Source organism: Roseomonas sp. TF40, assembly GCF_057219975.1.
Genome location: NZ_JBXVVR010000002.1, coordinates 387,254 through 809,574, shown reverse-complemented (window position 1 = coordinate 809,574; position 422,321 = coordinate 387,254). Strand labels below are relative to the sequence as shown.

Sequence of the window (422,321 nt, the reverse complement as noted above, 5' to 3'; positions counted from 1 at the left end):
ATCAACCCTTCGGGCCAATAACCAAAAGATCAGAAGAACAACCTTCTTCCCTCAATCAGATGCACAGCTTGAATGAACAAGACCGCCCTTGACCGGCTACCCGATCAAGGCACCACCTTTGGGGTGATGAGGTCATCCGCCGTTTCAGCGGGGCTGCTGGTGTAGCGACTTTCGCCGCCGCCTGCAACCCCCACCGTTTCCGGCGGCCCGTCAGGACCGTGGGGTCCGTCGTGGGAGGCGCCTTCTACGTCCCACCCCCAGGGGTGTCAACGCGGAAGCACCCCGTTTCGCGCATGGCTGCCATGCTCGACCGCGCCCTGCCCAGCACCGACGATCAATCCGCCCCTGCGAGGCTCTCCGCCAACGACAACTCGGGCGAGAGGCGGCTCGCGAGCAATTCACCGCGCCGTTCCAGCAGCGGATGCGCCACCATGGCGAAATGCGCTCCGATCCGGCGCAGATCCCGCACCGCATCCAGCAGGAGACCCGCCGCGGCGCCGCCCTCCTCCGCGCTTTGCCCGGCCGTTTCGGCCATGCGCACCAGGGCGCGGCGCTCGGCCTCGCGCAGCGCCTCCTTCTCCCGCACCAGGCGGCGGGCGGCCTCGGCGTCCTCATGCAGGAAGACCGCGATGGCGAGGCGCAGCTGCGCCTGCAGCCGGCCATGCAGCGCGGTCAGTTCCGCGGTGACATCGCCCGGCAGGGCCAGGCCCCGCCGCGCCCATTTCGCGGCGAGCCCCAGCAGGTCGCGTTCCACCACATCGCCGGCATGTTCGAGCGCGACGGCGAAGGCGCGGATCTCGCCCAGCCGCCGCGCCTCATCCTCGCCCAGGTTCTCCTGCGGCAGCCGGGCGAGGTAGGCCTGCACCTGGCGGTGCAGCCGGTCCACCTGGTCATCCATCCGCCGCGCTGCCTTGGGCAGGTCCCGGTCCCCGGCCTCGAAAGCGGTGGCGGAGGCGCCGAGCATGGTCTCCACCGCATCCGCGATGCGCATGACCTCGCGCGCCGCATTCGCCAGCGCCACGGGCGGCGTCTCCAGCGCATCGGGGTCGAGGTAGCGCGCAGCGCCGGATTCCGCGCTCGGCGCGCGATCGGGCAGCAGGCGTTCGAGCAGCCTCGCCTGCGCGCCCAGCAGCGGCCAGGCGAGCAGCGCGGTGGCGAGGTTGAAGCCCAGATGCGCGGCCGCGATGCCAAGCGGCGTGGCCATGCCCTGCCCGGTCAGCGGCCAGCCCAGCGCGAGCAGGCCGAGAAAGGCCCCGGCGGCGCGGTTCATCAGGTTGCCCACGGCGATCCGCAGCCTTGCCCGCTCTGGCCCCGTATCGCCGAGCGCGCCGAGCAGCGGGTTGAAGGCGCTGCCGAGATTGGCGCCGATCACCATGGCGAGCCCGGCCTCCAACCCCAGCACCCCCGCCGCGGCCAGGGTGCCGATGAACAGCAGCGCCGCCACCGAGGAATGCGCCGCCCAGGCCAGCACCGCCGCCACCACCAGGTTCGGCAGCGGCACGGCGGCGATGGCAATCAGCGTGTCGCGGAAGGCGGGCGAGGCCTCGACCGGACCCAGCCCCTCACCCAGCAGATGCAGCGCGGTGAGCATCAGGCCGAGCCCGATCGCCACCCGCCCCAGGTCGCGCCCCTGCCCGCCGGGGCTGCGGCGGAAGGCGATGACGCCGCCCAGCACCAGCGCGGGGGCGAGCACCGAGGCATCGAAGGCCAGCGCCATGACAATCAGCGCCGAGCCGATATTGGCCCCGAGCATGGCGGCCAGCGAGGGCGCCAGCGCCAGCCCTGCCCCGGCGGCGAAGCTGCCCAGCATCAGCGCCGTCGCGGTGGAGGATTGCAGCGCGGCGGTGATGCCCAACCCTGCCAGGATCGCCCGCCCGCGGCCGTTCAGCGCCCGGCCGAGCCGGCTGCGCAGCCGCATGCCATAGGCCCGCTGCATCCCGGACTGCACCATGTGCAGCCCCCAGAGCAGCAGCGCCGCATGCCCGGCCAACTCCACCAGCAGCAACACCTGCCCCATCGTGCTTCCCCCCATGACAGGCGTGCCTGTCATAAAAGTGAAACATAGAGGCTAGGCGCCTGATCCCCCGCTGTCGAGCGGCGCGCTCAGCGCAGCAGGTCGGCCTGGGTCAGTTCGAGCGAATCGCCCACCGCCACGCGCCCGCCCTCCAGCACCTCGGCATAGATGCCCAGATCGGCATGGCCGTAATGCTCGCGCAGCGCGCGCGGCGGCCTGGCGTCGCGCTCGGCCGTCTCGGGGTTCACCTCGGTCGCGGCACAGCGCTGGGTGCGCTTGAAGACGCGCAGCCGCGCGCCGCCGAGCAGGATCTCCTGCCCCACCCAGTCGAGCTCGGCGAAGGGCAGCCCACCGGAGACGTAGATGTTGGCGCGGAAGCGCAGCGGGTCGAGGGCGACGCCCATCTTCGCCCCGAGGGCGGCCACCGAGGCCAGCCCGATGATCGAGACCGCCTTGGGCGCGATGTCGGTGAAGGCATGGCCCGGCACCTCCGCGAAGCGCAGCGCCCCGCGCGCCTCCTCGCCCAGGAAGTCGGTCATCCATGCGGCGAGGGCGGCGCGCCCGGCCTCGGTATCCACCGGCGCGCGCAAGGGCGCGGCGCCAGGGCCGCGCAGCGCGATGGTGTTGCTCACCGGGTCGAAGGCGGCCTGCACCTTCGCCACCACGGCGTTCATCATCAGGCAGGCGAAGTTGCGCTTGGGCAGCCATTTCGGATCGGCCGGGTCGAAGACGCTGTCGCCCTGCGCGAAGGCGAAGCGGCGGTCATGTTCCACGCCCTCGCCGGGGCCGAGCGTCACCGCCTCCATCGCCTCGGCGGAGAGACCCTTCATCGGGTAGCGGTAGATGTGCTCAACGCGCATGTCGAAATCCCTTGAACCTCGCCCCGCGCAGATACCACATTCGGGGAAGAGGCGAGGCCTCCCTGCCCGATCGGGGGGGAGGCCGGACCGTCCGCTCACATGAGGGACAGACAGATGGATATCGAGAAGTTCACCGACCGCGCGCGCGGCTTCCTGCAGGCTGCGCAAACCATCGCGATCCGCGATTACCACCAGCGCATCACGCCCGAGCATCTGCTCAAGGCGCTGCTCGATGATGAGCAGGGCGCGGCGGCGGGGCTGATCCGCGCGGCGGGCGGCGACCCCGCCAAGGCCAAGGCCAGTGTCGAGGCCGAGCTGGCGCGCCAGCCCAAGGTTTCCGGCGGTGGTGCGGGTCAGCCGCAATTCACGCCCGAGATCGTCCGCGTGCTCGACGCCGCGCAGCAGGCCGCCGCCAAGGCGGGCGACGAATTCACCGCGCAGGACCGGCTGCTTTCAGCGCTCGCCGCCTCCGACACGCCGTCGGCCCGTGCGCTGAAGGCCGCGGGTGTGGAGGCGCGCAAGCTCGACGCCGCCATCGCCACGCTGCGGCGCGGCCGCACCGTGGACAGCCAGAACGCCGAGGAGCAGTTCGACGCGCTGAAGAAATACGCCCGCGACCTCACGGAACTGGCGCGCGAGGGCAAGCTCGACCCCGTGATCGGCCGCGACGAGGAAATCCGCCGCACCATCCAGGTGCTCGCGCGGCGCACCAAGAACAACCCGGTGCTGATCGGCGAGCCCGGCGTGGGCAAGACCGCGATCGTCGAGGGTCTCGCGCTGCGCATCATCAAGGGCGACGTGCCGGAGGCGCTGAAGGAGAAGCGCGTCATGGCGCTCGACCTCGGCGCGATGGTGGCCGGCGCCAAGTATCGCGGCGAGTTCGAGGAACGCCTCAAGGGCGTGCTGAAGGAGGTCACCGAGGCCGAGGGTGACGTCATCCTGTTCATCGACGAGATGCACACGCTGGTCGGTGCGGGCAAGGCGGATGGCGCGATGGACGCCTCCAACCTGATCAAGCCGGCTCTCGCGCGCGGCGAGCTGCATTGCGTGGGGGCGACCACGCTCAACGAATACCGCAAGCATGTGGAAAAGGATGCGGCCCTCGCGCGGCGCTTCCAGCCGGTCTTCGTGGGCGAGCCCTCGATCGAGGACACGGTCAGCATCCTGCGCGGCATCAAGGAGAAATACGAGCTGCACCACGGCGTGCGCATCACCGATGGCGCGCTGGTGGCCGCGGCCACGCTGTCTTCCCGCTACATCACGGATCGCTTCCTGCCCGACAAGGCCATCGACCTGGTGGATGAGGCGGCATCCCGGCTGCGCATGCAGGTGGACAGCAAGCCCGAGGAGCTGGACGCGATCGACCGCGACCTGATGCGCCTGAGGATCGAGCGCGAGGCGCTGAAGCGCGAGGAAGACACCGCGAGCCGCGAGCGGCTGGTGAAGCTCGAGCGCGAACTGGCCGATCTCGAGGAACGCTCGCGCGAGATGACCGCGCGCTGGGACGCCGAGAAGGGCAAGGTGGTCGAGGCGCAGAAGCTGAAGGAACAGCTCGACAAGGCGCGCACCGATGTCGAGCTCGCCCAGCGCGCCGGCGATCTCGCCCGCGCGTCCGAGCTGCTCTACGCGACCATCCCGCAGCTGGAGAAGAAGCTCGCCACCGCCGGCGATGGCGATGCGCGCCTGGTGAACGAGGCCGTGACCGAGGAAGGCATCGCCGGCGTCGTCTCGCGCTGGACCGGCATCCCGGTCGAGAAGATGCTGGAAGGCGAGCGCGCGAAGCTGCTCAGGATGGAAGAGAAGCTGCGCCAGCGGGTCGTGGGCCAGGAAGAAGCACTGGAGGCCGTCTCCAAGGCGGTGCGTCGCGCGCGTGCGGGCCTGCAGGACCCGAACCGGCCGATCGGCAGCTTCCTCTTCCTCGGCCCGACCGGCGTGGGCAAGACCGAGCTGGTGAAGACCCTCGCGGCCTTCCTCTTCGACGACGACCGCGCGATGACGCGCATCGACATGTCGGAGTTCATGGAGAAGCACGCGGTCGCACGCCTGATCGGCGCCCCGCCCGGCTATGTCGGTTATGAAGAGGGCGGCACGCTCACCGAGGCCGTGCGCCGCCGCCCCTATCAGGTGCTGCTCTTCGACGAGGTCGAGAAGGCCCATGACGACGTCTTCAACGTGCTGCTGCAGGTGCTCGACGATGGGCGGCTGACCGATGGGCAGGGCCGCACGGTGGATTTCCGCAACACCATCATCGTGCTCACCTCCAACCTCGGCAGCCAGGCCATCGCCGAACTGCCCGAGAGCAGCGACATCGAGGCCGCGCGCCCGGCCGTGATGCGCGCGGTGCGGGAGCGCTTCCGGCCGGAATTCCTGAACCGGCTGGATGAGGTGGTGCTGTTCCGGCGCCTCGCCCGCGGCGACATGGCGGCGATCGTGGACATCCAGCTCGAACGCCTGCTGAAGCTGCTGGCTGAGCGCCACATCACGCTGACGCTGGACGACAGCGCGCGGGACTGGCTGGCCGAGGCCGGCTACGACCCGACCTATGGCGCGCGGCCGCTCAAGCGCGTCATCCAGCGCGCCCTGCAGGACAAGCTCGCGGGGCTGCTGCTGGAGGGCAATGTGAAGGAAGGCACGGCGCTGCGCGTCACCGCCGGCGCCGAGGGGCTGGAGATCAGCGCAGGCTGAACAGGCGCCCGAGGCCGGCGGCCGGGGTGGGATCGAGGCCCAGCGCCTCGAGCCCGCCCCACACGCCTGCCGACGCCGAATCGATCACCGGGATGCCGGTCTCGGCCTCGACCGGCGCCATGACGGGCAGGCCGAAAAGGTTGGTGCTCCAGAGCAGGATCGCTTCGGGTTGCACTTCAGCCGCGACGTCACGCGCCAGGGCGGCGATCCCGTCCGGCGGCACGGCGGCGGCGGCGGCGTTGTCGGTCAGCGCCATCGCCCGCAGCCCGACCAGCTCCCGCCCGAGACCCGCCGCGGTGGCATGCGCCCCGTCCGCATCGCCCGGTGTCACGATGGCGATGCGCCGCGCGCCGAGCCGATCCAGCAGGCGCAGCGTGGCCAGCGCCGCCGTGGTCGCGGGGCAGCCGGCGGCCTCGGCCAGTTCGGCGCAGAGGGCGCGGTCATGCGCCAGCCCCAGCGCCGCGCCGCGCGTGCCGTTCCAGCACACCACCCCCGGCCCGGCATGGCCGAGCAGCGTCGCCGCCGTGCGGAAGGTGTCGAGCCCATAGCCGTCGCGCGGCTGGCCCAGCCCCGCGCCATGAAAGGGGATGCGCGCGACGCAGGAATCGAGCCCGGGGAAAAGCGGCAGCAGCGCCGCCAGCGTGCGCTCCACCACCGCATTGGAGGAAGGCACGATGCTGCCCATCACGGGGCGCGTCATGGCGCGGCGCTGGCACGTTGCGGTTCGGGAGGATGGCGCGGGTTCACGCGGCTCTCCCAGGGGCCGGGCACATAGTCGGGCAGGATGCGGCACTCGCCGGGGAAGCGCCGGCGCAGTGCCTCGCAGCGGCCCAGCACTTCCGCCGCGGCGGGGCGTCGGCGGGTTTCCACCCAATCGGCGAGCGCGCCGAGTGCGGCGGCATAGATCGGCGGGGAGAGCTTCTGGTGCTCGCTCTCATCCACGAAGACCTGCTGCAGCAGATGCGCGGTGCCGGCGCGCGTCAGCGTGGCGCGATAGGCCGCCTGGTGCTCGACATAGACGACATGGTCGTGGATGCCGTGCACGGTCATCACCGGCACGGCGATGGCCCCGGTCGGGTCGCCATCTGCGGCAAGGATCGCGGCCGCCGCCGGGTCGGGCGTGTAGCGCGGCACGCGGGCGTTGAAGGCCGCGTCGTCATGCGTGCCGCTGTAGCGCACGCCCGCATTGCCGAAGGCGCTGCGGCCCTGGAGCAGGTTCCAGGTGATGTCGGCGAAGATGGTGGTGGCCCACATCAAATGGCCGGGAATGGCCCAGGGCGGGATGCGGCTGGCGGCGGAGAGGTCGGCCAGCGCCTCGATCTGCGCCGGGGTGCGCGCGGCAGGGGCAAGGTCGGCGCCGGTGCAGGCGTTGAGCCGCAGCATCAGCTCCTCGCGCGTCATGCGCTCCCCCTGGGGCAGGCCGAAGACGACCGGGTATTGCGTCTCCTGCGGCCGGGGATGGGTGCCGCAGATCGCCTGGAAGGCGGCGCGCAGATCGACGCGCATGTCATAGGCGCGTGAGGGCCCGGCGAGCACGGCGGAGGTCAGCAGCGCCCCATCCCAGGGTCGGCGACCATCGGCGCGCGGCGCGTTCAGCGCCTCGATCGCGCGGGCGGCCACCGCCCCGCCCCAGCTCTGCCCATGCAGCACCGACAGGCGCGGCTCGCCGAGCAGCGCGGCGGCGGCGTCACGCGCCGAAAGCGCATCGGCCGCGCCGCGCAGGATGGCGAAGCCGGCCTTGCGCCGGCTGGTGGAGACCCAGGCCCAGCCCTGCCGGAGAAACTCCGCATAGGCCAGCAGGTCCTCATCGGTGGTGGTAGCACTGGGCGGCGCCATGCGTGGCCCGCCGAAGACATGCGTCACAAGCCGGCCATTCCAATTGGCCGGTCGCGCGACGAGGATATATGCACCTTCCTGGTCCTGGCCACGCCAGCAGGTGAGGCTCGCGGGCGCGCCGGTCGGGCAGAAGGCCGGAATCAGGGTCGTGCCCGCCCGGGCGGGTGCCGGCGCCGTGGCGGTGAGAATGCCCGCCAGCAGCGCGGCGAGGGTCAGACGCGCTCGGGCACGCGCTCCCGCTCGCGCTCCGGGGCGCGGGCGCGGTCCTGCTGCAGGGGCACGCCGGGCTTCTCCTTCGCGGTGCGGATGGTCTGCAGCGTCTGCACCCGCAGCACATGCGCGGCCGCGGTCAGGCGCGCCGTCAGCGCATTCTCGTGCGCCGTGTCCCGCGCCACCAGGCGCAGCAGGAAATCCCCGCCACCACGGATCATGTGGCACTCACGCACCTCCGGCCATTCGGAGACCATCGCCTCGAAGGCCGTCAGCACGGCCTCCTTCTGCGTCTCCAGCCCCACCAGGGCGAAGAAGGTAATCTCCCACCCCAGCACCTGCGGGTCGAGATCCGCATGATAGCCGCGGATGATACCCTGCTCTTCCAGCCGGCGCACGCGGCGCAGGCAGGGCGGCGCGGAGAGGCCGACCCGGCGCGCCAGCTCCACATTGGTCATGCGGCCATCGTCCTGCAGCTCGGACAGGATCTGACGGTCCAGGGAGTCGAGGTCCGGCAGGCGCGGTTCGGTCATGGGTAGCTTTCTTCCTCTGGCGCCGGGGGCCGGCGCTATCTGGCCTAGTAGATTAAAGTTATGCAATCAAATGCAAGAGGGATCGGCGACATAATCGGTTGAGTCCGTCCGCAAGGCGACCGATATGCGCTTTCCCGACCTCAATTTTCGTCATGGATGCCTGACACCGTGTCCCAGCCCATCGCCTGCCACCTGTTGATCCTCGGCGCCGGCCCCGCCGGCTACACGGCGGCGATCTATGCCGCCCGCGCCGGGCTCAAGCCGCGGATCGTGGCCGGGATGCAGCCCGGCGGGCAGCTGACCATCACCACCGAGGTCGAGAACTTCCCCGGCTTCGCGGAGCCGATCCAGGGCCCCTGGCTGATGGATCAGATGCGGGCGCAGGCCGAGCATGTCGGCGCCGTGATTGACCAGGATGTGATCACCGCGGTGGACCTCTCCGCCCGGCCCTTCCGCTGCACCGGCGATTCCGGGGCGGTCTACCTGGCCGATGCGCTGGTCATCGCCACCGGCGCGCAGGCGCGCTGGCTCGGCATCCCCGGGGAGGCGGCACTCTCGGGCTTCGGCGTCTCGGCCTGTGCCACCTGTGACGGCTTCTTTTACCGCGGCAAGGATGTGGCGGTGGTGGGCGGCGGCAATTCCGCGACCGAGGAGGCCCTCTACCTCGCCAATCTCGCCCGCCACGTCACCCTGATCCACCGCCGCGACAGCCTGCGGAGCGAGAAGATTCTCCAGGCGCGGCTCTTCGCCAAGCCTAACGTTTCCGTGATCTGGGACACGGCGGTGGAGGCGGTGCTGGCCGACGACTCGGGCCGCGTGCCGGTGGCGCGCGCGCTGGCGCTGCGCAACCTCAAGACCGGGGCAGCCAGCGAATTGCCGGTGCATGGCCTGTTCGTGGCGATCGGGCACGACCCGGCCACGGCGCTGTTCAAGGGCCAGATTGCGATGGATGCGGAGGGCTACATCGTCACCACGCCGGGGACGACCCGCACCTCGGTGCCCGGCGTCTTTGCCGCCGGCGATGTGCAGGACAAGGTCTATCGTCAGGCTGTGACCGCGGCCGGAACGGGTTGCATGGCCGCACTCGAGGCGGAGAAATTCCTCGCAGCCCTTGGCATGGAAGACGCAATCGCCGCCGAATAGGGCTTGATGCAAAAAAAACACGTGCCGATGGCGGCCATGCGTCCTACTCATGGCGGACGCGGTGGTGTCATAGTGCCGCGACTCGACAACAGGGATTCGCCGCGGTCATGCCGCTCGACTGGGACAAGCTGCGGGTTTTTCATGCGGTGGCGGAGGCGGGCTCCTTCACCCATGCCGGGGAGACGCTGAACCTCAGCCAATCTGCCGTCTCGCGCCAGATCCAGGCGCTGGAGGAGGCGCTGCAGGTCGCCCTTTTCCACCGTCACGCCCGCGGCCTGATCCTGACCGAACAGGGCGAGACCCTGAACCGCGCGGTGCGCGAGGTCTTCGCCAAGCTTGCCATGACGGAAGCCCTGCTGACCGAGAGCCGGGAACGCCCGACCGGGCGGCTCAAGGTCACGACCACCACCGGCTTCGGCAGCATCTGGCTGGCCCCAAGGCTGCGACGCTTCATGCAGATGCACCCCGACGTGACGCTGACCGTGCTGCTGGACGACAGCGACCTCGACCTCGCGATGCGCGAGGCCGATGTGGCGATCCGCATGCACCCGCCGCGCCAGCCCGACCTCATCCAGCGCAACCTCGGCAGCTTCGCCTGGCGGGTCTGCGGTGCGCCCGAATACCTGAAATCGGCCGGCATCCCGACGCGGGCGGAGGAGCTCGATGCCCACCGCATGATCGTCTATGGCGACTACCGCCCGCCGGTGGAGAGCGTGAACTGGCTGAGCGAGGCCGGCCGCCGGCCTGGCTCGCCCCGTCGCGCGGTGCTGGAGATGAACTCCCTGCCCGGCATCCTGGCCGCCGTGCGCTCCGGCCTGGGGCTGGCGGCCCTGCCCGACTACATGGGCGAGGAGCTGGAAGGGCTGGTGCAGGTGCTGCCCGACCTCAAGGCGCCGCGGATCGAGGCCTATTTCGTCTATCCGGAGGAGCTGCGGCACTCCAAGCGCGTCGCCGTCTTCCGCGACTTCCTGGTGGCGGAGCTGGCGGCCCCGGCCCGCGCCGGCGCGGGATGAGCGGGACCCCCGGCGCCGCGGCGGCGGCCGAGATCGTTCGTCAGGCCATGGCGGATCGCAGCGTCTATGACGCGATGGCCCGGCGCGAGAACGAAGTCTGGAGCAGCATGCTGGGCACGCGGGAGCGCAGCCTGGCCCGGGCCGAGGATCAGGCGGCGGCCCAGGCGCTGCGCATCGGGCGCAACCTGCTGAGCCTGCCCGCCTGGATGCGCCAATCCGGCCGGCGCTTCACGGATTGCCTGTCGATCGGTTGCGGCGAAGGCCGGCTCGAGCGCCAGTTGATGGCGACGGGCCTGTGCGAGCGGTTCCTGGGTCTGGACGTGGCGGAGGGCGCGCTGGCCGATGCGCGCGCGGCGGCCGCCGCCGAGGGGCTCGCGATCGACTACAGCACCGCCGACATCAACTTCGCGGCGCTGCCAGAGGCAGGCTTCGACCTGATCGTGGCGCAGACCAGCCTGCATCACGTGTTGCATCTCGAACATGTTGCCGAGCAGGTGGCACGCGCGCTGCGGCCCGACGGCGTGCTGTGGATCCATGACTACATCGGCGAATCGCAGTTCCAGTACACGGAGGCGCGCCTGGCGATCGTCAACCGCCTCGCGGCCGGATTGCCTTCCGACTTCCGGTACGACCGGGTGCACGGGCGGCAACTTGGCCCGCTGCGGCGCCGGGCGCCAGGCACACTGGTGAGCCCCTTCGAGAGCATCCGCTCGGCGGAAATCCCCGGGGTTTTCCTGGCACGATTCGACGTGCTGGAGCGGCGCGAAACCACGACGCTGCTGCATCTTCTGGTGCCGGTGGGAACCCGCGCGGCCTATGCCGCCAGCGCGGAGGGGCGTGCCTTGTTCGAGACCTTGTTCACGGTCGACTCGCTCATGGCGGAAACTGGCGTGCTCACGCCGGTGACCGGGCAGTATCTCCTCACCCCTCGGCGCGCTTGAGGGGTATTCTTATCCACCCATGCAGCAGACGCATGGCGGGCACCGAGATTTCACCCGACGCATGACCGCCGGGACATACTAAGTTCACGTCGTTCCGGCGGCGACGCCGGTTCAGGGTCCCTCGGGCCACTTCCCGAACCCCTCGTCTCCCAGACGTGAAGCCTCCCTGTTTGACTCGCCCGACGCCGCAAGGCGCCGGGCTTTCTTTTTGGGCGCTCGGCACCCGCCTACTCCGCCTCGAAGCGATAGCCCAGCAACTCGATGTCGCGCGCAAAATGTCGCGCGAAGAGACGGCGGGATTCGGCGCAGAAATAACGGCCATAGGGCATGTGCGACGTGGTGTTGATGTGCGGCAGGCGCCGGTGCCGGTGGCCCACGCGCCGGCACACCTCCTCGAAGCCATCCTGCAGCGCCTCGAAGCGGATCATGTAGTGGGTGACGAAGCGGTCCCGCGCGTCGCAGATCAGGTCGGTCTGCTGGCGCGTGAGGTGGCGGTGGTCATGGCCCTGCGCGGGCATGGCGCGCAGCACCTCCAACACGCTGCGCTCGCGCGTCGAGTCGCAGTAGCGCCAGCCGGAGATGAAGCGCTCCCACGGGTTCCGCACCACGGTGAAGACCAGGTAGTAGGGATGGAGCCGGGCGCGCTCAGCCCAGCGCGGCTTTTCCGAGAGGACGCCATCATTGAAGGCGTGCCGGTCCGGATCACCCTTGGCGAAGCCGAAGGCGCGGATGATGGAGGCGCCAGCCGCCTTGCGTTGGTGGATGAAGATGCAGCGGCGGCTGTGGGAGATCATCGGGCTGCCCAGCGCGACGCAGCCTCAGCCGGCGCCCTCGATCCGCGGGCGGTCGAGTCGCCCCGCCCGCAGCACCAACCGTGGCAGGGTGAAGGGATCGGCCTGTCCCGTCATCAGCGCCCAACTTGCCAGGGCTCGTGCCGTATTGCCGTAGCCGAGTCCCTTTTCCGGGCGCAGACGGCCCTCCGCACTGGCCGGGCCGGTACGCGTGTTGGCGCTGCCATCGAGCCGCCCCGTCGTGTCGATCCGCCCGCGCTGCCACGCGATGGAACGGCCGATCGAATCGCGCACCGCGAGGGCCCGGGAATCGCCGGGGCAGCGCATCAGCCAGCGCTGCGCCCAGAACAGCGAACCGGCATTGTAGTTCGTGTCGGGTCCGCCACGCTCAGGGTAGTAGCCTTCGGCCGCCTGGGTCTGGAGCGCATAGTCGACCAGCTCGTGCGAGCGCGCCATCGCCACCGGGTTGGCGCGCAAGTGATGGAGATTGGCGAAGCCGGCGGCCAGCAGCCAGGCCTGATGCAGCACGCCGCGATTCTGCTGCCAGTAGTCCGCCCATTCCGGCCCCGTGAACCAGGCTGCCGCCGCCTCCAGCCCGGCCAGGATGCGCCCGCGCGCCTCAAGCTCCTCGCCGGCGTAGGGCGAGGCGCGGAGCAGGCACTCGCTATGTGAGGCCGCGGCCACCAGGAACGCCGTGCTGTGGCCGCCGCGGGCTGTTTCTGGGAAGCCTCCATCGGCCGCCTGCTGGGCGAAGGCCCAGGCCAGGGCGCGAATGCCTGAGGCGAGTACCGCGCGTTCGCCCCGCAGGATGCCGGCCCGAATCAGCTTCTCGGCGCGATGCTGGTGGGAAATCCGCATCCGCCCGCGACCGGTCCTCTCCCAGGTGATGTTCACGCCCATCGCGCCCGAGTCGGCGACCTCCGGCAGGCTGCGCCCACCCAGATGGCGCGCGACCTCGAGATCCAGCGCCTCGGCCGAGAATCCAGGCCTTTGCCAGGGCTGCGACGGCAAGGGATCCGCCATGTTCATGCCCGCACGCGACTGGCGCTCAGAATTTTGCATGAGCAACGAATACCCCGCCGCCTCGAACCACGGCAAGGCGGCGGGCCGATCCCGGGAGGCCGCGGCGACAGGCCCGCCGGGCACGCGAGCACGCTTCTGGCGCCGCAGCCGCCACTTTCCCGCAGACCACCCGTGCGCCGCCCCGACATCACGTTCACGCGCGGAACGGGGAAGGGAGGCTCAACCCGCCGCGGCAGGCGATGTGGCGAAAATCGCCGAGGCGCGACCTTGCCCATTTCGGTACCTCCGCCTATTTCAGAAATTCCTGAAACGACGGATACGTCATGAACCTCCCTCCCCTGGTCCAGGCCTTCGTGCTGCATTTCGGTGAGATGGGCAGCCGCTGGGGCATCAACCGCACCGTGGGGCAGATCTATGCCCTGCTCTATGTCTCGCCCGAGCCGCTGAACGCCGAGCAGATCGTCGAGGCGCTGGGCGTGTCGCGCTCCAACGTCTCGATGGGCCTGAAGGAGCTGCAGGCCTGGAACCTCGTGCTGCCCAAGCACATCCCCGATGACCGGCGCGACCACTTCACCACGCCCGACGATGTCTGGCAGATCCTGCGCACCCTGGCCGAGGAGCGGAAGAAGCGCGAGGTGGACCCCACGCTCTCCGTGCTGCGCGAATTGCTGATGCAGACCCCGCACAGCGAGGCCGAGCGCCACGCCCAGGCCCGCATGGCCGAGATGCATGGCCTGATCGAGCGCGTGACGACCTGGTACGAGGATGTGAAGCGCCTGGAGACCGAGAACCTCGTCACGCTGCTCGCCCTTGGGGCGAAGGTCACGCGCCTGCTGGAAGCGAAGGACAAGGTCGTGGGCCTGGTCCGCGGGCGGAAGGAGGCCTCCTGAGTCATGGACGCCACCATCCTCGCCCGCATCCAGTTCGCGGCGAATATCAGCTTCCACATCCTCTTCCCCACCATCACCATCGCGCTCGGCTGGGTGCTGCTGTTCTTCAAGCTGCGCTTCAACGCCACCCGCAACGAGGCCTGGATGGAGGCCTATCGCTTCTGGGTGAAGGTCTTCGCGCTGTCCTTCGCGCTGGGCGTGGTCTCGGGCATCACCATGTCCTTCCAGTTCGGCACCAATTGGCCGGGCTTCATGGAGCGCGTGGGCAACATCGCCGGCCCGCTGCTGGCCTATGAGGTGCTGACCGCCTTCTTCCTCGAGGCCACCTTCCTCGGCATCATGCTGTTCGGCGCCAAGCGCGTACCCGGCTGGGTGCATACCGGGGCGACCTTCCTGGTCGCCTTCGGCACGACCATGTCCGCCTTCTGGATCATCGTGCTGAACAGCTGGATGCACACGCCGCAGGGCTTCGAGATGCGCGAGGGCGTGGCGCATGCGACCGATTGGTTCGCGATCGTGTTCAACCCCTCCATGCCCTATCGCTTCACGCACATGATGATCGCCTCGGCGCTGACGGTGGCCTTCCTGATGGCCGGCCTCTCCGCCTGGCGCTGGCTGCGCGGCGACCGTTCGGGCGGCGTGCGCGCCGCACTTCGCACGGGCATCGTCATGGCCGCGGTGCTGGCGCCGACGCAGCTGGTGGTGGGCGATCTCCACGGGCTCAACACGCTGGAACACCAGCCCGCCAAGGTCGCGGCGATGGAAGGCAATTGGGAGACGCGCGGGCATGTGCCCCTGGTGCTCTTCGCCATCCCCGACGAGGAAAACCGCACCAACCGCTTCGAGATCGCCATCCCCTCGGGGGCCAGCCTGATCCTGACGCACAAGCCCGATGGGGTGGTGCCCGGCCTGAACGACTTCATGGGCAAGCACCCGCCCGTGGCACCGGTCTTCTACGCCTTCCGCATCATGGTCGGCATCGGCATGGCGATGATCTTCATGGGGCTGCTCGGTGCGTGGTTGCTCTGGCGGCGCGGCGAATTGCCGAAGCTGATGCTGCGCGGCCTGGTGGTGATGACCTTCGCCGGCTGGGGGGCGACGCTCGCCGGCTGGTATGTCACCGAGATCGGCCGCCAGCCCTGGCTCGTCAGCGGCGTGCTGACCACCGCCGATGCGGTGGGCCCGGTGGCGGCGACGGCGGTGGCCGGCACGCTCGCCATGTATCTCGTGATCTATGCCGGGCTGCTGCTGGCCTATGTCGCCACGCTCTATCGCCTCGCCGCCAAGGGCGCGGTGCTGGAGCATGTGGACGGCAAGGCGCCCGCGCTGGACCAGGCGGTGCGCGCGTGACGCCCTTCCTGCCCCCGGACTTGCTGCCGGTCGTCTTCGCCGCGCTGATGGCGGCCTCGATCCTGGCCTATGTCGTGCTGGACGGCTTCGACCTCGGCGTGGGCGTGCTGCTGCCCTTCGCCACCACCGAGGCCGAGGGCGACCGCATGGTGGCCTCGATCGGGCCCTTCTGGGATGCGAACGAGACCTGGCTGGTGCTGGGCGTGGGGCTGCTGCTGGTCGCCTTCCCCACCGCGCATGGCATGGTGCTGACCGCGCTCTATCTGCCGGTGGCGGTGATGCTGGCCGGGCTCACGCTGCGCGGCGTGGCCTTCGAGTTCCGCGCCAAGGCGGCGAACGCCACCGATAAGCGCCGCTGGGACCGCGCCTTCATCGGCGGCTCGGCGCTGGCCGCGCTGTCGCAAGGCTGGATGCTCGGCCTCTATGTGCTGGGCTTCCCCGAGGGCTGGCTGCCGTTGATCTTTGCCGCCCTCTCGGCGCTGGGCGTGACGGTGGCCTATGCCTTCATCGGCGCCTGCTGGCTGATCTGGCGCACCGAGGGCGCGTTGCAGCGCCACGCCGTGCGCTGGGCGCGGCTGACGCTCTGGGGCATCGCGGCGGGGATCCTGGCGGTCTCGGTCGCCACCCCCTTCGCCAGCCCGCGCATCTTCCAGCGCTGGTTCGAATTCCCCAACGTGCTGCTGCTGGCGCCGCTGCCGCTGATGACCTTCGGCATCCTGGCGGGGCTGGCCGCGCTGCTGCGGCACATGCCCCTGCCCAAGGACGCGCTGCGCCGCCTGCCCTTCCTGGGGGCGACGGCGCTGTTCTGCCTCGCCTTCGCCGGCCTCGCCTGGAGCTTCTTCCCGTATATCGTGCCGGAGAAGCTGACGGTCTGGCAGGCGGCGAGTTCGCCGGAGAGTCTGTCGCTCATCCTGGCCGGGGCGCTGTTCGTGCTGCCGGTGATCCTGCTCTATACGGTGGTGGCGTGGCGGATCTTTGGGGGGAAGGCGCGGGATTTGACTTATTATTGACCTAAGCCATGCGGCGGCCTCTGGTGACCAAATATGAAGACAAGACCAACCATACAATAGGAAAATTTTAAATATTTCTCAGAAATAATGTGATTTTTATTGCGGTCGTTAAAGTAAGTTACGCTGCTGAAAGGTTGGGCGCATTCTTGGTAGAGAAATACTTGCAATAACATCTAAATTGTTTGAGATTCCGTTAGTGTACTCCTCAAGGCGCAGCAAAGAGACTGCCTTCCTCGCGGCTTCACCTTCCGCGGAGGGAACTTTCGAGCCGCCATCGTCGAATGTCAGGAACTCCAAGTCAGCAACGCCGGTAGCCTCCTTAACCCAGAGCGCCGAGGAAATATGGATTGCATCACCCAACGTCATGCACCTAGGCTTCTCGTTGGCCTGCAGTTCCCCTTCCTGCCGAAGCCAAAGAATATCTCGAAGGCGCGCCGCTCTGAGGCTAGATGTTGGATCAGCAGAAACCACCGTAGCGATCGATCGGATATAATTCGACAAATCCCCTATATTTCTAAACCTACTGTTTGATGAGAGAAGGCTCGGGCGCAGTTCAGCGAACAGGATACTCGAAACCCAAAGCGCTCTTGTGCCTTTTGCTCCTTCTTCAAGGATACGCTCAAGGTCGGCCTCACAGTCTCCTGAGTCATTATTTGCGTGTCTCAAGAGCACGTTCGTGTCTAGAAAATGGTTGCTGCTAGTTGAGGTTTTCAAGGTCACCCCACTCTGATACAGGCGCTACGCCACGAAGCGCGCCCCGAAGATCAACAGTTTTTTCTGGCATTGGATGAGCCTCAATCGACACTACCTCAATACGTTCTGGAAGCTGCTTCTCGCCTGTGTAAATTGCTCGCCCCGTGATCGATACGCGCTTGTTCCCAAAGCGATTATACTCATCTTCGCCTTTACTTTTGTCAAATACGCATTCGATCTGGAGTGCACTACGGGGAAGCAATAATGAACCTGTCCAAGCAGCGCCACGATAGTCAATTTGACCAAGGCGCCCATCGAAGGACCCATACGCACTACCAACGAAAAATGCAGACTTTTGCTGCGGCAACCTCATCGCGTTATCGAGTCGATCAACCTGCTGGAGGAAAAAATGATCCAATGGTAGCTCTTCGCCATCGGGAAAAACGGCAAAAGTGACAAAATTGCTGTCGCCTGCCCTACCTAGAGCAATGATTTTTTTGGCAATCCGAGGATACTTAATTGGTCGATCAAATTTACTACGAAAAACATCTAGGGCAATCTTTTGAAACAATTCAATAGATGGTGCCGTTACGGAGCGAACCGGAGAGCGCTCCAATATACCGGCTTCATTGGAGCCCATCTTCAAATGTGAGATAAGAAAAGTAGAGGAGGAAGCGCGGCGTCCATTCAGCTCCGTGTTCGCAGCTATCAGCCCGGCATGCAGTGATGAAAACGTACGCTGGAAAAGCGAAGCTGGCACGAGATCATCGGAAGCAACCGATCGACTATCCGATCGGATCACCAGCCGAACCTCATCTCGTCGCTGCGTGCTTTCCAAGGTATCCATCCAACTCTGAGTGCAGCATCACCCGAGATCGAGCAAACGCGCAACAGATAAGGGCCGGGATCGGCCTTGCCAGAGCAGTCCACCATGCCTGATTAGGCGAGACGCTTGATCAAACACAGGCGCGCGGTATCCCGTTGGGGCGCAGTGGCAGCGCCACATGAGCATTAGCCCGGCGCCAACCCCTGCCGCGCACTCGTCGCCAGCACATCCGCCCGCTCATTCATCGGGTTTCCCGAATGGCCGCGCACCCAGCGCCATTCCACGTCATGCGGCTTCGCCGCCGCCAGCAGGCGCTGCCACAGCTCGTAATTCGCCACAGGGTCGCGCGCGGCGTTGCGCCAGTTGTTGCGGACCCAGCCCTTCACCCAGCGCTCCATGCCGTTGCGCACATATTCGCTGTCGGTGTGCACCACCACGCGGCAGGGGCGCTTCAGGGCCTCCAGCGCCTCGCAGGCCGCGGTCAATTCCATGCGGTTGTTCGTCGTCGCGGGATCGGCGCCGGAAAGCTCCTTCTCCGTCGTGCCGAAACGCAGGATCGCCCCCCAGCCGCCGGGGCCGGGATTGGGCTTGCAGCCGCCATCGGTCCAGATCTCGACCAGCGGCGCATCGCGCAGCGCCGCCTCAGACACCGATGGCCCCGGGGCTCTCGACGCGGGCGAAGAAGCGCAGCTTGCGCAGGTATTCCATCGGGTCCTTGCGGGTCACCAGCGCGCCTTCGGGCGTGTGGGTCCAGTCATAGAGGCGGGTGAGCAGGAAGCGGATCGCCGCCCCCCGGCAGAGCACCGGCAGCGCCGCCACCTCCGCGGCCCCCAGCGGGCGCCGCGCCTGGTAGGCGCGCAGCAGGGCGCGCGCCTTGGTCAGGTTGAAGGCGCCATCGGCCTCGAAGCACCAGGCGTTGAGGCAGACGGCGATGTCATAGGCGAGCAGATCGGTGCAGGCGAAGTAGAAGTCGATCAGGCCCGAGACATGCGGCCGCCCGGCCGCGTCGGGCAGGAAGAAGACGTTGTCGGGGAAGAGATCGGCATGGATCTGCCCCACCGGCAGCGTCCCCGGCGCCGGCCACGCGACGAGGATTTCTTCGAGATGCCCGTCGAGCTCGGCGATCAGCCCGGGCTGCACCTCGTCGCCCCGCGCGCGGCAGCCGTCCAGCAGCGGCGCCCAGCCGGAAGGGCCGAGCGCATTGGCGCGCACGCCGGCGAAATCGCTGCCCGACTCATGCAGCCGCGCCAGCGCCTCACCCAGCGGGGCCAGGTGCTCGGGCCGCACGCGGCGCGGCCACACGCCCTCGAGGAAGGTGCAGATCGCGGCCGGCCGGCCGCACAGCGCGCGCAGGGCGGCGCCGTCGCGCCCATGCACCGGCGTCGGGCAGGCGAGGCCGCGCGCCGCCAGATGCGCCATCAGGTCGAGGAAATAGGGCAGCTCGGTGGGATCGACGCGCTTCTCGTACAGCGTCAGCACATAATCCCCGGCCTCGGTGCGCAGCGCGTAGTTGGAGTTCTCCACCCCCTCCGCGATGCCGCGGAAGGCGAGCAGCCCGCCCAGATCGTAATCGCCCAGGAAGGCGCGCAGCGCCTCGTCCGAGACCTCGGTATAGACCGCCATGATGCCTGCGCTATTCCGCCGCGAGGCCGGCCGGCAGGCGGAAGGTGATGCGCTCTTCCGCCACCACCACCTCCTCCACGTCGAGGTCGAAGCGGGTGCGCAGCTTGGCCAGAACCTCTTCCACCAGCACCTCGGGCGCGCTCGCCCCGGCGGTGAGGCCGAGCACCCTGCAGCCATCGGCGATGGCGGGGTCGAGGTCGGCACCGCGCTGCACCAGCAGGGCCCGCGCCGCGCCGGCGCGCTTCGCGACCTCCGCGAGGCGCACGGAATTGGAGCTGTTCGGCGCCCCGACCACGATCACCAGCTCCGCCCCGCGCGCCGCGATGGCCTTCACGGCGGCCTGACGGTTGGTGGTGGCGTAGCAGATGTCCTCCTTCGCCGGGCCAGCGATGTCGGGGAAGCGCGCCTGCAGGATCGCCACGATCTCCGCCGTGTCGTCCACCGAGAGCGTCGTCTGGGTGGTGAAGGCGAGGCCCTGGCCGCTGGGCGGCATGATGGTGCGCGCCTGCTCGGCATCCTCGACCAGCGTCACGGCGCCGGGCGGCAGCTGGCCCATGGTGCCGATCACCTCCGGATGGCCGGCATGGCCGATCAGCAGCGTGTGCAGCCCCTTGCCGAAATGGCGCTCGGCCTCGCGGTGCACCTTGCTGACCAGCGGGCAGGTGGCGTCGAGGGCGAACATCCTGCGCTCGGCGGCCTCGGCGGGGACGGATTTCGGCACGCCATGGGCGCTGAACACCACGGGCTGGCCGTCATCGGGAATCTCGGACAATTCCTCGACGAAGATCGCACCCTGGCGTTCCAGGCTCTCCACCACGAAGCGGTTGTGGACGATCTCGTGGCGGACATAGACCGGCTTGCCGTGGCGCTTCAGCGCCTCCTCCACGATCTTGATGGCGCGGTCCACGCCGGCGCAGAAGCCGCGCGGGCCGGCGAGCAGCACGGTAAGCCGGGGTTTGTCGGCAGGCGCGGCGGTCATGGAAGCGATCCGGTTCTCTGGTCGGCGCCCAGGGGTGGCCCTGCGCCTGTGGCAATGCGATAGACCACGGATAGGGTGGCCCTGGGGCCATCCTACCGGCCAGGGCCGCAGCTTCAAAGGGGACAGGTGGGCGCCATGACGATCCCGCAACGCCACATGGCCATTCTCGGCGCAGTGCTGGCGCTGGGCGCCTGTTCCTCGGCGCCCTCCGGCCCGCTGGGCTCCACCCAGGCGCCCTGCCCGCGAATCGCCATCCTGGCCGATGGCGCGGACATGACCGTCTTCCGCACGGGCGGCGTGCGGGACCTGACGGCAATGGTGCTGGATGCGCGGCTCACCGGCTTCGACGCCACCTGCGACTATACGGGCCGGGACCGCACCGCGCTCTCCGTGCGCATCACCCCCCGCTTCGAGGCCGAGCGCGGCCCCGCCGCGGAGAGCCGCGCCGCGGAGCTGCCCTGGTTCGTCGCGCTGAGCGATGTGGGGGACACCACGCTGCTCGACCGGCAGGCCTTCACCACGCGCCTGACCTTCCCCACCAACGTGCCGCGACTCGTCGGCCCCGGCGCAACGGCGCGGGTGAACGTGCCGCTGGGCGAGGGCGTGCGGGCGGTGGACTACGCCATCCGCATCTCTTTCCAGCTCACGCCCGAGCAATTGGCGCATAATCGGGCGCGCGGGCCGCGCTGAAGGGGATTTTCCAACCCTGCCACGGTTGCGCGGCGCGGGGGGCTGGGTCATATCCCGGGTCCCGCTGACACCGCGCGGGAGAGAGCGGGTGGTCCCCTCGGGGATGCATCCGCCGCCGAAGGCGCAACCGGCCCCCGGAAACGCTCAGGCAGAAGGGCCGCGCGGAGAGGGACCTCTGGAAAGCCCGCACCCCGAACGGGGCGTGGCACCGAAGGAGAAAGGCGCCAGCGCAGGAACCACGGTTCCGCCGCGTTTCGGCCGCTGAATCTCTCAGGTTCCGGGACAGAGGGGGGCCACGGAGACGTCCCGCGCCATTGTGGCGTGGGCGAGCCTTTGGGGGCACCGTGGCCGGACCTGTCAGCGACGAGCACCTGCTCGAAACCCCGCTTGCCGCGCTGCATCGCAGCCTGGGCGCCCGCATGGTGCCCTTCGCGGGCTATGCAATGCCGGTGCAATACGCGCCCGGCATCATGGCCGAGCACCTGCACACCCGCGCCGCGGCCGGGCTGTTCGACGTCTCCCATATGGGCCAAGCCGAGCTGGTCGGCACGGGCGCGGCCGCGGCGCTCGAGGCGCTGACGCCGGCCGATGTGCAGGCGCTCAAGCCCGGGCGGCAGCGCTACGGGCTGCTGATGACCGAATCGGGCGGCATCCTGGACGATTTCATGGTCGCCAACATGGGCGACCGGCTGTTCCTGGTGCTCAACGCCTCCCGCAAGCACCTGGACATCCCCGCCATCGAATCCGTGCTGCCCGCCGGGGTCACGCTGCGACCGCTGCCCGACCGCGCGCTGATCGCCCTCCAGGGCCCGGGCGCGGTGCCGGCCATCGCCACGCTGGCGCCGGGCATCGCCGCGCTGAGCTTCATGGGGGTGGGTGAGTTCGACATCGCCGGCGTGCCGGCCCTCGTCTCGCGCAGCGGCTACACGGGCGAGGATGGCGTGGAGATCTCCGTGCCCGCCGAGCAGGCCGAGATGCTGGCCAAGGCGCTGCTCGCCCTGCCGGGCGTGCTGCCGGCAGGGCTCGGCGCGCGCGATTCGCTGCGGCTGGAGGCGGGGCTGTGCCTCTACGGCAATGACCTCGATGAGGGCACGAGCCCGGTCGAGGCGAACCTGGTGTGGACCATCGGCAAGCGGCGCCGCATGGCCTGGGATTTCCGCGGCGCCGAGCGCGTGCGCAGCGAACTCGACAACGGCCCGAAGCGGCTGCGCGTGGGCATCCAGCCCGAGGGGCGCCAGCCGGCGCGCGGGCATACGCCGATCGAGGTCGATGGCGCCGCGGTGGGGGAGATCACCTCCGGCGGCTTCGGCCCCTCCGCCAATGCACCCGTCGCCATGGGCTATGTCGCGCGCAGCAGCGCCGCCGATGGCACCGTTTTGTCACTGATGGTGCGCGGCAAGGCCCTGCCGGGCCGTGTCGCCCCGCTTCCCTTCATCCCCCACCGCTACGCCCGCTGAGGAGTGACCCCGATGGCCGAACTGCGCTTCACCAAGGACCATGAATGGGTGCGCCTCGAGGGCGGCACCGCCACCATCGGCATCACCGACCATGCGCAGAACGCGCTGGGCGACGTGGTCTTCGTCGACCTGCCGGAAGTGGGCCGCGAGGTGGCGGAGGCCGAGGCCTGCGCCGTGGTCGAGAGCGTGAAAGCGGCCTCCGACGTCTATGCGCCGGTGGCGGGGAAGATCTCCGCGGTGAACGGCGCGCTGGCCGATGATCCGTCGCTGATCAACTCGGCCCCGACCGGCGAGGGCTGGTTCTTCAAGATGGAGGGCGTCGATCCCGCCGCCGTTGCCGCGCTGATGAGCGAATCCGACTACGCGGCCTTCGTGGAGACGCTGGCATGAGCGCGCTGCGTGAACTGACGGCGCTCGAGGACAAGGGCGAATTCGCGCGCCGCCATATCGGGCCTTCGGAAGCCGAGATCGCGGCGATGCTGAAGGTGGTCGGCGCCGAGAGCCTCGATGCGCTGACCGCGCGCACCGTGCCCGCCGCCATCCGCAGCGCGCAGGCCCTGCCGCTGCCGCCCGCGGTGACGGAGGCCGAGGTGATCGCGGAGCTGCGCGGCCTCGCCGCGAAGAACCGCGCCGACATCAAGTCGCTGATCGGCATGGGCTATCACGGCACGCTGACGCCGCCGGTGATCCTGCGCAACATCCTCGAGAATCCCGGCTGGTACACGGCCTATACGCCCTATCAGGCGGAACTCGCGCAGGGGCGCCTCGAGGCCCTGCTGAACTTCCAGACGCTGGTCACGGACCTCACCGGCCTGCCGGTGGCCAATGCCTCGCTGCTCGATGAGGCGACGGCGGCGGCGGAAGCCGTGACGCTCGCCCATGCCGCGACGCGCGGGAAGTCGGACACGCTGCTGCTCGCATCGGACCTGCACCCGCAGACCCGCGCGGTGGTGGTGGCGCGGGCCGAGCCGCTGGGCATCGAAGTCGTTGTCGCGCCGCCTGCGGAAATCGTTGCGGCGGCCGCCGCGAAGAAGCCCTTCGCGCTGCTGCTGCAATATCCGGGCAGCACCGGCCAGGTGCGCGACCTGACGCGCGAGATCGCGGCCGTGCATGGCGTGGGTGGCCTCGCCATCGTCGCCGCCGATCCGCTCTCCCTCGTGTTGCTGACGCCGCCGGGCGAGATGGGCGCGGATGTGGTCGTGGGCTCGACCCAGCGCTTCGGCGTGCCGATGGGCTATGGCGGGCCGCACGCCGCCTATATGGCGGTGAAGGACGCCTATAAGCGCCTGATGCCGGGCCGCCTGGTGGGTGTTTCCATCGACGCCGCCGGCCAGCCCGCGATGCGCCTCGCGCTGCAGACGCGCGAGCAGCATATCCGGCGCGAGAAGGCGACCTCCAACATCTGCACTGCGCAGGTGCTGCTTGCCGTGATGGCGAGCATGTATGCCGTGTGGCATGGCCCCGAGGGATTGTCCCGAATTGCGCGGCGCGTGGCGCTGCAGGCCCGCCTTCTCGCCGGGGCGGCGATGCGCGCCGGCTTCACGCTGGCGCATCGCGACTTCTTCGACACCATCGCGATCGAGGCGGGGGCGAAGGCCGAGGCGCTGATCGCCAGCGCGCTGAAGCGCGGCTTCAACCTCGCGCGGCGCGAGGATGGCATCGTCGGCATCGCGCTGGATGAGACGGTGACGCGCGAGGATCTGCTCGCGCTCTGCGCCGCCATCGCGGAAGCCGCCGGCACGGTGGCGCTGCCGCTCGACCGGCTGGAGACCGAGGGCGGCATCCCGAATTCGCTCGCGCGGGCGAGCGCGATCCTGACCGCCGAGGTCTTCAACGCGCATCACGCGGAACACGCGATGCTGCGCTACATGAAGAAGCTGGAGGAGAAGGACGTCGCGCTGAACCGCAGCATGATCCCGCTGGGGTCCTGCACGATGAAGCTGAACGCGACGGCGGAGATGATCCCGGTCACCTTCCCCGGCTTCGGCGCGATCCATCCCTTCGCGCCGATCGAGCAGGCCACGGGCTATCTGGAGATGATCCGCCGGCTCGAATCCTGGCTCTGCGCCTGCACCGGCTTCGCCGCCGTCTCGCTGCAGCCCAATGCCGGCAGCGCGGGCGAATATGCGGGGCTGCTCGCCATCCGCAGCTATCACCGCGCGCGCGGCGATACGGGACGCGACATCTGCCTCATTCCCTCCTCGGCGCATGGCACCAACCCGGCCAGCGCGGTGATGGCGGGGATGAAGGTCGTCGTCGTCGGCTGCGACAAGGACGGCAACGTCGATCTGGATGATCTGCGCGCCAAGGCCGAGCAGCACGCCGAAAAGCTCGCCGCGCTGATGGTGACCTACCCCTCCACGCATGGCGTCTTCGAGGAGTCCATCCGGGAAATCTGCGCGCTGATCCATGCGAAGGGCGGGCAGGTCTACATGGATGGCGCCAACATGAACGCGCAGGTGGGGCTCACCTCACCGGCCGCGATCGGCGCCGATGTCTGCCATCTCAACCTGCACAAGACCTTCTGCATCCCGCATGGCGGCGGCGGGCCGGGCGTGGGGCCGATCGGCGTGGCCGCCCACCTCGCCCCCTACCTGCCCTCCCACCCCATGCTGGCCGAGGCCGGCCCGGCCGCGACCTCGCATGGGCCGGTGAGCGCGGCGCCCTTCGGCAGCGCCTCCATCCTGCCGATCAGCTACGCCTATATCCGCATGATGGGCCCGGATGGGCTGAAGCGCGCGACCGAGGTCGCGATCCTCAACGCCAACTACATGGCCGCCCGCCTCGCCGAGCACTACCCGGTGCTCTATCGCGGCGCGCAGGGCATGGTGGCGCATGAGTGCATCCTCGATTGCCGCGGCTTCCAGCAGAATGGCGGCGCGAGCGTGGAAGACATCGCCAAGCGCCTGCAGGATTACGGCTTCCACGCGCCGACCATGTCCTGGCCGGTCACCGGCACGCTGATGGTCGAGCCGACGGAGAGCGAGACGAAGGGCGAGCTTGATCGCTTCATCGACGCGATGATCAGCATCCGCGCCGAGATCCGGGCGATCGAGCAGGGCCGTTCGGACCCGCGCGACAACCCGCTGAAGAACGCCCCGCACACCGCCGCCGAGGTGATGGCGAGCGAGTGGACGCATGGCTACACGCGCGAGCAGGCCGCCTTCCCGCTGCCCTATGTCGCGCGCCAGAAATACTGGCCGCCGGTGAAGCGCGTGGACAATGTGCATGGCGACCGCAACCTCGTCTGCACCTGCGCGCCGCTCGAGGCCTACGCGCAGGCGGCCGAGTAACGCCGGCCGCGCCCGGCGTCTGCGGGCGCGCTACATCATTCGGCGCGCAGCCCCGCGCGCCGGATCACCTCGGCCCATGTCGTGGATTCGCTGGCGATATGGGCCCGGAATGCCTCCGGCCCGGCCACGGCGCGCTGCACGCTGAGCGTGGTGAGCCGCGCCTGCACCTCGGGCGCGTTCATCGCCATGGTCGCGGCCTGCAGCAGGCGCTCCTGCACCGGGCGCGGCAGGTTGGCCGGCGCCAGCAGGCCCCACCAGAAGCTCGCCACGATGTCCATGCCCTGCTCGCGCAGGGTCGGGACCTCCGGCAGGTCCGGCAGGCGCTGCGCCGCCGCGATGCCGAGCGGACGCACAAGTCCCGATTGCACCAGCGCCGCGCCCGAGGCCCAGGCGAGGAAGGTGGCCTGCACCGTGCCCGCCGCCACATCCTGCAGCGCCGGCCCGCCGCCGCGATAGGGCACATGCGCCATGCGCGCGCCGGATTTGCCGATCAGCAACTCGGCCATGAGATGGGTGGTGGATCCCACGCCGGAGGAGGCGATGGAGACCGTGTCCGGCCGCGCCGTTGCCATGGCGAGGAATTCCGGCAGGCTGCGCGCCGGCAGGGCGGCGGTGGCGAAGAGCACCGCGGGCGCGATGCCCAGCTGCGTGATCGGCGTGAAATCCCGCGCCGGCTCATAGGGCGTGGGCCGCCCGGCCGCCACCTGCATCGTCGGCACGGTGGTCAGCGGCGTGTCGGCGAGCAGCAGCGTATAGCCATCGGCCGGGGCACGGAGGACCATCTCCGTCCCGAGCAGGCTGCCCGCGCCGGGCCGGTTCTCGACGATCACCGATTGCCCGAGCGCCGCCTGCAACGGTCCCGCCACGAGCCGCGCCATGATGTCGGAGGTGCCCCCCGGCGCGTAGGGCACGATCAGCCGCAGCGGCCGGCTGGGGAAGGCCTCCTGCGCCAGGCCCGGTGAAATGCCCGCGATGCCGCCGGCGGCACCGGCCAGCAGCGCACGTCGTGCGAATCCTGCCATCGCTTCTCTCCCTCACGGGTCATTGCCTGGCCCGGTGGGGAGAGCCTGCGGCGTAACGCGATCGAGGGCCAGGACAATATGCGATCCGACCCGCCATCGGCCTGCCAGCACGATTCCCCGCGCGCGACCGCGACTGCGGGGACGGATGCTCAATCACGGCCTGCGCCCGGCAATCGCATGGGTCACGGCATCGGCGGCCGCTCGCACCAGCGGGCCGAAGGTGTCGAGCTTCCCGGGCGTGATCCGCACCGTCGGCCCGCTCACCGAGACCCCCGCGATCGCCTCCCCGAACTCATTGAAGATCGCCGCCCCGACGCAGCGCATGCCCGGGTTCCGTTCCTCGTCATCGATGGCGTAGCCGCGTGCGCGCACCGCGCCGAGATCGGCGAGCAGCGCGGGCAGGGTGGTGAGGGTGCGCTCGGTGAAGCGCGGCAGGCCGGTGCGCTTCAGGCTCGCCGCCACCTGCGCCGCGCTGCGATGGGCCAGGATCGCCTTGCCGATGCCCGAGGCGTGGAACAGCGCGCGCGTGCCGGGCCGGAAGAAGGCGCGAATCGCCTCATGCGTCTCGACCTGGCCGATGAAGACCACGCCATCCTCCTCCGCCACGGCCAGGTTCGCGGTCTCGCCGCAGGCAGCCATCAATTCCTGCATCGCCCCCAGCGCGCGGTCCACCAGCTTGCGGCGGCGGAGGAAGGCGCTGCCGATGCGGAAGGTCTCGACGCCGACGAACCAGAGTTGCGTCGCCGATTCGAATTCGGCGAGGCCCCGGCGCTGCAGCGTGCCCAGCATGCGATAGGCGGTGGAGAGCGGCAGGCCGGCGCGGGCGGCAATCTCGGTGAGCGTCTGGCCATCGCCCTCGGCGAGGGCGGCGAGCAGCGCCATGGCGCGGTCGAGCGACTGGACGGGGGCATCATCGCCCGCGGCCTCGGCGCTGCGGGGGCGGCCACGGCGGCGATTGGCGGGTTCGGACATGACGATTTCCTCTGAAATCTTTTTCCGTTCTACCGCGCGCGAGACCCGTGGAAATAGGAAATCCGCGTCGATTCAGCGGTTTGGAATTTTTATGCCGCATTGCGGAAAAATATTTCGGAAAAATTGAAATAATCGGTCGCAGGGCGCATTCCCCCTCCCGTTCAGGAACGGGAGATTTGGCGATGGCGCGGATGCGGGCAGTGGATGCGGCGGTGCTGGTGCTGGAACGCGAGGGCGTGAACTGCGCCTTCGGCGTCCCCGGGGCGGCGATCAACCCCTTCTACTCGGCGATGCGCCAGCGCGGCTCGATCCGCCACATCCTCGCCCGCCATGTCGAGGGCGCCTCGCACATGGCCGATGGCTACACCCGTGCCAAGGCCGGCAACATCGGCGTGTGCATCGGCACCTCGGGCCCCGCCGGGACCGATATGATCACCGGGCTCTACACCGCGCAGGCGGACAGCCTGCCGATCCTGTGCATCACCGGCCAGGCGCCGCGCGCGAAGCTCTACAAGGAGGATTTCCAGGCCGTCGACATCGAGAGCATCGCCAAGCCCGTGACGAAATGGGCCGTGACGGTGCGCGAGCCCGCGCTGGTGCCGCAGGTCTTCCAGCAGGCCTTCCATGTGATGCGCTCCGGCCGCCCGGGCCCCGTGCTGATCGACCTGCCGGTGGATGTGCAGCTCGGCGAGATCGAGTTCGACATCGACACCTATGAGCCGCTGAAGCCCTACAAGCCCGCCGCCTCGCGCAAGCAGATCGAGCGCGCCATCGCCATGATGCAGCGCGCCGAGCGGCCGCTGATCGTGGCCGGCGGCGGCGTGATCAACGCCGATGCCTCCGACCTGCTGGTGCGCTTCGCGGAGATCACCGGCGTGCCGGTGATCCCGACCCTGATGGGCTGGGGCTGCATCCCCGATGACCACCCGCTGATGGCCGGCATGGTGGGGCTGCAGACCTCGCACCGTTACGGCAACGCCACCTTCCTGAAGTCCGACTTCGTCTTCGGCATCGGCAATCGCTGGGCGAACCGCCACACCGGCAGCATCGAGAAATACACCGCCGGGCGGAAATTCGTGCATGTCGATATCGAACCGACCCAGATCGGCCGCGTCTTCGGCCCCGATCTCGGCATCGTCTCGGATGCGCGCGCGGCGCTGGAGCTGATGGTCGAGGTGGCGGAGGACATGCGCGTGGCGGGCAGCCTGCGCGATCGCGGCGTGTGGGCGGCGGAATGCCTGCATCGCAAGAAGACGATGCTGCGCCAGACGCATTTCGACCAGGTGCCGCTAAAGCCCCAGCGCGTCTTCGAGGAGATGCTGGACCATGCCGGGCGAGACACCTGCTACGTCACCACCATCGGCAATTCGCAGATCATGGGCGCGCAGATGCTGCGCGTCTACGAACCCCGCAACTGGATCAATTGCGGCCAGGCCGGCCCGCTCGGCTGGACGCTGCCCGCGGCACTCGGCGTGCGCGCCGCCGACCCGACGCGCAAGATCGTGGCCCTCTCCGGCGATTACGACTTCCAGTTCCTCATCGAGGAACTCGCGGTCGGCGCGCAGCACAAGCTGCCCTACCTGCATGTGGTGGTGAACAACTCCTATCTCGGCCTCATCCGCCAGGCGCAGCGCGGCTTCCAGATGGATTTCGAGGTGTCGCTCGCCTTCGAGAACATCAACAGCACCGATGACCCCGACGCCGTGCCCGGCTATGGCGTGGACCATGTGGCGGTGGCGGAGGGCCTCGGCTGCAAGGCGATCCGCGTGAAGTCGCCCAACGAGTTCAAGGACGCCTTCGCCCGCGCCGAGGCGCTGATGGCCGAGCACCAGGTGCCGGTGGTGCTGGAATGCATCCTGGAGAAGGTGACGAACATCGCCATGGGCACGGAGATCGACGCGGTGAACGAGTTCGAGGACATCCTCTGCCTCGATCCGTCGTTGACGAAGGAGAATGGCTGGACGCCCGCCGGCGCGCGGTCGTTGCAGGAGCACCTGTCGGAGGAGAAGGAGCCGGCCTGATCCCGGCGACCGCTTCGTGCTGCGGTTGCGAAGGCTTCATGCGGGGGCCACGCCGCGGAGAGGCGTCGGGTGCAACATTCTGGACCGTCAAGGCAATGCCTCGACGTTTTCTCCCGGCGGTTTCGCGCGTTCCGCGCGACAACCTCGACTTGCTCCCCCGGCGCCTCGCGGCGCCGGGGGTTTTTTTGTGCGGTGCTTTCTTGTGCCCTCAGACGCGTCGTGCCGAAGGCACGCCTTCGGCGTGACGCGCGGGCATCCGCCCGCTTGGCTTCGCCGCACTGGCGGCGGGCCGCGTTCGCGGCCTCGGACCGCTTCGCGGTCCGCAGGTTACGCCGGCATGCCCAGCCTATGCCCGGCCAGCGGCCTTGTCGGCCTCGTAGCGGGCCTTGGTCTCGGCATTGGCGGGGTAGAGGCCCGGCAGGGCCACGCCGCGGCCGACCTCCTTCATGATCCAGGCCTCGAGCCGCTCCTGCTCCACCGCCATCTCGGTCACGGCCGCGACCATCGCGGCGGGGATCACCACCGCGCCATCCTGGTCGGCCACCACGATGTCGCCCGGCACCACGGTGACGCCGCCGCAGCCGATCGTCTCCTGCCAGCCGACGAAGTTCAGCGCGCTCACCGAGGCGGGCGCCACATAGCCCTGGCAGAAGACCGGCAGGCCGGTGCCGATCACACCCGCGCCGTCGCGCACCATGCCGTCCGTCACCAGCCCGGCCACGCCCTTCACCGCCATGCGCGCGCAGAGGATGTCGCCGAAGATGCCGGCCTGGGTGTTGCCCATGGCGTCCGCCACGGCGACACAGCCCGCCGGCATCGCCTCGATCGCCGCACGGGTCGAGGTGGGGGACGCCCAGCTATCCACCGTGGCCAGATCCTCGCGCGTCGGGGTGAAACGCAGCGTGAAGGCCGGGCCGACGATGCGCTTCGTCGGGCCCGCGACCAGCGGGCGGGAGCCCGCGATGTAGCAGAAGCGCACGCCCTTCTTGAGCAGCACGGTGGTCAGCGTGGCGGTGCACACGCCCATCAGGGCGTTATGGATCTCGGGGGTCATGGCGCGTCTTCCTTTGGGGAGACGCGCTTACAGCGCAGCCATGGCCCTTCGTAAAGTCACCCGGCGCGCGGATAGCCTTCCTCTGCCAGCAGCGCCGCCACCGCCTCCGGGCTGAGCTTCGTCTCGGCGCGCACCAGCCCGGTGTCGAGCGCGACCTGCACGCTGGCCCCGGGATCCGCCGCCTGGATCGCCGCGGTCACCGCCTTCACGCAATGGCCGCAGCTCATGCCCGAGACCTTCAGCTCCACCATCATCCGCCCTTCCCGCGCTCCAGCTCCGCCAGGATGGGACAATCCGGGCGGTCATCGCCCTGGCAATGTGCCGCAAGGTGCCGCAGGCTGTCAGCCACTGCCCTCAGCGAGGCCGCCTTGGCGTCGAGCGCGGCCACATGCTCCAGCGCCATGCGCTTCACATCCGCACTCGCCCGCCCCCGGTCCCGCCAGAGCGCCAGCAGCAGGCGGATATCCTCGAGCGGGAAAGCCAGGTCGCGCGCATGGCGGATGAAGCGCAGCACCGCCACGTCCTGCGGGCCGTAGCTGCGGTAGCCATTCGGCCGCCGCTCCGCACTCACCAGGCCGATCGCCTCATAGTGGCGGATCATCTTGGCCGAGACGCCCGAGCGCGCGGCGGCCTCGCCGATATTCATGCCGCTGCGCCGCGCCGGGGTGCCGGGCGCCACCGCGCGAGCAGCAGGGCGTTCCCCAGCACCGAGATGGAGGACAGGGCCATCGCCGCCCCGGCCAGCGGCGGAGAGAGCAGGCCGGCTGCCGCCAGCGGCAGGCCAATCAGGTTGTATGCGAAGGCCCATGCCAGATTCTCCTTCAGTTTCCGGCCAGTCCGCCGGGTGATGTCGAGTGCGTCCGCCACCAGCGCAGGGTCGCTGCGCATCAGGGTGAGTCCGGCGGCGGCGATGGCGATGTCGGTGCCGCCGCCCATCGCGATGCCCAGGTCGGCGGCGGCGAGGGCCGGCGCGTCGTTCACGCCGTCCCCCACCATCGCCACGCGCTGCCCGCCAGCCTGCCAGCCGGCGATGGCGGCGGCCTTGTCGGCCGGCAGGGTCTCGGCCGCGACCTGGGTGATGCCGAGCGGCCCGGCGAGGGCCGCGCAGGCGGCGGCGCTGTCACCGGACAGCATCGCGACCTCCAGCCCCAGGCCGCGCAGCGCGGCCACGCCCGCGGCGGCACCGGGCCGGGGCGCATCCTCGAAGGCGAGCAGCGCCAGCACGGCGGGCGGCTCGCTCGCCAGCAGCCAGGCGAGGCCCCGCCCTTGCGCCGATTCCGCCGCGGCCAGGGCGGCGAGCGGGCCGGCATCGGCGCCGCTCTCCGCCAGCAGGCGCGGGCTGCCCAGGGCCAGGGCGCGCCCGGCCACCACCCCCTGCACGCCCCGGCCCGGCAGGGCACGGAAGGCGGCGGCGGGGGTCACCGTTCCGCTCCCTGCGGCACCCTGGGCGGCCAGCACGGCGCGCGCCAGCGGGTGCTCGCTGCCGGCCTGGAGCGCGGCGGCCATGGCCAGCGCCTCCTCCCGGTTCACGCCCGGCGCGGGGTGCAGCGCGGCGAGGCGCGGCTTGCCCTCGGTCAGCGTGCCGGTCTTGTCGAAGGCGACCAGGGTGATGGATTGCCCGCGCTCGATCGCCTCGGCGTCGCGGATCAGGATGCCCGCGCGCGCCGCCGCCCCGGTGCCGGCCATGATGGCGGCGGGCGTGGCGAGGCCGAGCGCGCAGGGGCAGGCGATCACCAGCACCGCGACCGCGTGCAGGATGGCCTCCTCGAAGGGTGCGCCGGAGATCAGCCAGGCGATCAACGTCACCGCCGCGATCCCCACCACCACCGGCACGAAGATGGCGCTGATCCGGTCCACCAGCTTCTGCACCGGCGCGCGGCTGGCCTGGGCGGCGGCGACCAGCGCCGCGACGCGGGCGAGCGTCGTGTCGGTGCCGACCGCGGTGGCGCGCAGCACGAGGCGGCCATCCAGCACCACCGTCCCGGTGGCAAGCCGCTCGCCCGGCGCCTTCTCCACCGGGCGGCTCTCGCCGGTCAGCGCGCTTTCATCGAGGGCGGCCTCGCCCTCGGTCACCACGCCATCCACCGGCACGCGCCCGCCGGGGCGCAGCGCGACCAGGTCGCCCACCACCAGGGCCGCGACCGGCACCTCGGTCTCGGTCCCATCGGGGCCGAGGCGCAGCGCGGTGCGGGGGCGCAGGTCGAGCAGCGCGCGGATCGCCGCCCCGGTGCCGCGCTTGGCGCGGGCCTCGAGCTGCTTGCCGACCATGACGAAGAAGATGACGACGACCGCGGCCTCGAAATACAGCCCATGCGCATGTGCCGCGCCGTGCCGCAGCAGCAGGAAGAGCGAGAGGAAGAAGGCCGCGAGCGTGCCGATCGAGACCAGCAGGTCCATGTTACCGCTGCCCGCGCGCAGCGCCGCGAGGCCGGCGCGGTGGAAGCGCAGGCCGAAGCCGAAGACCACCGGGAGCGCCAAAGCGAGCTGCACCCAGCCGCCGGGCATCCAATCCTGGCCGAAGGGCATGCCCGCCATGCCGGCCAGGAAGGGCGCGGCGAACAGCCCGGCCAGCGCGATCTCCCGCTGCCCGCGGGCGGCCTTCGCAGCGTCCGCCGCCTCGGCCTCGGCGGCGCTGTCGGGAATGGCGGCCAGGCCATAGCCGGCGCGGGTCAGCGCCGCGGCCAGGGCGGAGTCCGGCACCTGGCCCAGCAGCGTCAGATGCGCGGTCTCGCTGGCGAGGTTTACGCGGGCGGCCTGCACGCCGGGCACGCGGGCCAGGGCACGCTCGACCCGCGCGACGCAGCTCGCGCAGGTCATGCCGCTGATGCCGATCTCCAGCACGCGCTCGGGCACGCCATAGCCGGCGGCCCGGATGGCGCTGGCCACGGCGGGCAGGGGGGCGGTGCCGGTGACGGCAACCGTCTCCGCGGCGAGGTTGACCCGCGCCGAGACCACCCCCGGCAGGCGGGCCAGCGCGCGCTCCACCCGACCGGCGCAGGTGGCGCAGGTCATGCCCGTGATGGGCAGGGACAGGGTGGGCAGGGCGGCCAGCGGGGCCTCGGGCATCGGCGCGGCGTGTTCCATGCCAAGCAGATGGCGTCTCCCCCTATGGGAGGGTCAAGGGCCCGGCTTGCATGCAGTGAAGCGCATATTCGACGCGCCGACATTGATCCAGCGCAGGTTCTGGAAATGTCAGGGCGAATGTCCGGCCGGGGCGGACACATTGAAGCGCCGGGGGGGCATCCCGACATCGCGGCCATGCGCAAGACCCTGCTCCGCCTCGCCCTGCTCGCCACCGCCGCCCTGCACGCCCCGGCCTTCGCCCAGACGCCCGAGCCGGGGGCGGAACCGCTGCGCATCGTCAACCGCACCGGCCAGGAGGCCGCCGCGCTGCACGCCGTGCGCAGCGGTCGGCCGGATTGGGGCAACAACCTGCTCAACCGCGGCCCGCTGCCCGCCAATGCCGCCTTTCCCCTGCGGCTGAACCCCGAGGCCGGCTGCCGCTTCGACATCCGCCTGGTGCTGGCCGATGGGCGGGAGAGCGTGCTGCGCGACCAGGAGGTCTGCGAGAACCGACGCGTCGAACTCGCCACCGCCGCCGCGCCGGCGCCAGCCGTGGCGCAGGCGCGGCCGAACCAGCAGGCGCGGCGCGTCTCCTCCGGCACCGGCTTCGTCGTGGCGCCTGATCGGGTGCTGACCAACCAGCATGTGGTCGATGGCTGCGACCGGGTGCTGGCGCGCACCGCCGATGGGCGCTGGCTGGCGGCCACACCGCCGGCGCAGGTGGACCGCGCGCTCGACCTCGCCGTGCTGACCATCCCCGGCAATCCGGGGCCGGTGCTCTCCTTCCGCACCGCCCCCACCATCCGGCGCGGCGAGGGCGTGGTGGTCTATGGCTTTCCCCTCGCCGGGCTGCTCTCCGCCGATCCGAAGCTGACGCGCGGCGAGATCAACGCCCTGGCGGGCATCCGCAACGACCCCAACAATTTCCAGATCAGCGCCGAGGTGCAGCCGGGCAATTCCGGCGGGCCGATGCTGGACATGCAGGGCAATGTGGTGGGCGTGGTGGTCTCCAAGCTCGACAGCCGGCGGGTGGAGAATGTGGACAATGTGAACTTCGCGGTGAAGGGCGAGGCCGCACAGGCCTTCCTCCGCCGCGCCAATATCCCCTTCCGCACGGCGGAGAGCCGGGGTGCTGATCGTTCCGCCGCCGATGTCGGCGACATCGCCCACCGCAGCACGGTTTTCCTGCGCTGCGAGAAGTGACATTCCCGCCACAACTGCGGGTTTGACAAAGCGCCAAGGGCGTTGTCGGCTGGTCATCATACAAGTGACCAGCGCAGGGAAGCGTCCGCGTGACAAAACCATTCGAGGGAATCGCGGAAGCGAAGGAGGCCGGCTATGCCGATGACCTCAGCGGCTTCCGCCTCTCCGGCCATGGGCCGGAGGATTGGGTCGGGCTGATCCTGCTCTGGGTGCTGGCCGGGCTGGTCTTCACGCAGTTCTTCTCCCGCTACGTCCTGAACGATTCGGTCGCCTGGACCGAGGAGGTCGCGCGCTACCTGCTGATCGTGCTGACCTTCATCGGCGCCGCGATGGCCGTGCGGCGCGGCACGCATATCCGCGTCGAGGCGCTGGAATTGGCGCTGCCGCTGTTCCTGCGCCGCGGGCTCTGGGCGCTGCAGGATGCGCTGCGGCTGGGCTTCTGGGGCTTCGGCGCCTGGATCAGCGTCGATCTCGCGGACCGCATGGGCGTGATGCCGATGGACAGCCTGCAGGCCTCCCTCGCCTGGGTCTATTGGCCGGTCGCGGCCGGCTTCGCCATGATGACGCTGCGCGAGGCGCAATGGGTCTGGCGCCGCTGGCGGCATGGCGATGCGCCGAACACGCAGCAGGTGGTGGCATGACCGCCGCGATCCTGCTGCTGGGCTTCTTCGGGCTGCTCGCGCTGGGCCTGCCCGTGGCGGTGGCGCTGGCCGGGGCCTCGATCATCTTCGCCCTGGTCGATGGCTCCATCCCGCTGCTGGCGATCGTGCACCGCATGGTCGGCGGCGTGGACAGCTTCCCGTTGCTCTGCGTGCCCTTCTTCATCTTCGCCGGCATGCTGATGAACACCTCCGGCATCACCGAGCGCATCTATGACTTCGCCGTCTCCGCCGTGGGCTGGATGCGCGGCGGCCTCGCGCAGGTGAATGTGGTGGGCTCGGTCGTCTTCGCGGGCATGAGCGGCACGGCGGTTGGCGACGCCGCGGGGCTCGGCACCATCGAGGTCCGGGCGATGCGCGCGCATGGCTATGACCCGAAATTCGCCGTCGGCATCACGGCGGCGAGTTCCATGCTCGGTCCGCTGCTGCCGCCCTCGCTGCCTCTGGTGATCTATGGCGTCTCGGCCAATGCGAGCATCGGGCAGCTCTTCGCGGCCGGCATCATCCCGGGCCTGCTGCTCGCCTTCTGCCTGATGACGATGGTCTATTACTATGCGCGGGTGCGCGGCTACGGCGCGGATGCGAAGTTCCGGCTCTATGAGCTCGGCCGGTCGTTGATGCGCGGCATCCTGCCGCTGCTGACCCCGGTGCTGATCATCGGCGGCATGCGCGCAGGCGCCTTCACCCCCACCGAGGGGGCGATCTGCGCGGTAGCCTATGCGCTGTTCCTGGGCGTGATCGTCTACCGCACGCTCGGGCTGCGGGCGATCGTGAAGGTGAGCTTCGAGACGGTGGAGATCACCGCCGCCATCCTCATCATCGTCGCGGGCTCCGAGATCTTCGGCTGGCTGCTGACCACCACGCGCGTGTCGGAACAGGTGGTGGGCTGGGTGCTGGCGATCACCGAGCAGAAATGGCTGATCCTGCTGATCGCCAACATCTTCCTGCTGCTCGTGGGCCTCGCCATCGAACCCCTGCCGGCGATCCTGATCCTGGTGCCGATCATGCTGCCGATCATGGAATCGATCGGCGTCGATCCCATCCATTTCGGCCTGATCATGGTGCTCAATCTGTGCATCGGGCTGCTGACGCCGCCCGTGGGCATCGTGCTGTTCATCCTGGCCCGGGTAGGCGGGATCAGCTTCGAGGATGCGGCGAAGGGCGTCATGCCCTTCATGGTGCCGCTGATCGGCGTGCTGCTGCTGTGCACCTATGTGCCGGAGGTCGTCATGTGGCTGCCGACCATGTGGTACCGGTAGGGGGTCTTTTCCCCCTCCCCCTGCCCTCTCCCCCCGTCACGCTGCGGGCATGCCTGCGACATGACGGGGGGAGAGGGTTCCGAGGTGGCCTCAGGCCGGGCGGCTCTCCAGCGCCTGCAGGCGGTCATACATCTGCCGGGTCCAGCCGACATTGTCGTTGTGCAGCGGCACGCAGGCGGCGCGGAAGGCGGCGCGGTCGGGGTCCTGCACCGTCTTGCCCTGGGTGCGGAACCAGCCGACCAGCTCCTGCTCCTGCGTGCGGATCGCCGCGCCGCAGCGATCGGCCGCCTGGCGCAAGACCTCGGTGAAGACCTGCTTGTCGGCCGCCGAGAGCCGCCGCCAGGTGCCCGCACCCACGATGGTCAGCAGGCTGTCCGTGATGTGGTGCGTCAGCGAGATGTGGCTCTGCACCTCATAGAACTTCTTGGCCTGGATGGTCGGCAGCGGGTTCTCCTGCGCGTCCACCGTGCCGTTCTGCAGCGCAAGATAGACCTCGGCGAAGGCGATCGGCGTGGCGTTCGCCCCCACCGCGCGGGTGAACATCAGCCAGGACGGCGCTTGCGGCACGCGCAGCTTCAGCCCGCGCATGTCGCCGGGCTGCAGGATGGAGCGGTTCGCCGTCACCATCCGGTCGCCGTAATAGGTCAGCGCCAAAGCGTGGTGGCCGGTCTGGCGGTCGTAATTGGCGGCGAGCTCGGCGTGCAGCTCGCTGGCGCGATAGGCCTGGAAATGCGCGTAGTCGCGCAGGATGTAGGGCGCGTGGCTGAGTGCCATCGGCCGGTAGCTCGCGCCCGCGAAGGCCACGCCGGTGTAGATCATGTCCACCGTGCCGAGTGTCAGACCCTGGTTGATCTGCGGCTCATTGCCGAGTGCCGAGGCGGCGAAGACCTCGATGTTCCAGCGGCCGGAGGTACGGCTGGCGATCTCGCGCGCCGCCCAGAGGGCCTCGGTGTGGTAGGGCTCGGCGACTTCATAGACATGCGCCCAGCGCAGCCGCGTGCCCTGGGCGACGGCCGGGTTGCGGATGGCGGGCGCGGCGAGCAGCGCGGCGGCCCCCGCGGCGAGGCTGCGACGACGAATCATGGACGTGTTCCCCTGTGCTTGTTCGGCAGTCCGCGATGCTGCCGAAATCCGGCACGGATGCGCAAGGGGGTAAGCATCCGGCGGGGTGGCCCGGCGCGCAGGTGGCGCCGGGCCGGAAGGCGGATCAGCCGGTCTGCTGGATCGCCGAGAGCAGCCAGGGCGAACCCGGGCGGCGCACGAAGGTCCAGAGTTCGGTGGTCATCTGGCGCTCGGTCGGGCTGCCCTCGGTCACCGTGCCGTCGGCGGCGCGGGTGACGTCGATCAGCGAGAAGCGCATCGCCACCGTGGCGTAGTCCTCGCCGTCCTCATGCCAGGCCTCGGACAGGTCGCCCTGCTCCAGGCGCACGTCGCTGGTCGTGTTGGTCCAGCCCCGCGCGCGCAGCGCGTTCAGGTCGTCGGCGAAGTAGTTGGTCATCTCCGGGGTGGAGAGCCGGCGCAGCGCGGTCAGGTCCTGACGCGACCAGGCGGCGTTCACGGCGACCAGGGCTTCGGCGAAGGCGTTGAAATCGGCCTCCTCCACCTGCACGGGGCGCGTGGCGACAGGGGCGGCGCCGCCCCCCATCGGGCGCACCGGCGCGGCTTGCTGCATGTCGCGCGCATAGGCGTTGGGCGCACCCGCCAGGGCCGGCTGGCGACGGCCGCGGATCAGGCGCAGCGCCAGGTAGACCAGGCCGCCGATCAGCGCGATCTGCAGCATCAGGCCCAGGAAGCCCATGAAGCCGGCCATGCCGCCGAACAGGCCCGAGCCCGAGAGCAGGCCGAACAGGCCGGCGCCGAGCAGGCCGCCCATCAGGCCGGCCATCATCGGGTTGCGGCTGAAGAAGCTGCCCTGCGCCGCGGCGGCGCCGGCCGGACGCGCGGCGGCGGGGGCGCCGGCGGTCTGGGCGGGCGTGCTCGGCGGGGTCTGGGTGCGCTGCATCTGCTGCGCGCCACCTGGGGCGGTCTGGGTCGAGGGCGGCGCGGTATAGGTGCGGCTGCCACGGCTGCCCGAGGAGGAAGACCCGCCGGGGCGGGCCTCGGACAGCGCGGGTGCCAGGGCCAGCGCGACCACGGCAAAGGCGGCGAAGAAGGCGGCGGGACGGCGACGCATGGTGTTTGGGGCTCCGGCGTTTTCTCTCAGATTGGTAATATGGTGTGGAAGAGGCCCATTGCGAAGTGTCCATCCCTGCGTCCAGGCTGTGCCCGTCCGATTTTGTTGGAGGGTGCGATGCGGCGAGCGGGATGGATGGCGGCGGCAGCGGCGGCGGGGCTGCTCACCGCCGGTGTGGCGGAAGCCCAGGGCCAGGGGCAGACCCCGCCGCGGGTCTTCCGCATGGCGACCAGCGTGGACGCCGCGACGCTCGACCCGCACGCCACCAATGCGCTGTTCACCTTCCTGGTGGTGCAGCAACTCTATGAGGGCCTGACCAACCGCGCCGACGACCTGAAGGTGGAACCCGCCCTGGCCACGCGCTGGGAACAGGTGGAGCCCACCCGCTGGCGCTTCCACCTGCGCCCCGGCGTGCGCTTCGCCGGCGGCGAGGCCTTCGAGGCCGATGACGTGGTGTTCAGCATCACCCGCGCCCTGACGCCGACCTCCAACTACGGCATCTTCGTCGACACGGTAGTCGAGGCCGTGGCGGTCGATGCGCTGACGGTGGACATCGTCACCCGCGTCCCGGACCCGGTGATCCCGGACAAGATGACCCGCGTGATGATGATGGACCGCGGCTGGTCCGAGGCGAACCGCGCCACCATCCCGCAGAACTTCGCCCAGCGCGAGGAAACCCACACCGTCCGCAACGCCAACGGCACCGGACCCTTCATCATCCGCACGCGGGAGGTGGACCAGCGCACGATCATGGTCCGCAACCCGAACTGGTGGGGCGCGAACGGCGCCTCCCCGGCGCGCGGCAACGTGACCGAATATCACCACATCACGCTCACCTCCGACGCCACGCGCGTCGCCGCCCTGCTCTCGGGCGAGGTGGACATGGTGCATGTGGTGCCGGTGCAGGACGTGGCCCGCATCCAGCGTGATGCGCGGCTGCGCATCCTCGAGGGGCAGGAGAACCGCACCGTCTGGATCGGCATGCGCCAGGATGTGGAGGAACTGACCGGCAGCGACGTGCGCGGGCGCAACCCCTTCAAGGACCTGCGCGTGCGCCAGGCGATGGCCCATGCGCTCGACCTCGACGCGCTGCGCCGCACGACGCTGCGCGGGCAGGGCGTGCCGACGGGCAGCATGTGGACGCAATTCGTCAATGGCTGGTCGCAGGAGACCGACCGCCGCACCCCCTATGACCCCGCCCGCGCCCGCGCCCTGCTGGCCGAGGCCGGCTACCCGAACGGCTTCTCCGTGCCGATGGACTGCCCCGTGGGCACCTATGACGAGGCCTGCCAGGCGGTGGCGGCGATGCTGGCGCGCGTGGGCATCCGCGCGCAGCTCACCATCCACCCCAACGCCGTGTTCAGCCAGCGCGTCCGGCGGCAGGAGCCGATGCTCTACATGCTCTCCTGGGGTGTCCCGACCTTCGATGCCAGCTACACGATCCGCGCCATCATGGCCTCGCGCGCCATCGGGGGCGCGGCCACCTGGAATGCCGGCGGCTGGTCGAATGCCGCTTTCGACGCGCTGATCCCGCGCATCGACCAGGAGCAGAACCCCGAGGTCCGGCGCGGCCTGATCCGCCAGGCCCATGCCCTGCACAATGCGGAGCTCGGCCATATCCCGATGTACCACATGATGATCCCCTGGGCGCATCGCGCGGGGGTCACCATCACGCATCGCGCGGATAACCAGTTCCAGGTGCGTGAGGTCAGGGTCGAATAGGTCTATACTGCGCTGCACCATCATGGAGCGGCGCGCATGACCGACCGTCGGATCTGGATCCTCTGGGGCGGTGTCTTCACCGACACCAGCTTCACCACCCTCGAGCCGGGCACGGAGGAGCTGCACGGCCCCTACCCGGACGAGGCGACCGCGAACCGCGCCTGGAAGGATGAGATGCGCCGCAAGGTGGACATCGCCACCCACCGGCTCTTCGTCATGGTCGCCCAACCCACGGGATAGGGCGGCTCAGCCGCGCAGCAGCGCACCCTGCCCGCGCAGCGCCGCCTGCAGCGCCGGGATCGGCACGGCGCGCGGCGCCACACCCGCATCGGCGGCGAGCGCGGCGGCCACCCCCGCCGCCTGCCCCGTCAGCCAGCATTGCGGGATCTCGCGCAGGAAGGAGTGGCTGGTCGCGTCGCAGGCCAGGTGCCGCCCCGGCGCCAGCAGCCCCTCCAGCTGCGCCGGCACCAGCGCGCCATAGGGTACCGAGACCGGCTGGAATTGCGGCGCGAGGCTGGGCGAGACGCCGATCTCATCCGGCGTCACGCGCCCGTCCCACATCGCCCGCGTCACGCTGCCCACGCCGCCCAGCCGCCGCGCATGGCGCACGCCGAGTTGCGGCGCGCTCAGCATCGGGAAGGCGCCCGCGAAGCCTGGCGCCTCGGCCCGGTAGACCTCCAGGTGCCGCAGCATCAGGCGGTGGGAGAGGATCTCGACCTCGCTCAGATCATCGACCATCACGGCGGAATAGCCGGCGAGGCGCGGGCCCATGAACAGCGCCACATCGTCGCGCCAGCTCGCGAAGGCCTTGTCGAAGAAGCCGACGCTCTCCTTGCCGCGCCGCATGAACTCGGCGAATTCCTCCGGCTTCTCCGCCCGCCAGCGCAGATAGGCAGGCATGTCCACCCCGGCGAAGGTCCAGGAGGTGTTCATGCAATGGTGGATGTCGCGCGTATCGACATCATCGGCGAAGGCCGCACCGGCGCGGGCGTAAAGGTCACCATCGCCCGTCGCGTCGATCGTCACCTTGGCGAGGATGGCGCGCCGCCCCTGCTTCGATTCGAAGATCACGCCGCGCACGGTGTTGTCCTCAAGGATGGGCTCGGCGCCCCAGGCGTGGAACAGCAGCTCCACCCCGGCCTCGCGCGCCATCTCCAGCGAGGCCGCCTTGAGGAATTCGGGGCACACCGTGGGCGAGTGGGTGACGATGCCGTGGAAGGCCGCGGTGCGCAGCGCCCACCAGGCGGCGGTGGCGGCGTCCCGCACCCCCCAGGCCTCGCGCGGCGGGCCGGCGATGGCCTCTGCCGGCAGGCGGTCCAACAGCTCCTCCGCCAGGCCGCGGATCAGCAACTGCCCGTCCCAGCCCGTCATCCGGTCGATCCAGACCACCAGCCCGCCGGTGGACAGCCCGCCGAGATGGTTGTGCCGCTCGAGCAGGATCACCCGCGCCCCACGCCGCGCAGCGGCGATCGCCGCCATGGTCCCGGCCGGCCCGCCGCCCGCCACCAGCACGTCGCAGGTGGCGTGCACGGGGATGTCGCGCGCGGCCTCCCGCACCACCTGCCCGGTCGGCGGGCGGGGCGTGCGCGGGGCGGGGGCGAAGACCTCCGAACGGAAGATCAGGCGTCCGCCCTCGGCGGCGCCGGGCGGCGTGTCGCTCATGGCGGGGAGTGTAGGCGCCTTCCCCACCCCTGTCGCCTCGCCCTACAATCGGGCCTCCCGGACATGTCGAGGCGCCATGCGGAACCTGTTGAGCCCGACGGATCGCGAACGCCTGCTGGCCTTGCTGCAGCGGCGCCTTGCGCGTGCCGTGACGCTGGACGGCGCGGCGCTGACGGCGCTCGCGGAATCCGAGGAAGCGCCTTTCTGCGATGCCCGCGCCAATGCGCGCGCCGCCGCATTCCTGGCCCAGCCCGAGATCCGCGACGCCGACCCCGCTTTGGCCGATGCCGTGCTCGATTTCGTCATCGGCATGGCCGCCGCACCGCTGCCCTGCCGGCGCCTCGCCCTCGGCGGGCTTGAGGTGCGGCGCGACGATCCGCGCGGCTTCGAGATCCTGACCCCCTTCCACCGCTTCGCCGGCGATCTCGGCGCGGGGCTGGTGCTGCAATGGCTGCGCGGGCCGGTAGGGGGGCAGGGGGGCGGGCTGCCGGGCACCGCCCTGCCGCCGGTGGTGCACAGCGGCAACCTCGTGCAGTTCCATATCGGCCGCCACCGCAGCGGCGTGGATGCCGAGGACGGGATCGACGCCTTCGGCCTGGAACACCAGGGCGAGGAGGTGCTGCTCTGGCATGAGACGCCGGCTGGCGGGAAGGCCGGGTGGCTGCGCGGTCGCCCCGTCGCCGCCGGTCGGCTGCGCTACGAATATCGCCTGCGCGGCGATTCCCCCCTGCTGCGCCTCACCGTGCGCTTCACCGCCAGCCATGCGCTGACCCAGCTTCGGCTGACCACCGCGCTGGATGCGCTGGGCGTGACGGGTCCCGGCTTCGCCGAGGCCATGGTGCAGGACGCCCAGGGCTGGCACCCCTTCGCCCCACCTGGCGAACCGATGCTGCGCGTGCTGGCCGAGGAGCCACCCGTGGCCCATGTCACCCTGGGCCAGCCCGGCTGGCCGGAAGGCGGGCCGACGCTGCATCTGCGCCCGGTCGCGCCGATGGGGGTGAAGGACGTGAAGGTGGTCTGCGAGGATCCCGGCGCGCTGCACTGGCTGGTGCTGCGCCACGGCCCGACCGACCTGCCGGACGGCGGCAGCGCTGAGGTGCAGGAGGTTCGGCTGCTCGCCGCCGGCATCGGCCCCGCCGCAGCGGCCCTTGCCATGCTGTCGCCGGGATTGGCGGGGATGGACCTCGAACCCTTCGCACCCTCCGGCGCGGCGCTGCTGGCAGTGGCCGACCAGCTTCTGCTCGACAGCGCCGGCGCCTATCGCGCCCCGCTCGGCCCGGCGCGGCGCGCCGTGCTGGCCGGCTTCTTCGACCGGCACCTGGCCGCGCTTCGGGACGGGACGCCGGAGGTGGAGGACCTCGCTTTGGCGCTGGCGGCGGTGGAGGCGCGGGCGCGCGATGGCGCGGCGCTGCAGCCGGTGCTCGAGGATCTCGCGGCGCGGCTGCTGGCGATGCAGGGGGATCTGGGCGGTTTCGGACAGGCCGGCCTGCCCGGCCATGCGGCGGCGCTGCTGGCGCTGGCGCGCGTCGCGGGGCGCCTGCCCGGCGGCCCGCCCCTGCACGCCATCGCGCGCGGGCTGCGCGCCCTGCAGCCGGGCGAGGCCGACATCACCGTCGCCGGCGCCGGCCCGACCGAGGCCAGCCGCCATGCCGAGGGGATCGGCCTTGCCGCCCGGGCGCTGGGCGCGCTGCTGCTGGCAGTGGAGGAGGCCGCCCTGCCCTTCACCCCCGCAGAGACCGAGGCGCTGACCACGCTGCACCGCCAGGCGCTGGCGCTGCTGCGTCCGCTGGTGCAGCCCTATGAGGGGATGCTGGAGGTCCGCGCGGCGGCGCGCGGCGGCGGCGCCACCCCGGCCGCCCAGGCCGCGGTCGCCCTGGCGCTGATGGCGCCGGAGGCGCTGATCCTGCGGCTGCCGATACCGGCATGAGGCTGCCGGCGTTGCTCGCGGTTCTGCTGCTGGCCGGCTGCGCCGGCCTGCCAGCCGCGCCACCGCCGCCCGGCCCGCCGCTCGCCTACCCGCCCAGCGTGGCCGAGCGCGTGCAGCGCATCGCCCGTGCCGAATGGCAGGAATGGGGTGGTCTGGTCCGCGACGCCTGGGAACCGCCGCCGCCAGAGATGCCCGAAAGCGCGCTGGTGAACTTCCCCCGCGTGCTCGCCTATTGGCGCGCCGTGCCGGAGGATCACGGCGCCATCCCCGACAACCGCACCCGCTACGCCACGCTGCTGGCCGGCGGCGCGCCCGACGCGCCGCTCTGGAGCAGCCCGGCCTGGTCGGCGGCCTTCATCTCCTGGGTCTTCGGCGCTGCCGGGGTGGATCGCCGGGAGTTCCGCCCCAGCGCCACCCATGCCTTCTACCTCGACGCGCTGATGGCCGATGCCGCCGCCTGGCCGGCACAGGCGCCCTTCATCCCGCTCGACCCGGCGACGGCGGAGCCTGCCCTGGGTGACCTCGTCTGCATCGACCGTTCCCCCGCGCCGCTGCCGCATTGGACGGCGCGGCTCGCCGAGACCGGCATCGCCCGGCCGATGCATTGCGACATCGTGGTCGGCCTCGCGCCGGGGGTGGTGGAGACGATCGGCGGCAACGTCACCGATGCGGTGGCGCTGACGCGCTTTCCCGCTGATGCGCGCGGCGTGCTGCGCCCCGCGCCCCCCGGCCGCGCCCCCCTGCTGGTGGTGATGCGCAGCCGGTTGGGGAAGCTCCCGCCCTGGGGTGGGTAGCGAGAAGCCCTCTCCCCCTCAAGGGGGGAGAGGGTTGGGTGAGGGGGGCTACCTACCCTCGCGGCAGTTCCTGCTCGACCAGCGTGGCGAAGAAGCTCGCCCCCACGGGCAGCAGATCGTCGTTGAAGTCGTACTGCACCGTGTGCACCGGGTGCGCGCCCTTCGCCCCCGCCGCCTGGCCGAGCTTGATGTAGGCGCCCGGCCGCTCGAGCAGCATGAAGGAGAAATCCTCGCCGCCCATCACCGGCGGCATGTCGCGCCGCACCTTGCCCTCGCCGAGGATCGCGGTGGCGACGCGCGCCGCCTTGCGGGCGTTCTCGGCGTGGTTGACCGTGGGCGGGTAGCCGCGGATGTAGGTGAACTCGGCGGTCGCGCCATGCGCCGCGGCGGTCATCTCCACCACCTTGCGCATCGCGGCCTCGACCATGTCCTGCACGCCGGGGGTCAGCGTGCGCACCGTGCCGGAGAGCTTCGCCACATCGGGGATCACGTTGTCGGCGGTGCCGGCATGGAACTGCGTGGTGGAGATCACCGCGCTCTCCAGCGGATCGACGCGCCTTGCGACGATGGATTGCAGCGCGGTGAGCATCTGCGCGCCGATCATCACCGGGTCGATGCCCATATGCGGCTGCGCGGCATGGCCGCCCTGGCCGTGGATGGTGACGGCGAAGCGGTCGGAGGCCGCCATCATCACGTCGTCGCGGATGTCGGCCTCGCCCAGCGGGAGCGAGGGATCATTGTGCATCCCGTAGACCTGGTCGCAGGGGAAACGGGTGAAGAGCCCTTCCTCGACCATGATCCGTCCGCCCGCCCCACCTTCCTCGCCGGGCTGGAAGATGAACACCACCGTGCCGTCGAAGTTCCGGGTCTCGGCCAGATACTTCGCCGCGCCGAGCAGCATGGTGGTGTGCCCGTCATGGCCGCAGGCATGCATCACGCCGGGGTTCACCGAGGCGTAGGGCAGGCCCGTGGCCTCGGGCATCGGCAGCGCGTCCATGTCGGCGCGCAGCCCGATGGAGCGGCCGGAAGTGCCGTTGCGCAGCACGCCGACGACGCCGGTGGTGGCGATGCCGGTATGCACCTCGATCCCCCATTCGCCGAGCAGCTTCGCCACCTGTTGCGCCGTGCGCACCTCCTCGAAGCGCAGTTCGGGATGGGTGTGCAGGTCGCGGCGCCAGACCTCCATCTCGGGCTGCATGGCGGCGATGCGGTTGTTGATCGGCATGGGGCAACAAATCCGTTCTTCAGCGGGTCAGGATACGGCCGCGCAGCGGCCGCGCGCGCAGGGCAACTGCTTCAACAGCGGGCCAGCGCGTGAGGGCGAAGCCAAGCGCGCGGAGCGCGCGCCCGGCGTCTGAGGGCACTATAGCACAATCGCCTCGTCGGGCGTCAGGACGCGGACCACATAGGCGTCCACCAGCGGCGCGTACTCTTCCCACAGCGCGCGCAAAGCCGGGATCGGCGTGGCGTGTCCATCCACGCGCAGATCGACCAGCGCGAAATCGTGATCGCCGAAGACGAGCAGGCTGGCCGAGCGGACATCGCCATGCTCGCCGCCCGCAGCCTCCCCGGCCTCGAGCCCGCGCAGCAGGCGCTCGGCCAGCGGCAGGTCAGGCGTTGCGGCGAAGGCGGCGGCCATGGCGTCCGGCACGCGGGCGCTGGAGAGGATGTTGCCGATCGCCACCACATCCGGGCCATGCGCCGCGCCGTGCTCGGGCTTCACCCGCGCGCCGTGGAAATGCGCGGTGCGCCCGGCGGCGTCGATCGCCGCCAATTGCCGCCAGCCATGATCCGGCGTGGAGGCGACCAGCGCCGCCACCGTCTGCGCCGCGTCGCAGCCCGAGCGCAGCAGTGCGAGCCCGCGCGGGCCGAGCCTGGGGTCCGTGCGATGCTGCGTCAGCACCGCCCCCACCCCCGGCGCGACGAATTGCACCCGCGCGCCGACGGCGAGCGAGGAGGTGGTCGCCGCCGCCCCGAACTGCCCGGTCCGCGCGCAGCGCCCAATCAGCGAGAACGTCATCTTCTTGAGCCCTCAAGCGCCGGGCGCGGCCATCCGGCCGCTTGGCTCGCCGCACTGGCGGCGGGCCGCATTCGCGGCCTCGGCGGCTGCGCCGCCGCCTTTACCACTCTGCCTCTCATCATGGAGAGGCTACCGCCGCGCCTGGGCGTGGTCCCAATAGGTGAAGTTGAAGTCCTGCTGCGCGCGGGCCTGCAGATGGCAGGTGAAGCAGGAATTGAGCGGGATGTTGCGGCGTTCGCCCGTGCCGGTGAAGGCGGCGTACTCCCAGTTCGCGTTGCGCAGATCCGGCCCGTAGCCCTCGCCCCAGCCCTCGCCCTTCTGCTGCACGCCGATCGCGATCCAGCCCGGCTCGGGGATGAAGCGGCCCGAGGTGTCCAGCAGCGGGTTGCCCGCCGCATCCAGCCGCGCGCGCGTATCCGCCATGATGATCAGCGTGCCCACGGGGGCGAGCTGCCCGGCGCGGGTCGCGGCATAGGCCTCGGGGTTCACATACATGTGGCGGATGATCTTGCGGTCTTCCTTGTCCACCGTGGCGTAGCGGATGAAGCGCGCCTGCCAGTCCGCCGGCAACTCGATGTTCTGCGGGCCCGGCGTGTAGGCCGCGCGCGGCTGGGCCAGGGCAGCGCCCACGGCCAGGACCGCCACCGCGGCGCCGGACAGCATGATCTTGCGCATGGAGCACTCTCCCCGAAACGGTTGCGCCGTCATCAGGCCATGGCGCCGCGCGGCTGCCAAATGAAAATCCTCACTCGCCCAATTCGCGCAGCCGGGAGGCGATCTCGCGCCGGTCCTCGGGCGAGGTATCGGGCAGGGCGGCGCGGGCGCGCAGCGCGGCCACCAGCTCGGCCTGCCGGCCGGCACGCGCCAGCGCGGCCTCATAGCCCCGCCGCCAGCCGGGGCCGAGCATCGCCTCCGCGATCCCGCTCACCATGCCGCGCGCCTCGGCGGGGCCGGCGGCGAGCAGCAGGAACAGCGCCTGCTCTTGCGCCGCGCGCGGCAGGCGGGGCAGCAGCGCGCGCAGGCTCGCCTCGCCCGCCGCCACGCCCTCCCCGCGCAGCCGCGCCAGCACCAAAGCGGGGCCGAAGCGCGCGGGGCTTTCCTCGGCGCGGCGCGTGAGCAGCGGCACGGCCTGTCGCGGCGCAAGCACGGCCAGCAGGGCGAGCCGCGCCGTGGCGGCCTCCCCGCTGCCCGATTCCGCCTCCTGCCGCAGCCGGGGCAGGGCGGGGTGGGCGGAAATCAGCGGTTCCGCCGCCGCCGCGCCGCCGATCTCGGGCGCGGCCGCCAGCGCCTGCACCAGCCGGTTGCGCGCCTCGGCCTCCCGCGCCTGGGCCAGCAGGTCGAGCGTGGCGACCAGCGCCGCCGGGGTCAGCGGCCGGGCCAGGGCCGCCATGGCCTCGACCTCGGCCAGGGTCCAGCCCGGCGGCAGGACCGCCCGCTGGCCGAGGGCGAAGGCCGCCGCCTCGGCCAGGGGGGCGTTGCGCGTGCGGGTGCCGAATTGCAGCGCCTCGGCCAGCACGGCGGCGGTCAGCGGGCCGCCGGCGCGCAGGAACTGCGCCACCGCCGCGCCCTGCTCCTGCGCCAGGGCCAGGCGGATCCAGGCCTCGGCGGCAAGCGGCCCCTGCAGGCGCAGCCGCTCCAGCACCGGCAGGGCGGCCGGCGCGCGGGCGGGCAGGGCGGAGAGCTCGGCGAAGAGGCGGATCGCCGGGGCGGGCGGGCCCGGCTGGTCCATCTCGCGCCGCAGCCGATCCCACGCCGCCTGGTCCTGGCCGAGTTCGCGCAGTACCGCCGCGACGCCACGCGCGCCTTCGGCCGAGGCCGGCGGCCGCTCGAGCGCCGCCTGGGCATAGCGCCGCGCCGCGGTGCGGTCCCCCCGCGCCAGGGCGATCACCGCGGCCGCATCGGGCCGGGCCGCCAGGCGCTGCGGGTCCAGCGCGCGCAGCAGATCCGGCCGGGCGCGGGCGGCCTCATGCAGGCGCATCGGCAGGGCGCCGGGCCAGCTCTCGGCCGGCAGCTGCGCGGCGGTGTCGAAGGCCTCTGCCAGCCTGCCCTCCTGCAGGGCGAGGTCGATCAGCAGCGCGCCGGCGCCGGGCGGCAGGCCCTCGGTCGCGCGCAGGGCCAGCAGCCGGGCGAGGCCGGCGCCGGGATGGCCGGCCCGCGCCTCGGCCTCGGCCATGCGGAAGGTGGTGATGGGCTCGGCCTGCGCCGCGGCGGGCATGCCCTCCATCAGCGCCAGCGCCATGTCCGGTCGGGCGGCGTCCATCAGCGCCAGCCGCACGGGCTCCAGCGCCGCCGGGTTCAGCTCGGAAAGCCGCGCGCCGAGATGGCGCAGCGCCGGGGCCGGGTCGTCCAGGCGCTGCGCGGCACCCGCCGTGGCCAGGGCGACCAGCTCGGTGGGCTGTTGCGGCAGGTGGCGGAGCAGGAAGGCGGTGGCATTGCCCGGATCGCCCTGGGCGAGCCGCGCCTCGGCCAGGGCCAGCAGCTCGCCCTCCCCGGCGGCGCCGAGCAGGGCCAGGCGCTCGGCCGCGGCGCGGGCGGCGGCGAGGTCGCCGAGCTGGCCGCGCAGCAGCATGGATTCGCGCAGCGGCGCGGGGTCGAGCGTCGCGGCGTGCAGCCGCTCCAGCGCCTGGGCGAGTTGCAGGGGCCGGCCCGAATCGCGCAGCTGCGCGGTGAGGCGGCGCAGCGCCTCGACATCCGGGGGGCGGCGCTCGGCACGTTCCAGGCTGGACAGGCTTGGTTCGCTCGCCCGCGGCAATTCGGCCAGCCGCACCCCGCGCGGGGGTGTGGGCAGGGGCAGCGCGGCACCGACCAGGACCGCCAGTGCGGCGCAGCCGGCGAAGACAGCGCCAAAGGCCAGCGTATCGGCGGCGGGGAGAGGCTTTCGCACGCGCCAGACGTAGCCGCGCAAGGCCCCTGGCGCCAAGGCCCATAGCCCGATATCACCCAGGCCCGAGGCCGGAGGCAGGAAGCCGGGCAGGAACCATGCGGGCATGAGATTGCCGAAATCGCCAGAGGGGCGGCCAGAGGGGCGTCTGGAGGGCCGGCCGGGCGCGGGACCGCGCGGGGCGACGCCGCCGCAGCGCCCCCGCCCGGTGGCGCGGCCCGAACCGCTCCCGCGGCCCGAACCGCCGCCGGCGGTGGACCCGCCCCCCGCCCCCCGGCCGGCCGCGCCGGCCCGGCGGCGCTGGCGGCGGCAGCGCCCGGCGGAGGCCGCCGCGGCCCGGCTGCGCGCCCTCGATCTGCCGCCCGAGACCGAATCGCAGCCCGAGCCCGGGGCGCCGGCCGAGCGCCCGCCCGAGGCCCCACCCGCGCCCACGGAAACCGCCACCGGCCAGACCGGCAGCCTTCGCCCGCTGCTCGAAGGGCTGGGGCTGCTGGTGCTGCTGCTGCTGATCGACCTGCCTTTGACCGGCGGCAGCTTCTACGCGCATTGGCCGGTGCATCCGGCGGCGCTGCCGGTGCTCTACGTCGCCGCGCGCTACGGGCTGGCGGCGGGCGCCGCCATCGCCGCGATGGCCGGCGTGGTAAGGCTCGGCCTTGCGCTCGCCACCGATGCGCTCAGCGCCGGCGCCTGGGTGGAACCGCTGGCCTGGCCGCTGGCGGCGGTGCTGGTCGGCGGCTTCGCCGATGCCGCGCGCCGACGCAACCAGGCCGCCGAGGCCGCCGCCGCGGCCGCCCGGGCCGACCGCGAGGCCATCGCGGAATCGAATGAGCGCCTGGCCATGCGCGCCGTGGAGCTGGAACACCGCCTCGCCGCGCGGCTGCAGGCAGCGACCGCCCTGTTCGAGGCCACGCGCGCGCTCGGCCAGGGCAGTGAGGGCGTGGTGCGCGGCGCCACCGGGCTGATCCATGCCGCCACGGGCTGCACCGCCTGTTCCTTCTGGCTGGCGGAGGGCCGCACGCTGCACCTCGTCGCCGCCAGCGGCTGGCCGGAGGGGGTGGGCCTGGCCCAGACCTTCCTGCGCGGCCGCCTGCCGGAGGTGATGGAGGAAGGCCACACCCTGCTCGCGACCCGCCCCGGCGACCGGCTGGTGCTGGGGGATGAGGGCATCCTGGCCGCGCCGCTGCGCTCGCCCTGGGATGGCGCGCTGCTGGGCATGGTGAAGATCGAGGATATCGGCTTCGCCGAGCTTGCGCTCGACACGGTGGCGACGGTGGAGGCCGTGGCCACCTGGCTCGCCCAGGCGCTGGTCGAGGCCCGGACGCGGGAGGCCTCGGTCGCGCCGGATCGCAGCGGCGTGCCCGGGATCCTGGCGGGGGAGGAGGCCTCCCAGGCGATCGCCGCCATGGCCGGGCTGGCGCGCCGCGTGGGCTTCGACCTCGCGCTGCTCTCGGCCGAGATCCCGCCCGGCCCCCGCGCCGCGGGGGCGCTGGAGGCCACGCGCGCGGCGATGCAGGAATGTTTCCGCGGCTCGGACCTGCTGCTGGAGGCGCGGCTGGAACAGCGGCGGCTGTCGGTGCTGCTGCCGGGCTCGGCGGTGCTGGGGGCGGAAACGGCGGCGGCGCGGCTGCGCGCCCTGCTGGCGGCGCGTGCCCCGGCCGCGACGGCGCAGGTGGTGGTGAGCCTCGCCGCGCTGCATCGGGCCACGCCCCGGCATGGCTAGGCGCGCGCCGAACCCCGCCTTGCCCGTGCTGCTCGGGATCGGCGCGGCGCAGGCGCTGGTAGGGGCGGCGCTGCTGCAGGGCTGGCTGCCGGCGGCGGGGTTGCTGCATCTGGCCATCTGCCTGCTGCTGCCGCTGCTGCTGCACCAGCTCGACCCGCCGCCCGCCGGCTGGCCCGGCGCGGTGCTGCGCATGAGCGCGGCGGCCCTGCCCGCGCTGGGGCCGCTGGCCGCCCTGGCCGGGCTCCTCGCGCTTGCCGCCGGCCCGCCGCGCGGCTGGAGGGACCGGCGCCCCGCTTCCCTGCCGGAAGACCCGATGGAAGCGCGCCTGACGGCCATCGCCACGCCCCTGGCGCCGGGCGGCGCCCCCCTGCCGGCGGGGCTGCTGCTGGAGGCGCTGGGTGACGTGCTGCGCTGGGGCAGCGCGGCCCAGAAGGCAAGGGCGCTGGACCTTGTGGCGCAGGGCGGGCGGCCGGGGGCGGATGCGCTGCTGCGCCTCGCGCTGCTGGATCCCGACCCGAAGCTGCGCGCCCGTGCCGAGGCCGCCCGCCCCGCCGCCGCGCGCCGGCTGGTGGACCGGGCGGCCGCGCTGCAGGCCGCGGCGCGCGGCAGCACGCCCGAGGCGGTGCGCAGCCTGGCCCGGCACCTGGATGCCGCGGCGCATTCCGGCCTGCTCGACCCCGCCCGCGCCGGGCAGTTCCGCGCCGAGGCCGCCGGGCTGTGGCAGAGCCTGGTGGAACAGACCCCCGACGATGCCGAGGCACAGGCCGCGCTCGGGCGCGACCTGCTGGTGCTGGGCAACCTGCCCGCCGCGCGCGGCGCGCTGGAGGCCGCGCTGGCGCGCGGCGTGGCGACGCCCGGCGTGCTCGGCTGGCTGGCGGAATGCCTGTTCCGCCTGCGCGACTTCGCGGCGCTCGAGGCGCTGATCGCCGGCTGGCGCCCGGTGCTGGAGGCCGAGCAGGCCGAGCCCGGCGTGCTGGCGCTCGCCTGGCGGCTCTGGCTGGCCACGCCGCGATGATGCGTCTTGTCGCCGGGGCCTGGCTCGGGCCGGGGCTCGCCGCGCTGGGGCTGCTGGCGCTGGGCCTCATCGCCGGGGCGCCCCTGGCGCCCACCCTGATCGCGCTGGTCGTGGCGGCGTCCCTGCTCGCGGGGGCGCCGGGGGCGGTGGTGGTGGCTCAGCAGGGCGTGGTGCCGGGGCCGGTCGGCCTCATCCTGCTGGCCGCCGCCGCCCTGGCCGCCGGCGGGTCCTGGCTGATCGAGGACATGACGGCGATGGAGATCCTCGCCGCCGGGCTCGCCTCCGCCGGCCTGGCCGCGCTGTGGCTCGCAGGTGGTGTCGCACCGGCGCGGCTCGCCTGGCCGATTCCCCTGGCGGCGCTGGCCGCCGGCGCGCTGCTGCTGGCGCTGCGGCGGGAGGAGGCGATGGTGCTGCTCGCGGCCGGCTGCGGCGCGGCGGTGATCGGGCTGGCCGTGCTGATGCCCAGCGCCGGCGCCCCGGCCCGGCGCTGGGGGGGGCTTCGCCCGGCGCTGCTCGGGCTGCTGCTGGCGCTGGCCGCCCTGGCCGGGCCGGCGAGCGGCGTGGCGGCGCGCGAGCAGGTGCTGGCGCTGCTGGTCGCCCTTCCCGGTCTTGGCGTGCTGATGGCGGCGCCGGCGCTGCCGCCCTTCCGGCTGGGGCTCGCGCTGCTGGCCGTGCAGGGGCTGGCGGGGTTCGCGGCGCTGCTGATGCAAGGCGCCGTGGTGGCGCTGGGCCTGCTGCCGGCCGAGGCGCTGGGGGATTTCCGCTGGGCGCTGCTCGGCGCGGCCTTCCTGCCGGTGTTCTGCGCCCTGGCCGGGGCGCTGCTGCCCAGGCCAGCGGGGCTGGCCGCGCTGGCGGGCTTCGCGCTGCTCGCGGCGGGGATGCCGCTGCTGCTGGGCGCGGCCGGGCTGCTCGCCGCGCCGATCCTGGCTATTCTCCTCGCCACGATCCTGTTGCTCTGGGGAGGAAACCGGGATGCTGCTGGCGCTTGACCAGGGAACCACCTCGACGCGCGCCATCCTGCACGCGCCGGACCTGACGCCGCGCGCCACCGCGCAGCTTGCCCTCACGCAGCACTACCCCGCCCCCGGCTGGGTCGAGCACGAGCCCGAGGAGATCTTTTCGAGTTCCCTGGCCGTGCTGCGCGAAGCCATGGCGAAGGCCGGCACGGCGCCGGGCGCCGTCGCGGGCATCGGGATCACCAACCAGCGCGAGACGACGCTGCTGTGGGACCGCAGCACCGGTCGCGCGCTGCACCGCGCCATCGTCTGGCAGGACCGGCGCACGGCGGCGCAATGCGCGAAGCTGGTGGCAGAGGGCGCGGGGCCACTGATCACCGCGCGCAGCGGGCTGCTGCCGGACCCCTATTTCTCCGCCACCAAGCTCGCCTGGCTGCTGGACAACGTGCCCGGCGCGCGGGCGGCGGCGGGGCGCGGCGAACTCGCCTTCGGCACGGTGGATTGCTTCCTGCTCTGGCGTCTCACCGGCGGGCGGGTGCATGCGACGGATGCGACCAATGCCGCGCGCACCATGCTCTTCGACATCCGCCGAGGCGACTGGGATGACGACCTGCTGCGCCTGTTCGACATCCCGCGCAGCGTCCTGCCCGAAGTGCGCGACTGCGCGGCCGAATTCGGCACGAGCGAACCCGCGCTGCTGGGCGCCGCCGTGCCGATCCGCGGCATGGCGGGCGACCAGCATGCAGCCACCCTCGGCCAGGCCTGTTTCGCGCCGGGGATGGTGAAATCCACCTATGGCACGGGCTGCTTCCTGCTGCTGAACACCGGCGATGTGGCGGTGGACTCGAAGAACCGGCTGCTGACCACGCTGGCCTGGCAGCTCGGCGGCAAGCGGACCTATGCGCTGGAGGGCGCCATCTTCATCGCGGGCGCGGCGGTGCAATGGCTGCGCGACGGGCTGCGCCTGTTTGCCGACAGTGCCGAGAGCGGGGCGCTGGCCGCCCAGGCCAACCCGGCCGAGCGCGTCTATTTCGTGCCGGCCTTCGTGGGCCTCGGCGCGCCGCATTGGGATGCCGAGGCACGGGGCGCCATCTTCGGCCTGACGCGCGGCACCGGCCCGGCCGAGATCGCCCGCGCGGCGCTGGAGGCCGTGGCCTTCCAGACCCGCGACCTGGTGGAGGCGATGCGCGCCGATTGGGGCGCACAGGGCGAGACGGTGCTGCGCGTCGATGGCGGCATGACGGCCTCGGACTGGACCATGCAGGCGCTGGCCGATGTGCTCGGCGCGCCGGTGGACCGGCCCGTGGTGCAGGAAACCACGGCGCTGGGCGCGGCCTATCTCGCGGGGTTGCAGGCCGGGCTGCTGCCCGCGCCGGGCGAGGGCGCTGGTTTCTGGAAGCTTGAGCGCCGCTTCACGCCGCAGATGGACAAGGCCGAGGCCGATCGCCGCCATGCCGGCTGGCAGGACGCCGTGCGCCGCGTGCTCACCACGCCATGATCTACGAAACCCTCGGCGTTCCCACCATAATCAACGCCGCCGGCACCAATACGCGCCTCTCCGGCGGCATGATGCACCCTGATGTCACCGCCGCCATGGCAGAGGCCGCGCGGGCCTGCGTCGAGATGCCGGACCTCCAGGCCGCGGCCTCGCGCGCCATCAGCGCGGCGACGGGGGCGGAGGCCGGGATCGTCACCAGCGGGGCGGAGGCCGCGCTGCTGCTTGGTGCTGCGGCCTGCCTGGCGGGGCTCGACCCGGCGGCGATGGACCGGCTGCCGGAACGCGCGCCGCGCGACGAATTCCTCGTCAGCCGCAGCCAGCGCAACATGTATGACCGCGCGCTGCGCGTCGCCGGGGCGAAGCTGGTCGAGGTCGGCATCCCGGACCGTTTCTCGGGCGCGGGGGTGCGCGACGCCTCGGCGGCGGAATTCGCCGCCGCCATCACGCCGCGCACGGCGGGCGTGCTCTGGGTGGCGCAGCCCTGGGCCGAGCCGCCGCTGGCCGAACTCGCCGCCGTGGCGCATGCGCATGACCTGCCCGTGCTGGTGGACGCCGCCGCGCAGCTGCCGCCGCAGGGCAATCTGCGCGCCTTCCTCGAGGCGGGTGCGGACCTCGTGTGCTTCTCCGGCGGCAAGGCGATCGGCGGGCCACAGGCGAGCGGCATCCTGGCCGGGCGGCGGGCCCTGGTGGCCTCGGCGCTGCTGCAGATGCTCGACCTCGACCTGCCGGCGGCGCAGTTCCGCCTGCCGCCTGAATTCGCCGGCAATGCCAGCCTGCCCTATCTGCCCCATCACGGCATCGGCCGCGCCTGCAAGGCGGGGAAGGAGGAGATCGTCGGGCTGATCGTGGCCCTTCGCCGCTTCGTCGCCGAGGGCGATGGCCCCCGCGCCGCCCGGCTGCGCGCGATGCTTGAGCGGGTGCGGGCCGATCTGGGCACTCTGCCCGTCGAGATCACCGAAGGCCCGCTGCCCCTGCTGCTGCTCCGCCCGCGCGATGCGCGCACCGCCGAGGCCGCCTTGCGAGACCGGGGCGTGCATGTCGGCGCCGGACGGCTGCGGGAGGGCGTGCTGGTGGTGAACCCGCTGGCGCTGGATGAGCGCGACCTTCCTCGGCTCGCTGAGGCGCTACACGCGGTGTGCGCCTAACGCGAGCAGGCCGCGCCGCCGAGCACGCAGAACTTGGCGCAATGCGGGTGGTTCAGCATCACCGCGCGCGACGCCTCGGCCAGGGTCGCGCCCAGCTCGAATTGCCGGTCATGCGGCAGCAGCGTGCAGGCCACCACGACGGGCGCGGCCGCGCCCTTGCGCTTCACCACCATGCGCGAAGTCGCGCACATCACGCTCTCGGGCGCCTTGTGCAGGATGTCCCAGCAGGCGGTGGTGATCTCGGGCACATCGACCGTCGCATCCATCTCGGGGAAGAGCATCAGCGCCGCCGGATCGGCCGCATCGATGGGGATGGCGTGCGCGGCGAAAAGCCGGGCAAAGCCCTGGCGCATCGCCGCCTCGTCGCGGCTGTCGAAGCCGGCGCGGCCGGCGACATGCACCCGATAACCCTCGCGCGCCAGCCAGACCAGGCCGTCCAGCGCCTGCGCGAAGCTGCCCGCGCCGCGTTCCATGTCGTGCGGGCCGGGTTCGTGATGGTCGAGGCTGACGCGCAGCACCAGGCGATCCGCCCCGAAGCGCGCCTTGAGGTCGCGCAGCGCCGCGGCATGGCGGCGCATCGGCTTCATCGCATTGGTCAGCACCAGGGCACGCAGGCCCACCGGCCGGGCGAGCACGTCTTCGAGCATCGCCGGCAGGGCAGCGTTCAGGAAGGGCTCGCCCCCGGTGAAGCCGACCTCACGCAGTGGCAGGGCGCGGGCCTCGGCCTCATCGAGGAAGGCGGCGACCTCGGCGGCGCCGAGATAGACCAGCGAATCATTGCGCGGGCTGCTCTCGATGTAGCAGGTGGCGCAGGTGATGTTGCAGAGCGTGCCGGTGTTGAACCAGAGCGTCTCGAGCCCGGCCAGCGCCACGCTGGCGCGGGGCTCGCCCTTCGCCGTCAGGCGCGGATCGCGGAACTTCGCCGCATCGAGGGTCCGGGTGGCGGCGATGGTGCGGACGGACAAGCGGGTCTTCCTTGCGGTGGGCGTGGCTCTGCCGAGATGGCTTCGCCACGCGCCGATCCAAGGTTACGCGCTTACAGGATGAAATCCGCCGCCGTCAGCGTCCCGCCCGTGATGACGTTGAAGGTGATGCTCACCCCCGTGCCGCCGCTGGTCGTGACCACCGCATAGGCCGGGCTCGCGCCCGTGCCCTCGCCGCCATAGCTGATGTCCAGCGCGTCGAAATCGGCATAGCCGAAGGCCGAGAGGTCGATGCGGTCCTGGCCCTGGGTGAAGTCCTGGATGCTGTCCTGGCCGTGGCCGACGGCGAAGATGTAGAGGTCGTTGCCGCTGCCGCCGGTATAGACATGCTCGCCCACGCCATCGCGGAAGGTGTCGGCGTTCTCGGTGCCGAAGAAGCCCTCGAACTCGGACATGGCATTCAGATCCGTGCCGGCGAAGGAGAGCTGGTTGGCCGCCACGTTCACCACGGCGCCGAAGCCATAGACGCTGGACAGGTCGAGCGTGTCCACGCCCGCCCCGCCGATCCAGTTGTTGTTGGTGAATTCCAGCGTCTGCGTCGCGCCGTCGAAATAGAAGGCGAGTTGCAGGATGTCGTCACCGACGCCGAGCGCGATGAAGGTGTTGCGAAGGGTGATGGTGGCGTCGCCGCGCAGCCCATCCGCGCCGTCCAGGCCGGCGATGCCGGCGAAGGATTCGGTCACGTCGGCGCCGGCCTCCGCCACCTCGGTGACGCCGATATCGATGCTGCCCGCGCCGCCCGCCCCGCCGGCACCGCCCGTCGCCGAGAGTTCGATCCGCACCCGGTCGTCGGAGTCCAGGCCCGACCACGGATCGTAATTGAACCCGTCCAGCACCGCCTGGGCATCGCCGCCATCGCCCCCCGCCCCGCCGGCCCCGCCGATGTCGCGGCCGGTCTGCGTCTGGGTGCTGCTGGTGACGTCACCCTCGTCATCGACATGCTCGGTGACGGCGCTCTGATTGGTGCCGGGCGCCCCCCCCGCGCCGCCCGCCCCGCCGGCGCCGCCGATGGCATTGATCGTGAGCACGACATCCATCCGCGGCGAGAAGCCGAAGCGGATGATGCCGAGCGAGGCCAGCGCATCGCCGCCATTGCCGCCGGCGCCGCCCGCCCCGCCTTCACCGCCATCCGGCGCGTCCGCGAGATCGGCATCGAAGCGGCCATCGCCGCCAGCACCCCCCACCCCACCGGCGCCGCCTGCCCCACCGCGCGCGGTGGCGTTGATCACGGCCTCGGTATTGGCGGTGAAGCGGCCATGGAATTCGGTCACGATGACCTGGCCGAGCCCGCCATCGCCGCCGGCGCCGCCGGCACCCCCGGCGCCGCCCGCGCCGGTCGTGTCGGCCAGCCCATCGATCACATTGCCGGTAACCCCGTCGATCACGTTCACATCGTGCTCGAAGTCGCTGTCACCGCCGGCCCCGCCGGCGCCGCCCAGGCCGCCCGCGCCGGCCACGGCCGTGAGGTCCAGCAGGCTGCGATCCCGCGCTGCCGCCTCCACATGGCCCAGCGCGATCCCGTAGAAATCGGTGCGCGCCGTGGCGTTGCCGCCCGCCGCACCGGCCACGCCGGCCTCGCCATCCCCGCCATCGGTCACCGAGCGCGTGTCGAGCGGCGTGGCGAAGAGGTAGGTTTCCTGGCCCGCCGTACCGGCGGCGCCATCCTCGCCGGCCGCACCCGACCCGGCGGTGACGGTGCCGGTGCGCAGCACCTCGTCATAGAGCGGCGTGCCGTTCGTGTAGTCGGCGCCGTCATAGAGCGTGCGGCCGATCGATTCGCCAGGATCGGCGGTGAAGCTGCGATCCTGGTTGATCGTCACCGGGCTGTCGGCGCGATCGTCGACGGTGATGGTGATGGTCTCTTCCACCACGCGGCCGGTGCCGGCATCGGTGACGCGGATGGTGACCGGCCAGCTGGGCGTCGTCTCGAAATCCAGCGTCTCGGTGGTGACGAGGCGCATGAACTCGGGAAAGGCCACGAAGGCGAAGGGCGCGTCCTCGGTCGCCACCTCCCAGGTCAGGGGACCGACGGGCACCCAGCCATCAAGGCCCCAATCGCCGACCCGCGCGCCGGCGCCGAGATTCTCCTCCACCGTCAGGTCGTCGGTGGCGAGGCCCGGCTCGCTCACCGGGATGACCAGCGTCTCGGTATAGGACAGGCCATGCTGGTCGGTCGCGGTGATGGTGACGCTGACCGTGGTCTCGTTCGCGTAGTCGAAGGGCACGCCATTCGCGATGCTCAGAAAGGCGCCAAAGCCGATGGTGAAGCGGGGATCCTCGGTGCTGAAGACCACCTGATCCAGGGGGTCCGGATCGGTCGCCCCCAGGATGCCGATGCCGAAGATCGCGGTGCCGCCCGTAGGAGAGCCGGTGATGATGGTGCCGCCAGCCGAGAAGAAGATGTCGGTCGGCGCCGAGTAGGGCGTGAAGATGAAATCCGCGGCGTCGAGCTCGGCCAGCGTCGCGCCCAGGATCAGCGTGCGCGACCCGCCGCCGAGATCGAGCCGCACGCCGTTCGCGACCTCGGTCGCGATGGCCAGCACCGCGTCGAGATCCTGGAGCGCGAAGTCGCTGACGTCGAGGATGTCGAGGCCGTTCTGGAAATCCATCACGCGGTCGAGGCCGGTGCTCAGCACGAAGGTGTCGGCGCCGGAATCGCCCTGCAGGCGGTCATTGCCCGCGCCGCCATCGAGCGTGTCGTCGCTGGAGCCGCCGAAGAGCAGGTCGTTGCCGGCGCCGCCATCCAGGCTGTCGCCGCCGCTATGCCCCTGCAGCCGGTCCTCGCCCTCGCCGCCCAGCAGCGTGTCGCTGCCGCTGCCGCCCAGCAGGTCGTCATCGCCGAGCCCGCCCACCAGGCTGTCGCGGCCGCTGTCGCCGCGCAGCATGTCGTCGCCCGCGCCGCCCTCGAAACGGTCATTGCCGGTGCCGCCACGCAGCGTGTCGGCGCCGGCGCCGCCGGTCACGGTGTCACTCGCCTGGCCCGCGAGCAGGTTCAGCGTGGTCCCCGCGCCCAGCGCAGAGGCGTCGACAAGGCCCGGCGCGCCGACCAGGCGCAGGTCGATCGCGTTGCCGAAGGCGGCGGCGGCGTCGGCACCGAGGGTGAGGTCGAAATCGGCGGCGAAGCTGGGGGCGTTCAGGCGCAGCGCCTCGAAATTGATCAGCCCGGCAAATGCGGCGTCGGTGATCGGCGCCAGCGTCGCCTTCTGGATCACCAGCGTGTCCCAACCGCCCGAACCATCCTGCGCCAGGCCCGGCTTCAGCAGCCCATCCACGCCGGTGGTGATGAAGCTGTCGTCCCCGGCCGTGCCGGTCTGCACAAGCGGCGCCCCCGTGGTGCGGCGGATGGTGAAAACAGCCAAGGGAGCCTCCACGAACGCAACTATACCCTGTGTCAGGGTATGGCCGAAAATGAGACAGGTCCAGCCGCAACCTTGCCGCAGCGGGCAGACCGGGCGGCGAAAACGGTTTCACGCCGTTTCACGCGACAGGCCGATTCACGGGGGGCCACCGCGGCATGCCTGCGGATGGCGGGATTCGAACCCGCACTCCCCGGGGGGAAGCAGATTTTAAGTCTGCTGCGGCTACCCTTTCGCCACATCCGCGCCCCCCGAAGCTGCCACAGGCACTGGCCTGCCGCTACAGGTTGACCACCGCGACCGGCAGCGAGGGCACCACATGGATCGCCACCGGGTCGTAGATCCAATCCGCCTCGAACCCGCCATCGCCACCCGAGGGGTTGAAGGCGCGCGAGGCGACGTCGAGCGAGAAGGCATAGGCGCCCTGCAGCGCGCTGCCGGGCAGGGCGAAGACCGCCGTGCGCGCCACCGCATTGTCGCCGGGGCCGGTGTGCCAATGCTCCGCGCTCGCCTCGGAGGAGGCCAGGACCGGCGCGCCGCCGCCGCAGCCGCCGCCGCGCAGGAAGGCCGAGCGCAGATGCCGCGCCGAGGCCAGCCAGCGCAGCTCGATCTCGATATCCGCCCCGGCCGGGCGGCGGATCACCGGGCAGACGAGTTCCAGCGGCGCGCTCCAGGCCCCGCCGGCGACGCGCCAGCGCAGCTGCAGGAACTGCGCGGTGGGCGCGCTGTTGTCGAGCCGGAAGCTCACAGGCGGCGCGCTGGCCAGCACCGCCTTGGCGGCGTTGCCGGTCTGCAGCGTGACCTCGTAGAGCCCGTTGGCGAAGCTGCCGGTCGGCCAGTTGAGCAGCAGATTGGCCGGGTGCCAGCCCTCCGCGCCGGGGCGCACCGGATACCAGCCCTGCCCGTCCGCGGCCTCCCACACCGTCTGCAGCGCCCCGCCCACCACCCGGTGGCGCGGCCAGCTCAGGCCGGTGAAGGGCACCTGCGGCCCGCCATCCTGCCGGAAGAGCAGCCGGTAATGCGCCGCGCCGCCGATCTCGACGCAGCCATAGAGCTGCAGCGTGCCGCAATAGGGCGCCTCGGCCGGGGCCAGCGGCAGGTCACTGAGCCGCGCGGGGTCGAGCCCCGAGGCGCGCGGCCGGTTCGGACGGCGCGCATAGCCCGTGCCCGCATCGTGATAGGGCGCGGCCGGGGCGGGCGGGGCGACCAGGGGCATCAGCCCGGCGAAGGTCACCGCCGGCACCGTGCCGCAGATCACCGGCGGCGCGTCGCAGGAAATGCCCGCCAGCGCGATGGAGGAGGCCTCGAGCGTCACCTCCGGGATGGCGCCGGCATTCCAGCGCACGTCGAAGAAGCCCTCGCTGTAGATGGTCTCGGCCTCGCCATCGCCGTTCACGTCCTGGGTGACACGGAAGGTGATGTCCGGCACGTCGATCAGCGGCACCCATTCGGGCAGCAGCACGGTGGTGCAGCGGCGGAAGGGGCCGATCCAGCGATCGGGGCGGAACTGCTTGAGGATGGCGGGCGGGATGCGCTGGCCGATGTCGCGCGCGCCCTCCCCGAATCCCTTCGGCAAGGCGGGCGGGGCGGCCATGACCGGGGTGGCGGCGAGCCGCGCCGACAGCGCCTCGCTCGGCGCGCCGAAGGCCCGCGCGCTCTCGGCCCGGGCGAGCAGCGTGGCGGTCTCACGCCCCACCAGCTCGGCGGCGCGGCGCAGCGCGAAGCCGCCATCGCGCAGCAGGGGCGGCGGGTCCGGGCGCGGGATGGGCGGATCCGGCCAGCGATCCCAGACGGGCGGGTCGATCCCCTCCAGCCGGTCGAGCAGGTCGGCGAGCGAGGGGCGTTCGAAGATCGTGCCGAAGCAGATCCGCTGGGCGCGCCAGCGCAGCACCCAATCCACGTCGAAGCGCGGCACCCAGACGCAGAAGCGCCCGCAGGCATCGGTGGTGGTGGTGCCGATCACCTCGCGCCGGCTGTGCAGCGGGAAGTGCCAGCCCCAGGGGAAGCCGGCCGGGAACCAGCCGAGGAAATTCGCATCCGTGTCCTCGACATGGACGGTGGCGAAGGGCACGGGCAGCAGCGCGCCGGTGGCGGGGTCGCGCTTCACGACGCGGCCGCAGATGCGGCGGAACAGGAAGAGCTGCGGGTCGATGCGGAAGCGATGGATCTCCGCCAGCTCGGCCAGCGGGCGCTTCACCACCTCCTTCACCGACAGGCCGGCGAGCTTCGCGAGGCGCCCGGCGGCGATCTCGCCGAGCGGCTGGCGGTCCGGATCCAGGCGTGAGTCGTCCTTCGCGGCCTTGGCCGCGCCACGGGTCGTGCCCGACATGCTGCTACCCTCCCCAGGTGCCGCGCGGTTGTTCGCCCGCGCCGGTTTGCCCGGATAGGTTGCATGAGGCTGTTACAGGGTGGGATCGCGTTCCCGTGCGCGGCGCGCACGTTTCTGTGTGCGCCGGGGGAATCTCAGGACGGGAAGCGGCCCGTCACACCCGCATCGGCATCAGCACATACAGCGCCTCGGGCTTGGCGCTGTCGGTGACGATGGTGGGGGCGGAACCGTCGGAGAAGCGGAACTCCACCTGCTCGACGATCTGGTCGGTGATGTCGTTCAGGTAGCGCGCCTGGAAGCCGATCTCGAGCGGGCCGGCCTCATAGCTCACCACATCGCCATCCAGCTCCTCCTGCGCCTGGCCGAGCTCGGCACTGGCGGCGGAGAGCAGCAGGTGGTTGCGATCGACGGAAAGCTTCACCGGGCGCGACCGCTCGGAGCTGATGCCCGCCACGCGGCCCACGGCCTCGGCGAAATCCTTCTTCTGGACCCGGAGAACCTTGTCGTTGCCGCGCGGGATCACGCGCTCATATTCCGGGAAGGTGCCGTCGATCAGCTTGGAGGTGAGCTGAACGGGGCCCAGCGTGAAGCGGATCTTGGTGTCGGAGAGCGCGACGGCGATCTCGTCCTGCACCTCCTCGGCCAGCTTGCGCAGCTCGTTCACCGTCTTGCGGGGAATGATCACGCCCGGCATGCCGGATGCGCCCTCGGGCAGCGGTTCCTCGACACGGGCGAGGCGATGGCCGTCGGTCGCCACCGCGCGCAGCACCTTCGCCCCGCCGGCCTCGGTCGCGTGCAGGTAGATGCCGTTGAGGTAGTAGCGGGTTTCCTCGGTGGAGATGGCGAAGCGCGTGCGGTCGATCAGGTCGCGCATCTGCCCGGCCGGCAGCGCGAAGCGGTGCGGCAGCTTGCCCTCGGTCATGGAGGGGAAGTCCTCGACCGGCAGGACCGAGAGCTTGGCGTCGAAGCGGCCCGCGCGCAGGGTGAGCTGGCTGTCGCCGCCCGGATGGTCGAGCTCGATCTTCGCCGTCTCGGGCAGCTTGCGGACCAGTTCGAAGAGCGTCGCGGCCGGGGCGGTGGTGCGGCCGGTGCGGGTGACGGTGACGCCGGGGACTTCCTCCACCACGGCGATCTCCATGTCGGTCGCGGTCAGGCGCAGGCCGGACTCACGCGCCTCGAGCAGGACATTGGCGAGGATGGGGATGGTGTTGCGCCGCTCCACCACGCTCTGCACATGCGCGAGCGCCTTGAGCAGAACCGCCCTGTCCACCGTGAACTTCATGGCACCCGACTTCCCAGCGTCTTGTGGCGGTGCCGCGGCACGGGGGGTGCCGCGACGGCCCGCCAGGCCCCCGATTCCCGCCGCAGGCGGTTGGCCAACATAACAGGGCGGAATCGCTTGTTGAAGGGCGCCCGTGCCGCCTTTCGAACCCCCAAGGGCCGCGAATAGCGGCCCCGCGCACAGACGACCCGTTTGCCCCGACTCAACAGCGCGTCACGCCTTGGGCGTGCCTTCGGCACGACGGCGCGTAGCCAAGCGGCCGGAGGCCGCGCCCGGCGCCTGAGGGCACCGCTAGGTCTCCAGCATCCGCCGCAGCAGCTCGACATCCTCGGCGAAGGCGGCGTCGGATTGCATCAGCTCGGCCACGCGGCTGACGGCGTGCATCACCGTGGTGTGGTCGCGCCCGCCGAAGCGCCGCCCGATCTCAGGAAGCGACCGGCTGGTGAGCTGCTTGGCCAGGTACATCGCGATCTGGCGCGGCCGGGCCACGTTGCGCGCCCGGCGCGGCGAGGACATGTCGGTGAGGCGGATGTTGTAGTGCTCCGCCACGCGCTTCTGGATCTCCTCGATCGTCACGCGGCGATCATGGGCGCGCAGCACGTCGTGCAGCACCTCCTGCGCGCCTTCCATGGTGACGGCGCGGCCGAAGAGGTTGGCGTGCGCGATCAGGCGGTTCAGCGCGCCTTCCAGCTCGCGGACATTGGTCGTGATCTTGTGGGCGAGGAATTCCAGCACCTTGGGCGGCACCGGCACGCCCTGGCCCTGCGCCTTCGCCTGCAGGATCGACAGGCGGAGTTCGTAGGTCGTGGCATGGAGGTCCGCGACCATGCCGCAGCCCAGCCGCGTGCGCAGCCGGTCCTCGATGCCCGAGAGGTCGGAGGGCGACTTGTCGGCGCTGACCACGATCTGCTTGCCGGCGTCGATCAGCGCGTTGAAGGTGTGGAAGAATTCCTCCTGCGTGTTGTCCTTGCCGATCAGGAACTGCAGGTCGTCGATCAGCAGCAGGTCCACGCTGCGCAGCGATTCCTTGAACTCCATCGTGGACTGGCTGCGCAGCGCGGCGATGAAGCGGTACATGAACTTCTCGGCCGACATGTAGGCGACCTGCTGCGGCACCTGGCCGGGCTGGCCGCCGCGCTCGCGGATCGCCCAGGCGATGGCGTGCATCAGGTGCGTCTTGCCCAGCCCGACGCCGCCATAGAGGAACAGCGGGTTGAAGCCCGGGCTGGCCGGGCGCTCGGCAACGCGGCGCGCGCAGGCATGGGCGAATTCATTCGGCTTGCCGACGACGAAGGTGTCGAAGGTGAAGCGCGGGTCGAGCGGCACGGACCAGTCGCCGCGCGGATCGGCCGGGCGGGTCTCAGCCGGCTTGCCCAGCGGCTCGGCGAGGCCGGCGGCAAGGTCGGCAGGCGGGGCGGGCGGCGGCTCGGCCACGCCGCGGCCCGGCGCGCCGATGCGCGGGCCCACGGGCGGCGGCTCGCTGCGGCGCAGCTCGGCCGCAGGCACGCCGTCGGCGGGGCGGGGCTCGGGGGTGACGCGGAATTCCACCATGCGCACGGCGGGCAATTCGGCCTGCCACATGCTGCGCAGGCGATCCCCGTAATGGCTGCGCACCCAGTCGCGCAGGAAGCGCGTGGGCAGCTGGATCACGACCTCCTCGCCCTGGACGGCGGCGAGCGTCATCTGGCGCAGCCAGGTCCGGTACTCGACTTCACCGACCTCGTCGCGCAGCCGGCCGCGGATACGCGCCCACAGCTCCGCCGTCTGACCGGAGGTCGAAGGCTGGGACGAGGGCATCGGCCCGCCAGCTTGCTCCATGGGACGCACCTGCCACCCTCAAACGCCTGTTTCTCGCCAAAGCCGCGGCCGCAAGGACCCCGACACGATCAGGGATGGATCAGACCGCCCCTGCCCGCTTCGCCAGGCGGTAGGCCGCCTGCCGCTTTTCCCTGGTTTCGAAACCGAGGCCCCCGCCTCTCCCAGGGATGAAGCTACCGCCTCCGCTCCGCCGCCGGCAAATGATTACTTTGCATCCGCAAGTCAAAACCATGCTTGACACGGAATTGCGGGGTGGCCAGCAACAATCTGACACGGACACAAAAAGAGCAGCGCTGCCGCTTCCGGCCTCGCCACTCTGTTCGGTCTCTCGTGGAACTTGGCGGCAGGCGGGGCTAGGCCCCGCCCCGGGACTCAAGCCTGCGGGGCAGCGCCCAGCGACTTGATGCGCGCGGAAAGGCGCGAGAGCTTCCGCGACACGGTGTTGGCATGGAACACGCCCTTGCCGACCGCGCGCTGCATCTCCGGCTGGGCCGCCTGCAGGGCGGACTGCGCAGCACCCTTGTCGCCACCCGCGATGGCCAGTTCGACCTTGCGGATGAAGGTGCGGACGCGAGAGCGGCGGGCGCGGTTGCGCTCGGTGCGCTTCTCGGTCTGGCGGATGCGCTTACGCGCGGAAGCATTGTTCGCCATGGGCTGTGATATCTGACCAGTCGGATGTTTCGGAACGCCGCACGACCGGGGCCGTGCACGAAGGCGCGGTTCATACCGCCCGCCCCTTCGCGGAGTCAATGGAGCACGCGGCTATCGGTTGCGGAAGGCCGGCTTCCGCTTCTCGGCGAAGGCGGCCATGCCTTCCTTCTGGTCCTCGGTCGAGAAGAGCGAGAGGAACAGCCGGCGCTCGAAGCGCACGCCCTCACGCAGCGTGCCCTCGAAGGCCATGTTCACCGCCTCCTTCGCCATGGCGACGGAAGGGGCCGAGAGGCTGGCGATCTTCTCGCCCATCTTCAGCGCCTCTTCCCGCAATTCGGCCAGGGGCACGACGCGGCAGACGAGGTTGGCGCGCTCGGCCTCGGCGGCGTCCATCATGCGGCCGGTGAGGATCATCTCCATCGCCTTCGACTTGCCCACGGCGCGCGTCAGGCGCTGCGATCCGCCGGCGCCGGGGATGATGCCGAGATTGATCTCCGGCTGGCCGAACTTCGCGTTGTCGGCGGCGAGGATCAGGTCGCACATCATCGCGAGCTCACACCCGCCGCCGAGCGCGAAGCCCGCCACGGCGGCGATCACCGGCTTCTGGATGGTCAGCACGTCTTCCCAGCGCTTGCCGATGAAATCGTCGAAATAGACCGCCGGATAGGCGCGGTCCTTCATCTCCTTGATGTCGGCGCCGGCGGCGAAGGCCTTCTCGCTGCCCGTCAGCACGATGGCGCCGATCGCCGCATCGGCGTCGAAGCCGCGCAGCGCCTGGCCGAGCTCGGTCATCAGCTGGTCGCAGAGCGCGTTCAGCGCCTTGGGCCGGTTCAGGGTGATGACGCCCACGCGCCCCACCGTCTCGACCAGGATCATCTCATAGGCCATGCGCGTGCTCCCTCATGCTCTGACAAGGCGTAGCGCGGCACGCGGGCAGGCTCAACGTCGCCGCGTGCAGCGCGGCCCAATGTCGCCGTATGCGGCGCGGCTCAACGCTGCTTCAGGCGGCAATAGAAGGTGCTGCGCCCGGATTGCACGAAGCGCGCCACACCCGTGCAGCCCGCCTCGGGCCCCGGGCAGTCGGGGCAGGGCTGGCCCTCCCGGTCATAGACGGAAAAACGGTCCTGGAAGCGCCCCAGCTCGCCATCGGCGCGGACATAGTCGCGCAGGGAGGACCCGCCCGCGCCGATCGCCTCTTCCAGCACCGCCTTGATGGCGGGCACCAGCCGCGCGGCGCGCGCGCCCACCACCGAGGCGGCGAGGCGCCGGGGCGAGATCCCGGCGCGGAACAGCGCCTCCGCCACATAGATGTTGCCCAGCCCCGCGACCACGCGCTGGTCGAGCAGGGCGGCCTTGATGGGCGTGCGCCGCCCGGCCAGCGCGGCATCGAGCACGGAAGGCGTGAAGCCTGCCTCCAGCGGCTCGGGCCCCATGCCGGCCAGGTGCTTGTGCGTCTCCTCGGCCGCGGTCGCCACCAGGTCGACGCTGCCGAAGCGGCGCGGATCGACGAAGCCCACGCGCATGCCCGAGGCCGTTTCCAGGATCAGGTGCTCATGCGCCTCGGGCGGGCCGTTATGGCCCCGCGCGTCGGAGAAACGCCCCGTTGGCCCCATCCAGGGCACGGGTGGCCCCGCCAGCGGGCGAGCCACCATCCGCCCGGACATGCCGAGATGGATCAAGAGGCTCTCCCCGGTATCGAGGCGCATCAACATGAACTTGCCGCGCCGGCGGAAGCCCGTGACGGTCGCCCCGCTCACTCGCCCGGCCAGGTTGGGCGGGAAGGGCCAGCGCAGATCGGGGCGCGTGGTGGCCGCGCGGGTGATGCGCTGGCCCTCCAGCACCGCGGCCAGGCCGCGCATCACGGTTTCGACTTCGGGGAGTTCCGGCATTTTTGCTCCAGGCTGCCGCAGTCTGGCGGCCATGTGCCGCTTCCTTGCCGGCCGTCGCGCGGCACGGCAAGGTGGCGCCATGAGCGACACCACAGATTTTGGCTACCGCGACGTGCCCCGGGAAGAGAAGGCGGGCCTCGTCAAACGCGTCTTCGAGAGCGTCGCACCCAGCTACGACGTGATGAACGACCTGATGTCGCTGGGCATCCATCGCGTCTGGAAGCGGATCTTCGTGCGCGCCATCGGCTGCTCCCCGCGGGAGACGCTGCTGGATCTGGCGGGCGGGACCGGCGACATCGCCTTCGGCGCGCTGGAGGCCGGCGCGGGCCGGGTGATCCTGACCGATGTGAACCCCGCCATGCTGGAAGTGGCGCAGAAGCGCGCGCTGGACCGCGGCATCGTGCAGGGGCTCGAGGTCGCGGTGGTGGATGCCGAGCACATCCCGCTGCCCGATCGCAGCGTGGAGAAGATCTCCATCGCCTTCGGCCTGCGCAACTGCACCGACAAGCCGGCCGTGCTGCGCGAGGCGCGGCGCGTGCTGCGCCCCGGCGGGCGCTTCCACTGCCTGGAATTCTCCCGCGTCGCGATCGAGCCCCTCGCCAAGGTCTATGACCTCTGGTCCTTCAAGGTGCTGCCCGAGATCGGCGCGCGCGTGGCCAAGGATCGCGAGAGCTACGAATACCTCGCCGAGAGCATCCGCATGTTCCCCGACCAGGAGACGCTGGCCGGCATGATGCGCGACGCCGGGCTGGAGCGCGTGGCGCATCGCAACCTCTCCGGCGGGATCGTGGCCATCCATACGGGTTGGAGACTTTGATGCGCCCTCAAGCGCCGGGCGCCCGCTCCGCGGGCTTGGCTGCGCGCCGACGCGCTGTGGTGCCGGTGCCGGCGTCCGGTCTGCGCGCGGGGCCGCATTCGCGGCCCATTCTTCCGCCCACACGCGCATGACACCTCGCGACCCGGCCTTCGCCGAGGTCGTCGCGCGCGCCTTCGCTGCCCAGGGGCTGATGCGGAATTTCGGCGCGCGGCTGGTCGAGGTCACGCCCGGCCATTGCATCCTCGCCTGCCCCTTCCGCGCGGACCTCACCCAGCATCACGGCCTGTTCCATGCCGGCGTGCTGACCACGCTCGCCGACAATGCCTGCGGCTTCGCTGCCCTGTCCTTGATGCCGCCCGGCGAGGAGGTGCTGAGCGTGGAGTTCAAGATGAGCTTCCTCCGCCCCGGCGCCGGGGTGGAAGCCATCGCGCGCGGCGCGGTGCTCAAGCCCGGCCGCACGCTCAGCTTCTGCCGCGCCGATGTGTGGATGCGCGATGCCGAGGGGGCGGAGGTGCTGGCGGCGACCATGCTCGCCACCATGATGGCGGCGCGGCCGCGGCAGACGGATTCAGCCGGCTAGCCAGCGCTCGAAGCGCGCATTCAGCGCGTCGATCCGCGCGATCCAGAAGCGGTCATCGATGGGCAGCGCCGTGCGCGCATTCACCGCGGCGGTCGGCAGGGTGGCGAGCAGCGCGCCCGGCAGGCCTTCTTCCGCCCCGCGGGCGGTCAGCCCATAGGGGATGCGCGGCGGCAGCCCCGCCTGCACCCGCGCCTGACCGGCGAAGCGCAGGAAATCGAGCGCCGCCGCGCGGTTCGGGCTGCCGCGCATGATCACCCAGGAATCCTGCGCCCGCAAATTCTGCGCCCAGACCATGCCGAGGTCGCGCCCGTCATCGAGATTGGCGGCGGCGACGCGGCCATTATAGGCCACGCTCAGCGCCAACTCCCCGCTCACGAGCCATTGGATGGGCTGGGAGCCGCGCTCCCACCAGGCGAGGCTCTCGCGGATCGTGTCCAGCTTGGCGAAGGCGCGGGCCACGCCCGCCTCGGTGGCCAGCACCGGATAGATTTGCGCCGGCGCCACGCCATCGGCCAGCAGCGCGATCTCCAGCGTCGTCTTGGGTCCGCGGCGGAAGCCGCGGCGGCCGGGGAAGCGGGCGAGGTCGAAGAGATCCGCCCAGCCGCTCGGCGCGCCCTGGGTGCGGGCGCGGTCCCAGGCCAGGACGAAGCTGTAGATCACGGCGCCGACGCCGCATTCCTGCACCGCTTCCGGCAGATAGGCGTCACGCCCGCCGATGGCGTCCCAATCCAGCCGCTCGAACAGCCCCTCGGCGCAGCCGAGCAGCAATTCCTCGCCCTCGACCTGCACGATATCCCAGGCATTGGTGCCGGCGGCGATGCGCGCGCGCAGCACCTCGATGCCGCCATCCCAGGTCTCTTCCAGCAGGCGCCGGCCGCGCGCCTGGGCCCAGGGGCGGAAGAGGATCTCGCGCTGGACTTCCTGATAGGCGCCGCCCCAGGAGACCACCGTCAGGTCCCGCAGCCCGGCCTGGGCCCGCGCGCGCGCCAGGGGCGCGCCCGCGAGTCCAGCGGCGAGAACATGACGACGTCCGAACATCCGGCGGGCTCCCTGACCCGCCCGACCTTACCCCTGGACGCGATTCTCCACCAGTTCCTGCACCACCGCCGGATCCGCCAGCGTCGAGGTGTCGCCCAGCCCGTCCGTCTCATTGGCCGCGATCTTGCGCAGGATGCGGCGCATGATCTTGCCCGAGCGCGTCTTGGGCAGGCCCGGCGCCCATTGGATCGCATCCGGGGAGGCGATGGGCCCGATCTCCTTGCGGACCCAGGCCACCAGCTCCTTCTTCAGCGCGTCGGTCGGCTCCTCGCCGGTCTTGAGCGTGACGTAGCAGTAGATGCCCTGGCCCTTGAGGTCATGCGGCATGCCCACCACGGCGGCCTCGGCCACCTTGGGGTGGGCCACCAGCGCGCTCTCGATCTCCGCCGTGCCCATGCGGTGGCCGGAGACGTTGATCACGTCATCGACGCGGCCGGTGATCCAGTAATAGCCATCGGCGTCGCGCCGCGCGCCGTCGCCGGTGAAATACATGCCCTTGAAGGTCGAGAAATAGGTCTGGCCGAAGCGCTCATGGTCGCCATAGATCGTGCGCATCTGGCCGGGCCAGCTGTCGAGCAGCACGAGGTTGCCCTCGGTCGCCCCTTCCAGGATCCGGCCCTCGCCATCGACCAGCGCGGGCATGACGGAGGGCAGCGGCAGGGTGGCCGAGCCCGGCTTCTGGGCGATGGCGCCGGGCAGCGGGGAGATGAGGATGCCGCCCGTCTCGGTCTGCCACCAGGTGTCCACGATCGGGCAGCGCTGGTCGCCCACCACGCGGTAGTACCAGAGCCAGGCCTCGGGGTTGATCGGCTCACCCACCGAGCCGAGGATGCGCAGGCTGGCGCGGGAGGTCTTCTTCACCGGCGCCTCGCCATCGCGCATCAGCGCGCGGATCGCGGTCGGCGCCGTGTAGAAGATGTTGACCTTGTGCTTGTCGATCACCTCCCAGAAGCGGGAGACGGAAGGGTAGTTCGGCACGCCCTCGAACATCAGCGTGGTCGCGCCATTCGCGAGCGGGCCGTAGACGATGTAGGTGTGGCCCGTCACCCAGCCGACATCGGCGGTGCACCAGTAGATCTCGCCATCCTTGTAGTCGAACACGTTCTGATGCGTGAAGGATGCCCAGACGAGGTAGCCGCCCGTGGTGTGCAGCACGCCCTTCGGCTTGCCGGTGGAGCCCGAGGTGTAGAGGATGAACAGCGGGTCCTCCGCGCCCATCGGCTCGGGCTCGCAGGTCTCGGGCAGGCCGGCGCAGGCCTCGTCCCACATCAGGTCGCGCCCGGCCTGCATCGGCACGGCGCTGCCGGTGTTCTTGGCCACGATGACGTGGCGGATCGAGGGGCAGGATTTCAGCGCCTCATCGGCATTGGTCTTGAGCGCCACCTTGCGCCCGCCGCGGCGGCCCTCATCGGCCGTGATCAGGATGGAGCATTCGCTGTCCTGGATGCGGCTCGAGAGGCTGTCGGGCGAGAAGCCGCCGAAGACGATGGAGTGGATGGCCCCCACCCGTGCGCAGGCCAGCATGGCGACCGCGGCCTCGACGATCATGGGCAGGTAGATGCAGACCCGATCGCCCTTCTTCACGCCGAGCTTGCGCAGCGCATTGGCCAGCTTGCAGACGCGGGCATGCAGTTCGCGATAGGTGACCTTGGCGTCGGCGTTGGGGTCGTCGCCCTCCCAGATGATCGCCACCTGGTCGCCGCGCGTCGCCAGATGCCGGTCGAGGCAGGAGACGGAGACGTTGAGCACGCCATCCTCGAACCACTTGATCGAGACCTTGCCCGAGGTGCCGCCGAAATCGACATCCTTGATCTTCGTCGGCGGCTTCATCCAGGCGACGCGCTTCGCCTCCTTCGCCCAGAAGGCGACCGGGTCGGCCGCGGCGGCGGCGTAGGCGGCGCGGTAGCCCGCCTCATCGACATGCGCCTTGGCGGCGATCTCGGGCTTCACGGCGATCAAGCTGTCAGACATGCGCAACCTCTACCCTGCTGGTTTCTTGTGGCCTCGATGGGCCTTGCTAGAGGGGGAAACTCCCCCTGACCTTGATGTGCGTCAAGCGGGCCGGGCGGCGTCAGGCGCCCTCCCGCGCCTGGGCCCGCAGCACATGCTTCTGGATCTTGCCCGTGCTGGTCTTGGGCAGCTCGGCGAAGACCACATGGCGCGGCACCTTGTAGCCGGCCAGGTTCTGCTTGCACCAGGCGATCAGCTCCTCGACCGTGGCCTGCATCCCCGGGCGCAGCTCGACGAAGGCGCATGGCGTCTCGCCCCATTTCTCGTCCGGCCGCGCCACCACCCCGGCCACCGCGACGGCGGGGTGCTTGTAGAGCACGTCCTCGATCTCGATGGAGCTGATGTTCTCGCCGCCCGAGATGATGATGTCCTTCGAGCGATCCTTGAGCTGGATGTAACCATCCGGATAGGTCACGGCGAGGTCGCCGGTGTGGAACCAGCCGCCTTCGAAGGCTTTCCGGGTCGCCTCGGGGTCCTTCAGGTAGCCCTTCATCACGACGTTGCCGCGCATCATCACCTCGCCCATCGTCGTGCCATCCGCGGGCAGCGGCGCCATGGTCTCGGGGTCCATGACGGTGAGGTTCTCGAGTGCCAGGTAGCGCACGCCCTGGCGCGCCATCAGCACGGCCTGCTGGGCGGGCGTCTGGGCATCCCAATCGCTGTTCCACTCATTCACCACCGAGGGGCCGTAGCATTCGGTCAGGCCATAGACGTGGCAGACGGCGAAGCCGGCCTCGCGCATCGCGCCCAGCACGGCGGCGGGCGGCGGGGCGCCGGCGACGACGAACTGCACCTGGCGCGTCAGATGCTTCTTCTCATGCTCGGGCGTGGCGAGTAGCGTGGACATGACGATGGGCGCGCCGCACATATGGGTCACATGCTCGCCCGCCATCAGCGCCCACATGGCCGGCCCGCGCACGGCGCGCAGGCAGACATGCGTGCCCGCCTGCGCCGTGACGGTCCAGGGGAAGCACCAGCCATTGCAGTGGAACATCGGCAGCGTCCAGAGATAGACCGGATGCTTGCCCAGCCCGGCCGAGAGCACGTTGCCGACCGCGAGCAGATGCGCGCCGCGATGATGATAGACCACGCCCTTCGGCCGGCCGGTGGTGCCGGAGGTGTAGTTCAGCGTGATCGCATCCCACTCGTCGCCCGGCAGCGTCCAGGCGAAATGCGGATCGCCGGCCGCGACGAAGGCGTCGTAGTCGGTCGCGCCGTCGAGGTGGCTGTCGCGCACCGAGGGCGGCGCCTCGGGATCGTCCACCTCGATCAGATAGGGGGTCGCGTTGCACTGCGTGAGGGCGAGCCGCGCGAGGGGCACGAATTCGCGATCGACGATCAGCACCTTCGTCTCGGCATGGTCGAGGCAATAGGCGATGGTCGCGGCGTCGAGGCGCGTGTTCAGCGTGTTCAGCACCGCGCCCGTCATCGGCACGCCGTAATGGCAGGCGAGCATGGCGGGAATGTTGGGCAGCAGGGTCGAGACGGTATCGCCACGCCCGATGCCGAGCCGCGACAATTCATGCGCCAGCTTCACGCAATGCGCGTGCAGCTCCGCATAGGTCTTGCGGATGGCGCCGTGCACCACGGCGGTGTGCTGCGGGAAGACGCGCGCGGCACGCTCGAGGAAGAGCAGCGGCGTCAGCGGCTGGTGGTTCGCGGCATTGCGCGGCAGGGCATCGTAGTCGGAAGCGGCCATTGGTCAGGTATTCCCTAGCGATCTTGCCAGATTGGTTTGCGCTTGCCGAGGAAGGCGCCGATGCCCTCGACCGCATCCTCGGCCATGAGGTTCTCCGTCATCACCGCGGCGCAATGCGCATAGGCCTCGGCGAGCGGCAGGCCGCGCTGGCAATGGAAGGCCGCCTTGCCGAGCCGCACGGTATGCGCGCTGCGCGAGGCGATCTGCGCGGCCAGCGCCATGGTCTCGCCCTGCAGGGCATCGGCCGCGACCACGCGATTGAGGAGGCCGATGCGATGCGCCTCGATGGCGGAGATCATCGCCCCGGTCAGCAGCATCTCCATCGCCGGCTTGGCCGCGACGGCGCGGGAGAGGGCCACGGCGGGGGTCGAGCAGAACAGGCCGATATCGACGCCTGGCGTGCAGAATTTCGCGCCCTCCGCCGCGACGGCCAGGTCGCAGGTCGCGACCAATTGGCAGCCCGCCGCGGTGGCGATGCCCTGCACCTCCGCGATCACGGGTTGCGGCAGGGCGACGATGGCCTGCATCACCGCGGCGCAGCGGCGCATCGCGCTGTCGAAGAAACCCCTGCCGCCATCGGCATCGGCGCGATGCGCCACGATCTCGCGCAGATCATGCCCGGCGCTGAACACCGGCCCGGCGGCGGCCAGCACCACCACGCGCACCCGCGCATCGGCGGCGATCTCGGCCAGCGTGGCCTGCAGCGCGCCGAGCAGCGCGAAATCCAGGCTGTTGCGCGCGGCGGGGCGATTGAGCGTGAGCCGCGTGACGCCCGCCGCGCTGTCCTCGCGCAGCAGCAGGGCCGCGTTTCCTCCATCGGGCATGTCAGCTCTCCGCCTCGCGCATCACGGTGGCAATCTCCTCCAGGATCATCGGGTCATCGATGGTCGGCGGCACGACATAGCTGTCGCCATCGGCGATCTTGCGGATGGTGGCGCGCAGGATCTTGCCCGAGCGCGTCTTGGGCAGCCTTGCGACGACGCGCGCCTCCTTGAAGGCGGCGACGGGACCGATACGATCCCGCACCATCGCGACAAGCTCCTTGCACACCTCCGCCTCGGCCTTGTCCACGCCGGACTTGAGCACAACCAAGCCGAGCGGCACCTGGCCCTTCAGCGTATCCTTCATGCCCACCACGGCGCATTCCGCGACATCCGGATGCGCGCTGAGCACCTCTTCCATCGCGCCGGTCGAGAGGCGATGGCCGGCGACGTTGATGATGTCGTCCGTGCGGCTCATCACCCAGACATAGCCTTCGTCATCCACCATCCCGGCGTCGGAGGTGTTGTAGTAGCCGGGGAAGGCCTCGAGATAGGCCTCGCGGAAGCGCGCCTCGGCGTTCCACAGCGTGGGCAGGCAGGAGGGCGGCAGGGGCAGCTTCACCGCGAGCGTGCCGATCTGCCCGCGCGGCACTTCCTGCCCGGCCTCATCCAGCACGCGCAGGTCGAAGCCCGGCGAGGGCTTGCCGCCCGAACCGGGGCGCGGCGGGAACAGCCCGAGCCCGCGGAAGCCGCCGCTGATCGCCCAGCCCGTCTCGGTCTGCCACCAATGGTCCACCACCGGCCGGCCCAGAAGGTCGGCGGCCCACATGGCCGTATCGGGATCGCAACGCTCCCCCGCCAGATACAGCGCGGCCAGGTTGGTGAGGTCGTAGCGCGCGAGCATCGCGCCCTTCGGATCCTCCTTCTTGATCGCGCGCATCGCGGTCGGCGCGGTGAAGAGGATCTTCACGCCGTATTGCGCGCAGACCCGCCAGAAGGCGCCGGCATCGGGCGTGCCCACGGGCTTGCCCTCATACATCACCGTCGTGCAGCCCGCGAGCAGCGGCGCGTAGACGATGTAGGAATGCCCCACCACCCAGCCGACATCGGAGGCCGCCCAGAACACGTCGCCCGCGCCGCAGCCATAGACCATCGACATCGAGTTCATCAGCGCGACGGCATGCCCGCCATTGTCGCGCACGATGCCCTTGGGGCTGCCGGTCGTGCCGGAGGTGTAGAGGATGTAGAGCGGGTCCGTCGCCGCCACGCTCACGCAGGGATGCGGCGCGGCATTGGCCTCGGCCGCCAGCAGATCATGGTCGCGCCCGGGGGTGAGGTCGCAGACATGCTCGGGGCGCTGCAGGATGAACAGCGCCTCGGGCTTGTGCGGCGAAAGCGCGATGGCGGCATCGAGCAGCGGCTTGTACTTGATCAGCCGCCCCGGCTCGAGCCCGCAACTGGCGGAGACGATGGCGCGCGGCTTGGCGTCCGCGATTCGCGCCGCCAGTTCCGCCGCCGCGAAGCCGCCGAAGACCACCGAATGCACCGCGCCCAGCCGCGCGCAGGCGAGCATGGCGATCGCGGCCTCGGGCACCATCGGCATGTAGATGATCACGCGGTCGCCCGCGCGCACGCCGCTGGCCGCCAGCGCGCCGGCCATGCGCGCCGTGCGGTCGAGCAGTTCGGCATAGGTGAAGCGCGCGCTGCGCCCGGTGATCGGGCTGTCCCAGACCAGGGCGTCCTGTGCGCCGCGCCCGGCCAGCACATGGCGATCCAGCGCGTTGTGGCAGGTGTTGAGCCGGCCTTCGGGGAACCAGCGGCCATAGGCGCCCTGCGTGGCGTCGAAGGCGCGCGCGGGCGCGACATCCCAGTCGATCGCCCCGGCCGCGCGCAGCCAATAGCCCGCGGGGTCCGCCCGCCAGCCTGCCACGACCTCCTCATAGCGGCTGCCGCCGATGCTGCCTTCCATGCCCCAACCCCGTCTGATGCGGTTTGCCTCGGGCCTAGGTTGCGCCCCTCGCGGGGGGCCGCGCAACCGTGCCAGGATGGCAGCCATGGCCAGCCGCTTCCTCGATGCCTGCCGCCACTTCGCCCAGCGCTGGGCGCTGCCTGCGAGCCTGCCCGATCGCTGGGTGACGCCCCCGCCCGGGCCGCTGCTGGCGCATCCCTATGTGGTCTTCGACCTCGAGACCACCGGCCTCGCGCCGCGCCGCGGCGACCAGCCGGTGCAGATCGGCGCCGTGCGGATGGAGCAGGGGCAGGAGGTCGCGCATTTCGCCACACTGGTGAATCCCGGCCGGCCCATCCCGCCCCTTTCCACGCGCTTCCACGGCGTGACCGATGCGATGGTCGTCGGCGCCCCCGGTATCGCCGCCGCCTTCACCGATTTCGCCCGCTTCGCCGAGGGCGCCGTGCTGGTCGCGCACAACGCGGCCTTCGACCGCACGGTGCTCGGCATGACGGAGCGCGCCGGCGCCCCGCCCCTCACCCGGCCGATGCTGTGTTCCATGCTGCTCGCGCGCTGGCTCGACCCGCAGGAGGAGGACGCCTCGCTGGATGGGCTCTGCGGGCGGATGGGGCTGGTGATCGAGGGCCGGCACCAGGCGCTGGGCGATGCGCGCGCCACCGCCATGCTCTGGCTGCATCTGCTGGCCCGCGCCAGCGCGCGCGGCATCGCGGATTTGCCGGGGCTGGTGCAGGCCACGCGCATGCGCCTCGCCCTGGATGAACGGGCGGAGGCTTTCTGACCGCTACCAGAGCTGCCCGGTGAGCCCCGCGAAGCTCGATTTCGCGAAGCCGCGCACCGCGCGCAGCGCCGCGCGCAATTCCTGCCGGCGCGGCGTGGGCAGCGCGGCCGTGTCCACCAGATTGCCCGGCCGCAGCCCGGCGGCGTGATCGGCCAGTTGCTGGCGCAGCACGGCATCGAGCAGCGTGGCGAAGGCGGACTCGAGCCGCGCGGCCTCCGCCGCGCCAAGCTGGCCGCGCGCCGCGAGGCCTTGCAGCCGCGCGGGGGTGGCGCTTGCGGTGATGCCCGCCGCCAGGGCGGAGAGCCGCGCGGCGGCGACCAGCGGCATCAGCCCATGCAGCTTGAGATCCGTGCGCGTGCCCGGCCCCGGTTCGTCATCCGCGAAGCCGCCCCAGAAGGTCAGGCCGACGCCGAAGCGGCTGTCCTGCGCGGCGAGCGCGGCCAGCAGCGCGGGCTGCGCCGCCAGCACGCCCGCCACATGGCGCGACAGCGCCGCGCCCCAGCCTTCCTCCCCGGCGACGACGCGCATGTCGAAGAAGATGTCGGCGAAGAGCAGCGCCGCGCCGGAGCGCCGCTGCGCCCAGATCTCGAACTGCCTTGCCCATTGGCTGCGCGTCTTCCGCCAGAGCGGGTTCATCGCCATCACCCCGCCGGGGCAGAGCACGAAGCCGGCCTCGGCCAGGGCCGCGCAGAATTGCGTCGCGAAGGGCCGGAACCAGGCATCCACCGCGCCATGCGCCTCGTCCGGGTAGTCCTCCAGGATGAAGCCATTATCCTGGTCCGGGGCGAGCAGCGATTCGCCGCGCCCGAGGCTGCCCATGGCGAGCAGCGCGAAGGGCACGGGCGGCGGCGTGGGCTGGCGGGCGAGCACCGCCGCCAGGACCGCCCGATGCAGGTCGAGATTGGTGGCGTTGATCGCCGCCACCACCGCACCCGCCGTAGCGCCATCGCGCAGCAGGGCGGCGGCCCGGGCGGGCTGGGCGCGCTTCAGCGCCGCGAGGTCTTCGGTCATCTCCCTCCTCCCGCCACCCCCTGGACCCGCCCCCCTGGACCCGGCCGCGTGGCGCCTTTAGACGCTCAGCATCGGAGGACAAGGCCCGCATGATCAACAAGATCGTCCAGAGCATCGCCGATGCCCTCACCGGCGTGCCGGATGGCGCCACCGTGCTGATCGGTGGCTTCGGCTCGGTCGGCCAGCCGCTGGAACTGATCGAGGGGCTGATCGAGCAGGGGGCGCGCGACCTCACCGTCGTGGCCAACAATGCCGGCTCGGGGCAGATCGGCCTGGCGAAGCTGATGGCCGCCGGGCGGGTGCGGAAGATCATCTGCTCCTACCCGCGCTCGGCCGGCTCGGTGGTGTTCGAGGAGCTCTATCGCGCCGGCAGGCTGGAGCTTGAGATCGTGCCCCAGGGCACGCTGGCCGAGCGGCTGCGCGCGGCGGGGGCGGGCATCCCGGCCTTCTTCACGCCCACCAGCGCGGGCACGAAGCTGGCGCAGGGCAAGGAGGTGCGCGAGTTCAACGGCCGCCCCCATGTCATGGAACTCGCCCTGCATGGCGATGTCGCGCTGGTCGAGGCCTGGGAGGCCGATCGCTGGGGCAACCTCACCTTCCGCGAGGCCGGGCGGAACTTCAACCCGGTGATGGCGACCGCCGCCGCGCTGACCCTCGCGCAGGTGCATCATCTGCGCGAGCTCGGCGAGATCGACCCGAACAAGGTGCATACCCCCGGCATCTTCGTGAACCGCGTCGTGCATGTGCGCCGCGGCCCGCCCTGGAGCTAAGCGCATGTGGAACCGAACGCAGATGGCCGCCCGCGTGGCGCAGGACATCCCCGAGGGCTGGTTCGTCAACCTCGGCATCGGCATCCCGACCATGGTCGCCGACCATGTGCCGCTGGAGCGCGAGGTGATCCTGCATTCCGAGAACGGCATCCTCGGCATGGGCCCCGCGCCCGCGCCGGACAAGGTGAATGCCTGGCTGGAGAATGCCGGCAAGCAGCATGTGACGCTGCGCCCGGGCGGCAGCTTCTTCCACCACGCCGACAGCTTCGCGATGATCCGCGGCGGGCATATCGACCTGTGCGTGCTCGGCGCCTTCGAGGTCTCGGAGGCAGGCGACCTCGCCAATTGGGCGACCAGCGACAATGACAGCGCACCCGCCGTCGGCGGCGCGATGGACCTCGCCGCCGGGGCCAAGCGGGTCTGGGTGGTCTCCGACCACACCACGAAGGACGGCACGCCGAAGCTGGTCGAGCGCTGCGCCTATCCGCTGACCGCGGCCGGGGTGGTGGCGCGGGTGTACACCAACCTCGCGGTGATCGACGTGGTGCCCGGCCTGGGCTTCCGGCTGTTGGACCTCGCGCCGGGCCTCACCGCCGAGCAGGTGCAGGCCAAGACGGGTGCGAAGCTGCACCTGCCCGCATGAGGGTCCTGGCCGAGCGCGCGGGCGCGGTGCTGACGCTCACCCTCGACTATCCCGCGCGCCGCAACGCGCTGGCCGTGCCGATCCGCGAGCAGCTGTTCGAGGCGCTGGAAGCCGCGCAGGGCGATGAGGGGCTGCGCGCCCTCATCGTCACCGGCGCGGGCGGCACCTTCTGCTCGGGCGGCGACATCTCGGGCATGGATGTGCGCGACGCCGAGCAGGGGCGCGAGCGCATGCGCCGCACGCATCGCCTGATCCGCCTCATGGTCGGCGGGCGGCTGCCCATCGTCGCGGCGGTGGAGGGCTGGTGCGTCGGCGCGGGGCTCTCGCTGGCCTGTGCAGCGGACACCATCGTGGCGGGTGCGGGTTCGCGCTTCATGGCGGGGTTCAACAAGGTCGGGCTGATGGCCGATCTCGGCCTGCCCTTCACCCTGCCGGCCCGCATCGGCCTGGCCCGCGCGCGACAGGTTTTTTTCTACCCCACGCCGATCGAAGCCGAGGAAGCGCAGCGCATCGGCCTGGTGGATCGGCTTGCCCCGGCGGGCGAGGCGCTCGCGCTGGCCACGACCCTCGCCCAGGACCTCGCCGCCCAGGCGCCGCTGCCGCTCGCGCTGACCAAGCGGATGCTGGCCGAGGGGCTGGACGCCGCGCTGGAACGCGAGCGCGACTGGCAGACGATGTGCTTCCTCAGCGCCGACCATGCCGAGGGGCGCGCCGCTTTCCTCGAGAAGCGCCAACCCGATTTCACGCGGAGATCCCCCGAATGACCGAGTTCTGGCGCCTGCCCGCGACCGAGATCGCGGGCCTGGTCCGCACCCGCCGCGCGAGTGCGACGGAGGTGGCGAAGGATGCGCTGGGGCGGCTGGACGCCGCGAACCCCGCGATCAACGCCGTGGTGGAACACCGCCCCGAAGAGGTGCTGGCCCAGGCGGCGGCGCTGGATGCGGCGATCGCGCGCGGGGAGGATCCCGGCCCGCTCGCCGGCGTGCCGACGACCATCAAGGTCAATGTGGACCAGCAGGGCTACGCCACCACCAACGGGCTGCGGCTCCAGAAGGATCTGGTCGCCACACAGGACAACCCCGTCGTCGCCAACCTCCGCAAGGCGGGCGCGCTGCTGCTCGGCCGCACCAACACGCCCGCCTTCTCGCTGCGCTGGTTCACGCGCAACAGCCTGCATGGCCACACCAGGAACCCGCGCGACCCGGCGATCACGCCCGGGGGCTCCTCGGGTGGTGCCGGGGCGGCGGTGGCGGCGGGGATCGGCGCCATCGGCCATGGCACGGATATCGGCGGCTCGGTGCGCTACCCGGCCTATGCCTGCGGCGTGCATGGGCTGCGGCCCACGCTGGGGCGGATCCCGGTGTGGAACGCCTCGGGCGCCGAGCGCCATATCGGCGGGCAGATCATGGCCGTCAGCGGCCCCCTCGCGCGCAGCATCGGCGATGTCGAACTCGCCTTCCACGCCATGGCCGCGCGCGATGAGCGCGACCCCTGGTGGGTCGATGTGCCGCATGCCGGCCCCGCCGCGCCGAAGCGCGCGGCGCTCTGCCTCAACCCCGACGGCATGGCCGTGACGCCCCCGGTCGAGGCCGCGCTGCGCGAGGCCGCGAAGCGCCTGCAGGCCGCCGGCTGGACGGTGGAGGAGGCCGAGACACCGCCGCTGCGCGAGCCCGCCGCGCTGCAGGCGATGCTCTGGCTGGCCGAGAGCCGGCGCGGCCTGAACGCGGCCCTGCACCAGGAAGCCGACCCGGATGCGAGCTTCATCTTCTCCGAGATGGAGGCGCTGTGCCCCATGCCGGACCTCAACGCCTTCATGGACGGGTTGCAGAAGCGCAGCCATTTCGTGCGGGTCTGGATGGCGTTCTTCGCGCGCTACCCGGTGGCGATCACGCCCGTTTCCGGTGAATTGCCCTTCCGGGACCAGGAGGACGTCGAGAGCCAGGCGGCCTTCCGCCGCATCATGGAGGCGCAGCTGACGCAGGTGGGGCTGCCGCTGATGGGCCTGCCGGGGCTGACGGTCACCACGGGCCGCGTCGGGCGCGTGCCGGTCGGCGTGCAGCTGCTCGCCGGGCGCTACCGGGAGGACCTGCTGTTTGCCGCCGGGCGCGACCTCGAAGCAAGCGGCCTGCCGACAGCGCCGGAAGACCCCGTCACGGCCTAGCGAGCGGCCAGCGCAGGACCAGCGCGGCACCAACCGGCGGGGTCGCGACCAGCACGGTTGCCTCGCCCTCCCGCGTCACCTCCAGGCGCAGCGCCGCGCCCGTCTCGCCCTGCCCGGCCGCCGCCAGGGCGAGGCGCAGCAGCGCCGCCTCCAGCGCCGCGCGATCCAGCGCCACGGCGGGCGCCTCCCCCGCAAGTTCCACTGGGGTGCGCGCGCCGAGCACAGCGCGGAGCACGGGAAGCGCGTCGCGCACCACCAGATGCGGCGCCAGCACCTCCGTGCCCGGCGTACGGCCGAGCATGCCGAGCATGGCCCGCAGCAGCGCGTCGAGCCGCTGGGCGGCTTCCTCGGCGCGCGCCACCTGCCGGCGCGCCGCCTCCGTGGCGGCAGTGCGGGCCAGCAATTCGAGATTCGAGGCCAGCACCATCATCGCGTTGTTCGCATCATGCCGCAGTTTCCCGGCTGCCTGATGCAAGGGCTCCAACGGATCCAAGCCTTCCCCCTTCATGGCGTGGCCATGCCCTCGACGATCTCCCGGAACAGCCGCGCGGGCAACGTGCCGCCGCGCACCTCGGCCATCGGTGCGCCGGAGTCATTGCCGAGCCAGACGCCGATGACCAGCCCGCCCCCAGGCCCCCCCGTCAGGCCAAGGAACCAGGCGTCGCGGAAGTCCTGCGTCGTGCCGGTCTTGCCCGCCACCGGCCGCCCGCCCGGCGGCTGCGCGGCCCGGCCGGTGCCGCGCGCCACCGCGGCCTCGAGCATCCGCCGCATGTCGCGCGCCACCTCGGCCGGGATGGCGCGCGTCAGCACCGGCGCGGGCAGCGCCAGCGCCTGGCCATCCGCGCGCGCAGAGGCGATGCCGCGCGGCTCGGGCCGCAGCCCGCCATTCGCAAACGCGGCATAGGCGGCGGTGAGGTCCAGCAGCGTCACCTCCCCCGTGCCGAGGGCGAGCGTGGCATCGTTCGGGAAGGGGCCGGCCAGGCCGAAGCGCCCGGCCGCCGCCGCCGCCGCGCGCGCCCCGCCCGCGCGCTGCAGGACGCGCACGGCCGCGGTGTTCACGCTCTGCGCGAGCGCTTCCTCGATCGTGATCTCGCCCCGGCTCTGCCAGGTGCCATTGCCGGGCGACCAGCCGCCCAGCGTGATCGGCCCATCCGCCACCATCTCGCCGGGCGTGGCCCCGCGTTCCAGGGCGGCGGCGAAGACGAAGGGCTTGAACACCGAGCCCGGCTGGCGCCGCGCCTGGGTGGCGCGGTTGAACTGGCTCGCGCGGTAGTCCCGCCCGCCGGCCATGGCGCGGACCTGGCCGGTGGCGGCTTCCAGCACCACCACCGCCCCCTGGCCCACCCGCGCCCGCGCGCCCTGCGTGGCCAGCAACGCCTCCAGCCGCGCCTCCACCACCGCCTGCAGGCGCAGATCGAGCGTGGTGCGCAGCTGGAGGTCCGCATTGCCAGGGAAGCGCGCGGCCAGATCCTCGAGCACCCAATCCGCGAACCAGCCCGAATCGCGCGACGGCCGCGGCGGGATGCGGATGTTCTCGGCCGCCTGCGCCGCCGCGCCGCTGGTGATGAAGCCGGCCTCCGCCATGGCAAACAGCACCTCCGCCGCCCGCGCCGCCGCGGCATCGGGGGCGGAGCGCGGGTTGAGCCGCGAGGGCGCCTTGGGCAGCCCCGCCAGCACCGCCGATTGCCACAGGTTCAGCCGCGTGGCCGGCACGCCGAAATAGAGCCGCGCGGCGGCATCCACGCCATAGGCGCCGCCACCGAGATAGACGCGGTTGAGGTAGATCTCGAGCAGCTCATCCTTGGTGAAGCGCTGTTCCAACCACAGCGCCATCACCGCCTCCTGCGCCTTGCGCCAGAAGCTGCGCTCCGGCGTCAGGAACAGGTTCTTCGCCAGCTGCTGCGTCAGCGTCGATCCGCCCTGGGCGACACGGCCGGTGGTGAAATTGACGTAGGCGGCGCGCAGGATGCCGATGGGATCGAGGCCGAAATGGCTGCGGAAGCGCCGGTCCTCGATCGCCAGCAGCGCCTGGGGCAGATGCGCCGGCAGGTCGCGCAGGCGCACGATCTCCCCATGCACATCGCCCGAGGTCGCGATCACGCGCCCATCCGCGGCCTCGAGCGTCACGCCCGCGCGGCGCGTGGCGGACAGCGCGAGATCGCTGCGCGGCAGGTCCCAGGTCAGCGCCAGCAGCAGCGCCCCGAGCGCCAACCCGCCCCAGATGGTGAGCAGCACCAGCCAGCGCAGCCAGCGCCAACCGCGTCGGGGCTTGGCGGCGCGCGGGGTCGGCGCGGCGGCAGGTTTCGGGGCGGCACGGGGCATCGCAGCTGCCATAGCATGGCGACTCGCAAAGTCGCTTGTCTCACCCCGGCAGCCTCCCCATCATTGCGCGGCCGGCCCGCAGAAGACCGGCGCCAACAGGCTTCACCCACCGGGACACAAGAACATGCACACCCTCTCGCGGCGCGATGCGCTGCGCCTCGCCGCCATGGGCGGACTGGCCACCGCGCTGCCGGGCGCGACCCGCGCGCAAGCCCAGGGACAAGACTGGACGCCGCCGGGCCCGGTCCGGCTCATCAACCCCTTCGCCCCCGGCGGCAGCCCCGACATCCTCGCGCGCGTCATGGCGCCGCACATGCAGGGCTTCCTTGGCCAGCCCATGGTGGTGGAGAATCGCCCCGGCGCTGGCGCGGCGGTGGGCACGCGCTCGGTCGCACGCTCGGCGCCGGATGGCACGACGGTGCTGCTCGCCCCCATCTCCTCGGTCATCGCGCCCTTCATGATGCGCGAGCCGGGCTATGATCTGGCCGATTTCCGCCCGCTGGCCTGGCTGGCGACGACGCCCTTCGTGCTGGTCGTGCGGCCCGGGCGCTTCGCCAATGTCCAGGAATTCGACCGCTTCGTGAAAGCCAATCCCGGCCGCCTCTCGGGCGCCACGGGGGGCTCCGGCACGCCGCACCAGCTCGCCGCCGAGCTGTACCGCCAGGCGAGCGGGGGCGACTTCACCCTGGTCGGCTATCGCGGCACGGCGCCGGCGCTGACCGACCTGCGCGCTGGCGTGGTGGACTTCATGTTCGCGGACATGCCGGCCGCGCTGGGCCAGATCCGCCAGGGCGGGCTGCAGGCGCTGGCGGTGAACACCACCGCGCGCGTGCCCGCCCTGCCCGACGTGCCGACCATGGCCGAGAGCGTGGCACCGGGCTTCGACGCGAATAGCTGGGTCATGTGGTGGGTGCCCGCCGCCACGCCCGACCCCATCGCGCGCCGCCTTTCCGCCGCCGCGCTGCATGGCCTCGCACAGCCCGATGTGCGCGCCCGCGCCGCCGAGGTCGGCTTCATCCTGGCCGAGGCCGGGATGGATGGCGCGGCCGCGCACATGCAGTCGGAGACGGCGAAGTGGAGCGCGCTGATTCGCGCCCGCGGCCTGCGCTTTGATGAAGGCTGAGCCTTAACGGCAGCCAGGTTTGAGGGCCGCGAAGGCAACGCCTTCGCGGCACACGCCTCACACGTCGAGGTTGGCGACCTTCAGCGCGTTGCCGACGATGAAGTCGCGGCGGGGTTCCACCACGTCGCCCATCAGGGTCGAGAAGACCTGCTCCGCATCCTCCAGATCCTCCACGCGCACGCGCAGCAGCGTGCGCACGGCGGGGTCGAGCGTGGTCTTCCAGAGCTGGTCGGGATTCATCTCGCCCAGGCCCTTGAAGCGCTGGATCGTCAGGCCGCGCCGTCCCTGCGCGATGACGCGGTCGAAGGCCAGCAGCGGGCCGTGCTGCGCGTGCTCCGGCCCGTCGAAGGAGAGCATCGCGGGGCCGCCGGCATAGTCACGCGCGAAGACCTCGCGCCGCTCATCCAGCCAGCGTGCCTCGGCGCTGCGCAGCGCGGCGGGGTCGAGCAGATGGCGCTCGGTCACGCCGCGCACCACGCGGAACAGCGACAGGCCGGCGGCATCCGCCGTGGCCTTCCAGCCGCGCTCCGAAGGCGGGGCCAGCGCATCGAGCCGCGTGGCGAGCAGCGCCGCACCGGCCAGCGCGCGCTCGGGGTCCAGCGTCAGCGCGCCGGCCACCGCCGCCTGCTCCACCACGCCCACCGGCACCTGCGTCGCGAGGCGGCGGATGCGGGCTGCGACCTGGCGCAGGCGCTCGACCTCCTCGGCAAGCTCCGGCCCGGCGACGACACGCTCATCCGCGAAGCGCAGCCGTGCGCCGGACAGCGCCTTCTCCAGCAGGAAGTCCTCGAGCGCGCGGTCGTCCTTGAGGTAGCGCTCGTCATTGCCGCGCTTGGCGCGATAGAGCGGCGGCTGCGCGATGAAGAGATGCCCGCGCTCGATCAGCGAGGGCATCTGGCGGAAGAAGAAGGTCAGCAGCAGCGTGCGGATATGGCTGCCGTCCACATCGGCGTCGGTCATGATGACGATGCGGTGGTAGCGCAGCCGGTCGGCGTCGAAGCCGCCCTTCTCCGCCGGGCCGGGGCCGATGCCCGTGCCCAGCGCGGTGATCAGCGTGCCGATCTCCGCGCTGGACAGCATCTTGTCCATGCGCGCGCGTTCGACATTCAGGATCTTGCCCTTGAGCGGCAGGATCGCCTGGAAACGCCGGTCGCGGCCCTGCTTGGCGGAACCGCCCGCGCTGTCGCCCTCGACGATGAAGATCTCGGACTTGGCCGGGTCCTTCTCCTGGCAGTCGGCGAGCTTGCCGGGCAGCGTGGAGATATCCAGCGCGTTCTTGCGGCCCACCTTCTCGCGCGCCAGCTGTGCCGCCTTGCGCGCCGCGGCCGAGAGCACGACCTGCTCGATGACCTGCTTGGCTTCCTTCGGATGCGTCTCGAACCAATGGCTCAGCGCATCCGCCACCGCCACCTGCACCACCGGCTGCACTTCCGAGGACACCAGCTTGTCCTTGGTCTGGGAGGAGAATTTCGGGTCCGGCACCTTCACCGACAGCACGGCGGTCAGGCCCTCGCGCATGTCGTCGCCGATGAGCTCGACCTTCTCCTTCTTCGCCATCTCCTCGGCGTATTTCATCACCACGCGCGTCAGCGCCTGGCGGAAGCCGGCCTGGTGGGTGCCGCCGTCGCGCTGCGGGATGTTGTTGGTGTAGCAGAGCGCCAATTCATGCGGCGAGGTGTTCCACCACATCGCCAGCTCGACGCGGATGCCGTCCGTCTCCTTGGTGACGAGGCTGATCGGCGGCTTGAACAGCGATTCCTTGCTGCGGTCGAGCCACTCGACGAAGGCGACCAGCCCGCCATGGAACTGGAAGGCGGTCTCGACGGCCGGCACATGCCGGTCATCCTTGAGCGTGATGGCGAGGCCCGAATTCAGGAAGGCCAGCTCGCGCAGCCGGCGCTCCAGCACGGCGTAGTCGTATTCGGTCCTGGTGAAGGTGCCGCTGCTCGGCTTGAAGGTGACCTCGGTGCCGTTCTTGTGGTCCGAGGGGCCGATGATCTTCAGCGGCACCACCGTCTCGCCATGCTCGAAGCGGATGAAGTGCTCGCGCCCGTCGCGCCAGATGCGCACTTCCATCCATTCGGAGAGCGCGTTCACCACCGCCGCGCCGACGCCGTGCAGCCCGCCCGAAACCTTGTAGGAATTCTGGTTGAACTTGCCGCCCGCATGCAGGCGGGTCAGCACCACCTCGGCGGCCGAGACCCCTTCCTCGGCGTGGATGTCCACGGGGATGCCGCGTCCATCATCGGTGACGGTGACGGAGCCATCGCCGTTCAGCACCAGGTCGCAGCGCGTGGCGTAGCCGGCCTGCGCCTCGTCCACCGCATTGTCGATGATCTCGAAGGCCATGTGATGCAGGCCGGAGCCATCATCGGTGTCGCCGATATACATGCCCGGGCGTTTCCGCACGGCTTCGAGGCCGCGCAGCACGGTGATCGAGGCGCTGTCATAGGCCTCCGCCCCCTCAGTCTGCGGGGTCGGCGGGGTGGCGTCGGACATGCCGGAGGATGCTCCTGGTCGAAGGGGGGCCAAACCCCGCGGTTATAAAGGTTTAGCTCAGATTCGGCACGCGGTAATCGTGCAGCGGAGTCAGCCCCTCGGGCGTGGCGCGGAAACCCTCCGCCAGGCCCTGGAGCGGGGCGAAAATATCCGGCTCCGTGCCCGTCAGGAAGACCTGCGCGGGCAGCTCCGCCAGGGCGGCGTAGAGTGCCTCGCGCCGCCGCTGGTCCAGATGCGCGGCCACCTCATCCAGCAGCAGCAGGGGCGCGAAGCCCCGCGCGCCGCCGATCAGCGCGGCATGGGCCAGCACCACCGAGACCAGCAGCGCCTTCTGCTCCCCGGTCGAGCACAGCTCGGCCGGCAGGGCCTTCGGCAGATGGGCGAGGCCGAGATCGGTGCGGTGCGCCCCCGCCTGGGCGCCGCCCGCCGCGGCATCCCGGCCGCGGCCGCGGGCGAGGTCCTCCCGCAGCCGCTCCTCCACCGCCAGCGCCGGGGCTTCGTCCAGCGCCGTGGCGATGGGGCAGGCCAGGCTCAGCCGGGCGGCGGGGAAGGCGCCGGTGGCCGTGCCGGCCTCGAGCAGCGCGTTGAGCCGCGCCACCAGCGCCCGGCGCGCGGCGACGGCGGCCACGGAATGGCGCGCCATCGCATCCTCCAGCGCCGCCAGCCAGCGCGCATCGCGCCGCCCCTCCGCCAGCAGGCGGTTGCGCCCGGCCATGGCCGTGTCATGCGCCGCGACCTCCCGCGCATGGCCGGGCTCCAGCGCCCAGACGAGCCGATCGAGGAAGCGGCGCCGGCCCGAGGCGCCTTCCTGGAACAGCCGGTCCATCTGCGGCGTCAGCCAGACGGCGGCGGCGATCTCGGCCAGCTCGGCCTGGGAGGAAACGGGCTCGCCATCCAGCCGGTAGCGCCGGCGCGCCTCCGCGCCCGCTTCGCCCCCCCCTGCTGTACTCAGCGTGCCGGTGCCGATCTCATGCGTCATCCCGCCGCGCGTGAAGCGGCCCCAGGCGGCCCAGGGGGCGGCACCCTCTGCTCCCCGGCGGCCGATCTCCGCCCCGCGCGCGCCGCGCAGGCCGCGGCCAGGGCCGAGCAGGCTGATGGCTTCCAGCAGATTGGTCTTGCCCACGCCGTTCTCGCCCGCGATCAGCACGATGCGGCCGTCGAACCGGGCATCGAAGGCGGCGTAGCTGCGGAAATCGGTGAGGCGAAGCCGGGCGAGGCGCAGCGGCGCCAGGCTCATGCCCCTACCCTCGGAAACGCCCACATGCCCGATCCTGCCCACACAGGGCGCAGATGCGGGATGGCAGGCGGAGCGTCAACCGGCGGCGAGCTGCCCGGCCAGGGCAGGCGGTGCCGCCAGCGCCACGGGGGGGGCCTCACGCAGGGCCGGGCCGGGGCGATCGAGCCCCCACCATTCGCAGGATTCGTGCCGGTCGCGCGCATCGCACCAGATGCGGCCGAGCTCGATCAGCCGCATGCCCAGCGCCCTCAGCACGGCGCGGGATTGCGCATTGTCGCTCTGCACCGCGGCATGGACATGGTCCACGCCGAGGCAGGTGAAGCCCTGCTCGAGCGCGGCGGGCGCGGCCTCGCGCATCAGGCCCTGGCCGCGATGCGCCTCGCCGACCCAATAGGTCAGCACGGCAAGGCGGCGCGCCTGGTCGTGCCGGCGCGCGCCGATCCAGCCGAGCACGGCCTGATCCTCCCGCCGGCAGATGACCAGCGGCATGGCCTGGCCGGCCTGGAAATCGACCAGCGCCCGGGCGATCCGCTGCGCGGCAGCGGCCTCATCCAGCCGGGCGGGCCAGGAGGCGAGGCGGGCGCTGATTCCGGGGGTCATCAGGGCGGCGAGCGGCGCCGCATCGGCCAGGGTCGGCAGGCGAAGATGCAGCCGGCGCGTGTGGAGTTCCGGCATTCACTCGCCTCCTGCGTTCACACGCGGAGGATGCCAGCGCTATCGAGGATTGACCAGCTTTGCGATCAACCGTTCGGCGAAGGATTTTCTAGGCAGATCAAAGAGTCGGGAAAGACTCCACCGCCCATGCCGCACCCGCGCACGGAAATGTGAGAAGGTCCGGAAACCCTGCAACCCGTGGTAGCGGCCCTGGCCCGAGGCCCCCACGCCCCCGAAGCCGAGATCGCTGAAGGCGGCGTATTCCACCGCCCGGTCGCAGACGAGGGCGCCCGAGCGCGTGGCGGCGGCCACCGCCGCCTCCTCCGCCCGGCTGGCGCCGAACAGGTAGATGGCGAGCGGCGGCGGCTGCCGCGCCATCCAGCCCAATGCCGCGGACAGATCCGGCAGCGCCACCACGCCGAGCACGGGGCCGAAGATCTCCTCCCGCTCCAGGGCCGAGCCCGGGGCGGCGGGGGCCAGCGCCAGGGCGCGCCGCCGGCCGGGCCCGTCCGGGCCGAGCCTGGTCAGCGCCACGCCCGCCAGCAGCCGGTCGAGCCGCGCCGCCTGCGCGTCGCTCGCGATGCCGCCCTCGGGCAGGGCGATGCCGGTGGCGCGGCAGGCGGCCGCGAAGGCGGCTTCGCTGTGGCCGACCAGCAGGACCGTGTCGGGGGCGATGCAGGTCTGGCCGGCATTCACCGCCTTGCCCACCAGGATGTCGCGCGCAGCCCGCGCCAGATCCGCGCCGGGCAGCACCACGGCCGGGCATTTCCCGCCCAGTTCGAGGGTGACCGGCACGAGATTCGCCGCCGCCGCCAGCGCCACCTTCCGCCCGGTCTCGGTGCCGCCGGTGAAGAACAGGTGGTCCCAGGGCTGGGCGGCGAAATCGGCGGCGACATCCGCCCCGCCCTGCACCGTGGCGGCGATGGACGGCCCGAGGGCGGCGGCCAGGATCTCGCCGATCAGGGCGGCGGTGCGCGGCGTGGCCTCGGAGGGCTTCACCGCCACGCGGTTGCCCGCCGCCAGCGCATCCACCACGGGAATGAGCGCAAGCTGCACCGGGTAGTTCCAGGGCGCCATGATGCCGACCACGCCCTTGGGCACGGGCTCCTCCCTGGCGCTCGCCGGCCAGAAGGGGAAGGGGGGGCGCACCCAGCGCGGGCGCGCCCAGCCGCGCAGCTTGCGCCGGGCGAAGCGCGCGGCATCCATCACGCAGACCACATCCGCGAGCAGCGTATCGAGCCGCGACCGCCCGCCGTAATCGGCATCCAGGGCCTGGGCGATATCCTCGGCACGGGTCAGCAGGGCCGTGACGAGCGCGGCGAGCAGCGCGCGGCGCTGGTCGAGACCGATGAGGCCGTCGCGCGCCTCGGCTGCGCGCAGGCTGGCGAGGGCTTCAGAAGGGGTCATGCCGGAGTCCTTGGCCCGGAGCCCGCGGCCGGCAAGGCCGGCCGAGCGGCCGAATGGCCGCCGCCGCCAGTGCGGCGAGCCCAGCGAAGCGCCGGCGCCTGAGGGCAGATCGCTTGCGATCTGCGCGATCTCGCGTCATGCGCGCCGCCGCAGCAGGGTGCGCGCGGCGGCCTCGCCGGAGCGGATGGCGGCCTCGATGGTCGCGGGCAGGCTCGGCACGGTCCAGTCGCCGGCCAAGGCGAGGTTGCTCAGCACCAGGCGCGGCGGCGTAGGGCGCGGGCCGACCCCGTGGCGCGGCGTGGCACGGCGTTCGCGCACCGCACGGGCGGGCGGGCTCGCCAGCGGCCATTCGCCCGGCAGGCCGAAGCGCTGCGCGGCCTCCCGCACCTCGGGCCAGATCAGGGCGGCGGCTTCGGCCTCGCTGAGGCCGACCGAGGCATCGGCGGCGCTGACGGTGACGGAGACCCCGCCCGGCCGCACCAGCACCCACTGCGCGAGGCCGCCGAGCAGCCCGATGAAGCGCACCGGGCCCTCATTCTCCAGGGTGAAATGCAGGTTGAGGATCGGCGCATGGTGCAGCGGCGTCGGCACCTCCGGCAGCAGCTTCGCGACCTCCCAGGGGGGCAGCGCCAGCACCGCGGAATCCCCGGGCTCGAGGGTGATGACATGGTCGCCGAAATCCAGCGCGGCGAGCCGCCCGCCCGCCACCACCAGGGCGCGCAGCCGGGCCCCGGTGCGTACGGTGGCGCCGTAGCAGGCGAGGGTGGCCAGTGCGGGGGCGATCATGTCCGGTCCCAGCCCCCGCGCCGCGACATAGAGCCGCGCCGCACCCGGCCGGCCCAGCCGCAGCAGCACGCTGCCGAGCAGGCGCGACGACGCCTCGGCGGTGGGGGTGTTGAGCGCGGCGACGGTCAGCGGCTCGACCAGCGAGCGGTGCAGCGCCGGGTGGCGCGCGAAGGCCGCGGCGACGCTGCGGTCGCCGCCGGGAAAAGCCAGGCGCAGCAGGGCGAAGAGGCCGCCGAAGGTCAGCCCCACTGGCCGCCGCGCCGGGCGCGTCCAGCCCAGCGGCGACAGCGCAACCTGCCGCGCAGAGTGGTCGCCGAGGTCGAGCACGGGCAGGCCCTCGGGCTCCGGTTCCACCCAGCCCTCGCGCCCGCCGATGGAAGCCAGGAAGCGCAGCGCGGCGCGGTTGGCGCCGAGCAGCGCATGGGTGCCGTTGTCGGTGCCGTCGGGCAAAGCGCGGGCGCGGCCGCCGGCGCCGGGCGAGGCCTCATGCGCCACCACGCGCTGGCCAGACCGGGCCAGGTGCAGCCCGGCCGCGAGGCCCGCGAGACCAGCGCCCACCACATGAATAGTCATAGCGACAGCAGCGCCATGCGCAGCTTCTCGGCCCGCGTCAGGCGCGGACGGGGGCGGGGCAGCGCGTAGCCGCGCGCCTGCATGCGCTCGAAGAGCCGGCGATAGCCCCACATCATCACCCGCGCCGGCTTCAGCGCGCGCGCATCGTGCTGCGCGATCTCCCGCTCGGCCTCGGCGAAACCCTCCGCGGCGCGGGCGGCCAGGGCCGCGCAGCAAGCGGGGAAGCCGGGATGGGCGACGATGCGCGCGGCCTCATTCTCCTGCACCCCATGCGCCGCCAGCAGACTCGCCGGCACATAGACGCGATCGAGCCCCGCATCCTCATCCACGTCGCGGAGAATGTTCACGAGCTGGAAGGTGCGGCCGAGCGCGAGACCGAAGCTCTCCGCCCCCGGCGCGCCGAAGATCCGCACCGCCATCGCGCCGACGCTGCCGGCCACACGGCGCGTGTAGAGCTCGAGCGAATCCTCGTCCGGCAGGCGGAGCGCGGGCGTGGCGTCGGTCTCCATGCCGGCGATCATCGCCTCGCATTCCGCCAGCGGCAACGCGAAGGCCAGGCGCGCCTGCGCCAGTTCGCGCGACAGCGCGCAATCGGGCGCGGCGAGCTTGCGGCGCCAGGCCGCCAGCGCGCGGCGCTTCTCGGCCTCGGGCATCGCGCCATCGGCGATGTCGTCCACCGCGCGGCAGAAGCCATAGACGGCAAACAGCGCGCGCCTCCGCGCGCCGGTCAGCACGCGCATGCCACGCGCGAAGGAGGATTTCGCACGCGTCACCCGCGCCAGCACCACGGCGGCGTCGGAAGGCGGGGCGAGCGCAAGCCCGGCGAAAGCGGCGGCGAAGTCGAGCTTGCCGAGCGCGACCCGCCCCGCCACCGGATCCGCCGCGCGCAGCTTCGCCAGCAGCCGCCAGGCCAGCGCCAGCGTCACCTGCGCCTGGCGCCGCAGCCGCGAGCGCAGCAGCCGCGGCAGCGCCGCCGCGACCTCGAGCTGGGCCTCCACCCGGTCGAGCGCGGCATCGAGCACGGCGCGGCGCCGCGCATTCGCCGGCGCGAAGAAAGTGGCCTCACCACCGGCGAGGTCCATCCAGGGCGTGGGCAGGTAGATGCGGTCCATCGCATCGCGATCCGGCACCAGATCCTGCAGATGGTTGAGGATCTGCAGCGCGGTGCAGAGCGCATCCGAGGCCGCCGCCGCGCCTTGCGCATCCTCGCCATGCAGGCGCAGCAGCATCCGCCCCACCGGCTCGGCGCTGCGGGCGCAATAGTCTTCCAGCGCCGCCCAGTCGGCATACCGGTTCTGCACCGAATCCTGGCGGAAGGCGTCGAGCAGCAGCGCGGCCTCCGCCGTGCCGACTTCCGCCAGCGGGCCGGCAGGATCCTCGAGCTGGCGCTGCATCGCGCCCAGCCGCGCGAGCTTCTCCGCCGGGCTCAGCGTGGCGGAATCGGCGATGTCGTCGGCGGTGCGGACGAAGCGGTAGAAGGCCAGGACCTTCGGCCGCAATTCGGGCGGCAGCAGGCGCGAGGCGACCGGGAAATTCTCGCTGTTCTCGTCGCGCGTCGGCGGTACCGGCGCGACGCCAATGGCCGCTTGCAGCGGTCCATTGGCGCTTTCTTGCGCCCTCAAGCGCCGGGCGCGGCCATCCGGCCGCTTGGCTCGCCGCATTGGCGGCGGGCGCCATTCGGCGCCTCGGACCGCGCTGCGGTCCGCCGGTGGCTCGATTGCGCGCGTGGCGAAGTGCCCTTCATCTCGTCAGGCCGCGTTGCCGGAATAGGCGCGGCCCTTCCAGCCGGCCGGCTTGCCCATCAGCCCGCGCACCAGCGCCGTCCACTGGATCGCCAGCGCCACCGCCACCGTCACCGGATGCAGCGGGATGGTCCACCAGGGTTCGCGCACGCGCAGGGTCACCGCGGCGCGCAGGGCGAAGCCGATGGCCAGCGCGAGGATCGCCGCCGTGCTGCCCGGCAGGAAGACGAAGGGCCAGAGATGCGCGCCGGCCAGCATCACCGTCCAGATCGGCAGGCCGACCGGCGTGGCCATGCCCTCCCGCGCATTCTTGATGAAGCCGCGCCAGGATTCCGCGAAGCCGGTATACATGCGGCAGGTGGCCAGCCCCGCGCCCTCGACGATCTCGGTGGCGAGGTCGCGCTCACGCATCCGGCGCGCGAGCGCCAGCCCGTCATGCAGCAGGCCCTTGATGGCGGTGTGCCCGCCGGTGGCGAGATAGGCCTCGCGCTCCACCAGCAGAAGCTGGCCGCAGGCCGCCGCCATGCCCGGGCGCTTCGTGAACGCACGGCCGCCGCCGGGCAGGTAGCAGAACAGCAGGAAATTGATGAAGGGCACCGTCGCCGCCTCACCGAAGCTGCCGATCAACTGGCGCGGCACGCCCGTGACCATGGCCGCGCCGGTGCGCGCGGCATGGCCGGCCATGTCGGCGGCGGCATTCGGCGCCAGGCGCACATCGGCGTCGATGTAGAGGAAATGCGTGCCCCGCGCGGCCTCCGCCAGGCGGGCGCAGGCATGCACCTTGCCGGTCCAGCCGGGCGGCAGGGTGGGTGCCACCTGCAGCCGCACGCGCGGATCGCGCGCCGCGATGGCCTGCACGATCGCCGGCGTGCGGTCGGTGGAGCCGTCATCCATCACGACCACCTCGATCGCCACGCCCTGAGAGGCGAGGGCAGCGTCGAGGCAGGCGGCGATGTTGGCTTCCTCGTTGCGCGCGGGAATCAGGATGGAGACGAGCGTGCCGGTGGCGGGCTTGCCCTCGGGCGGGCGCACGAGGAAGAGGTTGATCACGCCCATCGTCGCCGGGAAGGTGGCCAGGAACAGGGCGATCCACGCCCAGGTGAAGTCCATCGTCATCCTCTAGATCCGCTCCCGCCCCGGTTGTTGCGGGGATTCGTGCTGCGGGTCGTGCCGCGCGTCAAATGTTTTGCCGCGCAGGGCCGCGCGCAAGCGGCGCCAGCCATCATAGATTCCGCCCATGCCCTCCTTCCCGCGGAGCAGCGCGTGGAAACGCGCCGGGTCGCGCGCGATGGCATCCTCCGTGAGGCGATCCATGGTCGCGCCCAGCGCGGCCGAGAGCGCGCCCAGCCGCGCCTCCCGGTCCAGCGCCAGCAGCTCGGCGGCGGGGATAGCGGGGCCGAAGGCGGCCAGCATCTCGGCCTTGCGCTCGGTCCAGAAGGGATAGTCGAGCGCGAGCGGAATGAAGAGCGCCTCGGGCGCGATCTCGGGCAGGCGCGACATGCCGATGGCGATGGGCACGGGGCGCTCGCGCACATCCGAGAAACGGCCGGGCGCATTCATCCAGAGCATGTGCCCGGGCGCGGCCAGCACCTGCTTCGCGTTGCGCAGGAACAGGGCCGCGCCGCGCGGCGTGCCGGTCTCGATGCCGAAGACGCCCAGGCGCCGCATGAAGCCGTAGCGGTTCAGCGCGGCCGCATCCATCGGGATGAACATGCGCCGCGGCCTGAACAGCGCCTGGGAGAGCAGCATGAAGGCCACGCCGTCCCACCAGCCCGGATGGTTCGCGAAGACCACCAGCGGGCGCTCGCCATACTCAACCGGCATGCCCCATTGCGCGACGCGCGCCGCACGCATGTGCTTGCCGAAGAAGCGGGAAAACATGAAGTGGAAGAACGCCATGCGCCGCGGGTCGTAGAGCGCGACGGGATCCGCCGCGTTCTCCTTCCTGCCTGGCGCCACGGCGTTCATGTCTATTGCGCCCTCAAACGTCGTGCCGCAGGCACGCCTGCGGCGTGACAGGCGCCGGCATCCGCCGGCTTGCCTTCGCGCCACTTGGCGCGGCGGCCATTCGGCCGCTCGGCCCGCATCGCGGGCCGCCGTAAGTCTGTTCCTGCAATGTCGTCACTCCGCCGCGGCCAGTTCAGCCTCGCGCCGGCCTGCCTCGCGCGCCGCGTCGCTCATGCCGCGCCCGCCGCGGTCGCGGTCCAGCGCGTCGGCGGCGATCCAGCCGGACATCATCACCATCGGCATGCCCGGACCCGGATGCGCGGCCCCGCCGCACAGATAGAGCCCCTTCACATGCTTGGAGCGATTGCCCGGCTTGAAGGCGCCGGTGAAGCTGCCGTGGCTCGCCAGCCCGTAGATCGCACCATCCAGCACCTTGTAGCGGTTGTGGATATCGACGGGCGTGAGATGCCCCTCCACCACGATCCGCTCCTCGATATCCTCCATCCCCGCCGTGCGCTTCAGCTTGTCGAGGATGGTCTGGCGATAGGCCGGCAGCATCTTCGACCAGTCATGATGCGGGCGCAGATGCGGCGTGTGCACCAGCACATAGAGCGCCTCGCCCCCCGCCGGCGCCGTGGTGTCGTCGCTGCAGGAGGTGGCGGCGAGATAGGCGGTGGGGTCGGGCGCGGGCTCGCCCTTCTTGTAGATCGCGTCGAACTCCTCCTCCGCATCGCGGGAGAAGACGAAGCAGTGATGCGCGAGGTGATCGTAGCGCTTGTTGAGGCCGAGATAGAGCACCACGCCGCTGCACGCCGGCTCGAAGCCCTTCTTCTCATACTTGCGGCCCACATCGCCGCCGACCAGCTCCTTGTAGGTGCGGATCGCATCCATGTTGGAGATCACGGCATCGCAGGCGATGCGCTCAGAGCCGACATAGACGCCCTTCACCGCGCCATCCTGCACGTCGAAGCCCGTGACCTCACTGTTCGGGCGCAGATCGGCGCCCAATTCGGCGGCGAGCTTCGCCAGCCCCTCGGCCACCGCGCGCGTGCCACCCACCGGATACCACACGCCCTCGCTGGCCTGCATGTCGCCGATCGAACACACCACCGCCGGCGCCAGATAGGGCGAGGAGCCGATATACTGGCAGTAATGGTCGAGCATCTGCGCGAGGCGCGCATCCGGCACATGGCCGCGAATCACCTTCGCCGCGGTGGAGCCCATGCGCAGGCTCAACACATCGCGAATGGTGGACGGGTTGAGGTTGGCCTTCATGTCGATTGTGTCGGTCACACCCTCGACCGGACGCCAAAAGAAGAATTTCTCCGACACCCCATGCAGGTGCCGGCTCTCCTCCTGGAACTTCCGGTAGCCCTCGCCCAGGCCACGGCCCGGCGCGAACTTCTCGATCTCGGCCTGCATCGTCGCGACATCGGCCATGAGGTCGATCTGCGTGCCGTCCTCGAAGAAACAACGCCACTGCGGATCGAGCCGGATCAACGGCAACTCCCGCGCCTGGTCACGCCCGGCCTCGGCATAGATCCGGCGCAACACGCGCGGCACGGTCAGGATGGTCGGCCCCATGTCGAAACGGAACTGCCCCGAGCCATCCGGCGCATCGAGATGCAACACCGCGGCCTTGCCACCAAGCCAGGGATTCTTGTCGAGCAGCGTCACCTTGTGCCCGCGCGCCGCCGCCACCGCCGCCGCCGCGAGACCACCCAGACCACCACCGACCACCACCACACGATCCGCCATGCGCGCATCCCTCCGTAGGCTCGAACCTTAGCATGTTGGGGCGGTTCGCCAGGGGGCGCTGCCCCCTGGACCCCCGGCCGGGGAGCCTGAGGCTCCCCGGACCCCACCGTTAGTCTTAAGCGGGGAGAGGGAGGGGGGCCAAAGTGCCCCCCTCCCTCTCCCCGCTGAACTGACCGAGGTCCAGGAGGCTAAGCCTCCTGGTGGGGGTTCCAAGGGGGCAAGGCCCCCTTGGCCAGCGCCCCCAACCTGCTCAGCGTTCAGGCCTCCGCGGGGGTCGCCGTGGCGAGCGGGCTGCCGGGGACGGGCAGGCTCGAGGCGCCGGACAGGCCGAGGTCCTGGGCCAGCAGGCTTGTCGTGATGCGGGCCCCTTCGTAGATCACGGGCAGGCCGCTGCCCGGGTGTGTGCCGCCGCCGACCAGGTAGACGCCCTCGACGTCGCGGAAGCGGTTGCCCGGGCGGAACAGCAGCATCTGCGGCAATTCGTGGCTGAGGTTGAAGGTGGCGCCATAGCCCACCGCGAAGTCGCTTTCCCAATCCTGGGGGGCGACGATGCGTTCGTACTTGATGTGCTGGCGGATGTTGCCGAGGCCGAGCACCTTCAGCCGGTCAAGCGCCACTTCGCGGAAGCGGGCCGACTGGGCGGGCCAATCGGGCTGCTTGATCAGGTTCGGCACGGGCACGAGGACGTAGAGCGCGGAGTGGCCCGGGGGTGCCATCGTCGGGTCCGTCGCGCCGGCGTGCTGCACGTAGAGCGAGGGGATCTCGGGGATCGTGCCGTTCTCGATCTGGCCGATATTCTCGCGGTACTGCTCGGAGAGGATGACATTGTGGTGTGCGACATCCGGCAGCGGGATGTCGAGGCCGAGATAGAGCATGAAGGTCGAGCAGGAATAGCGCGCCTTGCCGATCTTCCTGTCCTTCCAGCCGCGGCGCAGATGGTCGGGGATGAGCTTCGGTATGGCGTGCGCGAAATCCGCGTTCACCACCACCGCGTCGTAGTCATGCCGCGCCCCGCCGATCTCGACACCCTTGGCGCGCTTGCCCTCGAAGGCGATGCGATCGACCGGGGTGTTGAGCCGGAATTCCGCGCCCATCCGTTCCGCCACGCGCGCCATGGCGTTGGAGACGGCGCCGCAGCCGCCGATCGGGTGGAAGACCCCGTGCTCGTATTCCAGGAAGGAGAGGATGGTGAAGAGTGCGGGGCATTTGAACGGGCTCATGCCCAGGTATTTGGTCTGGAAGCTGAAGGCGAGGCGCACGCGCGGGTCGCGGAAGTGCCGGCCGAGGTCGCGGTCCACGGTGGACCAGGGCTTCATCAGCGGCAGCGCCTTCAGCATGTCCGGCCGCACCATGTCGGCGGCGGTGGTGAAGGCGCGTTCCAGCACCGGCTTGAAGGCAGCGAGCTTGGCGCGGTTCTCTTCCATGAAGGGGCGCAGCCCCTTCGCATCCTCGGGCGAGAAGCGCGCGATCTGCTCTTCCATCCGCGCGAAATCGGCGCAGGCGTCGAGCATCTGGGCTTGTCCGCCCTGTTCGAAGATCAGGCGGTATTGCGGGTCGAGCCGCCGCAGATCGACTTCCTGCTCCAGATCCGCCCCGCAGCGGGAGAAGATCTCCTTCAGCACGCGCGGGTAGAGGAAGAAGGTGGGCCCCAGGTCGAAGCTGTAGCCGCCGGGAGAGGTCAGGGTGCGGGTGCGCCCGCCCACCACCCCATCCTTCTCATAGACCGTGACCCGGGCGCCGGAGGCGGCCAGCATCATGGCGGCGGCGAGGCCCCCCGGTCCGGCGCCGATGATGGCGACCTTCCGACGGGGGCGGTGCAGGGCGGGGGTGGAGAGGGCGGCTGTCATGACGGTCAAGACCAGATGCGGGCGAGCCGCTCGGCTGCAAGAGGCATGGATCGCGGGTTAGCGCAGCCCGGGCGGCGGCGCCAGCGACCCCTGGCCAATTTCCGTGCATCGCGCCTCCGCACGCGGCATCAGGCGCGCGAGGTAGAAGCTTGCGATTGCGGCATGGTCAGGCTCGGCCGCGGCGGCGCGCACCAGCATCCACCCGCCCAGCAGCCAGCCGCAGGCCTCCAGATAGGGCACGGCGAGGGAGTTCGCGGCTTCCGCGTCGCTCGCCACCAGGGCGATGAGGCTGGACGTGGCCTCGCCGACCCGCGCGGCCGTGCCGGCCAGGCGCGGATCGGCCGCGGCGACCTCGGCCAGCAGGGCGCGCATCGCCGCCCCGCCATCCTTGGCCACCTTGCGCAGCATCAAATCCAGCGCCTGGATGCCGTTCGTGCCCTCATAGATCGGCGCGATGCGGGCGTCGCGCAGCACCTGGGCGGCGCCGCTATCCTCCACGAAGCCCATGCCGCCATGCACCTGGATGCCCAGGGAGGCGACCTCCACCCCGCGATCGGTGCACCAGGATTTCACGATCGGGATCAGCAGCGCGAGTCGCGTGGCCGCCGCCTCATCGTGCAGGAGGTGATGGCGGTCGAGCGCGGCGGCGGCTTCCAGCGTCAGCAGCCGCCCGGCCAGGGTGATGGCGCGCATCTCGGCCAGCATGCGGGCGACATCGGCGTGCTGGGCGATGACCCGGCCAGATTGGCTGCGCTGCGCCGCATAGGCCTGCGCGAGTTCCAGCGCCCGCGCCCCCTGCCCCACGCCCTGCACCCCCACGCCGAGCCGCGCGGCGTTCATCATGGCGAACATGGCGTTGAGCCCGCGATGCGGCTCGCCCACCAGCTCGGCCTCGGCCCCATCGAACAGCATGATGCAGGTGGGCGAGGCGTGGATGCCCATCTTGTGCTCGATGCCGCCGCAGCGCAGCGCGTTGCGCGTCCCGTCCGGCAGGATCTTCGGCGCGGCGAAGAGCGAGATGCCGCGCGAGCCCTCCGGCGCGCCGGGCAGGCGGGCGAGGACCAGGTGCAGGATGTTGGGCGTGGTCTCGTGCTCGCCCCAGGTGATGTAGATCTTCTGCCCATGCAGCGCGTAGCGGCCATTCGGCAGCGGTTCGGCGCGGGTGCGCAGCGCGGCGAGGTCGCTGCCCGCCTGGGGTTCGGTCAGGCACATGGTGCCGTTCCAGGCCCCGGTGACGAGGTGCGGCAGGAAGCGCGCCTGCTGGTCCGCCGTGCCGTACTGCACCAGCAGGTCGATCGCCCCCGCGGTCAACACCGGCGCCAGGAAGAAGGCCATGTCGGCGGCGGAGGCGAGCTCCGTCACCGCCGTCCAGATGCTGTGCGGCAGCCCCTGCCCGCCATGCGCCTCGGGGGCGGAGACACCCTGCCAGCCGCTGTCGATCCAGGCCTGCATCAGGGGCGTGTAGTGCGGCGGCGTGGTGACGGTGCCGTTCGCGTAGCGCGCGCCGTGGCGGTCCGCCTGCTGCCAGCCCGGCGCCATCTGCTCGCGCGTGAAGCGCGACGCCTCCTCGATCAGCGCGGCGATGTCCTCGGCGCCGAGCGGCGCGCCGGCGGCCTCGGTCAGGCCGGGCAGGTCGATGACCTTGGTCAGGCCGAGGATGAGGTCCTGGGTCGCGGTGGTCATGCGGCGATATCCTCGGGGAGCAGGCCGGGGGGTGGCGGGGTGCGCCCGGCCGCCCAGCCGGGCAGGACAGCGGCCAGCGCGGGGTCGGCCGCGGCGCGCGCGACCGCGAGGCCGAGCAGCGCGCCGAACTTGAAGCCATGGCCGGAGAAGCCCGACATCACGAAGCCGCGCGCGCCGAGGGGCTCGACCACGAAATGCTCCTCCGGCTCCACATCGTACCAGCAGGCGCCGGCCGAGAGCACGCGATAGGCGCCGAGGTCGCGGATCCGACCCCGGGCGAGGCCGAGGATGGCCTCGATCTCCGCCGGGGTGACCTCGCGCGGCCCGTCCGGGTCGTGGGTGGCGGCGAATTTGTGATCGCCGATCTTGAGCGGCGTGCCCGCCACGGGCGGGACGGCGTAGAAGCCATCGGTGGTGCCGATGTCGAGCAGCATGGGCGCCCGCGCCCAGGCCTCGGCAAGGCCGGGCGGCGGGGCGAGTCGCACCACTACCTGACGCGTGGGGCGCACCCGCGCCGCAAGCCCCGGGATCAGCCTTGGCCCCCAGGGCCCGGCCGCGACCACCACCAGCTCGGCGCCCAGAACCCGCCCATCGGTGAGGCTGAGCCGCCCGGCCGCGCCATCCACCTCGCGCACCGTCGCGGTCTCGAAGGCAACGCCGCGGCGCGCGAGCAGCGCGGCCAGGATCTCGATGATGCGCCGCGCCAGCAGCACGCCGCCGCGCGGGGTATGGAAGGCGCGGGCGATGCCCTCGGGCGCGAGGAAAGGGTAGCGCGCGGCGACCGCCGCGGGGGTCAGGTCCGTGACGGCATGCCCATCCCCGGCCAGCGCCGCGTGGCTGTCGGCGATCCATCCCCCGGTGCCGCCGGCGAGCGCCAGCACGCCGGTCTCGACAAGCGGGCTCTCTCCGGCCTCGGCGAAGAGGCGCGCCCAGGCGCGATAGGCCGGGTCGATCATCCGCATGTAGCCGGTCTCGGCGCCATAGGCGTGGCGGATCAGCCGGTGGTCATCCACCGAGGAGCCGCGCGGGTTCGGCACCGGATCCTGCTCCACCACCCGCACCGCCCAGCCGGCGCGCGACAGCGCCCAGGCGGTGGAGAGGCCCATGATGCCGGCGCCGAGGATGAGTGCGGTTCGCATGGCGCGAGTGTCGCGCGTCGGGCGCCGCTTGGGGAGGGGGGCGCCCTCAGCCCAATTCGAGCCGCGCCGAAAGCGTGGCGCCGGGAGCGAGCACATGCATCGGCCCGTGCCGCGCCGCCTCCGGCCGGTTCGGCGCATCGGGGGCGTGGCTCACCGGCTCGACGCAAAGGATGCCCGCGCCCTGAGGCGCGAAGACCTGCAGGTTGCGCGCCCAGGCGCCCTCGGCGCGCAGCGTCAGGTTGAGCCCATCCGGGCGGCGGATCTCCGCCACGCCCGACCAGCCGGCGAAATGCGTGTCCAGCCCATCGAGTGCGGCATCGGCGCCGACCAGCCCGGCGCAGGGGCGTGGGTCGATCGGCAGGGTGCGGTGGTCGCGGTCGAACACCGTGGTGGCGACGAAGCGCAGCGCCGTGCCGGGCGGGCGGGCGAAGAAGGGATGCCAGCCGAAGCCCATCGGCGTCGGCACGTCGCCGGTATTGCGCAGGCCCATCCGCAGCACCAGGCCCGCGGGGCCAAGGCGGACCAGCAGCTTCGCCTCGCCATGGAAGGGCGGGCTGTCGAGCGTGACCGCGAGTTCCGCGCTGTCGGCGTCGCTGGCCAGCACGCGCCAGGGCAGGTCGCGCATGAAGCCGTGCAGCGCGGTGTTCTCATGGGGGCGGTTGATCGGCATCTGCCACAACCTGCCCGCCACGGTGATCCGCCCGGCATCGAGCCGGTTGGTCCAGGGGCCCATCCAGAAGGCGCCGTGGAAGCCCTTGTTCGGATCCGCGCCGGCCGGCACGGGCAGGATCACGTCGCGCCCCTGATGGGTCAGGGAGGTGAAGGCCGCGCCGCGCGCAGGGTCGAGGACGGCCTTCCAGCCTGCGGAGTCGAGGCGAATCATTCGAGCGAGAACTGGTCCTTCGGCGAGAAGCCGCCCTGGCGGGTGTATTCGATCGAGCAGTAGCCGCCGCCCTGGTAGCGTTCCTCGACCGGATCGTCGCTGAGGATGTGCCCGACCTCGGCACGGAAGGCCTCGGCGGAATCCTCGGGCTGCCAGCCGATGCGGTCGCGGTGGTCCTTGCCCCAGAAGCTCGCCGGATTCTTCGAAGCACCCCAGATCACGCAATGACCCGTGCGCGGGGCCTCGATGCAGCGGATCATCATGCGCGCGAGGTCGGCATAGCTCAGCCAGGTCGCCATCATCCGCGCGTTGATCGGCTTGGGGAAGCAACTGCCGATGCGGACATTGACGTTCTCCACGCCATGCTTGTCCCAGTACATCCGGCCCATCAGCTCGCCATAGACCTTCGACAGCCCGTAATAGCCATCGGGACGGAAAGCGCAGTCGGCATCGAGCAGCTCGGCATTGCCCGAGGGCCGCGCATGGAAGCCGATGGAGTGGTTGGAAGAGGCGAAGACGACGCGTGCCCCCTCGCGCCGCGCGGCCTCGTAGATGTGGTAGAGGCCGCGCAGGTTCGGGCCGATGATCTCCTCATAGGGCCGTTCCACGGCGACGCCGCCGAAATGCAGGATGGTGCCGCAGCCCTCCGCCTGGCGGACGATGGCGAGCGATTCGTTCAGGTCCGCCTTCACGAAGCGCGCGCCCGCGGGCAGCGGATCGGGGAAGGGCGCGATGTCGGTAAGCCGCAGCGTATAGCCCGCCGCCGAGAGCTCGCGCGTCAGCATCCGGCCGAGATTGCCCGAGGCGCCGGTGAGAAGGATCGGTTTGGTCATGGGTGGTGTTCCTGGTCAGCCGCCATAGCCCAGCAGAAGGCGCGGCAGGGTGAGCGAGACTTCGGGGACATAGGTGGTCAGCAGCAGCGCCACGAGGATGGCACCCCAGAAGGGCCAGATGGTGCGCATCACCTCCTCCATCCGGATGCGCCCGATGGCACAGCCGACGAAGAGCACGGCGCCGACCGGTGGCGTGGTCAGGCCCAGGCCGAGATTCATCATCATCACCATGCCGAACTGCACGGGATCGACGCCGATGGCCGTGACCACGGGCAGGAAGATCGGCGTGGTGATCAGGATCAACGCCGCCATGTCCATCACGCAGCCCAGCAGCAGCAGGCAGAGATTGATCATCAGCAGGATGACCAGCGGGTTGTCGCTGATCGCCAGCATCGCATCCGTCAGATGGTCCGGCAGGCGATACAGCGCGAGCAGATAGGCGAAGGCCGTCGCCGTGCCGACCAGCAGGAACACCACCGCCGAGGTCCGCACCGAGGCCGCGACCGCGACCTTGAAGCTTTCCCAGCTCAGCGCGCGATAGACCAGGATGGTGACCGCCAGCGCCCAGATCGTGCCGAAGGCGGCACTCTCCGTCACGGTGAACACGCCCGAGAGCACGCCGCCCAGGATGATCACGGCCGTCATCAGCCCCGGCAGCGCATCGACGAAGCGCCAGGCCAGGGCGCGGAAACCGGCCCAGCCCTCGGCCGGGTAGCCGCGGCGCACCGCCATGATGTAGGCGGCGAGCGCGAGGAAGGCGCACATCATCACGCCCGGCACGATGCCGGCGATGAACAGCGCCGTCACCGAAACCCCGCCGCCTGCCGCCAAGGAGTAGAGAATCATGTTGTGGCTGGGCGGGATCAGGATGCCGGCGATGGAGCTGGTGACCGTCAGCGCCACGGCATAGTCCACGCCATAGCCCTTGGCCTTCATGGCCGGGATCAGGATGGTGCCGGTGGCGGAGGTATCGGCCACCGCGCTGCCCGAGATGCCGCCGAAGAGCATGGAGGTCGAGACATCGACCATGCCCAGGCCGCCGCGCATCCAGCCCACGCAGGCCGAGGCCAGCGCCACCAGCCGCCGCGCGATGCCGCCATGCAGCATCAGCTCGCCCGCGAAGATGAAGAAGGGGATGGCGAGCAGCGAGAAGATGCTCATCCCGCTTGCCATCTGCTGGAAGGCGACCGCCGGGTTCAGGCCTTCCCACAGGAAGCCGGCCAGGGCGGCGATGCCGAGCGTGAAGGCCACGGGTACGCCGGCCACGATGCCGAGGACGAAGACGGCGATGATCAGCAGCAGGCCGAATTCCACGCGACTACTCCAGGAAAGCGGCGGCGATGCCGCGCTGCTCGGGGGCGCCCTTGCGCTTGATGTCGAGCAACACCTGCTCGAGCGAGAACAGCGCGATCAGCCCGCCGCAGACCATCAGCGGCACATAGGTCCAGCCCTGCGAGATGCCGAGCAGCGGAATCCGGAAGTTCCAGACCATGTCCACGAGTTCGCGCGAGTGGATCATCATCATCAGCCCGAAGACGCCGACCAGGGCATCGCAGCCCACCGCGATCCAGCGCTGCGCCTGGGCGGGCAGGCTCTCGCGGAAGCCCAGGACGGAGAGGTGGAAGCGCTCGCGCACCCCCACCGCCGCCACGGGCAGCGCGATGGAGAGGATGGCGAGCGTCGCCGCGCGCTCGATCCAGGTCGGCGTGTCGTTCAGCACGTAGCGGCCGAAGACCAGCCAGCCCATCATCGCCACCAGCCCGACCAGCGCGACGCCGGCAACGACGATGACGATGTGGCAGAACCAGTCGAGCAGGCGCGAGAATCCGGCCAGCATCGCGGTGTCCCCTCAGGATGAAGGCGGGGCGGCGGGAATGCCGCCCCGCCCGGGTGGTCTCAGGGCAGGGCGCGGATCTGCTGCACCAGGCCCGACAGGCGCGGATTGCTGCCGGTGTACTTCTCATAGACCGGCGCCATCAGCGCGGCCCAGGGCGCACGGTCGGCGATCTCGATCACCGTCACACCGGCCGCCACCACGCGCTGGCGGGACACGGTCTCACGCTCCGCCCAGAGCTGGCGCTGGAAGGTCGCACTCTCGCGCGCCGCATCGCGCAGGATGTTGCGCTCGGCGTCGTTCAGCCGCTGCCAGCGCTGGCGGGAGACGGCCAGCACCTCCGGCACGTTGGAATGCTCGGTCGTGGTGTAGAAGCGCGCGACCTCGAAATGGCGCGTGCTCTCATAGCTCGGCCAGTTGTTCTCCGCGCCGTCGATCACGCCCGACTGGAGCGAGGTGAAGACCTCGCCGAAGGGCAGCGGCGTCGGGTTCGCACCCAGCGCGCGCATCAGGTCGATCCAGAGGTCGGAGGTCTGGACGCGGATCTTCATGCCGCGCAGGTCGGCGGGCGTGCGCACCGGGCGGGTGGTGTAGAGGCTGCGCGCGCCGGCGTCGTACCAGGCCAGCGCGATGATGCCGATGGCCTCGAGATCGCGCGCGATCTCCGCCCCCGCCACGCCGTCGATCGCCGCATGGCTGTGTGCCACGTTGCGGAACAGGAAGGGCAGCGTGACCACGTTGGTCGAAGGTGCCAGGTTGTTGAAGGGCGAGAGGTTGAAATTGGCGAAGTCGATGCTGCCGAGGCGCATCTGCTGGATCGCCTCATCCTGCTGGCCGAGCTGCGCCGAGTGGTAGGTGCGCATGCGGATGCGGTTGTTGGTCCGCTGCATCACCAGCTCGCCGAACCGGTCCATGCCGCGGCCATTCGGATAGTCGGCGGCGTGGATGTTCCAGCCGCGCCATTCCTGTGCCTGGGCCTGCCCCCCCGCGAAGGGAAGCAGGGCAGCGGCGGCCAGGGCGGCCGCACGCACGAATCCAAGGGCCTTCATGGTGTTTTCCTCCTCGCGCCCACGGCCGGTTCGCCGCAGCGTCATATGACATCATACAAGTAGGTCGGGCCCGCCTGTCAAATGCCGGCCCCATCCGCGCCGGAAGGGTTGCCCCCCGCCGCGCTTGACCGCAGCATTGCGCCCTCAAGCCGGGATGGAAATCAACATGTCACACGGAACCATCGCCGAGGCCGCCGCGGATCTCGCCGCCGGACGCACCTCCGCCCTGGCGCTGGTCGAGGACGCCCTGGCGCGGATCGCCGATCCGGCCGGCGAGGGTTCCCACGCCTTCCTCGCCGTGCATGCCGATACGGCCCGCGCCACCGCCGCTGCCATGGACGCGCTCCGCGCCGCGGGCCGCGCGCCCAGCCCCTATGCCGGCATCCCGATCAGCGTGAAGGACCTCTATGACGAGGCCGGCCACGTCACGCGCGGCGGCTCCAGGGCGCTGGAGGATGCGCCCCCCGCCACCGCCACCGCCCCTGCCGTGGCAAGGCTGGAGCGTGCGGGCTTCGTCGTGCTCGGGCGCACCAACATGGTGGAATTCGCCTTCTCCGGCCTGGGCGTGAACCCGCATTACGGCACGCCGAAAAGCCCCTGGGACCGGGAGACGGGCCGCCTGCCGGGCGGGTCATCCTCCGGTGCCGCGGTGGCGACGGCCGATGGCATGGGCTTCGCGGGGCTCGGTTCGGACACCGGCGGGTCCTGCCGCATCCCGGCTGCCATGTGTGGGATCGTCGGCTGGAAGCCCACCGCCGCGCGCGTGCCGCTGACCGGCACGCTGCCGCTCTCCACCACGCTCGACAGCCTCGGCCCGATCGCGCGCTCGGTCGGCTGCTGCGCGCTGCTCGACAGCTACATGGCCGGCGAGGAGGCCTTCCGCCCGGCGCCGCCGATCCCGGTGGCGGGGCTGCGGCTGGCCGTGCTGCAGGGCTATGTGACCGAGGGCTGGGACGACACCGTCAGCGCCACCTTCGAGGCCGCGCTCTCCCGCCTCGCTGGCGCGGGCGCGCGCATCGACCTGCTGAACGTGCCCGAACTGGCCGATATCCCCAAGGTGAATTCGGCGGGCGGCTTCGCGGCGGCCGAGGCCTTCGCCTGGCACCGCAAGCTGATCGGCATGAAGCGCAGCGCCTATGACCCGCGCGTGCTCTCGCGCATCGAGCGCGGCTGGCTGATGTCCTCGGCCGACTACATCGCGCTGGGTGCGGAGCGCGCGCGAATCATCGCGGCCTTCGCGCGCGCCACCGCGCCCTTCGACGCGGTGGTGATGCCGACCTGCCCGGTGATCCCGCCCGCCATCGCCGAGGTCGCGGCCGATGCCGACTACACGCGGCTCAACATGGCGCTGCTGCGCAACCCGACGGTGGGCAATTTCCTCGACCGCTGCGCCATCAGCCTGCCCTGCCACGCCCCGGGCGAGGCGCCGGTCGGCTTCATGCTGATGGGCGAGCACCGCGGCGATGCCCGCCTGTTTGCCGTGGCGGAGGCGGTGGAAGCCGCGCTGCGTTAGTTTTTTCGCCCTCAGACGCCGGGCGCAGCCTCCGGCTGCTTGGCTTCGCCGCATAGGCGGCCTCGGACCGCTGCGCGGTCCGCCGGGCGCTCAATGCAGCGGCGGGATCACTTCCCACCCGGCAGCGTGATGCCGGTGAGCGCGGCGAAGACGCGGATGACGAAGCCATCATCGGCGCGGCCATGGCCCATGGCACTCGCCGCCGTGAACAATTGCCGCGCCTGGGCGGCCAGCGGCACGGGGTGATCGAGCGCGCGCGCCATGTCGGCCACGAGCCCGAGATCCTTCACGAAGATGTCCACCGCCGAGCGCGGCGCGTCGTCGCCGGTCAGCACGCGGGCCATGCGGTTCTCGAACATCCAGGAATTGCCCGCGGCACTCGTCACCACGTCGTAGAGCGCCTGCGGATCGGCCCCGGCGCGGATGCCCAGCGCCATCGCCTCCGCCGCGACGGCGATATGCACGCCGGCGAGGAGCTGGTGCACCACCTTCACCGTGGCGCCGATGCCGACCTCGCTGCCGAGTTCCCACACCTTGCTCGCCACCGCATCCAGCACCGGGCGCGCCGCCGCGAAGGCGGCCGCGCTGCCCGAGGCCATCACCGTCATCGCGCCCTCGGCCGCCTTGGCCGCCCCGCCCGAGACCGGCGCATCCAGCCAGAGCAGGCCCAGCGCCTCCGCCCGCGCGGCGAGCCGCTTGGCTTCCTCGGGCGACATGGTGGCAGAGGAGATCACCACCGCGCCCGGGGCGAGGCGCGGCGCGGCGCCTTCCGGCCCGAACAGCGCGGCCTCGGTCTGCGCGGCGTTGACCACCAGCACGACCACGGCCGCGAGCCCCTGCGGCAGGTCGCAGGCGCGGCCCACCGCGGCGCCACCGGCGGCGATGAAGGCATCGCGCGCGGTGGCGGAGAAATCGCAGCCCGTGGTGGCCAGCCCGGCGCGGTGGCAGGACAGCGCCGCCCCCAGGCCCATCGCGCCCAACCCGATCACACCAACCTGCATCGCGGGGTTTGCCTTCTCGTTCATCGGAAAATCAGCACCAGGATCTGCGTGATCGCGACGACCACGACGAGCACCATGACGATGCGGTTCAACGTGGACATCGGCGGCATCAGGCGGACCCCTCGATCGACACGCGCCAGCTGAAGCGGCGGCTCTCGCCCGGTGCCAGCAGCATCATGCCGGGCTTGTTCCAGAAATCCGTCTCATGCCCGGCGATGTCGGCATAGCCGGCCCAGGGCTCGATGCACAGGAATTCGGCGCCCGGCTTCATCCAGATGCCGAGCTGCTCATAGCCCTGCCAAGCCACTTCCAGCGCGGGCGCGCCCGGCGCGGTGTAGGTGACGCGACGCGAGGCCGGGTTGAGCATCACGAAGGCGCCGGCCTCGAACAGATCCTCCCGCAGGCCGAGGCTGCGCCCGTTCAGCGGCAGCGCCTGCGGCGTGGGGTCGAGCAGCCCCTCCGCGCCAGGGCGGTAGCAGGGGGCGGGCTCATCCTGTTCGAAATCCAGCCGGTGCGCGGGCTTGCTGCCGCCGCCGGGCAGCGGCCAGCGGAAGGCCGGGTGCGCGCCGATGTTGCAGGGCAGAACCCCCTCACCGGTATTCGTCACGATGGCGGTGTTGCTGTAGCTCGACCCATGCACGGCGTGGATCACCTCCAGCCGGAAGGGGAAGGGGAAGCGCGCATGCGTCGCCTCGCCATCGGTCAGCTGCAGGCGGCAGGCGGTGGCGGTCTGCTCCACCAGGGTGAAATCCAGATCGCGGGCGAAGCCGTGCTGGCCCATCGGATAGGGCGCGTCACCGAACCAGGCCGTGTCCTGGCGCAGCCGGCCGACGATGGGAAACAGCAGCGGCGCGTGGCGCGGCCAGGCCGGCCCGGCCTGCCAGAGGAATTCCCGCCCCGCCGCATCCTTCAGGCTGGCGAGTTCCGCCCCGTGCTTTTTCACCGTGACGGACAGCGCAGTGGTGGCAAGGGTGATCATGGGAGTCGTCCGGCCTCGCGGCGCTGGTCGAAGGCGCGGGCGTGCAGATGGGCGAGGTCGTGCAGGGTCGGGTCCACCCCGGCGGTGCGGGCGGCGGCGGCCAGCCAGCCCAGGATATGGTCGGCCTCCGTCCGGCCGCCGGCTTCGAGGTCACGCAGCATGGAGGCGGTGTAGAGGCTGGCCCGGTCGGTGAAAAGCGCGCGGTAGCCGGCCAGGAATCCCTCCTCCATCACATGCCCATGGGCGGCGGCGATGGCGGCGTTGCGGGCCAGCAGGGTGAGCAGGAAGTCCTCGCCGCCAGCCCGGCAGATCTCGCCCACATTGGCGCGCATCAGCACCGTGGCGGCGGCCACCGTGCCCAGATGCACCAGCTTCTGCCACATCCGGTATTCGATGTCGGGCACGGCCTCCGCCACCAGGGCCGGGCCCTGGCCGAGCGCTTCGGCCAGCGCGGCGGCCCGCCCATCCTCGTGGCCGGCCTGCGCGCCGAAGGTCAGCCAGCGCCAATCGCCCAGGTGCCGCACCTCGCCCTCCGGCGTCAGCGTCGCCTGGCATTTGGCGAGGCCCCCCCAGACGCGCTGCGCCCCGAAGGCGGCGTTGAGTGCTTCCATATGCGCGAGCCCGTTGAGCACCGGCAGCACCCGCGCCCCGGCCTCGACCGCCGGGCGGATGGCGGCGATGGCGGGCTCGAGATCATAGGCCTTGCAGCTCAGCAGCACGGCGTCATAGCCCGGCCCGGCCTGCGCCACCGTGGTCACGGGCCGGGCGATGTCGCCCAGCGGGCTTCGCACCACGAGACCCCGCTCGGCGAGTTGCGCGGCGCGGCGCGGCCGCACCAGGAAGGCGACGTCGAGGCCGCGTTCCAGCGCCCGTCCGCCGAAATACCCGCCCAGCGCGCCCGCCCCCAGCACCAGCAACCGCATCCTGCTTCCCCCGATTCGTCGCGGCCTTGATAGGCGCCCCCGCCCGCGGACGGAAATCCCCGGATGCACAGCCGACACATCGGCGTTACACCAGGGCCGCAGGATCAGGCCATGCGACGCGCGATATTCGGCATTCTCCTTCTCGGCGGGTTTGGCGGCGCGGCCTATTGGGCCAGCAGCGAGGCCGCGCCTGCATGGACCCAGGGCTGGGTTCCCGCCTTCCTCAAGGGCGGCGGCGCGGAAGGCCCGCGCCTGCGCAGCGCCGAGGTGGATCGTGGGCCGATCAGCGCCGTGGTCGCCGCCACGGGCACGGTGAACCCGGTGCTGAGCGTGCAGGTCGGCAGCCAGCTCTCGGGCCAGATCCGCGAGCTGAATGCCGATTTCAACACCCGTGTGACGGCCGGCCAGCAGGTGGCGAAGCTCGACACGCGCACCATCGAGGCCCGCGTCGCCGCCGCCCAGGCCGATCTGCAATCCGCCGCCGCCGCCGTGCTGGTGGCCCAGGCCCAGGCCGAGCGCGCGGTGGCGGACCTCGCCTCCGCCCGCGCGCAATCCATCTCCGCGGCCGCCCGCGCCGACAGCGCCGATTCGCAATTGCGCGACGCCGAGCAGGAACTCCGCCGCGCCACCGAATTGCGCAGCCGCGGGGTGAATGCCGAGCGCGACCTGTCGCGGGCGCAATTCCTGGCCGAACGCCTGCGCGCGGAGCTGGCCTCCGCCCGCGGCGCGGTGGCGCAGCAGGAGGCGATGATCCTCGCCGCCGAGGCCGCGAGCCGCACCGCCGCGGCGCAGGTCACCGCCGCCGAGGCCGCCCGCGCCCAGCGCGCGGCGCTGCTGCAGCAGGTGGAGGTCGATCTCGCCAACGCCACCATCCGCGCGCCCATCGATGGCGTGGTGATCTCGCGCAATGTCGATCTCGGCCAGACGGTCGCGGCCAGCCTGCAGGCGCCGATCCTGTTCATGGTCGCCGCCAGCCTCGATGAGATGGAGGTCTGGGCGACGGTGGATGAAAGCGACATCGGCCGCATCCGCCCCGGGCAGGAGGTGAGCTTCACCGTCGCCGCGCATCCGGGCGTGAACCTGCGGGGTACGGTGAAGGAGATCCGGCTCTCCCCCACCACGGTGCAGAATGTGGTGACCTACACCGTCGTCGTCACCGCGCCCAATGCCGGGGGCCGGCTGCTGCCGGGCATGACGGCGACGCTGCGCATCATCACCGACCAGCGCGCCAATGTGCTGCGCATCCCCAACGCCGCGCTGCGCTGGCGGCCCGCCGGCACGGCGACCGAGGGCACCGCGCCGCCGGCGGGCGGCGGCGGGCCGATCGAGCAGGCGCTGCGCGAGCTCACCGACCTCACCCCCCAGCAGCGCGCCGAGATCACCGCCGCCCAGGCCGAGCTGCGCGAGCGCCTGGCCAGCCTGCCCCAGGATGCCGAGGCACGGCGCCAGCAGGCCCAGGCGGCGCGGCAGCGCCTGATCGCGCGCTTCAACGCGACGCTGACCCAGGAACAGCGCACGCGGCTGGCGGAGCTGCGCGGCAGCGCCGGCCGGGCCGGCGCGCCAGGCACGGCCTATGTGCTGGACAGCGAGGGCGCCACCCCTCGCGCCGCCACGCTGCGCCTGGGGCTGACGGATGGCACGCTGACCGAGGTGATCAGCGGGCTGGAAGAGGGCGCGCGCATCGTCGTCGGCACCGAGCGCAGCACGGCGCCGCGCCCCACCGCCACCGCCGCGCGGCCCTTCTGAATGACCGCGCTGATCGAAACCCAGGGCCTGACGCGGCATTACGGCAGCGGCGAGAACCGCGTGGTGGCGCTGCAGGAGGTGAGCCTCGCCATCCCGCCGGGCGCCTTCGTGGCCGCGATGGGGCCGTCGGGGTCGGGCAAATCCACCTTCCTCAATCTGATCGGCTGCCTCGATCGCCCGACCAGCGGCAGCTATCGCCTGGCGGGCGAGGACACGGCCGCGCTCTCCCCCGACCGGCTGGCGGAATTGCGCTCGCGCCGGCTCGGCTTCGTCTTCCAGAGCTTCAACCTGCTGCCGCGCATCGATGCGCTGGCCAATGTCGAGTTGCCGATGGTCTATCGCGGCGTGGCGCGGCGCGTTCGGCGCGACCGGGCGGCGGAGGCGCTGGCGCTGGTGGGGCTCGGCGACCGCATGGGGCACCGCCCCACCCAGCTCTCCGGCGGGCAGCAGCAGCGCGTGGCCATCGCGCGCGCCCTGGTGAACGGCCCCGATCTGCTGCTGGCGGATGAACCCACCGGCGCGCTCGATTCCTGGACGGGGCTCGAGATCATGGCGCTGTTCCAAGGCTTGAACCGGGCCGGCGTCGCCGTGCTGATGGTGACCCACGACCCCGACGTGGCCGCCTTCGCCGGGCGCTCCCTGCGTTTCCGCGACGGGCGGCTCGTCTCGCATGTCGAGCAGGCGCCACGCGACGCCGCCGCCGCGCTGCTGGACCTCAAGGCCGATGCGCCAAGGGAACCGGCATGAACCAGACGCTCAAGCCGCAGCCCGTCGCCGCCCCCGCCTCGACCCGCCCGCGCGCGCTCGCGCCGCTGGGGCCGACGCGCGCGGGGATGGACCCGTGGGAGGCGCTGCGCAGCGCGCTCGCCGCGCTGGCCGCCAACAAGCTGCGCGCGATGCTCACTGCGCTCGGCATCTTCATCGGCGTCGCCGCGGTGATCGCGACCGTCGCGGTCGGCGCGGGGGCGCGCGAGCAGGTGCTCGCGCAGATCCGCTCGCTGGGGTCGAACCTGCTGCTGGTCGTGCCCGGCAGCGTCAATGTCGGCGGCGTGCGGCTGGGGGCGGGCGGGCGGCAGAACATGACCTGGGACGATGCCCGCGCGATCGAGCGCGACATCCCCGCGGTGGAGGTCGCCGCCGGGTCCATCCGCTCGACCCAGCAGGTGGTGGCGGGCAACCAGAACTGGTCCACCGTCGTCTTCGGCATCGATCCCGAATACCTGGTCGCGCATGACTGGGTGATCGCCGAGGGCCGCGCCTTCCTCCCCGAGGAGGCGGCGGGCGGGCGCAAGGTGATCCTGCTCGGCGCCACCGTCGCCGAATCCCTCTTCGGCGACGAGAACCCGGTGGGCCGCGAGATCCGCGTGCGCTCCACCCCCTTCGAGGTGATCGGCGTGCTGGGCCGCAAGGGGCAGAGCCCGATGGGCTCGGACCAGGATGATGTGGTGATGATGCCCTTCTGGACCGCGCGGCGCAGCGTGATGGGCGCCTCCCGCGCCTGGTTCCGCGCCGTCAACGTCATCAGCGTGAAGGTGCATGAGGGCGAGGATCTGAAGGCGACGGAGGAAGCGATCCGCGCCCTGTTCCGCCAGCGCCACCGCGTGGCGGCGAATGAGGCCGACAGCGTGCAGATCCGCAACCTCGCCGAGATCGCCGCGACGCGCGACGCCTCGGCGCGCACGCTCTCCACCCTGCTGGCGGCGGTCGCCGCCGTCTCCCTGCTCGTGGGCGGGATCGGGGTGATGAACATCATGCTGGTGAGCGTGACCGAGCGCACGCGCGAGATCGGGCTGCGATTGGCGATCGGGGCGAAGCGGCGCGACATCCTCGCGCAGTTCCTGCTGGAAGCCGTGCTGCTGGCCCTGCTGGGCGGTGCGGCCGGCGTGGCGGCGGGCATCGGGGTCAGCCATCTGATGGCCGAGGCGGCGGGCTGGCCGGTGCTGGTGCAATGGGATGCGGTGGCGCTTGCCGTGGGGGTGTCGGGGCTGACGGGGCTGTTCTTCGGCTATTGGCCGGCGCGCCGGGCCGCGCGGCTCGACCCCATCCAGGCGCTGCGCAGCGAGTAGCGTGGAGCTTCCCGTCTCGCCGCTTCGCTACGCGGCCTTCCTGCGCGCCATGCTGGCCGACCTGGCCGCCGCGCCCTGCCGGCCCGGGCGCTTCGGCGTGCTCGAGGCCGGGCTGGAGGCCGCGCCGGAAGGGATCGGCATCGAGCTTGGCGTCTATCGCGGCGCGAGCCTGACCCATGCGGCGCGCCGCCAGCCCTGGCGCCGCTTCCACGGCTTCGACAGCCTCACCGGCTTCCCCGAGGATGGGCGGCCCGATTGGCGGCATGATTTCGCGCTGCGCCGCGCCCCGCGCCTGCCGGCCAATTGCACGCTGCATGTCGGCTATTTCGAGCAGACGCTGCCGCCCTTTCTCGCCGCGCTCGACCAGCCGGTCGGCGTGGTGAACCTCGATTGCGACATCCACTCCTCGGCCCGCTTCGCGCTGCTGGCGCTGGCGCCGCATCTGCGCCCCGGCGTGGTGCTGCATGTGGATGAGGCGGTGAACTACGACACATGGCTGTGGAATGAGAGCCTGGCGCTGTTCGAATTGCTGGAGACGCGCGGCCTCGGCATCGCCTGGCTGGCCCGGCAGGGCGCGGTGCGCGGGCTGGAGACGACGCTCACGATGCTGGAAGCCGGGCGCTACCCGGCCTGGGCGGATGATGTGGCGGCGGGCTTCGCGCGTGGCGCGGTGGGGGTGCTGACGGCCGCGCCCGTGGTGCTGGACCTGGCCGGCGCGGTGCCCCTGGTGCCGCGGCTGCTGGCGCGCACGGCGGCGCATCGGACGGGCACGCAAAGGCGGCGGGATTGCCACCCGCTGGCCGCGGACCAGCCACCGCCGCCCCGCCCGAAGGCCTGGCAGCGGTGGCTTCGCCCGCGATGGGGGGTGTGAGGGCTGGGGACCCCCATCGCCCCGGAGGGTGGAGAGTTACCTCCAGGCGGCGATGTCGATGACCTCGGCCGTGGGCAGGCCGGCCACGGCGCCCAGCGCGGTCGGCGCGCCGGTCTCGAGATTCACCGTGTGCAGCGTCGCGCCGACCAGCACGAAGCCGCGGTTCATGCCCTGCGCGTCGGTCAGGATGTCGAAGGCGATGCCGGCGGGCAGGCTCATGCCGAGGCTGCCGCGCACCTGCTGCACGCCGTCATTCGGCGGCGCCTGCAGGTTGAAGACGCCGAGCAGCGTGTCGATGGTGTAGAGCGCGGTGGTCGGGGCCGGCGTCGCGCCAGCCACGGGGGCGACGCTGTTGGAATAGGCGCCGGCCGTGATGCGCGGGCGCGTCTCGGCATTCGGGCTGCCCACCGCGTATTTCAGCTCGCCATCGCGCACCGCCTCGCCGGTCTCGACATTCACGCGCAGATTGACGCCGCTCATGCCCATGAGGCGCAGGCGGTTGGCGACCGGGTTGAAATCCACCACCGCGCGCCCGCCGCTCTCGAAGGCCGTGTTGAGGCGGGAGACCTGGGTGGCGCGGCCGCTCATCGGGTCGATGGTCACGATCTGCCCGCGCTCGGTCACGCCCCAGAGCTTGCCGTCCTGCGGGCGCTGGTCGATGCCCAGCAGGCGGCCCTCGGCGCCGGTGATGCGGATGGGGGCGCCGGCGCGGCGCGTCTCGCTGTCGATGCGCACCAGCGCGTTGTCGGCGGTCAGGCCGATCAGCGTGGCGGCCGCGGCGGGCGCGGCCTGGGCGGCGGCGATCATCGCGCTGGCGGCGATGGCAAGTCGAAGGGTCGGGCGCATGCTCTGTCTCTCCGTGACATGGCGCGGGGCCCTGTGGCCTCGCTGCTGGCGTTACGGAGGAAGGGCGCGGGCTGGATGCAGCCCGGGCGAAAAAAACAATCAGGTACCCGATGCGGGTGTCAGGCGGCCGATGAACTGGATCGGCCCGGTGGGCCGGCCGGTGGGCGAGCCGCCCGGCGGTTCCAGCGTGATCTCGATCAGCATGCCCGGGCTGGGGCGGATGGTGGTGGGCCGCACGGTGACGCGCCCATCCGCCGGGATCAGGCCGAGCGAGGTCGGCACCGTCTCGCCCTGCGGCAGCGCCCAGAGTTGCAGCACGCGGTCCGGGGGCGCGGGGCGGGTGTTGAGCGAAGCCAGCCGGATGCCCTGCGTATCCGCCTGCACCAGCCAGGCCGGCTGCTCGCGATCGGTCAGCAGCACGGTCATGTAGGCCGGCTCGGGCGCCGGGCGCAGCACCAGGAAGGCGGCGAGCCCGGCCGCCACGGCGCTCGCCCCGAAGGTGCCGAGCCGCCAGGGGCCGAGGCGCTGCCACCAGGGCAGGCGCGGCGCCGGCGGCGCCAGCGCCGCCTCGATCCGCGCCCAGAGGCCGGGCGGCGGTGCCTCGGGCGGGGCGAGGTCCAGCAGGGGGGCGAGCCGCGCCTCCCATTGCGCCACCAGATCGGCCAGCGCGGCATCGCTGGCCAGGGCGCGCGCCACGGCAGCGGCTTCCCGCGCATCGAGCGTGCCGAGGACGTATTCGGCGGCCAGCGCCTCCTTCTCCTCGGGCGTCATGCCAGGCACTCCCGCAGCCGCAGCAGCCCGCGCCGGATCCAGGCCTTCACCGTGCCGAGCGGCAAATCGAGCTTCGCGGCCACCTGCGCATGGCTCAGCCCATGCACGAAGGCGAGCAGGATGCCCTGGCGGTTCTTGGCCTCCAGCGCGGCGAGGCAGGCGCGCAGCCGCGCGCCCTCGGCGGAGGCCGCCACGGCCTCCAGCGCCTCGGCCTCCACGGGCTGGTCGCCGAGCGCCGGGTCGTCGGTGGGAATTTCCCGCCCCCGCGCGCGGGCGAGATCGAGCGCGGCGTAGCGGACGATGCCGGCAAGCCAGGCCGTGGCCGGGCCACGCGACGGGTCGAACTGGTGGGCGCGCTGGGCGACGCGCAGGAAGGCGTCCTGCAGCGCATCGGCGGCCGCGTCGCGGTCGCGCAAGATGGCGTTGGCGACGCCGAAGAGCCGCACGGATTGTCGCTCATAGACCCGGCGCAGCGCCGCGCGGTCACCCGTGGCGACGGCGGCGAGCAGCTTGGCGAGGTCGGTCTCGTCGGTCATGCGCGCCAGACTTGTCCTGCCGGCGGGCGGCGCACAAGCGGCGAAAAAATAAAGTCGCGCGGCTGCATCCGGCGGCGGCGCCGGCGCGTAGCTCTGCCCTCAATTCCCCATCAGGCGCTGGAAGCGCTGGAACATCTCGGGCAGGTTGCCGCCGGTGGCCGGCGGCGGCGGGGCGGCCGCGCCTTCGGGGATCCGCGCCCGGTAGCGGGCCAGCACCTCGCGCGTGCCTTCCAGGCGCAGTTCCACCGGCTCGGCCGCGCCGCTGCCGACGCCCACGCCGACCATCCGCACCAGCACATTCGGCGCGGCGGCGAGTTCGCTGGCGGCGCGCTCGGCATCCTCGGCGCGGGGGGCGCAGACCAGGGCGCGGCCTTCCAGCGTGCAGGGCATCTCGAACAGGCGGTTGGGCGGGAAGCGCAGCTGCGCCGTGCCGGTCAGCGCCAGCATCCCGCGCGAGACCTGCTCGATGGTCAGGTCGCGCGCCACGACCATCGGCACCAGCCGGCCCCCGCGATCGGCCACTTCCAGCACCAGAGAGGAGCCGCCGGCGCTGGCCGCGCGCTCGATCGGCTCGCGGTGGCGCAGCAGGCAATCGGCGCGGTCGGTCATGCGGTCCGTCACGCAGGCAAGGCGCCAGGACCCGACCTCCTCCGGCACGGCGGCGCTGGGCGGGGTCTGGGCAAGCGCCGGCAGGGCAGCGAGCGCGAGCGGAAGCAGCATGGCGGAGAGCGTCTTCATGCCCTTAGATATAGCGCGTGACGGGGGTGATTCCATGACCACGCTATGTCTCGCGGATGGCACGGTGGTGCCGCGCCTGGGCCAGGGCACCTGGCGGATGGGCGAGCGCGGCGGGCACCACGCGGCCGAAATCGCGGCGCTGAAGCTCGGCCTCGACCTCGGCCTGACGCTGATCGACACGGCCGAGATGTATGCCGATGGCGGGGCGGAGGAGATCGTGGGCGAGGCCATCGCCGGGCGGCGGGCGGAGGTCTTCCTCGTCTCCAAGGCCTATCCGCACAATGCCGGGGCGAAGCGCCTGCCGCGCGCGCTGGAGGCCAGCCTGAAGCGGCTGAAGGTGGAACGGATCGATCTCTATCTGCTGCATTGGCGTGGCTCGGTGCCGCTGGCCGAGACGGTGGCGGCGATGGAGGCGGCGCGCACGGCGGGCAAGATCGCGCGCTGGGGGGTGTCGAACCTCGACGTGTCGGATCTGCAGGAGTTGGGCCCGGCGCTGGCCGATTGCGCAACCGACCAGGTGTTGTGGAACCTGCAGGCGCGCGGCGTGGAGTTCGACCTGCTGCCCTTCTGCGCGGCGCGGGGCATGCCGGTGATGGCCTATTCGCCGATCGGCCAGGGGGGGTCGCTGCTGCGCCATGGCGCGCTGCGCGCGGTGGCGGCGCGGCGCGGCGCGACACCGGCGCAGGTGGCGCTGGCCTTCGTGCTGGCGCGGCCGGGGGTGATCGCGATCCCCAAGGCGGCGGACCCGATGCATGTGCGCCAGAATGCGAAGGCGCTGGAGGTGGTGCTCACCCCCGAGGATCTGGCCGAGCTGGACACGGCCTTCCCGCCGCCCACGCGCAAGCGGCCGCTGGAGATGATCTGAGGAAGGTCAGGCCGGACGGCGCGCGAAGGCCAGCGCAGCGCCGAGCATACAGAGCAGGGCGCCGGAGCCCTGCCGCAGCCGACGCATCAGCAACGGCCGCGTGAGGAAACCCTGGCGCGCCCGGCTGGCCGCGAAGGCAACCACCACATCAACACCGGTGTTGAGCAGCACGGAGACGAGGCCAAGCAGCACGAACTGCGCCGCCACAGGCATCGCCAGGGCAGGATCGACGAATTGCGGAATGAAGGCCAGGAAAAAGGCCGCCGTCTTTGGGTTCAGCGCCTCCACCACCACGCCTTCGCGGAAGGCGCGCCGCGTGCCGAGGCGCGGGACCGCCTGCGCCAGAGGCAACGCGGAACCAGCTTCGCGCCCAGCCTCACGCAGCGTGCGCCAGCCGAGCCAGAGCAGATAGGCGGCCCCCGCCAGCTTGAGCAGGGTGAAGGCCTCCGCGCTCGCCAGCACCAGCGCCGAGACGCCGACAGCGCCCGCTACGACATGCACCAACCCACCGAACCCGGTGCCCACGCTGGAGGCGATACCCTCACCCCGCCCGGCCGCGAGCGTGCGGGCCGCGACGTAGAAGATACCCGGCCCCGGCGTCACCGCGATCAGCAGCGCAACGGCCAGGAACAGCAGGACCTGCTCCACCCCCATCATGTCACTGGAAGCTCGGCATGATCGGCACGTCGGGGATCTGCGGCGGTGGCAGGTCGATGACGACCGTGGAGGGATCCACCTTCGGGCCGCGATCTAGCCAATAGGTCACACTCTCCGGCCAGAAGATGACGATGGCCACCAGAATCAGCTGCAGGCCGAGCCAGGGAATCGCGCCGAGATAAATGTCGCGCGTCAGCACCGTCTTGGGCGCGATGCCGCGCAGGTAGAACAGCGCGAAGCCGAAGGGCGGATGCATGAAGCTGGTCTGCAGGTTGATGCAGATGAGCACCCCGAACCACACGAGGTCGATGCCGAGGTTCTTCGCCACCGGTGCGAGCAGCGGGATGACGATGAAGGCGATCTCGAAGAAGTCGAGGAAGAAGGCCAGGAAGAAGATGAAGACGTTGACGAAGATCAGGAAGCCGGTCTGACCGCCCGGCAGCATGGCCAGCAGATGCTCGATCCAGATGCCGCCATCCACGCCCTGGAAGACCAGCGAGAAGACCGTCGCGCCGATCAGGATGAAGATGACCATCGCGGTCAGGCGCATGGTCGTGCCCATCGCCTCGCGCACCAGCTTCCAGCTCAGCCGCCGGTTGATCGCCGCCAGGACGACGGCGCCGACCACGCCCATGGCGCCCGCTTCCGTCGGCGTGGCGAGGCCCATGAAGATCGTGCCCAGCACCATGAAGATCAGCACGATGGAAGGCACCATGCCGCGCAGCACGCGCCACCACAGCCGCCAGGTGCGGGGTTCCAGCAGGTCGTCCGGCAGGGGGGGGACCTTGTGGGGGGCGAAGATGCTGACCAGCGCGATGAAGGCGATGAACAGCGCCAATTGCAGGAAGGAGGGCCCGATGGCGCCGGCATACATGTCGCCCACCGACTGGCCGAGCTGGTCGCCCAGCACGATCAGGACCAAGGAGGGCGGGATCACCTGCGTGATGGTGCCGGAGGCCGCGATCACGCCGGTGGCGATGCGCATGTCGTAGCCCGTGCGCATCATGATGGGCAGGGAGATCATGCCCATGGCGATCACGCTGGCCGCCACCGTGCCGGTGATGGCGCCGAGGATCGCGCCGACGATGATCACCGCATAAGCGAGCCCGCCCGGCACCTTGCCGAAGATCTGGCCGGTGCCCTCCAGCAGGTCCTCCGCCAGGCCGCAGCGTTCCAGGATGGCGCCCATCAGCGTGAAGAAGGGGATCGCCAGCAGCAGGTCGTTGGAGAGGATGTTGAAGACCCGCAACGGCAGGTTGAACATCCAGGCTTCCGGGAAGAAGCCCAGCTCGATCGAGATGAAGCCGAAGAACAGCCCCACCGCCGCCAGCGAGAAGGCGGCCGGGAAGCCGATCAGGAGGAAGACGATCAGCCCGCCGAACATCAGCGGCGGCATGATGTCCTCATGCGGGATGCCGAAGAGCATTAGTTTGCCCTCAAGCGGCGGGCGCCCGCTCCGCGGGCTTGCCTTGCGCGCCGACGCGCTGTGGCGACGGGCCATGCGGGTGCGCTGTGCGCGGGCCGCCCTTGGCGGCCGGATAGGGGAGCCCTCAAACGGCGGGCGCCGGCATCCGCCGGCTTGCCTTCGCGCCTACGCGCTGTGGCGGCGGGGCAGGAAGCTGCGCTGTGCGCGGGCCGCCCTTGGCGGCCGGGAGCAGGTTGGGGTGGCTGCACTGCCTTCACTGATCCGGCCTCGCATAGCTGGCGTGCAGGCGCCCCGGCGGCAATTCGATGCCGCGCAGCATGGCGATGCGCTTGATCAGCTCGGACAGGCCCTGCACCGTCATCAGCAGGAAGCCCAGCGGCAGCAGGAACTTCACCGGCCAGCGCAGCAGCCCGCCGGGCGAGGAGGACGTCTCGTCGCGGATGAAGCTTTCGACAAAGAAGGGCCAGGTCATCCAGGCCAGCAGCGCCATGGCCGGCAGCAGGAACAGCGCGATGCCGACCACATCCACCCAGATGCGCGTGCGCTCGCCGATCCAGCCATAGATCAGGTCCACCCGCACATGTTCGTTGCGGCACAGCGTGTAGCTCGCCCCCAGCATGACGATGCCGGCGAAGAGATACCATTGCGCCTCCAGCCAGGCATTCGAGCCCTGGGAGAAACCGTAGCGCAGGAAGGCGTTGCCCGCGCTGACGATGCAGGCGAGCAGCACCATCCAGTCCGCGATGCGGCCGAAGGCGGCGTTCATGGCGTCCACGCCACGGCTGAAGGCGAGCAAGGGGGCCATCGGGCCTCGGCGCTTCCCCGGAAAAGCTGAAGCCGGCGCGGACCCGCGCCGGAGGCCGCTCGTCTAGCCGCGCGCGCGAAGGTTGGGAAGCGTCCATGATTGGCCGAAGCCCCTTCTACGCGGGGCCTGGGCTGCTAGACTCGCCGCCGTGTTGACCCTGCTCGCCCTGACCCTGCTCGGCCTGCTGGCGCTGGCGGCCGTGCCGCTGGCGGGGCTGCGGCTGGGCGGGGCCGTGGTGCATGGCGGGTCGCTGCTTGCCTGCCTGGTCTTCGCGGGCGCGGGGCTGGTGGGGCTGGTCGCGGGCGGGGCGGGACCGCAGGCGCTGCCGGTGGGGCCGGCCTTCGCGCCGATGCTGCTCGCGCTCGATGGGCTCTCGGCCTGGTTCCTCCTGCTGCTGGGCCTTGCCGGCGCCTGTTCGGCGCTTTTCGCGCTGGGGCACTACAACGCCTCGCCGGCGCGGGTGCTGGCGGCCTACCCCCTCTTCCTGGCCGGCATGGCGCTGACCCTGCTGGCGGCGGATGGCTTCACCCTGATCTTCGGCTTCGAGCTGATGTCGCTCGCCTCCTGGGCCCTGGTGGCGGCGGAGCACGACAAGGCCGAGAACCGCCGCGCCGCGCGGCTCTATCTGGTCTTCGCGGCCCTGGCCGGGGCCTGCCTCGTTCCGGCCATCGGGCTGCTGGCCGGCGGCGCGGGCGACCTCGCCTTCGCTGCCATGCGGCAAAACCCGCCCGAGGGGCTGCGCGCGGGGCTGATCCTGGCGCTGGTGGTGGCCGGCGCGGGCTCCAAGGCGGGGCTGGTGCCGCTCCATGCCTGGCTGCCGCTGGCCCATCCGGCCGCGCCCAGCCATGTCTCGGCGCTGATGTCGGGGGCGATGACCAAGGTCGCGCTCTATGTGCTGGCGCGGCTGCTGCTGGACCTCGCCGGGCCGGCGCAGCCGCTGTGGTGGGGCGTGCCGCTGCTGGTGCTGGGCGCGGCTTCCGCCGTGCTGGGTGCGCTGCGCGCGAATCTGGAGGAGGACGGCAAGACCCTGCTGGCCTGCTCGACCATCGAGAATATCGGGCTGATCGCCATCGGCCTGGGGCTGGCCGCCTGTTTCCGTGCCGCCGATCTCGGCGCGCTGGCCGCCCTCGCCGCGGGGGCGGCGCTGCTGCACGCCCTGGCGCATGGGCTGTTCAAGACCGGCCTGTTCCTCGGCATGGGGGAGGTGCTGCACGGCGCGGGCGCGCGGCGCCTGGACAGCCTGGGCGGGCTGATCGGGCCGATGCCCTGGACGGCCGGCGCCGTGCTGCTGGCGGCCGCGGCGGCGGCGAGCCTGCCGCCGCTCTCGGGCTTCGCGGGCGAGTGGCTGCTGCTGCAGGCGCTGCTCGCGGCGTGGCGGATCGGCGACCTGACCTTCCAATTGTTGGCCGTGGCGGTCGCGGCGCTGGCCGCACTCGCCGCGGCGCTGGGCGCGGCGGCGATGGTGCGACTCTACGGCATGATCTTCCTCGGCCGGCCGCGCACGCCGCGCACCGCGGGCGCGCAGGAGACCCCGGGCGCGGCGCGGCTCGCCTTGCTGCTGCCGGCGGGGCTGACGCTGCTGCTCGGCCTGCTGCCGGGCGTGATGCTGGGGCTCGCGGGCGAGGCGCTGCGCCTGCTGAGCGGCAACGACATGGACAGCCGCGCCGGGCTGCTGGGGCTTGGCGTGGGCGATGGCGCGGCGAGCTATGCGCCGCTCGGCATCGCCGCCCTGCTGGCGCTGGCGGGGCTGGCGACCTGGCGGGTGGTGCGCGCCCGCGCGCCGTCCGGCATCGCCCGCGGGCCGGCCTGGGATTGCGGCTTCGCCGCGGCGCCGCCACACCTGCCCTTCGGCGACCCGCTGACCCAGCCCTCGGCGGCGGGTCTCGGCCAGCCGCTGCGGCGCATGCTCGGCAGTTCGATCCTCGGCGCGCAGGAATCGGCGGTGATGCCGCCGCCGGGCGATCCCGGCCCGGCCTCGCTCAGCGCCAGCTTCCGCGACCCGAGCCTGCCCTGGCTGATCACGCCGCTGGGGCGCGCACGCGATGCGGTGGCGGCCTTCGCGGACCGGCTGCGCGACCTCTCCATCCGCCAGGCGCTGATGCTGCCCTTCGGCGCGCTGGTCGGGCTGCTGGCGCTGGTCGCCTGGCTGGAGGGCGGGCGTTGACCTTCATCGCTGGCCTGCTGACGCAGGCGCTTCATGTGGCGCTGATGCTGCTGGCCGCGCCGCTGGTGGTGGGGGGTATCCGCTGGTTCAAGGCGCGGCTGATGGGCCGGCGCGGGGCCTCGCCCCTGCAGCCGCTGCGGGACCTGCTGAAGCTGCTGAAGAAGCGCCCGGTGCTGGCGGAGAACGCCTCGGCGATCAGCCGCGTCGCGCCCTATCTGGGCTTCGCCGCCGCGCTGGCGGCCATCGCGCTGGTGCCGAGCTTCACGCGCGGCATGGCCTTCGCCCCGCTCGCCGACCTGATTCTGCTGGCGGGGCTGCTCGCCCTGGGCCGGGTGGCGCTGGCGCTGGCCGGCCTCGATGTCGGCACGGCCTTCGGCGGGCTGGGCGCGGCCCGGGAGATGTCCTTCGCGGCGCTGGCGGAGCCGGCGCTGCTGCTGGCGGTGCTGAGCCTCGCCATCCTCGCCGGCACCACGGGGCTGGAGGGGCTGGGCGGCGCGATGCAGGAAGGCACGCTCGGCCTGCGTGTGTCGCTGGGCCTGTCGCTGATCGCGCTGCTGGCGGTGGCCCTGGCCGAGAATGCGCGCATCCCGGTGGACAATCCGGCCACGCATCTCGAGCTCACCATGGTGCATGAGGCGATGATCCTCGAGGCCTCGGGCCGGCACCTGGCGCTGTGGGAGGCGAGTTCGGCGCTGCGGCTGACGCTGTGGCTCTCCCTGCTGGCGGCGATTTTCTTTCCGTTCGGCACGGCGCCTTCGGGCTTCGCGCCGGTCGGCTGGGTGATCGGGCTGCTGGCCTGGGGGGCGAAGATGGCGGTGCTGTGCTTCGCCCTGGCCTTCTTCGAGAGCGCCATCGCCAAGATGCGCGTCTTCCGCGTGCCGGAATTCCTGGGCGCGGCGCTGCTGCTGGGGTTGCTCGGGGCGATCCTGCTCTTCGTCTCGACGAGGCTGGCATGATGCGGCGCGCACCGCGCGCCGAGCGCCCGGTCGCGGCACTGCCGCGACGCGCCCGCCGCTTGTGCGGCGAAGGCAAGGCGGCGGATGCCGCCGCCCGCCGTTTGAGGGCACATAAAAGATGACGCCCTTCGGCAATCTCCCCTACGACGTCGCGCATGTGCTCGGCGGGGGCGTGCTGCTGCTCTCGCTGGTGCTGCTCTACCAGCGGCGGATCGGGGCGGTGATCAACGCCTTCGCGGTGCAGGGCGCGCTGCTGGCCCTCGCCGCGGCCTGGCAAGGATATGTGCAGGGCCATGCGGGGCTCTATGTCACGGCGGCCATCGCCTTCCTCGCCAAGGCCGTGCTGATCCCCTTCGCGCTGCGGCTGCTGGTGGCGCGGCTTGGCATCCATCGCAGCGTCGAGGCCGCGCTGGGCATCGGTGCCTCGCTGCTCGCCGCCATCGCGCTGGTGGGGCTCTCGGTGCTGGTGGTGCTGCCGATCACGGCGGGGCAGGCGCAGGCGCTGACGCGCGAGAACCTAGCGCTGGCGCTCTCCGTCGTGCTGCTGGGCATGTTGATGATGATCACGCGGCGCAACGCGCTGAGCCAGGTGATCGGCCTGCTGAGCCTGGAGAACGGCCTGATCCTGGCCGCGATCGGCGTGGCGGGGATGCCGCTGGTGGTCGAGCTTTCCACCGCCGCGCTGGTGCTGATGGTGGCACTGGTGGCGGGCGTGGTGGTGGTGCAGATCCGCGGCAGCCTGGAATCGCTCGACACCGCCGATCTCGACCGGCGCCGGGGCGAGGGGAGCGATCCATGAGCCGAGGTCAGCGGTTCCTCTGCCCTGGCAAGCCGCGCTCTTCGCGCGGCTTGAGCGGCCGAATGGCCGCCGCCGCAAGTGCGGCGAGCCAAGCCCGCGGAGCGGGCGCCCGGCGCTTGAGGGCGCAAGAATGATGCCGCTGCCGTGGATCCTGGTGTTCTTCCCCTGGGCCTGTGCGCTGCTGTTGGCCGCGCTGCCGCCGCAGGGCCGCCTGGCGCCGATGGCGAATATCGCCGTCTCCGCCGTCTCGCTGCTCATCGCGCTCAACCTGCTCGGCCACCCAGTTGGCGAGCAGGGCTGGACGCGCATCGATGCGCTGAACCTGCCGCTGGTCGTCGTCTCGGCGCTGATCGGCCTGACCACCGCGATCTTCTCCGCCGCCACCGTCGCGGCCGAGCGCTTCGATGCGCTGCGGGCGCGCGCCTATCACGCCGCCTTCCAGATCTTCATGGGCGCGCAATTCCTGGCGCTGGTGTCCGACAATCTCGGCGTGATGTGGGTGGCGATCGAGATCGCGACCCTCGCCTCCGTGCTGATCGTGGCCATCCACGGCTCGCCGGCGGCGGTGGAGGCGGCGTGGAAGTTCTTCATCCTCTGCGGCGTGGGCATCGCCCTCGCCCTGTTCGGCACGATCCTGCTGTATCTGGCGGCGCAGCCGGTGATCGGGGGCGGCGATCCGGGGCTCTCCTGGGCGGCGCTGCGGGCGGTGGCTTCGCGCTGCGATCCGGGGCTGCTCTCGCTCGCCTTCGTCTTCCTGCTGGTGGGCTATGGCACCAAGGCGGGCCTCGTGCCGCTGCATGCCTGGCTGCCGGATGCCGAGGCCGAGGGCCCGCTGCCGATCTGCGCCGTGCTCTCGGGCCTGCTGCTGAATGCCGCGCTGCTCGCGGTGCTGCGGGCCAAGACGATCGTGAGCGCGCATCCGGGCGCGCTGGCGCCGGGGCCCTTCCTGATGGGGCTCGGTCTGGCCTCGCTGCTGCTCGCCGCCCTCGCGCTGTGGCGGCGGCGGGATGCGCGGCGGCTGTTTGCCTGGAGCAGCATCGAGCATATGGGCCTCGCCGCCTTCGCCTTCGGGCTCGGGGGCGCGGTGGCGAGCCTCGCCGGGCTGATCCACCTGCTCGGCCATTCCCTGGTGAAGAGCGCGGTGTTCTTCGGCGTGGGTGCGGCCAGCCAGATCAAGGGCAGCCAGAAGGTGGCGGATATCGGCGGGCTCGCGGCCTCCCACCCGGCGCTGGGCTGGGGGCTGGCGCTCGGCATCGCGGCGCTGGCGGGCATGCCGCCCTTCGCGCTCTTCGCCTCGGAATTCCGGCTGGTCAGCGAGGCCGCCGCGCGCAACCCCTGGCTGATCCTCCCGCTCGGGCTCGGGCTGCTGACGGCGGCGGCGGCGCTGGTGAAGGCCTTGCAGGCGCTCTGCCTCGGCCCGCCCACGCCGGACCGGCCGGTGGCGGGCGCCTTCACCCTGCCGGGCGGGCTGGGCTGGGCCAGCGTTCCGATCTGGCTGCATCTGGTGCTGGCGGCGGTGCTGGCGCTCGCCCTGCCGGGCTTCTTCGCCGCGCTGCTGCGCGACGGCGCGGGGATACTGGCATGAGCGCGGCCTCTTCCTGGATCCGGCGCGGGCAGGCCCAGGGCGCGCGGCCCTTCGAGCGCTACCTGCTTACGCCGCAGGACTTCGCTGCCCTGCCCGAGGCGCTGCTGGCGGAACCCACCCTCGCCCTTCTCTCCCTCTGGGCCGAGCCCGGCTTCGTGCATGCCGCCTTCCTCGATGAGGCGGCGGGCGGGCTGATCCTCGCCTCCTGCCCCGCCATCGAGGGGCGCTACCCCGCCCTATCCCCGGCGCGGCCCGGCGCGGTGCGCTTCGAACGCATGATCCGCGACCTCTGGGGCCTCACCGCGGAGGGCGGGCTCGACCTTCGCCCCTGGCTCGAGCACGGCGCCTGGGCTGTCACCACGCCGATGGCGCCCCGCCCGCTCAGCCGCAGCCACGCCGCGCCGGCGCCGAGCTTCCTGCCCATCGAGGGCGAGGGCTGGCACCAGATCGCGGTCGGGCCGGTTCATGCCGGCGTCATCGAGCCGGGGCATTTCCGCTTCACCGTGCAGGGCGAGATGGTGGTGCGGCTCGAACAGCGGCTCGGCTATACGCATAAGGGCACGCTGGCGCTGATGCAGGGCAAGTCGCCGCGCAGCGCGGCGCGCTTCGCCGCGCGGATCTCGGGCGACAGCACCGTGGCGCATTCGCTCGCCTTCGCCCTGGCCGCCGAGGCCGCGACGGGCGCGACCGCCCCGCCCCGCGCCGCCGCGCTGCGTGCGGTGATGCTGGAGCAGGAGCGCATCGCCAACCACCTCGGCGATTGGGGCTTCATCTGCAACGACGCCGCCTTCGCCTGGCCCCATGCCCGGCTGGGCATGCTGCGGGAGGGCGTGCAGCGCGCCTCCGCCCTGGCCTTCGGGCACCGGCTGATGATGGACCGCGTGATCCCCGGCGGCATCGCCCTCGATCTCGCGCCCGGCGGCGCGGCGCCGCTGCTGCACGCCGTGGCGGCGGTTGAGGCCGAGTTGCCGGACCTGATCCGCATCTATGAGGACCATGCCAGCCTGCAGGACCGCGTGATCGGCACCGGCCAGCTCCGGCCCGAACTCGCGGCGCGCTTCGCCGCCGGGGGCTTCGTTGGCAGGGCCTCGGGCCGGGGTTTCGACGCGCGAAGGGCGTTGCCGCACGCGCCCTACCCCGACCTGGCCTTCGACGTGCCCGTGCTGGCCGAAGGCGATGTCGATGCGCGGGTGCGGATCCGGGTGGGCGAGCTGCGCCAGTCCATCGCCCTGCTGCGCAACCTGCTGGCCAGCCTGCCGGAGGGCGAGATCCACGCCCCCCTGCCCTCGCGCGGCGGCGAGGGGATCGCGGCGGTGGAGGGGTTCCGGGGCGAAATCCTGACCTGGATGGCGCTGGATGATGGCGGGCTGATCCGCGCCGTCTTCCCGCGCGACCCCTCCTGGCTGCAATGGCCGCTGCTGGAAGCGGCCATCGAGGGCAACATCGTGGCCGATTTCCCGCTCTGCAATAAGTCGTTCAACTGTTCCTACAGCGGAGTCGATCTTTGAAACGCGGGGAGGATCGGCGGATCAGGCGGCCGTCGCAGACGGCCGAGGCGCCGAATGGCGCCCGCCGGCAGTCCGGCGAGCCAAGCGCGCGGAGCGCGCGCCCGTCACGCCGTAGGCGTGCCTCGGGCACGACGCTTGAGGGCGCAAAACAATGAGTGGCAGGTACCCGACCAAGGCCGGCGCCGCAGCAGGCGCGAGTGGCCTGTTCACCGTCACGCTGGTGAAACCCGGCCCGGCGCGCGGCGTGATGGAGCATTGGGGCTATGACGACCGCGCCCATGCGCTGGACGATCTCGGCTGGCTGCTGGAGCGCGTGGCGCCGGGCACCGAGCTGGTGGTGAAGGACCCCGAGGGCGTGGAATTGTTCCGCGCCGCCCGCACGGCATAACGGAGAGGCCCCGCCATGCTCTGGCCGAAACTCGCCCGGCGCCTCACCGCCCGCCCGCTGACCGAGGCGGTGCCGAACCCGCCGGACAATGTCGTGGCGGCCTTGGCGGCGCGGCTGGAGGCGACGGCCCGCGCCCGGCTGGGTCGCAGCCTCGCGATCCGGGAGGTCGATGCGGGCTCCTGCAATGGCTGCGAGCTGGAGGTGAACGCCATGGGCGGCGTGCTCTACGACCTCGAGCGTTTCGGCCTGCGCTTCGTCGCCAGCCCCCGCCATGCCGATGTGCTGCTGGTCACCGGCCCGGTCAGCCGCAACATGGCCGAGGCCCTGCAGCGCACCCGCGAATGCACACCCGAGCCCTGCTGGGTGGTCGCCGCCGGCGATTGCGCGGTGGATGGCGGCGTCTTCAAGGGGAGCTACGCCGTGACGGGTGGCGTGGCGCCCGTGCTGCCGGTGGACCTCGTCATCCCCGGCTGCCCGCCCAGCCCGGCGCAGATGCTGGAGGGGCTGCTGGCGCTGCTGGAGGCCCAGGCGGCGCGGTAGGGTCCGCAGGCGCCTGAGGGCGCCCTGAACCTTACAGCGGCATGCAGCGGACGATGTCGTTGTGCCCGCGCGCGAGGGTGGCGAGCGTGCCGGCCGGGCAGTCGCGCTGGGCGTTGCTCGCGCTCGGCAGGCCCGCCTGCCAGGAGAGCGGGCGCTCCGCCGGCGGCGCGCTGCAGATGGTGCGGCCATTGCGGCGGCGGCAACTGGCCTCGCTGCGGGCGGCATTGCGCGTGGCGACGGCCGGGCCGCGCGGCAGGGTGGCGGCGGCGGCGCCGCGCACCACGACGCCCTGGCGCTGGGTGCGGACATCGCCCGGGCGCAGCGCTGCCTGACGGGAAGCAGCGGGGCGGGAAGCAGCGGGGCGGGCGGCGGCCTCGCGGGTATTGGCCTGGCGAGTGTTCGCCTGGCTCTGGCCGGCCTTGCCCGGCGTGGGCTTGGCGGCGGCGGCGCGGCTGGCGGCCGGGGCGCTGCTGCGCCCGACGGTGCCGGCGGGCGCGCTGCGGCTCACCTGCGGGCGGTCATCGCGTCGGGCGGCCTCGGCGGGGTGCGGCATCACCAGGGCAGCCATCAGCGCAGCCAGCAGGACAAACCGCATGCGTCATCTTCCCCTTCACGACCCCCCGGGCCCCTGCCCGGACGGCGGGCCCCCCGGCCCTGATCGCTTCCCCGATGATGGTTAGACGAAAGCGCCCGTGACCTGTCAACGCTGCATTTCAGTTTGTTTCAAACCGGCGCCGGGGCTCTTGTGGCCACCGAGGCCGCGCAAGCAGGCGCGCGGAGGCATCACTGCAGATGCGGCAGGGCCAGCCAATCCTGGCTCTGCATCTCGTTCAGGCGGGAGGCGGTGCGGGCGAACATCGCGGCATTGTCACCGCGCTCATAGAGCTGGTCGGGGATGGCTTCGGCGCTCGCCAGCAGCTTCACCCGATGCTCGTAGAGCGTGTCCACCAGCGTGATGAAGCGGCGCGCCTTGTCGAAATTCTCAGGCCCCAGGCGCGGCACGCCCTCCAGCAGCAGGGTGTGGAACTGCGTGGCCACCGCCAGGTAATCCGCCGGGCCGAGCGGCTTGCCGCACAGCGTCTCGAAATCGAAGCGCGCCACGCCCCGCGCCGCCTGCGGCACTTCCAGGCTGCGGCCCAGCAGGGTCAGGCGCATCGGCTTGCCATGCGCCTCCCCGGTCAGTTCGGCGAAGCTGCGGTCCAGCGCCTGCTCGGCGCGGGCATCGGCGGGGACATGCCAGGTGGGCAGGGCGCGGATTCGGTCGCGCCGGTAGTCGCGCGCGGCGTCCAGCGCCAGCACCTCCAGCCGCCGCGAGATCAGGTGGATGAAGGGCAGGAAGGCGTCGCGCCCGGGCCTTCCCTTGAACAGGTCGGCCGGCGCGGTGTTGGAGGTGGCGACCACCACCGTGCCGCGGGCGAAGAGCGCCTGGAACAGCCTTCCCAGGATCATCGCATCGGCGATGTCATGCACCTGGAACTCGTCGAAGCAGAGCAAAGCGGCCTCGGCCGAGAGGCTGTCGGCCAGCGGCGGGATGGGGTCGGAGGTATCGCCGTGCTGCTTCTTCCAGGCATGGATGCGCCCATGCACCTGCTGCATGAACTGATGGAAGTGGATGCGTCGCTTGCGCGGGACCTGGGCCGTGTCGAAGAACAAATCCATCAGCATGGATTTGCCGCGCCCGACCTCGCCCACCAGATAGAGCCCCATCGGTGTGCCGGGCGGGGCTTCCTCGGCCGCGACGGGCTTGCGGCGGAGGAAGCGGCTGAAGAAGCCGCCCTGCTCGGGCTCCTCCGGGTGCGGGTCGTAGCCGCGGGTGCGGCGCCAGAGATCCTGCAGCACCTCGGCCGCGCGGGATTGTGCCGGATCGGCGGCGAGGCTGCCGGCCGCGACGCGGGCGCGGTAGGCGGGCAGAGGGCCGTCAGCCAAAGGCGGGGCATGCTGCGGGGCATCCATGCCGGGGCGATAGCGCGGGCCGGCGCCAGGGGCAACGTATCCGCCGCCACCGATTGACGCCGACCGCGCCGCCGCCCAGCGTAACCGTGCCATGATCGCACCGACCGCCGCCCTGCTCTACGCGCCCGAGGGCTACGACACCTCCCGCCCCAAGCTCATGGGCCGCCACGCGGCGGGCGAGGGCTTCCTCGGCGGGCTGGTGCGCCATGCCGGCTTCGCGCGCATGGTGGCGATGCTGCGCAACCCCGCCGATGCGCCGGCCTTCGCGGCCCAGATACGCGCCCTCGGCGGCGCCATGCCCTGCGGCCATTTCCTGGAATCGGAACTGCACCGCGCGGCGGAATGCGGCACGCTGATGCTGCCCGGGCCCGACATCGGCACCTATGCCTGGCGGCGCCGCCGTATCGGCCCGGCGCAGGCCTTCTCCGTCGTGGGGGTGACCCACACCACCGCCTCCGAGACCGCGATGGACAGCATCGCGGAGCTGCTGACCGCCCCCGTCCAGCCCTGGGACGCGCTGATCTGCACCTCGGCCGCCGTGCGCGGCATGGTGGGAAGGCTGCTGGCGGCGGAGGGGGCCTATCTGCGCCAGCGCCTGGGGGCCACGCGCCTCGCCGGGCCGATGCTGCCGGTGATCCCGCTCGGCGTGGATGCCCCGTTCCTGGCGGCGAACGGGGCGGCGCGGACCACCTGGCGCGGCCGGCTGGGGCTGGGCGCGCGCGACGTCGCGGTGCTGCATCACGGCCGGCTCTCCTTCCATGCCAAGGCGCATCCGCTGCCGATGTTCCTGGGCCTGGCGCGCGCCGCCGCCGCCGCACCGCCGGGGGTGCGGGTGCATCTGGTGCTCTCGGGCTGGTTCGCGGACGATGTGCAGCGCGGCGCCTTCCTCGCCCAGGCCAAGGCGCTGGCGCCGAACCTGCCGGTGCATCACGTCGATGGCCGCCAGCCGGAGGTCCGGCGGCAGATCTGGTCCGCCATGGATGCCTTCACCCTGCTCTCCGACAACATCCAGGAGACCTTCGGCCTGGCGCCGATCGAGGCGATGGCAGCCGGCCTGCCGGTGGTGGGGACGGATTGGGACGGGCTGCGCGACACGATCGAGCATGGCGTGACGGGCTATCGCATCCCGACCCTGATGGCCGGGCCGATGACCGACATCGCCGCGCGGCACGAACAGGGCATCGACAGCTACGACAGCTACATCGCCGCGGCGGCGCAGTTCACGGCGGTGGATGTCGGCGCGGCGGAAGCCGCCTTCGCCGCCCTGATCGCCGAGCCCACCCGCCGCCGCGCCATGGGCGAGGCCGGGCGGCTGCGCGTGCTGGAACGCTTCGACTGGGCGCCCGTGGTGCGGCAATACCTCGATCTGTGGGACGAACTCGCGAAGATCCGCGCGCATGGCCAGGGCGAGCATGCCGCCCCCCTGCGCGGCGAGGAACGCGTGCCGCGCCGGCCCGACCCGGCCGCGGTCTTCGCCGACTATCCCACCAGGCGCCTCGCCCCCGAGACGCGGCTCTGCTTCGCCCCCGGCATCGCCGATGCGGACCAGGCCATGGCACGGGTGGCGCTGCTGGCCGGGGTGGCGGGGGTGGCGATGCGGCGCGACCTGCTGCCCGGCGAGGACAGCCTGCGCCAGGCCTTCACGGTGCTGGAGGCCGGCCCCGCCCCGGCGGCGCTGCTCTCCGCCGAATTGCCCCCGGCGCGGGCCTCACGCCTGCATCGGGGGCTGGCCTGGCTGGTGAAGCTCGACGTGCTGCGCCTCGACCCAGGAGGGTGACCCGCTACAGATGCGCCGTCACCTCGGTGAGGGAGCGGATGGCGGGCACGCCGGGCGGGCGCCAGGGCGCATCGGACTCGGGCAGCAGCGCCACCACGCGCATGCCCGCCGCCAGCGCCGCCGCGACACCCGGCTCGCTGTCCTCCACGACAAGGCAGGCGGCGGGCGGCTTCGCCAGGGCGTCCGCGGCATGCAGGAACAGGCCCGGATCGGGCTTCCAGGACCCGACCTCATAGGCGCTGAAGATCCGCCCCTCGAAATGCGGCAGCAGGCCGGTGAGACTCAGATTCAGCACGGTCTTGGCGCGCGGGGCGTTGGAGGCGACGCAGAAGGGCAGGCGCAGGCCGCGCACCAGCTCCGTCGCGCCCTGCATCTCGCGCAGCCCGGCGCGCAGCGCCTCGGCATTGCGGGCGCGCAGCCGGTCCTCGAAATCCGGGCCGAGGTCGCGGCCGAGCATGGCGGCGATCTCCGCCATCGCCAAGGCGAAGCGCCGGCCGCGAAAGGCCTGCAGCGCCTCGGCCGCCGTCATGGCCAGCCCTTCCTCGGTCAGGGCCTCGGCGAGCACGGCCGCGCCGATGCGCTCGCTGTCCACCAGCGTGCCGTCGCAATCGAAGATGATCGCCTGGGTCATGCGAGGGGGGTCATCTCAGCGCGGCAGCCGCAGCCCGGCGAAGCGGATGATGCCATCCGGGCTGGGCACGAAGCCCTCGGTGCCGGCGCGCATCGCCCAGAACCAGGTGTGGTGATAGAGCATCAGATGCGGTCGGTCGGCCTGCCAGATCGTCGCGGCCTCCCGGTACAGCGCCTGCCGGGCCGGGGTCTCGGTCACCGCGCGCGCCTGCTGGAACAGCGCGTCGAGCCGCGGATTGGCGTAGCGGCCCCAGTTCAGGAACCCGTCCGAGGCCAGCCAGAAGGCGATGTTGCCATCCGGGTCGGGCCGGCCGGACCAGATGGCGATCGCGGCCTCGTAATCCCCGCGCTGCGTGGCGGCGACCATGGTGGAGGCCTCCAGCGTCTCGATGCGGATGTCGAAGCCGCCCTCGGCCGCCATGGCCTGGATGATCTGCGCCACCTGCGATTCCTGCGGCTGGTTGGGTACCTTGAGCGTGAAGGCCACGCGCTCATGCCCCGCCGCGCGCAGCAGGGCGCGGGCGCGGGCCGGGTCGCGCGGCGGCGGTGCGAGATCCGCGAAGTGATAGGCCGTGCCCGGCGCCTCGGGCTGGTTGTTGGGGGTGAAGCGCCCCTCCATCGCCACCTGGTTGATGATGGCGCGGTCGATGCTGCGCTCGAAGGCCTCGCGCACCCGCGGGTCGGACCCCAGCGGGCGCTGCGCCAGCGGGCCATGGCCGACATTGATGCTCAGCGTCTGGTAGGCGATGGAGGGCCCGGCCACGAGGCGCAGGCGCCGGTCGCGCTCAAGCTGCGGCAGGTCGGAAGGCGCGACGCGCTCGATCAGGTCGAGCTGGCCGGAGCGCAAATTCAGCAGCCGCACCGTGTTGTCGGGGATGGGCTGGAAGACCAGCCGGTCGACATGGATGTTGGCCGCGTTCCAATAGCCCTCGAATTTCTGCATCTCGATCCGGTCCTGCGCCACCCGGCGGGTGAGCATGAAGGCACCGGAGCAGACCGGGTTGGTCGGCACGCGCTCGGCGAGGCCGAGCACGGCGGGGGAGAGCATCATGCCTGCCCGGTCCGACAGCACGGAGAGCAGCGGCGCAAAGGGCTCGCTGAGCACCAGCCGCACGGTGCGGGCATCGAGCACCTGCACCTCGGAGACCTGGCGGAGTTCGCTGCGCCGGCGGCTTTCGCGCGCCTCGCGGTAGCGGTCGAGATTGGCCTTCACCGCCGCCGCGTCGATCGGCAGCCCGTCCTGGAAGCGCGCCCCCTCCCGCAGGGTGAGCGTCAGCGCGCGGCCATCGGGCGCCCAGGCCCAGGCGGTGGCGAGCTCGGGGCGGAATTGCAGGTCCGGCCCTACATCCACCAGCTTGTCGCACATCGCGGAAAACACCACGCGCTCGACGAAGCTGCCCGACTGCGCGGGGTCGAGCAGGTTGGGGTCTGCCCCGATGCCGATGCGCAGCGTGGTCTGGCCCAGCGCGGGGGCGGCAAGCAAGGCAAGCGCGGCGGTGAGGGCGAGGCGGCGCATGGCGAAGCTCCTGCGGCAAGGAAGGGAGCCTGCCGCAGGGCAGCGCGGCTGCGAAGCCTCAGCCCCGGTGATTCAGCCGGAACACATTGCCCTCGGGGTCTTCCGCGACGACCTGCCAGGCGTGGTAGTAGGTGCGGTAGGGCGGCTTGAGGATGCGCCCGCCGAGGGCCACGACCCGCGCGGCCAGCGCCTCGATCTCGGCCTCTTCCGTCACGACGAAGGTGGCATAGGCGCGGATGCCCGCATCTTTGGGCACACGCTCGCCCAGGCCGAGCAACGCATAGGCGTCGGTCTTGTTGAAGCCGAGCTCGGCCTCGCCCAGGCGCAGGGCGCGGTAGATCGGGCTGCGCGCGGCCTCGTTCTCCGGCAGGCCGAGCAGGGCCTGGTAGAAGCCGGAGAGCGCGACCGGGTCGGCGCAGAAGAGGTTGATGTCGACAGCGAGGAGGCTCACGCCGCCAGTCCGTAGGTCTTGCGGTACATCTCGGCCAGATGCTCGCCCGCCGTGCAGGGGGTGAAGCGCGCGGCCTCGCCGGGGGCGACGGTGCCGGGCACGGCCTCGATCCGCGCGTGGTAGTTCGGGCTGTAGAAGAAGGGGATCGAATAGCGGTCCCGCCCGCCCGAGGCCGCGTTGATCACCCGGTGCAGGTTCGAGCGGTAATGCCCGTTGGTCCAGCGCGGGATCATGTCGCCGAGATTGACCACGAAGCTGGCCGGGATGGGCGTTGCCGGCAGCCAAGTGCCATCCGCCGCCTGCACCTGCAGCCCGCCGATGTCATCCTGGGCCAGGATGGTGATCGCACCCCAATCCGTATGCGCGCCGGCGCCGAAGACGTCGGGTGGTGCGTCATCCGGGTGCGGCGGGTAGCGCACGAGCCGCAGCGTGGCCATCGGCTCGGTCATGGTGGCGTCGAAATAGTCCGCGGGCAGGTCGAGCGAGCGCGCGAGATGGCGCATCAGTCGCTCGGCCAGGGCGAGCATGGCGTCCGTATAGGCCTCGCACTGGGCCTGGAAGCCCGGCAGGCCGTCGGGCCATTGGTTGGGGCCATAGCCGTTGAGCTTGGCCTGCACATTCGGATGCTCCGGCCCGTAATGCACGCCGGCGTAGAAGCTCTCCTTCCGGTCGGGCTGCGCCCCGGCATCGAGCGTCTGCGCGCCCAGGCTCTCCCAGCCGCGCCGGGCGGAGGATTTCAGCAGGTGGACCTCCTGCTTCACGGCCTCGGGCAGGGCGAAGAAACGCTCTGCCCAGTCGAACTGGCCCTGCACCGTCTCGGCCGCCACGCCGTGATCGACGACGTAGAAGAAGCCATGGCTCGTGCAGGCATCGCGCACCGCCGCCGCGATGGCGGCGTCCTCCTGCGCCAGGCTGATGACCGGGATCCCCGCCATGGCGCTCAGCCCCGCGCGGCGCGCAGCGCGCGGTCGGCCGGGGTGGGCAGGAAGGCGTCGGTGAAGATGTCCGCCGGCGTCAGGCTGCCCTGAAGGCCGAAGGCCAGCAGCGTCTCGTCGATCGTCGCCTGGAGCCGGGCGGGCGTGGCCGCGCCCCAGCCATTGGCGCGGGTATCGGCGGTGACCATGCTGCCCTCGGTGATCATGCGCAGCCGCGCGGTTTCCAGCGCCTCATCCGCCAGGCCCTCACGCGCCTTCACGGCACGGCCGCCGGCCACCGGATCGGCGATGCAGTCGAGCCAGCCGCGCGTGGTCGCGCGCACGAACCCGGCCAGCGCACGCGGGTTCGAGGTGGCAAGGGCCGGATTCACCACGATGCCGTTGCCATAGCCCTGCAAGCCGAACTCCGAGTAGCGGAAGGTGCGCATCTGATCGAGCGGCAGCCCCGCCGCCTGCAGATTGATCAGGCCGGTGAAGTAGAAGAAGGCGATGGCGTCGATCTCGTTGCGCAGGAACAGCTGGTTGCCGAGCGCGGGGTCGATCGATTGCCACTGCACGCTGTCCACCGGGATGCCCTGGGCGCGGGCGAAGATCGGGAACAGGGCGCGCGAGGCGTTGAAGGGCTGGCCGGCGATCTTCTTGCCGATGAAGTCGCGCGGCGTGCGGATGGAGGAATTCGCCTTCACGATCAGCGCGTTGGGGTTGCTGTCGTACTGGATCGCCGCGGCCAGCAGGCGGCGGCCGGGATTGGCGAGGTTGTGCTGGATCAGGCTGGCCATGTCGGCCGAGGCGCCATCATAGGCCCCCCCCGCCACCTGGGTGATGGCGCCGGAGGAGCCATTGCCGGTGTCGATCGTGACCTCCAGCCCCTCCGCCCGATAGTAGCCGCGCTCGGCCGCCAGCAGGAACCCCGCCGCCGAGGCCTCGACCCGCCAGCCGAGGTTGAAGCGGAAGCGCGCAGTCTGGGCGCGGGCAATGCCCGGCGCGGCGAGAACTGCCGCGGCCCCAAGCAGCATGGCGCGGCGCGAGGCATGGATTGGCGTGGACATGGGCGGCTCCCAGGGGATCGGCGGTGATCCCCGGGAGGCAGGCAAGGCGCGTGCCGCTACAGCACCACCAGATCATCCCGGTGGATGATCTCGTCCCGGCCGCGCCAGCCCAGGATCGCTTCCAGCTCCTCGCTGCGATGCCCGGCGATCAGCCCGGCCTCGGCGGCGTCATAGGCGGCGAGGCCACGCGCCAGCTCCGCGCCGGATTCGTCGCGCACGCTCACCGGGTCGCCGCGATGGAAGCTGCCCTCCACGCGCCGCACCCCGGCCGGCAGCAGGGAGGAACCGCGCTTGAGCGCGCGCACCGCCCCTGCATCCACCACCAGCGCGCCGAGCGGCGCCAGGCTGCCGGCGATCCAGCGCTTGCGCGCGGTGCGGCCCTCGCCCTCGGGCAGGAACCAGGTGCAGGGCGCGCCCTGCTCCATCGCCCTGAGCGGCCGGTCCTGCTTGCCGAGCGCGATGGCCATGGCGCAACCCGCACCGGTGGCGATGCGCGCCGCGATCAGCTTGGTGCGCATGCCGCCCGAGGAATAGCCGGGCGGGGGCTCGCCGCCCATCGCCATGATCTCTTCCGTGAGGTGCGGCACGACGGGGATGTGGCGCGCGGCCGGGTCGCGCCTGGGATCGGCGGTGTAGAGGCCATCGATGTCGGAGAGCAGCACCAGCGCATCGGCCTCGACCATCTCGGCCACGCGCGCCGCCAGGCGGTCATTGTCGCCGAAGCGGATCTCGGCGGTGGCGACTGTGTCGTTCTCGTTGATCACGGGGATGCAACCCAGCGACAGCAGCGTGTGCAGCGTGGCCCGCGCATTGAGGTAGCGGCGGCGATCCTCGCTGTCCTCGAGGGTCAGCAGCAGCTGCGCCGCGTTGAGCGACTGCGCGGAGAGCGCGCTGGCCCAGGCGCCGGCGAGGCGGATCTGCCCCACCGCGGCCGCCGCCTGCTTCTCCTCCAGCCGCAGCTTTCGGCGCGTCAGCCCCAGCGCGCGGCGCGCGAGCGCGATGGCGCCGGAGGAGACCAGGATCACCTCGACGCCGCGCGCCCGCATCGCGGCGACATCGGCGGCGACGCCGGCGAGCCAGGACTCGCGCGGCGCGGCGGTGGCCTCATCCACCACCAGGGCCGAGCCGATCTTCACCACGACGCGCCGGGCGGTGAGCAGGGAGGGTGCGGTCATGCCAGCCGGAACCTCAGCCTTGGCGGTCGGCCAGGATGCGCGCGTGCAGGGCGCGCAGCACCTCCGGCACGCCGGCACCGGTCGCGCCCGAGACGAGCAGCGCGGGCTGCCCCGCGGCGCGCGAGAGCGCCTTGAGGCGGGAGGCCGTGGCCTGGGGCGTCATCGCATCCGATTTGTTCAGCGCCACGATCTCCGGCTTCTCGGCCAGGCCGCCGCCATAGCCGGCCAGCTCGTTGCGGATGGTGCGATAGGCGCCGGCGGGGTCGGCAGCGGTGCCGTCGATCAGGTGCAGCAGCACCGCGCAGCGCTCGACATGGCCGAGGAAACGGTCGCCCAGGCCCGCCCCCTCATGCGCGCCTTCGATCAGGCCGGGGATGTCGGCCAGGATGAACTCCATGGTCGCATCGCGGCTGGGCCGCCCATCCGGGTGCAGCCGCACCACGCCGAGCTGCGGATGCAGCGTGGTGAAGGGGTAGTCGGCGATCTTCGGCCGGGCGGCGGAGACGGCGGCGAGGAAGGTGGATTTGCCGGCATTGGGCAGGCCGACCAGCCCGGCATCGGCGATCAGCTTCAGGCGCAGCCAGACCCAGCGCTCCTCCCCCGGCCAGCCCTTGTCGGCGCGGCGCGGGGCCCGGTTGGTGGAGGATTTGTAGGTGGCATTGCCGAAGCCGCCATCGCCGCCGCGCGCGATCACCACGCGCTGGCCCGCGGCGGTGAGGTCGGCGAGCAGGGTTTCCTTGTCCTCGTCCAGGATCTGGGTGCCGACGGGCACCTTCATGACCACATCGTCCGAGCCCGCGCCGGTGCAGTCGCTGCCCGCGCCATTGCCGCCCTTGCGGGCCTTGAAATGCTGCGCGTAGCGGTAGTCGATCAGCGTGTTCAGGCCGTCCACCGCCTCGATGACGATGTCGCCGCCCTTGCCGCCATTGCCGCCATCGGGGCCGCCGAACTCGATGTATTTCTCGCGCCGGAAGGCGACGACGCCATCGCCGCCATCGCCGCCCTTCACATAGACCTTGGCTTCGTCGAGGAATTTCATGGGTGCCTATCCCGCCCCGAAACGCAAAAAGGGGGCCTGGCGGCCCCCCTTCCTCGCGTCGCCAGGGACGAAGGTTACTCGGCCGCGACCGGCAGCGGCACGATGGAGACCTGCACGCGGCCTTCGGCCTTGCGCGAGAACTTCACATGCCCGTCGACGGTGGCGTGCAGCGAGTGGGTGCGGCCGACCAGCACATTGGTGCCGGCCAGCATCTTGGTGCCGCGCTGCGTCACGATGATGTTGCCCGCGTTCACGAGCTGCCCGTCCGAACGCTTCACGCCCAGACGCTTGCCGGCGGAGTCGCGGCCGTTGCGCGACGAACCGCCTGCCTTCTTATGTGCCATGGTTCAGATCCCTCGGATTCAGGCGGCGGCGATTTCGGTGATGCGGAGCACGGTCTGCATCTGCCGATGGCCATTCTTGCGGCGGCTGTTCTTGCGGCGGCGCTTCTTGAAGATCAGCACCTTGTCGCCGCGGTTCTGCATCTCGACGGTGGCGGTCACGCGCGCACCCGGGACGGTCGGCGCGCCGATCGTCAGGCCGGCCTCGGTGCCGAGCGCGAGAACGTCGTGGAAGGTGATGGTGGCGCCGGGCTCGGCTTCGAGCTTTTCGACGGTGAGCACGGCGTCGGGGGTGACGCGGTACTGCTTCCCGCCGGTGCGGATCACTGCGTAATTCATGTGCGCGCTCGGGCTTTCGCTGTCCGGACCTCGCGGGCGCGAAGGGCGCCCGTGTCGTGATGATGAAGATGCCAATGAAGGCCGCCGGCGGCCGCGAGGGACGCCGGAGGGCGCAGCCTATAGCCGCCAGGGGGGTTGCGAGTCAACGGCCCCCAGCGCCGCCAAGGCCGGAATGACCCGCCACGCGGGCGCGCCTTTCAGGCGGCGCGCTGCAGCTCCGGCGCGACCTCGACCGCGGCGGCCGCCCAGGCGCGGGCCGCGAGCAGCAGCCCGTCCAGATCGGCGACGCTCAGGCTCTCGGCATATTCGGCCGCGGTCATCACCGAGGGGTCCCAGGCCGAGGCCAGGCGCCGCACCAGGGCCACGGCGGGGGTCTCCGCAGTCGGGGCGGGCAGACGGCGGGCCAGCACCAGCACCCGCACGGCCGCGTCACGGCGCATCAGGTCGGCAAAACCATGGTCGGCGATCTCGGCCAGCGAGCGCTGCAGGCGGCGCGCATCGTTCAGGGGCGTGGCAACAAACCCGATATCCGGCATCCGCGACGTCTCCAGGGGCGGGCGGGCGTCCCATGACGCCCGGCTGAGGTGATCCTACCGACCGATGGATAAACGGATGGTGATCCGCCCAGACGGGTTCAAGCCCTCGATGCACGAAAACTAGGCAGTTACCTTACTTTCTGGAAATCTGCCGCCGCAGGCACCACTTGGTCGAGGATCTTGGCAGAGGAGACCACCCCCGGCACCCCCGCCCCCGGATGCGTGCCGGCACCCACCATGTAGAGGCCGGGCAGGTCCTCGCTGACATTGTGCGGGCGGAACCAGGCGCTCTGGAACAGCTGCGGCTCCAGCGAGAAGGCCGCGCCGTTCACGCTCAGCAGCCGGTCGCGGAAATCCTGCGGCGTGAGGATGTGGGAGGTGACGATGCTCGTCCCCAGCCCGGGCAGCGCGGTGTCCTCCAGCCGCTGCTGGATCGCGGCGCGGTAGGGCTCGGCCTGCGCCGCCCAATCCGTGCCGCTGCCCAGATGCGGCACCGGGGAGAGCACGTAGAAGCTGTCGCAGCCCGGCGGCGCCAGGGAGGCATCCGTGGCGGTCGGCCGATGCAGGTACAGCGAGAAATCCTTGGCGAGGCGCTTGTGCCGGAAGATGTCGGTCAGCAATTCGCGGTAGCGCGGGCCGAGCACCATGGTGTGGTGATAGACATCCTCGAAGCGCCGGTTCGTGCCGAAATACCAGACGAAGAGCGACATCGAGTAGCGCGCGCGGGCAACCTTCGCATCGGTCCAGCGCTTGCGTGGATGCTCGGAGAGCAGCTTCGAATAGGTCCAGCCGACATCGGCGTTGGAGACCACGATGTCGGCCGCCAGCGTCTCCCCGCTGCCCAGGCGCACGCCGCTGGCGCGGCCATTGGTAACGGTGATCTGCGCCACCTCCGCCCCGTAGCGCAGCGACCCGCCGAGCTGGCCGATCAGGCCCACCAGCCCCTGCACCAGCGCCCCCATGCCGCCCATGGCGTAGTGCACGCCATGCATGCGCTCCAGATGCGCGATCAGGCAGTAATAGGCGGTGGTGGTCAGCGGATTGCCGCCGATCAGCAGCGGGTGGAAGCTGAAGGCGATGCGCAGCTTGTCGTTGGTGAAATAGTCGCTGACCTTGCCATAGACGGTGCGGTAGCCGCCCAGCTTCACCATGTCCGGCACCGCGGCCAGCAGCGTGGCGAGGCTGTGGAAGGGCTGGTCGGCCAGCTTCTCGAAGGCCACCTTGAAGATGCGCTCGCTGTCGCGGATGAAGCGCTCGAAGCCGGCCATGTCCTCGGGCGCGAGGCGCGCGATCTCGCGCCGCGTGGCCTCGAGATCGGCGGAGCAGTTCATCACCTCGCCGTCATCGAAACGGATCTGGTAGAAGGGATCCATGCGGCGCAGGTCGATGTCATCCGCCATGCGCCGCCCGCACAGCGCCCAGAGTTCCTCGAGCAGATAGGGCGCGGTGATGATGGTGGGCCCGGCGTCGAAGGTGAAGCCATCCTGCCGGTAGACATAGGCGCGCCCGCCCGGCGCATCGAGCTTCTCGAGCACGCTCACGCGCCAGCCGCGCGCACCCAGGCGAATCGCGGCGGCCAGGCCGCCGAAGCCCGAGCCGATGACGATGGCATGCGGGCGCGTGTCGGGCGGCGAGGCGGGGTTCATGTCCATGGCGCGTGGCAGCCTTCGTGGATGTACGAGGATATCGTTGCAGGATTGGTCATGCGAGGCCGAGTGTCACCAGCGCGAGCACCACATAGCGCCCGGTCTTGGCGATGGCGACGAGCAGGATGAATTCGCGCAAGGGTTCGCGCAGCACGCCGGCGACAACGGTCAGCGGATCGCCGATGATCGGCGCCCAGGAAAGCAGCAGCGACCAGCGCCCCCAGCGGCGATACCAGGCCACGGCGCGCACGACCTGCGCGGGCGAGGCGGGGAACCAGCGCCGCTCCTGGAAGCGCAGCAACTGCGTGCCGAGCCACCAGTTCACGACGCTGCCGAGCGTGTTCGCGATGCTCGCCACCAGCACCAGCAGCCAGGCCGGCGTCTCGCCCAGCAGCAGCAGGCCGACCAGCACGGGCTCGGACTGCGCGGGCAGGATGGTGGCGGCGCCGAAGGCCACAAGGGCGAGGCCGCCAAGCTCCAGGAACATCGCCACGCCCGCCATCCCCGCAAAAGCGTCGCGGCCGGGTCGCCCCCCGGGGCAAGCCCCAGGAGACGCCCGGCCGTGACAGGTTCAGCGCCAAGGGCCGCCCGGGCACGACGCCCGGACGCCCCTTGATGTTCACCGCGTCTGCGCCTCGGCGCGACGGGTCACCGGGGCCGCGCTGATCCGGGCGAGTTCCGGATAGTCCGCTGCCATCGGCGCGCCATAGAAGGGCTTGTTGGCCCCCTGGTGGCAGGTTGCGCAGTTGACCTTCAGCGCATCGCCACCCGGGCCAAGCCGCGCCATGTGCGGGCCATCCGCGGGACCACGCGGATTGGCTGCCCAGACGGGGGTCAGGGGGACGATGTAGTCGTTGTTGATCTGCCGCACCATGCGGATGCCATGCCAGGCAGTCAGGCGCGGCGCCGGGCTCTGCGCCCAGGAGGCGAAAGCACGGCTGTTGTGGCAGAAGGTGCAGTTCACGCCGAGCGAGTCGGACATGTGCATCATCAGCGCGTAGCTCCACTCGGTCTCACGCACATCGGTGGTGTTGCCGCGCGGCATGGAGCCCGGGCTTGCCACGCGGATGTTGCGATCGCCGAGCAGATAAGGCGTGAAGGGATCGCGCGGCAGCGACGTGCCCGCGGTCACATCGGAAGCCAGGTTCTGCCCGGTCGGCCCGGCGAGGCCCGCACGGCCCTCGACCAGGGTGGACCAGTTCTCTGCCGGCACGGGCTGGCCGCGATGGCAGGTGTAGCAGGTGACGCCGGTCTGAGCGACATGCGCCGTCCACTCGACATTGATGGTGCGCACCATCGAGAGCATGCGGCGCGTCACGACCTTCGTGTAGACCTCGTCGGACGCCATGTTCTCGGGGTTGTGGCAGTAGTTGCACCCCTGTGCGGGCGCGACCCACTCGGTCATCGCCTGCATGATGCGGCCGAACTGGGCCACCGAGAGATCGCCGAGAAGCTGCACGTTCTCGAAGACCTCGGAGGCCTTGTCGCCCTCCGCATCGGCCGCTTCCGGCGCCGCCGGCACGCGGTTGGCCGCCACGGACACGGCGCGCAGGCGGGGATTCACCACCTGCTCCATCGCCGTGCCGCGGAAGCCGTTCTGGGTGCTCACCACGGGGGGCCGTTCGAAGGTGAACAGCACCACGAGCACACCCAGCAGTCCGGCGAAGGCCAGACCAACTTTGGCGGTCAGGCTCATCGCGGCGCTCCTTGCACAAGGGCGGGATCAGCGATCGGCGCCCAGAGTTGCGGGTAGGCAGGGGCGAAGTGCCGGTCCACAGCCCAGAGGTACCAATTATCCACGACCGTGCCGGTGAGCAGGATGCCGATGCCGCCCGTGAGGGGGCAGAGCACCGCGAACCACCAGGCCCAGCGATGGATGCTCTCGAAGCTGGCGTTGAAGCCCATGCACCAGCGCCAGAACAGGCCACCACGCTCCGCAGCCGTGCCACGGTCCAGCACCAGTTCGATCTCACGCTCACCGCCGTAGCGGCCCAGCGCAAGGATCGTCGCGCCGTGCATGGCAAAGAGCAGAGTCGAGCCATACAGGAACACGATGGAGAGGGCATGGAAGGGGTTGTAGAACAGGTTGCCATAGCGGATCGAGAAGGCGGCGGTCCAGTCCAGATGCGGGAAGATGCCAAACGGCACCGCCTCGCTCCAGGAGCCCATCAGGATCGGGCGGATGAAGCCCAGCACCAGGTAGAGCCAGATCGCAGCCGCGAAGGCCCAGGCCACATGCGTGCCCATGCCGAGCTGACGTGCACGGCGATAGGTACGCGCCCACCAGAGCAGCATCGAGACGGTAAGGCAGAAGCCCGCCGCCAGCCACCAGCCACCCTCACGCAAGGGCGGGATACGCAGACCATACTCCGCCTTGGGCGGTTCAAGGGCCAGCCAGAAGAGCTGGCGGATGAACTCCCAGACGTTCCAGTTCACCTGGGCCAGCATGTTGAGGCCGATGATCTCGAAGGCGATGAAGCCGAAGACGATCGACAGGATCCCAAGCTGGCCGAGGTAGATCGGACCCACCTGCGCATCGCCGAAACGACCGAACAGGTGGACGTAGCGGGTGCCACCCTCGCGCGGCACGTCACCGGCGGGAAGAGGGACGCCCGGATAGGCGGGCCCGCGCACCTGAACCCGCGTGAACAGGTTCTGGTATTCGGGCTTCCAGTCTTCTGATTTGGTCAGCATCTCGCTTCTCCCGCCTCAATGATGCCAGATCGGCAGGTTGAGCCACCAACCCCACCATTCGGGCCAGCCGCGCGTCCAGAAGGGGCCGCTGATGACGATGCAGACGGCGCTCCAGAAGCCGGCCGACAGCGCCAGGAACAGGCCAAGACGGTGGATGCCCAGCGTGCCGATGGAGTAGCCGATCAGGTCGCGGAAGAAGGTGTTCTCATGCTCCGCGGTCTTCACGGGCTCGCCCTTCGGCGGGTTGAGCGCCGAGAGCACCAGCGCGCCGTGCAGCGACAGGGCCAGGACCGTGGTGAAGAAGAACGTCACCGCGATCATGTGCGCCGGGTTGTAGTGGAAGTGCAGGTGCTGATAGCCGACATTGGACACCCAATCGAGGTGCGACCAGATGCCGTAGGGGAAGCCATGGCCCCACGCGCCCATCAGGACGGGCCGGATCACCACCAGCGTGATGTAAGCGAAGACCGCCACGCTGTAGGCGATGGGGATATGGTAGCCCATGCCGAGCTTGCGTGAGATTTCCGCCTGGCGCAGCGCCCAGGATACGAAGGCGCCGATGGCGCACACCGTGATCACCTGCCACAGCCCGCCCTCGCGCATCGGCGCAAGGCGAAGGCCATAGGCGAGATCAGGCGGCGCGATATTGATCAGCCAAGGATTGAAAGTCCCTTGGATCGCGGCACCGACCAGAATCAGGATCGTGCCGACGACCGTGAAGAAGACGGTCGTGATGCCGAAGAAGCCCACCCAGAACGGGCCTATCCAGAAGTCGAATAGCTCCCCGCCCACGAGCGTACCGCCCCGGACTCTGTATTTGCCTTCGAAACTCAGCATCGCCATTGGTTGATGCTCCCATCCAGGCGGGGCAGGTTCCCGCTGTGCCGTGTCGTCGTCCCCGACAGCGGGCGAGGCCCGCTGTGCCGCAGCAAGTCCGCACCCGACGGGTGCGGAAGCCCTGCTGCAGGATCAGTTGATCCTCGCCCACTGCCGCGGAGCGACACTGGCGTGTGTCGCCTACCGACCGACGGGCTGCCCCGGCGTGAAGGTCGGCGAGGTCGCGCAGAAGCCCAGGTGATCGCAGTAGCGGGGGCTGCTGAGCACGACGAGATGGATCACCGCGGCGATGCCGAGGACACCCACCATCGCCAGGAACAGTGCCCGGCGCGGGTCAACCACCATCCAGATCTTATGCATGCTCTTCTTCTCCTCTGTGTTCTTCGGATCCGGGCCAGGCGCTCACGCAGCAGGGCCCGGAATCGCCTCAGAAGAAGCGCCAGTCCGGCGGGACCACGGAGTTGCCGTACACCAACGGCCTCCACAGCCACGTCAGCACGTGGGCTCCCATCGAGGCGAAGACGGAGAAGGCCCAGCCCTGGATCAGCAGGGAATGGATCTCTCGCGCTTCGCCTTCGGTCAGACCGGTTCTCGAACCTTCGGCCATTATTCAGACCTCCAACTGGCCTTGCGGCCGTCACCGCGCACAGCCCGCGCGGCAGGGTTTGGCATGGCGGGAAACCGCCGGCGCCGACTCGTCACCCGACTCCGTGCAGCACCGGGTGCCACACGTCGGCGGGAGGCGAGATCGGGAACTTGCAGGGGTGTCGTCACACGACGCCCTCCGCAACGCGCGGAACGGCAAGCGTCCGGGCCGGGCTTTCGCCCAGCACCGATCGTGCCCGTTCCATGGTGATGCGCGGCTCCCCAGCCATACGCGCGGCATTCTCAACCATCTCGCGCAGCCGCTTGGCCGCCGAGATGCGCAACAGGAAAGGCTCATGCTCGACATGCAGGTCGAGCAGCGCCACAGCTTCATCGTCCCAGGCTTCCTCCGGCCGCACCGGAGTCGGGTCGATCTTGTCGAGCTCCGTCCCCAGCGGGAGGATGAAGAACAGCGCGTCGAACAGCGCGTTGCAGTATTCCTGGACGATGTAGGTCGCGCCTGCGTAGCCCATATAGGGCGTGCCGGTGGCGCGCCGGATGATGGCACCCGGAAAGCTTGCCGGGATGTACATCGCGCGGCTCTTCAGCTCGGCGGCGTACATGCGTTCGTTGTAGCTTCCGAACAGAACCAGCGGCGGCGAGGTCTTCATCGCCAGGCGCACCGCGGCGTTGTCGGGCTTCTGCCCGGCCATGCGGCTGAAGGCGAAGGCGCAGGGCACGCCCATCTCCTCGCCCAGGAAACGCTGCAGTCCGCGCGCATAGGTGTCCGTCGCCACCACCGCGAAGCTGGCGGAGGCGAAGAAATCCTGCGTCACGCTGCGCCAGAGATCCCACAGCGGCTTGATCGTGGTGTGCTTCTCACGCTCGATGAAGGGCTCGGGGTCGAGGCCCGTCAGTTCACCCAGCTTGCGCAGGAAGTTCGTGGTCGCGAACAGGCCGATCGGCGCCTGGAGGTAGGGCCTCTCCAGTTCCTCGCAGAGCTTGCGGCCGAATTCGCGGTACATGCAGATGTTGACGTCGGCGTCAGGCAGCTTGCCGATGTCCTCGACATGCGAGCCCAGCGGGAAGACCAGGTTGATCTCGCAGCCGATGCCTTCCACCAGCCGGCGAATCTCCGCCAGGTCGGAGGGCATGTTGAAGGTGCCGTAGATGGGGCCGATGATGTTGACGCGCGGCTTCGTGCCTTCCTTGCGCACCCGCGCCTTCGGCCGGCGGCCCTTGGCGCCGAACTCGGTCCAGAGCCACATGATGGCGCGATCCGCGGCCTGCCACTGGTCCTCGTCGATGGTGCGGCAGATGAAGCGCTGCAGGTTGCTGCCCTGCGGCGTCACGCCGCCGCCGATCATCTCGGCGATGGAGCCGGTGACGACCACGGCCGGCAGGTCCGGATCCTGCGTCGCGGCGGCGCGGCGCATCGAATCCTCGGTGCCGTTCTTCGAGAGCGAATCCTCGTCGAGGCCCGTGACGACGATGGGCAGCTCATGCGGCGGCAGCGCATCGGTGTAGTGCAGCACGGCGGTGACGGGCAGGTTCTCGCAACCCACCGGGCCGTCGATCACCACGCGCAGGCCGCGCACCGCGGAGAAGGCGTAGATCGCCCCCCAATAGCCGCCGGCCCGATCATGATCGAGGACGAGCATGGCCTAGGTCCCCACCGCTTCTTCGGCCTTGGCCTTCGCCGCGCGCAGCTTGCGCTGGCGCTCGCGGAAGCCGGGCGGATCGCTGGGCTTGTCCTTGAAGCCGTAGCCCGCGCCATCGGGCGTGCCCACGCCTTCGAAGAAGCTCACCATGCGGGAAAATCGCTCCTTGCCGCGCGTCTGCGCCGCGACGATCCCGGCCATGGAGGCCGCGCCCGCCGGGCCGAAAAGTGGCCGGGCCGAGACCATGTTGGTGAAGTAGAGCGCGGGCGTGCCGAGCTCCTTCGCCTTCTGCACCAGCGGCGTGGTGCCGAGCGCGAGGTCGGGCTTGGCCTCCCGCATCGCGTAGAGGTCCTGCTCCAGGCTCGCGCGGTACTGCACATGCACCCCGCGCGCCTCGAGCCACTCGCGGTCCGGGTCGCTCCATTCGGTGCGCGGACAGGCGGTGCCGACATAGGGCACCTCGGCGCCGGCCTCGATCAGCAGGCGGGCGACGAGCAGTTCCGAGCCCTCATAGCCCGAGACGGTGATACGCGCGCCTATCGGGTTGCCGGCCATGGCCCCCTGGATCGCGGGCAGGGCACGCGCCTTGGCGATGTCGATCAATTCGGAACCGATCCCCGCCGCCTTGCCGATGCCCTCGAGCCAGGCGGCGGTGCCCTCGACGCCCACGGGGCCGGAACCCACCACGGGGCGGCCGGCGGCGCGGAATTCGCGCACGCTCGCGGTGTAGAAGGGGTGCACCGCGGCCGCGACCTTGCAGTCCAGCGCGGCATAGAGATCGCGCCACTCGCGCGCCGGCGTCTGCGGCGCGAGCGAGAGGCCCATCGGCGCGAGCATCGCGCCCACGCCCATGGGATCCGCCGGAAACAGCTCGCCGATGAGTGCCACGGTCTGCACACCCTCGCGGTGGTCGCGCGGGCGGGCGACGGGGCCGGCCTCGGCCTCGTTGCGGGCGTAGCGCAGCATGGCGCCGGCCAGCACATCCTTCGCCTCGGCATGGGTGGGCACGCCGAAGCCGGGCACGTCGATGCCGATGATGCGCACGCCGTCGATCTGCTTGGGCAGCAGGTCCAGCGGCACGCCCGACGCCGTGGGCACGCAGAGATTGATGATCACGACGGCGTCGTAATCCTCGATCTTCGCCTGGGCGTGCACCGCGTCGCGGATGTCCTCGAACAGCTTGCCGGTGACCAGCGTCTCGCTGTTGAAGGGCACATAGCCCACGGTGCGACGCGCGCCGTAGAAATGGCTGGTGAAGGTCAGGCCGTAGACGCAGCAGGCGCTGCCTGAGAGGATCGTCGCCACGCGGCGCATACGCAGACCCACGCGCAGCGAGCCGAAGGCCGGGCACATGGATTGCGGCTGGTCGTGCGGCCCCTTCGGGTAGTCCGTCGCCAGGCGATCCATCAACGCCGATTTGCCGGCCGCGCGCGCGGCCGAATCGAGAGTCTCGCGGCCGCCATGGCAACCGCCCGCTTCCGGCACGCTGGGGGGTGGAAGCGTGTCCATGCCTCAGACGCCCTCGTAGACCACTTCGAGGGAAGGCTTGTTCAGCACATCGGCAGCGCACATGTCTTCCATGCTCGCCGGCTGCAACACGACGCCGCGGCCCACCGCATCGCCCTTGAACAGGCCGAGCAGATTCTCATGGCTCAGGGGCTTCGGGCGCAGCGGCGGCGCCTCGGCCACCTGGGTCGCGAGTTGTTCGAAGACGCTGGCCCAGCGGCCGCCGGGGGTGCCGACGATCTCGTAATTGGCGCTCTTGCGGCGGATGTCGTCATCCGCCGGGATCGCGGAGAGGATGGGAATGCCCACGGCCTCGGCGAAGGCATGCGCCTCGCCCGTTCCGTCATCCTTGTTGATGACCATGCCGGCGACGCCGACATTGCCGCCGAGCTTCTTGAAGTACTCGACCGCCGAGCAGACATTGTTCGCCACGTAGAGCGACTGCAGATCGTTCGAGCCGACGACGATCACCTTCTGGCACATGTCGCGCGCGATCGGCAGGCCGAAGCCGCCGCAGACCACGTCGCCCAGGAAGTCGAGCAGCACGTAGTCGAAATCCCATTGGTGGAAGCCGAGCTTCTCGAGCAGTTCGAAGCCGTGGATGATGCCGCGCCCGCCGCAGCCGCGGCCCACTTCCGGCCCGCCGAGCTCCATGGCGAAGACGCCGTCGCGCTTGAAGCAGACATCGCCGATGGCGACAGGCTCGCCCGCCGCCTTCTTCTTCGAGCTGGTCTCGATGATGGTGGGGCAGGACCGCCCGCCGAAGAGCAGGCTGGTGGTGTCGGATTTCGGGTCGCAGCCGATCAGCAGCACGCGCTTGCCCTGCTGCGCCATCATGTAGCTGAGATTGGCCAGGGTGAAGGACTTGCCGATGCCACCCTTGCCGTAGATGGCGATGATCTGGGTTTCCTTCTTCGCCGGCGCGGTGTGCACCGCATCCGGCTCCTGCGCGGCTTCGGCGCGCAGCGCCTCGGCCATGCTGGCCTGGGCGGAGGCAGACGGCTGGATCCCGGTCACTTCATTCACGTTGTTGTTCTCCAGTCGATGACCATTTTCAGGCAGGCGGCGTCGGAGAAGGCCGTGCGATAGGCATCCTCCGCGGCGTCAGGCGCGCGGTGATGCGTGACCAGGCCATCGAGCGAGAGCCGCCCGGCAGCGAGGTGGTCCCGGACCACGGCGAGGTCCGGCTCCTTGAACTCGGTGGCGATGCGCAGCCGCGCTTCCCGCATGAAGGCGGGCGGGAAGGCGAAGGAGATCGGCGCGGAGTAGAAGCCCGCGAGGATCACCTCGCCCATCGGCGCCAGGCGGCCGATCAGCGTATCGAGCATCGCGCCATCGCCGCTGACCTCGCAGATGCTGCGATAGTTGCGGCGCGGGTCGTCCTCGGCCCGGATCACCTGGTAGCCTCTCGCGCCATCGAAGCGCGCGGGGTTCTTCTCCCACACCGTGGGGGCGGGGGCGCCGGCGGCGATGACGAGGCGCGCGATCAGCCGCCCCAGCACGCCATGGCCGACGATCAGCTCGGGCGGCACGAAGCCTGCGGCACCGAGCGGGGCGATGGCATGCTGCGCGGTGGCGGCGAGTGCCATCAGCACCGCATCGACGCCGAGATCCTCTTCCACCGGCATGACGCGCGCGGCCGGCACCACGAGGCGCGAGGCCGCGCCGCCGAACAGCCCGCGCACCTCCACGCCGGCGCGCGGGCCGAAGCAGCGTGCACCCGGCACAAAGACCCGCTCACCCACCTGGCGCTGCGTGTTGCCACCGGCGGAGACGATACGTCCGACCGATTCGTAGCCGGGCACCAGCGGGTAGCCCATGCCCGGGAAGGGCGGCATCCGCCCTGAGTAGAGCAGCCGCTCCGTGCCCGTGCTGATGCCCGAGAACTCGACATCCACCACCACGTCATCCTGCCCGGGGGGCAGGAGGTCGAGGCGGCTCAAGGCGAGCTGCTCTGGTGCTTCGAGAACGACAGCGATGGTGTCCACCTGGACTACCGGCTCCCTTGGTTGAGGCGTCAGCCTAGACTGACAGGCTTAACTGTCAAGTAAAACTGACACGCATGGTTGCGATGCGTCAGGAAGGTGTGACATCCGCCACAAGCACGCGCGTCAGCAGCGGCGTGCCGGTCCGCAACAGGCGCACGCCGGTGAAGCCGGCCTCGACGATCATCGCCTGCAACTCCTCCGGGCGCCGGGGCCGGCCGCGGCCCATGGCGAGCAGGTAGAAGCCGAAATAGGCCTCCCCCATCGGCTCGGCGCCCTTCGTGCCGGCCATGGGCTCGGCCACCAGCAGCCGCCCGCCGGGCGGCAGCGCGGCCCGCGCCGCCCGCAGCAGGCCGCGCACCACCGCATCGTCATGGTCGTGCAGCACCCGCACGAAGCTGATCAGGTCCGCGCCCCGCGGCAGCGGGTCGGTGCTGAAATCGCCGCCATGGGCCTCCGCCCGGCCCGAGAGGCCCAGCGCCGCGAAGCGCGCGCGGGCGCGCTCGGCCACCGCCGGCAGGTCGAAGACGCGCAGCCGCAGGTCGGGCGCGCGGGCGGCGACGGCGGCGACGAAGGCCCCCTCCCCGCCGCCGACATCGAGCAGCACCTTGTGCTGGCGGAAATCGTAGGCGGCGAGCACCTCCTCCGCCACCATGGGCTGGGAGGCCGCCATCAGTGCGGAGTATTCCGCCACCCGCTCGGCCGCCACCGCCGCCGGCGTCTCGGCCCCGGCATAGGCCCAGTAGCCGGAGAGCGCATTGCCGCCGCGCTCGCGCCGCAGCATCCCCACCGGGTCGGCCAGGTCGGCGTAGAGCAGCGCATGGTGCTCCACCATCGCCGCGATGCCGGGGTTGCCCACCATCGCCGCGCCCAGCGGGCCCAGCGCCCAGCGCCCATCGTCGCGCAGCGCCAGCAGATCGAGCGAGGCGGCGGCGCGCAGCAGCGTCTCCGCCGCTTCTGCGGTCATGTTCAGCCGGGCGGCGAGCACGCCGGGCGGCAGGGGCCCGGCCTCATGCAGCAGGTCGAAGAGCCGCAGGCGCACGCAGGCAAAGAGCACCTGCGAATAGACGAAGCCGGCGCAGAGATCGAACAACGCCCGCGCCCGCTGCCGCGCCATCGGCCGGGTCAGCGGGAAGCGGGCGGCCCAGGCGCGGAAGCCCGGCCGTGCCGTCACCCCCTCCCGCCAGGCGCGGAAGCGGTCGCGCAGCGAGGGTGCGGGTGCCGCCACGGCCTCGATGGCCCCCATGCGCATGCTCAGGCCGCCGAGGCCAGCTTCTGGGGCAGCAGCCGCCCGGCTTCCTGCAGGATCGCGGCGCGCAGCATGGTCTGGCCGGGGCAGTCCGGGATCGAGGTGACGGCCGCGGCGGCGAGGGACTTCAACCGCGCCACCGCACCCTCAAGCCCGAGCTGCGTCACGGCACTCGGCCGGCCCAACGCCTTGTCCACCCCCACGGGCTTGCCCAGCGTGGCCTCATCCTCGACCGCGTCGCGCAGATCGTCCGCCACCTGATAGGCCTCGCCCAGCTTCTCACCCAGGGCGCGCCACAGCTCCGGCTCCGCGAAGCCGGCCGCCGCCGCACCCGCGATGGTCGCGGCGGCGAAGAGCGCACCGGTCTTCTGCCGGTGGTATTCGGAGAGGTCGGCGCGGGGCTCGCACTCCCAGGCCTGGCCGGCGACGATGCCGAAGGGCACGCCCACGCCATCCGCCACGGCGCCGATCACCGGGCCCAGCCGCTCCGGCGCGCAGGGCGCGGCGCGGGCGAGGGTCTGGAAGGCCAGCACGATCAGCGCATCGCCCGAGAGCACCGCCAGCGGCTCGCCGAAGGCGCGGTGCACGCTGGGCTTGCCGCGCCGTGTCTCGGCATTGTCGAAGGCGGGCATGTCGTCATGCACCAGGCTGGCGCAGTGCAGCAGCTCGATCGCGGCGGCGGCGGCGGAAGACAGGCCCGGCTTGTCGTCGCCACAGGCGGCGGCCACGGCCAGCGTCAGGCGCGGGCGAATGCGCCCGCCCTTGGGGAAGACCGAATGCCGCATCGCGGCGGCCAGGCGTGGCGGCGCGCCGGCGGCCTCGGCGCAGAGCACGGCGTCGGCGAGCGTGCTCTCGATGCGGGTCGCGGTGTCCATGCAGGGCCTCCAGGGCCGACGGCGAACCGTCAGCCTGTGTTGTCACATGGTATGTCAGGCTGAATTGACACTCGCGTCAATGGATTTCGCGCGACCAATCCACCTCGAACACGCAGGCCGGCGCGCCGAGCGCCATGCAGGCGGTCTCGCGCACCCGCGTGCGCGGGCTGACCAGCTCGGCGAAGAGCGTCTCGAAGGTCGCGGCGTAATAGGCGCAGACGGGGTTTTCCGCCTGCGCGCCCAGGGCGAGCGGCCCTTCGGCGATCTCAAGCCGCAGCGGCCGGCCCGGCAGCACGCGGAACCGGCCCGAACCGGCGAAGGTCCAGGCATGGCGGCCGATGGCGCGCAGCAGGATCCAGGCCGCCGGGCGGGGCGGCAGATTCCGCAGCAGCCATTGCACAGGGCGGGGAATGCGGTGCGCCAGCAGGTAATAGGCGGTCAGCCGCCCGGCCTCACGCGAAACGAGGCTCGCCCGCGCCTCGCCCAGCCCGGCGCGCAGCGTGCGGTGCAGCCGCATCACCTCGCGCTCCGGCACCATGCCGGTGGGCGGGGTGGCGAGATGCGCCGCCAGCCCGGCCTCGGCGAAGATCGCGCGGGTGGCGGCCATGCCCTCCGATGCCATCAGCGCCTCGGCCATGCGGGTGATGGCGTTGGGGCCGATGCGCCCGCTGCCGGGCAGCACGGCCGCGCCCGCCATCGCGTTCACGACCCGGCGCTCATGCGCGGGGCGGTGCGTCCACCGCCTCGGGCAGTTGCTGCGTGCCGCCGCCGCAGGCCTTGATGGCGGGCGGGGCCATCGGTTCGAGCGATTCCGCCAGCTGCTCCTTGCCGCCGCCGCAGGCCATCGGCGCCCCGCCTGTGGCCTGTGCATTGGCCGCGGGCAGCTTCGCCTTGGGCCGGTGCATGGTCTTCCACATCGCATTGTGCGGGACCTTCACGGGCTCACGCGCCTCGAGCGTGCGGGTCTCGTCGAAGTGGAAATCGACCTTCTTCTTGGTCTGCGGGCCCCAATAGCCGACCTTGCCGAGGTCGTAGAAGGTGCGCTGCATGCCCGATTTCAGGAAGGCCTTGAGGCAGCCGAGCAGGTAGCCGCGCCGGCGCTTGTCGCGCGTCCAGGGATATTCCAGGAAGGCCTTGCGCATGTAGAAGCGCCGGTAGTTCGCCATGGTGCGATCGAGCAGCGTGGCGCGGTCCATCGCCTCGGGCTTCATGATCGGCGTCACGAAATTGTACTTCGAGAAGTCGAACACCTCGACCTTGTCGCCGAGTTCCTTGAACAGGTCGCTGAAGGGCCAGGGCGTGTACATCGCCCAGTTCGCCATGTCGGGGTTCCAGTCCCGCGCCATCAGATAGGTCTCTTCCAGCGTCTCGACCGTTTCGTTCTCGAGACCCACGATGAACTGCGCCTCACTGACGATGCCCGCCTCGCGCAGCAGCTGGATGGCCTTCTTGTTCTGCGCGACCGTCGTCTCCTTGTTGAAGCGGTCGAGCTTGAGCTGCGCCGCCGCCTCGGTACCGAGCGAGATGTGGACCAGCCCCGCCTTGCGGTAGAAGGGCAGCAGCGCCTCGTCGCGCAGGATGTCGGTGACGCGGGTGTTGATGCCCCATTGCACCTTGTCGGGCAGGCCGCGGTCGATCAGCTCCTGGCAGAATTCCACGAACTTCTTCTTGTGGATGGTCGGTTCCTCATCGGCCAGGATGAAGAAGCCGACCTGGTGCTTCGTCACCAGCTCCTCGATCTCGTCCACCACCTTCTTGGGGTCGCGCACGCGGTAGTCGCGCCAGAACATCCATTGGCTGCAGAAGGAACAGGTGAAGGGGCAGCCGCGCGCCATGTTCGGGATGGCGACGCGCGTGCCGGTCGGGATGTAGGTGTAGCGCGACCATTCCAGGATGCCCCAGTCGGGCTTGATGCGGTCGATGTCCTTGATCGGCGGCGCGGCCTTGGTGGCCACCACCTTGCCATCCTCGAGATAGGCGATGCCCTGCACGCTGCCGCGTTCCTGCATCCAGCGCCCATCCTCGACGCAGCGCACGAGGTCGAGCAGCACCTGCTCGCCCTCCCCGCGCACCACGGCGTCGATCCAGGGCGCCTCGGTCAGCACCTGCGGGTACATGAAGGTGCCGTGGATGCCGCCCAGCACGGTGATCGCCTCGGGGCAGGTTTCCTTGGCCAGCTTCAGCGTGGCCTCGGCCTTGTAGATGGCCGGCGTGATGGCGGTGGTGCCGATGATGTCGGGCTTGAGCCGCGCCATCTCGGCCCGCAACGCGTCATCCTCCATATGCGTCGTCATCGCATCGATGAAGATGATGTCGTTATAGCCATCCGCCCTGAGGTAGCCGGCGAGATAGGCGACCCAGGCCGGCGGCCAGGTGCCCGCGATCTCGGCGCCGCCGCTGTGGTAGTTCGGATGGATCAGCAGAATGCGCACCGGACATCTCCCAAAGCGATGAGGCCTTGGGCCGGATGCTGGCGCGCTTCAACCGCGCGGCGCCTTGATGTGTGTCAAGCCAGCATGACAGATCAGCGTGTCAGGCTGCCATAGCTCTCCTCGCGCGCGAGACGGTCGAACAGCGTCGCGGCGCGGACGATGCGCTCGGGCAGGCGGGCGGGGCCCGGGGCCTCGCGCGGGGCTGGCGCCTGGGCCACGGCCTCGACCAGGAAGGCCGTGGCGGGCAGCGGCGGCGCCGGGCGGCGCGGCTGCGCGGTGGCGACGGCGGAAAGGCTCTGCGCCATCAGCCAGGCCTTGCGCCGCATCGGCACCACGGCGCGGCGCGAGACGCTGTCCAGCCCCTGGCGTTCCAGCGCGCGGCCGATCTCGGCATAGACGCGCCGCGCGGCGGCGATGCCCGCGCGGCAATCCAGCGGCAGCAGCGCGATGCCGCCCTCGGCGCGCCGGTAATGCTGGTCCGCCACGCGCAACAGCCGCGCCACCACGCGGCCCAGCGCGGGGGTGAAATGCGGCGCGGCAAGGAAGGCGTCGGGGTCGATCCCTTCCTCCGCCAGCCAGTCGAGCGGGAGATAGAGCCGCCCCATCCGCGCATCGGTGCCGACATCGCGCGCGATGTTGGTGAGCTGCATGGCCACGCCGAGGTCGCAGGCGCGCGCATGCGCCACCGGGTCGCGCACGCCCATCAGCAGCGTCATCATCGCGCCCACCGTGGCCGCGACGCGCGCCGCATAGGCCTCGAGCGCGCCGATATCGGCATAGCGCCGCCCCTCGCCATCCCAGGCGAAGCCCTCCAGCAGCGCGGCGGGCAGGGCGCGGGGAATGGCGTAGTGCCGCACCACCTGCGCGAAGGCGCGATCGGCCACGAAATCCTGCGGCCGCCCGGCATAGATGTCATCGAGCCGCGCCAGCAGCCGGCGCAGCGGCGCGGGCCCGCCCTCGCCCTCATCGATCTCGTCATCGGCGACGCGGCAGAAGGCGTAGAGCGCGGCGGCAGGCTCGGCGACGCGCCGCGGCAGCAGCATCGCCGCCGCGCGGAAGGATTTCGACCCGCCGGCGAGCATCGCCTGACAGGCCGCGAGGTCCCCGGCATTGGTCACCGGGCCGGAGGCGGAAGTCACCATGCCGCACCTTGGAGCATCACGCCGGAAGGGTAGCCACCCGGCCCCCGCCGTGGCGAGGCCAAAACTGTGTTGCGGCGCATCATGCGGCGGCGGGCTCCGCGCGGATCAGCTCGACCACTCGCTCCGGCTGTTCCTCATGCGCCAGATGGCCGAGCCCCGGCAGGGTGATGATGCGCGCCGATGGCAGGCGCGCGCGCACGCGCTCGGCCTGGGCCGGCGGCACCGCGCGGTCATTGGCGCCGACCACCAGCACGAGGCGCGATTGCAGCCGCGGCAGGTCGCGCAGCAGCGGCAGCAGGTCCCAATGCGCCATCATCGTCAGCGCGGCGGAGACATGGCCGGCATTGCGGAACAGCCGCGCATAGCCATCGATGCCGCGCGCATCGATGCGGCTGCCCGTATCCATCAGCAGCCGTTCCGCCACCGAGCGATCCTGCGCGCGCCAGGCAAACAGGCTCGGCACGAAGGGCAGCCCCACCAGCAGCCGCGCCGCGCGCGTGAAGAAGGCCGCCGCCTTGTCGCCGAGCGGCTGCAAGGCGCCGTTGAGGCTGATGATGCGCGCCGGCGCGATGGCGCCATCCAGCGCCATGCGCAGCAGGATCGCCGCCCCCGCGGAATGACCTGCCGCGAGGACGGGCGAGAGGTTCATCGCGCGCAGCAGCTCGGCCACCGCCCCCGCCATGCCCGGCAAGGAGAGCTTCGCGGCCGGCGGCGCGCTGGTGAAGGCATGGCCAGGCAGGTCGGGCGCGACCACGCGAAAATCCGCCGCGAGCGGCGCCATCATGTCGCGCCAGGAATGCGTGCCCGCGGCGGTGCCGTGCAGCAGCAGCAGCACCGGCGAATCCTCGCGGCCCATCACCTGCACATGCCAGCGCAGCCCGCCCGCGGTGACGAAGCGGCTGGCGGCGCGATTGGGCCAGGACCGGCCATCGGTCTCGAAATCCAGGCGCTCCGCCATGCTCAGGGCGTGTCGCGCGCGGCGGCCACGGCCTCGCTCAAGGCCTGCGAATCCGCCGAGGGCAAGGCGAGGTAGCGCGCGCCCATCGCCTCGGCCAATTGCCGCGCATAGGGCACGGGGCGTGGCGCGGTATCGACCAGCAGGGCGGGCACGCGCGCCAGGCGCAGCGGCATGGCGGCGACCAGCGCATCGGCCTCCGCCTTGGGCCGGCCCGGCTTGCCGTCGCGCCCGATATTGGCGCGGCCATCGGTCAGCAGCACCAGCAGCGGCGAACGGCCGCGCCGCACCGCCTCCTCCGCGAGGCCCGTGGCCGCTTCCAGCCCGAGCGCCAGCGGCGTCGCCCCCCCGCCCGGCAGGCCGGCGAGGCTGCGCTTGGCCCTCACGAGGGAGGAGGTGGGCGGCAGCAGGATCTCCGCCGCCGTGCCGCGGAAGGCGACCACCGCCACCTGGTCGCGGCGGACATAGCAATCGGCCAGCAGCAACTCGACCGCGCCCTTCGCCTCGGCCAGCCGGTTGAGGGCGGAGGAGCCGGAGGCATCGACCACGAAGATCGCCGTGGTCTCGGTGTGCTGCTTGAAGCGCTGCACGCGGATATCGCCGGCGGCGACGCGGATCAGCGGGCCGGGCCTGCCGGCCTGCCGGCGCAGCTTCTGCCAGGGTGCCGCGGCGCGCAGCGTATCGACCAGCGCGAGCCGCGCCGTGCCACGCAACTCGCCGGGCCGCGTGCCGATGGGCCGGCCGCGCTGCCGCGACAGGCGCTGCGCGCCCACGCGCCCGGCCGAGACACCCGCCCGGCGCGCCGCCTCGCGCGTCTGCGCGCCCAGCGCGGCGAGCAGGCCGGCCGGCATGGTGGCGCGGGCGGCGTCCAGGATCATCTCCTGCAGCGCGGCGGGGTCGAGGGGTTGTTCCGGCCTGTCATCGGATTGCTCCGCATTGTCCGGCGGCTGGTCCGGCGGGCTGTCGGCCTGCTGCGCGGGCTCTTCCGGCGCCGAATCGGGTTCGGCCGGCTGATCCTCCGGGGGCGCGGGCAGGCGCGTGGCGCGCGGGCCGAGCACGAGCCGCGCGGCGAGGCCCACATCCTCGGGCAGGATGGCGTCCCGCCCCTGGAAGGCGGCGGCGGCACGGGCGGTGCGCAGCGCGAGCAGCGGCGCGCGCACCGAATCGATGCCGAGCGAGAGGGAAGCGCCGCACAGCGCCGTCACCACCTCCTCCGGCGCCTCGATCCCGGCGAGCAGGTCGCGCGCGGCGCGGATATCCTTGGGATCGGCGGCGCGGGCCGCCAGGCTGCCGCGGCCCTCCAGCGTGAGATGGAAAGCGAGGCGCTCCCGCAGCGCGGCGGGCACCTGTTCCTCGGCGCTCACGCCCTCATCCAGCGCGACCAGGCCGAGCCGCGCGGGCTGGCGCAGCGACAGCCCGTCGCGCTGCACCGCGACCTCCCCGGCGTCGAGCACGGCGGCGAGCCGCGCCGCGGCCCCGGCTTCGATCCGCTCCGCCATGGCGAGCAGCACGATGCCACCATGCGACTCCGCGAGCACGCCGCGCTCCGCCACCGGCCGCCCGGCGGCGAGGGTGGCTGCGAGGTCGAGCCCGCCGAGCAGGCGACTATCCGGCGCGTTCAGCGGCAGGCGACGAAAGGGCGTGCCGGCGGGCAGCGCGCCGCGCAGCAGCGCCAGCCACTGGTCACGCAACAACCCCGGCGCACCGCGCAGCACGGCGCCGCCCAAGCCCGCCGGATCGATCGCCAGCAGCGTGGCGGCCATCACGGCATCCGATGGGGCGGCATCCGGCCCGCCGGCATCGGATGCATCATCGGTCACGGCCCGAAGACCTCCGTGATCGCGCGTTCGACGCGCGTGGTGGCCACGGCCTCATCCAGCGGGTTGCGGCGCAGGCGATGGCGCAAGGCGGGCGGGGCGACGCGACGCAGATGCGCGAGCGTGACCGCGCGATCGCCCTCCAGCGCGGCCAGGGCGCGCGCCGTGCGGATCAGCGTCAGCTCGCCGCGCAGCCCATCCGTGCCGAGCGCCATGCAGAGCTTCGCCGCGGCCTCGAGCATCGCATCCGGCACTGCGACCTTCGGCAGCAGCCGGCGCGCGGCGATGATGCGCCGGCGGATCTGCGTGGCCTCACGCTCCCAGGCCGCGACGAATTTTTCCGGGTTGCGCTCGAAGGCGTCGCGGCGCCGCACGACTTCGACGCGGGTGGCGAGGTCGGTGGGGGTCCGCACCTCGACCGAAAGGCCGAAACGGTCCAGCAATTGCGGCCGCAACTCGCCCTCTTCCGGGTTGCCGCTGCCGATCAGCACGAATTTCGCCGGGTGGCGGATGGAGATGCCCTCGCGCTCCACCACATTCTCACCCGAGGCCGCGACATCGAGCAGCAGGTCCACCAGGTGATCCTCGAGCAGGTTCACTTCATCGATGTAGAGGAAGCCGCGATGCGCGCGGGCGAGCAGCCCGGGCTCGAAGGCCTTCTCGCCATTCGCCAGCGCGCGCTCGATATCCAGCGCACCGGCCACGCGATCTTCCGTGGCACCCAGCGGCAGATCCACGACGGGGACGGGAATCAGCGCCGTCTCGATCGGGCCCTCGCGCGGCGGGAAGGGCCGCTTCGGGTCGGAATTATAGGGGCAGTTCGCCACCACCTCCATCGGCGGCAGCAAAGCGGCCAGGGCGCGCACGGCGGTGGATTTGCCGGTGCCGCGATCGCCGAAGACCAGCACGCCGCCTACCGCCTGATCGACCGCAGCGATCAGGATGGCGAGCTTCATCTCGTCCTGGCCGACGATGGCGGCGAAGGGGAAGACCTGCCGCCCCGGCTTCACCTTCTGCGGCCGCGCCGCCTTCGCCTCACCCGTCATGGCGAAGACCGCGCCCGGCAGATCCATCAGGCCGCGCGTCGCAACTCGAAGCGCGCCCAGATGGCGGCGAGGCTGTCCACAAGATGGTCCATGTCGGCGTCGCTATGCACCGGGCCGGGCGTGATGCGCAGCCGTTCCGTGCCGCGCGGCACCGTGGGGTAGTTGATGGGCTGGACATAGATTCCATGTTCGTCGAGCAGAAGGTCACTGATCTGTTTGCACAGAATCGGATCATAGACCATCACGGGCACGATGTGGCTGTCGTTCGCCAGATGCGGCACGCCCACCGCATCCAGGCGCCGGCGCAGCGTCGCCGCCCGCTCATGCAGCCGCGCGCGCTCCACCTGGCTTTCCATCAGGTGCTCGATGCTCGCCCGCGCGCCCGCGGCCACGGCCGGCGGCAGGGCGGTGGAGAAGATGAAGCCCGAGGCATAGCTGCGCACGAAGTCGCACATGGCGGCCGAGCCGGCGATGTAGCCGCCGATCACGCCGAAGGCCTTGGCCAGCGTGCCCTCGATCACCGTCAGGCGGTGGGAGACGCCGTCCCGGTCGGTCACGCCGCCGCCGCGCGGGCCATAGAGGCCGACGCCATGGACCTCGTCGCAATAGGTCATCGCGCCATATCTGTCGGCGAGGTCGCAGATCGCGGCGATGGGCGCGATGTCGCCATCCATGGAATAGACGCTCTCGAAGGCCACCAGCTTGGGCGCGCCGGGGGCGATCTCCGACAACACGCGCTCCAGATCCGCCATGTCGTTGTGCTTGAACATGCGACGCTCGGCGCGCGAGTGGCGCATGCCCTCGATCATGGAGGCGTGGTTCATCTCATCGGAGACGATGACGCAGCCCGGCATGCGCGCGGCCAGGGTGGAGAGCGAGGCCCAGTTCGACATGTAGCCGGAGTTGAACAGCAGCGCGTCCTCGGTGCCGTGCAGATTCGCCAGCGCCCGCTCCAGCAGCACATGCTCATGGTTGGTGCCGGAGATGTTGCGCGTGCCGCCCGCACCCGCACCATAGCGGTCGAGCGCGGCATGCATGGCGGCCAGCACCTTGGGGTGCTGCCCCATGCCGAGATAGTCGTTGGAGCACCAGACCGTGACCTCGCTGGTGCGGCCGTTGCGGTGTCGGGTGGCTTTCGGGAAGGCGCCGGCCTGGCGTTCGATGTCGGCGAAGACGCGGTAGCGCCCTTCGCGGCGGAGCCCGTCGAGTTGCGTGCGGAAGAAGGATTCGTAGTTCATCTCGGACTCCCCAAACGCCTTGTCCTGCCCTCTCGGCCAGTCCCGATCCTCACGCTCCCGGCAGCGGCCGGGGGGCAGGCGGTGTTGTGGCGCGGGAGGCAAGCCCCCAGCGCCACAGCGCATCCGCCGGCACCGGCATCACCATGAAGACGTGCTCCACCACGCCGAGCGCCACCAGGGCGGCGAGCAGCGTGTAGCCTGTGGCCTCATGCGGCGTCGCATCCGCTGCCATGGCGCGCAGCGTGAGCAGCACGCAGGCGATGCACCCCGCCGCCACCGAGATCGGCAGCAGCGCGTTCATAGGGCGACGACGGAAGAAGCTCTCGAGGTAGCGCAGATGGTCGGGCAGGAAGGCCTCGGCCAGATTGCGCACGCCGAGATAGACGTTGAGCTTGGCGCTCTGGCGCATCACCCAGAAGGCGGTGAAGGTCCAGAAGCCGATACGGTTCGGCGCGCCCCAGGTGGCGAGTGCGATCAGCGCCAGCCCGGCGACGATCGCCAATTCATGCCACAGGATGGCGCCCAGCGCGGCCCGGAAGCGCGCGAGGCCCCGCGCCCCGGGCGGGCATTCCGCCTGGCTCGGGCCGGTGACCAGGCCGGTCAGGAAGGCCATCTCGATCCAGGCCCAGACCAGCACGCCGAAGACGAAGCCGAGATAGGCGCCGCGCGTCGAGGTGTCCCAGGCCGTCGCGTGCAGCCCGACCAGGGCCGCGACCAGCAGCGTGGTCGCCCCCAGCATGGTCCAGCGGAAGGTCTCCCGCCGCAGCCCGTCCAGATACAGGATCACCCCGGTGCTGAACCACCAGAGGAACAGGACGAACAGCGCCGGGATGCCGTGTTCCGCCATGCCGCGCTACCAGGCCGGCGCGAGGCGCGCGTCGTCCGGCAGCGCATGGCGCTTCGGACGCAGCAGATAGAGCCGTGCGAAGGCCGCAGCCGCAGCCGCCGAGAGGCCCAGGTGCTTGACCCGGCCCAGGAAGCCACCCTGCGCCCGTGCCTCGCCCATCGCTTCCGCGATCTTGCGCAGACGCTCGAGCCCGCGGAGGAAGGCAGGGTTGTCGATGTCGAGCGTGGCCGGGAAGACCTGCCGGCAGATCTCCTCGGTGATGCGGAAGACGCGCATGTCGTATTCCGTCGGCGTCATGCCGAGCGCCTTGTGGAATTCCGGCCGCGCATGGTCGCGCACATACATCGTCGCGAAGACCGCAAGCTGGAAGAAGCGCACCCAGTAGACGTTGATGCCCTGCAGCAGATGCGGGTTGGCGCGCATCAGCAGCGCGAAGGCCTCGCCATGGCGGAACTCGTCGTTGCACCAGTTCTCGAACCATTTGAAGATCGGGTGGAAGCGCAGCTCCGGATGCCGCTCGAACTGGCGGAAGATCGTGATGTAGCGCGCATAGCCGATCTTCTCGCTGAGATAGGTCGCGTAGAAGATGAACTTCGGCTGGAAGTAGTGGTACTTCTTCGCCTTGGTCAGGAAGCCGAGATCGACACCCACGCCGACATCCTTCAGCGCGTCGTTGATGAAGCCGGCGTGCCGGCTCTCATCGCGCGCCATGACGCCGAAGATGTCCTTCATGTCCGGGTTGGTCACGCGCTTGCGGATCTCGGCATAGAGCACGCAGCCGCTGAACTCGGCGGTGACGGAGCTCACCAGGAATTCCATCAGCTCCTTCTGCAGCGGCTCGGGCAGCTTCGACATGTCGAACTCGTCGAATTCCGAGGTGCGCGTGAAGTGGCCGCGATTCGGGTCGGCGTGGAACTCGGCCATCATCTCGTCCCACTGCTTGCGCACGGGCTCGATGTTGATGCGGTCCATCGCGTCGAAATCGGTGGTGTAGAAGCGCGGCGAGAGCACGGTCTCGTGCAGCGCCATGCGGGTGGCCACGCCATCCGCGTCCGGGCGCCCGCCAGGCGTGTTGCCCGAGGTGTTGCCCGGGCCGCTCGGGCCCTCCAGGACTAGCGGTTCCATGCCGGCGCCTCCCGTGCCTCGAAGCCGCAATGATAGAGCTCGGTCAGCTCGAAGATCGCCATCCACTGCGTCCAGAAGCGCTGGAAGGCGTTGGCGCGGATCACGGTTGCGTGCGTCTCGAAGACGTAGCGCTCGCCGAACTCCACGCGATCGGGCGTGCCGTGCACGACGACCTGGTCGCCGGGCTTGAGGAACACGCCTTCCGGCACGGCATAGGCATGGAAGCTGTCCGCCGTCCGCTCGATATCCACTGTGACAGGCACCTCGACGGTCTCGCCGCCGCCGAAGACTGCCCGACCCACTCCCCAGTGGTCGTTCATCTCTGATCCTCCGATGGTGATAGAAAGCGCAGGAAGGCCTCGGCATTCGTCTGGCCGAAGGCTGCCATCTCCAGTCTGGTCCCGGTCGCGGGATCCTCAAAGGTCAGCCGCCCGTCGGACCATCCGACGAGCCGAAAGGGCACCTCCGGCCCGATACCGGCAACGTAGCGCGCCCGCGCGAGACCGCGCATCGCGCCGCGCACGAAGCCGCCCTCCGCCGGCGGGATCACGGCGATCTGACTTCCCTGCAGGGCGTCGATCACCACCACCGCACCGTCGCCACGATCGGCGAAGCGGAGCTGCCGTTCCGCCAGCGGCCGCGCCTCGTCGCGCGGAAAGCTGCCGAAGGGTGAGAAGGTGGTCAGCGCCAGGGTGCCGGCGATCAACAGCACGGAGGCAAGCAACGGGCCGCGTACCGAATGGCGTGGCGCAATGACGTGGGCCATGACAGGCTCTCCCCTTCCTGTCCGCTACGCCAGCGCCGCGGCCGGCTGCCGTGCGCCGGAGGGCGCGGCAGCCGTCTCCAGCGGCTGCACCGGCATCTCGGCCTGCGCGGCCAGGGCGCGGGCCAGTACCTGCGCCGCCACATTCACATCCGCCAGGGCGCGTAGGCTGGGCTCCGGCCGGGCCACGCGGAAACTGCGCGTATGCGGCCAGACGGCGAGCCAGGCGACGCGATGCGGCTTCACCAGCGCCACGGTGATGTCGCCCGTGCCGTCGCTATGCCGTTGCACGCCCGCCTTCTCGATCAGCGCGAAGGGCAGGTTGATGGTCATGGGCAACGCAACGCCGACACGCATCACGATGCGGCGGTTGGTGATGGTGTAGAGCGAGGTGCGGGCCGAGAGCACCGCGAAGCCGGCCAGCAGGCCGATCGGCACGGCGCCGACCAGCAGCATGATCGCCCCACCCCAGATGGCATCGGCGAGCGGCAGGCCCTCGGCCGCCATCGCCGTGCCGCGCAGCACGCCGAGCAGGGCGAAATACATCGCCATGCCCCGCAGATGCAGCGCGCGCCGCGCGATGCCGCCCCAGCGCGGGGCGCCCTGCCAGAGGATGGTCTCACCCTCCGGCAGCGCCTCCGGCAATCCAGGCACGGGCTCGTTCTCGTGCTCGTGGACGCCGGGGGGCGTGTGGCGGTGGCCTGTCACAGCAGCGGCTCGCTGCGCGAGGGCGTGGCGAAGAAATGCCCGCCGCCGAAATAGGCCGCGACCTTGTCCTCCTCGAGCAGCGTGATCGTCTCGGCGTTCTTGAGGCCCGGCGCGGCGGCCATCTGCTCGGCGGTGACGGAGACCACGCGCACGCGGCCGCTGGCATTGATGGTGGCGAGGAACATCGGCACCAGGATGCGGCGGCCGCTGCCGGCAAGCTCGACCTCGAGGTAGCGGAACAGCGCCTCGGACTTGTCGACCCAGAGATCGACGCAGGTGCCCGCAATCTTGCCGTCCAGCGTCTCGACCGGCTTGCCGCGCGGATCGGGATCCTCCTCGGCCGTGTCATAACCGGGGGCAGCGCGGAGCGGGATGATCTTCGGCACGTTGTCGTCGAAGGTCATGTCCGGCACATCCGCGCGCTCGGCCCAGGCGGCCGGGCCGATGCCATCCACCATGGCGTTGCCCGTGGGGACGATGGGCGAGCCTGGCTGGTAGTCCACGCCATAGGCCAGGGCGCTGATGTCGCGCTCCGGGCGTTCCTCGCCATGGCCAGGCACGGGATGCGCCAGCAGGAAGTGCTTCTTCGGCGGCGTGGCGGGGAAGCCATGGATCGGCACGCGAAGCTTCTTGCCCCAGCGGTCGGAGACCAGCGGGTAGCCCTCGCGCTTGCCCTCGCGGTGCAGCCACATCACGAGGCCGAAGAAGAAGGCGAAGAAGGCATAGAGTGAGATGGTGACCAGATCCCACATTGGTGTGCCGTTGGCGTACATGCGAACCTCCGATTGGCCCTAGATGCTGGCGTGGCCGGCGATGCCGACCGGGGAAGGGCCGGCGGAACCGGCCCCGGGTTGGGGTCGCAGCACTGGACCACCCGTGCGCTGCACGAGCGGCCCGACCACGGCCAGGGTGAGGAAAAGAAGCGCGATCTCGATCAGGTAGACGCCGATGTAGCCGACCACCGGCTCGGTGAAGCCTTCGCCGAGCGCGCCCGAGGTGGCGAGCGCCGTGACGGAATCGCGCAGCGCGCCGCCGAAGGCGATGGCGACACCCGCGCAGGTCGCCTGCACGGCGCCCCAGACGCCCAGCGCCAGGCCCACCTGCTCCGCCGGGGCAGCGGCCATGCAGGCGGTCAGCGTCGCATGGCCGAACAGCCCCGCGCCGTAGCCGATGAGCATGACGCCGAGCACGAACAGCGCGATCTGGCCCGTCGCGCCCGAGAGCACGATCAGGCTGAAGCCCGCGATGCCGAACAGCGCGCCATGCGCCGCGACCAGATGCGCATCCGTTCCCAGCCGAAGCCGCCGCGCCGCGCGCAGGAAGCCCAGCACCGCCCCGCCCGCCAGCAGCGCGGAGAGCGCCGTGGTGCCGCCCACCGGCAGGCCAAGCACCTGGCCGCCATAGGGTTCCAGCAGCACGTCCTGCATGGCGAAGGCCGCGGCCCCGATCCCGGCGCCGAGCAGCCGGCGATTCCACGGGCCCGTGCGGCGCAGCAGGCGGAAGCTCTCGAGGAAGCCGGGCTCGGCCTCGGCCATCCGCGCGGTGCGCGTGGGGTCGCGCGCCTCCTGCTGCCAGACGGCGACGAAGTTCAGGATCAGCGTCAGCGCCGCCGCGCCCTGCACCACCTGGATCAGCTTGAGCTGGCTGAAATCCGCCAGGATGGCGCCGAAGACCAGCGCCGAAATGACCATGCCGAGGAGCTGCATGGCCGAAAGCATCGCCACCACATTAGGCTGCTGCTCGCGCGGCGAAAGATCGGTGGCGAGCGCAAGGCCCACCGTCTGCACCGTGTGCATGCCCGCACCGACCATGAGGAAGGAGATCGCGGCGGCGAGCTGGCCTGTCCAGGGCTCGGCCCAGGTATCGCCGGAGAGCACCAGCAGCGCGAAGGGCATCATGGCGAGGCCCGAGAACTGGATCGTCGTGCCCAGCCACAGATAGGGCACGCGCCGCCAGCCGAGCAGCGACTTGTAGTTGTCCGACTTGAAGCCGATCAGCGCACGCAGCGGCGCGAAGACCAGTGGCAGCGCCACCATCAGCGCCACCAGCGCGGCCGGCACCTTCAGCTCCACGATCATCACGCGGTTCAGCGTGCCCACCAGCAGCACGGCCGTCATGCCGCAGGAGATCTGGAACAGCGACAGCCGCAGCAGCCGCGACATCGGCAAGGTCTCGGACGTCGCGCTCGCGAAGGGCAGCAAATGCGCGCCCAGCTTCGTCCATTGCCGGATGATGCGGCTATTGAGGCTCATGCGCGTCGCAGCTCCAGCGCATGGGAGGTGTAGAAGCCGCTGCCGATGCGGTGGCTGCGCGTGGCGCGCCATGCGGAAAGCCCGGGCTCAGCCGCCAGCAGCCGGCGCAGCTTCGCCTCCGTCACCGGCACGATGGCGGGGGAGCGATCACCGCGCGGCACCAGCCGCCCCACGGCGAGGAAAGCCAGCAGGAAGGCCGAGCTCGGCGCGAAGGTGAAGACGATGGAGCCACGCGTGCGCGCTGCCAGGCTCGCCACCACGCGGCAGACATCGGCGGGCTTGTAATGGATCAGGCTGTCCATGGCGACGACATGGTCGAACTCGCCCAGTGCCGTGTCATGCATGTCGCCGGCGCGGAACTCGACATGACCCGCCCCGTGCTGACCGGCCGCGCGGTCCTGGGCGATGCCGATCAGCGTCGGCGAGATATCGACCGCCACCACCTGCGCGCCGCGCCGCGCGGCCTCCAGCGCCAGGGCGCCGGTGCCGCAACCAGCATCGAGCACACGCTTGCCGGTGAGATCCGCCGGCAGCCAGGAGAGCAGCGTGCCGCGCATCGCGTCACGCCCGGCGCGCACCGTGGCGCGGATGCCGCTCACCGGGGCGTCGGAGGTCAGGCGCTCCCAGGCCTTGACCGCAGTGCGGTCGAAATAGGTTTCCAGCTCGCCGCGGCGGGTCTGGTAGGTGGTGGTGGGCATCTCAGTCATACCCGAGCAGGTCGAAGATCTCGCGATCCTTGAGCGGCGTCGCGTCCAGCGCCGGCACGCCGGCGAGCAGGGAGGCCGCGACCCGCAGATACTCGTTCTGCACCGCGATCACTTCCGGGCTCTCCTCCATGTCGAAGAGGGTGGCCTTCTTCAGGCGCGAGCGGCGGATGATATCGAGGTCCGGCTGGTGCGCGAGCATCTTCATGCCCGTCGCATCATTGTATTTCTGGATCTGGTCCGTGTCCTTGGAGCGGTTGACGATGACGCCGCCCAGCCGCACGCCGTAGTTCTGCGCCTTCGCCTTGATCGCCGCGACGATGCGGTTCATGGCGAAGATGCTGTCGAAATCATTCGCCGCCACGATCACGCCGCGATCGGCATGCAGCAGCGGCGCGGCGAAGCCGCCGCAGACCACATCGCCCAGCACGTCGAAGATCACGATGTCCGTGTCCTCAAGCAGGTGATGCTCCTTCAGCAGCTTCACCGTCTGGCCCACGACATAACCGCCACAGCCCGTCCCCGCCGGCGGGCCACCCGCCTCCACGCAGAGCACGCCGTGCCGGCCCTCGACGACGAAATCCTCGGGCCGCAGTTCCTCGGCATGGAAGCCCACGCCATCCAGCACGTCGATCACGGTGGGGATCATGCGGCCGGTGAGGGTGAAGGTGCTGTCGTGCTTCGGGTCGCAGCCGATCTGCAGCACGCGCTTGCCGAGCTTGGCGAAGGCGACCGAGAGGTTGGAGCTGGTCGTGCTCTTGCCGATGCCACCCTTGCCGTAGATGGCGAAGACCTTCGCCCCCTCGATCTTCAGCGGATCATCCATGTGCACCTGGACGCTGCCGTCGCCATCGCCGCGGCGGGACAGGCTGGAGCCGGGCGGGGGATTCATGATCACGGTCATACGGCCATCTCCGGGGTGATCCCCTCGAGTCGATCTTCAAGTTCCTCACCCGCGCGGCGCAGCGCCTCGAGCACCTCCGCGGTGGGCGACCAGTATTTGCGCTCGGTCGCCTCGATCAGGCGGTTGGCGATCTGCGCGGAGGCGGTGGGGTTCAGCTTGGCCATGCGGTTGCGCATGGTGGCATCGAGCACATAGGTCTCCGCAAGCTTTTCGTAGACCCAGGGCGCGACGCCGCCGGTCGTGGCGGACCAGCCCATGGTGTTGGTGACGTGCGCCTCGATTTCGCGCACGCCCTCGAAGCCGTGCTTGAGCAGCGCCTCATACCATTTCGGGTTCAGCGCGCGGGTGCGGGTCTCGAGCGTCACCTGCTCGGCGATGGTGCGCACCTGGCCATCGCCGCGCGTCTGGTCGCCGATATAGACGGTCGAGGCAATGCCGCCGCGGGCGCGCCGCACCGCGCGGCTGATGCCGCCCAGCGTATCGAAATAGTGATCGACCGTGGTCACGCCGACCTCGATGCTGTCGAGGTTCTGATAGGTGACATCGACCGTCGCCAGCACCGCGCCCAGCACCTTGTCGGCGCGCGCCGGCTTGCCATCCAGGCCATAGGCGAAGCCCTTGCGCTTCACGAAGGCCTCGGCCAGCTCATCCTCGTCGTTCCAGGCGCCGTTGCCGACCAGCGCGTTCACGCTGGCGCCATAGGTGCCATCCGCGTTGCCGAAGACGCGCAGCGCGGCCTCCTCGAGGCTGCCGCCATGCTGCGCCAGATGCGCCAGCACATGCTTGCGGATGTAGTTCTGCTCGATCGGCTCCTCGGCCTTCGCCGCCAGCAGCGCGGCCTCGGCCAGAAGCTTCATCTGCAGCGGCAGCAGGTCGCGGAAGATGCCCGAGAGCGTGATCACCACATCGATGCGCGGCCGGCCAAGCTCGGCGAGCGGCACCAACGTGGCGCCTGCGAGGCGACCATAGCTGTCGAAGCGCGGCGCCGCGCCCATGAGGGCCAGGGCCTGCGCGATCGGCCCGCCCTCGGTCTTCAGGTTGTCCGTGCCCCAGAGCACCATCGCGATACTCTCCGGCGGCGTGCGCCCATCGGCGTGATGGCGTTCCAGCAGCCGCGCGGCCTGGCGCGCGCCATCCTGCATGGCGAAGGCGCTCGGCAGCTTGAAGGGGTCGAAGCCATGCAGGTTCCGCCCCGTGGGCAGCACATCCATGGTGCGCAGCAGGTCGCCGCCCGGCGCGGGCAGCACGTAACGGCCATCGAGCGCCTTCAGGATGCCGGGGATCTCGCTGTCGGTTGCCAACAGCGCATCATATGTCGCGCGCGCCGCGGGATCCGTGACGCCGGCCGCGTCGAGGAGTTCCGCCCGCTGCTCGGCATTCGGCGGCGCGCCGACGACATGCAGCCCGTGCGGGATCAGCGTGTATTCCAACTCCAGCAGTGCCCGGCCAAGGCGCTGGATCTCGCCTTCCGCGCCCTCGCCCCAGACCGGCTCCGCCGCGGCGAGGTTCACCGCCACCGCCTGCGCCTGGATCAGCCCGGCCAGCGCCGCGCGCTGGCCGTGATCGGCGTCGGGCTCCAGCGTGCGCCAGCGATCGATCGAGGATTTGAGATCGAGCAACCCACGATACAGCCCGGCCGAGGCGACCGGCGGCGTCAGGTAGCTGATCAGCGTCGCCCCCGCGCGGCGCTTCGCCAGCATGCCCTCGGAGGGGTTGTTCGAGGCATAGAGATAGAAATTCGGCAGGTCGCCGATCAGCCGGTCCGGCCAGCAGGCGCCCGACATGCCGGCCTGTTTGCCGGGCATGAATTCCAGCGCGCCATGCGTGCCGAAATGCAGCACCGCATGGGCGCCGAAATCCTCGGCCAGCCAGCGATAGAAGGCGCTGAAGGCGTGGGTGGGGGCGAAGCCATGCTCGAAGAGCAGGCGCATCGGGTCGCCCTCATAGCCGAAGCCGGGCTGCACGCCGACGAAGACATTGCCGAGCCGCACGCCGAAGATGAAGATCTCGCGCCCGTTGCTCATCACCTTGCCCGGCGCGGGGCCCCAGCTCGCCTCGATCTCGTGCAGCCAGGGCGTGCGGCGGATATGCGTGTCGACATCGACCGTGGCGGCGACATTGGCGGTGCTGCCATGGCGCTCGCGGTTGCCGTTGATCACCATCTCCCGCAGCGCATCCGCGGATTCCGGGATCTCCACCGTGTAGCCGGCCGCCTGCATGGCCTTCAGCGTGTTGAACAGCGAGTCGAAGACGCCGAGATAGGCGGCCGTGCCGGTAGTGCCGGCGTTGGGCGGGAAGTTGAACAGCACAGTGGCGATCTTGCGCTCGGCCCGCCTGGAGCGCCGCAGCGCCACCATGCGCGCCACGCGGGCGGCCAACATGCCCGCACGCTCCACATGCGGCACCATGTTGCGCGCGCAGTTCACGCCGTCGCAGCCCGGGCAACGCTCTTCCGGAATCTCGGAGGCGCCGCAGCGGCCGCCGAAGGTCATCGGCCAGATGCCGCCATCGAGTTCCGGGATCGCGACCATCATGGTCGCCTCCACCGGCAGCAGCCCGCGCTGGTCCGCCTTCCACTGGCGCATCGTCTGGAATTCCAGCGGATGCGCCGTGATGTAGGGCACGTCCAGCTTCGCCAGCGCTTCCTCGGCCGCGTGCGCATCGTTATAGGCAGGGCCACCCACCAGGGAGAAGCCGGTGAGGGACACCACGGCGTCCACGCAGGGCACGCCATTGTGCTGGAAATAGGCCTCCAGCGCCGGCCGCGCATCGAGGCCCGCGGCGAAGACTGGGATGACGTTCAGCCCGCGCGCCTCGAGCGCCGCGATCATGCCGTCATAATGCCGCGCATTGTTCGCCAGCACGTAGGAGCGCAGCAGTACGAGCCCCACCGTGCCCTGCGTGCCGTTGCGCGGCAGCGCCGAGACGCTGTCCACCACCCGGCCCTTGGCCCGCGGGTGATAGATGCCGACCTCCGGGTATTCGACCGGCGGCGCCACCTTCAGCCGGCCGGCGAAGGGCTTGCGCGGACCATCGGCGTAGCGGTTCACCAGCATGGCGACCATGCTCTGCAGGTTGTCCGCCGAACCCGCGAGCCAGTACTGGAGCGTCAGGAAATAGGCCCGCACATCCTGGGCCGTGCCGGGGATGAAGCGCAGGAGCTTCGGCAGCTCCTTCAGCATCTTCATCTGGCCCTTGCCGCTGGCCCCGCCGGCCTTGGGCTTGCCGCGCAGCTTCTTCAGCAGGCCGACGATGCCCTTGGCCTCGCCGGACATGCTGAAGCGGCCGATCCGCGTCAGCCGCATCACCTCGGGCGCCGAGAGCGCGCAGACCATCGCATCGCACTGCTCGCGCCGCGCCGTCAGCGCCGGCAGCACCAGGCGGATATGGTCCTCCATGAAGAGCATGCCCGTGATGATGATGTCGGCCCGCTCGATGTCGGCAATGCAGGCGGCGAGCGCCGTCTCGCAGGAGGCGAATTCGTCGGCGGCATGCATCACGAGGTCGAGCTGCGGCAATTCACGCCGCAGCGCCTGGCGCGCGGTGGTGATCGAACTGCCGAAATGGCTGTCCATCGTCACGATCACCACCCGGATCATCGGCCCGGAGACCACGGCGCCCGCACCGCGCCGCATGTCGGAGGCCTCAGCGGGAATAGTGGGCTTTGGCGTCATACAGGGTCTCGACGGTGATGGTTGCGATACCGCGCTCCTGCGCGAAGCGCTCGGTATTGCGCCGCGCCTTCCCGCGCACGAAGAACGGGATCTTCTTCAGCTCCTTCTCGGCATCCGCGCCCCAGCCAGGGGCGATCTCGGCAAGGGGGGCGCCCGCGGCGGTGTGGGGAGTCACCGCCGCGGGCGAGGGCAGTGGCTGCGCGGCGGGCGCGGCCTCCATGCCCAACTTTGACGTCGCCAGGTGGGAAGGCGTGGCGCCGTCGTGAAACTCGAAATCCTCGCGGAACATCCCCAGAAGATGCTCCTCGAGGCCCATCATCAGCGGATGGACCCAGGTGTCGAACAGGACGTTCGCGCCCTCGATCCCCATCTGGGGCGAGTGGCGCGCCGGGAAATCCTGCACATGCACGGGGGCCGAGATCACCGCGCAGGGAATGCCCAGCCGCTTCGCGACATGGCGTTCCATCTGCGTGCCGAGTACGAGTTCGGGGTGCAGGGCCGCGATCTGCTGCTCGACTTCCAGGTAGTCGTCGGTGATCAGCGCCTCGAGCCCCAGCGCCTTCGCGGCCTCGCGCACGTCGCGGGCGAATTCACGCGAATAGGTGCCAAGCCCCACCACGGTGAAGCCGAGCTCCTTCGAGGCCACGCGCGCCGCGGCCACCGCATGGGTCGCATCGCCGAAGATGAAGACCCGCTTGCCGGTGAGGTAGGTGCTGTCGACCGATCGCGAGTACCAGGGCAGGCGCAGTGCGCGTTCCGCCAGCGCGGGCGCGATGCCGGCCAGGCCGGCCACCTCGGCGACGAAGTCGCGCGTCGCGCCGACGCCGATGGGGATGGCCGTGGTGTAGGGCTGGCCGAAGCTGCGCTTCAGCCAGGTGGCGGCGACGCCGGCGATCTCGGGATAGAGCACGACGTTGAAGTCGGCCTCGCCGAGCCGCGCGAGATCGGCGGGCGTCGCACCTTCCGGGGCGATCACATTGACCTCGATGCCCATGCCGGTGAGCAGCTTCTCCACCTCCTGCACGTCGTCGCGGTGTCGGAAGCCGAGCGCGGTCGGGCCGAGGATGTTGCAGCGCGGCGCCTGGCCTTCGGCGCGCGGCGCGCGGACGGTGCCCGGGCGCGGCACATGCGGGCCGGCGCAGGCGCGGACAAGCTGGTAGAAGGTCTCGGCCGCGCCCCAATTCTCCTTGCGCTGATAGGAGGGCAGTTCCAGCGCCACAACGGGAATGGGCAGACCCAGCGTCTTCGCCAAGCCACCCGGATCGTCCTGAATGAGTTCCGCCGTGCAGGAGGAACCCACCAGCATCGCCTGGGGTTGGAAGCGGGCGAAGGAGTCGCGCGCCGCCGTCATGAACAGCTCCGCCGTGTCGCCGCCGAGGTCGCGCGCCTGGAAGGTGGTGTAGGTCACCGGCGGGCGCGTGGGGCGGCGCTCGATCATGGTGAAGAGCAGGTCGGCATAGGTGTCGCCCTGCGGCGCGTGCAGCACGTAGTGCACGCCGGCCATCGCGGTGGCGACGCGCATGGCGCCCACATGCGGCGGGCCTTCATAGGTCCAGACGGCGAGTTCCATGGCTCTACACCTCGAGCCGGGCGCGGCGCACGAGCGGGCGCGCGAAGAGTTCGGCGAGGTCGGCGGCTTGGTCGTAGCCCTGGATCGGCGTGAAGACGAGCTCGATCGACCACTTCGTCGTCATGCCCGCGGCCTCGAGCGGGTTCGCAAGGCCAAGGCCGCAGACGGTGATGTCGGGCTTCGCGGCATGGCAGCGATCGAGCTGCCGCTCCACATGCTGGCCCTCGCTGAGCTGCACGTCCGGCGGGAGCATCGCGAGCTCCTCGGCCAGGTGCTGGCGATGCAGATAGGGCGTGCCGACCTCCGTCAGGCGCATGCCGAGTTCCCGCGACAGGAAGCGCGCGAGCGGGATCTCGAGCTGGCTGTCGGGGAAGAAGAACACCGATTTGCCGCCGAGACGTTCGCGGATACGGCCCAGCGCGGCACTGGCGCGTGCGGCGGCACTCTCGGTCGCTTCCTGGAAGCGCGTGGCGGAGACACCCCAGACATCGGCCGCGGCGTGCAGCCAGGCGGTGGTGCCCTCCACGCCCAGGGGAAAGGGGGCGGCGATGCGCGTGGCGCCGCGGGCCTCAAGCGCCCGCGCCGTGTCGCCCAGGAAGGGCTGCGCCAGGATGTAGCGCGTACCAGGGCCGATCGCGGGTAGTTCAGTGGCGCGGCGGCTCGGCAGGAAGCGCACCGGGCCGACGCCGAGCGCGGCGAAAAGGCGCAGGAACTGGTCCTCCACCACCTCGGCCAGCGCGCCGACGACGAGCAGCGAGCGCGCCGTGCCGGGCTCGGCCGGCATCTCCGGCACCAGGGCAGTGAGGCAGGCATCCTCGCCCTGGGTGAAGGTGGTCTCGATCCCGCTGCCGGAATAGTTCAGCACGCGCACCCGCGGCGACAGCCGCTGCGAGAGGCGCTGCGCCGCCTTGGAGAGGTCCAGCTTGATGACCTCGGAGGGGCAGGAGCCGACGAGGAAGAGCAGCTTGATGTCCGGCCGGCGCTCGACCAGCTTCGTCACCACGCGGTCCAGCTCGGCATTGCAGTCGGCAAGGCCGGCGAGGTCGCGCTCATCGATGATGGCGGTGCCGAAGCGCGGCTCGGCGAAGATCATCACGCCGGCGGCGGATTGCAGCAGATGCGCGCAGGTGCGGCTGCCGACGACGAGGAAGAAGGCGTCCTGGATCTTGCGATGCAGCCAGACGATGCCGGTCAGGCCGCAGAACACCTCATGCTGGCCGCGCTCACGCAGCACCGGGCGGACGGGGCCGCAATCAGGCACGCCGAGCGCCGGCAAGGCGGCCGCAGCATTCATGCCGCCACACCATGGTCGAGCGAGGATTTGCTGCGCTGCTCGTCGAGCCGCGCCAGGCGCAGCTTCCAGACGAACTGGCCGGCATTCACGACATAGGCGGCATAGGCGGCAAGCGCGAGGAACATCTGACCCCGCGCCTCGCCGAAGCCGGTCATCACCGCGAGCAGATAGGCCGTGTGCAGCGCCATCACCAGCATGCTGAACACGTCTTCCCAGTAGAAGGCGGGGGCGAAGAGGTAGCGGCCGAAGACCACCTTCTCCCAGATGCAGCCGGTGATCATGATGGCGTAGAGCACCAGGGTCTTGATGACGACCGAGGTCGTGGCGGCTTCCAGCCCCGTGCCCGTGGCGAGGTAGCGCAGCACAAGGCCGAGGCTGACGAGGAAGACCACGAACTGCACGGGCGCGAGGATGCCCTGCACCAGGGTCCAGCGCGTGGAGTCGCGCCGGGCGCGTTCCTCGGGCGTGTAGAGCGCCCGCCGGGCGCGTTCCGTGGCCGCCAGGTGACGTGCCGGGCGACCTGCCGTGGCCCCCCAGGGGGAGCCGTCCAGGGCGTCAACCAGGCCGCGCAAACCGTTCGCTGTAAGCATAGCTTGACAACCCTCCGTCAAAGGCGGTCCGCTTGCCTTCCCGGAGAACACCATGACCCGCCAAGGGTCGCGGGATGCTCGAGGGAAGGCTGAGAAAACAAGCGATTAGCGAACCTCTGGGGCGGATCGCGTCGCGCTATTCTCTCCCCCACCTTGTGCTCTTGATCCGGAGGCTAGAGGGCTGCGACGCCGAGTGTCAAGGACGATTGACGTAAATCGGGATTGACATGGCGGGCTGGTCGGCGGGAAGGTGGGGTCACAGGAGAAGGCAATGGCTGCGAAGTCCATGGAAGCCGACATGCAGACCACCGAGATCAGCCGGACGCCGCCCGACGCTTCCGCCGAGGCTGCGCGCGGCACGCTGCAGCCGTCGGTCGCCCCATCCTCCGCCCACCTCTCCCGCCCCGAATTTCCCGCGCTCAACGAAGCCCCCGCCATGCGCCGGCGCGCGCGGGCCAGCGCGCATCGCCGTGTCGCCCTGCTGGCCCATACCCTGGAGAATGACGTGATTCCGCGCCTGGTGCTGGCCCGGCGCGAATCCTCGCCCCCCGCCTATATCGACAATGTCAGCGGCGCGGCGCCCAGCGCCGAGGATGTCGCCCGCCTCACCGCCCTGGCGCAGAACGGCGATCTGGCCGGGTCTCTGGCCTATATCGGCGGCCTGCGCAGCCGCGGCATGCCGCTGGAGCGCGTCTATCTCGGCCTGCTCGCCCCGGTCGCGCGCAGGCTCGGCGAGATGTGGGAACAGGATGCCTGCGACTTCACGGCCGTCACCGTCGGCCTGTGCTGCCTGCAGCAGGTGGTGCTGGAGCACAGCTCCACCTTCCAGCCGCGCTTCGGCCGCCGCGACCAGGAGCGCCGCATCCTGCTCGCCCCCGTGCCGGGCGAGCAGCACAGCTTCGGCCTTCTCATGGTGGGTGAGTTCTTCCGCCGCCAGGGCTGGGAAGTCTGCAGCGGGACCGGCACCAATGTGCGCGAACTGGTCGCCATGGTGCGCAAGGAATGGTTCACCATGGTGGGCTTCTCGCTCTCCTGCGACCAGCGGCTGGATACGCTCGCCTCGGCCATCCGCGACATCCGCCGCGCCTCGCGCAATCCGCAGATCGGCGTGCTGGTCGGCGGCCGTATCTTCAACGAACAGCCCGAGCTTGCGGTGCTTGTCGGCGCCGACGCCACGGCCACGGATGGCCAGCAGGCAGCGCTCAAGGCCGAATCGCTGCTCGCCCTGCTGACGATCGAGAGCTGAACATGCGCAGCCCCCTTCGCGGTCCGCGCTGCCGAGCTGGTTCGGCGGAGCCACGACCGCTTCGAGGGGCAGGCGTCCCGTGTCTCCACGCCATTTGCGCCTCGTTGCGGGATCCGGCCCGGATCCCCGAGGCTGAAGGATGCAGGCGCTCGTGAAGGCATTCAGGGCGCCGCGGAAGTCGCTGGGCAACCTCGATGCCGATGCCACGGCCGGGCTGATCGCCGCTGCCGCCGACATCGCCATCGTGCTGGATGAGGATGGCGCGATTCGCGACATCGCCTTCAGCAGCGAGGAGCTGGCGCGCGAATTCGACAGCCAGGAAACCTGGCTCGGCAAGGCCTGGATCGACACCGTCGCGCGCGACAGCCGCAGCAAGGTCGAGGCCCTGCTCGGTGACCAGACCTTCCCCGCCGCGCCCCGCTGGCGGCATGTGAACCAGCTCTCCGCCCGCGGCGCCTCCATCCCGGTGCTCTGCTCGGTGGCGCCGATCGGCGATGCCGGGCGGCGCATCGTCTTCGGGCGCGACCTGCGCCCGGTCTCGCAGCTGCAGCAGCGCCTGGTCGAGGTGCAGCAATCCATGGAGCGCGACTATTCGCGCCTGCGCCAGGCCGAGACGCGCTATCGCCTGCTGTTCCAGATGTCGGTCGATCCGGTGCTGATCCTGGATGCCGAGACCCAGCGCATCATGGAGGCCAATCCGGCAGCGCAACGGCTCTTCGGCCGCGGCGCGCGCCGCATGCCCGGCCGCGCGCTCGCCGAGATCTTCGTGGGCGAGGACCGCGCGCCCGTGCAGGCGCTGCTCGGCACCGTGCGCAGCGCCGGGCGCGCCGACGATGTCCGCGCGCGCCTCGCCGAGGATTCGCAGGAAGTGCTGGTCTCCGCCAGCACCTTCCGCCAGGAGGGCGGGCTGCTCTTCCTCGTGCGGCTCAACCTCTCGCAGGGCGGCAATGCGGACATCGTCCTGCCCGCCGTGCAGGACAAGCTGCTCAAGGTGATCGAGGTCGTGCCCGACGCCTTCGTCATCACCGACAATGCCGCGCGCATCCTGACCACCAACGCCGCCTTCCTCGACATGGCGCAGCTGACCAGTGAGGACCAGGCGCGCGGCGAGCCGCTCGATCGCTGGCTCGGCCAGCAGGGCGTGGAGCTTGAGGTGTTGCTCTCCAACCTGCGCGCGCGCGGCGCGGTGCGGCTCTACGCCACCACGCTGCGCGGCGATCTCGGCGCGCAGTCGGAGGTCGAGATCTCCGCCGTCGCCGTGATGAATGGCGGCGAGGCCTGCTTCGGCTTCGACATCCGCGACATCGGCCCGCGCACGCGTCCCGCCGCGCGCACCGCCGCCGGCGCCACGCGCTCGGTCGAGCAGCTGACCGAGCTCATCGGCCGCGTGCCGCTGAAGGATCTGGTGCGCGAGGCGACGGATGCGATCGAGCGGCTGTGCATCGAGGCCGCGCTGGAACTGACCGGCGACAATCGCGCCTCGGCGGCCGAGATGCTCGGCCTGTCGCGCCAGAGCCTCTATGTGAAGCTGCGTCGCTACGGGCTGGGCGATCTCGCCGCCGATGACGGGCAGGGCTGAGATGTCGGGCCAGGCGGGCATTGCGGGGCGGGTGGCAGGGGCGGGCAGGCTGCAGCCTTCCGCCGTGCTCGAACTGCTCAAGCCCGTCACCTGGTTCCCGCCGATGTGGGCCTTCGGCTGCGGCGTGGTCGCGGCCGGCGTCAGCTTCTGGGATGTCTATCCGCTCATCGCGCTCGGCATCCTGCTCACCGGCCCGATGGTCTGCGGCATGAGCCAGGCGGTGAACGACTGGTTCGATCGCCATGTGGACGCGATCAACGAGCCGCACCGGCCCATCCCCTCGGGCCGGATGCCGGGGCGCTCGGGCCTCTATGTCGCCATCGGCTGGACGGTGCTGTCGTTGGCGATCAGCGCCGTGCTCGGCCCCTGGGGCTTCGCCGCCACCTGCCTCGCGGTGGTGATGGCCTGGATCTATTCGGCGCCGCCCTTGCGGCTCAAGAAGAATGGCTGGTGGGGCAATCTCGCCTGCGGCCTGAGCTATGAGACCCTGCCCTGGATCACCGCGACGGCCGTGCTGACACAGGCGGCACCGGATGCGCGCGTGGTCGCCATCGCGCTGCTCTACGGCCTGGGCGCGCATGGCATCATGACGCTGAACGACTTCAAGTCGATCGAGGGTGACACGCGCTTCGGCCTGCGTTCCCTGCCCGTGATGCTGGGTGCCGGGCGCGCGGCCCGGGTGGCCTGCCTTTTCATGGCGGCGCCACAGGTGGTGGTGGTGGCGCTGCTGCTCGCCTGGGGCGCGGCCCCGCAGGCGGCGATGGTGGCGGGCGTGCTCGCCGCGCAGCTGCTGCTGATGCGCAAGCTGCTGCGCGACCCGCGCGGCCTCGCCCCCTGGTACAACGGCACGGGCATCACGCTCTATGTCAGCGGCATGATGGTGAGCGCCGTGGCGCTGGCGCATATGGGAGGCACGCCATGAGCACGGCTCCGCTCCCGCCGCTCGGCTGGCTCGGCATCATCCGGCTCGGACTCGTCCAGACCTCGCTCGGGGCGATCGTGGTGCTGACCACGGCCGCGCTGAACCGCGTGATGGTGGTGGAACACGCCCTGCCCGCCACGCTGCCGGGGCTGCTGGTGGCGCTGCACTACGCCGTGCAGATGCTGCGCCCGCGGCTCGGCCATGGCTCGGACCAGGGCGGGCGACGCACGCCCTGGATCATCGGCGGCATGGCGGTGCTGGCGCTGGGCGGCGTGCTCGCCGCCATCGCCACGGCCTGGATGGGCACGGCGCTGGTGCCCGGCGTGGCGCTCGCGGTGCTGGCCTTCCTGCTGGTGGGCCTGGGTGTGGGCGCGGCCGGCACCTCGCTGCTGGTGCTGCTGGCCGCGCGGGTCTCGCCCGCGCGCAAGCCGGCGGCGGCCTCGCTGGTCTGGATCATGATGATCGCGGGCTTCGTGCTGACCACCGCCTTCGCGGGCCGGCTGCTGGACCCCTATTCGGGCGAGCGGCTGGTGGCCGTCGCGGCCGGCGTTTCCGCCATCGCCTTCCTGCTCAGCGTGGTCGCCGTGGCGGGCATCGAGGGCGGCAGCACGCCGCGCAGCGCCACCGCGGCTGCCGCCACGCCCTTCACCGTTGCGCTGCGCCAGGTCTGGGCTGAGCCCCAGGCGCGGCACTTCACCATCTTCGTCTTCGTCTCGATGCTGGCCTACAGCGCGCAGGATCTGATCCTGGAGCCCTTCGCTGGCACCGTCTTCGGCATGTCGCTGGGCGAGACCACGCGGCTGTCGTCCTTGCAGCATGGTGGCGTGCTGGCGGGCATGATCCTGATCGCCATCGTTGGCTCCCTGGCCGGCGGGCGGGTTGCGGTGCTGCGCCGCTGGATCCTCGGCGGCTGCCTGAGTGCAGCGGCGCTGCTGCTGGCGCTGGCGGCCTCGGGCATCGCGGGCGCCACCTTCCCGATCCGCGAGGCGTTCTTCGCCCTGGGCGTGGCCAATGGCGCCTTCGCCGCCGCGGCCATCGCCGCGATGATGCAACTGGTGAACCAGGGCCGCGACGGGCGCGAGGGCGTACGCATGGGCATGTTCGGTGCCGCCCAGGCCATCGCCTTCGGCCTCGGCGGGCTGGCCGGCACGGTGGTGCTCGATCTCGGGCGGCTCGCCACGGGCAGCGCCTCGGGCGGCTATGTCACGGTGTTCCTGGCCGATGCGGCGCTGTTCCTGGTTGCCGCCTGGCTCGCCACGCGCATCGGCCGCGCCGCCGCCGACCGGACGCCGAGCTTCGGTCCCATGGCGGCCTCAGCATGAAGGGTGGGGATGGAGTGATGGCCACGCAGGAAATCTGGGATGTGGTCGTTGTCGGTGGTGGCCCGGCCGGTGCCACCGCGGCGCATGATCTGGCGAAGCAGGGGCGTTCGGTGCTGCTGCTCGACAAGGCGGGGCGCATCAAGCCCTGTGGCGGCGCCATCCCGCCGCGCCTGATCCGCGACTTCGACATTCCCCAACACATGCTGGTGGCGCGCGTGAATTGCGCGCGCATGATCGCGCCCTCCGACAAGGAGGTCGATATGCCGATCGATGGCGGCTATGTCGGCATGGTCGATCGCGACAGCTTCGACGAATTTCTCCGGGTCCGCGCGGCCGAGGCGGGTGCCACCCGCGCCACGGGGTCCTTCGAGAAGCTCGAGCGCGATGCCGATGGTGTCGCCGTCGTCACCTACACGCCGAAGGGCGCGGAAGAGGACAGCGCGCCGATCCGCCTGCGCACGCGCTGCGTCATCGGCGCCGATGGCGCGCGCAGCCAGGTGGCGAAGCAGAGCGTGCCGGGGGCCGAGAAGATCCCCTGCGTCTTCGCCTATCACGAGATCGTCGAGGCCCCCACGCATGAGGCGCCGAAATACGATCCGCTGCGCTGCGACGTCTTCTACCAGGGCAAGCTCTCGCCGGATTTCTACGCCTGGATCTTCCCGCATGGCGACAAGGTGAGCATCGGCACGGGCAGCGCGCATAAGGGCTTCTCGCTGCGCGGCTCGGTGGGCGACCTGCGCGCGGCGACGGGGCTCGACAAGGTGAAGACGGTGCGGCGTGAGGGCGCGCCCATCCCGCTGAAGCCGCTGAAGAAGTGGGACAACGGCCGCGACGTGGTGCTGGCCGGCGATGCCGCGGGCGTAGTCGCGCCGGCCTCGGGCGAGGGCATCTACTACGCCATGCTGTGCGGGCGGCTCGTCGCCGAAGCCGCGAACACCTTCGTCGCCACCGGCGATGCGCGGGCGCTGGCCGGTGCGCGCAAGCGCTTCATGAAGCTGCATGGCCGGGTCTTCTGGATCCTCGGGATCATGCAGTATTTCTGGTATTCCTCCGACAAGCGCCGCGAGAAGTTCGTCGCGATCTGCCGGGACAAGGACGTGCAGCGCCTCACCTGGGAGGCCTACATGAACAAGGAACTCGTGCGCCGCGATCCGATGGCGCACGTCAAGATCTTCTTCAAGGATCTCGCGCATCTGTTCGGGCTGGCCCGCGCATGAGCCCGATGATGCCGACTGACCGCGGAGACGCCTGAGCATGCTGCTTTCATCGCTCGATTCCAGCACCGAGGGGTTGCGCCATCGGGGCGCCATTCACGGCAATCCCCATTCGCGCCAGTCCACGCGGACCCTGCCGCTCAAGGTCGGCACGCGCGGTTCGCCGCTCGCGCTGTGGCAGACGCGGCACTTCCTCTCCCTCATCACCCGCGTCTGCCCCGTACTGCGCGACGTGAAGGCCTTCGAGGAACATGTGATCGCCACCTCGGGCGACATGGTGCTGAACAAGCGGCTCGCCGATATCGGCGGCAAGGGTCTCTTCGCCAAGGAGATCCATGAGGCGCTGCTCGATGGCCGCGTCGATTTCGCCGTGCACAGCATGAAGGACCTGGAGACCGAACTGCCGCCCGGCATCGTGCTGGCCTGCGCGCTCAAGCGCGAGGATTCCCGCGATGCCATCGTGCTCGGCCCCACCTGCCGGGAGGTGGATGCCGCGGATCCCTATGCCTGCCTGCCCAAGGGCGCGCTGATCGGCACGGCGAGCGTGCGACGCCAGTCGCAGCTGCTTCATGCGCGGCCCGACCTGCAGGTCGAGATCATCCGCGGCAACGTCCAGATGCGCCTGTCCAAGGTGCGCCAGGAAGGCGGGCCGGAAGCCTCGCTGCTCGCCCTCGCGGGGCTCAAGCGGCTCGAGATGGCGCATGAGGCGGCCGTCGTGCTCGACCCGGAGATGATGGTGCCCGCGGCCTGTCAGGGCATCGTCGGTGTCACGGTGCGCGCCGACGATGTCGAGCTGCGCGAACTGCTCTCCGCCATCGAGGATCGTGAGGCCGCCTATGTCAGCGCGGCCGAGCGCGCGCTGCTGGGCTCGCTCGATGGCTCCTGCCGCACGCCGATCGGCGGGCATGCGCGGATGATGGCGGATGGCTCGCTGCAGCTCACCGGGCTGGTGGCGCGCGCCGACGGGTCCTTCCTGCTGAAGCGCAAGCTCTCCGGTTCGCCGCGCGATGCGGCGCGGATCGGCGTGGAGCTGGGCGACAGCCTGCGCGCGGACAGCCCGGCCGACATCTTCGGCTGAAGCTGTCTCCGTTCAACGCAAAAGGGCCGGCGCATCAGCGCCGGCCCTTTTGCGTTGGAACCGATCCTCAGTAGGTCGCAAAGGCCGGCGGCACGCGGCGATAGGGGCCGCGCTGCGCGGGGTGCATCGGCGCGCGGCGCGCGACCTCATCACCCAGCGCGCCCTGCAGCATGCGGATCTGCTGGTCATCCAGCGTGGCCAGCCAGAGCCGCGCGAAGGAGACGTCATGCACCGGGTCGAGCACGCTGCGTGGCAGGTCGAGTTCCTCCGCCCGGGCAATGATCTCCTGCGCGCAGGCGGGGCTGTCCTGCGCGACCGCGCGCAACTTCCGCGGGTCGGTGACCATCGCGCCGATGAAGACGTCGAGTTCCGCCTGGGCACGGGCCAGATGCTCGGCATCCTCGCCCTGCTCGGCCTGGCGCAGCGCCTCGCGCAGCCGTTCATAGGCGAGACGGTAACAATGCTTCGACATGGCGCGCTCCCTCGCCACGGCTGCGGAAGAGGCAACCGTCACGCGGAGCTTACATCATATGTCAGTCTAAGTTGACAGAAATCAGCGCCGCCAGCGCTGCCCGAGATCCAGCAGATGCGCCGCCAGCGCGCCGGTCAGCGCCAGGCCGATCCAGCCCCACCAGGCGCCGGTCAGGGCGAGGCGCAGCGCCAACACCAGCGCCACGCCGGGCAGCACCAGCGCGAGGATCGCCGGCAGGTCCGGGCCGCGCCCGGTGCGGCGGCGCCACAGCGCAAGGGCGATGGCTTCCAGCGCCAGCACGGCCAGGATCAAATCCGCGACATGACCGCTGCGGAAGAAACTCTCCATCACCGCTTGATACTCCCGCCCGGCCTATTGCCGACATTTTGATGATGCCAAGCTGAACGACACATGTCTGAGGTTTCACCTCAGCGCCCTTGCGTCGCCACGGGAGGCTGCCACTTTCGGACAGCCTCGCAAGCCTGTTTCGCCGCCCTGTTGCGAGCGCAATCGACAAGCCCACCGGAGGAGCCTTCCCGATGCGTCAGTTGACCATGGCCCTGGCCGCTGCCCTTGCCCTCGCGCCGCTCGGCGTCGCCCAGGCGCAGGATGCGACGGCAGGGCAGCGCGTGTTCAATACCTGCCGCGCCTGCCACACGATCAATGAGGGCGGCCGCGCCGGCGTGGGGCCGAACCTCTGGGGCATCGTCGGCCGCCGCGCCGGCAGCGCCGAGGGCTTCCGCTACTCCGCCAACATGCGCACGCTGGGCGAGGGCGGGCTGGTCTGGGATGAGGCCAATCTGCGCCGCTACATCACCAACCCGAAGGATGTCGCGCCGCAGGGCAGCATGTCCTATCCGGGCCTGCGCAACGAGCAGCAGATGAACGACCTCATCGCCTTCCTGACCGCCCAGAAGTAGGGGCGCACGGCGTAAGGGGCGCTCAGGCCACCTCGCCGGGCAGCCCCGCCCAGACCTGGTCCAGCGACAGGGGCGCGTTGATCAGCCCCTGCTCGCGGCAGAAGCGGATCGCGACCTCGATGGCCGGGTTCAGCGTGGCGCGCGTCTCGATCCGCGCGCCGCTGGCACGGAACAATTCGACCAGCGCCGGCGCGTGCTGCGCCACCTCGCGCCGCACCACCACAAGATGGTTCACCGGCTCGAAGCCGTAGCGCGCGCGGAAGGCCTCGCCGGCCGCGGCCAGGTCGCGGAAGACCGGGCCGATATTCGGGTCCTCCGGCAGTTCATTGCCGAAGATCGCCGCATCCACCGCGCCCGACTGCAACAGGCCGAGCAGATCCTGCCCGGGCGCGGCGCGCGTGACGAAGGGCGGGTCGCGGAATTCCTGCACATGCGCGTCCTCGAAGGTGGTCCAGGCCTGCGCCTCCGCCTTCACGCCATGCAGTTCCGAGAGGCTGCCGCGCAGCCACATCCCGGTGGTCTGGGAATAGGCCCGCACCGCGATCCGCGCCCCCTTCAGATCCGCCGGTCCCTGGACCCTGCCATCGCGCCGGCAGAGCAACGCCTTCTCCTGGAAGCGCGCGGCCAGCACCACGGGCAGCAGCACCATCGGCTTGTCGAAGGCGCGCGCCATCAGGAAGGTGGCGATCGCCATCTCCGACACATCATAGGCGGCGTTGCGCACCATCGGCGCGAAGGCCTTGGTGATCGGGAAGGGCCGGTGGAAGTCGAAGGCGAGCCCCGGTGCCGCGACGCGGCCTTCCAGCAGCGCCGCCGTCTCGGGATAGGTGCCGATCGCCGCCCGCAGCATGGTGTCAGTCACGGTAGGACGGATCCAGCCGGTCGAGCTTGCGCAGCAGGGCGGCCCATTCCATCACGCCATAGGGGCGGCGCGTGCCGGGCTGGTAGTTGTTCCAGGTCTCCTCGACCACCTTCGCCGGCACCTCGACGATCTTCTGCCCCGTCGCCTGCGCGGCAAGCTGCGCCTTGCAGGACAATTCCATGCGGTGCATCCAGTTGAAGGCCTCGCCGATCGTGCGGCCCACCGTCAGCAGCCCGTGGTTGCGCAGCACCAGCGCGGGATAGTCGCCCAGATCCGCGACCAGCTTCTCCTGCATCGCGAGGTCCAGCACCACGCCCTCATAGTCGTGGTAGCCGATCTTGGCGAAGCGCATCGAGGTCTGGTTCATCGGCAGCAGCCCGCATTCCAGCGAGGACACCGCCATCCCCGGCCAGGTATGCGTATGGATCACGCATTTGATCTCGGGCTTCGCCTGGTGGATCGCGCCATGGATGACGAAGCCCGCGCGGTTGACGCCGTAGTTCAGCCCGTCGGGGAATTCCGGCTTCAGCAGCACGTTGCCGTGGATGTCGATCTTCTGCAGGGAAGAGGCCGTGATCTCCTCATACAGCATGCCGTAGGAGTTGATCAGGAAGGCGCCTTCCTCGCCGGGCACGGCGAGCGAGACATGGTTCGCGCCCATGTCCGACATGCCGTAGATCTCCATCAGCCTGTAGCAGGCCGCGAGGTCGACGCGGGCGTTCCATTCCTCGGGCGTCACGCGGTGGCGCAGCGAGGGGATGCGGAAGCGGTCGGGGCTTTCGGGCATGGGGAAGACTCCCTTACTGGGGTGTGGCGCCGGAGGCCCGCACGATCGCGGCCCAGCGGCGGATTTCAAGAGCGATGAAGGCGGCGAAGGCCTCGGGCCCCTCGCCCACCGGGTCCGCCCCCTGTTCGATCAGCTTGCGCTCATTCTCCGGCACGCGCAGCGCGGCGTTGGTGTCTTCCGCCAGCTTCAGCACGATCTCGCGCGGCGTGGCGGCGGGGGCGACCATGCCGAACCAGGAGCTGGCGCTGAAATCGGGGAAGCCCGATTCCACCATGGTCGGCACATCGGGCGAGGAACGGCTGCGCTGCGTGCTGGTCACGGCCAGCGCGCGCAGCCGGCCGTTGCGGATCTGCTCGATCACCGAGGGGATGGTCGCGAACATGAAGTTCAGCCGGCCGGAGATGAGGTCGTTCAACGCCACCGCGCCGCGATAGGGCACGTGCAGCGTCTCGGTGCCCGCCATCATGTCGAGCATCACCCCCGAGAGGTGGGAGGAGGTGCCCACCCCGGTCGAGCCGTAGGAGAGCGCACCCGGCCGGCGCTTCGCCTCGGCGATGAATTCCGCCACGTTGCGCGCCGGGAAGTCGGGCCCCACCACCAGGATGTTCGGCACGCCGGCCAGCTGCGTCACGGGGGCGAAGTCGCGCAGCGTGTCATAGGGCATGGTGCGGAACAGGCTCTGGTTCACCGCCAGTGGCCCGACCGAGCCGATCAGCAGCGTGTGCCCATCGGCCGGGGAGCGCGCGACATGCTCCGAGCCGATATTGCCGCCCGCGCCGGGGCGGTTGTCGATCGCGACGGGCTGGCCCCACTTCTCGCTCAGCGTGGCGCCGATCAGCCGGGCGATGATGTCCGTGGTGCCGCCCGGCGTGAAGGCGACGACGATGCGCACGGGGCGCGAGGGGAATGTGCCCTGGGCGCGAACGGCGCCACTCAGGGCCAGGAAGGGCAGCGCCAGGGCGGCGCGGCGGGCGATGGTCATGGTCGCATTCTCCCGTGCCGCGCTTTGACCGGCGCGGCTTGAGCCGGCACCATGCCCTCCACCACCAGATGCGACAAATGGAAAGATTGGGCAGATACGGTCGCGGCGTTCATCAATCGGCCACGCGCTGCCGGGCGATGTCCGCCGATCAGGATGTCGCCCGCCACCGAAGCCCGCAGCACCCGGGCGGCCTCAGGCCTCCGGCGGCGCCGCCCCGGGTCCGGGCACCGCGCCGGCCGGGCATTTGCCGAGGATGATCATGCCCAGCGCCTCATCCTTCGTCACGTCGCTGACCCGCGCCGTGCCGACGAGGCGGCCATTCTTCATCACGCTGATCCGGTCGGCCAGGTCGAAGACGTCGTGGATGTCGTGGCTGATGAGGAAGATGCCGATGCCCTGCGCCTTCAACTGCTTCACGAGGTCGCCCACCTGCTTCGTCTCGGCCGGGCCGAGCGCGGCGGTGGGTTCGTCCATGATCAGGATCTTCGCGTCGAAATGGATGGCGCGCGCGATCGCGACAGACTGCCGCTGCCCGCCGGAAAGCGCGCGCACCGGCTCCTTGAAGCGGCGGAAATGCGGGTTGAGGCGGCCCATCACCTTGCGCGCCTCGGCCTCCATCGCGACGTCATCCAGCGTGCCCCAGCGCGTCACCAGCTCGCGTCCGAGGAAGATGTTGGCGGCGGCATCGACATTGTCGGCCAGCGCGAGGGTCTGGTAGATCGTCTCGATGCCGTATTTCTTGGCGTCGCGCGGCGAGCCGATATCCGCCACCTCCCCACGCACGCGGATCTCCCCCGCATCGGCGCGATAGGCACCCGAGAGAACCTTGATCAGCGTCGATTTCCCGGCGCCGTTATGGCCGAGCAGGGCCACGACCTCGCCGGCATGCAAATCCACCGTGACACCATCGACAGCCTTGATACCGCCGAAGGCGATGGAGATGTCGCGCATCTCGACAAGAGGGGTGCTCACTTGATGCCCCTCCGATACACCGTATCCGCCCAGACCGCGGCCACCAGCACCAGCCCCACCACGATGTTCTGCAACGGCGCATCCACGCCCAGCAGCACCATGCCCGATTGCAGGCTCTGCATCACCAGCGCCCCCAGCATGGCCCCCGCGATGGTGCCCGCCCCGCCCGCCAGCGAGGTGCCGCCGATCACCGCGGCCGCGATCACGTAGAGCTCATCGAGCGTGCCGGCCGCATTCGTCGCCGCATTCAAGCGCGCGGTGGCGATGCAGGCGGCGATGCCGCAGAGCGCGCCCATCAGCCCGAAGACGAGCATCAGCGTGCGCCGCGTGTTCACGCCGGAAAGCTCCGCCGCCTCGGGGTTGCCGCCGATGGCGAAGACGTAGCGGCCGAAGCGCGTGCGCGTGGTCAGCACCGTCATCGCGATGCCGACCCCGATCGCGATCAGCACCGGAATGGCAAGGCCATGCGAAATGAAGATCCCCCCCGGCGGCCAGGAGATCCCTTGTGCCTCGGTGATGCGTCGCGCCACGCCGACCGGCAGCGGATAGGCGTTTGCGACCAGCACGGCGGCGATCACCGCCCCGCAGGTCAGCGCCGCGATCACCGCCTCGGCCCAGGCGGGGCGGACATGGAAGCCGAAGCGCTGGCGCCGCGCGCGCGTCAGCAGCAGCGCCGCCAGGATCGCCGCGCAGGCCAGCCCGCCGATGATCCAGGAGGCACTCGCCCCGATCGCGCCGTCGATGCCACCGCCGAGCGGGCGGAAGCGCCCATCCATGGGTGCGACGGTCTGGCCCTGCGTCACCCACCAGGCCGCGCCGCGCCAGATCAGCAGGCCGCCCAGCGTGACGATGAAGGAAGGAATGGCGAGGTAGGCGATCAGCGCGCCCTGGAACAGGCCGATGGCGCCGCCGATGGCGATCGCCGCCGCCACTGCGATCAGCCATGTCGCCGGATGTTCAAGGCCGAGCATCTCCGGCAGCAGCCGCGCCTGCAGCACGCCGATCAGCATGCCCGTCACGCCCAGGATCGCGCCCACGGAGAGGTCGATGTTGCGCGTGACGATCACCAGCACCATCCCGCAGGCCATCACGGCGATGGAGGCGGTCTGGACCGAGAGGTTCCACAGGTTGCGCGGCGTCAGGAAGGCGCCACCCGAGAGCAGGTCGAAGCCCACCCAGATCACGGCAAGCGCGACCAGCATGCCGACGAGCCGCGGGTCGATCTCCAGCGCGCGGAAGCTGGGACGCGCCGGTGCCGGCGCGCCCCCCCTCCCTGCGCCCCCGGTGCCTACGCTCATCCGCAGGCCGGCGCGCGGCCGGCCGGCACACCCTGGCAGACCGCCGCGCGCGGCGCCCAGCCGGCATCGATCACCGTGGCGAGGTTGGCGCGCGTGATCGGCACGGGGGTCAGGAAGCGCGCCGTCATGGTCGGCCGGCCCGCACCCTGGCTCCATTGCTGGCTGTTCGGGATCTCGTTCAGCCGCGCCCCGCCGGCGAGGCGGATGGCGATCTCCGCCGCCGTGCGGCCCAGCTCGCGCGCATCCTTCCAGATGCTCACGGTCTGCGTGCCGAGCGCGACGCGGTTCAGCGCCGCGCGATCCGCATCCTGGCCCGAGACCGGCACGGAACCCGCCATGCCCTGCGCGGCGAGGGCCGCGATGGCGCCACCCGCCGTGCCGTCATTGGCGGCGATCACCGCATCGACGCGGTTGTTGTTGCGCGTCAGGAACTGCTCCATGTTGCGCTGCGCATTGGCGGGCAGCCAGCCATCGGTGAAGGCCTCGCCCACATTGCGGATCCGGCCCGCATCGATATGCGGCTTGAGGATCTCCATGCTGCCCTGGAACAGGAAGTTGGCGTTCGGGTCGGCGCCGCTGCCCTTGATGAAGACGTAGTTGCCCTCGGGCTTCTGGGCGAGCACGGCGCGGGCCATCATGCGGCCGACCTCGACATTGTCGAAGGTCAGATAGAAGGCCTGCGGGATCTCGATGAGGCGGTCATAGCCGACCACGGCCACGCCCTCATTCACCGCGCGCTCGACGCCCGGGCGGATGGCCTGCGCGTCCTGCGCCAGCACGATCAGCGCCTTCACGCCGCGCGCCATCAGGCTCTCGATGTCGGTGAGCTGCTTGGCCGGCGAGCTTTGCGCATCGGCCGAGAGATAGGTGCCGCCCGCGGCGCGGATCGCGGCCTGGATCGCGGCCTCGTCGGTCTTCCAGCGCTCCTCCTGAAAGTTGGACCAGGAGACGCCGATGACGGGCCCGCGACCCTGCGCGCGCAGGATCCCGGGGGTGGCGAGCGTGGCGGCACCGAGGCCCGCCGCCAGCAGGTGACGACGCTGGATGGATGACATGGATGAACCCTCCCCATGGCGCTGAACCGCGCCTTTCCAGGGGGAGTGTGGCAGAGCAGTCTCCCCCCTTGTCAACCTCAGGTGGAAGCGTTGACAGGCTGCGGCGGGGGGTGATGCTGGCGCCAGGAAGGCAGAGGAAACGGGCCATGTTTCGTCGCAACATCCTGGCCGGGCTCGCTCTGGCCGGCCTGGCCTCGGGGCGTGCCGCCGCCCAGGGCAATCGCAGCGCGCGCTTCGTGGTGCCGGCGCCGCCGGGCGGTGCCATCGATGTGATCGCGCGGCTCTATGCGCAGCGGCTCTCGGGCCGTGGCCAGGCCTGGGTGGTGGAGAACCGCGCCGGCGGCAACAACACCATCGGCGCCGCAGAGATCGCCCGCGCCGCGCCCGATGGGCAGAGCTTCCTGGTCAATGCCGACATCCATCTGATGGGCGCGCGGGTGGTGCGCGGGCTGACCTATGACCCGATCGCGGATTTCACGCCGGTCGCGCGGGTGGCCACGGCGCCGCTGGTGATCGTGGGGCATCCGGAACGATCGCGCGCGGCGACGCTGGCCGAGCTTGCGCAGCAGATGCGGCGCGACCCGCGGCACTACACCATCAGCACCTCCGGCGCCGGCTCCATGGCGCATCTCGCGGCCGAGGGGCTGAAGCGGCGCGTCGGCGCGGAGGAGGCGATCGTCGCGCATTACCGGGGCACGGCGCCGGCGATCAACGACGTGGTGGCGGGCAGCGTGGCGCTGATGGTCGCGCCCCTGCTCTCCGCCCAGCCGCTGGTGCAGGCGGGGCGGCTGCGCGCCTTCGCGGTGGTCTCGCCCACGCGCAGCTCCGCCATGCCCGAGGTCCCGAGCGTGGATGAGGCCGGGCTGCCGGGGCTGCATTTCCTGCTGTGGTATGCGGTGTGGGGGCCGAAGGGCCTGCCCCTGCCGCTGGCGGAGAATCTCGCCGCCGCGCTGAACGAGATCGGGCGGGATGCGGAGATCGCGCAGCGCCTCGCGGCCATGGGGGCGGATGCCTTCACCCAGGACACGCCGCAGAGCTTCGCCGGCTTCATCGCCGAGGAGAACGCGAAGAACGCGCGCATCGCCGAGGCCGCGGGCATCCAGCCGGAATGAGTGACTCCATTCTCATCGCCGGCGGGGGTATCGGCGGGCTGGCGGCCGCGCTCGGCCTCGCGCGCCAGGGCTTCCGTGTCACGGTGCTGGAGAAGGCCGCCGCGATGGGCGAGGTGGGCGCGGGCATCCAGCTCGGCCCCAACGCCTTCCATGCCTTCGACTGGCTCGGCGTGGGCGATACGGCGCGCGGCATGGCGGTCTATGTGGACCAGTTGCGGCTCATGGATGCGCTCTCGGCCGAGGAGATCTGCCATATCGATCTCGGGCCGGATTTCCGCGCGCGCTTCGGCAACCCCTATGCGGTGATCCATCGCGGCGACCTGCATGGCGTTTTCCTGTCGAGCTGCCGTGACCATGACCTCGTCACGCTGCGCACCTCGGCGGAGGTGATCGGCTATGACCAGGACGCGCAAGGTGTGACCGCGCATCTCGCCGGCGGCGAGAAGCTGCGCGGCCGCGCGCTGATCGGCGCGGATGGGCTGTGGTCCAAGGTGCGTCGGCAATTGGTGGGCGATGGCCCGCCGCGCGTCTCGGGCCACACCACCTATCGCTCCGTCATCCCCACCGAGCAGATGCCCGAGGCCCTGCGCTGGAACGCCGCGACACTCTGGGCCGGGCCGAAATGCCACATCGTGCATTATCCGCTATCGGGCTGGCGCGCCTTCAACCTGGTGGTCACCTACCACAATGACGCGCCCGAGCCCGTGGCCGGCAAGCCGGTGGACCAGGAAGAGGTGTTCCGCGGCTTCGAACACATCCACCCGCTCGGCCAATCCGTGATCCGCCATGGGCGCGACTGGAAGCTCTGGGTGCTGTGCGACCGCGACCCGATCGAGAACTGGGTCGAGGATCGCGTGGCGCTGCTCGGCGATGCGGCGCATCCGATGCTGCAATACTTCGCGCAAGGCGCCTGCATGGCGATGGAGGATGCCGTCTGCCTCGCCGACCAGATGACGCGCCACCAGGGCGAGGTCGCGCCGGCGCTGGATGCCTATCGCCGCGCGCGGATGCTGCGCACGGCGCGGGTGCAGCTGGCCTCGCGCGCCATCGGCGAGCACATCTACCACCCCGCCGGCGCCCATGCGGCGCTGCGCAACGCGGTGATGCGCGCGAAGAGCCAGGAGCAATGGTACGACACCATCGCCTGGCTCTATGGCGGCACCGCGCTCGATGCCTCGACACCACAGGGAATGACGACGTGATACCCAACGCGCGACCTGCGGCCCGAAGGGCCGAGGCGCCGACTGGCGCCCGCCGGCAGTGCGTCGTGCGATCAGCACGCCTGCGGCATGACGAGCCAAGCGGCCGGATGGCCGCGCCCGGCGATTGAGGGAACAAAAGAATGAGCGACGATCTGGTGGCGCATGCCGTGCGCGAATTGGTGCTGGCGAACCGCATCCTGGCGAAGGAGGACGTGATCGACGATTTCGGCCATGTCTCGCTGCGCCACCCGACGCGGCCGGATCGCTACTTCCTCTCGCGCAGCCGCAGCCCCGTGGCGGTGACGGCGGACGACATCATGGAGTTCGAGCTCGACGGCACGCCGATCGACCAGCGCGGCAGGCGCATGTACAGCGAGCGCGCGATCCATGGCGCGATCTACATGGCACGGCCCGACGTGATGGCGGTGACGCACCACCATGCCCGCCCGGTGCTGCCCTTCACGGTGACGAAGCTGGCCCTTCGCCCGGTCTTCCACATGGGCAGCGTGATCGGGCCCGAGGTGCCGATCTGGGACAGCCAGGACGAGTTCGGCGACACCAACATGCTGGTCGATGACCTGCCGCGCGGGCATTCGCTGGCGAAGGTGCTGGGAAAGGGGCGCTCCGTGCTGCTGGCCCGCCACGGCGCCTGCTGCGTGGGCGCCAATCTGCGCGCCGCGGTCTTCACCAGCGTCTACATGAAGGACAATGCGGCGACGGTGCTGGCCAGCCTGCCGCACGGGCCGGTGAGCTACCTCACGCCCGGCGAGGTGGAGAAGACGGCGGCGATGCTGCTCTCCGACATGCCGCTGGCGCGCGCCTGGGATTACTGGCTGACGCGCGCCGGCTTCGGCGGCATCTAGCGGAGCCCTCAGTCGCCGGGCGCGCGCTCCGCGCGCTTGGCTCGCCGGACTGCCGGCGGGCCGCCTGCCCTACCGACCGGCAAGCTCCGCGCGGTCGTCCAGCCGGTAGCGGTCGAGCTTCGCATAGAGGCTCTGTCGCGACAGGCCGAGCATGTCGGCGGCCGCGGTGCGGTTGCCGCCTGACTGGCGCAGCGCTTCCTCGATGCAGGCGCGCTCCAGCAGGGCGGAGGTGTCGCGCACGATGGTGGGCAGCGGCACGCGGCCGACCTCGCTGGCCAGCCCCTCCAGCGCGACCTGCAGGGCGGTCGATTCGCCGCTCGGCAGCAGGCGCCGGCCGATATCGCGCACCACGAGGCCGATCACCGGCCGGCCGCTTTCCTCATGCAAGGTGCCGGAGATCTCGACCTCCCGCTCGCAGCCGAGCGAGCCGGTAAGCCGCGCGGCGAAGAGCCGGATGGCGCCATGCTGCGCCAGCGTGGCCAGCAGCACCGCGAGGTCGGCGCCCGGCGCATGCAGCCAGCGATCCAGCGATTCGCCCAGGATCGACCCCTCGGCCCCGCATTGCGCCATGTCGAGGAAGGCGCGGTTGGCGCGCTGCACATGGCCATGCGCGTCCAGCGCCACGAAGCCGTCCGGCATCTGGTCGAGCAGCGGGCCGGCCTGCAGCCCCTCGGCCTCCGGCAGCACGGGCCGCGTGCGCCCCGCAACCAGGATGCCGCCCTGCCCGCCGGTGCGGCAGGCGACGTATTCCACCGGCACCTCGGTGCCGTCCGGGAAGCGTTGCGTGATGTGCAGATAGGCCGCCATCTCGCCGTCCCGGAGCTGAGCGAGAACCTGGCGCAGCTGTTCGGTGTCGGCGGGATCGACCGTGGCCGACCAGTTCTGGCCGGGCCAGGCGGCCAGCGCGTCTTCCGGCAGGCCAGGCGTGAGGGTCACGTCGCGGATGATGCCCTGGCGGTCCAGGCGAAGCTGGATGTCCGGGCGGGTCAACCGGGAACGCTTCATCGGGCGGGGCCCATTTTCGTCACGGCGGTCTGCTCCGTCATGGCGGTGGGATCGACAGCGGCACGGTCCACATATCGACAGTCGGAACGTTAATATTCGGTGCCACGAACAAGGCGTCAATGCGGCGAGGGCCAGCGAATCCGGCGTTTTTTCGCCCCTGGCCGTGCCGCGGGCCGTCCTGCCCGCCATCGCCACACCGCGCGCGCCCGGCGCGCTTGACGCGACCAGACCACACCCCCCCTACTCCCCGCCCATGCGGGGTCAGGAGCAGAGGGTCGGCGTCATCGGCGGGGGGATTGGCGGGCTGGTGGCGGCCATCCTCCTGGCGCGACGCGGGCACCGGGTGGTGCTGTGCGAGGCGCAGGGCGCACCAGGCGGCAAGCTGCGCCGCATCCCGCTGGGTGCGCGCACCATCGAGATCGGCCCCGCCGCGCTCACGCTCCGCCCCGTCTTCGCGCAGATCTTCGCGGAGGGCGGGCAGCTTCTGGAGGATTTCCTCACCCTCACCCCGCGCGACACCCCGGTGCGGCATCTCTTCGCCGATGGCAGCCGGCTCGATCTGCCGATGGCGGAGGCGCCGGCGGCCGAGGCCATCGGGCACTTCGCCGGCGCCGCCGAGGCACGCGGCTACCGCGCCTTCCGCGCCCGCGCGCGTGCCGCCTTCACCACGCTGGAGGAGACGCTGCTGCGGCGCGCCCGGCCGAGTGCGCTCGGCCTCGCCAGCCAGGCGGGGGTGGGGCGGCTGCTCGCCACCGGGCCCTTCACCACGCTGTGGGACGCGCTGGGCGAGCATTTCCGCGACCCACGCCTGCGCCAGCTTTTCGCGCGCAGCGCCGGCTATGTCGGCAGCTCGCCCATGCAGGCGCCGGCGACGCTGATGCTGGTGGCCGATGTGGAACACCAGGGCAGCTGGTGGGTGGAGGGCGGCATGTCGTGCCTCGCCTTCGCCCTGGCCGATCTCGCGCGCGCCGCGGGGGTGGAGCTGCGGCTCGGCGCGCGGGTGGCGGAGATCCTCGCGGCCGGCGGGCGCGTCAGCGGGCTGCGCCTGGCGTCGGGTGAGATCCTGGCCTGCGATTCGGTGGTGGCCAATGCCGACCCGGCCGCGCTGGCCGCCGGGCGGCTCGGCCCGGCGGCGGCGCGGGCGGTGGAGGCCGTGCCGGTGATGAAGCGCTCCTTCTCCGCCCTGCTCTGGGCCATGGAGGCCGAGGTCGCGGCCCCCGACCTGCCGGCCGAGACGGTGCTGCACGGTGCCGATCCGATGGGGGAATACGGGGCGCTCGCCTATCGCGGGCGGCTGCCGGCGGATCCTTCCATCACCCTGCTCGCGCCCGACCGCATCGGGGCACCGCCGCCGCCGGGGCCGGAGCGGCTGCTGGCCATGATCCACGCCCCGGCGCGCGGCGATGCCGGCCAGCCCGATGCGGCGGCGCTCGCCGCCATCGAGGCGCAGGTCCTGGCGCGCCTCGCGCGGCTCGGCATCACGCCGGGGGCACGGCAGCGCATCGGGCCGGCCGAGTTCGAGGCGATGTTCCCCGGCACCGGGGGCGCGCTCTATGGCCAGGCGGTGCAGGGCTGGCAGGCGACCTTCTCGCGCCCGTCTTCCCGCACGAAGCTGGCCGGGCTTTACCTCGCGGGCGGCGGGACGCATCCCGGGGCGGGGGTGGCGATGGCCGCGCTTTCGGGCAGGCTCGCCGCGGCTGAGATTTCGGGAGGATGATGTTGAGGGGCTGGGAATTCCACCGCGCGGTGGCGCCGCGCGGCTATTCATGGTGGTACATCGACGCGCTGAGCGAGGACGGCAAGCACGGCCTGACCCTCATCGCCTTCATCGGCACCGTCTTCTCGCCCTGGTATGCGCTGGCGCGGCGCAATGGCGGCGGCGACCCGCACAATCATTGCTGCCTCAACGTGGCACTCTATGGCCAGCCCAAGCGCTGGGCGATGACCGACCGGCGGCGCGATGCCCTCTCGCGCGATGCCAATTCGCTGCGCATCGGCCCGAGCAGCCTGCACTGGGATGGCGAGAAGCTCACCGTGCAGATCGAGGAGATGACCGCGCCCTGGCCGTCCCGCCTGCGCGGCACGGTGGTGCTGCGGCCCGATGCGCTCTCGACCCGCGCCTTCCAGCTCGATTCCGATGGCCGCCACCATTGGCATCCCATCGCCGCGCGCTCGCGCGTCGAGGTGAGCTTCGAGCAGCCCGGCCTGCGCTGGTCGGGGCCCGCCTATTTCGACACGAATTGGGGCGCCGCACCGCTCGAGCAGGATTTCATCGGCTGGGATTGGTGCCGCGCGCCGATGCCCGACGCCACCGCCATCCTCTACAACGCGCAGCGCCGCGACGGCACCGCGCAATCCCTGGCGCTGCGGGTCGGCGCCGATGGGTCGGTGACGGATTTCGAGCCGCCCCCGCCGGTGCAACTGCCCAAGACCCTCTGGCGCATCGCGCGCCCGACCCGGGCCGAGGGGGCGAAGGCGCGCGTGGTGCGCACGCTGGTTGATGCGCCCTTCTACTCGCGTTCGGAGATCCGCACCCATCTGCTGGGGCAGGAGGCGACGGCGGTGCATGAGAGCCTGTCGCTGGATCGATTCCGCTCGCCGACCATGTACGCGATGCTGCCCTTCCGGGTGCCGCGGCCTATTTCGTGAGGTCTTCCGGTAGCACCACGCCCTTCTCCTGCATCAGCGCGCACATCGCCCGCAGCCAGCGCTCGTAATAGGTCATGGCGTGGTATTCGGCCTCGGGCAGCGCCTCGATGGCGCGGCGCAGCTCATCCACCGTCATCAGCCCGCGCTGCGCGAGCAATTGCCGCAGCGCATCCACGCGCTGGCCGAAGGCATCGGGCGGCGCGTCATCCTCGGGATCGACCGGCGTGCAGCGAAAGCGCGCGGCGCCGCCGAGGTCATGCGCGGCGGGGGGTGGGGTGGTGTCCATCGGCAGAGGATAGCGGCGGATTCACGGACGGGAAACCAATCCGGCGCCAGGATACGCCCACAGGCCAGGAGGGCCGTTCCGGGGCGCCCTTCGCCCCACCCGCATCAAGGCGGGCTCCCGTCACCGCTGGAGCAGGCCATGCCCTTCGATTTCTCCGCCGGCGCCATGCTGCCGGTCGACACCCAGCCGATCCATGGCGTGCCGCGCCATGAACTCGTCGCCCATGCGCTGCGGCAATTGCCGGCCGGGCTGCGCGAACAGGTGGCGGAGATGGAAGTCACCGCCGCCGGTTCGCTCGTGCATATGGGCATGAATTTCGAGCAGGTCGCCTGGCGCGCCGTCTGGCGCCGCGCCGGCCTGCCCGTCGCCGCCGGCAACTTCCCGGTCTGGAACGGGCAGATCATGTGAAGGCCCGGCGCGGACCTCCGCGCCGAACGATCACGCGCGACGCGGCCGGCGATCGGCGATCAGGCCGCGGCGCGGATCGCCACGGCCTTCACGTCGTCGCCAACAGCATCGGCGAAGCTCGCGAAATTCTTCTCGAACAGCCCGACAAGCTGCGCCGCCTGCTTGTCATAGGCGGCCTTGTCCGCCCAGGACTCGCGCGGGTTCAGCACGCTGGCCGGGATGCCCGGCACGGCGGTGGGGATCATCAGGCCGAAGAAGGGATCACGCGTGAACTCGACCTTCGCCAGGGAGCCGTCGAGCGCGGCGCGCAGCAGGGCGCGGGTGTGCTGGATGCTCATGCGCTTGCCGGTGCCATAGGCCCCACCCGTCCAGCCGGTGTTCACCAGCCACACATCGGCGCCGTCCTCGGCGATGCGCTCGGCCAGCATCCGGCCATAGACCTCGGGATGGCGGGGCAGGAAGGGCGCGCCGAAGCAGGTGCTGAAGGTCGCCTGCGGCTCCTTGCCCAGGCCCTTCTCGGTGCCGGCCACGCGCGCGGTGTAGCCGGACATGAAGTGGTACATCGCCTGCGCGGCCGAGAGCTTGGCGATCGGCGGCAGCACGCCGAAGGCGTCGGCGGTCAGCATCACCACATTCTTCGGCTTGCCCGCGCGCCCGCCCGGGACCGTGTTCGGGATGAACTCGATCGGGTAGCAGCTGCGGGTGTTCTCGGTCATGCGGTTGTCGTCGAGGTCGAGATTGCCGAGCTCGTCCGCCACCACGTTCTCCAGCACGGTGCCGAAACGGTGCGAGGCGTCCCAGATCTGCGGCTCGGCCTCCTGGCTCAGCTTGATGACCTTGGCGTAGCAGCCGCCCTCGAAGTTGAAGACGCCGGTCTCGCTCCAGCCATGCTCATCATCGCCGATCAGGCTGCGCTCGGGGTCGGAGCTGAGCGTGGTCTTGCCGGTGCCCGACAGGCCGAAGAACAGCGCCGTGTCGCCACCCTTGCCGAGATTGGCCGAGCAATGCATCGGCAGCACGCCGCGATCGGGCAGCAGCCAGTTCATCACGGTGAAGATCGACTTCTTGATCTCGCCCGCATAGCTGGTGCCGGCGATGCAGATCACGCGGGCGGCAAAGCTCAGCGCGATGCAGGTCGAGGTGCGGCAGCCATCGGCGGCCGGGTCGGCCTCATATTCCGGGGCGTGCAGGATCACGTAGTCGGGCTTGAAGCCGGCGAGTTCCGCGCGCGGCGGGCGGATGAACATGTTGCGCGCGAACAGCGCGTGCCAGGCATTGGTGGTCACCAGCCGCACCTTGATGCGGTGGGCGGGATCAGCGCCGGCGTAGAGGTCCTGCGTGAACAGCTCGGGGCGGGTGCCGAGCCAGGCGCGGACCTTGCCAGCGAAGCCGGCGAACTTCTCGGGCGCCATCGGCTGGTTGATGCGGCCCCACCAGATCGCGTCATGAACGGCCGGGTCGTCCACCACGAACTTGTCCTGCACCGAGCGGCCGGTGTGCTGGCCGGTCACCGCCATGAAGGCGCCATCCGCCGAGAGCCGCCCTTCGCCACGGCGCAGTGCATGGGCGTAGAGCCCGGCCGCCGTGAGATTCGCGTGTACGGGCACGGAACCGGCGACACCGGTACCCGCGAGGGCGTTTTCCTGGGACGTCATGGGCCAACCTCCGATGGGGCACGTCCGGCCCAGGCATGGCCGGCGCTACCTTGTGCCTCAGCCCCCTATGGCGCCCAGGCAGGGCGTAATTAGGGCGGGTAAGCTGTCCCAATCAATCGGGCCGGGGTGGGAACCAACCGGTTATTTTGTTGCGAGCGCTGTTCGCCCCGCCCGCGCGGCCTTGATCAGCGCGGCGCGCACGCCATCGGGCTCGGTGACCGGGGCGGGCCAGGGGTGGCGCAGCACCGCCTCTTCCAGCGCCAGGTCGCAGCCATCGGAATCGAGCGCCGCCAGCCGCCAAGGGCCCGGCGCCGCGCCATGCAGGCCCACGGCGATCGCTTCCACCGCATCGGCGTGGTCGGCGTTCACATGGCCCAGGATCTCGGCCTCGGCCGCCGCCAGGGCAGCATGGTCCGGCAGCAGATCGGCCAGCTTGAGCCGCGTGGCGCGGGCGAAGCCGCCGACCAGCAGCGCAGCCTGGGGGCGGATGCGCCACAGCGCGAAATCGCCGAAATCCGCATACAGCGCGGCATAAGGGTGGCGCGCCAGCCAGCGCGGCTTGAGCGTGGCGGCCTCCGGCGCCGGCACCGGCTCGGCCAGGCCCGTCAGCGTCACGCGCGGGGCGGTCTGCGGGTTGGCGGAGCTGGGCGTGCCGGTGAAGAGCAGCGCGCAGCGCGGCTCGCTGCGCAGGTGGCGGGTGTGCTCGGACAGGCTGGAGAGCAGCAGCAGCACGGAGAGATCGGGCGCCGTGGCGGGCGTGACCAGGCTGGCGAAGGGCTGGCCCTCGGCGGAGGTGGCCAGGGTGGCGGCGGTGGCGGCGCGGACCAGGGCGCGGGCCTCGAAGGCCAGGGCGGCGGGGCTTGTTTCCGGTGCGACTGCCATGATCTCCCACCTCGTGACCCGGCTTTGCCACAATTTGCCGGCATAAATGCCGGACGCCACAATTGGCCGGCATGATGCCCATATGGGCACAGCATCGCCCCGAAGGAGCCCCTCACCGTGCCGCACACCATCGCTTTGGTGGATGACGACCGCAACATCCTGACCAGCGTCTCCATGACCCTGGAGCAGGAAGGCTTCACCGTGCGCACCTTCACCGATGGCGAGAGCGCGCTTCAGGGCCTGCTCGCGCGCCCCGCCGACCTCGCCGTGCTCGACATCAAGATGCCGCGCATGGATGGCATGGAGCTGCTGCAGCGCCTGCGCCAGCGCACCGCCATGCCGGTGATCTTCCTGACCAGCAAGGATGACGAACTCGATGAGCTGATGGGCCTGCGCCTCGGCGCGGATGACTACATCACCAAGCCCTTCAGCCAGCGCCTGCTGCTGGAGCGCATCCGCGCGCTGCTGCGCCGCAACGAGGCCGGGCGCGCCGAGGGCAGCGGCACGCCGGCGGGGGGCATCCTCTCGCGCGGCGACCTCGTGCTGGACGAGACCAAGCACACCTGCCTGTGGAAGGGCGCGCAGGTGCAGCTCACCGTCACGGAATTCCTGCTGGTGAAGGCGCTGGCCGTGCGGCCGGGCATGGTGAAGAACCGCGACCAGCTGATCGACGGCGCCTATGGCGAGAACATCTATGTCGATGACCGCACCATCGACAGCCATGTGAAGCGCGTGCGCAAGAAGTTCCGCCAGGTGGACCCGGAATTCTCGATGATCGAGACGCTCTACGGGCTGGGCTATCGCTACAAGGAGGCCTGAGGGCGCCGCGACCGGTGCAACCCGCCCGCAATCCGGATAGACTCGGGAAAACCCGTTCTGGATTCACCCATGCCGGATGCCGGCGGCCCGCCGCCCAAGCCCGTGAAGATCGAGGCGCCGCCGCGGCGCTGGCTCTCGCCGCTGCTGCGCCGGATCCTGCTGCTCAATGCCCTGCCGCCGGCGTTGCTCGCCGCAGCCCTGCTCTATCTCGACCAGTACCAGAACGGGCTGCTCGCCGCCGAGGTGGAGAGCCTGCGCACCCAGGCGCGCATCTATGCCGGCGCCATCGCCGAGACCGCCGCGCGCCCGCGCGATGACCGCATCATCCTGGTGCCCGAGGCCGCGCGCCCCCTGCTGCGCCGCCTGGTCGAGCCCTCGCCCAACACCCAGGCGAAGCTGTTCGACAATACCGGCCTGCTGATCGCCGACAGCCGCGTCCGGGAAGGCCCGGGCGGGGCCATCGTCACCGAGCCCCTGCCCCCGCCCCAGCCGCCCGGCGCCCTCGCCGGCACGGTGGGCGGGCTCTATGAGCGGCTGATCGCGCTCCTGCCGCGCCAGGGGCCGGGTGGTGTGACGGTGGATGTGAACCCCGACGCGCCCTCCTTCGACTGGCAGCCGGAATTCGGCGGCACGGCGACGGGGCAGACCAATTCGGACCGGCAGCAGGAGCTGCGCCTGGCCCTGGAGGGCGGTGTGCGGCCCTATATCCGTCGCACCGCCGAGGGGCGGCTGCTGATCTCGGTGGCGGAACCCGCGCGGCGCGGCGCGGCCTCGGTCGGCATCGTGCTGCTGACGCGCGAGAGCCGGGAGGTGGATGCCAGGCTGCTCGAGATCCGCGTCTCGGTGCTGGTGCTCTTCGGCGTGGCACTGCTGCTGACGGTGCTGCTCTCGCTCTACCTCGCGCGCACGCTCGCGACGCCGATCCTGCAACTCGCGCAATCCGCCGCCGCGATGCGTGAGGGTGAGGGGCGTGGTGGCTCGGTGCAGCCCGCGCTGCTCGCCCGCAAGGATGAGATCGGCGTGCTGGCGCGCGATCTCCAGGCGGCGGCGCGGGCACTCTGGGCGCGGATCGACGCGAATGAGCGCTTCGCCGCCGATGTGGCGCATGAGCTGCGCAACCCCTTGACCTCGGTACGCAGCGCCATCGAGACGCTGCGTCGCATCGAGGACCCGCTGAAGCAGCGCCGGCTGCTGGCGATCATTTCCGACGACGCGGTGCGGATGGACCGGCTGATCAACGACATCGCGGACTCGTCGCGCGTCGATGCCGAGCTTTCCCGCACCGTCGCGCAGCCGGTGGATGTCGCGCCGATCCTCTCGGCGCTGGGCGAACTCCACGCCGCGACGCGTGACGAGCGCGACCCGGTGGTGGAGATCGAGGCCCCGCATGAGGGGCTGATCGTGCGCGGCGTGGAGGGGCGCCTCGTGCAGGTCTTCCGCAACCTGCTCGGCAACGCGATCTCCTTCAGCCCCGAGGGCGGGCATGTGACTCTGCGCGCGCGCCCCACGGGCCAGATGGTGGAGTTCGTGGTGGAGGATGAGGGACCGGGGATCCCGGACGGGAAGCTCGAGAGCATCTTCGATCGCTTCTACAGCGAACGGCCGAGCGGCGAGCGTTTCGGCCAGCATTCCGGCCTCGGCCTGTCGATCTCGCGTCAGATCGTCGAGGGCCTGCGCGGGCGCATCAGCGCCGAGAACCGGCGCGACGCCGAGGGCAAGGTCATCGGCGCGCGCTTCATCGTGCGGCTGCCGGCGGCGTAGCGCGATCCGGTTCTTGAGCACGAGCTGCGTTCATCAGAACGCATATTGCTCTAGGGTCCAAACCCGATCATCCACCGGGCGCCTGGCCGGCCCCGCGCGGCATCCGCGGCGTCAGGCTGCTTGCCGATGCCGCCAGCATCGGCTGCGCATCCTTCCTGGCGGCCTGCCACACTGTCCTCAGCCATGCACCTCGGGTCTGATTGGGTTTGGACCCTAGTCCGGCCGAATGCCCGCGGCGGCGATGAGCCGCGCCTTGTAGGCAAGGTCGTCGCGCAGGAAGGCGGAAGTGGCCTCGGGCGTCGCATTGTGAACGGTGTAGCCCGAGGGGATGAGGAAGCGCTCGCGCACCAGCGGGTCTTCCATCGCCGCGGTGATGTCGCGATGCAGCCGCGCGACCAGCGCGGGCGGCGTGCCGCCGGGGGCGAAGGCGCCGAACCAGGTGCGGGGGTCGATCTCGCCGAAGCCGGACTCGATCAGGGTGGGCACCTCGGGCAGGGCCTCGAAGCGCGTCGGCTTGCCGACCGCCAGCGCGCGCAGCCGGCCCGCGCGGATATGCTCCGCGCCCGAGGCGATGCCGGCCAGCGTCATCTGCACCTCGCCCGAGAGCGTGGCGAGGACCGCCGGCGTCAGGCCGCGATAGGGCACATGCACCATCTCGATCCGCTCTTTCGCCATCAAGGCGCCGAAGGCGAGGTGCGGCTGGCTGGCCGTGCCGTAGCTGCCGAAGTTGAAGCGCCCCGGCGCGGCGCGCGCGGCCTCGACCAGTTGCTGCATGGTCTGCGCGCCGACCGCGGGGTGCACCAGGACCATCTGGTGCACATCGACCAGCAGCGAGATGGGCGCGAGGTCGCGCATCGGGTCATGCGGCAAATTGCGGATCAGGTGCGGGTTGGAGGTGATGGAGTTGTCCGCCGTGATCAGCAGCGTGTGCCCATCGGGCGGCGCCTTGGCCACAATGTCCGTGCCCGGCACGGTGGACCCACCCGGGCGGTTGTCCACCACCACCGGCTGGCGCCAGGTCACCTGCAGCCGATCCGCCAGGCCGCGCGCCAGCGCATCCAACCCGCCGCCGGGCGGGAAGGGCACGATGATGCGGACCTGACGGCTGGGGAAGGAGTCCTGCGCCCGGGCGAGGCCGGGGACGATGGCCGGCGCGGCAAGGGCGGCGGCGAGCAGGCTGCGGCGGGGCAGGCGCATGGTCAGGCTCCGAAGAAGAAGGCGCGGAGAAGCTCCGATGTTTGCGCGGGCGCTTCAAGCTCGGGCAGGTGGCCGATGCCGGCGGGGCTTTCGAAACGCGCGCCCGGGATGGCGGCGGCGATCAGGCGGCCGACCGTCTCGGGCGGGTTCACCTGGTCGTCCGTGCCGGTGATGGCGAGGGTCGGGCAGGTGATGTGCGGCGCGAAATCGATGATGACATCGGCCTTGTCGGTGCAGCGCGCGGCCTGCATCAGCCCGCGTGGATTGGTCGCGGCGACCACGGCCTGGACCATCGCCAGCACCTCCGGCGGGGCCTTCGGCGAAATGAGCTTGGCCGAGCGCGTGCGCGCCAGCGCCACGCCGCCTTCGGCGACGGAGGCCGCGCGCATGGCGAGCATCTGCGCGCGCCCTTCATCGCCCTTCCAGCGCTGCCCGCGCGAGGTGCCCATCAGCGCGAGTTTCTTCACCCGCCCCGGATGCCGCGCGGCAAGGCAGGCGCCGGTCATCGAGCCGAAGGAGGAGCCGGCGAGATACACCGGGCCCGCCACGCCCAGCGCATCGAGCAGCGCGACGGCGACATCGGCATAATCCGCGGCGTCCGGCGCTTCGGCGGCGAAATTGTCGCTGAGGAAATAGCCCGGCGCGTTCCAGGCGATGACACGGGCGTGGCGCGACAGCGCGGCGAGGGAGAAGCGCCAGCCCGTGCTGTTCGCGCCGATGCCGTGCAGGCACAGGATCGTCTCGGGTCCGCTGCCCGCTTCCATGTAGCTGATCCGCGGGCCTTCGAGGCCAAGCCGCGCGGCGTCCACCTCGGTGAAGCGCAAATCGGGCAGGGGCGGAATCGGCGTGCCGTCAGGATGGTTCATGAGTCGGTCTCCCAGGGCGTGGGCTTGTCCTCGAAGCGTCCGCGCCGCATGCGGCCGCGGGAGAGTTCCGTGACCACGCCATGCAGCGTGCGCAACTCCTGCGCCGTCACCTCGCCGCGTTCGAACCAGTGGCGGAGGTTGCGCACCATGCCCGGGCGCTTGGGCGCATTGTGCAGGAAGCCCGAGGCATCCAGCTCGTCGATGAGCCGCGTGAGGAAATTCTCCAGCTCGCCCTTGGTGGCGATATGCGTCTCATTGGTCTGGAAGTCGCGCGGCGGCGTGGTCTCGGCCTGCATCCACCACTCATAGGCGAGGATCATCACCGCCTGCGCCAGGTTCAGCGAATTGTGCTGCGGGTTGAGCGGGTAGCGCACCAGCGTGTCGCAATGCGCGAGGTCATCGGCCTCGAGCCCCGCGCGCTCGGGCCCGAACAGCACGGCGCAGCGCAGGGCGCGCGCATTGATGGCGCGCAGCTCGGCGGCGGCGGCGCGGGCATCCAGCACGGGAATGATCACATGGCGCGGGCGCGGGCAGGTGCCGAGCACGCGGTGGCAATCGGCGATGGCGGAGGCGACATCCGGATGGCAGGTCGCGGCGTCGAGGATCGCATCGGCGCCGGAGGCCGAGGCATAGGCATGGGGCTGCGGCCAGCCATCGCGCGGGGCGACGATGCGCAGGTGGAACAGCCCGCCATTCGCCATGGCCCGCGCCGTGGTGCCGATGTTCTGCGCCATCTGCGGGCGCACCAGCACCACGATCGGGCTCTCGCCCGGCGGCGGCGTGAGGCGCGCGCCCCCTTCCCCGCGCCCGCCCGTCATCGCGCCGGCGGTCGGGCCGCGGGGGAAGCGAGGAAGGCGCGGAGCTGCGCGATCTCGCGCTCCTGCGCGGCGATGATCTCTTCCGCCAGCTTGCGCATCTCGGGCGATGTGCCGTAGCGCAGCTGGATGCGGGCCATGTCGATCGCGCCCTGGTGGTGCGGGATCATGCCGGCGGCGAAGTCGCGATCCGCATTGCCGCTGTAGCGGATGTCCATGTCGCGATGCATGCGCGCATTCGCCTCGCGGAATTCGCGCGTGCTCGCGGGCTCATTGGCCGAGGCGCGCGGCGCGCCATGGCCGGCATGCTGGGCCATCGCCGGCGTGGCGAAGGCGAAGAGGAGGGCAGCGAGGGCAAGGCGGGTCATGGCGAATCCTCCGTATGGGTGGTCCGCCCTTGGTCCAACCTTCCCCCCGAGGGAACGCAAGACAGGATCGGGGCGGCCGATACAGACCTTCGGGCCAAGTGCCCTTCGGTCATCGGACGCCTCAGGCCCGCCGCCACGTCGTCCCCTGTGGCCCGTCCTCGAGCAGGATGCCCTGGGCGGCGAGGTCCTTGCGGATGCGATCCGCCTCCGCCCAATCCTTGGCCTTGCGCGCGGCGAGGCGCGCGGCGATGGCGGCCTCGATCGCGGCGGCGTCATCGACATCGCCGCGGAACCAGGCCTCCGGCGCCTGGCCGAGCAGGCCGAGCAGCGCGGCGCAGGCCAGGATGCGGCCCTTCAGCGCCGGCAGCGCCGCGTCATCGCCCGCCTCCAGCGCCGTATTCGCCGCAGAGACCAGGTGATGCAGCGTGGCGAGCGCGAGCGGCGTGTTGAGGTCATCCGCCAGCGCTTCCTCGAAGGGCGGGGCCTCGATGGCGTGGGGGGTGGCGCCGTCGGTCGCGGCGACATCGGCCATCTTGGCGAGGGCGCGGTAGAAACGATCCAGTTCCCGCCGTGCCTCGCTCAGCCCGTCCAGCGTGTAGTCCAGCGGCATCCGATACTGGGTCTTCAGCAGCAGCAGCCGAAACGCCTCGCCGGCCCAGGGGCCATGCGTGAGGATATCCTGCACGGTGCGGAAATTGCCGAGCGACTTCGACATCTTCTCGCCATCCACGAGCAGCATGCCGTTGTGCATCCAGAAGCGCGCGAAATGGCTGCCGGGGAAGGCGCAGACACTCTGCGCGACCTCGTTCTCATGATGCGGGAACATGAGGTCCGCGCCACCGCCATGGATGTCGAAATCCGGGCCGAGATGCTTCCACGACATGGCGGAGCACTCGATATGCCAGCCCGGCCGGCCGCGGCCCCAGGGGCTGTCCCAGCCGGGCTGCTCTTGCGTGGAGGGCTTCCACAGCACGAAGTCGCCGGCATCGCGCTTGTAGGGCGCGACCTCGACGCGCGCGCCGGCCAGCAGCTCATCCGGGCTGCGGCCCGACAGCGCGCCGTAACTTGCGAAGCTGCTGACGGCGAAGAGCACATGGCCCTCGGCCGCATAGGCGTGGCCATTGGCGATCAGGCGCTCGATCAGCGCGATCATCTCGGGGATGGTGCCGGTCGCGCGGGGCTCGACATCGGGCGGCATGTTGCCGAGCGCCGCCATGTCGCGGTGGTAGTCGGCGGTAGTGCGCGCGGTGAGGGTGTCGATCCCCACGCCGCTCTCGCGCGCGCGGTCGATGATCTTGTCCTCGACATCGGTGATGTTGCGCGCATAGGTCACGCGCGGATAGAGCCGCCGCAGCAGCCGCGCGAGCACGTCGAAGACGACGACGGGGCGCGCATTGCCCAGATGCGCGAGGTCATAGACCGTCGGGCCGCAGACATACATCCGCACATGGGTCGGATCGAGCGGCTCGAACCGCTCCTTGCGGCGCGTCGCGCTGTTGTGGAGCTGCAATTCCATGGGGTTCAACCAGCCAAGGCCTGGCGCAGGCGCTTCAACGCCTTGTCGCGGCCGATAAGGGGAAGGAAGGTCTTGAGGTCCGGGCCGTGATCCTCGCCGGTCAGCGCACGGCGCAAGGGCAGGTACAACAGCTTGCCCTTGCGGCCGCTGCCCTCTGCCACGCGCGCTGTCCAGGCCGGCCAGGTGGCCTCATTCCAGATCCCCTCGGGGGCGGTCTCGATCGCCAGGCGCAACAGATCGGCGTCGGCCGGATCGCCCAGCGGGACGATATCGCCGGCAACGACATTCCACCAGTCCCGCGTTTCGCGGAAGAGATCGAGGTTGCCGCGCACCGCGAGCCAGAAATCCTCCCCCGCGCCCTCCGGCAGCCTCTCCCGCACCGCGGCGAAGGGCAGGCCGTGCAGGTAGCGCCGGTTCAGCCCGAGCATCTGCTTCGTGTCGAAGCGCGCCGCCGAGTGGGAGACGCGGCCGAGGTCGTAGTCGCGCGCGAGTTCGGCCGGCATGCCCGCCACCGGATCGCCCGAGGTGCCCAGCGCCGCGAGGTAGCCGGCGAGTGCGGCCGGCTCCACCCCGTCGCGCCGCAGCTGCCGCAGCCCCATGCCGCCCAGGCGCTTGGAGAGCGGCCCGCCATCGGCGTCCGTCAGCAGCGGCAGGTGCGCGAAGCGGATCTTCCCGGGGTTGCCGCCGAGCGCGGCAAAGATGTCGAGCTGGATGCCGGTGTTGGTGACATGGTCCTCGCCGCGGATCACGTCGGTGATGCCCATCTCGAGGTCATCGACCACCGAGGTGAAGGTGTAGAGGAAGCTGCCATCGGCGCGGATCAGCACCGGGTCCGACAGGCTCGGCAGCTTCACCGTCCGCTGGCCGAGCACGCCATCCTGCCAGGCCACGCTCACGCCGTTCAGCTTGAAGCGCCAATGCGGCGTCTTGCCGTTGGCGATGGCGCGTTCGAGCTGCTCGGCCGTCATCTTCAGCGCGGCGCGGTCATAGATCGGCGGCTTGCCGGCGCGTTCGCGCTGCTCGCGCTTGTAGGCGAGCTCCTCCGGCGTCTCGAGGCAGGGGTAGAGGCGCCCGGCGGCCTTCAGCTTCTCGGCGGCCAGGGCGTAGCGGGCGAGCCGGTCGGACTGGCGGGCGAAGCTGTCCCAGTCCAGGCCGAGCCAGCGCAGGTCTTCCTCGATGGCCTGGGCGTATTCGGGCTTGCCGCGCTCGGTATCGGTATCGTCGAGGCGCAGCAGGAAATGCCCGCCCTGGCGGCGCGCGAGGCACCAATTGGCGATGGCGATCCGGGCATTGCCGACATGCAGCAGGCCGGTGGGGGAGGGGGCGAAACGGACTTTCATGTGCGGCCACAGGAACGGCATAAGGGCGCGGAAGGCAAGCGTGCCTGCCATCATGCCGTCGCAATCGCGGCGCCTGCTGCGTCCATGGAATGAGGTGACCCATGCGCGTGACATCGCTGGTCTTCGCCGCCGCGCTGGCGGCCGGCACCCTCGCCGCCCCTTCGGCCCAGGCCGAATGGCGCGGGCGCGGCTATTACGGCTATGGCTATGCCGGCGCGCCGGCGCTGGGGGCCATCATCGGGCTCGGGGCGGGGGTGGCGATCGGCAGCGCGCTCGCGCCGCGCGCCTATTATGCGCCGCCGCCGGTCTACTACGCGCCACCCGCCTATTACGCGCCGCCGCCCGTCTATTACGGCCCGCCGCCGGCCTATGTCGCCCCACCCCCCTATTCCTGGGGCAGCGTGCCGCAGGCCTATACGCCGCATGTCCCGCCCGCGCCGCCCTATCCCTGGCCGCCGCAGCAGGAGGGCTTCGGGCCGGGCTTCCGGAAGTAGCCTTCCGGGCTGCGGGGCGGGCGCCGGGGCGGCATTCCAGCCCGATGCAGGCCATGGCATCCTGCCCTGCGATCGGCCCCTGCGGGGCAGGTCGTGCAGTAAGGAGTGCCCGATGCCCTATGGCGAGAGCGAACCGCGGGACCAGCGGCCGGAACGGCCACCGGCGCTCAACGTGCTGGGCGGCGCGCTGCTGCCCTGCTCGGTCGCGCCGCTGACGGGCTTCTTTCGCGATGGGTGCTGCAACACCGGGCCGCAGGATCGCGGCCTGCACGTGGTTTGCGCCGAGGTCACGGCGCGCTTCCTGAGCTTCAGCAAGGCGCGGGGCAATGACCTGTCGACGCCGCGGCCCGAATATGGCTTCGCGGGACTCAAGCCCGGCGATCGCTGGTGCCTCTGCGCGGCGCGGTGGGAGGAAGCTCGGCTGGCGGGACATGCCCCCCCGTGCTGCTGGAGGCGACCCATGCGGCAGCGCTGGAGGTCACCACGCTGGACCATCTGCGCGCCCATGCGCTCGATCCCGTGTAGCGCACGATCGGTCCAATCCCCGGAAGGGATCGCCATGTCCTTCGACCTGCCCGAAACCACACGCGAATTGCGCGACGTCGCCCTCGCCTTCGCGCGCGAGCGCCTCGCCCCCCAGGCACAGCGCTGGGACGAGGAGCGGCATTTTCCGGTGGATGTGATGCGCGAGGCCGCGGGGCTCGGCATGGCCGCGCTCTATGTGCGCGAGGAGTCGGGCGGCGCGGGGCTCTCGCGCCTCGACGCGGCGGTGGTGTTCGAGGCCCTGGCCATGGGTTGCCCGACCATCTCGGCCTTCCTTTCCATCCACAACATGGTCGCCTGGATGATCGACCGCTATGGCGACGAGGCGCAGCGCGCCACCTGGCTGCCGCCGCTGATCACCATGGAGAAGATCGCGAGCTACGCGCTGACCGAGCCCGGCGCGGGCAGCGACGCGGCCGCACTCGCCACGCGCGCGCTGCGCGACAATGCGGGCTATGTGCTGGACGGGACGAAGCAGTTCATCTCGGGCGCGGGTGTCTCGGACCTCTACCTCACCATGGTGCGCACCGGCGGGCCGGGGCCGAAGGGCGTGTCCGCGCTGCTGATCCCGAAGGAGACGCCGGGGCTGAGCTTCGGCGCCAATGAGAAGAAGATGGGCTGGAACGCGCAGCCGACGCGGCAGGTGATCTTTTCCGGCGCGCGCGTGCCGGCGGCGGCGCTGCTCGGGCAGGAAGGGCAGGGCTTCCGCTTCGCGATGAGCGGGCTGGATGGCGGGCGGCTCAATATCGGCGCCTGCTCGCTCGGCGGCGCGCAGCGCGCGCTGGACATCGCGCTGGCCTATGTGCGCGAACGGCGCGCCTTCGGGCAGGCGATCGAGAAGTTCCAGGCGACGCAGTTCCGCCTGGCCGACATGGCGACCGAGCTGGAGGCCGCGCGCACGCTGCTCTGGCGGGCGGCGGGCAAGCTCGACACCGGGGCGCCGGACGCCACCGCCTTCTGCGCCATGGCCAAGCGCTTCGCCACCGATACGGGCTTCCGCGTGGCGGATGAGGCGCTGCAACTGCTCGGCGGCTATGGCTACCTGGCCGATTACGGGATCGAGAAGATCGTCCGCGACCTGCGCGTCCACCGCATCCTGGAGGGCACGAACGAGATCATGCGCGTGATCGTCGCGCGGCAGCTGCTGCCCCCAACCGAAGGTTGAGTTTCGCGCGGCGAAAGCGCTAGGCTCCCGCGCATGCCGCTTCGCGCCCCGTGCTTCCTGCTGGCCTGCCTGCTCCTGCCCGGCCTTGCGGCGGCGCAACCGCTGCGCAGCCTGGTGGTGCCGGGCGACAGCGTGGTGGCCATCGCCCCGCGCGGGCAGGTGGTGCCGCCGCCCCCCACGCCGCCCCTCGCGCCCCCCCCTCCCCCGGCGCCACTTGCTGCCGCGCCCCTCGCCGCCGCACCGCTGGCCCCCGCGGCTGGGCCGGGCGCCGTGCCGCTCGCCCCTGCCATGGGCGCGCTGCTGCCGCTGGCCGCAGCGGCGCTGCTGGGCGGGGCGCTGCCGGGCTCGGGCGGGGGTACCAGCGCACCGGCCTCGACACGCTGAAAAGTGGGGTGGACCCGCGTTGCGTCTTGGCGCATCTTAAGAATGTGTAAATAACAGAGACGTGCAGTGCAAAACGCGACTCGCGATGGGGCCATCGCCCGCGCCCTGGCCGATTTCGACAGCGGCGCCTTCCTTGCGCGGCTGAAGAGCCTCGTCGCCATCCCCTCCACCTCGCAGGAGGAAGCGGCCGCGCCGGCGCTGGAACGCTACCTCGCCGAAGGGCTCGAGCCCTGGCTGACGCGCCTCGGCTTCGCGGTGACGCGGCACGCCAATCCGCTGCCCGGCTTCGGCCCGATCCTGACCGCGCTGCGCATCGAGGACCCTGCCCTGCCGACCGTCCTGCTCTACGGCCATGGCGACACGGTGCGCGGGCTCGAGGATCAGTGGCGCGCGGGCCTCGCCCCCTGGCAGGTGACGACCGAGGATGGCCGCTGGTATGGCCGCGGCACCGCGGACAACAAGGGCCAGCACGCGCTGAACATCGCCGCCCTCGAGGCCGTGCTCGCCGAGCGCGGCGGGCAGCTTGGCGCCAACATCAAGCTGGTGGTCGAGACGGCGGAAGAGCGCGGCTCCCGCGGCTTGCGGGAATTCGTGGCCGCCAACGCCACGCTGCTCGCCGCCGATGCGCTGATCGCCTCCGACGGGCCGCGGGTGGAGCCCGAGGTGCCGACCATCGCCACCGGCACGCGCGGCACCTTCCATTTCACGCTCGCGGTGCGGCTGCGCCCGGGGGGCGTGCATTCCGGCCATTGGGGCGGGTTGACCACCGACCCGGCGGTGGTGCTGGCGCATGCGATCAGCACCATCATGGACCGCGAGGGCAAGATCCTGGTGCGGGACTGGCTGCCGCGGGGCGGCGTGCCGGCCGCGGTGAAGGGCGTGCTGGCCGGCTGCCCCGTGGGCGGCGGCGATGGCGCGGCCACGATCGATCCCGGCTGGGGCGAGCCCACGCTCAGCCCGGCGGAGAAGATCTATGGCTGGAACAGCTTCATCGTGCTGGCCATGCTCTCCGGCCGGCCCGAGAACCCGGTGAACGCCGTCGCGCCCGATGCGGTGGCGCATTGCCAGATCCGCTACACGGTCGATACCGACCCGGCGGTCTTCGAACCCGCGCTGCGCCGGCATCTGGACGTGCATGGGCTCTCGGAGGTGCGGATCGAGAATGCCGGCATCCGCATGCCCGCCAGCCGCACCGCGCCGGACCACCCCTGGGTGCGCTGGGCGCAGGAGTCGATGGAGCGCAGCCTGGGCAAGCGCGTGCAGGTGATCCCGAACAGCTCGGGCGGGCTGCCGGGCGATGTCTTCGTCGATCACCTGGGCGTGCCGCTGGTCTGGGTGCCGCACAGCTACAATGGCTGCAAGCAGCATGGGCCGGACGAGCACCTGCTGATCGCCGCGGCGCGGGAGGGCATCGCCGCCTTCGCCGGGCTGTGGTGGGACCTGGGCGAGGGGTCCGTCCCCGGGCGGTGAGCCGGCAGGTAACGCGGGCTGTTACCATTCCACACAGCCTGACACAGCCATGGACACGCGCCTGTTGCATTCGGCGCGCATCTTCCTGTCATGGCCGGCACCCCGCTGGCCCTCACACGGAGAGTTTCCCATGACCAGGACGAAGATGGCGCTGTTCGCAGGTGCCGCGCTGGTGGCGGTGGCCGCCGCCGGCACGGCGATGGCCCAGGGTGGGCCTCAGGGCGGCTATCAGGGCGGCCATCACGGCGGCCGCGGCGGTGGCTTCGCGATGGGCGAGGCCTTCGCCCGCGCCGACGCCAACAATGATGGCCGCGTGACCCGCGAGGAAGGCACCACCTGGCTCCAGGCGCGCTTCGCCGAGGTGGATGCGAACCGCGATGGCGGCGTGACCCTCGAGGAGATGCGGGCCTATGCCCAGTCCCGCATGGGCGGCCGTACCCCCCCGGCCGAGATGCGCGAGCGCGCCGAGCAGCGCGGCCAGACGATGTTCCGCGCCATGGACGTGAACAGCGACGGCCGCGTCACCTTCGAGGAGCTGCGCCCCTTCGCCGAGGCGATGTTCCGCGCCCGTGACGCCAATGCCGATGGCGCCCTGACGCGGGAAGAGGTGCGCCCCGGGCGTGGCCATCACGGCCGTGGCGGCCCCGGCGAGGGCCGTGGCCCCGGTGCGGGCCAGGGTCCGGGCCAGGGCCAGGGTCGCGGGCCCGCCAGCTCCAACTGAGCTGACGCCGCGCAACGGAACAGCGCCGGTGGCCGAAAGGCTGCCGGCGTTTGCGTGTGATCATGGAAAGGCGGACGGCGAAGCCGGCCGAGGCCGCGAATGCGGCCCGCCGCCAGTGCGGCGAGCCAAGCGGCCGGATGGCCGCGCCCGGCGCTTGAGGGCTCTGAAAAACCGGGATGGTGGGCGCGACAGGGATTGAACCTGTGACCCCCGCCGTGTGAAGGCGATGCTCTACCGCTGAGCTACGCGCCCATCCCGGGGGCCGGTGGATAGGGCGCCGGGGCGGTTTGTGTCAAGCGGGCCGGCCTTGGCAGATGCACCATCAGGGACGATATCCTCAGCCATGCGCCCGACCCCGCTCGCCCAGTCCATGCTCGCCATGGCGCTGCTGGCCGCCGCTCCCGTAGCGGCGCAGCCCCTGCGCGCGACCTATGAGGTCTATGCCGCCGGCATGACCGTGCTGCAGGTCGAGGCCGAGATCGAGGTCACGCCCGGTGGCTATCGCCTCGCCACCGCGTTGCGCACCCGCGGCATCGTTGCCGCCTTCGCGCCGGGCGAGCAGGCCACGCGCGTCAGCGGCGCCTGGGATGGGCTGCGCGCCCAGCCCGGCGCCTATCGCTCCGAAGGCGTGTGGCGCGGCACGGCGCGGCGCACCGTGCTGGGCTGGGAAGGCACCGATCCCCGCGCCCTCGAATTGCTGCCCGCCGACCTCGCGGAGCATGAGCCCGTGCCGCCCGAATTGCAGCGCGGCACGATGGATTCGCTCTCGGCGCTGGCCGTGCTCTCCCGCGCCGTGCAGCAGACCGGGCGCTGCGAGGGCGAGGTCGCGGTCTTCGATGGCCGCCGCCGCGCCACCTATGCCGCCACCACCCAGGGGCCGGAGCGTGTCGCGCCCTGGCGTGGTGCGTGGCACGGGGAGGCGCTGCGCTGCCGCTTCGAAGGCCGCGTCATCGCCGGCTTCCGCCGCGACGTGCCGCGGGAGCGCGCGGCGGCGCCGCAGATCGGCTCGGTCTGGATCGCCAGCCCCTATCCCGGCGCGCCGCCCATCCCGGTGCGGGTCGAGACGGTGAATCGCTGGGTCGGCACCGCCACCGCCGTGCTGCTGCGCGTCGAGCCGGTGGCGCCGCTCGCCACCCCGGTCTCAGCCCGCCCGCAATAGGGCGAGCAGTTCGGCCGTATCGGCCGCGAGCGGTGCGCCGGCCGCCATGGCAGCCGGGCCATAGCCCCAGGTCACGAAGATCGCCCGGACCCCGGCGCCGCGCGCGGCCGCCATGTCGTTGTGATGGTCGCCGATCATGATGGCCTGCGCCGGGCTGCCGCCGGCGGCGGCGAGCGTCGCCAGCAGATGCGCCGGGTCGGGCTTGCGGGTGGGGAAGGAATCGCCGCCGCCGATCGCCGCGAGGTGCCGCGTGAGGCCGAGCGCGCCCAGCACCTCCCGCGCCGCGGCCTCGGGCTTGTTGGTGCAGACGGCCAGCCGCCAGCCCTCTTCTTCCAGGGTTTCGAGCAGGGCGGGGATGCCGGGATAGGCGTAGGTCTCGATGGCCGCGTGGGCGGTGTAGTCGGCCAGGAAGCGGTCGAGCAGCGCCGGCGCGAAGGCGCGGCCGCGCGCGGCCAAGGCGCGCTCGACCAGCACGCGGGCGCCATCGCCGATGAAGCCCACTACCTCGGGCAGGCCGAAGGGGGCCAGGCCCTCCGCCGCCATCAGCCGGTTCAGCGCGGCGCGGAGGTCCGGCGCGCTGTCGATCAGCGTGCCGTCGAGGTCGAAAAGGGCGATGCGGGTCATGGCCTTCGGATAGGCCGCGGCCCGGCCCTGTGCAATCGCCGGCGTGCCGCCCTATCTTACGCGCAGGGACAAGGAACACCGCCATGCTCGACACGCTCGCAAAACTGCCGCTCAAGGATCCGGAGCTGTTCCGCCAGGCCAATTGCATCGGCGGCGCCTGGGTGCAGGCCGATTCCGGCGCCACGCTGGCGGTTCGCAACCCCGCCACGGGCGAGGTGATCGGCCATGTGCCGGCCATGGGCGCCGCCGAGACGCGCCGCGCCATCGAGGCCGCGCAGGCCGCCTTCCCGGCCTGGCGCGCCATGCTGGCGAAGGAGCGCAGCGCGATCCTGCGCAAGCTCTATGAATTGATGCTGGCGAACACCGATGACCTGGCCGCGATCATGACGGCCGAGCAGGGCAAGCCGCTGGCGGAATCGAAGGGCGAGATCGCCTATGCGGCAAGCTTCATCGAGTGGTTCGCCGAGGAAGGCAAGCGCATCTATGGCGACACCATCCCGCAGAATGCGAAGGGCCGGCGCATCCTGGTGATGAAGGAGCCGATCGGCGTCTTCGCCGCCATCACGCCCTGGAATTTTCCGAGTGCGATGATCACGCGCAAGGCCGGACCGGGCTGGGCGGCGGGCTGCACCGGCGTGATCCGCCCGGCCTCGCAGACGCCGTTCAGCGCGCTGGCGATTGCCGTGCTGGCCGAGCGCGCGGGCATGCCGCCCGGCGTGTGCAACATCGTCACCGGCCCCTCGGGCGGCATGGGCGCGGAACTCACCGGCAATCCGATCATCCGGAAGTTCAGCTTCACGGGCTCGACCGAGGTGGGGAAGAAGCTGCTCGCGCAATGCGCGCAGACGATCAAGAAGACCTCGATGGAGCTGGGCGGCAACGCGCCCTTCATCGTCTTTGACGATGCCGATCTCGACGCCGCCGTGCAGGGCGCGATGGCGAGCAAGTATCGCAACACCGGCCAGACCTGCGTCTGCGCCAACCGCATCCTGGTGCAGGACGGCGTCTATGGCGCCTTCGCGGCGAAGCTGAAGGTCGCTGTCGAGGCCTTGAAGGTCGGCAATGGCATGGAGCCGGGCGTCACCCAGGGCCCGCTGATCAACGCCGATGCGGTGGCGAAGGTCGAGGAACACATCGCCGACGCCACGGCGAAGGGTGCCGCCGTGCTCACGGGGGGCAAGCGCCACGGGAATGGCGGCACCTTCTTCGAGCCGACCATCCTGACCAACGTGCCGCATGACGCGCTGGTCTTCCGCGAGGAGACCTTCGGCCCCGTGGCACCCCTGTTCCGCTTCAAGACCGAGGCGGAGGCGATCGCGCTGGCGAATGATTCCGAATTCGGCCTCGCCGCCTATTTCTACGCCCGCGACGTGGGCCGCATCTTCCGCGTGGCGGAGGCGCTGGAGAGCGGCATCATCGGCATCAACGAAGGCATCATCTCCACCGAGGTCGCGCCCTTCGGCGGCGTGAAGGAAAGCGGGCTCGGGCGCGAGGGCAGCAAATACGGCATCGAGGATTATCTCGAGGTGAAGTACCTCGCCCTTGGTGGCCTCGGAGCCTGAGCATGACCTACGACTATGATCTCTTCGTCATCGGCGGCGGTTCGGGCGGCGTGCGCGCCGCGCGGATCTCGGCCGGGCATGGCGCGCGCGTGGGTGTCGCCGAGGAACGCTTCTGGGGCGGCACCTGCGTGAATGTCGGCTGCGTGCCGAAGAAGATCATGGTCAATGCGGCCGAATACGGGATGTGGGCGGGGGATGCGGCGGCCTTCGGCTGGTCGCTCGAGAACCACGGCCATGACTGGGCCAAACTGGCGGCCGCGCGCGACAAGGAAGTGGCGCGGCTGTCGGGCATCTATGGCCGGCTGCTCGGCGGCGCGGGCGTGACGAGCTTCGATGCGCGCGCCACCTTCCTCGACGCGCATACGCTCGATGTCGGCGGTCAGCGCGTGACCGCCGAGCGCATCCTCATCGCCACCGGCGGCAGGGCGGAACGGCTGGACATTCCGGGCGCGGAACTTGGCCTGATCTCGGACGACCTGTTCACGCTCAACGCGCTGCCCAAGCGCGTGATCGTGATCGGCGGGGGCTACATCGCGCTCGAATTCGCCTGCCTGCTGCGCGGGCTGGGGGCGGAGGTGGAGGTGCTCTACCGCGCCTCCCTGCCGCTGCGCGGCTTCGACGAGGATATCCGCACCGCGCTGGTGGAAGCCATGACGGCGCAGGGCATCACGCTGACGCCGGATGTGACGCCGCTGCGCATCACGAAGATGCAGGACCATCTGATGGTCGCACTCTCCAACAACTTCATGCGCGAGACGGATGCGGTGTTCTTCTGCACCGGCCGCACGCCCAACACCAAGGGCCTGGGGCTGGAGAAGGCGGGCGTGGCGACCACGAAGCACGGCGCCGTGATCGTCGATGACGACCACCGCAGCAGCGTGCCGCACATCTACGCGCTGGGCGATGTGATCGACCGCGTGAACCTCACCCCCATGGCGACAGCCACGGGCCATGCGCTGGCCGATACCCTCTTTGGGAAGAATCCGCGCCGCGCGAGCTATGAGAACGTGCCCACCGCCATCTTCACCTCGCCGCCCATCGGCACGGTCGGGCTGAGTGAGGCCGAGGCGGCGAAGCGCGGCCCGGCGGACATCTACGTCACCCGTTTCACGCCGATGCGCCACACGATCAGCGGCCGGGCCGGGCGCAAGACGTTGATGAAGCTCGTCGTCTGCCAGGCGACGCAGAAGATCCTCGGCGCCCACATGCTCGGCGAGGATGCGGCCGAGATCATGCAGGGCATCGGCATTGCCGTGGTGATGGGCGCGACCAAGCAGGATTTCGACCGCACCATCGGCATCCACCCGACGGCGGCGGAGGAGTTCGTGACGCTGCGCACGCGCGCCCGGGTCGCCGGCGCCCGCGAAGCGGCGGAATAGCAGGACACCCCGAGGATCGGTGCCGGAAAGCCCTCTCCCCCCCTTTCCGGGGGGAGAGGGTTGGGTGAGGGGGGCGCTTAACCACCTGAAATGCTTTCCTTATCTGCGGCTCCTCCCTCTTCCTGCCCTCTCCCCCTTTGGGCGGAGAGGGTTTCAACCCTTGATTTTCCGCGGTTTTCCAAGCTTTGCCTCAGCCCCGCCTGCCGCTAAGGTCAGGCCAGGAGCAATGCCAGGACCAGACCAATGACGCGCGTATGGAGCCCCGACTCATGGCGGGCGATGCCGATCCGACAGGTGCCGGACTACCCCGACCAGGCCGCCCTCAAGGCCATGGAGGCCAAGGTCGGCCGATTTCCGCCCCTCGTTTTTGCAGGTGAGGCTGATCGGCTGAAGGCCCAGCTGGCGCGTGCAGGCAATGGTTCGGCGTTCATTCTTCAGGGTGGTGACTGCGCCGAGAGCTTCTCCGAATTCCACGCCAACACCATCCGCGACACCTTCCGCGTGTTGTTGCAGATGGCGGTGGTGCTCACCTTCGGCGCCTCGCTGCCGGTGGTGAAGCTCGGGCGCATGGCGGGGCAGTTCGCCAAGCCGCGCAGCAGCGACACCGAAACGATCGAGGGCGTGACCCTGCCCTCCTATCGCGGGGACATCATCAACGGCCCCGATTTCACGCCCGAGGCGCGCATCCCCGACCCGGCGCGGATGGAATTCGCCTATCTGCAATCCGCCGCCACGCAGAACCTGCTGCGCGCCTTCGCGACCGGCGGCTATGCCGACCTGCACGAGGTGCATCGCTGGAACCTCGATTTCGCGGCGCGCTCCCCGCTCGCCGATCGCTACGCGGACCTCGCCGGGCGCATCGACGAGACGCTGCGCTTCATGGGCGCCTGCGGCATGTCCGACCTGCCCCAGGTGCGCGAGACCGAGTTCTACACCAGCCACGAAGCCCTGCTGCTGCCCTATGAGGAGGCGCTGACGCGCCAGCCCAGCACGCATCCGGGCCGCTGGTTCGCCTGTTCCGCCCACTTCCTGTGGATCGGCGACCGCACGCGCCAGCCCGATGGCGCGCATGTGGAGTTCATGCGCGGGGTGGCGAACCCGATCGGCATGAAGGTCGGCCCGAGCATGGAGGCCGACGAACTCATCCGTTTGTGTGATCTGCTCAACCCGGGCAATGAGATGGGGCGCCTCACCCTCATCACCCGCATGGGCGCCGACAAGGTCGAGGCCAAGCTGCCGGGCCTGCTGCGCGCGGTGAAGCGGGCCGGGCGCAACGTGGTGTGGCTCTGCGACCCGATGCATGGCAACGGCGTGAAGGCCGGCGCCTTCAAGACCCGCAGCTTCGACGCGATCCTGACCGAGGTGCGCCGCTTCTTCGACTGCCACGCGGCCGAGGGCACCATCCCCGGCGGCGTGCATGTGGAGATGACGGGCCAGAACGTCACGGAATGCCTCGGTGGCGCGCACAAGCTCACGGAAGCGGATCTGGGGGCGAACTACGCCACCTTCTGCGACCCGCGGCTGAATGCGGAGCAGTCCCTCGAACTCGCCTTCCTGATCGCGGAGGAGCTGAAGGAGCGTCGGCCCACGGGCGCGTCCCTCCCGGCACGCGCCGCCCAGTAATGCCGGGGATGGACGAGTCCGACATCACCGGGCGGACCGACAGCTACTTCAACCGCACCAAGGCGGTGGTGCGCCGGTTCGGGGATTGCCGCGTCACCTACGCGGTCTTCCTCCGCCGCCCGGTGATCTCCGCCCCGCGGCTGGCGACGCAATGGCTTGAAGCCGTCGCCGCCGCGCGTGGCACGGGTTTCGACATCGAACTCATGCATGCGGAGGGCGATTGGGTCGGCGCGGGCGACCCGATCTTCTACCTTTCGGGCTCCTTCGTGCAGCTTGCCGATCTCGAAACCATCCTGCTGCAGAAGCTGGGCGCGGCCTGTGTTGCCGCGCACAACGCCTACCAGATGTGCGTGGAACTCCCCGGCGTGCCCTTCCTGGCCATGGAGGCACGGCACTGCGCCGGCGCCGAGATGCAGGAGATGATGGCCTATGCCGCCGCCATCGGCGGCCGCGCCGCGCAGCGCGAGGGCGCCAAGGGCTTCATCGGCAACGCGAATGACGCCACGGCCCATTGGTTCGGCGCGCCGAAGGGGCTCGGCACCATGCCGCACGCCCTGATCGGCTATGCCGGCACCACGGTGCGCGCGGCCGAGATGTTCCACGAGACCTTCCCGGCCGAGAACCTCACCGTGCTGGTGGATTATTTCGGCCGCGAGGTGACGGATGGCCTGGCCGTCTGCCGCCGCTTCCCCGAACTCGCCGCGGCCGGCAAGCTCGCCGTGCGGCTGGACACGCATGGCGGGCGCTTCCTCGAGGGGCTGGACCCCGGCGAGAGCTATGCGGTGCTGGAACGCCACGCGCCGCAGGCGGTGCGGCGCTACCGCTCCGAGACAGAACTGCGCCACCTTGTCGGCACCGGCGTCTCGGCCGCCGCCATCTGGCGGATGCGCGAGGCGCTGGACGAGGCCGGCTTCCCGCAGGTGCGCATCGTCGCCTCCTCCGGCTTCGGCGTGGGCAAGTGCCGCGTCATGGCCGAGGCGCGCGCGCCGATCGATGTGGTGGGCACCGGCAGCTTCATCCCCGATGCCTGGAGCGAGACCTACGCCACCGCCGACATCGTGGATTACGACGGCCAGGCGCGGGTGAAGATCGGGCGCGAATTCCTGCTGCGCCACAACGGCACCCGCAAGCGCGCGGCCAGTGGCAGTTGAGTGAGGCGGCGGCCGCGCGCGAACGCCGCATCGGCTATCTCTGCGCGTTCCTGGTGCTCTTCGTCTGGGCGGGATTCCTGCTGTCCTCGCGCCTTGCCGGCACGCAGCCCTTCACGGCCTGGGACGTGGCGGCGCTGCGCTATGCCGGGGGGTCGCTCGCGGCGCTGCCGCTCGTGCTGCTGCTGCGCCCGGCGCGGGTGAAGGTCACGCATCTGGCAGCGATGCTGGCCACCGCGGCCTTCGGCTTTCCCATCCTCGCCTATCACGGCTTCGGCTTCGCCCCGGTGGCCCATGCGGGGGTGATGAATGCGGGCATGCTGCCCTTCCTCACCGCCGGCCTCGCCGCGATCTTCCTGGGCGAGCGCTTCAGCCGCCGGCGGCTGCTCTCGCTGTTCGTCGTGGCCTGCGGGATCGGGCTGATCGCGGCCGACACCTTCGGCCACCACCCCGGCGCCTGGCGCGGCGACCTGCTGTTCCTGTCCGGGGCGACCGCCTGGGCCATCTACACCCTGCTGGTGCGCCATTGGGGCATCTCGGCCGAGGCGGCCACGCTCTCGGTCGCGCTCTGGGCGGGGCCGATCTACCTGCCGATCTGGTGGTTCCTGCTGCCCTCCAACCTGGCCGCCGTGCCGGTGGGTGCCATCGCCTACCAGTTCGTCTTCCAGGGCATCTTCGCGGCGGTGGTGGCGGGCTTCCTCTTCACCCGCGCCGTCACGGCCCTGGGCGCGCCGCGCACCACGGCGATCACGGCGCTAGTGCCGGGCATGGCCGCGCTGGCCGCCTGGCCGCTGCTGGGCGAGCCGCTGGGGCTGGCCGGGTTGGCGGGCATCGCGGTGGCGACGCTGGGGATGATCCTCGCGGTTGGCATTCCCCTGCGCAGGGCCTAAATCCGGCCGATGACCGACCGTCTCCGCATCGCGCTGGCCCAGATCAACCCGCATGAGGGGGCGCTGGACGCGAATGCCGATCGCATCCGCCGCGCCCGGGCCGAGGCCGCCGCGGCGGGGGCGGATCTGCTGGTCACGCCGGAATTCTCCATCGCCGGCTACCCGCCCGAGGACCTGATCCTCAAGCCGAGCTTCGTCGCCGCCTGCATGGCGCGGATCGAGGCCCTGGCCGCCGAGACCGCCGATGGCGGGCCGGGGATGGTGGTGGGCGGCCCGTGGCTCGATGGCGATCGCCTGCACAACGCGCTCTATGTGCTGGAGGGCGGGCGCATCCTGGCGCGGCGCGCCAAGCATGAGCTGCCCAATTACGGCGTCTTCGACGACAAGCGCGTCTTCACCGCCGGCCCCGCGCCCGGCCCCGTCGCCTTCCGCGGCGTGCGGCTGGGGCTCATGATCTGCGAGGATTGGTGGTTCCCCGCCGTGTCGGAGACGCTGCTGGAAAGCGGCGCCGAGATCCTCATCAGCATCAACGGCTCGCCCTTCGAGGCCGAGAAGCAGGCGGCCCGCGTGCAGCTTGCCGTGGCGCGCGTGGTGGAAACCGGCCTGCCCTTCGTCTTCCTCAACCAGATCTGCGGCCAGGATGAACTTGTGTTCGAGGGCGCGTCCTTCGTGCTGAACGCGGACCGCTCGCTCGCCGTGCAGATGCCGATGTTCGAGGAGGCGCTGGCGATCACCGACTGGTCGCGCGGGCCGGAGGGCTGGGCCTGCGCGGCGCAGCCCCTCGCCCCCGAGGTGCCGCGCCTCGCGCAGATCTACCGCGCCATGATGCTCGGCCTGCGCGACTATGTGGACAAGAACCGCTTCCGCGGCGTGGTGCTGGGGCTGTCGGGCGGCATCGATTCCGCGCTCTCCGCCGCCGTCGCCGCGGATGCGCTGGGTCCCGGGCGCGTGCGCGCGGTGATGATGCCCTCCCCCTACACCTCGCCCGAGAGCCTGGAGGATGCCCAAGGCTGCGCCGACCTGCTCGGCATCCGCTATGAGACCATCCCCATCGGCCCGGCCATGGATGCCTTCCACGGCATGCTGGCACCCGCCTTCGGCAACCGAGCCCCCGACATCACCGAGGAGAACCTGCAGTCGCGCATCCGTGGCGTGACGCTGATGGCGCTCTCCAACAAGTTCGGCGACATGCTGCTGACGACGGGCAACAAGAGCGAGATGAGCACCGGCTATGCCACGCTCTATGGCGACATGTGCGGCGGCTATTCGGTGCTGAAGGACGTCTGGAAGATGACCGTCTTCGCGCTCTGCCGCTGGCGCAACGAGAACCTGCCGCCCGGCGCGCTCGGCCCCGCCGGTGCGGTGATGCCCGAGCGCGTCATCACCAAGCCGCCCTCCGCCGAACTCAAGCCGGATCAGAAGGACCAGGATTCGCTGCCGCCCTATGAGGTGCTGGACGCGATCCTCGAAGGCCTGGTCGAGCGCGAGCTGGATGTCGATGCGCTGGTCGCCGAGGGGCATGACCGCGCGACGGTGCTGCGCGTCTGGCGGCTGCTCGACCGCGCCGAATACAAGCGCCGCCAGGCGCCGCCGGGCGTGAAGATCTCGCCGCGCGCCTTCGGCCGCGACCGGCGCTACCCGCTCACCAACGGATTCACGGGTCTGATCGCATGAGCGGACACGACCACGACGAGGACGAAGACCCCATCCTGCTCGATGAAGCCTTCGGGCGCGTCGAGGGGCTGGAGGTGCGGATCATGGACCTCTCCGGCGCCAATGGCTCGGAACCCGTGGAGGTGGTGCGCGGCTTCGAGACCATCCTGCACGCCAACGCCTTCGCCCGGCGCTATGTGCGCGACAGCATCGACCGCTGCCGCGCGCGCGGCATGGGACAGCAGGCGGTGATGGATGCCTGGTTCGCCTTCGGCGAGGATGCGGTGGTCGAGGGCGCGGGCGAACAGGCCTGGACCAGCGCCAGCGAACTCCAGGCCTTCACGGCCGCCCCGGCGCGCGACGCCGAGGACCGCAACTGGCGCATCCTCGACCCGCGCCGCGACGGCGATGACGCGGATGAGGAAGAAGAGGCCGGCTGACCCCGAACGGGGCGGCTTTCCCTGATCGGCAAGGGAACGTAACATCCTTGCGCGCCCGCAGCCTTGCCGGCGCCGGGGACGCTGCCGATGCCACGCAACCTGCCGATCGCCCCGCCCGAGGCCTTCGCCGATTTCGCCAACCTCGCCTTCCCGCTCGCCACCGGCGGCAACCTGATCTTCTGGGCCATCCGCACGCCCGAGCCGGTGAGCGTGATCGGCTTCGGCGGCCGCGGCTTCGACGCCGACTGGGCGCCGCTGGCCGAGGAATTCGGCCTCGCGCTCGACATCACCCGGGTCATCGCCCCGCCGAGCTTCCTCGCCCTGCCCGAGGCCGCCGGCGTGGTCGTGGCCTGGGCCCAGGTGGATGAGGCCGGCACGCCGCGGCTGATGGCGCAACTGATCCTGGCCGATGGGCGGATCAGCGCCCTTGCCACGCTGCCCGGCGCGCTGACCGCGGATGGCACGCTGGCGGGCGAGGTCACCGCCCCCGATGGCCGCCTGCTGGCGCTCAGCGCCGCGGTGGATGCGGATGAGGCCGGGGGCAACGGCACGGTGCGGCTCACCGCGCGGCTCGGCACGCTGGACGCGGTCAGCGCCAGCCTGCCCAGCCCGCCCCAGACCACGCTGCTGCCCGACCCGACAGATACCGGCGGCGGGGGCGGCGGTGGGGGTGGGGATGGGGGCGGCGATCCCGGCCCGGTGCCGCGCGGGCCGAGCTGGCTCGAAACCCCCCTGCCCGAGGCCGCGGGCGCGCCGGTGCTGGGCTCCAACCTGCTCGCCCCGGCGGATTGGGAATCCTCGCAGCCCTTCATCGATCTCTTCAAGGGCTCGCGCGCCTGGGTGACGCGCCGCGACGAGGCCTGGAACACCGGCGAGAATGACCGCGTGACCTTCGACGCGCAGGGCTGGGTGGTCGCCAAGCCCGCGGATATCGACACGGTCTCGACCATCCTCTTCACCGGCTCAGACGCCCTGGCCCACCCGCCGGGGCGCTATGTCGTGACCTGGGAGGGTGCGGGCGAGCTGCGCATCTCCGCCCCCAACATCGACCTCGCGGCCTCGGGCGAACACCGCCTGGTCTTCGACTACGCTGAGGCCGGCAACCTGCTGATCGAGATCGCCAGCACCGACCCGGCCGGCAGCGGCGACTACATCCGCAACATCCGCGTCTTCGAGGAGCGGCTGGAACCGCTGCTCGCGGCCGGGGAGGTCTTCCACCCCGTCTTCCTCGAGCGTGTCGAGGATCTGCGCGTGCTGCGCTTCATGGATTGGGGCAACACCAACAACAACCCGCCCGGCGACTGGGCCACCCGCACCGAGCCGGGCGACGCGCAATACATGGTGGGCGCGGGCATCCCGGTGGAGATGATGGTGCGGCTCGCCAACCAGGTGGCCGCCGATGCCTGGTTCTGCATCCCGCATCTGGCCGACGACGCCTTCGTGCGCGCCTATGCCACGCTGGTGCGCGACACGCTCGATCCCGCGCTGCGCGTCTATGCGCAATTCTCCAACGAGCAATGGAACTGGGGCTTCCCGCAATCGCATCACGGCGTGGCGCAGGCCGCCGCCGATCTGGGCTTCGAGGGCGGCACCGGCTGGCTGCAATGGTATGGGATGCGCGCCGCGCAGGTGGCCGAGATCTGGCGCGCGGTCTTCGCTGAGACCGGCCAACAGGACCGGCTGCGCACGGTGTTCGAGGCGATGGTCCTGCCCGAGCCCGCCCTGACCGCGCCCGACTATGTGCGCCTGCACGGCATCCGCCCGCCGCATGAGAGCTTCGATGTCTTCGCCACCTCGGGCTATTTCGGCTACGGCTTCACCCTGGCCGAGAACCGCCCGACCCTGGAGGCCTGGCTGGCCGAGCCCGATGGCGGCTTCGCCAGCGCCTTCCGCCAGATCCTGGAAGGCGGGCTTCTGGCCGTGGAGGGCCGCACCGACAGCCTGCCCGCCCTGGCCGGCTTCTGGGCCGACCAGGCGCGCATCGCGCATGGCTACGGGCTTGAGATGGTGGTCTATGAAGGCGGGTCGCACATCGCCGACCCCTTCGCCGCCGCCCCGCCGCCTGAGATCCTGTCCTTCTTCCAGGCGCTGCACCGCCACCCGCGCATGGCGGAGGCCTATACCGCGCTGCTGGAGAATTGGCGCGAGGTCGGCGGCACGGTCTTCGTCAACTTCACCGATGCCGGCGTGCCCAGCCGCTATGGCAGTTTCGGCGTCTACGAGACCATGCGCGACACCACCTCGCCGCGGGCCGAGGCGCTGGCGGCCTTCCAGGCAGCCAATTCGCCCTGGTGGAACGACCCGCGCGGGACGGAGGTCTTCGCCAATGGCAGCCTGCTCACCGGCTGGCGCGGAGAGACCGTGCTGCGCGGCGGCGCGGGGGATGACCGCTTCTTCCCCCTCACCCCCACAGGTGCCTCGACGCTGATCGGCGGGGCGGGCGATGACAGCTATTGGCTCGACAGCGCGCAGGACCGGGTGGTCGAGCGCGCCGGCGGGGGGGTGGACCATGTGCGGGCCGGCTTCAGCCTGGCCCTGGCGGCGCATGTCGAGCAGTTGAGCCTGACCGGCGCGGCGGCGCTGGACGGGCTGGGCAATGGGCTCGCGAACCTGCTGCGCGGCAATGCCGGCGCCAACCGGCTCGATGGCCGGTCCGGCGCGGACACGCTGGTCGGCGGCGCGGGCAACGACACGCTGGTGGTCGATGATCCGGGCGATGTGGTGCAGGAAGCCGAGGGGGGTGGCATCGACCTCGTGCTGGCCTCGGTCAGCGCCACCCTCGCCGAACATGTCGAGCATCTCAGCCTGACCGGCACGGCGGCGAACGACGCCACGGGCAATGCGGCTGCGAACCGCCTGACCGGCAATGCCGGCGCCAACCGGCTCGACGGGCAGGCGGGCGCGGACACGCTGCGTGGGGGCGCGGGGGACGACACCTATCTGGTCGATGACCCCGGCGACCGGGTGCTGGAGGGCACGGACCAGGGCGCGGACCTCGTCCTCGCCAGCATCAGCTTCACGCTCGGCCCGAATCTCGAGGCGCTGACGCTGCTCGGCACGGCGGGGCTTTCGGCCAATGGCAATGCCGGGGCGAACCTGCTGCGCGGCAATGACGGCGCCAATCGTCTGGATGGAAGGGGCGGCGCCGACACGATGATCGGCGGCGCGGGCAACGACACCTATGTCGCGGCCGAGGCCGGCGATGCGGTGGTCGAGGCGCCCGGCGGCGGCACCGACCTCGTGCTGGCCGCGATCAGCCTGACGCTGGCGGAAGAGGTCGAGAACCTGACCCTCACCGGGCTTGCGGGGCTGTCGGGCACGGGCAACGGGTCGGCGAATCTGCTGCGCGGCAATGCCGGGGCGAACCTGCTGGCGGGCGCCGAGGGCGCCGACACGCTGTTCGGCGGCGCGGGCGCCGATACGCTCACGGGCGGCGCGGGGCAGGACCGGCTGCTCGGCGGGGCGGGGGCGGATGTCTTCGTCTTCGCGGTCGCGCCCGGGGAGGCGGATGCCGACCGCATCGGCGATTTCGACCCGGCGCAGGACCGGCTGCTGCTCAGCCACCCGGCCTTCGGCCCGCCCGGCCCGATCGCGCCCGGCGCGCGGCTGGGCTACGACGCGGTGACGGGCGTGCTGTCCTTCGACGCCGACGGCGCGGGCGGGGCACCGGCCCTGCGCCTCGCGACGCTCGCCGCCGGGCTCGACCTCAGCGGGGCGGAGATCCTGATCGGCTGACGGATCTTGCTGCCGCCGCGCTCAGTGCATCCCGCCGGCGAAGCCGCGCGACATGGCGCGATGCACCACGCCGATCAGCGCCAGCACGGGCAAGGAGGCCAGCACGCCGATGGCGGACAGCTGGCCCCAGAGCGTCTCATCCTCGTTGATCCGCGTGGCGATGAAGGTCGGCAGGGTGAAATTCGCCGGCGACTGCACGAAGAGGAAGGCGAAGAGGAACTCGTTCCAGCAGGCGATGGCGACCAGCACGGCCGTGGCGGCGAGGCCTGGTGCGAGCACCGGGACCAGGATGTCGCGCATCACGCGCGGCAGCCGCGCGCCATCGACGCGCGCGGCTTCCTCCAGCGCCAGGGGCACGTCGCGCACGAAGCCCAGCAGCATCCAGATGGCGAAGGGCAGGGCGTAGATCTGGTTCACCAGGATCAGCCCCGCCAGCGTGTCCAGCAGCCCCAGCGTGCGCAGCACCTGGTAGAGCGGCACCGCCAGCACGATCGGCGGCGTCAGCTTCACCAGCAGCACGAAGACCAGGAAGGCCGCGTCGAGCTTGCGGGGAAAGCGCAGCCGCGCCAGCGCATAGGCGGCCGGGAAGGCGGCGAGCAGCGCCAGCATCGTCGCCCCCGCGGTGACGACCAGGCTGTTCAGCGCCGCGCGCCAGACGCGCGCCTCGCCGATGGCGGCGTAATGCGCGAAGGTCGGCTCGCGCGGCAGCAGCGCGGCGGGGGCGGCCATGTACTCGCCCACCGGCTTCACCGAGGTGGCGAGCATCCACACCAGCGGCAGCGCGAAGGCCACCGCCGCCAGCACGGCGAAGAAGATGCGCCACGGCCCGGCCTGCGGCTCGTTCATGTCCACGCCCAAGCATCGGAAGAGGCGGCCGGGGAACCCGGCCGAGGCGCCGAATGGCGCCCGCCGCAAGTGCGGCGCAGCCAAGCGCGCGGAGGCGCGCGCCGGCGACTGAGGGCGGATCGGGCACGATCCGCAGCATGAAGCATCATGCCGGCGGCCGCAGGATCTGGCGCGCATAGAGCGCCGCGAGAAGCCCCGCCACGACCACCATCACCAGCGCCGCGGCACTCGCGAGGCCGATGTCGAAGAAGCGGAAGGCGAGGCGATGCACATGCATCGACAGCGTCTCGGTCGCATTGCCGGGCCCGCCGCCGGTCATGGCATAGACCTTGTCGAACAGCTTGAAGCTGTCCACCGTGCGCATCAGCCCCGCCACCAGCAGATAGGGCGCGAGCAGCGGCAGCGTCACGTCGCGGAAACGCCGCCAGGGCCCCGCGCCATCCATCCGCGCGGCCTCATGCAACTCCGGCGGGATGGCGCGCAGCCCGGCATAGAGGATCAGGAAGCAGAAGGGCGTGGATTGCCACAGATCCGCCAGCGCGATGGAGGGCAGCGCAAGCTGCGGATCGAACAGCCAGGGCACGCCCGGCAGGCCGATGCTGCGCAGCACGGAATTGAGGAAGCCAATGTCGTAGTGGAACCAGGCCCGCCACACCGCGCCCACCACGATGGTCGAGAGCACATAGGGCGCGAGCAGGATCAGCGTGACCAGCCGCCGCCCCGGAAAGGCGCGCTCCATCACCAGGGCCAGCACCAAGCCGAGCAGCAGCTCGCTGATCGTCGCCATCAGCGCGAAGGCGATGGTGTTCCAGGCGGCGCGGCGGAAGGCGCGGCCTTCCGCCAGCTCGACGAAATTCTCGAACCCGATGAAGCGCGCCTCGGCGAAGCCGTGCTCCGTCGCGGTGAAGGAGAGCAGCAGCACCCGCGCCAGCGGATAGAGCGTCAGCAGCGCGAACAGCGCCAGCGCCGGCGCGAGCAGCAGCAGGATCAGGCGAGGCTTCACGGCTGTGCCCGCAAAGCCCCGCCCGTGATCATGCTCAACGCGCCAGCGCCCGCGCGATCTGCCGGTTCGCCTCGGCCAGCGCCTCCTGCGGCGTGGCCTGGCCGATGAGCGCGATCTGCAGCTGCTCGCCCAGGATCGCCTCCACCCGGTTCCACTGCGTGATGCGCGGGCGCGGCTGCGCCACTTCCAGCGCGGCGAGCTGCGCGGGGAACCAGCGGAAGCGCTGCACGAGTTCGGCATCGCTATAGAGCGCGGTCAGCGTCGGCGGGTTGCCGGTCTCGATCGCCATGCGCTTCTGGTTCTCGGCCGAGAGCACGAAGCGGATGAAATCCGCCGCGCGGGCGGCGTTGGGGCTGTCGGCGGCGACGCCGAGCAGCCACGCACCCAGCATCGGCGCCGGGCCGCGCGTCTCGCCCGGCGGCGAGACGAGATTCACCTTGCCCACGACGCGCGAACGGCTGGCATCGTCCAGCGTGCCGGCCCAGCCGGGCCAGAATTCCAGCGCGATGGCGGTGCGGCCCTGCTCGATGGACTGGCGCACCTCATTGGCGTTCCAGGTCTCGACGCCGCGCGGCAGCAGCGGGCGCAGCGAGAGGAAGTATTGCAGCGCCGCCAGCGCCTGCGGGCTATCCAGCGCGGCGCGGCCCTGGGCGTTCACGATCTCACCGCCGAAGGCGCCGAGCACGGGGATGAAGCCGGTGACGATGGGGTTGCCGCGCACGCCGCGGAAGGCGAGCGGCGCGCTGCCCGGCTCGGCCTGCTGCAGCGCGCGGCCGGCCGCGGCCACCTGCGTCCAGGTCGTGGGCGGGGCGATGTTGTGGCGCGCCAGGATCTCGGCGTTGTAGGCGAACATGGCGACGTTGCCGACCATCGGCGCGGCCAGCATCTGCCCGGCTGAGCCGCGCGAGACCGCATCCGCCGAGCGCACGAAGGGCCCGGGCACGCCGCCGAGCTGGTCGAGATTCGCCAGCCAGCCATTGGCCATGAATTCCGGCGCCCAGATGTCGTCCAGCATCACGACATCCAGCGCGCGGGCGCGTTCGCGCGCGTTCAGCGCGATACGCTCATAGAGCGCGCCGCCGGGCAGCTCCAGCCGCTCGATCCGCACGCCCGGATTGCGGGCCTGATAGGCCGTGACCATGGAAGCGAGCGCGGTGCCGAAGGCGGCGTCGCGCCCGGCGATCACCAGCCGGTCCTGCGCTGCGGCAGGGGCGACGGCGGCGAGCAACAGCCCGGCCGCCAGCAAGGTGCGTCGAAGCGAGAACATGGAGCCTCCCCCAAATTGGCCAGAAAATTCTGGTGTCGTGTGCGATCCATACGTCGTCTTGGCGACTTGGCCGTGACGCTAACGGGTCCGCAGCATGACGACTACCCCTGTGCGGCGGCTCCTATCGCGCGCTGATCCGCCCATCCAGGCGCGGCACCCGCAGCTCGCGCGCCATGAAGTCGATCAGCGCATCGTCCAGCGGCGCGCCGGCATCGTAGAATTCCAGCGCGCGGTCGCGCAGCATCACATAGGCGTCGCCGCCATTGCGCAGGAAGTTGTTGGTGACGATGACATAGGTGCCGCCCGGATCGACCGGTCCGGCCTGCCGCCCCTGGGTGATGCGCGCGGCGAGCACGCGCTGCCCGGCCGGCGCCTGCGGCGCATACTCCACCGCGAGCCCAGCCACCTGCGGGAAGGCGCCGGTACCGCTGCGCGCCAGCCCGTGTTCCAGCGCCGCCAGCAGATCCGCCCCGCGCAGCCGCACCGTGGCCAGCGTATTGCCGAAGGGCAGCACGGTCAGGATGTCGCCCAGCGTCACCGCGCCGCCCGGCAGCCCGGCGCGGATCGCCCCGCTATTGGTCAGCGCGAGATCCGCGCTGGGGGTCGCGGCCAGCATCGCCTCGGTCACGAGGTTGCCGATGGCGCATTCCGCCTGGCGGCAGGTGGCGATGTCGAAGGCCCCGCCGGTGCGCCCCGCCGGGCGGGCGCGCAGCGCGGCCATGGGCTGAGCCTGCTCGGCGATGAAGGCGGCCGTGCCGGAATCCTCCGGCAGCCCGGCGCCGAGTTCGCGCAAGCCCGCGCCATGCGCCACGACGCGCCCGCTCGAGTCGAGGTCGAGGTCGAGCACCCCCGCCCAGCGCCCCAGCGCGCCGGCCTGGACGATGCGCACCGGCCGGTCGCGCCCCTCCACCAGCCGGGTCGGGTCCACCATGGTGTGCGAATGCCCGCCCACGATCACGTCGATCCCCGCGACATCCCGCGCCAGGGCAAGGTCGGCGGGGAAGCCGCGATGCGACAGCGCGATGATGGTGATGGGCCCCGCCGCGCGCATCGCCGCGATGGTCCGCAGGGCGGCTTCCTCGGCGCTGGTGAAGCGCAGGTTCGGCCCGGGCGAGGACAGGCTGGGCGTGCTCTCCAGCGCCAGGCCGATCACGCCGATCCGCGCACCGCCGACGTCATAGACCTGGCCCGGCAGCACGCGCCCGGCCAGGGCGGGCTCGGCCGCGGCGTCGAGATTGGCGGCCAGCAGCGGCTGGCCCAGCGCGTCGAGGAAGCGCGCGAGGTTGGCCGGGCCGTGGTTGAACTCATGGTTGCCGGGCACCATCCCCTGCACGCCCCAGCGGCGCAGCACGCCGGCCTCGGTCAGGCCGCGATGCTGGGTGTAGAACAGCGTGCCCTGGAACTGGTCTCCGGCATCGAGGGCGAGGCTCGCGCGCCCCTCGGCGGCGGCCTCGGCGCGGGCGGCGGCGAAGGCCGCCACCAGCCGGGCCGCGCCGCCGAAGCAGGGCCGGCCCTCGCGGCAGGCCGCGCCGGTCGCATCCGCCCCTTCGTGCCGGCTGTGGAAGTCGTTCATGTGCAGCAGCCGCAGCCGATGCGCGGCCTGCGCGCGCGCCGGGCGCAGCGCGGGCGCGGCAAGCAGGAAGGGCAGGCTACGGCGGGAAAGGGTCAGGGTCATCGCGGGCCTCCGGCGGGCGGGATACAGCCGGGCGCGCGCCGTGTCTTGTGCGATCTGATGACGCGGATTGCGCGGGCAACGGGTTGCGGCGCGGGCCTATCGGGCCGATACCGCCCTATTCCCGCCACGGGTGGGATTGAGCATTGGGGCCGGAATGCAGGTCTACCTCCCCATCGCCGAGATGTCGGTCGATGCCCTGTTGCTGCTGGGCATCGGCTTCGGCGTGGGCTGGCTCTCGGGCCTGTTCGGGGTGGGTGGCGGTTTCCTGCTGACGCCCTTGCTGATCCTGATCGGCATCCCCTCGGCGGTCGCGGTCGGTTCGGGCGCGAACCAGACGCTCGGCGCCTCGGTCTCGGGCCTCATGGCGCAGTGGCGGCGCGGCAATGTCGATTTCCGCATGGGCGCGGTGCTGGTGGTGGGCGGCTTCGCCGGTTCCTTCGCGGGCGTGCAGCTCTTCGCCTGGCTCCGGCGCGCCGGGCAGGTCGATCTCGCGGTCGCGATCTTCTACGTCGTCGTGCTCGGCACGGTGGGTGCCCTGATGGTCCGGGAGAGCGTCACGGCCATCCTGCGCCGAAGGCGCGCCCGGCCGGCGCGGCTGCACGAGCATTACTGGGCGCATGGCCTGCCGCTCAAGGTGCGCTTCCGCAAGTCGCGGCTCTACATCTCGGTGCTGCCGCCGCTGGGCATCGGCTTCGGCATCGGCCTGCTTTCCGCCGTGATGGGCGTGGGCGGCGGCTTCATGCTCGTGCCGGCGATGATCTACCTGCTCGGCATGCCGACCGCGGTGGTCATCGGCACCTCGCTGTTCCAGGTGGTCTTCGTCACCGCCAACGTCACCTTCCTGCAGGCCATCCAGGTCGGCTCGGTGGACATCGTGCTGACCCTGCTGCTGCTGGCCGGCGGCGTGGTGGGCGCGCAGTTCGGCGCGGCGATGGGCACGAAGCTGCGCGGCGAGGAGATGCGCGCGCTGCTCGGCGCGCTGGTGCTCTCGGTCGCCGCGGCGCTGCTGTGGGACCTGCTGCGCGAACCCGCCGCCCTGTTCACCATCGGCCCCATCCCGTGAGAGCGCTGGCCCTGCGCAAGAGCCTCGCGCTGCTGGCGGTGCTGCTGGCCCTGTCCGCGCCGGCGCGCGCGCAGCCCGCCGCGCCGCCGGTGCTCGCCGCCGAGCTCTCGACCCAGCGCATCGAGGTCACCACCGCCTTCACCGGGGGCGAGATCCTCGTCTTCGGCGCCACCGAACGCCTGATCGGCCCGCCCGAGCTCGAGGCCTCGGACCAGGTGCTCGTGCTCGCCACCGGCCCCGCGCAATCGCTGGTGGTGCGCGAGAAGGTGCAGACGATGGGCATCTGGATGAACGGCCCCTCGGCGCGCTTCAACCGCGTGCCGGCCTATTGGGCCATCGCCGGCACCGGCCGCGTGGCCGAGCTGCTGAGCCCCGAGGAGCGCGCCGATCTGCGGCTCGGCCTCGATTTGCTGCCGCTGGTCCAGCTCGGCGCGCGCGGCGCGCAATTCCGCCCGGCGCTGGTCGCGCTGAAGCAGAAGGCCGGGCTGTGGGTGGATGAGGCCGTGCCGGTGCAGGTCTCGGGCGGGCGGTTGTTCCATGCGCGGCTGCCGGTGCCCTCCACCGTGGTGACCGGCGAGTATCGCGTGCAGGTGCTGCTGGTGCGCGGCGGGCGCGTGGTGGCGCGGCAGGAGCTGCGCCTGGATATCGTGCGCCACGGCACCGCCGCCTGGATCGCCGATGTCGCGCGCGGCATGCCCGTGCTGTATGGGCTGGCCTGCATCATCCTGGCCGCCTTCGCCGGTTGGCTGGGCAGCGTGCTGTTCCGGAGGTGAGCATGACCGAGACCGCAGAAGCCGCGCAGGCCCGGCGCGACCGGGTGTTCCTGGTGGTGGTCGATGACAGCGCCGAGCAGCGCGTCGCCCTTCGTTATGCCGCGCTGCGCGCGAAGAAATCCGGCGGACGGGTGGCGCTGCTGCGGGTGATCGAGCCCGCCGGCCAGGTCGAATGGGCCGGCGTGGGCGCGATGCTGGCCGAGGAACGGCGCGAGGAGGCCGAGCGCCTGCTCTCGGGCCTGGCCGCGCAGGTGCATGAGATCACCGGCGGCATCCCCATCCTGCTGATCCGCGAGGGCGAGCCGCGCGACGAGCTGCTGGCCCTCATGGTGGAGGACCCGCGCATCTCGATCCTGGTGCTGGCGAGTGCCACGGGCGGGTCGGGCCCCGGCCCGCTGATCCAGGCGCTGACCGGCCGCTATGCCGGCAAGCTCGCCGTGCCGATGACGATCGTGCCCGGCTCGATGAGCGATGCCGAACTGGACAGGGTAACGTGATCTGAACCCTCTCCCCCCGCAGGGGGGAGACGCGACGCCCCCGGCCCGGGCACCCCTATTCGACGAAGCGCGCCAGCCGCACCGCGGTATGCCCGCGCAGCACGCGGGGGCTGGGCATCACCAGCAGGCAATCGTCATGCGGCGTGCGCAGCTCCACCTCCCCATCCAGGGCGATCAGCGTGTTGCGCCGGGGCACCACCTCGCCGCCGCGATATCCGCGCAGGAAGACGAAGCCGCTGCTCTGCGCGGTGACCGTGCGCGTGACGCGCGCCAGCCGCCCGGCCGGCCATTCGCCCGGCGCGGGGGCGGGGCCCGCCACGCCCAGGCAGCGCATCAGCCGCCCCGCCGTCAGCGCCATCTGCGCCTCGGTCTCGGCCTCCCAATGCGGGCCGGCCTCGACCAGCAGGGCGCGCGCGCCTTCGGCGAAATGCGGGTGGTCGATCAGGCGCAGCCCGCCGGCATGGCCCTCATCCGCCACCACCACGCCGGGGCTGCCCAGCGCCGTGCCCAGCATGCGCGCGGCCTCCCCGGGGCCCGCGATCAGCAGCGGGTCGGAAGGCCAGAGCATCGAATGCAGGTCGAGCAGCACATCCGCCTGGCGCAGCACCGGCAGCAGCGCGCGGGCGCGGTCCAGCTCCGCCGAGCGGCGCGGCCCGGCCAGGGTGGCCGGCGCCCAGACGCGGTTCATGTCCTCCTCGAGGAAGCGGCTGGCTGTCGGGTCCTGCGGGTCGAAGCGGTCGAAGGCGGCGAGGTTGGCGAAGGCGAGCGTCAGCCGCCCCGCGAGCGGGCGCAGCCCTTCCTCCAGGTAGCGCAGCAGCAGCGCCGCGCCGGCCACCTCATTGCCATGCACCAGCGCGGTCAGCAGCAGATGCGGCCCCGGCGCGCCGGAATCGAAGCTCCAGACCCCCTCGATCCCGGTATTGCCCCCCCGCCAGCGCCCCAGCTCCGGCCGCGGCACGCGCACGGCGAGGCTCGGCACCTCCGGGTCGGGCGGCAGCACGGCGAGGTGCACCGTCATGCGGCCAGCCGCGCGCCGAGACGGTCGAGGAAGGCGTCGCAGGTCGCGAGTTCGGATTCCGCGATCCATTCCTCCGGCTGATGCGCCTGCGCCAGGTCGCCCGGGCCGCAGACCAGGCTGGCGATGCCGGCCTGCTGGAAGATGCCGGCCTCGGTGCCATAGGGCACGCGCTGGGCCGGCCCGACCGCGCCGCAATCGCGCGCGAGGTCGAGCAGCGGCGCGTCCTCCGCCAGGGCGAGCGGCGGGGCGAGGCAGCGGTCGCGGATCGCGAAGCCGGCCTCGGGCGCGATGGCCTGCAATTCGGGCAGCACCTCGCGCGCCAGGAAATCCCGCAGCAAGGCGAGTTCGACCGCCGCGTCGTCACCGGGGATGGAGCGGATCTCGAAGACGAAATCGGCGCGGTCGGGGACGATGTTGAGGATGCTGCCGGCGCGGAAGGTGCCGGTATGGATCGTGGTGAAGGGTGGGGCGAAGCCGGCCACGCGGCGCCCTTCGCGCGCATGGTGCCGGGCGCGGCGCTTGAGGAAGGAAACCGCCTCGGCCGCCGCCTCCAGCGCATTGGCGGTGCGATGGGTGAGCGAGGAATGGCCGGTGCGGCCGGTGATCGTCACCTCGAAGCTCGCATAGCCCTTGTGCGCGATCACCGGCGCCATGCCGGAGGGCTCGCCCACGATGCACATGGCAGGCGGCGGCGCGTGCTGCGGCAGGGCGGCGACCAGGATCGGCGCGCCGGCGAAGCTCGTTTCTTCATCGTAGGACAGGCACAGATGCACCGGCCGCTTCAGGTCGCGCGCACGCAGCCCCGGCACGGCGGCCATGGCGCAGGCCCAGAAGCCCTTCATGTCCACCGCGCCGCGGCCGATCAGCCGGCCGCCCTCGCGCCGCAGGGTGAAGGGATCGGCCTGCCAGGCCTGGCCCTCCACCGGCACGCAGTCGCTATGCGCGGACAGCGCCACGCCGCCCGCCACGCGCGGGCCGATCACGGCATGCAGCGCGGCCTTGGGCTGGGTCGGGTCGCGCACCAGCACGCTGTCCACGCCCTGCGCGGCCAGCCAGTGCTGCACATACTCGATCAGCGCGAGGTTGCTGCGCGCACTGGTGGTGTCGAATGCCACCAGCCGCGCCAGGATCCCGGCCGAATCGCTCTCCGCTCCCATGCCAAACTGCTCCCCTTGCGGAACAGTCTAGCCGCCGCGCGCATGAGGGCAATCCAAGGGCCTATCGCCCCGCGCGCGCCTCGGCCACCAGCCGCTCGAGCGCCGGCAGGTCAACCGCGCCGGGGATCAGCGACTGGCCGATCACCAGCGCGGGCGTGCCCTCGATGGCCAGCGCCTGGGCGAGGCGGAGGTTGGTGTCGATCCGGCGCTGGATCGCCGGGTCCTCCATGTCGCGGCGCAGGCGCGACCAGTCGAGGCCCACGCGCTCGGCCTGCTGGCGCAGCACGGGTTCCGTGACCTCGCCGCGCAGCGTCATCAGCGCGTCGTAGAGCGGCGCATAGCGCCCCTGCCGGTGCGCGGCGAGCAGGGCGCGCGAGGCCAGCACGCTGGGCGGGCCCAGGATCGGCAGATCCTTCATCACCACGCGCACATTGCGGTCGCGCGCCAGCAGCGCCTCCATCGCCGGGTGCATCTGCTTGCAATAGCCGCAGCGCGCATCGAAGAACTCGACGATGGTGACATCGCCGCGCGGATTGCCCTTCACCGGGTCGGCCGGGTCCTGGAACAGCGCGGCGTGCTGCTGCACCAGCGCGGCGCGCTGCGCCTCCGCCCGCTCACGCCGCTCGGCCTCCTCCATGCCGGTGAGGGCGTCGCGCAGGATGGAGGGATCCTCGCGCAGCGCCTGGCGGAGGATCTGCAGCACCTCCGCGCGCTGCTCGGCGGTCAGCGCCGATTGCGCGAGCGCGCCACCGCCCAGGCCGAGGGCCAGCAACGCCGCCATGATCCACCGCATCATCATCTTCCGTCCTGGGTCATGTCTGGGGCCTCGTCACCGGCGCCGGGCCGGCTGGTTCTCCGGCGCGGCGGCATTGCGCAGATCCTGCGCGCGCGTCCGGTTCACACCGGGCGGCAGCGCCGCCTCGGCGCGCGCCGCCAGCACGCTGGCCGAGCGCGGATCGCCCTGCAGCAGGGCTTCTTCCGCCAAGGCGAGGTCGGCGAGCGGCAACTCGCCCAGCCTGCCATGCGCGATGGCGCGCTGGCGCCAATAGAAGGCGCTTTCGCGCTCCGTGCGCTGCGCCGCGTCCAGCTCCGCCAGCGCGAGGCGCAGCTGTGCGGGCTGGCCGAGCTCGATCAGCACGCGCGCATGGCTGAGCCGGATCAGCCCTTCCTCGGGTGCCAGCCGCGCCGCCTGGGCATAGGCGCCGAGCGCCTCGGCCGGGCGGCCGCCCTGGAACAGGAACTGGCCCTGCAACTCTTGCAGCCAGGGCGAGCGTGGCTGGTCGCGCAGCAGCGGCGCGAGCAGCGCCAGCGCCTCGGGGATTCGGCCCGCGCGGAACTGGCCGATGGCGCGGGCATAGACGGCGGGGGCGGAGGTATCACTCTCCGGATAGCGCCGCAGGGTGATCGCCGGGGCCTCGATGAAGCCGTCCAGCTTGGCGCGCACCATGGCGAAGCTGGCCTCGAGCCCCGCCGGCAGGGGGGCGTCGGCATGGCGCGAGCGCGCGAGATGCTCGCGCACGAAATCCAGCCGGTCGCGCGACAGCGGGTGGGTGCGGAAATAGGGGTCCTGCCGGCCGACGGCCAGCAGCTCCTGCTCCAGCAGGCGCTCGAGCAGCCGCTCCATGCCGCGCGCCGACCAACCGAGTCGGTCGAGATAGCCCACGGCGGCCTGGTCGGCGGCCTGTTCCTGGGCGCGGGTGAAGGCGTAGAACTCGCCCATCGCCATGACCTGCCCGCCCAGCATGCCTGCCGCCAGCGCGCCCGACTGGCCGGTGGCGGCGGCCGCGGCGCCGCCCAGCAGCGTCGCGGCGATGGAGCGCAGCATGGCGGCGCGCATCTCCTCGGGCATGCGCGCCAGATGCCCGCCGGAGATGTGCCCGGTCTCATGCGCCAGCACCCCCGCGAGTTCCCCGGCGCTGCTCGCCTGCTGGATCAGCCCGGTATGGATGAACATGCGGTTGCCGGTCGTGACGAAGGCGTTTATGGCCCGGTTCTGGATAAGCGTGACGCGCACCAGCGCGGGATCCACCCCGGCCGTCCGGAACAGGGGGTGGGAGAGACGGCGGATCAGGTTCTCCGTCTCGGCATCCCGGATGGTGACGATGCGTGGCGGCGCGGACTGCGCCGTCGCCAAGCCAGGGACGAGGGCGGCGAGGACGACCAGCATGACGAGCAGCGCGGACAGGACGGCCCGGAACCGGGGTGAGGGGCGGCGCGGCATGGTTGGCAGGCTAGCCGCTTTCGCCGGCAGGGCGAAGCCCGCCGTGCTGGCGCTGCTGCTGCCGGCCTGCAGCGGGCTGGATTCGACCCTGGGCGGGGGCGGCTCCATCCAGGCGGGGCAGGAGGGCTTCGTGCGCGGCTTCCTCGGCGGCGCCGTGGCCGATGAGCCCCGCGCCGCGCTGGTCGCGCGCAACATGCTCTCCGCCGGCGGAAGTGCCGCCGATGCCGCCACCGCCGCCGGGCTGACGCTGGCCGTCACCCTGCCCTCCCGCGCCGGGCTGGGCGGGGGCGGCGCCTGCCTGATCTACAATCCGCGCCGCAACGCGACCGAGGCGCTGGTCTTCCTGCCCGGCCAGCGGGACGGCACGCCTGGCGCCGATCGCCCGGCCGCCGTGCCGCTGATGGCGCGCGGACTTTTCGCGCTGCAGGCCCGCGCCGGGCGCCGGCCTTTCGAGGAAGTGATCGCCCCGGCCGAGCAGGCGGCGCGACTCGGCGTGGAGGTCAGCCGCGCGCTGGCCACCGACCTTGCCGCGGTCGCCGGCCCGCTGCTGGCGGACCCGGCGGCGGCGGCGATCTTCGCCGGGCCGGGCGGGCAGCCGCTGGCCCTGGGCGCGCAGATGATCCAAGCCGAGCTGGGCGCCACGCTCGGCACGCTGCGCACCGCGGGGGTGGGCGACCTGCACCAGGGCGGGCTGGCGCGCCGGCTGGAGGAAGCCTCGGTGCCGGCGGGCGGCGGACTCACCGTGCCCGTGTTGCGCGCCGCCGTGCCGCAGGTGCTCGCACCCATGCAGGTGACGGTGGGCAACGATGTGGTGAGCTTCCTGCCCGTGCCGGCCGATGGCGGCCTTGCCGCGCTGGCCAGCCTGGGCGCGCTGCAGGCCGGCGCCGCGCCGGCCGCGGCCATGGCGCGCGGCGTCGCCGTCTCGCGCGCCTGGCGGCAGGGCGGGGGCGATCCGGCGGCGCTGCTGGCGGCCGAGGCCCCGGCGGACGTTCCCTGGCCGCTGCTGCCGGCCTCGACCAGCCTGGTGGTGATCGACCGCGAGGGCATGGCCGTGGCCTGCGCCTTCACCATGAACAACCTCTTCGGCACGGGCCGCGTCGCGCCGGGCACGGGCATCCTGCTGGCCGCGGCGCCGGGCCTGGGGCAGGTGCAGCCGCCGCTGCTCTCGGCGGCGATCGCGCACAACCCGAACCTGCGCGGCTTCCGCGCCGCCGTGGCGGGCAGCGGCCAGCATGGCGCGCCGATGGCCGTGGCCGCACCGCTTGTGGCCCTGGCGCAGGGGGCGAGCGCCACCACCGCGGCCGGCGCCGCGCCCGATCCGGGCCGTGCCTCGGTCATTGTCTGCCCGCGCTACCTGCCGAGCACGCCCAGCAGCTGCGAGGCCGCGACCGACCCGCGCGGCGCGGGCCTCGCGGTGGGTGCCGCGGACCGCTGATGTTGAAAGTGGGCCGCGGCGCCGAGGCGCCGCCCTTCCTGGTCATGGACGTCATCGCCGCCGCCAATGCGCGCGCGGCGAGCCTGCCACCCGGCGCGCCGGGCATCCTGCGCATGGAGGTCGGCCAGCCCGGCACCGGCGCCCCGCGCGGCGCCGCCGAGGCCGCGATCCGCGCGCTGCAGGCGGGCGCGCCGATGGGCTATACGGAGGCCTTCGGGCTCGCCTCGCTGCGCGCGCGCATCGCGGCGCACTATGTCGCGAAATACGGCGTGGCCGTGCCACCGGCGCGGATCGCGGTGACGGTCGGCGCCTCGGGCGCCTTTCCGCTGGCCTTCCTGGCGGCCTTCGATGCCGGGGACCGCGTGGCCATGGCCGCGCCCTTCTACCCGCCCTATGCGAACATCCTGACGGCACTCGGCATGGTGCCGCAGCTGCTGCCCTGCGACGCGACCACGCGCTTCCAGCCCACCCTGGCGATGCTCGAGAAGCTGGATCCGCTGCCGGCGGGGCTGATCGTCGCCAGCCCCTGCAACCCGGCCGGCACAATGCTGGCGCCGGAGGAGCTGCGCGCCATCGCGCGCTGGTGCCACGCGAACGGCGTGCGGCTGATCTCGGACGAGATCTATCACGGGCTGAGCTATGGCAGCGTGGCGGAGAGCACGGCCGCCGCCTTCTCCGACAGCGCCGTGGTGGTGAACAGCTTCTCGAAATACTTCTCGATGACGGGCTGGCGCATCGGCTGGCTGGTGCTGCCCGAGGATCTGGTGCGCCCGGTGGAGTGCCTGGCGCAGAACATGTTCATCAGCGCGCCGCATGTGGCCCAGGTGGCCGCCGAGGCCGCCTTCGACTGCGTGCCCGAGCTGGAGGCGAACAAGGCCGGCTATGCCCAGGCCCGTGCGGCGCTGCTGGAAGGCCTGCCGCGCGCGGGCTTCGACCGCATCGCGCAGGCCGATGGCGCCTTCTATCTCTGGTGCGACATCGGCCATCTGACCAATGACAGCCTGGATTTCGCGGCGCGGATGCTGGAAGGCGCGAACATCGCCGCGACCCCCGGCGTGGATTTCGACCGCGAGCGCGGCACGCGCTTCCTGCGCTTCAGCTATTGCGGCCCGCCGGCGCAGATGATGCAGGCGCCAGCGCGGTTGAAGGCGTGGCTGGGGCGTTAGTCGGTTACATGCGGCCCGAAGGGCCGAGCGCCCGAATGGGCGCCGCGGCCTATGCCGCGCAGGCAAGGCGGCGGATGCCGCCGCCCGCCGCTTGAGGGCGAAAGAAGCTCAGGCCTCGACCTGCTCGACGCGGACCACTTCCGGCACATAGTGGCGCAGCATCGTCTCGACGCCATGCTTGAGCGTGGCGCGCGAGCTCGGGCAGCCGCTGCACGCGCCTTGCATGCGCAGCTGCACCACCCCTTCGCGGAAGCCGCGGAAGATGATGTCGCCGCCATCGCTGGCCACGGCCGGGCGCACGCGCGTGTCGAGAAGTTCCTTGATCTGGGCGACGATCTCGCCATCCGCGGGCTCGAAATCCTCGGCCTCGGCGGCTTCCTCCACGCCCTCGACCACCGGCAGGCCGGTGAGGAAATGCTCCATCACCGCACCCAGCACGCGCGGGCGCAGCATCTGCCACTCGGTCTCGTCGGATTTGGTGACGGTGACGAAATCCGTCCCCAGGAAGACGCGCGCCACATCGCCCACGGCGAAGATGCGCGCGGCCAGCGGCGAGCGGCCGGCGGCTTCCTCGGCGGAGGTGAAATCGGCGGTGCCGCTGCCGCCCATCACGTCGCGGCCGGGCAGGAACTTCAGGGTCGCCGGGTTCGGCGTGGCTTCGGTCTCGATGAACATCGTTGGTTGGTTCCGGTGGTCTGGCGATACCAGACCAAGGTGGTCCTTATTGCCGCTTGGTGCAACAGGGGGAGATCAGCGCAGGTCGATCGCGGCCCGCGCCGCGATCCCGGCCGGGATGGCGCCCCGCCGCGCGGCCTCGCGCCACACGCGCTCGATCGCGGCCCGGCCGCGGCGGGTGACGGCGGCTTCGTCGGCGGTCATCACCTGGCCGTCGCGCAGCAGCACGCGGCCCTCGACCATCGAGAGCACCAGGTCCGCCGCGCTGCCATTGGTCATCAGCGATTTCAGCGGGTCCCAGACCGGCTGGTAGCGCGAGGATCCGAGGTCGAACATCACGAGGTCCGCCCGCTGCCCCGGTGCGATCAGCCCGAGATCATCCCGCCCCAGCGCCAGCGCCGCATCGCGCGTCGCCGCGCGCAGCAGCCGCGGTGCGGCCAGCCCATGCGGCGTGCCCGATTGCACCTTCGCGAAGACCGAGGCCGTGCGCAGTTCGTGCAGCATGTCGAGCGTCACGCCATCCGTGCCGATGCCAAGGCGCAGCCCGGCGGCCTCCATGCGCGCCAGCGGCACGAAGCGCCCGGAGCGCGCGAAGGCCAGCGGGCAGGAGGCGAGCGCCGCCCCATGCGCGGCGATCATCGCCATCTCCTCATCGGTCGCGAACATGCCATGCGCCAGCACCACGCCCGGCCGCAGCAGGCCGAGGTCGCGGATATGGGCGATGGAGCCCTTGCCATGCGCTTCCTTCACCCGCGCGATCTCGATCATGTTCTGCGCGGCGTGGATGGAGACGATCATGCCCCGCTCCCGCGCCACGGCATCGACGCGCCGCAGATGCGCGACCGTGTTGCTGTCGGGGCCGTGCGGGCCGAAGCCCACCCGCGTCAGCCCCTCCGGCCCCTCATCGAACCGGTCGAAGAGGGCGAGGGTTTCCTCGAATCCCGTGCGGTTGGTGGGCGTGTAGGTGGGCTTGCCGTCATCGGTCATGCCCACCGTTTCCGAGAACAGATAGGGGCAGGACCAGGAGCGCAGCCCGAGACCCTTCGCGCGCGGAATGAAGGGCCATTGCGCCACGCGGTACACGTCGAGCAGCCCGGTCATGCCGGTCTTGAGACCCTCGAGCAGCGCCATCTCCACGGCGTCGCCGATGTCCTCCTCCGTCATGATCTCGGCCGCGACATCGCCGAGCGGCATCAGCAGCGCATAGACGATGTGGCCAGGGATATCGCCCGGCGCCAATTCATCCGCGAGGCCCCGGAACAAGGGCCCCGACATGGCGTGGTTGTGCAGGTTGATGAAGCCCGGCAGCAGCAGCGCATCCGGCGCCACGATGCGCTCGGCGTCCATGCTCGGCGCTTCCCGCACCACATCGACCACGCGCCCGCCCTGCACCACCACATGCACGCCGCTGCGCAAGCCGTGCTCGGCGTCCCAGACCCAGCCGGGAGAGATAATGAGGCTCATTCGATGGTCTCCCGGAAATAGCCGATCAGCAGCGACAGCGTGAGCACCGACAGCGCCGTGGTCACCACCACCGCCGCCCCCGAACGATCCGCCCCCGTCTGGTAGCGCCGGGCGAGGATGAAGGCGTTGGCCCCCGTCGGCAAAGCCCCGATCGTCACCGCCACCGCCGTCTCCACCGGCGACAGCCCGAGCAGCTTCGCCAGCACGAAGGTCAGGGCCGGCAACACCAGCAGCTTGATGACCGAGACCACCGCCGTCTCCCGCCACAACCCCGCCGCCCCCAGCCCGAGCAACCCACCGCCGAGGCAGAACAGCGCCGCCGGCGGCGCCGCCGCGCCCAGCAACTCCAGCGTCCGCCGCGCCACATCCGGGATCGGCAAACCGAAGGCCCGCCAGATCAGGGCCGCCACCACCGACAGGACGATCGGATTGCGCAGGATCCCCACCGCCGCATGGCGGATCAGCAACCGCCAGGGCGCATGCGCCTGCAACCCGGCCTCGGTCAGGATCGTCGCCAGGCCCAGCAGCGTGATGGTCTGCACCGCCAGGATCCCGATCATCGGCGGCACCCCCGCCGCGCCATAGGCCGCGATGATGATGGGAATGCCCATCATCACGGAGTTCCCGAAGATGCAGGACAGGCCGAACACCGCCGCCTCGGCCGGCCTGGCCGCGAACCAGCGCCGCGCGATCACGATCGCCACGCCATACATCACCACCGCCGCACCCACCTGCGCGATGGCCGGGCCGGGCCCGCCTTCCGAGGGCCGCACCCCGCCCAGGAACAACAGGGCGGGTGCGGCCAGGCAGAAGACGAAGGTGGCCAGCCCGGCGAAGCCTTCCGGCTTGATCAGCCCCATCCGCGCTGTGCCGTAGCCGGCCAGGATCAGGCCGAAGACGGGCAGCACGACCTCAAGGATGGCTGCCATGCCGCGCGATCACTCGGCCAGCAAAGTCTCGATGAAATCGGGCAGCCAGGGCTGGCGCGCGCGCTGGGTGCGCGCGGCGTGCAGCACGGCCCGCACCTCGGCCACGGTGCGGTCGAAATCGCGGTTGACGATGACGTGGTCGAAATCCTGCCAATGCGCGATCTCGTCGCGGGCGACGACCAGGCGGCGGGCGATCTCGGCATCGCTGTCCTGGGCGCGGCCCCGCAGGCGGCGTTCGAGCTCGGCCATGGAGGGGGGCAGCAGGCAGATCCCCACCACATCGCCCGGCAGGCGCGCGCGCAATTGCCGATGGCCCTGCCACTCGATGTCGAACAGCACGTCGCGCCCGGCTTCGAGGGCGGCGATCACCGGGGCCCGCGGCGTGCCATAGGCGCGGTCGAGGAAGCGGGCGTGTTCCAGCATGTCGCCGGCTTCGACCATCGCGTCGAAGGCTTCCGGCGTGCGGAAGAAATAATGCACGCCGTCGGTTTCGCCGGGCCGGCGCGTCCGCGTGGTGGCGCTGATCGACAGGCTGAGCGAGGGCTCCATCTCCAGCAAGGCGCGCGAGACGGAGGTCTTGCCCACGCCAGGGGCCGCCGCCAGCACGACGCAGACGCCGCGGCGCGGCTGGGTGCGGCGTTCGTCAGGCATCCCGGTCATGACGAGGCCAAATCCCCTTGATCGTGACATGCGCCCGCCGAAGGCGGGCGAGCGGCCGAAGGGCCGCCGCGCCAGGTGGCGCGCAGCCAAGCGCGCGGCGGCGCGCGCCGGCGACTGAGGGCGGATCGGCGACGATCCGCAAGGATAGGCTCATTCCACATTGGCCGCCTGTTCGCGCAGCCGCTCGATCGCGGCCTTGAGCGCGAGGCCCGTGCGCGTCAGGGCCACGGAGGCACTCTTGGAGCAGAGCGTATTGGCCTCGCGCACGAATTCCTGGGTGAGGAATTCCAGCTTGCGGCCCACGGCCTCGCCGGAGGCGAGCAGGGCGCGGGCCTCATGGATATGCGCAGCGAGGCGATCCAGCTCCTCGCGCACATCGCTGCGCTGGGCGAGCAGCGCGACTTCCTGGGCAAGCCGTTCTTCCGGCACGCGGGCGCGCAGATCGCCCTCGCCGAGCAGGTTGGCCAGGTTCTCCAGCAGCCGGGCGCGTTGCGCGGCGGGCTGGTCGGCGGCTTCGGTGGTCGCCTGGGCGCAGAGGGTGGCGATCTCGTCCAGCAGCGTGCCGAGGATTTTTCCGAGTTGCGCGCCTTCGCGGGCGCGGGCGGCGTGCAGGCCGTCCAGCGCGCGGCCATAGGCGGCGATGAGGGTGGCGCGGCGCGCCTGCTCGGCGGCCTCGTCGGGCTCGGTGGTTTCAGCGCGCAGCACGCCGGGCAGGCTGAGCACGGCCTCGGCGCTGGGGATCGGCGCGCCAGGGATGCGACGCGCGACCTCCAGCACCAGGGCGATGGCGGCGTCCAGCGCGGCGGGGTCGGGTGTGAGGCGCGGCGCGCGGTCCTCGCGCTTCAGCGTGAGGGTGGCGGAGACGTTGCCGCGCTTCAGCCGCTTGCCCGTGGCCTCGCGCAGCGTGGCTTCCAGCGCGTCCAGCCCGTTGGGCAGGCGGAGCTTCACGTCGAGCCCCCGCCCGTTGACGCTGCGGAGTTCCCAGACGAAGGAGGAGGCATCCGGCAATGTGCCGCCCTCGCGGGCGAAGCCGGTCATGGAGGCGAGGCTGCTCATCGGCACCTTGTCCACCCTCGCGGGAATGGAGGCAAGGCGTGTCGGGCACCCCCTGGAAATCCGCCCTGGTCACGGGGGCGTCCTCCGGCCTGGGCCGGGCGCTGGCCGAGGCGCTGGCCGCGCCGGGGGTGACGCTGCACCTCTCGGGCCGCGATGCGGCGCGGCTGGAGGAAGCGGCGGAGGCCTGCCGCGCGCGCGGGGCGTCGGTGCATCCGCGTATCGTGAGTGTCACCGATGCGCCGGCGATGGCGGATTGGATCGCGCAGGCCGGGCGGCTCGATCTCGTCATCGCCAATGCCGGGATCTCCGGCGGGACGGGCGATGCGGTGGAGCCGGCAGCCCAGGCCGCGCAGGTCTTCGCGACCAATGTCACGGGCGTGCTGAACACGGCCCTGCCGGCGATCGAGGTGATGGCGGCGCAGGCGCCCGGCGCCGATGGGCTGCGCGGGCGGGTGGCGGTGGTGGCCTCCATCGCCGCCTTCGTGGCCTCGCCCTCCGCGCCGGCCTATTGCGCCTCCAAGGCCGCGGTGCAGCGCTGGGCGGAGGCGCTGGATGCCTCCGAGCGCCGGCGCGGCATCCGGCTGCACGCGGTCTGCCCGGGCTTCATCCGCACGCCGATGACGGCGCGCAACCCCTTCCGGATGCCGGGGCTGATGACGCCCGAACAGGCGGCGCGGCGCACGCTGGAAGGCATCGCGGCGGGGCGGGTGCGGGTGGTCTACCCCTGGGGGCTCTATACGGCCGCACGGCTCACCGGCGCGCTGCCGCCGGCCTGGCGCAACGCGATGATGGGCCGGCTGCCGGCCAAGCCAACGGCGGATTAGCGGCCGTTTTCGTCCGGCGGGAAGTTCAGCTCCACCGCCACGCCATCGGGGTCGTGGAAGAAGAGCTGCGTCTGCCCGTCGCGCGGGATGACCATCTCGCGGAAGGCGATGCCATGCGCCTTGAGCTTCGCGCGCATCTCCGCCAGTCCCGTGGCCGAGAAGGCGATGTGGTCGAGCTGCCCGGTCGGCTGGGCGCGGCGCGGCGGCTTGGTGGCATCATTCTCCCGCGGGCCGACCAGATGCACGGTGGGCTGGCCGGCGGAATAGAGCCAGGCGCCGGGGAAGCCCAGCGGCGGGCGGTCGCCATCGGTCAGCCCCAGCACGTCGCGGTAGAAGGCCCGCGTGGCGTCGAGATCGACGCAGTAGATCGTGTAGTGGTTCAGCGCACCGATCGGCATGGCGGGAACTCCGGATTGCCGGCGCAGCATAGAAGGGGCTTGTGGCGCCTGTCATGGCGAACGATCTCTGCGGCATGAACGCCCCCTTCCGCCTGCCTTTCGACCACGCCTATGCGCGCCTGCCCGAGCGGCTGCACGCGCCCGTGGTGCTCACCCCCGTGGCGGCGCCGGCGCTGGTGAAGCTGAACACGGCGCTGGCCGAATGGCTCGGCCTCGATGCGGATTGGCTGGCGAGCCCGGAGGGCGTGGCGATGCTCGCCGGCAACACCGCGCCTGCGGGCACGCGCCCGCTCGCCATGGCCTATGCGGGGCACCAGTTCGGGCATTTCACGCCCTCGCTGGGCGATGGGCGGGCCATGCTGCTGGGCGAGGTTCTGCGCCCCGATGGCGCGCGCTTCGACGTGCAGCTCAAGGGCTCCGGCCCCACCGATTTCTCGCGCCGCGGCGATGGGCGCGCGGCCCTCGGCCCGGTGCTGCGCGAATACATCGTGGCGGAGGCGATGGCAGCGCTCGGCATCCCCACCACCCGCGCCCTGGCCGCGGTGACGACGGGCGAGGAGGTGTTCCGCGAAACCCCGCTGCCCGGCGGCGTGCTGACGCGCGTGGCGTCGAGCCATATCCGCGTCGGCACCTTCCAGTATTTCGCCGCGCGGCGGGACATGGACTCGCTGCGCGCGCTGGCCGACCACGCCATCGCGCGGCACGACGGGGCGGCGGCGGTGGCCGAGAACCCCTATCGCGCGCTCTATGCCGGCGTGGTGGCGCGGCAGGCGGCGCTGGTCGCGCGCTGGATGCAGGTCGGCTTCATCCATGGCGTGATGAACACCGACAATTGCACCATCTCCGGCGAGACGATCGACTACGGCCCCTGCGCCTTCCTCGACGCCTATGATCCCGCCACGGTGTTCAGCTCGATCGACCATGGCGGGCGCTACGCCTATGGCAACCAGCCGCGCATCGTGCATTGGAACCTCGCGCGGCTCGCCGAGGCGATGCTGCCGCTGCTCGATGCGGATGAGAATGCCGCGCTGGATTGGGCGAAGGAGGCGATCGGGCAGTTCGGCGACGCTTTCGAATCCGCCTATCTCGGCGGCTTCGCGGCGAAGATCGGGCTGGGGGCGGAGGATGCGGCGCTGGCGCAGGATCTGCTGACGCGCATGGCCGAGAACGGCGCGGATTTCACCCTCACCTTCCGCCATCTCTGCGCCGCGGCCGAGGATGTGGCGGCGGAAGCGCCGGTGCGCGCGCTCTTCGCGGACGCTGCCGCCTTCGATGCCTGGCTGCCGGCCTGGCGCACGCGGCTTGCGCAGCAGCCGCCGGGCGTGGCGGCGCGGATGCGCGCGGTGAATCCCGCGATCATCCCGCGCAACCACATGGTGGAGGAAGCGCTGGCCGCGGCCGTGACGCGGGGCGACTACGCACCCTTCGAGACGCTGGTCGCGCTGCTCGCGCGGCCCTTCGAGGACCACCCGGACCACCCGCGCCACGCCCTGCCGCCGCGCGCGGAGGAGCGGGTGCTGGCGACCTTCTGCGGGACGTAGCGAAGGATTGCAGCGTGGCGGCCAGCGAAGCTGGCCGAGCGCCCGAACGGGCGCCGCGCCCAGTGGCGCGAGGCAAGCGGCCGGAGGCCGCGCCCGCCGCTTGAGGGCAAAAAGCTACTTCCGCTGCGCCACCAGCACGCGGTAGTGGACAAAACCCTCGGTCTGCAGCGTCTCGAGCAGCAGGCCGCCGATCTCGGCCTCGCAGCGCACGCCCCTTCCCACCAGCCGCGGCAGCGTCGATTTCTTCCGCAGCTCCAGCAGCCGCGGCGCCACCTCCGCCATGCCGCGCACGCGCAGCAGCGGGTTGAGGTCCTGCTCGGCCACCAGGGTCAGCCCGGCGGCCTCCAGATGCGCGATCCAGCCCGCGCGCGTGGGCGCGATGGGGCAGCGCCAGAAGCGCTTGAACTGCGCGAGCCGCGCGGCCGGCTCGGCCGGCATCTCCTCCTCCGGCATGTCGTCCACGATCACCAGATAGCCGCCCACATCGAGCACGCTGGCGAGGTTGGCGATGGTGTGCGCGGGATCGGCGCTGTGGATCAGGCTCTCGATGCCATAGATCAGGTCGTAGCGGCCGGGCGGCTTCTCGTCATAGCTGCCGACCTCGATCCGCACGCGCCCGACCAGCCCGCGCGCCGCGACTTCCGCCATGCCGCGCTCGGCCTGGATGGGAGAGAGCGTCAGGCCGGTCCAGCGCCCGCCATGCTTCGGGGCGAGGTCGAGCATGGTGGCGCCATAGCCGCAGCCGGCATCCAGCGCGCGCGGCGTCGGCGCCAGGTCGAGCCCCTGCAGCATCAGCCGGTGGATGACGAGCGGCGAGGGCGGGCCGCCTTCCGGGTCGGTCAGCGCGCGATGCACGGGGATGGCGCCGTGCCCTTCCTCGGCCCTGCGCTCATCGAACCAGGTCAGCTTGTCCAGCCAACGATAGTAGCGTGCCACCTGCTTCGCCTGAAGCGCGGCGGATTTGGGCATGGAAGGGGTATCCGGCATACCGCTTTGTTGCGCGGGGATGCGGAAACCTCAACCCGGCTTGGGCACGCCCGAAAGCTCCGCCACCAGCGCCCCGACCGAGGCGGAATCGAGCCCGCCGCGACCCGAATTCACCGTCGCCTGCATCATCTGCCCGGCGAGCGCGGTGGCTGGCGCATAGACGCCGTGGTCGCGCATCGCGCCTGCGGAAAGTCGTAGATCCTTCAACATGAGTTCCGCACGGAAGCCGGGTGCGAAGGTGGCTTCCATCATGCGCTTCGCGTGGTTCTCCAGCACGAAGCTGCGCGCCGAGCCGCCCAGCAGCGCGCGCTGCATCGCGGGCAGATCGAGCCCCGCCTTGGCCCCCAGCGCCAGCGCCTCCGCCACCGCCAGCATGGTCGTGCCCACGATGAGTTGATTGGCCGATTTGCACACCTGGCCCGCGCCCGCGGGGCCGAGATGCGTCAGCGTCTTGCCGACCGCGCGGAAGAAGGGCTCGGCGCGTGCGAAACCCGCGGGGTCGCCGCCCACCATGCAGGTCAGCGTGCCCTCCCGCGCCCCGCCCGGCCCGCCCGAGACCGGGCTGTCGAGCAGCGTGGCGCCGGTCTGCGCCTGCAGCCGTGCCGCGAATTCGGCGGCTGCCTTGGCGGCGATGGTGGAGAAATCGATCACCACCGCGCCCGCCGCAACCCCGGCCGCGACCCCCTGCGGGCCGAAGAGCACGGCCTCCACATCCGGCGTGTCGGGCACGCAGAGCCCGATGCAGGCAGCCCCCCGCGCGGCTTCCGCCGCCGTATCGACCCAGCGCGCGCCGGCGGCCTCAAGTGCTGCGGCCTTCGCGCGGGACCGGCTGGTGATGGTCACCGCGAAACCGGCCTTGAGCAGGTTGGCGGCCATCGCCGCGCCCATCACGCCCAGGCCGATGAAGGCGACCGGGGCGGGTGGCGAGATCGTCTCGGTCATCGTCAGGTCCTGCGGATGGCGGCGCGGATGGCGTCGAGCAGCGCATCCATGTCGCGTTGGAAATCGGGGCCGTTGGCATAGCCGTCCGGATCGCCGGCGCGCTGCATGAAGCGCTGCCACACGGGCGTGCCCATGCCCTGGCGGAAGCGGTCATGCAGCCAAGTGGTCATTTCCGGCGTCATGCCGGCGGGGCCGACCCAGCCCTTCATGTTCTCGGCGATCAGGTCGATGCCCAATTCGCGGAAGGTCGGCACGTTCGGGTATTGCGGGTGACGCGCGGCGGTGGTCACCGCCAGCGGCAGCATGTCGCCCGAAGCGACCAGCCCGCCGAGTTCGTCGCTGGCCTGCACGGCGAGGTCGATCTGCCCGGCGATCAGCGCCTGCTGCTGCGGCCCGCCCCCGGTATAGGGCACGTGCAGCAATTCGATATTCGCCCCGCGCTCCAGCAGCAGGAAGATGGAGTGGGAGAGCGTGCCCACGCCGGAAGATCCATGCGTCAGCGCGCCGCGATTGGCGCGTGCTGCCTCGATCACCTGCTGGATGGTGGTGAAGCGCCCGCCGCGGCCGCGCACGCAGACGAAATGCGCGTTGCGCGTCAGGCGGATCACCGCGTTGAAGCTGCGCTTCGGGTCATAGGGCAGGTCGCGATGCGCGGGCAGGGAGGTGCTCTCCGACCCGCCGGCGAGCAGCAGCGTGTGGCCATCCGGTGCGGCGCGCGCGACCTGCTCGGCCGCCAGCGCGCCCCCCGCGCCGGCGCGATTCACCACCACCAGCGGCACGGGGAAGAGCGGCGCGCAGGCCTCGGCGATGGTGCGGGCGATGATGTCGGACCCGCCACCGGGCGCGAAGCCGACCATGAGCTGCATCGGGCGGCTCGGCTGCCAGCCGGCCTGGGCGCGCGCAACGAAAGGCGTGGCAAGCAGCGGGGCGGCGAGCAAGGCGCGGCGGCGGATCATCGGCGGTTCTCCCATCTCGCCGTCTCTGCGGCGTGGCGGAAGGATGGCCGCATGGCGCCAGCCACGCAACCGAAGGTTCACGCAGCGAAGCTGAAGCCCAGGCCGGGCGTTTCCGGCACGGCCATCGCGCCCTTCTCGACATGCGGGTGGCGCGCATAGCGCGCGCGCATGCCGGCATGGGCGCCGTGCACCTCCAGCATCCCGCCATGCGCGTGGCCGGCCATGACGGGCAGGTTCGCGGCCTCGAAGCCGCCCGCGCCGGTCACCGGCACGCCCTGCGCCTCGGCCATGGCGAGGATGCGCAGCATCGCCGTGATGCCGCCGCAGAAGGCCGCGTTGGGCTGGAGGATGTCGAGCGCGCCCGCCGCCAGCACATCGCGGAACCAGGCGACCGACTGGATCATCTGGCCGGAGGCGAGCGGGATGGTCGTGGCGCGGCGCAATTCGCGCAGGCTCGGGATATCGTTGCCGCGGACGGGCTCTTCGAAGAAGGCGATGTCCTGGTCGGCGACCAGCGTGGCGAGGCGCTTCGCCTCCGCGACGGTGAAGGCGCAATTCGCATCGAGCATCAGCGGCGCGTCGCCGATCGCGCGGCGCACGGCGCGGATGCGCGCGGCTTCCTCGGCCAGCGGGCGCGCGGTGCCGACGATGACTTTCACGCCGCGGAACCCATCGGCCAGCGCGCGCTCACAGGCGCCGATCAGCTCGGCCTCGGTGAAGGCGGGCAGGCCGGCGGTGGCATAGGCGGCCACGCTGCGCCGCGCGCCGCCGATCAGCATCGCCACCGGCTGGCCCAGCACCTTGCCCTTGATGTCCCACAGCGCGAGGTCGAGGGCGGAGAGTGCCGAGACAAAGACGCCCGTCGCCCCGCGCGGGTTGAAGCGTTTGGTGAGCGCGGCGGTCACCGCCTCATGCGCCATCGGGTCGAGCTTGCTTGCGGCTTCGGCGATCTCGCCATTCAGCAGTGCCGCGACCGAAGCGGCGAGGAAGCGCCCGGTCATGCCCTCGCCGACCAGCCCGTCGCGCGTGGTGACGCGCAGGCGGACGAAGGTCAGGCTCTCCTGCCCCGCATAGGCCTCCGCCGCGCGCGAAGGTGCGACGTGTTCGACGAAGGCTTCGAGCTTCATCACCGCGTGGGGCGGGGCGGCGTCACGCTGTAGTCGTAGAAGCCGCGCCCGGTCTTGCGCCCGAGCCAGCCGGCCTCGACATGCTTCACCAGCAGCGGGTTGGGCCGGTATTTCGGGTCGCCCATGCCTTCCTGCAGCACGCGCAGCACGGCCACGCAGGTGTCGAGCCCGATGAAATCGGCCAGCTCCAGCGGACCCATCGGGTGGTTGCAGCCGAGCTTCATGCCGGCATCGATGGACGCCACGTCGCCCACGCCTTCCTGCAGCGCGAAACAGGCCTCGTTGATCATCGGCAGCAGGATGCGGTTGACGATGAAGGCCGGGTAGTCGGCGGCATAGGCCACCGTCTTGCCGAGCCGCACCGCGAGTTCGGCCACGGCCTCGACCGTCGCGTCCTCGGTGGCGAGGCCGCGGATCACCTCGACCAGCTTCATCAGCGGCACGGGGTTGAAGAAATGCATGCCCACGAAACGACCCGGCCGGTCGGTGGTGGCGGCAAGGCGCGTGATCGGGATGGAGGAGGTGTTGGACGCCACCAGCGCCTCCGCCTTCAGATGCGGCGTCAGCGTGGCGAAGATCCTGTGCTTGAGGTCCTCGCGCTCGGTCGCGGCCTCGATCACCAGGTCGCAATCGGCGAAGCCGGCATAGTCGGAGGTGGTGGCGATGCGCGCCAGCGCCGCGTCACGATCCGCGGCCGAGAGCGTGCCCTTCGACACCTGCCGGTCCATGTTCTTCGCCAGCGTGGCCATGCCGCGCGCCAGCGCCTCGGCCGAGATGTCGAGCAGCACGACATCGAGCCCGGCCTGGGCCGCGACATGCGCGATGCCGTTGCCCATCTGCCCGGCGCCGATGACGCCGAGTTTTTGGATGATGCTCACTTCTTATCCAATTCCAGCTCAAGCTCTGGAATGACTTTGAACACGTCGCCCACCAGCCCGTAATCGGCCACCTGGAAGATCGGCGCTTCCTCATCCTTGTTGACGGCGACGATGACCTTGCTGTCCTTCATCCCCGCCAGATGCTGGATCGCGCCCGAGATGCCGAAGGCCATGTAGAGCTCGGGTGCGACGATCTTGCCGGTCTGGCCGACCTGCATGTCGTTGGGCGCATAGCCCGCATCGACCGCGGCGCGCGAGGCACCGATGGCCGCACCGAGGCGATCCGCCACGCCATCGAGGATGTGGAAATTCTCCGCCGAGCCCATCGCCCGCCCGCCCGAGACCACGACGCGCGCGGCGGTCAGTTCGGGGCGCTCGAGCTTGACGATCTCGGCACCGAGGAAGCGCGAGAGCCCCGCATCGGCGGCGGGTGCCGCAGTCTCGATGGCGGCGGCGCCACCCTCGGCCGGCACCGGGTCGAAGCTCGCCGCCCGGATGGTCATCACCTTCATCGCGTCCGCGGTCTTCACCGTGGCCAGCGCATTGCCGGCATAGATGAAGCGGCGGAAGGTATCCGCGCCCTCGATGCCCGCGACGTCGGAGATGATCTGCACGTCGAGCAGGGCTGCGACGCGCGGCATCACGTTCTTGCCGGCCGCGCTGCCCGGGGCCAGCAGATGCGTGTAGCCGGGGGCGAGGGCGACCAGCAGCGCAGCGAGGGGTTCGGCCAGGGCGTGGCCCACGGCCTCGCCCTCCGCCACCAGCACCTTCGCCACGCCGGGCAGCTTCGCGGCGGCGGCGGCGCCGGCCGCACCCAGCACCAGCACATGCACCTCGCCGCCGAGCTGCGCGGCAGCGGCCACGGCGCTGCGGGTCGGCTGCGAAACGGAATCGCCGCGATCGGCGAGAACAAGGACGGCCATCGTCAGATCACCTTGGCTTCGTTGCGCAGCTTGTCCACCAGCTCGGCCACCGAGCCGACCTTCACCCCCGCCTGGCGCTTCGGCGGCTCGACCACCTTCAGCACGGTCAGGCGCGGCGTCGCATCCACGCCGAGATCGGCGGGCTTGAGCGTCTCGATCGGCTTCTTCCGCGCCTTCATGATGTTGGGCAGCGAGGCATAGCGGGGTTCGTTCAGCCGCAGATCGGCGGTGACCACGGCCGGCAGGGTGAGGCCCACCGTCTCGAGCCCGCCATCGACCTCGCGCGTCACCTTCGCGCTGCCGCCGTCGATCTCGACCTTGGAGGCGAAGGTGCCCTGCGGCCAGCCGAGCAGCGCGGCCAGCATCTGGCCGGTGGCGTTCATGTCGTCATCGATCGCCTGCTTGCCCATGACGACGAGTTGCGGCGCTTCGCGGCCGACCAGCGCCTTGAGGATCTTGGCGACGGCGAGGGGCTCCACCGTGCCCTCCTGCTCCACCAGGATGCCGCGATCGGCCCCCATGGCCAGCGCGGTGCGGATCTGTTCGGCGCAGGCGGCCGGGCCGATGGAGACGGCGACGATCTCGGTGGCGACGCCCTTCTCCTTCAGGCGCACGGCTTCTTCCACCGCGATCTCGTCGAAGGGGTTCATGGACATCTTGACGTTCGCGGTCTCGACGCCCGTGCCGTCCGCCTTCACGCGGACCTTCACGTTGTAGTCGACCACGCGCTTGACGGGGACGAGGAGTTTCATCTGGCTTGGAACCCTTGGTCATGTCCGGCCCTGGCCGGAGGATCCTGGCGGGCGAAGCGGCCCGGGAATGGCGGCCGGACCATAAGGGGGCGCCCCCCGCCCGACAAGGCGGGGCCGCCTATCGCACAGCGATGAGCAGCATGAACAGCGCCACCGTGAGCAACTGCATCGCCACCCGCGCGCGCATGAGCGTGTTGGAGCGCGCCCCCCCGCCATGCTCGCTGCGGACCATGCCGATCATGCCGGCGAACATGACGCCGAGCGTGCCGAGCAGCGACAGGCCGGTGAGGATCATGAGGAAGGTGACCATGGCAGAGACATGACATGCCTTGGCCGTAGCGCAAGATCCTTATCGGCGTGCCCCCGCGATCGCCACGGCGCCGACCACCGCGGCGACGGCGCACATCACGAAGCCCGCCGCATAGCCGCCCGTCAGCCCGATCAGCGCCGAGAACAGCGGCGGGGCCACCAGCATCGTCGCCCCGAAGCAGAAGGAGAGCGCCGAGGTCGCCGCCCCCACCTGGCCGGGTGGGGCCAGCCGCGCCGCCTCGGCCAGCATCACGCCGTTCCAGCCGACCGCGGTGATGCCCATCAGCAGCCCCGCCCCCAGCACCAGGAATCCCGGCCAGTCCATGCCCGCCGCCGCCAGGGCGAGGGTCGCCACCAGCATGCCCGCGCCGCAGAGCACCAGCACCGGCCGCGCGCCGAAGCGATCCGCCAGCAGCGCCCAGCCGATCCGCCCGGCCACGCCGCCGGCCTGAGCGATGGCGAGCCGCAGCCCGGCCTCGGCCAGGGGTACGCCCAGGCCGGTCACCTGGAAGGCCACGAAGAAGGTCGAGAAGCAGAATTGCGTGATGCCATAGGCCGAGGACATGACGGTCAGGCGCAGCAGCGCCGCATCCCGCCGCAACATGGCCAAGGAGGCCACGGCCTCGGTCAGGATGGCGCGCGGGCCGGTGCGCCCGGCCGCGGGGTCGCGCTCCGAATCCAGCGCCGCGCGCAAGGGTTGCATGGCCAGAGCCACCACCAGCGCCACCGCGGCCAGGGTCAACGCACCCGCCCGCCAGCCGGCGACGCCCGCGATGATCGGCGCGCTGGCCGCCACCACCATCGCGCCCAGCGGCACGCCGCATTGCTTCAGGCTGAACACCAGGGCGCGGTGGCGCGGCGGCGTGCGCGCGGCGATCAGATGGCTGCTGCCCGGCGTCACGGGCCCATGCCCCAGCCCCGCCACGAAGGCCGAGAGGATCAGCGCCGCCGGATGCGCGATGGTCGCCAGCGCGATGCCGAGGCCCACCATCAGCAGCCCGGCCTGCAGCACCCGCACGCCGCCGAAGCGGCGGATCAGCGGCCCGGTCATCGGCCCGGTCACCAGCGCCCCGGCATAGACAAGGCCGGTATGCAGCCCGGCCAGGCTGGCGGGCAGGCCGGTCTCGGCCGCGATGGCCGGGGCCAGCACCGGCACGGTCAGGAAGCCGCCCATCCCGGCCACATGCACAGCCAGCAGCGCCAGCAGGATCGACCAGAGGGGGGGTGCGGGCGCGCTCACGGGCCCCCATCCTGTGCCCGCCCGGGTTGCACCGCAACATGGGTGGCTCGCCCCCTGCGGGCTTGACCATGGGGGGCGGGCGGGCTTCACCACGGCCATGCCCGCCCTCCTTCGCCTTCTCGCCCTGCTGCTGGTGCTGGCCGTGCCTGCCCTCGCCCAGGCTCCCGCCACGCCGCCCGCCGCCCCCGCCGCCGCGGGGGCCAGCCCGGCCGCGCCCAACACGGACCTGCAGCGGCTGATCGAGGCGCTGCGCGACGACACCCGCCGCGCCGAATTGCTGCGCGCGCTGGAGGCCCAGGCCGCAGCCCCCGCCGGCGCCAGCCCTGGCGCCGCCGCAGCGGAGGCCGAGGCGCCCTCCCCGGTGCCGGAGATCCTCGCACCCAACACGCTCGGCGCGCAGCTGCTGACCGGTGCTTCCCAGCGGCTGCAGGCGCTGACCGAGAGCCTCTTCGCCGCCGCCCAGGCGCTGACCGACCTGCCCGGCGTCGCCGCCTGGGCCGCGGGCGTGGTGCGCGACCCGGTGACGCAGTTCCGCGTGATGGACGCGGCCTGGAAGCTCGCCTTGCTGTTCAGCCTCGGCCTGCTGGCGGAATGGCTGGCCACGCGCACGCTCCGCCCCTGGTCGGCGCGGCTGGACGCGATGGCGCCCACCGAGGAAGGCGGGTGGACCTGGGTGAAGCGCGTGCCCCTGGTGGCGGCGCGCTTCGTGCTGGACCTGATCCCGATCGGCGCCTTCGCCATCATCTCCTACGGCATGATCGGCCTGGTGCGGCCGCTGCCCACCACCGAGCTGGTGCTGCTGACCACGAACAACGCCTACATGGCGCTGCGCGCCATCATGGCGGGCTCGCGCGTCGCCTTCTCGCCCGCCTCGGCGCATCTGCGGCTGATGCCGGCCTCGGACGAGACGGCGGCCTACATCACCATCTGGATCCGGCGCATCGCCGTGGTCGGCATCACCGGCTTCGCGGTGGCCGAGGCCGGGCTGCTCTTCGGCCTGCCCTGGTCGGCCTATGACGCGGTGCTGCGGCTCTCGGCGCTGATCGTCTCGCTGCTCATGGTCATCGTCGTGCTGCAGAACCGCGCGGCGGTGGCCGAGGCGCTGCGCGCCCCGGAACTGCCCGAGGGCCAGCCGCGGCCGGACCGCATGCGCGTGCTGTTCCGCGCGCTGCGCGACCGCGTGGCCGACATCTGGCACCTGCTGGCCATCCTGTGGCTGCTGGCGCTGTGGGGGGTCTGGGCGCTGGAGGTGCGCGACGGCTTCGAGCGGCTGATCCGCGTCTCCGCCGTCACCATCCTGATCCTCGCCTTGGCCAAGGGGGCGGATGAGCTGATGCGCCGCGGCCTCGCGCGTGCCTTCCAGATCAGCGCCGAGATGGCGATCCGCTATCCGGGGCTGGAGGCGCGCGCCAACCGCTACCTGCCCGTTCTCAAGGGCCTGCTGACCGGCTTCATCGCGGTGATGGCGCTGCTCTTCCTGCTCGAGGCCTGGGGGCTGGATGCCTTCGCCTGGTTCGGGCGCGGCAAGCTCGGCGCGCGGCTGCTGTCCTCCCTGGTGTCGATGGGCATCACCATCCTGGTCGCCATCACGGTGTGGGAGCTGACCAACGCCGCCATCCAGCGCTACCTCAACCGGCTCGCGCGCGATGCGCAGGCGGCGCGCTCGGCCAGGGTGCGCACGCTGCTGCCGATGCTGCGCACCGTGCTCTCGGTGGCGATCCTGCTCTTCGTCGCGCTCAACGTGCTGACCGAGATCGGCGTGAACGTCGCCCCGCTGATCGCCGGTGCGGGCGTGGTCGGCCTGGCCATCGGCTTCGGTTCCCAGACCCTGGTGCGCGACGTCATCACCGGCATCTTCCTGCTGTTCGAGGATGCGGTGGCGGTGGGCGACGTGGTGCAGGTGGGCGGGCTGTCGGGCGTGGTGGAGCAGCTCTCCATCCGCTCGATCAAGCTGCGCTCGGTGGATGGCAGCGTGCACATCATCCCCTTCAGCGCCGTCACCACCGTCACCAACATGACGCGCGACTTCGCCTTCACCGTGCTCGATGTCTCGGTCGCCTATGGCGAGGATACGGACCGCGTGGTGGGCGTGCTGAAGGAGATCGGCGCGGAGGTGCGCGCCGACCCGAAATTCGGCCCGCTGATCCGCGACGACCTCGATGTGCTGGGCGTCGAGCGGCTGGCGGATTCGGGGGTGACGATCCGCGCGCGCATCAAGACCGAGCCGGCCTCGCGCTGGGCGGTGGGGCGCGAGTTCAACCGCCGCATCAAGCAGCGCTTCGACCGGCTGGGCATCGAGATCCCGTATCCGCACCAGAAGCTGGTCATCGAGCGCGACGCCGGCCGCCACCCTATGGAGGAAGGCGAGATCGAGGATGCGATGCCGCGCCGGCCCGGCGGGTGAGCCGGGCTTGCCGCCCGAGGGCGCGCGGCGGTAGGATCGGCGCGTGATCGAGACCCGGATCCTTCGGGGCCGAATTATCGGCCCGGCCGCCTGAACCTGCCCTCGCCGGGGCGGGGATGCCCGCGGCCGGGTTCAGTTGGTCCCTTTCCCGATCCGGAGTTCGCCCCCTCATGTCCGATATCGAAGAGCCGCTCGTCGCGGCGCGTTTCACCGTGCTGGCCGAGGCCTCGCCCGGCCTGCTGAGCCGCATCCTCCAGCCCTTCGCCAAGCGCGACCTGGTGCCCGACGCGCTGCGCGCGGCGCGCCAGGGCGAGGCGATGCGCACCGAGATCACGCTGCACGCCATGCCGCAGGGCATGGTGCATCTGGTGGCCGGCAATCTCGGCCAGATCATCGGGGTGCAGCGGGTCGAGGCGATGGAAGGCCGGGTCACGCGCCTCGCGGCGTGATACCAAATCCCGCGGATCGTGACCGATCCGCCCTCAAGCGCCGGCGGGCGCCTACGCGCCCTTGGCTGCGCCGCACAGGCGGCGGGCGCCATTCGGCGCCTCGACCGGCTGCGCCGGCCGCAGGTTCCGATCAAGGGGGCTTGGCATGATCACGCCCCGCGGGGGTGTCCGTCCCGCAACAGGGCGGGCAGCGCCGCGAGGTCGATGCCCGCCAGCAGGTCATCCGCGTGCAGGCTCGCCCCCCACAGCGCTTCCAGCACCGCCACCGCCGCGGCGCTGAGCGGCAGGGTCATGCCCCGCGCCGCGGCAAGGCGCAGCCAGAAAGCCAGGCCATAGGTCACGCCTTCCGCCAGATGCGCGGAATCGAGGCCGCGGGGCCCCGGCACATGCCCTCGCGCCGCGGCCAGGGCGCGCGCCATCTCGGGCAGCTTGTCCTCCGCCACCTGGCCGGTCCGTGCCAGCCAGGCGGCCAGCGGCGGCGGGGCATGGCCGTAGCGCGCGGCCAGCGAAAGGCGCTCCGCGTCCAGCGCGGCCATGAGCCGGCAGATGGCCGGGGTCATCTGCGCGTGCAGGTCCCACGCCTCCCCGGCCTCGATCCGCGTGACGTTGCCGAGCGCGAGTGCCGCCTGCAGCACGGGTTCGGGGCTGGCGAGGATCGCGGCCAGCAGGTCCGGCACCGGCTGGAAGGGCAGGCCGAACAGCGTCGCGCAGAGCCGCGCCAGGTCCGGCGCGGCGGCGGCGGGCACGGCGGCGACCTCCACCCCCGGGCGCAGCGCGGTGATCCGCACCCGGTCCGGCCCCAGCCGCTGCGCCGCCACCGGCGGCACGGCAAGCGCGCCGATCGGGGCGCGCCGGCCCGACAGCGCCAGCAGCCGGTCGAGCAGCAAGGGCGCGAGGGAATGGCTCGGCACCAGCAGGATCGGAACCGCCTTGGCCAGCAGGGGCTCCAGCCGGCGCAGCACCGGCGCCAGGGCATGCGGCGGCACGGCGACCAGCACGGCCTCGGCCCCCGCCAGGGCGCGGGCGACATCGACCGCGACCTGCACCCGGGCGGTGCCCTCCAGCGCTCCCTCCACCGCGAGGCGCGCACCGATGCCATGCGTGCCGCCGCCGCGCGGCGACCACAGCGCCACCTCATGCCCCTGGCGCACCGCCAGCGCCGCGCAGGCCGGGCCGACCGCGCCCGCGCCGAGGATGGCGAGGTTCATCGGCGGTCAGGCCCGGCGCGGCGCGGAAGGCGACTCGACATGCGCCGCACCCTGCCGCGCCGCTTGCCGCACCGCAACGGCGCCGCGGCCGGCGCAATTCACACGTCTGTCGCCTTGCCTTCATTGCCTTGCCGCGAAGCTCAGGGTTAATGCGCGCATATGGAGGCCACGAACCGCGTGCTGACCCCCGAAGCCCTGCGCCCGCGACGCCTCCGGCGCCGCAAGCCGATCCAGTTCTCCGCCTCGGACCCCGAGGGGCTGTGGGGCGACGTGCTCGGCTTCCGCCCGCTCGGCGGGCGGGTGCGCGCGGTGCGCCGCCTGGTCACGGTGGTGCTCTGGACGCTGATCGCCATCCCCATCCAGGCGCTGCTGCTGGTGCTGCCGGGCCGGGCGCATGTCGGCTTCGGCAAGGCCTATTTCCGGATCCTGTGCTGGCTGATGGGCCTGCGCGTGCAGGTGGTGGGGGAGGCGGCCGAGGACAGGCCGGTGCTGTTCATCTCCAACCACTCCTCCTGGCTGGACGTGCTGGTGCTGGGCACGGTGCTCGATGCCTGCTTCGTGGCGAAGCACGAGGTCGGCACCTGGCCGGTGATCCGCACCGTGGCGCGGCTGGGCCGCACCGTCTTCGTCAGCCGCACCCGCACCGGCACCAAGGGCGAGGCGGGCGCGATCCGCGAGCGGCTGGGCCAGGGCGACAGCCTGATCCTCTTCCCCGAGGGCACGACCAGCGATGGCGGGCGCGTGCTGCCCTTCCGCAGCGCCTTCCTCTCGGTGGCGGACAAGGCGCGGGTGGTGCAGCCGGTCTCGGTCGTGTTCGACCGGCTCGGCGGGCTGCCGGCCTGCCGGCGCGACCGGCCGCTCTTTGCCTGGTATGGCGACACCGACATCTTCACGCATTTCTGGCGGCTCGCGCGCCGGTCCAATGCGCGGGCGACCATCGTGCTGCACGGCACGCTGGACCCGGCCGATTGGGCGGATCGCAAGGCGCTGGCCGCGGCGTGTTCGGGCGTGATCGCGGAAAGCTGCGCGGCGCTGCGCCAGAACCGGCCCACCGGCCCGCTCCCCGCGCCCCTGCCGGCCACCCCCCGCCGGCCTGAAGCGGTTCCCGCTTGACCCGACGCGGGCGGACAAAGCAGCCTTCCCCTGTGGCGAACCTCACCCCCTTCGCGGGGCCGCCGCACCCGGTGAGGCGCTCTTCCGCTTGACCGGGGCGCGGGGCGTCCGCACATCCCTCCGCTCCACCCGCCGGAAATCCGGCGGGGCGGCGGAGTTTCCTCGGCGATGACCACCCCTCCCCCCGGCCCCCCCCGTGCCCCCAAGCGGCTCTTCATCCGCACCTGGGGCTGCCAGATGAACGTCTATGACAGCGCCCGCATGGCCGATGTGCTGGCGCCGCTCGGCTATGCGCCGGCGGAGGCGCCCGAGGGCGCGGACATGGTGCTGCTCAACACCTGCCATATCCGCGAGAAGGCCAGTGAGAAGCTGTTCTCCGAATTGGGCCGGCTGCGCCAGGCCAAGCAGGCGAAGGAGGAAGCGGGCGGGCGCATGATCCTGGCGGTCGCCGGCTGCGTCGCCCAGGCCGAGGGGGCGGAGATCACCGCCCGCGCCCCCTATGTGGACCTCGTACTCGGCCCGCAGACCTATCACCGCCTGCCCGAGATGGTGGCCCGCGCCGCCCGCGCCGCCGGCGCGGTGATCGAGACCGATTTCCCGGCCGAGCAGAAATTCGACCATTTGCCGGACAGCCTCACCCCGCAGGGGGTCACCGCCTTCCTCACCATCCAGGAGGGCTGCGACAAATTCTGCTCCTTCTGCGTCGTGCCCTATACCCGCGGCGCCGAATTCTCCCGCGACGCGGCCGCGGTGATCGCCGAGGCGAAGCGGCTGGTGGCGCAGGGGGCGCGGGAGATCTCGCTGCTCGGCCAGAACGTGAATGCCTGGCATGGCGCGGGGCCGGATGGCCGCGCCTGGACGCTCGGGCGGCTGCTGCGCGAACTGGCCGGGATCGAGGGCCTGGCCCGGCTGCGCTACACCACCAGCCACCCGCGCGACATGGATGACGATCTGATCGCCGCGCATGGCGAAATCCCAGCCCTGATGCCCTTCCTGCATCTGCCGGTGCAGTCGGGCAGCGACCGGGTGCTGCAGGCGATGAATCGCGGCCATACGGCGGATGACTACCGCCGCATCGCCGACCGGCTGCGCGCGGCCCGGCCGGATCTCGCCTTGTCGTCGGACTTCATCGCCGGCCATCCGGGCGAGAGCGCGGCGGATCACGACGCCACGCTGAAGCTGATCGAGGATGTCGGCTTCGCCCAGGCCTTCTCCTTCAAGTATTCCGCCCGCCCCGGCACGCCCGCCGCCGGCGCGCCGCTGCAGGTGGCCGAGGCCGAGCGTGACCGCCGGCTGCAGGAAATCCAGGCGCTGCTGCGCCGGCAGCAGGACGCCTTCAACCAGGCCTGCGTCGGCCGGCGGATCGAGGTGCTGGTCACCGGCGCCGGGCGCGACCCGGGCCAGATCGCCGGGCGCTCGCCCTGGCTGCAGCCGGTGCACGGCCCCGGCGCGCCGGGGCTGGAGGGCCGGGTGGTGCCGGCCCTGGTCACCGCCAGCATGACGAATTCCCTCGCCGTGCGCTTCGAGGGGCAGGAAGCGCCGGGATCCCCCCCAGAACCCCGTCAGGAGATGGCTGCCGCTTGAACAACCCCGCCGCCGCGATCCCCCTCCGCCCGACCGACCCCCGCGCCCCGCGCGGCCTTTCGGCCGATCTGTCGAACCCGCGCGGTGCAGGGGCCATCCCGGCCCAGCGCGCCATCACGCTGCAATTCGACGACAACGCCCTGCTGCCCCTGCTGTATGGGGAGCATGACCGCAACCTCGCCAATATCGAGATGCGGCTGGGCGTGCGGCTCGGCAGCCGGGGCAACAGGCTGACCATCTCGGGCGCGCCGGAACGGACGGAAGTGGCGGAAGCGGCATTGGGGGCGCTGTGGCGCCGTTTGCAGAAAGGACAGCCCGTGGGCACCGCGGAGGTCGAGGCGGCAATGCGCATGGCCGAGGGGGTGGCCGAGGCCGATCCCCGCCTGCCCTTGCAGGATCTGCCGGCGATCCGCACCCGCAAGGGCGCCATCGCGCCGCGCACCCCGGCCCAGGCGGCCTATATCGACATGCTGGCGCGATCCGAGATGGTGTTCGGCGTCGGCCCGGCCGGCACGGGCAAGACCTATCTGGCGGTGGCGCAGGGCGTGGCGCTGCTCCAGGCCGGGCGGGTGGACCGCATCGTGCTCTCGCGCCCCGCGGTCGAGGCCGGGGAGCGGCTGGGCTTCCTGCCCGGCGACATGAAGGAGAAGGTCGATCCCTATCTCCGCCCGCTCTATGACGCGCTGCACGACATGATGCCGGCGGAACAGCTCAAGCGGCGGATGGAGGCGGGGGAGATCGAGGTCGCGCCGCTTGCCTTCATGCGTGGCCGCACGCTCGCGCATTGCTACGCCATCCTGGACGAGGCGCAGAACACCACCGCCGCCCAGATGAAGATGTTCCTCACCCGCATGGGGGAGGGCAGCCGCATGGTCATCACCGGGGATCCGACCCAGGTGGACCTGCCGCCCGGGACCGTCTCGGGGCTGGTCGAGGCGCTGCGCGTGCTGGATGGGGTGCAGGGCATCGCGGTATCGCGCTTTGCGGAAACGGATGTGGTAAGGCATCCGCTGGTGGGCCGGATCGTGGCTGCCTATGGCCGTGCCGACCAGGCGCGCCAGGCGGGACGCGACCGGCGCCAAGGTATGGAGACCGATGGAACCGAGAAGTAGTCGTCCCGGCCGCGCAAAGGCGGCCGGGACCCCCCGGGAGACGGACATCACCGTGGTCCTGGAGGCGCCGGGCTGGCGCGGATGCGTCCGGCAGCCCGAGGCGCTGGCCCGCAAGGCCGCCCGTGCCGCCCTGGCCGAGGCCGGGGCGTGCGGCGCCGTGACGGTGCTGCTGGCCGATGACGCAGCGGTGAAGCGCCTGAACGGGACGCATCGCGCCAAGGCCAAGCCGACCAACGTGCTCTCCTTCCCCGGCGGCGTGCCGGGGCATCTGGGCGACATCGCGCTGGCGCTCGGCGTGGTGCGGCGGGAGGCCCGCGCGGGCGGGCGGCGTGCCGCCGATCATTTCGCGCATCTCGTGGCGCATGGCGCCCTGCACCTGGCCGGCCACGACCACCTGCTGGCCGGCGAGGCGCGGCGCATGGAACAGGCCGAAGCCCGCGTGATGCGCCGGCTCGGACGGCCCAACCCGTGGAAGGGGCAGGGGTCGTGAGCGGCAACGCGGAGAAGCGCAACGGCCTGTTCTGGAAGCTCCAGGGCCTGCTGAAGAAGCGCGAGGCCGAGAGCGTGCGCGACCGCGTCGAGGAACTCCTCGATGGCGGCCGGGAGCGCGGGGAAGCCCCGCTGCTGGCCGATGAGGCCATCACCGGGCTCGACCTGCATGAGCGCGTGCTGCTGCGCAACGTGCTGCGCCTGCGCGACAAGACCGCCTATGACGTGATGGTGCCGCGCGCCGACATCCTGGCGATGCCCGAGGACCTGACGCTGGACCAGGCGATGCGCCACATCCAGAAGGAAGGCCACAGCCGCTACCCGGTCTATCGCGGCAATCTCGACGACATCCAGGGCATGGTCCACATCAAGGATGTCATCGCCGCGGTCGGCCGCGACGACCCGGCCGCCTTCTCGATGAAGGCGATCCTGCGCAAGCCGCTGTTTGTCGTGCCCACCGTGCCGGTGCTGGAATTGCTGCTGCAGATGCGCGCCGCACGCATCCACATGGCGCTGGTGGTGGACGAGTATGGCGGCATCGACGGGCTGGTGACGATCGAGGATCTGGTGGAGACGATCGTCGGCGACATCGCCGACGAGCATGACGAGATCGCCACCGCCACCATCCAGGAAAAGCCAGACGGCACCTACGAACTCGATGCCCGCACCACCGTCGAGGCCTTCGAGCAGAAGCTCGGCCTGGTGCTGACCGATGAGGAGCGCGCGGCCGACATCGACACGGTGGGCGGGCTGGTCTTCACGCTCGCCGGGCGCGTGCCGGCGCGGGGCGAGTTGATCTCCCACCCCTCGGGCCTCGAATTCCGGGTGCTGGACGCCGATCCGCGCCGCATCCGCCGCCTGCGCGTGCGCCGCCCCGGCGCAGCCGATGACGGCAACCGGCAGGCGGCCGAATGACCAACGCCCCCGACAGGTTCAGGGCCATCCTCGCGGGTGAGGCCTGCGTGCATCCCGGCTCGGTCTTCGATGCGCTCTCGGCGCGCGTGGCCAGCGAGTTGGGCTTCGAGACGGCGATCCTGGGTGGATCTTCCGCCTCGCTCGCCGTGCTCGGCGCGCCGGACCACATCGTGCTGACGCTGACCGAACTGGCCGAGCTCGTGCGCCGCATCACCCGCGCGGGGTCGCCGCCGCTGCTGGTCGATGCCGACCATGGCTATGGCAATGCGCTGAACGCGATGCGCACGGTGGAGGAACTCCACGCCGCCGGCGCGGCCGCCGCCACGCTCGAGGATACGCTCCTGCCCCGCCCCTTCGGCGCCGAGAAGCCCGCGCTGGTCAGCGTGGCGGAACTGGCCGGCAAGGTCGCCGCGGCGGTGGCGGCCAGCCCGGGGCTGGTCGTGGTGGGGCGCACGGCGGCCCTGGGCGTGACCGACCTGGATGACGCCATCGCCCGGGCGCGGGCGATGGAGAAGGCGGGGGCGGAGGCGCTGTTCATCACCGGCGTCACGGCGCGCGAGCAGGTGGCGGCGATTCGCGCCGCGACCACGCGCCCGATCATCCTCGGCGGTGCGAAGCCAGGCCTGGGCACGCGCGAGGATTGGGCGCGGCTGGGCGTGCGCCTGGCGCTGCAGGGCCATCTGCCGATCCAGGCGGCGCTGGAGGCGGTGCGCGCCACGCTCGCCGCGCAGCGCGCCGGCCTGCCCGTCACCGGCCTGCCCGATCCGGGCTTCCTGCGTCGCATGACGCGCGAGGCGGCCTATGACGCCGCCATCCGCGACCATCTGGGGGGGTGAGCGGCGGCGCTCACCCCGGCGGGGCGAGCACCTTGCGGCTGTAGTTGCAGTGGGCGAGGGCGACGCAGCGCCAGCATTCCGGCGCGCGCGCCTTGCACACATAGCGCCCGTGCAGGATCAGCCAGTGATGCGCGTCGCGCAGCATCTCCGGCGGGCAGCGCTTCACCAGCCCGTCCTCCACCGCCCGCGTCGTCTTGCCGGGGGCGAGGCCCGTGCGGTTACCCAGGCGGAAGATGTGCGTATCCACCGCCATCGTCTCCTGCCCGAAGGCGATGTTGAGCACGACATTGGCGGTCTTGCGCCCGACGCCGGGCAGCGCCTCCAGCGCGGCGCGGTCGTTCGGCACCTCGCCGCCATGGCGCTCGAGCAGCAGGCGGGAGAGGGCGACCACGTTCTTCGCCTTGCCCTGCCAGAGCCCGATGCGGCGGATGTGGCTGGCCACGCCTTCCTCGCCCAACGCGACCATGGCCGCGGGCGTGGAGGCGACGGGGAAGAGCGTGGCGGTGGCCTTGTTCACCGCGACATCGGTGGTCTGGGCCGAGAGCGCCACCGCGACCAGTAGCGTATAGGCGTCGGTGAAATGCAGTTCGGTCTCCGGCGCCGGGTTGGCGGCGGCCAGGGCGCGCAGGAAGGCCCCGGCCTGGGGGACGGACATGCGGCGGGCGGCGCGGATCGGTGTCGAGGCCATGGCGTAACCGCAGCCCTACCCCATACTATGCCCCCATGTCAGCCAGCACGGACCCGATCCTGTTCGAAGCCATCAGCACCCCGCCGCAGAGCCTCTCGCGGCAGGGGATGATCTGGCTCTGCGCGCTGGCGGTGCCGGCGGCGGGGATCCCGGCGGTGCTCTTCGCGCTGCTCGGCGCCTGGCCGGTGCTGGGCTTCATGGGGCTGGAGGTCGGGGTGGTGCTGGCGCTGGTCGCGCTGCACCGGCGCTGGAGCGCGGCCTCGGTCGAGCGGCTGTGCCTGACGGCGGGGCAGCTGACCATCACCGCCGCCGATGGCCGGGGCGGCCGGCGGCAGGTCGCGCTCGACCCCTATTGGAGCCGGGTGGAACTGCGCGAGGCCACGGGGCTGAGCGCCACGCTCTGGCTGGTCTGCCGGGGCCGGGAGGTGGAGGTCGGCCGCCTGCTGGCCGAGCCCGAGAAGCGCGACCTGGCGGTGGCGCTGGCGGCTGCGCTGCGGCGCTACCGCAACCCGGTCTTCGACAACCCCCAACTCGGCTGAGGGCGGGTCAGGCCCCGGTGATTGCGGGTCGGCCTCCGGCCTGGGTTAGAGCAATATGCGTTCAGATGGGTCGCGGCGCTGCCGCGACGCTGAACGCATTTCTTGCTCTGGATTCAATGATTTCTAGCGCACGCTGCGTTCTTCAGAACGCAGCGTGCGCTAGCAGCCGATCCGCGGCCTCGCGCCCGCCCAGGATCTCGACCAGCCGGGCGAGGTCCACCAGCGTCAGCCCCTGGCTGGCCAGCGCCGCGCGGCCCTGGGTCAGCTGCGCGATGGCGGCGCGGATGGCCTTGTCGTAGCTGTCGGTGGTGCCGATGCGCCGGCAGGCCAGCAGCAGGCGGCGCAGGTCGCGCGCGCGGCTTTCCAGCGCCGTCACCTCCTTCTCCCCCGAATCGCTGCCCAGCCGGGCGAGGGGGCCGAGCAGCTGGCCCTCCAGCGTCGCCAGGAAGGCCTCCCGGCAGGCGAGGTCGGCCTGGTGGCGCAGCTTCTGCAGCCGCTCCCGCCGATCCGGCACGTTGCCGAGCGGCGAGCCTTCCAGGTCCTCGAGCATGTCGGCCAGCGCCGCCACATGCTGCGCCGCCTCATGCGGGTTCTCGGCGTCGAGCGGCGGCAGGCCGGACTCGATCATGCGGTCCAGCGCCCGCCCGGCGACCATCCGCGCCCGCGGGTCCAGCCCGGCGGCGATGCCGGCGATGGAGCCCGGCCGCGGCACCCGCGCCAGCAACAGGGCCAGCGCCGCGGCGAAGACCTCCTCACTGTCCTGGGCCGGGCCAGTGAGGGCGGCGCGGATCAGGGCCTCGGGCGGGTCCTCGGCCTCCTGCACGACATCCCACAACGCCGGGGCATGGCGCCACACGCCGGTGCAGAGCGCCGCGAGGGGGGTGTAGTCCTCGGCGCGCAAGCCGGTCGTGGCGGCCCAGCCCGAAGCCGGGCCGGGCGGCAGGGCGGCGGCGGCGGCGGGCCAGAGCATCCGGCCGAGCCGGGCGACCTCCGCGGCCTCGGCGAAGCTGCGGCCCTGGGCCTCGGCGGCGGTGCGGGCGACCAGCGCGGGGGCGGCGGCCTGCAGGGCCTCGACCAGCCCGGCCAGGGCATGGCGCGGCACCTGGCCGCTGCCCCGCCGCCAGGCGGCCGGGGCGGCGAGCACGGGCTCGATCGGCAGGAAGAGCAGCCGGTTGACGCTGATCGGCCGGGCCGGGCGCAGGCGGCGCAGCCGGGGGCGGACCTGTTCGAGCACGCGGTCGATCTCGGCGCGGCTGGCCAGCGTATCGACCAGCCGCACGATGCGCCCGAGTGCGGCGTCCGAGGCCCCGGCCAGCGCCTGCGCCACCTGGCGCTCGGCAGGGGAGACGCGGGTCAAAGGGCGCTGGCCAGCAGGCGTTCGTTGCGCGCCGCCAAGTCCACCAGGCGGCCATGGCGCCAGTCCCGCTGGGCGCGGACCAGCCGGCGCAGGCGCTGCGGCTGTTCCCAATCGGCCTGCACGCCGCACCAGGCCGCGGTCTCCCGCGGCAGGACGGGCAGCAGCATCGCGGCCTCCCAGGCGGTGCGCAGCCGTTCCTCCGGCTCGGCCTCCTGCCACAGGCCGAGGATCAGCGGCCAGCCATCCAGCAGCCAGTCCAGGCGCGCGGCCTCGGTCGTCAGGGGGGCGGGGTCGGCCTGCCAGCGTCGCAGCAGGCCAAGCATGTCGACCATGCTGGCGTCGAGCTGGTCGAGCAGGGCGGCGCCGCAGCGCAGGGTCAGCCCACAGCCCTCGGTGATCACGGCGCTGATCTGCAGGTCGCGCGCCGCCGGCGTGGCGGCGACCCAGGTGGCGAAGTCGCCCGACATGCGCTCGACCGCGGCCAGCAGGCGGCGGGTGCGCGGCAGCACGGGTTCCTCCGGCACGCCCACATCCTGGAAGGCGGTGGCGATGCCCTCCAGGCTCTGGATCACGTCTTCCGGGCGGCGGCCCAGGGTCTCGGCGGCGCGCAGCACCGCGCGCTTGGCCCGTTGCTGCTGGCTGTCGGGCCGGTCCTGGGCGATGGGCAGGGTGGCCTCGGCGGGGGATTCGGTCTGGCGGACAAGCCGTTGCAGCAACCTGAGGTTGAGACGCATCCGATCCAGCGGCGCCTCGGATTCGGCCTGCTGGGCGGCGCGGATGGCCCGGCGCCCGCCCCAGCCCTCCTGCGCCACCTGCCGCGCCGCGTCCCGGATCGCGCCGGGGGAGAGCGCGGCGCGCGCGGTGAGCAGGGCGAAGAGCCGCTCATCATGCAGGGAGGGCGCGCAGATCTCGGCCAGGGCGGACCAGGAGACGATGTAGTGGCCGCGCCCGCCGCCGATGTTGGAGATCACGAGTTCCATCCCCTTGCGGCTGGCGGGGCGCAGGCGCGCACCGAGCAGCAGGGGCGTGGTGAAGGGCACGGCGACCCCCCGTTCGAGGAAGGTCGTCGGCCGGTAGTCGCCCGAGGCGATGGATTCGAGCTGCGCTGCGAGGTCACCTGCCATGGCGGCAGGATAGCGCCGGGTTTCCTAAGGAAATCCTTTCCCGGGCGCGGCGGCCCGGGGAGGCGTCACTCGGCGGGCGTCAGGCTCTTGATCAGGTCGAAGACGCGCTTGCGGACCGAGGGGTCGGTGATGCGGTAATAGGCGCGCACCAGTTCCAGCGTCTCGCGCCGGTGCAGGGTGTTGTCCTCGAAGCCGTCCTGCGCCTCGGCGAAGCCACCGCCATGGCGGCGGGTGGCGTTGGCGCTGCCGCCCATCTCGCCGGGCATGTCGTCGAAGAAGAAGCCGATCGGCACGTCCAGCACGCGCGAGAGGTCGAACAGCCGGCTGGCGCCGATGCGGTTCACGCCGCGCTCATACTTCTGGACCTGCTGGAAGGTCAGGCCGAGCGCCTCGCCAAGCTTTTCCTGGCTCATGCCGAGCAGGGTGCGGCGCAGGCGGACGCGGCTGCCGACATGCACATCGATCGGGCTCGGGCGATGTTCGCGATCCGCGCGCTCGACCACGTCGTCACTTGCCATGGCCACCACTCCGAACTCCGCTCGCTCGCAATTCCGATGTCATCCACACCGGGTGGCGGCCATCTTGGCCTCGGGTGGCGCCCCGGGGAATGGAGGTACAATGCCCCGGCGCAGGCCTTGGGAGTAGGCGCCCCTCAAGCTTTTGTCAACTCTTTTGATAAATCTCAATAAAGCTTCGCGCGATGCGGATCAGCCCTTCCGGCCGCCTGGGCCGGGCTGCACGCGGCGGTTGGTGCGCCAGAGCAGCGCCGTGGCGGCGACGAGCAGCGCCAGCGGCGCCAGCAGCCCCAGATGGCTGAACACGGTGGGCGCGCCCGGCCGCGGCAGGGGCGCCAGCAGCACCGAGGTCTCGGCGAGTCCGAGGCGCGCCACCTCCCGCCCGCGGCTGTCGAAGACGGCGGAGATGCCGGTCTGCGCCGCGCGCACCAGCGGCAGGCCTTCCTCCACTGCACGCAGCCGGGCCGCGGCCAGATGCTGGTGCGGCCCGGCGGAGATTCCGAACCAAGCGTCGTTGGTGACGTTGAGCAGGAAGCCCGGGCGCGTGGCGGGGGTGACGGCGCCGGGGAAGATGACCTCGTAGCAGATCAGCGGCGAGAAACCCGGCAGGCCCGGGATCTCCACCAGCCGTCGGGCCGGGCCGGCGGTGAAGTCGAAGGCGGACTGGACCAGCCGCACCGGCAGGATGCCGCGGAGCGGCATGTATTCCCCGAAGGGCACCAGATGCACCTTGTCATAGGCGTCGAGCAGCGCGCCCTGCGCGTCCAGGCTTGCCAGGCTGTTCCAAATTTGTGCGGGCCGTCCCGCCGCATCGAATTCCGCGCGCACCGTCCCGGCGAGCAGGACGGCGCCCGGCGGCAGGGGGGCGGTGGCGAGGATGGCGGCTTCGCGGTCATTGGCCAGCAGGAACGGGCTGGCGGTCTCGGGCCAGATGGCGACGATCTTGTTGGCGGGCGCTTCCTGCTCGGCCAGGCGGATGCCGCCACGGGTGAGGTCGATGTAGCGCTGGAAGATCGGGAAGCGGCGGTCCTCGCGCCACTTGGTCTCCTGCGCGATGTTGCCCTGGACCAGCAGCAGGGTGATGGGGAAGGGCTCGGGCTCGGCCGGCCAGAGCCGCACGAGGCCGACCAGCGCGAAGGTGGCCAGCCCGCCAGCCATGCCGAACCAGCCCCGGCGGCCAAGCAGGGGCGCCAGCGCCATCAGCGCGGTGGCCAGCGACAGCCCATGCACCCCGATCACCGCGGCACCCTGGAGCGGGAAACTCGCGAAGGCCCAGACGGTGCCGAGCAGGTTCCAGGGGAAGCCGGTGAAGAGCACGCCGCGCAGCATCTCGGCCGCGACCCAGGCGGTGGCGAAGGCGAGCAGGCGTGGCCAGCCCGGCCGGCCGAGTCGCGCCGCCAGGGCCGGCAGGATGGTGAAGGCGCCGAGCGGCAGGGCCAGCGCCGGCACGGCGATCGGCACCAGCCACCAGAAGCGCTCGACCTCGGTGAGGATGGCGTTGGTCAGCCAGTGCAGCCCGGCGATGTGGAAGCCCCAGCCCCAGGCCAGGCCGATCAGCGCAGCGCGGCGCCGGGTCGGCGCCTCGGTCACCATGATGAACAGGCCCGGCAGGGCCAGCAGCAGCACCGGCAGGGCGTGCACCGGCGGCAGGGCGAGCGCGGCGAAGGCGCCGAGCCCGAAGGCGGTGGCGAGCGCCCGCCAGAAGCCCGGCCCGTCGAGTCGCCGTGTCAGCGCCGCGCGGAAGCGGCCCGGGTCCAGGCGCTGGCGACGCGGCAGGACGACCGGGCGCGTCGCCATCGGGGGAGTGTCAGGCGTTCCCGACGGGCTGCTGACCGCGGCGGCTCTGCCACAGGGCCACGAAGTCGATCGGCGCGAGCATGACGGGCGGGAAGCCGCCATCGCGGGTGACGTCGGCCAGGATGTTGCGCGCGAAGGGGAAGAGCAGGCGCGGGCATTCCACCAGCAGCACGGGCTCCAGCTGTTCCTGCGGCACGTTCACGGTGAAGACGCCGCAATAGGCGAGCTCGGCGATGAAGCAGGCGGTCTCGCCCACCTTGGCGTCGGCGCGGATCTGGAGGGCGACCTCGAAGACATTGGCGCTGCCCGGCACCGGGCGGGCCTGGACGTCGAGCGAGAGGTCCACGCGGGGCTGTTCGCGCAGCGTGACGAAGATCTCGGGCGCGCCGGGGACCTCGAAGGAGAGGTCCTTGGTGTACTGGATGTTGAGCTGCAGCGGCGCCAGCGGCTGGTTCGGCTGGCCGTTGGCGTTGGCGTTGGCGTTCTGGTCGGACATGGCTTCGGTCTCGTCTCGAGCGTTCAGGTGCGCCGGGCTACCACGCGCCCGCCCCACGGGCCAGACGACAACCGACGAAGGCGCAACCACTCGTCACCACCGTGACCCTTCGGGCCGCGAACGCGGCCCCGCGCGCAGGGCAACCGCTGTCACCAATGCCCCAGCGCGTAGGCGCGCAGCCAAGCCGCCGGAGGCGGCGCCCGGCGTCTGAGGGCGTCCTAATGATGCTTCCAGATGACGTCCTCGGGCGCGGGCTCGGTCGGGTCGCAATCATGCCAGGTGCCGTTCTCGACGCTGCGGCCGGTCATCGAGAGGATGAAGCCCCAGTGGGAGACCACCACCGTGTGCTGCCAGTCGTCGAGCGCTGACATCTCGCCCCGGAAGCGCGCGGCGCGGTGCAGCACCTGCTGGGCGGGTTCCTCCTGCGCCGGCCACCAGACCTCCTCCAGATGGTCGAAGTCGAGATGCGGCCATTCCGCGCCCAGCGCGGTGCGCGGGCTGCCGATGTCGCAGGTGAAGGCGTAGCGCTCGCGCACCAGCGGGTTCACCTGCACCTTGAGGCCGAGTCGCCGCGCCAGGGGGGCGGCGGTCTGCAGCGCGCGGCTGTAGGGGGAGGCGATGATGCGCCGGATGTCCCGCTGCGCCAGAGCCTCGGCCGCGCGCTCGGCCTGGGCGTGGCCGAGGGGGGTGAGCTTGGGGTCCTTGATCCCGGGATCGCGTTTGGTCACGCTGAAGACCACATTGAACTCGCTCTGGCCGTGACGCAGCAGGATCATGGCGCGGGGCGCTCCAGGGGGTTGGGGGTGGCAACACGGGCTTCATCCCGGCGCGCTACAGGCAGGTGCGCTTTGGGACGAAACTTGCCGTTGCGGGCGGGGGTCGGCACCCCTAAGTGATGTATCGATGAGGAGTTGTCCATGTCCGGCGGTTTTCCAGTCGATCTGATCCTGTTCGCGATGGTCGCGGCCTTCCTGGTGCTGCGCCTGCGCAGCGTGCTTGGCCGCCGCACGGGCTTCGAGCGTCCGCGGCAGGACAATGTCGTGCCCTTCGACCCGAAATCGGGCGATGCGCGCAGCGGCCGTGCGAACGACCTGCCGGAACTGCCCGCCGCCGGCCCGCAGGCCGGCGCTGCGCGGCGCTTTGTGCCGGATGCCCGCTCGCCGGTCGGCCAGGCGCTGATCCGCATCCGCGGCGTGGACCCGAGCTTCGACCCCAACCCCTTCCTCGACGGGGCCGAGGGCGCCTTCCGCATGATCGTGGACGCCTTCGCCCGTGGCGACCGCGCCACGCTGCGCGCCCTGCTGTCCGATGACACCTATGCCGGCTTCGAGGGCGCGATCACCGCCCGCGAGCAGGCCGGCGAGACGCAGCGCAGCGAAGTCCGCGCCATGCAGGAGATGGGCATCGAGGCCGCGGATCTGCGCGGCACGGTGGCGGATGTCACGGTCCGCTTCGTCAGCGACCAGATCAACCTCACCACGGCGCGCGACGGCTCCATCGCCGCCGGGGCCGAGGCGGTGACCGAGCTGACCGACATCTGGACCTTCCAGCGCGACCTGCGCAGCCAGGACCCGACCTGGCGCCTGGTGGCCACGCGCTCCGCCTGATGCGCCCCTGGCGCGGCCTGTTCGCCGCGCTTCTGCTGGCGTCTCCGGCCCTCGGGCAGGAGTCGCCGGCAAGCCTGCCCGGCTGGGCCGCGGATCGCCAGGCGGAGGCGCTGCCGCCGCTCCTCGCCGCCTGCGCGCGGCTCGCCCTGCCGCCGCCGCCCAACGCACCGCCTTTGCCCCCCAACGCCGCGCCGCTGCCGCCTGGGATGCCGGCGCTATGCGCCGAGGCCGCCGCGATCCCGGCCGGCAACCACGCCGCCGCACGCGCCTTCTTCGAGCGCCGCTTCGTCGCGCGGGCGCAGGGCGAGGGCACGCTCACCGGCTATTTCGAGCCCGAGCTGCGCGGCAGCCTGACCCGCACGCCGCGCCATGTCACGCCGCTCCATGCCCGCCCGCCCGAGCTGGTGGATGCCGACCCGCATGGCAGCCGCGTCGCGGGCGTGATGCGCAACGGGCGGCTGGAGCCCTTCCCCGACCGCGCCGCCATCCAGGCCGGCGCCCTGGCCGGGCGGGGGCTGGAGCTGGTCTGGGTGGATGACCCGATCGACGCCTTCTTCCTGCACATCCAGGGCTCGGGCCGGGTGGTGCTGCCCGATGGGCGGGTGCTGCGGCTGGGCTATGCCGGGCAGAACGGGCATCGCTACCACGCGGTGGGGCGGGACCTGGTGGCGCGCGGCGTGCTGACGCGCGAGCAGGTGAGCCTGCAATCCATCCGCGCCTGGATGGTGCAGGCCGGCCCGGCCGAGGCGCGGGCGCTGATGGCGCGCAACCCGGCCTATATCTTCTTCCGCCCCCTGCCCGATCTGCCGCCCGAGGCAGGGCCGATCGGCACGATGGGTGCGCCGCTCACGCCGATGCGCTCGGTGGCGGTGGACCGGCTGCATGTGCCGCTCGGCCTGCCGGTCTGGGTCGCGGGGACGGACCCGCTGACGGGCGCAGCCCTGCAGCGCCTGACCATCGCGCAGGACACCGGGGGCGCCATCCGCGGCCCCGCCCGCGCCGACCTCTTCACCGGCTGGGGGCGGGAGGCGATGGAACGCGCGGGCCGGATGCGCGAGCCGGCGAGCCTTTTCGTGCTGGTCCCGCGATAGGGTTCGATCCGTCCTGTCGGACGGATCTTCTGCTCCGCAACTCATTGTCTAGAGCAATATGCGTTCAGATGGGTCGCGGCGCTGCCGCGACGCTGAACGCATTTCTTGCTCTAGATTCAATAACTTCTAGAGCACGAGCTGCGTTCATGAGAACGCAGCGTGCTCTACGGGGCAAGAGATCCGATCGGATCGGGCCTGCCTGAGGGCGGAAGTGGCTTCAGCCCGCCCGCGCGGCCTGAGTGATGCCGGTGATGAAGGGCATGGGGTCCACCGGGCGCACCTGGCGCGTCGGCGCGGTCACCTGCACCTTCAGGAAACGCCCGGCCGCCGGGCCGAGGCAGACCAGTGTCGTCATTTCCTGCCGGCCATAGGTACCGGCGAGGCGCGCGCATTGCATCGGCGCGCCGTCGGGCACGGCCAGTTCGGTGCGCTCGCGCTCGGTCATCACCTGGCGGGTGCGCGCCCCGGCGACGGCCATGACCTCACCGAGCGCGGTGTTGAATTCTGCCTCCAGCGCGGCGGCATCCACGGGCCTCTGGCGATCATAGAGGCTGACGGTCGCCACCGCGGCGCGCGCGGGTCCCGCATAGTCCACGGCCACGCCGAGCCCCGGATGAGTCCGTTCGTGCCAGGCCGTATCCCCGCGCGTGAAGCCGGCCATCTCTTCCGGCAGCCTGGCGGCGGCAACCTCCAGGCTGGGCGCCGACGCATTCGTCAGCAGGCCGTCCTGCTCGGTGCAGGCCGCGGCCAGGAAGACGAGGGCGAGCAGCCGCGCGCGCATGGTCAGTTCTCGCGCCGCACCAAGGAGCGTGTCAGCTCCACCACTGCGGTCGCCACGAAGGCGATGACGATCACCTGGAAGACGGTGGCCAGCGCCCACAACCCGATCGGGAAGATCGCAGCGCCGCCGGGCACCGCCATCCAGCCGAAGGGCAGCAGCAGGTAGCCATAGGCCTGCGGCACCACGGTCGCGATCTCGTTCGTGCCTTCCCAGATCATGCTGACGGCGACGTAGAGAATCACGAGCAGGCCGAGCCAGGCGATCCAGCGATGCTTGTCCAGCAGCCGGGCGATCAGCGTCGCGGCCACACCCATCAGCACCACGCTGAAGGCCAGGCCGATGACCATGATGTAGGGATGGTCCTTGGCCGCGCCGGCCACGGCCAGCACGTTGTCCAGGCTCATCGACACGTCGGCGACCAGGATCTGCGTGATCGCCTGGCGCAGCGTCTTGCGCGGCGCGCCATCGGGCGTGGTCTCGCCTTCCAGCGCCAGCTCGCCTTCATGCTGCTCGTCATGGCTGCCGCCGTCGCGCAGTTCGCGATACATCTTCCAGCAGACCCAGAGCAGCAGCACGCCGCCGGCGAAGACGATGCCGACGATGGAGAGAAGCTGCACCGTGATCGAGGCGAACCCGATGCGCATCAGCGTCGCCGCGGCGATGCCCCAGAAGATCGCCTTCTTGCGCTGGTCCGGCGGCAGGCCGGCCGCGGCCATGCCGACGACAATCGCGTTGTCACCCGCGAGGACGATGTCGATGAAAAGAACCTGCCCGAGCGCGATAAGTTCAGGCCCAAAAGATGACAGAAAATCCATGATTGGACGTATCCATTTCCCAGCCGCGGCGACGTTAAAGGGCAGTGACGACCGCCTCTTGTCAACCGCCTTGCTGGCGCGGAAACAGCATCACGCGCCCGCAACCCCAGATGGAAGTTGATCCATGGTTCCCCGTTACAGCCGCCCCGAGATGACGGCGATCTGGTCGCCCGAGGCGCGCTTCCGCATCTGGTTCGAGATCGAGTCCCACGCCGCCGACGCCATGGCGGCGCTGGGCACCATCCCCGAAGCCGCCGCCGCCGCCATCCGCGAGCGGGGTGCCGCGCGCGTGGCGCATATCTCCGCCGCCGATCTCGAGCGCATCGACGCGATCGAGCGCGAGACGCGGCACGACGTGATCGCCTTCCTCACCTGGCTCGGCGAGGGAATCGGGCCCGAGGCGCGCTTCCTGCACCAGGGCATGACGAGTTCCGACGTGCTCGACACCTGCCTCGCCGTGCAGATGGTGCGCGCCGCCGACCTGCTGATCGCCGATCTCGACCTGGTTCTGGCCGCGCTGCGGCGCCGGGCGGAGGAGCATCGCCACACGCCGACCATCGGGCGCAGCCACGGCATCCATGCCGAACCGACCACCTTCGGGCTCAAGCTGCTCGGCCACTACGCCGAATTCGCACGCAACCGGGCGCGGCTGGTGGCGGCGCGGGCCGAGGTCGCGACCTGCGCCATCTCCGGCCCCGTCGGCACCTTCGCCAGCGTCGATCCGCGGGTCGAGGCGCATGTGGCGGCGAAGCTGGGCCTGACGGTGGAGCCCGTCTCCACCCAGGTCATTCCGCGCGACCGGCATGCCGCCTATTTCGCCGCGCTCGGCGTGGTCGCCGCCGGGATCGAGCGCCTGGCGACGGAAGTGCGCCACCTGCAGCGCAGCGAGGTGCGCGAGGCGGAGGAATTCTTCCACGCCGGGCAGAAGGGCTCCTCCGCCATGCCGCACAAGCGCAACCCGGTGCTGAGCGAGAACCTCACCGGCCTCGCGCGGCTCGTGCGCGGCTATGTCACGCCGGCGATGGAGAACGTCGCGCTCTGGCATGAGCGCGACATCAGCCATTCCTCCGTGGAGCGCGTGATCGGCCCCGATGCCACCATCGCGCTGGATTTCGCGCTGATGCGCACGGTGGGGATGATGGAGAAGCTGGTCATCTACCCGGAGCGCATGCGCGCGAACCTGGAGAGCCTCGGCGGCGTGGTGCACAGCCAGAAGGTGCTGCTGGCCCTGACGCAGGCCGGGCTGGCGCGCGAGGCCGCCTATGCCGCCGTGCAGCGCGCCGCCATGGCGACTTGGACGGCGCTGGGCACGCCCGGGGCGCGGGATTTCCGCACCAACCTCCTCGCCGATGCCGAGGTGACGGCGCATCTCGACGCCGCGGCGCTGGATTCGGCGATGGATCCGCGCCGGGACTTCGTCCATGTCGACGCCACCTTCGCGCGCGTGCTGGGCGGGTGAGTGCTCGGGCAAACGTGATCGCGCCTGCCCAGGTCCTGCCACGAAGCGCTGCGAGACTCGCGGTCTGAAGGAGGGCATGGAGATGCCGATTCTGAGCAGGCTGATCGCGGGCGCCGCCCTCGGCCTCGGGCTGCTGGCCGCAGCCCCCGCGCAGGCGGCGCCGGCCGCGCTGCGCCTCGAGGCGCCGGCGGCGGTGCTGCCGGTGGATGGCTGGCGCCACCGTGGCTATGAGCGGCGCCATTGGGGCCCGCCGCGCCACCATTACGGTCCACCGCGCGGCTACTACTACGCGCCGCCGCCCCCGCCCGTGTATTACGCGCCGCCGCCGCGCTTCTACTATCCGCCGCCGCCACCCCGCTACTACTACCCCCCGCCGCCGCCGCCGGGGGTGGGGCTCTATTTCCGCTTCTGAGGCGTGTGCACCGTCATCCTGCTGCGGCGGCCGGGCCATGGCTGGCCGCTCCTGCTCGCGGCCAATCGCGATGAGCGGCTCGACCGCGCCTGGGACCCGCCCGGCCCCTATTGGCCGGGGCTGATCGGCGGGCGGGACCGCACGGCCGGGGGCAGCTGGATGGCGCTCGGCGCCGCGGGCGTCGTCGCCGCCGTATTGAACCGGCCGGGCAGCCTCGGCCCGGCCGCCGGCAAGCGCTCGCGCGGGGAGCTTCCCCTGATGGCCGCCGCCGCGCCCTCGGCCGAGGCCGGCGCGGCGCGCATCGCGGCGCTCGATGGAGGCCTCTGGCGGCCCTTCAACATGGTGGTCGCCGATGCGCGCGACGCCTTCTTCCTGCGCGGACTCGGCGCGGGCGCGCCGGAGGTCGTGCCGCTGGGCGACGGGGTGAGCATGGTCACCGCGCATGACCCCAATGACCTCGCCAGCCCGCGCACGCGCCGGCACCTGCCCCGCTTCCGCGCCGCCCCGCCGCCCGAGCCCGACCGCGGCGATTGGGCCGCGTGGGAGGCGCTGCTGGCCGATGGCACGGTGGGGGAGGCCGGGATCGCCGAGGCGCTGCGCGTGCCGCCCGTGCAGGGCTTCGGCACGGTCTGCGCCAGCCTTCTGGCCCTGGGGGCCGGGGGGGCGCGGGTCTGGCGCTTCTGCCCCGCGCCGCCCCAGATCGGGCCGGGGGCCGCGCCCTTCGCGGATCTGCCCCTCGATCCGGGCGGGAATGCCATGCGTGGCGGGCCAGCGCTTCCCCTGCTATAGCCATTCCCCGTCTCGCGGCCAGGGCCGTGGGACCCCGCGCGCGCCAGATCCCGGCGCGCCCGGTTCGTCGAGGAGTTCCCGCACCATGGCCCGTCGCCGGCAGCTCTACGAGGGCAAGGCCAAGATCCTGTTCGAGGGGCCGGAGCCCGGCACGCTCGTGCAGTACTTCAAGGACGACGCCACCGCCTTCAACGCCCAGAAGAAGGGCACGATCACGGGCAAGGGCGTGCTGAACAACCGCATCAGCGAATACCTGATGATGAAGCTCGCCGAGATCGGCATCCCCACGCATTTCATCCGCCGGCTGAACATGCGCGAGCAGCTGATCCGCGAGGTGGAGATCATCCCGCTCGAGATCGTCATCCGCAACGTCGCGGCCGGCAGCCTCTCGACGCGCCTCGGCATCCAGGAGGGCACGCGGCTGCCGCGCTCGATCCTCGAATACTACTACAAGAACGACGCGCTCGGCGATCCGATGGTCTCGGAGGAGCACATCACCTGCTTCGGCTGGGCCTCGACCCAGGATCTGGACGACATGGTGGCGCTGGCGCTGCGGGTGAACGACTTCCTCACCGGGCTGTTCCTCGGCGTCGGCATCACGCTGGTGGATTTCAAGCTGGAATTCGGCCGGCTGTACGAGAATGACGAGATGCGGATCGTGCTGGCCGATGAGATCAGCCCCGACAACTGCCGCCTCTGGGACGTGAAGACCGGGGAGAAGATGGACAAGGACCGCTTCCGCCGCGATCTCGGCAAGGTCGAGGAGGGCTACCAGGAAGTCGCGAAGCGGCTCGGCATCCTGCCCGAGGCCGGCGTGCGCGACATGAAGGGGCCGGAGACCGTCCAGTGAAGGCCCGTGTGTATGTGATGCCGAAGAACGGCGTGCTGGATCCGCAGGGCAAGGCGATCGGCCATGCGCTGCACACGCTCGGCTTCGCGGGCGTCGAGGAAGTGCGCGCGGGCAAGGTGATCGAGCTCGACCTCGCGGAGACGGATCCCGCGCGCGCGAAGACGCTCGCCGAAGAGATGGCGCGCAAGCTGCTCGCCAACACGGTGATCGAGAGCTTCCGGGTCGAGCTGGTCTAGCGCCATGGTCAAGGTCTCCGTCATCGTCATGCTGGTGCTGACGGTGCTGATCGCCATGGGCCTGCGCTGGCGCGAGCAGCGCGTGCCGGCGGTGGCCCAGGCCAAGCGCCTCAGCCTGCTGGCGCGCGGCAAGAAGGGCCTCGACCGCTGGGTGACGGCAGCCGCGCTGGCGGCGGTCTCCACGCTCGTCGTCGTGGGCGGGCTGCATTGGCTGAAGGTGTGGGTGAACTGATGCAAGCGGTCATCGTCGTCTTCCCGGGCACCAACCGCGAGCGCGACATGGCGATCGCGCTGGAACGCGCGAGCGGGCGCAAGCCGACCATGCTGTTCCACCTCGCCAGCGAATTGCCGGCGGGCACGGATCTGGTCGTGCTGCCGGGCGGGTTCTCGCATGGCGACTACCTGCGCTGCGGCGCAATGGCCGCGCAATCGCCGATCATGGCGGCGGTGCGGGATTTCGCGCAGCGCGGCGGGCATGTGCTGGGCGTGTGCAACGGCTTCCAGATCCTGACCGAGGCCGGGCTGCTGCCGGGGGCGCTGCTGCGCAATGCCGGGCTGCGCTTCCTCTCCATGGATTGCCACCTGCGCGTCGAGCGCGCGGACACGCCCTTCACGGCGCGCTGGCAGAAGGGCGACGTCTTCCGCGCACCGATGGCGCATGGCGACGGCAACTATTTCTGCGATGACGAGACGCTGGCGCGCCTCAAGGGCGAGGGGCTGGTCGCCTTCCGCTACGCGACGCCCGAGGGCGCGATCACCGCGGCCGCCAACCGCAACGGGGCGCGCGACAACATCGCCGGCATCCTCTCGCCCAATCTGCGGGTCTGCGGGCTGATGCCGCATCCCGAGGATCTGGTGGACGACCTCATGGGCGGCACAGATGGCCTGCCCCTGTTCACCTCGCTGGTGGAGTCGCTGGTCGCCGCCTGAGCAGGGTTATCCCGGCGCGCGCCGCAGCTCCGGCAGGAAGGCCGCGAGCGCGGTGACCGCCATGAAGGCGGCGCCGAGCAGGAAGACCGCCGATGGCTGCCCCGCATCCATCAGCCAGCCGAACAGCACCGGCGAGATCACGCCGCCGATGTTGAAGCCCGTGGAGACCACGCCGAACACCGCGCCCGCCTGGCCCGGCGGTGCCGCGGCGCGCACCATCATGTCGCGCGAGGGCATGCACAGGCCGGACATGATGCCCGCGCTCGTCAGCACGATCACGGTCAGGATGCCCGGCATCGGCACCAGCGCGATGATCGCCGTCAGCAGGCTCGCCATCGCGAAGCCCGCGGCCGCGACGAAGCCGTGCCGCCGGAAGCGATCCGCCAGCCCGCCGCCGAGCAGCACGCCCACCGCCGAACCGGTGAGGAAGCCGGAGAGCGCGATGCTCGCGAGGCCCAGCGAGAGCCCGCCGCTCGCCACCAGCGCTGCCACGGCAAAGCCGTTCATGCCGCCGATGCTGAGCGCGATGAGCACGAAGAAGCCGGTGAGCCCGATGATCGCCGGGCTGAACACGCGCGCCGTGCTGCCCTTCGCCTTGGCGGCAGGGTTGCGCGCGTCGCGCGGGCAGAAGAGCCAGACGGCCAGCGCCGCGATCCAGGCGATCAGCCCCGCGCCGAACACCGCGCCCTGCACGCCGACCAGCGCCACGAGCCCGAGCATGAAGGCCGGCGCCGCCGCCCCCCCGAGATAGCCCGCAAAAGTGTGCAGCGAGAAGGCGCGGCCCATGCGCGTGCCGGAAATGCCGGCGTTGAGCAGCGCGTAATCCGCCGGGTGATAGACCGCATTGGCCAGCCCCGCGATCGCGCCCGCCGCGATCATCCAGGGATAGCCGCCGAAGAACGCAAAACCCGCATAGGCCGCGCCGCCCAGCACCAGCCCTGCCGTCAGCACGCGGCGCGGGCCGATGCGATCGACCAGGAAGCCCATCGGCGCCTGGGTGAAGGCGGAGACCAGGCTGAACACCGTGATGGCCAGGCCAAGTTCCACGAAGCTGACGCCAAGCTGCTCGCGCAGCAGCGGAAACAGCGGCGCGAAGACCAGCATGTGCAGGTGGCTGACGGCATGCGCCAGGCCCACCGCGCCCAGCGTGCGCCGCTCCGCCGCACTCCAGCCCGACTCCGCGGGCAGCGGCAGGGTTGCGGTGCTCAATGCGCTTCCGCCCAGGAGGCGCCGTGCCCGACCTCGACGCCGAGCGGCACGGAGAGCTGCGCCACATTCTCCATCACGGATTTCACCAGCGCGGCGGTGGCCTCGCGCTCCGCCACCGGCACTTCGAAGACGAGTTCGTCATGCACCTGCAGCAGCATGCGCGCGCCGAGCCCGGCTTCGCGCAGCGCGCGCGGCAGGCGCACCATGGCGCGCTTGATCACCTCGGCCGCCCCCCCCTGGAAGGGCGCGTTGATGGCGGCGCGCTCCGCGCCCCCGCGCCGCACGGGATCCTTGGAGGCGATGTCGGCGATCCAGAGCTTGCGGCCGAAGGGCGATTCCACATAGCCGCGCGTGCGCGCATCCTCCTTCAGCTTCTCCATGCAGGCGCGGATGCCGGGATATTGCGCGAAATAGGCGTCGATGATGGCGCGCGCCTCGCCCGGCCCGATGCCGAGCCGCGCGGCGAGGCCGAAGGCGGACATGCCGTAGATGATGCCGAAATTGATCGTCTTGGCGCGCCGCCGCGCTTCCTTGTCCACGGCCTCCGGCGCCAGGTGGAAGATGTCGGCGGCGGTGCGGGAATGGATGTCCTGGCCCTTCGCGAAGGCGTCCTTCAGCGCGGGCACGTCGGCGACATGCGCCAGGATGCGCAGCTCGATCTGGCTGTAGTCGGCGGCGACCAGCAGATGCCCCTCGCGCGCGACGAAGGCGCGGCGGATGCGCGCGCCTTCCTCGGTGCGGATCGGGATGTTCTGCAGATTGGGCTCGGAGGAGGAGAGCCGCCCGGTGGAGGTCACCGCCATGGCGAAATCGGTGTGCACGCGCCCTTCGGCATCCTGCGCCTGGGCGAGCGCGTCCACATAGGTGGATTTCAGCTTGGCGATCTGCCGCCAATCCAGCACGCGCCGCGGCAGCGCATGGCCCTGCGCGGCCAGTTCCTCCAGCACCGAGGCATCCGTGCCCCAGGCGCCGGTGAGCTTGCTGCGCTTGCCGCCGGGCAGTTTCTGCTCGTCGAACAGGATCTCGCCGAGTTGCTTGGGCGAGCCGACATTGAAGGGCCGGCCGGCAAGTTCGTGGATCTCGCGTTCGTAGCGACCCAGCTTCTCGGTGAAATCCTCGCCGATGCGGGCAAGCTCGGCGCCATCCACCTTGATGCCGGCGATCTCCATGTCGCGCAGCACGCCGACCATGCGGCGCTCCACCTGCTCATAGAGGGCCAGCGCCGGCGCGGTGCGCAGCTGCGGCTTGAGCAGATGCCACAGCCGCAGCGTGACGTCCGCATCCTCCGCCGCATAGGCCGTGGCCTTGTCGAGCGCCACCTTGCTGAAGGGGATGCGGTTGCGCCCGGTGCCGGTGACGCTGTCGAAGGGAATCGGCAGATGGCCGAGATGCTCGCGGGAGAGTTCATCCATGCCGTGGCCGGTGCGGCCGCAATGCATGGCGTAGGAGATCAGCATCGTGTCGTCGATCGGCGCCACATCGATGCCGCCATTCGCCGCGCGCTGCAGCACTTCCAGATCGTATTTCGCGTTGTGCAGCACCTTCAGCACTGCGGGTTCTTCCAGCAGCGGCTTCAACGCCGCAAGCGCCGCGTCGAAGCCGATCTGCTCGGGCGTGCCCGTGCCCATCAGGTCGCCGCTGCCCTCATGGCGCAGCGGCACGTAGCAGGCGCGGCCCGGGGCGATGGCCATCGAGAACCCGACGAGATTGGCCTTCAGCGCATCGAGGCTGTCGGTCTCCGTGTCGAAGCCCATCACGCCGGCGGCGCGTGCCTCGGCGATCCAGCCCTGTAAGGCGTCGAGCGTCGTGACGGTTTCATAGGGGCCGAAGGGCGCGGCCTCGGGCGGTGGCGCGGGCGCCTCGCTCGGCGCGCGCGGTGCCTGGCGCGTGACGGCCGAGGCCTCGCCCAGGCCGAGGCGCGCGAGCAGGCTGCGGAAGCCGTTCTCGCGCAGGAATTTCTCGAGCGTTGCCTGGGCCGGCGCGCGCACCGCCATCGCCTCCACGGGCAAGGGCAGCGGCGCGTTGGCGTCGAGCATCACGAGGCGGCGGCTGATGCGCGCCTTCTCGGCGTTCTGCTCCAGCGCCTCGCGCCGCTTGGGCTGCTTGATGCTGGCGGTGTTCGCCAGAAGATTCTCGAGGTCGCCATATTCGTTGATGAGCTGGGCGGCGGTCTTGATGCCGATGCCCGGCACGCCGGGGACATTGTCGGTGCTGTCGCCGGCCAGCGCCTGGACCTCCACCACCTTGTCCGGCGTGACACCGAACTTCTCCAGCACCTCGGCCTCGCGGATCGGCTTCTGCTTGATGGGGTCGAGCATCTCCACGCCCGGCCGCACCAGCTGCATCAGGTCCTTGTCGGAGGAGACGATGGCGACCTGGCCGCCCTGTGCGACGAATTCACGCGCATAGGCGGCGATCAGGTCATCGGCCTCGAAGCCCGGCTGCTCCACCTGCGCCACGCCCAGCGCCTCGGTCGCCTCGCGGATCAGGGCGAATTGCGGCACGAGCTCGGGCGGCGGCTCGGGGCGATGCGCCTTGTAGTCGGGGTAGAATTCGTTGCGGAAGGTGGTGCGCGCCGTGTCGAAGACCACGGCGATGTGGGTGGCGGAATTGCGCGCCAGGAATTGCGAGAGCATCTGCGTGAAGCCGAAGACGGCGTTCACATGCGTGCCATCGGGCCGCGTCATCGGCGGCAGGGCGTGGAAGGCGCGGAAGATGTAGCCCGATCCATCCACCAGGATCAGGCGCTGCTGCCCCGGCGCGACCGGCGCGACGGGGTCGGCGCCGTCAGTGATGGTGGTCGTCACCGGCCCCATCCGCGAGCACATAGGTGCGCGAGCAATAGGGGCAGGTCACCTGCTTGTCCTCGATCCGCAGATACACAAGCGGATGGCCCAGCGCGCCGCCGCCGCCATCGCAGCCCACGGCGCGGCTGGTGACTTCGATCCTCTCCTCCGGCGTCACGCCGGGCAGGGCGACCGGGGTGTAGCCGGTCTGGCGCGCATCGCGCATCGGGCATCTCCTGCAATCTTCGGCCGGAACATAGGGGCACCGGCCGCGATGGACCAGCCCGGCGCGGCGCGCTACCTCGGGCCCATGCGCCGGCTCGCCTTGCTCCTGCTGCTGCTCGCCACCGCCTGCGCCCCGGTGGTGATGCCGGCCGGGCCGAGCCTCGGCCCGCCGCGGCTGACGGAGGGCGCGATGATCGCCGCCGATGGCGCGAGCCTGCCCTTCCGGGTCTTCGCGCCCGAGAGCCCGCCGCGCGCGGTGATGCTGGCGCTGCACGGCTTCAACGACCATGGCGGCAACTTCCTCGCCGACAGCATCGCGGCGCTGCAGGCCGGCGGCGTGCTGGTCTATGCGCCGGATCAGCGCGGCTTCGGTCGCGCGCCGAATCGCGGCTACTGGGCGGGGGCGGAGACGCTGGCGGAGGATGCGGCGAGCCTCGCCACGCTGCTGCGCGCGCGGCATCCCAGCCTGCCCCTGGTGCTGCTGGGCGAGAGCATGGGCGGGGCCGTCGCCATCCTCGCCGCCGGGCATGCGCCCCCCGTGGATCGCTATGTGCTGCTCGCCCCCGCCCTGTGGTCGCGCGCGCAGATGAACGCGCTGATGCGCGGCGGGCTGTGGCTGGCGGGGCGGACCATGCCGGCCATGTCCTTCGGCGGCGGGGTGGGCGGCGTGGTCGCCAGCGACAATGACGCCGCCCTGCGCCGCCTGGCGCGCGACCCGCTGGTGCTGCGGCGCACGCGCGTCGATGCCGCGATGGGGCTGGTGGATCTGATGGACGCCGCCGCCCCGGCGCTGCCCGGCTGCTGCCTGGGCGCAGGCGGGGTGCGCGTGCCGGTGCTGCTGCTCTATGGCGCGCAGGATTCCGTGGTGCCGCCGCGCCCGACCCGCGCGGCGCTGCGCAGCATCCCGCCCGGGGCGCCGATCCGGCTCGGCGTCTATGCGGAGGGCTTCCACCTGCTGCTGGCGGGCAACAACCGCGCGGTGGTGGTGGGCGACATCCTGGCCTTCGCCGCGGATCCCGCCGCGCGCCTGCCCTCCGGCGCGGAGGAAGCCGCGCCGGCCTGGCTGAACAGGTGACTCAGTCGAGCGTCTTCAGCACCGCATGGAGTGCGTTCTTCGCCTCGAAGCCGATGCCCGGGATCGTGGGCATCCTCACGCGCCCCTCGACCACGGGCACGTCATCCGCGAAGCCGCCAAACGGGGCGAAGACCTCCGGATAGCTCTCATTGCCGCCGAGGCCGAGGCCGACGGCGATGTTCAGCGCGAATTGATGCCCGCCATGCGGCACGCAGCGCCGGCGCGACCAGCCATGGCCTGCGAGCATCTCCAGCGTGCGCAGATACTCGACCAGGCCATAGGAGAGTGCGGGGTCGAATTGCAGGATGTCGCGGTCCGGCCGCAGCCCGCCATGGCGGATCAGGTTGCGGCAATCGAGCATCGAGAACAGGTTCTCGCCCGTGGCAATCGGCGGGCCGTAATGCTCGGCCAGGGTCGCGTGGGTCGAGAAATCCAGCGGATCGAGCGGTTCCTCGTACCAGCGCAGGTTCATCGGCGCGAGGGCGGCGGCATAGGTCAGCGCGGCGTGCAGCCCGAAGCGGCCATTCACATCGACCGCGAGCTTCGACCCGTCGCCGCCCAGCAGCTTCAGCACGGCGGTGATGCGCGCCATGTCCTCGGCCAGTGCTTCTTTCAGGGGCGTGCCGGGCGCGCCGCCGATCTTCATCTTCACCGTGGCATAGCCCATGCCGAGATAGCGCTTCATCTCCTCGAGCAGCTGGTCCACGCCCTTGCCGGGGTAGTAGTAGCCGCCCGCCGCATAGACCCAGGCCGCCTCATCCGCCACGCCGCCATTGAAGCGGTTGGCGAGCAGCTTCCACAGCGGCAGGCCCTCGAGCTTCGCCGCGGCATCCCAAAGCGCCATGTCGAGCACGCCCACGGCCACGGAGCGCTCGCCATGCCCGCCGGGCTTCTCGTTCTTCATCATCGCGGCCCAGGCGCCGGCGGGGTCGAGCCTTCCGTCGGCGGCGGTGATCTGCGCCTCGCTGGCCTCGGTCAGGCGCGGGATGAAGCGCTCGGCCAGCAGGCCGGGCTGGGCGTAGCGGCCATTGCTGTTGAAGCCATAGCCGGTGGCGCGCCTGCCACCCTCGCCTTCCACCGTCACGGCGACGATGGACGCCGTCATCTTCGAGAAATCGATATAGGCGTTGGCGATGTCACTCGCGATGGGCGCGATGCCCTGCTTGACGCTGACGATGCGCATTGGCGGGTCCTCCGGAGGGGCGTCTTGTCGCGCGTGGCCAGGGCACGGCACAAGGGGGCCATCCGGAGGAACGATGATGCCCGACATCCTGCATGAGCTGCGCGGCCAGGTGGCCTGGACCACGCTCAACCGCCCGCAAGCCCGCAACGCCATGACCTTCGCCATGTATGAGGGGCTGGTCGAGCAGGCCGCAGTGGTCACCGCCGACCCCGCCATCCGCGCCTGGGTCATCACCGGCGCCGGCGGCAAGGCCTTCGCGGCGGGCACCGACATCAGCCAGTTCACCGAATTCAAGACCGGGCAGGATGCGCTGGACTACGAGAAGCGGATCGACCGCGTGCTTTCCGCCATCGAGGATTGCCCCAAGCCCGTCATCGCCGCCATCGCGGGCGCCTGCACGGGGGGCGGGCTTGGCATCGCGGGCGTGTGCGACCTGCGCATCGCCGCCGCCAATGCGCGCTTCGGCGTGCCGATCGCCAAGACGCTCGGCAATTGCCTCTCCATGGCGAACTACTCCCGCTTCGCCGCGCTGATCGGCCCGGCCCGGCTGAAGGAGCTGGTCTTCACCGCGCGGCTGGTGGAGGCGCCGGAAGCGCTCGCCCTCGGCCTCGTCACGGAAGTGCTGGAGACGCCCGAGGCGCTGGAGGCGCGCGCCATGGCGCTGGCCGAACACATCGCGGCCCTCGCGCCGCGCACGCTGACGGCGACGAAGGTGGCGCTGAAGCGCCTGCGCCTCGCCAATGGCGTGATCCATGGCGACGACCTCGTCACCATGTGCTTCGGCAGCGAGGACTTCCAGGAAGGTGTCGCGGCCTTCCTCGGCAAGCGCGCGCCCAACTGGACGGGGCGGTAAGCGCGCGCCATCCTGCCGCCAACCAAGGAAGGTTGGAGGAAACCATGCTGTCACGCCGGTCCCTGATGGTGGCCGCGGGGGCGGGCGCGCTGCCGCTCCCCGCGCACGCGCAAGGCGCGCCCTATCCTTCGCGGACCATCTCGCTGCTGGTGGGCTTCGCGCCGGGCGGGGGCACGGACATCATCTCCCGCCTGCTGCAGCCTGCGCTGCAGGAGGAATTCGGCCAGGCCATCGCCATCGAGAACCGCGCCGGGGGCTCGGGCACCATCGCCGCGACGCAGAATGCGCGCGCGCGGCCCGATGGCTACCAGATGCTGATGACCACCGTCAGCGCCTCGGCCGTCGTACCGCCGACGATGAAGCCGCCGCCCTTCGACATCATCGCCGACCAGACCGCGGTGGTGCTGGCCGGCACGGTGCCGCTGGTGGCGGTGGTGCCGCTGAGCTCGCCCGCGCAGACGATCGGGCAGTTCATCGCGCATGCGCGGGCCAATCCGGGCAAGCTCAACTACTCCTCCTCCGGTGTCGCGACGCAGCAGCACCTCGCGAGCGAGCTGCTCTCCTTCAATGCCGGGCTGACGATGCAGCACATCCCCTTCCGGGGCACGGGGCAGGCGGTGAACGAGATCCTGGCCGGGCGCATCGACATCGCGATCGACACGCTGCCGACCTACCTGCCGCATATCCGCGCCGGGCGCGTGCGCGCGCTGGCCACCACCATGCCCGCGCGGGTGCCCACCCTGCCGGACGTGCCGACCATCGCGGAGAGCGGCTTCCCCGGCTTCGATGCCGCCGTGTGGTACATGGTGATGGGCCCGCCCGGCCTGCCGAGCGCGGTCAGCGAGCGCTGGGTGGCGGCGGTGAACAAGGTGCTGGCCGAACCCGGCCTGCGCGCCCGCGTGGCCGAGGCCGGCTTCATCCCCGGCGGAGGAAGCAGCGCCGACGCGGCCGCGCTGCTGCGGCGCGACGCGGCGAAGTACGCCGAGGTCATTCGCCGCGCGAACATCCAGTTCGACTGAGCGCGCCCGGCTACTCCCCGGCCGCGACTCCGTCGCGCCGGGGATCGGCCGCGCCCTCCAGCCGGCCATCGGGCAGGCGGCGGACGATCTGCAGGCCGGTGTTCATCGGCACGACCCGCGGCGCATGGCCGAGCGCGGTGAGGGCCGCGGCCTGGCCGGCCAGCGCCGTGCCCTGCTCCAGCTCCACCACGCCGTTCTGCGCCCCGAAGCGCGGCCGGGCCGTGGCCTCGAAGGCGTCGCGCCCCTCGACCAGCAAGGCGAGCAGCGCCGCCGCCACCGCATCGGGAATGCGCGCGCCCCCGCCGGCGCCGAGCACGATCTCGGGCCGGCCATCGGCGCCGAAGACCATGCTGGGCGCCATGGTGGTGGCCGGGCGCTTGCCCGGCTCCAGCCGGTTCTGCGCGAGGCGGCCGGGCGGGCCGGGCAGGGTGGCGAAATTGGTCAGCCCGTTGTTGAGGCTGGCCCCCATCGCCACCAGCTCGGCGCCGAAATTGAGGTTGTTGGTGGTGGTGAAGGCCAGCGCCTCGCCACCCGCCGTCAGGATCGACACCTGCGTCGTCGCCGCCTCGGCCATGGGGTCGCCGGGCAGGGGCAGGGGCAGGGGCAAGGCGCCGTGGCGCTGCGGCGGCAGGCCGGGCTCGGCCTCGGCCATCGCCCGGTCGGGCGCGACCAGCGCGGCGCGGCCGGCGAGGTAGAGCGGGTCGAGCAGCCCCGCCAGCGGCACCGCCACGCGGTCCGGGTCGCCCACCCAATGGCGGCGATCGGCGCGGGCCAGGCGGCTGGCCTCGAGGAAGAGATGCGTCGCCGCCACGCTGCCGGGCGGCGCCTGCGCCAGGCCGATGCGCTCGCCGATGGCCAGCGTCTGCAGCACCGCGAGGCCGCCCGAGGCCGGCGGGGCGGCGGTGCAGATGCGCCGGCCGAGGATCTCGGCGCAGAGCGGGTCGCGCTCCACCGCGCGATAGGCTGCGAGGTCGGCCGGGGTGATCCAGCCGGGCAGCGGATGCGCGGCCGTGCTGGCCAGCAGCGCCGCGCCGAGTGCCCCGCCATGCAGGGCGCGCGGGCCCTCCGCCGCCAGCAGGCGCAGCGCCGCCGCCTGGTCGGGGTTGCGCAGCGGCGCGCCGGCCGGCTTGGGCGTGCCGTCGGGGTCGAAATACAGCGCCCGGAGCGCCGGCACGGCGCGCAGCTCCGCCGCGCGGTTCCGCAGCACCTGCGCGAGGTAGGGCGGCAGGGGGAAGCCCTGCTCGGCCAGGGCGATGGCCGGCGCGAAAAGCCCCGCCCAGGGCAGGCGGCCATGCTGGCCATGCGCCAGGGCCAGCGCCGCGATGGCGCCGGGCACCGCAACGGCGCGGCCGCTGCGCTCCACGGCGGCGGCGCGCAGCCCGCCCTCGACCAGCGAGGCCGGGCTGGCGGCGGGCGCGCTGGCGATGCCCTCATAGAAGCGCAGCCGGCCCTGCGCCGGGTCCCAGACGAGCAGCAGCGCCCCGCCCAGGATCCCGCTGGCATGGGGCTCGACCACCGAGAGCACGGCCTGCGCGGCGATGGCCGCATCCACCGCGCCACCCCCGGCGCGCAGCGTGGCCAGCGCCGCCGCGGTGGCGTGCGGGCTGGCGGTGGCGACCATCCGGCTCGCATGGCGCGCGGGCTCGGCCCCGGCGGGCGGGGCGAGGAGCATCGGCAGCAGGAGAAGGGGAAGCAGGAGGTGACGCATCATCGGCTCCGCCGCGCGCCCCCCGGCTTGCTCAGAAGGGCTTGGCGATGACCATGAAGACGATGAGGATCATGAGCAAGGTCGGCACCTCGTTCATGATGCGCCAGCCGCGTTCCGTGCGCGGGCGGCCATCCGCGGCGAAGGCCTTGCGCGCCTTCGCCAGATCCATGTGGAACCAGGTCATGCCGAGCACCGCGGCGAGCTTCAGGTGCCACCAGCCGCCGCGCCAATCCACCACGCCCGGCGTCAGGATCAGCAGGATCGCGAAGATCCAGGCGGCGATCATCGCCGGGTTCATGATCGCCTTGAGCAGCCGCCGCTCCATCACCTTGAACAGTTCGGAGCGCACATCCCCCACCGGCACTTGCATGTGGTAGACATAGAGCCGCGGCAGGTAGAACAGCCCCGCCATCCAGGCGAAGACGGCGATCAGGTGCAGCGACTTCGTCCAGACATACCAGGGGGCGAGGAAATCCAGCGTCACCTTGCCACGGCCTCCGTGATGCCAAGCAGCGCCGGCAGGTCGGCCATGTCGCCGAAGGGCTCGGCGCCGACCGCCGCCAGCGCCGCCTGATGCGCGCCATGGCCGTAGCCGAGCACGCGGCAGCCCGCCGCCCTGCCGGCCCGGGCCCCCGTCACGCTGTCCTCCACCACCACGCAGTCCTGCGCGGCGACGCCGCAGGCCTCGGCGGCGGCGCGGAACATGTCGGGGGCGGGCTTCGGCCGGTCCACATCGTCGCGGCTGAAGGCGCGGCCGCGGAAGGTGTCCACAAGGCCCATCTGGCGCAGCTTGGTGGCGAGTTCGGGACGGGAGGAATTGCTCGCCACCGCCACCGGGATGCCGGCGGCCAGGATGGCGTCCAGCGCGCCCAGCACGCCCGGGATCGGCACGACTTCCTCGTTCAGCGCGTGCATGACGCGGCGCACGAGGTCGTCCAGGAAGGTCGGCGGCACGGCGTCGGGGCCGAGCCGGTCATGCAGCTTCGGCAGGATGCCTTCCCAGGAGAGGCCGATAAACAGGCGCTCGCAGGTCTGCGCATCCATCTCCCAGCCGAGCGCGGTGATCTCCTCGGCCATGATGCGGTTGTGCATCGCCTCGGTATCCGCCAGCACGCCGTCGCAGTCGAACAGGACGGCGGCAGGAGGTTTGCGGCTCAACCCGCCATTTCCTTCTCCTGCGGCGCGCGGGCGCCGGCGCGGGCATGGGGGCAATCCTTGTGCGGCTTGGGGCATTGCCGGGCGCCGGCGAAGGAACACAGGCTGCGCCCCTCCGCCTGCCGGCGCCGCCGCGCGGCGCGCACCAGATCGGCCAGCGCGCCGATGAAGCCGGGATCGGAATTCTGCGCCGGCGAGCGGAAATAGGCCGGCACGCCGAGCTTCTCGGCTTCCTCGCGATACTCGATGTCGAGCTCGACCAGGGTTTCCGAATGTTCGGAGGTGAAGGCGATGGGCACCACCAGCACCGCCACCTTGTCATGGCCGGCGCGTTCCAGCTCATCCTCGGTGGAGGGGCCGATCCATTTCTGCGGCGTGACGCGCGACTGGTAGCAGACGATGTGGTCGAGATCGGGCAGGTCGAGCCGCGCCACCACCTGCGCCACCGTCTGCTCGACCTGCCATTGATAGGGGTCGCCGGCGGTGACGATGCTCTCGGGCAGGCCATGGGCGCTGAACAGCACGCGCAGATGGATGGCGGGGTCGAGTTCCGCGCGCGCCTTCACATAGGCGTCCTTCACCATCGCCGCCGTGGCGTCGGCGAAGGCGGGGTCGGAGTGGAAGCAGCAGACGGTGGTGGTCTGCGCCTTCAGCCCGGCCTTGGCGGCCGCGCGGTCCCACTCGGCCACGGAGCTGCCGGTCGTGGTGGTGGAGTATTGCGGGTAGAGCGGCAGCAGGATGATCTCGTCCGGCGCCCAGGCCTTTACCGCGCGCGCCGTCTCGTCGCTCATCGGGTGCCAGTAGCGCATGGCGATGAACAGCTTCACCTCGGCCTCGCCATCCGCGGAAAGCCGGGATTCGAGGGCGGCCGCCTGTTCCTCGGTGAGTTCGCGCAGCGGCGACTTGCCGCCAAGGAAGGCGTAGTTCTCGCTGGCCGGCTTGGTGCGGCGCCAGGCGATCAGCCGGCCGAGCCAGGGGCGCACCCAGCCGGGCACGCGCAGGATGGCGGGGTCGGTGAACAGGTTGACCAGGAAGGGCCGGATGCTCTCCGGCGCATCGGGCCCGCCGAGGTTGAACAGGACCACGGCCAGGCGCGGCCGGGCGGCGCCGGCCCTCGGGGAGGCCTCAACGGGGATGGGGAGATCCATGATGCCCCGGACATGCCACGTCGCGGCGCAGGGTCAAGGGTGGGAAGACGCCGCGGCGCAGGAATCCCACAAGCGGGGTCGGATTATCCCGCCGCCGCCAGCGCCTCGGGCTGGCCGGCGCGGGCCAGCCAGGCGTTGATCGCCCGGGTCAGGGCGCGCGCCACCTTGGCGCGATGCTCGGGCCGGCGCAGCGCGGCCTCATCCTGGGGGTTGGAGAGGAAGCCCATCTCGACCAGCACGGAGGGGATCTCGGGCGCCTTCAGCACCAGGAATCCGGCCTGGCGATGGGTGTTGGGCAGCAGGGGCACGTCCTGCCCCAGCTCACTCACCACCAGCCGCGCCATGCGCGCCGAACCCGCCCGCGTCTCCGCCCGCATTAGCGAGAGAAGGATGGCCTGCACCTCGGGCGAGACGGAGGGCAGGCGCAGCCCGCCGGCGCGGTCCGCCAGGTTCTCCCGCCGCGCCAGGGCCAGGGCCAGCGGGTCGCTGCCCTCGCCCAGGGTATAGACGCTCGCGCCGCGCGCGCCCGGCGCGCTGTCGGCGTGCAGGGAGACGAACAGCGCGGCCTCCCGCCGCCGCGCGAATTCCACGCGGTCGCCGAGCGGGATGAAGCGGTCATTGCTGCGGGTCATGGCCACGCGGCAGCGCCCGGCGGCCTCAAGCTGGCGGCGGAGTTCCTCGGCCGCGGCCAGGACGATGCGCTTCTCCTGCGTGCCGGCGCCGCCGATCGTGCCCGGGTCGCGCCCGCCATGGCCGGGGTCGAGCACCACCAGCGGCAGGGTGGCGGCGCGCCCGCCCTCGGCGAGGGGGGTGCGGCTGCTGGCGGCGCGGGTGAAGGCGGCGGCGGCGCCCGGGGCGGAGCCGGGGGCGATCTCGATCACCAGCCGGCCCTCGGATTCGGCCGCACGGCGGATGGCGACGGGGCCGGTGAGGTCGAGGCTGAGCTGCCCGCCGGCATGGCGCCCGCCGCGCACCGGCCCGGCCGCCGGCAGGCGGGGCCCGGCGCGCCAGGGCTGGCCCGGCAGGTCGAGCAGCAGGCGCGGCGGCGCCTCGGCCGCGCCCAGGCGCCAGCGTGCGCCGGGCGGCAGGCGAAGCGTCAGCCGGGCGCCGCTGCCCTCGAGGGGCGTGAGCGTGGCCTCGGTGACGGCGGCTTGGGCCGGTGGTGGCAGGGCGGCGAAGCCCGCCAGCAACCCCGCCAGCCCGCGACGTCCGAGCATGGTGACATAACCCCCTGGGCCCCGTCCCCCGACAGGACCTCGGGAAGAAATATCACGGCCGTCGCGGGGTTTGCCACCTTTGCTTCAGAGCCAGCCTCAACCCTGGGCTGTATCATGGCGCGAATGCCACACCGCGCCTTGTGAAGACCCCTCAGCCGGCCTATGGTGCCCTGCCCCGGTGGCGACCGCCTCCGGCGGGGTTCTTCGTGTTCGCGTGGCCCCCCTGTGCCTGCACCCTGCCCGATCCGTGGCGGGCCTGCATGGGGAATTCAGGCCTGAGTCCTGGCATCGGGTCCGGTCATGTGCCGGGCCGCGTTGCGCCAGGTGCCGCGACGCCACCCCTGCCGGTGCGGCAGACGTTGGCGCGACGATCCCCGACCGATCCCTCGGCCCCGGATATCGCGCCGGCCCGCGCCACCCGCCCGTTGCGCCTGCGACCGGCGCCCCCAGCCATCGGCTGTCCCCAGGGAATCCCCCGGGGCCATACCGAGGGGGTGCCGTGCGAAGGGTGTCCGGGGCATCGCCTGGCGTGCCAAACCGGGATCGGCCGGCCTTCGGGGACTCCCTCCCCCGCGGCGGCGTCGGTCCCCCGAAACCCACCAGGGCCGCGCCCCGCGCGTGCCCGCCGAGACGAGGACCGGATCGCCGCCGCATGGACAGCTCCACGCCGCCGCTCCGTCTTGTCCCGGGCCTCCCCACCCCCTTTCGCCGCCTGTCGCGCGCGGGGCCGAGACCCCGACCGCCTGGCGCGGAGACCCTACGCCCATGACCAAGCGCATGCTGATCGACGCATCCCACCCCGAGGAAACCCGGGTTGTGGTGCTGGACGGCACCAGGCTCGAAGCCTTCGACATCGAAAGCGCCAACCGCAAGCCGCTGAAGGGCAACATCTACCTCGCCCGCGTCGTGCGGGTGGAACCCAGCCTGCAGGCGGCATTCGTTGAATACGGTGGCAACCGCCACGGCTTCCTCGCCTTCGGGGAAATCCACCCCGACTACTACCAGCTCCCCGTCGCCGACCGGCAGCGCCTGATCGAGATGCAGCAGGCCGAGGCGCGCGAGGAGCGTGAGCGCGAGGAGGCCGAGGACGCCGCCCGCGCCGGCGACCCGAGCCTGCAGGCCGCGCTGGAGGCCGCCGCCGCCGCCGCCGATGCGGCCGAGGCCGCCGCCGAGCGCCGCGCCGACGTGGCCGAGGCCGAGCAGGCCCTGGTGCTTGAGCAGGATGCCGCGCCGACCGCCGAGAGCCTGGAGCAGGATGAGGTCGCCGCCGTCGCCGCCGAGGCCGCCGCCGTGCAGGCCGGCGAGCCGGGCGAGGAGAGCGCCGAACCGGTCGCCACCGAGGAGTCCGGCCCCGAGGAAACGGCCCCCGAGGACAGCAACGCCGCCGAGGAGGTCGAGAGCATCGGCGCCGCCGAGGCCCCGCCGCCCGAGATGGTCGGCGGCAGCACCGAGGACGACGCGCGCGAGCGCCGCATCCCGCCGCGCTTCCTGCGCCACTACAAGATCCAGGAAGTGATCAAGCGCCGCCAGATCATGCTGATCCAGGTGGTGAAGGAGGAGCGCGGCTCGAAGGGTGCGGCGCTGACCACCTACATCTCGCTCGCCGGCCGCTTCTCGGTGCTGATGCCCAATTCGCCGCGCGGCGGCGGTGTTTCCCGCAAGATCACCTCGGCCGCCGACCGCAAGCGCCTGCGCGAGATCATCGACGAGCAGCAGCTGCCCGAAGGCATGTCGCTGATCGTGCGCACCGCCGGCGCCCAGCGGCCCAAGCCCGAGATCAAGAAGGATTGCGAATACCTTCTCAAGCTCTGGGACAGCATCCGCGAGCGCACCTTCGCCTCCACCGCCCCCGCGCTCATCTATGAGGAAGCGGACCTCATCAAGCGCTCGATCCGCGACGTCTTCGCCAAGGATGTCGAGGAAGTGCTGGTGGATGGCGAGGACGCCTACCAGGAAGCGCGCGACTTCATGCGCATGCTCATGCCCTCGCACGCCACCAAGGTCCGCGCCCCGCGCGACGGCGTGCCGCTCTTCGCGCGCTACAATGTGGACCAGGCGCTGGATGCGATGCATTCGCCCAATGTCCAGCTCAAGTCCGGCGGCTACATCGTCATCAACCAGACCGAGGCGCTGGTCGCGATCGACGTGAACTCCGGCCGCGCGACGCGCGACCGCGACATCACCGACACCGCACTTCGCACCAATTGCGAGGCGGCGGAGGAGATCGCCCGGCAGTTGCGCCTGCGCGACCTCGCCGGCCTGATCGTCATCGACTTCATCGACATGGATTCGGCGAAGCATGACGCGGTGGTGGAGCGCCGGCTGAAGGAGGCGCTGAAGCAGGATCGCGCGCGCATCCAGGTCGGCCGCATCAGCCATTTCGGCCTGCTCGAGATGTCGCGCCAGCGGCTGCGCCCCTCGGTGGTCGAGCACGCCTACGTCACCTGCCCGCATTGCGACGGGCGCGGCATCGTCCGCTCGGTCGAGAGCAGCGGGCTGCAGGCGCTGCGCGCGATCGAGGAGGAGGGCGCGAAGCGCCGCGCCGCGGAGATCGTGGTGCACCTGCCCTCGCCGGTCGCCTTCTGGCTGCTCAACCGCAAGCGCGAGCGGCTTGGCCAGATCGAAAGCCGCTTCGGCATGGCCGTGCTGCTCGCCGCCGACGACACGCTGATCGCCCCCGCGCTGCGCATCGAGCGCACCCGCGCCGCCAACCCCGACGCCATCGCCGAGCGCCCCGCCGCGCTGCGCATGGACTATGCCGCCGAGCCCGAGGAGATCGAGGCCGAGGCGGAGGAAGCGGCACCCGAGGCCGAGGCCGCGCCGCGGCGTGAACCCCGGGGCGAACCGCGCGGTGAGTCGAAGGGCCCGCCCGGCGAGACGGCCGAGGAAGGCCAGCGCCGCCGCCGCCGCCGCCGCCGTCGCGGCCGGCGCGACGGGGTGGAGGGCCAGTCCCTCGAAGGCCAGGGCGCCGAGGAGAATGAGGGCGAGGAAGGCGAGGAGAACGAATCGCCCGAAGCCGAAATCGCGAGCGAGATTGTCGCCGAGCTGACCGGCGAGACCGCCGCCGAGGCGCCTGCCGAGGCCGGTACCGAGGCCAGTGCCGAGGAAGGTGAGACCGAGGACGAGCAGGCCCGCCGTCGCCGTCGTGGCCGCCGGGGTGGCCGTCGCCGGCGCGAGGAGGGCGAGGCCGAGGCCGCGCCCGAGGCCGAGATCCCGATCATCGCGGCCCCCCCGCCGCCGGTCGCCGCCGCGCCACGTCGCCTGCCGACGCCCGCCGATCCCTTCGCCGGGCAGATGGACGACCTGATGCAGGCCATGGAAGCCGCCGAGATGGCGGCCGAGGCCGAGGCCATGGGCCGCCGCGCCCAGCAGGCCGCCGCCGCCGAGCCTGCCGCCCCGCCGCCGCCGGCCGCGCCGGTTCCGGCGGAGCTGCCGGCCCCGGCCCCGGTGGAATCGCCGCCCCCGGCCCCCGAGCCCACGCCCACCCCTGTTCCGCAGGAATTGCCGCCGGCCGCATCGCCCGAGGTGGTGCCGGAACCCGTGCCGCCGCCGCCGGCCCCGCCGGAGGTCATCGCCGCCCCGCCTGTCGCGCCGATCGTGCTCGATGAGGCGGCCGCCGCCGCCCTGCCGCGCAAGCGCGGCTGGTGGCGCGCGCCCGGGTCGTAGAGCACGCTGCGTTCTGATGAACGCAGCTCGTGCTCTGGAAATCATTGAATCTAGAGCAAGAAATGCGTTCAGCGTCGCGGCAGCGCCGCGACCCAGCTGAACGCATATTGCTCTAGGCTACCGGCCCGCTGCGCGGCGCAGCCGGGGTTTCTCCGGCGGCGCCTCGCGGTCGAGCAGCGCATGCATGGCGGCGACGGTCTGCGGGCTGAGCTTGCGGATCGACTCCGCGAGGCGATTGGCCAGCGCCGTCGCCTCCGGCGTCAGCCCCGCCGTGTCCAGGCTGACCTTGGGGTGGGAGAGCTTGGCGAGTTCCGAAAGCTCCCCCGCCTCATCCCAGATCAGGCCGAAGAACTCGTTCACCTGGTGCACCAGCCCCGCCGAGGGCCGTCCGCGATGGCCGTGCTCCAGCGCGGAGAGATAGGCGGAGGAGACCTGGAGATGCGCCGCCATCGCCTTCAGCGTCACGCGGCGCTGCCGGCGGAGTTGGCGTAGGCGGGCCCCGAAAGGGGTCATTTGTGAATCCGCTTGCGCCGCAGCAGCAGGTTCACCGCGCCCGAATTGGTCGGGTGCGGATGCGCCGCGCCGAGCACCAGCGGCCTCAGATCGGCGGCGTTCAGCCAATGCGGCAATTCGCGCTTGAGGATGCCGCCCTCGGGCTGCGGGCCCTTGCCGGTGACGATGGTGACCGAGCGCACGCCATCGGCCGCCGCATCCTGCAGGAAGTGGCGCAGCGCCGCATGGGCGTCATTCACCCGCCGCCCATGCAGATCCAGCACGCGCTCGCTGCGCTCATCGCCGCGCTTCAGCGCCCGCCAACGCCGCCGGTCGAGCCCGCCGGGCTGCTCGCCGATGCGGATCTCGGGCGGCCTGACCTGCATCGGCCGTGGCGCGGGGTTGTGGTGCGCGACCGGCGCGGGCGGCGGCGGGGGCGCGGGCGGGGCCTCGGGCGCGGCGGGGCGCTGATGGCCGAAGAGGGGCCGGATCTCGGCCGTGACCGCGTGCCAGAGGGCAAGATCCGCCTTGCTCAGGCCCTTCGGGCGGCGCCGCTGCATGGTCAGGCGCGGGCGCCGGGGTCGTCCTCGACCAGCAGGATGTGCAGCCGCCGCGGCCCATGCGCGCCGAGTTCCAGCGTCTGCTCGATATCCGCGCTTCGCGAGGGGCCGGTGACCAGCATCAGGTTGCGCGGCATGAAGCCGCCGGTGAGGGGATCCACCCGCTCGGCCCGCAGCAGGTCCCAGGCTTCCTCATAGGCACCGACGATGCGCGAGGCGCGCAGCAGCACGATCTCGGTCTCCGGCAGCAGGTTCAGCGTGGCCGGGCGCGCGGGGTCGGAGGGGAAGAACAGCGTGCCCGTCTCGGCCACGCCGGCCCAGGCATGCTGCAGGCTGACCATGTCGCCATCCTGCGCACGCCGCGCCTCGCGCGCCAGCATCGGACGGGCGGACCAGTCGATGCCCTCAAGCTCGGGGTGCGGCGCCATGACGAGCCGCGCGGGCAAATTTTGCGCCGCAAGATAATCGGTGATCGCGGCGGGAACGGCGGAAAGATCCGGCAGGCGTTCGACCGTGCCGAATTCCTTCTCGACATTCTTCACGAAGAGCGTGATCTGCTCCGCGCGTGGCAGGCGCGAGCGCGCCGGGATCAGATGCCGCGGATGGCTGGCGAGCCGCCCGGCCAGCATCGCGCCCTGGTCGGCCGGGAGCGGCCCGCGCTTGAGGCCACGGCGGATCGCGCCGAGGATGGCGTCCTTGCTCATCGCTGGTCCTGCTCCAGCGCCTCGCGCACGGCCTGTTCCAGCCGCGCGAGGGCGCGTTCGATGCGGTCGAAATCGGCGTCGATCCGGTTCTCCGTCTGCGGCGCGTTCAGCCCCGCCAGGATCTCCTCCAGCGTGCCGCTCGGCCGCGGCGCGGCGCGCGAGGGCGCATTGCCGGGGAAGCGGTAGCCATGCACGCGCTCGGCCTCCTCGCTCATCCGCGGCGCTCCCGCTGCTGCTTCGCGTAGCGCTGCATGAAGGTGCCGCCGGGCTCGGGGAGGGGCAATTCGCGCCCCGCCGTCCAGCCGCCGGCGAGCGGCAGGGAGGAGAGGCTGCCCTTGCCGCGCCCGATCAGCCCCAGCGCGCGGGTCGCGAGGCTGCTGGCCACGCGATAGAGCGAGGGCCGCTTCGCCACCCAGGCCCAGGCGGCGAGGTTGCTGCGCTGGGTGGCGGGGGTCAGGTGGCGTTCGAACTCGCGCTCGCGCCAATGGCGCATCAGCTTGGGCAGGGGGATCTTCACCGGGCAGACGCTCTCGCATTTGCCGCAGAAGGTGGAGGCGTTGGGCAGATGCCCGGCCTTGTCGACGCCGACGAGCGTGGGCGTCAGCACGCTGCCCATCGGGCCGGGATAGACCCAGCCATAGGCATGCCCGCCAGTGACGCCATAGACCGGGCAATGATTCATGCAGGCGGCGCAGCGGATGCACCGGAGCATTTCCTGGAAATCCGTGCCGATCATGTTGGAACGGCCGTTGTCGATCAGCACCACATGATATTCTTCCGGCCCATCCGCGTCGCCCTGGCGACGGATTCCGGTGGAGAACGTGGTGTAGACGGAAAAATCCTGCCCCGTGGCGGAGCGCGCGAGCAGGCGCAGCAGGCTCGTCGCGTCCTCCAATGTGGGCACCATCTTCTCGATGCTGGCGAGCACGACATGCACGCGCGGCAGCGTCTGCGTCAGGTCGCCATTGCCCTCATTCGTGACGATGACGGAAGAGCCCGTCTCGGCGATCAGGAAATTCGCCCCCGTGATGCCGACATCGGCGGCGAGGAATTTCGCGCGCAGCCTTGTGCGCGCCTCGGTCATGATGTCGCGCCGCTCGGCGAAGACACGGTCCTTCGGCAGATCCGTGTGCATCTCCCGGAAGCTTTCCTCCCAATCCTCGCGGTTGAGGTGGAAGGCCGGGCCGATGATGTGGCTGGGCGGTTCCTTGCGGAGCTGCAGGATGTATTCGCCGAGATCGGTCTCGACCGGGATGATGCCATGCGTCTCAAGGTGGTCGTTGATTCCGAGCTCCTCGGAGATCATCGACTTGCCCTTGGTGACGGTCTTGGCCCCCGCCTTGCGGCAGATCTCGAGTACCGTGGCGCGGGCATCATCCGCCGTGGAGCACCAATGCACCACGCCGCCCGCACGCTCGACATTCGCGGCATAGGTCTCGAGATACCAGTCCAGATTCGCCAGCGTGTGGTTCTTGATGTCGCGCCCGATCTCGCGCAGCCGCTCGAATTCCGGCAGGGCCGCGACGGCCGCCGTGCGCTTGCCGGGAAACGACGCCTTGGAGCGCGCGAGCGCCTTCTGCAGGCCGGGATCGGCCATGGCGCGGGAGGCGTTCTGCTTGAAGGCGGGCGAGGTGAGATGGACCATCGTCTTATCCCTTCATGCCTATTCCGCGCGCCTCTGGCGCGACGCCGATGGGCGCCACATCGCCCGTCATGCCCGCCAGCACCTCCGCCACATGGCGCACGCGCACGGGCACGCCCTCACGTTTGAGTTTGCCGGCCATGTTGAGCAGGCAGCCCATGTCGCCGGCGAGCAGCGTATCCGCCCCCGTCGCCTGGATGTCCTTCACCTTGTCGCCGACCATGCGGGTCGAGATCTCGGGGTATTTCACGCAGAAGGTGCCGCCGAAGCCGCAGCAGGTCTCGGGCTCGGCCATCTCGCGCATCGCAACCCCCTCGACGCCCGCGAGCAGCTTGCGCGGCTGCGCCTTGATGCCGAGCTCGCGCAGGCCCGAGCAGGAATCATGGTAGGTGACGATGCCCTCATAGCGCGCGGCCACCGCTGCCATCCCCATCACATCGGTGAGGAAGGAGACCAGCTCATGCGTCTTGGCGGCCAGCGCCTCGGCCCGGCCGCGGTAATAGGGGTCGGAATCGTCGAAGAGCCCGGCGTAATGGTGGCTGATCATCCCGCCGCAGGAGCCTGAGGGCACCACCGTGTAGTCATAGGGCAGGAAGGCATCGATCACCGGCCGGGCGAGGTCGCGCGCCGTGGCGCGATCCCCCGAATTATAGGCCGGCTGGCCGCAGCAGGTCTGGACGGAGGGCACCTCCACCTGGCAGCCCGCCTGTTCCAGCAGCTTGATCGCCGCGAAGCCGACGGAAGGCCGGTAGAGATCCACCAGGCAGGTGACGAAGAGCGCGACGCGCGGGCGGGGCTTGGTCATGCCCCTATGTAGGGGAAGCGCCCCGGATCGGGGAGGGGCTATTCCGGCGCGTAGGGCGGGGCGAGCCAGAGCGCCCCCTTCACCTTGCGCGTCACGAAGTCGAGATGCGCCGCCGCCTCTTCCGCGCTGACCGTGATGGGGCGCGGGGTGCGGTGCACGGGCGCCACCCCGCCGGCCGCATCCAGCACGCGCGGCGCGGCCTGGGCCGAGAGTTCGAGGCCGGGCTGCTTCCCGCCCATCAGCTCGAGAAACACCTCGGCCAGCAGCTTCACGTCCAGCAGCGCGTTGTGGCTGGTGCGCATGGAGTTATCCACGCCCAGGCGCCGGCACAGCGCATCGAGGCTGTTGGGCAGGCCGGGATAACGGCGCTTGGCGATGGCGAGGCTGTCCACCATCCGCGCGCGATCGAGCTTCGGCAGGCCGGCGAGGTCGAACTCTGCGTCGAGGAAGCCGAAATCGAAGGGCGCGTTGTGGGCGATGATCTCGTCCTCGCCGAGGAAGTCGAGCAGCTCTTCGGCGATATCCGCAAAGCGCGGCTTGCCGCGCAGCATCTCGGCGGTGAAGCCGTGCACGCGCGTCGATTCCTCGGGCACGTCGCGCTCGGGGTCGATGATGCGGTGGAAGGTGCCGCCGGTGGGCATGAAGTTGAACAGCTCGATCGCCGCGACCTCGATCACCCGGTCACCGGCGCGCGGGTCGAGCCCCGTGGTTTCGGTATCGAGAACGATCTGCCTCATGCGCGCAGCTCCCGGACCAGGCGGCGGATGCGGGCCTGCGCGACATGGCGCGACAGGCCGGTGGGGATGACGTGGTCGGCGCGGCGGCGCTTCTCGCGGTCGGGCATCTGCCGGGCGCGGATGGCGGCGAGTCGCGCCTCGGTCATGCCGCCGCGGGCCAGCACGCGCAGGCGCTGCACGGAAGCGGGGGCGGAGACGACGACGACGATATCCACCCGTTTTTCGCCGCCGGTTTCCAGCAGCAGCGGAACATCCAGCACGGCGAGGCGGGAGGCGCGGCGGCGGCAGGCGGCGCGGAAGCGGTTCTCCATCATGCGGACCAGCGGGTGCATGAGCCTCTCCAGCCGCTTGAGGGCAGCCGGGTCGCCCAGCACGCGGCCGCGCAGCGCCTCCCGGTCCACGCGCCCCTCGCGCGTGGTGCCGGGGAAGGCGGCCTCGATGGGCTTCACCGCCGCCCCACCGCGGCCCTGCAGCGCGTGCACGGCGGCGTCGGCGTCGAAGACCGGCACGCGCAGCCGCCGGAAGGTGGCGGCGGCGGTGGATTTGCCCATGCCGATGCCGCCGGTGAGGCCGATCACCTTCATGGTGTCTTGCGCCGCCGATTCACGCTTCGCTCCTCGACCGCAAAGCGGCCTGCGGTGCTTCGCGATCGGAGGCGGGGGGAATATCATGGGCCACGAAGGCCCGAAGCTCGGCATCCACCTGCGGCGCCACGCCGAACCAGGCCTCGAAGCCGGGCCGCGCCTGGTGCAGCAGCATGCCCAGCCCATCCACCCCGCGCAGCCCGCGCGCCCGCGCGGCGGCGAGCAGCGGCGTCTCCAGCGGCACATAGACCATGTCCGCCACCACCGCGTTCCCCGGCAAAGGCGCGAGGTCGATGGTGAGCGGCGGCTGGCCGACCATGCCGAGCGAGGTGCCGTTCACCAGCAGCGCCACGCCGCGCAGATCGGGCTCGCGCGCCACCGCCACCGGGCCGCCGAGGTCGCGCGCCAAGGCCTCGGCGCGCTCGATCGTGCGGTTCACCAGGATCAGCCGCGGGCAGCCGGCATCGAGCAGCGCGGCGGCGACGGCGCGCACCGCCCCCCCCGCGCCCAGGATCACCGCCGGGCCCGCGGCGGGCGTGAAGCCGGGCGCCTGCTCGAGGAGCGATTCCACGAAGCCGTAGCCATCCGTGCTGGTGCCGTGGATCCGCCCCTCCTCCCGGAAGATCAGCGTGTTGACCGAGCCCGCGCGATGCGCCACGGCATCGACCGTGTCGCACAGGGCGAAGGCCGCTTCCTTGTGCGGGATGGTGACGTTGGCCCCGGCGAAGCCGAGATCGACCAGCGCGCGCACCGCGGGGGCGAAGCGCTCGGGCGCGACCGGCAGCGGCAGATAGGCGCCATCGATCCCGTGCCGCGCCAGCCAGAAGCCGTGCAGCCGCGGCGAGCGGGAATGCGAGACGGGCCACCCGAGGACCCCGGCCTTGCGGGCCTTGCCGGACAGGACATGCATGGGGCGGAAGTGAGCCCGCCGGGCCGCGCTGGTCAATGGCCCCCGGTCATGCGACGGAAGGGGCAATGGCTGAACCCGGAGTGCCCGAACCATGACGAAGACCCTCAAGGTCGCGGTCCAGATGGACCCCATCGGCGGCGTGAACATCGACGCCGACAGCACCTTCGCGATGATGCTGGAGGCCCAGGCGCGCGGCCATGCGCTCTGGCACTACCATGTGCGCGACCTCGCGCTGCATGGCGGGCGCGTGCTGGCCCAGGCCCAGCCCGTCACACTTCGGCGCGAATACGGCAACCACGTCACCTTCGGCCCGACCGAGGAGATCGACCTGGCGAAGGTGGATGTGGTGCTGATGCGCCAGGACCCGCCCTTCGACATGGCCTACATCACCGCCACCCATATCCTGGAGCACATCCACCCGAAGACGCTGGTGGTGAACGACCCGGCCAGCGTGCGCAACGCGCCGGAAAAGCTCTTCGTCACGCATTTTCCGGAGCTGATGCCCGAGACGCTGATCACCGCCGATGTCCGGCAGATCCGCAAGTTCCGTGAGAAGCACGGCGACATCATCATCAAGCCGCTGTTCGGCAATGGCGGCGCGGGGGTGTTCCACCTCCGGCCCGAGGACCCCAACCTCAACGCGCTGACCGAGATGTTCACCGAGAAGTCGCGCGAACCCCTGGTGGTGCAGCGCTACGTCCCAGACGTGCGGAAGGGCGACAAGCGCATCATCCTCGTGGATGGCATCGCCATGGGCGCGATCAACCGCGTGCCGGCGGCGGGCGAGGCGCGCAGCAACATGCATGTCGGCGGGCGGCCGGAACCCACGACGCTGACCGATCGCGAGCGCGAGATCTGCGCCGCCATCGGCCCGGCGCTGCGGGAACGGGGCCTGATCTTCGTGGGCATCGACGTGATCGGCGACTACCTGACCGAGATCAACGTGACCTCGCCGACCGGGCTGCAGGAAATCGCGCGCTTCGACGGCACGCATCTGGAACGCGCGATCTGGGACGCGATCGAGGCGAAGCGCTGAGGGGGGCTCTGCCCCCCTCAGACTCCCCCCGCCAAGGGGCAGTGGCCCCTTGGAACCCATTTCGTTTTCAACGCCGTCAGGCGGGGGGCACTTCGGCCCCCCGCCTGACGGCGTTAAACTGAATCGAGGTCCAGGAGGCTAAGCCTCCTGGCGGGAGGGTCCGGGAGGGCAGCGCCCTCCCGCCGCGCTCACGCCTCGCCCGGCGCCACGATATGCGTGGTGATCCGCATCAGCCCCTCGATCCCCGCCACGCAGGTATCCCCCGGCTTCAGGTAGAGTTCCGCCGCGTTCGGATGCCCGATCGCCGTGCCGCGCGGCGCGCCGGTGGCGATGATGTCGCCCACCTCGAAGGGCATGAAGCGCGAGAAATGCGCGATGATGCCCTCGATGCGGTGGATGTACTCATCCGTGTTCACGCGCAGGCGCAGCTGCCCGTTCACCTCGCAGGTCAGCCACAGATCATAGGGATCCGCGACCTCCCCCGTCGGCACCACATAGGGACCCACCGGGCAGAAGCCCGGCATGTTCTTCGACACCCAGAACTTCGTGCCGGAGATCACCTCCTGCTTCTGGATCTCCCGCGCGGTGAGGTCGTTCAGCACGGTGATGCCCTGCACGTAGTGGCGGGCCTCCGCGCGCGACACATGGAAGGCGCGCCTGGTGACGATGAAGGCCAGCTCAGGCTCATAGTCGAAGGTCGTGATGCCCTCGGGCCGCACCACGCGGGCCCCTTCGCCGACCAGCGTCTCCGGCAGCTTCACGAAGCTGGTGGGTTCCTGCGGGTCTTCCTTCAGCATGCCCTGCGCCACCAGCTCCGCGCGATGCACCTTGCTGTTCTTGCCGACGCACCAGATTTTGCCGGGATTCGGGATCGGCGGCAGGATGTGGCACGCCGCAAGCGGCAGCCGCACCGTCGCGGCGGCGATCATCGCGCGCAACTCGGGCAGCGGCAGTGCCAGTGCGCGGCGCATGTCCCAATCCGCGCCATGCGCCGCCGAGAGGTCGAGCAGCACATCCCCATCGAGCGCGCCGAGGCGCGGCCGCAGATCGCCGCGGGAGAGAAACGTCGCCAGTCGGATCATGACAGGAAGAACCTATTCCAGGGTGATGTTGCGTTCGCGGACCACACGCTGCCATTTCGCGATGTCGGAATCGACGTAGTCGGCGAAGGGGCCGGGCGCCATCGGCTCGGGCTCAGCCCCGAGGCTGGCCAGGCGCGTGCGCGTCTCGGGCAGGGTCAGCGCGCGCGCGGCGTCGGCGCTGATGCGCTCGGCGATGGCGGGGTTGAGACCGCGCGGGGCAAAGAGCGCGAACCAGCCGACCGCCGAATAGCCCGGCAGGCCGGTCTCGGCCACGGTGCGCAGCCCGGGCAGCAGCGCGGTGGGGCGCTCGGAGGTGACAGCCAGGTTCACCACCTGCCCCGCCGCCACCGCAGCCGCCACGGTCTGGGGCGGGGCGAACATCAGGTGGATGCGCCCGGCGACAAGATCGGTCAGCGCGGGGCCGGTGCCGCGATAGGGCACGTGCAGCATCTCGATCCCGGCCATGGAGGCGAACAATTCCGCGGCGAGGTGGCTCGCCGCGCCGGTGCCGGAACTGCCGAAGGTGAAGTGGCCCGGCCGCGCCTTGGCCAGCGCGATCAGCTCCGCCACGTTGCGCGCGCCCACGCCGGGATGCATCGCCACCACATAGGCGGGGGCGGCGATCAGCGTGATGGGGGTCAGGTGCTCGCGCACCGCGAAGGCGCGCTCGGCACCGGCCAGGCCCATCATGCCGCCCGTGGAGGTGACCATCAGCGTATGGCCGTCGGGCTGCGCGCGCTGGACCATCTGCAGACCGATGCGCCCTGCCCCGCCACCGCGGTTTTCGACGACAACCGATTGCCGCCAGTTCTCGGAAAAATGCTGCGCGAGGATGCGCGCGAGCACATCGGTCCCACCCCCCGGCGGGAAGGGCACGACGATGGTCACGGCGCGGCCGGGGAAACCCTCCTGCGCCCGCGCGAGGTGGGGCGCGGCCAGAAGGGGGGCGGCGGCAAGGATGGATCTGCGGCGCAGCATGGCACGTTCCTCCGATCTTTCCCCAGCAGATGACATGCGCGCTGCCCAGGGCCAAGGGGTACGGGGGGATGGCGAGCCCCGCCGTCGCGCCCTACAAACGGGAGAAGACCTGAAGGGACAACGACCATGAAGCTGCACTATTCGCCCGGCGCCTGCTCGCTCGGCATCCACGTGATCCTGGAAGAGATCGGCAAGCCCTATGAGCTGTCGCTGGTCGCGCTGAAGGAAGGCGCGCAGTACAAGCCCGACTACATGGCGGTGAACCCGAAGTCGAAGGTGCCGGCGCTGGATCGCGGCGATGGCCGCGTGCTGACCGAGTTTCCCGTCATCGCCTGGTGGCTGGCGAAGTCGAACCCCGAGGCGGCGCTGATCCCGACCGAGTTCGAGGGCGAGACGCGCTGCCTCGAGATGCTCGACTATGTCTGCGGCACCATCCATCCGCAGGGTTTCACGCGCCAGTTCCGCGCCGCCAACTTCACCCCGCGCGAGGAGGACATCCCCCGCGTGGTCGAGCAGGGCAAGGCACTCGCCGCCAAGTATTTCGACACGCTGGAGAAGACCTGGACGGGCGGAACCTATGTGTTGCCCTCGGGCTTCTCGGTGGCGGATGCGGCGTTGTTCTTCGTGGAATACTGGGCCGTGCGTCGCAGCGGCATGACCCTGCCGCCGCGGCTGGACGCGCATCTGAAGGCGATGCTCGCCCGCCCCGCGGTGCAGCGCGCGCTGACGCAGGAAGGCCTCGCCCTTTGAGGCTCGCGGCGACGCCCTTCTGGTTCCTCCGCCATGGCGAGACGGATTGGAATGCGCAGGGGCTCTCCCAGGGGCGCACGGACATTCCGCTGAACGCGGTGGGCGTGGCGCAGGCGCAGCGCGCGGCGCGCACGCTTGCACCGCTGGCCATCGCGAGCATCGTCGCCTCGCCGTTGACGCGCGCACGCGTCACGGCCGAGATCGCGGCCCTTGCGCTGGGCCTGCCGGTCAGCCTCGACGAGGACCTCGCCGAGGTGAATTTCGGCGAGCAGGAAGGCCTGCCGATGGGCGATTGGTATGATGACTGGATCGCAGGCGACTACACGCCGATCGGCGCCGAGACCTTCCAGCAATTGCGCGACCGCGCCGCGGCGGCGGTGAACCGCGCGCTGGCGCAGCCCGGGCCGGTGCTGGTGGTGGCGCATGGCGCGCTGTTCCGCGCGCTGCGGCTGGAGATGGGGCTGGAGGCGAATGTCCGCACGCCCAACGCCCTGCCGCTGCACCTGCTGCCGCCGGCGCATGGCGGGACATCGTGGAGCATCGTGCCGGCGACGCTGGCACCGGAGGCCTGATCCCGAGGGTCACTCGGGGTGGCTGGTTGGGCTGTGTTCGCCCGCGGGCGCCGGTGCCGCAGCTGGGTCAGGCCGCGTTCGTCCCGGCTCAGGCGTCCAGCGCCTCGGCATCCAGCTTCGCCGCATTGTCCTGGATGAAGCGGAAGCGCAGCTCCGGCCTTCGGCCCATCAGGGCCTCGATCAGGTCGGAGGTCTTCGCCCGCTCCTCCGCCGGCAGCACCACGCGCAGCAGGGTGCGGCGCTTCGGGTCCATCGTCGTCTCCTTCAGCGAGGCCGGCGGCATCTCGCCAAGGCCCTTGAAGCGGGAGACATCGACCTTCTGGTTCGCCTTGAATTCGCGCTTCATCAGCCGCTCGCGATCCGCATCGTCCTTGGCATAGACGGTCTTGCCCGGCGCCTGTAGCCGGTAGAGCGGCGGCTGCGCCAGGAAGACGCGGCCCTGGCGCACCAGCTCCGGCAATTCCTTGTAGAAGAAGGTCATCAGCAGGGCGGCGATATGCGCGCCGTCCACATCGGCGTCGGTCATGATCACGACGCGGCCGTAGCGCAGCCGGCCGACGTCGAACTTCTCGCCCGCGCCGCAGCCCAGCGCCTCGATCAGGTCCTTCAGCTCCTGGTTGCCGCGCAGCTTGTCCGCGCTGGCCGAGGCGACGTTGAGGATCTTGCCGCGCAACGGCAGCACCGCCTGCGTCTCGCGGTCGCGCGCCTGCTTGGCGGAGCCGCCCGCGGAATCGCCCTCGACCAGGAACAGCTCCGTGCCGTCCACGCCCTCCCGCGCGCAATCGGCGAGCTTGCCGGGCAGGCGCAGCTTGCGCGTGGCGGATTTGCGCGGCGTCTCCTTCTGCTCGCGGCGCCGGATGCGGTCCTCGGCGCGCTCGATGCACCAGGCGAGCAGATTGTCGGCGCGCGCCGGGTCGCCGGTCAGCCAATGGTCGAAATGGTCGCGCAAGCCCTGCTCGACCAGCCGCGTCGCCTCGGGCGAGGTCAGCTTGTCCTTGGTCTGGCCCTGGAATTGCGGGTCGCGGATGAAGACCGAGAGCATCCCGGCAAGGCCACCCAGCACGTCCTCGGCCGTGATCTGGCCCGCGCGCTTGTCCTTCTTCAGCTCGCCATAGGCGCGCAGGCCCTTGACCAGCGCGGCGCGCAGCCCGGCTTCATGCGTGCCGCCCTGCGGCGTGGGGATGGTGTTGGCGTAGGTGGAAAGGAAGCCATCGCCGAATTCCAGCCAGGTCAGCGCCCATTCGCAGCGCCCCGCGCCCTCGGGGAAGCTCACCTCGCCGGCCCAGGGGGCGGGCACGACCACGGGCTTGCCCTCGATCGAGGCGGCGAGGAAGTCGCTCAGCCCGCCGGGGAAATGCAGCACGGCCTGCGCCGGCGTCTCCGTGCCCTCGACCAGCTTCGGGTCGCAGGACCAGCGGATCTCGACGCCGCGGAACAGATAGGCCTTGGAGCGGCAGAAGCGGTGCAGCCGCGCCGGGTTGAAGTCGAGCGTGCCGAAGATCTCGGGATCGGGGCGGAAGCGCAGCTGCGTGCCGCGCCGGTTCTGCACGGCGCCGAGATTCTTCAGCTTCTGCACCGGCTTGCCGCGCTCGAAGGCATGGCCCCAGAGCACGCGCTCGCGCGCCACCTCCACCTCCAGCCGCTCGGCCAGGGCATTGACCACGGAGGAGCCCACGCCGTGCAACCCGCCCGAGGTCTCATAGGCCTTGCCGGAGAACTTGCCGCCCGAATGCAGCGTGGTGAGGATCACCTCCAGCGCCGAGAGCTTCGGGAATTTCGGGTGCGGGTCGATCGGGATGCCGCGGCCATTGTCGCGCACCGTCAGCCAGTTGCCGGCCTCGAGCGTGACCTCGATACGGTCGGCATGGCCGGCCACGGCCTCATCCATGGCGTTGTCGATGATCTCGGCGGCGAGGTGATGCAGCGCATTCTCATCCGTGCCGCCGATATACATGCCAGGCCGGCGGCGGACGGGCTCCAGCCCCTCCAGCACCTCGATATCCTTGGCGGAATACTCGCCGCCCGCCGGCAGGCTCGCGGCGGGCTTCGCGGGGGGAGTCGCCGGACGGCCCGGCTTGAACAAGTCGTTCATGCTGTGTTCTCGCTCTCCGGGCCACCATAGCGAGGTGGCCGAAGGGCGACAACGGTATCAGTCCCGCTGGGACAGGTAATGCGCCAGCGCGGCAAGGTCGGCGTTGCTGATGCCGGCCACCGCGCCATTCATGTTGCTGTCCGTGCCCACGCGCAGCCCGTCGCGATACTCGATCATGGTCGAGAGCAGGAATTCCTCGCGCTGCGCGGTCAGGCGCGGGATCTGGTTGCGGCCACGGAAATCCGGCAGGTGGCACACGCCGCAATTCGCGCGCGCGGCGATCGCCTGCCCTGCCGCGTAGAGCGCGGCGTCGCGCGGCCTTCGGTCATCCGGCGGGCCATGCGGGAAGGCGGCGAAGAAGGCGGCGATGTCCTCGATGTCGCGATCCGGCAGGCCGGAAGCGAAGGCCGTCATCGCCGGCACCTGGCGCAGCCCCTCGCGGAACAGGATCATCTGCAGCGTGATGAACTCCGCCGGCTGGCCCGCCAGCGAGGGAATGCCCTGCTGCTGGCTGCGGCCATCGGCGCCGTGGCAATTGGCGCAGGAATGCGCGGCGAGGCTCCCCCCTCGCTGCGCATCCTGCGCCCCGGCCGGCAGGGCGGCGAGGAACGCCGCCGCCACCAGGGCCGGAAGTCGCCAGCCCGTGAACCTCACCGGCTGTAGGTGATGCGGTAGATCGCACCCATCTGCTCACCGGAGACGAGCAGCGAGCCGTCGCGCAGCACATGCACCTCGGCCGGGCGATCATGGAAGCGCTGTGCGGCGTCGTCGCGCAGGCCGGTGAGGAATTCCTCCACCCGCGTCACATTGCCCTGCGCGTCGAGATGCGCGACCACCACGTCATAGCCCGAGAGCGTCGCGCGGTTCCAGGAGCCGCGGCGGGCGATGAAGATCTGGTTGCGGTACTGCTCGGGGAACATCGTGCCCGTGTAGAAGCGCATCCCCAGCACCGCCGTATGCGGGCCAAGCAGGGCCGCGGGCTGCGAGAATTCGCTGCAGGTCCGGCCGCGGTTGTACTGCGGGTCCGCCCAGGTGCCGAGGCAGTAGGGGAAGCCGAAATCCTCGCCCGAGCGTCGCACACGCAGCAGCGAATCCTCGGGCGTGTCGTTGCCGACCCAGTCGCGGCCGTGATTGGTGGCCCAGAGTTCGCGCGTCACCGGGTGATGCGCCATGCCGACCGAGTTGCGCACGCCGCGCGCCTCGATCCGGCGGCCGGAGCCATCGGGGTTGAAGGAGACGAGCAGCGCGAACTTGTCGCGGTCCGTGTCGCAGACGTTACAATTCACGCCCACATTGGTGTAGATGCGCCCATCGGGGCCAAGGGTCGCGAACTTCCAATGGTGGTTGCCGCCATGCTCCTGCTCGGTCGGCAGGCCGAAGGCGGCGGTGAGATCGACCGGCGCGGGCGGGTTGTCGAGGTTCGCCTCGATGTTGTCGTAGCGCAGCACGCGGTTGACGGCGAAGACGTAGAGGCTGTTGCCGATCATCACCAGCCCGTTCGGCTGGGCGAGGCCGGTCAGAAGGGTGCGCGTGCGCGTCGTGCCATCGGCGTTGCGGGTGATGGCGTAGACGCGCCCGATCGCGCGCGTGCCGGCGAAGAGCGTGCCGTTGGGACCTTCGGCGATGGCGCGCACGCCGGGCATGCCATGCGCGAAGATCTCGGCGCGGAAGCCCTGCGGCAGGCGGATCTGCTGCACCGGCACCTGCTCCGGCGGCGTCACCGTGAGGCGCGGCGCATGCGGCGCCAGTGTCGAGCCCTCCGGCCGGCCAACGGCCCAGCCGGGCACCGGGGCGGGTGTCTGGGCGAGGGCGGGCAGGGCCACCAGCCCTGCGAAAAGCCCCGCGACGACGGAATTGCGGACCATCTTTCCACTCCCTTTGCGGCAGGCGTTTCTGGCCCGTCCGGAGCAAGATGATGACGGATTCCTGCCCCTTTGGGCAAGATGGAATGCAATCGGTTGCGGATTCTCGCGGCCGGTTGACCGCGATCGCGCAAGACCCGACAGGCAGGACATGATCGAAGATCCCCGTCGCTTCGCCCCCGCCACGCTGCGCAACCGCGACCCGCTGCTCGCCACGCTGCGGGGGCTCCTGCCCGCGCAGGGCCTGATGCTGGAGATCGCCAGCGGCAGCGGCGAGCATTGCGCGCATTTCGCGGCGGCGCTGACGGCGCTGGATTTCCAGCCGACCGACCCGGATCCCGCCAACCGCGCCAGCATCGATGCGTGGTGCACAGGCCTCGCCAATGTGCGCCCGGCCCTGGCGCTGGACGCGACCGCGCCCTGGCCGGTGGCGCGGGCCGAGGCGGTGCTGTGCATCAACATGATCCACATCGCGCCCTGGGCGGCCACGCTCGGCCTGCTGCGCGGCGCGGCTTCGGTGCTGCCGGCGGGCGCGCCGCTGATCCTCTACGGCCCCTTCCGCCGGGCCGGCGTGCCGACCGCGCCGAGCAACGAGGATTTCGACGCGAGCCTGCGCGCCCGCGACCCCGCCTGGGGCCTGCGCGACCTGGAGCAGGTCGCCGCGGCGGCCGAGGGCTTCGGCGCGCCGGCGATCATCGAGATGCCGGCGAACAACCTGACCGTGGTGTTCCGCCGACCCTGATTTCCTACACCACCCGCTCGGCGAGCATCTTCTTGATCTCGCCGATCGCCTGCGCCGGGTTCAGCCCCTTCGGGCAGGTGCGCGCGCAGTTCATGATGGTGTGGCAGCGATAGAGCTTGAACGGATCCTCCAGCGCATCCAGCCGCGCGCCGGTGTGCTCGTCGCGCGAATCCGCGATCCAGCGATAGGCCTGCAGCAGCACGGCCGGGCCGAGATAGCGGTCGCCATTCCACCAATAGCTGGGGCAGGAGGTCGTGCAGCAGAAGCACAGGATGCACTCCCACAGCCCGTCGAGCTTCGCGCGCTCTTCCTTGCTCTGCAGCCGCTCGCCATCGGGCGGCGGGGGGGTGTCCGCCTTCAGCCAGGGCTCGACGCTGCGCAGCTGCGCGTAGATCTGCGAGAGATCGGGCACGAGGTCCTTCACCACCGGCATGTGCGGCAGCGGATGGATGCGGACCTCGCCCTTCACCTCCTCGATCGGCTTGAGGCAGGCGAGCGTGTTCAGCCCGTCGATGTTCATCGCGCAGCTGCCGCAGATGCCCTCGCGGCAGGACCGCCGGAAGGTCAGCGTGGTGTCGACCTCGTTCTTGATCTTGATGAGGGCGTCAAGAACCATCGGGCCGCAGGCCTCGAGGTCGATGTCGTAGGTATCGGTGCGCGGGTTGTCGCCCGTGTCCGGATCCCAGCGATAGATCTTGAAGCTGCGCACCTTCTTCGCCCCGGCCGGCGCGGGAAAGTGCTGGCCCTTCGAGATGGTGGAGTTCTTCGGCAGGGTGAAAGTCGCCATGGGAAATGTCCTTCTTGGCCGGCCGATTCACGCCTCCGGGGCCTGCGCCCCTCCGGCGATCGGACGGCTCGGCCTCAGTAGACGCGCGCCTTGGGCGGGAAGACCTGCACCTCATTGGTCAGGGTGCGCATCTTCACGTCGCGGTAGTCGAGCTTGACGTTGCGCTTCTCATCCACCCAGGCCAGCGTGTGCTTCATCCAGTTCACGTCGTCGCGCTCGGGGTAGTCCTCATGCGCATGGGCGCCGCGGCTTTCCTTGCGCGCCTCCGCACCCACCACCGTGGTCAGCGCATTGCCGATCAGGTTGTCCAGTTCCAGCGCCTCGACCAGGTCGGAGTTCCAGATCAGGCTGCGGTCGGCGATGCGGATGTCCTCGTAGCCGGCGGCGACCTTGTTCATCTTCGCAACACCTTCCTTCAGCAACTCGGAGGTGCGGAAGACGGCGGCGTGTTCCTGCATGGTGCGCTGCATGGCAAGCCGCACCTCGGCGACGGAGGAGGAACCCTTCGCGTGCCGCACGCGGTCGAAGCGCGCGATCGAGGCCTCGCCCGCGCCGGGCGGCAGCGGCGGCTGGCTCGCACCCGGCTTGATCGTCTCGGCGGCGCGATGCGCGGCCGCGCGGCCGAAGACCACGAGGTCGAGCAGCGAGTTGGTGCCGAGCCGGTTGGCGCCGTGGACGGAGACGCAGGCCGCCTCGCCCACCGCCATCAGGCCGCGCACCACGCGGTCCTGGTCGCCCGGGGTCGGGCTCAGCACCTCGGTGTGGATGTTCGTGGGGATGCCGCCCATGTTGTAGTGCACGGTCGGCAGCATCGGGATCGGCTCCTTCGTCACATCGACGCCGGCGAAGATCTTGGCCGTCTCCGAGATGCCGGGCAGGCGCTCATGCAGCAGGTCGGCGCCCAGATGCTCCAGATGCAGGTGGATGTGGTCCTTCAGCGGGCCGACGCCGCGGCCCTCGCGGATCTCCATGCTCATGGCGCGGGAGACGACGTCGCGCGAGGCAAGGTCCTTCGCCGTCGGCGCGTAGCGCTCCATGAAGCGCTCGCCCTCGGAATTGGTCAGGTAGCCGCCCTCGCCGCGCGCACCTTCCGTCACCAGACAGCCCGAGCCGTAGATGCCGGTCGGGTGGAACTGCACGAACTCATTGTCCTGGAGAGGCAGGCCGGCGCGCAGCACCATGCCGCCGCCATCGCCGGTGCAGGTGTGGGCCGAGGTGCAGGAGAAATAGGCGCGGCCATAGCCGCCCGTCGCCATCACCACGCTCTGTGCGCGGAAGCGGTGCAGCGAGCCGTCCTCGAGGTTCCAGGCGGTGACGCCGCGGCACACGCCCTCATCATCCATGATGAGGTCCAGCGCCAGGTATTCGACGAAGAACTCGCAATTGGCCTTCAGCGCCTGCTGGTAGAGCGTGTGCAGGATGGCGTGGCCGGTGCGGTCGGCGGCCGCGCAGGCGCGCATCGCCGGCGTCTTGCCGTAGTTCTGCATGTGGCCGCCGAAGGGGCGCTGGTAGATCTTGCCATCCTCGGTGCGGCTGAAGGGCACGCCGTAATGCTCGAGCTCGATGATGGCCGGGATCGCCTCGCGGCACATGTATTCGATGGCGTCCTGGTCGCCGAGCCAGTCCGACCCCTTCACGGTGTCGTACATGTGCCAGCGCCAGTCATCCTCGCCCATGTTGCCGAGCGCGGCACCCACGCCGCCCTGCGCCGCCACGGTGTGGCTGCGCGTGGGGAAGACCTTGGTGATGCAGGCCGTCTTGAGGCCCGAGGCCCCCATGCCGAAGGTCGCCCGCAGCCCCGCGCCACCCGCGCCGACCACCACCACGTCATAGGTGTGGTCCACGATCCGGTAGGCGCCGGAGCCGATCGAAGGCTTGGAGATCGCGTTCATGCTATCCGCCGTCCGTCCATCCGAGGGGGGCGCACCCCATAGCGCACCCCCATGATTGCAACAGGTTGGTGCGCCTGCTCAGACCGCAATGCGCAACACGGCCAGCGCGGAGGTCAGCGCCAGCAGCGCGCAGGCCGCCTTCACCCCCAGCACGCCGGCAATCTTCACCCACTCCACATGGGCGTAGTCCTCGATCACCACCTGCAGCCCGGCCGCGATGTGGTGGAAGGTCAGCCCGATCATCGCCAGCAGCAGCACGGCGTTGAGCGGCTGGCCGATCCAGGCCACGGCCTCGGCATGGGTCATGCCGGCCGAGCTTGCGAGGCTGAGCACGAACCAGAAGGTCAGCGGCAGCAGCGCCAGCGAGGTGACACGCTGGCTCCACCAATGCTGCACGCCCGATTTGGCGGACCCCGCGCCGCGCACGCGCCCGAGTGGTGTGCGAAGCTGGGTCGGGCGGGGTGCCTGGGTCAGGTCGGTCATGATGCTCACCAGGAAATCAGCAGGAGAAGCCAGGTCAGGCCGGTCAGCACCGCCGTGCCCACCAGCAGCATCCTGCCGCTGCGATAGACGCTCGGCAGGTCGAAGCCGTAGCCGGCATCCCAGGCCAGGTGGCGGATGCCCGCCAGGGTGTGGAACCAGACCGTCGCGGTCAGGCCCATCAGGAAGAGGATGCCGATGAAGGAGCCCAGGAACCACTGCACGGTGGCGAAGGCCTCGGGCCCCGCCGCGGCGGCGGCCAGCCACCAGACCATGACGATGGAGCCGATGCTCCAGGCGATGCCGGTGATGCGGTGCGAGATGGAAAGCGCGCTGGTCATCTGCATCATGTCGTAGACCTGCAGATGCGGCGACAGAGGCCGGCGCACGGGCGTTCCATCCGACCGGCGACCGACCATGGTCGCCTCCCGCGAATCCGGGGCTGATGACATGCGGCTGCTCCACCTTGGCGGGTCAGGGGCCCTGCGTGACGGGGCCCGGGCCTGCTTCTTCCTCGCGCAGGGTTGTATGGTGCGGTGCGCAATGGCGTCAACGCATGGCCGGGCGGATGGGTGCAACTTCAGCCGATTGCCGGGATTTTCGGCAAAACATGACAGGAAGTTAACCGCACCTCCGCCGGCCCGCCCCGTCTGGTCGCCCCACGCCGCGCAGGCCAGGATGACGCGCAGGAGGAGCCTCGCCATGACCAATTCCGTGCTCATCACCGGCGGGTCGGGCGGCATCGGCCGCGCCATCGCCGCCCGCGCCGCGGAGGCCGGCTGGCGGGTGCTGAACCTCGACCTTGCCCCGCCCGCGCACCCCCTGCCGCGTGAGGTCTTCCTGCCTTGCGACTTCGCCGACCTGCCCGCCGCCCGCGCCGCCCTGGCCGAGGTCGCGCAGCTTCACGCGCCGACGCGGCTCGTGAACAATGTCGGCGTGGTGAAGCCCGCGAGCCTGGAGGAGACGAGTGTCGAGGACCTGGCCACGGTCCATGACGTCAATCTCCGCAGCGCCGTCCTGGCGGCGCAGGCCCTGCTGCCGGCGATGCGCGCGGCGGGCTTCGGGCGCATCGTCAACATCGCCTCCCGCGCCGCGCTGGGGAAGGAACTGCGCACATCCTATGCGGCGAGCAAGGCGGGGCTGATCGGCCTCGCGCGCACCTGGGCGCTGGAACTCGCCGCGGAGGGCATCACGGTGAACGCGATCGGCCCCGGGCCCATCGCCACCGAATTGTTCCGCCGCGCCAACCCCGACAACAGCCCGCGCACCCGCGCCATCATCGAGGGCGTGCCCGTGAAGCGGCTCGGCACGCCGGAGGACGTCGCCAACGCCGTGCAGTTCTTCCTCGATGACCGCTCGGGCTTCGTCACCGGCCAGGTGCTCTATGTGTGCGGCGGGCTGACCGTGGGGCTTGCGCCGATCTGAAATTCGGCCGCAGCATCCCGACGACTGCGCACGGGATGAACCATGAACGAGCTCGAACGCCGCCTGCTGGATGCCGTCACGCTGGACGCGCCCTGGGAGCTGGTGGAGGCCTTCTCCCGAACCCCGCGCTGGCTGCCCGCCCAGGTGAATGCGGGCGGGGAGATGATCGCCCAGCGCCTGCGGTCCTTCGGCATCCCGGTGACGGTCCACCAGCCGGAGATCTACCTCGCCGTGCCGCTGAGCGCCTCGGTCGAGGCCGGCGGCGTCACGCACCGCGCCAAGCCGCCGACCTCGTCCTTGCCGGTGCCGGAGGGGCGCACCGCGCCGCTGCTCTACCTGCCCGCGAATCCCAAGGCGCTGCGGTCCTACTCGCGCGACATCGGCGAGTTGTTCGGCGGCGCGCTGAAGGATGAGGCCGATGCGCGCGCGCGCGTCGCCGGGAAGATCCTGCTGACCGAGGGCTTCGGGAATCCCGCCATCGCCTCGCTGGTCGAGGAATGGGGCGGGCTCGGCGTGATCGCGGCCAATCCCGGCGTCGACGTGCATTGGGGCACCTGCACCACCATCTGGGGCACGCCCGACCTCGACGATCTGCCGCGCAAGCCGAAGATCCCGATGGCGACGGTGAACAAGGCCTCGGGCGAGGCGCTGCGCGCCATCGCGCAGCAAGGTGGTTCGGCCACCATCCGCAGCGAATTGCTGGAAGGGATGTTCGCGCAGAACATCCCGGTGGTGGAGATCCCGGCCGCGGATGGCAACCCCGATTTCGTCCTGCTGCACGGGCACTATGATTCCTGGGATGTCGGCGTGGGCGACAACGCCACGGGCAACGCCACGCTGCTGGAGATCGCGCGCCTGCTCTGGGCGAATCGCCACGAACTCAAGCGCGGCGTGAAGATCGCCTGGTGGGCCGGGCATTCCACCGGCCGCTATGCCGGCAGCACCTGGTATGCCGATGCCTTCGGCCTGGAGCTGGACGCGCATTGCGTGGCCCAGATCAATTGCGACAGCCCCGGCTGCCGCTGGGCGAGCAGCTTCCACGACACCACGACGATGTCCGAGACGCGCGAGCTGGTGCGCGAGGCCATCGCCACCGTCGCCCCCGGCGCGCCCTTCGCCACCAAGCGGCCGAAGCAGGCGGGCGACTACAGCTTCTCGAATATCGGCCTGACCAGCTTCTACATGCTGAGCAGCACCATGCCCGAGGCGCTGAAGGCCGAGAAAGGCTATTACGACGTCTCCGGCTGCGGCGGGAACATCGCCTGGCACACCGAGAACGACACGCTCGAGATCGCGGACCGCGACTATCTGCTGCGCGACATCCGCATCTACCTGCTCTCGACGCTGCGCGTCACGCAACCCGCATTGCTGCCCTTCGACTTCAGCGCGACGGCGGCGGAACTCGCGGGCCATGTCGCGCGCTATGCCAAGGCGGCGGCGGGCGCCTTCGATCTCTCGCTCTGCGTGACGGAGACCGCGCGCTTCGCGGAGGCCGTGCAGGACTTCCAGCAGCGCGCGGCGAGCGGGGCCATGCCCGCCGCGCGCGCGAACGCCGTGATGAAGCAGCTTGCGCGGCTGCTCGTGCCGCTGAACTACACCAAGGGCCCGCGCTTCACCCATGACCCGGCGGTGACCGCCCCCCCCATCCCCTGCCTCGCCATCGCCGCCGAGATCACGCGCCATGAGGGCCAGATGCTCGGCTTCGCGCGCACGCAATTGCTGCGCGGCCAGAACCGCTACGTGGCGGCGCTGCGCGCGGCGACCGCGCTGGTCGCGCCATGACCGGCACGCGGGAAGGCGCGCGCGCGCGGGCCACGCGCTGCTTCGACAGCGGCGACTACCTGAGCGCGCTGCGCCGCCTCGTCGCCGTGCCGACGGAAAGCCAGATCGCCGGCAGCCTGCCGGACCTGACACGCTACTGCACGGAAACGCTGCCCGATCTCATGCAGGGCATGGGCTTCGACCATCGCGTGCTGGACAATCCGCGCCCCGGCCGCGGCCCGGTCTTCCTCGCCACGCGGCAGGAGGGCGCGCAGCTGCCCACGGTGCTGATCTACGGCCATGGCGACGTGGTGCGCGGCCTCAAGGGGAAATGGAGCGAAGGCCTCGACCCCTGGGAGGTCACGGTGCGCGGCGACAAATGGTACGGTCGCGGCACGGTGGACAACAAGGGCCAGCACCTGATCGCCATCGAGGCGCTGCGCGCCGTGATGGCCGAGCGTGGCGGGCGCCTCGGCTTCAACGCGAAGGTGCTGGTCGAGACCGGCGAGGAGCAAGGCTCGCCCGGCCTGCGCGACCTGCTGCGGGCCGAGCGCGCGGCGCTCGCCGCCGATGTCTTCATCGGCCTCGACGGGCCGCGCCAGACCACCTTCATGCCCGAGCTGAAACTCGGCGCGCGCGGCGGCGTGGCCTTCGACCTCGTGGTGCGGTTGCGCGACCATGCGCATCACTCGGGCCATTGGGGCGGCGTGCTGGTCGATCCCGGCTTCGTGCTGGCGCAAGCCATGGCCAGCATCGTCGATCGCAAGGGCCGCATCCTGGTCGAGGGCTGGACGCCGCCCGCGATCCCGCCCGCGGTGCAGCGCGCCATCGACGAGCTCGTCATCGAGCAGATCGAGGGCATGCCCGAGGCCGACCCCGACTGGGGCGAACCGGGCCTCAGCACGGCCCAAAAAATCTTCGGCTGGACCAGCGTCATCGTGCTCGCCGCCCTCACCGGCCATCCCGACGCGCCGACCAACGCCGTGCAGGGCGAGGCCCGCGCGCGGCTGCAGGTGCGCCATTGCGCGGATGTCGCGGGCGCTGCCATCGTGCCCGCGCTGCGCCGGCATCTCGACGCGCAGGGTTTTTCGAATGTCGAGATCATTCCGCTGGTCGAGCGCGACATGTTCGGCGCGGCGCGCACCGACCCGGACAATCCCTGGGTCGGCATGGTCGCGTCCTCCATGCAGCGGAGCTCGAACCGCGCGCCCAACATCGTGCCCAATTCCTCCGGCTCCAACCCCTCGGACATGTTCCTCGAGGAGCTGGGCCTGCCGGTGATCTGGGTGCCGAACAGCTATTCGGGCTGCAACCAGCACGGCCCGGACGAACATGCCCTCGCGCCGCTGCTGCGCGAGGGACTCGGCCTCATGGCCGGCATCTGGTGGGATATCGGCGCGGGTCTCGCGCCGCGAAAGGGTTGATCGCCATGCAGGACATCACCGGACAGGTCAGCGGCGCCGAGATGATGGCGAATCTGCGCGAGATCGCGCGCTGGCAGAAGCTCTCAGGCACACCGGAAGAGGCCGAGGCGCTCGCCTTCGTCGACTCCCGCATGAAGGCCTATGGCTTCGCCACGCAGACCCTGCTGCACGACGCCTATATCTCGCTGCCTGGCAAGGCCGCGGTGCTGGTGGATGGCAGGGCGATCACCGCCATCACGCAATCCTTCTCCCTGCCCTCGCCGGCGGGTGGGCTCTCCGGCGTGCCGGTCTATCTCGGCCATGGCACGGAGGCCGATTTCGCGAAGGCCGATGTGCGCGGGCGCATCCTGCTGGTCGAGGGCATGGCCACGCCCGCCGTCGCGCGGCGCGCGACCGAGGCGGGGGCCATCGGCCATCTGCACATCAGCCATCACGAGCACATCCATGAGATGTGCATCTCCCCCGTCTGGGGCAGCCCTTCCGCCACCACCCTCGGCGACATGCCGAAGACCGTGGTGTGCAGCGTCAACAACGCCGATGGCGGCGCGATCCGCGATGCCCTGGCCGCCGGCGCGCAGCCCGTGGTGACGCTGCACGCCGAGGTCGATACGGGCTGGCGCAAGACGCCGATCCTGGTCTGCGACCTCGCCGGGCCGGATGCGAATTTCGTGCTGATGTCGGGCCATCACGACACCTGGTATTTCGGCGTGATGGACAATGGCTCGGCCAATGCCGGGATGATGGAGGTCGCGCGGCTGGCGGCGCAGAATCGTGCGCAGATGAAGCGCGGCCTGCGCGTCTGCTTCTGGTCCGGCCACTCGCATGGCCGCTATTCCGGCAGCGCCTGGTATGCCGACACGCATTGGGCGGAACTCGACCGCCACTGTGCCGCGCATGTGAATGTGGACAGCCTCGGCGGGACGGGGGCCACGGTGCTCGCCAACGCCGCCGCCATGACCGAGCTGCGCCACCTCGCCGCCGAGGCGGTGCAGGCGCACACCAACCAGACCTATGTCGGCAAGCGCAAGGTGCGCAATTCCGACGAGAGCTTTGTGGGCATCGGCATCCCCTCCATGCTGGGTTCGATCAGCGAGCAGCCGGCGAAGCACGCGCAGGCGCGCAACGCGCTGGGCTGGTGGTGGCACACGCCGCATGATCTGCTCGACAAGATCGACGAGTCGAATCTGGTGCGCGACACGCGCGTGCTGGCGCAGGTGACCTGGCGGCTGCTGAGCGAGCCCCTGCTGCCGCTCGACCACGCCGCCACCGCCGGCGCGCTGCTTGCGGAGTTGCAGGCGCTGCAGCCGCGCCTCGATGTCGCACCACTGATCGAGGCCGCGACGAAGCTGCGCGACACCGCCGCCGCCATCACGGCCCGCGGCGCCGCGGGATCGGTCGATTGCGCCAATGCGGCGCTGATGCGCGCCTCCCGCGCCCTGGTGCCGGCGGACTACACCACGGGCGACCGCTTCACCCATGACGCGGCCCTGCCGCTGCCACCCTGGGCCGTGCTGGCGCCGCTGCGCGCCCTGGCCGCGACGCCGCCCGGCAGCGATGCCGAGAAGTTTGCCGAGGTGGATGCAAGGCAGGCGCGCAACCGCCTCGCCTTCGCGCTGCGCGAGGCGCAGACTGCCCTCAACGCCGCGCTGGCCGCGCTGACCTGAACCGGAGAGAGATGATGCGCAACGACGACGAGATCTGGCGCCTGGTGGATGACCGGCGCGACGCCTATGCCGCGCTCTCCGACCGCGTCTGGGGCATGCCCGAGCTCTGCTACAACGAGCATCGTTCCGCCGCCGAGCACAAGGCGATGCTGGAGGCCGAGGGCTTCCGCGTCACCACCGAGGTCGCTGGCATCCCCACCGCGGTGATGGGCGAAGCGGGCGAGGGCGGGCCCGTCATCGCCATCCTCGGCGAGTATGACGCGCTGCCCGGCCTCTCCCAGGAAGCGGGCGTGGCCGAACCCCGCCCCGTGCCGGGCGAGACCAGCGGCCATGGCTGCGGGCACAACCTGCTGGGCTCGGCCAGCCTGCTCGCCGCCGCGGCAGTGAAGGACTACCTGAAGGCGAACAATTTGCCCGGCCGTGTGCGCTACTATGGCTGCCCGGCGGAAGAAGGGGGCGCGGCCAAGGGCTTCATGGTGCGCGACGGCGCCTTCGACGATGTGGACATCGCCATCTCCTGGCACCCGGCCTGCTTCTCGGGCGTAAATGAGCCTTCCTCGCTCGCCAATACGCGCATCGACTTCACCTTCGTCGGCCGCGCCGCGCATGCCGCCTCAGGCCCGCATCTCGGGCGCAGCGCGCTGGATGCGGTGGAGCTGATGAGTGTCGGCGTGAACTACATGCGCGAGCACATGCCCAGTGATGCGCGCGTGCACTACGCCTATCTCGATGCCGGCGGCATCGCGCCCAACGTCGTGCAGTCGCGCGCCAAGGTGCGCTACCTGATCCGCGCGCGGAACCTCTCGGAGCTGACGCCGCTGGTCGCGCGCGTGCGCAAGATCGCCGATGGCGCGGCGCTGATGACCGAGACGACGGTCACGACGCAGGTGATCTCCGCCGTCTCCAACCTGCTCGGCAACACCGCGCTGGAACAGGCGATGCACGAGAATTTCGAACGCCTCGGCCCGCCGCAATTCACCGCTGAGGACCGCGAAGCCGCCGCGCGCTTCCAGGCGACGCTGCGCGAGGAGGACATCATCGCCGCCTATCGCCGCCAGGGGCTCGCGATCGAGAAGGGCAAGTCGCTCTGCGACAGCATCGTGCCGCTCAACGCCAAGGGCGCGGGCATGGTGGGCAGCACCGATGTCGGCGATGTGTCCTGGAAAGTGCCCACCGTGCAGGCGCGGGGTGCGACCTACGCCATCGGCACGCCGGGCCATTCCTGGCAGCTCACCGCGCAGGGCAAGCTGCCGGCGGCGCATACCGGCATGGTGCATGTGGCGAAGGTGATGGCGGGCACCGCGGTGGATGCGCTGCGCGACCCGGGCATCGTCGCGCGCGCCAAGGCCGAGCATGCGGCGAAGATGGCCGAGACGCCCTATGTCTGCCCGCTGGCGCCGGATGTGAAGCCGGCGCTCGGCATGTCCCTGGCGGAGTAGCGTCATGCGCCTTCTCACCCTTGCCCTGGTGGCTGCGCTCGCTTTTCCCGCCGCGGCGCAGGAGTTGCGCATCGGCTTCAAGGCGGCGGTGGATGGCGCGGATCCGCACCTGAACTACACGCCCAACCGCAACGTCCAGCTGCATGTCTATGAGCCGCTGGTCTTCCAGGATGAGTTCCTGCGGCCCCTTCCCGGCGCGGCCTCATCCTGGCGCGCGCTGGATGACCGGACCTGGGAATTCACGCTGCGCGAGGGCCTGACCTTCCACGACGGCACGCCGGTGACGGCTGAGGATGTGGTGTTTTCCATCCGCCGCGCCCGCGCCATCACGGGGCTGCGCACCTTCGTCGCGCAGACGCGCAGCGTTGCCGCGGTGGAGGCCGCGGATGCGCGGCGCGTCATCATCCGCACCAACGGCCCCGCGCCGCTGCTGCCCAACCAGATGGGCGTGCTGGTGATCCTCTCCGCCCGCGCGGCCGAGGGCGCGACCGAGGCCGATTTCAACGGCGGGCGCGCGGCCATCGGCACCGGCCCCTATCGCTGGACGCGGCTGACCCCCGGCGCCGAGGTGGTGCTGGATCGCCACCCGACGCATTGGGCGCCGCTGCCGCCCTGGCAGCGCGTGACCTTCCGCTTCATCGCCAATGACAGCGCGCGCGTGGCCGCGCTGCTGGCCGGCGATGTGGACGTGATCGACAGCGTGCCCTCCTCGCTCTTCGCCCGGGTGCGGGAGAGTGAGCGCACGCAGCTTGTCACCGGCCCGGGCACCTTCGTGCTCTACATGTATCTCGACCAGTTCCGCGAGCGCGTGGTCTTCGCCACCGGCGCGGATGGCCAGCCCCTGCCGAGCAACCCGATCCGCGACGGGCGCGTGCGCCAGGCGATGAACCTCGCCATCAACCGCCCGGCGCTGGCCGAGCGCGCGCTGGAGGGCGCGGCCGATCCCATCGCGCAATTCGCCGGCCCCGGCTTCATTGGCCACGATGCCAGCCTCGGCCTGCCGCCTTTCGACCCGGCCCAGGCGCGGCGCCTGCTGGCCGAGGCCGGCTACCCGTCCGGCTTCAACCTCACCGTGCAATGCACGAATGACCGCTTCTCGGGCGATGCGCGGGTCTGCCAGGCGATCGCGCAGATGCTGACCGCGGTCGGCATCCGCACGACGGTCGAGGCGCTCCCTTCGGCGGTGTTCTTCCGCCGCGCCAATGGCGGGCCGGGGCTCGACCCGGAATTCACCGCCTTCCTCGCCATCTTCGCCTCCTCCACCGGGGTGGCGAGCGAGAGCATCGGCTCCATCCTGCGCACGCGCGATCCGGCGCGCGGGCATGGGCCGCTCAATCGCGGGCGCTATTCGAACCCCGCCCTTGATGCCGCGCTCGACCGCGTGGATGCGAGCTTCGACCCGGCGGAGGGCGAGCGGCTGATGGGCGCGGCCGCGCGCATCGCCATCGCGGACAACGCCATCCTGCCCATCGTCTCGCTGCGCTCGAGCTGGGGCGTGCGGCGGGGGCTGAGCCTGACGCCGCGCGGCGATGGCTACACCTACGCCACCGGCATCCGCCCCGCGCCATGAGCCTGGCGCTGCTCGATCGCGCGGGGGCGGCCGCCCTCGCCGCGCCGGGGCCGGAGGAGGCGATGCGCGCCATCGCCCAGGCCTGTTTCGACACGCTCGGCGACCGCAGCGCGCCTCTGCGCCCCGGCGCGCTGAAGGAGGGCGAGCGGCAGTATTTCGTCGCGGGCACCTTCTTCGTCACGCCGGACAGGCAGCACCACATGCTGGTCGGCAGCATCGGCTTCCCGGCCGAGCAGCGGCGGCTGATGGTGCCCATCGATGGCGGGCATCCCGCGCGCGTCATGGCGAGCCGCGCGCCCCTGCTGCTGGCGAACACGGATGAGGACCAGGGCTTCCGGCAATACCTGAAATCCTCGCGCATGGGCTCCTCGGCCTATGCGCCGATGCTCTTCCGCGGCGACTTCCTCGGCCAGCTCATCATCGCGGCGCAGGCGCGGCACACGCTGGGCGCGGGCGACCTCGCCGCGCTCACCGCCGCCGCGCATCTGGCCGCTGCCTGCTGGGTGGCGCAGGGCGGGCCGGACTGGCTGCGCGCCAACGCCAACCCGCCCGATGCCTACTACGCCGCGAAGCAGGGGCTCTAGGCGCCACGGCCCGGCGCGGCTACCACCACGGCCATTCCTTCCCGTGGACTTGTGAGCATGACAACGCCCCTGCCCGACCGCCTCTCCGCCGACCCTGCCAGCCCCTATCACAATGCCGAGCTGCTCGCGCGCGGCGTGGGCATCCGCTTCAAGGGCGTCGAGAAGACGAATGTCGAGGAATACTGCATCAGCGAGGGCTGGGTGCGTGTGGCCGTCGGCAAGGCGGTGGACCGCCGCGGCCAGCCGCTGACCATCAAGCTGCAGGGCACGGTCGAGGCCTATCTGCGCGACGAAGTGCCGCCCGCGGCGGGCTGATGGAAGATCGACGGGGCGCTTGCTTGCGGCCCGAAGGGCCGAGCGCCCGAATGGGCGCCGCCGCAAGTGCGGCGAAGCCAAGCCGCGCGGATGCGCGGCGCCCGGCGTCTGAGGGACACGAAGGTTCTACCTTCGTGTCGCTGAAATGATGCCGCGCTTCATCGCCAATGCGCGCATGTATGCCGTGGCCCCCGAGGCGGAGGCCACCTGGCGCGCGCTGATCGATGACGTCGCCGCCCGCGCCGGCGTCGCGCTGGACTACACGCCCTACCCCGCGCCGCAGCCGTTGGAGGATCTCTGGCGGCGCGGCGATCTGGGGCTGGTGCAGATGTGCGGCTACCCCATCGCGCTCGGCATCGCGCCGGTGCAGCCCCTCGCGGCGATGATCCCGGACCTGCAATGGGCCGGCGGGCGCGCCCTCTATCGCTCGGACCTGATCGTGCGGGCGGAGAGCCCCTTTGCGCGGCTCGAAGATACCTTCGGCCATCGCCTGGGCTGGACGGTCACGCATTCGCATTCCGGCTTCAACGCGCTGCGCCACCATCTGCTGCCGCACCACCAGGCGCGCGGCGGGCCGCTCTATCGCGAGGTGGTGGGCGATCTCGTCACCGCGCGCGGCGTGCTGGATGCGGTGCGGGAGGGGCGGATCGATGTCGGCCCGCTCGACGCCTATTGGCACGCGCTGATCGCGCGCCACCGGCCCGACCTCACGGCGGGCCTCCGCGTGCTGGACTCGACAGACCTCGCCCCGATGCCCGCCTTCGTCGCCTCACCCGCCCTGCCGGCCGAGCAGGTGGCGGCGCTGCGGGACGCGCTGGTGGCGACCCCGCCCCACCCCGCGCTGCACCTCGCCGGCTTCGCGCCGGTCACGCAGGAGAGCTTCGCTACCACCCTCGCCTGGGATCGCGCGGCGAGGGCCGCCGGCTACGCCCTGCCGGGCTGAGAGGGGGGCGCATGCCCCCCATGCGCGGCGAGGCGTCTCTCCCCGCGCGCGAAAAACTGCTACCCAGAGGCCGAACGTCGCTTTTCGGAATGCCGATGCCCCAGCCCCTCGACCCCGCGCGCGCCAAGCAACTCGCCGCGGAATTCGGCCTCAAGCCCGATGAGTTCGAGCGTGTGCTCGCCATTCTCGGCCGGACCCCGCGCCTGGCGGAACTCGGCATCTTCTCGGTCATGTGGTCGGAGCATTGCTCCTACAAATCCTCGCGCGTCTGGCTGAAGACGCTGCCGACCAGCGCTCCTTGGGTGATCCACGGCCCGGGCGAGAATGCCGGCGTGATCGACATCGGCGATGGGCTGGCCGCCATCTTCAAGATGGAGAGCCACAACCACCCGAGCTTCATCGAGCCCTACCAGGGTGCGGCCACCGGCGTGGGCGGCATCCTGCGGGATGTCTTCACCATGGGCGCGCGGCCCATCGCCAACCTCAACGCGCTGCGCTTCGGCCAGCCCGACGCGCCGCGCATGACGCGCATCATCGATGGCGTGGTGCGCGGCATCGGCGGCTACGGCAATTGCGTCGGCGTGCCGACCGTGGGCGGCGAGGTGAATTTCCACCCCGCCTACAACGGCAACCCGCTGGTCAACGCCATGACCGTGGGCATCGCGCCGAAGGACCGCATCTTCCTCAGCGCGGCGGCGGGGGTGGGCAACCCCGTGGTCTATGTCGGCTCCAAGACCGGGCGCGACGGCATCCATGGCGCGACCATGGCCAGCACCGAATTCAGCGCCGACACCGAGGAAAAGCGCCCCACCGTCCAGATCGGCGACCCCTTCACCGAGAAGCTGCTGATCGAGGCCTGCCTGGAACTCATGGCCACCGACGCCATCGTCGCCATCCAGGACATGGGCGCGGCGGGGCTGACCAGCAGCAGCGTCGAGATGGCCAGCAAGGGCGGCGTGGGCATCGAGCTGCTCATGGACCAGGTCCCGCAGCGCGAGGCCGGCATGAGCGCCTATGAGATGATGCTCTCCGAATCCCAGGAACGCATGCTGATGATCCTCAAGCCGGGCCGCGAGGCCATGGCCGAGGCCATCTTCCGCAAGTGGGAGCTGGATTTCGCCGTCATCGGCCATCTGACCGACACCGGCCGCATCGTCATCCGCCACAAGGGCGAGATCGAGGCCGACATCCCCCTCGCCCCCCTGGAATCCGAGGCCCCCCTCTACCGCCGCCCCACCGCCGAGACGCCGAAGCAGCCGGTGCTGGACGCCGCCGACATCGACAACCCGATGGGCATCCTGCCGGCGCTGGAGAAGCTTGTCGGCTCGCTCGACCTGTGTTCGCGGCGCTGGATCTGGGACCAGTATGACAGCACCGTGGGCGGGCAGACCGTGCAGCGCCCCGGCGGCGCCGATGCGGCCGTGGTGAAGCTCGAGGGGCTCGACCGCGCGCTGGCCATGACCACGGATTGCACGCCGCGCTACGTGCTGGCCGACCCCGAGGAAGGCGGCCGCCAGGCGGTGGCCGAGGCCTGGCGCAACCTGACCGCGGTCGGCGCCACGCCGCTGGCCATCACCGACAACATGAATTTCGGCAATCCGGAAAAGCCCGAGATCATGGGGCAATTCGCCGCCGCCGTGCGCGGCATGGCCAGCGCCTGCCTCGCCCTCGACTTCCCGGTCGTGAGCGGCAATGTCTCCCTCTACAATGAGACCAATGGCCGCGCGATCCTGCCCACGCCCGCCATCGGCGGCGTCGGCGTGCTGGAACAGGCGCGCCAGGCGGTGGGGCTCGGCCTCGCCCCGGGGCTCGACCTGGTGCTGGTGGGCGAAGGGCGCGGCTGGCTCGGCCAATCGCTCTGGCTGCGCGAGATCGCGGGGCGGGAGGCGGGCGCGCCGCCGCCCGTCGATCTGGCCGCCGAGCGCAGGATTGGCGATTTCGTACGCGCGCAGATCCTCGGCGGGGCGGTGGCCGCCTGCCATGACTGCGCCGATGGCGGGCTGCTGGTGACCCTGGCCGAGATGGCGATGGCGACCGGCGTGGGCGCGGTGCTGGAAGCGCCGCCGGCCGGCCTCGCGCCGCATGGCTGGTGGTTCGGCGAGGACCAGGGCCGCTATGTGCTGGCCGTGGCCGATGGCGCCGGCCTGCTTGCCGCCGCCGCCGCCGCCGGGGTGCCGGCGCGGCGCCTGGGCCGGAGCGGGGGTGGGGACTTGGTTCTGGCCGATGCTTCCTCCATATCCGTGGGAAGCTTGGCGGCGGCGCATGAGGCGACCCTGCCGGCATTGATGGCTTCTTGAGGACTGGGGGGGCTGAGTGCCATGGCGATGCAGGCGGCGGAGATCGAGGCGCTGATCAAATCGGCGCTGCCCGATGCCATCGTGACGATCGAGGACCTGGCCGGGGATGGCGACCATTACGCCGCGACCGTGGTTTCCTCGGCCTTCAAGGGCATCTCCCGCGTCAAGCAACACCAGATCGTCTATGCGGCGCTGCAGGGGCGGATGGGCGGTGCGCTGCACGCCCTGGCGCTGCAGACCTCCGCGCCCGAATAACCCCTTTCTGAAAGGAACCCGACCGATGACCGACAGCGTGCATGACCGCATCAAGGCCGAGATCACCGAGAACCCGGTGGTGCTCTACATGAAGGGGACGCCGGTGTTCCCGCAGTGCGGCTTCTCGGCCCGCGTGGTGCAGATCCTTTCGCATGTGGGCGTGCCCTTCAAGGGCGTGAACGTCCTGGCCGACATGGAGATCCGCGAGGGGATCAAGACCTTCTCGAACTGGCCGACCATCCCGCAGCTCTATGTGAAGGGCGAGTTCGTGGGCGGCTGCGACATCGTCACCGAGATGTTCCAGGCGGGCGAACTGCAGGCGCTTTTCGCCGAGAACGGGGTTGAGGTGAAGGCGGGGGCTTGAGGGTAGCGCCGAATGGTGGCCTGGTCGCGTTCCAGGCTACCGTGCCGCTAGAAGAGCAGTGGTCGGAGGCTACCAATGAGCAATGGTGAGGTGGAAAGTATAGAATTAGAAAAGACATCTTTGGCGTTGCTTTTGGTTCCCCTATTCCGACGGCTTGCTGATGTTAATGCGGGGGACCTTCCCGCCGCGCCAATTGAGGCGCGGCTTCGAATCATGTTCGACGTGCCGCCGAACGACAGCATTTATTCTTTGATGCATATAATATCTGAATCTATTCGAAAGCTAGAAACTCAGATCCAGGCGCTCGCCAACGATTATCCCTTGTTCGCGCAGCACGCTTTGAATGCAGTGAAAGACTTAAGAAGATGCGTCGAGCCTGACTCTCTCATTCGTGATGTTCGCCATATCAATCAGTTCGCTACTGACAGCAATTTCAAATTTATCGAATCTGTCGGGGATATAATAAGGGGTAAATCACCAATAGCTTTAATCCCGAAAGAAATAATTCCTAAATTGCTCGCTCAGGTAGATGAAATCGATCGGCTCATCTCGGATGCCGAGTTTAGTAGTATTTCAGAAAAGGCGCTTTTGGCTTACTCAGCTCAATTTAGGTGGGCTATTTCTAATTGGCATCTCCTTGGTGGCGACGCTGTATTCAACGCCTCGGGCGGAATGCTGAGTATACTTCGCCGTATAGAAGAGTCGGAGCCAGCAGTTCGCTCGGACGAAGATTCCAAAAAGAAGACGGCTTATCAGCGCGCTCTAGAAATCACGGATTGGGCAGGTCGGATCGCGTTGTTTTGGGATATAGCAAACACAAGCGTGAAGCTACTCGAAGGTTCGGTCCTTAAGCAGATCACCTACGCGCCAGCGATAGCCGGATCATAAAAAAGCGCCGGCCCCTCGCGGGACCGGCGCTTTCTCGTAAGGCCCGAAGGCCCGCTCAGCCTCAGCGCGAATAGAACTCGACCACCAGGTTCGGTTCCATCTGCACCGGATAGGGCACGTCGCTCAGCTTCGGCGCGCGCAGGATGCGGCCGCGCATGGCGCGGTGGTCGATCTCGATATATTCGGGCACGTCGCGCTCGCCGCTCTGCGCCGCATCCAGCACGCAGGTCAGCTGCTTCGACTTCTCCTTCACCTCGATCACATCCGTGTCCTTCACCAGGTAGGACGAGATGTTGAGGCGCTTGCCGTTCACCAGCACATGGCCGTGGTTCACGAACTGCCGCGCGGCGAAGGGCGTCACCGCCAGCTTCATGCGGTAGATCACCGTGTCCAGACGGCGCTCCAGCAGCTCGATCAGGTTCTCCGAGGTGTCGCCCTTACGGCGCACGGCTTCCTCGTAGTACTTGCGGAACTGCTTCTCGCCGATGTTGCCGTAGTAGCCCTTCAGCTTCTGCTTCGCCATCAGCTGAACGCCGAAGTCGGTCGGCTTCTGCTTGCGGCGCTGGCCATGCTGGCCGGGGCCGTATTCCCGCTTGGCGATGGGGGACTTCGCACGGCCCCAGAGGTTCACCCCGAGGCGGCGGTTGATCTTGTACTTGGATTCAGCGCGCTTGGTCACAAAAGGCTCCGGCCCCCACCCCATGACAGGATGCGGGTCTTTTCTTGCGCCGCCACGCCTTGAGGCGCTTCGCGGCAGGTTGTCCCGGTAGGCCGGGGGTCCGGATGACCCCAAGCGGGCGCGCAGCCCGAAGCTGCGTCCACGTTCCCGGAAGTGCGCGCCTTCTAGAAGCGGGGCCGCAGCTTGTCAAACCGCGGCGAAACCCCCTAATCGCCGGCCATGATCACGCGCGCGGATATCCTGGTGCTCGGCCTCACCGCCGGGGTCGTCGGCTCCCTGGTGGGGGGCATGATGCTCGGCATCGGCATGGGGCTCGTGATCGGCGGGCAGCATCTGGGCTGGCTGCTGGTCATGCCCGCCGCCCCTGTGGCCGGCATGATCGGCTACATCCTCGCCCGCAAGCTGGCCCGCAAACTGGATTAGGCCGGCGGGCGCGAAGCTGATGCGGTGAACACCCTCAGGTGTTCATCGCATCAAAGAAGTCCTGATTGGTCTTGCTGTATTTCAGCTTGTCGAGCAGGAACTCCATCGAATCCTGCGTGCCCATCGGGTTCAGGATCCGGCGCAGCACCCACATCTTGCTGAGCGTGCCGCGCTCGACCAGCAGCTCTTCCTTGCGGGTGCCCGACTTCGTGATGTCGATCGCCGGGAAGGTGCGCTTGTCGGAGAGCTTGCGGTCGAGCACCAGCTCGGAATTGCCGGTGCCCTTGAACTCCTCGAAGATCACCTCGTCCATGCGGCTGCCGGTGTCGATCAGCGCGGTGGCGATGATGGTCAGCGAGCCGCCTTCCTCGATGTTGCGCGCCGCGCCGAAGAAGCGCTTGGGCCGCTGCAGCGCGTTCGCGTCCACGCCGCCGGTCAGCACCTTGCCGCTGCTCGGCACCACCGAGTTGTAGGCGCGGCCCAGGCGCGTGATGGAATCGAGCAGGATCACCACGTCGCGCTTGTGCTCGACCAGGCGCTTCGCCTTCTCGAGCACCATTTCCGTGACCTGGACGTGGCGCGTGGCGGGTTCGTCGAAGGTGGAGGCCACGACCTCACCGCGCACGGTGCGGGCCATGTCGGTCACTTCCTCGGGCCGCTCGTCGATCAGCAGCACCATCAGGAAGATGTCGGGGTGGTTCGCCGTGATGGACTTGGCGATGTTCTGCAGCATCACCGTCTTGCCGGTGCGCGGAGGCGCCACGATCAGCGCGCGCTGGCCCATGCCGATGGGGGCGACGAGGTCGATGATGCGGTGGGTGTAGTCCTTGGTCGGGCCCTTCGCCACGGCCTCGGCGTCCGCATTCTCCATCTTCAGGCGCCGCGTGGGGTAGAGCGGCGTGAGGTTGTCGAAGTTGATGCGGTGCTTGAGCGCCTCGGGCGCCTCGAAATTGATGGTGTCGACCTTCAGCAGGGCGAAGTAGCGCTCGCCATCCTTGGGCGCGCGGATCTGCCCTTCCACCGTGTCGCCGGTGCGCAGCGCGAAGCGCCGGACCTGGGCGGGGGAGACGTAGATGTCGTCCGGGCCGGGAAGGAAATTGGCCTGCGGGCTGCGCAGGAAGCCGAAGCCGTCGGGCAGGATCTCGAGCGTGCCGTCGCCATAGATGGCCTGCTCATTGTCGGCCAGCGACTTCAGGATCGCGAACATGATGTCCTGCTTGCGCAGGGACGAGGCGTTCTCGATCTGGAGGGATTCGGCGAAGGCCAGCAGGTCGGCCGGCGATTTCGCCTTGAGTTCGGAAAGATGCATGGGGCGGACGCGTCCGTCGTGCGCGAGGAAGGAGACAGGCGGTGGGCCCGGAACGGCGGCGGCAAGCCGAGGCGGCGAACGATGCTTCGGCTCGCCCAGACCGCGCCACGACCCAGGGGGTGCGGCGTCCGGGGGGCAAGAAGGGGAGGGACCGGCGGCGCCACGGGGCGCGACGCGACCGATTTGTCGGAACCGACGCCACAACCCTATGGGGCGGGCGCCCGCCCGTCAACACGCAACTCGGCACGAAGGGCGGCGGAGTCAAGGGGCTGGGGGCGGAAGCTCAGTTCCGCCGGGCCAGGACCTCCCCATTTACCACGATGTCGGGGTCGAGCGTGCCGGCGAAGCAGCCGAGCACCGCGGCCGCGCTGTCCATCGCCATGCGGCGCAGCCCTTCCTGCGTGCTGGCGGCGACATGGGGCGTCATGATCAGGTTCGGCACGGAGAGCAGGGAGATGGGCGTCTCCACCGGCTCTTCCTCGAAGACATCGATGCCGGCCGCGGCCAGGTGGCCGGCGCGCAGCGTCGCCTCCAGCGCGCGCTGGTCCACGATGGTGCCGCGCGCCGTGTTCACGAAGACCGCGCCGCGCTTCATGCGGGCGAAGAAGGCCGCGTCGATCATGTTGCGGGTGGAGGGGCCGCTCGGCACATGCACGGTGACGATGTCCGCGACGCCCGCGGCCTCGGCGGCGTCGTCCACCGGGGTGAAGCCCAGGCCGCGGATGCTGCCCTTCGCCACATTGGGGTCGCGCACCAGCACCTGCATGCCGAAGGCGGCGCAGAGCTTCGCCACCCGCGTGCCGATTCGCCCGAAGCCCACCACCAGCACGGTCTTGCCCGCGAGATCGAAGGTCGGCAGGCCCGGCTGCGCGCCCCAGACCGGCGTGGCGGCGCGGAGATTGGCGTTGAAGTCGGTCAGCCGCCGCGCGCAGGCCAGCATCATCATCAGCGCGTGCTCGGCGACACTCACCGCATTCGCCTCGGGCGTGATGGTGAGCGGGATGTTGCGCTCGGTGAGCGCGGCGACATCGACGATGTCATAGCCCACGCCATGCCGCGCGAGGATGCGCAAATTGGGGCAATGCGCCAGGAAGGGCCGGTCGATGCGGATGGTGCGCACGATCAGCGCATCGGCGGTGGGCAGCTTGGCGGCGAGCGAGGCTTCCGACAGATCCATCACCGTCTCGACCGTGACACCCGGCGCCTCACGCAGCAGGGCGATGGCGTCCTCATGGATCGGGCGCAGCGTGATGACATGCGGCATGGCGGCGCCCCCCTCAGAGCTGGTGATGCGCGGCCGGGCCGAGCACGGCCTCGCGGAAGCGCGATGTGAGATAGGCGCCTTCGCGCGGCGGGAGCACGAGGGGCAGGTTGCCGACTGCGATCTTCACCACGGCGAAAAGCGGCGCGGAGGCGGCGTGGATCGCATCGCGCAGTGCGGGCACCTCGGCCAGCGTCGTGAGGGTGCGGCAATCGGGAATGCCCGCGCCGCGCGCCATGGCGGCGAGATCGACACCGTGGCGCGTCGCCGTCTCCTGCCCGCCGGTCTCGCTGTAGTGTTCATTGTCGAGCACGACGACGGAGAGGTTGGCCGGTTTCTGCACGGCGATGGTCGCCACCGCGCCGATGCCCATCAGCATCTCGCCATCGCCGGTGATCACCAGCACCCGGCGCTTCGGCTGCGCGAGGGCGAGGCCGAGGCCCATCATCGCCGCCCCGCCCATGCCGCCCCAGAGCGGGAAATTCTGAGCGCAATCGCCGATCGCGGTGATGTCCCAGGCCGAGGCGCCGAGCCCCGCCACCACCAGCAGATCGCCACGCTCGGCGAGCAGGGCGCGCACCACGTCGCGCCGGTCCGGATAGCCGCTCATCGCCTCAATCCTTCCCGAAGGTCTTGGCGCCGATCAGGCGCTGGCCGAGCAGCGTCGCCGCCGGGCGATAGGTGTTGAAGGCGAGGCGGATGGTGGCGTCCACCGTCACGCCGACATCCTCGGGCCGGTCGGCGCGGTGCACCAGCGTGCCCATCGCCTCGAGCACCGTCTGCGTCGCATGGCCCATGGGCACCTGCGCCGGGTTGAACTCGGCGAAGTCGCCGCGCATCGTCACCAGCATGGGCAGGGGCGTGCGATAGAGCGTGGCGAGGCTGAGCATGTTGATGCAGTTGCCCACGCCGGAGGATTGCATCAGCAGCACGCCCTTCGCCCCGCCCAGCCAGGCGCCGCCAAGCAGGGCCACGCCCTCTTCCTCGGTGGTCAGGGTGACGACGCGCATCTCATTGTCGGCCAGGCAGCGGCGGATGAGCCGCGCATGGCCGGCATCGGGCACCAGCGCCACCTGCGTGATGTTGTGGGCCTTGAGCGCGGCGTAGATGTGGTCCGGCCATTCGGCCGCCGCATCCGGGCGCATCTCCAGCGCAGCACGATCCATGTCATTCCCCCCAAGCGGCGGCGCATCCTCCGGCGGCGGGGGCGGGCTGGCAAGACGGGGCGGGCAATGCCATGTGGGGCGCGCAGGACAGGGATGCGGGCGGCATGGGCTTCGCGCAAAGCGTGGGTGGCACGCGCTATGTTTTCGAGGATCTGCGCCGGCTGCTGGCCTGCGCCACGCCTTTCCGCTCGGGCGATGCCCTGGCGGGCGTGGCGGCGGAGAGTGCCGCGCAGCGCGTGGCCGCGCAGCGCGCCCTGGCCGACCTGCCGCTGCGGCATTTCCTGGACGAGGCCGTGATCCCCTATGAGGATGACGAGGTCACGCGGCTGATCCTGGACAGCCACGACGCAGCCGCCTTCGCCCCCGTGGCGCATCTCACCCTGGGGGGGTTCCGCGACTGGCTGCTCGGCGAGGCCGACACCGCCGCGCTCACCGCCCTCGCGCCGGGCCTCACGCCCGAGATGGTGGCGGGGCTGACCAAGATCTGCCGCGTGCAGGATTTGATCGCGATCGCCCAGAAATGCCGGGTGGTGACGCGCTTCCGCAACACGCTGGGCCTGCCCGGCACGCTCTCCATCCGCCTGCAGCCGAACGACCCGGTGGATGACCCGAAGGGCGTCGCCGCGCAGATCCTGGACGGGCTGCTGCTGGGGGCGGGCGATGCGGTGATCGGCGTGAATCCGGCGACCGACAATGTGGACAACCTGCTGCGCCTGCTCGGTCTGCTCGATGCCGTGCGCACGCGCTACGACATCCCGACGCAATCCTGCGTGCTGGCGCATGTCACCACCACGCTGCTGGCGATGGAGCGCGGCGCGCCGGTGGATCTGGTGTTCCAATCGATCGGCGGCACGGAAGGCGTGAACCGCAGCTTCGGCGTCTCCCTCGCCTTGCTGCAGGAGGCGCATGAGGCAGCACTCGCGCTGAATCGCGGCAGCATCGGCGACAACTGCATGTATTTCGAGACCGGCCAGGGCAGCGCGCTGAGCGCGGAGGCGCATCACGGCGTGGACCAGCAGACGCTGGAAGTGCGCGCCTATGCCGTGGCGCGGCGGTTCAGGCCGCTGCTGGTGAACTCCGTGGTCGGCTTCATCGGCCCCGAATATCTCCATGACGGCAAGCAGATCATCCGCGCCGGGCTCGAGGATCATTGCGCCGGCAAGCTGCTCGGCCTGCCGATGGGGGTGGATGTCTGCTACACCAACCATGCCGAGGCCGACCAGGACGACATGGATTCGCTGCTGACGCTGCTGACGGTCGCCGGCGTCACCTATGTCATGGGCGTGCCGGGCGCGGATGACACGATGCTCGCCTATCAATCCACCTCCTTCCATGACGGGCTCTATGCGCGCGCCGCGCTGGGCAAGCGCCCCGCGCCGGAATTCGCGGGATGGCTCGCGCGCATGGGCCTCGCGGAGCGCACGCCGGAGGCGCTGCCCATGCCGGTCGCGGGGCTGCTGTGAGCACGCCGACGCGCTGGTCCGAGTTGCGCGCGCACACCGCCGCGCGCGTGGCGCTCGGCCGGGTGGGCAATGGCTTGCCCACGGCGGCGCATCTCGATTTCCAGGAAGCGCATGCCCGGGCGCGCGATGCGGTGCATTCGGCGCTCGATGTCGTGGCGCTGCAGGCCGCGCTCGCCCTGCCGAGCCTGGTCGTGGCCAGCGAGGCGCCGGATCGCCGCGCCTATCTGCTGCGCCCCGATCTCGGCCGCAGGCTGCGCGACACCGCGCTGCCCGCGACCCCGGGCGCCTTCGTCTTCGTCGTCGCCGATGGGCTCTGCGCCAGCGGCGTGCAGACCCAGGCGCCGCCGCTGGTTGCCGCCGCCGCGCCGCTGCTGCGCGCCGCAGGGCTCGTGCTCGGCCCGGTGGTGATCGCGCAGCAGGCGCGCGTGGCCATCGGGGATGCGATCGGCGAGGCGATGCAGGCCGGCTTCGTCGCCGTGCTGATCGGCGAACGGCCGGGCCTGACGGCGCTGGACAGCATGGGCATCTACCTCACCCACGCGCCGCGCCGCGGGCGCACCGATGCCGAGCGCAACTGCATCAGCAACATCCGCCCCGGCGGGCTCGGCAGCCGGGAGGCGGCGGAGAAGCTGCTCTGGCTGACCGGCGCGGCGCGGCGGCTCGGCGCCACGGGTGTGGCGCTGAAAGACGAACAGCCCGAGACGCCGCGCCTGCCGGGTTGATCAGCCGATCAGGTCGGTTGCCGCAAAGGCGGCGCCGGGCTGCAGGCGGCAGAGAAGGCCGCCGCTCCGATGAAGGTGAAGGCCTGGTCGCCCGCGACACCCGCCACGGCATCGATCGCCGAGAGGTCCAGCAGGTCGTCGCCGCCCTCGCCTTCCAGGGTGTCGGAGTAAGCGTCGCCGAACACCGTGTCGGCGCCGTCACCGGCGCGGACCGTGTCGCGGCCGCCCCCCGGCGACGATACGGTCCTCGCCGCTGGTGGCCACGCCACCCTGCACGCTTTCGGACACACTGGCGGTGGTGATGAGATCGCCCCAGGAAGTTCCCGTGATGATGGCCATGGCTGCCCCCTCAGGTTCGTCAGCCATGAAAACTACCGCAGCGTTAGTCGCGCCGCCGAGGTATCGATGCAAGAAGCGTATATTCAGTGCCGACGGCCAAGACGGTCCGCGAAGGCCACCACGGCCGCTGCGCCAACGATGATGGCGCATCCGGCAAGCCCGCTCAGCCCCGGCACCACCCCGAAGACCAGCAGATCCAGCAGCAGCGCCCAGAGCATGGCCGCATATTCGAAGGGGGCGAGCAGCGAGATCGGCGCGCGCGCCACCGCCTCGGTCATGCAGATCTGCGCCAGCCCGCCGGTGAGCCCCGCGCCGACCAGCCAGAGGAACCCCGAATCGGACACCGTGGCCCAGCCGAAGGGCCAGGTCGCCAGCCCGCCCAGGCCGCAGATGAGGGCGAAGTAGAAGGTGATGGTGCCGGGCAATTCGGTGGCGGTCAGGCGCTTCACCTCCACCTTTGCGCCGATCGTCACCGCCGCGTTGAGCAGCCCCGCGCCGATGCCGATCAGCGTGCCGGTCGCGAGCGCCGGCCCGGTCAGCGCCGGGGCGAGCATGATGAGCACACCCAGGAACCCCGCCAGCGCCGCCCCACCCACCAGCCAGCCCGGCCGCTCCCGCAGCGCGACCATCGCCACCGGCACGGCCAGCAGGGGCGCGAGGAAAGCGAGTGCCGTGGCCAGCGCCAGGGATAGCTCCGCCAGGGCGATGAAGGAAAAGAACATCGAGGCGCAGCCATAGAGGCTGCGGCGCAGATGGCTGAGCGGGTGGCGCGTGCGCAGCCCGTGCCGCAACTGCCCGCGCAGCGCGAGGTAGAGCAGGATCGGCACCAGCGCCCAGAGGCTGCGGTGGAACACGATCTGCCCCACCGGCGCCTCGCTGGCGGCGAGCGCCACGCAGAGCGACATCAGCGCGAAGAGCAGCGTGGCGGCCAGGCGCAGCAGGATGCCCCAGCCGGCGGGGCCGATCATGCCGCGCGCCGGATCATGCGAGGCGCCTTGCCGTGCCGAAGAGCCGCATCGTGCCATCGGGGTCGGCGGCGAGCGGCGCGGTGCCGCCGGGCATGTGCACCAGCACGCGCGGCCCGGCGACGAGTCCCAGGCGCAGCGCCGCGCTCGCGACCGCGGTGGCGCTGGTGCCGGAGGATTCCGTCGGCCCCTCGCCGCGTTCGAAGACGCGCGCGGCCAGGCTGCCATCGGCGCGCGGCGCCGCCCATTGCAGATTGATCCCGGCCGGGCAGGGGTCGCCCTCCCCCTGGCTGCCGGCCGCGAAGGCGATGCGGGTCAGCGCCGCCTGCAGCGCGGGGGTGCGCAGCGCGGCCATGGCCGGCAGTTCGGCCTCGGTCGGGAGGAAGGTGACGGCGTGGGGGTTGCCGATGCGCACGAAGACGGTGCGCGCCCAGGCCGGGTCGAGCGCGGCGAGGCGCTTCACCGTCACCAGCGGCGCCTCGGCCAGGGGGATCACGCCCGCCGGCAAGGCCGCCACCGCCGCCGGGCCGAAGCTCGGGCGGCCAAGCTCAAGCCAGATGCCGGGCTGGCCGGCCTCGGTGCCGCGCGTGACCGTCACCGGGCCGGGGCTCGGCGTGGCGCCGGCATGGTGCACGCGCAGCGTCACGGGCGTGTCGGGCGGCAGCCTCCCGTCCTCGGCCAGGGCGGTGGCGAAAATGGTCAGCCCATTGCCACTGCGCTCGGCCAGGGTCGCATCGGTGTTCACGATCAGCAGGTCGAAGGGCGGCGTGGCCTGGAAGGGGCCGACCAGCAGCCCGTCCGAGCGGTGCGGCTTCGCCCCGGCCGGAATCGGGCCGGGCCAGCCGCAGGTGGCGGCAATGGCCGCCGGTGCCCAGGCGGCGTGGCTGCGGGCGGCGGCCTCGGGCCCGGCGGTAAGGCCAAGGGCAGTGGGGGGGATGACAGCGTAGAGATTGCCGCGGGCGTCGTAGAGGCGCGCGGGCAAGACGGGGGCGTGCATGCCACCCTTCTAGCCCGGGATGGGTCGGCTCAGTAGAGCGCGGTGACCGCGACGGCGATGAGGACGACGATAACCACGAGGGAAGCGCCGGCGCGCAACAGCTCCTCGCCCTTCTCCTTGTCGAGCAAGGGCGGAGCCGGGCGCCGCGGCTGCGGCGTCGTGGAAGCCGGCACATCCGCATAGGGATCGTGCAGCCCCAGGAACTCCGATTTCGGCCGCCGCGCCTGAGACATTAAGGGTCCGTTGTCAGGAGATGATCGAGGAATACTCGGTTAGTGGGTGCACGAAAACATATCGTGGGTTGCAAACCAAGCCTCCTATTGGGCGGGGGGCCAGGCAGCAGCCGGAGGTGATTCGGGCGCCGAGGAAGAAATTTCTCGAAGACCCCCCTGGACAGAGGGAGTCTGCTGCGAAAACCCCCGAGGACCCGTGGATAAAATGACGAATCGTCTCATTTTTCGCGCAGGCCTGCCCTTCTACACGCTTCTGTGTGCGCGCGCGGAAAATCTCGGCCCCGCCAGGGCTCCCTATCAACTCGCCGTGAAGGGCGGCGCCGTCGAGGCGCGCACCACCAGCTCCGGCACCAGGCGGATATCCTGGCGCGGCGCCTCCGGGGCCGCGATCTCGGCCAGCAGCAGCCCCGCCGCCTCCCGCCCCATCGCCGCATGCTGGATGCGCACCGTGGTCAGCGCCGGGTGGATGCGGTCCACGAAGGGCATGTCGTTGAAGCCGGTGACCGAGACATCCCGCCCCACCTGCAGCCCCGCCGCCGCCAGCGCGTCGTAGATGCCCAGGCAGAGCATGTCGTTGGCCGCCACCACGGCGGTGAAATCCGCCCCGCTTGCGAGCAGCGCCGCCATCGCCTCGCGCCCCGCCTCGACGGTATAGGCCCGCGCCGCCTGGATCGGCGCGCTGGCGGGGTCGAGCCCTGCGGCCTTGAGCGCGGCGCGGAAGCCACCGCGCCGGTCAGCGGCGGTGGAGACACCCGGCGGGCCGGCCAGATGCGCGATCCGCCGATGGCCCAGCGCCACCAGATGGGCCACCACCAGGCCGATCCCGTGCCGGTCGTCATTCGTCACGGCCGAGGCGCCGGCCTGCTGCATGCCACCGGGCAGGCGCCGGTTGATCAGCACCGCCGGGATGCCCAGCCGCGCGCAGAGCGCCAGCGCCTCGCTGCCCTCGGCGGCGGAGGCCAGCATCAGGCCATCGACCAGGTGCGTCGCCATGCGCTCGATCAGCAGGGTCTCGCGCGCCTTGTCGTTGTCGGTGTTGGCGACCAGCGTGGCATAGCCTTCCGCGGCCAGCTTCGCCTCGGCGGCGCGCACGATGGGCGGAAAGATCGGGTTCACCAGATCGGGCACGAGGATGCCGATGGTCCGGCTGCGCCGCGTGCGCAGCCCCGCCGCCAGCATGGAGGGCCGCCAGCCCAGGCTGTCTGCCGCCGCGGTGACGCGCAGCGCCACCGCCTCCGTCACCATGCCGCGCGTCGCCGGGTTCAGGGCGCGCGAGACGGTGGAGGCGTGCACGCCCGCGAGGCGAGCGACATCGGCGATGGTGGCGCGCGGCGCCTCGGTGGCGCGGGCAGGGCGACGATTCGACATGGGCGCCACCCTAGCCGCTTTACGCAGGTGCGGAATGGTGCAATCGATTGCAGAAATCGCTTGACCCATCCCGCCCGCCCCGCCTATGCCGGGCCACGTTCAAGAGGACCCCTTCGCCATGCCCGACGCGCCCTTGGCCGCGCCCCCGCTCGCCACCTTGCCCAGCCGCGCGCCCGCGCTGCGCTTCGACGCCTTCGGCGGGCCGGAGGTGCTGCACCTGGCCGAGATGGCGATCGCCGCGCCGGGGCCGGAGGAGGCGCTGGTCGCCGTCCGCGCGGCCTCGGTGAACCCCTCGGATGTGAAGAACGTGGCCGGGCGCATGCGCCAGACCGTGCCGCCGCGCACGCCCGGGCGCGACTATGCCGGGGTGGTGGTGGCCGGCCCGGCCGAGTGGCTCGGCGCCGAGGTCTGGGGCACGGGCGGCGACCATGGCTATCTGCGCGATGGCAGCCACGCCGCCTATCTGCGCGTGCCCGTGGCCGGGCTGCGCCGCAAGCCGGCCAATCTCAGCTTCGCCCAGGCGGCTTCGGTGGGCGTGAACTACGTCACCGCCTGGATCGGCCTCGATTATGCGCAACTCGCCGCGGGCGAGACGCTGCTGGTGATTGGTGCCACGGGCGGCGTGGGCGGTGCGGCCTGCGGCATCGGCCGCGGCAAGGGTGCCCGGGTGATCGCCGCCGTGCGCGGCGAGGCGCCTGCCGACAGCCCGGCCCGGCACGCGCAGCCCGACTTCATCGACATCGCGGCCGGCGACCTCGCCGCGCAGATCGCCACGCTGACCGGCGGGCGCGGCGTGGACGTGGTCTATGATTGCGTCGGCCGGCCCGACCTGACCGAGTCAGCACTCGGCGCGCTCGCCTTCCGTGGCCGCATGATCGTCATCGCCGGCACGCCGGGCGAGCAGGTGAAGTTCGAGCTGATCCCCTTCTACCGCCGCGAATGCCGCCTGATCGGCGTGGACAGCCTCAAGCGCGGCACCGCCGAATGCGCGCCGATGATGGAGGCGCTGCGCCCCGGCTTCGAATCCGGCACCTACCCCGCCCCCGTGATCGCCGAGGCCTATCCGCTGGCCCAGGGCGCGGCGGCCTATGCCGCCGTCGCGCGGGGCACGCGCGGGCGTGTCGTCATCGAAATGCGCTGAACCCGCAGGAGGAACCCAGACATGGCCGACGGCCACATCACCTATACCAGCGAGAACCTGACCGAGGCCGTGCTGGGCCGCATCGCGCCCGATGCCAGCCCGCGCATCCGCCAGCTCATGACCGGGCTGATCACCCATGTGCATGACTTCGTGCGCGAGGTGGAGCTCACCCCCGAGGAATGGGAGCAGGCGGTCGGCTTCTTCACCGAGCTCGGCCGCTGGTGCGACGACAAGCGGCAGGAGGTGATACTGCTCTCCGACATCCTCGGCGTCTCGATGCTGGTCGATGCCATCGCGCACCGCACCCATGCGAGCGTGAGCGAAACCACCGTGCTCGGCCCCTTCCACCGCGAGAATCCGCCGGTCATGCAGAACGGCCAGCAGATGTCGCCGGGCGTGGAGGGCGAGCCGCTCGAGGTCGAGATCCGCGTGCTGGATGAGCAGGGCCAGCCGATCGAGGGCGCGCAGGTGGATGCCTGGCACACCTCGCCCGAGGGCTTCTACGACAGCCAGCTCGGCGACGAGCACTCCATGCGCGGGCGTTTCCGCACCGATGCCCAGGGCGTCGTCGCCTTCCCCACCGTCGTGCCCGCCGCCTATCCGGTGCCGCATGACGGGCCGGTGGGGCGCGTGCTCGCCGCGATGGGGCGCGGGCCGATGCGCCCGGCGCATGTGCATTTCTGGATCAAGAAGGAAGGCTATCGCGACCTCATCACGCATATCTTCAAGGATGGCGACCCCTATCTGCATGAGGATGCGGTGTTCGGCGTGAAGGCCTCGCTGGTCACGGATTGGGAGGCCTCGAAGCGCGAGGGCAAGCCCGCGCGCCTGACCTATGAATTCCGCATCCCCCGGCTGGAGGCCGCCTGATGCTCTTCCTGATCCATTGCACGCAGAAGCCGGACGGCCAGGCGATCCGCGACGCGCATTACGACGCCCACCGCGCCTATCTCCAGGCGAGCCCCGTGGACATCAAGCTCGCCGGGCCGATGGTCGATGATGCGGGCGACAAGCGCATCGGCAGCGTCTTCATCGTGGACGTGCCCGACCGCGCGGCGGCGGAGGCGTTTTCCGCCGGCGATCCCTTCAGCAAGAATGGCCTGTTCGAGCGCGTGATCATCACGCGCTTCCTCGACATCACGCGGGGCAAGCCCGCCTTCGGAGGCCCCTCCAAGTGAAGCGCAAATACATCCTCACCTGCGCGGTGACCGGCAACATCACGACGCCGGAGCAGACGCCCTATCTGCCCATCACGCCCGAGCAGATCGCCAATGCCGCGATCGAGGCCGCGAAGGCCGGCGCGGCGGTGGCGCATATCCATGTGCGCGACCCGGAGACGGGCAAGCCCTCCATGTCGCTCGACCTCTACAAGGATGTCGTGGACCGCATCCGCTCCTCCGGCACCGATGTGGTGATCAACCTCACCACCGGCCCGGGCGGGCGCTTCGTGCCGGATCGCGACAACCCCCGCAACGCCGCCGCCGGCAGCACGCTGCTGCCGCCCGACAAGCGCGTGGAACACATCGTGGCGCTGAAGCCCGAGATCGCGACGCTCGACCTGAACACGATGTGGTCGGGCAGCGCGGTGGTGATCAACGCGCCCTGGTCGGTGACGCGCATGGCGGAGCTGATCTATTCCGCCGGCACCATCCCCGAGCTCGAGGTCTTCGATTCCGGCGACATCGGCCTCGCCAAGCACCTGATGGAACAGGGCGTGCTGAAGGGCCCCTGCCTGTTCCAGGTCTGCATGGGCATCCGCTGGGGCTTCGACTGGAATCCCGAGACGCTGAACTATGCGCGCTCCATCATCCCCGCCGGCAGCCCCTGGGCCGCCTTCGCGATCGGGCGGATGGAGTTCCCGATGCTGATGCAGGCCTGGCTGCTGGGCGGGCATGTGCGCGTGGGCCTCGAGGACAACATCTACCTCAACAAGGGCGAGCTGGCGGTGAGCAACACGGTGCTCGTCGAGCGCGCGGTGCGGCTGCTGCGCGAGTTCGGCGCCGAGCCGATGACCGCCGCCGAGGCGCGTGCCGAACTCTCCAAGGTCGGCGGGTGGTCGCGGTGAGCCACGGGGTTCTGGTTGTCACCGGGGCCGGTCGCGGCATCGGCGCGGCCATCGCGAAGGCCGCCGCGGCGGATGGCTGGAGCGTCGCGGTGAATTATGCGCGCGACGCCGAAAGCGCGAAGGCCACCGTCGCCGCCATCGCGGCAGCCGGCGGCACCGCGCGCGCAATCCAGGCCGATGTGCAATCCGAAGCCGGCATCGCCGCGCTGTTCGAGGCCGCCGACGCCATGGGGCCGCTGCGCGGCCTGGTCAACAATGCCGGCGGCAGCGCCGAGGCGAAGATCGCCGACATCACCGCGGCCGAGTACGACCGCATGATGGACGGCAACCTCCGCACCACCGTCTTCTGCTCGCGTGAGGCGGTGCGCCGCATGGCCACCGATCGCGGTGGTTCGGGCGGCGTCATCGTGAACATCGGCTCGCGCGCCTCGGTGCTCGGCGGGCAGCCCGGGCGGGTGATGTATGCGGCCGCGAAGGGCGCGGTGGATGGCTTCACGGCAGGCCTCGCCAATGAGGTCGGCAAGCTCGGCATCCGCGTCTGCTGCGTGCGGCCGGGCGTGATCCGCACCGAAAGCCATGAGGCCCGCGCGGGGGCGGAGCGGCTCAAGACCATGACCGCCGCCATCGCGCTGGGCCGCCCCGGCGAGCCGGAGGAAGTGGCCGGGCTGGTCGCCTTCCTGCTCTCCCCGGCCGCCTCCTACATGACCGGCGCGCTGGTGGACATCGGCGGCGGGCGCTGACAAGTTTGCACATCATCACCGGAGGAAAACGAGCCATGTCGATGAACCTGATGCGCCGCGCGCTGCTCGGCGCCGCCCTGGCCCTGGGGGCTGCGCCCGCCATGGCGCAGTCCTTCCCCACCCAGCCGCTCAACATGGTGATCCCCTTCGCGCCCGGCGGGCCCACCGACGTGGTCGGCCGGCTGCTCGCCGATGTGATGGGGCGCGATCTGGGCCAGCAGGTGGTGGTGCAGAATGTCGGCGGCGCGGGCGGCACCATCGGCGTGCAGCGCGTGGTGCAGGCGCGCAATGACGGCCACACCATTCTCTACACCAATATCGGCATCGCCACGCAGCCGACGCTGTATCGCCGCCTGCCCTACAACCCGGTGACCGACCTCGAGCCCTTCGGCCTGGTGACGCCGACGCCGATGATCATCTCGCTGCGCCCGGATTTCCCCGGCAACACGCTGGCCGATTTCATCGCCTTCGCGCGCGAGCGCCGCGACGGCGTGAACCTGGCGAATGCGGGCCTGGGTTCGGCCAGCCAGCTCTGCGGCACGCTGCTGCAGGCGCAGCTCGGCATCAACTTCACCACCGTGCCCTTCACCGGTTCCGGCCCGATCTTCCCGCAGCTGATGGCCGGGCGGCTCGACGTCTATTGCGACCAGACCACCTCCTCGCTGCCCTTCGTGATGGACAACCGCATCAAGGGCGTGGCGATGGCGACCTCGGCGCGGCTGCCGGAGGCACCGAACGTGCCGACCGCCGCCGAGGCCGGCCTGCCGGGCTTCGAGGTCAGCATTTGGCACGGCATGTACGCGCCGCGCGGCACGCCGCGCCCGGTGATCGACCGCCTGAACGCCGCCCTGCGCGTGGCGATCCAGGATCCTGCGGTGGTGGCGCGCCTCAACAGCCTCGCCAGCCCGCCCGAGCCGCTGTCGCGCGTGACGCCGGAGGCGCATCGCGCGCATCTCGTCGCCGAGATCGCGCGCTGGCGCCCGATCCTGGAAGCGGCGGGCCAGTTCGCGGATTGATGACGATGGCCCCTTCGCGCGAATTGCGGATCGCGAAGCGATCCGAGGCGCCGAAGGGCGCCCGCCGCTCATGCGGCGAGCCAAGCCCGCGGAGCGGGCGCCCGGCGCTTGAGGGCACCGATACGATGCCAAGGAGTCACGGCAAGTGACCGTTGGCATGGCGCCGGTGAGGTTGAACATTGTCGCCTTCGCCGGCGCCTCGAATTTGCCGCTCTGGGCCGGGCAGGAGCAGGGCCTCTTCGCGGCGCAGGGCATCGACCTCGCGCTGTCGCTGACGCCGAACTCCAAGGCGATGGCGCGCGACCTGCATGAGGGGCGCTGCGACCTCGCGCTGACCTCGGTGGACAACATCGTCGCCTATGATGAAGGCCAGGGTGAGGCCGAGCTCGGCGGCCCGGCCGATTTCGTCGCCCTGTTCGGCGTCGATGACGGCATGCTGAACGTGATGGCGTCGGCGGATGTTGCCACGCTCGCGGATCTGCGTGGGCGCACCGTCTCGGTCGATGCCATGACCACCGGCTTCGCCTTCGTGCTGCGCGAGATCCTGGGTGACGCCGGAGTGGCCGACACCGTCGAGTGGGTCGCGGTCGGCGGTGGCGCGCAGCGCCTCGCCGCGCTGCTCGAAGGCGCGCAGGCCGCCACGCTGCTGAACACGCCGCTCGACCTCGCGGCCGAGGCGCGGGGCTTCCGCCGGCTCGCGCGGGCGCGCGACGTGATCGGCCCCTACCAGGGCATCGTCGCCGCCGTGCGGCGCAGCGCGGTGGCGGAAAAGCGCGCGGCCTTCATCGCCTTCGCCCGGGCGTTCCGCGCGAGCATCGCCTGGCTCGATGCGCATCGCGAGGAAGCCGCGGCGATCCTGGCCGCGCGCGCCAACATGCCGCTGCCCGTCGCCACGCGCGCCACTGCCGCGCTGCTCGACCCCGCGCGCGGCCTGTTCCGCGACCTGCGCATCGATGCGGAGGGTCTGCGCACCGTGCTGCGCCTGCGCAGCGCCCATGCGCAGCCGCGCAAGGCGCTGTCCGACATCACCCGCTATCTCGACCTGTCGGTGCTCGACGCGATCAGCTGAGTTCGACAAGCTCGCGCGACAGCCCCGCGCCGGCGAGGGTCTCGGCGCCATCTTCCGTGATCAGCAGCATGTCCTCGACGATGAAGCCGCCGAGCCCGTCGAGATACCAGGGCATCTCGAAGGCCATCACCATGCCCGGCTCCAGCACCACATCGCTGTCGGCGGCGGTATAGGGCCACTCCTCCGACCAGATGGAGGCGCCGAGGCCATGGCCGAAATGGCCGCGCGCATAGCTCGGGAAACCCGCCGCGTGCACCGCGCCGATGCAGGCCGCGTGGATGTCCTTGAGCCGCGCGCCCGGCTTGAACAGCGCGCGCCCGACCTCGAAGCCTTCGCGCAGCGCCGCGTAGATCTCGCGCGCCTGGCGCGGCGCGGGGCCGAGGGTGAAGGTGCGCGCGAGGTCCGCGGAATAGCCGCCCACCACCGCGCCGACATCCACCTTCACCACATCGCCGCGCGCGAGCCCGCCTGCGCTCGACCAGGGCGAGGTGCCGAAGCCGACATACTCCCAGGCCGTGACACCGGCCCGCCCCCCCGCCTGCGCCTGCACGAGGTCCAGGAAACGCCGGCCAAGCGCCGCGCGCGTTGCCCCTTCGCGGATTTCGGGAATCAGCGCGGCGAGTGCCGCTTCGGTCAGCGCGCCGGCCTCGCGCAGCAGGGCGATCTCGCCCGCCGATTTATGCGCGCGCAGGCGCTCGATCATCGCGCTGGCATCGTGGAGCGTGGCCGGGGCGAGCGCGGCCTCCAGCGCCGGCAGGTCGGCCGCCGGCACGGCGGAGAGCTCCACGCCGATGCGCGCCGCCCCCAACCCCTGCGCCACGAGCAGTGCGCGCAACTCGCGCAGCGCCAGCGCGCGGTCGAAGGTGGCGGGGCGTGCGAAGCCGGGCGGGCGGGTCGCCGTGGCGCGCGCCACCAGCGCCGCGGCGCTGTCATCCGAGGGCAGGAAGGCGCGCAGATCGCCGGTTTCGGGCCAGATGGCGTGGCGGTGCAGCGGCGCGCAGCCTGCCGCCTCGGCGCCCGCCGCGAAGAGATCGCTGGCCACGGCGCCGACGGATCGCGCCGGATCGGCCGGGATCACCGCCATGGCGGCCCCAAGCCTTCGCCAGCCGGCGGCGACACCCGCCGGGGCGCCGGTGGCCCACAGGAAGGTCTCGGGCGCGCAGACCAGCAGCGCATCCAGCGCGGCCTGCTGCATCAGGCGCGCGGCGCGCGCGCGATCGACATGTCCTGGCATGGCGGCATGGCAGGGCGCGGCGGGGCCGTTGTCAACCGCCGCAACCCCCGCCTATCGTGCTGCCAACCCTGCCGGAGAAAGCCCCATGCGCAAGATCCTCCTCGGTGCCCTCGCCGCCTTGCTCGGCGCCGGCGCCGCCTCGGCCCAGAATGTCGAGTGGCGCTTCCACAACAGCTACGCGCCGACGCGCATCGAGAGCCAGCATGTGCGCGAGCTTGCCGCCGATCTGCGCACGCGCACCAATGGCCGCTTCACCCTCAACGTCTTCGAGGGCAATGCGATGAACCTGCGCGACGCCGATGCGCTGCGCACGATGCAGACCGGCACGCCGGAGATGAGCTTCATCTGGTCGCCCTTCCTGGGGCGCGACGATGCGGCGATGTCCTCCATCCTCGTCTTCGGCCTGATCCGCAACGAGGCCGAACTCACGCGCGTCATGCCCGCGCTGCAGCAGAGCCTGAACGAGGGCATCCGCCGCTGGAACATCGAGCCGGTGGGCTTCATGCAGCTCGGCCTGCTCGATGCCTCGATCTTCTGCCGCAACCCGGTGCGCTCGCTGGAGGAACTCCGCCGCGTGAAGCTGCGCGTCGGCTCGCGCGAGCAGGTGGAGACCTTCCGCGCGCTCGGCGTCGCCGCGCAGATCGTGCCGCAGCAGGAGCTCTACAGCGCCATGCAGACCGGCGTGGTGGATTGCGCGCTCTATCCGCCGCGCATCCTGCACACGGTCAGCCTGCAGGAGGTGGCGAAGCACGGCATCTCCACCGGCTTCGCCTTCCCGCCCACGCCCTATGTGGTGATGGCGCACCAGGCGCGCTTCCGCGCCCTCTCGGCCGAGAACCGCACGCATCTGACCGCCGCCGTCAGCGCGATGGAAGCGCGCAGCGCGCGCTTCGCGCAGGATGCCGCGGATGACGAGGCGGCGCGCGAGCGCCTGCGCGGCCAGGGCGTGACGTTCCACGGCACGCTGACCGAGGCCGAGCAGATGGCGATCCGCACCGCGGCCCTCGCCACCTGGGACACGCTGATGCGCGAGGCCGGCGGGCAGGGCCCGGCCTGGCGCGCGCGCATCCAGTCCGCCCTCGGCGCGAACTGAGTGCAGGCGGTCGATCGCGCGCTGCTGCTGGTTTCGCGCGGGCTGCTCGCGCTCTCGGCGGCCTGCTGTGCGGCGATCCTCGGGCTGGTGGTGGCGGCGGTGGTGATGCGCTACGCCATCGCGGCACCCTTCCGCTTCACGGAGGAATTGTCGGGGCTGCTGCTCTCGGCCCTGGCCTTCCTCGCGCTGCCCTTCGCCATGGCGGGCAATGCGAATATCCGCGTGACCCTGGTGACGGAGCGCCTGCCGCCGCTCGCGCGCCGCATCGCCTGGGTGATCGGGCAGGCGATCATGGTCGCCTTCTGCCTGGTCTTCGCCTGGGAGAGCTATGGGCTGGCGGAATTCACCTGGCGGCTGAACCTGATGAGCGAACAGGCGCGCCTGCCGCTCGGGCCCTGGGTGGCGCTGATGCCGGCCTGCCTGGGCTTCACCGCACTGATCGCGGCCTGGGTCGGGCTGCGGCCGCCGCCTGAAGAGAAGGCCGCGCATCTGTGATTTGGACCGCACTTCTCGGCATAGTGACGGCGACCGTGCTGTCGGGCGCGGTGCTCGGCGCCGCGCTCGGGCTCACCGGTTTCGCGATCCTGCATTTCTTCGCGGGCGGGGCGACGCGCATCGGCGTGCAGACGGTGTGGAACACGCTGAACGAGTTCACCCTCACCGCCATTCCGCTGTTCATTCTGCTGGGCGAATTGCTGGTGGCCTCGGGCCTCGCGCGCGGGGTGTATCGCGCGATGGCCCCCTTCTTCGGGCGGCTGCCGGGGGGATTGCTGCACACCAACATCGCCGTCTGCACCATTTTCGGCGCGGTGTCGGGCAGTTCGATGTCGGTCGCCGCGGCAGTCGGTTCGGTCGCCTATCCGGAGCTGAAATCCCGCGGCTATGACCGCGCGCAGACCGTGGGCACGCTGGCGGCGGGCGGCACGCTCGGGCTGCTCATCCCGCCCTCGCTCTCGCTGCTGATCTATGGCGCGCTGACCGACACCTCGATCGGGCGGCTGTTCATCGCGGGCGTGCTGCCCGGCCTGATGATGGCGGCGATCTTCATGGGCTGGATCGTCTTCGCCGCGCTGCGCAACCCCGCCATCGCGCCGGAGGAAAAGCGCGTGGCGATCGCGGAGGCGCTGCGCGGCCTGCCCGCCGTGCTGCCATTGCTCGCCCTGATTCTGGCCGTGCTCGGCAGCCTCTTCGCCGGCCTCGCCACGCCGACGGAAGCGGCGGGCGTGGGCGTGGCGGCGGCGGCGATCCTGGGCTTCACGGTGGGCGACCTCACGCTGCGCGGCGTGGGGCAGGCGCTGATCGGCACGGTGCGGACCTTCGCCGTCATCGCCATGGTCTTCGTCGGCGCGCTGGTGCTGGCGCAGGCGATCAGCCTGCTCGGCCTGCCGCAGCAGATGCTGGAGGTGGTGGCCCAGTGGGGCCTGTCGAAATGGGTGCTGCTGCTGGTGGTGGTGCTGGTCTATCTCGTGCTGGGGTGCTTCTTCGACGGGCTGTCGATGATGATCATGACGCTGCCGCTGGTCTTTCCCCTGCTGACCGGCGTGGGCTTCGACCCGGTCTGGCTCGGCGTCATCGTCACGCTGATGATCGAGATCGGCATGTTGACGCCGCCGGTGGGGATGAACCTTTTCGTGCTGGTCGGCATCACCGGCGGCGAGGTGAAGCTCGGTGAGGCCGCGCAGGCGGCGCTGCCCTATTGGATCGCTCTGCTGCTCGGCGTGTTCCTGCTGTGCCTCTTCCCCGGCATCGCCACCTGGTTGCCCGCGCTCGCCTTCGGGTGAAGGCGAGCGCCCCAGTTCAAGTCGCGGCCGCCATGGGCGGCCGAGGCCGCGAATGCGGCCCGCCGGCTGTCCGGCGAGCCAAGCGCGCGGATGCGCGCGCCCGGCGATTGAGGGCGCAAAAAAGCGTTGATGGCAGCAAGCCGCGAACAGCGGCGCCTGCCATCAACGCGGCGGGCGCACCGTGATGGTCGCGATCTCGATGAAGGCCACATCCACCTCATCGCCCACGCGCAGCGTGCGGATGAAGCGGCGCATTTCCGGGCGCTGCACATTCACGCGGCGCTGCTCGCCGCTCGGCGTGGTGAAGGTGACCCGGTTGAAGCCGAGATCGACGGCATCGATCTTCACCCGCACGCGCACCACGCGCGCCCCGGCCGCGCCCGGCTGGCCGCCTTCCGGCGCGCGCGCCCCGGCAGCGCCGGCGGCGACGGGGGCGGTGCCCGGGCGGCTGATCTCGACCGCCACGGCTTCGGTATAGGTCACGACCACCTGCGAGCCCGGGCGGACCTGGGCGAAGTTGCGCACCTCGGGGCCGGGGCGGACGGTGACGAACTCGCCATTCGGCAGGCGCACCACGGCCGCGCGGGCGGCCTGGTCCACCGATTCCACGATGGCGACAGCCTCGCTCGTGGTGCCGACCACCGTGGGCTGCTGGGCGGCGACAAGGCTGGGCGCCACCGCCGCCAGGGCGAAGGTCGCGATGGAAAGAGAGAGGCGGGCCATGCTGGGATTCTCCTGAAGGGCGGTCTCGAGCCGCTGGGCGATGCTCCGGCGGAATGGGGCGCAAGGCAACGGGTATCGCTGTCCTCAACGTCTCAATTTCGCCGGGCGAGGCTCAGCCCCGCGACATGCCCCCAGGCCATGTAGGGGCCGATGGTCGTGCCCGCGCCGACGCCCCGCGTGCCCAGTGGATTGGCCGAGGAGCCGCCGGCGGCGAAGAGCCCGGCGATGACGCTGCCATCCGGGCGCAGCACCCGTGCGGCATCATCCGTGCGCGGCCCGCCCTTCGTCCCGAGGATGGAGCGGTTGAACGGCATCGCCAGGAAGGGCGGCGCCGTGATCGCCTCCAGCCCGCCGCGCCGTCGCTTGTCCCCGCTCGCCGCGGCCTGGGCGGCGGAGGGGCGACCGAAATCGGCATCGATCTGGGCCCGCGCATGGTCGTTGAAGCGCGCCACGCTGGCCGCGAGCGTCGCGGGATCGAGGCCGATCAGCGCGGCCAGGCCGGCGATGCTGTCTGCCTGGCGCAGCCAGCCGGGATCGGCGCGCGCGGCCCAGCGCGCCGGTGGCAGGCGATCCAGCAGCTTTGCGTCGGCGATCACCCAGCAGGGCAGGTGCAGCGGCTGCCCGGCCGCGTCGCGCGTATCCATCGCGCTGCCGATGTTGAAGGTCAGCTCATTGACGAAGCGAACCCCATGCCGGTTCACCAGCATCGCGTTGGGCTCGGTATGGAAGGGCACGGGGCGCGCGAGCAGCCTGCCCCCGAGCCGTGTCGGCAGGCTCGGGGTGAGGGTCGCCTGGTCCATGTGGTCGAGCGCGGCGCCGGCGGCCTCGGCCATGCGGTGCCCGTCGCCTTCATTGCTCTCGGGCGAGCCGAGATAGTCGACGGGGCCGGGGAAATGGCGCGCGCGCAGCGCGGCGTCCCATTCGAAGCCGCCGGTGGCGATCACCACGCCGCGCGCGGCGAGGATGCGCCGCACCGCTCCCCGCTGCGTGACCATCGCGCCGATGACGCGGCCCTGCTCATCCTGCAGCAATTCCGTCGCGCGCGCCTCGATCTCGATCCGCACCCCGGCATCGAGGCAGCCGCGCACCAGCCCCGTGACCAGCGCCGTGCCCTTGCCGCGCGTGTTGGTCAGGATCCGCCAGACCAGCTTCGGCGCCAGCCGCAGCGCGGTGCGGAAGGGGTGGTGGTAGAGGTCGGTCGTGACCGCCTCGTGATAGGTGAAGAGCTCCGGGATCTGGGAGCGGCGGATGCGCCGCGCGAAGCGCCCGGCGCGCCAGCGGCTGAGCGGCAGCGGCGAGAGCATGCGCCCGCGCGGCTTGGCGCCGGGCAGGTCACGCAGCGGATCGGCCTCGGGCGTCAGCGCGAAGCGCAGCGGCGTATGCGCCTCGACGAAACGCAGCATCGCGGGTGCCGCGGTGACCAGGCGCTGCCAGAGCGCATCCTCCGTCGCGGCCCAGCCTTCCGGCGCGCCGGCCCGCAGATAGGCCAGCGCCTCCTCGGGTGAATCCGGGAGGCCGGCGGCCTGGGCGTGGTGGTTCGCCGGAATCCAGGTGCCCGCGCCGGACATGGCGGTGGTGCCGCCCAGGCGATCGGTCTTCTCCAGCAGCGTGACGCGCAGCCCGGCGACGGCGGCGGTGAGCGCGGCGGTGAGGCCTGCCGCGCCGCTGCCGAGCACAAGTGCATCACATTCGTGATCTTTCATGCCCTCAAGCACCGGGCGCCCGCTTCGCGGGCTTGGCTCGCCGCACAGGCGGCGGGCGCCATTCGGCGCCTCGGCCGGAGTCTCCGGCCGCAAACCGAACGAGCGGGTGTTGCTCATCGCTCACGCAAGCGGATCCGGCGCGCGGTTGAAGGCGCGGGCGAAGCGGGCGCTGTAGGCAGGCCAGGCCTCGGGATTCACCAGCCGCGGCGGCACCTCGCCCCGGAAGATCGCGATCCATTGCTCGGCCGCCGCGCGCGCCATCTCGTGCAGCGCCTCCTGCGTGATGCCGGCGATATGCGGCGTGGCGATGACGTTGTCGAAGGCGAGCAGGGGATGATCCGGCGGCGGCGGTTCCTTGAGGAAGACATCCACGCCCGCGCCGGCGATGCGGCCCTCGGCCAGCGCGGCGGCGAGCGCGGCTTCGTCATGGATGCCGCCGCGCGCGGTCTGGATGAAGAAGGCGCCGGGCTTCATGCGCGCGAATTCCGCCGCGCCGATCAACCCGAGCGTCGTGGCGTCGCGCGGGCAATGCACCGAGACGAAATCGGCGCGCGCGAGCAGTTCCTCCATCTCCACCTTGCGCGCGCCGCGCGCGGCGATGGTGGCGGCGTCGAGATGCGGGTCGCAGGCCAGCACCTCCATGCGGAACAGGCCGCGGCACAGCGCCGCCACGCGCGTGCCGATGGCGCCGATGCCGATGAGCCCGACCGTCTTGCCGAGGATGTCGTTGCCCGTCATGGCGTAGCGGTCGAGCCCCGCGCTGCGGCGCAGGGCGCGATCCGCCGGCATCATCTTCTTCGACAGCGCCAGCATCAGGCCCAGCGCATGCTCGGCCACCGCTTCCTTGTTGGTGCCGGATTGGTGGCAGACGATGATGCCCGCCGCGGTGCAGGCCGCGACATCGATCACGTCGAAGCCCGCGCCGGTGGAACAGGCCGCGAGCAGGTTCGGCGCGCGTGCGATCAACGCCGCATCGCAGAGCCAGGGCGGCTGCAACTCGGTGCGCGGCAGCGCCTGGTAGCCCTGTGCGGCTGCCATCGCGGCGTCGAGATCGGCGCGCGGATCGGTGAAACGGAGCCGCTGCAGGGCGATGTCGGGCGCCGCGCCGAGCATCCGCTCGGCGACGGGATCGACCCAGGACTCGAAATAGACGAGGCGCGCGGGCATCAGCCGGCGCGCAGGCCAAGGCGTTGCAGCAGCGCACCCGTGGCGGCGAATTCGCGCCGCGCGAGGGTGGTGATCTCATCCGGCCCGAGCATCGCCGCCTCGATCCCCTGGGTGTTGAGCCGCGCCACCACCTCCGGCTCCGCGAAGAGCGCGGCGAGGGCGGCGTGCACCTGCGCGATGATCGGCCGCGGCGTGGCGGCGGGCAGGGCGACGCTTGCCCAGATCTCCGTCACCGCCTCGGGGAAGCCGGCCTCGACGATGCTCGGCACCTCCGGCAGCAGCGTGGCGCGCGCTGGTGTCATGGCGGCCACGGCGCGCAGCGTGCCGGCGCGCACATGCGGCAGCAGGCTGTTCAGCGCGCCGCAGAAGGCATGGGTGCGGCCCGCCAGCAGGTCCGGCAGCAGCGCGCCGGCGCCGGTATAGGGCACATGCACCATGTTCTCGCCGACCAGCCCGGCGACGCCGAGATGCTGGAAGCTGCCGATGCCCGAGGAGGGGTAGGAGAAGGCGCCCGGCCGCTGCTGCGCGAGGGTCACGAGGTCACGCGCCGTGCGCACCGGCAGATCGGGATGCACGACCAGCAGCGTCTGCACGCGGGCGATGCGCGCGGCGATGGCCAGGTCGCGCAGCGCGTCGAAATTGCTGCGGGTCAGATGCGGGTTGGTGCAGAAGATCTGGTTCGGCGCGAGCAGCCAGGTGTGGCCATCGGGTGCGGCGCGGGCGACCATTTCGGCGCCGATATTGCCCGCCGCGCCGGGCCTGTTCTCGGTGACGAAGGGCTTCTGCCACTGCGCGCCGAGGCGCTCCGCCACCAGCCGGCCGAGCACGTCGTTGCTGCCGCCGGGCGTGAAGGGAACGATGATCTTCAAGGGCTGCGCCGGAAAGCCCTGCGCCTGCGCGGTGCCGGCGAAAAGCGCCGCGCCTGTGGCCGCGATCAGCGTGCGTCGTTGCATGTCTTCTTCCTCCCGAATGGCTCCGTCGTTACGGATGCCGTGTCAGCCCTGCCATCATGGCCGGATTGTAGCCCGGTGCGACCCGCGCATCGATCAGCACGCTGGCGCCGCCCTGCACCAGCGCCACGCCCTCGCGCAGCGCCGCCACCAGCTCGCCCGCGCTGTGCACGGGGCCGATGCCGGCGAGCCCCTGCGCGCGCGCCATGGCCGCGAGGTCGATGTCGGGATCGGCGATGCGCTGGCCGATCCACTTGTTCTCGACCGGGCGGTTGCGCTGCTTCGCCACGCGCTCCTGGTGCACCTCGTCATTGTAGAAGCTGCGGTTGTTGCTGATCACGGCGAGCAGCGGGATGCGGTAATGCGCCGCGGTCCAGAAGGCGTTGATCGCCATCATCGTGTCGCCATCGCCGAGCACCGCCATGGGAATGCGCCCGCTGCCCTGCAGTGCAAGGGCCGCGCCGATCAGCATGCCCGGCCCGGCGCCGATGCCCGCCCCGCCATCGCCGCCGAGATAGTCGAGCGAATGGCGGAAATGCCAGCACTCGCCGCGCCAGCCGAGCGGCACGCGCACGAGGCAAACAGGCGTGTCGGCCAGCGCCTCGCCCATCGCGGCGGCCAGCGTCGTCACATCGAGCGGCGTCTCGGGCGGAACGGGGGCGACGGCGGCGCGCGCGGGCAGGGCGGCGGGCGGGATGCCGGGGCCGACGCCGAGCGCATCGGCGATCGCCGCCACCGCCTCGGCCGGCGCGCAGGCAAGCGGCACATCCACCGGCGGCAGGCCGAAATGCTCCATGCCGAAGCCGTTGTGCAATTGCTGGTCCATCGAGGCGCTGATGATGCGCGCGCTGACCGCACCCGCCTGGCGCAGCGTGCCGGCGAGGTCGATCCAGTCGAGGGACAGGATCACATCCGCCTCGCGGATCGCCTGCGCCGCCGCGGCGTCAAGGAAGGTCGAGGGCGCGCCGACATGCAGCGCGTGGTCGGTGGGGAAGCTCGCGCCCGCGCGGAAATCGCTGTGGACGCGCGCGCCCAGATGCTCAGCCAGCGCGACGCGCCGCGCCCAATCGGACAGGCTGCGGCTGACACGGCCCGAGAGGATCAGCGGCGTGGCCGCACCGCGCAGCAGCGTCACCGCCTCGGCCAGCGCGGCCGCGTTCGGCGCGACGGGCGCGGGCGGCGCATAGCGTGCAACTTCGGGCAAGGCGGGCATCGCCTCGAGCCGCGATTCCTGCAGCGCCGCGTCGAAATTCACATAGACGGGACCGGAGGGTGCAGCTCGGGAAATCTGGTTGGCGCGCAGCAGCGCCTCGATCGCGGCCGGAATGCTGGCGGGCTGGTTGTCCCATTTCAGGAAGGGACGCACCAGCGCGGATTGGTCCGCCATGGTGTGCAGCCAATCGATCCAGGGACGGCGCGCATACGCATCCACCGGGCCGGTGGCGCCCATCACCAGCATCGGCACGCGGTCGCACCAGGCGTTGAACAGGCCCATCGTGCCGTTCATCAGGCCGACATTGCTGTGCAGGATCACCGCCATCGGCTCGCCCGTCACCTTCGCATAGCCATGCGCGATGGAGACCGCGTTGCCCTCATGCAGGCAGAGCAGCATCTGCGGGTCGCGATTGCCGAGATGGTTCACCAGGCTGTCATGCAGCCCGCGGAAACTCGCCCCGGGATTGAGCGTGACATGACGATAGCCGAGCGCGCGCAGCATCGCCGCCAGCACGTCGCTGCCCCAGACGCCACCCTCGGGCGAGGGGATCGGTGCCTCGATGTCCTTCATCGCGCGCGGTTCGCGACGGCGGCGATGGTGGCGATGAAATCCTGCTCGGCCGCGGCGGCGGAAGCGTAGCGCGGGGCGGTGGTGACGAAGGGCGTCGGCCCTTCGGCCGGCATGTAGATCTCGAGAAACCAGCGGCCGGTGGCGCTGTCCTGCGCCGGTTCGATGCGAAGCGTGGCCATGTATCCCCCGGATTACGGATCGCGCGCGGCGACCTGATGCTTGAGCATGATCTCGCGGCCTTCGCGCGCCGATTGCAAGAGGGCGAGCACCGCCTCCAGCGTCGCCATGCCCCAGGCGCCGTCATGCAGCGGCGCGACGCCATCCAGCACGGCGGCGGCGAGTTCATCCAGCACCTCGCCGCGTGGCACGGCGGGCAGCGGTGTCGCTTCGAAGCGGCGCTCGGTATCGGCGTAGATCGTGACACCCGCGGCATCGGGGCGCAGATCGGCGCGTTCGCATTGCGCCAGGATCAGGCCGAACTGGTTGTGGAATTCCGGCGGGCCGGCCGGCGGCAGGCCGGGCGGCGTGCCCGGCGCGCCATAGGTTCTCGCGCGTTTGAGCGCGACTTCGTCCGCCGTCGTCGCCAGCGCGGCGCGCGCGGCGCCGTATCGGGACGAGTCCTTGCGCGTGCCGGTCTCGCTGATCCAGCCAAGCAACTCGTCGCTGTCGAAGTGGCCATGGCCGCTATAGGTGATGGTCGCGCTGCACCCATTCTCGAAGGTCAGCAACGCGTTGTAGGCCCCCTCGGTCGGCCGCGTCGTGTCCCAGACGCCCGTCGTGGCGCGGATGGAACGCAGCATCCCGCCACCGAGAAGCCGGATGATGTCGAGCTGATGCGCGCCCTGGCTGAACACCACGCCGCCGCCCTCCGCGGTGCGCAGCTCTTCGGGCCTTCGCGGGCGGTAGAGGAAATCGGTCGCCATCAGCGCGGTGATCATGCGCACCGGGCCGTAGGCACCGCCCGCGATCAGGCGGCGCGCATGCAGGATCGGCCCGTCATGCGCATGGCTATGGCCGATCAGCAGATGCACGCCGGCGCCGGTCGCGGCCTCGACCATCGCCGCGGCTTCCGCCAGCGTGACGGCCATCGGCTTCTCGACCAGCACATGCTTGCCCGCCGCGCAGGCGGCGATCACCTGAGCGGCATGGAACTGGTGCGGTGTGGCGAGGTAGATCGCCTCCACTTCCGGATCGGCGCAGAGGGCGTTGAAATCTTCGTAGGCGTGGCCTTGGAAATCCTCGACGAAGCGTGCGCGCGCTTCGGGCCTCGGGTCGCAGGCCGCCACCAGCCGCACGCGCGCATGATGCGCCAGCGTGGGCAGCATCAGCATGAAGGCGCGGCCGAGCCCGGCCACGCCAAGCCGCAAGCGCCGCGTCACAGGTCCAGCACCAGTTCCTCGACGCCCGGGGCGGCGCGGGAGACGCAGACCATGATCTGCGACGCCACCTCATGCGGCATCAGCACGAGATCGCGATGCTCCGCCGCGCCGGCGAGCAGCCCGGTGCGGCAGGTGCCGCAGGTCCCACTTTCGCAGGAGAAGGGCACGGCGTGGCCGGCCTTCGACAGCACCTCGAGGATGCTCACCCCCGCCGGCACCTCGAGCACCGTCCCGGAGCGCGCGAGCTTCACGCGGAACGGCGTGTCCTCGGCCTTGCGCTGGCCGGCGCCGGCGGAGAAATCCTCGAAATGCACGGCGGAGGCGGGCCAATGGCCGGTCATGTCGCGCACCGCCTGCATCAGCCCGCGCGGGCCGCAGCAATGCAGGTGGCGGCCCTTCGCCTGTTCCAGCACGGGCCAGAGATCATAGGCCTGGTCCGGATCGCCGCCATCATGATGGATCACCACCTTGCCGCGCCGCGCCTGCAACTCGGCGAGGAAGGCGGTCTGCGCGGGCGAGCGCGTGAGGTAGTAGAGCTTCCAGGGCGGCCCGCCCGTGCTCTCCAGCTGCCGGATCATGGACATGATGGGCGTGATGCCGATGCCGCCCGCGATGAAGACATGCCCCGCCGGGCGGCCCACCAGGGGGAAATCGTTGCGCGGCGCGGCGCAGGGCAGCAGGTCGCCCGCCTGCACCGCGTCGCAGAGCGAGGCCGAGCCACCGCCGCCTGCCGCTTCGCGCTTCACCGCGATGGAATAGAGGCTGGTCTCGCCGGGGTCCGAACACAGGGAATAGCGCCGCTCCAGCCCGTTCGGCACAAGCACGCGCAGATGCGCGCCGGCGGTGAAGCACGGCAATTCCGCGCCTTCGGGATGCGCGAGGTCGAAGCGGAAGATGGAGTCGGCGATCGCTTCCTTCGCCAGCACGCGCAGCTTCGTGAAGTCGGCCTGTTCGCTCACCGCGCCTTATCCCTCGATACCCTGGCCTCGACACCCTGGCCTGGACAGCGGCCCGGCTTGGACGCATATCTTAGGATACTAAGCAATTTTCACCAGCCCCGGGGGGACACCTCATGCTCACCCATGCGGAAAACGAGCTGCTCTGCCGTGTCGAGGGCGATGCCCCCATGGGCAAGCTCATGCGCGCCCATTGGCTGCCGGTCTGCCTTTCCGAGGAGATCGAGGAGCCGGAGGGCAAGCCGATCCGCGTGCAGATCCTGGGCGAGAAGCTGGTCGCCTATCGCGACGGCGAGGGGCGCGTCGGCCTGGTCGGCGAGTTCTGCCCGCACCGCAAGGCATCCCTCGTCTATGGCCGCAACGAGGAAGGCGGGCTGCGCTGCCTCTATCATGGCTGGAAGGTGGATGCCGAAGGCACGGTGCTGGAGATGCCCTCCGAACCGCCGGAGGCCTGTGCGGCGGCGAAGTTCAAGCACCCGGCCTACCCCACCGCCGAGGCCGGCGGCTTCGTCTGGGCCTGGCTCGGCGACCGCGCGAGCATGCCCGAATTCGAGCCGCCGCCCTTTGCCCCCACCCCCTCCACCAAGGTCGCCATCGGCAAGACCATGGTGCCCTGCAACTGGGCGCAGATCGTCGAGGGGCAGATCGACAGCGCGCATTCCTCGAGCCTGCATTCCTCGGACATGGTGCCGGCGCGCGTCGGCCGCGCCGGGGCGAATGCGAAGAACTGGACGCGCCCCTCCACGGACAAGGCGCCGCGGCTGCAGGTGCAGCTGACCTCCTACGGCTTCCGCTACGCCGCCATCCGCCGGCCGATCACCCAGGCGGCCACGCATGACTACATCCGCATCACCACCTTCGTCGCCCCTGTCACCTCCCTGATCCCGCCCAATGCCAGCTACAACGTGGCCCAGGTGACGGTGCCGATCGACGACCACCATTCCTGGTTCTACTTCCTCGCCTGGGGCGAGGGAGAGGAAGTGCCCTCGCCGGAGGATTGGCGGAAGTTCCTGGCACTTCAGCCGGGCATCGATGTCGATGCGAACTGGCAGAAGAAGCGCGTGCGGGACAATGACTACCTGCAGGACCGCACGCTGATGAAGCTCGGCAATTTCACGGGCATCAAGGGCATTCCCGCGCAGGACATGGCGATGTGGGAGAGCATGGGCCCGATCGCGGACCGCACCAGCGAGCGGCTCGGCGCCAGCGACGTCGCCATCGTGCAGTGGCGCCGGCTGATGATCGAGGCGGCGCGCCACCTGGCCGAAGGTGGCGCTGCCCTCGGCACCACCGAACCCCGCGTGCCGCTGAAGGACATCGCGAGCTTCGAAGGCGTGGTGCCCAAGACCACGGATTGGCGCACGCTCGGCACCACCGAGCTGGAGCGTGAGCGCTTCGTCGCCGCCCCCGCCCAGCAGGCCGCCGAATAGCATGTCGAAGCTCAGCCTCTCCGTCGCCATCGGTCCCTATGACCGCATGCGCCCGCTGGTCGATGGCGAGGTGCAGATCGATGCCGTCGATCCGCATTTCATGCTGCTGGAGCCGGAGGAGATCTTCTTCCGCGCGATGCGGCAGGAAGCCTTCGACATCTGCGAACTCTCGCTGTCCTCCTACAGCCTGCGCGTCGCGCGCGGGGATTGCCCCTATGTCGCGATCCCGGTCTTTCCCTCACGCGCCTTCCGCCACACCTGCATCGTGGTGCGCAACGATCGCGGCATCGACAAGCCGGCCGATCTGCGCGGCAAGCGCATCGGCCTGCCGGAATGGCAGCTCACCGCCAATGTCTGGGCGCGCGCCATCCTCGCCGAGGAATACGGCGTCGAGGCGCGCGACATCGCCTGGGTGCGCGGCGGCTACGAGACCCCTGGCCGCATCGAGAAACTCGCCGTCTCGCTCCCGCCCGGCGTGGTGATCGAGAACGCGCCGGAGGGGGCGACCATCTCCGGCATGTTGGCGGCGGGCGAACTCGACGGCGTGATGGGCCCGCGCGCGCCCTCCTGCTTCGAACGCGGCGACCCCGCCATCCGCTGGCTCTTCAAGGACCCCACGGCCGAGGCCATCGCCTGGTTCGCCAAGACGCGCATCTTCCCGGTGATGCATGTGCTGGGCATCCGCAAATCTCTGGTGGCCGCGCATCCCTGGCTGCCGGTCGCGGTGATGAAGGCCTTCTCGGCCTCGAAATCCATCGCCCTGGCGCGGCTGACCGATACCTCCGCCACCAAGGTGACGCTGCCCTTCGTCGAGGAGAATCTGCGCCGCGCCCGGCAGTTGATGGGCGAGGATTTCTTCTCGTATGGGCTCGACGCCAACAGGCACGTCTTCGACTACTTCCTGCGCCACCATCACGCGCAGGGGCTGTCCACGCGGCTGCTGACGCCGGAGGAGCTGTTCCACCCGAGCACGCTCGAGAGCCACAAGGTCTGATGCCCTAAAGCAACGAAAGCGCGTCGGCGAGCAGCGCATCGGCCGCCACGGGCGGCAGCAGCAGCACGGGCAGGCCGGCCGTATCCGCCACCGCAGCCGCGGCGCCGGGGGCCAGGATGCGGTCCTCGGCCGGGTTGAAATCGACCAGCACATCGGTGCTGCCATCCGATCCCAGCACGAAGACATCCGCGCCCGGCCCGCCGACCAGCGTGTCATTGCCGGGCCCGCCTTCCAGCGTATCCGCGCCCTCCCCGCCGAAGAGCAGATTGGCCAGCGCATTGCCGGTCAGGCGATTGGCCTGGGCATTGCCGAGCCCGAAGACCGCGCCGCCCTGCAGCACCAGCGCCTCCACCCAGGCAGGCAGCACGAAGCCGCCGCCGGCCAGCGCGGCGATCACCGTGTCGCTGCCCCCGCCCGGCGCCTCCAGCACCTCGTCCTGGCGCGAGTCGACCAGGTAGAGATCGTCGCCCGCATCGCCATGCAGCCGCGCCCCGCGCCGGTCCGCCGCCTGGCCATCGAGCGTATCGGCGCCCGCCCCGCCCCGCAGCAGGTCGAAGCCGCCGGAGAGGCCGAAGCCGGCGCGCAGCAGGTCATCCCCCGCGCCGCCCTGGAGCTGGTCCAGACCCTCGGCGCCCTCGAGCGTATCGGCGCCCTCGCCGCCATCCAGCACGTCATGTCCCGCGCCGCCGCGCAGGAGATCGCCCTCGCTGCCGCCCGAGAGGCTGTCCTGGCCCGCCCCGCCTTCCAGCGTATCGGCGCCCTCGGCACCGAAGGCGCGGTCATCGCCCTCGCCGCCCAGCAGCCAATCCTGACCGGCGCCGCCGGCCAGGAGATCGGCCTCGTCGTCGCCCTCCAGCCGGTCGTCGCCGGCATCGCCGAACAGCGCATCGCGGCCGGCGCCACCGAGCAGCGTATCGGCGCCCCCGCCACCTTCCAGCACGTCGTCGCCACCGAGGCCGAGCAGGCGGTTGCGCCCGTCATTGCCGAACAGGCCGTCGGCGCCCGCGCTGCCCGTAAGGGTGTGGTCGCCGCTGCCCGGGCGCAGGCGCAGCCGCTCGATCGCGCCGGGCAGGGTGGCGGACCAGCCGATCACCAGCTCGTCCACGCCCTCATCGGGCAGCTCGATCCAGGGCGTGTCGGGCGTGGGCAGCAGGTAGACATCGTCGCCAGGCCCGCCAATCAGGCGGTCCACCCCATCGCCGCCATCGAGCGTGTCCGCGCCCGCGCCGCCTTCCAGCGTATCGGCGCCGAGGTCGCCGAGCAGACTGTCATCGCCCGCGCCGCCGCGCAGCAGGTCGTCCCCGGCCTCGCCCAGCAGCGTGTCACGGCCTTCTTCGCCCTCGAGCAGGTCGTTGTCGTTCCAGCCGCGCAGCAGATCATCGCCGCCGCCGCCGCGCAGCGTGTCGCGGTTGTGGTTGCCGAGCAGGGAATCATTGCCCTCCCCGCCCTCCAGCAGATCATTGCCGGCGCCGCCATCGAGCGTGTCGTCACCCGCATCACCGCGCAACAAATCCTGCCCCGCTCCTCCCATCAGGGTATCATTGCCCGAGCCGCCCTCCAGCTCATCCTGCCCGGCCTCGCCCAGCAGCAGGTCGGGGCCGGCATAGCCGAAGAGGGAATCATCGCCCGCCGTGCCGGTCAGCGTGTCGGCAGAAGGGGTGCCATCCTGCAGACTGCCGCTGGGCAGAGGGCCGGGCACCAGCACGCTCACCGTGACCTCATGCGCGGAGAGGTTCAGCCCGTCCGAGACCTCGATCATCACCGAGATCGTGGTGCCGGCGTGCAGCAGCAGGTCGACGCCGTCGCGCAGCCACAGCGTGGCGCCGCGCATCTCGAACCAGGCGCTGCTCGGCCAGGCCACGGCATACTCCAGCGGGCCGGCGGTGTCGGGGTCATCGGCGATGAGGTCGCCGATCGCGGCCCCACGGTCGGTGGCGAGCACCACGCCCCCCGTGGCGAAGCGCAGCGCCTGGGGTGGCGTGTCATCCACGCCGAGCAGGGTCACGCTGTAGCGGGGCGAGAGGTCCTGCCAGCCGGTGGCGGTGCGCACGCGGAAGCCGAAACTCAGCACGCTGCCCGCGCCCAGTTCTTCGGCATCCAGGCGCTGCGCCGCGCGCATGCTGAGCGAGCCGCTCGCCGGGGTGTAGCTGTGCGTGAACAGCGCGGCGTGCGGGCCGATCAGTTCGACCTGCAGCACGGAGCTGGGGAAGCGGAACCGCCCCACCCAATCCGCCGCCTGCGCATTCTCGTAGATCGTCGGCACGGCGCTGCCGGTGACCGTGATCGACACGTCAAGGGGCCCCTTCCTGGTGGCGGGGGCGGATGAAGCACGGGTGGCGTTGACGCCACGTCAACGCGGCAGCGCTGGGGCCCTCAGACCGCGAGGCGCCAGGCCATGGCGCCGAGCACCACGCCGTTGAGCGCGAAGAGGCCCACCGCCACCGCCTGGGTCATCGCCCCCCGGCCGCGCAGGAAGAAGCGGCCGAGCAGCGCCACGCCGAACAGGGCCGGGGTGGTGCCGGCCACGAAGGCGGCCATGGCAATCGCCCCCGCCAGGGCGCTGCCCGTCGCCGCCGCGCCCGCCAGCGCGGCATAGAGCAGGCCGCAGGGCAGGGCGGAGAGCAGCAGGCCAAGCAGCACGCCCCGCCCGCCGGTGGGGGCCACCAGCAGCGGGCCGACGCGCCGGGCCAGCGCCTCGGCGAGGCCCGCACCCAACGGCGCGGCGCCGCCCGGCAGGCGCGGGCGCCAGCGCGGCGGTAGCCGGGCCGTGGCCTGGACCAGCATCAGGATCGCGGCGGCCAGCAGCAGGGCAGCCAGCAGGTAGCGCACGCCGCTGAGTTCGCTCAGCAGCCCCGCCGTGCCGCCGGCCAGCGCGCCGAGGGTCGCGTAGCCCAGCATCCGTCCCGCGTGATAGGGCAGCAGCGCCGCCCCGGCGAGGCGCTGGAACATCCCCCCCGCGGCCGCGCGATCCGCCCGCGCGCCGGCCTGGGCCAGCACGAAGGGCGCGCACATGCCCGCGCAATGGGTGAACCCGCCGGCCAGCCCCGCCAGGAACAGCGCGCCCGCCACCGCGGCCAGGCCATCCAGGCCGATGGCGGTCAGGCTATGGAGACAATTCGCCAACATGCGCGCCAGCCTGCCGCCACGCGGCGCGCGCGTCCATGCGCCAGATCAACCCCGGCGCGGATCAGGCGGCGTCGCCGACCGGATGGTAGTCGCGCGCGAACCAGATCAGCGCGGTGCCGTCGCGCCCGGCGCGGATCGCCTCGATCTCGGCGAAGATCACGCTGTGCGTGCCCTTCTCGACCACATCGGCGATGCGGCAATCGAAGGAAACCACGGCCTCATCCAGCACCGGCGCCCCGGTGGCGAGGCTGCTCCAGCGACCCAACGCGAAGCGGGCCGGGATGTCGAGCTTGCCGCGCCCGGCGAAGGCATCCGACAGCGCGCGCTGCTCGGCGCTGAGCGTGTTCACGCAGAGCACGCCATTCGCCTTGCAGAGCAGGTTCGCCCGGCTGGTGCGGTTGAGGCAGACCAGCAGCGTCGGCGGATCATCCGTGACGGAACAAACCGCGCTCGCGGTCAGCCCGCCGCGCCCGGCGGCACCATCGGTGGTCACGACGTTCACCGCCGCCCCCAGCCGCGCCATGGCGTCGCGGAATTCGGCACTATCGACGGGCATGGCGGGACTCCAGGGGCTGACCGGCAGATGCGCCTTCCACGGGGCGTTTCAACCGGCGCGCATCACCGGCAGGGCACCAGGCGGATATTCTCCACCTGCGCATCCACCCGGCTGTTGGTGTCCTCGACATCGACGGAGATCATGATCTCCTGCAGCCCCGGCACCTCGGTGCCACCGAAGGCGGCGCGCCAATCGGCGCCGAGATCGACGCGTTCCTCCACCCACTGCCCGCGCGGCGCGTCGGCGGGGCGCATGATGCGCAGGCGGCTCAGCCCGGCGGTCCAGGGGCTGGCGAAGAAGGTGCCGGCCGGCGCTTCCCGCCCCGTGCCGCCCCAGATGTAGAACAGCACCGAGCGCGGCAGCCGGTGATCCCCGGCGGCGGCCTGGGCGATGCCGTGCTGGGCGCGGGTCGCGAAGCCCATATTCGGTCCGAAGCCGTTGAAGCCAACCGCCACCGCGATGGCGCGGTCATCCCCGCCGCGGCGGGTGAGGTCGGTGGGGGGCGGGCCCTCATCCACCCGCCAGCGCCAGGTGAGGCAGGTGGCCACGCCCTGAACGGGCCGCCAGAGGAAGGCGCCCTGGGCCGTGCCGGTCACGCGGATGCCGCCGCCCGGCGTGGCGGTGAAGGTGACGGGGCGGATGCCGCTCCATTCCGCCTTGCGCCAGCCCAGCGCCTCGACCTCCGCCGTGGTGCGGCTGGGGCTGACGCCGGCACCCAGCAGCAGCGGGGCTGAAAGCGTGACGGCAAGGGCCATGGCGAGGCGAGGCATGGCGCTGTATGTCCGCACCCACCACCGCCGCGCAAGCGTTCTGAACAGGGAGAGCATGACCATGTCCCAGCACCTCACCATCCAGGCCACCGACGGATCGGGCAGCTTCGGCGCCTATGTGGCGCGCCCCTCGGGCGACGCCCCGCGCGGCGTGGTCGTGATGATCCAGGAGATCTTCGGCGTGAACGCCACCATGCGGGGCCTGTCCGACTGGGCGGCGAGCATGGGCTTCATCGCCATCGCGCCCGACCTGTTCTGGCGCCAGAAGCCGGGCGTGGAGCTCGACCCCGATGCCGGCCAGGCGCAGTGGGAACAGGCCTTCGGCTACATGAAGGGCATGGACCAGGACAAGGCGGTGGACGACCTGAAGGCCACGGTCGCGGCCGCGCGGGCCCTGCCCGGGTCGAACGGCAAGGTGGCGACGATGGGCTACTGCCTGGGCGGGCGGCTCGCCTTCATGATGGCGACGCGCGCCGATGCCGACGCCAATGTCAGCTACTATGGCGTGGGGCTGGAGGGCCTGCTGGGCGAGGCCGGCGGCATCAAGGCGCCGCTGCTGGTGCATATCGCCGAAAAGGACAAGTTCGTCCCCGCCGAGGCGCAGGCGCAGATCGTGGCGGGGCTGAAGGGCCACAAGCACGCTGCCGTGCATGTCTATCCGGGCGTCGATCACGCCTTCGCCCGGCTGGGCGGGCACAGCTATGACGGCCGCGCCGCCACCATCGCCAATGGCCGCACGGCGGAATTGCTGGCGAAGGTCCTGGGCTAAAGCGCGCGGGACGCCATCCAGGCGTCGCGATCCAGCGTGTAGAGTAGCTGCCGCCGCAGGGCGTGGCCTTCCGGCAGGCGGGGATGGTCGAAGGTCATCGCCTCGCTCATCCCCAGCCGCTGCATCAACCGCCAGGAGGGCTCGTTCACCGGGGGCGTGAAGGCGACGATGCGCGGCAGGGCGAGCGGGCCGAAGCCATAGGCCAGGGCAAGCCGCGCGGCCTCCTCCGCCAGCCCCTGGCGCTGGAAGCGCGCGGCGATGCGCCAGCCGATCTCCACGGCCGGCGTGAAGGGCGCCTCGAAGCCCACATGCTGCAGCCCGACCACGCCGGCCAGCGGCGCCACACCCGGCAGTTCCACCACCCAGAAGCCCCAGCCATGCGTGGTGACATGACCAGCGATGCGCGTGCCCCAGGCATCGCTCTCGGCCCGGTCATGGGTATTGGCGAAGAAGCGCATCACCGCCGGGTCCCCGTTCAGCGCGAAGAGCGGGTCGAGATCCTCGGGCAGTCGCCAGGGGCGCAGCACCACGCGCGGGCCATGCAAGGTGACGGGCTTGGGCGTTGGGGGCATGGATCGGCTTCCGAAGGGGCGCGCGGAAACTGCCATGCCGCCACCGCAGGGCGGAAGGCCTTCGCGCCACGCCGCCAAGGGTCTAGATGACCCGGGTGAGGAGACCGCGATGACGCCACCCCCGCCCAACATCGGGCCACTCGATGCCCTGGCCGCGATGGTGCCGGATGGCGCGATGCTCGCCCTTCCCCCTGACAATTCCCTGCCCTCCGTCGCCCTGGCCCGCGCACTTGTGCGCCGCGGCGTGCGGGGCTTGCGGCTGCTCGGCGTGCCGGTCTCGGGCTTCGCGACCGACCTCCTGATCGGCGCGGGCTGTGTCGCGGAGGTGCAGACCTCCGCCGTCTCGCTCGGCGAGGCCGGCTTCGCGCCGCGCTTCACCCAGGCGCTGAAGGCCGGGAAGATCACCGTGCGCGACGCCACCTGCCCGGCGATCCACGCCATGCTCCAGGCGGCCGAGAAGGGCGTGCCCTTCATGCCCCTGCGCGGGCTGATCGGCAGCGACATCCTCGCGCACCGGCCCGATTGGAAGGTGATCGACAACCCGCTCGCTGCTTCAGGCGATCCTATCGTTCTGCTGCCCGCGCTCTCGCCCGATTTCGCCGCGATCCATGGCGTGATGGCCGATTCCGAGGGCAATGTCTGGGTGGGCCGCCGGCGCGAACTCGGCACGCTGGCCCATGCGTCGAAGCGCGTGCTGGCGACGGTGGAGCGCCTCCTCCCCGGCAACATGCTGGAGGATGAGCGCCTGGCCCCAGGCTGCATCAGCGCGACCTATATCGACAGCATCGCCATCGCCGAACGCGGCGCCTGGCCCGTCGCGCTGCTCGACGACTACGGCTTCGATGCGGGGCATGTCGCGGAATATGCGCGCCTGGCGAAGACCGATGCCGGCTTCGCCGAATATCTCGACCGCTTCGTCCACGCCGCCCCGGCGAGGGCCGCGGAATGAGCATCAAGCTGGAAGAGCGCCTCGCGGTCGCTCCGGAGGAGCGCCTGGCAGTCGCGCTGGCGAAGCTGATCCTGGATCCGGCGGCGCCGCCGGCGCGCCACATCGCGGTCGGCGCGGCCTCGCCCATCCCGGCCGCGGCCTGCTGGCTGGTGAAGAAGCAGGGCCACCCCGTGCGGCTCTCCCTGCTCCACAAGCGCAGCGGCAATCCCTTCACCGAGGGCTCGCGCGAGTTGTTCGACCTGACCGGGCAGGGGCGGATCGACCTGTTCTTCCTCGGCGGCGGGCAGATCGACGGGCAGGCGAACCTCAACCTCGTCGGCACGGGCGACTGGCCCGGCACGGGCGTGCGCTTCCCCGGCTCCTTCGGCTCGGCCTTCATGTATTTCATGACGCCGCGCACCATCCTCTTCCGCGAGGAGCATTCGCCCCGCGTGCTGGTGCCGCGCGTGGACAACATCTCCGCCCCCGGCCTCTCGCCCCCCGGCGTGTTCCGCCGCGGCACGGCACAGGCGCTGGTGACAGGGCGCTGCGTGTTCCATTTCAGCCCCGAGCGCGGCCGCTTCACCCTCGCGAGCCTGCATCCGGGCGAGAGCGTGGACAGCGTGCGCGCCGCCACCGGCTTCGACTTCGACTCCACCGATGACGTGCCGGCCACGGCCGACCCGAATGCGGCGGAACTCGCGCTTCTGCGCGGGCCGGTCTGCGACGAGATGTTGGAAACCTACCCGGAATTCTGCGACCGGGTGTTCGGAAGGAAGCAAGCGGCATGACCGATGCCATCCCGCAAATTGAGGGAAAGGGCCTCGCCCGTTCCGCCGGCGCGCTGGCGGGCATCAAGGTGGTGGACCTCACCCGCGTGCTGGGCGGTCCCTACTGCACCATGATCCTGTCGGACCACGGCGCCGAGGTGATCAAGATCGAACCGCCCCAGGGCGACGAGGTGCGCGACTGGGGCCCGCCCTTCCATGATGGGGAGGCCAGCTACTTCATCGGCGTGAACCGCAACAAGCGCTCCCTCGCGCTCGATCTCGGCAAGGAAGAGGGGCGGCGGGTGCTGCTGCGCCTGCTCGAGGAAGCCGATGTGCTGATCGAGAACTACAAGCCCGGTGCGATGGAGAAATGGGGCATCGGCTATGCCGAGGTGCTGTCCAAGCGCTTCCCGCGCCTGATCCATTGCCGCGTGTCGGGCTTCGGCCCGGACGGGCCGCTGGGTGCGCTGCCGGGCTATGACGCGATCATCCAGGCGATGGTCGGGCTGATGTCCATCAACGGCAATGCGGATACCGGGCCCTTGCGCATGGGCACGCCGATCGTCGATCTCGCCACCGGGCTCTATTCCTGCATCGCCATCCTGATGGCGCTGCAGGAGCGCAGCCGCAGCGGGCAGGGCCAGTTCCTCGACATGTGCCTGCATGATTGCGGCATGGCGCTGCTGCACCCGCAGGCGGCGAACTACTTCCTGAACGACAAGCGGCCCAAGGCGACGGGCAACCCGCACCCCAACATCAGCCCCTATTCCAAGTTCCGCACCAGGACCTGCGAGATCTTCCTCGCCGTGGGCAATGAGCCCGCCTTCCGGAAATTCTGCGCCTATCTCGGCCTGCCCGACCTGCCCACCGATCCGCGCTTCGCCACCAACGCGCTGCGCGTGACCAACCGGGCCGAGCTGGAGCCGATCCTGGACGCGCGACTGGCGGAAGAGGACGGGCACGCGCTCTGCGCGGCCATGCTCAAGGCCGGATTGCCGGCGGGTCCGGTGCTGCATGTGGACGAAGCGATGCAGGCGGCGCATACCGCTCATCGCGGCATGGTGACGGAGCTCGGCTGGTATCGCGGCCTGGGGACGCCCATCAAGATGAGCCGCACGCCCGGCGGCACACGCGACGTGCCACCGGCGTTCAACCAGCACGGCGACGAGATCCTTGCTCGCCATGGCTACACCCAGGCGGAGATCGAGGATTTGAAGACCCAGGGCATCGTCGTATCGGCGCGGCGCGCATGAGCGGCCACCAGCCCGCGCAGCGCCTGCGCGCCATCGAGCAGCCGGATGAGATCACCCGCCTGCTCGCCCTCTGGGCCGCCGCCTTCGACGACAAGGCGATCCCGGCCCGCCAGCGCCCGCGCCTGCGCCCGCCCAGCGATGGCCGCAAGGCCGGCTTCACGCAGTGGGGCGTGAAGATCGCCGGGCTCGACATGCCGATCTCGCTGGAGGAAGTCACCGCCGATCGCTGGCGGATCGACCATTCCAACCAGGGCGCGCTGGCGCTGCGCGACGGCGTGCCGCTGCTGCTGCGGCAATGGTATGTGAAGCGCGCCCCGGCCGATGCCTCGCTGACCGCGGCCGAGATCGCGCAGATCACGGATGCCGCGCCCTTCTACGTGACGCCCGGCGTGCATCGCGGCACGCCGACCGAGAAGCGGCTCTACCAGCTGGTCGCGGACCTCAGCGGCACGGTGGAGCAGATCCGCGCCCAGACCGCCGAGGCCCTGGCGCGGCAGGCCGCGGCGACGGAGAAGTTCGGCTTCAGCTGAGCATGAGCGTGCCGGCGCAACCCGCGGATGGCGTGGCGGCGTGCCGCCCTGCCAGACCGGGGCCATGCCCATGCGCATGACCGCCCGGCTCTGGGGCCTGCTGCTGATCCTCTCCCTGGTCTGGGGCAGTTCCTTCTTCCTGATGGCGGTGGCGCTGCGGGGCTTCCCGCCGCTGACCATCGTCTTCGCGCGCGTGCTGCTGGCGGCAGCCGTGCTGGTGATGGCCTGCCGTCTGCTGGGCCTGGCGCTGCCCCATACGCGGCAGGGCTGGATCGCCTGCGCCGGCATGGGGCTGCTGAACAACGCCATCCCCTTCTCCCTGATCGTGATGGGCCAGCAGCACATCCCCTCCGGCCTCGCCGCCGTGGTGAATGCCGCCACGCCGGTCTTCATGGTGCTGAGCGCACATCTGCTGACCGTGGACGAGAAGCTGACGCCCCCCCGCCTGGCCGGCACGCTGGCCGGGCTGCTCGGCGTCGCCATCCTGGCCGGGCCGGCGCTGCTGGCCACCGGGCCGGGGAACGAGGCGCTGGGCATCGCGCTGTGCCTAGGCGCCTGCCTCTCCTATGGGCTGACCGGCGTGTGGTCGCGGCGGCTGAAGCGGGTGGGGCTGCCGCCGCTCGGTGTCGCGGCGGGGCAATGCCTGTGCTCCGTGCTGATGATGGCGCCACTCGCCCTGCTCATCGACCAGCCCTGGGCGCTGCCGCCGCCGCCGGCCGCCGCCGTGCTGGCGCTGGTGGCGCTGGGCCTCTTCGCCACGGCGCTGGCCTATGCGCTGTTCTTCGCCATCCTGGCGGGGGCGGGGGCGACGAACACCTCTCTGGTCACGCTGCTGGTGCCGGTCACGGCGCTGCTGCTGGGCGCCTTCGTGCTGGGCGAGGCGCTGGCGCCGCGCCACCTGGCCGGCATGGCGGTGATCGGCCTCGGCCTGCTGCTGATCGACGGCAGGATCCTGGCGCGGCTGCCCCTCAGGGCCAGGTGAAGCCGCGCGCCATCTCTTCCTGCGCCGGGGTCTCTGCCGCATGCGGCAGGTAGTGGGCGCGCACATAGTCCAGCGGATCGCCCGCCACCCCGGCCGCCCGGGCGAGGCAGGCCAGGAACAGGCCGGTGCGCCCCACGCCCGCCTTGCAGCCGACATGCACGGGGCGCTCGGGCGCCGCCGCGAGCTGGGCCAGCACCTGGCCCACCGCCGCCTTCAGCGCCGCCGGATCCGGCAGGCCGAAATCCGGCGTGGGCAGCGCCACCTCCGCCAGCCACGCCTTCTCGGCCTGCATCTCCAGGCAGACCCCGAAGGCGCCGGGCGGGAGTGCATCGAAGGGCCCGCCGGTGATGGTCACGGGCCGGCCCGCGACCACCAAGGGCAAATGGCCGCGTATCCTCAAGGCCCCGGTCTCAGGGCTGGGGCGGCAGGCTGCGGAGATAGGCGACGAGGTCGCTGAGCTCCTGCTGCGTCATGTTGGCATAGGCATAGAAGGCCATGGGCGGGGCGAGGCGCCGGCCATCGCGCGACACGCCCTGGGTGATGGCGCGGATGATCTCGGCATCGCTCCAGCCCCCCAGCCCGTTCGCATGCGGCGTGATGTTGCGCGCCACCGAGATCCCCCAGGGGCCGGGGAACTGCATGCCGCCCGCGCCGGTGCGGGCGAAGTCGCTGTGCCCGTTCACCATCGGCGTGTGGCATTCGATGCAATGCGCGACCGGGCCGGCGAGGTAGGCGCCGCGCGCGACGGGATTGTCGGCCGGCGCGGCGACGGTGGTGATCGGCGGGCCATAGGCCGGCGGCAGCGGGATGCGGTAGACGCTCGCCTCCACCGCGTTGCGCACCGGCGCCACGGTGCGCAGATAGGCCACCATGGCGGCAAGGTCGCGATCGCTCAGCCCGCGATAGAGCCCGATCGGCATGGGCGGGCCGATGATGCGCCCATCGGGGCGGATGCCCTCGCGGATGGCGCGCGCGATCTGCGCATCGGTCCAGGCGCCGATGCCGGTCTCGCGGTCCTGGGTGATGTTGGAGGCGACGGCGCGGAAGGGCGGCTCGTCGAACACCGTGCCGCCGGCGAGGGTGCGGCCGGGGATCGGGCCCTGCGGGCCCATCGGCGTGTGGCAATTGCCGCACGCACCCGTGACCTCCACGAGATGCCGCCCGCGGGCGAGCAGATCGGCATCCTGCGCCCGCGCGGCGGGCGCAAGCAGCAGGATCCCGCACAGGGCTCCCAGAAGCGCTTTCATGACGTGACCTTCCTCCATGATGCGGCGCAAGGATCGCAAAGCGTGACACCCTTGCAGGGCATCGGCAACCGAGGCGGGAAGGGTGATTGGCGGCGGGCCGAGAATTCCAGTGGCAGGCGGCATCACCTCTCCTTACGCTGCCGCGGTGTGCTGCGTCGCACAACGGGAGATTGCCGGATGAACCGCCTCGACCTGGCCCGCCGCGCCCTGCTGGGCAGCGCCCTGGCCGCGCCCCTCTTCGCCCCCGCCATCGCCCGCGCCCAGGCGCGCCGGCCCTTGCGCATCATCGTGCCCTTTCCGCCCGGCGGCGCGGTGGACAGCCTGGGCCGGATCCTGGCGGATCGCCTCGCCCCGGTGCTGGACCAGCAGGTGGTGGTGGACAACCGCTCGGGCGCGGGGGGCATGATCGGCGCCGATGCGGTGGCCAAGGCGGTGCCGGATGGCACCACCATCGGCATCATCGGCGCCGCCACGCTCTGCGCCGCGCCCTTCCTGCTGCCCTCCATGCCCTTCGACGTGGCGCGCGACGTCCGCCCCGTGACGCAGATCACCGACAGCGCCGTGGTGCTGGCCGTCGGCGCCCAGGTGGCCGCCGCGCGGGGCTGGACCAGCCTCGGCGCGCTGCTCGACTGGGCGCGGGCGAATCCCGGGAAGTTCAACGTCTCGAACGCCGGGGTGGCGACGGTCAGCCACCTCGTCTCCTCGGCCCTGGCGAAGGAGGCCGGGGTGGAGTTCAACATGATCCCCTATCGCGGCGGCGCGCAGGCGGCGAACGACATGCTGGCGGGCACGCTGGATGGCAGCACCGATCTGCCCTCGGCCCTGATCCCGCTGGCGCAGGGCGGGCGGGTGAAGCTGCTGGGTGTGTCTTCCGGCCGGCGGCTCGCGCTGCTGCCGGAGGTGCCGGCCTTCGCCGAGACGCCGGGGCTGGGCGGCATCGACGTGCGCTCCTGGAACGTGATGCTGGTGCCCGCGGCCACGCCCGAGGCGGAGGTGACGCGCCTGCACGGGGCGATCCGCCAGGTGGGCCTGAGCGAGGCCTTCCGCGCCGCACTCCGCCCGCTCGGCTATGATGCGGTGACCAGCGAGAGCCCCGAGGCCGCCGCCGCCCTGGTGCGGGAGGACACGCCGCGCTGGCGCCGGCTGGTCGAGCAGTCGGGCGCGCGCGTCGAATAGGCCATGCCCGGTTGAGGGGGCGCGGCGAGGCTGGTAGAGCCGCATGGGCTTCTGGAGGGCGTGGCATGGCCGACGAGCTTGGCGCGGGACAGGATTGGGCAGCGCGGCTGAAGCGCGCCCTGGTCCAGGGGGCCGCCCCCGCCCAGCCCGCCCCCGTTTCCGCCGTTCCTGCACCCGTGTCTGACCCGCCTGGGGAAGCGCCGGCGGAACCGGCCGCGGAAGCCCCGGTCCCGGAACCGGCTCCAGCCACCGGATTGCTTGCGGCGCTGAGCCTGGCACCGGTGACGGCGCCGAGCGCCGCCGCACCGCCGCCTGCCCTTTCCCCTGTCCCTGCCCCTTCCCCTGGGCCTGGTGCTGCGCCGGCCCCGTCCTCGCTGCTTGCGCTGCTGGAACCAGCCGGTGCCGCCGAGCCGGCGGCGCTGCCCGGCCTGCTCGCGGCGCTGACGAACCCCAGCCCGGCCATGGCGGTGCGTGAACCAGCGCCCGAACCGGCGGCCGAGGCAGCCTCCGAGGCAGCGCCCGAACCTGTAGCCGAGGCAGCGCCCGAACCAACGCCCGAACCGGCGCCCGAAGCGGTAGCCGAGGCAGCCTCCGCGCCAGAGCCAGAGCCAGAGCCGGCACAGGCGCCTGAACCGGTGCCTGAACCCGGCGCCGAAGCACCACAGCTTTCCGAGCCGCCACCCGGACTTCTCGCCGCGCTTGCAGACCCGGCCCTGGCATTCGCCACGGAGGCGACAGCGCCCGCAGCGCCACCCGCCGTCGCACCGACGACGCCGACCGTGGAGAAGCCGCCCCGGCGCGCCGCCACCACCCCGAAGCTCGCCCGGCCGAAATCCACGCCCGAACCGGCCTTCGAGCCCGCTGATTTCGCCACCGCCCACGCCACCCTGCTGGGCGTGCCGCCGGGCAAGAGCGCGCAACAGGCCGGGGCCGCGGCGCAGGACGAATGGATCGCCCTGGCCCGCAGCATCCTGGGGGCGGAAGGGACATGGCATGGCCTCGCGCTCGGTGGGCGCAGCGCCAACCTGCTCGTCGCCGCCGGGATGGGCGCCAAGCGGCGCGGCCTGGCGCCGCGCCTGCTGGCGGTGGAGGCGGAACCCGAGCCCTTCAGCCGGCTGCACGCCGCCGTCTCGGCCCAGAGCTTCACCGCCGCCGAGTTCCGCCTGCTCCAGGCCGAGGTCTGCGCCAGCGTCGCCGATCTCGCGCCGCGCGCCGCCGCCGCCGAGCAGCTGCTGGCCGAGATGCCGCGCTGCGACTACCTGCGCGTGAGCATGCGCGGGCTGATCGAGCCGCTCCTCGCCAGCCAGATGACCCTGCTGTCTGAGAAGCTGCGCTGGCTGGTGCTGAACAGCCGCAACCGGCGGGAGGAGCACCAGGCGCTGACCCTGCTGAGCCAGGCCGGTTGGCAGCTCCTGGCCGACCATCCCTGCACCATCGACAAGCTCGCCCCGCCACGGATTTCCAAGGCGGGCACGCAGGTCTGGCGCAGCCCCCTGGCCTGACGCGGGGGGCGGCGTGTCCTGGCCGCATCACCACCCCACCGCCTGTTGCAGGGCGGCCACGCCATCCTGGCGCGGCCCCCGCCGGCAAGCCTAATCTCTCGCCATGTCCTTTTTCTCGCCCCCCCGCCGGATCCTGCTGCTCGCTGCCGCCCTGCTCTCCGCCTGCGGGGCGGCCGGGCAGACCCCCCCCGGCAGCGCCAATGCCGCGCCCTTGCAGGCGCGCGAGATCACCACCCCCTTCGGCGCCTATCTCGCCGGCCGCCTCGCGCAGTCGGAGACGGACACGGCGGTGGCCGCCGACCTGCTGCTGGAAGCCCTGCGCCGCGACCCGGACCAGCCTGAGCTGGCCAACCGCGCCTTCGTCGCCGCCCTGCTCGATGGCCGGCCGGATGCGCTGCGTCTCGCCCGCCGCCTGCCCGAGAACCAGGCCGCGCAGCTGCTGCTGATCGGCGCCGAGGCCCAGGCCGGGCGCTGGGACCGGGCCGAGACGCGCATCCGCGCCCTGCCCCGCAGCGGGCCGGGCGGCTTTCTCCAGCCCTTCCTGCTGGCCTGGTCACAGCAGGCGCGCGGCCAGACCGACGCGGCGCTGGCCACGCTCCGCCCGCTGTCGGAATCGGGGCGGCTGCGCGGCATCCATGCGCTGCACATGGCCCTGATCGCCGATCTCGCCGGCCGCCCGCGGGAGGCCGAGCGCGCCATCCGCACGGCCATCGCCGAGACGCCCGAGCCCTCCTTGCGCTTCGTCCAGCTCAGCGCCGGCATCCTCGCCCGCACGGGCCGGGAGGAAGAGGCGCTGCGCCTGCTCGAGGGCGTCGGGCGGGGCCTGAGCGACTATGCGCTTTTCGCGATCACGGAAACGCAACGCCGCGCGGTGCTCTCCGCCCGCAACCTGTCCTCGCCGGTGGAAGGCATGGCGGAGGCACATCTGGCGCTCGCCGCCGCCTTGGCGAGCCAGCCCATACCTCCGGCGCGCGCCGGCCAGCCGGCCGCGAGCAACAATGACGGCGCGCTGATCCTCGCCCGGCTGGCGCTGCGCCTGCGCCCCGGCTTCGCGCCCACCCTGCTGCTGATGGCCGAGCAATACGCGGAGGAACGCCACTACCAGACCGCCTATGGCCTGCTGGAACAGGTGCCGGCGGATGACCCGCTCGCCCCCGTGGCGGCGCTGCGCCGGGCCCTGCTGCTCGACCGGATGGACCGCACGGCGGAGGCCGAGGCGGCGCTGGAGCGCCTGGCGGCCGAGCAGCCGCAGGCGCCGCAGCCACCGGCACGGCTGGGCGACATCCGCCGCGTGAAGAGCCGCTTTCCCGCCGCCGTCACCGCCTATGACCAGGCGCTCGCGCGGCTCGGCACCGCGACCCCGACCGCCTGGCCGCTGCTCTATGCGCGCGGGATCTCCCATGAGCGCGCCGGCAACTGGCCGCTCGCGGAGGCCGATTTCCAGCGCGCGCTCGCGCTCTCGCCCGAGCAGCCCTATGTGCTGAACTACCTCGCCTATACCTGGGTCGAGCGCGGCGAGAACCTGATCGAGGCGCGGCGGATGCTGGAGCGCGCCGTGGAGCTGCGGCCCAATGACGGCAACATCGTGGACAGCCTCGGCTGGGCGCTGTTCAAGCTGGGCGACATCCCCGGCGCGATCCGCTGGCTGGAGCGCGCGGTGGAGCTGGAATCCCGCAACAGCGTGATCAACGACCATCTCGGCGACGTCTACTGGGCCGCCGGGCGGCAGCTCGAGGCGCGCTTCCAGTGGCGCCGGGCCCTGGCGCTCGACCCCGAGCCCGAGGAACTGCCGAAGATCCAGGCCAAGCTGCGCGACGGCCTGCCCGCCCCCACCGCGCGCCGGGCAGATTGACTTGCGGCCGCCATCGGCGGCCGAGGCCGCGAATGCGGCCCGCGGCTTACGCCGCGAAGCCAAGCGCGCGGAACGCGCGCCCGTCACGCCGCAGGCGTGCCCTCGGCACGATGTCTGAGGGTTAAATGACTGACATTCTCACGGAAGCGGCGCCGGCGAAGGTCAATCTCTACCTGCGTGTCGTCGGCCGGCGCGCGGATGGCTATCACCTGCTCGACAGCCTCGCGATCTTTGCCGGCATCGGCGATGTGGTGCGCCTGGCACCCGCCGCGGCGCTCAGCCTCACGCTGAGCGGGCCGGAGGCCGGCGCCCTTGTGGCCGAGCCCGACAACCTCGTGCTGCGGGCCGCCCGGGCGCTGGCGGAAGCCGCGGGCGTGCCGGCAGGCGCGGCGCTGGCGCTGGAGAAGAACCTGCCCGTCGCCTCGGGCATCGGTGGTGGCTCGGCCGATGCGGCCGCCGCGCTGCGCGGCCTCGCGCGGCTCTGGGGTGTCACCGGGGTGGACCTGCCGGCGATCGCGGGAAGGCTGGGCGCGGATGTGCCGGTCTGCCTCGCCAGCCGGCCGGCGCGGATGGAGGGGGTGGGGGAGGTGCTCTCAGCCGCACCCGGCCTGCCCGCCCATGGGCTGCTGCTGGCCAATCCGCGCCTCGGCGTGGCGACGCCGGCCGTGTTTCGCGCCCGTGCGCCGGGGTTTTCCGAGCCCGCGCCGCAGCCGGGGCGCCTCGCCGATGCCGCCGCCCTGGCCGCGTGGCTGCGCCCGCTCGGCAATGATCTGCAGGACGCGGCCATCGGGCTCTGCCCGCCCATCGCGGCGGTGCTCGCCGCCATCGCGGCGCAGCCGGGCTGCCTGCTGGCGCGGATGAGCGGTTCGGGCGCCACCTGCTTCGGGATTTTTGCCGATGGCGCGGCGGCGGCCAGCGCGGCCGAAGCCCTGCCCGCCGCCTGGTGGCGCTGGGGGGGTTTACCCGTGCAGGTGGCAGGCGACGCCGCCCAAGGGGACCTGAGTCCCTGAGCCGGGTGCGTCGCTCCAGCGCGGCATGTCGCGCGCGCAGTGCGGCATCGCCTCGGCGCAGCGCGGGTGGAAGGGACAGCCGGGCGGCGGGTTCGCGGCAGAGGGGATCTCGCCGATGATGCGCGGCAGCACGCCGCGCCGGGACGGATCGGGAATGGGCGAGGCCTCGCGCAGCATCCGCGCATAGGGGTGCAGCGGTTCGGCCAGCACGCGCGCGGCCGGGCCTTCCTCGACGATGCGGCCGAGATACATCACCGCCACCCGGTCGCAGAACCAGCGCACCACCGACAGATCATGGCTGACGAACAGGAAGGCGAGGCCCCGGCGCTTGCGCAGCTCCTGCATCAGCAGCAGCACCTGCGCCTGCACCGACACATCGAGTGCGGAAACCGGCTCATCCGCCACGATCAGTTCGGGCTCCACCGTCAGCGCGCGGGCGATGCCGATGCGCTGGCGCTGCCCGCCGCTGAACTCATGCGGCAGGCGATCCAGCGCCGCGGGCGGCAGGCCGACCTCTTCCAGCAGCGCGCCGGCGCGGCGACGGGCCTCCGCGCCCTCGGCGATGCCATGCACACGCATCGGCTCCATCAGCGCACTTCCGATGCTCTGGCGCGGATCGAGCGAGGAATAGGGATCCTGGAAGACGATCTGCATGCGCCGCCGGAGCGCCTTCAACTGCGCGCCGCGCGCGGCCAGCACATCCTCGCCCTTCCAGGTGACGCGCCCGGCATCGGGCTCGATCAGGCGCAGCAGGGCGCGCGCGGCGGTGGATTTGCCGCAGCCGCTCTCGCCGACCAGGCCGAAGGCCTCGCCCGCATGGATGCGGAAGGAGATGTCCTCCACCGCGCGCACCGTGACCGTGCGGGCGCGCGGAAAGCCCTTCGTGGAGACGAAGTGCTTGCGCAGCCCTTCGACGATCAGCACGGGCTCGTTCATGAGAAAACACGGGCAAGGCGGCCCGTCTTTCGGGCCGAGCGGCCGAATGGCCGCCGCCGGCAGTCCGGCGAGCCAAGCGCGCGGCTTGCGGCACTGCCGCAAGGCCGTAGCAAAGCGAAGGCTGGAGCGCCCGGCGCCTGAGGGCAAAAAGATAACTTCTCACTCATTGCGAAGTTTCGGGTCCGTCGCGTCGCGCAGCCCATCCCCCACCATGTTCAACCCAAGCACCAGCAGCAGGATCGCCACACCGGGAAACACCGCGAGCCAGGGCGCGTCCAGGATGTTCTCGAAGCCGTCGCGCGTCATGCCGCCCCAGGTCGGGGTGGGCGGCTTCACACCGAGCCCGATGAAGGAGAGCGACGCCTCCACCCGCACCGCGGTGGCCAGCCACAGCGTGCCCATCACCATCACCTCGGAGAGGATGTTGGGCAGGATATGGCCGAAGAGGATGCGCAGATGACTGAAGCCCAGCGCGCGCCCGGCCTCGACGAAGGCGCGCTCCTTCAGCGCCAGGGTCGGCGCGCGGGCGACACGCGCGAAAGGCGCGATGGCGGTCAGCGCGATGGCGACGACGAGGTTCACCAGATCCGGCCCCAGCAGCGCGACCACGATCAGCCCGAGGATGAGCGAGGGGAAGGAGAGCAGCACATCCATCACCTGCATCACGAACAGGTCGAACCTGCCGCCGACATAGCCCGAGACCATGCCGATGATCCCGCCGATCACCATCGCCGCCGCGATGGCGCCGAGCGAGACGGTGAGCGAGATCTGCCCGCCCCACATCAGGCGCGAGAGGATGTCGCGGCCGAACTGGTCCGTGCCCAGCAGGAATTCCGCGCTGGGCGGCTGCAGGCGATTGAGGATGTCCTGCTCGCTCGGGTCATGCGGCGCAAGCCAGGGCGCGAAGACCGCCGAGAGAAGGATGAGCAGGCAGATGAGCGCGCCGGCCATGGTGGTGGGGTTGGCGCGCGCCTTGCCGAGCGCGCGCTTCCAGGCGGCGGGCGGCGGGGCGAGAACGATCTCGGCGCTCTCGCTCATGCCTGCTTCACCCGCGGGTCGAGCACGCCGTAGAGCAGGTCCGTGACCAGATTCACCACCACGATCAGGAAGCAGTAGATCACCATCAGCCCCTGCAGCATCGTGTAGTCGCGCTGGTTCAGCGCGCCGACGATGATCTTGCCCAGTCCCGGGCGGTTGAAGACGATCTCGGTCAGCACCGAATTGCCGAGCAGGATGCCGACATAGAGCCCCACCACGGTGACGATGGGCAGGGAGGCGTTGCGCAGGCCATGCACCCAGACCACGCGCCGCCAGGGCACGCCCTTGGCGCGCGCCGTGCGGATGTAGTCCTCGCCGAGGGATTGCAGCATCGCGCTGCGCGTCACTCGCGTGATGTAGGCCGCCATCACCAGGCCGAGCGTGATGGCGGGCAGGATGAGCTTGTGTGCGCGATCGCCATAGTCTTCCAGGTTGGCGCTGCCGATCACCGGGAAGATGCGCCAGTGCAGCGCGAAGGCGAGCAGCAGGAAGATGCCCGAGACGAAGACCGGGAAGGAAAGGCCGACCAGCGAGACCAGCCGCGCCAGCACATCGACCACGCCATTGCGGTTGAGCGCCGCCCAGATGCCCACCGGCACGCCGATGACCACCCCGAAGACCATCGCCGCCAGGGTGAGGTCGATGGTGTGCGGCAGCACCGCGCCGACCTCGGCCGTGATGGAACGGCCCGTGACCATGGAGACGCCGAAATCGCCGCGCAGCGCATCGCCGAGGAAGGCGAGATACTGCACCCAGAGCGCGCGATCGAGGCCGAGCCGTGTGCGCAGCGCGGCGATGGCCTCGGGCGTGGCCTGGTCGCCCAGGATCACCAGCGCCGGGTCGCCCGGCACGATGCGCACGATCACGAAGACCAACGTCAGCACCGCGATCAGCGTCGGCACCGCCGCCAGCACGCGCCGGGCAATGAAGTGGATCATGCGCCCGGCGCGCCCCTGCTCACCGCAGCCGGGTGGCTTCGGTGATGAGCGGGCCGAGCGACATGGAGCCGCGCAGCTGGTAGCCGTAGTCGAGGTTGTCGCGCCGCGCGAAGACCAGCAGCGTCTCCAGCAGCGGCACGCCGCAGACATTCTGCACCAGGATGCGCTGCGCCTCGGCCCAGAGGCGCTTCTGCTCCTCGATGTTGGTGCTGACCCGCGCCGCGTCGATCTGGGCATCCGCCTGATCGCAATGCGAGAAATTCGTCACGGCGGTCGGTGTGAGCACGCGCGAGCGCCCGTGGTAGAACTGCGTCAGGTAGATGTCCGCCACCGGGAAGCGCGCCGCCGCGTAGTAGACCAGCGGCGAGAGGTTCTGGCGGATCTGCTGGTGGAAGGTCGCGTGCTCCACCACCTGCAAGTCGAGCGTGATGCCCGAGCGGCGCAGCTGCTGCTGCACCACCTGCATCATGTTCAGCATCTCGGGCAGCTGCGTGTGGATGACGCGCACGGTCAGCCCGTTCGGGTGTCCGGCCTCCGCCAGCAGCGCGCGGGTGCGCGCCGGGTCATGCGGCAGCAGCGGCACCTGGTTGGTGAAGCCGAGATAGCCGCGCGGCACCAGGGACTGGCCCTCGCGGCTCACATCCTGGCCACGGAAGCGCACCAGCTCCGTCCGGTTCACCGCATGGGCCAGCGCCTGGCGCACGCGGATGTCGTTGAAGGGCGGCATGGAGGTGTTGAGGTTGAGGATGGCGAGCTCGCCGGGCTCGAAGACATCCACCGTCGTGTTCGGGATCTGCCGCGTGCGGTTGATCCAGGTCTGGTCGGCGCGGCCGTAGTTGAGATCCAGCTCGCGGTTCTGGAAGGCCAGGTCGCGCGAGGCGTCGGAGGGGATGAAGCGGTAGCTGATCCGCCCGATCTGCGGCGCGCCGCGGAAATACTGCGGATGCGCGACCAGCTCGGCCGACTGGTTCGGCGTCACGCGGTCCAGCGCGAAGGGGCCGGTGCCGATCGGGTTGCGCACGAAGCTGTCGCCCCGCTCCTGCACCGCGCGGCGGGAGACGATGTAGCCGCCCGAGTAGTTGGTGAGGATGCCGAGCAGGCTCGGCACATTCTCGCGCAGCACGATGCGCACGGTGTGGCTGTCCACCGCCGTGACACTCTCGAAGGCGCGGTAATCGGCCGAGAAGGCCGAGGTCGCGGCGGTGCCGGATTTCCGCAGGCTGAAGACCACGTCCTCGGCCGTGAGTTCGCCGAAGCCGCCATGGAACTGCACGCCGCGGCGCAGGTGGAAGGTCCAGGTCTTGCCATCCGCGCTGCTCTCCCAGCGCTCGGCGAGATCGGGCTCGATCTCGGCAGGATCGATGGAGCCGGGCTTGAAGCGCACCAGGCCGTTGAACATCCAGGCGACGACCACACGATCGATCGTCGAGACCGCGAAATGCGGATCGAGCCGCCCCACATCCTGCGCCGCCATGCCGACGCGCAAGGTGGGTCCCGTTTGCGCGTTCGCGCCGAACACACTCGCCAGAGCCATCGCGCTGCCCAGCAGCGCCGCCCGCCAACCCCGCATCATCCCTCTCCCCTCACAACCTGGTTTTCCAGACATCCTCGCCGGCATCCTGGACCGCAAACCTCGATATGTCGAAGCCTTCCAGCGGCACGTCGGTCCTGCCGTCCAGCACAAGCTCCGCCAGCACGGCGCCGACGCCGGGGCCGAGCATGAAGCCATGCCCCGAGAATCCGAAGGCGTGGATCAGCCCCTTGGTGGTGCGCGAAGGGCCAAGCACCGGCAGCACATCGGGCATCTGCCCGTCGATGCCGGTCCAGCTGCGGATCACCATCGCCTCGGCGAGGCGCGGGATCAGCGCGATGGCGCGCGTCATCGCGGCGAAGGCCGCGTCGGGGCGCGGGCGCGTGACGGGCACCGCCGGGTCGCCCTCCCCACGCCCGCCGCCGAAGATCACGTTGCCGCGCGGAATCTGGCGCAGATACACGTCGCCGCCCACCACGCCGACATTGTGCGGGCAGAAATAGGGCAGCGGCTCCGTCACCAGCATGTTCGGGTGCAGCGGCTCGACCGGCACGGGCTCGCCGAAGCGCTTCGCGACCTCGCCGCCCCAGAAGCCGGCGCAGTTCAGCAGGATCGGCGCGCGGAAATGGCTGCCCTGCGCGGTCAGGGTGAAGTGCTTGCCGTCATGCAGGATATCGGTGACGGCGTGATGTTCCAGCAGCGTCGCCCCCGCCGCGCGCGCGGTGCGCGCCAGCGCCGGGGCGAGCAGGCGCGGATTGGCGCTGCCATCCTCCTCCAGCAGGCTGCCAGCCACGACCTGCGCGCCGAAATAGGGATGGTCGGCGCGGATCGCGTTGCGCCCGATCATGCGCGGCCTGAGGCCATATTGCGCGGCCATCGCGTTCCAGCGCAGCAGCTCGGCCTCCTCCGCCTCGCTGCGCGCGAGTTTCAGGTGGCCGCAAGGATCGAATTCGGCATCCGTGCCGGTGATCTCGCGCAGCCGCCCCCAGATGGCGCGCGACTTGATGGCGAGCGGCAGTTCCGCCGGGTGGCGCCCCTGCTGGCGCACGCCGCCATGGTTCACCCCCGTCGCCTGGCTGCCGATCAGCCCGCGTTCGAGCAGCACAACCTTCGCCCCGCGCTGCGCGAGATGCAGCGCCGCCGAGCAGCCCGCGCCGCCGCCACCCAGGATCAGCACATCGGCGTCGCGCATCATGCCGGCACCTGCTGCACGGGGATGGGCTTCACGGGCGGCTGGCCGCGCAGGCGCCCCACCGCGCGCGTCTCGACACCCAAGGCACCCGCGAGCACCTCGGCCGCGGGCGGGCCGCAGACGCGCCCCTGGCAGCGGCCCATGCCGACGCGGGAGAGGGCCTTGGCGCGGTTCATCTCCGGCGCATCGGCCAGCGCCGCACCACGCAGTTCGCCCGCCGTGATCGCCTCGCAGCGGCAGAGCAGCGTCGCGTCCGGCATGCTGCGCGCGAGCTTCCGGGGATAGGGGAAGCTGCGCTCCAGCGCCTGGCGGAACTGCGCCTCGGCGGCGAGTTTTTGGTCAAGCGCGCGAAGATGGACCGCATCGACCGCGACACCCCGATCCGCGAGCAGCGCGAGGGCGGCGCGTGTGCCCGACAACTCCGCCACCTCCACGCCGCCGATGCCCGCGCCATCGCCGGCGAGATAGACGCCCGCCACCGGCGCACGCCCCGCGGCGTCGCGGCGGGGAATCCAATTGTGCTGTACCTCATCGAAATCGAAGGGCACGCCCGCAAGATCGGCAAGCTGCGCCTCGGGCTTCAGCCCCCAGCCCATCGCCACCGCGTCGCAGGGCGTGACATGCTCGCGCCAGGCCGCATCGCGCCAGCGCAACGCCTGCACGGCGCCCTCGCCCTCGATGGCGATCGGCGTCGCATCCGCCACCAGGGGCACGCCGCGCAGCTTGAGGGAGAGGTTGATCCCGATGCCGCGCAGCGTCGTCGGCAGATTGCCGAGCAGCGCGGGGATGTGGCGCAGCTTGGTGAGCGTGTCGGTCGTGTCCAGCACCAGCGCGGGCATCGCCCCCGCCTTGGCGTATTGCAGCGCGGTGAGCCAGAGTAGCGGGCCGGTGCCCATCAGCACGGGCTGCGCCCCCACCGCCACGCCCTGCGCCTTCAGCGCCACCTGCGCGCCGCCCAGGGTGGTGACACCCGGCAGCGTCCAGCCCGGCATCGGCACCACGCGATCCATCGCGCCGGTGCACAGGATCAGCGCGTCGTAGCGCAGCTCCGATTGCTGGCCGCCACCCTGCAGCAGGTGCAGCACGCGCTCCCGCGGGCGGATGTTCCACACCAGCGTGCCGGGCCGCCAATCGCTTTCGCGTTTCAGCGCATCGAGCGTGCCGTGCAGCCGCCGCGCGCGCCCCGCATCGGCGCCGTAGAGCGCGCGGGGATCGCGCTTGAATCCGGCTGGCGGGCGCTGCGTGATTCGCCCGCCGCCATCGGGCGATTCCTCGATCCAGACCGGGCGCAGCCCCGCGCGCACAAGCTGCTCCACGGCGCGGATGCCGGCCGGGCCGGCGCCGATGACGACCACGCTCATCGCCGCACCACCTGCATGCCGGCCTCGGCGAGGGTCGAGCAGGCGCGGCGCAAGCCTTGACCCACCACCATCACCCAGCATTCCTGGCAGGCACCCATCCAGCAGAATCCCGCGCGCCCGCCATCGCCGAACTCCGAGGTCCGCACATGCCCCAGCCCGGCGGCGAGGATCGCGGTCAGCAGCGTGTCGCCCTGCTTCGCCGCGATGCCCACGCCATCGACCTGCAGCACGATGGAAGGCCTCTCCTGGTCGAGCAGTCTTGTCAGCACGCGATCATTGCTCCTGTCGCCACATGGCAGCGCGCCGCATGGCCGGGCGCCACCTCGATCAAGGCCTGTTCCTGCGCGCAGCCCGTGCGGCGCATCGGGCAGCGCGCGGCGAAGCGACAGCCGGGCGGCATGGCGTCGAGCGGCGGCACGCGCCCGCCGATCGCGCTCAAGGCCTGGCCCGGCTGGTCGAGCCGCGGGATCGCGGAGAACAAGGCCCGCGTGTAGGGGTGCTGCGGGCGGTCGAAGATCGCCGCCACCGGCCCCTGCTCGACGATCTCGCCGGCATACATCACCGCCACGCGGTCCGCGATCTGCGCCACCACGCCGAGGTTGTGCGTGATGAAGAGCACCGCCATGCCGTGCTTCGCGCGCAGATCCGCGAGCAGGCCGAGCACCTGCGCCTGGATCGTCACATCCAGCGCCGTGGTCGGCTCATCCGCCAGCAGCACGGCGGGCTCGCAGGCCAGGGCGATGGCGATCATCACGCGCTGGCGCATGCCGCCGGAGAATTGGTGCGGATACTCGCTGAGGCGCGCGGCGGCGGAGGGGATCTTCACCTCCTCGAACAGGGCGCGTGCGCGCGCCAGCGCGGTGCGACGATCCAGCCCGCGATGCAGGCGCAGGGCCTCGGCCACCTGGTCGCCCACCGTCATCACGGGGTTGAGCGAGGTCATCGGCTCCTGGAAGATCATCGCCATCCGGTCGCCGCGGATCTTCTCCAGCTCGGCTTCCGAAAGCCCGGCGAGGTCGCGCCCCGCCAGCCTGATCCGCCCGGCCGCGACGCGCCCGAAGGGCGGCTGCACCAGGCCCATCACGGAGAGCGCGGTCACCGACTTGCCGCAGCCGCTCTCCCCAACCAGCGCCAGGGTTTCGTCCGGCATCAGCGTGAGGGAGAGGTCGCGCACCGCCGGATGCCAGCGCCCGCCGATGCGGAATTCCGTGCGCAGGCCGATGAGTTCGAGGGCAGGAGCGCTCATGCGCGACAGCCTGCGCCAGCCCGCGCGGCGGTTCAAGACGTGCAGCCCCTGGCGCGATGCGCGGGGCGGTGCAATCCTCGTCGCCGCAACGTACCGGAGGCGTCCTCGATGTTCGTCCTGCGACTCACCCTCATCGCGCTGCTGCTTGGCCTGCCGCTTGGCGCCCGGGCCCAGGGCTGGCAGCCCACGCGCGCGATCGAGGTCATCGTGCCCTTCACCGCCGGCTCCCTGGCCGACCGCAACATCCGCACCGCGGCACCGCTGCTCTCGCGCGAACTCGGCGTGCCGGTGGCGGTGCAGAACATCCCTGGTGCGAATGGCTACAACCGCCTGTTCCGCGCCGCGCCCGATGGCGCGACGCTGGGCGTGGGCGACCCCGTGGCGCAGATGGGCCTCGCGCTCGTGCAGCCGCAGCCCTTCGACGTGCTGCGCCTGACCTGGCTCGGCCATTGGTCGGCCGGTACGCAGACCATGGTGCTCTCCGCCCGCTCGCGCTTCCAGTCGCTCGACCAGATGCGCGGCGCGACCACGCCGGTGCGCTGCGGCACCTTCGGCGGCATCAGCACGGGCGCGATGCAATGCGCGATGCTCGGCCGCGCGCTCGGCTTCCGCGTCGCCTTCGTCTCGCTGCAGGGCCCGCCCGAACTGGTGCTCGGCGCGGTGCGCGGCGATGTCGATGTCGCCTCGCTCGGCCCCTCGCTCTGGACCGACCATGTGACGCAGGGCAGCGTGCGGCCGATCCTGTCCTGGGATGCGGTGCGTGACGAGCGCATGGCGAGCACGCCGGCGCTGAACGATCTCGGCCTGCAGCGGCTGGCCGGCATCACCGTGCTGCGCAGCGTCGCCGCCCCGCCCGGCCTGCCCGACAACATCCGCAACCGGCTGATCGAGGCGCTGAACAAGGTGACCACCACGCCGGAATGGGATGCCTTCGTCACCACCGCGCGGCTCGAGCGCAACTGGACCTTCTCGGCCGAGTATCCGCGCATGCTGGAGGAAGCCAAGCGCCTGCTGGAGGAGAACGCGGCGGATCTGCGCGCCGCTTTCTGATGAGGGTCGGCGTCATCAGCCCGACGGTGCTGGAAACCATCGCGCATGACTTCATCGCGGCGGCGCCGCCCGGCGTGCGCATGGTGGGCATCACGCTCGGCATGGGCGGATGGAAGGCCGATGAATATGCGAAGGCGCTGGCGCAGTTGGATGCGGCGGTGGCCTATCTTGCGGCGCGACGGGTGGATGCCATCCTGCACGTCGCCTCGCCCATCGTCGTCTCGCAAGGGCCGGGACATGACCGCGTGTTGACGGCGCGCATGGCACAACACGCCGCGGGCATTCCCTGCCTGACCACCATCCGCTGCGCGCTCGACGCCTTCGCCGCCCTGGGCGCGCGGCGCATCCTGGCGGTCACACCCTTCCATGACGTGCTGAACGGCCAGCTGCGCGCCTATCTCGAGGCAGAGGGCCTGACCATCGCCGCGCTCGAGACAGTGCCGGCGCATTTCGACTTCCTGCAGGATGTGCCGCCCGAAGCCCTGGCCGAGGCCGCGCGGCGCGGTGCGGCAGCCTGCGGCGGCGCCTATGACGCGGTGTGGATGCCCTCGGGCCAGCTGCGCGCCGTGGAATGCGTGCGCGGGCTGGAACAGGACCTCGGCAAGCCGGTGATCGCGCAGAACCACGCGGATCTCTGGGCCGCGCTGGTCGCCACCGGCGCGCGCGGCGTGGCCCTCGGCCAGGGCCGGCTGCTCGACACAAGGGCTGGTTGAGCGGTGGAGAACTACGCCCTCGCGCTGCTGCAGGGCCTCGGCCAGGCGCTGACCTTCGAGGCGCTGCTCTTCATGCTCTTCGGCTCCGTCGTGGGCTATGTCTTCGGCGTGCTGCCGGGGCTGCAATCCGTCACGGCGCTCAGCGTCTTCCTGCCGCTGACCTATTGGTGGTCGCCGGCGCAGGCGATGTATTTCTTCGCCGGCATCATCGGCGCGGGCGGCAATGGTGGCGCGGTGACCTCCATCATCGTCAACATCCCCGGCAATGCGCAGAACGCGGCCACGATGGTCGAGGGCTATCCGCTGACACGCCAGGGGCGCGCGATCTTCGCGCTGAACCTCTCGGCCTGCGCCTCCTGGTTCGGCGCGGCCTTCGGCGTGGTGGTGCTGATCGCGCTCATCCCGGTCTTCATGCCCTTCCTGCTGAGCTTCGGCCCGGCCGAGACCTTCTGGATCGCGGTGGCGGGGCTGGTGACGCTGGTGCTCGCGCTGCGCGGCGATGTGGGGAAGGGGCTGATCTCGGTCGGCGTGGGCATCCTCATCGCGATCATCGGCATGGGCGGGCCGCGCCTGCCGGTGCCGCGCTTCACCTTCGGCAGCCAGTATCTGCTCGATGGCATCGAGATCGTCGTCGTCGTCATGGGCCTGCTGGTGATCGGCGAGACGCTGCAGCAACTCGCGCAGGAATGGCGCTACCGCCACGGCCAGGCACGCAGCGGCCCCGCCCCGCCCGAGGTGCCGAAGGCGTGGCGCGGGCAGGTGCGGGAGGGCTGGGTCGCGCCCTTCCGGCATTGGGGCATCCTGCTGCGCTCCTCCGGCCTCGGCACGGTGATTGGTGCCATTCCCGGCGTGGGCGGCGTGGTGGCGCAGTTCATGGCCTACAACATGGCCGCCGCCACCACGAAGAACCCCGAGAAGCTCGGCAAGGGCGCCGAGGACGTGATGGTGGCGACCGAGGCCGCGACCAATTCGAAGGAGGGCGGGAACCTCTTTCCCACGCTGCTCTTCGGCATCCCCGGCAATTCCGAGATGGCGCTGGTGCTGGCCGCCTGGCAGGTGCACGGCATCGAGCCCGGGCCGCTGTTCCTGCAGAACCACGCCCCACTCGCCTGGGCGCTGGTCTTCGGGCTGCTGCTGGCCAATCTGCTCGCCTCGCTCGGCACGGCCGCGGCCTCGCCCTGGCTGGCGCGGCTGCCCTCCTTCAGCATGGCCTGGCTGGCGCCGCCGGTGCTCGTGCTCTGCCTGATGTCCACCTACACGGTGCGCACCAGCCCGCTCGATATCCTCGCCATGGTGGTGCTCGGGCTCTACGCCTATCTGCTGCGGCGCTTCGGCTTCTCGGTGATCGGCGTCGTGGTGGGCTTCGTGCTCGGCGACGTGATCGAGCGCAGCTACTACACCGCGCTGCAATCGAGCCTGGGCGACCCGGCGGTGCTGGTGGGCTCGGGGGTCGCGATGGCGCTGGCCGGCTTCACCGCGTTGGCGCTTTGCTGGTGCGTGCTGCGGATCTGGCAGCGCCCGGCCGAGGTGCGCGCGGCGCGCGCGGTGCGGCTCGACCTGCGCGCGCCCGGGTTGTGGTTCAACCTCGCCAACCTCGCCCTGTTCGGCTGGCTGCTGAGCGTCGCTCTCGCCCCTGGTTTCCGCGGCGGGCCGGTGGCGGGCGGCGTGCTGGCGCTGATGGTCGCGCTGCAGGGCATGGCGCTGCTGCGCGACCTGCTGCGCCCGCCCGCGGAGGCCGCCGAACCGGGCGAGGGGCGGGCGCTGGTCGGCGTGCTGGGCGTGATCGCGGCGACGCTGGCGGCGGGCTTCTTCCTGGGCCTCTATGTCGCGCTCACCGGCTATCTGCTCTGGACCTGGCTGTGGCAGCAGCGCGCGCCGGCGCGCATCGCCCTGCCGCTCGCCATCGGCTTCGGGCTGCTGATGCCCTGGGGCTTCGCCTGGCTGGCGGATACGCCGATGTGGCGCGGCGTGGTGCCGGAGCTCCTGCCCGGGCTGATCGGCGGCGAGGTGATGCCCGCGCTGTGAGAAGGACGCCCGGCGGGACAGCGGGGCGCTGCGGCACCGCCTGTGCCACGAGCGGGCGCAACGCCGAAGCGAACCAGGCAGAAGAGATAAAAACGTCGTAATTTTTCGCCTTGCGGTGTCTTCCTGGATGGCTCACGCTTGCGTGAGGTGCTGGCGTGCAGGCGAGGGCCGGCATCAGGCTTTCCCTCCCTCCTTCGCCCGAAAGAAGACTCCATGAGTGGTGCCATCACGGCTTCGATCGCGGCCCTGGATGCACAGCGCGCCGAGGGCGCCTCAGGCAGCACGCCCTTCACCTTCACCGTCACCCGCAGCGCCGGCACCCTGGCGCAGAGTGTGGGCTGGGTGGTGACCGGGCGCGGCGCGGTGCCAGCGAACGAGGCCGATTTCGGCGGCGCTTTCCCCTCCGGCACCATCGATTTCGCGGTCGGCGAGATCAGCCGCACCCTCACCATCGATGTGCTCGGCGATCTGGTGGCCGAGGGCAATGAGGGCTTCGCGGTCCGCCTGCTGTCGCCCACCAACGGGCTGACGCTCGGCACCAACAACGCCTCCGCCACCATCCTGGGCGATGATTCCACCGTCTCGGTCGTCGCCACCGCCGCGACCAGGGCCGAGGGGCGCAGCGGCACGACCACGCCCTTCAGCTTCACCCTGACGCGCAGCGGCGATACGGGCGTGGCGCAGACGGTGGATTGGGCCGTCGCCGGCAGCGGCGCCAACCCCGCCGATGCGGCGGATTTCGCGGGCGGCGTGCTGCCCTCCGGCAGCGTGACCTTCGCCGCCGGCGAGACCTCGAAGGTCGTGGTGGTGCAGGTGGCCGGCGATGACGCGCTGGAAGCGAGCGAGGCCTTCAGCCTCACCCTCTCCAATGCCAGCGCGGGCATGGTGGTCCAGGGCCCGGCCGCGACGGGCAGCATCATCGCCGACGACACGCGCTTCGACATCCGCGCGCTGGACGCCGTGCGGACCGAGGGCAATACCGGCCTGCGCGACTTCACCTTCGAGGTGCAGCGCAGCGGCAGCCTCGCCGGCGAGCAATCCGTGCGCTGGAGCATCGAGGGCACGGCCGTCTCGGCGCAGGATTTCGAGAACAACATCCGCCCTTCCGGCACCCTCGTCTTCGCCGATGGCGAGACGAGCAAGCGCATCACGGTGAAGGTGCAGGGCGACCGCATCGCCGAGCTTGACGAGGATTTCGCGGTCGTCATCGCCCCCGCCACCGCCGGCATCCAGATCGGCACCGCGAGTGCGGCGGGGCGCATCCTCGCCGATGATTCGAACGTCATCATCCGCGCGCTCGATGCCGTGAAGGCCGAAGGCGATACCGGCACCACGCCCTTCACCTTCGAACTGACCCGCAGCGGCGCCACGCCCGCCGGGCAGACCGTGAGCTGGTCCGTCGTCGGCAACGGCCCCACCGCGGCGCAGAAGGCCGATGCGGCGGATTTCGCCGGCGGCGTGCTGCCGAGCGGGACGGTGACCTGGGCGGCGGGCGAGACCAAGCGGGTCATCACCATCGATGTCCAGGGCGACACGCTGCGGGAGAACGGCCAGGGCTTCCTTGTCCGGCTCGACAGCACGACCGGCGGCCTGAGCCTCGGCAACAAGAGTGCCAAGGGCAACATCGTCAACGACGACACCAGCGTCTCGATCGGCCTCGGCAGCTCGCAACTGGAAGGCAATGCCGGCAGCACGGCCTTCAGCTTCAACGTGGTCCGCAGCGGCGAGCTGACGGAAGCGCAGAGTGTGGCCTGGCGCGTGCTCGGCACCGGCACCTCCGCCAGCGCCGATGCGGCGGATTTCGCCGGCGGCGTGCTGCCTTCCGGCACGGTGAGCTTCGCGGCCGGCGAGACGACCAAGCGCATCACGGTGAATGTCGCCGGCGACACGCAGCGCGAATCCGATCAGACCTTCGCCGTGGAGCTGAGTTCGCCGAGCGCCGGCCTTACGCTGGGCACCACCCGCGCGGTCGCGACCATCCGCAACGACGATACGGACTATGCCCTGTCAGGCAGTGCGACGAACCTTTCCGAGGGCCAGACGGGCAGCACCGCCTTCACCTTCACCGTCACGCGCAGCGGCTTCCTGGACCGGGCGGGCAGCGTGGACTACGTGGTCGCCGGGCGCGGCACCAACGCCGCCGATGCGGCGGATTTCGTCGGTGGCGTACTGCCGAGCGGGCGGGTGAGCTTCATCGCCGGCCAGGCCACCGCCACCATCACCGTCAATGTGCAGGGCGACACGCTGCGCGAAGCCAATGAGAGCTTCGGCGTCACGCTCACCGCTGCCACCGGCGGCAACATCACCAACGCCCTGGTCGCCGCCTCGATCCAGAATGATGACACCGGCATCTCGCCCCCGGCGCCCACGCCGAATGCGGACACGTTGAGCGGCACGGCGGGTGCGGACACTATCGACGCCCTGGCGGGCGATGATGTGGTCAATGGGCTTGGCGGGAATGACGGCATTTTCGGCAATGCCGGGGCGGACACGATCTCGGGCGATGACGGCGCGGATACGCTGGGCGGTGGCGATGGCGCGGACAGGCTGAACGGCGGCGCGGGCAATGACGTGCTCGAGGGCGGCGCGGGCGCCGACACGATCACCGGCGGCGCGGGCGCCGATATCTTCGCGGTCATCCGGCCTTCGGATGCCGACATCATCACCGATTTCGACGTGGCCGAGGACCGGCTGCAGCTTCTCGCCTCCCTCTTCGCCACGCGCGAGGAGGTGCTGGGCGCGATGACGCAGATCGGCGCCGATGTGGTGCTGGCGATCCCGGGCAGCGGCACGGTCACCTTCGCCGGCCGGACCCTGGAGCAACTCGCCGGCATGCAGATCGGCCTGGGTTTCGGGCCGACCATCGCCGGCGCGGATGAGACCTACGCCACGGGCGGCGGGCGCGTGGTGCGGGAGGATACGCCGCTGGCCGTGAATGCGGGGGGCGGGCTGCTGGCGAATGACCTCGCTGCGAGCCTGGGCCTTGCCCCGAGTTCGCTCGGCGCCCAGGCGACGGCGCAGGGGGGCAGCATCGTCGTCGCGGCCGATGGCAGCTTTCTCTACACGCCCAAGGCGAATTTCCATGGCACCGACAGCTTCACCTACCGGCTGCTGGACGCGGATGGCTCGGTGGCCACCGCGACGGCGAGCTTCGTGGTGGACTCGGTGTTCGACGCGCCGGTGCTGCTCGAGGGACCCTGGGCGGCGCTGCGCGCGCTTGGGGATCGTAGTCTCAGCTTCCCCTACGGCAACATCACGCTGGCGCTGAACAAGGGCGACGCGACCGACCTGACCTTGGACGTATCGTGGCCCGTCTTTGGCGGTGGCACGATACTCACGACGCTGCCTCTCAGCGACGCTGACGGGTATTTCGGTGGCGATGGCAACCTTGCCGGATCGACTCTTCTCGAAATCGATGCACGCTTTGACACGACAGGTTCCGCCCGATTTGACGTCACAATGAACTACACGGACGGGCTTGGAGCGCGAGCATCGGTGACGGCGACGAAGCTTGCTGTATTGGACAATCGCTTCGGCGGTGGCTCGCTTGTCGGCACCGACGGCCAGGATTTCCTGCTCGGTAGCGCCCTGGAGCCGGACGCCGCAGGCAGCACCTTCAACGGCAAGGGTGGAGACGACCTCCTTGTCGGCACGGTGAGCACCGATGTCTTCGTCTTCGAGGCCAATAGCGGGGCGGATGTCATCAACGGCTACGGCCTGTTCAATAGGTTTGACCCGGCAGTTGGTAAGTTCGTTTCAGGCTACGAAACCGGCGACATCCTTCGCCTGATGGGCACCAATCTCTGGACGCGCGAAGAGGTGGAGCAGGCGCTGAAGGCGGTGGTGGGGCCGGATGGACGCAGCTACACCCAGCTCGATTTCGGCGACGGCAACAGCATCACCTTCGACTACGGCACCGTGGCCGATATCCGCAGCCGCCTCGTCCTCGAATTCGGCACCGGCGCGGGCGTGGTGGCGAATGACGAGAGCTACGAAGTGCTGGTGAACACGGGCCACGGCTTCGGCCGCTTTGTGGGGCTGCTGGTGAATGACAGCGCGGCGGATGGCGGCCTTGCCATCGCACGCACCGGCAGCTTCGCCACGGCGCGGGGCGCGCGGGTCGATATCGCAGCCGATGGCAGCTTCGGCTACGCGACCATCCCCGACTTCATCGGCGTCGACAGCTTCACCTATCTGGTGCGCGACGCCGACGGCTCCGTTGCCCAGGCCACGGCGACCGTGAACGTGGTGGAGTATTACTCCGACATCCTCTGACGCCTACCGCCCCGCCGCGCGCAAGGCGTCCCACACGCGCGCGGCGGAGAGCGGCAGGTCGATCTGCGTGATGCCGTCTGTGGCCAGCGCATCGATCACCGCATTGGCCAGCGCGGCGGGCGCGCCATTGGTCGGCAATTCGCCCATGCCCTTCACGCCGAGGCTGTTGTTCGGCGTGGGCACGGACAGAACCTCGTGGCCGAACCGGGGAAGATCCTCGGCACGCGGCATGGCGTAGTCCATCAGCGTGGCGGCGAGCATCTGGCCCGCCTCGTCATAGCGCGCGTCTTCCATCAGCGCCTGGCCGAGCCCGGCCGCGAGCCCGCCCTGCAACTGCCCCGCGAGCAGCATCGGGTTCACCACGCGGCCGACATCGACCGCGACATCGAAGCGATCGATGGTGACGGCGCCGGTTTCGGGATCGATTTCCACCTCGCAGCGCGCGATGCCGCTGGGCCAGCTTTCCACCGTCTCGGCGAAATCGGCGCGGCCGGTCAGCCCCCCCGCCTGCGCCACCACGGCGAAGAGTCCGATGCGGCGATCCGTGCCCGCAACGACATAGGCGCCATCGTCGAACTCAAGATCGGTTGCGGCGGCTTCCAGCATCTCCGCCGCGTGGTCACGGCCCTGCTCGATGGCATCCAGCGCCGCGGCGCGCAGCGTGGTGCCGGAAATGATGGAGGAGGAGGACCCGCCCGTCCCGCCGCCGCGTGGCACCAGATCCGTATCGCCCTGGTGCAGGATGATGGAATCGGCCTCCACGCCGAAACGCGCGGCCAGCATCTGCGCATAGGCGGTCGCGTGGCCCTGGCCCTGGCTCTGCGTGCCGGTGAAGGCCTCGATCCTTCCATCGGGATGCAACAGCACGCGCGAGGTCTCATCGCCCCATCCGCCCGAGCCATGCAGATGACAGGCAAAGCCCCGCCCGCGCCGCAACCCGCGCGCGGCGGAGGCCGCCCGGCGCGCAGGGAACCCATCCTCATCGCCCTGCGCCACCGCGCTGTCGAGCAACGCGGAAAAATCGCCGCTGTCGTAGCGGTAGCCGAGCGCGGTAACGTAGGGAAAGGCGTCGCGCGGCACCAGGTTCAGCCGGCGCAGCGCCACCGGGTCACGCCCCGTCTCGCGCGCCGCGGCATCGACCAGCCCCTCCATCAGCACCAGCGCCTCGGGCTTGCCGGCCCCGCGGATGGCATCGACGGGCACCGTGTTGGTGAAGGCGCAGCGCAGATGGATATGCGCGGCCGGAATCGCATAGAGGCTGGTCAGCACCTTCGCCATGCCGCCGGTCGGAATGGTCGGGTTCACGGTCGAGACATAGGCGCCGAAATTCGCGACTCCCTCGATTCGGACAGCAAGGAATCGACCCTCCTCATCCAGCGCGAGCGCGGCCTCGGCCAGCAGGTCGCGCGCATGGGTGTCCGCCAGGTGATGCTCCGTGCGCTCCTGCACCCAGCGCAGGTCGCGCCTGAGCCGCGCCGCGGCGAAGCAGAGCAGCGCCTGCTCGGCATAGGGCGGCAGCTTGGGGCCGAAGCCGCCGCCGACATCGGGTGTCACCACGCGCAGCTTGTCGCGCGGGATCTTCAGCACATGATCGCAGAGGATGCGCTGGATCAGGTGCACGCCCTGCGAAGGCGTGGTCAGCGTGACACGCTCCGTGGCCGCATCGTATTGCGCCAGCCCCGCGCGCGTCTCGAGATAGCCCGCCACGATGCGCGGCGCGCGATGCGTGATCCGCGTGACATGCGCCGCGCGCGCGAAGGCAGCCTCGACCGCCGCCGCATCGCCCTTGTGCCAGTCGCAGACGAGGTTGCCGGGTGCCTCTTCATGCAGCTGTGGCGCACCGGGACGCAGCGCGTCATCCCCGCGCACCACGGCCTCCAGCACCTCATAATCCACCGCGATCATTTCGGCGGCATCGCGTGCCACGGCGAGGCTCTCCGCCACCACCATCGCCACGATCTCGCCTACATGGCGCACGCGATCCACCGCCATGGGCCGCCGCAGGGGCTCGGCATGCCGCCGGCCGGCCGCATCGCGGATCTCGCTGACCGCCGGGTTGTGGCCGAGATCCGCGCACTCCGCACCCGTCAACACCGCCACCACGCCCGGCAGCGCGCGCGCCTCCGCCGCCTCCACGCCCAGGATCCGCGCATGCGCATGCGGCGCGCGCAGGAACACCACCGCCAAGGCCCCCGGCGCCGCGAGACTCGCCGTGTAACGCCCCCCCCCGGTGAGCAACCGCGGATCCTCGAGCCGCCGCATCGGCGCGCCGAGACCGGGCAGGGTGGTGTAGGCCATGCGGGCTCCTCCGTGTGGCGCGAGGCTTGAGGGGGCCTTGCCCCCTCAAACTCCCCCACCAAGGGTCAGCGGACCCTTGGAAACCATCGGATATGGCATGGGGGAGGGAGGGGCGTCACGGGTACGAGACTGGCCAAAGGCTCGCCATGCCCCTCCCTCCCCCATGCCAATACGCCGGCGGTCCAGGGCACCCTGTGCCCTGGCAGGGGAGGGCTGGAGGGGACAGCGTCCCCTCCAGCGTCACGCCTCAACGGGGGCCCGCACCTCCTGCTCCCCCTGCGCCGCCAGCAGGGCCGCGAAGCGGCGGCGCATTTCGATCCCCGGCTTGTCGGCCGGCATGTGCAGTTCCGCGCCCATGTCGAGCGGCACGTCGAAGGTCGTGGTTTCCAGCACGGTGCGGTCCTCGATGGTCACGGCGCGGTCGAAGGCGATGACCTTCTCGGCCGGGGCCTCGGCCTCGGTGTCGCTGCGGTAGACCCATTGGCAGATCATGCTGTGCTGGTCGTCGATCGGGGTCGCGCCGGTGCACAGGATGTGGGTGAGGCCCGTGGGGTAGTCGATGCGGCTGGCGCGGAAGAAGGGCAGGAACCAGCGCCCCTCGATGATCCGCACCGTCTTGTCGGCTGCGGTGCCGAGCAGTTCCTTGCTGATGCCGCGGTTGTTCACCGGCGCCTCGCTGCGCATCACGAAGCCCCAATCGGTGTGCTCGATGGTCGAGGGTGCGGGCTTCGGGTCTTCGGGGATGCCGAAGGTGGCGGCGTGGACATAGCTGAAATGCGCCGTGTCGAAGCTGTTCTCCATGATCCGCAGCCCGGCCACGGCCCAGGGCTCGTGGAATTCGTCGATGCGGCGGAAGCGCGGATCGGCGGCCTCGGGGATCTCGGGGATGGGGGCAAGGGGATCCTCCAGCGCCACCCAGATCCAGCCATAGCGCTCCGCCGCGTGGTGCGCCCTGGCGCCGCCCTTGAGGCCGCGCAGCGGGTCATGCGCCTGGGGCACCTTCACGCAGCGCCCATCCGCGCGATAGGCCCAGCCATGATAGCCGCAGGCGAGCGCCGGGCCGTCGGGCACATCGGCGTCGATGAAGCCGGTGGAGAGCTTCGCCCCACGATGCGGACAGCGATCCGCAAGTGCGGCCGGCGCGCCGCCGCGGCCGCGCCAGAGCACGATGTCGCGCCCGAGCAGGCGGAAGGGCACGGGCCTGCCTTCGGGTAGCGCGGCCTCGGGCATCACCGGGTACCAGAATTTCCGCAGCACCTTCTGGCGGGTTACCAGCATCGCAGCCTCCGTCATGCCTCGGGCCTGGGCAGGCAACGGGCGTGCCGCGGATTTCTGCCGCGGGGCCGACCGTTCTGCCCGCGGCATGGGCGCCCACTGCCCGCGCACGCGGCATCTGCCGGCTGGCGGGCCGGAATCGGCGCGGCATGTCGATTGCTCGGCAAGGTCCAGCACACCACGCTTCTCCAGCAACAGGGGCAGGACATCATGACGATCAACCGTCGCAGCCTTATCGCCGCCACCGGCGGCGCCGTGCTCTTCACCCCCTATCTGGCGCGGGGCCAGGCGGCGCTGACGCCGATCAAATTCTCGCTCGACTGGGCCTTCCAGGGCCCGCAGGCGCCCTTCCTGCTCGCCGCCGAGCGCGGCTTCTTCCGCGATGAGGGCATCGACATCTCGATGGATCGCGGCTTCGGCAGCGGCGACGTGCCGGTGAAGGTGGCCTCGGGCGCCTATCAGTTCGGCATCGGCGACCTGGCGGGGCCGATGCGCTTCCGCCTGACCCAGCCCAATTCCGACATCATCAGCCCCTTCGTGCTGGCGCAGGGCAGCCCGCTGGCGGCGATGACGCTGCGGCGCACCGGCATCCGCGTGCCCAAGGACCTCGAGGGCAAGCGCGTGGCCGCGCCCGAGACCGATGGCGGGCGCATGTTCTTCCCCGCCTTCGCGCGGGCGACCGGCATCGATGCCTCCAGGATCAACTGGATCACCGTCACGCCGCCGCTGCGCGAGCCGATGCTGGCGCGCGGCGATGCCGATGCCATCACGGGTTTCGAGACCTCGGGCGTGTTCAGCCTGCGCGCGGTGAACGTGCCGGCGGCGGATATCGTGGTGATGCGCTATTCCGATTTCGGCGTCTCGCTGCTCTCCACCGCGCTGCAGGTGCGCAAGCCCTATGCGGATGCCAATCCGCGCATCGTCACCGGCATGATCCGCGCCATCATCCGCGGCCATCGCCTGGCGCGGCGCGACCCGGATGCGGCGATCGCGGCGCTGGTGCGGCGCGACCCGACCGCGCCGGCCGCGCTGGAGAAGGAGCGCATGATCGCCAACTTCGCCTTCATCGAGACGCCGGAGGTGATGTCGGGCGGCTTCGGCAACCTCACCGCCGCGCGGGTCCAGGCGGCGATCGAGACGCTGCGCACCGCCTTCAGCATCACCACGCCGCTGGCGGCGGATGAGATCTACACGCCGGCCTTCCTGCCGCCGGCCGCCGACCTCGCCTTCCCGGGGGCGAGCGTCTGATCAGACCGTGAGGCCGAGGGCGGCGACGCTCTCGGCCACCACGGCCGCGTCATCGGCGGGGTAGTTGCGGCGCGCGATGTAGAAGCCGCGCCCGCGCACCCATTTCGCCACATCGGCCTGCACCGTCGCGGCCCAGGTGGCCTCATCCCATTGCGGGCGGAGGTCGAGCCCGCAGGCTTCCTCCAGCCTTGCCAGCAGCGCCGCGCCATCCAGCACCATGACGCCGCGGCTGACATCGAAGCCCTTGCCGTCGCGCCGGCGCCCGCGCACCAGCCCACGCCCGACATCGATCCAGTGCACCGCCCGCGCGCGCGCCTGCAGCGCGTTGCCGGCCATGCGCTGCCGCTGGCGGCGGTTGATCACGCTCACCTCCGCCTCGATCCGCCCGAGCAGCTGCAGCGCGTGCAGGGCAGAGCCTTCGGAGAAGATCAGCCGCGCCGCGCTGCGATAGATGCGCAGCTGGGCGGGCAGGGGCAGGCTCTCGGGGTGCATGACGATGACGCCGCTGCGGCGCATGACCTCATCCAGATACGCCTCCCCGGCGATGCGCCCGATGAGGTTGTCGGCGCGGATGCGGCTGCGCGAGACGAAGACGGTGCGCCCGGCATAGAGCGGGTCCCGCTCGCCGGGCGTGTGGCGGTCGAGCAGGTCGAGATAGGCGGCGTCGGGCATGGGCCCATGCAGGCGTTCGGCCTGGGGGAAGACATGCAGCCGCCCCACGCGCACGGGCCGGTCCACCACCAAGGCGCGGGCCGGATCCACGCCAAGCTGGGCGAGCATCGGCGCGAAGAAGGGCGGGATCTGCGTCGCCCCTCCCGGCCAATGCGCGAAGAGCAGCTTCAGGCCGGGCCGTTCAACGGCCGAGCGCAGCAGCCTTCCGCCGAAATCGGCGATGGCATGGCCGAAATGGAAGCAGATCGGCCCGCACCAGACAGCCTCCTCCAGCCGGTCTTCCGGCGGGGTCGTGAGGCCCGGTGGCGCATCGAAGGGCTCGGGCTCGATGCGCCGGCAATGGCGCGGGGCGACCTGCTGCGCGAAATCGGGCCAGAGCGGACCGCCGCGATAATCGTCGCCGGCCATGCGGCCCACGATGCTCTCGGTCGGGCCGACCGAGATGTCGGTGAAGATCTCTGCCTCTGGCTCTGCCATGCCGGCGTCGCGCCTGCCCTGTTCCATGTGATCGGCCCCGACCTACCGGCCCGGGCGGGCGGGCGCAACGTGGCCGGTCAATGCGCCTCCTGCCGCGAGGCCCCGGCCATGGCGCTGTCGAGCGTCACGGTCAGCGCGAGCCCACCCTCTGCCACCTCCAGCCGCTTGCGCCCGCGCAGCGGCATGGGGATGCGGTCGCGCTGGCAGATGCGCAGCACCACGGCCATCAGCCCGGTGCCCGTGACCTCCTGCGTGCCGGCCGGGCCGGCGCCGCGGCGGGCGACATGCGCCACCACCGACCCGCCGCCGGCGGCATCCAGCGTCAGGCGGAAATCGGCGGGGCGGGAGGGTGGGCCGGGCGTGGTGCGGTCCGCATCCTCCAGCAGGGCGCGCAGCACCTCGTCATGCGAGAACAGCAGGTAGCGCACTTCCTTCGGCATCGGCTTCCTCCTGCCGCGTGACGCCCCGACGGCCGCCTGCATAGGCCAGAAGGCTGAAACAAGGCTGAATCGGAGCGGCGATTCAGTCCGCCGGCAAAAGGATCCGCAGCGCCTCGGGGGCCGGCGCGACGGCCACCGGCAGGAAGCCCGCCGGGTCGCCATCCGCCTGCACCGGCACCGCCGCCGCCGCCTGCAGCGCGACCTCCGCCGCGCGCAAAATCCGCACGCCGGGCAGGCGCGGGATCAGCCCGAGCGGCAGCGCCGCCCCGGCCAGCAGGGCGAAGAGCGGGCCGGGCCGGTCGAACAGGACCACATGGAAACCCGGCGCGGTCGGGCTGGCCCCGGGCGCCACCAGGTAGCGCCCGGCATAGAGCCTTCCCTTGGTGACGATCACGCTGCTCGCCGGCGTGGCCACGCCATCCAGCGTCACCGTCAGCGGCGGGAAGGCGTAGCGCGGCAATTCGCGCAGCGTCTGCCAGACATAGGCGCCACGCCCCAGCCGTCGCTTCAGCCCGAGATCGAGCCCGGCGACCACCGCGGCGTCGAAGCCCGCGCCGAGCATCTGCACGAAGAGCCGGCTCGTGCCGTCCGCGAAACGGGCGAGGCCCGGATGCAGCGCCGCGCGACGGCCCGAGGCCAGCACCGCGGCCGCGCCCTCGGGCCGCAGCGGGATGCCGAGTTCCCAGGCCAGCACATTCGCCGTGCCGAGCGGCAACAGGCCGAGCGTGGCGGCGCTGCCCGCGAGCCCGGCCGCGACCTCCGCGATGGTGCCGTCCCCGCCCGCCGCGACGACGATATCCTCTCCGGCCAGCGCCGCCTCGCGCGCGAGGCGCCCGGCATCGCCCGGCGCGCGCGTCTCGGCCAGGTCGGGAACGAGGCCGCGCGCGCGCAGCGCCGTGAGCGCCCGCATCAGCCGCCGGCGCCGCCCGGCCCCGGCGGTGGGGTTGAAGATGATCAGCACGGCAGGCGCATAGGGCCGCGCCGGTGACGATTCGCGGTCATGCCGATGTCGTTCCGATGACATGCACGCATCGCATCGCTCCACAGCCCGGATTGCAGGTGGCGTCACGCAAGATTCACGTCGCGCGCAAGCATCCCGCGCTAATGCCCCGCGCGGCAAGGCGGGCGGATTCCGCGTTGCGACACGGGAACCGAAGCGACGGGACCGCAGAGCCATGCACAAGACCGACGCCACGCGCCGCTACCGCACGGTGTTCATCTCGGATGTCCATCTCGGCACGCGCGGCTGCCGCGCGGATTTCCTGGTGCAGTTCCTGCGCAGCACGCAGTGCGAGCAGATCTTCCTCGTCGGCGACATCGTCGATGGCTGGCGGCTGCGCAAATCCTGGTACTGGGATGCCGACCATGACGAGGTCATCCGCCTGATCCTGCAGATGGCGCGCAACGGCACAGAGGTCACCTACATCCCCGGCAACCATGACGAGATGTTCCGCGACTGGCTCGGCCTCGAGATCGCGGGCGTGCGCCTGACGAATGAGGCCGTGCACCGCGCCGCGGATGGCCGCCGCTTCCTGGTGATCCATGGCGACCAGTTCGATTCCGTGGTGCGCTACGCCAAGTTCCTCGCCCATCTGGGCGACTGGGCCTATGACTGGGCGCTGACGCTCAACCGCGGCTTCAACGCCGCGCGGCGGCGGTTCGGCTATCCGTACTGGTCGCTCAGCCAATGGCTGAAGCGCCAGGTGAAGGAAGCCGTGAAGGCGATCGACCGGTTCGAGACCGCGCTCGCCCAGGAAGCCCGCCGCCAGGGCCTGGATGGCGTGATCTGCGGCCATATCCACCATGCCGAGATGCGGCCCGTGCAGGGCGTGCTCTACATGAATGATGGCGACTGGGTGGAAAGCTGCACCGCGCTGGTCGAGCACGCCGATGGGCGGTTCGAGCTGGTGGATTGGGCGCGCGAGAACCGGCTGAGCTTCTATCGCGGCGCGGCGCAGCCCGTGGCCGAGCCGGCCTGAGCTTGGACAGGGTCGAGAGCTGGGGCATGGGCGCGGTGGTCCAGTTCCCCTCGCCGGCGGCGCCGCGGCGCATCCTCATCGTCTCCGATGCCTGGACGCCGCAGGTGAATGGCGTGGTGCGCACGCTCGCCACCGTCACGGCCGAACTGCGCGCGCGCGGCGATGTGGTGGAGGTGGTGGGACCGGACCGGTTCCACTCCATCCCTACCCCCGGCTATGCCGAGATCCGCCTCGCCCTCGCGCCATCGCGCGGCTTGCGCCGCATCGCGGACAGCTTCGCCCCCGATGCCGTGCACATCGCCACCGAAGGCCCGCTCGGCTGGGCCATGCGCAAGCTCTGCCGCAAGCGCGGCTGGCGCTTCACCACCAGCTTCCACACGAAGTTCCCGGACTATCTGCACGCCCGCACGCGCATCCCCACCGCCTGGTCCTGGGCCGTGCTGCGGCGCTTCCACGCGGCCGGCGACGGCACCTTCGTCGCCACGCCCTCCCTCGCGCGCGAATTGGAGGCACGCGGCTTCACCCAGGTCGTGCCCTGGTCACGCGGCGTGGATCTCGCCCGCTTCCGCCCCGAGGCTGCCGGACATGGCGTGCAGGAGGCGTGGGAGGATCTGCCCCGGCCGATCTTCCTCTGCGCCGGGCGCGTGGCGGTGGAGAAGAACCTGGAGGCCTTCCTGTCGCTCGACCTGCCGGGCAGCAAGGTGATCGTGGGCGACGGGCCGGCCCGCGCGGCGCTGATGCGCCGCTTTCCCCAGGCGCATTTCACCGGCTGGCGCGAGAACGGGACGCTGGCCCGCGCCTATGCCAGGGCCGATGTCTTCGTCTTTCCCTCCCGCACCGACACCTTCGGGCTCGTGCTGCTGGAGGCGCTGGCCTCCGGCACGCCGGTCGCGGCCTATCCGGTGACCGGACCACTGGATGTGATCGGCGACAGCCCGGTGGGCGCCCTGGACGAGGATCTGCGCGCCGCCGCCTTGCGGGCGCTCGACGCCGATCGCGCCGCCTGCCGCGCCCATGCCGAGCGCTATTCCTGGGCCGCCTGCGCCCAGCGCTTCCGCGACAGCCTGGTGCCCGTGCAGGGGCGGTGAGCCCCTGACAGAAAGATAATCTGTTCGTATACCGGATACGCTTGGCCGCGCGCCGCGCCTGGGCAACAAGCCGCTGTCACAAAAGTCTCACGGCGATGACCTACATGCCCTGCCCGCTCGAAATCGAGCAGGCGACCCTGACCGCGGTGCCCGCACCCCGGCTGATGTTCGACGGCCCCTTCGTGGTCCGCGCCTTCCTCGGCGGCACAGGCCGCGCCAATGCCGCCTGCGGGCTCGACCCCGCCCGCGACCCCGAGCTGCCGGACCGCATCGCGCGCATCCAGGCCTTCTATGCGCGGCTCGGCCTGCCCTGCCGCTTCCGCTCCACGCCGCTCGACCCTGCGGGGCTGACAGCCCACCTCGCGGAGGAGGGCTGGCGCGCCCATGACGAGAGTCTGGTAATCGGCGGCAGGCTGGCCGATTTCGCCCGGCCCGACGCGGAAACCCTGGCGCTGGACCGCCCGATCGAGACCTGGACCGCGGTGATGGCGAGCGCCGAGCACCAGGTCCCGGCCCGCCAGGCCGAGAAGGCCCGCATGCCCGAGCTGCTCGGCGCGCCCGCCGCCTGGATGCTGCTGCACCATGAGGGCCGGCCCGCCGCCTGCTGCTTCGCGGTGGCGACGGGGCGGCTGGTGGGGTTGTTCGACCTCGCCGTGCGCCCCGAATTCCGCCGCCGCGGCCTCGGCCAGCGGGTGATGGCGGCGGGCGGCGCCTGGGGCGCGGCACAGGGGGCGGCGTTCGCCTATGCCCAGGTCTCCTGCCGCAACCAGGCCTCGATCGCGATGAATGCCGGCCTCGGCCTGATCGAGCGCTACCGCTACAGCTACATCATGGCGCCCTGAGGGGGCGGCTCAGCGCATCAACAGCCACACCCAGAGCGGCAGGGTGAGCATGGACGCCACATGCTCACTGGTCGTGATCGCCGCCATCAGCGGCGCGTCGCCGCCCATGGCGCGGGCCATGACATAGCTGGTCGCGGCGGTGGGCAGGGCCATGAACAGCACGGCGATCACGGTGGGCAGATGGGCAAGGCCCAGCGCCGCACAGAGCGCCCAGGTCATCGCCGGCATCACCAGCAGCTTCAGCACCGCCGTCGCTGCCTGGGTGCCCGGCCGGTCGCCCAGGCCCTGCAACGTCAGCGCCGCGCCGACGCAGAGCAGGCCGAGCGCGACCGAGGCCTGGCCCAAGGCCCGCAGCATCGGCCCCAGCCCGGCCGGCAGCCCGCCCGCGAGCGACAGCGCGAAGCCGGCGAGACAGCCCAGGATCAGCGGGTTGAACAGCACCTGCCGGGCCAGCCGCAGCGGCCGCACCCGCTCATCCCGGCCGAGCCCGAAGGCAAGTGTGGCCACCGCCTGCACGAAGGGCACGATCAGCCCGGTGGCGACCGCGGCCATGGCGATGCCCGGCCCGCCCCAGAAGGCGCCGGCCAGGGCGAAGCCCATCAGGTTGTTGAAGCGGATGCCGCCCTGCAGCACCGAGGTCATGGCCGCATGCCCATGCCCGAGCAGCCGCGCGAGCCCCACCGACAGCGCCGTGCCCAGCGCCAGCGCGCCCCAGACCGCCACCGCCATCCCCCCCACCGGCAGGGCGCGCAGGTCCGTCCCGGCCAGGGCATGGGCGATCAGGCAGGGCAGCAGCACCCAGAAGATCAGCCGCTCGATCCCGGCCCAGACCGCGTCGTCACGCAGCAGCCGCCGGCGCAGCAGGGCGCCGAGGCCGAGCAGCCCGAAGATCGGCACGAAGGCATCCAGCCAATGGACCAGGGCGGTTCAGCCCGTCTCGGCTGCGAAGCCGCCGCCGGGGCGCAAGGCGGCGCCGCGGGCGATGTCGCGCAGGCAGGCGGCCTCGCCGCGCCGCGCCGTGCCGACGGCGCGCGCCTGGGCATAGGCCACGCGCAGCGTCGGCTGCGGCCCGTCCTCCCGGTACAGGACCAGATCGAGGTGGCATTGCGTGGCGGCGTAGTGCCAGACCTCGGCCGGCCCCTCGGCCCGGCGCAGCCGCGGCTCGCCGAGCCAGCGGGTGATCGTCTCCGGCACCTGGCCGACAAGCTGGCCGGCCATGGCGGGCGGGGTCGCGGTATCGGCGGCGGCGGCGCGCGGCGGCGCGGGGGCCGGGGGGGCGGAGACCTCGCCCCCGGCGGCCGGGGCGCGCGGGGCGATGCCGGCCAGATTGGCCTGGTGGGTGGCGAGCGCCTCCTGCAGCACGGCGCCGGCATCGGCGGGGTCGGGCTGGGCGCAGGCGATGGGCAGCAACAACAGCAGGGGGAGCAGCGCGCGGTGCATCTGGGACCCCTCATCCCGGTCGGGCCGGGGCTTCAGGACAGGCAGGCGGAAAGGGGCGCCGGCGCGATGCGGGCCGGCGCCCCCTTCGGAACTCAGCCTTCGGCCATCCGGGGCGCCGGGCCGGGGGCCACCGGGCCGTCGCCGAGCATTTCCATGCGGCCGGAGAGCTGGCCGCCATCCTCGACCATCAGGCGGCGGCAGCGCGCCACGCCGACGATGCGGCCCGTGCCGCGGATCACCAGCATGCCGCGCGCGGTCAGCGTGCCGTCGAACACGCCGGCGATCTCGGCATCCTCGACCTGGACCTCGCCCTTGAAGACGCCGGTCTGGCTGACCGAGAGCTCGGTCGCCTGGATCATCTGGCTTTCCACCGTGCCCTCGACCACCAGGCGCTCGGCGTCGCTGACCGTGCCCTGCAGGCTGATGCCCCGGCCGACCACCAGGGTGCGGCGGTCCTGCACGCCGGGGCGGGGGATGCCGCCCTGCGCCGGGGCGGCGGGCATGCCGCCCATCGGCGCCCCGCCCATCTGCGGCGGACGCGGCGGAATGGCCGTGCCGGCGGGCGGCGTCGGGCCGGCGGGCATGGTGGGGGTGGGCGTCGGCTTCTGCGTCATGCTCATGGCGGTTGCATCCCTGCTGGCGGGTGGGCGCGTGGTGGGGGCCCCGAGATCGGGGTCGCGGGCGGTGGGAACGAAGGCGGGCTGGGGTGACTCCGCGCGCTGCCGCGCCTCCTCCCCCGGGGCGGCCGGCTTTTCGTCACGCCGGCGGCCGAAGACATTCATGATCGTCCCCCTTTTCAACGATGGGCCAGCCCCCCGACCCGGGGCACCGGCTAACATGCGCGTGCCGCCGGCGGCAACCGGCGCGGGCATCACGTCTGGCGCTTTTGCCGGGCCAGCTGCCACAGGACTATGCGATCCCGTCCCGATACGGCAGTTTCCGGCGGCGTTTCGCCCCCCATCCCCGCCAGAGCCAGGATCCCGCCCGCATGACCGCTGTCCCCACCCTCGACCTGCTCGGCATCGGCAATGCCATCGTGGACGTGCTCGCGCGTGCCGATGACGCCTTCCTGGCCCGGCACGGCATGGCCAAGGGCGGCATGGCGCTGATCAGCACCGAGCAGGCGGATGCGATCTACGCCGCCATGGGCCCGGGGGTGGAAAGCTCCGGCGGCTCGGCCGGCAATACCTGCGCGGTGGCCGCCGCGCTGGGCGCGCGCGTCGGCTATCTCGGCAAGGTGGCGGATGACGCGCTCGGCCAGGTCTTCGCGCACGACATCCGCGCCGCCGGCGTGCGCTTCCCCAGCAAGCCGCTGGTCGGCGGTGCGCCGACGGCACGCTGCCTGATCCTGGTCACCCCCGACAGCCAGCGCACCATGAACACCTATCTCGGCGCCTGCGTGGCCTTCGGCCCGGACGACGTGGACGAGGCCGAGGTCGCCTCCGCCGCCGTCACCTATCTGGAGGGCTACCTGTTCGACCCGCCCGCCGCCCAGGCCGCCTTCCGCAAGGCGGCGCAGGCCGCCCATGCCGCCGGGCGGCGCATCGCCCTGACCCTGTCGGACCCCTTCTGCGTCGGCCGCCACCGCGCCGCCTTCCGCGCCTTCGTGCAGGAGGAGACGGACATCCTCTTCGCCAATGAGGCCGAGCTGCTCAGCCTCTACGAGACCGAGGATTTCGACGCCGCCCTGGCGCAGCTGCGCGGCGAGGTGATGCTGGCCGCGGTGACGCGCAGCGAGCAGGGCAGCGTGGTGATCGCGGGCGACCAGACCTTCCCCATCGCCGCCGTGCCGACCGAGGTGGTGGACACGACCGGCGCGGGCGATGCCTATGCCGCCGGCTTCCTCGCCGCCATGGCGCTGGGCAAGGCGCTGCCGGAATGCGGCCGCTGGGGCTCGGTGGCGGCGGCCGAGGCGATCAGCCATTTCGGCGCCCGCCCCCAGGCGGACCTGAAGGCGCTGGTCGCCCGGGGGTAGCCCCCTTGCGCTTCGCGCTCGCTTTTTCGGCGCGATGCCCCTATGTGTGCGCCGCATCAAGCAAAAGGCCGGATCTTGCGCCCGCGGTGACCGTCATGAAGCGGTCATCGAACGGGGTGGTAGGGGTCGGCCCGAAACGGAAGTCGGACTGCACCCATGGATATCCGCAACGTCGCGATCATCGCGCATGTCGACCACGGCAAGACCACGCTGGTCGACAACCTGCTGAAGCAGGCGGGCGCCTTCCGCGCCAACCAGGTGGTGGCCGAGCGCGCGCTCGACCGCAACGACCTGGAGCGCGAGCGCGGCATCACCATCCTCGCCAAATCCACCGCGGTGGAGTGGAAGGGGGTCAAGATCAACATCGTGGACACGCCCGGCCACGCCGATTTCGGCGGCGAGGTGGAGCGCATCCTCTCCATGGTCGATGGCGCCGTGGTGCTGGTCGATGCGGCGGAGGGCGTGCTGCCGCAGACCAAGTTCGTGCTGACCAAGGCACTGGCGCGCGGCATCAAGCCGATGGTCGTGGTCAACAAGGTGGACCGCGCCGATGCGCGCCCGGACGACGTGCACACCGAGATGTTCGACCTCTTCGCCGCGCTCGGCGCGGATGACGAGCAGCTCGACTTCCCGATGCTCTTCGCCTCCGGCCGCCAGGGCTGGGCCGACCCCACCATGGACGGCCCGCGCAAGGATCTCTCCGCGCTGTTCGACCTGATCCTGAAGCATGTGCCCGCGCCGGGGCTCGATGCCTCCAAGCCCTTCGCGATGAACGCCGCGATCCTGGAGGCCGACAATTTCCTCGGCCGCATCCTGACCGGGCGCATCGAGCAGGGCACCGCGAAGCTGAACATGCCCGTGAAGGTGCTGCGCCGCGACGGCACGGTGGTGGAGACGGGGCGCCTGACCAAGCTGATGACCTTCAGCGGGCTCGAGCGCGTGGTGGTGGACACCGCCTATGCCGGCGACATCATCGCCATCGCCGGGCTCGAGAACGGCACCATCCCGGACACGATCTGCGACCCGGCCGTGGCCGCGCCGCTGCCCGCCATCCCGGTGGATCCGCCCACGCTGGCCATGACCTTCCGCATCAATGACGGCCCGCTCGGCGGGCGTGAGGGCAAGAAGGTGACCTCGCGCCAGATCCGCGACCGCCTGATGAAGGAGGCCGAGGGCAACGTCGCCATCACCGTGAAGGTGAGCGAGGAGGTGGACGCCTTCGAGGTCGCCGGCCGCGGCGAGCTCCAGCTCGGCGTGCTGATCGAGCAGATGCGCCGCGAGGGCTTCGAGCTCACCATCGGCCGCCCGCGCGTGCTGATGCGCGAGAACCCGGAGACCGGCGAGAAGGAGGAGCCCTATGAGGAATGCCTCGTCGACGTCGATGAGGAGTATTCGGGCGTGGTCGTGCAGAAGCTCAGCCTCCGCAAGGGCCAGATGCAGGACATGCGGCCCTCGGGCGGCGGCAAGCAGCGCCTGACCTTCCTGATCCCTTCGCGCGGGCTGATCGGCTACCATGGCGAGTTCCTGACGGACACGCGCGGCACCGGCATCATGAACCGCATCTTCGCCGGGTATCAGCCCTATGCCGGCACCATCGAGGGCCGCCGCAACGGGTCGCTCATCTCGAACTCGGATGGCGAGGCGATCCAGTATTCGCTGTTCTACCTGCAGGAGCGCGGCACGCTCTTCGTCGATCCGGGCGTGAAGGTCTATGTCGGGATGATCCTCGGCGAGCATTCGCGCGACAACGACCTGGACGTGAATCCGATCAAGGAGAAGAAGCTCACCAACATCCGCGCCGCCGGCAAGGATGAGGCCCTGCTGCTGGTTCCCCCCCGGCGCATGAGCCTGGAGCAGGCGATCGCCTATATCGAGGATGACGAACTCGTGGAGGTGACGCCCACGGCGATCCGCCTGCGCAAGCGCTACCTCGACCCGCATGAGCGCAAGAAGCACGCCCGCCGCGCGGAGAGCGAGGCGGCGTGATGCGATGACCCGAGGGCCGCTAGGCCCGAAGGTCTGAATCGCATCACCAACGACTTGCGGAGAGCGATGCGGCGTAAAGCGCCCGCACCGTTGTTGGGATACGGGAAGCCCGGGCCGCAAGGTCCGGGCTTTTCCATGCCCGACATCGGCCGCGCCTATCGCCGCCATCGGCGATTCCCCATGTCCCCGCCCCGCCCCGGCCGATAGGATCGCGCCCCGCGACACCACAGCCGGGCCCCCCCATGCGCAGCTCCCCCCTTCCGATCCCCCCCGCCGCATTGCGCCGGGTCACCGGCGGCAAGCAGGTGGAGGGCTCGGGCGCCGCCGACCACCTCCGCGGCGGCAAGGATGATGACCACCTCTTCGGCCAGGGCGGCGACGACCACATCAACGCCAATGACGGCCATGACAGGGCGCAGGGCGGCGAGGGGCAGGACACCATCCTCGGCGGCGCCGGCAACGATACGCTCGAGGGCGAGGCCGGCCACGACCTGCTGCGCGGCGAGGCCGGGCACGACTATCTCTGGGGCGGCGAGGGCAACGACACGCTGCGCGGCGAGGCCGGCGACGACATTGCCTTCGGCGAGGCCGGGCATGACAGCCTCGAGGGCGGCGAGGGCAACGACTACCTCTCGGGCGGCGAAGGCAATGACCGGCTCGAGGCCGGCAGCGGCAACGACATGCTGCTCGGCGATGCGGGCGATGACAGCCTCAACACCGGCGCCGGCGACGACATGGCCCGCGGCGGCGAGGGCCGCGACACGCTGCGCGGCGGTGCGGGCGACGACACGCTCGACGGCGGCGAGGGCCGCGACCGGCTCGACGGCAATGAGGGCGACGACCTGCTGCAGGGCGGCGCGGGCGACGACACGCTGTTCGGCGGCGCGGGCCGCGACGAGATCCATGGCGGCGAGGGCATCGACGTGATCTCGGGCGGCGCGGACGGCGTCGCCGATGGCGCAGCGGACCTGATCGATGCCGGCGGCGGCGATGACCGCCTCTCCTGGCGCCCGGGCCAGGGCAACGACACCTTCATCGGTGGCGAGGGCCACGACATGCTGATCCTCGAGGGCATGACCCAGGCGCAGTTCCTGGAAGGGCTCGTGCTGAACACCGGCGGTGTGACGGTGCGGATCGACCAGGAAGGCTTCATCCGCTTCACCGATGCCAGCGGCTGGCCGATGAGCGCGAGCGGCAAGGTGACCGTGGGCGGCGAGACCATCAGCTTCGCCAGCCTCGAGACGCTCTGGGTCGCGCCGCGCTAGGGCCTGTGGACAGTTGGGGCCGGGATGCAGCCGGCGAGGGATTTTTCGGGCTGGGAAGGCGGACAGCGGAGCCGATGGCTATCCATCGGCGAGCATGGCCAACGCGCCCAGCACGGAAAAGCACCGGCGGATGCGCCCGCAGCCCAAGTGTCCACAGGCCCTAGAGCAATATGCGTTCAGATGGGTCGCGGCGCTGCCGCGACGCTGAAGGCATTTCTTGTTCTAGATTCAATGTTTTCTGGAGCACGCTGCGTTCATCAGAACACAGCATGCTCTGGGAAGAAACGGGTGGTCGGGGCCGCGCGAGCGAACCCTGGTGCAAGACAGGCCGGCCCGCCGCCGCGATGTGATGCATCGTGGCAAATCGCCGGACGCATCCTCCCTGGAGAGGCGCCGCGCAGCGGACGGACTCCCCGCTTTTACGCAGCCTGCAGGAGAAGTTCGCGATCGGATGGAATCATCTGATCGGAACGCTTGTTGCTCCGGGCGGCACCGTCAGGCGATCAGCGTGATGTCGGCGGCCGTGACCACCGGCCGCCCGGCGAACTGCATCATCGCGACCGAAGCCGCGCCGCCGCTGCCATCCGCGTCGAACCACAGCCGCCCGGTATCGGTTTCGTAGATGAATTGCGGCGTGCCGGCCGCCGCACTCGCCGCGCCGGTGGTGTTGGCGGCGAAATTCGCCGCCCCCAGCCCACCGGCCGCGAGGTTGCCGAAGCCCGCGCGGGTGAATTCCAGCCGGTCCACCAGATGCTCGAAGCCGAGCATGCGGTCGCCCACCGCCTCCGCGACATTGGCCCAGCGGAAGACATCGGCCACGCCAGCCTCGCCCGTCAGGCGATCCGCGCCCGCGCCCCCCACCAGCGTGTCGCCACCGCCCCCGGCGGTCAGCACGTCATTGCCAGCACCGCCCTCCAGCAGGTCGGCGCCGGTCTGGCCGTTCAGCACGTCATTGCCATCGCCGCCCTGCAGCGTGTCCGCCCCGCCCGCCCCGTTCAGCGTGTCATTGCCGCCGAGGCCCGCGAGCAGGTTGGCGCCGGCATTGCCGAGCATCTGGTTGCCGCCGGCATTGCCGGTGCCCGAGAGGTTCGTGCTGCCGAGCAGGCGCAGGATCTCCACCTCCGC

General features: G+C 71.2%; 392 protein-coding genes, 2 tRNA genes, 3 pseudogenes and 2 riboswitches (1 of these 399 cut by a window edge). Of the genes and pseudogenes, 159 read left to right on the top strand and 238 right to left on the bottom strand.

Translation table 11 applies throughout. The annotated features are described in order from the left end of the window. Nucleotides 1–334 precede the first annotated feature (334 nt). Together AC2D9U_RS09850 and AC2D9U_RS09845 are read right to left on the bottom strand one after the other, a co-directional pair. Nucleotides 335–2,032, bottom strand: a complete 1,698-nt coding sequence (locus AC2D9U_RS09850; protein WP_484748359.1) for a Na/Pi cotransporter family protein — start codon at nucleotides 2,030–2,032, stop codon at nucleotides 335–337. Nucleotides 2,033–2,103: 71 nt separating this feature from the next. After that, complete coding sequence (locus tag AC2D9U_RS09845; protein WP_484748357.1) at nucleotides 2,104–2,874, bottom strand: MOSC domain-containing protein; 771 nt, start codon at nucleotides 2,872–2,874, stop codon at nucleotides 2,104–2,106. 114 nt (nucleotides 2,875–2,988) lie between these two features. On the opposite strand from AC2D9U_RS09845, the gene clpB reads away from it, so the two are divergent. Next, on the top strand, nucleotides 2,989–5,559 hold the full coding sequence (clpB, locus tag AC2D9U_RS09840) for an ATP-dependent chaperone ClpB (protein WP_484748356.1): 2,571 nt from the start codon (nucleotides 2,989–2,991) through the stop codon (nucleotides 5,557–5,559). Here clpB and AC2D9U_RS09835 read toward each other — a convergent pair. The 3 genes from AC2D9U_RS09835 to AC2D9U_RS09825 all read right to left on the bottom strand — a co-directional run bounded on the left by AC2D9U_RS09835 (nucleotide 5,546) and on the right by AC2D9U_RS09825 (nucleotide 8,138). Then, nucleotides 5,546–6,259, bottom strand: coding sequence for a maleate cis-trans isomerase family protein (locus AC2D9U_RS09835; protein WP_484748354.1), 714 nt, complete (start codon nucleotides 6,257–6,259; stop codon nucleotides 5,546–5,548). The two genes, clpB and AC2D9U_RS09835, sit on opposite strands and share 14 nt — an antisense overlap. Further along, on the bottom strand, nucleotides 6,256–7,395 hold the full coding sequence (locus AC2D9U_RS09830; protein WP_484748353.1) for a hypothetical protein: 1,140 nt from the start codon (nucleotides 7,393–7,395) through the stop codon (nucleotides 6,256–6,258). The genes AC2D9U_RS09835 and AC2D9U_RS09830 overlap by 4 nt, the downstream gene beginning before the upstream one ends. A 212-nt stretch (nucleotides 7,396–7,607) precedes the next feature. Beyond that, nucleotides 7,608–8,138 (bottom strand): Lrp/AsnC family transcriptional regulator, encoded by a 531-nt coding sequence (locus AC2D9U_RS09825; protein ID WP_484748352.1) that lies wholly within the window; start codon nucleotides 8,136–8,138, stop codon nucleotides 7,608–7,610. 156 nt (nucleotides 8,139–8,294) lie between these two features. Here AC2D9U_RS09825 and trxB point away from each other — a divergent pair, with 156 nt between their 5' ends. From trxB to AC2D9U_RS09810, 3 genes are all read left to right on the top strand, one after another. Beyond that, on the top strand, nucleotides 8,295–9,281 hold the full coding sequence (gene trxB, locus AC2D9U_RS09820) for a thioredoxin-disulfide reductase (protein WP_484748351.1): 987 nt from the start codon (nucleotides 8,295–8,297) through the stop codon (nucleotides 9,279–9,281). A gap of 107 nt (nucleotides 9,282–9,388) precedes the next feature. After that, on the top strand, nucleotides 9,389–10,294 hold the full coding sequence (locus tag AC2D9U_RS09815; RefSeq protein ID WP_484748349.1) for a LysR family transcriptional regulator: 906 nt from the start codon (nucleotides 9,389–9,391) through the stop codon (nucleotides 10,292–10,294). Then, nucleotides 10,291–11,235 (top strand): class I SAM-dependent methyltransferase, encoded by a 945-nt coding sequence (locus AC2D9U_RS09810; RefSeq protein WP_484748348.1) that lies wholly within the window; start codon nucleotides 10,291–10,293, stop codon nucleotides 11,233–11,235. The genes AC2D9U_RS09815 and AC2D9U_RS09810 overlap by 4 nt, the downstream gene beginning before the upstream one ends. Nucleotides 11,236–11,462: 227 nt before the next feature. Here the strand turns inward: AC2D9U_RS09810 and AC2D9U_RS09805 are convergent, their stop codons facing one another. Together AC2D9U_RS09805 and AC2D9U_RS09800 are read right to left on the bottom strand one after the other, a co-directional pair. Further along, on the bottom strand, nucleotides 11,463–12,029 hold the full coding sequence (locus tag AC2D9U_RS09805; RefSeq protein ID WP_484748347.1) for a sulfotransferase family 2 domain-containing protein: 567 nt from the start codon (nucleotides 12,027–12,029) through the stop codon (nucleotides 11,463–11,465). A gap of 24 nt (nucleotides 12,030–12,053) precedes the next feature. Then, nucleotides 12,054–13,088 carry a hypothetical protein gene (locus tag AC2D9U_RS09800; protein WP_484748346.1) on the bottom strand — a complete coding sequence of 345 codons (1,035 nt, stop codon included), beginning with the start codon at nucleotides 13,086–13,088 and terminating at the stop codon, nucleotides 12,054–12,056. 284 nt (nucleotides 13,089–13,372) lie between these two features. Here AC2D9U_RS09800 and AC2D9U_RS09795 point away from each other — a divergent pair, with 284 nt between their 5' ends. From AC2D9U_RS09795 to AC2D9U_RS09785, 3 genes are read left to right on the top strand one after another with little or no spacing between them, the layout of a single operon-like run. After that, nucleotides 13,373–13,939 (top strand): GbsR/MarR family transcriptional regulator, encoded by a 567-nt coding sequence (locus AC2D9U_RS09795; protein ID WP_484748344.1) that lies wholly within the window; start codon nucleotides 13,373–13,375, stop codon nucleotides 13,937–13,939. 3 nt (nucleotides 13,940–13,942) lie between these two features. Beyond that, entirely contained in the window at nucleotides 13,943–15,289 is a 1,347-nt protein-coding gene (locus AC2D9U_RS09790; RefSeq protein WP_484748342.1) for a cytochrome ubiquinol oxidase subunit I, read from the top strand. Continuing rightward, nucleotides 15,286–16,299, top strand: a complete 1,014-nt coding sequence (locus tag AC2D9U_RS09785; protein WP_484748341.1) for a cytochrome d ubiquinol oxidase subunit II — start codon at nucleotides 15,286–15,288, stop codon at nucleotides 16,297–16,299. The genes AC2D9U_RS09790 and AC2D9U_RS09785 overlap by 4 nt, the downstream gene beginning before the upstream one ends. Nucleotides 16,300–16,407: 108 nt before the next feature. On the opposite strand, the gene AC2D9U_RS09780 is transcribed toward AC2D9U_RS09785, so the two are convergent. From AC2D9U_RS09780 to ispH, 5 genes are all read right to left on the bottom strand, one after another. Then, nucleotides 16,408–17,019, bottom strand: a complete 612-nt coding sequence (locus AC2D9U_RS09780) for a type II toxin-antitoxin system VapC family toxin (protein WP_484748339.1) — start codon at nucleotides 17,017–17,019, stop codon at nucleotides 16,408–16,410. Next, the gene (locus AC2D9U_RS09775; RefSeq protein WP_484748337.1) at nucleotides 16,997–17,839 is read right to left on the bottom strand and encodes a hypothetical protein; all 843 of its coding nucleotides are present in this window, start codon (nucleotides 17,837–17,839) and stop codon (nucleotides 16,997–16,999) included. The genes AC2D9U_RS09780 and AC2D9U_RS09775 overlap by 23 nt, the downstream gene beginning before the upstream one ends. A gap of 164 nt (nucleotides 17,840–18,003) precedes the next feature. After that, nucleotides 18,004–18,453, bottom strand: a complete 450-nt coding sequence (gene rnhA / locus AC2D9U_RS09770) for a ribonuclease HI (protein WP_484748381.1) — start codon at nucleotides 18,451–18,453, stop codon at nucleotides 18,004–18,006. A 7-nt stretch (nucleotides 18,454–18,460) separates the two neighbouring features. Continuing rightward, nucleotides 18,461–19,441, bottom strand: a complete 981-nt coding sequence (locus tag AC2D9U_RS09765; RefSeq protein WP_484748336.1) for a homoserine kinase — start codon at nucleotides 19,439–19,441, stop codon at nucleotides 18,461–18,463. A 10-nt stretch (nucleotides 19,442–19,451) separates the two neighbouring features. Continuing rightward, nucleotides 19,452–20,420 carry a 4-hydroxy-3-methylbut-2-enyl diphosphate reductase gene (ispH, locus tag AC2D9U_RS09760; RefSeq protein ID WP_484748335.1) on the bottom strand — a complete coding sequence of 323 codons (969 nt, stop codon included), beginning with the start codon at nucleotides 20,418–20,420 and terminating at the stop codon, nucleotides 19,452–19,454. A 135-nt stretch (nucleotides 20,421–20,555) separates the two neighbouring features. Between ispH and AC2D9U_RS09755 the strand changes: the two genes are divergently transcribed. The 4 genes from AC2D9U_RS09755 to gcvP all read left to right on the top strand — a co-directional run bounded on the left by AC2D9U_RS09755 (nucleotide 20,556) and on the right by gcvP (nucleotide 25,860). Next, nucleotides 20,556–21,110 (top strand): hypothetical protein, encoded by a 555-nt coding sequence (locus AC2D9U_RS09755; RefSeq protein WP_484748334.1) that lies wholly within the window; start codon nucleotides 20,556–20,558, stop codon nucleotides 21,108–21,110. 65 nt (nucleotides 21,111–21,175) lie between these two features. Further along, nucleotides 21,176–21,280, top strand: a riboswitch (glycine riboswitch). Between the two features lie 2 nt (nucleotides 21,281–21,282). Next, nucleotides 21,283–21,399, top strand: a riboswitch (glycine riboswitch). A 55-nt stretch (nucleotides 21,400–21,454) separates the two neighbouring features. Next, nucleotides 21,455–22,567, top strand: a complete 1,113-nt coding sequence (gene gcvT, locus AC2D9U_RS09750) for a glycine cleavage system aminomethyltransferase GcvT (RefSeq protein ID WP_484748333.1) — start codon at nucleotides 21,455–21,457, stop codon at nucleotides 22,565–22,567. A 12-nt stretch (nucleotides 22,568–22,579) separates the two neighbouring features. Then, entirely contained in the window at nucleotides 22,580–22,957 is a 378-nt protein-coding gene (gene gcvH, locus AC2D9U_RS09745; RefSeq protein WP_484748332.1) for a glycine cleavage system protein GcvH, read from the top strand. After that, entirely contained in the window at nucleotides 22,954–25,860 is a 2,907-nt protein-coding gene (gene gcvP, locus AC2D9U_RS09740) for an aminomethyl-transferring glycine dehydrogenase (RefSeq protein ID WP_484748330.1), read from the top strand. Before gcvH ends, gcvP begins: the two co-directional genes overlap by 4 nt. A 35-nt stretch (nucleotides 25,861–25,895) precedes the next feature. On the opposite strand, the gene AC2D9U_RS09735 is transcribed toward gcvP, so the two are convergent. Both AC2D9U_RS09735 and bhcR read right to left on the bottom strand, forming a co-directional pair. Then, nucleotides 25,896–26,882 carry a Bug family tripartite tricarboxylate transporter substrate binding protein gene (locus AC2D9U_RS09735; protein WP_484748329.1) on the bottom strand — a complete coding sequence of 329 codons (987 nt, stop codon included), beginning with the start codon at nucleotides 26,880–26,882 and terminating at the stop codon, nucleotides 25,896–25,898. Nucleotides 26,883–27,035: 153 nt separating this feature from the next. Next, complete coding sequence (gene bhcR / locus AC2D9U_RS09730; RefSeq protein ID WP_484748327.1) at nucleotides 27,036–27,854, bottom strand: HTH-type transcriptional regulator BhcR; 819 nt, start codon at nucleotides 27,852–27,854, stop codon at nucleotides 27,036–27,038. A gap of 182 nt (nucleotides 27,855–28,036) precedes the next feature. Between bhcR and gcl the strand changes: the two genes are divergently transcribed. After that, nucleotides 28,037–29,875 (top strand): glyoxylate carboligase, encoded by a 1,839-nt coding sequence (gene gcl / locus AC2D9U_RS09725; protein WP_484748326.1) that lies wholly within the window; start codon nucleotides 28,037–28,039, stop codon nucleotides 29,873–29,875. Between the two features lie 346 nt (nucleotides 29,876–30,221). Here the strand turns inward: gcl and AC2D9U_RS09720 are convergent, their stop codons facing one another. Genes AC2D9U_RS09720 through AC2D9U_RS09705 form a run of 4 tightly spaced genes read right to left on the bottom strand, consistent with a single transcriptional unit; the run spans nucleotide 30,222 to nucleotide 34,013 of the window. Then, nucleotides 30,222–30,929 (bottom strand): ribonuclease activity regulator RraA, encoded by a 708-nt coding sequence (locus tag AC2D9U_RS09720; protein ID WP_484748324.1) that lies wholly within the window; start codon nucleotides 30,927–30,929, stop codon nucleotides 30,222–30,224. A 56-nt stretch (nucleotides 30,930–30,985) separates the two neighbouring features. Further along, nucleotides 30,986–31,180, bottom strand: coding sequence for a heavy-metal-associated domain-containing protein (locus tag AC2D9U_RS09715; protein WP_484748323.1), 195 nt, complete (start codon nucleotides 31,178–31,180; stop codon nucleotides 30,986–30,988). Further along, nucleotides 31,180–31,608: a Cu(I)-responsive transcriptional regulator gene (gene cueR / locus AC2D9U_RS09710; RefSeq protein WP_484748321.1), complete on the bottom strand. Its 429-nt coding sequence runs from the start codon at nucleotides 31,606–31,608 to the stop codon at nucleotides 31,180–31,182. Before cueR ends, AC2D9U_RS09715 begins: the two co-directional genes overlap by 1 nt. Beyond that, nucleotides 31,572–34,013 (bottom strand): heavy metal translocating P-type ATPase, encoded by a 2,442-nt coding sequence (locus tag AC2D9U_RS09705; protein WP_484748320.1) that lies wholly within the window; start codon nucleotides 34,011–34,013, stop codon nucleotides 31,572–31,574. The genes cueR and AC2D9U_RS09705 overlap by 37 nt, the downstream gene beginning before the upstream one ends. Before the next feature lie 174 nt (nucleotides 34,014–34,187). Between AC2D9U_RS09705 and AC2D9U_RS09700 the strand changes: the two genes are divergently transcribed. The 3 genes from AC2D9U_RS09700 (at nucleotide 34,188) to AC2D9U_RS09690 (ending at nucleotide 37,113) form a co-directional block, all read left to right on the top strand. Continuing rightward, nucleotides 34,188–35,195: a trypsin-like peptidase domain-containing protein gene (locus tag AC2D9U_RS09700; RefSeq protein ID WP_484748318.1), complete on the top strand. Its 1,008-nt coding sequence runs from the start codon at nucleotides 34,188–34,190 to the stop codon at nucleotides 35,193–35,195. Between the two features lie 89 nt (nucleotides 35,196–35,284). Continuing rightward, the gene (locus AC2D9U_RS09695) at nucleotides 35,285–35,836 is read left to right on the top strand and encodes a TRAP transporter small permease (protein ID WP_484748317.1); all 552 of its coding nucleotides are present in this window, start codon (nucleotides 35,285–35,287) and stop codon (nucleotides 35,834–35,836) included. Continuing rightward, a complete protein-coding gene (locus tag AC2D9U_RS09690; protein ID WP_484748316.1) occupies nucleotides 35,833–37,113 on the top strand; it encodes a TRAP transporter large permease in 1,281 nt (426 codons plus the stop codon). Before AC2D9U_RS09695 ends, AC2D9U_RS09690 begins: the two co-directional genes overlap by 4 nt. Before the next feature lie 90 nt (nucleotides 37,114–37,203). Here AC2D9U_RS09690 and AC2D9U_RS09685 read toward each other — a convergent pair whose 3' ends face one another. Both AC2D9U_RS09685 and AC2D9U_RS09680 read right to left on the bottom strand, forming a co-directional pair. After that, nucleotides 37,204–38,196 (bottom strand): sialic acid TRAP transporter substrate-binding protein SiaP, encoded by a 993-nt coding sequence (locus tag AC2D9U_RS09685; RefSeq protein WP_484748314.1) that lies wholly within the window; start codon nucleotides 38,194–38,196, stop codon nucleotides 37,204–37,206. A gap of 124 nt (nucleotides 38,197–38,320) precedes the next feature. Then, a complete protein-coding gene (locus AC2D9U_RS09680) occupies nucleotides 38,321–39,286 on the bottom strand; it encodes a Tim44 domain-containing protein (protein WP_484748313.1) in 966 nt (321 codons plus the stop codon). Nucleotides 39,287–39,403: 117 nt separating this feature from the next. Between AC2D9U_RS09680 and AC2D9U_RS09675 the strand changes: the two genes are divergently transcribed. Beyond that, on the top strand, nucleotides 39,404–41,008 hold the full coding sequence (locus AC2D9U_RS09675) for an ABC transporter substrate-binding protein (RefSeq protein ID WP_484748311.1): 1,605 nt from the start codon (nucleotides 39,404–39,406) through the stop codon (nucleotides 41,006–41,008). Nucleotides 41,009–41,044: 36 nt separating this feature from the next. Beyond that, the gene (locus tag AC2D9U_RS09670) at nucleotides 41,045–41,248 is read left to right on the top strand and encodes a DUF4170 domain-containing protein (protein ID WP_484748309.1); all 204 of its coding nucleotides are present in this window, start codon (nucleotides 41,045–41,047) and stop codon (nucleotides 41,246–41,248) included. Between the two features lie 6 nt (nucleotides 41,249–41,254). Here AC2D9U_RS09670 and AC2D9U_RS09665 read toward each other — a convergent pair whose 3' ends face one another. Continuing rightward, complete coding sequence (locus tag AC2D9U_RS09665; protein ID WP_484748308.1) at nucleotides 41,255–42,670, bottom strand: FAD-dependent oxidoreductase; 1,416 nt, start codon at nucleotides 42,668–42,670, stop codon at nucleotides 41,255–41,257. An 88-nt stretch (nucleotides 42,671–42,758) separates the two neighbouring features. On the opposite strand from AC2D9U_RS09665, the gene AC2D9U_RS09660 reads away from it, so the two are divergent. Together AC2D9U_RS09660 and AC2D9U_RS09655 are read left to right on the top strand one after the other, a co-directional pair. Continuing rightward, complete coding sequence (locus AC2D9U_RS09660; RefSeq protein ID WP_484748307.1) at nucleotides 42,759–44,597, top strand: hypothetical protein; 1,839 nt, start codon at nucleotides 42,759–42,761, stop codon at nucleotides 44,595–44,597. Continuing rightward, nucleotides 44,594–45,391 (top strand): DUF2272 domain-containing protein, encoded by a 798-nt coding sequence (locus AC2D9U_RS09655; RefSeq protein ID WP_484748306.1) that lies wholly within the window; start codon nucleotides 44,594–44,596, stop codon nucleotides 45,389–45,391. The genes AC2D9U_RS09660 and AC2D9U_RS09655 overlap by 4 nt, the downstream gene beginning before the upstream one ends. A gap of 52 nt (nucleotides 45,392–45,443) precedes the next feature. On the opposite strand, the gene AC2D9U_RS09650 is transcribed toward AC2D9U_RS09655, so the two are convergent. The 4 genes from AC2D9U_RS09650 to AC2D9U_RS09635 all read right to left on the bottom strand — a co-directional run bounded on the left by AC2D9U_RS09650 (nucleotide 45,444) and on the right by AC2D9U_RS09635 (nucleotide 50,295). Then, a complete protein-coding gene (locus AC2D9U_RS09650) occupies nucleotides 45,444–46,616 on the bottom strand; it encodes a M20 aminoacylase family protein (RefSeq protein WP_484748304.1) in 1,173 nt (390 codons plus the stop codon). 138 nt (nucleotides 46,617–46,754) lie between these two features. Then, nucleotides 46,755–47,411: a DUF1028 domain-containing protein gene (locus tag AC2D9U_RS09645; RefSeq protein WP_484748302.1), complete on the bottom strand. Its 657-nt coding sequence runs from the start codon at nucleotides 47,409–47,411 to the stop codon at nucleotides 46,755–46,757. Between the two features lie 129 nt (nucleotides 47,412–47,540). Further along, the gene (locus AC2D9U_RS09640) at nucleotides 47,541–48,086 is read right to left on the bottom strand and encodes a cytochrome P460 family protein (RefSeq protein ID WP_484748300.1); all 546 of its coding nucleotides are present in this window, start codon (nucleotides 48,084–48,086) and stop codon (nucleotides 47,541–47,543) included. A gap of 70 nt (nucleotides 48,087–48,156) precedes the next feature. Beyond that, the gene (locus AC2D9U_RS09635) at nucleotides 48,157–50,295 is read right to left on the bottom strand and encodes a hypothetical protein (RefSeq protein ID WP_484748299.1); all 2,139 of its coding nucleotides are present in this window, start codon (nucleotides 50,293–50,295) and stop codon (nucleotides 48,157–48,159) included. Nucleotides 50,296–50,398: 103 nt separating this feature from the next. Here AC2D9U_RS09635 and AC2D9U_RS09630 point away from each other — a divergent pair, with 103 nt between their 5' ends. Genes AC2D9U_RS09630 through AC2D9U_RS09610 form a run of 5 tightly spaced genes read left to right on the top strand, consistent with a single transcriptional unit; the run spans nucleotide 50,399 to nucleotide 56,626 of the window. Then, a complete protein-coding gene (locus tag AC2D9U_RS09630) occupies nucleotides 50,399–52,012 on the top strand; it encodes a hypothetical protein (protein WP_484748297.1) in 1,614 nt (537 codons plus the stop codon). After that, nucleotides 52,005–53,027 carry a hypothetical protein gene (locus tag AC2D9U_RS09625; RefSeq protein WP_484748296.1) on the top strand — a complete coding sequence of 341 codons (1,023 nt, stop codon included), beginning with the start codon at nucleotides 52,005–52,007 and terminating at the stop codon, nucleotides 53,025–53,027. Before AC2D9U_RS09630 ends, AC2D9U_RS09625 begins: the two co-directional genes overlap by 8 nt. Continuing rightward, nucleotides 53,024–54,016 (top strand): hypothetical protein, encoded by a 993-nt coding sequence (locus tag AC2D9U_RS09620; protein ID WP_484748295.1) that lies wholly within the window; start codon nucleotides 53,024–53,026, stop codon nucleotides 54,014–54,016. Before AC2D9U_RS09625 ends, AC2D9U_RS09620 begins: the two co-directional genes overlap by 4 nt. Then, nucleotides 54,000–55,481 carry a glycerol kinase GlpK gene (gene glpK / locus AC2D9U_RS09615; protein WP_484748293.1) on the top strand — a complete coding sequence of 494 codons (1,482 nt, stop codon included), beginning with the start codon at nucleotides 54,000–54,002 and terminating at the stop codon, nucleotides 55,479–55,481. Before AC2D9U_RS09620 ends, glpK begins: the two co-directional genes overlap by 17 nt. Then, nucleotides 55,478–56,626, top strand: a complete 1,149-nt coding sequence (locus AC2D9U_RS09610; protein WP_484748291.1) for a hypothetical protein — start codon at nucleotides 55,478–55,480, stop codon at nucleotides 56,624–56,626. Before glpK ends, AC2D9U_RS09610 begins: the two co-directional genes overlap by 4 nt. On the opposite strand, the gene AC2D9U_RS09605 is transcribed toward AC2D9U_RS09610, so the two are convergent. The 9 genes from AC2D9U_RS09605 to mutM form a co-directional block, all read right to left on the bottom strand. Continuing rightward, the gene (locus AC2D9U_RS09605; protein ID WP_484748288.1) at nucleotides 56,623–57,591 is read right to left on the bottom strand and encodes a radical SAM protein; all 969 of its coding nucleotides are present in this window, start codon (nucleotides 57,589–57,591) and stop codon (nucleotides 56,623–56,625) included. The two genes, AC2D9U_RS09610 and AC2D9U_RS09605, sit on opposite strands and share 4 nt — an antisense overlap. 71 nt (nucleotides 57,592–57,662) lie before the next feature. Further along, complete coding sequence (locus tag AC2D9U_RS09600) at nucleotides 57,663–60,968, bottom strand: M10 family metallopeptidase C-terminal domain-containing protein (RefSeq protein WP_484748286.1); 3,306 nt, start codon at nucleotides 60,966–60,968, stop codon at nucleotides 57,663–57,665. A 160-nt stretch (nucleotides 60,969–61,128) separates the two neighbouring features. Next, nucleotides 61,129–61,211, bottom strand: a tRNA-Leu gene (locus AC2D9U_RS09595). Nucleotides 61,212–61,245: 34 nt separating this feature from the next. Next, the gene (locus AC2D9U_RS09590; protein WP_484748284.1) at nucleotides 61,246–63,294 is read right to left on the bottom strand and encodes a hypothetical protein; all 2,049 of its coding nucleotides are present in this window, start codon (nucleotides 63,292–63,294) and stop codon (nucleotides 61,246–61,248) included. Between the two features lie 154 nt (nucleotides 63,295–63,448). Next, a complete protein-coding gene (dnaN, locus tag AC2D9U_RS09585) occupies nucleotides 63,449–64,576 on the bottom strand; it encodes a DNA polymerase III subunit beta (protein ID WP_484748282.1) in 1,128 nt (375 codons plus the stop codon). Between the two features lie 291 nt (nucleotides 64,577–64,867). Then, nucleotides 64,868–66,373 carry a chromosomal replication initiator protein DnaA gene (gene dnaA / locus AC2D9U_RS09580; protein ID WP_484748280.1) on the bottom strand — a complete coding sequence of 502 codons (1,506 nt, stop codon included), beginning with the start codon at nucleotides 66,371–66,373 and terminating at the stop codon, nucleotides 64,868–64,870. 393 nt (nucleotides 66,374–66,766) lie between these two features. Continuing rightward, entirely contained in the window at nucleotides 66,767–67,045 is a 279-nt protein-coding gene (rpsT, locus tag AC2D9U_RS09575) for a 30S ribosomal protein S20 (protein ID WP_484748278.1), read from the bottom strand. A gap of 111 nt (nucleotides 67,046–67,156) precedes the next feature. Then, a complete protein-coding gene (locus tag AC2D9U_RS09570) occupies nucleotides 67,157–67,933 on the bottom strand; it encodes an enoyl-CoA hydratase (RefSeq protein WP_484748276.1) in 777 nt (258 codons plus the stop codon). Nucleotides 67,934–68,034: 101 nt separating this feature from the next. Further along, nucleotides 68,035–68,934 (bottom strand): bifunctional DNA-formamidopyrimidine glycosylase/DNA-(apurinic or apyrimidinic site) lyase, encoded by a 900-nt coding sequence (gene mutM, locus AC2D9U_RS09565; protein ID WP_484748274.1) that lies wholly within the window; start codon nucleotides 68,932–68,934, stop codon nucleotides 68,035–68,037. A 79-nt stretch (nucleotides 68,935–69,013) separates the two neighbouring features. On the opposite strand from mutM, the gene AC2D9U_RS09560 reads away from it, so the two are divergent. Then, the gene (locus AC2D9U_RS09560) at nucleotides 69,014–69,751 is read left to right on the top strand and encodes a class I SAM-dependent methyltransferase (protein WP_484748272.1); all 738 of its coding nucleotides are present in this window, start codon (nucleotides 69,014–69,016) and stop codon (nucleotides 69,749–69,751) included. Between the two features lie 127 nt (nucleotides 69,752–69,878). Then, nucleotides 69,879–70,331, top strand: a complete 453-nt coding sequence (locus AC2D9U_RS09555; protein ID WP_484748270.1) for a PaaI family thioesterase — start codon at nucleotides 69,879–69,881, stop codon at nucleotides 70,329–70,331. On the opposite strand, the gene AC2D9U_RS09550 is transcribed toward AC2D9U_RS09555, so the two are convergent. From AC2D9U_RS09550 to AC2D9U_RS09530, 5 genes are all read right to left on the bottom strand, one after another. Then, nucleotides 70,320–71,369, bottom strand: a complete 1,050-nt coding sequence (locus tag AC2D9U_RS09550; RefSeq protein WP_484748268.1) for an extracellular solute-binding protein — start codon at nucleotides 71,367–71,369, stop codon at nucleotides 70,320–70,322. The genes AC2D9U_RS09555 and AC2D9U_RS09550 overlap by 12 nt on opposite strands. Nucleotides 71,370–71,396: 27 nt before the next feature. Further along, nucleotides 71,397–73,340: an acetate--CoA ligase gene (acs, locus tag AC2D9U_RS09545; RefSeq protein ID WP_484748266.1), complete on the bottom strand. Its 1,944-nt coding sequence runs from the start codon at nucleotides 73,338–73,340 to the stop codon at nucleotides 71,397–71,399. Nucleotides 73,341–73,440: 100 nt separating this feature from the next. Next, nucleotides 73,441–75,078: an acyl-CoA synthetase gene (locus AC2D9U_RS09540; protein ID WP_484748264.1), complete on the bottom strand. Its 1,638-nt coding sequence runs from the start codon at nucleotides 75,076–75,078 to the stop codon at nucleotides 73,441–73,443. Nucleotides 75,079–75,092: 14 nt separating this feature from the next. Next, nucleotides 75,093–75,902 (bottom strand): enoyl-CoA hydratase, encoded by an 810-nt coding sequence (locus AC2D9U_RS09535; protein ID WP_484748263.1) that lies wholly within the window; start codon nucleotides 75,900–75,902, stop codon nucleotides 75,093–75,095. A gap of 1 nt (nucleotide 75,903) precedes the next feature. After that, entirely contained in the window at nucleotides 75,904–77,808 is a 1,905-nt protein-coding gene (locus AC2D9U_RS09530; protein WP_484748261.1) for an AMP-binding protein, read from the bottom strand. A gap of 85 nt (nucleotides 77,809–77,893) precedes the next feature. On the opposite strand from AC2D9U_RS09530, the gene AC2D9U_RS09525 reads away from it, so the two are divergent. Next, a complete protein-coding gene (locus AC2D9U_RS09525; protein WP_484748259.1) occupies nucleotides 77,894–78,586 on the top strand; it encodes a 3'-5' exonuclease in 693 nt (230 codons plus the stop codon). Between the two features lie 3 nt (nucleotides 78,587–78,589). On the opposite strand, the gene AC2D9U_RS09520 is transcribed toward AC2D9U_RS09525, so the two are convergent. Further along, the gene (locus AC2D9U_RS09520; protein WP_484748256.1) at nucleotides 78,590–79,597 is read right to left on the bottom strand and encodes a DUF294 nucleotidyltransferase-like domain-containing protein; all 1,008 of its coding nucleotides are present in this window, start codon (nucleotides 79,595–79,597) and stop codon (nucleotides 78,590–78,592) included. A gap of 89 nt (nucleotides 79,598–79,686) precedes the next feature. Between AC2D9U_RS09520 and AC2D9U_RS09515 the strand changes: the two genes are divergently transcribed. Genes AC2D9U_RS09515 through AC2D9U_RS09500 form a run of 4 tightly spaced genes read left to right on the top strand, consistent with a single transcriptional unit; the run spans nucleotide 79,687 to nucleotide 83,171 of the window. Continuing rightward, complete coding sequence (locus tag AC2D9U_RS09515) at nucleotides 79,687–80,367, top strand: 3-oxoacid CoA-transferase subunit A (protein WP_484748253.1); 681 nt, start codon at nucleotides 79,687–79,689, stop codon at nucleotides 80,365–80,367. 4 nt (nucleotides 80,368–80,371) lie between these two features. Beyond that, nucleotides 80,372–81,010, top strand: a complete 639-nt coding sequence (locus AC2D9U_RS09510; RefSeq protein ID WP_484748251.1) for a 3-oxoacid CoA-transferase subunit B — start codon at nucleotides 80,372–80,374, stop codon at nucleotides 81,008–81,010. Further along, a complete protein-coding gene (locus AC2D9U_RS09505; RefSeq protein WP_484748248.1) occupies nucleotides 81,007–81,774 on the top strand; it encodes an enoyl-CoA hydratase/isomerase family protein in 768 nt (255 codons plus the stop codon). The genes AC2D9U_RS09510 and AC2D9U_RS09505 overlap by 4 nt, the downstream gene beginning before the upstream one ends. Then, a complete protein-coding gene (locus AC2D9U_RS09500; RefSeq protein WP_484748246.1) occupies nucleotides 81,771–83,171 on the top strand; it encodes an amidase family protein in 1,401 nt (466 codons plus the stop codon). The genes AC2D9U_RS09505 and AC2D9U_RS09500 overlap by 4 nt, the downstream gene beginning before the upstream one ends. On the opposite strand, the gene AC2D9U_RS09495 is transcribed toward AC2D9U_RS09500, so the two are convergent. Together AC2D9U_RS09495 and AC2D9U_RS09490 are read right to left on the bottom strand one after the other, a co-directional pair. Then, the gene (locus tag AC2D9U_RS09495) at nucleotides 83,161–83,598 is read right to left on the bottom strand and encodes a hypothetical protein (protein WP_484748243.1); all 438 of its coding nucleotides are present in this window, start codon (nucleotides 83,596–83,598) and stop codon (nucleotides 83,161–83,163) included. The two genes, AC2D9U_RS09500 and AC2D9U_RS09495, sit on opposite strands and share 11 nt — an antisense overlap. Nucleotides 83,599–83,675: 77 nt before the next feature. Continuing rightward, nucleotides 83,676–85,493: a transglycosylase domain-containing protein gene (locus AC2D9U_RS09490; RefSeq protein ID WP_484748241.1), complete on the bottom strand. Its 1,818-nt coding sequence runs from the start codon at nucleotides 85,491–85,493 to the stop codon at nucleotides 83,676–83,678. A gap of 124 nt (nucleotides 85,494–85,617) precedes the next feature. Between AC2D9U_RS09490 and AC2D9U_RS09485 the strand changes: the two genes are divergently transcribed. Then, on the top strand, nucleotides 85,618–86,616 hold the full coding sequence (locus AC2D9U_RS09485) for a Bug family tripartite tricarboxylate transporter substrate binding protein (protein WP_484748240.1): 999 nt from the start codon (nucleotides 85,618–85,620) through the stop codon (nucleotides 86,614–86,616). A 57-nt stretch (nucleotides 86,617–86,673) separates the two neighbouring features. Here the strand turns inward: AC2D9U_RS09485 and gyrB are convergent, their stop codons facing one another. The 17 genes from gyrB to AC2D9U_RS09400 form a co-directional block, all read right to left on the bottom strand. Next, on the bottom strand, nucleotides 86,674–89,115 hold the full coding sequence (gene gyrB, locus AC2D9U_RS09480) for a DNA topoisomerase (ATP-hydrolyzing) subunit B (protein WP_484748238.1): 2,442 nt from the start codon (nucleotides 89,113–89,115) through the stop codon (nucleotides 86,674–86,676). Nucleotides 89,116–89,167: 52 nt separating this feature from the next. Further along, nucleotides 89,168–90,352, bottom strand: a complete 1,185-nt coding sequence (recF, locus tag AC2D9U_RS09475) for a DNA replication/repair protein RecF (RefSeq protein ID WP_484748236.1) — start codon at nucleotides 90,350–90,352, stop codon at nucleotides 89,168–89,170. A gap of 75 nt (nucleotides 90,353–90,427) precedes the next feature. Then, nucleotides 90,428–91,027, bottom strand: a complete 600-nt coding sequence (locus AC2D9U_RS09470; RefSeq protein WP_484748234.1) for a GNAT family N-acetyltransferase — start codon at nucleotides 91,025–91,027, stop codon at nucleotides 90,428–90,430. Between the two features lie 39 nt (nucleotides 91,028–91,066). Beyond that, the gene (locus AC2D9U_RS09465) at nucleotides 91,067–92,413 is read right to left on the bottom strand and encodes an aldehyde dehydrogenase family protein (RefSeq protein ID WP_484748233.1); all 1,347 of its coding nucleotides are present in this window, start codon (nucleotides 92,411–92,413) and stop codon (nucleotides 91,067–91,069) included. A 135-nt stretch (nucleotides 92,414–92,548) separates the two neighbouring features. Further along, complete coding sequence (locus AC2D9U_RS09460) at nucleotides 92,549–93,757, bottom strand: hydroxysqualene dehydroxylase (protein WP_484748232.1); 1,209 nt, start codon at nucleotides 93,755–93,757, stop codon at nucleotides 92,549–92,551. Nucleotides 93,758–93,768: 11 nt separating this feature from the next. Further along, nucleotides 93,769–95,394, bottom strand: a complete 1,626-nt coding sequence (locus AC2D9U_RS09455; RefSeq protein WP_484748230.1) for a squalene/phytoene synthase family protein — start codon at nucleotides 95,392–95,394, stop codon at nucleotides 93,769–93,771. 126 nt (nucleotides 95,395–95,520) lie between these two features. After that, entirely contained in the window at nucleotides 95,521–96,630 is a 1,110-nt protein-coding gene (locus AC2D9U_RS09450; RefSeq protein ID WP_484748227.1) for a glycosyltransferase family 2 protein, read from the bottom strand. 3 nt (nucleotides 96,631–96,633) lie between these two features. Continuing rightward, nucleotides 96,634–97,482 carry a lysophospholipid acyltransferase family protein gene (locus AC2D9U_RS09445; RefSeq protein WP_484748225.1) on the bottom strand — a complete coding sequence of 283 codons (849 nt, stop codon included), beginning with the start codon at nucleotides 97,480–97,482 and terminating at the stop codon, nucleotides 96,634–96,636. A 153-nt stretch (nucleotides 97,483–97,635) separates the two neighbouring features. Next, complete coding sequence (locus tag AC2D9U_RS09440) at nucleotides 97,636–99,219, bottom strand: phytoene desaturase family protein (protein WP_484748223.1); 1,584 nt, start codon at nucleotides 99,217–99,219, stop codon at nucleotides 97,636–97,638. 257 nt (nucleotides 99,220–99,476) lie between these two features. Continuing rightward, nucleotides 99,477–101,066, bottom strand: coding sequence for a phytoene desaturase family protein (crtI, locus tag AC2D9U_RS09435; RefSeq protein WP_484748380.1), 1,590 nt, complete (start codon nucleotides 101,064–101,066; stop codon nucleotides 99,477–99,479). Nucleotides 101,067–101,123: 57 nt separating this feature from the next. Then, complete coding sequence (locus tag AC2D9U_RS09430; RefSeq protein WP_484748222.1) at nucleotides 101,124–102,749, bottom strand: acyl-CoA dehydrogenase family protein; 1,626 nt, start codon at nucleotides 102,747–102,749, stop codon at nucleotides 101,124–101,126. Then, nucleotides 102,746–103,888: an FAD-dependent oxidoreductase gene (locus tag AC2D9U_RS09425; protein WP_484748220.1), complete on the bottom strand. Its 1,143-nt coding sequence runs from the start codon at nucleotides 103,886–103,888 to the stop codon at nucleotides 102,746–102,748. The genes AC2D9U_RS09430 and AC2D9U_RS09425 overlap by 4 nt, the downstream gene beginning before the upstream one ends. A 46-nt stretch (nucleotides 103,889–103,934) precedes the next feature. Then, the gene (locus AC2D9U_RS09420) at nucleotides 103,935–104,771 is read right to left on the bottom strand and encodes an aldose epimerase family protein (RefSeq protein ID WP_484748219.1); all 837 of its coding nucleotides are present in this window, start codon (nucleotides 104,769–104,771) and stop codon (nucleotides 103,935–103,937) included. Further along, nucleotides 104,768–105,604 carry an NAD-dependent epimerase/dehydratase family protein gene (locus AC2D9U_RS09415; RefSeq protein ID WP_484748218.1) on the bottom strand — a complete coding sequence of 279 codons (837 nt, stop codon included), beginning with the start codon at nucleotides 105,602–105,604 and terminating at the stop codon, nucleotides 104,768–104,770. Before AC2D9U_RS09415 ends, AC2D9U_RS09420 begins: the two co-directional genes overlap by 4 nt. 15 nt (nucleotides 105,605–105,619) lie before the next feature. Continuing rightward, nucleotides 105,620–106,918, bottom strand: coding sequence for a TRAP transporter large permease (locus tag AC2D9U_RS09410; protein ID WP_484748216.1), 1,299 nt, complete (start codon nucleotides 106,916–106,918; stop codon nucleotides 105,620–105,622). Nucleotides 106,919–106,922: 4 nt separating this feature from the next. Continuing rightward, nucleotides 106,923–107,441 (bottom strand): TRAP transporter small permease, encoded by a 519-nt coding sequence (locus AC2D9U_RS09405; RefSeq protein WP_484748214.1) that lies wholly within the window; start codon nucleotides 107,439–107,441, stop codon nucleotides 106,923–106,925. 59 nt (nucleotides 107,442–107,500) lie between these two features. Further along, nucleotides 107,501–108,487: a TRAP transporter substrate-binding protein gene (locus tag AC2D9U_RS09400; protein WP_484748213.1), complete on the bottom strand. Its 987-nt coding sequence runs from the start codon at nucleotides 108,485–108,487 to the stop codon at nucleotides 107,501–107,503. A gap of 160 nt (nucleotides 108,488–108,647) precedes the next feature. Here AC2D9U_RS09400 and AC2D9U_RS09395 point away from each other — a divergent pair, with 160 nt between their 5' ends. After that, nucleotides 108,648–110,000 carry an amidase gene (locus tag AC2D9U_RS09395; RefSeq protein WP_484748379.1) on the top strand — a complete coding sequence of 451 codons (1,353 nt, stop codon included), beginning with the start codon at nucleotides 108,648–108,650 and terminating at the stop codon, nucleotides 109,998–110,000. Nucleotides 110,001–110,107: 107 nt separating this feature from the next. Here AC2D9U_RS09395 and ltnD read toward each other — a convergent pair whose 3' ends face one another. From ltnD to AC2D9U_RS09380, 3 genes are all read right to left on the bottom strand, one after another. Further along, a complete protein-coding gene (ltnD, locus tag AC2D9U_RS09390) occupies nucleotides 110,108–111,025 on the bottom strand; it encodes an L-threonate dehydrogenase (RefSeq protein ID WP_484748212.1) in 918 nt (305 codons plus the stop codon). An 85-nt stretch (nucleotides 111,026–111,110) separates the two neighbouring features. Then, nucleotides 111,111–111,980 (bottom strand): aldose 1-epimerase family protein, encoded by an 870-nt coding sequence (locus AC2D9U_RS09385; RefSeq protein WP_484748211.1) that lies wholly within the window; start codon nucleotides 111,978–111,980, stop codon nucleotides 111,111–111,113. After that, a complete protein-coding gene (locus AC2D9U_RS09380) occupies nucleotides 111,977–112,903 on the bottom strand; it encodes a 2-dehydropantoate 2-reductase (protein WP_484748210.1) in 927 nt (308 codons plus the stop codon). The genes AC2D9U_RS09385 and AC2D9U_RS09380 overlap by 4 nt, the downstream gene beginning before the upstream one ends. Before the next feature lie 111 nt (nucleotides 112,904–113,014). On the opposite strand from AC2D9U_RS09380, the gene AC2D9U_RS09375 reads away from it, so the two are divergent. Genes AC2D9U_RS09375 through AC2D9U_RS09360 form a run of 4 tightly spaced genes read left to right on the top strand, consistent with a single transcriptional unit; the run spans nucleotide 113,015 to nucleotide 117,586 of the window. Further along, a complete protein-coding gene (locus AC2D9U_RS09375) occupies nucleotides 113,015–114,649 on the top strand; it encodes an efflux RND transporter periplasmic adaptor subunit (RefSeq protein WP_484748209.1) in 1,635 nt (544 codons plus the stop codon). Beyond that, nucleotides 114,650–115,396, top strand: a complete 747-nt coding sequence (locus AC2D9U_RS09370) for an ABC transporter ATP-binding protein (RefSeq protein ID WP_484748208.1) — start codon at nucleotides 114,650–114,652, stop codon at nucleotides 115,394–115,396. After that, nucleotides 115,393–116,715, top strand: a complete 1,323-nt coding sequence (locus AC2D9U_RS09365) for an ABC transporter permease (RefSeq protein WP_484748207.1) — start codon at nucleotides 115,393–115,395, stop codon at nucleotides 116,713–116,715. Before AC2D9U_RS09370 ends, AC2D9U_RS09365 begins: the two co-directional genes overlap by 4 nt. 1 nt (nucleotide 116,716) lies before the next feature. After that, the gene (locus AC2D9U_RS09360; protein WP_484748206.1) at nucleotides 116,717–117,586 is read left to right on the top strand and encodes a class I SAM-dependent methyltransferase; all 870 of its coding nucleotides are present in this window, start codon (nucleotides 116,717–116,719) and stop codon (nucleotides 117,584–117,586) included. A gap of 36 nt (nucleotides 117,587–117,622) precedes the next feature. Here the strand turns inward: AC2D9U_RS09360 and AC2D9U_RS09355 are convergent, their stop codons facing one another. The 4 genes from AC2D9U_RS09355 to AC2D9U_RS09340 form a co-directional block, all read right to left on the bottom strand. Continuing rightward, on the bottom strand, nucleotides 117,623–118,432 hold the full coding sequence (locus AC2D9U_RS09355; RefSeq protein WP_484748205.1) for a DUF4394 domain-containing protein: 810 nt from the start codon (nucleotides 118,430–118,432) through the stop codon (nucleotides 117,623–117,625). Between the two features lie 99 nt (nucleotides 118,433–118,531). Beyond that, on the bottom strand, nucleotides 118,532–119,203 hold the full coding sequence (locus AC2D9U_RS09350) for an anti-sigma factor (RefSeq protein ID WP_484748204.1): 672 nt from the start codon (nucleotides 119,201–119,203) through the stop codon (nucleotides 118,532–118,534). Continuing rightward, a complete protein-coding gene (locus tag AC2D9U_RS09345) occupies nucleotides 119,200–119,739 on the bottom strand; it encodes a sigma-70 family RNA polymerase sigma factor (protein ID WP_484748203.1) in 540 nt (179 codons plus the stop codon). Before AC2D9U_RS09345 ends, AC2D9U_RS09350 begins: the two co-directional genes overlap by 4 nt. Nucleotides 119,740–119,838: 99 nt before the next feature. After that, on the bottom strand, nucleotides 119,839–120,477 hold the full coding sequence (locus tag AC2D9U_RS09340; protein ID WP_484748202.1) for a hypothetical protein: 639 nt from the start codon (nucleotides 120,475–120,477) through the stop codon (nucleotides 119,839–119,841). A gap of 34 nt (nucleotides 120,478–120,511) precedes the next feature. On the opposite strand from AC2D9U_RS09340, the gene AC2D9U_RS09335 reads away from it, so the two are divergent. Further along, nucleotides 120,512–121,342, top strand: a complete 831-nt coding sequence (locus AC2D9U_RS09335; protein WP_484748201.1) for an aldo/keto reductase — start codon at nucleotides 120,512–120,514, stop codon at nucleotides 121,340–121,342. A 6-nt stretch (nucleotides 121,343–121,348) separates the two neighbouring features. Here AC2D9U_RS09335 and AC2D9U_RS09330 read toward each other — a convergent pair whose 3' ends face one another. From AC2D9U_RS09330 to AC2D9U_RS09320, 3 genes are all read right to left on the bottom strand, one after another. Further along, nucleotides 121,349–121,999 (bottom strand): LysE family translocator, encoded by a 651-nt coding sequence (locus AC2D9U_RS09330; RefSeq protein ID WP_484748200.1) that lies wholly within the window; start codon nucleotides 121,997–121,999, stop codon nucleotides 121,349–121,351. 1 nt (nucleotide 122,000) lies between these two features. Further along, a complete protein-coding gene (locus tag AC2D9U_RS09325; protein WP_484748199.1) occupies nucleotides 122,001–123,425 on the bottom strand; it encodes a TRAP transporter large permease in 1,425 nt (474 codons plus the stop codon). Between the two features lie 253 nt (nucleotides 123,426–123,678). Next, nucleotides 123,679–124,230, bottom strand: coding sequence for a TRAP transporter small permease subunit (locus tag AC2D9U_RS09320; protein ID WP_484748198.1), 552 nt, complete (start codon nucleotides 124,228–124,230; stop codon nucleotides 123,679–123,681). 151 nt (nucleotides 124,231–124,381) lie between these two features. Between AC2D9U_RS09320 and AC2D9U_RS09315 the strand changes: the two genes are divergently transcribed. From AC2D9U_RS09315 to AC2D9U_RS09285, 7 genes are all read left to right on the top strand, one after another. Beyond that, on the top strand, nucleotides 124,382–126,394 hold the full coding sequence (locus AC2D9U_RS09315; RefSeq protein WP_484748197.1) for a proton-conducting transporter transmembrane domain-containing protein: 2,013 nt from the start codon (nucleotides 124,382–124,384) through the stop codon (nucleotides 126,392–126,394). Then, nucleotides 126,391–127,350 (top strand): respiratory chain complex I subunit 1 family protein, encoded by a 960-nt coding sequence (locus AC2D9U_RS09310; protein ID WP_484748196.1) that lies wholly within the window; start codon nucleotides 126,391–126,393, stop codon nucleotides 127,348–127,350. The genes AC2D9U_RS09315 and AC2D9U_RS09310 overlap by 4 nt, the downstream gene beginning before the upstream one ends. Before the next feature lie 118 nt (nucleotides 127,351–127,468). Further along, on the top strand, nucleotides 127,469–128,149 hold the full coding sequence (locus AC2D9U_RS09305; RefSeq protein ID WP_484748195.1) for a hydrogenase-4 component E: 681 nt from the start codon (nucleotides 127,469–127,471) through the stop codon (nucleotides 128,147–128,149). 130 nt (nucleotides 128,150–128,279) lie between these two features. Beyond that, nucleotides 128,280–129,734 carry a hydrogenase 4 subunit F gene (locus tag AC2D9U_RS09300; RefSeq protein ID WP_484748194.1) on the top strand — a complete coding sequence of 485 codons (1,455 nt, stop codon included), beginning with the start codon at nucleotides 128,280–128,282 and terminating at the stop codon, nucleotides 129,732–129,734. Beyond that, nucleotides 129,731–131,242, top strand: coding sequence for a hydrogenase large subunit (locus AC2D9U_RS09295; RefSeq protein WP_484748193.1), 1,512 nt, complete (start codon nucleotides 129,731–129,733; stop codon nucleotides 131,240–131,242). Before AC2D9U_RS09300 ends, AC2D9U_RS09295 begins: the two co-directional genes overlap by 4 nt. Nucleotides 131,243–131,393: 151 nt before the next feature. Continuing rightward, on the top strand, nucleotides 131,394–131,630 hold the full coding sequence (locus AC2D9U_RS09290; RefSeq protein ID WP_484748192.1) for a hypothetical protein: 237 nt from the start codon (nucleotides 131,394–131,396) through the stop codon (nucleotides 131,628–131,630). Nucleotides 131,631–131,645: 15 nt separating this feature from the next. Further along, entirely contained in the window at nucleotides 131,646–132,170 is a 525-nt protein-coding gene (locus AC2D9U_RS09285) for an NADH-quinone oxidoreductase subunit B family protein (RefSeq protein ID WP_484748191.1), read from the top strand. Between the two features lie 31 nt (nucleotides 132,171–132,201). Here AC2D9U_RS09285 and AC2D9U_RS09280 read toward each other — a convergent pair whose 3' ends face one another. Both AC2D9U_RS09280 and zapE read right to left on the bottom strand, forming a co-directional pair. Further along, nucleotides 132,202–132,765 carry a hypothetical protein gene (locus tag AC2D9U_RS09280; protein WP_484748190.1) on the bottom strand — a complete coding sequence of 188 codons (564 nt, stop codon included), beginning with the start codon at nucleotides 132,763–132,765 and terminating at the stop codon, nucleotides 132,202–132,204. 188 nt (nucleotides 132,766–132,953) lie between these two features. Further along, on the bottom strand, nucleotides 132,954–134,123 hold the full coding sequence (zapE, locus tag AC2D9U_RS09275) for a cell division protein ZapE (protein WP_484748189.1): 1,170 nt from the start codon (nucleotides 134,121–134,123) through the stop codon (nucleotides 132,954–132,956). A gap of 91 nt (nucleotides 134,124–134,214) precedes the next feature. On the opposite strand from zapE, the gene AC2D9U_RS09270 reads away from it, so the two are divergent. Continuing rightward, a complete protein-coding gene (locus AC2D9U_RS09270) occupies nucleotides 134,215–135,900 on the top strand; it encodes a glycosyltransferase family 4 protein (RefSeq protein WP_484748188.1) in 1,686 nt (561 codons plus the stop codon). Nucleotides 135,901–135,904: 4 nt separating this feature from the next. On the opposite strand, the gene AC2D9U_RS09265 is transcribed toward AC2D9U_RS09270, so the two are convergent. The 43 genes from AC2D9U_RS09265 to bchF form a co-directional block, all read right to left on the bottom strand. Next, a complete protein-coding gene (locus AC2D9U_RS09265) occupies nucleotides 135,905–136,531 on the bottom strand; it encodes an HAD family hydrolase (protein ID WP_484748187.1) in 627 nt (208 codons plus the stop codon). Nucleotides 136,532–136,546: 15 nt separating this feature from the next. Continuing rightward, entirely contained in the window at nucleotides 136,547–138,046 is a 1,500-nt protein-coding gene (locus AC2D9U_RS09260; RefSeq protein WP_484748186.1) for an ABC transporter substrate-binding protein, read from the bottom strand. A gap of 58 nt (nucleotides 138,047–138,104) precedes the next feature. Next, nucleotides 138,105–138,497: a VOC family protein gene (locus tag AC2D9U_RS09255; RefSeq protein WP_484748185.1), complete on the bottom strand. Its 393-nt coding sequence runs from the start codon at nucleotides 138,495–138,497 to the stop codon at nucleotides 138,105–138,107. After that, the gene (locus AC2D9U_RS09250) at nucleotides 138,494–139,432 is read right to left on the bottom strand and encodes an isopenicillin N synthase family dioxygenase (protein WP_484748184.1); all 939 of its coding nucleotides are present in this window, start codon (nucleotides 139,430–139,432) and stop codon (nucleotides 138,494–138,496) included. The genes AC2D9U_RS09255 and AC2D9U_RS09250 overlap by 4 nt, the downstream gene beginning before the upstream one ends. Nucleotides 139,433–139,437: 5 nt before the next feature. Beyond that, complete coding sequence (locus tag AC2D9U_RS09245; protein WP_484748183.1) at nucleotides 139,438–140,481, bottom strand: ABC transporter substrate-binding protein; 1,044 nt, start codon at nucleotides 140,479–140,481, stop codon at nucleotides 139,438–139,440. Between the two features lie 56 nt (nucleotides 140,482–140,537). After that, nucleotides 140,538–141,656 carry a glutamate 5-kinase gene (proB, locus tag AC2D9U_RS09240; RefSeq protein ID WP_484748182.1) on the bottom strand — a complete coding sequence of 373 codons (1,119 nt, stop codon included), beginning with the start codon at nucleotides 141,654–141,656 and terminating at the stop codon, nucleotides 140,538–140,540. A 13-nt stretch (nucleotides 141,657–141,669) separates the two neighbouring features. After that, on the bottom strand, nucleotides 141,670–142,695 hold the full coding sequence (obgE, locus tag AC2D9U_RS09235) for a GTPase ObgE (RefSeq protein ID WP_484748181.1): 1,026 nt from the start codon (nucleotides 142,693–142,695) through the stop codon (nucleotides 141,670–141,672). 74 nt (nucleotides 142,696–142,769) lie between these two features. After that, complete coding sequence (gene rpmA, locus AC2D9U_RS09230) at nucleotides 142,770–143,039, bottom strand: 50S ribosomal protein L27 (protein ID WP_484748180.1); 270 nt, start codon at nucleotides 143,037–143,039, stop codon at nucleotides 142,770–142,772. A gap of 18 nt (nucleotides 143,040–143,057) precedes the next feature. Further along, nucleotides 143,058–143,375, bottom strand: a complete 318-nt coding sequence (rplU, locus tag AC2D9U_RS09225; protein ID WP_484748179.1) for a 50S ribosomal protein L21 — start codon at nucleotides 143,373–143,375, stop codon at nucleotides 143,058–143,060. Nucleotides 143,376–143,572: 197 nt separating this feature from the next. Then, entirely contained in the window at nucleotides 143,573–143,911 is a 339-nt protein-coding gene (locus AC2D9U_RS09220) for a hypothetical protein (RefSeq protein ID WP_484748178.1), read from the bottom strand. A 128-nt stretch (nucleotides 143,912–144,039) separates the two neighbouring features. Continuing rightward, a complete protein-coding gene (locus tag AC2D9U_RS09215; RefSeq protein ID WP_484748177.1) occupies nucleotides 144,040–145,563 on the bottom strand; it encodes a phytoene desaturase in 1,524 nt (507 codons plus the stop codon). A 49-nt stretch (nucleotides 145,564–145,612) separates the two neighbouring features. Then, nucleotides 145,613–146,044: a YqaA family protein gene (locus tag AC2D9U_RS09210; protein WP_484748377.1), complete on the bottom strand. Its 432-nt coding sequence runs from the start codon at nucleotides 146,042–146,044 to the stop codon at nucleotides 145,613–145,615. 132 nt (nucleotides 146,045–146,176) lie between these two features. Further along, entirely contained in the window at nucleotides 146,177–147,253 is a 1,077-nt protein-coding gene (pufC, locus tag AC2D9U_RS09205) for a photosynthetic reaction center cytochrome PufC (protein ID WP_484748176.1), read from the bottom strand. Then, nucleotides 147,250–148,251, bottom strand: coding sequence for a photosynthetic reaction center subunit M (gene pufM / locus AC2D9U_RS09200; protein WP_484748175.1), 1,002 nt, complete (start codon nucleotides 148,249–148,251; stop codon nucleotides 147,250–147,252). The genes pufC and pufM overlap by 4 nt, the downstream gene beginning before the upstream one ends. A gap of 15 nt (nucleotides 148,252–148,266) precedes the next feature. Then, nucleotides 148,267–149,094, bottom strand: coding sequence for a photosynthetic reaction center subunit L (pufL, locus tag AC2D9U_RS09195; protein ID WP_484748174.1), 828 nt, complete (start codon nucleotides 149,092–149,094; stop codon nucleotides 148,267–148,269). 174 nt (nucleotides 149,095–149,268) lie between these two features. Further along, a complete protein-coding gene (pufA, locus tag AC2D9U_RS09190) occupies nucleotides 149,269–149,448 on the bottom strand; it encodes a light-harvesting antenna LH1, alpha subunit (RefSeq protein ID WP_484748173.1) in 180 nt (59 codons plus the stop codon). 67 nt (nucleotides 149,449–149,515) lie between these two features. Beyond that, entirely contained in the window at nucleotides 149,516–149,695 is a 180-nt protein-coding gene (locus AC2D9U_RS09185) for a hypothetical protein (RefSeq protein ID WP_484748172.1), read from the bottom strand. Nucleotides 149,696–149,858: 163 nt separating this feature from the next. Next, on the bottom strand, nucleotides 149,859–151,334 hold the full coding sequence (gene bchZ / locus AC2D9U_RS09180; protein WP_484748171.1) for a chlorophyllide a reductase subunit Z: 1,476 nt from the start codon (nucleotides 151,332–151,334) through the stop codon (nucleotides 149,859–149,861). Nucleotides 151,335–151,337: 3 nt separating this feature from the next. After that, entirely contained in the window at nucleotides 151,338–152,843 is a 1,506-nt protein-coding gene (bchY, locus tag AC2D9U_RS09175; RefSeq protein ID WP_484748170.1) for a chlorophyllide a reductase subunit Y, read from the bottom strand. Between the two features lie 3 nt (nucleotides 152,844–152,846). Then, the gene (locus tag AC2D9U_RS09170; RefSeq protein WP_484748169.1) at nucleotides 152,847–153,866 is read right to left on the bottom strand and encodes a chlorophyllide a reductase iron protein subunit X; all 1,020 of its coding nucleotides are present in this window, start codon (nucleotides 153,864–153,866) and stop codon (nucleotides 152,847–152,849) included. Beyond that, nucleotides 153,863–154,828, bottom strand: coding sequence for a chlorophyll synthesis pathway protein BchC (gene bchC, locus AC2D9U_RS09165; RefSeq protein WP_484748168.1), 966 nt, complete (start codon nucleotides 154,826–154,828; stop codon nucleotides 153,863–153,865). Before bchC ends, AC2D9U_RS09170 begins: the two co-directional genes overlap by 4 nt. A gap of 88 nt (nucleotides 154,829–154,916) precedes the next feature. Further along, nucleotides 154,917–156,077: a methyltransferase gene (locus tag AC2D9U_RS09160; protein WP_484748167.1), complete on the bottom strand. Its 1,161-nt coding sequence runs from the start codon at nucleotides 156,075–156,077 to the stop codon at nucleotides 154,917–154,919. Between the two features lie 2 nt (nucleotides 156,078–156,079). Next, nucleotides 156,080–156,949 carry a polyprenyl synthetase family protein gene (locus tag AC2D9U_RS09155; protein ID WP_484748166.1) on the bottom strand — a complete coding sequence of 290 codons (870 nt, stop codon included), beginning with the start codon at nucleotides 156,947–156,949 and terminating at the stop codon, nucleotides 156,080–156,082. Between the two features lie 76 nt (nucleotides 156,950–157,025). Next, nucleotides 157,026–157,646: a bacteriochlorophyll 4-vinyl reductase gene (gene bchJ, locus AC2D9U_RS09150; RefSeq protein ID WP_484748376.1), complete on the bottom strand. Its 621-nt coding sequence runs from the start codon at nucleotides 157,644–157,646 to the stop codon at nucleotides 157,026–157,028. 19 nt (nucleotides 157,647–157,665) lie between these two features. Beyond that, on the bottom strand, nucleotides 157,666–159,381 hold the full coding sequence (gene bchE / locus AC2D9U_RS09145) for a magnesium-protoporphyrin IX monomethyl ester anaerobic oxidative cyclase (protein WP_484748165.1): 1,716 nt from the start codon (nucleotides 159,379–159,381) through the stop codon (nucleotides 157,666–157,668). Between the two features lie 92 nt (nucleotides 159,382–159,473). Next, nucleotides 159,474–160,523: a phytoene/squalene synthase family protein gene (locus AC2D9U_RS09140; RefSeq protein ID WP_484748164.1), complete on the bottom strand. Its 1,050-nt coding sequence runs from the start codon at nucleotides 160,521–160,523 to the stop codon at nucleotides 159,474–159,476. Between the two features lie 79 nt (nucleotides 160,524–160,602). Then, the gene (gene bchO / locus AC2D9U_RS09135) at nucleotides 160,603–161,481 is read right to left on the bottom strand and encodes an alpha/beta fold hydrolase BchO (protein ID WP_484748163.1); all 879 of its coding nucleotides are present in this window, start codon (nucleotides 161,479–161,481) and stop codon (nucleotides 160,603–160,605) included. 2 nt (nucleotides 161,482–161,483) lie between these two features. Next, a complete protein-coding gene (locus AC2D9U_RS09130; RefSeq protein WP_484748162.1) occupies nucleotides 161,484–163,298 on the bottom strand; it encodes a magnesium chelatase subunit D in 1,815 nt (604 codons plus the stop codon). Beyond that, nucleotides 163,295–164,368 carry a magnesium chelatase ATPase subunit I gene (bchI, locus tag AC2D9U_RS09125; protein WP_484748161.1) on the bottom strand — a complete coding sequence of 358 codons (1,074 nt, stop codon included), beginning with the start codon at nucleotides 164,366–164,368 and terminating at the stop codon, nucleotides 163,295–163,297. Before bchI ends, AC2D9U_RS09130 begins: the two co-directional genes overlap by 4 nt. Beyond that, nucleotides 164,368–165,579 (bottom strand): 5-aminolevulinate synthase, encoded by a 1,212-nt coding sequence (gene hemA / locus AC2D9U_RS09120; protein WP_484748160.1) that lies wholly within the window; start codon nucleotides 165,577–165,579, stop codon nucleotides 164,368–164,370. Before hemA ends, bchI begins: the two co-directional genes overlap by 1 nt. A 49-nt stretch (nucleotides 165,580–165,628) precedes the next feature. Then, nucleotides 165,629–166,426, bottom strand: a complete 798-nt coding sequence (gene puhE / locus AC2D9U_RS09115; RefSeq protein ID WP_484748159.1) for a putative photosynthetic complex assembly protein PuhE — start codon at nucleotides 166,424–166,426, stop codon at nucleotides 165,629–165,631. A 6-nt stretch (nucleotides 166,427–166,432) separates the two neighbouring features. Further along, nucleotides 166,433–167,551: a magnesium-protoporphyrin IX monomethyl ester (oxidative) cyclase gene (gene acsF, locus AC2D9U_RS09110; RefSeq protein WP_484748158.1), complete on the bottom strand. Its 1,119-nt coding sequence runs from the start codon at nucleotides 167,549–167,551 to the stop codon at nucleotides 166,433–166,435. Next, nucleotides 167,539–167,871 carry a hypothetical protein gene (locus AC2D9U_RS09105; protein WP_484748157.1) on the bottom strand — a complete coding sequence of 111 codons (333 nt, stop codon included), beginning with the start codon at nucleotides 167,869–167,871 and terminating at the stop codon, nucleotides 167,539–167,541. Before AC2D9U_RS09105 ends, acsF begins: the two co-directional genes overlap by 13 nt. After that, the gene (puhC, locus tag AC2D9U_RS09100) at nucleotides 167,868–168,317 is read right to left on the bottom strand and encodes a photosynthetic complex assembly protein PuhC (protein ID WP_484748156.1); all 450 of its coding nucleotides are present in this window, start codon (nucleotides 168,315–168,317) and stop codon (nucleotides 167,868–167,870) included. The genes AC2D9U_RS09105 and puhC overlap by 4 nt, the downstream gene beginning before the upstream one ends. 24 nt (nucleotides 168,318–168,341) lie before the next feature. After that, on the bottom strand, nucleotides 168,342–169,022 hold the full coding sequence (gene puhB, locus AC2D9U_RS09095; protein WP_484748155.1) for a photosynthetic complex putative assembly protein PuhB: 681 nt from the start codon (nucleotides 169,020–169,022) through the stop codon (nucleotides 168,342–168,344). Next, complete coding sequence (gene puhA, locus AC2D9U_RS09090) at nucleotides 169,019–169,795, bottom strand: photosynthetic reaction center subunit H (RefSeq protein WP_484748154.1); 777 nt, start codon at nucleotides 169,793–169,795, stop codon at nucleotides 169,019–169,021. The genes puhB and puhA overlap by 4 nt, the downstream gene beginning before the upstream one ends. 18 nt (nucleotides 169,796–169,813) lie before the next feature. Then, a complete protein-coding gene (locus AC2D9U_RS09085; RefSeq protein ID WP_484748153.1) occupies nucleotides 169,814–171,274 on the bottom strand; it encodes a BCD family MFS transporter in 1,461 nt (486 codons plus the stop codon). Beyond that, nucleotides 171,271–171,972, bottom strand: coding sequence for a magnesium protoporphyrin IX methyltransferase (gene bchM, locus AC2D9U_RS09080; RefSeq protein WP_484748152.1), 702 nt, complete (start codon nucleotides 171,970–171,972; stop codon nucleotides 171,271–171,273). The genes AC2D9U_RS09085 and bchM overlap by 4 nt, the downstream gene beginning before the upstream one ends. Nucleotide 171,973: 1 nt before the next feature. Continuing rightward, complete coding sequence (gene bchL, locus AC2D9U_RS09075) at nucleotides 171,974–172,882, bottom strand: ferredoxin:protochlorophyllide reductase (ATP-dependent) iron-sulfur ATP-binding protein (RefSeq protein WP_484748151.1); 909 nt, start codon at nucleotides 172,880–172,882, stop codon at nucleotides 171,974–171,976. Beyond that, nucleotides 172,879–176,517, bottom strand: coding sequence for a magnesium chelatase subunit H (locus AC2D9U_RS09070; RefSeq protein WP_484748150.1), 3,639 nt, complete (start codon nucleotides 176,515–176,517; stop codon nucleotides 172,879–172,881). The genes bchL and AC2D9U_RS09070 overlap by 4 nt, the downstream gene beginning before the upstream one ends. A 10-nt stretch (nucleotides 176,518–176,527) precedes the next feature. Then, complete coding sequence (gene bchB / locus AC2D9U_RS09065) at nucleotides 176,528–178,126, bottom strand: ferredoxin:protochlorophyllide reductase (ATP-dependent) subunit B (protein ID WP_484748149.1); 1,599 nt, start codon at nucleotides 178,124–178,126, stop codon at nucleotides 176,528–176,530. A gap of 4 nt (nucleotides 178,127–178,130) precedes the next feature. Beyond that, nucleotides 178,131–179,420, bottom strand: a complete 1,290-nt coding sequence (locus AC2D9U_RS09060; protein WP_484748148.1) for a ferredoxin:protochlorophyllide reductase (ATP-dependent) subunit N — start codon at nucleotides 179,418–179,420, stop codon at nucleotides 178,131–178,133. Beyond that, complete coding sequence (bchF, locus tag AC2D9U_RS09055) at nucleotides 179,417–179,992, bottom strand: 2-vinyl bacteriochlorophyllide hydratase (RefSeq protein ID WP_484748147.1); 576 nt, start codon at nucleotides 179,990–179,992, stop codon at nucleotides 179,417–179,419. Before bchF ends, AC2D9U_RS09060 begins: the two co-directional genes overlap by 4 nt. Before the next feature lie 289 nt (nucleotides 179,993–180,281). On the opposite strand from bchF, the gene AC2D9U_RS09050 reads away from it, so the two are divergent. From AC2D9U_RS09050 to hemC, 6 genes are all read left to right on the top strand, one after another. Further along, entirely contained in the window at nucleotides 180,282–181,256 is a 975-nt protein-coding gene (locus AC2D9U_RS09050; protein ID WP_484748146.1) for a cobalamin B12-binding domain-containing protein, read from the top strand. Nucleotides 181,257–181,407: 151 nt separating this feature from the next. Beyond that, entirely contained in the window at nucleotides 181,408–182,835 is a 1,428-nt protein-coding gene (gene ppsR / locus AC2D9U_RS09045) for a transcriptional regulator PpsR (RefSeq protein ID WP_484748145.1), read from the top strand. Beyond that, on the top strand, nucleotides 182,819–183,757 hold the full coding sequence (chlG, locus tag AC2D9U_RS09040) for a chlorophyll synthase ChlG (protein WP_484748144.1): 939 nt from the start codon (nucleotides 182,819–182,821) through the stop codon (nucleotides 183,755–183,757). Before ppsR ends, chlG begins: the two co-directional genes overlap by 17 nt. Further along, a complete protein-coding gene (locus AC2D9U_RS09035; RefSeq protein ID WP_484748143.1) occupies nucleotides 183,754–185,079 on the top strand; it encodes a BCD family MFS transporter in 1,326 nt (441 codons plus the stop codon). The genes chlG and AC2D9U_RS09035 overlap by 4 nt, the downstream gene beginning before the upstream one ends. 17 nt (nucleotides 185,080–185,096) lie before the next feature. Then, nucleotides 185,097–186,296 (top strand): geranylgeranyl diphosphate reductase, encoded by a 1,200-nt coding sequence (locus AC2D9U_RS09030; protein ID WP_484748142.1) that lies wholly within the window; start codon nucleotides 185,097–185,099, stop codon nucleotides 186,294–186,296. Between the two features lie 37 nt (nucleotides 186,297–186,333). Further along, nucleotides 186,334–187,371 carry a hydroxymethylbilane synthase gene (gene hemC, locus AC2D9U_RS09025; protein WP_484748141.1) on the top strand — a complete coding sequence of 346 codons (1,038 nt, stop codon included), beginning with the start codon at nucleotides 186,334–186,336 and terminating at the stop codon, nucleotides 187,369–187,371. 67 nt (nucleotides 187,372–187,438) lie between these two features. On the opposite strand, the gene AC2D9U_RS09020 is transcribed toward hemC, so the two are convergent. After that, nucleotides 187,439–187,843 (bottom strand): hypothetical protein, encoded by a 405-nt coding sequence (locus AC2D9U_RS09020; RefSeq protein ID WP_484748140.1) that lies wholly within the window; start codon nucleotides 187,841–187,843, stop codon nucleotides 187,439–187,441. An 81-nt stretch (nucleotides 187,844–187,924) separates the two neighbouring features. Then, nucleotides 187,925–188,191, bottom strand: coding sequence for a hypothetical protein (locus tag AC2D9U_RS09015; RefSeq protein ID WP_484748139.1), 267 nt, complete (start codon nucleotides 188,189–188,191; stop codon nucleotides 187,925–187,927). Between the two features lie 191 nt (nucleotides 188,192–188,382). Here AC2D9U_RS09015 and AC2D9U_RS09010 point away from each other — a divergent pair, with 191 nt between their 5' ends. Continuing rightward, nucleotides 188,383–188,763, top strand: a complete 381-nt coding sequence (locus tag AC2D9U_RS09010) for a c-type cytochrome (protein WP_484748138.1) — start codon at nucleotides 188,383–188,385, stop codon at nucleotides 188,761–188,763. Nucleotides 188,764–188,785: 22 nt separating this feature from the next. On the opposite strand, the gene AC2D9U_RS09005 is transcribed toward AC2D9U_RS09010, so the two are convergent. The 6 genes from AC2D9U_RS09005 to xylF all read right to left on the bottom strand — a co-directional run bounded on the left by AC2D9U_RS09005 (nucleotide 188,786) and on the right by xylF (nucleotide 194,719). Further along, nucleotides 188,786–189,625 carry a substrate-binding domain-containing protein gene (locus AC2D9U_RS09005; RefSeq protein WP_484748137.1) on the bottom strand — a complete coding sequence of 280 codons (840 nt, stop codon included), beginning with the start codon at nucleotides 189,623–189,625 and terminating at the stop codon, nucleotides 188,786–188,788. Then, entirely contained in the window at nucleotides 189,618–190,412 is a 795-nt protein-coding gene (locus AC2D9U_RS09000; protein WP_484748136.1) for a class II aldolase/adducin family protein, read from the bottom strand. The genes AC2D9U_RS09005 and AC2D9U_RS09000 overlap by 8 nt, the downstream gene beginning before the upstream one ends. A 13-nt stretch (nucleotides 190,413–190,425) precedes the next feature. Next, the gene (locus AC2D9U_RS08995; RefSeq protein ID WP_484748135.1) at nucleotides 190,426–191,394 is read right to left on the bottom strand and encodes a tripartite tricarboxylate transporter substrate binding protein; all 969 of its coding nucleotides are present in this window, start codon (nucleotides 191,392–191,394) and stop codon (nucleotides 190,426–190,428) included. Between the two features lie 192 nt (nucleotides 191,395–191,586). Then, nucleotides 191,587–192,366, bottom strand: a complete 780-nt coding sequence (locus AC2D9U_RS08990) for an ATP-binding cassette domain-containing protein (protein ID WP_484748134.1) — start codon at nucleotides 192,364–192,366, stop codon at nucleotides 191,587–191,589. Then, entirely contained in the window at nucleotides 192,363–193,664 is a 1,302-nt protein-coding gene (locus tag AC2D9U_RS08985) for a sugar ABC transporter permease (RefSeq protein ID WP_484748133.1), read from the bottom strand. The genes AC2D9U_RS08990 and AC2D9U_RS08985 overlap by 4 nt, the downstream gene beginning before the upstream one ends. After that, nucleotides 193,661–194,719, bottom strand: coding sequence for a D-xylose ABC transporter substrate-binding protein (gene xylF, locus AC2D9U_RS08980; RefSeq protein WP_484748132.1), 1,059 nt, complete (start codon nucleotides 194,717–194,719; stop codon nucleotides 193,661–193,663). Before xylF ends, AC2D9U_RS08985 begins: the two co-directional genes overlap by 4 nt. Before the next feature lie 146 nt (nucleotides 194,720–194,865). On the opposite strand from xylF, the gene AC2D9U_RS08975 reads away from it, so the two are divergent. The 3 genes from AC2D9U_RS08975 (at nucleotide 194,866) to AC2D9U_RS08965 (ending at nucleotide 197,896) form a co-directional block, all read left to right on the top strand. After that, nucleotides 194,866–195,831 carry a Bug family tripartite tricarboxylate transporter substrate binding protein gene (locus tag AC2D9U_RS08975; protein WP_484748131.1) on the top strand — a complete coding sequence of 322 codons (966 nt, stop codon included), beginning with the start codon at nucleotides 194,866–194,868 and terminating at the stop codon, nucleotides 195,829–195,831. Continuing rightward, nucleotides 195,828–197,033, top strand: coding sequence for a 3-hydroxybenzoate 6-monooxygenase (locus AC2D9U_RS08970; RefSeq protein ID WP_484748130.1), 1,206 nt, complete (start codon nucleotides 195,828–195,830; stop codon nucleotides 197,031–197,033). Before AC2D9U_RS08975 ends, AC2D9U_RS08970 begins: the two co-directional genes overlap by 4 nt. 140 nt (nucleotides 197,034–197,173) lie before the next feature. Further along, the gene (locus AC2D9U_RS08965; protein WP_484748129.1) at nucleotides 197,174–197,896 is read left to right on the top strand and encodes a class II aldolase/adducin family protein; all 723 of its coding nucleotides are present in this window, start codon (nucleotides 197,174–197,176) and stop codon (nucleotides 197,894–197,896) included. A 69-nt stretch (nucleotides 197,897–197,965) separates the two neighbouring features. Here AC2D9U_RS08965 and AC2D9U_RS08960 read toward each other — a convergent pair whose 3' ends face one another. Beyond that, nucleotides 197,966–198,886, bottom strand: coding sequence for a helix-turn-helix domain-containing protein (locus tag AC2D9U_RS08960; protein ID WP_484748128.1), 921 nt, complete (start codon nucleotides 198,884–198,886; stop codon nucleotides 197,966–197,968). A 268-nt stretch (nucleotides 198,887–199,154) separates the two neighbouring features. Here AC2D9U_RS08960 and AC2D9U_RS08955 point away from each other — a divergent pair, with 268 nt between their 5' ends. Further along, the gene (locus AC2D9U_RS08955; RefSeq protein WP_484748127.1) at nucleotides 199,155–200,618 is read left to right on the top strand and encodes a phytoene desaturase family protein; all 1,464 of its coding nucleotides are present in this window, start codon (nucleotides 199,155–199,157) and stop codon (nucleotides 200,616–200,618) included. Next, nucleotides 200,618–201,550, top strand: a complete 933-nt coding sequence (locus tag AC2D9U_RS08950) for a carotenoid 1,2-hydratase (protein WP_484748126.1) — start codon at nucleotides 200,618–200,620, stop codon at nucleotides 201,548–201,550. Before AC2D9U_RS08955 ends, AC2D9U_RS08950 begins: the two co-directional genes overlap by 1 nt. Here AC2D9U_RS08950 and AC2D9U_RS08945 read toward each other — a convergent pair. Continuing rightward, on the bottom strand, nucleotides 201,540–201,836 hold the full coding sequence (locus AC2D9U_RS08945) for a nitrile hydratase (protein WP_484748125.1): 297 nt from the start codon (nucleotides 201,834–201,836) through the stop codon (nucleotides 201,540–201,542). The genes AC2D9U_RS08950 and AC2D9U_RS08945 overlap by 11 nt on opposite strands. A 138-nt stretch (nucleotides 201,837–201,974) precedes the next feature. On the opposite strand from AC2D9U_RS08945, the gene AC2D9U_RS08940 reads away from it, so the two are divergent. Beyond that, nucleotides 201,975–202,244 carry a hypothetical protein gene (locus tag AC2D9U_RS08940; RefSeq protein ID WP_484748124.1) on the top strand — a complete coding sequence of 90 codons (270 nt, stop codon included), beginning with the start codon at nucleotides 201,975–201,977 and terminating at the stop codon, nucleotides 202,242–202,244. Between the two features lie 59 nt (nucleotides 202,245–202,303). Here AC2D9U_RS08940 and AC2D9U_RS08935 read toward each other — a convergent pair whose 3' ends face one another. Both AC2D9U_RS08935 and AC2D9U_RS08930 read right to left on the bottom strand, forming a co-directional pair. Then, entirely contained in the window at nucleotides 202,304–203,899 is a 1,596-nt protein-coding gene (locus tag AC2D9U_RS08935; RefSeq protein WP_484748123.1) for a phosphoenolpyruvate carboxykinase, read from the bottom strand. Between the two features lie 141 nt (nucleotides 203,900–204,040). Continuing rightward, nucleotides 204,041–204,781 (bottom strand): HugZ family pyridoxamine 5'-phosphate oxidase, encoded by a 741-nt coding sequence (locus AC2D9U_RS08930; protein WP_484748122.1) that lies wholly within the window; start codon nucleotides 204,779–204,781, stop codon nucleotides 204,041–204,043. Nucleotides 204,782–204,898: 117 nt separating this feature from the next. Here AC2D9U_RS08930 and AC2D9U_RS08925 point away from each other — a divergent pair, with 117 nt between their 5' ends. Both AC2D9U_RS08925 and AC2D9U_RS08920 read left to right on the top strand, forming a co-directional pair. Further along, on the top strand, nucleotides 204,899–205,600 hold the full coding sequence (locus AC2D9U_RS08925) for a response regulator transcription factor (protein WP_484748121.1): 702 nt from the start codon (nucleotides 204,899–204,901) through the stop codon (nucleotides 205,598–205,600). Between the two features lie 69 nt (nucleotides 205,601–205,669). Then, a complete protein-coding gene (locus AC2D9U_RS08920) occupies nucleotides 205,670–207,361 on the top strand; it encodes a stimulus-sensing domain-containing protein (RefSeq protein ID WP_484748120.1) in 1,692 nt (563 codons plus the stop codon). A 213-nt stretch (nucleotides 207,362–207,574) separates the two neighbouring features. Here the strand turns inward: AC2D9U_RS08920 and AC2D9U_RS08915 are convergent, their stop codons facing one another. The 6 genes from AC2D9U_RS08915 to gltX form a co-directional block, all read right to left on the bottom strand. Next, nucleotides 207,575–208,558 (bottom strand): Bug family tripartite tricarboxylate transporter substrate binding protein, encoded by a 984-nt coding sequence (locus tag AC2D9U_RS08915; RefSeq protein ID WP_484748119.1) that lies wholly within the window; start codon nucleotides 208,556–208,558, stop codon nucleotides 207,575–207,577. Nucleotides 208,559–208,560: 2 nt separating this feature from the next. After that, on the bottom strand, nucleotides 208,561–209,424 hold the full coding sequence (locus AC2D9U_RS08910) for an alpha/beta fold hydrolase (protein ID WP_484748118.1): 864 nt from the start codon (nucleotides 209,422–209,424) through the stop codon (nucleotides 208,561–208,563). Next, on the bottom strand, nucleotides 209,421–210,242 hold the full coding sequence (locus AC2D9U_RS08905) for an RNA methyltransferase (RefSeq protein WP_484748117.1): 822 nt from the start codon (nucleotides 210,240–210,242) through the stop codon (nucleotides 209,421–209,423). The genes AC2D9U_RS08910 and AC2D9U_RS08905 overlap by 4 nt, the downstream gene beginning before the upstream one ends. Next, entirely contained in the window at nucleotides 210,239–210,607 is a 369-nt protein-coding gene (gene copM, locus AC2D9U_RS08900; protein WP_484748116.1) for a CopM family metallochaperone, read from the bottom strand. Before copM ends, AC2D9U_RS08905 begins: the two co-directional genes overlap by 4 nt. A 121-nt stretch (nucleotides 210,608–210,728) precedes the next feature. Further along, on the bottom strand, nucleotides 210,729–212,123 hold the full coding sequence (gene cysS, locus AC2D9U_RS08895; protein ID WP_484748115.1) for a cysteine--tRNA ligase: 1,395 nt from the start codon (nucleotides 212,121–212,123) through the stop codon (nucleotides 210,729–210,731). Between the two features lie 5 nt (nucleotides 212,124–212,128). Further along, the gene (gene gltX, locus AC2D9U_RS08890; RefSeq protein ID WP_484748114.1) at nucleotides 212,129–213,463 is read right to left on the bottom strand and encodes a glutamate--tRNA ligase; all 1,335 of its coding nucleotides are present in this window, start codon (nucleotides 213,461–213,463) and stop codon (nucleotides 212,129–212,131) included. Between the two features lie 101 nt (nucleotides 213,464–213,564). Between gltX and AC2D9U_RS08885 the strand changes: the two genes are divergently transcribed. The 7 genes and pseudogenes from AC2D9U_RS08885 (at nucleotide 213,565) to AC2D9U_RS08855 (ending at nucleotide 218,240) form a co-directional block, all read left to right on the top strand. Then, nucleotides 213,565–213,957 carry a hypothetical protein gene (locus AC2D9U_RS08885; RefSeq protein WP_484748113.1) on the top strand — a complete coding sequence of 131 codons (393 nt, stop codon included), beginning with the start codon at nucleotides 213,565–213,567 and terminating at the stop codon, nucleotides 213,955–213,957. Further along, nucleotides 213,887–214,342 (top strand): annotated as a pseudogene (locus tag AC2D9U_RS08880) (DUF2237 family protein); the annotation flags it as partial. The gene AC2D9U_RS08885 and the pseudogene AC2D9U_RS08880, both read left to right, overlap by 71 nt. 2 nt (nucleotides 214,343–214,344) lie before the next feature. Continuing rightward, nucleotides 214,345–214,482 (top strand): hypothetical protein, encoded by a 138-nt coding sequence (locus AC2D9U_RS08875; RefSeq protein WP_484748382.1) that lies wholly within the window; start codon nucleotides 214,345–214,347, stop codon nucleotides 214,480–214,482. Between the two features lie 34 nt (nucleotides 214,483–214,516). Next, nucleotides 214,517–215,665: an acyl-CoA dehydrogenase family protein gene (locus AC2D9U_RS08870; RefSeq protein ID WP_484748374.1), complete on the top strand. Its 1,149-nt coding sequence runs from the start codon at nucleotides 214,517–214,519 to the stop codon at nucleotides 215,663–215,665. Between the two features lie 33 nt (nucleotides 215,666–215,698). Beyond that, entirely contained in the window at nucleotides 215,699–216,049 is a 351-nt protein-coding gene (locus tag AC2D9U_RS08865) for a hypothetical protein (protein ID WP_484748112.1), read from the top strand. 66 nt (nucleotides 216,050–216,115) lie between these two features. Beyond that, a complete protein-coding gene (locus tag AC2D9U_RS08860) occupies nucleotides 216,116–217,519 on the top strand; it encodes a M20/M25/M40 family metallo-hydrolase (protein WP_484748111.1) in 1,404 nt (467 codons plus the stop codon). Between the two features lie 130 nt (nucleotides 217,520–217,649). Continuing rightward, complete coding sequence (locus AC2D9U_RS08855) at nucleotides 217,650–218,240, top strand: EF-hand domain-containing protein (protein ID WP_484748110.1); 591 nt, start codon at nucleotides 217,650–217,652, stop codon at nucleotides 218,238–218,240. A 177-nt stretch (nucleotides 218,241–218,417) separates the two neighbouring features. On the opposite strand, the gene AC2D9U_RS08850 is transcribed toward AC2D9U_RS08855, so the two are convergent. Next, nucleotides 218,418–218,492 (bottom strand) — tRNA-Val (locus tag AC2D9U_RS08850). A gap of 91 nt (nucleotides 218,493–218,583) precedes the next feature. Between AC2D9U_RS08850 and AC2D9U_RS08845 the strand changes: the two genes are divergently transcribed. Continuing rightward, the gene (locus AC2D9U_RS08845) at nucleotides 218,584–219,399 is read left to right on the top strand and encodes a DUF3108 domain-containing protein (RefSeq protein WP_484748109.1); all 816 of its coding nucleotides are present in this window, start codon (nucleotides 218,584–218,586) and stop codon (nucleotides 219,397–219,399) included. Here AC2D9U_RS08845 and gph read toward each other — a convergent pair. After that, a complete protein-coding gene (gph, locus tag AC2D9U_RS08840) occupies nucleotides 219,382–220,023 on the bottom strand; it encodes a phosphoglycolate phosphatase (protein ID WP_484748108.1) in 642 nt (213 codons plus the stop codon). The genes AC2D9U_RS08845 and gph overlap by 18 nt on opposite strands. 83 nt (nucleotides 220,024–220,106) lie before the next feature. Between gph and AC2D9U_RS08835 the strand changes: the two genes are divergently transcribed. The 8 genes from AC2D9U_RS08835 (at nucleotide 220,107) to AC2D9U_RS08800 (ending at nucleotide 232,453) form a co-directional block, all read left to right on the top strand. Next, entirely contained in the window at nucleotides 220,107–221,585 is a 1,479-nt protein-coding gene (locus AC2D9U_RS08835) for an NAD-dependent succinate-semialdehyde dehydrogenase (protein ID WP_484748107.1), read from the top strand. Nucleotides 221,586–221,587: 2 nt separating this feature from the next. Next, nucleotides 221,588–222,964 (top strand): glutathione-disulfide reductase, encoded by a 1,377-nt coding sequence (gene gorA / locus AC2D9U_RS08830; protein ID WP_484748106.1) that lies wholly within the window; start codon nucleotides 221,588–221,590, stop codon nucleotides 222,962–222,964. Between the two features lie 279 nt (nucleotides 222,965–223,243). Continuing rightward, nucleotides 223,244–224,587: a class II 3-deoxy-7-phosphoheptulonate synthase gene (locus AC2D9U_RS08825; RefSeq protein WP_484748105.1), complete on the top strand. Its 1,344-nt coding sequence runs from the start codon at nucleotides 223,244–223,246 to the stop codon at nucleotides 224,585–224,587. A gap of 8 nt (nucleotides 224,588–224,595) precedes the next feature. Then, entirely contained in the window at nucleotides 224,596–225,738 is a 1,143-nt protein-coding gene (locus AC2D9U_RS08820; protein WP_484748104.1) for a beta/alpha barrel domain-containing protein, read from the top strand. Then, nucleotides 225,735–226,625, top strand: a complete 891-nt coding sequence (locus AC2D9U_RS08815; RefSeq protein WP_484748103.1) for a DMT family transporter — start codon at nucleotides 225,735–225,737, stop codon at nucleotides 226,623–226,625. Before AC2D9U_RS08820 ends, AC2D9U_RS08815 begins: the two co-directional genes overlap by 4 nt. Nucleotides 226,626–226,634: 9 nt before the next feature. After that, on the top strand, nucleotides 226,635–228,299 hold the full coding sequence (locus tag AC2D9U_RS08810; RefSeq protein WP_484748102.1) for an NAD+ synthase: 1,665 nt from the start codon (nucleotides 226,635–226,637) through the stop codon (nucleotides 228,297–228,299). Then, nucleotides 228,296–228,718: a hypothetical protein gene (locus AC2D9U_RS08805; protein WP_484748101.1), complete on the top strand. Its 423-nt coding sequence runs from the start codon at nucleotides 228,296–228,298 to the stop codon at nucleotides 228,716–228,718. Before AC2D9U_RS08810 ends, AC2D9U_RS08805 begins: the two co-directional genes overlap by 4 nt. Nucleotides 228,719–228,805: 87 nt before the next feature. After that, nucleotides 228,806–232,453 (top strand): hypothetical protein, encoded by a 3,648-nt coding sequence (locus AC2D9U_RS08800; RefSeq protein ID WP_484748100.1) that lies wholly within the window; start codon nucleotides 228,806–228,808, stop codon nucleotides 232,451–232,453. A 21-nt stretch (nucleotides 232,454–232,474) separates the two neighbouring features. On the opposite strand, the gene AC2D9U_RS08795 is transcribed toward AC2D9U_RS08800, so the two are convergent. The 4 genes from AC2D9U_RS08795 to AC2D9U_RS08780 form a co-directional block, all read right to left on the bottom strand. Further along, nucleotides 232,475–233,299 (bottom strand): carbohydrate ABC transporter permease, encoded by an 825-nt coding sequence (locus tag AC2D9U_RS08795; protein ID WP_484748099.1) that lies wholly within the window; start codon nucleotides 233,297–233,299, stop codon nucleotides 232,475–232,477. A 145-nt stretch (nucleotides 233,300–233,444) separates the two neighbouring features. Then, nucleotides 233,445–234,302 carry a carbohydrate ABC transporter permease gene (locus AC2D9U_RS08790; protein ID WP_484748098.1) on the bottom strand — a complete coding sequence of 286 codons (858 nt, stop codon included), beginning with the start codon at nucleotides 234,300–234,302 and terminating at the stop codon, nucleotides 233,445–233,447. 34 nt (nucleotides 234,303–234,336) lie between these two features. Next, the gene (locus AC2D9U_RS08785) at nucleotides 234,337–235,569 is read right to left on the bottom strand and encodes an extracellular solute-binding protein (RefSeq protein WP_484748097.1); all 1,233 of its coding nucleotides are present in this window, start codon (nucleotides 235,567–235,569) and stop codon (nucleotides 234,337–234,339) included. A gap of 121 nt (nucleotides 235,570–235,690) precedes the next feature. Further along, complete coding sequence (locus AC2D9U_RS08780) at nucleotides 235,691–237,244, bottom strand: bifunctional metallophosphatase/5'-nucleotidase (RefSeq protein WP_484748096.1); 1,554 nt, start codon at nucleotides 237,242–237,244, stop codon at nucleotides 235,691–235,693. A 154-nt stretch (nucleotides 237,245–237,398) separates the two neighbouring features. Here AC2D9U_RS08780 and AC2D9U_RS08775 point away from each other — a divergent pair, with 154 nt between their 5' ends. From AC2D9U_RS08775 to AC2D9U_RS08765, 3 genes are read left to right on the top strand one after another with little or no spacing between them, the layout of a single operon-like run. After that, nucleotides 237,399–238,307, top strand: a complete 909-nt coding sequence (locus AC2D9U_RS08775; RefSeq protein ID WP_484748095.1) for a sulfite exporter TauE/SafE family protein — start codon at nucleotides 237,399–237,401, stop codon at nucleotides 238,305–238,307. Continuing rightward, entirely contained in the window at nucleotides 238,304–239,080 is a 777-nt protein-coding gene (locus tag AC2D9U_RS08770) for a TIGR02186 family protein (protein WP_484748094.1), read from the top strand. The genes AC2D9U_RS08775 and AC2D9U_RS08770 overlap by 4 nt, the downstream gene beginning before the upstream one ends. Before the next feature lie 2 nt (nucleotides 239,081–239,082). After that, entirely contained in the window at nucleotides 239,083–239,577 is a 495-nt protein-coding gene (locus tag AC2D9U_RS08765; protein ID WP_484748093.1) for a universal stress protein, read from the top strand. Between the two features lie 55 nt (nucleotides 239,578–239,632). On the opposite strand, the gene AC2D9U_RS08760 is transcribed toward AC2D9U_RS08765, so the two are convergent. The 4 genes from AC2D9U_RS08760 to AC2D9U_RS08745 all read right to left on the bottom strand — a co-directional run bounded on the left by AC2D9U_RS08760 (nucleotide 239,633) and on the right by AC2D9U_RS08745 (nucleotide 243,973). After that, a complete protein-coding gene (locus tag AC2D9U_RS08760) occupies nucleotides 239,633–240,595 on the bottom strand; it encodes a M14 family metallopeptidase (protein WP_484748092.1) in 963 nt (320 codons plus the stop codon). Continuing rightward, nucleotides 240,592–241,752, bottom strand: coding sequence for an acetylornithine deacetylase (argE, locus tag AC2D9U_RS08755; RefSeq protein ID WP_484748091.1), 1,161 nt, complete (start codon nucleotides 241,750–241,752; stop codon nucleotides 240,592–240,594). Before argE ends, AC2D9U_RS08760 begins: the two co-directional genes overlap by 4 nt. A gap of 61 nt (nucleotides 241,753–241,813) precedes the next feature. Further along, the gene (locus AC2D9U_RS08750; RefSeq protein WP_484748090.1) at nucleotides 241,814–242,548 is read right to left on the bottom strand and encodes a DsbA family protein; all 735 of its coding nucleotides are present in this window, start codon (nucleotides 242,546–242,548) and stop codon (nucleotides 241,814–241,816) included. A gap of 33 nt (nucleotides 242,549–242,581) precedes the next feature. Further along, nucleotides 242,582–243,973 carry a M48 family metalloprotease gene (locus tag AC2D9U_RS08745; protein ID WP_484748089.1) on the bottom strand — a complete coding sequence of 464 codons (1,392 nt, stop codon included), beginning with the start codon at nucleotides 243,971–243,973 and terminating at the stop codon, nucleotides 242,582–242,584. Here AC2D9U_RS08745 and AC2D9U_RS08740 point away from each other — a divergent pair. Beyond that, nucleotides 243,972–245,408 (top strand): gamma-glutamyltransferase, encoded by a 1,437-nt coding sequence (locus tag AC2D9U_RS08740; RefSeq protein ID WP_484748088.1) that lies wholly within the window; start codon nucleotides 243,972–243,974, stop codon nucleotides 245,406–245,408. The two genes, AC2D9U_RS08745 and AC2D9U_RS08740, sit on opposite strands and share 2 nt — an antisense overlap. Beyond that, nucleotides 245,405–246,574: a pyridoxal phosphate-dependent aminotransferase gene (locus tag AC2D9U_RS08735; RefSeq protein ID WP_484748373.1), complete on the top strand. Its 1,170-nt coding sequence runs from the start codon at nucleotides 245,405–245,407 to the stop codon at nucleotides 246,572–246,574. Before AC2D9U_RS08740 ends, AC2D9U_RS08735 begins: the two co-directional genes overlap by 4 nt. A 108-nt stretch (nucleotides 246,575–246,682) precedes the next feature. On the opposite strand, the gene AC2D9U_RS08730 is transcribed toward AC2D9U_RS08735, so the two are convergent. From AC2D9U_RS08730 to AC2D9U_RS08710, 5 genes are all read right to left on the bottom strand, one after another. Then, the gene (locus AC2D9U_RS08730) at nucleotides 246,683–247,249 is read right to left on the bottom strand and encodes a NifU family protein (RefSeq protein WP_484748087.1); all 567 of its coding nucleotides are present in this window, start codon (nucleotides 247,247–247,249) and stop codon (nucleotides 246,683–246,685) included. 75 nt (nucleotides 247,250–247,324) lie between these two features. Beyond that, the gene (locus AC2D9U_RS08725; RefSeq protein ID WP_484748086.1) at nucleotides 247,325–248,713 is read right to left on the bottom strand and encodes an amidohydrolase family protein; all 1,389 of its coding nucleotides are present in this window, start codon (nucleotides 248,711–248,713) and stop codon (nucleotides 247,325–247,327) included. Then, nucleotides 248,710–249,642 (bottom strand): AEC family transporter, encoded by a 933-nt coding sequence (locus AC2D9U_RS08720; RefSeq protein WP_484748085.1) that lies wholly within the window; start codon nucleotides 249,640–249,642, stop codon nucleotides 248,710–248,712. Before AC2D9U_RS08720 ends, AC2D9U_RS08725 begins: the two co-directional genes overlap by 4 nt. A 9-nt stretch (nucleotides 249,643–249,651) precedes the next feature. Next, nucleotides 249,652–250,302 carry a guanylate kinase gene (gene gmk / locus AC2D9U_RS08715; protein ID WP_484748084.1) on the bottom strand — a complete coding sequence of 217 codons (651 nt, stop codon included), beginning with the start codon at nucleotides 250,300–250,302 and terminating at the stop codon, nucleotides 249,652–249,654. Nucleotides 250,303–250,452: 150 nt separating this feature from the next. Continuing rightward, nucleotides 250,453–251,358 carry a YicC/YloC family endoribonuclease gene (locus AC2D9U_RS08710; RefSeq protein ID WP_484748083.1) on the bottom strand — a complete coding sequence of 302 codons (906 nt, stop codon included), beginning with the start codon at nucleotides 251,356–251,358 and terminating at the stop codon, nucleotides 250,453–250,455. 38 nt (nucleotides 251,359–251,396) lie between these two features. On the opposite strand from AC2D9U_RS08710, the gene AC2D9U_RS08705 reads away from it, so the two are divergent. After that, entirely contained in the window at nucleotides 251,397–252,182 is a 786-nt protein-coding gene (locus AC2D9U_RS08705) for an SDR family NAD(P)-dependent oxidoreductase (RefSeq protein WP_484748082.1), read from the top strand. On the opposite strand, the gene AC2D9U_RS08700 is transcribed toward AC2D9U_RS08705, so the two are convergent. Then, nucleotides 252,179–252,580 (bottom strand): VOC family protein, encoded by a 402-nt coding sequence (locus AC2D9U_RS08700; protein WP_484748081.1) that lies wholly within the window; start codon nucleotides 252,578–252,580, stop codon nucleotides 252,179–252,181. The two genes, AC2D9U_RS08705 and AC2D9U_RS08700, sit on opposite strands and share 4 nt — an antisense overlap. Before the next feature lie 53 nt (nucleotides 252,581–252,633). Here AC2D9U_RS08700 and AC2D9U_RS08695 point away from each other — a divergent pair, with 53 nt between their 5' ends. Further along, nucleotides 252,634–254,121, top strand: a complete 1,488-nt coding sequence (locus AC2D9U_RS08695; RefSeq protein WP_484748080.1) for a protein adenylyltransferase SelO — start codon at nucleotides 252,634–252,636, stop codon at nucleotides 254,119–254,121. Between the two features lie 114 nt (nucleotides 254,122–254,235). Here the strand turns inward: AC2D9U_RS08695 and AC2D9U_RS08690 are convergent, their stop codons facing one another. From AC2D9U_RS08690 to AC2D9U_RS08650, 9 genes are all read right to left on the bottom strand, one after another. After that, nucleotides 254,236–255,090, bottom strand: a complete 855-nt coding sequence (locus AC2D9U_RS08690) for a class I SAM-dependent methyltransferase (protein ID WP_484748079.1) — start codon at nucleotides 255,088–255,090, stop codon at nucleotides 254,236–254,238. Nucleotides 255,091–255,138: 48 nt separating this feature from the next. After that, nucleotides 255,139–256,050: an NAD(P)-dependent oxidoreductase gene (locus AC2D9U_RS08685; RefSeq protein WP_484748078.1), complete on the bottom strand. Its 912-nt coding sequence runs from the start codon at nucleotides 256,048–256,050 to the stop codon at nucleotides 255,139–255,141. 2 nt (nucleotides 256,051–256,052) lie between these two features. Next, a complete protein-coding gene (locus AC2D9U_RS08680) occupies nucleotides 256,053–257,006 on the bottom strand; it encodes a Bug family tripartite tricarboxylate transporter substrate binding protein (RefSeq protein WP_484748077.1) in 954 nt (317 codons plus the stop codon). A gap of 77 nt (nucleotides 257,007–257,083) precedes the next feature. Further along, nucleotides 257,084–258,133 carry a mandelate racemase/muconate lactonizing enzyme family protein gene (locus tag AC2D9U_RS08675; RefSeq protein ID WP_484748076.1) on the bottom strand — a complete coding sequence of 350 codons (1,050 nt, stop codon included), beginning with the start codon at nucleotides 258,131–258,133 and terminating at the stop codon, nucleotides 257,084–257,086. Then, a complete protein-coding gene (locus tag AC2D9U_RS08670) occupies nucleotides 258,133–259,011 on the bottom strand; it encodes a 3-hydroxybutyryl-CoA dehydrogenase (RefSeq protein ID WP_484748075.1) in 879 nt (292 codons plus the stop codon). Before AC2D9U_RS08670 ends, AC2D9U_RS08675 begins: the two co-directional genes overlap by 1 nt. Then, complete coding sequence (locus AC2D9U_RS08665) at nucleotides 259,008–259,934, bottom strand: electron transfer flavoprotein subunit alpha/FixB family protein (RefSeq protein ID WP_484748074.1); 927 nt, start codon at nucleotides 259,932–259,934, stop codon at nucleotides 259,008–259,010. The genes AC2D9U_RS08670 and AC2D9U_RS08665 overlap by 4 nt, the downstream gene beginning before the upstream one ends. A gap of 2 nt (nucleotides 259,935–259,936) precedes the next feature. Beyond that, complete coding sequence (locus tag AC2D9U_RS08660) at nucleotides 259,937–260,686, bottom strand: electron transfer flavoprotein subunit beta/FixA family protein (protein WP_484748073.1); 750 nt, start codon at nucleotides 260,684–260,686, stop codon at nucleotides 259,937–259,939. Between the two features lie 118 nt (nucleotides 260,687–260,804). Next, nucleotides 260,805–260,996, bottom strand: coding sequence for an HIG1 domain-containing protein (locus tag AC2D9U_RS08655; protein ID WP_484748072.1), 192 nt, complete (start codon nucleotides 260,994–260,996; stop codon nucleotides 260,805–260,807). Nucleotides 260,997–261,035: 39 nt separating this feature from the next. Then, nucleotides 261,036–262,235, bottom strand: coding sequence for an MFS transporter (locus tag AC2D9U_RS08650; protein ID WP_484748071.1), 1,200 nt, complete (start codon nucleotides 262,233–262,235; stop codon nucleotides 261,036–261,038). Between the two features lie 97 nt (nucleotides 262,236–262,332). On the opposite strand from AC2D9U_RS08650, the gene AC2D9U_RS08645 reads away from it, so the two are divergent. Then, a complete protein-coding gene (locus tag AC2D9U_RS08645; RefSeq protein ID WP_484748070.1) occupies nucleotides 262,333–264,639 on the top strand; it encodes a mechanosensitive ion channel family protein in 2,307 nt (768 codons plus the stop codon). A 170-nt stretch (nucleotides 264,640–264,809) separates the two neighbouring features. Beyond that, nucleotides 264,810–265,088 (top strand): hypothetical protein, encoded by a 279-nt coding sequence (locus AC2D9U_RS08640; RefSeq protein ID WP_484748069.1) that lies wholly within the window; start codon nucleotides 264,810–264,812, stop codon nucleotides 265,086–265,088. Nucleotides 265,089–265,237: 149 nt separating this feature from the next. Here AC2D9U_RS08640 and AC2D9U_RS08635 read toward each other — a convergent pair whose 3' ends face one another. After that, nucleotides 265,238–266,296, bottom strand: a complete 1,059-nt coding sequence (locus AC2D9U_RS08635) for an NAD/NADP octopine/nopaline dehydrogenase family protein (RefSeq protein ID WP_484748068.1) — start codon at nucleotides 266,294–266,296, stop codon at nucleotides 265,238–265,240. Between the two features lie 159 nt (nucleotides 266,297–266,455). Between AC2D9U_RS08635 and AC2D9U_RS08630 the strand changes: the two genes are divergently transcribed. The 6 genes from AC2D9U_RS08630 to AC2D9U_RS08605 all read left to right on the top strand — a co-directional run bounded on the left by AC2D9U_RS08630 (nucleotide 266,456) and on the right by AC2D9U_RS08605 (nucleotide 272,345). After that, nucleotides 266,456–267,409, top strand: coding sequence for a lysophospholipid acyltransferase family protein (locus AC2D9U_RS08630; RefSeq protein WP_484748067.1), 954 nt, complete (start codon nucleotides 266,456–266,458; stop codon nucleotides 267,407–267,409). A 168-nt stretch (nucleotides 267,410–267,577) separates the two neighbouring features. Then, nucleotides 267,578–268,993, top strand: a complete 1,416-nt coding sequence (miaB, locus tag AC2D9U_RS08625) for a tRNA (N6-isopentenyl adenosine(37)-C2)-methylthiotransferase MiaB (RefSeq protein WP_484748066.1) — start codon at nucleotides 267,578–267,580, stop codon at nucleotides 268,991–268,993. A 68-nt stretch (nucleotides 268,994–269,061) separates the two neighbouring features. After that, nucleotides 269,062–270,105, top strand: coding sequence for a PhoH family protein (locus AC2D9U_RS08620; protein ID WP_484748371.1), 1,044 nt, complete (start codon nucleotides 269,062–269,064; stop codon nucleotides 270,103–270,105). A gap of 52 nt (nucleotides 270,106–270,157) precedes the next feature. Next, nucleotides 270,158–270,595, top strand: a complete 438-nt coding sequence (gene ybeY / locus AC2D9U_RS08615) for an rRNA maturation RNase YbeY (RefSeq protein ID WP_484748065.1) — start codon at nucleotides 270,158–270,160, stop codon at nucleotides 270,593–270,595. Beyond that, nucleotides 270,592–271,509, top strand: a complete 918-nt coding sequence (locus AC2D9U_RS08610; RefSeq protein ID WP_484748064.1) for a hemolysin family protein — start codon at nucleotides 270,592–270,594, stop codon at nucleotides 271,507–271,509. The genes ybeY and AC2D9U_RS08610 overlap by 4 nt, the downstream gene beginning before the upstream one ends. Further along, a complete protein-coding gene (locus tag AC2D9U_RS08605; RefSeq protein ID WP_484748063.1) occupies nucleotides 271,506–272,345 on the top strand; it encodes an isocitrate lyase/PEP mutase family protein in 840 nt (279 codons plus the stop codon). Before AC2D9U_RS08610 ends, AC2D9U_RS08605 begins: the two co-directional genes overlap by 4 nt. Before the next feature lie 10 nt (nucleotides 272,346–272,355). On the opposite strand, the gene nth is transcribed toward AC2D9U_RS08605, so the two are convergent. Continuing rightward, nucleotides 272,356–273,033 (bottom strand): endonuclease III, encoded by a 678-nt coding sequence (gene nth, locus AC2D9U_RS08600; RefSeq protein WP_484748062.1) that lies wholly within the window; start codon nucleotides 273,031–273,033, stop codon nucleotides 272,356–272,358. A 35-nt stretch (nucleotides 273,034–273,068) separates the two neighbouring features. On the opposite strand from nth, the gene AC2D9U_RS08595 reads away from it, so the two are divergent. Continuing rightward, nucleotides 273,069–273,572 carry a DUF2244 domain-containing protein gene (locus AC2D9U_RS08595; RefSeq protein WP_484748061.1) on the top strand — a complete coding sequence of 168 codons (504 nt, stop codon included), beginning with the start codon at nucleotides 273,069–273,071 and terminating at the stop codon, nucleotides 273,570–273,572. Nucleotides 273,573–273,714: 142 nt separating this feature from the next. Here AC2D9U_RS08595 and AC2D9U_RS08590 read toward each other — a convergent pair whose 3' ends face one another. The 6 genes from AC2D9U_RS08590 to AC2D9U_RS08565 all read right to left on the bottom strand — a co-directional run bounded on the left by AC2D9U_RS08590 (nucleotide 273,715) and on the right by AC2D9U_RS08565 (nucleotide 279,637). Beyond that, nucleotides 273,715–274,929: a hypothetical protein gene (locus AC2D9U_RS08590; protein ID WP_484748060.1), complete on the bottom strand. Its 1,215-nt coding sequence runs from the start codon at nucleotides 274,927–274,929 to the stop codon at nucleotides 273,715–273,717. Next, the gene (locus AC2D9U_RS08585) at nucleotides 274,926–276,053 is read right to left on the bottom strand and encodes a hypothetical protein (RefSeq protein ID WP_484748059.1); all 1,128 of its coding nucleotides are present in this window, start codon (nucleotides 276,051–276,053) and stop codon (nucleotides 274,926–274,928) included. The genes AC2D9U_RS08590 and AC2D9U_RS08585 overlap by 4 nt, the downstream gene beginning before the upstream one ends. A 65-nt stretch (nucleotides 276,054–276,118) precedes the next feature. After that, entirely contained in the window at nucleotides 276,119–276,571 is a 453-nt protein-coding gene (locus AC2D9U_RS08580; RefSeq protein ID WP_484748058.1) for a helix-turn-helix domain-containing protein, read from the bottom strand. A gap of 189 nt (nucleotides 276,572–276,760) precedes the next feature. Then, nucleotides 276,761–278,365, bottom strand: coding sequence for an apolipoprotein N-acyltransferase (gene lnt / locus AC2D9U_RS08575; protein WP_484748057.1), 1,605 nt, complete (start codon nucleotides 278,363–278,365; stop codon nucleotides 276,761–276,763). A 10-nt stretch (nucleotides 278,366–278,375) separates the two neighbouring features. Further along, a complete protein-coding gene (secB, locus tag AC2D9U_RS08570; protein WP_484748056.1) occupies nucleotides 278,376–278,861 on the bottom strand; it encodes a protein-export chaperone SecB in 486 nt (161 codons plus the stop codon). Nucleotides 278,862–279,079: 218 nt separating this feature from the next. Next, entirely contained in the window at nucleotides 279,080–279,637 is a 558-nt protein-coding gene (locus AC2D9U_RS08565; RefSeq protein WP_484748055.1) for a histidine phosphatase family protein, read from the bottom strand. Nucleotides 279,638–279,778: 141 nt separating this feature from the next. Here AC2D9U_RS08565 and AC2D9U_RS08560 point away from each other — a divergent pair, with 141 nt between their 5' ends. Both AC2D9U_RS08560 and mltA read left to right on the top strand, forming a co-directional pair. After that, entirely contained in the window at nucleotides 279,779–280,468 is a 690-nt protein-coding gene (locus tag AC2D9U_RS08560) for a Tim44/TimA family putative adaptor protein (RefSeq protein WP_484748054.1), read from the top strand. Continuing rightward, nucleotides 280,468–281,559, top strand: coding sequence for a murein transglycosylase A (gene mltA, locus AC2D9U_RS08555; protein WP_484748053.1), 1,092 nt, complete (start codon nucleotides 280,468–280,470; stop codon nucleotides 281,557–281,559). The genes AC2D9U_RS08560 and mltA overlap by 1 nt, the downstream gene beginning before the upstream one ends. A gap of 217 nt (nucleotides 281,560–281,776) precedes the next feature. Here mltA and AC2D9U_RS08550 read toward each other — a convergent pair whose 3' ends face one another. Both AC2D9U_RS08550 and AC2D9U_RS08545 read right to left on the bottom strand, forming a co-directional pair. Then, entirely contained in the window at nucleotides 281,777–282,340 is a 564-nt protein-coding gene (locus tag AC2D9U_RS08550) for a hypothetical protein (protein WP_484748052.1), read from the bottom strand. Nucleotides 282,341–282,513: 173 nt separating this feature from the next. Then, nucleotides 282,514–283,155 (bottom strand): annotated as a pseudogene (locus AC2D9U_RS08545) (TerC family protein); the annotation flags it as partial. A gap of 124 nt (nucleotides 283,156–283,279) precedes the next feature. Between AC2D9U_RS08545 and purB the strand changes: the two are divergent. From purB to purQ, 7 genes are all read left to right on the top strand, one after another. After that, nucleotides 283,280–284,614, top strand: a complete 1,335-nt coding sequence (purB, locus tag AC2D9U_RS08540) for an adenylosuccinate lyase (protein WP_484748051.1) — start codon at nucleotides 283,280–283,282, stop codon at nucleotides 284,612–284,614. Between the two features lie 82 nt (nucleotides 284,615–284,696). Continuing rightward, nucleotides 284,697–285,026 carry a hypothetical protein gene (locus AC2D9U_RS08535; RefSeq protein ID WP_484748050.1) on the top strand — a complete coding sequence of 110 codons (330 nt, stop codon included), beginning with the start codon at nucleotides 284,697–284,699 and terminating at the stop codon, nucleotides 285,024–285,026. A gap of 3 nt (nucleotides 285,027–285,029) precedes the next feature. Continuing rightward, nucleotides 285,030–285,815, top strand: coding sequence for an NRDE family protein (locus tag AC2D9U_RS08530; RefSeq protein ID WP_484748049.1), 786 nt, complete (start codon nucleotides 285,030–285,032; stop codon nucleotides 285,813–285,815). 85 nt (nucleotides 285,816–285,900) lie between these two features. Then, complete coding sequence (purC, locus tag AC2D9U_RS08525) at nucleotides 285,901–286,665, top strand: phosphoribosylaminoimidazolesuccinocarboxamide synthase (RefSeq protein WP_484748048.1); 765 nt, start codon at nucleotides 285,901–285,903, stop codon at nucleotides 286,663–286,665. After that, nucleotides 286,662–286,901 carry a phosphoribosylformylglycinamidine synthase subunit PurS gene (purS, locus tag AC2D9U_RS08520; protein WP_484748047.1) on the top strand — a complete coding sequence of 80 codons (240 nt, stop codon included), beginning with the start codon at nucleotides 286,662–286,664 and terminating at the stop codon, nucleotides 286,899–286,901. The genes purC and purS overlap by 4 nt, the downstream gene beginning before the upstream one ends. Nucleotides 286,902–286,905: 4 nt before the next feature. Beyond that, nucleotides 286,906–287,133, top strand: coding sequence for a hypothetical protein (locus AC2D9U_RS08515; protein WP_484748046.1), 228 nt, complete (start codon nucleotides 286,906–286,908; stop codon nucleotides 287,131–287,133). Next, on the top strand, nucleotides 287,133–287,831 hold the full coding sequence (gene purQ / locus AC2D9U_RS08510) for a phosphoribosylformylglycinamidine synthase subunit PurQ (RefSeq protein ID WP_484748045.1): 699 nt from the start codon (nucleotides 287,133–287,135) through the stop codon (nucleotides 287,829–287,831). The genes AC2D9U_RS08515 and purQ overlap by 1 nt, the downstream gene beginning before the upstream one ends. Before the next feature lie 6 nt (nucleotides 287,832–287,837). Here the strand turns inward: purQ and AC2D9U_RS08505 are convergent, their stop codons facing one another. Genes AC2D9U_RS08505 through AC2D9U_RS08495 form a run of 3 tightly spaced genes read right to left on the bottom strand, consistent with a single transcriptional unit; the run spans nucleotide 287,838 to nucleotide 292,052 of the window. Continuing rightward, nucleotides 287,838–289,040, bottom strand: a complete 1,203-nt coding sequence (locus tag AC2D9U_RS08505; protein WP_484748044.1) for an MFS transporter — start codon at nucleotides 289,038–289,040, stop codon at nucleotides 287,838–287,840. Beyond that, nucleotides 289,037–291,856 carry a DNA polymerase I gene (polA, locus tag AC2D9U_RS08500; protein WP_484748043.1) on the bottom strand — a complete coding sequence of 940 codons (2,820 nt, stop codon included), beginning with the start codon at nucleotides 291,854–291,856 and terminating at the stop codon, nucleotides 289,037–289,039. Before polA ends, AC2D9U_RS08505 begins: the two co-directional genes overlap by 4 nt. Then, a complete protein-coding gene (locus AC2D9U_RS08495; RefSeq protein WP_484748042.1) occupies nucleotides 291,828–292,052 on the bottom strand; it encodes a zinc-finger domain-containing protein in 225 nt (74 codons plus the stop codon). Before AC2D9U_RS08495 ends, polA begins: the two co-directional genes overlap by 29 nt. Nucleotides 292,053–292,100: 48 nt before the next feature. On the opposite strand from AC2D9U_RS08495, the gene AC2D9U_RS08490 reads away from it, so the two are divergent. Beyond that, complete coding sequence (locus AC2D9U_RS08490; protein ID WP_484748041.1) at nucleotides 292,101–293,126, top strand: alpha/beta fold hydrolase; 1,026 nt, start codon at nucleotides 292,101–292,103, stop codon at nucleotides 293,124–293,126. Between the two features lies 1 nt (nucleotide 293,127). Here AC2D9U_RS08490 and AC2D9U_RS08485 read toward each other — a convergent pair whose 3' ends face one another. Next, on the bottom strand, nucleotides 293,128–294,309 hold the full coding sequence (locus AC2D9U_RS08485) for an enolase C-terminal domain-like protein (RefSeq protein ID WP_484748040.1): 1,182 nt from the start codon (nucleotides 294,307–294,309) through the stop codon (nucleotides 293,128–293,130). Between the two features lie 76 nt (nucleotides 294,310–294,385). On the opposite strand from AC2D9U_RS08485, the gene AC2D9U_RS08480 reads away from it, so the two are divergent. Next, nucleotides 294,386–295,162, top strand: coding sequence for an enoyl-CoA hydratase/isomerase family protein (locus AC2D9U_RS08480; RefSeq protein ID WP_484748039.1), 777 nt, complete (start codon nucleotides 294,386–294,388; stop codon nucleotides 295,160–295,162). Nucleotides 295,163–295,206: 44 nt separating this feature from the next. After that, nucleotides 295,207–296,181 (top strand): Bug family tripartite tricarboxylate transporter substrate binding protein, encoded by a 975-nt coding sequence (locus tag AC2D9U_RS08475; protein WP_484748038.1) that lies wholly within the window; start codon nucleotides 295,207–295,209, stop codon nucleotides 296,179–296,181. 10 nt (nucleotides 296,182–296,191) lie between these two features. On the opposite strand, the gene AC2D9U_RS08470 is transcribed toward AC2D9U_RS08475, so the two are convergent. The 5 genes from AC2D9U_RS08470 to AC2D9U_RS08450 form a co-directional block, all read right to left on the bottom strand. Then, nucleotides 296,192–297,889 (bottom strand): gamma-glutamyltransferase family protein, encoded by a 1,698-nt coding sequence (locus tag AC2D9U_RS08470; protein ID WP_484748037.1) that lies wholly within the window; start codon nucleotides 297,887–297,889, stop codon nucleotides 296,192–296,194. A 31-nt stretch (nucleotides 297,890–297,920) separates the two neighbouring features. Further along, on the bottom strand, nucleotides 297,921–298,373 hold the full coding sequence (gene hemJ / locus AC2D9U_RS08465; protein WP_484748036.1) for a protoporphyrinogen oxidase HemJ: 453 nt from the start codon (nucleotides 298,371–298,373) through the stop codon (nucleotides 297,921–297,923). Continuing rightward, nucleotides 298,370–299,047: an HAD family hydrolase gene (locus AC2D9U_RS08460; RefSeq protein WP_484748035.1), complete on the bottom strand. Its 678-nt coding sequence runs from the start codon at nucleotides 299,045–299,047 to the stop codon at nucleotides 298,370–298,372. The genes hemJ and AC2D9U_RS08460 overlap by 4 nt, the downstream gene beginning before the upstream one ends. Continuing rightward, on the bottom strand, nucleotides 299,044–300,192 hold the full coding sequence (gene hemH, locus AC2D9U_RS08455; protein WP_484748034.1) for a ferrochelatase: 1,149 nt from the start codon (nucleotides 300,190–300,192) through the stop codon (nucleotides 299,044–299,046). The genes AC2D9U_RS08460 and hemH overlap by 4 nt, the downstream gene beginning before the upstream one ends. A gap of 83 nt (nucleotides 300,193–300,275) precedes the next feature. Next, entirely contained in the window at nucleotides 300,276–301,409 is a 1,134-nt protein-coding gene (locus AC2D9U_RS08450; RefSeq protein WP_484748033.1) for an N-acetylmuramoyl-L-alanine amidase family protein, read from the bottom strand. A gap of 765 nt (nucleotides 301,410–302,174) precedes the next feature. Between AC2D9U_RS08450 and AC2D9U_RS08445 the strand changes: the two genes are divergently transcribed. Further along, complete coding sequence (locus tag AC2D9U_RS08445; protein WP_484748032.1) at nucleotides 302,175–305,075, top strand: Rne/Rng family ribonuclease; 2,901 nt, start codon at nucleotides 302,175–302,177, stop codon at nucleotides 305,073–305,075. A 117-nt stretch (nucleotides 305,076–305,192) separates the two neighbouring features. On the opposite strand, the gene AC2D9U_RS08440 is transcribed toward AC2D9U_RS08445, so the two are convergent. Genes AC2D9U_RS08440 through AC2D9U_RS08400 form a run of 9 tightly spaced genes read right to left on the bottom strand, consistent with a single transcriptional unit; the run spans nucleotide 305,193 to nucleotide 311,509 of the window. After that, nucleotides 305,193–305,588: a helix-turn-helix domain-containing protein gene (locus AC2D9U_RS08440; RefSeq protein ID WP_484748031.1), complete on the bottom strand. Its 396-nt coding sequence runs from the start codon at nucleotides 305,586–305,588 to the stop codon at nucleotides 305,193–305,195. Continuing rightward, complete coding sequence (locus tag AC2D9U_RS08435) at nucleotides 305,585–306,127, bottom strand: Smr/MutS family protein (RefSeq protein WP_484748030.1); 543 nt, start codon at nucleotides 306,125–306,127, stop codon at nucleotides 305,585–305,587. The genes AC2D9U_RS08440 and AC2D9U_RS08435 overlap by 4 nt, the downstream gene beginning before the upstream one ends. A gap of 2 nt (nucleotides 306,128–306,129) precedes the next feature. Beyond that, entirely contained in the window at nucleotides 306,130–306,831 is a 702-nt protein-coding gene (locus AC2D9U_RS08430) for a LutC/YkgG family protein (RefSeq protein WP_484748029.1), read from the bottom strand. After that, entirely contained in the window at nucleotides 306,828–307,046 is a 219-nt protein-coding gene (locus AC2D9U_RS08425) for a hypothetical protein (RefSeq protein WP_484748028.1), read from the bottom strand. The genes AC2D9U_RS08430 and AC2D9U_RS08425 overlap by 4 nt, the downstream gene beginning before the upstream one ends. Beyond that, complete coding sequence (locus AC2D9U_RS08420) at nucleotides 307,043–308,476, bottom strand: lactate utilization protein B (RefSeq protein WP_484748027.1); 1,434 nt, start codon at nucleotides 308,474–308,476, stop codon at nucleotides 307,043–307,045. The genes AC2D9U_RS08425 and AC2D9U_RS08420 overlap by 4 nt, the downstream gene beginning before the upstream one ends. A 4-nt stretch (nucleotides 308,477–308,480) precedes the next feature. Beyond that, nucleotides 308,481–309,278: a (Fe-S)-binding protein gene (locus tag AC2D9U_RS08415; RefSeq protein ID WP_484748026.1), complete on the bottom strand. Its 798-nt coding sequence runs from the start codon at nucleotides 309,276–309,278 to the stop codon at nucleotides 308,481–308,483. 38 nt (nucleotides 309,279–309,316) lie between these two features. After that, nucleotides 309,317–310,015 (bottom strand): DNA polymerase III subunit epsilon, encoded by a 699-nt coding sequence (gene dnaQ / locus AC2D9U_RS08410; RefSeq protein ID WP_484748025.1) that lies wholly within the window; start codon nucleotides 310,013–310,015, stop codon nucleotides 309,317–309,319. After that, the gene (gene coaE, locus AC2D9U_RS08405) at nucleotides 310,012–310,599 is read right to left on the bottom strand and encodes a dephospho-CoA kinase (RefSeq protein ID WP_484748024.1); all 588 of its coding nucleotides are present in this window, start codon (nucleotides 310,597–310,599) and stop codon (nucleotides 310,012–310,014) included. Before coaE ends, dnaQ begins: the two co-directional genes overlap by 4 nt. Before the next feature lie 19 nt (nucleotides 310,600–310,618). Continuing rightward, nucleotides 310,619–311,509 carry a shikimate dehydrogenase gene (locus AC2D9U_RS08400; protein ID WP_484748023.1) on the bottom strand — a complete coding sequence of 297 codons (891 nt, stop codon included), beginning with the start codon at nucleotides 311,507–311,509 and terminating at the stop codon, nucleotides 310,619–310,621. Nucleotides 311,510–311,600: 91 nt separating this feature from the next. Between AC2D9U_RS08400 and gshB the strand changes: the two genes are divergently transcribed. Further along, nucleotides 311,601–312,545 (top strand): glutathione synthase, encoded by a 945-nt coding sequence (gshB, locus tag AC2D9U_RS08395; RefSeq protein ID WP_484748022.1) that lies wholly within the window; start codon nucleotides 311,601–311,603, stop codon nucleotides 312,543–312,545. Nucleotides 312,546–312,733: 188 nt separating this feature from the next. Here the strand turns inward: gshB and AC2D9U_RS08390 are convergent, their stop codons facing one another. Then, nucleotides 312,734–313,627: a fumarylacetoacetate hydrolase family protein gene (locus AC2D9U_RS08390; protein WP_484748021.1), complete on the bottom strand. Its 894-nt coding sequence runs from the start codon at nucleotides 313,625–313,627 to the stop codon at nucleotides 312,734–312,736. Between the two features lie 12 nt (nucleotides 313,628–313,639). Further along, nucleotides 313,640–314,605, bottom strand: a complete 966-nt coding sequence (locus tag AC2D9U_RS08385) for a Bug family tripartite tricarboxylate transporter substrate binding protein (protein ID WP_484748020.1) — start codon at nucleotides 314,603–314,605, stop codon at nucleotides 313,640–313,642. A 126-nt stretch (nucleotides 314,606–314,731) separates the two neighbouring features. Here AC2D9U_RS08385 and AC2D9U_RS08380 point away from each other — a divergent pair, with 126 nt between their 5' ends. Then, the gene (locus AC2D9U_RS08380) at nucleotides 314,732–315,355 is read left to right on the top strand and encodes a glutathione S-transferase family protein (RefSeq protein ID WP_484748019.1); all 624 of its coding nucleotides are present in this window, start codon (nucleotides 314,732–314,734) and stop codon (nucleotides 315,353–315,355) included. Next, nucleotides 315,352–315,927 carry a histidine phosphatase family protein gene (locus AC2D9U_RS08375; RefSeq protein ID WP_484748018.1) on the top strand — a complete coding sequence of 192 codons (576 nt, stop codon included), beginning with the start codon at nucleotides 315,352–315,354 and terminating at the stop codon, nucleotides 315,925–315,927. The genes AC2D9U_RS08380 and AC2D9U_RS08375 overlap by 4 nt, the downstream gene beginning before the upstream one ends. Before the next feature lie 88 nt (nucleotides 315,928–316,015). Here AC2D9U_RS08375 and parE read toward each other — a convergent pair whose 3' ends face one another. Genes parE through AC2D9U_RS08360 form a run of 3 tightly spaced genes read right to left on the bottom strand, consistent with a single transcriptional unit; the run spans nucleotide 316,016 to nucleotide 319,884 of the window. Next, on the bottom strand, nucleotides 316,016–318,019 hold the full coding sequence (parE, locus tag AC2D9U_RS08370) for a DNA topoisomerase IV subunit B (protein ID WP_484748017.1): 2,004 nt from the start codon (nucleotides 318,017–318,019) through the stop codon (nucleotides 316,016–316,018). A 57-nt stretch (nucleotides 318,020–318,076) separates the two neighbouring features. Further along, nucleotides 318,077–318,673, bottom strand: coding sequence for a c-type cytochrome (locus tag AC2D9U_RS08365; RefSeq protein ID WP_484748016.1), 597 nt, complete (start codon nucleotides 318,671–318,673; stop codon nucleotides 318,077–318,079). Then, complete coding sequence (locus AC2D9U_RS08360; protein WP_484748015.1) at nucleotides 318,670–319,884, bottom strand: PQQ-dependent sugar dehydrogenase; 1,215 nt, start codon at nucleotides 319,882–319,884, stop codon at nucleotides 318,670–318,672. Before AC2D9U_RS08360 ends, AC2D9U_RS08365 begins: the two co-directional genes overlap by 4 nt. 148 nt (nucleotides 319,885–320,032) lie before the next feature. Here AC2D9U_RS08360 and AC2D9U_RS08355 point away from each other — a divergent pair, with 148 nt between their 5' ends. Continuing rightward, complete coding sequence (locus AC2D9U_RS08355; protein WP_484748014.1) at nucleotides 320,033–320,623, top strand: DUF938 domain-containing protein; 591 nt, start codon at nucleotides 320,033–320,035, stop codon at nucleotides 320,621–320,623. 4 nt (nucleotides 320,624–320,627) lie between these two features. On the opposite strand, the gene AC2D9U_RS08350 is transcribed toward AC2D9U_RS08355, so the two are convergent. The 4 genes from AC2D9U_RS08350 to sdhC all read right to left on the bottom strand — a co-directional run bounded on the left by AC2D9U_RS08350 (nucleotide 320,628) and on the right by sdhC (nucleotide 324,171). Further along, complete coding sequence (locus AC2D9U_RS08350; protein WP_484748013.1) at nucleotides 320,628–321,410, bottom strand: succinate dehydrogenase iron-sulfur subunit; 783 nt, start codon at nucleotides 321,408–321,410, stop codon at nucleotides 320,628–320,630. Nucleotides 321,411–321,484: 74 nt separating this feature from the next. Next, nucleotides 321,485–323,302, bottom strand: a complete 1,818-nt coding sequence (gene sdhA, locus AC2D9U_RS08345; RefSeq protein ID WP_484748012.1) for a succinate dehydrogenase flavoprotein subunit — start codon at nucleotides 323,300–323,302, stop codon at nucleotides 321,485–321,487. A gap of 78 nt (nucleotides 323,303–323,380) precedes the next feature. Then, nucleotides 323,381–323,785, bottom strand: a complete 405-nt coding sequence (sdhD, locus tag AC2D9U_RS08340) for a succinate dehydrogenase, hydrophobic membrane anchor protein (RefSeq protein ID WP_484748011.1) — start codon at nucleotides 323,783–323,785, stop codon at nucleotides 323,381–323,383. A gap of 5 nt (nucleotides 323,786–323,790) precedes the next feature. Then, nucleotides 323,791–324,171, bottom strand: coding sequence for a succinate dehydrogenase, cytochrome b556 subunit (sdhC, locus tag AC2D9U_RS08335; RefSeq protein WP_484748010.1), 381 nt, complete (start codon nucleotides 324,169–324,171; stop codon nucleotides 323,791–323,793). 313 nt (nucleotides 324,172–324,484) lie between these two features. On the opposite strand from sdhC, the gene AC2D9U_RS08330 reads away from it, so the two are divergent. The 13 genes from AC2D9U_RS08330 to AC2D9U_RS08270 all read left to right on the top strand — a co-directional run bounded on the left by AC2D9U_RS08330 (nucleotide 324,485) and on the right by AC2D9U_RS08270 (nucleotide 338,711). Further along, nucleotides 324,485–325,207 carry an SDR family oxidoreductase gene (locus AC2D9U_RS08330; RefSeq protein WP_484748009.1) on the top strand — a complete coding sequence of 241 codons (723 nt, stop codon included), beginning with the start codon at nucleotides 324,485–324,487 and terminating at the stop codon, nucleotides 325,205–325,207. 42 nt (nucleotides 325,208–325,249) lie between these two features. Then, on the top strand, nucleotides 325,250–326,989 hold the full coding sequence (locus AC2D9U_RS08325) for a M28 family peptidase (RefSeq protein WP_484748008.1): 1,740 nt from the start codon (nucleotides 325,250–325,252) through the stop codon (nucleotides 326,987–326,989). Continuing rightward, nucleotides 326,986–328,392 (top strand): M20/M25/M40 family metallo-hydrolase, encoded by a 1,407-nt coding sequence (locus tag AC2D9U_RS08320; RefSeq protein WP_484748007.1) that lies wholly within the window; start codon nucleotides 326,986–326,988, stop codon nucleotides 328,390–328,392. The genes AC2D9U_RS08325 and AC2D9U_RS08320 overlap by 4 nt, the downstream gene beginning before the upstream one ends. A 5-nt stretch (nucleotides 328,393–328,397) precedes the next feature. Next, nucleotides 328,398–330,056 carry a M28 family metallopeptidase gene (locus tag AC2D9U_RS08315; protein WP_484748006.1) on the top strand — a complete coding sequence of 553 codons (1,659 nt, stop codon included), beginning with the start codon at nucleotides 328,398–328,400 and terminating at the stop codon, nucleotides 330,054–330,056. A 14-nt stretch (nucleotides 330,057–330,070) separates the two neighbouring features. After that, nucleotides 330,071–331,495 carry a M20 family metallopeptidase gene (locus AC2D9U_RS08310; RefSeq protein WP_484748005.1) on the top strand — a complete coding sequence of 475 codons (1,425 nt, stop codon included), beginning with the start codon at nucleotides 330,071–330,073 and terminating at the stop codon, nucleotides 331,493–331,495. Between the two features lie 4 nt (nucleotides 331,496–331,499). Next, a complete protein-coding gene (locus AC2D9U_RS08305) occupies nucleotides 331,500–333,065 on the top strand; it encodes an ABC transporter substrate-binding protein (RefSeq protein WP_484748004.1) in 1,566 nt (521 codons plus the stop codon). Continuing rightward, a complete protein-coding gene (locus tag AC2D9U_RS08300; RefSeq protein ID WP_484748003.1) occupies nucleotides 333,062–333,649 on the top strand; it encodes a GAF domain-containing protein in 588 nt (195 codons plus the stop codon). Before AC2D9U_RS08305 ends, AC2D9U_RS08300 begins: the two co-directional genes overlap by 4 nt. Before the next feature lie 57 nt (nucleotides 333,650–333,706). Continuing rightward, on the top strand, nucleotides 333,707–333,964 hold the full coding sequence (locus tag AC2D9U_RS08295; RefSeq protein WP_484748002.1) for a DUF3297 family protein: 258 nt from the start codon (nucleotides 333,707–333,709) through the stop codon (nucleotides 333,962–333,964). Nucleotides 333,965–334,112: 148 nt separating this feature from the next. Further along, nucleotides 334,113–334,907: a phosphate/phosphite/phosphonate ABC transporter substrate-binding protein gene (locus tag AC2D9U_RS08290; protein WP_484748001.1), complete on the top strand. Its 795-nt coding sequence runs from the start codon at nucleotides 334,113–334,115 to the stop codon at nucleotides 334,905–334,907. A 95-nt stretch (nucleotides 334,908–335,002) separates the two neighbouring features. Further along, nucleotides 335,003–337,204, top strand: a complete 2,202-nt coding sequence (purL, locus tag AC2D9U_RS08285; RefSeq protein ID WP_484748000.1) for a phosphoribosylformylglycinamidine synthase subunit PurL — start codon at nucleotides 335,003–335,005, stop codon at nucleotides 337,202–337,204. Nucleotides 337,205–337,225: 21 nt separating this feature from the next. After that, complete coding sequence (locus AC2D9U_RS08280) at nucleotides 337,226–337,459, top strand: BolA family protein (RefSeq protein ID WP_484747999.1); 234 nt, start codon at nucleotides 337,226–337,228, stop codon at nucleotides 337,457–337,459. A 25-nt stretch (nucleotides 337,460–337,484) separates the two neighbouring features. Further along, the gene (gene grxD, locus AC2D9U_RS08275; RefSeq protein ID WP_484747998.1) at nucleotides 337,485–337,823 is read left to right on the top strand and encodes a Grx4 family monothiol glutaredoxin; all 339 of its coding nucleotides are present in this window, start codon (nucleotides 337,485–337,487) and stop codon (nucleotides 337,821–337,823) included. Nucleotides 337,824–337,898: 75 nt separating this feature from the next. Further along, nucleotides 337,899–338,711 (top strand): hypothetical protein, encoded by an 813-nt coding sequence (locus AC2D9U_RS08270; protein WP_484747997.1) that lies wholly within the window; start codon nucleotides 337,899–337,901, stop codon nucleotides 338,709–338,711. A gap of 61 nt (nucleotides 338,712–338,772) precedes the next feature. Here the strand turns inward: AC2D9U_RS08270 and rpsD are convergent, their stop codons facing one another. Then, nucleotides 338,773–339,390 (bottom strand): 30S ribosomal protein S4, encoded by a 618-nt coding sequence (gene rpsD, locus AC2D9U_RS08265; protein ID WP_484747996.1) that lies wholly within the window; start codon nucleotides 339,388–339,390, stop codon nucleotides 338,773–338,775. A 219-nt stretch (nucleotides 339,391–339,609) separates the two neighbouring features. On the opposite strand from rpsD, the gene AC2D9U_RS08260 reads away from it, so the two are divergent. Then, nucleotides 339,610–339,813 (top strand): hypothetical protein, encoded by a 204-nt coding sequence (locus AC2D9U_RS08260; RefSeq protein ID WP_484747995.1) that lies wholly within the window; start codon nucleotides 339,610–339,612, stop codon nucleotides 339,811–339,813. Between the two features lie 34 nt (nucleotides 339,814–339,847). Here the strand turns inward: AC2D9U_RS08260 and rho are convergent, their stop codons facing one another. The 4 genes from rho to AC2D9U_RS08240 all read right to left on the bottom strand — a co-directional run bounded on the left by rho (nucleotide 339,848) and on the right by AC2D9U_RS08240 (nucleotide 343,549). Beyond that, entirely contained in the window at nucleotides 339,848–341,122 is a 1,275-nt protein-coding gene (rho, locus tag AC2D9U_RS08255; RefSeq protein WP_484747994.1) for a transcription termination factor Rho, read from the bottom strand. Nucleotides 341,123–341,405: 283 nt separating this feature from the next. Next, complete coding sequence (locus tag AC2D9U_RS08250; protein WP_484747993.1) at nucleotides 341,406–342,386, bottom strand: hydroxyacid dehydrogenase; 981 nt, start codon at nucleotides 342,384–342,386, stop codon at nucleotides 341,406–341,408. Between the two features lie 13 nt (nucleotides 342,387–342,399). Next, on the bottom strand, nucleotides 342,400–342,993 hold the full coding sequence (locus AC2D9U_RS08245; RefSeq protein WP_484747992.1) for a thiamine pyrophosphate-dependent enzyme: 594 nt from the start codon (nucleotides 342,991–342,993) through the stop codon (nucleotides 342,400–342,402). A gap of 4 nt (nucleotides 342,994–342,997) precedes the next feature. Then, nucleotides 342,998–343,549: a thiamine pyrophosphate-binding protein gene (locus tag AC2D9U_RS08240; protein ID WP_484747991.1), complete on the bottom strand. Its 552-nt coding sequence runs from the start codon at nucleotides 343,547–343,549 to the stop codon at nucleotides 342,998–343,000. 104 nt (nucleotides 343,550–343,653) lie between these two features. Between AC2D9U_RS08240 and AC2D9U_RS08235 the strand changes: the two genes are divergently transcribed. Together AC2D9U_RS08235 and eutC are read left to right on the top strand one after the other, a co-directional pair. Beyond that, on the top strand, nucleotides 343,654–345,012 hold the full coding sequence (locus tag AC2D9U_RS08235) for an ethanolamine ammonia-lyase subunit EutB (RefSeq protein WP_484747990.1): 1,359 nt from the start codon (nucleotides 343,654–343,656) through the stop codon (nucleotides 345,010–345,012). Further along, complete coding sequence (eutC, locus tag AC2D9U_RS08230) at nucleotides 345,009–345,734, top strand: ethanolamine ammonia-lyase subunit EutC (RefSeq protein ID WP_484747989.1); 726 nt, start codon at nucleotides 345,009–345,011, stop codon at nucleotides 345,732–345,734. Before AC2D9U_RS08235 ends, eutC begins: the two co-directional genes overlap by 4 nt. An 8-nt stretch (nucleotides 345,735–345,742) precedes the next feature. Here the strand turns inward: eutC and AC2D9U_RS08225 are convergent, their stop codons facing one another. The 6 genes and pseudogenes from AC2D9U_RS08225 to AC2D9U_RS08200 all read right to left on the bottom strand — a co-directional run bounded on the left by AC2D9U_RS08225 (nucleotide 345,743) and on the right by AC2D9U_RS08200 (nucleotide 349,636). Continuing rightward, entirely contained in the window at nucleotides 345,743–345,919 is a 177-nt protein-coding gene (locus tag AC2D9U_RS08225) for a hypothetical protein (RefSeq protein WP_484748370.1), read from the bottom strand. 12 nt (nucleotides 345,920–345,931) lie between these two features. Continuing rightward, nucleotides 345,932–346,003 (bottom strand): annotated as a pseudogene (locus AC2D9U_RS08220) (hypothetical protein); the annotation flags it as partial. Nucleotides 346,004–346,156: 153 nt separating this feature from the next. Beyond that, complete coding sequence (locus tag AC2D9U_RS08215) at nucleotides 346,157–347,041, bottom strand: DMT family transporter (RefSeq protein WP_484747988.1); 885 nt, start codon at nucleotides 347,039–347,041, stop codon at nucleotides 346,157–346,159. Nucleotides 347,042–347,054: 13 nt separating this feature from the next. Next, a complete protein-coding gene (locus tag AC2D9U_RS08210; RefSeq protein WP_484747987.1) occupies nucleotides 347,055–348,035 on the bottom strand; it encodes a hypothetical protein in 981 nt (326 codons plus the stop codon). Nucleotides 348,036–348,064: 29 nt separating this feature from the next. Continuing rightward, the gene (locus AC2D9U_RS08205) at nucleotides 348,065–348,268 is read right to left on the bottom strand and encodes a hypothetical protein (protein ID WP_484747986.1); all 204 of its coding nucleotides are present in this window, start codon (nucleotides 348,266–348,268) and stop codon (nucleotides 348,065–348,067) included. 297 nt (nucleotides 348,269–348,565) lie between these two features. Next, nucleotides 348,566–349,636, bottom strand: coding sequence for a LacI family DNA-binding transcriptional regulator (locus AC2D9U_RS08200; protein ID WP_484747985.1), 1,071 nt, complete (start codon nucleotides 349,634–349,636; stop codon nucleotides 348,566–348,568). 118 nt (nucleotides 349,637–349,754) lie between these two features. On the opposite strand from AC2D9U_RS08200, the gene AC2D9U_RS08195 reads away from it, so the two are divergent. The 7 genes from AC2D9U_RS08195 to AC2D9U_RS08165 all read left to right on the top strand — a co-directional run bounded on the left by AC2D9U_RS08195 (nucleotide 349,755) and on the right by AC2D9U_RS08165 (nucleotide 355,667). Continuing rightward, the gene (locus AC2D9U_RS08195; protein ID WP_484747984.1) at nucleotides 349,755–350,777 is read left to right on the top strand and encodes a quinone oxidoreductase family protein; all 1,023 of its coding nucleotides are present in this window, start codon (nucleotides 349,755–349,757) and stop codon (nucleotides 350,775–350,777) included. A 21-nt stretch (nucleotides 350,778–350,798) separates the two neighbouring features. Beyond that, nucleotides 350,799–351,647 carry a dioxygenase family protein gene (locus AC2D9U_RS08190; protein WP_484747983.1) on the top strand — a complete coding sequence of 283 codons (849 nt, stop codon included), beginning with the start codon at nucleotides 350,799–350,801 and terminating at the stop codon, nucleotides 351,645–351,647. Beyond that, nucleotides 351,647–351,955 carry a YciI family protein gene (locus tag AC2D9U_RS08185; protein WP_484747982.1) on the top strand — a complete coding sequence of 103 codons (309 nt, stop codon included), beginning with the start codon at nucleotides 351,647–351,649 and terminating at the stop codon, nucleotides 351,953–351,955. The genes AC2D9U_RS08190 and AC2D9U_RS08185 overlap by 1 nt, the downstream gene beginning before the upstream one ends. Next, entirely contained in the window at nucleotides 351,952–352,842 is an 891-nt protein-coding gene (locus tag AC2D9U_RS08180; RefSeq protein ID WP_484747981.1) for a beta-keto acid cleavage family enzyme, read from the top strand. The genes AC2D9U_RS08185 and AC2D9U_RS08180 overlap by 4 nt, the downstream gene beginning before the upstream one ends. Then, nucleotides 352,839–353,582, top strand: a complete 744-nt coding sequence (locus AC2D9U_RS08175; protein WP_484747980.1) for an SDR family oxidoreductase — start codon at nucleotides 352,839–352,841, stop codon at nucleotides 353,580–353,582. Before AC2D9U_RS08180 ends, AC2D9U_RS08175 begins: the two co-directional genes overlap by 4 nt. A gap of 35 nt (nucleotides 353,583–353,617) precedes the next feature. Beyond that, nucleotides 353,618–354,598 (top strand): tripartite tricarboxylate transporter substrate-binding protein, encoded by a 981-nt coding sequence (locus tag AC2D9U_RS08170; protein WP_484747979.1) that lies wholly within the window; start codon nucleotides 353,618–353,620, stop codon nucleotides 354,596–354,598. Nucleotides 354,599–354,743: 145 nt separating this feature from the next. Then, nucleotides 354,744–355,667, top strand: a complete 924-nt coding sequence (locus tag AC2D9U_RS08165) for an ABC transporter substrate-binding protein (RefSeq protein ID WP_484747978.1) — start codon at nucleotides 354,744–354,746, stop codon at nucleotides 355,665–355,667. Here AC2D9U_RS08165 and AC2D9U_RS08160 read toward each other — a convergent pair. Continuing rightward, the gene (locus AC2D9U_RS08160; protein ID WP_484747977.1) at nucleotides 355,660–356,901 is read right to left on the bottom strand and encodes a M24 family metallopeptidase; all 1,242 of its coding nucleotides are present in this window, start codon (nucleotides 356,899–356,901) and stop codon (nucleotides 355,660–355,662) included. The two genes, AC2D9U_RS08165 and AC2D9U_RS08160, sit on opposite strands and share 8 nt — an antisense overlap. Before the next feature lie 85 nt (nucleotides 356,902–356,986). Between AC2D9U_RS08160 and AC2D9U_RS08155 the strand changes: the two genes are divergently transcribed. The 3 genes from AC2D9U_RS08155 to AC2D9U_RS08145 are packed head-to-tail and all read left to right on the top strand — an operon-like array spanning nucleotide 356,987 to nucleotide 359,775. Further along, entirely contained in the window at nucleotides 356,987–357,994 is a 1,008-nt protein-coding gene (locus AC2D9U_RS08155) for a TRAP transporter substrate-binding protein (protein WP_484747976.1), read from the top strand. Beyond that, nucleotides 357,995–358,489 carry a TRAP transporter small permease gene (locus AC2D9U_RS08150; RefSeq protein WP_484747975.1) on the top strand — a complete coding sequence of 165 codons (495 nt, stop codon included), beginning with the start codon at nucleotides 357,995–357,997 and terminating at the stop codon, nucleotides 358,487–358,489. It begins immediately after the preceding gene. Between the two features lie 23 nt (nucleotides 358,490–358,512). Then, nucleotides 358,513–359,775 (top strand): TRAP transporter large permease, encoded by a 1,263-nt coding sequence (locus AC2D9U_RS08145; protein WP_484747974.1) that lies wholly within the window; start codon nucleotides 358,513–358,515, stop codon nucleotides 359,773–359,775. A gap of 162 nt (nucleotides 359,776–359,937) precedes the next feature. On the opposite strand, the gene AC2D9U_RS08140 is transcribed toward AC2D9U_RS08145, so the two are convergent. From AC2D9U_RS08140 to AC2D9U_RS08105, 8 genes are all read right to left on the bottom strand, one after another. Continuing rightward, nucleotides 359,938–360,498, bottom strand: a complete 561-nt coding sequence (locus AC2D9U_RS08140; protein ID WP_484747973.1) for a hypothetical protein — start codon at nucleotides 360,496–360,498, stop codon at nucleotides 359,938–359,940. Between the two features lie 92 nt (nucleotides 360,499–360,590). After that, a complete protein-coding gene (locus tag AC2D9U_RS08135) occupies nucleotides 360,591–362,201 on the bottom strand; it encodes an FAD-dependent oxidoreductase (RefSeq protein WP_484747972.1) in 1,611 nt (536 codons plus the stop codon). Between the two features lie 120 nt (nucleotides 362,202–362,321). After that, nucleotides 362,322–363,368, bottom strand: coding sequence for a hydroxyacid dehydrogenase (locus AC2D9U_RS08130; protein ID WP_484747971.1), 1,047 nt, complete (start codon nucleotides 363,366–363,368; stop codon nucleotides 362,322–362,324). Continuing rightward, complete coding sequence (locus AC2D9U_RS08125; RefSeq protein WP_484747970.1) at nucleotides 363,368–364,321, bottom strand: Bug family tripartite tricarboxylate transporter substrate binding protein; 954 nt, start codon at nucleotides 364,319–364,321, stop codon at nucleotides 363,368–363,370. Before AC2D9U_RS08125 ends, AC2D9U_RS08130 begins: the two co-directional genes overlap by 1 nt. A 28-nt stretch (nucleotides 364,322–364,349) precedes the next feature. Then, entirely contained in the window at nucleotides 364,350–366,104 is a 1,755-nt protein-coding gene (locus AC2D9U_RS08120; RefSeq protein ID WP_484747969.1) for a thiamine pyrophosphate-binding protein, read from the bottom strand. Further along, a complete protein-coding gene (locus AC2D9U_RS08115; RefSeq protein WP_484747968.1) occupies nucleotides 366,101–366,283 on the bottom strand; it encodes a hypothetical protein in 183 nt (60 codons plus the stop codon). The genes AC2D9U_RS08120 and AC2D9U_RS08115 overlap by 4 nt, the downstream gene beginning before the upstream one ends. Nucleotides 366,284–366,295: 12 nt before the next feature. Further along, entirely contained in the window at nucleotides 366,296–367,483 is a 1,188-nt protein-coding gene (locus tag AC2D9U_RS08110; RefSeq protein WP_484747967.1) for a Gfo/Idh/MocA family protein, read from the bottom strand. Then, complete coding sequence (locus AC2D9U_RS08105; protein WP_484747966.1) at nucleotides 367,480–368,442, bottom strand: PDR/VanB family oxidoreductase; 963 nt, start codon at nucleotides 368,440–368,442, stop codon at nucleotides 367,480–367,482. The genes AC2D9U_RS08110 and AC2D9U_RS08105 overlap by 4 nt, the downstream gene beginning before the upstream one ends. Before the next feature lie 113 nt (nucleotides 368,443–368,555). Here AC2D9U_RS08105 and AC2D9U_RS08100 point away from each other — a divergent pair, with 113 nt between their 5' ends. Both AC2D9U_RS08100 and AC2D9U_RS08095 read left to right on the top strand, forming a co-directional pair. Beyond that, nucleotides 368,556–369,869 carry a Rieske 2Fe-2S domain-containing protein gene (locus tag AC2D9U_RS08100; RefSeq protein WP_484747965.1) on the top strand — a complete coding sequence of 438 codons (1,314 nt, stop codon included), beginning with the start codon at nucleotides 368,556–368,558 and terminating at the stop codon, nucleotides 369,867–369,869. A gap of 1 nt (nucleotide 369,870) precedes the next feature. Further along, a complete protein-coding gene (locus tag AC2D9U_RS08095; RefSeq protein ID WP_484747964.1) occupies nucleotides 369,871–370,863 on the top strand; it encodes a PhnD/SsuA/transferrin family substrate-binding protein in 993 nt (330 codons plus the stop codon). A 4-nt stretch (nucleotides 370,864–370,867) separates the two neighbouring features. Here AC2D9U_RS08095 and AC2D9U_RS08090 read toward each other — a convergent pair whose 3' ends face one another. From AC2D9U_RS08090 to AC2D9U_RS08075, 4 genes are all read right to left on the bottom strand, one after another. Then, a complete protein-coding gene (locus AC2D9U_RS08090; RefSeq protein ID WP_484747963.1) occupies nucleotides 370,868–373,153 on the bottom strand; it encodes a calcium-binding protein in 2,286 nt (761 codons plus the stop codon). Between the two features lie 83 nt (nucleotides 373,154–373,236). Beyond that, a complete protein-coding gene (locus AC2D9U_RS08085; RefSeq protein ID WP_484747962.1) occupies nucleotides 373,237–373,989 on the bottom strand; it encodes an urease accessory protein UreH domain-containing protein in 753 nt (250 codons plus the stop codon). A gap of 61 nt (nucleotides 373,990–374,050) precedes the next feature. Next, a complete protein-coding gene (locus tag AC2D9U_RS08080; protein ID WP_484747961.1) occupies nucleotides 374,051–374,545 on the bottom strand; it encodes a flavin reductase in 495 nt (164 codons plus the stop codon). 62 nt (nucleotides 374,546–374,607) lie between these two features. Continuing rightward, the gene (locus AC2D9U_RS08075) at nucleotides 374,608–375,300 is read right to left on the bottom strand and encodes a DUF3047 domain-containing protein (RefSeq protein WP_484747960.1); all 693 of its coding nucleotides are present in this window, start codon (nucleotides 375,298–375,300) and stop codon (nucleotides 374,608–374,610) included. Nucleotides 375,301–375,376: 76 nt separating this feature from the next. Here AC2D9U_RS08075 and AC2D9U_RS08070 point away from each other — a divergent pair, with 76 nt between their 5' ends. Next, entirely contained in the window at nucleotides 375,377–376,084 is a 708-nt protein-coding gene (locus AC2D9U_RS08070; RefSeq protein WP_484747959.1) for a dienelactone hydrolase family protein, read from the top strand. On the opposite strand, the gene AC2D9U_RS08065 is transcribed toward AC2D9U_RS08070, so the two are convergent. Continuing rightward, nucleotides 376,081–376,656 (bottom strand): GNAT family N-acetyltransferase, encoded by a 576-nt coding sequence (locus AC2D9U_RS08065; protein ID WP_484747958.1) that lies wholly within the window; start codon nucleotides 376,654–376,656, stop codon nucleotides 376,081–376,083. The genes AC2D9U_RS08070 and AC2D9U_RS08065 overlap by 4 nt on opposite strands. 109 nt (nucleotides 376,657–376,765) lie before the next feature. Between AC2D9U_RS08065 and AC2D9U_RS08060 the strand changes: the two genes are divergently transcribed. The 5 genes from AC2D9U_RS08060 (at nucleotide 376,766) to AC2D9U_RS08040 (ending at nucleotide 381,119) form a co-directional block, all read left to right on the top strand. Further along, nucleotides 376,766–377,605 carry a CoA transferase subunit A gene (locus AC2D9U_RS08060; RefSeq protein ID WP_484747957.1) on the top strand — a complete coding sequence of 280 codons (840 nt, stop codon included), beginning with the start codon at nucleotides 376,766–376,768 and terminating at the stop codon, nucleotides 377,603–377,605. Then, nucleotides 377,602–378,375: a CoA-transferase gene (locus AC2D9U_RS08055; protein WP_484747956.1), complete on the top strand. Its 774-nt coding sequence runs from the start codon at nucleotides 377,602–377,604 to the stop codon at nucleotides 378,373–378,375. Before AC2D9U_RS08060 ends, AC2D9U_RS08055 begins: the two co-directional genes overlap by 4 nt. After that, entirely contained in the window at nucleotides 378,372–379,607 is a 1,236-nt protein-coding gene (locus tag AC2D9U_RS08050; protein ID WP_484747955.1) for a CaiB/BaiF CoA transferase family protein, read from the top strand. Before AC2D9U_RS08055 ends, AC2D9U_RS08050 begins: the two co-directional genes overlap by 4 nt. Beyond that, nucleotides 379,604–380,137, top strand: coding sequence for a hypothetical protein (locus AC2D9U_RS08045; protein WP_484747954.1), 534 nt, complete (start codon nucleotides 379,604–379,606; stop codon nucleotides 380,135–380,137). The genes AC2D9U_RS08050 and AC2D9U_RS08045 overlap by 4 nt, the downstream gene beginning before the upstream one ends. Nucleotides 380,138–380,213: 76 nt before the next feature. Continuing rightward, on the top strand, nucleotides 380,214–381,119 hold the full coding sequence (locus AC2D9U_RS08040) for a DMT family transporter (RefSeq protein WP_484747953.1): 906 nt from the start codon (nucleotides 380,214–380,216) through the stop codon (nucleotides 381,117–381,119). Here the strand turns inward: AC2D9U_RS08040 and AC2D9U_RS08035 are convergent. Then, complete coding sequence (locus AC2D9U_RS08035) at nucleotides 381,106–381,492, bottom strand: protein-tyrosine phosphatase family protein (RefSeq protein WP_484748369.1); 387 nt, start codon at nucleotides 381,490–381,492, stop codon at nucleotides 381,106–381,108. The genes AC2D9U_RS08040 and AC2D9U_RS08035 overlap by 14 nt on opposite strands. Nucleotides 381,493–381,529: 37 nt before the next feature. Further along, a complete protein-coding gene (locus AC2D9U_RS08030; RefSeq protein ID WP_484747952.1) occupies nucleotides 381,530–382,366 on the bottom strand; it encodes a c-type cytochrome in 837 nt (278 codons plus the stop codon). A 177-nt stretch (nucleotides 382,367–382,543) separates the two neighbouring features. Between AC2D9U_RS08030 and AC2D9U_RS08025 the strand changes: the two genes are divergently transcribed. The 4 genes from AC2D9U_RS08025 to AC2D9U_RS08010 all read left to right on the top strand — a co-directional run bounded on the left by AC2D9U_RS08025 (nucleotide 382,544) and on the right by AC2D9U_RS08010 (nucleotide 387,906). Then, nucleotides 382,544–383,542, top strand: coding sequence for a Bug family tripartite tricarboxylate transporter substrate binding protein (locus tag AC2D9U_RS08025; RefSeq protein ID WP_484747951.1), 999 nt, complete (start codon nucleotides 382,544–382,546; stop codon nucleotides 383,540–383,542). Between the two features lie 635 nt (nucleotides 383,543–384,177). Next, nucleotides 384,178–385,044 carry a hypothetical protein gene (locus AC2D9U_RS08020; protein WP_484747950.1) on the top strand — a complete coding sequence of 289 codons (867 nt, stop codon included), beginning with the start codon at nucleotides 384,178–384,180 and terminating at the stop codon, nucleotides 385,042–385,044. 103 nt (nucleotides 385,045–385,147) lie between these two features. Further along, nucleotides 385,148–386,896 carry a tetratricopeptide repeat protein gene (locus tag AC2D9U_RS08015; protein ID WP_484747949.1) on the top strand — a complete coding sequence of 583 codons (1,749 nt, stop codon included), beginning with the start codon at nucleotides 385,148–385,150 and terminating at the stop codon, nucleotides 386,894–386,896. Between the two features lie 125 nt (nucleotides 386,897–387,021). After that, entirely contained in the window at nucleotides 387,022–387,906 is an 885-nt protein-coding gene (locus tag AC2D9U_RS08010; RefSeq protein WP_484747948.1) for a 4-(cytidine 5'-diphospho)-2-C-methyl-D-erythritol kinase, read from the top strand. On the opposite strand, the gene AC2D9U_RS08005 is transcribed toward AC2D9U_RS08010, so the two are convergent. From AC2D9U_RS08005 to AC2D9U_RS07970, 8 genes are all read right to left on the bottom strand, one after another. Next, nucleotides 387,856–388,842, bottom strand: a complete 987-nt coding sequence (locus AC2D9U_RS08005) for an ABC transporter ATP-binding protein (RefSeq protein ID WP_484747947.1) — start codon at nucleotides 388,840–388,842, stop codon at nucleotides 387,856–387,858. The two genes, AC2D9U_RS08010 and AC2D9U_RS08005, sit on opposite strands and share 51 nt — an antisense overlap. A 159-nt stretch (nucleotides 388,843–389,001) precedes the next feature. After that, nucleotides 389,002–389,880 carry an ABC transporter permease gene (locus AC2D9U_RS08000; protein ID WP_484747946.1) on the bottom strand — a complete coding sequence of 293 codons (879 nt, stop codon included), beginning with the start codon at nucleotides 389,878–389,880 and terminating at the stop codon, nucleotides 389,002–389,004. Further along, nucleotides 389,877–390,818 carry an ABC transporter permease gene (locus tag AC2D9U_RS07995; protein WP_484747945.1) on the bottom strand — a complete coding sequence of 314 codons (942 nt, stop codon included), beginning with the start codon at nucleotides 390,816–390,818 and terminating at the stop codon, nucleotides 389,877–389,879. Before AC2D9U_RS07995 ends, AC2D9U_RS08000 begins: the two co-directional genes overlap by 4 nt. A 19-nt stretch (nucleotides 390,819–390,837) precedes the next feature. Beyond that, nucleotides 390,838–392,388, bottom strand: coding sequence for an ABC transporter substrate-binding protein (locus tag AC2D9U_RS07990; RefSeq protein ID WP_484747944.1), 1,551 nt, complete (start codon nucleotides 392,386–392,388; stop codon nucleotides 390,838–390,840). Between the two features lie 13 nt (nucleotides 392,389–392,401). Continuing rightward, a complete protein-coding gene (locus AC2D9U_RS07985) occupies nucleotides 392,402–393,541 on the bottom strand; it encodes an NAD(P)/FAD-dependent oxidoreductase (protein WP_484747943.1) in 1,140 nt (379 codons plus the stop codon). After that, nucleotides 393,541–394,902, bottom strand: a complete 1,362-nt coding sequence (locus AC2D9U_RS07980) for an FAD/NAD(P)-dependent oxidoreductase (RefSeq protein WP_484747942.1) — start codon at nucleotides 394,900–394,902, stop codon at nucleotides 393,541–393,543. Before AC2D9U_RS07980 ends, AC2D9U_RS07985 begins: the two co-directional genes overlap by 1 nt. Then, complete coding sequence (locus tag AC2D9U_RS07975) at nucleotides 394,899–395,171, bottom strand: (2Fe-2S)-binding protein (protein WP_484747941.1); 273 nt, start codon at nucleotides 395,169–395,171, stop codon at nucleotides 394,899–394,901. Before AC2D9U_RS07975 ends, AC2D9U_RS07980 begins: the two co-directional genes overlap by 4 nt. Continuing rightward, nucleotides 395,165–396,148, bottom strand: coding sequence for an ABC transporter ATP-binding protein (locus AC2D9U_RS07970; RefSeq protein WP_484747940.1), 984 nt, complete (start codon nucleotides 396,146–396,148; stop codon nucleotides 395,165–395,167). The genes AC2D9U_RS07975 and AC2D9U_RS07970 overlap by 7 nt, the downstream gene beginning before the upstream one ends. Before the next feature lie 108 nt (nucleotides 396,149–396,256). On the opposite strand from AC2D9U_RS07970, the gene AC2D9U_RS07965 reads away from it, so the two are divergent. The 4 genes from AC2D9U_RS07965 to AC2D9U_RS07950 all read left to right on the top strand — a co-directional run bounded on the left by AC2D9U_RS07965 (nucleotide 396,257) and on the right by AC2D9U_RS07950 (nucleotide 404,211). Then, nucleotides 396,257–397,198 carry a tripartite tricarboxylate transporter substrate-binding protein gene (locus AC2D9U_RS07965; protein ID WP_484747939.1) on the top strand — a complete coding sequence of 314 codons (942 nt, stop codon included), beginning with the start codon at nucleotides 396,257–396,259 and terminating at the stop codon, nucleotides 397,196–397,198. Further along, a complete protein-coding gene (locus AC2D9U_RS07960) occupies nucleotides 397,198–397,911 on the top strand; it encodes an aspartate racemase/maleate isomerase family protein (RefSeq protein ID WP_484747938.1) in 714 nt (237 codons plus the stop codon). The genes AC2D9U_RS07965 and AC2D9U_RS07960 overlap by 1 nt, the downstream gene beginning before the upstream one ends. Before the next feature lie 3 nt (nucleotides 397,912–397,914). Next, on the top strand, nucleotides 397,915–399,936 hold the full coding sequence (locus AC2D9U_RS07955) for a tripartite tricarboxylate transporter permease (protein WP_484747937.1): 2,022 nt from the start codon (nucleotides 397,915–397,917) through the stop codon (nucleotides 399,934–399,936). Between the two features lie 213 nt (nucleotides 399,937–400,149). Beyond that, nucleotides 400,150–404,211: a Calx-beta domain-containing protein gene (locus AC2D9U_RS07950; protein WP_484747936.1), complete on the top strand. Its 4,062-nt coding sequence runs from the start codon at nucleotides 400,150–400,152 to the stop codon at nucleotides 404,209–404,211. A 3-nt stretch (nucleotides 404,212–404,214) separates the two neighbouring features. Here the strand turns inward: AC2D9U_RS07950 and AC2D9U_RS07945 are convergent, their stop codons facing one another. Both AC2D9U_RS07945 and AC2D9U_RS07940 read right to left on the bottom strand, forming a co-directional pair. Continuing rightward, complete coding sequence (locus AC2D9U_RS07945) at nucleotides 404,215–406,509, bottom strand: xanthine dehydrogenase family protein molybdopterin-binding subunit (RefSeq protein WP_484747935.1); 2,295 nt, start codon at nucleotides 406,507–406,509, stop codon at nucleotides 404,215–404,217. A 240-nt stretch (nucleotides 406,510–406,749) separates the two neighbouring features. Next, nucleotides 406,750–407,787: a Rieske 2Fe-2S domain-containing protein gene (locus AC2D9U_RS07940; protein WP_484747934.1), complete on the bottom strand. Its 1,038-nt coding sequence runs from the start codon at nucleotides 407,785–407,787 to the stop codon at nucleotides 406,750–406,752. Nucleotides 407,788–407,994: 207 nt separating this feature from the next. Here AC2D9U_RS07940 and AC2D9U_RS07935 point away from each other — a divergent pair, with 207 nt between their 5' ends. Further along, nucleotides 407,995–409,032 carry an ABC transporter substrate-binding protein gene (locus tag AC2D9U_RS07935; protein ID WP_484747933.1) on the top strand — a complete coding sequence of 346 codons (1,038 nt, stop codon included), beginning with the start codon at nucleotides 407,995–407,997 and terminating at the stop codon, nucleotides 409,030–409,032. Here AC2D9U_RS07935 and AC2D9U_RS07930 read toward each other — a convergent pair whose 3' ends face one another. The 3 genes from AC2D9U_RS07930 to AC2D9U_RS07920 form a co-directional block, all read right to left on the bottom strand. After that, nucleotides 409,033–410,181, bottom strand: coding sequence for a glycosyltransferase 61 family protein (locus AC2D9U_RS07930; RefSeq protein ID WP_484747932.1), 1,149 nt, complete (start codon nucleotides 410,179–410,181; stop codon nucleotides 409,033–409,035). A 77-nt stretch (nucleotides 410,182–410,258) separates the two neighbouring features. After that, nucleotides 410,259–410,621 carry a hypothetical protein gene (locus AC2D9U_RS07925; RefSeq protein WP_484747931.1) on the bottom strand — a complete coding sequence of 121 codons (363 nt, stop codon included), beginning with the start codon at nucleotides 410,619–410,621 and terminating at the stop codon, nucleotides 410,259–410,261. Between the two features lie 82 nt (nucleotides 410,622–410,703). Beyond that, a complete protein-coding gene (locus AC2D9U_RS07920) occupies nucleotides 410,704–411,582 on the bottom strand; it encodes a diacylglycerol/lipid kinase family protein (RefSeq protein WP_484747930.1) in 879 nt (292 codons plus the stop codon). Between the two features lie 214 nt (nucleotides 411,583–411,796). Between AC2D9U_RS07920 and AC2D9U_RS07915 the strand changes: the two genes are divergently transcribed. The 3 genes from AC2D9U_RS07915 to AC2D9U_RS07905 all read left to right on the top strand — a co-directional run bounded on the left by AC2D9U_RS07915 (nucleotide 411,797) and on the right by AC2D9U_RS07905 (nucleotide 414,530). After that, nucleotides 411,797–412,600, top strand: a complete 804-nt coding sequence (locus tag AC2D9U_RS07915; RefSeq protein WP_484747929.1) for a UDP-2,3-diacylglucosamine diphosphatase — start codon at nucleotides 411,797–411,799, stop codon at nucleotides 412,598–412,600. A 26-nt stretch (nucleotides 412,601–412,626) separates the two neighbouring features. Beyond that, nucleotides 412,627–413,688 carry a glycosyltransferase family 4 protein gene (locus AC2D9U_RS07910; protein WP_484748367.1) on the top strand — a complete coding sequence of 354 codons (1,062 nt, stop codon included), beginning with the start codon at nucleotides 412,627–412,629 and terminating at the stop codon, nucleotides 413,686–413,688. 95 nt (nucleotides 413,689–413,783) lie between these two features. Beyond that, nucleotides 413,784–414,530 (top strand): GNAT family N-acetyltransferase, encoded by a 747-nt coding sequence (locus AC2D9U_RS07905; protein WP_484747928.1) that lies wholly within the window; start codon nucleotides 413,784–413,786, stop codon nucleotides 414,528–414,530. A gap of 9 nt (nucleotides 414,531–414,539) precedes the next feature. On the opposite strand, the gene AC2D9U_RS07900 is transcribed toward AC2D9U_RS07905, so the two are convergent. From AC2D9U_RS07900 to AC2D9U_RS07890, 3 genes are all read right to left on the bottom strand, one after another. Continuing rightward, the gene (locus AC2D9U_RS07900; RefSeq protein WP_484747927.1) at nucleotides 414,540–415,427 is read right to left on the bottom strand and encodes an AEC family transporter; all 888 of its coding nucleotides are present in this window, start codon (nucleotides 415,425–415,427) and stop codon (nucleotides 414,540–414,542) included. A gap of 30 nt (nucleotides 415,428–415,457) precedes the next feature. Further along, the gene (locus AC2D9U_RS07895; RefSeq protein WP_484747926.1) at nucleotides 415,458–415,970 is read right to left on the bottom strand and encodes a hypothetical protein; all 513 of its coding nucleotides are present in this window, start codon (nucleotides 415,968–415,970) and stop codon (nucleotides 415,458–415,460) included. Nucleotides 415,971–416,062: 92 nt separating this feature from the next. Beyond that, nucleotides 416,063–416,590, bottom strand: coding sequence for a bactofilin family protein (locus AC2D9U_RS07890; protein WP_484747925.1), 528 nt, complete (start codon nucleotides 416,588–416,590; stop codon nucleotides 416,063–416,065). A gap of 368 nt (nucleotides 416,591–416,958) precedes the next feature. Between AC2D9U_RS07890 and AC2D9U_RS07885 the strand changes: the two genes are divergently transcribed. The 3 genes from AC2D9U_RS07885 (at nucleotide 416,959) to AC2D9U_RS07875 (ending at nucleotide 421,196) form a co-directional block, all read left to right on the top strand. Beyond that, nucleotides 416,959–417,945 carry an adenosine kinase gene (locus AC2D9U_RS07885; protein WP_484747924.1) on the top strand — a complete coding sequence of 329 codons (987 nt, stop codon included), beginning with the start codon at nucleotides 416,959–416,961 and terminating at the stop codon, nucleotides 417,943–417,945. Between the two features lie 156 nt (nucleotides 417,946–418,101). Beyond that, nucleotides 418,102–419,931 (top strand): translational GTPase TypA, encoded by a 1,830-nt coding sequence (gene typA, locus AC2D9U_RS07880; RefSeq protein ID WP_484747923.1) that lies wholly within the window; start codon nucleotides 418,102–418,104, stop codon nucleotides 419,929–419,931. 242 nt (nucleotides 419,932–420,173) lie between these two features. Next, nucleotides 420,174–421,196 (top strand): calcium-binding protein, encoded by a 1,023-nt coding sequence (locus AC2D9U_RS07875; protein WP_484747922.1) that lies wholly within the window; start codon nucleotides 420,174–420,176, stop codon nucleotides 421,194–421,196. Nucleotides 421,197–421,691: 495 nt separating this feature from the next. Here the strand turns inward: AC2D9U_RS07875 and AC2D9U_RS07870 are convergent, their stop codons facing one another. Further along, nucleotides 421,692–422,321, bottom strand: partial view of a beta strand repeat-containing protein gene (locus AC2D9U_RS07870; protein ID WP_484747920.1) — the 3' end only. 4,890 nt of this gene lie beyond the right edge of the window; the window shows 630 of its 5,520 coding nt (coding positions 4,891–5,520); its start codon lies beyond the right edge, outside the window; its stop codon occupies nucleotides 421,692–421,694.

Bases quoted from the DNA above. Each gene is read 5' to 3' on its own strand.
- AC2D9U_RS09850 (WP_484748359.1), bottom strand. From the start codon at position 2,032: ATGGGGGGAAGCACGATGGGGCAGGTGTTGCTGCTGGTGGAGTTGGCC.
- AC2D9U_RS09845 (WP_484748357.1), bottom strand. From the start codon at position 2,874: ATGCGCGTTGAGCACATCTACCGCTACCCGATGAAGGGTCTCTCCGCC.
- clpB (WP_484748356.1), top strand. From the start codon at position 2,989: ATGGATATCGAGAAGTTCACCGACCGCGCGCGCGGCTTCCTGCAGGCT.
- AC2D9U_RS09835 (WP_484748354.1), bottom strand. From the start codon at position 6,259: ATGACGCGCCCCGTGATGGGCAGCATCGTGCCTTCCTCCAATGCGGTG.
- AC2D9U_RS09830 (WP_484748353.1), bottom strand. From the start codon at position 7,395: ATGGCGCCGCCCAGTGCTACCACCACCGATGAGGACCTGCTGGCCTAT.
- AC2D9U_RS09825 (WP_484748352.1), bottom strand. From the start codon at position 8,138: ATGACCGAACCGCGCCTGCCGGACCTCGACTCCCTGGACCGTCAGATC.
- trxB (WP_484748351.1), top strand. From the start codon at position 8,295: ATGCCTGACACCGTGTCCCAGCCCATCGCCTGCCACCTGTTGATCCTC.
- AC2D9U_RS09815 (WP_484748349.1), top strand. From the start codon at position 9,389: ATGCCGCTCGACTGGGACAAGCTGCGGGTTTTTCATGCGGTGGCGGAG.
- AC2D9U_RS09810 (WP_484748348.1), top strand. From the start codon at position 10,291: ATGAGCGGGACCCCCGGCGCCGCGGCGGCGGCCGAGATCGTTCGTCAG.
- AC2D9U_RS09805 (WP_484748347.1), bottom strand. From the start codon at position 12,029: ATGATCTCCCACAGCCGCCGCTGCATCTTCATCCACCAACGCAAGGCG.
- AC2D9U_RS09800 (WP_484748346.1), bottom strand. From the start codon at position 13,088: ATGCAAAATTCTGAGCGCCAGTCGCGTGCGGGCATGAACATGGCGGAT.
- AC2D9U_RS09795 (WP_484748344.1), top strand. From the start codon at position 13,373: ATGAACCTCCCTCCCCTGGTCCAGGCCTTCGTGCTGCATTTCGGTGAG.
- AC2D9U_RS09790 (WP_484748342.1), top strand. From the start codon at position 13,943: ATGGACGCCACCATCCTCGCCCGCATCCAGTTCGCGGCGAATATCAGC.
- AC2D9U_RS09775 (WP_484748337.1), bottom strand. From the start codon at position 17,839: ATGGATACCTTGGAAAGCACGCAGCGACGAGATGAGGTTCGGCTGGTG.
- AC2D9U_RS09765 (WP_484748336.1), bottom strand. From the start codon at position 19,441: ATGGCGGTCTATACCGAGGTCTCGGACGAGGCGCTGCGCGCCTTCCTG.
- ispH (WP_484748335.1), bottom strand. From the start codon at position 20,420: ATGACCGCCGCGCCTGCCGACAAACCCCGGCTTACCGTGCTGCTCGCC.
- AC2D9U_RS09755 (WP_484748334.1), top strand. From the start codon at position 20,556: ATGACGATCCCGCAACGCCACATGGCCATTCTCGGCGCAGTGCTGGCG.
- gcvH (WP_484748332.1), top strand. From the start codon at position 22,580: ATGGCCGAACTGCGCTTCACCAAGGACCATGAATGGGTGCGCCTCGAG.
- gcvP (WP_484748330.1), top strand. From the start codon at position 22,954: ATGAGCGCGCTGCGTGAACTGACGGCGCTCGAGGACAAGGGCGAATTC.
- AC2D9U_RS09735 (WP_484748329.1), bottom strand. From the start codon at position 26,882: ATGGCAGGATTCGCACGACGTGCGCTGCTGGCCGGTGCCGCCGGCGGC.
- bhcR (WP_484748327.1), bottom strand. From the start codon at position 27,854: ATGTCCGAACCCGCCAATCGCCGCCGTGGCCGCCCCCGCAGCGCCGAG.
- gcl (WP_484748326.1), top strand. From the start codon at position 28,037: ATGGCGCGGATGCGGGCAGTGGATGCGGCGGTGCTGGTGCTGGAACGC.
- AC2D9U_RS09720 (WP_484748324.1), bottom strand. From the start codon at position 30,929: ATGACCCCCGAGATCCATAACGCCCTGATGGGCGTGTGCACCGCCACG.
- AC2D9U_RS09715 (WP_484748323.1), bottom strand. From the start codon at position 31,180: ATGGTGGAGCTGAAGGTCTCGGGCATGAGCTGCGGCCATTGCGTGAAG.
- AC2D9U_RS09705 (WP_484748320.1), bottom strand. From the start codon at position 34,013: ATGGAACACGCCGCGCCGATGCCCGAGGCCCCGCTGGCCGCCCTGCCC.
- AC2D9U_RS09700 (WP_484748318.1), top strand. From the start codon at position 34,188: ATGCGCAAGACCCTGCTCCGCCTCGCCCTGCTCGCCACCGCCGCCCTG.
- AC2D9U_RS09690 (WP_484748316.1), top strand. From the start codon at position 35,833: ATGACCGCCGCGATCCTGCTGCTGGGCTTCTTCGGGCTGCTCGCGCTG.
- AC2D9U_RS09685 (WP_484748314.1), bottom strand. From the start codon at position 38,196: ATGATTCGTCGTCGCAGCCTCGCCGCGGGGGCCGCCGCGCTGCTCGCC.
- AC2D9U_RS09680 (WP_484748313.1), bottom strand. From the start codon at position 39,286: ATGCGTCGCCGTCCCGCCGCCTTCTTCGCCGCCTTTGCCGTGGTCGCG.
- AC2D9U_RS09675 (WP_484748311.1), top strand. From the start codon at position 39,404: ATGCGGCGAGCGGGATGGATGGCGGCGGCAGCGGCGGCGGGGCTGCTC.
- AC2D9U_RS09670 (WP_484748309.1), top strand. From the start codon at position 41,045: ATGACCGACCGTCGGATCTGGATCCTCTGGGGCGGTGTCTTCACCGAC.
- AC2D9U_RS09665 (WP_484748308.1), bottom strand. From the start codon at position 42,670: ATGAGCGACACGCCGCCCGGCGCCGCCGAGGGCGGACGCCTGATCTTC.
- AC2D9U_RS09655 (WP_484748306.1), top strand. From the start codon at position 44,594: ATGAGGCTGCCGGCGTTGCTCGCGGTTCTGCTGCTGGCCGGCTGCGCC.
- AC2D9U_RS09650 (WP_484748304.1), bottom strand. From the start codon at position 46,616: ATGCCGATCAACAACCGCATCGCCGCCATGCAGCCCGAGATGGAGGTC.
- AC2D9U_RS09645 (WP_484748302.1), bottom strand. From the start codon at position 47,411: ATGACGTTCTCGCTGATTGGGCGCTGCGCGCGGACCGGGCAGTTCGGG.
- AC2D9U_RS09640 (WP_484748300.1), bottom strand. From the start codon at position 48,086: ATGCGCAAGATCATGCTGTCCGGCGCCGCGGTGGCGGTCCTGGCCGTG.
- AC2D9U_RS09630 (WP_484748297.1), top strand. From the start codon at position 50,399: ATGAGATTGCCGAAATCGCCAGAGGGGCGGCCAGAGGGGCGTCTGGAG.
- AC2D9U_RS09625 (WP_484748296.1), top strand. From the start codon at position 52,005: ATGGCTAGGCGCGCGCCGAACCCCGCCTTGCCCGTGCTGCTCGGGATC.
- AC2D9U_RS09620 (WP_484748295.1), top strand. From the start codon at position 53,024: ATGATGCGTCTTGTCGCCGGGGCCTGGCTCGGGCCGGGGCTCGCCGCG.
- glpK (WP_484748293.1), top strand. From the start codon at position 54,000: ATGCTGCTGGCGCTTGACCAGGGAACCACCTCGACGCGCGCCATCCTG.
- AC2D9U_RS09610 (WP_484748291.1), top strand. From the start codon at position 55,478: ATGATCTACGAAACCCTCGGCGTTCCCACCATAATCAACGCCGCCGGC.
- AC2D9U_RS09590 (WP_484748284.1), bottom strand. From the start codon at position 63,294: ATGTCGGGCACGACCCGTGGCGCGGCCAAGGCCGCGAAGGACGACTCA.
- dnaN (WP_484748282.1), bottom strand. From the start codon at position 64,576: ATGAAGTTCACGGTGGACAGGGCGGTTCTGCTCAAGGCGCTCGCGCAT.
- dnaA (WP_484748280.1), bottom strand. From the start codon at position 66,373: ATGCCCTCGTCCCAGCCTTCGACCTCCGGTCAGACGGCGGAGCTGTGG.
- rpsT (WP_484748278.1), bottom strand. From the start codon at position 67,045: ATGGCGAACAATGCTTCCGCGCGTAAGCGCATCCGCCAGACCGAGAAG.
- AC2D9U_RS09570 (WP_484748276.1), bottom strand. From the start codon at position 67,933: ATGGCCTATGAGATGATCCTGGTCGAGACGGTGGGGCGCGTGGGCGTC.
- mutM (WP_484748274.1), bottom strand. From the start codon at position 68,934: ATGCCGGAACTCCCCGAAGTCGAAACCGTGATGCGCGGCCTGGCCGCG.
- AC2D9U_RS09560 (WP_484748272.1), top strand. From the start codon at position 69,014: ATGAGCGACACCACAGATTTTGGCTACCGCGACGTGCCCCGGGAAGAG.
- AC2D9U_RS09555 (WP_484748270.1), top strand. From the start codon at position 69,879: ATGACACCTCGCGACCCGGCCTTCGCCGAGGTCGTCGCGCGCGCCTTC.
- AC2D9U_RS09550 (WP_484748268.1), bottom strand. From the start codon at position 71,369: ATGTTCGGACGTCGTCATGTTCTCGCCGCTGGACTCGCGGGCGCGCCC.
- acs (WP_484748266.1), bottom strand. From the start codon at position 73,340: ATGTCTGACAGCTTGATCGCCGTGAAGCCCGAGATCGCCGCCAAGGCG.
- AC2D9U_RS09540 (WP_484748264.1), bottom strand. From the start codon at position 75,078: ATGGCCGCTTCCGACTACGATGCCCTGCCGCGCAATGCCGCGAACCAC.
- AC2D9U_RS09535 (WP_484748263.1), bottom strand. From the start codon at position 75,902: ATGCCCGATGGAGGAAACGCGGCCCTGCTGCTGCGCGAGGACAGCGCG.
- AC2D9U_RS09530 (WP_484748261.1), bottom strand. From the start codon at position 77,808: ATGGAAGGCAGCATCGGCGGCAGCCGCTATGAGGAGGTCGTGGCAGGC.
- AC2D9U_RS09525 (WP_484748259.1), top strand. From the start codon at position 77,894: ATGGCCAGCCGCTTCCTCGATGCCTGCCGCCACTTCGCCCAGCGCTGG.
- AC2D9U_RS09520 (WP_484748256.1), bottom strand. From the start codon at position 79,597: ATGACCGAAGACCTCGCGGCGCTGAAGCGCGCCCAGCCCGCCCGGGCC.
- AC2D9U_RS09515 (WP_484748253.1), top strand. From the start codon at position 79,687: ATGATCAACAAGATCGTCCAGAGCATCGCCGATGCCCTCACCGGCGTG.
- AC2D9U_RS09510 (WP_484748251.1), top strand. From the start codon at position 80,372: ATGTGGAACCGAACGCAGATGGCCGCCCGCGTGGCGCAGGACATCCCC.
- AC2D9U_RS09505 (WP_484748248.1), top strand. From the start codon at position 81,007: ATGAGGGTCCTGGCCGAGCGCGCGGGCGCGGTGCTGACGCTCACCCTC.
- AC2D9U_RS09500 (WP_484748246.1), top strand. From the start codon at position 81,771: ATGACCGAGTTCTGGCGCCTGCCCGCGACCGAGATCGCGGGCCTGGTC.
- AC2D9U_RS09495 (WP_484748243.1), bottom strand. From the start codon at position 83,598: ATGGTGCTGGCCTCGAATCTCGAATTGCTGGCCCGCACTGCCGCCACG.
- AC2D9U_RS09490 (WP_484748241.1), bottom strand. From the start codon at position 85,493: ATGCCCCGTGCCGCCCCGAAACCTGCCGCCGCGCCGACCCCGCGCGCC.
- AC2D9U_RS09485 (WP_484748240.1), top strand. From the start codon at position 85,618: ATGCACACCCTCTCGCGGCGCGATGCGCTGCGCCTCGCCGCCATGGGC.
- gyrB (WP_484748238.1), bottom strand. From the start codon at position 89,115: ATGTCCGACGCCACCCCGCCGACCCCGCAGACTGAGGGGGCGGAGGCC.
- recF (WP_484748236.1), bottom strand. From the start codon at position 90,352: ATGAGCCTGGCGCCGCTGCGCCTCGCCCGGCTTCGCCTCACCGATTTC.
- AC2D9U_RS09470 (WP_484748234.1), bottom strand. From the start codon at position 91,027: ATGCCGGAACTCCACACGCGCCGGCTGCATCTTCGCCTGCCGACCCTG.
- AC2D9U_RS09465 (WP_484748233.1), bottom strand. From the start codon at position 92,413: ATGACCCCTTCTGAAGCCCTCGCCAGCCTGCGCGCAGCCGAGGCGCGC.
- AC2D9U_RS09450 (WP_484748227.1), bottom strand. From the start codon at position 96,630: ATGACGATGGACTTCACCTGGGCGTGGATCGCCCTGTTCCTGGCCACC.
- AC2D9U_RS09445 (WP_484748225.1), bottom strand. From the start codon at position 97,482: ATGAACGCCGTGGCGCCAGGCAGGAAGGAGAACGCGGCGGATCCCGTC.
- AC2D9U_RS09440 (WP_484748223.1), bottom strand. From the start codon at position 99,219: ATGGCGGATCGTGTGGTGGTGGTCGGTGGTGGTCTGGGTGGTCTCGCG.
- crtI (WP_484748380.1), bottom strand. From the start codon at position 101,066: ATGACAGCCGCCCTCTCCACCCCCGCCCTGCACCGCCCCCGTCGGAAG.
- AC2D9U_RS09430 (WP_484748222.1), bottom strand. From the start codon at position 102,749: ATGACCACCGCGACCCAGGACCTCATCCTCGGCCTGACCAAGGTCATC.
- AC2D9U_RS09425 (WP_484748220.1), bottom strand. From the start codon at position 103,888: ATGCGAACCGCACTCATCCTCGGCGCCGGCATCATGGGCCTCTCCACC.
- AC2D9U_RS09420 (WP_484748219.1), bottom strand. From the start codon at position 104,771: ATGATTCGCCTCGACTCCGCAGGCTGGAAGGCCGTCCTCGACCCTGCG.
- AC2D9U_RS09415 (WP_484748218.1), bottom strand. From the start codon at position 105,604: ATGACCAAACCGATCCTTCTCACCGGCGCCTCGGGCAATCTCGGCCGG.
- AC2D9U_RS09405 (WP_484748214.1), bottom strand. From the start codon at position 107,441: ATGCTGGCCGGATTCTCGCGCCTGCTCGACTGGTTCTGCCACATCGTC.
- AC2D9U_RS09400 (WP_484748213.1), bottom strand. From the start codon at position 108,487: ATGAAGGCCCTTGGATTCGTGCGTGCGGCCGCCCTGGCCGCCGCTGCC.
- ltnD (WP_484748212.1), bottom strand. From the start codon at position 111,025: ATGAACGAGAAGGCAAACCCCGCGATGCAGGTTGGTGTGATCGGGTTG.
- AC2D9U_RS09385 (WP_484748211.1), bottom strand. From the start codon at position 111,980: ATGATCACCCTTGCCACCACTGCGCTGTCCGTCACGGTGAAAAAGCAC.
- AC2D9U_RS09380 (WP_484748210.1), bottom strand. From the start codon at position 112,903: ATGCGGTTGCTGGTGCTGGGGGCGGGCGCGCTGGGCGGGTATTTCGGC.
- AC2D9U_RS09375 (WP_484748209.1), top strand. From the start codon at position 113,015: ATGCGACGCGCGATATTCGGCATTCTCCTTCTCGGCGGGTTTGGCGGC.
- AC2D9U_RS09370 (WP_484748208.1), top strand. From the start codon at position 114,650: ATGACCGCGCTGATCGAAACCCAGGGCCTGACGCGGCATTACGGCAGC.
- AC2D9U_RS09365 (WP_484748207.1), top strand. From the start codon at position 115,393: ATGAACCAGACGCTCAAGCCGCAGCCCGTCGCCGCCCCCGCCTCGACC.
- AC2D9U_RS09355 (WP_484748205.1), bottom strand. From the start codon at position 118,432: ATGCGCCCGACCCTTCGACTTGCCATCGCCGCCAGCGCGATGATCGCC.
- AC2D9U_RS09350 (WP_484748204.1), bottom strand. From the start codon at position 119,203: ATGACGCCCGAGGAGAAGGAGGCGCTGGCCGCCGAATACGTCCTCGGC.
- AC2D9U_RS09345 (WP_484748203.1), bottom strand. From the start codon at position 119,739: ATGACCGACGAGACCGACCTCGCCAAGCTGCTCGCCGCCGTCGCCACG.
- AC2D9U_RS09340 (WP_484748202.1), bottom strand. From the start codon at position 120,477: ATGAAGACGCTCTCCGCCATGCTGCTTCCGCTCGCGCTCGCTGCCCTG.
- AC2D9U_RS09335 (WP_484748201.1), top strand. From the start codon at position 120,512: ATGACCACGCTATGTCTCGCGGATGGCACGGTGGTGCCGCGCCTGGGC.
- AC2D9U_RS09330 (WP_484748200.1), bottom strand. From the start codon at position 121,999: ATGATGGGGGTGGAGCAGGTCCTGCTGTTCCTGGCCGTTGCGCTGCTG.
- AC2D9U_RS09325 (WP_484748199.1), bottom strand. From the start codon at position 123,425: ATGCTCTTCGGCATCCCGCATGAGGACATCATGCCGCCGCTGATGTTC.
- AC2D9U_RS09320 (WP_484748198.1), bottom strand. From the start codon at position 124,230: ATGGCCCCCTTGCTCGCCTTCAGCCGTGGCGTGGACGCCATGAACGCC.
- AC2D9U_RS09305 (WP_484748195.1), top strand. From the start codon at position 127,469: ATGACGCCCTTCGGCAATCTCCCCTACGACGTCGCGCATGTGCTCGGC.
- AC2D9U_RS09300 (WP_484748194.1), top strand. From the start codon at position 128,280: ATGATGCCGCTGCCGTGGATCCTGGTGTTCTTCCCCTGGGCCTGTGCG.
- AC2D9U_RS09295 (WP_484748193.1), top strand. From the start codon at position 129,731: ATGAGCGCGGCCTCTTCCTGGATCCGGCGCGGGCAGGCCCAGGGCGCG.
- AC2D9U_RS09290 (WP_484748192.1), top strand. From the start codon at position 131,394: ATGAGTGGCAGGTACCCGACCAAGGCCGGCGCCGCAGCAGGCGCGAGT.
- AC2D9U_RS09285 (WP_484748191.1), top strand. From the start codon at position 131,646: ATGCTCTGGCCGAAACTCGCCCGGCGCCTCACCGCCCGCCCGCTGACC.
- AC2D9U_RS09280 (WP_484748190.1), bottom strand. From the start codon at position 132,765: ATGCGGTTTGTCCTGCTGGCTGCGCTGATGGCTGCCCTGGTGATGCCG.
- zapE (WP_484748189.1), bottom strand. From the start codon at position 134,123: ATGGATGCCCCGCAGCATGCCCCGCCTTTGGCTGACGGCCCTCTGCCC.
- AC2D9U_RS09270 (WP_484748188.1), top strand. From the start codon at position 134,215: ATGATCGCACCGACCGCCGCCCTGCTCTACGCGCCCGAGGGCTACGAC.
- AC2D9U_RS09265 (WP_484748187.1), bottom strand. From the start codon at position 136,531: ATGACCCAGGCGATCATCTTCGATTGCGACGGCACGCTGGTGGACAGC.
- AC2D9U_RS09260 (WP_484748186.1), bottom strand. From the start codon at position 138,046: ATGCGCCGCCTCGCCCTCACCGCCGCGCTTGCCTTGCTTGCCGCCCCC.
- AC2D9U_RS09250 (WP_484748184.1), bottom strand. From the start codon at position 139,432: ATGGCGGGGATCCCGGTCATCAGCCTGGCGCAGGAGGACGCCGCCATC.
- AC2D9U_RS09245 (WP_484748183.1), bottom strand. From the start codon at position 140,481: ATGTCCACGCCAATCCATGCCTCGCGCCGCGCCATGCTGCTTGGGGCC.
- proB (WP_484748182.1), bottom strand. From the start codon at position 141,656: ATGACCGCACCCTCCCTGCTCACCGCCCGGCGCGTCGTGGTGAAGATC.
- obgE (WP_484748181.1), bottom strand. From the start codon at position 142,695: ATGAAATTCCTCGACGAAGCCAAGGTCTATGTGAAGGGCGGCGATGGC.
- rpmA (WP_484748180.1), bottom strand. From the start codon at position 143,039: ATGGCACATAAGAAGGCAGGCGGTTCGTCGCGCAACGGCCGCGACTCC.
- rplU (WP_484748179.1), bottom strand. From the start codon at position 143,375: ATGAATTACGCAGTGATCCGCACCGGCGGGAAGCAGTACCGCGTCACC.
- AC2D9U_RS09220 (WP_484748178.1), bottom strand. From the start codon at position 143,911: ATGCCGGATATCGGGTTTGTTGCCACGCCCCTGAACGATGCGCGCCGC.
- AC2D9U_RS09215 (WP_484748177.1), bottom strand. From the start codon at position 145,563: ATGGACATGAACCCCGCCTCGCCGCCCGACACGCGCCCGCATGCCATC.
- AC2D9U_RS09210 (WP_484748377.1), bottom strand. From the start codon at position 146,044: ATGTTCCTGGAGCTTGGCGGCCTCGCCCTTGTGGCCTTCGGCGCCGCC.
- pufC (WP_484748176.1), bottom strand. From the start codon at position 147,253: ATGAGCCTGACCGCCAAAGTTGGTCTGGCCTTCGCCGGACTGCTGGGT.
- pufM (WP_484748175.1), bottom strand. From the start codon at position 148,251: ATGCTGACCAAATCAGAAGACTGGAAGCCCGAATACCAGAACCTGTTC.
- pufL (WP_484748174.1), bottom strand. From the start codon at position 149,094: ATGGCGATGCTGAGTTTCGAAGGCAAATACAGAGTCCGGGGCGGTACG.
- pufA (WP_484748173.1), bottom strand. From the start codon at position 149,448: ATGCATAAGATCTGGATGGTGGTTGACCCGCGCCGGGCACTGTTCCTG.
- AC2D9U_RS09185 (WP_484748172.1), bottom strand. From the start codon at position 149,695: ATGGCCGAAGGTTCGAGAACCGGTCTGACCGAAGGCGAAGCGCGAGAG.
- bchZ (WP_484748171.1), bottom strand. From the start codon at position 151,334: ATGCTCGTCCTCGATCATGATCGGGCCGGCGGCTATTGGGGGGCGATC.
- bchY (WP_484748170.1), bottom strand. From the start codon at position 152,843: ATGGACACGCTTCCACCCCCCAGCGTGCCGGAAGCGGGCGGTTGCCAT.
- AC2D9U_RS09160 (WP_484748167.1), bottom strand. From the start codon at position 156,077: ATGCGCATGGGGGCCATCGAGGCCGTGGCGGCACCCGCACCCTCGCTG.
- AC2D9U_RS09155 (WP_484748166.1), bottom strand. From the start codon at position 156,949: ATGGACACCGCGACCCGCATCGAGAGCACGCTCGCCGACGCCGTGCTC.
- bchJ (WP_484748376.1), bottom strand. From the start codon at position 157,646: ATGGCGGGCGCGGCCGTGCTGCCCGGCAGCGGGCGCATCGGCCCCAAC.
- AC2D9U_RS09140 (WP_484748164.1), bottom strand. From the start codon at position 160,523: ATGGTGACTTCCGCCTCCGGCCCGGTGACCAATGCCGGGGACCTCGCG.
- bchO (WP_484748163.1), bottom strand. From the start codon at position 161,481: ATGGCGGAGCGCCTGGATTTCGAGACCGATGGCCGGTCCTGGCCCAAT.
- bchI (WP_484748161.1), bottom strand. From the start codon at position 164,368: ATGGATCTGCCGGGCGCGGTCTTCGCCATGACGGGTGAGGCGAAGGCG.
- hemA (WP_484748160.1), bottom strand. From the start codon at position 165,579: ATGAACTACGAATCCTTCTTCCGCACGCAACTCGACGGGCTCCGCCGC.
- puhE (WP_484748159.1), bottom strand. From the start codon at position 166,426: ATGGCGGAACACGGCATCCCGGCGCTGTTCGTCCTGTTCCTCTGGTGG.
- acsF (WP_484748158.1), bottom strand. From the start codon at position 167,551: ATGGAACCGCTAGTCCTGGAGGGCCCGAGCGGCCCGGGCAACACCTCG.
- AC2D9U_RS09105 (WP_484748157.1), bottom strand. From the start codon at position 167,871: ATGAACGACCACTGGGGAGTGGGTCGGGCAGTCTTCGGCGGCGGCGAG.
- puhC (WP_484748156.1), bottom strand. From the start codon at position 168,317: ATGGCCCACGTCATTGCGCCACGCCATTCGGTACGCGGCCCGTTGCTT.
- puhA (WP_484748154.1), bottom strand. From the start codon at position 169,795: ATGTACGCCAACGGCACACCAATGTGGGATCTGGTCACCATCTCACTC.
- AC2D9U_RS09085 (WP_484748153.1), bottom strand. From the start codon at position 171,274: ATGAGCCTCAATAGCCGCATCATCCGGCAATGGACGAAGCTGGGCGCG.
- bchM (WP_484748152.1), bottom strand. From the start codon at position 171,972: ATGCCCACCACCACCTACCAGACCCGCCGCGGCGAGCTGGAAACCTAT.
- bchL (WP_484748151.1), bottom strand. From the start codon at position 172,882: ATGACCGTGATCATGAATCCCCCGCCCGGCTCCAGCCTGTCCCGCCGC.
- AC2D9U_RS09070 (WP_484748150.1), bottom strand. From the start codon at position 176,517: ATGCGGCGCGGTGCGGGCGCCGTGGTCTCCGGGCCGATGATCCGGGTG.
- bchB (WP_484748149.1), bottom strand. From the start codon at position 178,126: ATGGAACTCGCCGTCTGGACCTATGAAGGCCCGCCGCATGTGGGCGCC.
- AC2D9U_RS09060 (WP_484748148.1), bottom strand. From the start codon at position 179,420: ATGAATGCTGCGGCCGCCTTGCCGGCGCTCGGCGTGCCTGATTGCGGC.
- AC2D9U_RS09050 (WP_484748146.1), top strand. From the start codon at position 180,282: ATGGCTGCGAAGTCCATGGAAGCCGACATGCAGACCACCGAGATCAGC.
- chlG (WP_484748144.1), top strand. From the start codon at position 182,819: ATGACGGGCAGGGCTGAGATGTCGGGCCAGGCGGGCATTGCGGGGCGG.
- AC2D9U_RS09035 (WP_484748143.1), top strand. From the start codon at position 183,754: ATGAGCACGGCTCCGCTCCCGCCGCTCGGCTGGCTCGGCATCATCCGG.
- AC2D9U_RS09030 (WP_484748142.1), top strand. From the start codon at position 185,097: ATGGCCACGCAGGAAATCTGGGATGTGGTCGTTGTCGGTGGTGGCCCG.
- hemC (WP_484748141.1), top strand. From the start codon at position 186,334: ATGCTGCTTTCATCGCTCGATTCCAGCACCGAGGGGTTGCGCCATCGG.
- AC2D9U_RS09020 (WP_484748140.1), bottom strand. From the start codon at position 187,843: ATGTCGAAGCATTGTTACCGTCTCGCCTATGAACGGCTGCGCGAGGCG.
- AC2D9U_RS09015 (WP_484748139.1), bottom strand. From the start codon at position 188,191: ATGGAGAGTTTCTTCCGCAGCGGTCATGTCGCGGATTTGATCCTGGCC.
- AC2D9U_RS09010 (WP_484748138.1), top strand. From the start codon at position 188,383: ATGCGTCAGTTGACCATGGCCCTGGCCGCTGCCCTTGCCCTCGCGCCG.
- AC2D9U_RS09000 (WP_484748136.1), bottom strand. From the start codon at position 190,412: ATGCCCGAAAGCCCCGACCGCTTCCGCATCCCCTCGCTGCGCCACCGC.
- AC2D9U_RS08995 (WP_484748135.1), bottom strand. From the start codon at position 191,394: ATGACCATCGCCCGCCGCGCCGCCCTGGCGCTGCCCTTCCTGGCCCTG.
- AC2D9U_RS08985 (WP_484748133.1), bottom strand. From the start codon at position 193,664: ATGAGCGTAGGCACCGGGGGCGCAGGGAGGGGGGGCGCGCCGGCACCG.
- xylF (WP_484748132.1), bottom strand. From the start codon at position 194,719: ATGTCATCCATCCAGCGTCGTCACCTGCTGGCGGCGGGCCTCGGTGCC.
- AC2D9U_RS08975 (WP_484748131.1), top strand. From the start codon at position 194,866: ATGTTTCGTCGCAACATCCTGGCCGGGCTCGCTCTGGCCGGCCTGGCC.
- AC2D9U_RS08970 (WP_484748130.1), top strand. From the start codon at position 195,828: ATGAGTGACTCCATTCTCATCGCCGGCGGGGGTATCGGCGGGCTGGCG.
- AC2D9U_RS08965 (WP_484748129.1), top strand. From the start codon at position 197,174: ATGAGCGACGATCTGGTGGCGCATGCCGTGCGCGAATTGGTGCTGGCG.
- AC2D9U_RS08955 (WP_484748127.1), top strand. From the start codon at position 199,155: ATGCGGGGTCAGGAGCAGAGGGTCGGCGTCATCGGCGGGGGGATTGGC.
- AC2D9U_RS08950 (WP_484748126.1), top strand. From the start codon at position 200,618: ATGTTGAGGGGCTGGGAATTCCACCGCGCGGTGGCGCCGCGCGGCTAT.
- AC2D9U_RS08945 (WP_484748125.1), bottom strand. From the start codon at position 201,836: ATGGACACCACCCCACCCCCCGCCGCGCATGACCTCGGCGGCGCCGCG.
- AC2D9U_RS08940 (WP_484748124.1), top strand. From the start codon at position 201,975: ATGCCCTTCGATTTCTCCGCCGGCGCCATGCTGCCGGTCGACACCCAG.
- AC2D9U_RS08935 (WP_484748123.1), bottom strand. From the start codon at position 203,899: ATGACGTCCCAGGAAAACGCCCTCGCGGGTACCGGTGTCGCCGGTTCC.
- AC2D9U_RS08930 (WP_484748122.1), bottom strand. From the start codon at position 204,781: ATGGCAGTCGCACCGGAAACAAGCCCCGCCGCCCTGGCCTTCGAGGCC.
- AC2D9U_RS08920 (WP_484748120.1), top strand. From the start codon at position 205,670: ATGCCGGATGCCGGCGGCCCGCCGCCCAAGCCCGTGAAGATCGAGGCG.
- AC2D9U_RS08915 (WP_484748119.1), bottom strand. From the start codon at position 208,558: ATGCGCCTGCCCCGCCGCAGCCTGCTCGCCGCCGCCCTTGCCGCGCCG.
- AC2D9U_RS08910 (WP_484748118.1), bottom strand. From the start codon at position 209,424: ATGAACCATCCTGACGGCACGCCGATTCCGCCCCTGCCCGATTTGCGC.
- AC2D9U_RS08905 (WP_484748117.1), bottom strand. From the start codon at position 210,242: ATGACGGGCGGGCGCGGGGAAGGGGGCGCGCGCCTCACGCCGCCGCCG.
- copM (WP_484748116.1), bottom strand. From the start codon at position 210,607: ATGACCCGCCTTGCCCTCGCTGCCCTCCTCTTCGCCTTCGCCACGCCG.
- cysS (WP_484748115.1), bottom strand. From the start codon at position 212,123: ATGGAATTGCAGCTCCACAACAGCGCGACGCGCCGCAAGGAGCGGTTC.
- gltX (WP_484748114.1), bottom strand. From the start codon at position 213,463: ATGAAAGTCCGTTTCGCCCCCTCCCCCACCGGCCTGCTGCATGTCGGC.
- AC2D9U_RS08885 (WP_484748113.1), top strand. From the start codon at position 213,565: ATGCGCGTGACATCGCTGGTCTTCGCCGCCGCGCTGGCGGCCGGCACC.
- AC2D9U_RS08870 (WP_484748374.1), top strand. From the start codon at position 214,517: ATGTCCTTCGACCTGCCCGAAACCACACGCGAATTGCGCGACGTCGCC.
- AC2D9U_RS08865 (WP_484748112.1), top strand. From the start codon at position 215,699: ATGCCGCTTCGCGCCCCGTGCTTCCTGCTGGCCTGCCTGCTCCTGCCC.
- AC2D9U_RS08855 (WP_484748110.1), top strand. From the start codon at position 217,650: ATGACCAGGACGAAGATGGCGCTGTTCGCAGGTGCCGCGCTGGTGGCG.
- AC2D9U_RS08845 (WP_484748109.1), top strand. From the start codon at position 218,584: ATGCGCCCGACCCCGCTCGCCCAGTCCATGCTCGCCATGGCGCTGCTG.
- gph (WP_484748108.1), bottom strand. From the start codon at position 220,023: ATGACCCGCATCGCCCTTTTCGACCTCGACGGCACGCTGATCGACAGC.
- AC2D9U_RS08835 (WP_484748107.1), top strand. From the start codon at position 220,107: ATGCTCGACACGCTCGCAAAACTGCCGCTCAAGGATCCGGAGCTGTTC.
- gorA (WP_484748106.1), top strand. From the start codon at position 221,588: ATGACCTACGACTATGATCTCTTCGTCATCGGCGGCGGTTCGGGCGGC.
- AC2D9U_RS08825 (WP_484748105.1), top strand. From the start codon at position 223,244: ATGCCGATCCGACAGGTGCCGGACTACCCCGACCAGGCCGCCCTCAAG.
- AC2D9U_RS08820 (WP_484748104.1), top strand. From the start codon at position 224,596: ATGGACGAGTCCGACATCACCGGGCGGACCGACAGCTACTTCAACCGC.
- AC2D9U_RS08810 (WP_484748102.1), top strand. From the start codon at position 226,635: ATGACCGACCGTCTCCGCATCGCGCTGGCCCAGATCAACCCGCATGAG.
- AC2D9U_RS08805 (WP_484748101.1), top strand. From the start codon at position 228,296: ATGAGCGGACACGACCACGACGAGGACGAAGACCCCATCCTGCTCGAT.
- AC2D9U_RS08800 (WP_484748100.1), top strand. From the start codon at position 228,806: ATGCCACGCAACCTGCCGATCGCCCCGCCCGAGGCCTTCGCCGATTTC.
- AC2D9U_RS08795 (WP_484748099.1), bottom strand. From the start codon at position 233,299: ATGAACGAGCCGCAGGCCGGGCCGTGGCGCATCTTCTTCGCCGTGCTG.
- AC2D9U_RS08785 (WP_484748097.1), bottom strand. From the start codon at position 235,569: ATGTTCTCGCTTCGACGCACCTTGCTGGCGGCCGGGCTGTTGCTCGCC.
- AC2D9U_RS08780 (WP_484748096.1), bottom strand. From the start codon at position 237,244: ATGACCCTGACCCTTTCCCGCCGTAGCCTGCCCTTCCTGCTTGCCGCG.
- AC2D9U_RS08775 (WP_484748095.1), top strand. From the start codon at position 237,399: ATGCAGGTCTACCTCCCCATCGCCGAGATGTCGGTCGATGCCCTGTTG.
- AC2D9U_RS08765 (WP_484748093.1), top strand. From the start codon at position 239,083: ATGACCGAGACCGCAGAAGCCGCGCAGGCCCGGCGCGACCGGGTGTTC.
- AC2D9U_RS08760 (WP_484748092.1), bottom strand. From the start codon at position 240,595: ATGACGGTGCACCTCGCCGTGCTGCCGCCCGACCCGGAGGTGCCGAGC.
- argE (WP_484748091.1), bottom strand. From the start codon at position 241,752: ATGGGAGCGGAGAGCGATTCGGCCGGGATCCTGGCGCGGCTGGTGGCA.
- AC2D9U_RS08750 (WP_484748090.1), bottom strand. From the start codon at position 242,548: ATGATGCGGTGGATCATGGCGGCGTTGCTGGCCCTCGGCCTGGGCGGT.
- AC2D9U_RS08740 (WP_484748088.1), top strand. From the start codon at position 243,972: ATGGTTGGCAGGCTAGCCGCTTTCGCCGGCAGGGCGAAGCCCGCCGTG.
- AC2D9U_RS08745 (WP_484748089.1), bottom strand. From the start codon at position 243,973: ATGCCGCGCCGCCCCTCACCCCGGTTCCGGGCCGTCCTGTCCGCGCTG.
- AC2D9U_RS08730 (WP_484748087.1), bottom strand. From the start codon at position 247,249: ATGTTCATCGAGACCGAAGCCACGCCGAACCCGGCGACCCTGAAGTTC.
- AC2D9U_RS08725 (WP_484748086.1), bottom strand. From the start codon at position 248,713: ATGAGCCTCATTATCTCTCCCGGCTGGGTCTGGGACGCCGAGCACGGC.
- AC2D9U_RS08720 (WP_484748085.1), bottom strand. From the start codon at position 249,642: ATGGCAGCCATCCTTGAGGTCGTGCTGCCCGTCTTCGGCCTGATCCTG.
- gmk (WP_484748084.1), bottom strand. From the start codon at position 250,302: ATGACCGGGATGCCTGACGAACGCCGCACCCAGCCGCGCCGCGGCGTC.
- AC2D9U_RS08710 (WP_484748083.1), bottom strand. From the start codon at position 251,358: ATGAGCAGCCTCGCCTCCATGACCGGCTTCGCCCGCGAGGGCGGCACA.
- AC2D9U_RS08700 (WP_484748081.1), bottom strand. From the start codon at position 252,580: ATGCCGATCGGTGCGCTGAACCACTACACGATCTACTGCGTCGATCTC.
- AC2D9U_RS08695 (WP_484748080.1), top strand. From the start codon at position 252,634: ATGGCGAACGATCTCTGCGGCATGAACGCCCCCTTCCGCCTGCCTTTC.
- AC2D9U_RS08690 (WP_484748079.1), bottom strand. From the start codon at position 255,090: ATGCCCAAATCCGCCGCGCTTCAGGCGAAGCAGGTGGCACGCTACTAT.
- AC2D9U_RS08685 (WP_484748078.1), bottom strand. From the start codon at position 256,050: ATGACCGAGACGATCTCGCCACCCGCCCCGGTCGCCTTCATCGGCCTG.
- AC2D9U_RS08680 (WP_484748077.1), bottom strand. From the start codon at position 257,006: ATGATCCGCCGCCGCGCCTTGCTCGCCGCCCCGCTGCTTGCCACGCCT.
- AC2D9U_RS08675 (WP_484748076.1), bottom strand. From the start codon at position 258,133: ATGAAGCTCGAAGCCTTCGTCGAACACGTCGCACCTTCGCGCGCGGCG.
- AC2D9U_RS08665 (WP_484748074.1), bottom strand. From the start codon at position 259,934: ATGGCCGTCCTTGTTCTCGCCGATCGCGGCGATTCCGTTTCGCAGCCG.
- AC2D9U_RS08660 (WP_484748073.1), bottom strand. From the start codon at position 260,686: ATGAAACTCCTCGTCCCCGTCAAGCGCGTGGTCGACTACAACGTGAAG.
- AC2D9U_RS08655 (WP_484748072.1), bottom strand. From the start codon at position 260,996: ATGGTCACCTTCCTCATGATCCTCACCGGCCTGTCGCTGCTCGGCACG.
- AC2D9U_RS08645 (WP_484748070.1), top strand. From the start codon at position 262,333: ATGCCCGCCCTCCTTCGCCTTCTCGCCCTGCTGCTGGTGCTGGCCGTG.
- AC2D9U_RS08640 (WP_484748069.1), top strand. From the start codon at position 264,810: ATGTCCGATATCGAAGAGCCGCTCGTCGCGGCGCGTTTCACCGTGCTG.
- AC2D9U_RS08635 (WP_484748068.1), bottom strand. From the start codon at position 266,296: ATGAACCTCGCCATCCTCGGCGCGGGCGCGGTCGGCCCGGCCTGCGCG.
- AC2D9U_RS08630 (WP_484748067.1), top strand. From the start codon at position 266,456: ATGGAGGCCACGAACCGCGTGCTGACCCCCGAAGCCCTGCGCCCGCGA.
- miaB (WP_484748066.1), top strand. From the start codon at position 267,578: ATGACCACCCCTCCCCCCGGCCCCCCCCGTGCCCCCAAGCGGCTCTTC.
- AC2D9U_RS08605 (WP_484748063.1), top strand. From the start codon at position 271,506: ATGACCAACGCCCCCGACAGGTTCAGGGCCATCCTCGCGGGTGAGGCC.
- nth (WP_484748062.1), bottom strand. From the start codon at position 273,033: ATGGCCTCGACACCGATCCGCGCCGCCCGCCGCATGTCCGTCCCCCAG.
- AC2D9U_RS08595 (WP_484748061.1), top strand. From the start codon at position 273,069: ATGTCAGCCAGCACGGACCCGATCCTGTTCGAAGCCATCAGCACCCCG.
- AC2D9U_RS08585 (WP_484748059.1), bottom strand. From the start codon at position 276,053: ATGGCAGGTGACCTCGCAGCGCAGCTCGAATCCATCGCCTCGGGCGAC.
- AC2D9U_RS08580 (WP_484748058.1), bottom strand. From the start codon at position 276,571: ATGGCAAGTGACGACGTGGTCGAGCGCGCGGATCGCGAACATCGCCCG.
- lnt (WP_484748057.1), bottom strand. From the start codon at position 278,365: ATGGCGACGCGCCCGGTCGTCCTGCCGCGTCGCCAGCGCCTGGACCCG.
- secB (WP_484748056.1), bottom strand. From the start codon at position 278,861: ATGTCCGACCAGAACGCCAACGCCAACGCCAACGGCCAGCCGAACCAG.
- AC2D9U_RS08565 (WP_484748055.1), bottom strand. From the start codon at position 279,637: ATGATCCTGCTGCGTCACGGCCAGAGCGAGTTCAATGTGGTCTTCAGC.
- AC2D9U_RS08560 (WP_484748054.1), top strand. From the start codon at position 279,779: ATGTCCGGCGGTTTTCCAGTCGATCTGATCCTGTTCGCGATGGTCGCG.
- mltA (WP_484748053.1), top strand. From the start codon at position 280,468: ATGCGCCCCTGGCGCGGCCTGTTCGCCGCGCTTCTGCTGGCGTCTCCG.
- AC2D9U_RS08550 (WP_484748052.1), bottom strand. From the start codon at position 282,340: ATGCGCGCGCGGCTGCTCGCCCTCGTCTTCCTGGCCGCGGCCTGCACC.
- purB (WP_484748051.1), top strand. From the start codon at position 283,280: ATGGTTCCCCGTTACAGCCGCCCCGAGATGACGGCGATCTGGTCGCCC.
- AC2D9U_RS08535 (WP_484748050.1), top strand. From the start codon at position 284,697: ATGCCGATTCTGAGCAGGCTGATCGCGGGCGCCGCCCTCGGCCTCGGG.
- purC (WP_484748048.1), top strand. From the start codon at position 285,901: ATGGCCCGTCGCCGGCAGCTCTACGAGGGCAAGGCCAAGATCCTGTTC.
- AC2D9U_RS08515 (WP_484748046.1), top strand. From the start codon at position 286,906: ATGGTCAAGGTCTCCGTCATCGTCATGCTGGTGCTGACGGTGCTGATC.
- purQ (WP_484748045.1), top strand. From the start codon at position 287,133: ATGCAAGCGGTCATCGTCGTCTTCCCGGGCACCAACCGCGAGCGCGAC.
- polA (WP_484748043.1), bottom strand. From the start codon at position 291,856: ATGGGGCCGGTGACGACCACCATCACTGACGGCGCCGACCCCGTCGCG.
- AC2D9U_RS08495 (WP_484748042.1), bottom strand. From the start codon at position 292,052: ATGCGCGATGCGCGCCAGACCGGCTACACCCCGGTCGCCCTGCCCGGC.
- AC2D9U_RS08490 (WP_484748041.1), top strand. From the start codon at position 292,101: ATGGACCAGCCCGGCGCGGCGCGCTACCTCGGGCCCATGCGCCGGCTC.
- AC2D9U_RS08485 (WP_484748040.1), bottom strand. From the start codon at position 294,309: ATGCGCATCGTCAGCGTCAAGCAGGGCATCGCGCCCATCGCGAGTGAC.
- AC2D9U_RS08480 (WP_484748039.1), top strand. From the start codon at position 294,386: ATGCCCGACATCCTGCATGAGCTGCGCGGCCAGGTGGCCTGGACCACG.
- AC2D9U_RS08475 (WP_484748038.1), top strand. From the start codon at position 295,207: ATGCTGTCACGCCGGTCCCTGATGGTGGCCGCGGGGGCGGGCGCGCTG.
- AC2D9U_RS08470 (WP_484748037.1), bottom strand. From the start codon at position 297,889: ATGCGTCACCTCCTGCTTCCCCTTCTCCTGCTGCCGATGCTCCTCGCC.
- hemH (WP_484748034.1), bottom strand. From the start codon at position 300,192: ATGGATCTCCCCATCCCCGTTGAGGCCTCCCCGAGGGCCGGCGCCGCC.
- AC2D9U_RS08450 (WP_484748033.1), bottom strand. From the start codon at position 301,409: ATGCTCGGACGTCGCGGGCTGGCGGGGTTGCTGGCGGGCTTCGCCGCC.
- AC2D9U_RS08445 (WP_484748032.1), top strand. From the start codon at position 302,175: ATGACCAAGCGCATGCTGATCGACGCATCCCACCCCGAGGAAACCCGG.
- AC2D9U_RS08440 (WP_484748031.1), bottom strand. From the start codon at position 305,588: ATGACCCCTTTCGGGGCCCGCCTACGCCAACTCCGCCGGCAGCGCCGC.
- AC2D9U_RS08435 (WP_484748030.1), bottom strand. From the start codon at position 306,127: ATGCAGCGGCGCCGCCCGAAGGGCCTGAGCAAGGCGGATCTTGCCCTC.
- AC2D9U_RS08430 (WP_484748029.1), bottom strand. From the start codon at position 306,831: ATGAGCAAGGACGCCATCCTCGGCGCGATCCGCCGTGGCCTCAAGCGC.
- AC2D9U_RS08425 (WP_484748028.1), bottom strand. From the start codon at position 307,046: ATGAGCGAGGAGGCCGAGCGCGTGCATGGCTACCGCTTCCCCGGCAAT.
- AC2D9U_RS08420 (WP_484748027.1), bottom strand. From the start codon at position 308,476: ATGGTCCATCTCACCTCGCCCGCCTTCAAGCAGAACGCCTCCCGCGCC.
- AC2D9U_RS08415 (WP_484748026.1), bottom strand. From the start codon at position 309,278: ATGACCAAGCCCCGCCCGCGCGTCGCGCTCTTCGTCACCTGCCTGGTG.
- dnaQ (WP_484748025.1), bottom strand. From the start codon at position 310,015: ATGAGGCAGATCGTTCTCGATACCGAAACCACGGGGCTCGACCCGCGC.
- coaE (WP_484748024.1), bottom strand. From the start codon at position 310,599: ATGAAGGTGATCGGCCTCACCGGCGGCATCGGCATGGGCAAATCCACC.
- AC2D9U_RS08400 (WP_484748023.1), bottom strand. From the start codon at position 311,509: ATGCATGTCCTGTCCGGCAAGGCCCGCAAGGCCGGGGTCCTCGGGTGG.
- gshB (WP_484748022.1), top strand. From the start codon at position 311,601: ATGACGAAGACCCTCAAGGTCGCGGTCCAGATGGACCCCATCGGCGGC.
- AC2D9U_RS08390 (WP_484748021.1), bottom strand. From the start codon at position 313,627: ATGATCCGACTGGCGACGTTTCTCTCCCGCGGCGATCTGCGGCCGCGC.
- AC2D9U_RS08385 (WP_484748020.1), bottom strand. From the start codon at position 314,605: ATGCTGCGCCGCAGATCCATCCTTGCCGCCGCCCCCCTTCTGGCCGCG.
- AC2D9U_RS08380 (WP_484748019.1), top strand. From the start codon at position 314,732: ATGAAGCTGCACTATTCGCCCGGCGCCTGCTCGCTCGGCATCCACGTG.
- parE (WP_484748017.1), bottom strand. From the start codon at position 318,019: ATGAACGACTTGTTCAAGCCGGGCCGTCCGGCGACTCCCCCCGCGAAG.
- AC2D9U_RS08360 (WP_484748015.1), bottom strand. From the start codon at position 319,884: ATGGTCCGCAATTCCGTCGTCGCGGGGCTTTTCGCAGGGCTGGTGGCC.
- AC2D9U_RS08355 (WP_484748014.1), top strand. From the start codon at position 320,033: ATGATCGAAGATCCCCGTCGCTTCGCCCCCGCCACGCTGCGCAACCGC.
- AC2D9U_RS08350 (WP_484748013.1), bottom strand. From the start codon at position 321,410: ATGGCGACTTTCACCCTGCCGAAGAACTCCACCATCTCGAAGGGCCAG.
- sdhA (WP_484748012.1), bottom strand. From the start codon at position 323,302: ATGAACGCGATCTCCAAGCCTTCGATCGGCTCCGGCGCCTACCGGATC.
- sdhD (WP_484748011.1), bottom strand. From the start codon at position 323,785: ATGACCGACCTGACCCAGGCACCCCGCCCGACCCAGCTTCGCACACCA.
- AC2D9U_RS08330 (WP_484748009.1), top strand. From the start codon at position 324,485: ATGACCAATTCCGTGCTCATCACCGGCGGGTCGGGCGGCATCGGCCGC.
- AC2D9U_RS08325 (WP_484748008.1), top strand. From the start codon at position 325,250: ATGAACGAGCTCGAACGCCGCCTGCTGGATGCCGTCACGCTGGACGCG.
- AC2D9U_RS08320 (WP_484748007.1), top strand. From the start codon at position 326,986: ATGACCGGCACGCGGGAAGGCGCGCGCGCGCGGGCCACGCGCTGCTTC.
- AC2D9U_RS08315 (WP_484748006.1), top strand. From the start codon at position 328,398: ATGCAGGACATCACCGGACAGGTCAGCGGCGCCGAGATGATGGCGAAT.
- AC2D9U_RS08310 (WP_484748005.1), top strand. From the start codon at position 330,071: ATGCGCAACGACGACGAGATCTGGCGCCTGGTGGATGACCGGCGCGAC.
- AC2D9U_RS08305 (WP_484748004.1), top strand. From the start codon at position 331,500: ATGCGCCTTCTCACCCTTGCCCTGGTGGCTGCGCTCGCTTTTCCCGCC.
- AC2D9U_RS08300 (WP_484748003.1), top strand. From the start codon at position 333,062: ATGAGCCTGGCGCTGCTCGATCGCGCGGGGGCGGCCGCCCTCGCCGCG.
- AC2D9U_RS08295 (WP_484748002.1), top strand. From the start codon at position 333,707: ATGACAACGCCCCTGCCCGACCGCCTCTCCGCCGACCCTGCCAGCCCC.
- AC2D9U_RS08290 (WP_484748001.1), top strand. From the start codon at position 334,113: ATGCCGCGCTTCATCGCCAATGCGCGCATGTATGCCGTGGCCCCCGAG.
- purL (WP_484748000.1), top strand. From the start codon at position 335,003: ATGCCCCAGCCCCTCGACCCCGCGCGCGCCAAGCAACTCGCCGCGGAA.
- AC2D9U_RS08280 (WP_484747999.1), top strand. From the start codon at position 337,226: ATGGCGATGCAGGCGGCGGAGATCGAGGCGCTGATCAAATCGGCGCTG.
- grxD (WP_484747998.1), top strand. From the start codon at position 337,485: ATGACCGACAGCGTGCATGACCGCATCAAGGCCGAGATCACCGAGAAC.
- AC2D9U_RS08270 (WP_484747997.1), top strand. From the start codon at position 337,899: ATGAGCAATGGTGAGGTGGAAAGTATAGAATTAGAAAAGACATCTTTG.
- AC2D9U_RS08260 (WP_484747995.1), top strand. From the start codon at position 339,610: ATGATCACGCGCGCGGATATCCTGGTGCTCGGCCTCACCGCCGGGGTC.
- rho (WP_484747994.1), bottom strand. From the start codon at position 341,122: ATGCATCTTTCCGAACTCAAGGCGAAATCGCCGGCCGACCTGCTGGCC.
- AC2D9U_RS08250 (WP_484747993.1), bottom strand. From the start codon at position 342,386: ATGCCGCATGTCATCACGCTGCGCCCGATCCATGAGGACGCCATCGCC.
- AC2D9U_RS08245 (WP_484747992.1), bottom strand. From the start codon at position 342,993: ATGAGCGGCTATCCGGACCGGCGCGACGTGGTGCGCGCCCTGCTCGCC.
- AC2D9U_RS08240 (WP_484747991.1), bottom strand. From the start codon at position 343,549: ATGGATCGTGCTGCGCTGGAGATGCGCCCGGATGCGGCGGCCGAATGG.
- AC2D9U_RS08235 (WP_484747990.1), top strand. From the start codon at position 343,654: ATGGGCTTCGCGCAAAGCGTGGGTGGCACGCGCTATGTTTTCGAGGAT.
- AC2D9U_RS08215 (WP_484747988.1), bottom strand. From the start codon at position 347,041: ATGATCGGCCCCGCCGGCTGGGGCATCCTGCTGCGCCTGGCCGCCACG.
- AC2D9U_RS08210 (WP_484747987.1), bottom strand. From the start codon at position 348,035: ATGCACGCCCCCGTCTTGCCCGCGCGCCTCTACGACGCCCGCGGCAAT.
- AC2D9U_RS08205 (WP_484747986.1), bottom strand. From the start codon at position 348,268: ATGTCTCAGGCGCGGCGGCCGAAATCGGAGTTCCTGGGGCTGCACGAT.
- AC2D9U_RS08200 (WP_484747985.1), bottom strand. From the start codon at position 349,636: ATGTCGAATCGTCGCCCTGCCCGCGCCACCGAGGCGCCGCGCGCCACC.
- AC2D9U_RS08195 (WP_484747984.1), top strand. From the start codon at position 349,755: ATGCCCGACGCGCCCTTGGCCGCGCCCCCGCTCGCCACCTTGCCCAGC.
- AC2D9U_RS08190 (WP_484747983.1), top strand. From the start codon at position 350,799: ATGGCCGACGGCCACATCACCTATACCAGCGAGAACCTGACCGAGGCC.
- AC2D9U_RS08185 (WP_484747982.1), top strand. From the start codon at position 351,647: ATGCTCTTCCTGATCCATTGCACGCAGAAGCCGGACGGCCAGGCGATC.
- AC2D9U_RS08170 (WP_484747979.1), top strand. From the start codon at position 353,618: ATGTCGATGAACCTGATGCGCCGCGCGCTGCTCGGCGCCGCCCTGGCC.
- AC2D9U_RS08160 (WP_484747977.1), bottom strand. From the start codon at position 356,901: ATGCCAGGACATGTCGATCGCGCGCGCGCCGCGCGCCTGATGCAGCAG.
- AC2D9U_RS08155 (WP_484747976.1), top strand. From the start codon at position 356,987: ATGCGCAAGATCCTCCTCGGTGCCCTCGCCGCCTTGCTCGGCGCCGGC.
- AC2D9U_RS08140 (WP_484747973.1), bottom strand. From the start codon at position 360,498: ATGGCCCGCCTCTCTCTTTCCATCGCGACCTTCGCCCTGGCGGCGGTG.
- AC2D9U_RS08135 (WP_484747972.1), bottom strand. From the start codon at position 362,201: ATGAAAGATCACGAATGTGATGCACTTGTGCTCGGCAGCGGCGCGGCA.
- AC2D9U_RS08130 (WP_484747971.1), bottom strand. From the start codon at position 363,368: ATGCCCGCGCGCCTCGTCTATTTCGAGTCCTGGGTCGATCCCGTCGCC.
- AC2D9U_RS08125 (WP_484747970.1), bottom strand. From the start codon at position 364,321: ATGCAACGACGCACGCTGATCGCGGCCACAGGCGCGGCGCTTTTCGCC.
- AC2D9U_RS08120 (WP_484747969.1), bottom strand. From the start codon at position 366,104: ATGAAGGACATCGAGGCACCGATCCCCTCGCCCGAGGGTGGCGTCTGG.
- AC2D9U_RS08115 (WP_484747968.1), bottom strand. From the start codon at position 366,283: ATGGCCACGCTTCGCATCGAACCGGCGCAGGACAGCGCCACCGGCCGC.
- AC2D9U_RS08100 (WP_484747965.1), top strand. From the start codon at position 368,556: ATGCTCACCCATGCGGAAAACGAGCTGCTCTGCCGTGTCGAGGGCGAT.
- AC2D9U_RS08095 (WP_484747964.1), top strand. From the start codon at position 369,871: ATGTCGAAGCTCAGCCTCTCCGTCGCCATCGGTCCCTATGACCGCATG.
- AC2D9U_RS08085 (WP_484747962.1), bottom strand. From the start codon at position 373,989: ATGTTGGCGAATTGTCTCCATAGCCTGACCGCCATCGGCCTGGATGGC.
- AC2D9U_RS08080 (WP_484747961.1), bottom strand. From the start codon at position 374,545: ATGCCCGTCGATAGTGCCGAATTCCGCGACGCCATGGCGCGGCTGGGG.
- AC2D9U_RS08075 (WP_484747960.1), bottom strand. From the start codon at position 375,300: ATGGCCCTTGCCGTCACGCTTTCAGCCCCGCTGCTGCTGGGTGCCGGC.
- AC2D9U_RS08070 (WP_484747959.1), top strand. From the start codon at position 375,377: ATGTCCCAGCACCTCACCATCCAGGCCACCGACGGATCGGGCAGCTTC.
- AC2D9U_RS08065 (WP_484747958.1), bottom strand. From the start codon at position 376,656: ATGCCCCCAACGCCCAAGCCCGTCACCTTGCATGGCCCGCGCGTGGTG.
- AC2D9U_RS08060 (WP_484747957.1), top strand. From the start codon at position 376,766: ATGACGCCACCCCCGCCCAACATCGGGCCACTCGATGCCCTGGCCGCG.
- AC2D9U_RS08055 (WP_484747956.1), top strand. From the start codon at position 377,602: ATGAGCATCAAGCTGGAAGAGCGCCTCGCGGTCGCTCCGGAGGAGCGC.
- AC2D9U_RS08050 (WP_484747955.1), top strand. From the start codon at position 378,372: ATGACCGATGCCATCCCGCAAATTGAGGGAAAGGGCCTCGCCCGTTCC.
- AC2D9U_RS08045 (WP_484747954.1), top strand. From the start codon at position 379,604: ATGAGCGGCCACCAGCCCGCGCAGCGCCTGCGCGCCATCGAGCAGCCG.
- AC2D9U_RS08040 (WP_484747953.1), top strand. From the start codon at position 380,214: ATGACCGCCCGGCTCTGGGGCCTGCTGCTGATCCTCTCCCTGGTCTGG.
- AC2D9U_RS08030 (WP_484747952.1), bottom strand. From the start codon at position 382,366: ATGAAAGCGCTTCTGGGAGCCCTGTGCGGGATCCTGCTGCTTGCGCCC.
- AC2D9U_RS08025 (WP_484747951.1), top strand. From the start codon at position 382,544: ATGAACCGCCTCGACCTGGCCCGCCGCGCCCTGCTGGGCAGCGCCCTG.
- AC2D9U_RS08015 (WP_484747949.1), top strand. From the start codon at position 385,148: ATGTCCTTTTTCTCGCCCCCCCGCCGGATCCTGCTGCTCGCTGCCGCC.
- AC2D9U_RS08010 (WP_484747948.1), top strand. From the start codon at position 387,022: ATGACTGACATTCTCACGGAAGCGGCGCCGGCGAAGGTCAATCTCTAC.
- AC2D9U_RS08005 (WP_484747947.1), bottom strand. From the start codon at position 388,842: ATGAACGAGCCCGTGCTGATCGTCGAAGGGCTGCGCAAGCACTTCGTC.
- AC2D9U_RS08000 (WP_484747946.1), bottom strand. From the start codon at position 389,880: ATGAGCGAGAGCGCCGAGATCGTTCTCGCCCCGCCGCCCGCCGCCTGG.
- AC2D9U_RS07995 (WP_484747945.1), bottom strand. From the start codon at position 390,818: ATGATCCACTTCATTGCCCGGCGCGTGCTGGCGGCGGTGCCGACGCTG.
- AC2D9U_RS07990 (WP_484747944.1), bottom strand. From the start codon at position 392,388: ATGCGGGGTTGGCGGGCGGCGCTGCTGGGCAGCGCGATGGCTCTGGCG.
- AC2D9U_RS07985 (WP_484747943.1), bottom strand. From the start codon at position 393,541: ATGCGCGACGCCGATGTGCTGATCCTGGGTGGCGGCGGCGCGGGCTGC.
- AC2D9U_RS07980 (WP_484747942.1), bottom strand. From the start codon at position 394,902: ATGAGCGTGGTCGTCATCGGCGCCGGCCCGGCCGGCATCCGCGCCGTG.
- AC2D9U_RS07970 (WP_484747940.1), bottom strand. From the start codon at position 396,148: ATGAGCGCTCCTGCCCTCGAACTCATCGGCCTGCGCACGGAATTCCGC.
- AC2D9U_RS07965 (WP_484747939.1), top strand. From the start codon at position 396,257: ATGTTCGTCCTGCGACTCACCCTCATCGCGCTGCTGCTTGGCCTGCCG.
- AC2D9U_RS07960 (WP_484747938.1), top strand. From the start codon at position 397,198: ATGAGGGTCGGCGTCATCAGCCCGACGGTGCTGGAAACCATCGCGCAT.
- AC2D9U_RS07950 (WP_484747936.1), top strand. From the start codon at position 400,150: ATGAGTGGTGCCATCACGGCTTCGATCGCGGCCCTGGATGCACAGCGC.
- AC2D9U_RS07945 (WP_484747935.1), bottom strand. From the start codon at position 406,509: ATGGCCTACACCACCCTGCCCGGTCTCGGCGCGCCGATGCGGCGGCTC.
- AC2D9U_RS07940 (WP_484747934.1), bottom strand. From the start codon at position 407,787: ATGCTGGTAACCCGCCAGAAGGTGCTGCGGAAATTCTGGTACCCGGTG.
- AC2D9U_RS07935 (WP_484747933.1), top strand. From the start codon at position 407,995: ATGACGATCAACCGTCGCAGCCTTATCGCCGCCACCGGCGGCGCCGTG.
- AC2D9U_RS07930 (WP_484747932.1), bottom strand. From the start codon at position 410,181: ATGGCAGAGCCAGAGGCAGAGATCTTCACCGACATCTCGGTCGGCCCG.
- AC2D9U_RS07925 (WP_484747931.1), bottom strand. From the start codon at position 410,621: ATGCCGAAGGAAGTGCGCTACCTGCTGTTCTCGCATGACGAGGTGCTG.
- AC2D9U_RS07915 (WP_484747929.1), top strand. From the start codon at position 411,797: ATGCACAAGACCGACGCCACGCGCCGCTACCGCACGGTGTTCATCTCG.
- AC2D9U_RS07910 (WP_484748367.1), top strand. From the start codon at position 412,627: ATGGGCGCGGTGGTCCAGTTCCCCTCGCCGGCGGCGCCGCGGCGCATC.
- AC2D9U_RS07905 (WP_484747928.1), top strand. From the start codon at position 413,784: ATGACCTACATGCCCTGCCCGCTCGAAATCGAGCAGGCGACCCTGACC.
- AC2D9U_RS07895 (WP_484747926.1), bottom strand. From the start codon at position 415,970: ATGCACCGCGCGCTGCTCCCCCTGCTGTTGTTGCTGCCCATCGCCTGC.
- AC2D9U_RS07890 (WP_484747925.1), bottom strand. From the start codon at position 416,590: ATGAGCATGACGCAGAAGCCGACGCCCACCCCCACCATGCCCGCCGGC.
- AC2D9U_RS07885 (WP_484747924.1), top strand. From the start codon at position 416,959: ATGACCGCTGTCCCCACCCTCGACCTGCTCGGCATCGGCAATGCCATC.
- typA (WP_484747923.1), top strand. From the start codon at position 418,102: ATGGATATCCGCAACGTCGCGATCATCGCGCATGTCGACCACGGCAAG.
- AC2D9U_RS07875 (WP_484747922.1), top strand. From the start codon at position 420,174: ATGCGCAGCTCCCCCCTTCCGATCCCCCCCGCCGCATTGCGCCGGGTC.